This window comes from Nocardia sp. NPDC052316 (genome assembly GCF_044547795.1).
Classification (GTDB): Bacteria; Actinomycetota; Actinomycetes; order Mycobacteriales; family Mycobacteriaceae; genus Nocardia.
On sequence record NZ_JBIUBB010000003.1, the window covers coordinates 1 to 458,123 of the forward strand.

Annotated in this window: 406 protein-coding genes, 6 tRNA genes, 1 rRNA gene and 6 pseudogenes; 247 read left to right on the forward strand and 172 right to left on the reverse strand. The window is 67.5% G+C overall.

Going from position 1 to position 458,123, the window contains the following annotated elements:
• The 5 genes from rrf to ACIHA7_RS12745 form a co-directional block, all read left to right on the forward strand.
• Positions 1-91, forward strand: a 5S ribosomal RNA gene (rrf, locus tag ACIHA7_RS12725); the annotation flags it as partial.
• 380 nt (positions 92-471) lie between these two features.
• Positions 472-957: a hypothetical protein gene (locus tag ACIHA7_RS12730; protein WP_397288773.1), complete on the forward strand. Its 486-nt coding sequence runs from the start codon at positions 472-474 to the stop codon at positions 955-957.
• Between the two features lie 211 nt (positions 958-1,168).
• Positions 1,169-3,364: an MMPL family transporter gene (locus tag ACIHA7_RS12735; protein ID WP_397288775.1), complete on the forward strand. Its 2,196-nt coding sequence runs from the start codon at positions 1,169-1,171 to the stop codon at positions 3,362-3,364.
• Between the two features lie 68 nt (positions 3,365-3,432).
• The gene (locus tag ACIHA7_RS12740; protein WP_397288777.1) at positions 3,433-4,482 is read left to right on the forward strand and encodes a 3-oxoacyl-ACP synthase III family protein; all 1,050 of its coding nucleotides are present in this window, start codon (positions 3,433-3,435) and stop codon (positions 4,480-4,482) included.
• Positions 4,483-4,485: 3 nt separating this feature from the next.
• Entirely contained in the window at positions 4,486-5,415 is a 930-nt protein-coding gene (locus ACIHA7_RS12745; protein ID WP_397288779.1) for a hypothetical protein, read from the forward strand.
• Positions 5,416-5,498: 83 nt separating this feature from the next.
• Here the strand turns inward: ACIHA7_RS12745 and nucS are convergent, their stop codons facing one another.
• Positions 5,499-6,185: an endonuclease NucS gene (gene nucS / locus ACIHA7_RS12750; protein ID WP_397288781.1), complete on the reverse strand. Its 687-nt coding sequence runs from the start codon at positions 6,183-6,185 to the stop codon at positions 5,499-5,501.
• A gap of 69 nt (positions 6,186-6,254) precedes the next feature.
• Positions 6,255-6,971, reverse strand: a complete 717-nt coding sequence (locus ACIHA7_RS12755; protein WP_397288783.1) for a rhomboid-like protein — start codon at positions 6,969-6,971, stop codon at positions 6,255-6,257.
• Between the two features lie 233 nt (positions 6,972-7,204).
• On the opposite strand from ACIHA7_RS12755, the gene ACIHA7_RS12760 reads away from it, so the two are divergent.
• Positions 7,205-7,513, forward strand: a complete 309-nt coding sequence (locus tag ACIHA7_RS12760) for an ATP/GTP-binding protein (RefSeq protein ID WP_397288785.1) — start codon at positions 7,205-7,207, stop codon at positions 7,511-7,513.
• A gap of 134 nt (positions 7,514-7,647) precedes the next feature.
• Here the strand turns inward: ACIHA7_RS12760 and ACIHA7_RS12765 are convergent, their stop codons facing one another.
• Positions 7,648-8,649, reverse strand: coding sequence for a hypothetical protein (locus ACIHA7_RS12765; RefSeq protein WP_397288787.1), 1,002 nt, complete (start codon positions 8,647-8,649; stop codon positions 7,648-7,650).
• Between the two features lie 86 nt (positions 8,650-8,735).
• Positions 8,736-9,197 (reverse strand): methylmalonyl-CoA epimerase, encoded by a 462-nt coding sequence (mce, locus tag ACIHA7_RS12770; RefSeq protein ID WP_397290728.1) that lies wholly within the window; start codon positions 9,195-9,197, stop codon positions 8,736-8,738.
• Between the two features lie 108 nt (positions 9,198-9,305).
• On the opposite strand from mce, the gene ACIHA7_RS12775 reads away from it, so the two are divergent.
• From ACIHA7_RS12775 to ACIHA7_RS12785, 3 genes are all read left to right on the forward strand, one after another.
• A complete protein-coding gene (locus tag ACIHA7_RS12775; protein ID WP_397288789.1) occupies positions 9,306-10,484 on the forward strand; it encodes an acetyl-CoA C-acetyltransferase in 1,179 nt (392 codons plus the stop codon).
• A gap of 135 nt (positions 10,485-10,619) precedes the next feature.
• Positions 10,620-10,997, forward strand: coding sequence for a DUF3817 domain-containing protein (locus tag ACIHA7_RS12780; protein ID WP_397288791.1), 378 nt, complete (start codon positions 10,620-10,622; stop codon positions 10,995-10,997).
• Between the two features lie 61 nt (positions 10,998-11,058).
• The gene (locus tag ACIHA7_RS12785; RefSeq protein WP_397288793.1) at positions 11,059-11,910 is read left to right on the forward strand and encodes a tetratricopeptide repeat protein; all 852 of its coding nucleotides are present in this window, start codon (positions 11,059-11,061) and stop codon (positions 11,908-11,910) included.
• A 125-nt stretch (positions 11,911-12,035) separates the two neighbouring features.
• Here ACIHA7_RS12785 and glgB read toward each other — a convergent pair whose 3' ends face one another.
• From glgB to ACIHA7_RS12805, 4 genes are all read right to left on the reverse strand, one after another.
• Entirely contained in the window at positions 12,036-14,174 is a 2,139-nt protein-coding gene (gene glgB / locus ACIHA7_RS12790; protein WP_397290730.1) for a 1,4-alpha-glucan branching protein GlgB, read from the reverse strand.
• 14 nt (positions 14,175-14,188) lie between these two features.
• Positions 14,189-16,189, reverse strand: a complete 2,001-nt coding sequence (locus tag ACIHA7_RS12795) for a maltotransferase domain-containing protein (RefSeq protein WP_397288795.1) — start codon at positions 16,187-16,189, stop codon at positions 14,189-14,191.
• Positions 16,190-16,241: 52 nt separating this feature from the next.
• Positions 16,242-16,883 carry a LysE family translocator gene (locus ACIHA7_RS12800; protein WP_397288797.1) on the reverse strand — a complete coding sequence of 214 codons (642 nt, stop codon included), beginning with the start codon at positions 16,881-16,883 and terminating at the stop codon, positions 16,242-16,244.
• A gap of 61 nt (positions 16,884-16,944) precedes the next feature.
• The gene (locus ACIHA7_RS12805; protein WP_397288799.1) at positions 16,945-17,541 is read right to left on the reverse strand and encodes a TetR/AcrR family transcriptional regulator; all 597 of its coding nucleotides are present in this window, start codon (positions 17,539-17,541) and stop codon (positions 16,945-16,947) included.
• 65 nt (positions 17,542-17,606) lie between these two features.
• Here ACIHA7_RS12805 and ACIHA7_RS12810 point away from each other — a divergent pair, with 65 nt between their 5' ends.
• The 10 genes from ACIHA7_RS12810 (at position 17,607) to ACIHA7_RS12855 (ending at position 27,437) form a co-directional block, all read left to right on the forward strand.
• Positions 17,607-18,068 (forward strand): VOC family protein, encoded by a 462-nt coding sequence (locus ACIHA7_RS12810; RefSeq protein ID WP_397288801.1) that lies wholly within the window; start codon positions 17,607-17,609, stop codon positions 18,066-18,068.
• A gap of 112 nt (positions 18,069-18,180) precedes the next feature.
• A complete protein-coding gene (locus tag ACIHA7_RS12815; protein WP_397288803.1) occupies positions 18,181-18,732 on the forward strand; it encodes a DUF4262 domain-containing protein in 552 nt (183 codons plus the stop codon).
• Between the two features lie 85 nt (positions 18,733-18,817).
• Positions 18,818-21,406 carry an alpha-glucan family phosphorylase gene (gene glgP, locus ACIHA7_RS12820; protein WP_397288805.1) on the forward strand — a complete coding sequence of 863 codons (2,589 nt, stop codon included), beginning with the start codon at positions 18,818-18,820 and terminating at the stop codon, positions 21,404-21,406.
• 178 nt (positions 21,407-21,584) lie between these two features.
• Complete coding sequence (locus ACIHA7_RS12825; RefSeq protein ID WP_397290732.1) at positions 21,585-22,910, forward strand: NCS2 family permease; 1,326 nt, start codon at positions 21,585-21,587, stop codon at positions 22,908-22,910.
• A gap of 151 nt (positions 22,911-23,061) precedes the next feature.
• Entirely contained in the window at positions 23,062-23,601 is a 540-nt protein-coding gene (locus ACIHA7_RS12830; RefSeq protein WP_397288807.1) for a DoxX family protein, read from the forward strand.
• Positions 23,602-23,726: 125 nt separating this feature from the next.
• Positions 23,727-24,122: a RidA family protein gene (locus ACIHA7_RS12835; RefSeq protein WP_397288809.1), complete on the forward strand. Its 396-nt coding sequence runs from the start codon at positions 23,727-23,729 to the stop codon at positions 24,120-24,122.
• A 161-nt stretch (positions 24,123-24,283) separates the two neighbouring features.
• The gene (locus ACIHA7_RS12840; RefSeq protein WP_397288811.1) at positions 24,284-24,865 is read left to right on the forward strand and encodes a DUF3558 domain-containing protein; all 582 of its coding nucleotides are present in this window, start codon (positions 24,284-24,286) and stop codon (positions 24,863-24,865) included.
• A gap of 87 nt (positions 24,866-24,952) precedes the next feature.
• The gene (locus ACIHA7_RS12845; protein ID WP_397288813.1) at positions 24,953-25,354 is read left to right on the forward strand and encodes a hypothetical protein; all 402 of its coding nucleotides are present in this window, start codon (positions 24,953-24,955) and stop codon (positions 25,352-25,354) included.
• Entirely contained in the window at positions 25,354-26,673 is a 1,320-nt protein-coding gene (locus ACIHA7_RS12850; RefSeq protein ID WP_397288815.1) for a hypothetical protein, read from the forward strand. The genes ACIHA7_RS12845 and ACIHA7_RS12850 overlap by 1 nt, the downstream gene beginning before the upstream one ends.
• The gene (locus ACIHA7_RS12855; RefSeq protein WP_397288817.1) at positions 26,670-27,437 is read left to right on the forward strand and encodes an ESX secretion-associated protein EspG; all 768 of its coding nucleotides are present in this window, start codon (positions 26,670-26,672) and stop codon (positions 27,435-27,437) included. Before ACIHA7_RS12850 ends, ACIHA7_RS12855 begins: the two co-directional genes overlap by 4 nt.
• Here ACIHA7_RS12855 and ACIHA7_RS12860 read toward each other — a convergent pair whose 3' ends face one another.
• From ACIHA7_RS12860 to ACIHA7_RS12875, 4 genes are all read right to left on the reverse strand, one after another.
• Positions 27,438-28,133 (reverse strand): methyltransferase domain-containing protein, encoded by a 696-nt coding sequence (locus tag ACIHA7_RS12860; protein ID WP_397288819.1) that lies wholly within the window; start codon positions 28,131-28,133, stop codon positions 27,438-27,440. It abuts the gene before it with no gap.
• 186 nt (positions 28,134-28,319) lie between these two features.
• The gene (locus ACIHA7_RS12865) at positions 28,320-30,362 is read right to left on the reverse strand and encodes an ATP-dependent DNA helicase (RefSeq protein WP_397288821.1); all 2,043 of its coding nucleotides are present in this window, start codon (positions 30,360-30,362) and stop codon (positions 28,320-28,322) included.
• Between the two features lie 54 nt (positions 30,363-30,416).
• The gene (gene pncA, locus ACIHA7_RS12870; protein WP_397288823.1) at positions 30,417-30,983 is read right to left on the reverse strand and encodes a pyrazinamidase PncA; all 567 of its coding nucleotides are present in this window, start codon (positions 30,981-30,983) and stop codon (positions 30,417-30,419) included.
• Between the two features lie 88 nt (positions 30,984-31,071).
• Positions 31,072-32,418 carry a nicotinate phosphoribosyltransferase gene (locus ACIHA7_RS12875; protein ID WP_397288825.1) on the reverse strand — a complete coding sequence of 449 codons (1,347 nt, stop codon included), beginning with the start codon at positions 32,416-32,418 and terminating at the stop codon, positions 31,072-31,074.
• 148 nt (positions 32,419-32,566) lie between these two features.
• Here ACIHA7_RS12875 and clpS point away from each other — a divergent pair, with 148 nt between their 5' ends.
• The 10 genes from clpS (at position 32,567) to rdgB (ending at position 39,554) form a co-directional block, all read left to right on the forward strand.
• Positions 32,567-32,917 carry an ATP-dependent Clp protease adapter ClpS gene (clpS, locus tag ACIHA7_RS12880; protein ID WP_397288827.1) on the forward strand — a complete coding sequence of 117 codons (351 nt, stop codon included), beginning with the start codon at positions 32,567-32,569 and terminating at the stop codon, positions 32,915-32,917.
• A gap of 22 nt (positions 32,918-32,939) precedes the next feature.
• The gene (locus ACIHA7_RS12885) at positions 32,940-33,509 is read left to right on the forward strand and encodes a DUF2017 domain-containing protein (protein ID WP_397288829.1); all 570 of its coding nucleotides are present in this window, start codon (positions 32,940-32,942) and stop codon (positions 33,507-33,509) included.
• A 96-nt stretch (positions 33,510-33,605) separates the two neighbouring features.
• A complete protein-coding gene (locus ACIHA7_RS12890; protein ID WP_397288831.1) occupies positions 33,606-34,667 on the forward strand; it encodes a P1 family peptidase in 1,062 nt (353 codons plus the stop codon).
• Between the two features lie 101 nt (positions 34,668-34,768).
• Positions 34,769-35,191 (forward strand): Mov34/MPN/PAD-1 family protein, encoded by a 423-nt coding sequence (locus ACIHA7_RS12895; protein ID WP_387724302.1) that lies wholly within the window; start codon positions 34,769-34,771, stop codon positions 35,189-35,191.
• Between the two features lie 34 nt (positions 35,192-35,225).
• On the forward strand, positions 35,226-35,498 hold the full coding sequence (locus ACIHA7_RS12900) for a MoaD/ThiS family protein (RefSeq protein WP_397288834.1): 273 nt from the start codon (positions 35,226-35,228) through the stop codon (positions 35,496-35,498).
• A gap of 5 nt (positions 35,499-35,503) precedes the next feature.
• Positions 35,504-36,466 carry a PLP-dependent cysteine synthase family protein gene (locus ACIHA7_RS12905; RefSeq protein WP_397288836.1) on the forward strand — a complete coding sequence of 321 codons (963 nt, stop codon included), beginning with the start codon at positions 35,504-35,506 and terminating at the stop codon, positions 36,464-36,466.
• A gap of 93 nt (positions 36,467-36,559) precedes the next feature.
• Positions 36,560-37,294, forward strand: a complete 735-nt coding sequence (locus tag ACIHA7_RS12910) for a rhomboid family protein (RefSeq protein WP_397288838.1) — start codon at positions 36,560-36,562, stop codon at positions 37,292-37,294.
• Between the two features lie 69 nt (positions 37,295-37,363).
• Positions 37,364-38,128 carry a cyclic nucleotide-degrading phosphodiesterase gene (locus ACIHA7_RS12915; protein WP_397288840.1) on the forward strand — a complete coding sequence of 255 codons (765 nt, stop codon included), beginning with the start codon at positions 37,364-37,366 and terminating at the stop codon, positions 38,126-38,128.
• Positions 38,129-38,169: 41 nt separating this feature from the next.
• Positions 38,170-38,940, forward strand: a complete 771-nt coding sequence (rph, locus tag ACIHA7_RS12920) for a ribonuclease PH (RefSeq protein ID WP_397288842.1) — start codon at positions 38,170-38,172, stop codon at positions 38,938-38,940.
• Between the two features lie 2 nt (positions 38,941-38,942).
• Positions 38,943-39,554, forward strand: a complete 612-nt coding sequence (rdgB, locus tag ACIHA7_RS12925) for an RdgB/HAM1 family non-canonical purine NTP pyrophosphatase (RefSeq protein WP_397288844.1) — start codon at positions 38,943-38,945, stop codon at positions 39,552-39,554.
• 171 nt (positions 39,555-39,725) lie between these two features.
• On the opposite strand, the gene ACIHA7_RS12930 is transcribed toward rdgB, so the two are convergent.
• The 4 genes from ACIHA7_RS12930 to ACIHA7_RS12945 form a co-directional block, all read right to left on the reverse strand.
• Positions 39,726-40,064: a DUF3817 domain-containing protein gene (locus tag ACIHA7_RS12930; RefSeq protein ID WP_397290734.1), complete on the reverse strand. Its 339-nt coding sequence runs from the start codon at positions 40,062-40,064 to the stop codon at positions 39,726-39,728.
• Positions 40,065-40,111: 47 nt separating this feature from the next.
• Complete coding sequence (locus ACIHA7_RS12935) at positions 40,112-40,561, reverse strand: transcriptional regulator (RefSeq protein ID WP_397288846.1); 450 nt, start codon at positions 40,559-40,561, stop codon at positions 40,112-40,114.
• 138 nt (positions 40,562-40,699) lie between these two features.
• Complete coding sequence (locus tag ACIHA7_RS12940) at positions 40,700-41,575, reverse strand: oxidoreductase (RefSeq protein ID WP_397288848.1); 876 nt, start codon at positions 41,573-41,575, stop codon at positions 40,700-40,702.
• 203 nt (positions 41,576-41,778) lie between these two features.
• Positions 41,779-43,185, reverse strand: a complete 1,407-nt coding sequence (locus ACIHA7_RS12945) for a lipase family protein (RefSeq protein ID WP_397288850.1) — start codon at positions 43,183-43,185, stop codon at positions 41,779-41,781.
• Between the two features lie 202 nt (positions 43,186-43,387).
• Between ACIHA7_RS12945 and ACIHA7_RS12950 the strand changes: the two genes are divergently transcribed.
• Positions 43,388-44,026 carry a TetR/AcrR family transcriptional regulator gene (locus tag ACIHA7_RS12950; RefSeq protein WP_397290736.1) on the forward strand — a complete coding sequence of 213 codons (639 nt, stop codon included), beginning with the start codon at positions 43,388-43,390 and terminating at the stop codon, positions 44,024-44,026.
• On the opposite strand, the gene ACIHA7_RS12955 is transcribed toward ACIHA7_RS12950, so the two are convergent.
• The gene (locus ACIHA7_RS12955; protein ID WP_397288852.1) at positions 44,011-44,646 is read right to left on the reverse strand and encodes a TetR/AcrR family transcriptional regulator; all 636 of its coding nucleotides are present in this window, start codon (positions 44,644-44,646) and stop codon (positions 44,011-44,013) included. The genes ACIHA7_RS12950 and ACIHA7_RS12955 overlap by 16 nt on opposite strands.
• A gap of 100 nt (positions 44,647-44,746) precedes the next feature.
• Between ACIHA7_RS12955 and ACIHA7_RS12960 the strand changes: the two genes are divergently transcribed.
• From ACIHA7_RS12960 to ACIHA7_RS12995, 8 genes are all read left to right on the forward strand, one after another.
• Positions 44,747-45,022, forward strand: a complete 276-nt coding sequence (locus ACIHA7_RS12960) for a hypothetical protein (RefSeq protein WP_397288854.1) — start codon at positions 44,747-44,749, stop codon at positions 45,020-45,022.
• An 82-nt stretch (positions 45,023-45,104) separates the two neighbouring features.
• Entirely contained in the window at positions 45,105-46,058 is a 954-nt protein-coding gene (locus ACIHA7_RS12965) for a sigma-70 family RNA polymerase sigma factor (RefSeq protein ID WP_397288856.1), read from the forward strand.
• Positions 46,059-46,136: 78 nt separating this feature from the next.
• A complete protein-coding gene (locus ACIHA7_RS12970) occupies positions 46,137-48,170 on the forward strand; it encodes a DHA2 family efflux MFS transporter permease subunit (RefSeq protein ID WP_397288858.1) in 2,034 nt (677 codons plus the stop codon).
• Between the two features lie 81 nt (positions 48,171-48,251).
• Positions 48,252-48,911 carry a PadR family transcriptional regulator gene (locus ACIHA7_RS12975; protein WP_397288860.1) on the forward strand — a complete coding sequence of 220 codons (660 nt, stop codon included), beginning with the start codon at positions 48,252-48,254 and terminating at the stop codon, positions 48,909-48,911.
• 183 nt (positions 48,912-49,094) lie between these two features.
• Complete coding sequence (locus tag ACIHA7_RS12980; RefSeq protein ID WP_397288862.1) at positions 49,095-50,297, forward strand: FAD-dependent oxidoreductase; 1,203 nt, start codon at positions 49,095-49,097, stop codon at positions 50,295-50,297.
• Between the two features lie 72 nt (positions 50,298-50,369).
• Positions 50,370-51,137: an ABC transporter ATP-binding protein gene (locus tag ACIHA7_RS12985; protein WP_397288864.1), complete on the forward strand. Its 768-nt coding sequence runs from the start codon at positions 50,370-50,372 to the stop codon at positions 51,135-51,137.
• Entirely contained in the window at positions 51,122-52,687 is a 1,566-nt protein-coding gene (locus ACIHA7_RS12990) for a hypothetical protein (protein WP_397288866.1), read from the forward strand. Before ACIHA7_RS12985 ends, ACIHA7_RS12990 begins: the two co-directional genes overlap by 16 nt.
• Positions 52,688-52,733: 46 nt before the next feature.
• Positions 52,734-53,657: a LysR family transcriptional regulator gene (locus ACIHA7_RS12995; RefSeq protein WP_397288868.1), complete on the forward strand. Its 924-nt coding sequence runs from the start codon at positions 52,734-52,736 to the stop codon at positions 53,655-53,657.
• Between the two features lie 45 nt (positions 53,658-53,702).
• On the opposite strand, the gene ACIHA7_RS13000 is transcribed toward ACIHA7_RS12995, so the two are convergent.
• Complete coding sequence (locus ACIHA7_RS13000) at positions 53,703-54,494, reverse strand: helix-turn-helix domain-containing protein (protein WP_397288870.1); 792 nt, start codon at positions 54,492-54,494, stop codon at positions 53,703-53,705.
• Positions 54,495-54,622: 128 nt separating this feature from the next.
• Here ACIHA7_RS13000 and ACIHA7_RS13005 point away from each other — a divergent pair, with 128 nt between their 5' ends.
• Positions 54,623-55,069 carry a hypothetical protein gene (locus tag ACIHA7_RS13005; protein WP_397288872.1) on the forward strand — a complete coding sequence of 149 codons (447 nt, stop codon included), beginning with the start codon at positions 54,623-54,625 and terminating at the stop codon, positions 55,067-55,069.
• Positions 55,070-55,126: 57 nt separating this feature from the next.
• Here the strand turns inward: ACIHA7_RS13005 and ACIHA7_RS13010 are convergent, their stop codons facing one another.
• Positions 55,127-55,849, reverse strand: a complete 723-nt coding sequence (locus tag ACIHA7_RS13010) for an HNH endonuclease family protein (RefSeq protein WP_397288874.1) — start codon at positions 55,847-55,849, stop codon at positions 55,127-55,129.
• 576 nt (positions 55,850-56,425) lie between these two features.
• On the opposite strand from ACIHA7_RS13010, the gene ACIHA7_RS13015 reads away from it, so the two are divergent.
• Complete coding sequence (locus tag ACIHA7_RS13015) at positions 56,426-57,301, forward strand: haloalkane dehalogenase (protein WP_397288876.1); 876 nt, start codon at positions 56,426-56,428, stop codon at positions 57,299-57,301.
• A 15-nt stretch (positions 57,302-57,316) separates the two neighbouring features.
• Here ACIHA7_RS13015 and ACIHA7_RS13020 read toward each other — a convergent pair whose 3' ends face one another.
• The gene (locus tag ACIHA7_RS13020; protein WP_397288878.1) at positions 57,317-58,246 is read right to left on the reverse strand and encodes a TetR/AcrR family transcriptional regulator C-terminal domain-containing protein; all 930 of its coding nucleotides are present in this window, start codon (positions 58,244-58,246) and stop codon (positions 57,317-57,319) included.
• A 113-nt stretch (positions 58,247-58,359) separates the two neighbouring features.
• Between ACIHA7_RS13020 and ACIHA7_RS13025 the strand changes: the two genes are divergently transcribed.
• A complete protein-coding gene (locus ACIHA7_RS13025) occupies positions 58,360-59,499 on the forward strand; it encodes an FAD-dependent monooxygenase (RefSeq protein WP_397288880.1) in 1,140 nt (379 codons plus the stop codon).
• 59 nt (positions 59,500-59,558) lie between these two features.
• Positions 59,559-60,410 carry an RNA polymerase sigma factor gene (locus tag ACIHA7_RS13030; protein ID WP_397288882.1) on the forward strand — a complete coding sequence of 284 codons (852 nt, stop codon included), beginning with the start codon at positions 59,559-59,561 and terminating at the stop codon, positions 60,408-60,410.
• 21 nt (positions 60,411-60,431) lie between these two features.
• Here ACIHA7_RS13030 and ACIHA7_RS13035 read toward each other — a convergent pair whose 3' ends face one another.
• Positions 60,432-61,580, reverse strand: a complete 1,149-nt coding sequence (locus ACIHA7_RS13035; RefSeq protein ID WP_397288884.1) for a TDT family transporter — start codon at positions 61,578-61,580, stop codon at positions 60,432-60,434.
• 70 nt (positions 61,581-61,650) lie between these two features.
• On the opposite strand from ACIHA7_RS13035, the gene ACIHA7_RS13040 reads away from it, so the two are divergent.
• Positions 61,651-62,562 carry a LysR family transcriptional regulator gene (locus ACIHA7_RS13040; RefSeq protein WP_397288886.1) on the forward strand — a complete coding sequence of 304 codons (912 nt, stop codon included), beginning with the start codon at positions 61,651-61,653 and terminating at the stop codon, positions 62,560-62,562.
• A gap of 3 nt (positions 62,563-62,565) precedes the next feature.
• Here the strand turns inward: ACIHA7_RS13040 and ACIHA7_RS13045 are convergent, their stop codons facing one another.
• Positions 62,566-63,231 carry a phosphate signaling complex PhoU family protein gene (locus ACIHA7_RS13045; RefSeq protein WP_397288888.1) on the reverse strand — a complete coding sequence of 222 codons (666 nt, stop codon included), beginning with the start codon at positions 63,229-63,231 and terminating at the stop codon, positions 62,566-62,568.
• A gap of 141 nt (positions 63,232-63,372) precedes the next feature.
• On the opposite strand from ACIHA7_RS13045, the gene ACIHA7_RS13050 reads away from it, so the two are divergent.
• Entirely contained in the window at positions 63,373-64,176 is an 804-nt protein-coding gene (locus tag ACIHA7_RS13050; RefSeq protein ID WP_397288889.1) for a transglutaminase family protein, read from the forward strand.
• A gap of 6 nt (positions 64,177-64,182) precedes the next feature.
• Here the strand turns inward: ACIHA7_RS13050 and ACIHA7_RS13055 are convergent, their stop codons facing one another.
• A complete protein-coding gene (locus tag ACIHA7_RS13055) occupies positions 64,183-65,334 on the reverse strand; it encodes an FG-GAP repeat domain-containing protein (protein WP_397288891.1) in 1,152 nt (383 codons plus the stop codon).
• A gap of 179 nt (positions 65,335-65,513) precedes the next feature.
• Here ACIHA7_RS13055 and ACIHA7_RS13060 point away from each other — a divergent pair, with 179 nt between their 5' ends.
• Positions 65,514-65,909, forward strand: coding sequence for a nitroreductase/quinone reductase family protein (locus tag ACIHA7_RS13060; protein WP_397288893.1), 396 nt, complete (start codon positions 65,514-65,516; stop codon positions 65,907-65,909).
• Positions 65,910-65,912: 3 nt separating this feature from the next.
• Here the strand turns inward: ACIHA7_RS13060 and ACIHA7_RS13065 are convergent, their stop codons facing one another.
• Positions 65,913-67,010, reverse strand: coding sequence for a DUF4189 domain-containing protein (locus ACIHA7_RS13065; protein WP_397288895.1), 1,098 nt, complete (start codon positions 67,008-67,010; stop codon positions 65,913-65,915).
• A 164-nt stretch (positions 67,011-67,174) separates the two neighbouring features.
• Between ACIHA7_RS13065 and ACIHA7_RS13070 the strand changes: the two genes are divergently transcribed.
• From ACIHA7_RS13070 to ACIHA7_RS13125, 12 genes are all read left to right on the forward strand, one after another.
• Positions 67,175-68,266, forward strand: a complete 1,092-nt coding sequence (locus ACIHA7_RS13070) for a calcium:proton antiporter (RefSeq protein WP_397288897.1) — start codon at positions 67,175-67,177, stop codon at positions 68,264-68,266.
• Between the two features lie 427 nt (positions 68,267-68,693).
• Positions 68,694-69,530, forward strand: a complete 837-nt coding sequence (locus ACIHA7_RS13075) for an ABC transporter permease (RefSeq protein WP_397288899.1) — start codon at positions 68,694-68,696, stop codon at positions 69,528-69,530.
• Between the two features lies 1 nt (position 69,531).
• Complete coding sequence (locus tag ACIHA7_RS13080) at positions 69,532-70,398, forward strand: ABC transporter permease (protein ID WP_397288901.1); 867 nt, start codon at positions 69,532-69,534, stop codon at positions 70,396-70,398.
• A gap of 5 nt (positions 70,399-70,403) precedes the next feature.
• Complete coding sequence (locus ACIHA7_RS13085; protein WP_397288903.1) at positions 70,404-71,429, forward strand: MlaD family protein; 1,026 nt, start codon at positions 70,404-70,406, stop codon at positions 71,427-71,429.
• Positions 71,426-72,427: an MlaD family protein gene (locus tag ACIHA7_RS13090; protein ID WP_397288905.1), complete on the forward strand. Its 1,002-nt coding sequence runs from the start codon at positions 71,426-71,428 to the stop codon at positions 72,425-72,427. Before ACIHA7_RS13085 ends, ACIHA7_RS13090 begins: the two co-directional genes overlap by 4 nt.
• Entirely contained in the window at positions 72,415-73,449 is a 1,035-nt protein-coding gene (locus ACIHA7_RS13095; protein WP_397288907.1) for an MlaD family protein, read from the forward strand. Before ACIHA7_RS13090 ends, ACIHA7_RS13095 begins: the two co-directional genes overlap by 13 nt.
• Positions 73,449-74,534 carry an MlaD family protein gene (locus ACIHA7_RS13100; protein ID WP_397288909.1) on the forward strand — a complete coding sequence of 362 codons (1,086 nt, stop codon included), beginning with the start codon at positions 73,449-73,451 and terminating at the stop codon, positions 74,532-74,534. Before ACIHA7_RS13095 ends, ACIHA7_RS13100 begins: the two co-directional genes overlap by 1 nt.
• A complete protein-coding gene (locus tag ACIHA7_RS13105; RefSeq protein ID WP_397288911.1) occupies positions 74,531-75,655 on the forward strand; it encodes an MlaD family protein in 1,125 nt (374 codons plus the stop codon). The genes ACIHA7_RS13100 and ACIHA7_RS13105 overlap by 4 nt, the downstream gene beginning before the upstream one ends.
• The gene (locus ACIHA7_RS13110; RefSeq protein WP_397288913.1) at positions 75,652-76,608 is read left to right on the forward strand and encodes an MlaD family protein; all 957 of its coding nucleotides are present in this window, start codon (positions 75,652-75,654) and stop codon (positions 76,606-76,608) included. Before ACIHA7_RS13105 ends, ACIHA7_RS13110 begins: the two co-directional genes overlap by 4 nt.
• Before the next feature lie 14 nt (positions 76,609-76,622).
• Positions 76,623-77,219: a hypothetical protein gene (locus tag ACIHA7_RS13115; protein WP_397288915.1), complete on the forward strand. Its 597-nt coding sequence runs from the start codon at positions 76,623-76,625 to the stop codon at positions 77,217-77,219.
• Positions 77,220-77,388: 169 nt separating this feature from the next.
• Entirely contained in the window at positions 77,389-78,126 is a 738-nt protein-coding gene (locus ACIHA7_RS13120; RefSeq protein WP_397288917.1) for a hypothetical protein, read from the forward strand.
• A 43-nt stretch (positions 78,127-78,169) separates the two neighbouring features.
• The gene (locus tag ACIHA7_RS13125) at positions 78,170-79,054 is read left to right on the forward strand and encodes an aminoglycoside phosphotransferase family protein (protein ID WP_397288919.1); all 885 of its coding nucleotides are present in this window, start codon (positions 78,170-78,172) and stop codon (positions 79,052-79,054) included.
• A 34-nt stretch (positions 79,055-79,088) separates the two neighbouring features.
• Here the strand turns inward: ACIHA7_RS13125 and ACIHA7_RS13130 are convergent, their stop codons facing one another.
• Positions 79,089-80,084 carry an SDR family NAD(P)-dependent oxidoreductase gene (locus tag ACIHA7_RS13130; protein WP_397288921.1) on the reverse strand — a complete coding sequence of 332 codons (996 nt, stop codon included), beginning with the start codon at positions 80,082-80,084 and terminating at the stop codon, positions 79,089-79,091.
• Positions 80,085-80,213: 129 nt separating this feature from the next.
• Between ACIHA7_RS13130 and ACIHA7_RS13135 the strand changes: the two genes are divergently transcribed.
• The 3 genes from ACIHA7_RS13135 to ACIHA7_RS13145 are packed head-to-tail and all read left to right on the forward strand — an operon-like array spanning position 80,214 to position 82,953.
• A complete protein-coding gene (locus ACIHA7_RS13135) occupies positions 80,214-81,398 on the forward strand; it encodes a sensor histidine kinase (RefSeq protein WP_397288923.1) in 1,185 nt (394 codons plus the stop codon).
• Positions 81,395-82,042: a response regulator gene (locus ACIHA7_RS13140; RefSeq protein ID WP_397288925.1), complete on the forward strand. Its 648-nt coding sequence runs from the start codon at positions 81,395-81,397 to the stop codon at positions 82,040-82,042. Before ACIHA7_RS13135 ends, ACIHA7_RS13140 begins: the two co-directional genes overlap by 4 nt.
• Before the next feature lie 26 nt (positions 82,043-82,068).
• Positions 82,069-82,953, forward strand: a complete 885-nt coding sequence (locus tag ACIHA7_RS13145) for an aminoglycoside phosphotransferase family protein (protein ID WP_397288927.1) — start codon at positions 82,069-82,071, stop codon at positions 82,951-82,953.
• A 159-nt stretch (positions 82,954-83,112) separates the two neighbouring features.
• Here the strand turns inward: ACIHA7_RS13145 and ACIHA7_RS13150 are convergent, their stop codons facing one another.
• Positions 83,113-83,493 carry a DUF5313 family protein gene (locus ACIHA7_RS13150; RefSeq protein WP_387724391.1) on the reverse strand — a complete coding sequence of 127 codons (381 nt, stop codon included), beginning with the start codon at positions 83,491-83,493 and terminating at the stop codon, positions 83,113-83,115.
• A gap of 26 nt (positions 83,494-83,519) precedes the next feature.
• Complete coding sequence (locus ACIHA7_RS13155) at positions 83,520-83,960, reverse strand: MarR family winged helix-turn-helix transcriptional regulator (protein ID WP_397288930.1); 441 nt, start codon at positions 83,958-83,960, stop codon at positions 83,520-83,522.
• Between the two features lie 120 nt (positions 83,961-84,080).
• Here ACIHA7_RS13155 and ACIHA7_RS13160 point away from each other — a divergent pair, with 120 nt between their 5' ends.
• On the forward strand, positions 84,081-85,076 hold the full coding sequence (locus ACIHA7_RS13160; protein ID WP_397288932.1) for a DUF418 domain-containing protein: 996 nt from the start codon (positions 84,081-84,083) through the stop codon (positions 85,074-85,076).
• A gap of 75 nt (positions 85,077-85,151) precedes the next feature.
• Positions 85,152-86,726 carry a Na+/H+ antiporter gene (locus ACIHA7_RS13165; RefSeq protein WP_397288934.1) on the forward strand — a complete coding sequence of 525 codons (1,575 nt, stop codon included), beginning with the start codon at positions 85,152-85,154 and terminating at the stop codon, positions 86,724-86,726.
• A 118-nt stretch (positions 86,727-86,844) separates the two neighbouring features.
• Here the strand turns inward: ACIHA7_RS13165 and ACIHA7_RS13170 are convergent, their stop codons facing one another.
• Positions 86,845-87,039: a heavy metal-associated domain-containing protein gene (locus ACIHA7_RS13170; protein WP_397288936.1), complete on the reverse strand. Its 195-nt coding sequence runs from the start codon at positions 87,037-87,039 to the stop codon at positions 86,845-86,847.
• Between the two features lie 127 nt (positions 87,040-87,166).
• Between ACIHA7_RS13170 and ACIHA7_RS13175 the strand changes: the two genes are divergently transcribed.
• From ACIHA7_RS13175 to ACIHA7_RS13185, 3 genes are read left to right on the forward strand one after another with little or no spacing between them, the layout of a single operon-like run.
• Entirely contained in the window at positions 87,167-87,619 is a 453-nt protein-coding gene (locus ACIHA7_RS13175) for a hypothetical protein (RefSeq protein ID WP_397288938.1), read from the forward strand.
• Between the two features lie 24 nt (positions 87,620-87,643).
• Entirely contained in the window at positions 87,644-87,799 is a 156-nt protein-coding gene (locus ACIHA7_RS13180) for a DUF6131 family protein (RefSeq protein WP_167768950.1), read from the forward strand.
• A 9-nt stretch (positions 87,800-87,808) separates the two neighbouring features.
• Positions 87,809-87,985, forward strand: coding sequence for a CsbD family protein (locus tag ACIHA7_RS13185; RefSeq protein WP_397288941.1), 177 nt, complete (start codon positions 87,809-87,811; stop codon positions 87,983-87,985).
• A 91-nt stretch (positions 87,986-88,076) separates the two neighbouring features.
• On the opposite strand, the gene ACIHA7_RS13190 is transcribed toward ACIHA7_RS13185, so the two are convergent.
• The 3 genes and pseudogenes from ACIHA7_RS13190 to ACIHA7_RS13200 all read right to left on the reverse strand — a co-directional run bounded on the left by ACIHA7_RS13190 (position 88,077) and on the right by ACIHA7_RS13200 (position 89,720).
• A complete protein-coding gene (locus ACIHA7_RS13190; RefSeq protein ID WP_397288943.1) occupies positions 88,077-88,808 on the reverse strand; it encodes a VIT family protein in 732 nt (243 codons plus the stop codon).
• A gap of 44 nt (positions 88,809-88,852) precedes the next feature.
• Positions 88,853-89,282: pseudogene (locus ACIHA7_RS13195) on the reverse strand (YdcF family protein); the annotation flags it as partial.
• Positions 89,283-89,324: 42 nt separating this feature from the next.
• On the reverse strand, positions 89,325-89,720 hold the full coding sequence (locus tag ACIHA7_RS13200) for a PPOX class F420-dependent oxidoreductase (RefSeq protein WP_397288945.1): 396 nt from the start codon (positions 89,718-89,720) through the stop codon (positions 89,325-89,327).
• A gap of 150 nt (positions 89,721-89,870) precedes the next feature.
• On the opposite strand from ACIHA7_RS13200, the gene ACIHA7_RS13205 reads away from it, so the two are divergent.
• The gene (locus tag ACIHA7_RS13205) at positions 89,871-90,935 is read left to right on the forward strand and encodes an RNA polymerase subunit sigma-70 (RefSeq protein ID WP_397288947.1); all 1,065 of its coding nucleotides are present in this window, start codon (positions 89,871-89,873) and stop codon (positions 90,933-90,935) included.
• Here ACIHA7_RS13205 and ACIHA7_RS13210 read toward each other — a convergent pair.
• Positions 90,844-91,446, reverse strand: a complete 603-nt coding sequence (locus ACIHA7_RS13210; protein WP_397288949.1) for a TetR/AcrR family transcriptional regulator — start codon at positions 91,444-91,446, stop codon at positions 90,844-90,846. The two genes, ACIHA7_RS13205 and ACIHA7_RS13210, sit on opposite strands and share 92 nt — an antisense overlap.
• A gap of 71 nt (positions 91,447-91,517) precedes the next feature.
• Here ACIHA7_RS13210 and ACIHA7_RS13215 point away from each other — a divergent pair, with 71 nt between their 5' ends.
• Positions 91,518-92,957, forward strand: coding sequence for an alpha/beta hydrolase (locus tag ACIHA7_RS13215; RefSeq protein WP_397288951.1), 1,440 nt, complete (start codon positions 91,518-91,520; stop codon positions 92,955-92,957).
• Positions 92,958-93,199: 242 nt separating this feature from the next.
• Here the strand turns inward: ACIHA7_RS13215 and ACIHA7_RS13220 are convergent, their stop codons facing one another.
• Together ACIHA7_RS13220 and ACIHA7_RS13225 are read right to left on the reverse strand one after the other, a co-directional pair.
• Positions 93,200-96,493, reverse strand: coding sequence for an AfsR/SARP family transcriptional regulator (locus ACIHA7_RS13220; protein ID WP_397288953.1), 3,294 nt, complete (start codon positions 96,491-96,493; stop codon positions 93,200-93,202).
• On the reverse strand, positions 96,436-97,488 hold the full coding sequence (locus ACIHA7_RS13225) for an AraC family transcriptional regulator (protein ID WP_397288955.1): 1,053 nt from the start codon (positions 97,486-97,488) through the stop codon (positions 96,436-96,438). The genes ACIHA7_RS13220 and ACIHA7_RS13225 overlap by 58 nt, the downstream gene beginning before the upstream one ends.
• 33 nt (positions 97,489-97,521) lie before the next feature.
• Between ACIHA7_RS13225 and ACIHA7_RS13230 the strand changes: the two genes are divergently transcribed.
• Positions 97,522-99,033: a flavin-containing monooxygenase gene (locus tag ACIHA7_RS13230; RefSeq protein WP_397288957.1), complete on the forward strand. Its 1,512-nt coding sequence runs from the start codon at positions 97,522-97,524 to the stop codon at positions 99,031-99,033.
• 297 nt (positions 99,034-99,330) lie between these two features.
• A complete protein-coding gene (locus tag ACIHA7_RS13235; protein ID WP_397290837.1) occupies positions 99,331-99,849 on the forward strand; it encodes a hypothetical protein in 519 nt (172 codons plus the stop codon).
• 168 nt (positions 99,850-100,017) lie between these two features.
• Here ACIHA7_RS13235 and ACIHA7_RS13240 read toward each other — a convergent pair whose 3' ends face one another.
• A complete protein-coding gene (locus ACIHA7_RS13240; RefSeq protein WP_397290839.1) occupies positions 100,018-100,308 on the reverse strand; it encodes a hypothetical protein in 291 nt (96 codons plus the stop codon).
• Positions 100,309-100,322: 14 nt separating this feature from the next.
• Positions 100,323-100,976, reverse strand: a pseudogene (locus tag ACIHA7_RS13245) (alpha/beta hydrolase-fold protein); the annotation flags it as partial.
• On the opposite strand from ACIHA7_RS13245, the gene ACIHA7_RS13250 reads away from it, so the two are divergent.
• From ACIHA7_RS13250 to ACIHA7_RS13290, 9 genes are all read left to right on the forward strand, one after another.
• Positions 100,950-101,546 carry an NAD(P)H-dependent oxidoreductase gene (locus tag ACIHA7_RS13250; RefSeq protein WP_397288959.1) on the forward strand — a complete coding sequence of 199 codons (597 nt, stop codon included), beginning with the start codon at positions 100,950-100,952 and terminating at the stop codon, positions 101,544-101,546. The pseudogene ACIHA7_RS13245 and the gene ACIHA7_RS13250 sit on opposite strands and share 27 nt — an antisense overlap.
• 175 nt (positions 101,547-101,721) lie before the next feature.
• Positions 101,722-102,807 (forward strand): sugar ABC transporter substrate-binding protein, encoded by a 1,086-nt coding sequence (locus ACIHA7_RS13255; protein ID WP_397288961.1) that lies wholly within the window; start codon positions 101,722-101,724, stop codon positions 102,805-102,807.
• A gap of 118 nt (positions 102,808-102,925) precedes the next feature.
• Positions 102,926-103,705: an ATP-binding cassette domain-containing protein gene (locus ACIHA7_RS13260; protein WP_397290738.1), complete on the forward strand. Its 780-nt coding sequence runs from the start codon at positions 102,926-102,928 to the stop codon at positions 103,703-103,705.
• A gap of 76 nt (positions 103,706-103,781) precedes the next feature.
• A complete protein-coding gene (locus ACIHA7_RS13265; protein WP_397288963.1) occupies positions 103,782-105,017 on the forward strand; it encodes a sugar ABC transporter permease in 1,236 nt (411 codons plus the stop codon).
• 25 nt (positions 105,018-105,042) lie between these two features.
• Complete coding sequence (locus tag ACIHA7_RS13270) at positions 105,043-106,251, forward strand: ROK family protein (RefSeq protein WP_397288966.1); 1,209 nt, start codon at positions 105,043-105,045, stop codon at positions 106,249-106,251.
• A gap of 197 nt (positions 106,252-106,448) precedes the next feature.
• Positions 106,449-107,258, forward strand: coding sequence for an SAM-dependent methyltransferase (locus ACIHA7_RS13275; RefSeq protein WP_397288968.1), 810 nt, complete (start codon positions 106,449-106,451; stop codon positions 107,256-107,258).
• A gap of 53 nt (positions 107,259-107,311) precedes the next feature.
• Positions 107,312-108,586 carry a diguanylate cyclase domain-containing protein gene (locus tag ACIHA7_RS13280; protein ID WP_397288971.1) on the forward strand — a complete coding sequence of 425 codons (1,275 nt, stop codon included), beginning with the start codon at positions 107,312-107,314 and terminating at the stop codon, positions 108,584-108,586.
• Positions 108,587-108,661: 75 nt separating this feature from the next.
• Positions 108,662-109,390, forward strand: a complete 729-nt coding sequence (locus ACIHA7_RS13285; protein ID WP_397288973.1) for an NIPSNAP family protein — start codon at positions 108,662-108,664, stop codon at positions 109,388-109,390.
• Between the two features lie 161 nt (positions 109,391-109,551).
• A complete protein-coding gene (locus tag ACIHA7_RS13290; protein WP_397288975.1) occupies positions 109,552-110,649 on the forward strand; it encodes a CSLREA domain-containing protein in 1,098 nt (365 codons plus the stop codon).
• A 130-nt stretch (positions 110,650-110,779) separates the two neighbouring features.
• Here ACIHA7_RS13290 and ACIHA7_RS13295 read toward each other — a convergent pair whose 3' ends face one another.
• Positions 110,780-112,075, reverse strand: a complete 1,296-nt coding sequence (locus ACIHA7_RS13295) for a hypothetical protein (RefSeq protein ID WP_397288977.1) — start codon at positions 112,073-112,075, stop codon at positions 110,780-110,782.
• Between the two features lie 185 nt (positions 112,076-112,260).
• Entirely contained in the window at positions 112,261-113,517 is a 1,257-nt protein-coding gene (locus ACIHA7_RS13300) for a hypothetical protein (RefSeq protein WP_397288979.1), read from the reverse strand.
• Between the two features lie 277 nt (positions 113,518-113,794).
• Between ACIHA7_RS13300 and ACIHA7_RS13305 the strand changes: the two genes are divergently transcribed.
• Positions 113,795-114,295, forward strand: a complete 501-nt coding sequence (locus ACIHA7_RS13305; protein WP_397288981.1) for a CGNR zinc finger domain-containing protein — start codon at positions 113,795-113,797, stop codon at positions 114,293-114,295.
• 4 nt (positions 114,296-114,299) lie between these two features.
• Here ACIHA7_RS13305 and ACIHA7_RS13310 read toward each other — a convergent pair whose 3' ends face one another.
• Positions 114,300-115,661: a DUF2252 domain-containing protein gene (locus ACIHA7_RS13310; RefSeq protein WP_397288983.1), complete on the reverse strand. Its 1,362-nt coding sequence runs from the start codon at positions 115,659-115,661 to the stop codon at positions 114,300-114,302.
• Positions 115,662-115,898: 237 nt separating this feature from the next.
• Between ACIHA7_RS13310 and ACIHA7_RS13315 the strand changes: the two genes are divergently transcribed.
• The 6 genes from ACIHA7_RS13315 (at position 115,899) to ACIHA7_RS13340 (ending at position 124,039) form a co-directional block, all read left to right on the forward strand.
• Positions 115,899-117,257, forward strand: a complete 1,359-nt coding sequence (locus ACIHA7_RS13315; protein ID WP_397288985.1) for a flavin monoamine oxidase family protein — start codon at positions 115,899-115,901, stop codon at positions 117,255-117,257.
• Between the two features lie 236 nt (positions 117,258-117,493).
• The gene (locus ACIHA7_RS13320) at positions 117,494-117,829 is read left to right on the forward strand and encodes a hypothetical protein (RefSeq protein ID WP_397288987.1); all 336 of its coding nucleotides are present in this window, start codon (positions 117,494-117,496) and stop codon (positions 117,827-117,829) included.
• 189 nt (positions 117,830-118,018) lie between these two features.
• Positions 118,019-122,560, forward strand: a complete 4,542-nt coding sequence (locus ACIHA7_RS13325; protein WP_397288989.1) for a hypothetical protein — start codon at positions 118,019-118,021, stop codon at positions 122,558-122,560.
• Positions 122,561-122,604: 44 nt separating this feature from the next.
• Positions 122,605-123,132: a hypothetical protein gene (locus ACIHA7_RS13330; RefSeq protein ID WP_397288991.1), complete on the forward strand. Its 528-nt coding sequence runs from the start codon at positions 122,605-122,607 to the stop codon at positions 123,130-123,132.
• Between the two features lie 30 nt (positions 123,133-123,162).
• Positions 123,163-123,447, forward strand: coding sequence for a hypothetical protein (locus tag ACIHA7_RS13335; RefSeq protein WP_397288993.1), 285 nt, complete (start codon positions 123,163-123,165; stop codon positions 123,445-123,447).
• Positions 123,437-124,039: a hypothetical protein gene (locus tag ACIHA7_RS13340; RefSeq protein WP_397288995.1), complete on the forward strand. Its 603-nt coding sequence runs from the start codon at positions 123,437-123,439 to the stop codon at positions 124,037-124,039. The genes ACIHA7_RS13335 and ACIHA7_RS13340 overlap by 11 nt, the downstream gene beginning before the upstream one ends.
• A 6-nt stretch (positions 124,040-124,045) precedes the next feature.
• Here the strand turns inward: ACIHA7_RS13340 and ACIHA7_RS13345 are convergent, their stop codons facing one another.
• Positions 124,046-125,221, reverse strand: a complete 1,176-nt coding sequence (locus ACIHA7_RS13345) for an ROK family protein (protein ID WP_397288997.1) — start codon at positions 125,219-125,221, stop codon at positions 124,046-124,048.
• A 103-nt stretch (positions 125,222-125,324) separates the two neighbouring features.
• On the opposite strand from ACIHA7_RS13345, the gene ACIHA7_RS13350 reads away from it, so the two are divergent.
• The 4 genes from ACIHA7_RS13350 (at position 125,325) to ACIHA7_RS13365 (ending at position 129,686) form a co-directional block, all read left to right on the forward strand.
• Positions 125,325-126,407, forward strand: coding sequence for a sugar ABC transporter substrate-binding protein (locus ACIHA7_RS13350; protein ID WP_397288999.1), 1,083 nt, complete (start codon positions 125,325-125,327; stop codon positions 126,405-126,407).
• On the forward strand, positions 126,404-127,141 hold the full coding sequence (locus tag ACIHA7_RS13355) for an ATP-binding cassette domain-containing protein (protein WP_397289001.1): 738 nt from the start codon (positions 126,404-126,406) through the stop codon (positions 127,139-127,141). The genes ACIHA7_RS13350 and ACIHA7_RS13355 overlap by 4 nt, the downstream gene beginning before the upstream one ends.
• 49 nt (positions 127,142-127,190) lie before the next feature.
• On the forward strand, positions 127,191-128,405 hold the full coding sequence (locus ACIHA7_RS13360; protein ID WP_397289003.1) for a sugar ABC transporter permease: 1,215 nt from the start codon (positions 127,191-127,193) through the stop codon (positions 128,403-128,405).
• A gap of 261 nt (positions 128,406-128,666) precedes the next feature.
• The gene (locus tag ACIHA7_RS13365; protein ID WP_397289005.1) at positions 128,667-129,686 is read left to right on the forward strand and encodes a cation diffusion facilitator family transporter; all 1,020 of its coding nucleotides are present in this window, start codon (positions 128,667-128,669) and stop codon (positions 129,684-129,686) included.
• Positions 129,687-129,865: 179 nt separating this feature from the next.
• On the opposite strand, the gene ACIHA7_RS13370 is transcribed toward ACIHA7_RS13365, so the two are convergent.
• Positions 129,866-131,275, reverse strand: coding sequence for an amidase (locus ACIHA7_RS13370; protein WP_397289007.1), 1,410 nt, complete (start codon positions 131,273-131,275; stop codon positions 129,866-129,868).
• Between the two features lie 116 nt (positions 131,276-131,391).
• Here ACIHA7_RS13370 and ACIHA7_RS13375 point away from each other — a divergent pair, with 116 nt between their 5' ends.
• Entirely contained in the window at positions 131,392-133,044 is a 1,653-nt protein-coding gene (locus tag ACIHA7_RS13375; RefSeq protein WP_397289009.1) for an FUSC family protein, read from the forward strand.
• A 29-nt stretch (positions 133,045-133,073) separates the two neighbouring features.
• A complete protein-coding gene (locus tag ACIHA7_RS13380) occupies positions 133,074-133,532 on the forward strand; it encodes an SRPBCC family protein (RefSeq protein WP_107654568.1) in 459 nt (152 codons plus the stop codon).
• 6 nt (positions 133,533-133,538) lie between these two features.
• On the opposite strand, the gene ACIHA7_RS13385 is transcribed toward ACIHA7_RS13380, so the two are convergent.
• Entirely contained in the window at positions 133,539-135,131 is a 1,593-nt protein-coding gene (locus tag ACIHA7_RS13385) for an LCP family protein (RefSeq protein ID WP_397290740.1), read from the reverse strand.
• Positions 135,132-135,332: 201 nt separating this feature from the next.
• Here ACIHA7_RS13385 and ACIHA7_RS13390 point away from each other — a divergent pair, with 201 nt between their 5' ends.
• On the forward strand, positions 135,333-135,986 hold the full coding sequence (locus tag ACIHA7_RS13390; protein ID WP_397289012.1) for an SDR family NAD(P)-dependent oxidoreductase: 654 nt from the start codon (positions 135,333-135,335) through the stop codon (positions 135,984-135,986).
• A gap of 116 nt (positions 135,987-136,102) precedes the next feature.
• Here the strand turns inward: ACIHA7_RS13390 and ACIHA7_RS13395 are convergent, their stop codons facing one another.
• Entirely contained in the window at positions 136,103-137,494 is a 1,392-nt protein-coding gene (locus ACIHA7_RS13395) for a pyridoxal phosphate-dependent decarboxylase family protein (RefSeq protein ID WP_397289014.1), read from the reverse strand.
• Between the two features lie 66 nt (positions 137,495-137,560).
• Complete coding sequence (locus ACIHA7_RS13400) at positions 137,561-138,775, reverse strand: Ig-like domain-containing protein (RefSeq protein ID WP_397289016.1); 1,215 nt, start codon at positions 138,773-138,775, stop codon at positions 137,561-137,563.
• Positions 138,776-139,024: 249 nt separating this feature from the next.
• Here ACIHA7_RS13400 and ACIHA7_RS13405 point away from each other — a divergent pair, with 249 nt between their 5' ends.
• Complete coding sequence (locus ACIHA7_RS13405) at positions 139,025-139,573, forward strand: nuclear transport factor 2 family protein (protein ID WP_397289019.1); 549 nt, start codon at positions 139,025-139,027, stop codon at positions 139,571-139,573.
• Here the strand turns inward: ACIHA7_RS13405 and ACIHA7_RS13410 are convergent.
• Positions 139,528-140,274 (reverse strand): M24 family metallopeptidase, encoded by a 747-nt coding sequence (locus tag ACIHA7_RS13410; protein WP_397290742.1) that lies wholly within the window; start codon positions 140,272-140,274, stop codon positions 139,528-139,530. The two genes, ACIHA7_RS13405 and ACIHA7_RS13410, sit on opposite strands and share 46 nt — an antisense overlap.
• Before the next feature lie 98 nt (positions 140,275-140,372).
• On the opposite strand from ACIHA7_RS13410, the gene ACIHA7_RS13415 reads away from it, so the two are divergent.
• Both ACIHA7_RS13415 and ACIHA7_RS13420 read left to right on the forward strand, forming a co-directional pair.
• Entirely contained in the window at positions 140,373-140,603 is a 231-nt protein-coding gene (locus tag ACIHA7_RS13415; protein WP_397289021.1) for a hypothetical protein, read from the forward strand.
• 50 nt (positions 140,604-140,653) lie between these two features.
• A complete protein-coding gene (locus ACIHA7_RS13420) occupies positions 140,654-141,406 on the forward strand; it encodes a GNAT family N-acetyltransferase (protein WP_397289023.1) in 753 nt (250 codons plus the stop codon).
• On the opposite strand, the gene ACIHA7_RS13425 is transcribed toward ACIHA7_RS13420, so the two are convergent.
• The 4 genes from ACIHA7_RS13425 to ACIHA7_RS13440 all read right to left on the reverse strand — a co-directional run bounded on the left by ACIHA7_RS13425 (position 141,403) and on the right by ACIHA7_RS13440 (position 146,304).
• The gene (locus ACIHA7_RS13425; RefSeq protein WP_397289025.1) at positions 141,403-142,053 is read right to left on the reverse strand and encodes a class I SAM-dependent methyltransferase; all 651 of its coding nucleotides are present in this window, start codon (positions 142,051-142,053) and stop codon (positions 141,403-141,405) included. The two genes, ACIHA7_RS13420 and ACIHA7_RS13425, sit on opposite strands and share 4 nt — an antisense overlap.
• Positions 142,054-142,194: 141 nt before the next feature.
• Positions 142,195-143,874: a glycerol-3-phosphate dehydrogenase gene (glpD, locus tag ACIHA7_RS13430; RefSeq protein ID WP_397289027.1), complete on the reverse strand. Its 1,680-nt coding sequence runs from the start codon at positions 143,872-143,874 to the stop codon at positions 142,195-142,197.
• A 38-nt stretch (positions 143,875-143,912) separates the two neighbouring features.
• On the reverse strand, positions 143,913-145,433 hold the full coding sequence (glpK, locus tag ACIHA7_RS13435; RefSeq protein ID WP_397289029.1) for a glycerol kinase GlpK: 1,521 nt from the start codon (positions 145,431-145,433) through the stop codon (positions 143,913-143,915).
• Positions 145,434-145,476: 43 nt separating this feature from the next.
• Positions 145,477-146,304 (reverse strand): MIP/aquaporin family protein, encoded by an 828-nt coding sequence (locus ACIHA7_RS13440; RefSeq protein ID WP_397289031.1) that lies wholly within the window; start codon positions 146,302-146,304, stop codon positions 145,477-145,479.
• Positions 146,305-146,557: 253 nt separating this feature from the next.
• On the opposite strand from ACIHA7_RS13440, the gene ACIHA7_RS13445 reads away from it, so the two are divergent.
• Both ACIHA7_RS13445 and glpK (ACIHA7_RS13450) read left to right on the forward strand, forming a co-directional pair.
• Complete coding sequence (locus ACIHA7_RS13445) at positions 146,558-147,322, forward strand: IclR family transcriptional regulator (RefSeq protein WP_397289033.1); 765 nt, start codon at positions 146,558-146,560, stop codon at positions 147,320-147,322.
• Between the two features lie 31 nt (positions 147,323-147,353).
• The gene (gene glpK, locus ACIHA7_RS13450) at positions 147,354-148,877 is read left to right on the forward strand and encodes a glycerol kinase GlpK (RefSeq protein ID WP_397289035.1); all 1,524 of its coding nucleotides are present in this window, start codon (positions 147,354-147,356) and stop codon (positions 148,875-148,877) included.
• 27 nt (positions 148,878-148,904) lie between these two features.
• Here the strand turns inward: glpK (ACIHA7_RS13450) and ACIHA7_RS13455 are convergent, their stop codons facing one another.
• The 5 genes from ACIHA7_RS13455 to ACIHA7_RS13475 all read right to left on the reverse strand — a co-directional run bounded on the left by ACIHA7_RS13455 (position 148,905) and on the right by ACIHA7_RS13475 (position 152,870).
• Complete coding sequence (locus ACIHA7_RS13455; protein ID WP_397289037.1) at positions 148,905-149,288, reverse strand: hypothetical protein; 384 nt, start codon at positions 149,286-149,288, stop codon at positions 148,905-148,907.
• Between the two features lie 10 nt (positions 149,289-149,298).
• On the reverse strand, positions 149,299-150,207 hold the full coding sequence (locus ACIHA7_RS13460) for a hypothetical protein (RefSeq protein WP_397289039.1): 909 nt from the start codon (positions 150,205-150,207) through the stop codon (positions 149,299-149,301).
• A gap of 32 nt (positions 150,208-150,239) precedes the next feature.
• Entirely contained in the window at positions 150,240-150,464 is a 225-nt protein-coding gene (locus ACIHA7_RS13465; RefSeq protein WP_397289041.1) for a hypothetical protein, read from the reverse strand.
• Positions 150,454-151,302, reverse strand: coding sequence for a S8 family serine peptidase (locus tag ACIHA7_RS13470; protein ID WP_397289043.1), 849 nt, complete (start codon positions 151,300-151,302; stop codon positions 150,454-150,456). Before ACIHA7_RS13470 ends, ACIHA7_RS13465 begins: the two co-directional genes overlap by 11 nt.
• 266 nt (positions 151,303-151,568) lie before the next feature.
• Positions 151,569-152,870 (reverse strand): fatty acid desaturase family protein, encoded by a 1,302-nt coding sequence (locus tag ACIHA7_RS13475; protein ID WP_397289045.1) that lies wholly within the window; start codon positions 152,868-152,870, stop codon positions 151,569-151,571.
• A gap of 333 nt (positions 152,871-153,203) precedes the next feature.
• On the opposite strand from ACIHA7_RS13475, the gene ACIHA7_RS13480 reads away from it, so the two are divergent.
• From ACIHA7_RS13480 to ACIHA7_RS13495, 4 genes are all read left to right on the forward strand, one after another.
• The gene (locus ACIHA7_RS13480) at positions 153,204-153,371 is read left to right on the forward strand and encodes a hypothetical protein (RefSeq protein WP_186818300.1); all 168 of its coding nucleotides are present in this window, start codon (positions 153,204-153,206) and stop codon (positions 153,369-153,371) included.
• A gap of 221 nt (positions 153,372-153,592) precedes the next feature.
• Positions 153,593-154,423, forward strand: a complete 831-nt coding sequence (locus tag ACIHA7_RS13485) for an SDR family NAD(P)-dependent oxidoreductase (protein ID WP_397289048.1) — start codon at positions 153,593-153,595, stop codon at positions 154,421-154,423.
• A gap of 8 nt (positions 154,424-154,431) precedes the next feature.
• A complete protein-coding gene (locus ACIHA7_RS13490; RefSeq protein ID WP_397289050.1) occupies positions 154,432-155,979 on the forward strand; it encodes a long-chain-fatty-acid--CoA ligase in 1,548 nt (515 codons plus the stop codon).
• Between the two features lie 14 nt (positions 155,980-155,993).
• A complete protein-coding gene (locus ACIHA7_RS13495; RefSeq protein ID WP_397289052.1) occupies positions 155,994-157,178 on the forward strand; it encodes a TetR/AcrR family transcriptional regulator in 1,185 nt (394 codons plus the stop codon).
• Positions 157,179-157,232: 54 nt separating this feature from the next.
• On the opposite strand, the gene ACIHA7_RS13500 is transcribed toward ACIHA7_RS13495, so the two are convergent.
• Positions 157,233-157,478, reverse strand: coding sequence for a cold shock domain-containing protein (locus ACIHA7_RS13500; RefSeq protein WP_107654583.1), 246 nt, complete (start codon positions 157,476-157,478; stop codon positions 157,233-157,235).
• A 388-nt stretch (positions 157,479-157,866) separates the two neighbouring features.
• Positions 157,867-158,289: a PPOX class F420-dependent oxidoreductase gene (locus tag ACIHA7_RS13505; protein ID WP_397289055.1), complete on the reverse strand. Its 423-nt coding sequence runs from the start codon at positions 158,287-158,289 to the stop codon at positions 157,867-157,869.
• 102 nt (positions 158,290-158,391) lie between these two features.
• Here ACIHA7_RS13505 and ACIHA7_RS13510 point away from each other — a divergent pair, with 102 nt between their 5' ends.
• On the forward strand, positions 158,392-159,231 hold the full coding sequence (locus tag ACIHA7_RS13510) for a DUF72 domain-containing protein (RefSeq protein ID WP_397289057.1): 840 nt from the start codon (positions 158,392-158,394) through the stop codon (positions 159,229-159,231).
• 7 nt (positions 159,232-159,238) lie between these two features.
• Here the strand turns inward: ACIHA7_RS13510 and ACIHA7_RS13515 are convergent, their stop codons facing one another.
• A complete protein-coding gene (locus ACIHA7_RS13515) occupies positions 159,239-160,678 on the reverse strand; it encodes a lipase family protein (RefSeq protein WP_397289059.1) in 1,440 nt (479 codons plus the stop codon).
• A gap of 324 nt (positions 160,679-161,002) precedes the next feature.
• On the opposite strand from ACIHA7_RS13515, the gene ACIHA7_RS13520 reads away from it, so the two are divergent.
• Positions 161,003-161,707 (forward strand): alpha/beta fold hydrolase, encoded by a 705-nt coding sequence (locus ACIHA7_RS13520; RefSeq protein ID WP_397289061.1) that lies wholly within the window; start codon positions 161,003-161,005, stop codon positions 161,705-161,707.
• A gap of 80 nt (positions 161,708-161,787) precedes the next feature.
• Here ACIHA7_RS13520 and ACIHA7_RS13525 read toward each other — a convergent pair whose 3' ends face one another.
• Positions 161,788-163,050 (reverse strand): PucR family transcriptional regulator, encoded by a 1,263-nt coding sequence (locus tag ACIHA7_RS13525; RefSeq protein WP_397289063.1) that lies wholly within the window; start codon positions 163,048-163,050, stop codon positions 161,788-161,790.
• Between the two features lie 264 nt (positions 163,051-163,314).
• Here ACIHA7_RS13525 and ACIHA7_RS13530 point away from each other — a divergent pair, with 264 nt between their 5' ends.
• Positions 163,315-163,470 (forward strand): hypothetical protein, encoded by a 156-nt coding sequence (locus ACIHA7_RS13530; protein ID WP_397289065.1) that lies wholly within the window; start codon positions 163,315-163,317, stop codon positions 163,468-163,470.
• Positions 163,471-163,491: 21 nt separating this feature from the next.
• On the opposite strand, the gene ACIHA7_RS13535 is transcribed toward ACIHA7_RS13530, so the two are convergent.
• Complete coding sequence (locus ACIHA7_RS13535) at positions 163,492-163,983, reverse strand: DUF4254 domain-containing protein (RefSeq protein ID WP_397289068.1); 492 nt, start codon at positions 163,981-163,983, stop codon at positions 163,492-163,494.
• A 352-nt stretch (positions 163,984-164,335) separates the two neighbouring features.
• On the reverse strand, positions 164,336-165,280 hold the full coding sequence (locus ACIHA7_RS13540) for a glycoside hydrolase (RefSeq protein ID WP_397289070.1): 945 nt from the start codon (positions 165,278-165,280) through the stop codon (positions 164,336-164,338).
• A gap of 373 nt (positions 165,281-165,653) precedes the next feature.
• Between ACIHA7_RS13540 and ACIHA7_RS13545 the strand changes: the two genes are divergently transcribed.
• Positions 165,654-166,112 carry a hypothetical protein gene (locus ACIHA7_RS13545; RefSeq protein WP_397289072.1) on the forward strand — a complete coding sequence of 153 codons (459 nt, stop codon included), beginning with the start codon at positions 165,654-165,656 and terminating at the stop codon, positions 166,110-166,112.
• 27 nt (positions 166,113-166,139) lie between these two features.
• Here the strand turns inward: ACIHA7_RS13545 and ACIHA7_RS13550 are convergent, their stop codons facing one another.
• Positions 166,140-167,093, reverse strand: coding sequence for an alpha/beta hydrolase (locus tag ACIHA7_RS13550; protein ID WP_397289074.1), 954 nt, complete (start codon positions 167,091-167,093; stop codon positions 166,140-166,142).
• A 575-nt stretch (positions 167,094-167,668) separates the two neighbouring features.
• On the opposite strand from ACIHA7_RS13550, the gene ACIHA7_RS13555 reads away from it, so the two are divergent.
• Complete coding sequence (locus tag ACIHA7_RS13555; RefSeq protein WP_397289076.1) at positions 167,669-168,145, forward strand: hypothetical protein; 477 nt, start codon at positions 167,669-167,671, stop codon at positions 168,143-168,145.
• Between the two features lie 85 nt (positions 168,146-168,230).
• Here ACIHA7_RS13555 and ACIHA7_RS13560 read toward each other — a convergent pair whose 3' ends face one another.
• The gene (locus ACIHA7_RS13560; protein WP_397289078.1) at positions 168,231-169,895 is read right to left on the reverse strand and encodes a cutinase family protein; all 1,665 of its coding nucleotides are present in this window, start codon (positions 169,893-169,895) and stop codon (positions 168,231-168,233) included.
• 1,062 nt (positions 169,896-170,957) lie between these two features.
• On the opposite strand from ACIHA7_RS13560, the gene ACIHA7_RS13565 reads away from it, so the two are divergent.
• Both ACIHA7_RS13565 and ACIHA7_RS13570 read left to right on the forward strand, forming a co-directional pair.
• The gene (locus ACIHA7_RS13565) at positions 170,958-171,458 is read left to right on the forward strand and encodes a hypothetical protein (RefSeq protein WP_397289080.1); all 501 of its coding nucleotides are present in this window, start codon (positions 170,958-170,960) and stop codon (positions 171,456-171,458) included.
• Between the two features lie 145 nt (positions 171,459-171,603).
• Positions 171,604-173,028, forward strand: a complete 1,425-nt coding sequence (locus ACIHA7_RS13570; RefSeq protein WP_397289082.1) for a family 1 glycosylhydrolase — start codon at positions 171,604-171,606, stop codon at positions 173,026-173,028.
• Between the two features lie 91 nt (positions 173,029-173,119).
• Here the strand turns inward: ACIHA7_RS13570 and ACIHA7_RS13575 are convergent, their stop codons facing one another.
• From ACIHA7_RS13575 to ACIHA7_RS13590, 4 genes are all read right to left on the reverse strand, one after another.
• The gene (locus ACIHA7_RS13575; RefSeq protein ID WP_397289084.1) at positions 173,120-173,566 is read right to left on the reverse strand and encodes a L,D-transpeptidase; all 447 of its coding nucleotides are present in this window, start codon (positions 173,564-173,566) and stop codon (positions 173,120-173,122) included.
• Positions 173,567-173,806: 240 nt separating this feature from the next.
• Positions 173,807-175,288, reverse strand: a complete 1,482-nt coding sequence (locus ACIHA7_RS13580) for an AIM24 family protein (RefSeq protein WP_397290744.1) — start codon at positions 175,286-175,288, stop codon at positions 173,807-173,809.
• Positions 175,289-175,382: 94 nt separating this feature from the next.
• Positions 175,383-176,831, reverse strand: a complete 1,449-nt coding sequence (locus ACIHA7_RS13585; RefSeq protein ID WP_397289086.1) for an APC family permease — start codon at positions 176,829-176,831, stop codon at positions 175,383-175,385.
• Positions 176,824-178,779 carry a primary-amine oxidase gene (locus tag ACIHA7_RS13590; protein ID WP_397289088.1) on the reverse strand — a complete coding sequence of 652 codons (1,956 nt, stop codon included), beginning with the start codon at positions 178,777-178,779 and terminating at the stop codon, positions 176,824-176,826. The genes ACIHA7_RS13585 and ACIHA7_RS13590 overlap by 8 nt, the downstream gene beginning before the upstream one ends.
• A 364-nt stretch (positions 178,780-179,143) precedes the next feature.
• Here ACIHA7_RS13590 and ACIHA7_RS13595 point away from each other — a divergent pair, with 364 nt between their 5' ends.
• From ACIHA7_RS13595 to ACIHA7_RS13605, 3 genes are all read left to right on the forward strand, one after another.
• A complete protein-coding gene (locus ACIHA7_RS13595; RefSeq protein WP_397289090.1) occupies positions 179,144-180,889 on the forward strand; it encodes an amidohydrolase family protein in 1,746 nt (581 codons plus the stop codon).
• Positions 180,886-181,512, forward strand: a complete 627-nt coding sequence (locus ACIHA7_RS13600; RefSeq protein WP_397289092.1) for a TetR/AcrR family transcriptional regulator — start codon at positions 180,886-180,888, stop codon at positions 181,510-181,512. Before ACIHA7_RS13595 ends, ACIHA7_RS13600 begins: the two co-directional genes overlap by 4 nt.
• Before the next feature lie 75 nt (positions 181,513-181,587).
• Positions 181,588-182,370 (forward strand): crotonase/enoyl-CoA hydratase family protein, encoded by a 783-nt coding sequence (locus ACIHA7_RS13605; protein ID WP_397289094.1) that lies wholly within the window; start codon positions 181,588-181,590, stop codon positions 182,368-182,370.
• A 24-nt stretch (positions 182,371-182,394) separates the two neighbouring features.
• Here the strand turns inward: ACIHA7_RS13605 and ACIHA7_RS13610 are convergent, their stop codons facing one another.
• The 3 genes from ACIHA7_RS13610 to ACIHA7_RS13620 all read right to left on the reverse strand — a co-directional run bounded on the left by ACIHA7_RS13610 (position 182,395) and on the right by ACIHA7_RS13620 (position 184,495).
• Positions 182,395-183,345, reverse strand: a complete 951-nt coding sequence (locus tag ACIHA7_RS13610) for an anti-sigma factor RsbA family regulatory protein (protein ID WP_397289096.1) — start codon at positions 183,343-183,345, stop codon at positions 182,395-182,397.
• A complete protein-coding gene (locus tag ACIHA7_RS13615) occupies positions 183,342-183,701 on the reverse strand; it encodes an STAS domain-containing protein (protein ID WP_397289098.1) in 360 nt (119 codons plus the stop codon). The genes ACIHA7_RS13610 and ACIHA7_RS13615 overlap by 4 nt, the downstream gene beginning before the upstream one ends.
• A 149-nt stretch (positions 183,702-183,850) precedes the next feature.
• On the reverse strand, positions 183,851-184,495 hold the full coding sequence (locus ACIHA7_RS13620; RefSeq protein ID WP_397289100.1) for a TetR/AcrR family transcriptional regulator: 645 nt from the start codon (positions 184,493-184,495) through the stop codon (positions 183,851-183,853).
• Positions 184,496-184,821: 326 nt separating this feature from the next.
• On the opposite strand from ACIHA7_RS13620, the gene ACIHA7_RS13625 reads away from it, so the two are divergent.
• Both ACIHA7_RS13625 and ACIHA7_RS13630 read left to right on the forward strand, forming a co-directional pair.
• Positions 184,822-185,259 (forward strand): hypothetical protein, encoded by a 438-nt coding sequence (locus ACIHA7_RS13625; RefSeq protein WP_397289102.1) that lies wholly within the window; start codon positions 184,822-184,824, stop codon positions 185,257-185,259.
• Between the two features lie 59 nt (positions 185,260-185,318).
• A complete protein-coding gene (locus tag ACIHA7_RS13630) occupies positions 185,319-186,911 on the forward strand; it encodes a carboxylesterase/lipase family protein (protein WP_397289104.1) in 1,593 nt (530 codons plus the stop codon).
• Between the two features lie 21 nt (positions 186,912-186,932).
• On the opposite strand, the gene ACIHA7_RS13635 is transcribed toward ACIHA7_RS13630, so the two are convergent.
• A complete protein-coding gene (locus tag ACIHA7_RS13635) occupies positions 186,933-187,400 on the reverse strand; it encodes a DUF4352 domain-containing protein (protein WP_397289106.1) in 468 nt (155 codons plus the stop codon).
• Between the two features lie 41 nt (positions 187,401-187,441).
• Positions 187,442-187,705, reverse strand: a complete 264-nt coding sequence (locus ACIHA7_RS13640) for a transglycosylase SLT domain-containing protein (protein WP_397289108.1) — start codon at positions 187,703-187,705, stop codon at positions 187,442-187,444.
• A 405-nt stretch (positions 187,706-188,110) separates the two neighbouring features.
• On the opposite strand from ACIHA7_RS13640, the gene ACIHA7_RS13645 reads away from it, so the two are divergent.
• The 3 genes from ACIHA7_RS13645 to ACIHA7_RS13655 all read left to right on the forward strand — a co-directional run bounded on the left by ACIHA7_RS13645 (position 188,111) and on the right by ACIHA7_RS13655 (position 190,955).
• The gene (locus tag ACIHA7_RS13645) at positions 188,111-189,076 is read left to right on the forward strand and encodes a G1 family glutamic endopeptidase (protein WP_397289110.1); all 966 of its coding nucleotides are present in this window, start codon (positions 188,111-188,113) and stop codon (positions 189,074-189,076) included.
• Positions 189,077-189,254: 178 nt separating this feature from the next.
• Positions 189,255-189,434, forward strand: a complete 180-nt coding sequence (locus ACIHA7_RS13650) for an RNA polymerase sigma factor region1.1 domain-containing protein (RefSeq protein ID WP_159080163.1) — start codon at positions 189,255-189,257, stop codon at positions 189,432-189,434.
• A 231-nt stretch (positions 189,435-189,665) separates the two neighbouring features.
• Positions 189,666-190,955 carry a hypothetical protein gene (locus ACIHA7_RS13655; RefSeq protein WP_397289112.1) on the forward strand — a complete coding sequence of 430 codons (1,290 nt, stop codon included), beginning with the start codon at positions 189,666-189,668 and terminating at the stop codon, positions 190,953-190,955.
• A gap of 19 nt (positions 190,956-190,974) precedes the next feature.
• On the opposite strand, the gene ACIHA7_RS13660 is transcribed toward ACIHA7_RS13655, so the two are convergent.
• On the reverse strand, positions 190,975-191,448 hold the full coding sequence (locus ACIHA7_RS13660; protein WP_397289114.1) for an NUDIX hydrolase: 474 nt from the start codon (positions 191,446-191,448) through the stop codon (positions 190,975-190,977).
• 187 nt (positions 191,449-191,635) lie between these two features.
• Between ACIHA7_RS13660 and ACIHA7_RS13665 the strand changes: the two genes are divergently transcribed.
• Positions 191,636-192,310, forward strand: coding sequence for a TerD family protein (locus ACIHA7_RS13665; protein WP_397289116.1), 675 nt, complete (start codon positions 191,636-191,638; stop codon positions 192,308-192,310).
• 10 nt (positions 192,311-192,320) lie between these two features.
• Here the strand turns inward: ACIHA7_RS13665 and ACIHA7_RS13670 are convergent, their stop codons facing one another.
• Both ACIHA7_RS13670 and ACIHA7_RS13675 read right to left on the reverse strand, forming a co-directional pair.
• Positions 192,321-192,980: a S1 family peptidase gene (locus tag ACIHA7_RS13670; RefSeq protein WP_397289118.1), complete on the reverse strand. Its 660-nt coding sequence runs from the start codon at positions 192,978-192,980 to the stop codon at positions 192,321-192,323.
• A gap of 168 nt (positions 192,981-193,148) precedes the next feature.
• The gene (locus tag ACIHA7_RS13675; RefSeq protein ID WP_397289120.1) at positions 193,149-195,182 is read right to left on the reverse strand and encodes a M3 family metallopeptidase; all 2,034 of its coding nucleotides are present in this window, start codon (positions 195,180-195,182) and stop codon (positions 193,149-193,151) included.
• 427 nt (positions 195,183-195,609) lie between these two features.
• Here ACIHA7_RS13675 and ACIHA7_RS13680 point away from each other — a divergent pair, with 427 nt between their 5' ends.
• From ACIHA7_RS13680 to ACIHA7_RS13695, 4 genes are all read left to right on the forward strand, one after another.
• The gene (locus ACIHA7_RS13680; protein ID WP_397289122.1) at positions 195,610-197,499 is read left to right on the forward strand and encodes a nitrate- and nitrite sensing domain-containing protein; all 1,890 of its coding nucleotides are present in this window, start codon (positions 195,610-195,612) and stop codon (positions 197,497-197,499) included.
• Between the two features lie 291 nt (positions 197,500-197,790).
• Complete coding sequence (locus ACIHA7_RS13685; RefSeq protein WP_397289124.1) at positions 197,791-198,204, forward strand: MmpS family transport accessory protein; 414 nt, start codon at positions 197,791-197,793, stop codon at positions 198,202-198,204.
• Between the two features lie 50 nt (positions 198,205-198,254).
• Positions 198,255-201,092 carry an RND family transporter gene (locus ACIHA7_RS13690; protein ID WP_397290746.1) on the forward strand — a complete coding sequence of 946 codons (2,838 nt, stop codon included), beginning with the start codon at positions 198,255-198,257 and terminating at the stop codon, positions 201,090-201,092.
• Between the two features lie 36 nt (positions 201,093-201,128).
• Positions 201,129-201,632, forward strand: coding sequence for a metallophosphoesterase family protein (locus ACIHA7_RS13695; protein WP_397289126.1), 504 nt, complete (start codon positions 201,129-201,131; stop codon positions 201,630-201,632).
• A gap of 12 nt (positions 201,633-201,644) precedes the next feature.
• On the opposite strand, the gene ACIHA7_RS13700 is transcribed toward ACIHA7_RS13695, so the two are convergent.
• On the reverse strand, positions 201,645-202,361 hold the full coding sequence (locus ACIHA7_RS13700) for a spermidine synthase (protein WP_397289128.1): 717 nt from the start codon (positions 202,359-202,361) through the stop codon (positions 201,645-201,647).
• Positions 202,362-202,435: 74 nt separating this feature from the next.
• Here ACIHA7_RS13700 and ACIHA7_RS13705 point away from each other — a divergent pair, with 74 nt between their 5' ends.
• The 3 genes from ACIHA7_RS13705 to ACIHA7_RS13715 all read left to right on the forward strand — a co-directional run bounded on the left by ACIHA7_RS13705 (position 202,436) and on the right by ACIHA7_RS13715 (position 204,561).
• Positions 202,436-202,846, forward strand: a complete 411-nt coding sequence (locus tag ACIHA7_RS13705) for a contact-dependent growth inhibition system immunity protein (RefSeq protein ID WP_397289130.1) — start codon at positions 202,436-202,438, stop codon at positions 202,844-202,846.
• Between the two features lie 194 nt (positions 202,847-203,040).
• Positions 203,041-203,382, forward strand: coding sequence for a hypothetical protein (locus ACIHA7_RS13710; RefSeq protein ID WP_397289132.1), 342 nt, complete (start codon positions 203,041-203,043; stop codon positions 203,380-203,382).
• A 165-nt stretch (positions 203,383-203,547) separates the two neighbouring features.
• Positions 203,548-204,561, forward strand: a complete 1,014-nt coding sequence (locus ACIHA7_RS13715; protein WP_397289134.1) for a hypothetical protein — start codon at positions 203,548-203,550, stop codon at positions 204,559-204,561.
• 79 nt (positions 204,562-204,640) lie between these two features.
• On the opposite strand, the gene ACIHA7_RS13720 is transcribed toward ACIHA7_RS13715, so the two are convergent.
• Positions 204,641-205,882 (reverse strand): FAD-dependent oxidoreductase, encoded by a 1,242-nt coding sequence (locus tag ACIHA7_RS13720; protein WP_397289136.1) that lies wholly within the window; start codon positions 205,880-205,882, stop codon positions 204,641-204,643.
• A 71-nt stretch (positions 205,883-205,953) separates the two neighbouring features.
• On the opposite strand from ACIHA7_RS13720, the gene ACIHA7_RS13725 reads away from it, so the two are divergent.
• Entirely contained in the window at positions 205,954-206,976 is a 1,023-nt protein-coding gene (locus ACIHA7_RS13725) for a helix-turn-helix transcriptional regulator (RefSeq protein WP_397289138.1), read from the forward strand.
• Between the two features lie 3 nt (positions 206,977-206,979).
• On the opposite strand, the gene ACIHA7_RS13730 is transcribed toward ACIHA7_RS13725, so the two are convergent.
• Complete coding sequence (locus tag ACIHA7_RS13730) at positions 206,980-207,999, reverse strand: alpha/beta hydrolase (RefSeq protein WP_397289140.1); 1,020 nt, start codon at positions 207,997-207,999, stop codon at positions 206,980-206,982.
• A gap of 936 nt (positions 208,000-208,935) precedes the next feature.
• Between ACIHA7_RS13730 and ACIHA7_RS13735 the strand changes: the two genes are divergently transcribed.
• Positions 208,936-215,709, forward strand: coding sequence for an amino acid adenylation domain-containing protein (locus ACIHA7_RS13735; RefSeq protein ID WP_397289142.1), 6,774 nt, complete (start codon positions 208,936-208,938; stop codon positions 215,707-215,709).
• Between the two features lie 13 nt (positions 215,710-215,722).
• Here the strand turns inward: ACIHA7_RS13735 and ACIHA7_RS13740 are convergent, their stop codons facing one another.
• The 3 genes from ACIHA7_RS13740 to ACIHA7_RS13750 all read right to left on the reverse strand — a co-directional run bounded on the left by ACIHA7_RS13740 (position 215,723) and on the right by ACIHA7_RS13750 (position 217,600).
• Positions 215,723-216,391 (reverse strand): lysophospholipid acyltransferase family protein, encoded by a 669-nt coding sequence (locus ACIHA7_RS13740; protein WP_397289144.1) that lies wholly within the window; start codon positions 216,389-216,391, stop codon positions 215,723-215,725.
• A 187-nt stretch (positions 216,392-216,578) separates the two neighbouring features.
• Positions 216,579-216,914 carry a DUF3140 domain-containing protein gene (locus ACIHA7_RS13745; protein ID WP_397289146.1) on the reverse strand — a complete coding sequence of 112 codons (336 nt, stop codon included), beginning with the start codon at positions 216,912-216,914 and terminating at the stop codon, positions 216,579-216,581.
• Positions 216,915-217,138: 224 nt separating this feature from the next.
• Positions 217,139-217,600: a nitroreductase family deazaflavin-dependent oxidoreductase gene (locus tag ACIHA7_RS13750; protein ID WP_397289148.1), complete on the reverse strand. Its 462-nt coding sequence runs from the start codon at positions 217,598-217,600 to the stop codon at positions 217,139-217,141.
• Between the two features lie 147 nt (positions 217,601-217,747).
• Between ACIHA7_RS13750 and ACIHA7_RS13755 the strand changes: the two genes are divergently transcribed.
• The 17 genes from ACIHA7_RS13755 (at position 217,748) to ACIHA7_RS13835 (ending at position 234,037) form a co-directional block, all read left to right on the forward strand.
• Positions 217,748-219,640, forward strand: a complete 1,893-nt coding sequence (locus ACIHA7_RS13755; RefSeq protein WP_397289150.1) for a hypothetical protein — start codon at positions 217,748-217,750, stop codon at positions 219,638-219,640.
• A gap of 36 nt (positions 219,641-219,676) precedes the next feature.
• On the forward strand, positions 219,677-220,756 hold the full coding sequence (locus tag ACIHA7_RS13760) for a glycosyltransferase (RefSeq protein WP_397289152.1): 1,080 nt from the start codon (positions 219,677-219,679) through the stop codon (positions 220,754-220,756).
• An 89-nt stretch (positions 220,757-220,845) separates the two neighbouring features.
• A complete protein-coding gene (locus ACIHA7_RS13765) occupies positions 220,846-222,339 on the forward strand; it encodes a DUF707 domain-containing protein (protein WP_397289154.1) in 1,494 nt (497 codons plus the stop codon).
• Between the two features lie 166 nt (positions 222,340-222,505).
• Positions 222,506-224,401 (forward strand): hypothetical protein, encoded by a 1,896-nt coding sequence (locus ACIHA7_RS13770; RefSeq protein ID WP_397289156.1) that lies wholly within the window; start codon positions 222,506-222,508, stop codon positions 224,399-224,401.
• Positions 224,401-225,225: an ESX secretion-associated protein EspG gene (locus ACIHA7_RS13775; protein WP_397289159.1), complete on the forward strand. Its 825-nt coding sequence runs from the start codon at positions 224,401-224,403 to the stop codon at positions 225,223-225,225. Before ACIHA7_RS13770 ends, ACIHA7_RS13775 begins: the two co-directional genes overlap by 1 nt.
• A gap of 70 nt (positions 225,226-225,295) precedes the next feature.
• Positions 225,296-226,018, forward strand: coding sequence for a YbaB/EbfC family nucleoid-associated protein (locus tag ACIHA7_RS13780; RefSeq protein ID WP_397289161.1), 723 nt, complete (start codon positions 225,296-225,298; stop codon positions 226,016-226,018).
• Positions 226,019-226,030: 12 nt separating this feature from the next.
• Positions 226,031-227,701, forward strand: a complete 1,671-nt coding sequence (locus ACIHA7_RS13785) for a hypothetical protein (RefSeq protein WP_397289163.1) — start codon at positions 226,031-226,033, stop codon at positions 227,699-227,701.
• The gene (locus ACIHA7_RS13790) at positions 227,698-228,483 is read left to right on the forward strand and encodes an ESX secretion-associated protein EspG (protein WP_397289165.1); all 786 of its coding nucleotides are present in this window, start codon (positions 227,698-227,700) and stop codon (positions 228,481-228,483) included. The genes ACIHA7_RS13785 and ACIHA7_RS13790 overlap by 4 nt, the downstream gene beginning before the upstream one ends.
• Positions 228,476-228,946: a hypothetical protein gene (locus ACIHA7_RS13795; RefSeq protein WP_397289167.1), complete on the forward strand. Its 471-nt coding sequence runs from the start codon at positions 228,476-228,478 to the stop codon at positions 228,944-228,946. Before ACIHA7_RS13790 ends, ACIHA7_RS13795 begins: the two co-directional genes overlap by 8 nt.
• Entirely contained in the window at positions 228,943-229,257 is a 315-nt protein-coding gene (locus tag ACIHA7_RS13800; RefSeq protein ID WP_397289169.1) for a YbaB/EbfC family nucleoid-associated protein, read from the forward strand. Before ACIHA7_RS13795 ends, ACIHA7_RS13800 begins: the two co-directional genes overlap by 4 nt.
• 104 nt (positions 229,258-229,361) lie before the next feature.
• A complete protein-coding gene (locus ACIHA7_RS13805) occupies positions 229,362-229,682 on the forward strand; it encodes a type VII secretion target (protein ID WP_107654629.1) in 321 nt (106 codons plus the stop codon).
• A complete protein-coding gene (locus ACIHA7_RS13810) occupies positions 229,679-231,025 on the forward strand; it encodes a hypothetical protein (protein WP_397289171.1) in 1,347 nt (448 codons plus the stop codon). Before ACIHA7_RS13805 ends, ACIHA7_RS13810 begins: the two co-directional genes overlap by 4 nt.
• Positions 231,026-231,039: 14 nt before the next feature.
• Complete coding sequence (locus ACIHA7_RS13815; RefSeq protein WP_107654631.1) at positions 231,040-231,345, forward strand: PE domain-containing protein; 306 nt, start codon at positions 231,040-231,042, stop codon at positions 231,343-231,345.
• 4 nt (positions 231,346-231,349) lie between these two features.
• Positions 231,350-232,420: a PPE domain-containing protein gene (locus ACIHA7_RS13820; protein ID WP_397289174.1), complete on the forward strand. Its 1,071-nt coding sequence runs from the start codon at positions 231,350-231,352 to the stop codon at positions 232,418-232,420.
• 112 nt (positions 232,421-232,532) lie between these two features.
• The gene (locus ACIHA7_RS13825) at positions 232,533-233,318 is read left to right on the forward strand and encodes an ESX secretion-associated protein EspG (protein ID WP_397289176.1); all 786 of its coding nucleotides are present in this window, start codon (positions 232,533-232,535) and stop codon (positions 233,316-233,318) included.
• Positions 233,319-233,391: 73 nt separating this feature from the next.
• Positions 233,392-233,703, forward strand: coding sequence for a WXG100 family type VII secretion target (locus ACIHA7_RS13830; protein WP_135235261.1), 312 nt, complete (start codon positions 233,392-233,394; stop codon positions 233,701-233,703).
• Positions 233,704-233,743: 40 nt separating this feature from the next.
• A complete protein-coding gene (locus ACIHA7_RS13835) occupies positions 233,744-234,037 on the forward strand; it encodes a hypothetical protein (protein ID WP_135235262.1) in 294 nt (97 codons plus the stop codon).
• A 47-nt stretch (positions 234,038-234,084) separates the two neighbouring features.
• On the opposite strand, the gene eccE is transcribed toward ACIHA7_RS13835, so the two are convergent.
• The gene (eccE, locus tag ACIHA7_RS13840) at positions 234,085-235,815 is read right to left on the reverse strand and encodes a type VII secretion protein EccE (protein ID WP_397289178.1); all 1,731 of its coding nucleotides are present in this window, start codon (positions 235,813-235,815) and stop codon (positions 234,085-234,087) included.
• Positions 235,816-235,896: 81 nt separating this feature from the next.
• Between eccE and eccB the strand changes: the two genes are divergently transcribed.
• From eccB to ACIHA7_RS13860, 4 genes are read left to right on the forward strand one after another with little or no spacing between them, the layout of a single operon-like run.
• Positions 235,897-237,297 (forward strand): type VII secretion protein EccB, encoded by a 1,401-nt coding sequence (eccB, locus tag ACIHA7_RS13845; RefSeq protein WP_397289180.1) that lies wholly within the window; start codon positions 235,897-235,899, stop codon positions 237,295-237,297.
• 29 nt (positions 237,298-237,326) lie between these two features.
• On the forward strand, positions 237,327-238,400 hold the full coding sequence (locus ACIHA7_RS13850) for a hypothetical protein (protein ID WP_397289182.1): 1,074 nt from the start codon (positions 237,327-237,329) through the stop codon (positions 238,398-238,400).
• A complete protein-coding gene (locus tag ACIHA7_RS13855; RefSeq protein ID WP_397289184.1) occupies positions 238,397-238,861 on the forward strand; it encodes a YbaB/EbfC family DNA-binding protein in 465 nt (154 codons plus the stop codon). The genes ACIHA7_RS13850 and ACIHA7_RS13855 overlap by 4 nt, the downstream gene beginning before the upstream one ends.
• Before the next feature lie 36 nt (positions 238,862-238,897).
• Positions 238,898-239,254: a YbaB/EbfC family nucleoid-associated protein gene (locus tag ACIHA7_RS13860; RefSeq protein WP_397289186.1), complete on the forward strand. Its 357-nt coding sequence runs from the start codon at positions 238,898-238,900 to the stop codon at positions 239,252-239,254.
• Positions 239,255-239,440: 186 nt separating this feature from the next.
• Here the strand turns inward: ACIHA7_RS13860 and ACIHA7_RS13865 are convergent, their stop codons facing one another.
• On the reverse strand, positions 239,441-240,511 hold the full coding sequence (locus ACIHA7_RS13865; protein WP_397289188.1) for a hypothetical protein: 1,071 nt from the start codon (positions 240,509-240,511) through the stop codon (positions 239,441-239,443).
• Positions 240,512-240,548: 37 nt separating this feature from the next.
• Between ACIHA7_RS13865 and ACIHA7_RS13870 the strand changes: the two genes are divergently transcribed.
• Positions 240,549-241,535, forward strand: a complete 987-nt coding sequence (locus ACIHA7_RS13870; protein ID WP_397289190.1) for a hypothetical protein — start codon at positions 240,549-240,551, stop codon at positions 241,533-241,535.
• On the opposite strand, the gene ACIHA7_RS13875 is transcribed toward ACIHA7_RS13870, so the two are convergent.
• The 3 genes from ACIHA7_RS13875 to ACIHA7_RS13885 all read right to left on the reverse strand — a co-directional run bounded on the left by ACIHA7_RS13875 (position 241,480) and on the right by ACIHA7_RS13885 (position 245,676).
• A complete protein-coding gene (locus ACIHA7_RS13875) occupies positions 241,480-244,485 on the reverse strand; it encodes a hypothetical protein (RefSeq protein WP_397289192.1) in 3,006 nt (1,001 codons plus the stop codon). The genes ACIHA7_RS13870 and ACIHA7_RS13875 overlap by 56 nt on opposite strands.
• 9 nt (positions 244,486-244,494) lie before the next feature.
• Positions 244,495-244,809, reverse strand: coding sequence for a hypothetical protein (locus ACIHA7_RS13880; protein WP_397289194.1), 315 nt, complete (start codon positions 244,807-244,809; stop codon positions 244,495-244,497).
• A gap of 120 nt (positions 244,810-244,929) precedes the next feature.
• Complete coding sequence (locus ACIHA7_RS13885; RefSeq protein ID WP_397289196.1) at positions 244,930-245,676, reverse strand: MerR family transcriptional regulator; 747 nt, start codon at positions 245,674-245,676, stop codon at positions 244,930-244,932.
• Positions 245,677-245,910: 234 nt separating this feature from the next.
• Here ACIHA7_RS13885 and ACIHA7_RS13890 point away from each other — a divergent pair, with 234 nt between their 5' ends.
• From ACIHA7_RS13890 to ACIHA7_RS13920, 7 genes are all read left to right on the forward strand, one after another.
• The gene (locus tag ACIHA7_RS13890; protein ID WP_397289198.1) at positions 245,911-247,719 is read left to right on the forward strand and encodes a tetratricopeptide repeat protein; all 1,809 of its coding nucleotides are present in this window, start codon (positions 245,911-245,913) and stop codon (positions 247,717-247,719) included.
• Between the two features lie 36 nt (positions 247,720-247,755).
• Positions 247,756-249,189: an aspartate ammonia-lyase gene (locus tag ACIHA7_RS13895; protein ID WP_397289200.1), complete on the forward strand. Its 1,434-nt coding sequence runs from the start codon at positions 247,756-247,758 to the stop codon at positions 249,187-249,189.
• A gap of 48 nt (positions 249,190-249,237) precedes the next feature.
• On the forward strand, positions 249,238-250,833 hold the full coding sequence (locus ACIHA7_RS13900; protein WP_397290748.1) for an MFS transporter: 1,596 nt from the start codon (positions 249,238-249,240) through the stop codon (positions 250,831-250,833).
• A 305-nt stretch (positions 250,834-251,138) separates the two neighbouring features.
• Positions 251,139-251,498 (forward strand): hypothetical protein, encoded by a 360-nt coding sequence (locus tag ACIHA7_RS13905; protein WP_135235275.1) that lies wholly within the window; start codon positions 251,139-251,141, stop codon positions 251,496-251,498.
• Between the two features lie 73 nt (positions 251,499-251,571).
• Positions 251,572-252,231 (forward strand): response regulator transcription factor, encoded by a 660-nt coding sequence (locus ACIHA7_RS13910; protein ID WP_397290750.1) that lies wholly within the window; start codon positions 251,572-251,574, stop codon positions 252,229-252,231.
• 12 nt (positions 252,232-252,243) lie between these two features.
• Positions 252,244-253,632, forward strand: coding sequence for a sensor histidine kinase (locus ACIHA7_RS13915; RefSeq protein WP_397289203.1), 1,389 nt, complete (start codon positions 252,244-252,246; stop codon positions 253,630-253,632).
• Between the two features lie 148 nt (positions 253,633-253,780).
• Positions 253,781-254,983 carry a hypothetical protein gene (locus ACIHA7_RS13920; protein ID WP_397289205.1) on the forward strand — a complete coding sequence of 401 codons (1,203 nt, stop codon included), beginning with the start codon at positions 253,781-253,783 and terminating at the stop codon, positions 254,981-254,983.
• Between the two features lie 42 nt (positions 254,984-255,025).
• Here the strand turns inward: ACIHA7_RS13920 and ACIHA7_RS13925 are convergent, their stop codons facing one another.
• On the reverse strand, positions 255,026-255,841 hold the full coding sequence (locus tag ACIHA7_RS13925) for a hypothetical protein (protein WP_397289207.1): 816 nt from the start codon (positions 255,839-255,841) through the stop codon (positions 255,026-255,028).
• Positions 255,842-256,858: 1,017 nt separating this feature from the next.
• On the opposite strand from ACIHA7_RS13925, the gene ACIHA7_RS13930 reads away from it, so the two are divergent.
• From ACIHA7_RS13930 to ACIHA7_RS13955, 6 genes are all read left to right on the forward strand, one after another.
• Positions 256,859-273,955 (forward strand): C2 family cysteine protease, encoded by a 17,097-nt coding sequence (locus ACIHA7_RS13930; protein ID WP_397289211.1) that lies wholly within the window; start codon positions 256,859-256,861, stop codon positions 273,953-273,955.
• 8 nt (positions 273,956-273,963) lie between these two features.
• A complete protein-coding gene (locus ACIHA7_RS13935; protein WP_397289213.1) occupies positions 273,964-276,084 on the forward strand; it encodes a hypothetical protein in 2,121 nt (706 codons plus the stop codon).
• A 310-nt stretch (positions 276,085-276,394) separates the two neighbouring features.
• Entirely contained in the window at positions 276,395-277,741 is a 1,347-nt protein-coding gene (locus ACIHA7_RS13940) for an MFS transporter (RefSeq protein ID WP_397289215.1), read from the forward strand.
• On the forward strand, positions 277,738-278,880 hold the full coding sequence (locus ACIHA7_RS13945; protein WP_397289217.1) for an ROK family protein: 1,143 nt from the start codon (positions 277,738-277,740) through the stop codon (positions 278,878-278,880). Before ACIHA7_RS13940 ends, ACIHA7_RS13945 begins: the two co-directional genes overlap by 4 nt.
• A gap of 87 nt (positions 278,881-278,967) precedes the next feature.
• Positions 278,968-279,681: an SDR family NAD(P)-dependent oxidoreductase gene (locus ACIHA7_RS13950; RefSeq protein WP_397289219.1), complete on the forward strand. Its 714-nt coding sequence runs from the start codon at positions 278,968-278,970 to the stop codon at positions 279,679-279,681.
• Between the two features lie 445 nt (positions 279,682-280,126).
• Positions 280,127-280,519: a hypothetical protein gene (locus ACIHA7_RS13955; protein ID WP_397289222.1), complete on the forward strand. Its 393-nt coding sequence runs from the start codon at positions 280,127-280,129 to the stop codon at positions 280,517-280,519.
• An 81-nt stretch (positions 280,520-280,600) separates the two neighbouring features.
• Here ACIHA7_RS13955 and eccCa read toward each other — a convergent pair whose 3' ends face one another.
• The 3 genes from eccCa to eccD are packed head-to-tail and all read right to left on the reverse strand — an operon-like array spanning position 280,601 to position 287,489.
• Complete coding sequence (gene eccCa / locus ACIHA7_RS13960) at positions 280,601-284,638, reverse strand: type VII secretion protein EccCa (RefSeq protein WP_397289225.1); 4,038 nt, start codon at positions 284,636-284,638, stop codon at positions 280,601-280,603.
• Between the two features lie 15 nt (positions 284,639-284,653).
• Positions 284,654-286,042 (reverse strand): type VII secretion-associated serine protease mycosin, encoded by a 1,389-nt coding sequence (gene mycP / locus ACIHA7_RS13965; RefSeq protein ID WP_397289227.1) that lies wholly within the window; start codon positions 286,040-286,042, stop codon positions 284,654-284,656.
• Positions 286,035-287,489, reverse strand: coding sequence for a type VII secretion integral membrane protein EccD (gene eccD, locus ACIHA7_RS13970; RefSeq protein ID WP_397290752.1), 1,455 nt, complete (start codon positions 287,487-287,489; stop codon positions 286,035-286,037). The genes mycP and eccD overlap by 8 nt, the downstream gene beginning before the upstream one ends.
• 198 nt (positions 287,490-287,687) lie before the next feature.
• On the opposite strand from eccD, the gene eccA reads away from it, so the two are divergent.
• The 4 genes from eccA to ACIHA7_RS13990 all read left to right on the forward strand — a co-directional run bounded on the left by eccA (position 287,688) and on the right by ACIHA7_RS13990 (position 293,043).
• The gene (gene eccA, locus ACIHA7_RS13975) at positions 287,688-289,505 is read left to right on the forward strand and encodes a type VII secretion AAA-ATPase EccA (protein ID WP_397289229.1); all 1,818 of its coding nucleotides are present in this window, start codon (positions 287,688-287,690) and stop codon (positions 289,503-289,505) included.
• 834 nt (positions 289,506-290,339) lie between these two features.
• Positions 290,340-291,083: a tRNA-dependent cyclodipeptide synthase gene (locus ACIHA7_RS13980; RefSeq protein ID WP_397289231.1), complete on the forward strand. Its 744-nt coding sequence runs from the start codon at positions 290,340-290,342 to the stop codon at positions 291,081-291,083.
• Entirely contained in the window at positions 291,080-292,270 is a 1,191-nt protein-coding gene (locus tag ACIHA7_RS13985; protein WP_397289233.1) for a cytochrome P450, read from the forward strand. Before ACIHA7_RS13980 ends, ACIHA7_RS13985 begins: the two co-directional genes overlap by 4 nt.
• 650 nt (positions 292,271-292,920) lie before the next feature.
• The gene (locus ACIHA7_RS13990) at positions 292,921-293,043 is read left to right on the forward strand and encodes a hypothetical protein (protein ID WP_397289235.1); all 123 of its coding nucleotides are present in this window, start codon (positions 292,921-292,923) and stop codon (positions 293,041-293,043) included.
• Positions 293,044-293,228: 185 nt separating this feature from the next.
• Here ACIHA7_RS13990 and ACIHA7_RS13995 read toward each other — a convergent pair whose 3' ends face one another.
• Positions 293,229-293,963 carry a TVP38/TMEM64 family protein gene (locus ACIHA7_RS13995; RefSeq protein ID WP_397289237.1) on the reverse strand — a complete coding sequence of 245 codons (735 nt, stop codon included), beginning with the start codon at positions 293,961-293,963 and terminating at the stop codon, positions 293,229-293,231.
• Between the two features lie 91 nt (positions 293,964-294,054).
• On the opposite strand from ACIHA7_RS13995, the gene ACIHA7_RS14000 reads away from it, so the two are divergent.
• Positions 294,055-294,285, forward strand: coding sequence for a hypothetical protein (locus ACIHA7_RS14000; RefSeq protein ID WP_397289239.1), 231 nt, complete (start codon positions 294,055-294,057; stop codon positions 294,283-294,285).
• Between the two features lie 140 nt (positions 294,286-294,425).
• Here ACIHA7_RS14000 and ACIHA7_RS14005 read toward each other — a convergent pair whose 3' ends face one another.
• The 3 genes from ACIHA7_RS14005 to ACIHA7_RS14015 form a co-directional block, all read right to left on the reverse strand.
• Entirely contained in the window at positions 294,426-294,647 is a 222-nt protein-coding gene (locus ACIHA7_RS14005) for a hypothetical protein (protein ID WP_397289241.1), read from the reverse strand.
• Between the two features lie 240 nt (positions 294,648-294,887).
• Entirely contained in the window at positions 294,888-296,945 is a 2,058-nt protein-coding gene (locus ACIHA7_RS14010; RefSeq protein WP_397289243.1) for a CocE/NonD family hydrolase, read from the reverse strand.
• A 56-nt stretch (positions 296,946-297,001) separates the two neighbouring features.
• Entirely contained in the window at positions 297,002-297,139 is a 138-nt protein-coding gene (locus tag ACIHA7_RS14015; RefSeq protein ID WP_397289245.1) for a hypothetical protein, read from the reverse strand.
• A gap of 598 nt (positions 297,140-297,737) precedes the next feature.
• Here ACIHA7_RS14015 and ACIHA7_RS14020 point away from each other — a divergent pair.
• The 4 genes and pseudogenes from ACIHA7_RS14020 to ACIHA7_RS14035 form a co-directional block, all read left to right on the forward strand.
• Positions 297,738-298,826 carry an AraC family transcriptional regulator gene (locus ACIHA7_RS14020; RefSeq protein WP_397289247.1) on the forward strand — a complete coding sequence of 363 codons (1,089 nt, stop codon included), beginning with the start codon at positions 297,738-297,740 and terminating at the stop codon, positions 298,824-298,826.
• A gap of 75 nt (positions 298,827-298,901) precedes the next feature.
• Positions 298,902-299,096, forward strand: coding sequence for a hypothetical protein (locus tag ACIHA7_RS14025; RefSeq protein WP_397289249.1), 195 nt, complete (start codon positions 298,902-298,904; stop codon positions 299,094-299,096).
• Positions 299,097-299,738: 642 nt separating this feature from the next.
• The gene (locus tag ACIHA7_RS14030) at positions 299,739-300,176 is read left to right on the forward strand and encodes a VOC family protein (RefSeq protein WP_397289251.1); all 438 of its coding nucleotides are present in this window, start codon (positions 299,739-299,741) and stop codon (positions 300,174-300,176) included.
• Between the two features lie 198 nt (positions 300,177-300,374).
• A pseudogene (locus ACIHA7_RS14035) lies at positions 300,375-301,214 on the forward strand (IS3 family transposase); the annotation flags it as partial.
• A 417-nt stretch (positions 301,215-301,631) separates the two neighbouring features.
• Here the strand turns inward: ACIHA7_RS14035 and ACIHA7_RS14040 are convergent.
• The 3 genes from ACIHA7_RS14040 to ACIHA7_RS14050 all read right to left on the reverse strand — a co-directional run bounded on the left by ACIHA7_RS14040 (position 301,632) and on the right by ACIHA7_RS14050 (position 303,346).
• The gene (locus ACIHA7_RS14040; RefSeq protein ID WP_397289253.1) at positions 301,632-302,396 is read right to left on the reverse strand and encodes a MerR family transcriptional regulator; all 765 of its coding nucleotides are present in this window, start codon (positions 302,394-302,396) and stop codon (positions 301,632-301,634) included.
• Positions 302,397-302,449: 53 nt separating this feature from the next.
• Complete coding sequence (locus tag ACIHA7_RS14045; RefSeq protein WP_397289255.1) at positions 302,450-302,830, reverse strand: hypothetical protein; 381 nt, start codon at positions 302,828-302,830, stop codon at positions 302,450-302,452.
• Positions 302,831-303,264: 434 nt separating this feature from the next.
• Positions 303,265-303,346: transfer RNA gene (locus tag ACIHA7_RS14050), tRNA-Leu, on the reverse strand.
• A 387-nt stretch (positions 303,347-303,733) separates the two neighbouring features.
• On the opposite strand from ACIHA7_RS14050, the gene ACIHA7_RS14055 reads away from it, so the two are divergent.
• The gene (locus tag ACIHA7_RS14055) at positions 303,734-313,090 is read left to right on the forward strand and encodes a fatty acid synthase subunit beta domain-containing protein (RefSeq protein WP_397289257.1); all 9,357 of its coding nucleotides are present in this window, start codon (positions 303,734-303,736) and stop codon (positions 313,088-313,090) included.
• Positions 313,091-313,101: 11 nt separating this feature from the next.
• Entirely contained in the window at positions 313,102-313,539 is a 438-nt protein-coding gene (locus ACIHA7_RS14060; protein ID WP_107654668.1) for a holo-ACP synthase, read from the forward strand.
• 87 nt (positions 313,540-313,626) lie between these two features.
• Here ACIHA7_RS14060 and ACIHA7_RS14065 read toward each other — a convergent pair whose 3' ends face one another.
• Together ACIHA7_RS14065 and ACIHA7_RS14070 are read right to left on the reverse strand one after the other, a co-directional pair.
• Entirely contained in the window at positions 313,627-314,733 is a 1,107-nt protein-coding gene (locus ACIHA7_RS14065) for a PucR family transcriptional regulator (protein WP_397289260.1), read from the reverse strand.
• 102 nt (positions 314,734-314,835) lie between these two features.
• A complete protein-coding gene (locus tag ACIHA7_RS14070) occupies positions 314,836-315,456 on the reverse strand; it encodes a TetR/AcrR family transcriptional regulator (RefSeq protein WP_228542308.1) in 621 nt (206 codons plus the stop codon).
• Between the two features lie 242 nt (positions 315,457-315,698).
• Between ACIHA7_RS14070 and ACIHA7_RS14075 the strand changes: the two genes are divergently transcribed.
• On the forward strand, positions 315,699-316,994 hold the full coding sequence (locus tag ACIHA7_RS14075) for a hypothetical protein (RefSeq protein WP_397289262.1): 1,296 nt from the start codon (positions 315,699-315,701) through the stop codon (positions 316,992-316,994).
• A 72-nt stretch (positions 316,995-317,066) separates the two neighbouring features.
• Here ACIHA7_RS14075 and ACIHA7_RS14080 read toward each other — a convergent pair whose 3' ends face one another.
• Positions 317,067-317,831, reverse strand: a complete 765-nt coding sequence (locus tag ACIHA7_RS14080) for an ABC transporter permease (protein WP_397290755.1) — start codon at positions 317,829-317,831, stop codon at positions 317,067-317,069.
• Between the two features lie 8 nt (positions 317,832-317,839).
• A complete protein-coding gene (locus tag ACIHA7_RS14085) occupies positions 317,840-318,796 on the reverse strand; it encodes an ATP-binding cassette domain-containing protein (RefSeq protein ID WP_397289264.1) in 957 nt (318 codons plus the stop codon).
• A gap of 99 nt (positions 318,797-318,895) precedes the next feature.
• Between ACIHA7_RS14085 and ACIHA7_RS14090 the strand changes: the two genes are divergently transcribed.
• Entirely contained in the window at positions 318,896-319,645 is a 750-nt protein-coding gene (locus tag ACIHA7_RS14090; protein ID WP_397289267.1) for a TetR/AcrR family transcriptional regulator, read from the forward strand.
• On the opposite strand, the gene bcp is transcribed toward ACIHA7_RS14090, so the two are convergent.
• Entirely contained in the window at positions 319,642-320,115 is a 474-nt protein-coding gene (bcp, locus tag ACIHA7_RS14095; RefSeq protein WP_397289269.1) for a thioredoxin-dependent thiol peroxidase, read from the reverse strand. The genes ACIHA7_RS14090 and bcp overlap by 4 nt on opposite strands.
• A gap of 243 nt (positions 320,116-320,358) precedes the next feature.
• Here bcp and ACIHA7_RS14100 point away from each other — a divergent pair, with 243 nt between their 5' ends.
• Positions 320,359-320,580, forward strand: coding sequence for a DUF3618 domain-containing protein (locus ACIHA7_RS14100; RefSeq protein WP_107654672.1), 222 nt, complete (start codon positions 320,359-320,361; stop codon positions 320,578-320,580).
• A 64-nt stretch (positions 320,581-320,644) separates the two neighbouring features.
• Here the strand turns inward: ACIHA7_RS14100 and ACIHA7_RS14105 are convergent, their stop codons facing one another.
• Both ACIHA7_RS14105 and ACIHA7_RS14110 read right to left on the reverse strand, forming a co-directional pair.
• Positions 320,645-320,941, reverse strand: a complete 297-nt coding sequence (locus ACIHA7_RS14105) for an excalibur calcium-binding domain-containing protein (RefSeq protein WP_107654673.1) — start codon at positions 320,939-320,941, stop codon at positions 320,645-320,647.
• A 133-nt stretch (positions 320,942-321,074) separates the two neighbouring features.
• The gene (locus ACIHA7_RS14110; protein ID WP_397289272.1) at positions 321,075-322,052 is read right to left on the reverse strand and encodes a pirin family protein; all 978 of its coding nucleotides are present in this window, start codon (positions 322,050-322,052) and stop codon (positions 321,075-321,077) included.
• Positions 322,053-322,114: 62 nt separating this feature from the next.
• Between ACIHA7_RS14110 and ACIHA7_RS14115 the strand changes: the two genes are divergently transcribed.
• Positions 322,115-322,582, forward strand: a complete 468-nt coding sequence (locus tag ACIHA7_RS14115; RefSeq protein ID WP_397289274.1) for a MarR family winged helix-turn-helix transcriptional regulator — start codon at positions 322,115-322,117, stop codon at positions 322,580-322,582.
• A 140-nt stretch (positions 322,583-322,722) separates the two neighbouring features.
• On the opposite strand, the gene ACIHA7_RS14120 is transcribed toward ACIHA7_RS14115, so the two are convergent.
• The 3 genes from ACIHA7_RS14120 to ACIHA7_RS14130 all read right to left on the reverse strand — a co-directional run bounded on the left by ACIHA7_RS14120 (position 322,723) and on the right by ACIHA7_RS14130 (position 324,362).
• Positions 322,723-323,226, reverse strand: a complete 504-nt coding sequence (locus ACIHA7_RS14120; protein WP_397289276.1) for a DnaJ family domain-containing protein — start codon at positions 323,224-323,226, stop codon at positions 322,723-322,725.
• Positions 323,227-323,310: 84 nt separating this feature from the next.
• Positions 323,311-323,625, reverse strand: coding sequence for a hypothetical protein (locus tag ACIHA7_RS14125; protein ID WP_397289278.1), 315 nt, complete (start codon positions 323,623-323,625; stop codon positions 323,311-323,313).
• A gap of 143 nt (positions 323,626-323,768) precedes the next feature.
• A complete protein-coding gene (locus tag ACIHA7_RS14130) occupies positions 323,769-324,362 on the reverse strand; it encodes a transglycosylase SLT domain-containing protein (RefSeq protein WP_397289280.1) in 594 nt (197 codons plus the stop codon).
• A gap of 752 nt (positions 324,363-325,114) precedes the next feature.
• Here ACIHA7_RS14130 and ACIHA7_RS14135 point away from each other — a divergent pair.
• The 6 genes from ACIHA7_RS14135 (at position 325,115) to ACIHA7_RS14160 (ending at position 331,515) form a co-directional block, all read left to right on the forward strand.
• Positions 325,115-325,474: a chitin binding peritrophin-A domain-containing protein gene (locus ACIHA7_RS14135; RefSeq protein WP_397289282.1), complete on the forward strand. Its 360-nt coding sequence runs from the start codon at positions 325,115-325,117 to the stop codon at positions 325,472-325,474.
• Positions 325,475-325,752: 278 nt separating this feature from the next.
• Positions 325,753-326,943, forward strand: coding sequence for an MFS transporter (locus ACIHA7_RS14140; RefSeq protein WP_397289284.1), 1,191 nt, complete (start codon positions 325,753-325,755; stop codon positions 326,941-326,943).
• A gap of 274 nt (positions 326,944-327,217) precedes the next feature.
• On the forward strand, positions 327,218-327,499 hold the full coding sequence (locus tag ACIHA7_RS14145; RefSeq protein WP_397289286.1) for a hypothetical protein: 282 nt from the start codon (positions 327,218-327,220) through the stop codon (positions 327,497-327,499).
• On the forward strand, positions 327,489-328,538 hold the full coding sequence (locus ACIHA7_RS14150; protein ID WP_397289288.1) for a polyprenyl synthetase family protein: 1,050 nt from the start codon (positions 327,489-327,491) through the stop codon (positions 328,536-328,538). The genes ACIHA7_RS14145 and ACIHA7_RS14150 overlap by 11 nt, the downstream gene beginning before the upstream one ends.
• Before the next feature lie 36 nt (positions 328,539-328,574).
• On the forward strand, positions 328,575-329,741 hold the full coding sequence (locus ACIHA7_RS14155; RefSeq protein WP_397289290.1) for an oxygenase MpaB family protein: 1,167 nt from the start codon (positions 328,575-328,577) through the stop codon (positions 329,739-329,741).
• 319 nt (positions 329,742-330,060) lie between these two features.
• Positions 330,061-331,515 carry an FAD-binding oxidoreductase gene (locus ACIHA7_RS14160; protein WP_397289292.1) on the forward strand — a complete coding sequence of 485 codons (1,455 nt, stop codon included), beginning with the start codon at positions 330,061-330,063 and terminating at the stop codon, positions 331,513-331,515.
• Between the two features lie 73 nt (positions 331,516-331,588).
• Here ACIHA7_RS14160 and ACIHA7_RS14165 read toward each other — a convergent pair whose 3' ends face one another.
• On the reverse strand, positions 331,589-332,065 hold the full coding sequence (locus ACIHA7_RS14165; RefSeq protein ID WP_397289294.1) for an RrF2 family transcriptional regulator: 477 nt from the start codon (positions 332,063-332,065) through the stop codon (positions 331,589-331,591).
• Between the two features lie 80 nt (positions 332,066-332,145).
• Between ACIHA7_RS14165 and ACIHA7_RS14170 the strand changes: the two genes are divergently transcribed.
• Positions 332,146-333,345 (forward strand): CynX/NimT family MFS transporter, encoded by a 1,200-nt coding sequence (locus tag ACIHA7_RS14170; protein WP_397289296.1) that lies wholly within the window; start codon positions 332,146-332,148, stop codon positions 333,343-333,345.
• A gap of 70 nt (positions 333,346-333,415) precedes the next feature.
• On the opposite strand, the gene ACIHA7_RS14175 is transcribed toward ACIHA7_RS14170, so the two are convergent.
• Both ACIHA7_RS14175 and ACIHA7_RS14180 read right to left on the reverse strand, forming a co-directional pair.
• Positions 333,416-334,768: an RNA polymerase sigma factor gene (locus ACIHA7_RS14175; RefSeq protein ID WP_397289298.1), complete on the reverse strand. Its 1,353-nt coding sequence runs from the start codon at positions 334,766-334,768 to the stop codon at positions 333,416-333,418.
• A complete protein-coding gene (locus tag ACIHA7_RS14180; RefSeq protein ID WP_397289300.1) occupies positions 334,761-335,105 on the reverse strand; it encodes a hypothetical protein in 345 nt (114 codons plus the stop codon). Before ACIHA7_RS14180 ends, ACIHA7_RS14175 begins: the two co-directional genes overlap by 8 nt.
• 524 nt (positions 335,106-335,629) lie before the next feature.
• On the opposite strand from ACIHA7_RS14180, the gene ACIHA7_RS14185 reads away from it, so the two are divergent.
• A complete protein-coding gene (locus tag ACIHA7_RS14185) occupies positions 335,630-336,100 on the forward strand; it encodes a hypothetical protein (RefSeq protein ID WP_397289302.1) in 471 nt (156 codons plus the stop codon).
• Between the two features lie 158 nt (positions 336,101-336,258).
• Here the strand turns inward: ACIHA7_RS14185 and ACIHA7_RS14190 are convergent.
• Positions 336,259-336,331: transfer RNA gene (locus ACIHA7_RS14190), tRNA-Lys, on the reverse strand.
• Between the two features lie 305 nt (positions 336,332-336,636).
• On the opposite strand from ACIHA7_RS14190, the gene ACIHA7_RS14195 reads away from it, so the two are divergent.
• Positions 336,637-337,851 (forward strand): Ig-like domain-containing protein, encoded by a 1,215-nt coding sequence (locus tag ACIHA7_RS14195; protein ID WP_397289304.1) that lies wholly within the window; start codon positions 336,637-336,639, stop codon positions 337,849-337,851.
• A gap of 200 nt (positions 337,852-338,051) precedes the next feature.
• On the opposite strand, the gene ACIHA7_RS14200 is transcribed toward ACIHA7_RS14195, so the two are convergent.
• Together ACIHA7_RS14200 and orn are read right to left on the reverse strand one after the other, a co-directional pair.
• Positions 338,052-338,124, reverse strand: a tRNA-His gene (locus tag ACIHA7_RS14200).
• A 55-nt stretch (positions 338,125-338,179) separates the two neighbouring features.
• Positions 338,180-338,830, reverse strand: coding sequence for an oligoribonuclease (gene orn / locus ACIHA7_RS14205; RefSeq protein WP_397289307.1), 651 nt, complete (start codon positions 338,828-338,830; stop codon positions 338,180-338,182).
• Positions 338,831-339,036: 206 nt separating this feature from the next.
• Between orn and ACIHA7_RS14210 the strand changes: the two genes are divergently transcribed.
• The gene (locus ACIHA7_RS14210; protein ID WP_397289309.1) at positions 339,037-340,902 is read left to right on the forward strand and encodes a helicase HerA-like domain-containing protein; all 1,866 of its coding nucleotides are present in this window, start codon (positions 339,037-339,039) and stop codon (positions 340,900-340,902) included.
• 121 nt (positions 340,903-341,023) lie between these two features.
• Here the strand turns inward: ACIHA7_RS14210 and ACIHA7_RS14215 are convergent, their stop codons facing one another.
• The 4 genes from ACIHA7_RS14215 to ACIHA7_RS14230 form a co-directional block, all read right to left on the reverse strand.
• Positions 341,024-342,298 (reverse strand): diaminopimelate decarboxylase family protein, encoded by a 1,275-nt coding sequence (locus tag ACIHA7_RS14215; RefSeq protein WP_397289311.1) that lies wholly within the window; start codon positions 342,296-342,298, stop codon positions 341,024-341,026.
• A gap of 180 nt (positions 342,299-342,478) precedes the next feature.
• Positions 342,479-343,822: a diaminopimelate decarboxylase gene (lysA, locus tag ACIHA7_RS14220; protein ID WP_135235334.1), complete on the reverse strand. Its 1,344-nt coding sequence runs from the start codon at positions 343,820-343,822 to the stop codon at positions 342,479-342,481.
• A gap of 153 nt (positions 343,823-343,975) precedes the next feature.
• On the reverse strand, positions 343,976-344,779 hold the full coding sequence (gene cmrA / locus ACIHA7_RS14225; protein WP_397289314.1) for a mycolate reductase: 804 nt from the start codon (positions 344,777-344,779) through the stop codon (positions 343,976-343,978).
• A gap of 105 nt (positions 344,780-344,884) precedes the next feature.
• Positions 344,885-346,243 (reverse strand): MFS transporter, encoded by a 1,359-nt coding sequence (locus ACIHA7_RS14230; RefSeq protein WP_397289316.1) that lies wholly within the window; start codon positions 346,241-346,243, stop codon positions 344,885-344,887.
• A 409-nt stretch (positions 346,244-346,652) separates the two neighbouring features.
• On the opposite strand from ACIHA7_RS14230, the gene ACIHA7_RS14235 reads away from it, so the two are divergent.
• The 3 genes from ACIHA7_RS14235 to ACIHA7_RS14245 all read left to right on the forward strand — a co-directional run bounded on the left by ACIHA7_RS14235 (position 346,653) and on the right by ACIHA7_RS14245 (position 349,766).
• Positions 346,653-347,210, forward strand: coding sequence for a PadR family transcriptional regulator (locus tag ACIHA7_RS14235; RefSeq protein ID WP_397289318.1), 558 nt, complete (start codon positions 346,653-346,655; stop codon positions 347,208-347,210).
• A 21-nt stretch (positions 347,211-347,231) separates the two neighbouring features.
• Positions 347,232-349,262, forward strand: a complete 2,031-nt coding sequence (locus tag ACIHA7_RS14240; RefSeq protein ID WP_397289320.1) for an FAD-dependent oxidoreductase — start codon at positions 347,232-347,234, stop codon at positions 349,260-349,262.
• Positions 349,263-349,352: 90 nt separating this feature from the next.
• Entirely contained in the window at positions 349,353-349,766 is a 414-nt protein-coding gene (locus ACIHA7_RS14245; RefSeq protein ID WP_397289322.1) for a nuclear transport factor 2 family protein, read from the forward strand.
• A 16-nt stretch (positions 349,767-349,782) separates the two neighbouring features.
• On the opposite strand, the gene ACIHA7_RS14250 is transcribed toward ACIHA7_RS14245, so the two are convergent.
• Positions 349,783-350,361 carry a hypothetical protein gene (locus ACIHA7_RS14250; protein ID WP_397289324.1) on the reverse strand — a complete coding sequence of 193 codons (579 nt, stop codon included), beginning with the start codon at positions 350,359-350,361 and terminating at the stop codon, positions 349,783-349,785.
• A gap of 107 nt (positions 350,362-350,468) precedes the next feature.
• On the reverse strand, positions 350,469-351,089 hold the full coding sequence (locus ACIHA7_RS14255; protein ID WP_147128926.1) for a TetR family transcriptional regulator: 621 nt from the start codon (positions 351,087-351,089) through the stop codon (positions 350,469-350,471).
• Positions 351,090-351,281: 192 nt separating this feature from the next.
• On the opposite strand from ACIHA7_RS14255, the gene ACIHA7_RS14260 reads away from it, so the two are divergent.
• From ACIHA7_RS14260 to ACIHA7_RS14270, 3 genes are read left to right on the forward strand one after another with little or no spacing between them, the layout of a single operon-like run.
• Complete coding sequence (locus ACIHA7_RS14260; RefSeq protein WP_397289326.1) at positions 351,282-352,397, forward strand: ferredoxin reductase; 1,116 nt, start codon at positions 351,282-351,284, stop codon at positions 352,395-352,397.
• Positions 352,398-352,419: 22 nt separating this feature from the next.
• Positions 352,420-353,568: a fatty acid desaturase family protein gene (locus ACIHA7_RS14265; protein ID WP_397289328.1), complete on the forward strand. Its 1,149-nt coding sequence runs from the start codon at positions 352,420-352,422 to the stop codon at positions 353,566-353,568.
• Positions 353,569-353,886, forward strand: coding sequence for a hypothetical protein (locus ACIHA7_RS14270; RefSeq protein WP_397289330.1), 318 nt, complete (start codon positions 353,569-353,571; stop codon positions 353,884-353,886).
• Here ACIHA7_RS14270 and ACIHA7_RS14275 read toward each other — a convergent pair whose 3' ends face one another.
• Positions 353,887-354,420, reverse strand: a complete 534-nt coding sequence (locus tag ACIHA7_RS14275; RefSeq protein WP_397289332.1) for a DUF4254 domain-containing protein — start codon at positions 354,418-354,420, stop codon at positions 353,887-353,889. It lies immediately after the preceding gene.
• Between the two features lie 394 nt (positions 354,421-354,814).
• On the opposite strand from ACIHA7_RS14275, the gene ACIHA7_RS14280 reads away from it, so the two are divergent.
• On the forward strand, positions 354,815-355,135 hold the full coding sequence (locus ACIHA7_RS14280; RefSeq protein ID WP_107660113.1) for a hypothetical protein: 321 nt from the start codon (positions 354,815-354,817) through the stop codon (positions 355,133-355,135).
• On the opposite strand, the gene ACIHA7_RS14285 is transcribed toward ACIHA7_RS14280, so the two are convergent.
• Positions 355,132-355,794, reverse strand: coding sequence for a TetR/AcrR family transcriptional regulator (locus tag ACIHA7_RS14285; RefSeq protein ID WP_397289334.1), 663 nt, complete (start codon positions 355,792-355,794; stop codon positions 355,132-355,134). The two genes, ACIHA7_RS14280 and ACIHA7_RS14285, sit on opposite strands and share 4 nt — an antisense overlap.
• A gap of 335 nt (positions 355,795-356,129) precedes the next feature.
• On the opposite strand from ACIHA7_RS14285, the pseudogene ACIHA7_RS14290 reads away from it, so the two are divergent.
• Both ACIHA7_RS14290 and ACIHA7_RS14295 read left to right on the forward strand, forming a co-directional pair.
• Positions 356,130-356,656, forward strand: a pseudogene (locus ACIHA7_RS14290) (CocE/NonD family hydrolase).
• 222 nt (positions 356,657-356,878) lie between these two features.
• A complete protein-coding gene (locus ACIHA7_RS14295; protein ID WP_397289336.1) occupies positions 356,879-357,583 on the forward strand; it encodes a DUF4389 domain-containing protein in 705 nt (234 codons plus the stop codon).
• Positions 357,584-357,620: 37 nt separating this feature from the next.
• Here ACIHA7_RS14295 and ACIHA7_RS14300 read toward each other — a convergent pair whose 3' ends face one another.
• From ACIHA7_RS14300 to ACIHA7_RS14310, 3 genes are all read right to left on the reverse strand, one after another.
• A complete protein-coding gene (locus ACIHA7_RS14300) occupies positions 357,621-358,484 on the reverse strand; it encodes an ATP-binding cassette domain-containing protein (protein WP_397290757.1) in 864 nt (287 codons plus the stop codon).
• A gap of 127 nt (positions 358,485-358,611) precedes the next feature.
• Positions 358,612-359,439: an ABC transporter permease gene (locus ACIHA7_RS14305; protein WP_397289338.1), complete on the reverse strand. Its 828-nt coding sequence runs from the start codon at positions 359,437-359,439 to the stop codon at positions 358,612-358,614.
• The gene (locus tag ACIHA7_RS14310) at positions 359,432-360,286 is read right to left on the reverse strand and encodes an ABC transporter permease (RefSeq protein WP_397289340.1); all 855 of its coding nucleotides are present in this window, start codon (positions 360,284-360,286) and stop codon (positions 359,432-359,434) included. Before ACIHA7_RS14310 ends, ACIHA7_RS14305 begins: the two co-directional genes overlap by 8 nt.
• A 269-nt stretch (positions 360,287-360,555) precedes the next feature.
• Between ACIHA7_RS14310 and ACIHA7_RS14315 the strand changes: the two genes are divergently transcribed.
• The 7 genes from ACIHA7_RS14315 to ACIHA7_RS14345 all read left to right on the forward strand — a co-directional run bounded on the left by ACIHA7_RS14315 (position 360,556) and on the right by ACIHA7_RS14345 (position 366,412).
• Complete coding sequence (locus ACIHA7_RS14315; RefSeq protein ID WP_397289342.1) at positions 360,556-360,879, forward strand: hypothetical protein; 324 nt, start codon at positions 360,556-360,558, stop codon at positions 360,877-360,879.
• Entirely contained in the window at positions 360,876-362,276 is a 1,401-nt protein-coding gene (locus ACIHA7_RS14320; RefSeq protein WP_397289343.1) for a hypothetical protein, read from the forward strand. The genes ACIHA7_RS14315 and ACIHA7_RS14320 overlap by 4 nt, the downstream gene beginning before the upstream one ends.
• Complete coding sequence (locus tag ACIHA7_RS14325; RefSeq protein ID WP_397289345.1) at positions 362,263-363,261, forward strand: hypothetical protein; 999 nt, start codon at positions 362,263-362,265, stop codon at positions 363,259-363,261. Before ACIHA7_RS14320 ends, ACIHA7_RS14325 begins: the two co-directional genes overlap by 14 nt.
• Positions 363,262-363,322: 61 nt before the next feature.
• Positions 363,323-363,655 (forward strand): hypothetical protein, encoded by a 333-nt coding sequence (locus ACIHA7_RS14330; protein WP_397289347.1) that lies wholly within the window; start codon positions 363,323-363,325, stop codon positions 363,653-363,655.
• Entirely contained in the window at positions 363,648-364,061 is a 414-nt protein-coding gene (locus ACIHA7_RS14335) for a MerR family transcriptional regulator (protein ID WP_397289349.1), read from the forward strand. The genes ACIHA7_RS14330 and ACIHA7_RS14335 overlap by 8 nt, the downstream gene beginning before the upstream one ends.
• Positions 364,062-364,166: 105 nt before the next feature.
• Positions 364,167-364,844, forward strand: a complete 678-nt coding sequence (locus tag ACIHA7_RS14340; protein ID WP_397289351.1) for a respiratory nitrate reductase subunit gamma — start codon at positions 364,167-364,169, stop codon at positions 364,842-364,844.
• Positions 364,845-364,978: 134 nt separating this feature from the next.
• Positions 364,979-366,412 carry a purine-cytosine permease family protein gene (locus ACIHA7_RS14345; RefSeq protein WP_397289353.1) on the forward strand — a complete coding sequence of 478 codons (1,434 nt, stop codon included), beginning with the start codon at positions 364,979-364,981 and terminating at the stop codon, positions 366,410-366,412.
• A 21-nt stretch (positions 366,413-366,433) separates the two neighbouring features.
• On the opposite strand, the gene ACIHA7_RS14350 is transcribed toward ACIHA7_RS14345, so the two are convergent.
• Positions 366,434-368,563 carry a putative bifunctional diguanylate cyclase/phosphodiesterase gene (locus tag ACIHA7_RS14350; RefSeq protein ID WP_397289355.1) on the reverse strand — a complete coding sequence of 710 codons (2,130 nt, stop codon included), beginning with the start codon at positions 368,561-368,563 and terminating at the stop codon, positions 366,434-366,436.
• A 119-nt stretch (positions 368,564-368,682) separates the two neighbouring features.
• Between ACIHA7_RS14350 and ACIHA7_RS14355 the strand changes: the two genes are divergently transcribed.
• A complete protein-coding gene (locus tag ACIHA7_RS14355) occupies positions 368,683-369,489 on the forward strand; it encodes an SAM-dependent methyltransferase (protein WP_397289357.1) in 807 nt (268 codons plus the stop codon).
• Positions 369,490-369,494: 5 nt separating this feature from the next.
• Here ACIHA7_RS14355 and ACIHA7_RS14360 read toward each other — a convergent pair whose 3' ends face one another.
• Both ACIHA7_RS14360 and ACIHA7_RS14365 read right to left on the reverse strand, forming a co-directional pair.
• Entirely contained in the window at positions 369,495-370,037 is a 543-nt protein-coding gene (locus tag ACIHA7_RS14360; RefSeq protein ID WP_397289359.1) for a hypothetical protein, read from the reverse strand.
• Positions 370,038-370,254: 217 nt separating this feature from the next.
• Positions 370,255-371,076: a M15 family metallopeptidase gene (locus tag ACIHA7_RS14365; RefSeq protein WP_397289361.1), complete on the reverse strand. Its 822-nt coding sequence runs from the start codon at positions 371,074-371,076 to the stop codon at positions 370,255-370,257.
• A 196-nt stretch (positions 371,077-371,272) separates the two neighbouring features.
• Here ACIHA7_RS14365 and ACIHA7_RS14370 point away from each other — a divergent pair, with 196 nt between their 5' ends.
• On the forward strand, positions 371,273-371,956 hold the full coding sequence (locus tag ACIHA7_RS14370) for a PAS and ANTAR domain-containing protein (RefSeq protein WP_397289363.1): 684 nt from the start codon (positions 371,273-371,275) through the stop codon (positions 371,954-371,956).
• Between the two features lies 1 nt (position 371,957).
• Here the strand turns inward: ACIHA7_RS14370 and ACIHA7_RS14375 are convergent, their stop codons facing one another.
• The 4 genes from ACIHA7_RS14375 to ACIHA7_RS14390 form a co-directional block, all read right to left on the reverse strand.
• Positions 371,958-372,971 carry a YdcF family protein gene (locus ACIHA7_RS14375; protein WP_397289365.1) on the reverse strand — a complete coding sequence of 338 codons (1,014 nt, stop codon included), beginning with the start codon at positions 372,969-372,971 and terminating at the stop codon, positions 371,958-371,960.
• A gap of 121 nt (positions 372,972-373,092) precedes the next feature.
• Complete coding sequence (locus ACIHA7_RS14380) at positions 373,093-373,416, reverse strand: ANTAR domain-containing protein (RefSeq protein ID WP_397289367.1); 324 nt, start codon at positions 373,414-373,416, stop codon at positions 373,093-373,095.
• 80 nt (positions 373,417-373,496) lie between these two features.
• On the reverse strand, positions 373,497-373,880 hold the full coding sequence (locus ACIHA7_RS14385; protein WP_397289369.1) for an NYN domain-containing protein: 384 nt from the start codon (positions 373,878-373,880) through the stop codon (positions 373,497-373,499).
• 171 nt (positions 373,881-374,051) lie between these two features.
• A complete protein-coding gene (locus ACIHA7_RS14390; RefSeq protein WP_397289371.1) occupies positions 374,052-374,528 on the reverse strand; it encodes a MarR family winged helix-turn-helix transcriptional regulator in 477 nt (158 codons plus the stop codon).
• Between the two features lie 75 nt (positions 374,529-374,603).
• On the opposite strand from ACIHA7_RS14390, the gene ACIHA7_RS14395 reads away from it, so the two are divergent.
• On the forward strand, positions 374,604-375,281 hold the full coding sequence (locus tag ACIHA7_RS14395; RefSeq protein WP_397289374.1) for a maleylpyruvate isomerase family mycothiol-dependent enzyme: 678 nt from the start codon (positions 374,604-374,606) through the stop codon (positions 375,279-375,281).
• Here the strand turns inward: ACIHA7_RS14395 and ACIHA7_RS14400 are convergent.
• Positions 375,278-375,907 (reverse strand): hypothetical protein, encoded by a 630-nt coding sequence (locus tag ACIHA7_RS14400; RefSeq protein ID WP_397289376.1) that lies wholly within the window; start codon positions 375,905-375,907, stop codon positions 375,278-375,280. The two genes, ACIHA7_RS14395 and ACIHA7_RS14400, sit on opposite strands and share 4 nt — an antisense overlap.
• A 162-nt stretch (positions 375,908-376,069) precedes the next feature.
• Entirely contained in the window at positions 376,070-376,768 is a 699-nt protein-coding gene (locus ACIHA7_RS14405) for a response regulator transcription factor (protein ID WP_397289378.1), read from the reverse strand.
• 170 nt (positions 376,769-376,938) lie between these two features.
• Between ACIHA7_RS14405 and ACIHA7_RS14410 the strand changes: the two genes are divergently transcribed.
• A complete protein-coding gene (locus ACIHA7_RS14410; RefSeq protein ID WP_397289380.1) occupies positions 376,939-377,700 on the forward strand; it encodes an alpha/beta fold hydrolase in 762 nt (253 codons plus the stop codon).
• Here the strand turns inward: ACIHA7_RS14410 and ACIHA7_RS14415 are convergent.
• From ACIHA7_RS14415 to ACIHA7_RS14445, 7 genes are all read right to left on the reverse strand, one after another.
• Positions 377,697-378,191, reverse strand: a complete 495-nt coding sequence (locus tag ACIHA7_RS14415; protein ID WP_397289382.1) for a VOC family protein — start codon at positions 378,189-378,191, stop codon at positions 377,697-377,699. The genes ACIHA7_RS14410 and ACIHA7_RS14415 overlap by 4 nt on opposite strands.
• Complete coding sequence (locus ACIHA7_RS14420; RefSeq protein WP_397289384.1) at positions 378,178-380,205, reverse strand: ATP-binding protein; 2,028 nt, start codon at positions 380,203-380,205, stop codon at positions 378,178-378,180. The genes ACIHA7_RS14415 and ACIHA7_RS14420 overlap by 14 nt, the downstream gene beginning before the upstream one ends.
• A gap of 144 nt (positions 380,206-380,349) precedes the next feature.
• Entirely contained in the window at positions 380,350-381,165 is an 816-nt protein-coding gene (locus ACIHA7_RS14425) for an alpha/beta fold hydrolase (protein ID WP_397289386.1), read from the reverse strand.
• Complete coding sequence (locus ACIHA7_RS14430) at positions 381,165-382,613, reverse strand: NAD(P)/FAD-dependent oxidoreductase (protein ID WP_397289388.1); 1,449 nt, start codon at positions 382,611-382,613, stop codon at positions 381,165-381,167. Before ACIHA7_RS14430 ends, ACIHA7_RS14425 begins: the two co-directional genes overlap by 1 nt.
• Before the next feature lie 261 nt (positions 382,614-382,874).
• Complete coding sequence (locus ACIHA7_RS14435) at positions 382,875-383,186, reverse strand: NIPSNAP family protein (RefSeq protein ID WP_397289391.1); 312 nt, start codon at positions 383,184-383,186, stop codon at positions 382,875-382,877.
• Positions 383,187-383,402: 216 nt separating this feature from the next.
• A tRNA-Arg gene (locus ACIHA7_RS14440) sits at positions 383,403-383,479 on the reverse strand.
• Between the two features lie 69 nt (positions 383,480-383,548).
• Positions 383,549-383,935, reverse strand: a complete 387-nt coding sequence (locus ACIHA7_RS14445; protein ID WP_397289394.1) for a DUF4345 family protein — start codon at positions 383,933-383,935, stop codon at positions 383,549-383,551.
• 82 nt (positions 383,936-384,017) lie between these two features.
• Between ACIHA7_RS14445 and ACIHA7_RS14450 the strand changes: the two genes are divergently transcribed.
• The 7 genes from ACIHA7_RS14450 to ACIHA7_RS14480 all read left to right on the forward strand — a co-directional run bounded on the left by ACIHA7_RS14450 (position 384,018) and on the right by ACIHA7_RS14480 (position 396,218).
• Positions 384,018-386,051 (forward strand): cytochrome c oxidase assembly protein, encoded by a 2,034-nt coding sequence (locus ACIHA7_RS14450; protein ID WP_397289396.1) that lies wholly within the window; start codon positions 384,018-384,020, stop codon positions 386,049-386,051.
• Positions 386,052-386,121: 70 nt separating this feature from the next.
• Positions 386,122-387,090, forward strand: coding sequence for a threonine/serine dehydratase (locus ACIHA7_RS14455; RefSeq protein ID WP_397289398.1), 969 nt, complete (start codon positions 386,122-386,124; stop codon positions 387,088-387,090).
• Between the two features lie 177 nt (positions 387,091-387,267).
• Positions 387,268-387,759, forward strand: coding sequence for a single-stranded DNA-binding protein (locus ACIHA7_RS14460; protein ID WP_397289400.1), 492 nt, complete (start codon positions 387,268-387,270; stop codon positions 387,757-387,759).
• 88 nt (positions 387,760-387,847) lie between these two features.
• Entirely contained in the window at positions 387,848-389,524 is a 1,677-nt protein-coding gene (ettA, locus tag ACIHA7_RS14465) for an energy-dependent translational throttle protein EttA (protein WP_397289402.1), read from the forward strand.
• A 568-nt stretch (positions 389,525-390,092) separates the two neighbouring features.
• Positions 390,093-395,045, forward strand: a complete 4,953-nt coding sequence (locus tag ACIHA7_RS14470) for an NAD-glutamate dehydrogenase (protein ID WP_397289404.1) — start codon at positions 390,093-390,095, stop codon at positions 395,043-395,045.
• A complete protein-coding gene (locus ACIHA7_RS14475) occupies positions 395,042-395,509 on the forward strand; it encodes an acyl-CoA thioesterase (RefSeq protein ID WP_397289406.1) in 468 nt (155 codons plus the stop codon). Before ACIHA7_RS14470 ends, ACIHA7_RS14475 begins: the two co-directional genes overlap by 4 nt.
• Positions 395,510-395,552: 43 nt before the next feature.
• Positions 395,553-396,218 (forward strand): hypothetical protein, encoded by a 666-nt coding sequence (locus tag ACIHA7_RS14480; RefSeq protein WP_397289408.1) that lies wholly within the window; start codon positions 395,553-395,555, stop codon positions 396,216-396,218.
• Between the two features lie 161 nt (positions 396,219-396,379).
• On the opposite strand, the gene ACIHA7_RS14485 is transcribed toward ACIHA7_RS14480, so the two are convergent.
• Positions 396,380-397,087: a VOC family protein gene (locus ACIHA7_RS14485; protein WP_397289410.1), complete on the reverse strand. Its 708-nt coding sequence runs from the start codon at positions 397,085-397,087 to the stop codon at positions 396,380-396,382.
• A gap of 47 nt (positions 397,088-397,134) precedes the next feature.
• On the opposite strand from ACIHA7_RS14485, the gene ACIHA7_RS14490 reads away from it, so the two are divergent.
• A complete protein-coding gene (locus ACIHA7_RS14490) occupies positions 397,135-397,935 on the forward strand; it encodes a TetR/AcrR family transcriptional regulator C-terminal domain-containing protein (RefSeq protein ID WP_397289412.1) in 801 nt (266 codons plus the stop codon).
• A 95-nt stretch (positions 397,936-398,030) separates the two neighbouring features.
• Here ACIHA7_RS14490 and ACIHA7_RS14495 read toward each other — a convergent pair whose 3' ends face one another.
• Both ACIHA7_RS14495 and ACIHA7_RS14500 read right to left on the reverse strand, forming a co-directional pair.
• Positions 398,031-398,342, reverse strand: a complete 312-nt coding sequence (locus ACIHA7_RS14495) for an AzlD domain-containing protein (protein WP_147128886.1) — start codon at positions 398,340-398,342, stop codon at positions 398,031-398,033.
• Positions 398,339-399,082: an AzlC family ABC transporter permease gene (locus tag ACIHA7_RS14500; protein ID WP_397289415.1), complete on the reverse strand. Its 744-nt coding sequence runs from the start codon at positions 399,080-399,082 to the stop codon at positions 398,339-398,341. Before ACIHA7_RS14500 ends, ACIHA7_RS14495 begins: the two co-directional genes overlap by 4 nt.
• Positions 399,083-399,161: 79 nt before the next feature.
• Between ACIHA7_RS14500 and ACIHA7_RS14505 the strand changes: the two genes are divergently transcribed.
• The gene (locus tag ACIHA7_RS14505; RefSeq protein ID WP_397289417.1) at positions 399,162-399,731 is read left to right on the forward strand and encodes a helix-turn-helix domain-containing protein; all 570 of its coding nucleotides are present in this window, start codon (positions 399,162-399,164) and stop codon (positions 399,729-399,731) included.
• On the opposite strand, the gene ACIHA7_RS14510 is transcribed toward ACIHA7_RS14505, so the two are convergent.
• A complete protein-coding gene (locus ACIHA7_RS14510) occupies positions 399,728-400,432 on the reverse strand; it encodes an HNH endonuclease (RefSeq protein WP_397289419.1) in 705 nt (234 codons plus the stop codon). The two genes, ACIHA7_RS14505 and ACIHA7_RS14510, sit on opposite strands and share 4 nt — an antisense overlap.
• Before the next feature lie 232 nt (positions 400,433-400,664).
• On the opposite strand from ACIHA7_RS14510, the gene ACIHA7_RS14515 reads away from it, so the two are divergent.
• Entirely contained in the window at positions 400,665-401,090 is a 426-nt protein-coding gene (locus tag ACIHA7_RS14515; RefSeq protein ID WP_397289421.1) for a globin, read from the forward strand.
• A 134-nt stretch (positions 401,091-401,224) separates the two neighbouring features.
• The gene (locus ACIHA7_RS14520) at positions 401,225-402,826 is read left to right on the forward strand and encodes a glycoside hydrolase family 13 protein (protein WP_397289423.1); all 1,602 of its coding nucleotides are present in this window, start codon (positions 401,225-401,227) and stop codon (positions 402,824-402,826) included.
• A 117-nt stretch (positions 402,827-402,943) separates the two neighbouring features.
• Here the strand turns inward: ACIHA7_RS14520 and ACIHA7_RS14525 are convergent.
• Positions 402,944-403,642, reverse strand: a pseudogene (locus ACIHA7_RS14525) (alpha/beta fold hydrolase); the annotation flags it as partial.
• 59 nt (positions 403,643-403,701) lie between these two features.
• Between ACIHA7_RS14525 and ACIHA7_RS14530 the strand changes: the two are divergent.
• The 4 genes from ACIHA7_RS14530 to ACIHA7_RS14545 all read left to right on the forward strand — a co-directional run bounded on the left by ACIHA7_RS14530 (position 403,702) and on the right by ACIHA7_RS14545 (position 405,884).
• Positions 403,702-404,073 (forward strand): MerR family transcriptional regulator, encoded by a 372-nt coding sequence (locus ACIHA7_RS14530; RefSeq protein ID WP_397289425.1) that lies wholly within the window; start codon positions 403,702-403,704, stop codon positions 404,071-404,073.
• A gap of 71 nt (positions 404,074-404,144) precedes the next feature.
• A complete protein-coding gene (locus tag ACIHA7_RS14535; RefSeq protein WP_397289428.1) occupies positions 404,145-404,450 on the forward strand; it encodes a hypothetical protein in 306 nt (101 codons plus the stop codon).
• Complete coding sequence (locus tag ACIHA7_RS14540; protein WP_397289430.1) at positions 404,437-404,901, forward strand: DUF5130 domain-containing protein; 465 nt, start codon at positions 404,437-404,439, stop codon at positions 404,899-404,901. The genes ACIHA7_RS14535 and ACIHA7_RS14540 overlap by 14 nt, the downstream gene beginning before the upstream one ends.
• Before the next feature lie 179 nt (positions 404,902-405,080).
• Positions 405,081-405,884 carry an NAD(P)H-binding protein gene (locus ACIHA7_RS14545; protein WP_397289432.1) on the forward strand — a complete coding sequence of 268 codons (804 nt, stop codon included), beginning with the start codon at positions 405,081-405,083 and terminating at the stop codon, positions 405,882-405,884.
• 63 nt (positions 405,885-405,947) lie between these two features.
• On the opposite strand, the gene pepN is transcribed toward ACIHA7_RS14545, so the two are convergent.
• Entirely contained in the window at positions 405,948-408,527 is a 2,580-nt protein-coding gene (pepN, locus tag ACIHA7_RS14550) for an aminopeptidase N (RefSeq protein WP_397289434.1), read from the reverse strand.
• Between the two features lie 112 nt (positions 408,528-408,639).
• Between pepN and ACIHA7_RS14555 the strand changes: the two genes are divergently transcribed.
• Positions 408,640-409,476, forward strand: a complete 837-nt coding sequence (locus ACIHA7_RS14555; RefSeq protein ID WP_397289437.1) for a phosphoribosylaminoimidazolesuccinocarboxamide synthase — start codon at positions 408,640-408,642, stop codon at positions 409,474-409,476.
• 7 nt (positions 409,477-409,483) lie between these two features.
• Here the strand turns inward: ACIHA7_RS14555 and ACIHA7_RS14560 are convergent, their stop codons facing one another.
• The 4 genes from ACIHA7_RS14560 to ACIHA7_RS14575 all read right to left on the reverse strand — a co-directional run bounded on the left by ACIHA7_RS14560 (position 409,484) and on the right by ACIHA7_RS14575 (position 413,016).
• Entirely contained in the window at positions 409,484-409,969 is a 486-nt protein-coding gene (locus ACIHA7_RS14560; RefSeq protein ID WP_397289439.1) for an NUDIX domain-containing protein, read from the reverse strand.
• Between the two features lie 56 nt (positions 409,970-410,025).
• Positions 410,026-411,270, reverse strand: a complete 1,245-nt coding sequence (locus ACIHA7_RS14565) for an RNA polymerase sigma factor (RefSeq protein WP_397289442.1) — start codon at positions 411,268-411,270, stop codon at positions 410,026-410,028.
• The gene (locus ACIHA7_RS14570; protein ID WP_135235435.1) at positions 411,267-411,668 is read right to left on the reverse strand and encodes a YciI family protein; all 402 of its coding nucleotides are present in this window, start codon (positions 411,666-411,668) and stop codon (positions 411,267-411,269) included. Before ACIHA7_RS14570 ends, ACIHA7_RS14565 begins: the two co-directional genes overlap by 4 nt.
• Positions 411,669-411,780: 112 nt before the next feature.
• Complete coding sequence (locus tag ACIHA7_RS14575) at positions 411,781-413,016, reverse strand: NAD(P)/FAD-dependent oxidoreductase (RefSeq protein ID WP_397289445.1); 1,236 nt, start codon at positions 413,014-413,016, stop codon at positions 411,781-411,783.
• Positions 413,017-413,227: 211 nt separating this feature from the next.
• Between ACIHA7_RS14575 and ACIHA7_RS14580 the strand changes: the two genes are divergently transcribed.
• On the forward strand, positions 413,228-413,875 hold the full coding sequence (locus ACIHA7_RS14580; protein WP_397289449.1) for a DsbA family protein: 648 nt from the start codon (positions 413,228-413,230) through the stop codon (positions 413,873-413,875).
• A gap of 45 nt (positions 413,876-413,920) precedes the next feature.
• Here the strand turns inward: ACIHA7_RS14580 and ACIHA7_RS14585 are convergent, their stop codons facing one another.
• On the reverse strand, positions 413,921-414,982 hold the full coding sequence (locus tag ACIHA7_RS14585; protein WP_397289452.1) for a M48 family metallopeptidase: 1,062 nt from the start codon (positions 414,980-414,982) through the stop codon (positions 413,921-413,923).
• 165 nt (positions 414,983-415,147) lie between these two features.
• On the opposite strand from ACIHA7_RS14585, the gene ACIHA7_RS14590 reads away from it, so the two are divergent.
• Entirely contained in the window at positions 415,148-415,621 is a 474-nt protein-coding gene (locus tag ACIHA7_RS14590; RefSeq protein ID WP_397289454.1) for a ribose-5-phosphate isomerase, read from the forward strand.
• Positions 415,622-415,628: 7 nt separating this feature from the next.
• Positions 415,629-416,441 (forward strand): Fpg/Nei family DNA glycosylase, encoded by an 813-nt coding sequence (locus ACIHA7_RS14595; protein WP_397289456.1) that lies wholly within the window; start codon positions 415,629-415,631, stop codon positions 416,439-416,441.
• Between the two features lie 4 nt (positions 416,442-416,445).
• Here ACIHA7_RS14595 and ACIHA7_RS14600 read toward each other — a convergent pair whose 3' ends face one another.
• On the reverse strand, positions 416,446-417,396 hold the full coding sequence (locus ACIHA7_RS14600; protein WP_397289458.1) for a diguanylate cyclase domain-containing protein: 951 nt from the start codon (positions 417,394-417,396) through the stop codon (positions 416,446-416,448).
• 911 nt (positions 417,397-418,307) lie between these two features.
• On the opposite strand from ACIHA7_RS14600, the gene ACIHA7_RS14605 reads away from it, so the two are divergent.
• The 5 genes from ACIHA7_RS14605 to ACIHA7_RS14625 all read left to right on the forward strand — a co-directional run bounded on the left by ACIHA7_RS14605 (position 418,308) and on the right by ACIHA7_RS14625 (position 421,402).
• Positions 418,308-418,381, forward strand: a tRNA-Gly gene (locus tag ACIHA7_RS14605).
• A gap of 47 nt (positions 418,382-418,428) precedes the next feature.
• Positions 418,429-418,502 (forward strand) — tRNA-Pro (locus ACIHA7_RS14610).
• Positions 418,503-418,793: 291 nt separating this feature from the next.
• The gene (locus tag ACIHA7_RS14615) at positions 418,794-419,921 is read left to right on the forward strand and encodes an NAD(P)/FAD-dependent oxidoreductase (RefSeq protein WP_397290759.1); all 1,128 of its coding nucleotides are present in this window, start codon (positions 418,794-418,796) and stop codon (positions 419,919-419,921) included.
• Positions 419,918-420,829, forward strand: coding sequence for an RNA polymerase sigma-70 factor (locus ACIHA7_RS14620; protein ID WP_397289460.1), 912 nt, complete (start codon positions 419,918-419,920; stop codon positions 420,827-420,829). Before ACIHA7_RS14615 ends, ACIHA7_RS14620 begins: the two co-directional genes overlap by 4 nt.
• Before the next feature lie 102 nt (positions 420,830-420,931).
• Positions 420,932-421,402, forward strand: a complete 471-nt coding sequence (locus ACIHA7_RS14625; RefSeq protein WP_397289462.1) for a flavodoxin family protein — start codon at positions 420,932-420,934, stop codon at positions 421,400-421,402.
• A 158-nt stretch (positions 421,403-421,560) separates the two neighbouring features.
• Here the strand turns inward: ACIHA7_RS14625 and ACIHA7_RS14630 are convergent, their stop codons facing one another.
• Both ACIHA7_RS14630 and hspQ read right to left on the reverse strand, forming a co-directional pair.
• Positions 421,561-422,226, reverse strand: coding sequence for a hypothetical protein (locus tag ACIHA7_RS14630; RefSeq protein ID WP_397289464.1), 666 nt, complete (start codon positions 422,224-422,226; stop codon positions 421,561-421,563).
• A 75-nt stretch (positions 422,227-422,301) separates the two neighbouring features.
• A complete protein-coding gene (gene hspQ / locus ACIHA7_RS14635; protein WP_107654754.1) occupies positions 422,302-422,529 on the reverse strand; it encodes a heat shock protein HspQ in 228 nt (75 codons plus the stop codon).
• 296 nt (positions 422,530-422,825) lie between these two features.
• Here hspQ and ACIHA7_RS14640 point away from each other — a divergent pair, with 296 nt between their 5' ends.
• Complete coding sequence (locus ACIHA7_RS14640) at positions 422,826-423,590, forward strand: trans-aconitate 2-methyltransferase (RefSeq protein ID WP_397289467.1); 765 nt, start codon at positions 422,826-422,828, stop codon at positions 423,588-423,590.
• A gap of 169 nt (positions 423,591-423,759) precedes the next feature.
• Here the strand turns inward: ACIHA7_RS14640 and ACIHA7_RS14645 are convergent, their stop codons facing one another.
• Positions 423,760-424,407: a TetR/AcrR family transcriptional regulator gene (locus tag ACIHA7_RS14645; RefSeq protein WP_397289469.1), complete on the reverse strand. Its 648-nt coding sequence runs from the start codon at positions 424,405-424,407 to the stop codon at positions 423,760-423,762.
• 68 nt (positions 424,408-424,475) lie between these two features.
• Between ACIHA7_RS14645 and ACIHA7_RS14650 the strand changes: the two genes are divergently transcribed.
• Positions 424,476-424,871 (forward strand): DUF1801 domain-containing protein, encoded by a 396-nt coding sequence (locus ACIHA7_RS14650; protein ID WP_397289471.1) that lies wholly within the window; start codon positions 424,476-424,478, stop codon positions 424,869-424,871.
• 4 nt (positions 424,872-424,875) lie between these two features.
• Here ACIHA7_RS14650 and ACIHA7_RS14655 read toward each other — a convergent pair whose 3' ends face one another.
• The 6 genes from ACIHA7_RS14655 to ACIHA7_RS14680 all read right to left on the reverse strand — a co-directional run bounded on the left by ACIHA7_RS14655 (position 424,876) and on the right by ACIHA7_RS14680 (position 434,717).
• On the reverse strand, positions 424,876-426,111 hold the full coding sequence (locus tag ACIHA7_RS14655) for a serine hydrolase domain-containing protein (RefSeq protein ID WP_397289473.1): 1,236 nt from the start codon (positions 426,109-426,111) through the stop codon (positions 424,876-424,878).
• Between the two features lie 133 nt (positions 426,112-426,244).
• Positions 426,245-426,646, reverse strand: a complete 402-nt coding sequence (locus ACIHA7_RS14660; RefSeq protein ID WP_397289475.1) for a hypothetical protein — start codon at positions 426,644-426,646, stop codon at positions 426,245-426,247.
• 274 nt (positions 426,647-426,920) lie between these two features.
• Entirely contained in the window at positions 426,921-429,536 is a 2,616-nt protein-coding gene (locus ACIHA7_RS14665) for a polynucleotide kinase-phosphatase (RefSeq protein WP_397289477.1), read from the reverse strand.
• Positions 429,536-431,101, reverse strand: a complete 1,566-nt coding sequence (locus ACIHA7_RS14670) for a 3' terminal RNA ribose 2'-O-methyltransferase Hen1 (RefSeq protein ID WP_397289479.1) — start codon at positions 431,099-431,101, stop codon at positions 429,536-429,538. Before ACIHA7_RS14670 ends, ACIHA7_RS14665 begins: the two co-directional genes overlap by 1 nt.
• A gap of 82 nt (positions 431,102-431,183) precedes the next feature.
• Positions 431,184-432,083, reverse strand: coding sequence for a glycosyltransferase (locus ACIHA7_RS14675; RefSeq protein WP_397289481.1), 900 nt, complete (start codon positions 432,081-432,083; stop codon positions 431,184-431,186).
• A gap of 174 nt (positions 432,084-432,257) precedes the next feature.
• Positions 432,258-434,717, reverse strand: coding sequence for a phosphoketolase (locus ACIHA7_RS14680; protein ID WP_397289483.1), 2,460 nt, complete (start codon positions 434,715-434,717; stop codon positions 432,258-432,260).
• 110 nt (positions 434,718-434,827) lie between these two features.
• On the opposite strand from ACIHA7_RS14680, the gene ACIHA7_RS14685 reads away from it, so the two are divergent.
• The 7 genes from ACIHA7_RS14685 to ACIHA7_RS14715 all read left to right on the forward strand — a co-directional run bounded on the left by ACIHA7_RS14685 (position 434,828) and on the right by ACIHA7_RS14715 (position 441,231).
• Positions 434,828-435,403, forward strand: coding sequence for an FKBP-type peptidyl-prolyl cis-trans isomerase (locus tag ACIHA7_RS14685; protein WP_397289485.1), 576 nt, complete (start codon positions 434,828-434,830; stop codon positions 435,401-435,403).
• A gap of 170 nt (positions 435,404-435,573) precedes the next feature.
• Positions 435,574-436,974, forward strand: coding sequence for a trigger factor (gene tig / locus ACIHA7_RS14690; RefSeq protein WP_397289487.1), 1,401 nt, complete (start codon positions 435,574-435,576; stop codon positions 436,972-436,974).
• A gap of 193 nt (positions 436,975-437,167) precedes the next feature.
• Positions 437,168-437,755 (forward strand): ATP-dependent Clp protease proteolytic subunit, encoded by a 588-nt coding sequence (locus ACIHA7_RS14695; RefSeq protein WP_397289489.1) that lies wholly within the window; start codon positions 437,168-437,170, stop codon positions 437,753-437,755.
• 67 nt (positions 437,756-437,822) lie between these two features.
• Complete coding sequence (locus tag ACIHA7_RS14700) at positions 437,823-438,491, forward strand: ATP-dependent Clp protease proteolytic subunit (RefSeq protein ID WP_378738546.1); 669 nt, start codon at positions 437,823-437,825, stop codon at positions 438,489-438,491.
• 448 nt (positions 438,492-438,939) lie between these two features.
• On the forward strand, positions 438,940-440,220 hold the full coding sequence (gene clpX, locus ACIHA7_RS14705; protein ID WP_107654767.1) for an ATP-dependent Clp protease ATP-binding subunit ClpX: 1,281 nt from the start codon (positions 438,940-438,942) through the stop codon (positions 440,218-440,220).
• A gap of 369 nt (positions 440,221-440,589) precedes the next feature.
• On the forward strand, positions 440,590-440,916 hold the full coding sequence (locus tag ACIHA7_RS14710; protein WP_397289492.1) for an STAS domain-containing protein: 327 nt from the start codon (positions 440,590-440,592) through the stop codon (positions 440,914-440,916).
• Between the two features lie 36 nt (positions 440,917-440,952).
• On the forward strand, positions 440,953-441,231 hold the full coding sequence (locus ACIHA7_RS14715; protein ID WP_397289494.1) for a ribosomal protein L7/L12: 279 nt from the start codon (positions 440,953-440,955) through the stop codon (positions 441,229-441,231).
• A gap of 27 nt (positions 441,232-441,258) precedes the next feature.
• On the opposite strand, the gene ACIHA7_RS14720 is transcribed toward ACIHA7_RS14715, so the two are convergent.
• Complete coding sequence (locus ACIHA7_RS14720; protein ID WP_397289496.1) at positions 441,259-441,714, reverse strand: Lrp/AsnC family transcriptional regulator; 456 nt, start codon at positions 441,712-441,714, stop codon at positions 441,259-441,261.
• A 110-nt stretch (positions 441,715-441,824) separates the two neighbouring features.
• Here ACIHA7_RS14720 and ACIHA7_RS14725 point away from each other — a divergent pair, with 110 nt between their 5' ends.
• The 6 genes and pseudogenes from ACIHA7_RS14725 (at position 441,825) to ACIHA7_RS14750 (ending at position 446,209) form a co-directional block, all read left to right on the forward strand.
• Positions 441,825-442,442: a LysE family translocator gene (locus tag ACIHA7_RS14725; protein WP_397289498.1), complete on the forward strand. Its 618-nt coding sequence runs from the start codon at positions 441,825-441,827 to the stop codon at positions 442,440-442,442.
• A 384-nt stretch (positions 442,443-442,826) separates the two neighbouring features.
• Positions 442,827-443,351, forward strand: a complete 525-nt coding sequence (locus ACIHA7_RS14730; protein ID WP_397289500.1) for a hypothetical protein — start codon at positions 442,827-442,829, stop codon at positions 443,349-443,351.
• Positions 443,352-443,416: 65 nt separating this feature from the next.
• Positions 443,417-443,992 carry a DinB family protein gene (locus ACIHA7_RS14735; protein WP_397289502.1) on the forward strand — a complete coding sequence of 192 codons (576 nt, stop codon included), beginning with the start codon at positions 443,417-443,419 and terminating at the stop codon, positions 443,990-443,992.
• Between the two features lie 38 nt (positions 443,993-444,030).
• Positions 444,031-444,220, forward strand: a pseudogene (locus ACIHA7_RS14740) (DNA alkylation repair protein); the annotation flags it as partial.
• 164 nt (positions 444,221-444,384) lie between these two features.
• Positions 444,385-445,077, forward strand: a complete 693-nt coding sequence (locus ACIHA7_RS14745; protein ID WP_397289504.1) for a PAS and ANTAR domain-containing protein — start codon at positions 444,385-444,387, stop codon at positions 445,075-445,077.
• 229 nt (positions 445,078-445,306) lie between these two features.
• A complete protein-coding gene (locus tag ACIHA7_RS14750) occupies positions 445,307-446,209 on the forward strand; it encodes an ADP-ribosylglycohydrolase family protein (protein ID WP_397289506.1) in 903 nt (300 codons plus the stop codon).
• A gap of 68 nt (positions 446,210-446,277) precedes the next feature.
• On the opposite strand, the gene ACIHA7_RS14755 is transcribed toward ACIHA7_RS14750, so the two are convergent.
• Entirely contained in the window at positions 446,278-446,490 is a 213-nt protein-coding gene (locus ACIHA7_RS14755; RefSeq protein ID WP_397289508.1) for a DUF397 domain-containing protein, read from the reverse strand.
• Positions 446,487-447,644 carry a helix-turn-helix domain-containing protein gene (locus ACIHA7_RS14760; RefSeq protein WP_397289510.1) on the reverse strand — a complete coding sequence of 386 codons (1,158 nt, stop codon included), beginning with the start codon at positions 447,642-447,644 and terminating at the stop codon, positions 446,487-446,489. Before ACIHA7_RS14760 ends, ACIHA7_RS14755 begins: the two co-directional genes overlap by 4 nt.
• A 123-nt stretch (positions 447,645-447,767) precedes the next feature.
• On the opposite strand from ACIHA7_RS14760, the gene ACIHA7_RS14765 reads away from it, so the two are divergent.
• Positions 447,768-448,214, forward strand: coding sequence for a DUF4254 domain-containing protein (locus tag ACIHA7_RS14765; RefSeq protein ID WP_397289512.1), 447 nt, complete (start codon positions 447,768-447,770; stop codon positions 448,212-448,214).
• 1 nt (position 448,215) lies between these two features.
• On the opposite strand, the gene ACIHA7_RS14770 is transcribed toward ACIHA7_RS14765, so the two are convergent.
• The 6 genes from ACIHA7_RS14770 to ACIHA7_RS14795 form a co-directional block, all read right to left on the reverse strand.
• Complete coding sequence (locus ACIHA7_RS14770; RefSeq protein ID WP_397289514.1) at positions 448,216-448,998, reverse strand: ESX secretion-associated protein EspG; 783 nt, start codon at positions 448,996-448,998, stop codon at positions 448,216-448,218.
• A 2-nt stretch (positions 448,999-449,000) separates the two neighbouring features.
• Complete coding sequence (locus ACIHA7_RS14775) at positions 449,001-450,305, reverse strand: hypothetical protein (RefSeq protein WP_397289516.1); 1,305 nt, start codon at positions 450,303-450,305, stop codon at positions 449,001-449,003.
• Positions 450,302-450,694, reverse strand: a complete 393-nt coding sequence (locus ACIHA7_RS14780) for a hypothetical protein (protein ID WP_397289518.1) — start codon at positions 450,692-450,694, stop codon at positions 450,302-450,304. Before ACIHA7_RS14780 ends, ACIHA7_RS14775 begins: the two co-directional genes overlap by 4 nt.
• A 3-nt stretch (positions 450,695-450,697) precedes the next feature.
• Positions 450,698-451,327, reverse strand: a complete 630-nt coding sequence (locus ACIHA7_RS14785) for a DUF3558 domain-containing protein (protein WP_397289520.1) — start codon at positions 451,325-451,327, stop codon at positions 450,698-450,700.
• 158 nt (positions 451,328-451,485) lie between these two features.
• Positions 451,486-452,301 (reverse strand): hypothetical protein, encoded by an 816-nt coding sequence (locus tag ACIHA7_RS14790; RefSeq protein ID WP_397289522.1) that lies wholly within the window; start codon positions 452,299-452,301, stop codon positions 451,486-451,488.
• A 191-nt stretch (positions 452,302-452,492) separates the two neighbouring features.
• Entirely contained in the window at positions 452,493-452,870 is a 378-nt protein-coding gene (locus tag ACIHA7_RS14795) for a nuclear transport factor 2 family protein (RefSeq protein ID WP_397289524.1), read from the reverse strand.
• Positions 452,871-453,409: 539 nt separating this feature from the next.
• Between ACIHA7_RS14795 and mihF the strand changes: the two genes are divergently transcribed.
• Complete coding sequence (gene mihF / locus ACIHA7_RS14800; RefSeq protein WP_029895202.1) at positions 453,410-453,724, forward strand: integration host factor, actinobacterial type; 315 nt, start codon at positions 453,410-453,412, stop codon at positions 453,722-453,724.
• A 175-nt stretch (positions 453,725-453,899) separates the two neighbouring features.
• On the opposite strand, the gene ACIHA7_RS14805 is transcribed toward mihF, so the two are convergent.
• The 3 genes from ACIHA7_RS14805 to ACIHA7_RS14815 all read right to left on the reverse strand — a co-directional run bounded on the left by ACIHA7_RS14805 (position 453,900) and on the right by ACIHA7_RS14815 (position 457,640).
• Positions 453,900-454,430, reverse strand: a complete 531-nt coding sequence (locus ACIHA7_RS14805) for a hypothetical protein (RefSeq protein ID WP_397289526.1) — start codon at positions 454,428-454,430, stop codon at positions 453,900-453,902.
• Between the two features lie 80 nt (positions 454,431-454,510).
• Positions 454,511-455,350 (reverse strand): formate dehydrogenase accessory sulfurtransferase FdhD, encoded by an 840-nt coding sequence (gene fdhD, locus ACIHA7_RS14810; RefSeq protein WP_397289528.1) that lies wholly within the window; start codon positions 455,348-455,350, stop codon positions 454,511-454,513.
• Positions 455,343-457,640, reverse strand: coding sequence for an FdhF/YdeP family oxidoreductase (locus tag ACIHA7_RS14815; RefSeq protein WP_397289530.1), 2,298 nt, complete (start codon positions 457,638-457,640; stop codon positions 455,343-455,345). The genes fdhD and ACIHA7_RS14815 overlap by 8 nt, the downstream gene beginning before the upstream one ends.
• Positions 457,641-458,123: the final 483 nt, after the last annotated feature.

A 458,123-nucleotide genomic window follows, 5' to 3' on the forward strand; every position in this document is an offset into this window, starting at 1 on the left:
GCCCGGTCCCATTCCGAACCCGGAAGCTAAGCCTGCCAGCGCCGATGGTACTGCACTCGACAGGGTGTGGGAGAGTAGGACACCGCCGGAACATCCTTCACGAAACCCCCCAGCTCACGCTGGGGGGTTTCGTCGTTTCCGGGCCCGCCAGCACTCGCGGCCTCCTTGACATTTCATCGAATAGTCGACCGATGAGTCCCGTGACCAGCGGAAATTCCATGCGGAATACCATCCAGCGGCACTGCGGCAACGAATGCTAGATGACCATTCCACATGGTAGGTTCTGCGCGCAGTCTATCTTCACCAGGCTCTCAGCAGGATCGTCACAGCCTCCGTCTCGGGTTATAGACCCGCGGAGGTGTTGTTCGAGTGATCTCTCAGTCGTTGGGAAGGTATGTGATGGCAATCGAAGGAACAGAAGAGCCCGAGTCGACAAGTCCGACGCGCACCCGCCGGACAGGAACGCGGCGTTTGGCTTACGTCGCCGCAGGACTGCTGGCGATGTCCGCGGTCGGCTATGGCATCGCCGCTGCCCCTGATTCGACGGCCGACCCGGTCGAATGCAAGGGGGGTACCGGCAAGGTCACCATCAGCGGGACCTCGGCGACCGGTATGGGTGGATTCGGCGACGATAACGAAGACGGCTGTCCGGGCACCACCGAGGGTGAGGCGGAGGACATCACGTTCGAGACGAAGGGTGGTAAGTGCGTCTACACGGCGCCTGTTGTCGCGGAGAGCGAGAACGACGACGGCACCAAGACAAAGTCCAAGACCGGGACCGTGGTGACATTCACCGTTGCGCTGGGCGAGACGACGGGGAAGGCCACGGCAACCGACGCTGACGAGACGATGAACATCGAAGGGACCGTCTCGGAGGTCCCGAAGATGAAGGAGTGCAAGGCACTTCCGGATGGCTCCTACAAGGTGTCCAAGATCAAGTACACCACCAAGGAGTAGTAGGCCGAAGACGAACTCGGTTGAGGTTTCCGCCGCGCCGATCTTGATCGGCGCGGCGTTCGACACCTAGCAGAGATCCATTCAGGAAACGGAGTGGGATGTGCCCACCGGGCGCAAGGATGCTTTGGCTCAGCTGGCTGTGACGATGGCTCGGTATCGGCGCCGAGTATTCGCCGGCTGGCTGTTAGTGGTTGTGATCGGATTGTTCGGATTGCCGCACCTACTGGGCTCGGTGGTATCGCCGCCGATCGAGGTCTCCGGGTCGGAATCGCAACGGGCGGGGGAGATCCTCGGCGCGGGCCTCCCGTCACTCGGCAACGACCCGATGATCGCGGTGGTGCACTCGCCCGTACATGCGGCCATGGATCCGGTGTTCCGAGCCGCGATCAAGGCGGCGATGGTCGAGTTGGGACGCCAAGACGGCATCGAGAAGGCGGTATTGCTACCGGTGGCCGGCGACTCCGATCACCGGCCCACGGCGCTCGATGAAACGCTGCAACCGCTGCGCCCGCTATTCGATGATGAGCATGCGGCATATCTGTTGGTGGGGACCTCCGGCGAAGACCAGGACCGCCAGGGCCGGATACCGGCCCAGCAGGCCGCGGTCGATGGGGCGACCCGAGCCGCGTCCGACGGTACCGTGCGGACGTATCTGGTCGGGGTGTCGGCATTCGGTCAGGCAATGCAGGAGGCGGAGATCGCCGACCTGATGCGCATCGAGCTGGTCGCGGTACCTGCTGCGATCGTGGTGCTGCTGTTGGGGTTACGGGCCCCGGTGGCCGCACTGGTGCCGACGGTCGTCGCCGGCGCATCGGTGTCGACGACCTTGGGCCTGTTCGCCCTGTTGACCGACGTCTTTCCGGTGGACGGCATGCTGCTTGTCGGGGTGAACGCGGTGGGATTGGGAGTCGGTATCGACTACGCGTTGTTCGTGACGAACCGCTACCGCGAAGAGCTGGCGGCCGGGTCCAGCCCGGAGCAGGCTGTCGCGACGGCGGCGAGTACTACGGGGCGAACGGTGGTGTATTCGGGACTGATCTTGTTCCTGGCGTGTGTGAGTCTGTTTCTGGTTCGCTGGCATGTATTCGCTCAGGCCGCGATCGGCACCATGACAGTGACCGTGGTCGCGTTGGTCGCGTCGGTCTCGCTGCTGCCAGCTCTGCTGGTGGCGCTGAGCGGACGGCTCGAGTGGCGTCCCCGGTGGATGGCGCGGCGTAGTTCGGTGCCTGACGGCGCGCCCGACCGGCGGAGTCTGCTCGCTCGCTGGGCAGAGCATCTGATGCGTCACCCGTGGCCTTATGCCATTGCCGTCACCGCGGGGCTGCTGTTGCTCGCTATGCCGATGCCCGATATGCGGTTGGGCATAAACTTGGAGCGCCGTGCACTCGCCGACACAGCGGACCTCGCCGGTCACGCAATCGCGGACCGCGACGTGCCCGGCTTGACGAGTACCTTCTTCCTTACCTTGAAACGGCCTCCCGATACCGAGGAGCCGGACGCTGGACCGCTGATCGCCGCGCTGCATGCGGACCGGGAAGTGGCCGCTGCCACCACGTTCGACAATGGCGTCGACCTCACCGCTGTGCTTGTCGTCCCGAGGCATCCACCCGACTCGCCTGCTGTTGTCCGGCTGGTGCAGCGGATTCGCGCGGAGATCGTGCCCGCCGCCACACCGCCCGGCGTCCAAGTGCTCGTGGGTGGTTCCAGCGCCCTTGTCACCGACATCCTCACCGAGACCTCGACGAAGCTGTGGTGGGTGGTCGGCTGTGTGCTGGTCCTGATGTTTGCTCTGCTGGTGGTGGTGCTCCGTAGCCTGCTGCTACCGATGAAAGCGCTCGCCATGAGCCTGTTGGCGACCGGTGCGGCGTTCGGGCTCACCGTGCTGCTGTTCCAAGGCGACGGAGGCGACGACGTGTCAGCCTCGTCCGGCCAAGGGCTGATCTGGCCACAGGTGCCGTTGGTCGTCTTCGTGCTGCTGTTCGGGCTGTCCACGGACTACGAACTGTTTCTCGTTCGTCGAATCCAGGAGGAGTACAAGGCAACCGGCGATAACCGCGGTTCGGTCGCGGTCGGCCTGCAACGCACCGCTCAACCGATATCACTGGCTGCGGCGATCCTGGCCGTCGCCTTCGGCAGCTTGCTGGTATCCGAGATCAGCGGCTTGCGGGTAATGGGATTCGCCATCGCCGCGGCTTTGATTGTCGACGCCACAGTGATCCGGCTCGTCCTGGTGCCCGCTCTGATGCAGATCATGGGTCGCTGGAACTGGTGGTTCCCCTCGCTTCGTCCGAGAAGTGCTGTGGGGCGGAAGACTTCGCATTCCGTGCCGGATGATTCGGCACTGGTGCGCACGGTCGTCGCCGACGTGGCCGCGACAGGGATCGGGCGCTCATCCGGAGTGAGCTAGCTGAAAACAATGTTCCACAACCTGGTGACACTTGTTGGTGCATGACTGATCTGCAGAAAGCAGGGGAAATGCCGCGTACGCGTTTCGAGTCGATCGGCCGCTACACACCGGAAGCCGTTGTCTCCACCGAGGAATTGGTCGCCAAGCTAAAAGTGCGGCGGGCGCCGGATCTGGAGCGGATCACCGGGATCAAGAATCGGCGGGTGTACGACTCTCATCCGGACCGGTACGAATGCTCTTTCGAGTTGGCCCGACGTGCCATCGACGATTGCCTCGCGCGTTCCGACTACGCGGCCGATGAACTCGACATCGTCATCTCGACGTCGATAACTCGGTTCCGCGGCAAGGGAATCTTCTGCGGGGCACCGGCATTCGCGCAGATGCTCGGCCAGTCCATCGGTGCGACGCGAGCCAGGCATTTCGACGTCTCCAATGCGTGTGCGGGGATGATCACGGGAGTCCTTGTGCTGGACCGGATGATCAAGGCCGGGGTGGTACGCAATGGGCTGGTGGTCAGCGGCGAGCAGATCACGCCGAGCGCCGAAACGGCGGTGCGTGAGATCAGCAGGCCGTACGATCCGCAGTTCGCGGCGCTGACGGTCGGCGATGCGGGGGTGGCTGTCGTGCTCGACGGGCGTGGGGACGATGACGACGAGATCCATTACGTCGAGCTCATGACTGTCGCCGACGGGGCCGAGTATTGCCTCGGTATGCCCAGCGACAGCTCGAACGGGATCGCGCTCTACACCGACAATCGTGCCATGCAGAATCCGGCCAGATACCTGCAAGGGATTCAACGTATGGAAACCTTCCTGAAGGAAAACGGCCGTAGCTGGGAGAGCGAGAAGTTCGACTACATCATTCAGCACCAGTTCAGTCGTCCGCTCGCTGAGTACATTTCGCACATGGTCGAGCGGCACTTCGATACCCTGATGCCGGAGGCGCTCGATGTGCTGCACGAGTACGGGAATACGGCATCGACATCGCACTTCGTGGTCCTGCACGAGCATCTCGCGCAGCAGAAGATTCCCAAGGGCTCGAAGATCCTGATGACACCCCAGGCATCCGGCACAGTGTCCGGTCACCTTGCCGCGACCATCTCACGACTGGAGGCCTGAGCCGTGCCAACCATGATCCTCGCCGCCGCGGTGAACACCGATCCGGATACCGGTAGCTATTTCGAGCTGGCCGCACGCGCCGCACGCACCTGTCTCGACAGCGCGGGCGTCACCGTCGACGAGGTCGGAATGCTGGTCAACACAGGTGTATTCCGGGACAGCAATCTCGTCGAGCCCGCTGCGGCCGCGCTCATCCAGAAACGGATCGGCCTCGGCGTCGAGTATGAGCCGGGCCGAGTTCCCGTTGTTTCCTTCGACCTGCTACACGGCGCCAACGGCCTCCTGCATGCCTTCACCACCGCCGAATGCTTCTTGGCCACCGGGGAGGTCGAGTATGTGCTGCTACTGGCCGGGGACACCCATCCATCGACCGAGTGTGGCGTGGTCGGATTTCCCTACACCACAGGTGCCGCCGCTATGCTGATCGGAAATTGTTCCACCGCAGGCGGATTCGGCCGCATGCAGATTCGTGACACCACCGGCTCGGTCGGGCCGTCCGCCTGGCTGGATATCAACGAAGCCGGGGTGGCCGGCCGCTCGACCGTAACGACACTGGCTGGAGACGACCCGCTCCCCCTGGCTGTCGCGGCGGTACGTGCTTGCCTTGTGGAGGAAGAAATCGACGACCGCGATTTCGCGGCGGGACGCGCGGTGCTCCTTGCCCCGGCGCCGCGCCGTGGATTCCCTGCGCGCCTTGCTGATACGCTCGGGCTCGCCCCTGCGTCGGTGGTTGGTGTCCCGCCTGATTTGGGCGACCCGTACTCTGCGGCACCGGTCCACGCGTATCTGCATGCGCAAGACTCCGGTGTACTCGACGCCGCCGATACCGTGCTGTTCCTGGCCGCCTACGATGCCTCGGCCGCCTGTATGGCCTACCGTCCGAAAGCGTCCGCTGTGGCAGCGATGAGTGCCGGAGACGCTGCAAGGTACTGATACGTCGTTCGCCGCACACCGAAATATCCGGACGCGGTCCCGACCCATGACCCCCGAAAGAGTCGGGGCCGCAGCGTTCTCGTTCAGAACAGCCGGAATTCGGTGCTCTCGGTACCGCGCAGGGCGTCGTAATCGAGGACGAGGCAACGGATTCCGCGATCCTCGGCGAGGGTGCGGGCCTGCGGCTTGATCTGCTGGGCGGCGAAGACGCCTGCTACCGGTGCGAGCAGCGGGTCGCGGTTGAGGAGTTCGAGGTAGCGGGTGAGCTGTTCGACGCCGTCGATCTCGCCGCGGCGCTTGATCTCGACGGCGACGGTGGCGCCTTCGGCGTCCCGGCAGAGCAGGTCGACCGGGCCGATCGCGGTCATGTACTCGCGCCGGATCAGGCTGTAGCCGGGGCCGAGGGTGGTCACGTGCTCGGCGAGCAGGACCTGGAGGTGGGCTTCGACACCGTCTTTCACCAGACCGGGGTCGACGCCGAGCTCGTGCGAGGAGTCGTGCTCGATGTCCTCGATGGTGATGCGGAGTTCCTCGCCGGCCTTGTTGGTGACCACCCAGAGGGCCTTAGCGCCCTCGGGTATGTCGGCGGCGCTTCGCTCTTCGAGCCAGCACGGGGGGCTCATCCAGTTCAGCGGCTTGTACGAGCCGCCGTCGGAGTGCACGAGGACCGAGCCGTCGGCTTTCACCATCAGCAGGCGGCGGGCCATCGCGAGATGGGCGGTGAGTCGCCCTACGTAGTCGACCTGACAGCGAGCAATCACTAGGCGCACCCAAGCACTCTAGGTGACCAATCGACGGTCGTGGACGTCAGCCCGCCCCGACTCGCGGCATCTCGTCGCTCAGCCGAAGAGTACGGCGGCGGCCAGAATCACGCTGGTGCCGAGCAACGCCTTCTCCACCTTGCTGAACCGGCGGGTGACCGGCGTCTTGGTCCGGATCATGCCGTAGCCGACGCCCGAGCCGATGCAGAACGCCAGTAGATGTCCGACGCTGGTGAAGTTCTGTCCGAGCAGCACACCGGCCACCGCGGCCGTGAACCACACTGTGGCCCAGGCGATCCGCAGCCTGCTCGGCACGACGAAGACCAGCGCGCCGATCAACGCCATGGCGCCGTAGCTGATACCGACGTCCTCGCTCCAGCGCACACTGGCCGGCATCCAATCGAACTCGACCGCCACCCAGAGCCCCGCCGCGACGAGCAGGGTCGCGCCGATGTGCCCGGCCAGGAAGACGCGCACCATGTGCAGCGCACCGAAGCGCAGCTCCGCCAGCGCGAGCAGACAGGCCAGCAGCGGCATGATCAACCACGCCGTGCCGACATCCCCGATCACCAGCGCGCTCGACAGCAAGGTCACGACCCGGCCTTGCAGCAGGTTGTGCAGGTTGGTGCTGGCGTGCAGCACCACTGTCGACTGAGCGGAATCGCTCAGGGCCGAGAAGATCGAGGTGACGATGACCAGTGCGGACAGATAGCCGACGGTCGCGGGCACCTTCGGACGCCACCAACGAGAACCGACGACCGGTATGTGGTCGTCCGTGGTCGTCGCGACGGCCATCGATACCTCCGTGTCTGTGCGGTGTCTCCATGATCGCGGACGCCGCTGTGTTCGATCCCGGTATTCCCTGTGAGATTGCTGCGAAGCTGGTCGGCGGGGCGTTCCGGCGGTGCCCTACTGTGCCACATCCGGACAGATTGCGGCAGGTCGAGCCGGCTGATCCATCCGGCACCGCAGCACCTTCGTACAGCGGTCGAGCAGAGCCGCCTGCGCGCGAGTAATAGGCTGGCAGCATGCCTCGTCGGAAACCGCGCGCAGACGGTCAGACGGGCCGCTCGCGGACGGGCGGCGCGCCGCTCGGTGATGTCTTCGGTCGGACCGAGGCGGGGCCCGGCGGGGACGAGACCTATGTCGTTCGCACCATCCCCGGTGCGCGTGCGGTGAAGGTTTACCGCTGCCCGGGGTGTGACCACGAGATCGCGCTGGGGGTGGCGCACATCGTCGCCTGGGCTGCGGACGGCGGTGAGGACGATCGCAGACATTGGCACCGCGGTTGTTGGAATGGTCGCCAGACCCGGGGGATCACGCGCCGATGGTCGTGAGCGTGCGGCGCTGAAGTCCAGCTGCCCGAAGCTCTACTCGCCCAGGGAATTAGGAAGGCCGCCCCGGTGAAGGGGCGGCCTTGGTGTGGATTCGGTTGGGTTACTGCGTTAGTCGCCGCTTGGCCCGCCGATTTCTAGTTGCTGATGTCGGCGTTCTCGCGCTCCTCGTCGACGATGTCGTCCTCTTCCGAGGCGACCTCGGGGATGGCCTTGCGGCTGGAGCCGGCGACCTGCTTGGTGTTGTTGCTGATCGACTTGCGCTGATCCGGAACACCGTCCAGCAGTTCGCTTTCCCGGTTGACCGCGGCGAGCATCGCGGGCACCGAGTCGAGCTGGCCGCGGATGCCGAGCAGCTGGGCGAGCACGCGTCCGCGCAGCACGCGCATCTCCTCGGCCAGTTCCTTCGCGTGCGCGATCTTGCGCTCGGAGGTCTGGGTCGCGGAGGTGATGAGGCGGTTGGCCTCGTCGGTCGCGTCCTTGATCCGCTGTGCGGCCTCGGCGCGGCTGGTGGCCTCCAGCTCCTCCATGGCGCGGGTGAGCTTGGTGCGCCGCTCCGCCATGGTGACCTCGAAGTCCTGCTGGGTCGCCTTGCGCTTGGCGTCGGCTTCCTTGCCGAGGCGGTCGGCCTCGGCCTGGGCCGCCTCGATGATCTTGGCGGACTCGGTGCGCGCGTTTGCCAGGGTCTGCTCGAACTCGATCTCGAGCGCCTCGCGCTTTTCCTTGGTTTCGGCCAGCAACGACTCGTACTTGCCACGCATCTCGGTGGCTTGCTGCTCCGCGATCGACACCATCTCCGCGGCCTCGGCCTGGGCCAGGGCCCGAACCTCGGAGGCCTCGTCGGAGGCCAGCCGCAGCATGCGGGAGATGCGGTCGGACATGCCTTCCGCGGTGGTGGGCGGCACCGAGAGTCGGTCGACCTCCTTTCGGAGCTCGTCGATCTCGTCACGCGCATCCTCGAGCTGGCTCGCGAGGTTACGGGCTTGTGCCGCAGCAGCATCCCGGTCGGTAGCGGTGACCCTTAGTTCGGCGTCGAAGCGGTCGAAGTAGTTGCGTACCTCGTCTTGCGCATAACCCTTGCGCACAACGGTGAAGGGCAGTGCAACGAAGCGATTGCGATCGGACTCAGGTGACGACATGGCACACAAACTACAGCCTACAGAGACCTGATGGTGACTCGACCGCGAATGTGATTCCGAAGAGTTTTGCCCGCCCGATCTTGATACTAGTGCGTAACATTCGCGTTCGGCTCGACCAACTCGATCAGCACACCGCCAGCATCCTTCGGATGGATGAAATTGATGCGGGAATCCGCTGTTCCAGGCCTCGGCGCCTCGTACAGCAAACGCAGACCCCGCCCGCGCAGGTGCGCGGAGACGGCGTCGATGTCGGTGACCCGGTAGGCCAGTTGTTGCAGGCCCGCGCCGTTACGGTCGATGAACTTAGCGATGGTCGACTCCTCGTTGAGCGGAGCCAGCAACTGCAGGGCAGTCCCGCGGTCGGGGGCGCCGGGCAGCGAGAGCATCGCCTCGTGCACGCCTTGGGCGTCGTTGACCTCGCGGTGGGTCTCGATCATGCCCAGATTCTCGGCATACCAGGCAACCGCGACATCCAGGTCTGGCACGGCGACACCGACGTGATCGATGGCGACGACGTAGTCCGCGGGGATGAAATCGGACGAATCCATAACGTTGCTCACTACTCGAAGGTAGCCGCTACCTGCGTACCGGCAACTCGGGCGTAGCGGTTACCGTGGAGTACGGAATCCTGCGAAACCAAGATAGCGAGGCTCGTCGTGACTACTTCCGTGATCGTCTCCGGCGCACGTACCCCGGTCGGTCGCCTGCTCGGCGGCCTCAAGGACTTCAGCGGTTCCGACCTCGGCGGCTTCGCCATCAAGGCCGCGCTGGAGAAGGGCGGCGTCGCGCCGGAGCAGGTCGACTACGTGATCATGGGCCAGGTGCTCACCGCGGGCGCGGGCCAGATCCCGGCCAGGCAGGCGGCCGCGGCGGCGGGCATTCCGATGGACGTGCCCGCGCTCACCGTCAACAAGGTGTGTTTGTCCGGTATCAACGCAATCGCGTTGGCGGACCAGCTGATCCGGGCCGGCGAGTACGAGATCGTGGTCGCGGGCGGCCAGGAGTCGATGAGCCAGGCCCCGCACCTGCTGGAGAAGAGCCGCGAGGGCTTCAAGTACGGCGACGTGACGCTGCGTGACCACATGGCCTACGACGGCCTGCACGACATCTTCACCGACCAGCCGATGGGCGCGCTGACCGAACAGCGCAACGACACCGAGCCGGTCAGCCGCGCGGACCAGGACGCGTTCGCCGCGGCCTCGCACCAGCGCGCGGCCGAGGCGTGGAAGAACGGCGTCTTCGACGACGAGGTGGTCCCGGTCTCGGTGCCGCAGCGCAAGGGTGACCCGCTGCTGGTCGCCGCCGACGAGGGCATCCGCGCCGACACCACCGCGGAGTCGCTGGCCAAGCTGCGTCCGGCGTTCCGCAAGGACGGCACGATCACCGCGGGCACGGCGTCGCAGATCTCCGACGGCGCGGCCGCCGTCGTGGTGATGAGCAAGGCCAAGGCCGAGGAGCTGGGCCTGAGCTGGATCGCCGAGATCGGCGCGGCGGGCGTGGTCGCGGGCCCGGACTCGACGCTGCAGGATCAGCCGGCCAACGCCATCGCCAAGGCCTGTGCGCGCGAGGGTATTTCGCCCGCCGACCTGGATCTGGTGGAGATCAACGAGGCGTTCGCGGCGGTCGGTGTCGCCTCGACCCGCAAGCTGGGCATCGATCCGGCGAAGGTGAACGTCAACGGTGGCGCGATCGCGATCGGACACCCGCTCGGCATGTCCGGTGCGCGCATCCTGCTGCACCTGGTGCTGGAGTTGCAGCGCCGCGGTGGTGGCGTCGGTGCCGCCGCGCTGTGCGGTGGCGGCGGTCAGGGCGATGCCCTGATTGTCCGGGTCTAGTTCTGCCGCAAGCGAGTTCGTTGTCGGCCCCCGCGCAGGTGCGCGGGGGCCGCGTCGTCTGCGCGCTCGGACGGCGGACGGCGGCGATCGAATGTGACCCGTCGCACTACGACACGTCGTAGTGCATCCGGCACAATGGTGCGCATGGGCAATGTCTTCGACCTGAGCACCGTCGCGAAGCGGTTTCGTTTCATCGCGGTACTCGAGGCGATCTCGTGGGTTTTTCTGATCGTCGGCATGGTGTTCAAGCGCCTCCCCGAGCCGGTGCTGTGGCCGGTGAAGGTGTTCGGCATGACGCACGGCATCATCTTCGTGCTATTCGTGATCCTCGCCATCGTGACCGCGCGTGAGCTCGGCTGGAACGCGAAGACCACCGTGCTCGCGCTGCTGTCCAGCCTCCCGCCGTTCTTCACCGTCCTGTTCGAGATCTGGGCGGTCCGCTCGGGCAAGCTCGGTGAGCTGAGCAACGCGAATTCTGCCGACTCCGGGGCTCCGGCCGCCGCCACGTCGTGACAAACTGGAAACTGTGACTCGACCTGCTGCACGCCGTCCTACGCCAGCCGCTGTCGCCGCCATGTCCGGGGCAGTTGATCTCTCCGGGTTGAAGCAACCGCCCGCCGGTGCGCCCGGTGCCGCCGGTGGCGGCGACTACGCGGTGAACGAGGCGAACTTCGAGACCAAGGTGCTACGCCGCTCGGTGCAGGTGCCGGTGGTCGTCGCGCTCTACTCGCAACGCAGTCCGGGCAGTGTCGAGCTGGTCCGCACGCTGGAGCGGTTGGTCGGCGAGGCGAACGGCACCTGGGACCTGGCCACCGTCGAGGCCGAGACCAACATGCGGATCGCGCAGGCGTTCGGGGTGCAGGGCATCCCGACCGTCATCGCGGTCGCGGGCGGCCAGCCGCTGGCCGACTTCCAGGGCGCCCAGCCGGAGCCGCAGGTTCGGCAGTGGCTGAGCGCGGTCATCGACGCCGTGGCGGGCAAGCTGCCTGGCGGCGAGGAGCCGCAGGCGGCGCCGGAGGACCCCCGCTTCGTCGCCGCGGAGACGGCGCTGGAGCAGGGCGATCTGGCCGGTGCCGAGGCCGCCTACGAGGCGATCATCGCGGCGGAACCGGGCAACGAGGAAGCCAAGGGCGCGCTGCGCCAGCTGCGATTCCTCAGCCGCGCGCAGAACATCCCGGCGTCGGCGATCGCGACCGCCGACGCCGACCCGGGCAATGTGGACGCCGCGCTCGACGCCGCCGACGTGGAGATGCTCGAGCAGCAGCCGGAGGCCGCGTTCGACCGTCTCATCGCCGTGGTCAAGCGTTCGGCGGGCGACGACCGCACCAAGGCCCGCACCCGGCTGCTCGAACTCTTCGAGTTGTTCGATCAGGCCGAGCCGTTCGTGGTCGCGGCTCGTCGCAAGCTGGCTGCCGCGCTGTACTAGCTCGACCGGCGTCGCATCCCGACAACGCAACTCGCCCCGTCATCCCGGATCGAATCGGGTGGCGGGGCGCTGTCGTTGGGCTGAACGGGTCTCGTGGGCCGGAGCCGACCCGACATGACGGAACGTCAGCTGTCCGGGGCCAGCCAGACGGCGCTGTTGGGGGCAAGCGCGATCGTCGCCGAGGCGGGCCGACCGTGCCAACCCTCGTCAGTGGCCTTGACGGCACCCAGGTTTCCGATGCCCGAGCCGCCGTACTCGGCGGCATCGGTGTTCAGGATCTCGGTCCACTGTCCGGCGAACGGCAGGCCGACCCGGTACTCGCCGTGCACCGAACCGGAGAAGTTGTACACGCAGGCGACCACCGACCCGTCCGACCCGTACCGCAGGAACGCCAGCACATTGTTCGCCTGGTCGTTCGCCTCGATCCACGAGTAGCCGCCCGGGGTGATGTCCTGGCTCCACAGCGCGGGCCGGGCGCGGTACACCGCGTTGAGATCCCGCACGGCCGCCGTGATCCCTTGGTGCAGTGGGTTGTCCAGCTCCGCCCAGTCCAGACCGCGATCGTGCGACCACTCGCGGAACTGACCGAAATCCTGGCCCATGAACAGCAGTTGCTTGCCGGGGTGGCCCCACATGTAGGCCAGCAGGGCCCGCACGCCCGCGGCCTTGGCGAAGTCGTCGCCGGGCATCCTGGTCCAGAGCGTGCCCTTGCCGTGCACCACCTCGTCGTGGCTGATCGGCAGCACGAAGTTCTCGCTCCACGCGTACATCAGCGAGAAGGTGATCTCGTTGTGGTGCCAGGATCGGTGGATCGGGTCGCGCTGCAGGAAGCCGAGGGTGTCGTGCATCCAGCCCATGTTCCATTTCATGGTGAAGCCGAGGCCGCCGACGTCGGTGCCGCGGGTGACGCCCGGCCAGCTGGTCGACTCCTCGGCGATGGTGACCACGCCGGGGTGATGCCGGTGCACGGTGTTGTTGAGGTCCTGCAGGAAGTCGACGGCCTCCAGGTTTTCCCGGCCGCCGTACACGTTGGGCTCCCAACCCCCTTCGGGGCGTGAGTAATCCAGGTACAGCATGGAGGCGACGGCGTCGACGCGCAGCCCGTCGATGTGGAACTCCTCGATCCAGTAGCGCGCGTTGGCCACCAGGAAGTTGCGCACCTCGTGCCGTCCGAAATCGAAAACGTAGGTGCCCCAGTCGAGTTGCTCGCCGCGGCGCGGGTCGGCGTGCTCGTAGAGCGGGGTGCCGTCGAAGCGGGCCAGCGCCCATTCGTCGCGCGGGAAGTGCGCGGGCACCCAGTCGAGCAACACCCCGATGCCCGCTCGGTGCAGCCGGTCGACGAAGGCGCGGAAGTCGTCCGGCGTGCCGAAGCGCGCGGTGGGCGCGTAGTACGAGGTGACCTGATAGCCCCAGGAGCCGCCGAAGGGATGTTCGGCGATGGGCAGCAGCTCGATGTGGGTGTATCCGGCGGCCTGCACGTAATCGGCCAGCTGGTCGGCCAATTCGCGGTAGCCGAGGCCGGGGCGCCAGGAACCGAGGTGCACCTCGTAGACGCTCATCGGCGCCTGGTTGGGGTCGGTGGTCGCGCGGGTGTCCAGCCAGGTCTGGTCGTCCCAGACGTAGTGGCTCTCGGTCACCACCGACGCGGTGGCGGGCGGCAGTTCGGTCGCGAACGCCATCGGGTCGGCGTGGTCGACCGTGCGGCCGTCGGCGCCGTGCACCCGGAACTTGTACTTCATGCCCGGTCCGACCCCCGGCACGAACACTTCCCACACGCCGGACGACCCGAGCGCGCGCATCGGCGCGGTGTGCCCGCTCCAGCCGTCGAAATCGCCGATCACGGTGACGCCGCGCGCATTCGGCGCCCACACCGCGAACGAGGTCCCGTCCACCTCGCCGTCGAGGGTGGTGTAGCGGCGCGGGTGCGCGCCGAGCACGTCCCACAGTCGCTCATGACGGCCCTCGCCGATCAGGTGCAGGTCCAGTTCACCGACCGTCGGCAGGAAGCGGTAGCCGTCGGCGGAGACAATGGTGCGGCCGCCCGGATAGGTGGTGACGATGCGGTAGTCCATCACCTCGGGGTAGGGGACCACCGCGGCGAAGATGCCGTGCCCCAGCGACTTCAGCGCGTGGTCGGCGGCGCCGATCCGGGCGGTGACCGACTCCGCGTGCGGGCGAAGCACGCTGATCTCGGTGCCGTCCGGGTGCGGGTGCGCGCCGAGCACGGTGTGCGGATCGCCGTGGGTTCCCGCGGCCAGCAGCATCAGGTCCCGGCGTTTCACAGCGTGCTCCGGTAGGCGAGCTCGGTGCGGGCCTGCTGCGCGACCGGCGGCAGGGTGAGGATGTGCGCGACCGAGTTCGCCGGGTCGAGGCGCACGTAATTCGTTTGTGCCCAGTGGTATTCCTCGCCGCTGACCTCGTCGTACACCACCGGGTGGTCGTGCCATTCGCGGCCGATGGCGGGCAGGTCGAGCGAGACCATGCCCCACTCGGCGGCGAACGGATTCAGGTTCACCACGACGAGCACCGCGTCGCCGCTGCTCGGATCGATCTTGGAGTAGGCGATCAGCGAGTCGTTGTCGACGTGGTGGAAGTGGATGCAGCGCAGCTGCTGCAGTGCCGGGTGCGCGCGGCGGATCTCGTTGAGCCGAGTGATCCACGGCTCCAACGATTCACCGCGGGCCAGTGCCTCGGCGAACGGGCGCGGGCGCAGCTCGTACTTCTCCGAATCCAGGTACTCCTCGCTGCCCGGTCGCACCGCCTGATGCTCGAACAGTTCGTAGCCGGAGTACATGCCCCAGCTCGGTGCGAGGGTCGCGGCCAGCACCGCGCGGATGGCGAACATGCCTGGGCCGCCGTGCTGCAGGCTCTCGTGCAGGATGTCGGGGGTGTTGACGAACAGGTTGGGTCTGGCCTCATCGGCCTTGGCGGCCAGTTCTTGGCCGAATTGGGTCAGTTCCCACTTCGCGACGCGCCAGGTGAAATACGTGTAGGACTGGCTGAAGCCGCGGCGCGCGAGGCCGTACAGCCTGGCCGGGCGGGTGAACGCCTCGGAGAGGAAGATGACGTCGGGGTCGGTGCGGCGCACCGTGCCGATCAGCCACTCCCAGAAATCGGCGGGCTTGGTGTGCGGGTTGTCCACCCGGAAGATCTTGACGCCCAACGCGATCCAATGCCGGACCACGCGCAGCACCTCGGCGTACAGGCCATCAGGGTCGTTGTCGAAGTTGACCGGGTAGATGTCCTGGTACTTCTTCGGCGGATTCTCGGCGAAGGCGATGGTGCCGTCGGGCAGGGTGGTGAACCACTCCGGGTGCGCGCTGACCCACGGATGGTCCGGCGCGCACTGCAGCGCCAGGTCGAGCGCCACCTCGAGGCCGAGTTGCGCCGCGGTGTCCACGAATTCGGCGAAGTCGGCCTCGGTGCCGAGCAGCGGGTGTACGGAGTCGTGCCCGCCATCCTCGGATCCGATGGCCCATGGCGAGCCGACATCGTCCGGTTCGGCGACGAGAGTGTTGTTGCGGCCCTTGCGATTCACCTCGCCGACCGGATGGATCGGCGGCAGGTAGACCACGTCGAAGCCCATGGCGGCGATGCGCGGCAGTTCCTTCGCGGCGGTGGCGAAGGTGCCGTGGATCGGCTTGCCCGCCGCGTCCCGGCCGCCGGTCGAGCGCGGGAAGAACTCGTACCACGAGCCGTACAGTGCCCGTTGCCGTTCCACCTGCACGGTGTGCTGCGGGCCCCGGGTCACCATGTCGCGCAACGGGGTCGCGCGCAGGATCTCGGCGATCTCCTCGGCGAAGGCAGGCGCCACCCTGGCAGGCAGCTGCTCGTCGCTGCGCAGTGCGGCCGCCGCGGCGCGCAAGCGTTCGAACTGTTTCTTCGGCACGGCCTGCGCGGCCCGGTCGAAGAGTCTGGCACCGATCTCGAGATCGTTTGCCAGGTCGGCGGCGGTCTGGCCGACCGCGAGCTTGGCCTCCACGGCCGAACGCCAGGTGGCGATCGGATCGCTCCAGCCCTCGATGCGGTAGGTCCACGCGCCGGGCAGGTTGGGGGTGAACGCGGCGTTGAACACGTCCGGTTCGAGATCGGGCGTCATCCGGATCCGGATCGGCCGGGACGAGTTCGGCGCGCGCACGGTCAGCGTGGCGGCGACGGCGTCGTGGCCCTCGCGCCACACCACGGTGCGCACCGGGAAAACCTCCCCGACGACGGCCTTGGCGGGCCGTCCGCCTGCGATGTACGGGGCAGTGTCATCGATTGCGATGCGGCCGGTCACGGACCCAACCTACCGTCAGAGCGCCATTCGTGTGATCAGCGCGGTCGGCTGGTCAACGCGCGTCGGCGGCCAGCCCGAGGCCGAGCGCGATCAGGATCGCACCGAGCGCCCGCTCGATCCGCTGCCGGATACCGGTGCGCCGCAACCAGCTGCCCGCCTGGTCGGCGGCCAGCACGATGCCGACACACCAGGCCGTGTCGACCACGAGCTGAATCGCCACCAGGATGAAAATGGTCGGCAGCACCGGGCCGCTGGACGGCAGGAACTGCGGCAGGATCGTCAGCCCGAACACCGCCGCCTTCGGATTCGCGGCGATGGAGACCAGCGAGGCGCGGAAAGCCGCGGCGGGGGTCCGGCCCGACGGCAGCATCTTCGTCATGGCGCCGCCGAACTCGACGTCGGTGCGCGCACCGCGCCAGGCCTGCACACCGAGCCAGATCAGCACCACCGCGCCGATGATGTGCATCGCGGTATTCATGTACCGATTGGCGACCAGCAGCACCGACAGCCCGGCGGCGCCGGCCAGGTTCCAGCCGAGCACGCCGATCTCGTTGCCCGCGACCGCGGCCAGGCCCGCTTTGCGTCCGTCGCGGACCGAGCGCTGCAGGAACAGGGCCGTCGCGGGTCCGGGTAGCGCGGCCAGGATGACGCAGGCCAGCAGGAATTGGGGGAGAACGGCTACCCAGTGCGGCATCCGCCGATGCTGTCACGTCGGTCGGCCGCGCCGCCAGCGCTTTTCGGCTTACAAGCTGCGCTTACCCCGAGGTGGTCCGACAGGTTTCGAGTAGGCGACGCAAGGCCGCGGTGGTGTCGGTCAGTGCCTGGGGATCGTCCGAAGTGGCCAACCACAGCGCCGCCTCGTTCATCGCGCCGGACAACAGGTGCGTCAGCGGGGCGAGGGGCTGGTCGGCGAGCACACCCTCGTTGATCAGCGCCGTCAATGCCTCCTCGAGATGGCGGCCCGACGCGGCCGCGTCCAGCGCCCGCCATTCGTGCCAGCCGAGGACCGCGGGCCCGTCGATCAGCATGATCCGCGCGAGCTCTGGATCGGTGCAGGTCGCCAGGAACGTCGTGCACCCGGTGACCAGCTGCTCCCAGCGGTCCTCGACGGCGTCGGCGGCCGCGGCCACCCGCTCACCCACCTCGCTCTGCACCTGCTCGAGTACTGCCGCGAAGAGCTCGGCCTTGCTGTCGAAGTTGTGGTACAGCGCGCCCTTGGTCACCCCCGCCGCCGCGACGATCTCCGACAAGCCAACGGCCCCATAGCCTTTCGCCGCGAACAGGCGCCTGCTCTCGCGCAGCAGTGCGTTGCGGGTCGCCGCGCGTTGCTGGGTGCGGATCGTGCTCGGCATCGCCCACCTTTCCTGTTGACATACCGATGGTACGCGAACTACTTTAGCTCACATACCATCGGTATGTGAAAGGTGAGAACGTGAAACTGAGCAGCTTCTACCCGGTCATCGGTACCTCCGAGGTCGCGGCAGCCCGCGACTTCTACACCGAGTGGCTCGGCTTCGAGATCACCTTCGAGGCGGACTGGTACGTCAGCCTGCGGCGGCCGGGCGAGGTGACCTACGAGCTCGCGCTGCTCGACTACACCCACCCGACCGTGCCCGAGGCCTATCGCAAGCCGGTCCAGGGACTGCTGTTGAACTTCGAGGTCGCCGACGTGGATGCCGAGTGGGGCCGCATGGTGGTCCAGGGTGGGCTGCAGGCCGAACTGGCCATCCGCACCGAGGATTTCGGGCAGCGGCACTTCATCGTCGCCGACCCGAGCGGAGTACTGATCGACATGATCACCGAGGTGCCGCCCACCGGCGAGTACGCCGAACAGTTCAGCCCCGAGTACACCGCGGAAAAGTTCAGCGGGCAGCAATGATGAGCGCGGGCCGGCGAAAAGCCGGGGCCGCGTAGTCGATTCGGTCAAGAAGGCAGCGGTGGTAGCCATGGCTCACGCGCCGGACCTGGCCTGCGCCGCTAGCCTCGGTTCCGTGCTGGAAGATTCTTTCGAATGCCGCTGCATCCTGTGTCACGACCATGGTGATCGCGACCAAGCGGACGGGGTGGACCTGCGGATCATCGATCACGTGCGGCAGTACGGGTGGCACGTCGTCATGGTCGTCGATGACGACGTGCGGTTCGCGTACACCATCGGCCTCTCGCACAGCCATGGTGCTCCGGAGCTCGCCATGTTCGGACTCGACGTCTATGAGATGAACCGCATGCTGAACACGCTGGGGGCCAAGGCCGCCGCGGGCACCGAGCTGAAAGACGGCCTGCGGGACGACGATGTGATCGAGGGCCGTCCGGTGGCCCTCAGAGCCGTCGACCCGGCCTGGCATCGAACCTTCTTCGGCCGCGCCCGCGGTTTTTACCGCGGGCAAACTCCGCTGACGGTGCTCCAGGTGGCCTGGCCCGACGCGGATCATCACTTCCACTGGGAAGACCAGGCTCGGGAACGCGACCGGGGCCGTCAGCCGCAGCTGTGGCTGACGCCGGAGGAGCACCCCGCGGGGATGTGGACGGCCGACGCGGGGAACTAGCCGGTGGCGGGCCTACCGGCCGTGATAGCTGTGAGCTCTACCGCCGAGGCGGCCCGGTCCCGAAACGTTCGGTAGGGTTCGCCGGGTGAAGGCATTGCGTCGATTCACCGTCCGTGCCCATCTGCCCGAGCGGCTGGCCGCCCTCGGCGAGCTCGCTACGAATCTGCGCTGGTCGTGGCATCCGCCGACGCAGGATCTGTTTGCCGAGATGGATCCGCAGCGGTGGCTGGAGATGGGGCACGACCCGGTGCGGATGCTGGGGGAGGTGCCCGCCGCGCGGGTGGACGAGCTGGCGGCCGACCCCGACTATGTGCGTCGAGTGGATGCCGCGGCGGCGGATCTGCGGGACTACCTGGCGGCGCCGAGCTGGTTCGAGCGGCGGGCGGGCGAGGAAGGGGTGCGCGGAATCGCCTACTTCTCCATGGAGTTCGGCGTGACCGAGGTGCTGCCCAACTACTCCGGTGGCCTCGGCATCCTCGCGGGCGATCATCTGAAGGCGGCCTCCGACCTCGGCCTGCCGCTGATCGGTGTCGGATTGCTGTACCGCTCCGGCTATTTCCGGCAGACGTTGTCGGCGGACGGGTGGCAGACCGAGCACTACCCGGACCTGGATCCGCAAGGTCTGCCGTTGCGGCTGCTCACCTCGGCCAACGGTGGGGCGGAGACCGCGCCGGTGCTGATTCATGTGGCGATGCCCGATCAGCGGGTGCTGCGGGCGCGGGTGTGGATCGCGCAGGTGGGGCGAGTTCCGCTGCTGCTGCTCGACTCCGATATCGCGGAGAACGATCCGGAGCTGCGCGCGGTGACCGACCGGCTCTACGGCGGCGATCAGGAGCATCGGATCCGGCAGGAGATCCTGGCCGGTATCGGCGGGGTGCGGGCGGTGCGGGCCTACACCAACGCGGCCGGACTGCCCGATCCCGACGTGTTCCACATGAACGAGGGGCACGCGGGGTTCCTCGGCGTCGAGCGTATTCGTGAATTCGTCGCTGCCGGACAGGATTTCGACACGGCGCTGGCCGCGGTGCGGGCCGGCACGGTCTTCACCACGCATACCCCGGTTCCCGCCGGTATCGACCGGTTCCCGATGCCGATGGTGCGCCGCTACTTCGGCGGAGCGCACGGCGAATCCGAATCCGCCATGCTCCCCGGCCTTTCCGTGGACCGCATTGTCGCGCTGGGCCGCGAGGCGGATCCTTCAGTGTTCAACATGGCGCACATGGGTCTGCGACTTGCCCAGCGCGCCAACGGCGTATCGAAACTGCACGGCGAGGTCAGCCGGGAGATGTTCGCCGCGCTGTGGCCGGGGTTCGACGCGGCCGAGGTGCCGATCGGCTCGGTCACCAACGGTGTGCACGCGCCGACCTGGGCGGCCCGCGAGTGGTTCGACAAGGCGCGCAAGCACATCGGCGCCGAACTCGTCGAGGAGGCGCGCGGCTGGGAGCGGCTGCGCGATGTCGACCTCGGTGAGCTGTGGTCCACGCGTAACGCGTTGCGCGCCATTCTCGTTGCCGAGGTGCGGCGCCGGGTCCGCGCGTCCTGGCTGGACCGTGGCGCCGCGGAGGCCGAGTTGGGCTGGGTGGACAGCGTTTTCGACCCGGACGTGCTGACCGTCGGCTTCGCCCGCCGCGTGCCGACCTACAAGCGGCTCACGCTGATGCTGCGCGACCCGGAACGGTTGCGCGCCAGGCTGCTCGACCCGCAGCGGCCGATGCAGTTGGTGGTCGCGGGCAAGAGCCACCCCGCCGACGACGGCGGCAAGGCGCTCATCCAGCAGGTGGTGCGCTTCGCCGACGACCCCAAGGTGCGCCACCGCATCGTCTTCCTGCCCGACTACGACATGTCGATGGCCCGCTACCTGTACTGGGGCTGCGACGTCTGGCTGAACAATCCGCTGCGCCCGCTCGAGGCCTGCGGCACCTCCGGCATGAAGTCCGCGCTCAATGGCGGCCTCAACCTGTCCATCCGGGACGGTTGGTGGGACGAGATGTTCGACGGCGAGAACGGCTGGGCCATCCCGACCGCCGACGGCGTCAGCGACGAACAGCGCCGCGACGACCTCGAGGCCGCCGCGCTCTACGACCTGTTCGAGCGCACAGTCGCACCCCGCTTCTACGATCGCGACGCCGCCGGGATGCCGGTGCGCTGGGTCGAGATGGTGCGCCACACCCTGCAGACCCTCGGCCCGAAGGTGCTCGCCTCCCGCATGGTCCGCGACTACGCCGTCGAGTACTACGCCCCGGCCGCCGGCGCCTACCAGCGGGCGACCGCCGACGAGTTCGCCGAGGCGCGCGCCATCGCCGATTACCGGCGCCGCGTCGAAGCGGCCTGGCCGTCGGTGAAGGTGATCCAGGTGGACAGTGCTGGCCTGCCGGATACGCCGATCATCGGTGCCCGCCTCTCCCTGACCGCGCGCATCGACCTGGGCGGATTGCAGCCCGGCGACGTCGTGGTGCAGGCGGTGCTCGGGCGCGTGTCCACCGCCGACGACCTCTCCGACGTGAGCACCGTCGCGATGACGCACGCCGGATCCGACGCCGGGGTGGAGCTTTTCACCGTGGACACGCCGGTACCGCTGTCCGGCGCCGTCGGGTACACGGTGCGGGTGCTGCCGCACAACGAGTTGCTCGCCTGCGACGCGGAGCTCGGATTGGTCGCCGCGCCGAACGCTTGATACCGGGCGGCGGGCGTCACACCAGCCCTTTCGTGACACGGACGGTCCGAGCGGGATATGTCGGGTCGAATTCCGCGATTCGGTGAATCGTCGGCTACCGTGCCTGGGCACGCCCGTACCACTCCCTGACTGGAGACCGCCCATGGCCACCGCCGTACCGACCGAGCCCCGAGGTCGCATCGACGCGTTCTTCGGCATCAGCGCGACCGGCTCGACTATGAAACGCGAACTCATGGCGGGCACGGTCACGTTCCTGGCCATGTCCTACGTGCTCGCCGTGAACCCGTCGATCCTCGGCGACGAGGGTGCGCTCGGCGACAAAGGCATCCCCATGCAGGCGGTGTTCACCGCGACCGCCGTCGCCGCGGTGTTCGGCACGCTCGTCATGGGGCTGTGGGCCAAGTATCCGATCGCGCTCGCACCCGGCATGGGGCTCAACGCGTTCTTCGCCTACTCGGTGGTGCTCGGCATGGGCATTCCGTGGGAGGTGGCGCTGTCCGGAACCCTGCTCTCCGGCATCATCTTCTTCCTGCTCGCCGTCACCAAGGTGCGCGAGCGCATCCTCAATGCGATTCCCATGCAGATGAAGCTGGCCGTCGGCGCCGGCATCGGGTTGTTCGTGGCGTTCCTCGGCTTGAAGAACGCGGGCATCGTGGTGAACAGCGAAGCCACCCTCGTCACCCTGGGCGACTTCACCAAGGGCACCACGCTGCTCGCGCTGTTCGGGCTCGTGGTCACCGTGGTCTTCCTCGTCATCGGCTGGCACGGCGCGGTGCTGTACGGGATCGTGCTCACCGCGGGGGTCGGCATCGTCAGTGGGCTGGTCGATCTGCCCAACGGTGTCGTCGCGGCGCCGAAGGGGCTGGACCAGACCTTCGGTCAGGCGATCATCCACCTGCCCGACGCGTTCACCGGCCAGATGGCCGTCGTCGTCCTCACCATGCTGTTCGTGGACTTCTTCGACGCCTCCGGCACCCTGATCGGCGTCGCCAACCAGGCGGGCCTGCTCGACAAGGACGGCAAACTGCCGCGGGCCGCGAGCGCGCTGGCCGCCGATTCCGTCGGCACCATGGCGGGTGCGGTCATCGGCACCTCCACCACCACCGCCTACGTCGAATCCACCGCGGGCGTGTCCGCGGGCGGGCGCACCGGGTTGACCGCCGTGACCACCGCGGGGTGGTTCCTGATCGCCATGTTCTGCTACCCGATTTTCGCCGTCGTCGCGGGATCCGGCGAGGTCACCGCCCCTGCGTTGATCGTGGTCGGTGTGTTGATGTCTCGTGCACTCGGCGAGATCGACTGGAATCGGCTTGAATACTCGGTACCCGCATTCATCACGATCGTGATGATGCCGCTGACGTACTCGATCGCGAATGGCCTGGCCATGGGAATGCTGTTCTACCCGATTGTCATGGTCGCCAAGGGCCGGATCAAAGACGTTCACCCGGCGATGTGGGCGCTGCTGGTCGTATTCCTCGGGTACTTCTTCTTCCTCACGGAGTGAACCGAACCGGGGACGGAAAACGTAGTCAGGAATAAGACCAGGGTCTTGGAAGTTGAGATGGCCCGTGCGAGAATCGGACCGCAGTCCGCTTCAATGCCGAAGCTATCTTGACCAGCTGTTTGGAATCTGACTTGCAGGGACGAGGACCAACATGACCACGAAATCCGTGCTCGAGAGAGCTACCACCAACACCGAACTGGACGGCGTCGCCGCCGACATCGGACTCCTGATCATCCGCGTCGCGTTCGGCGGGCTCATGGCCGTGCACGGTGCCCAGAAGCTGTTCGGCTGGTTCAAAGGCCCCGGTAGCGAGGCCAACGCCGCAGGCTTCGACAGCATGGGCTACAACCCGGGCAAGGTGTTCGGCAACCTGGCGGGCCTGTGCGAGCTCGGTGGCGGTCTGCTCCTCGCCCTCGGCCTGCTGACACCACTGGCCGCCGCAATCGTGCTCGGCACCATGATCAACGCGATCAACGCGCTGTGGAGCCTGGGCCTGTTCGGTGAGAACACCTACGAGATGCCGTTGCTCTTCGCCGTCGTCGCTGCGGGATTCGCCTTCACCGGACCCGGCAAGTTCTCGCTGGATCACGGCCGTCCCTGGGCGCAACGGGGATTCGCGGTCGGCGCGGCGGCGATCGTGCTCGCCGTGATCGCCGCGGTGATCACCCTCATCCTGAAGTGGGTCATCTGATCTACTGACCACACCTCTCGACCGCGGCGCGGTGACCCCTCGGGTCACCGCGCCGTTTCATGTCACAGTCCGCGATGCTGCTTCGTCGTCTCCTTGTTCGGAAGATCGAGAATGAGGAGACGGTGATGGCTATCGAGATCAGCAACCCGGCGGAGCTGCACGATCCGACGGGGTTCGGGTACAGCCATGTGGCGCGGGTCAGTGGGGAGCTGGTGCTCATCGCGGGGCAGTACGACTCGGATGTGGAGGGGCATACCACCAGTGCGGATTTCGGGGTGCAGGTCGACAATGCGTTTGCCAACCTCGGGATCGCTTTGCGCTCAGTGGGATTGGACTTCGCGGATGTCGCGCAACTGCGCACGTTCATTGTCGACCACGATCTCGACAAGCTTGCGGTGATCGGGCAGAAGATCGCGGAGATCTGGGGTGAGCGTCCGCCGGTGCAGACGTTGGCCGGTGTTGCCGCGCTCGCGCTGCCGGGGATGCTGTTCGAGGTGGACGCGGTAGCTGTGCGGGGTTGACCGGGGTCGACCGCCGAGTTCCGCGGGGCGGGGACGGCGTGGGATTCGGCGGCCGGACTGGAACGATCCAATTGGATTGCTCTAGTTTGAAGGGGAACCAGGGGGAGATCGTGTGCGTCTTATCCTGTGTCGGGGTGTCCCGGGCCGAAGTCAGGAGAGATATGCGAACCGCCATTGTGTCGCCGAAGGTCGCGGTGCGGACGGTGCTTGCCGGGGTGGCGGTGGTCGGGTTGATCGCGGGGTGCTCGCCGACGAAGGATGGGACGCCTACGACGGAGGTCAGTGGGAAGCCGACCAATGGGGAGCCCACGGTGCAGTACAACCCGTGTACGGAGTTGTCCGATGACGCATTGCGTGCGACAAAGGTCGATCCCGGCTCGAAAAGTGTCGTAACCGATGCGCCTGCAGGCCCGGTGACGTGGCGAATGTGTACGTGGAGCTCGACTGAAGGGCCCTATTCGGTGACCGTTGGTTCGAGTACGCACACTCTGGACGACGCCCGAAAGAATGACACCGTCACAGGGTTTCGCGACACACAGGTTGGCCCGCGATCCGGCCTCATCTACCAAGACAAGAACGACGAAGACAAGCTCGGATGCTATGTAAGCCTTCCTGCAGCTGATGGCATGTTCGTCGTGAGTGTCGGCTGGCGCTACAGCCAGCGCGCCTCGCTTCCGCAGGCGCCGCCGTGCGACCTCGCAGTACGCCACGCATCCCAGCTCGAGCCGTACCTGCCGAAGTAGCCGACTGAGTTACCGCACTGACCGGTCGACGACAGAGTTTTCGGACGATGCGGCTGGAGTGCAGAAGTTTGACGTAGAGGAGGGACGATGTCGGAGACCGAACAGAGCGAGATGCAGGGGATGCTGACGCGCTGGCAGGCTTTGAAGAAACAGGCCGAAGGCGGCGAGCTCCGGTTGGACCCCGAAATCGGCACTCGCTTGGCGGCCCACGCTGGGCGGATGCGGGACCAACTCGATGTCATGGTGACCAATGCAACGAGGCTCGCGTTTCTGTCCGGTTTCGGTTCCTTGGGCTCGGCGCAGGCGTTGCAGGGCAAGTTCGCTCAGAAGGCCGACAATGGAAACGACTCCGCGGTAAACCGGCTCAAGCAGAGCATCGATGTCGTCACCCTCATGAAGGAAACCTACGAACTCGCCATCGGCAAACTCCAGGAATCCGACCAGTCCGCCGCGGACAAGCTCGCCGCCCTGAATCCGGGTGGTGCGTGATGGCTTCGTTCAACGACTGGATCGTCGCGATCGGCACGGGACATTTCACCGGCTCTTCACGCGAGGCGGACAAGAACAAGCAGAACGATCAGCAGCGTGCCGCCGACGAGAAGACGAAGTGGGATCAGGACCGCGGTTTCGTCAACAACGAGTGGTCGGGTTTGCTGTCCGAGTACGGCAGCGGCGCCTTCGACGCGCCGGCCATCAAGGTGCAGGATCCGTTCGAAACGATGTCGCACCAGCAGATCTACAACGCACTCGAAGGGGTGCAGGAGGGCGAGATCAACGCGAAGGCCGATGGCTGGCGGAACCTGTCCACCGATGCGCGCAACGCCGTCGAAGAGTTCAAAAAGGGTGTCGAGCAGGACATTACGGAGCACTGGAACGGTAAGTCGGGCCAGAGCGCGATCGATGCGACGCGCGAGTTCTCGGCCTCGTTCGCGAAGCTGGCTGCCACGTTCCAGATGGTCGGCCACGGTCTGGACCTGACCCAGGGGCACCTGGCGCAGGCGAAAGCCAGTGTGGGCAAGCCGGATAGCTATACGGTCGGTGATCGCCTCATCGACGCATTGCCATTGCAGAACGTCATCAAGGGTCCGACCCATCGCGCGCAGGAAGCCGAGAGTGAGGCGCGATTCGTGATGACCCAGTACTACCGGCCGGGCGTGAACGAGGTCGACAAGATCACCCCGATCCTCCCCGAACCCACCACCACGGTGGACAAGAACAACCCGGGTGGCCCGATCAGCAATCCGAGTTCGAACCCGACCGGCAACCCGACCAGCGTCGACCCGACCGGCGCACCGAACGCGACGGACCCGAAATCCCCGGACGACACGAAGCAGCCGGACACCACCACTCCGCAGTCGACTCAACCGGCCAGCACGAATCAGCTTCCGACCTCGGACAAGCCGACCAGCACAACTCCGGCCTCGACCACCCCGGGGACGCCGACGAACACCGACGATCCGACGAAGTCGCGCACCCCGTCGACCCCGACCAACACGCCGTCGACGACCTTCCCCGGCGCCCCCTCGCGCACTCCCGGTACTCCGAGTTCGACCCCGTCCCCGGGAAAGAGCGTGCCGGGCAAGGCGGCCACGCCCACCACAACGGCCGCGTCGACCGCTACCCGCGCCGCGTCGACGGGCAAGGCGGGCGCGGCAGGCATGCCTGGGATGGGTGCGGGCGGCGCACGCGGTAAAGGCGACGAGGACGGCGAGCACAAAACCCCGGATTACCTGATCTACGACCGAGGTTCGGAATTGCTCGGCACGCAGCCGCCCGCGCTGCCGCCGGGCGGGGTCATCGGCGGATGAGTGAATCCCGCTGGCGCCTGGACGGTGTGATGTTCGAGCTGGCGCTGGAGGCGCTCGGCCGGGACCGGCTGCCCTATCCGTTGCGCTACACCGTCGACGGTGTGCAAGCCTACGAGGACTATCAGCGGTTGCGCGAGAGTGCCGCGCGGCAGCTGTCGGGGTTCGCGACTCCCGACTTGTTCAATGCCTTGACTGTGTTGCTGGAACCGCAGGTTCGGGTCGAGGTGCACGGATTTTTCGGGCGCGACTTCAAACAGGTGGTGCGGGTGCACGCGGGAATGACGGCGCGCGCCGCGACCATCGCAGTCCAATTGCCCGGCCCCACGCAGGAATACGGCCGCGATATTCTGCTCAGCCGCTGTCCGCCGCAGGCTTTGCCGGGTCAGATCGCAGCGCAGTTCCCGAATTGTGTCGGCGGCAAATATCCGCCGATCAGTGGGCGCCGCTCGGATGTGCACCGGGTGGAGTACGCCAAGCACCCCACGCGCCTTTCGCACACCGAGCAACTCAATCGCATCGTCCGCCGCCCGCGCTCCGGGCTCGGCGAAGTCGGCGTGTTCGCCGGCGGCGCGCTCGACAGCAGGCCGACCACCGACGGCCGGGGTTTCCACTGGATGGATTACCTGCCCGCCGACGGCCGCTACCTGCTGCACAACCACGGCGACGACGAGTTCACCCTGACGCCGGGGCCGACCGAGGAACTCCAGCGTCAGCTGCACCGGCTCATTGAAACCACCTACCGCGCGGTGGCACACAGCTGGTAGTCAGGGGTGTAGGACGAGCAGCGTGTGCGCTCCGTGGTGGAATTCGTAGCCGGTATCGCGCAGGCTGGTTCGAATGCCTTTGTCTTCGAGTTCCTTTCGGAGGTGCCCGACCAGGTCGTCCAGTTGGTTACCGAGGTGGTCGACCAGCGGGTAGGCGCGGACCTCGCCGGTGCCGACCCTGGCCAGCTCGAGCAGGGCGGTGAGGTGGAAGTCGGCGTTGAGCCGATCGGCGTAGGTGAACAGCAGGTGCGAGCTGAGGACCAGGTCGAAGCTGTTGTCGGGGAAGGGCAGCGACGGCAGCTCGGCGGCGACGTACCGATCGGGGTGGACGGTCTGATCGGCGCCGAACAGCAGGGCGGCGGCGTGCCGCATGTCGCGGTGCTGCTGCGGGCCGCCGTACCAGTCCCACCGGTATCTGGCCGAATGCGCCGTGGCCCAACTGCTTCCGCGGTCGGTCTCGGCGACCGCGAGCATCCGTAGCTCGTCGGCGGAGCGGGCGTAGACCGGATCGGCGGCGGTGACGTGGGCGCCGAGTGCGCTCGCCTCGGCCGTGAAACTCGCTGCGCCGCCGGGGCAGTCGAGAATTCGGCCGTGCAAATCGGCGTCGGAGAGCATGAATATCGCGCGATACTCGGCCAATGATCTTGCGCTGACCAGAAATTCGCCTAGGACATCGCTGTCTGTGGGGTGCTTCATCTGGAAACGGTCTCATGTGCGGACCGCGCGCGAGCGGGATTTGTGGTGTCCCCGCGCCGCGTGCAGGGCTTGGCGCGGGGACCGCCGATACATTCGGTGTGGGAATTGGGGTTCACCGAAGTACCACCCTTAATTTACTTCTGTTCGGAAATATGCGCGAGTATCGGCGCGCCGATGTGCGCGGTATCACACCGCGTTTTCGGTGAGTCGCTTCAGCGCCTTGACCACGACCTCGGGGTCGGCGGTCTCCCAGTACGGCGGGAGCGAGGCGCGCAGGTATCCGCCGTAGCGGGCGGTGGCCAGCCGGGAGTCGAGGATCGCGACCACGCCGCGGTCGTCGACGCTGCGCAGCAGCCTGCCGGTGCCCTGGGCGAGCAGCAGCGCCGCGTGGTTGGCCGCGATCGCCATGAACCCGTTGCCGCCGCGCGATTCGACCGCGCGCTGGCGCGCGGTGAGCAGCGGATCGTCGGGGCGCGGGAAGGGGATTCGATCCAGGATGACCAGGCTCAGGGACGGGCCTGGCACGTCGACGCCCTGCCACAGCGACAGCGTGCCGAACAGCGAGGTCTCCGGGTCGTCGGCGAACTTGCGGACCAGCGCGCCGGTGGAGTCGTCGCCCTGGCACAGCACGGGCGTGTCCAGCCGCTGGCGCAACGCCTCGGTCGCCGCCTTGGCCGCGCGCATCGAGGAGAACAGCCCGAGCGTGCGCCCGCCCGCGGCCTCGATAAGCCGCTCGATCTCGTCCAGGTAGGCGGGCGCCAGGCCGTCGCGGCCGGGTGGGGGCAGGTGCTTGGCGACGTACAGGATGCCGGACTTGGCATGGTCGAACGGCGAGCCCACATCGAGCGAACTCCAGCGCACCTTGTCCGCGTCGGCCGGGGCCTCGGCACCGTTGGCGAGGCCGGGATCGGACTGGCTCGACGATTGCGCAGGCAGACCCCAGGTGATCGCGAGCCCGTCGAACGAGCCGCCGATCTGCAGCGTCGCCGAGGTGAGTACCACGGTGGCGGTGCCGAACAACCTGCTGCGCAGCAACCCGCCCACCGAGAGCGGCGCCATCCGCAGCGAGCGCCGGGTGACGCCGCGCATCTCGTCGGCGGACAGCCAGATGACGTCGTGCCGTTTCGCCGGATCCGGTTCGTCGAACGCGGTGAGCGCGCGGACCGCGCTGTCGTGGATCTCGTCGATCGCGGCCAGCGCCTGGGTGCGGGCGGCGGCGGTCTCGACGTCGCACTGCTGGGTGGTGCCGCCCTGCGGGGCCAGCGCGGTGCGGGCGTTCCACGCGGCGTCGCGGATCAGCGCGAGCACCGGGGCGACGCCGTCGGGTATCCGTTCCCAGCGGGCGGCGGGCAACTCGTCGAGCACGTCGTGCCACGCCTCGGCGGCGCCCTCGAGGCGATCCACCTCTTTCTCGTCGATCAGCTTGGCGCAGCGCCGCGCGGCCGCGCTGATCGCCGTCGAGGCCAGCTCGGCGGTGGCAACGCCGGTGACGCGGTCGACCAGTTCATGGGCCTCGTCGATGACCACCACGTCGTGTTCGGGGAGCACCTGGATGCCGCTGATCGCGTCGATGGCCAGCAGTGCGTGGTTGGTCACCACCACGTCGGCCTGCGCCGATTCCGCCCGTGCGCGCTCGGCGAAGCAGTCCTGCCCGAAGGGGCAGCGTGACTTGCCGAGGCATTCGCGCGAGGAGACGCTCACCTGTTTCCAGGCGCGGTCGCTCACGCCGGGCACCAGCTCGTCCCGGTCGCCGGTCTCGGTGTCGGAGGCCCACTCGTTGAGCCGCTGCACCTCGCGGCCGAGCCGGGAGATGGCGAACGCGTCGAACAGCTCGGCCTCGGGCTCGTCCGGGATCACGCTGTTGATCTTGTTCAGGCACAGATAGTTGTTGCGGCCCTTGAGAATCGCGAACTTCGCCGCGCGCCCGAGCGGCTTGCTCAGCGCCTCGGACAGCCGGGGCAGATCACGATCGACGAGCTGGCGCTGCAGCGCGATGGTCGCGGTCGACACGACCACCGTGCGCCCGGTGCGCACCGCGTGCCGCAGGCTGGGCACCAGGTAGGCCAGCGACTTGCCGGTACCCGTTCCGGCCTGCACCGCCAGGTGCTCCTTGGTGTCGATCGCGTGATCCACCGCGGTCGCCATCGTCACCTGCCCGACGCGCTCTTTCCCGCCGAGCGCCTGCACGGCAGTGGCCAAAAGATCGGGTACGGCGGGGAGTTCGGGCACGCGAGCAGCCTACTGCCCGCGACCGACAGCGCAGGCGGCCGTCGCGGTGATCGGTTACCCGGAGACGCTTCCTTCGAGGTCCACGCCCGCGGCACGCATATGGCCGAGCGCGGCGTCGGTCGTGTCGCGGGAAACGCCGGCCGTCAGGTCGAGCAGCACGCGGGTGTCGAAGCCTTCGATCCGCGCGTCCAGCGCGGTGGCACGGACGCAATGGTCGGTGGCGATGCCGACGATGTCGACCGACTCGACGCCGTGCGCGCGCAGCCAATCGGCCAGGGAGGTGCCGTCCTCCGCGGTGCCCTCGAAACCGGAGTAGGCGGCGGAGTACGCACCCTTGGAGAAGACCTGCTGGACCGCCGCGGTGTTCAGATTCGGATGGAAATCCGCGCCAGGAGTACCCGCGCGGCAGTGCGGCGGCCACGAGTCGACGTAGTCGGGCTGCGCGGAGAAGTGATCACCGGGGTCGATGTGGTGGTCACGGGTCGCGACCACCGCGGGGTAGCGGGTGGCCGCGAGCAGGTCACTGATGCGCGCGGCGACCGCGGCGCCGCCCGCGACGGCGAGCGACCCGCCCTCGCAGAAATCGTTCTGCACGTCGACGATGATCAGGGCTCGGGTCATGCTGACCTCCCGCGGTGTGAACTGAGTACCCGTATTGCATTGTGCCGCTTCGCGAGACTGCCGACCCTGCCGGATCGGCAGGCGATGCTCAGCGCACGAAGGTCGTCGGCACGGCTGGCTCGCCCGCGGACAGCTTCAGCCCCTCCCACGGCAGGCTGATCAGCCCGTTCGCCACGTGATCGCGGCTGTCGGACAGCGTCGGCAGCTCGTCGACGACCTTGCCCTCGCGCACCAACGGGACCAGCAGCTCGCGCGCCTCGAACCCGTTGACCTCGGGCATCGGCCCGGCCGCCGGGTAGACGATCTCCTCGACGATCGTGCCGGTCTCCCTGGACAGCCGGATCGCCTTCTTCGTGCCGCCGCGCGACTCCTTGTGACTGCTGCGCTTGGCGACGGGCACGCCCTCGACCTCGACCAGCTTGTAGACCATGCCCGCGGTCGGCGCGCCGGAGCCGGTCACCAGCGAGGTGCCGACGCCGTACACGTCCACCGGCTCCGCCCGCAACGCGGCGATGGCGTACTCGTCGAGATCGCCGGACACCACGATCCGGGTCTTGGTCGCGCCGAGTCCGTCGAGCTGATCGCGGACCTGCCTGGCCAGCACGCCGAGATCGCCGGAGTCGATTCGCACCCCGCCCAGTTCCGGCCCGGCTACCTCGATCGCGGTCGCCACGCCGCGGGTGATGTCGTAGGTGTCCACCAGCAGCGTGGTGCCGATGCCGAGCGCCGCGACCTGACTGCGGAACGCGGCGGCTTCGCTCTCGGCCGTGCTGTGCTCACCCGCCTGCACGCCGGCCCCTGCCGCCCCAGCGTGCAGCAGGGTGAACGCGTGCGCACTGGTGCCCGCCCCCGGTACGCCGTAACGATGCACCGCCGCCAGGTTCGAGGTGGCGTCGAAGCCGGCCAGATAGGCGGCGCGCGAGCTGTCCGGCGCGGCGAGTTCATGGGTGCGCCGCGACCCCATCTCGATCATCCGGCGCCCGCCCGCCGCGCTCACCATTCGCGCGGCCGCGGACGCGATCGCACTGTCGTGATTGAGGATCGACAGCACCAGCGTCTCCAGCACGACGCACTCGGCGAAGCTGCCGCGCACCGAAAGGATGGGGGAGCCGGGGAAGTACAACTCGCCCTCGGCGTAGCCGTCGATGTCGCCGCCGAACCGGTAGTCACGCAGCCAATCCACCGTCTTGACCGGCAGGAACGGCGCGATCACGGCCAGCTCCCGCTCGCCGAACCGGAAGTGCTCCAGCGCGTCGAGCACCCGGCCGGTACCGGCGACCACGCCGTAGCGGCGGCCGTGCGGCAGGCGACGCGCGAACACCTCGAAGGTGCAGCGACGGTGCGCCGTGTCGTCGGCCAGCGCGGCGGCCAGCATGGTCAGTTCGTACTGGTCCGTCAGCAGAGCGGTGCTGCCGACGCCGTCGCGGATGTCCACGCAGCCACTGTAGACAGACCGGCTCGGTATAGAGCGCTTGCGAGTGCGATACATGATAGGTGGGCGCTGGCTCGGCGACTTGTGAAATGCTCGAATCAGGTCCGATCGGGGTGTTGCTCATCCGGAGTCGAGTCGTACCCTTGACGTTATGGCCTTGTGCAACATAGTCGGAGGCGGCGTCGAGCTGAGCGCCGTGGACGCGACACTGTCGGCGGCACAGGCGACCCCCGAGGCGGTCGAATACACCGAGATCTTGGAGGCAGAAGATCGCCCGTGGGTCACTGTGGTCTGGGACGACCCGGTCAACCTCATGCACTACGTCGCCTACATCTTCCAGAAGCTTTTCGGCTACAGCAAAGCGAAGGCGACCGAGCTGATGCTCTGCGTGCACAACGAGGGCAAAGCGGTCGTCTCGTCGGGTTCGCGGGACAAAATGGAACACGACGTCCAGCGGCTGCACGCCGCCGGACTCTGGGCGACCATGCAGCGAGACGACTGATCAGGACGACTACCCTGACGCCGTGCGGAAGTGGAGCAGAAAGAACTCGCTGAGCGGTCTCAAACTGCGATCCGAGATGGACGCACGCGAGGCCAATGTGCTGCGCTCGCTGGTCGGTGCGGTCTCCGGGCTGCTCAGTGAGCGCGCCGAAGCCGCGCCCGAGGACGACCTCGCCGCGCTGACCGGGCTGCGCACCGGCAACACCGCCGCGCCGGAGGATCCCCGGCTGCGCCGACTGCTGCCGGACTTCCATCGCAGTGAACCCGGTTCGCCCGACGCGGACCGCGCCGATCTCAACAGCGCGCTGCGCGGCTTGCACGAGCCGGAGATCATCGACGCCAAGCTGGCGGCGGGCAGCGTCATCCTGAACACCGTGCCCACCTCGGGCGGCAAGATCGTGCTCACGCCCGAACAGGCCGACGCCTGGCTGACCGCCCTCACCGACGTGCGCCTCGCGCTGGGCACGGTGCTCGGTATCGACGCCGACACCCCGGACCAGCTGAGCCCGGACGATCCCCGCGCGCCGCATCTGGACGTGTACCACTGGCTCACCTGGATGCAGGACTCGCTGCTGCAAGCCTTGGCTCCCTGAGACCCGCCGCACGGTCCCGCGCGAACCGGACCGGACAGGTAGAACAGAACCTGTATGCGGGCGCAGTCGCGCCGCGACCGAGAGTCAGGAGCAGCTGTGCAGGTGCAAGCGGGGCAACGTAATTCGCTCACCGACGTATCCGGCCTGCTGGTCGGGCACCACTACGCACTCGACCCGGACGCGACGCTCGGCTCCGGCGCGGCGACGGGATCCACCGTCGTCTTCGCCCCCGGCGGCGCGACCGCCGCGGTCGACGTGCGCGGCGGCGGGCCGGGGACCAGGGAGACCGACGTGCTCGATCTGGCCACCACCGTGCGCCAGGTGAACGCGCTGCTGTTCACCGGCGGCAGCGCGTACGGTCTCGCCGCGGCCGACGGGGTGATGCGCTGGCTCGAAGAGCGCCGCGAGGGCGTTCCGATGGACGCGACCGATCCGAGCCGGGTGGTGCCGATCGTGCCCGCCGCGGTGGTCTACGACCTTCCGTTGGGCGCGTGGGACATTCGGCCGACCGCCGAGTTCGGCTACCGGGCCGCCGACGCCGCGGCGCTCGACTTCGAGCGTGGCGTGGTCGGCGCCGGCGTCGGTGCGCGCGCCGGTGCGCTCAAGGGCGGTATCGGTTCCGCGAGTGTGGTGATCGGTGAAGGCGTGGCGGCCGGGGCCACGGTCTCCGCGCTGGTCGTGGCGAACTCCGCGGGCTCGGCCTTCGACCCGCGCACCGGCCTGCCGTGGGGTGTCGGCACCGACGGGCCCGATCATTTCGGCCTGCGACCGCCGACCGCCGAGCAGCTGGCCCACGCCAACACGTTGCCTGCGAAAGGCATGCGGCTCAACACGACCATCGGCGTGGTGGCCACCGACGCGCCGCTGAACCCGACCGGTTGCCAGCGCCTGGCGACCAGCGCGCACGACGGGCTGGCCCGCGCGATCCGCCCCGCGCACGCCCCGTTCGACGGTGACACCTTCTTCGCGCTGGCTACCGGTACCTGGCAGCCACCGGAGAGTTTCCCGCTGCCGCCCGCGTTCCCGCCGGACGTGTTCCTGGTCGACGTCCTGTGTACCGCCGCGGCCCTCTGTGTGGAGCGCGCGATCGTCGACGCGATCTTGTCCGCGCATTCGGTCGGCGAAGTCCCCGCGTACAGCGCCCTATTTCCCCGCTAGTCGCGGGGAATCCGGGACCGGGCGACGAACCGCCGGGAATAGCCGAATATTCTCACTCGTTGTCGACTGCGACAGGTCGGCATTGCGAAAGGGTTCGACTAGTGCTGGTGATCAGGGCCGACCTCGTGGCGGCGATGGTGGCGCACGCGCGCGCCGATCATCCCGACGAGGCGTGCGGCATCATCGCCGGACCGGAGGGTTCCGATCGCCCGGAACGCTTCGTCGCCATGGTCAACGCGGAGCGTTCACCCACCTTCTACCGGTTCGACTCCGGTGAGCAGCTGAAGGTCTGGCGGGCGATGGACGACGCCGACGAGACGCCCGTGGTGATCTACCACTCGCACACCGCCACCGAGGCGTACCCGAGCCGCACCGATGTGTCCTACGCGTCCGAGCCGTTCGCGCACTACGTGCTGATCTCCACCCGCGACCCGGAGCAGCACGAGCTGCGCAGCTACCGGATCGTCGACGGCGAGGTCACCGAGGAACCGGTGCGGATCGTCGACGCGTACGAAACCGACTGAAACCGATGCTTGTTCGTGCAACCGAGGAGTCCCCATGCCGGTAACCGTGTCCATCCCGACGATCATGCGTTCGCTCACCAACGGGGAGAAGCGCGTACAAGCCGACGGCGCCACGCTCAGCGCGCTGATCGATGACCTCGACGCCAACCACCCCGGCCTGGCCGAGCGGCTGCTCAAGGACGGCAAGCTGAACCGCTACGTCAACATCTACGTCGACGACGAGGACGTGCGTTTCTCCGGCGGTCTCGACGCCGAGGTGCCCGCCGACGCGAGCGTGACCATCCTGCCTGCCGTCGCCGGAGGCTGACCTCCGTGGCGCGTTATGAATCGCTGATCGCGACCCTCGGCGACACCCCGCTGGTCGGCCTGCGCACCCTGTCCCCGCAGTGGGACGGCGACAACCACGTCCGGCTGTGGGCCAAGCTCGAAGACCGCAACCCGACCGGCTCGATCAAGGACCGGCCCGCGCTGCGGATGATCGAGCAGGCCGAGGCCGACGGCCTGCTGACGCCCGGCTGCACCATTCTGGAACCCACCAGCGGCAACACCGGCATCTCGCTGGCCATGGCCGCCAAGCTCAAGGGCTACCAGCTGGTGTGCGTGATGCCGGAGAACACCTCGGTGGAGCGGCGTCAGCTGCTCACCATGTTCGGCGCGCAGATCATCGATTCCCCGGCCGCGGGCGGCTCCAATCAGGCCGTCGCGCTGGCCAAGCAGATCGCCGCCGAGCACCCGGACTGGGTGATGCTGTACCAGTACGGCAACCCCGCGAACGCGCTGGCGCATTACGAGACCACCGGCCCGGAGATCCTGGCCGACCTGCCGGAGATCACGCATTTCGTCGCGGGCCTCGGCACCACCGGAACACTGATGGGGACCGGGCGTTTCCTGCGCGAGAAGGTGCCGGGCATCGAGATCGTCGCGGCCGAACCACGCTACGGCGAGCTGGTCTACGGGCTGCGCAACATCGATGAGGGCTTCATCCCCGAGCTCTACGACGAGTCGGTGCTGACCACCCGCTTCTCGGTGGGCCCGTTCGACGCGGTGAAACGCACCCGCGAGCTGGTCGGCGAGGAGGGCATCTTCGCCGGTATCTCGACCGGCGCCATCCTGCACGCCGCGCTCGGCGTGGCCCGCAAGGTGGCGAAGGCGGGCAAGCGCGCCGATATCGCGTTCGTGGTCGCCGACGGCGGGTGGAAGTACCTGTCGACCGGCGCGTACGACGGCACCTTGGAAGAGGCCGAGGAGCGTCTCGACGGGCAGCTCTGGGCGTAACTGCCCGCAGGCGGTCGCGCCGGTACCCTCGTCACTAGCGGGACGACGGTCGGTAGCTGCACCGTCGTGCTCCGGCTCGACGAGGAGGCTGCGATGACCGGTGGTTCGGGAATCGGTTCGTCATTCGACCCCGATCGGATCGCGGCGATCCGTGCGCAGCTCGGGAAGCCGGGCGCGACGGCGCCGCGGACGGCGACGCCCCCGGTGCGGTCGAACAACTTCGCTGCCGTCCGACAATTGTGGCTGCGCGCCGGTTTACTCATCGCGGGATTCGTCGCGCTGCTGTATGGCATCGAAGGTGTGGACACCCTCGATAACAACGGACTCGACAACGCGGGCATCCATCCGCGGCAGGCCGACGGGCTGTGGGGCATTCTGTTCGCCCCGGTTCTGCACTACGGCTGGCCGCATTTGATCGGCAACACCCTCCCCGTCCTGGTGCTCGGTTTTCTCGCGCTGGCCGCGGGCATCGGCCGTGGGCTGGCGGCGACCGCGATCATCTGGATCGTCGCGGGCCTCGGCACCTGGCTGACCGGTGCCACCGGCAGCGTGCACCTCGGCGCGTCGGCCCTGGTGTTCGGCTGGTTGACGTTCCTGATCTCGCGCGGGTGGTTCGCCCGGAATGTCGGGCAAATCGTGCTCGGACTCGTTGTGCTGGCGCTCTACGGGTCGTTGCTGTGGGGTGTATTGCCGGGACAGGCTGGAATCTCTTGGCAGGGGCACCTTTTCGGGGCGATGGGTGGACTGCTCGCCGGCTGGGTACTCTCTGGTGATGCACGCCGGAATCGTCGCGGGAATCAGGCCGGAGTCATTGCGTCGCCACGGTGATTCAGCGGCTCGTCGAGAAATGTGGGGGATAGTTTCTTGATGGAGAATTCGTCGTGGGAGCATGGGGGAATGCGCCTAACCGTCCTCGGGTGCTCGGGCAGCGTGTCCGGCCCGGACTCCCCAGCGTCGGGCTATTTGCTGACCGGGCCGGATATGCGGCCCGTGGTGATCGATTTCGGGCCCGGCGTGCTCGGCGCGTTGCAACGGTATGCCGATCCCGGTGAAGTCGACATCTTCCTTACCCACCTGCACGCCGATCACTGCCTCGACCTGCCCGGTCTGCTGGTCTGGCGGCGCTACCACCCGACACCGCCGGTCGGCCGGGCCATCGTGCGCGGCCCGTCGGACAGCGCGCTGCGCATCGGCAACGCCTCGGCCGAGGTCGGAGGCGAGTGCGACGACTGGTCCGACGTGATCGACCTGCGACCGTGGAACGCGGGCGAGGAGATCGAGTTCGGGCCGGGCCATACCGTGTCGGCGAGCCGGATGTTCCATCCGCCGGAGTCGTACGGTCTGCGGATCGTGACGGCCGCGGGGCGCACCTTCGTCTATACCGGTGATACCGCGATGTGCGACTCGGTCAACGAACTCGCCAGGGGTGCCGACATTCTGATGGCAGAGGCGTCGTGGACCCACGATCCCGCGAATCGGCCACCCGGCATTCATCTTTCGGGTACCGAGGCAGGCATGATCGCCGCCCAGGCGGGTGTCAAGGAACTGCTGCTCACCCACATTCCGCCGTGGACCTCTCGCGAGGATGTGATCGCCGAGGCCAAGGCGCAGTTCTCCGGACCCGTGCACGCCGTCGCACCGGGTGAGACGTTCGATCTCTGACCGCCTCAGCCGCACGAAGGCGCGGCGGTTAAGCTCTGCGCGTGTCTAGACGAGCCGATGGCAGGGCGGACGACGAACTCCGCGAGGTAAGGATCACCCGTGGATTCACCACGCATCCAGCGGGTTCGGTGCTGGTCGAGTTCGGTCAGACGCGGGTGATGTGCACCGCGAGCGTCACCGAGGGCGTGCCACCGTGGCGCCGCGACTCCGGCCTCGGCTGGGTCACCGCCGAGTACGCGATGCTGCCCGCGGCCACGCACACCCGCAGCGGACGCGAGTCGGTGAAGGGCAAGGTCGGCGGCCGCACCCAGGAGATCAGCAGGCTGATCGGCCGTTCGCTGCGCGCCTGCATCGACCTGGCCGCCATCGGCGAGAACACCATCGCGATCGACTGCGACGTGCTGCAGGCCGACGGCGGCACCAGGACCGCCGCCATCACCGGCGCCTATGTCGCGCTGGTCGACGCGGTGACCTACCTGGCCGCCAAGGGCGTGCTGGCCGACCCGCAGCCCATCTCCTGCGCGATCGCCGCGGTGAGCGTCGGCGTCGTCGACGGCCGGGTGCGCCTCGACCTGCCCTACGAAGAGGATTCGCGCGCCGAGGTCGACATGAACGTGGTCGCCACCGACACCGGCACCCTGGTCGAGATCCAGGGCACCGGCGAGGGCGCCACCTTCCCGCGCTCCACCCTGGACAAGATGCTGGACTCCGCGCTGGTCGGCTGCGAGCAGATCTTCGCCATCCAGAAGGAGGCGCTGGCCCTGCCGTACCCCGGCGTGCTGCCGGAGCCGTCCGAGCCGAAGAAGAAGTAGCCATGGCGCGTCGGGTACTGGTGGCCAGCCGCAATGCCAAGAAGCTGAACGAGCTGCGGCGCATTCTCGCCGAGGCGGGGATCGCGGGCATCGAGATCGTCGGGCTGGACGACGTGCCCGCCTACGACGAGGCGCCGGAGACCGGCGCGACCTTCGAGGAGAACGCGCTCGCCAAGGCGCGTGACGGTGCCGCCGCCACCGGATTGGCTTGTGTGGCAGACGATTCCGGCATCGAGGTGGACGCGCTCAACGGCATGCCCGGTGTGCTCTCGGCGCGCTGGGCCGGGCGGCACGGCGACGACGCGGCCAACAACGCGCTGCTGCTCGCGCAACTCGGTGATGTGCCCGACGAGCGGCGCGGTGCGCGGTTCGTGTCCACCTGTGCGCTGGTCGTGCCTGCGGGTGCGGAGATCGTGGTGCGCGGCGAGTGGCCGGGCTCGGTCGGCCGGAAACCACTGGGCGACGGCGGCTTCGGCTACGACCCGCTGTTCATCCCCGAGGGTGGCGACACCTCCGCCGCCCAGCTGACCCCGGCTGAGAAGGACGCGGTCTCGCATCGAGGCCGCGCGCTGAACCAGTTGTTGCCCGCGTTGTCCGAGCTCGCCGAAGACTGACTCGTTTGCCGAAGCCTGGCACTCGCCGGGCACCAGGGCCGTCTGATCCATTCGGCCGGTTGCCCCCGGCCTGTCGAATGCTGAGCCGCACACCGTTTTGTAAGTCGCACACCGCGGGTAGAGCGTGTGCGGCTCACGAAAGGGTTCGCGGCTACCCGGCGGGCAGGTCGGCTAGATGCCGAAGTCCTGCTTGACCTTTTTCGCGTTGACGTGCTCGACGAAGAAGGACAGCAGGGGGATGGTGCCCGCGAGGAGGGTGCCGACGGTGCGCAGGACCGGCCAGCGCACCTTGACCGCGAGGTCGGCGGTGACCAGCAGGTAGGCGAAGTACACCCAGCCGTGCACGACGGCGATCCAGCTGGGGGTGTGCACGTCGAAGCCGTACTTGGCGATCATCTCGCCGGTGAGCAGCAGCAGCCAGAGGCCGGTGATCCAGGCCAGGGTGCGGTAGCGCAGCAGCGCGGACTTGATCTTGGCCGGGTCGGCGCCGCCGGTGCGCGCCGGTGCCATGGTGCGCTCCGTGGCCGCGGCGCTCTCGGTGGATTTCTCGCTGGCGGTCAACCGGCGCTCCTCTCGGTGTCGCGGGCACGCAGGCCCGCCTCGCGGACCTGATCATCGATGTCTTGGGCGTGCAGTGCGGCCAGATACCTGTTGTACTCGGCGAGCACCGGGTCGTCGTCGCGGACCGCCTTCGGCCGCTCCGGCAGTAGTCCGGCCGGAATCTCGCGCGGCGCAACGGTTTTCGGGCGAGGCCCGGGCTGGTCGCCGGGGTGCTCGCTCTCCTCGGCCTCGCGTTCGAGCCGGACGAACCGGAAGTAGGCGAACACCGCGAAGCCCGCGAACAACGGCCACTGCAGGGCATACCCCAGATTCTGGCCGGTGCCGCTGGACGATTCGAACCGCTGCCACTGCCACCACGCCAGCGCCAAGCAGCCGAGGGCAGCGACGATCACCAGCGCGATGAGGGCCGGGCGATTGTGTGCCGAGCGGCGGGGTGAAGCGGACACGGCTACTACGGTACCCGTCTACTACGCGGTCCGTAGGAGCAGGTCGGCGGTCGGAATCCGGCCGCGTTACCCGGCCTGCGGAGCAGACCGCGAGGCATGCAGCGACCCGCCCCCGCGCGGGCAGGCGGGTCGCTCGGCTCAGAACTTGTAGGTGACGCCGGTCAGCCGCTCGGATTCTTCCCAGAGCCGCTTCCAGAGTTCCTTGTTCTTGGACAGCCGGCTCGACGGCGACGCCTCCACCGGCCCCTGGGTCTGGAAGAACCGGCGCGGACCCCAGTAGACCTCGGGATCGGCGTCGGGCATGGTGGCGGCGAACAGCGACGAGTGCGCGGCCTTCTTCGGCGGATGCCCGATGAGCGCGACGAACGGCTTGATGATCCGGTCGACCGGGGTCTCGGTCCTGGCGAACAGGTCGGTGGCCGAGACACCGGGGTGCACTGCGTAAGACCGCTTGCTGGAGCCGGACTCGGCGAGCCTGCGCTGGAGTTCCCTGGCGAACATCAGGTTCGACAGTTTGGCCTGTGCGTAGGCGAGATTGCGCTGGTAGCGACGGTTCTCGTAGTTGAGGTCGTCGATCCACAGCTTGGGGGTCTGCTTGTGTGCGATGCTGGCCAGCGTCACCACCCGGTCGCGGATGCGGTCGAGCAGCAGACCGGTCAGCGCGAAGTGGGCGAGGTGGTCGACGCCCCATTGGGTTTCGAAGCCGTCCTTGGTGCGCGAGAACGGCACGTTCATCAGGCCCGCGTTGTTGATCAGCACGTCGATCTCGCCCGATTCGTCGGCGAATTTGCGCACCGACGCCAGGTCGGACAGGTCGAGCTCGGCGACGCGGACGTCGCCGGTGATGCCGTCGGCGACCGCCTCGGCCTTGGCCGCGTTGCGGCAGGCCATGATGACGGTCGCGCCCTTGGCCGCGAGGACCTCGGTGGTCACGGCGCCCAACCCGCCGTTCGCGCCGGTGATCACGAAGGTGCGTCCGGTCTGATCCGGGATTTCAGTAGGTTTCCACGCCATGAAACAACCTTACTCTGGAGTAAGTTTCCGGGGAAGGGGTCCACCCCGGTTTGATGACGAGTGTCTCAGACGGAGGTGATACCTGTCACTCGGCCGGGTGGAAAACCGCCGCGAGAGATCACAGTCGCAAGAGATCACAGCAGTGCCTTCGGTGGATCGCACGCCCCTCGCCACAGATCACATCCCGCGCACCCGAAGTTCACTCAGCGTCCGCTGCCGATTGGTTGCTGGAACACCGCCGCCAGTGTCGTGCCGACCGTTTCCTGCCACACCTGCCAGGTCGCCGGGTCGAGCATCATCGAGCCGACGTCGGTGGTCGTCACCCCGGGTGCGACGGGTTTGCCGACGAAGCGGTCGCGCAGCCACAGCAGGGCGCGCGGCGCGCCGATCGGGTCGAGCGTCAGGTGCTCGCTGAAGTGGTCGCGAACGTATTCGACGCGGGCGTCGGGATCCTGCGCGTAATAGGCGACGAGGTCGTTGACCGGGCCGACGGGAATCAGCCAGTCCGGGTTCGCCTGGAACATGAACATCGGCATGTCCGGCACCGCCTTGCCCATCTTGGTCTTGTCCAGCACCGCGGTGACCGTGGGGTCGGTGAACGGATTCTTGGCGAGCATGCCGATGTTGTCGGCGAACGGGAAGAAGATGGACTGGTAGCTCGCGCAGAGCTGTTCCTTCGCCGCCATCATCAGCTTGCCGAGGCCGTTCATGTTGGTGTCGAGGAAGTTTCGCAGCTCCGGGTATTCCCGCGAGACGCCGAGCGCGCCTGCGAAGATCAGTCCGGCGGAGAGATTGCCGTTGGCCATCTTCAGCGCGGCCGACAGGTCGGCGGGGATGCCGCCCTCGGCGACGCCGACGATATTCAGCTCCGGCGCGTAACTGCGCTTCAGCTCGGCGGCGTGCCCGGTGGCGATGGCGCCGCCGGAGTAGCCCATCAACCCGACCCTGGTCGCGTTCCCGGACAACTCCATCGGGTCGAAGTTGGTCGCGGCGCGGATGCCGTCCAAAGTGATCCGGCCCGCCAACGGCCCTGCGGCATAGGCGGAATCGGGTCCCTGATGATCGGGCACGACCACCGCCCACCCCTGCGCCAGCGCCGCCTGCACCTCCAGGAACTGCGCGGCCACCAGCACCGAGCCGGTGAGGGTGGCCGGGATCGAGCCCATCTGCAGTTGATAGGACGGCATGCAGTAGTTGCCGGTGGAGTCCTCGGCGATCTGATAGGAGAACAGCGGCCGATCGGCGACGTGACCGCGCGGCTTCAGCACCGTGGCCACCGCGGCGATCGGCTCGCCGCGGGTGTTGGTCGACCGATAGGACAGCTGCCACGCGTCGACGTTGACCGGGATCAGCGACAGGTTCGCCACGTGCACCTGGCGGGCCGCGATCAGCTGGCCCGGCGCGAGATCCGCGTAGGTCTGCGGTGCCGGGCGGTAGAACGCCGGATCGAAGCCGGGCGGCATCGGCGGAATCGGGAATTGCAGCGCGGGCTGGACCGGCGGCGTATCGGGCTCCGCGACGGCCTGCCCGGCGAGGGCGAAGGGCAGCCCGGCCGCCACCACGGCGAGGGCCGCGAGCAGCTTCGATGCGTGCTTGCGCGGTGTAACCACAGATCAACCTCTTTGTTGCCCGGGCGCATATGTGAGCCCAATTGGTTTCAAACTGTGGTCGAGTATGCATCGCCATGACGCGGATCACAAACATCGGGTATCGAGACGTGCCTCGCCCAGGGGTCCGTACCCCTGGTGACCGGAGCGAATGCGCAGGTACGCATGGGTCGCGCCGCGCCTCGGATACGGTGGGTGCGTGACCATGGTTGGCAGGCAGTACGGCGGACGCGCCGTCTCGGAGCGCAAGGCCGAACGCCGCGAACGCTTCCTCGACGCGGCGACCCGGATCTTCGCCGAACGCGGCTACGCGAACTGCTCGCTCGCCGACGTCTGCGCCGCCGCGGCACTGTCCAAGCGGCAGTTCTACGAGGAGTTCCAGACCAGGGAAGACGTGCTGGTCGCCGCCTACGACCGCATCCAGGACGACGCGGCCGCGGTGCTGCTCGCGGCGCTGACCGACCTCGATCCGCGCTTCGACATGACCGCGGCGATGACCGCGATGGTCTCGGCCTATCTGGGGTCGATCGGCGCCGACCCGTATCGGGCCAAGGTCGCCTTCATCGAGGTGGTCGGGGTCAGTGACCGGATGGAGCGGCACCGGCGCGAACGGCGGCACGCGTGGGCGCGGCTGCTGGACACCAGATTGGTGCCGACGGTGGCGCCCGGCGCGCGGATCCGCGGCGGAAGTGCCTGGGGCGCAAGCGCGCTGATCGGCGCGATCAACGGCCTGGCCCACGAATGGGTGCTGGCCGACCCGCGCCCTTCGGTGGGGGAGCTGGTGGAGCTGCTGGTGCCGATCGCGCTGTCGCTGCTGGAGGTTCCGGATCAGCGCACGGCGTAGGTTGCCAGCGCCGGGGCCAGCGCGTCGAACGCGATGGTGATGTATTCGGTGAGGGCCGCGGCGATTTCGTCGTTCGACTGACCGTCGAGGGTGCGGCGCATCGTCTCGTCGAACAGCACCCGGTGCACACTGCCCAGTTGGGCTGCCGCCACCCGCGGCGTGATATCCGTTGCGGCCGCACCGGTTTCGGCGGCGAGTGTCGCGGCGAGGGCCCGCTCGCGTTCGTCGTGGAATTCGCGCAGCCGCGCCGTCAGTGCGGGACTGTCGTCGATCATCTTGGCGAACTCCGGTCCGGAGAAGCCGACCACCGGATCGTGTTCGGCCGCGGCTGTCAGGTAGGCGTCGCGCAGCGCCGTCAGCGCGGACTCGCCGGGTTGGCGCTCGCGAACGGTGCGCGCGAGCTGATCGACGAACACCTCCGCCAGGTCGAGGGCCAGGTCCTCCTTGCGCGGGAAGTAGTTGGTCACGGTCATCTTGGCGACCTGTGCGGCCGCCGCGACGTCGGCGATTGTCACCTTGTCGAAGCCGTGCTCGAGGAAGAGCATGGTCGCGTGATGGGAGATGTTCTCCCTGGTCTGCAGCTTTTTTCGGTCCCGGAGGCCCAACGTCTCGGTACTCATGGCACCACCATAGCTGATACCGACCAAAATTTATGCTTGACATATTTTTAGGTCTGTTCTAAGTTTGTGTTCGTTGTCAGAACGAAGGAGCAGCACCTCGATGAACCACGGACTTGTCGAAGCAACCCCGGCCCGCACCAGCTCCACCACCGACCGAAAGGGACCAGCCACCATGGCCGACAAGACCAACGCACAGACCACCATCGACGCCGTGCTCGAGCGCTTCGCACCGACCGGAGCCGCCGGCAAGCGAAACAAGCAGCGCGCCAGTGCTTTCCCCGGCGCCCGGCGGCTCGATCGAAAGGTCCTCTCGCCCAACCGGACCGCCTACCGGGCAGCCCCGCAGCGCCCGCTGCGCATCCCCGGTCGCGGCTGACCAGCCGAGCACTGACCCCTGCCGGTCGTCGGCGCAGCCCAGCGCCGACGACCGGTTCGCTCCCTTCGGAAGGACTCACCCCGTGACCAAGCTCTGCACCGCCCGCCCGGCTCGCGTGTCCGGCACCGTCAGCGAAGACCCGGTCAACGACTACCTGCGGCTCATCGCACGCACCCCGCTGCTCACCGCGACCCAGGAGGTCGAGCTCGCCCAACGCATCGAGGCGGGGGTGCTGGCCGGTCAACGGCTCGCCGACGAGGCCGATCTCGACCCTGCGGAACGCCGTCGGCTGCGCCGCCTCGTCGCCGACGGTCAGCGCGCCAAGGACCACATGGTCGAGGCCAACCTGCGCCTGGTCGTCTCGATCGCCAAGCGCTACCCGACCCCCACCGGCCTGTCGCTGCTCGACCTGGTGCAGGAGGGCACCGTCGGCATGATGCGCGCGGTGGAGAAGTTCGATCACCGCCGCGGGCTGAAGTTCTCCACCTACGCCACCTGGTGGATCAAGCAGGGCATCGGCCGCGCGCTGGCCGACCAGGGCCGCACCATTCGCATTCCGGTCCATGTCGTCGAGGTGCTGAACCGGGTGGTCCGCACCCACCGGGCGCTCACCCAGCAGCTCGGCCGCGCCGTCGGCCCGGACGAACTGGCCATCGAACTCGACATGACACCGGAGAAGGTGCGCGAGGTGCTCGACCATGCGCGCGAACCCATCTCGCTGCACACGCCCGTCGGCGAGGACGACACCGCCGAGCTGGGGCAGCTCATCGCCGACACCGCACCGGACCCGTCCGACGCGGCGCTGGCCGCGGCGGTGCGTGGCCAGCTCGATCAGGTCATGGCCGCACTGAGCGAGCGCGAAGCCGAAGTGATCGCCCTGCGCTACGGTCTGCGCGGTACCGAGCCGAAGACACTCGACGAGATCGGTAAGACCTACGGGGTGTCGCGCGAACGCGCCAGGCAGATCGAGGCCAAAGGCATGGCCAAGCTGCGGCAACCGGCGCGGACCAAGGTGCTGGAGGGGCTGCTCGGCTGAGCCGGGCCGCCACGGTCCGTCGAGTCGCTGCCGTGTCGCTGGACGGACAGGACGGCGGATCAAGACCATACTGAGTCGATGACCGGTGCAGTCGCTGTCGCCGAGAAAGCCCCCGAGCCGATGAGCCGGGCGAAGACCAACATTGTGTTCGCCACGATTGTGCTGGGCATGTTGCTCGCCGCGCTCGATCAGACGATCGTGTCCACCGCGCTGCCGACGATCGTCGCCGACCTCGGCGAGGCGGGGCACATGGCCTGGGTGGTCACGGCCTACCTGCTCGCCGAGGCGGTGGCGACCGCGCTGGCGGGCAAGCTCGGCGATCTGTTCGGCCGCAAGCTGATCTTCCAGCTCAGCGCGTTGATCTTCATCGTCGGTTCGATGATCGCCGGCCTGGCCAACGGGATGACGATGCTGATCATCGCCCGCGGCATCCAGGGCTTCGGCGGCGGCGGACTGATGGTCACCGCGATGGCGCTCATCGCCGACACCATCCCGCTGCGGCAGCGCGGCAAGTACCAGGGCGCGCTCGGTGCCGTTTTCGGGGTCACCACGGTGATCGGGCCGACGCTCGGCGGCTTGTTCACCGACCACGCGAGCTGGCGCTGGTGCTTCTACGTCAACGTGCCGATCGCGATCATCATGATCGTGATGTCGGCTCGCACCATTCCCCGGGTGCGCGCGGTCATCAAGCCGATCATCGACTACGCGGGCATCGGGCTTGTCGCCGTGGCGGTGTCGACGCTCATCCTCGGACTCGAATGGGGTGGGCAGGAGTACCCCTGGGGCTCGTCGATGATCCTCGGGCTGTTCGCGGCCTCGGTGGTGCTGTTCGCGGCGTTCGTGGTGATCGAGCTGCGGGCGAAGGAGCCCATGCTGCCGATGGGACTGTTCCGCAGCAGGGTGTTCACGGTGTGCTCGATCCTGAGCTTCATCTGCGGCTTCGCGATGCTCGGCTCGATCACCTACCTGCCCGCGTATCTGCAGTACGTGGACGGGATTTCGGCGACCATGTCCGGCGTGCGCTCGTTGCCGCTGGTGGTCGGCCTGCTGGTCACCTCGATCCTGTCCGGTCAGGTGGTCGGCAAGACCGGGCACTACCGGTACTTCCCGATCGTCGGCACGCTGGTGATGGCGCTCGGCCTGTACCTGATGTCGACCATGGGCCGCGACACCGGCTTCTGGGAAGAATCGCTGTACATGATGGTGCTCGGACTCGGCATCGGCCTGACCATGCAGGTGCTCACCATCGTCGTACAGAACACCGTGCCCTACGCCCAACTCGGCACCGCGACGTCCGGCGTCACCTTCTTCCGCACCCTCGGAAGTACCTTCGGCACCGCGATTTTCGGCACCCTGTACAGCAACGAGATCGGTCCGAACCTGCGCGAGGGGTTGGCGCAGGCGAAGGTGGTGCCGCCGGAGGTCGCGGCGAATCCGCAGTCGCTGCAGGCGGTGCCCGACGACGTGGCGGCGCCCATCATCGACGCCTACGCGAAGACCATCGACCACGTCTTCCTCTGGGTGGTTCCGGTGGCGCTGGTCGGCTTCGTGGTCGCCTGGTTCCTCAAAGAAGTGCCGCTGCGCGACAGCGCCCGGACCGGTGCGGGTGATGTCGGCGGCGGCTTCTCGGTGCCCGACTCCGCGGACCGGGTGGTGCAGTTGGAGCGGGCCATCGCGGGAACTCTGCGCAAGTCGCACGCCGAGGGGCCGATCGGGACACGCATCCTGGCGGACGCGGGTAGCACGCTGAGCCGCGGCGAGGCCTGGGCGCTCGGCCAGGTCTACCTGCGTGATCGCGTCAAGGGCGGCGCCACCATCGACTCGGTCGCGCGGGCGCACAAGCTGCCCGATGACGTGCTCGAGCCGATCTATCGGCGGGTGGCCGCGAAGGGGTACCTCATCGATGACGGCCGGGAACTGCGGCTGACCGACCAGGGCCAGGCCGAGCTGGACCGGGTGAAGGCGGCGTGGCGCCGGTGGCTCGACAGCACGCTCGACGACTGGAACAACGACGATCCGGCCGATCGCGCGCTCTTCGACCAGGCCCTGGACAACGTCGCCGCCAAGCTGCTCGAGGAAGAGACCGGCGAGCACGAGCCCGCCCGCGCCTGAAAACTTTCGCGTTCGATCGCGCTACCACCTTGCACCACAAATACTCGTGCACGTATATTCGTAGACGAGTAAGGAGGAGCGATGGCCAAGAAGCGCAAGGTGAACAACCTGCTCGCGCTCGCGGTGCTCTCCGTGATGGTCGACCGGCCCAAGCACCGCTACGAGATCGCCCAGACGCTGCGCGACCGCGGCAAAGACCAGGACATGGACATCAAGTGGGGCTCGCTCTACACCGTCGTGCAGAACCTGGCGAAGGTCGGTTTCCTGGAGGTCGTCGGCAGCGAGCGCGACGGTGCCCGGCCGGAGCGGGTGATCTACCGGATCACCGACGCCGGCCGCGCCGAACTCACCGACTGGACCCGGGAACTGCTGGCCGAACCACAACCGGAACCGAGCCGGTTCGTCGCGGGGCTTTCCGTGCTCGCGGTGCTGCCTCCTGACGAGGTCATCGAGTTGCTCGGCCAGCGCATCGAGGCGCTCGGCAGGCTCATCGACTCGGTGCGCCGGGAGCTCGACCACGTCACGACCATCAAGCTGCCTCGCCTGTTCATCATCGAATCCGAATACGGGCTCGCCATGCTGAAAGCCGAAGTCGCCTGGGCCCGTTCGCTGCGCGACGAACTCGTCGACGGCACGTTCCCCGAGGTGGACTGGTGGCGGCAGGTGCACGCCGACGACATCCCGGTGGCGGAAGTCATCGCGTCCGTGGAAAGGGGGATGACCGAACAGGAATCGTCCTGACAACGAGACCAGGCCCGGCGGGGTGCGGCAACACCGCCGCCGAGCCCGATTGAACAGTCTCGAACCGCGCCCGCGTACGCGCACCCGGCTACAAGGCTGGCAACCACAGGATAACTGGGTGCGTTGCGCACGGGTCGGTTCGGGGATTCGAAAAATCCGCAGAACCCGAACTTGGAGACACCCATGTCCGAAACTCGAACCGCACTGGTCATCGGCGGCGGCATCGCCGGACCGGTCGCCGCGACCGCCCTGCTGAAGGCGGGGATCGACGCCCGCGTCTACGAGGCTTATCCCGGCCCGTCCTACAACATCGGCAGCGGGCTCGCGCTCGCCCCCAACGGCATTGCCGCGCTGGACATCATCGGCGTGGGCGACGCCGTGCGCGACATCGCCGTACCGGTGCCGAAGATGGGCCTGTCCATCAACGGCAAGGACATGCACATGCCCGGCCTGTCCGGCCTGCCGCCGCTGCAACTGGTCGACCGCGGCGAACTGCACCAGACGCTGCACGATCACGCGGTCGCCGCCGGTGTGCCCTTCGAATACAACAAGCGCCTCGTCGATGTCGCCGAGACGGAGTCGGGCATCACCGCCCGGTTCACCGACGGCAGCACGGCCACCGCCGACGTGCTGATCGGCGCCGACGGCATCCGATCGACGGTGCGCGGTTTGATCGACCCGCAGGCGCCGGGGCCGGAGTACCTCGGCATGCTCGGCTTCGGTGCGCTGGTCGACTACGACGGCGAGATCCCGGCCGACACCATGACCTTCGCGTTCGGCAAGAAGGCGTACTACCTGTACGGGCCGGGCGGCGACGGTCGGGTGATGTGGGGCGCGAACCTGCCGCACCAGGAGTACCTGTCGCTCACCGCGGCCCGTGCGATCCCGAAATCGCACTGGCTGGACGTCCTGCGCGAGACCTACGCCGAGGACACCCCCGGCGGCGAACTGGCCAGGCGCACCACCGAGGAGCAGCTGGAAGTCACCGGCGCGCTGCACATCATGCCGTCGGTGCCGCACTGGTTCCGCGGCCGGATGGTGCTGGTCGGTGACTCGGTGCACGCGCCGTCCAACAGCTCCGGGCAGGGCGCGTCGCTGGCCATCGAGAGTGCCATCCAGATCGCGCGCTGCCTGCGTGACCTGCCGGTGCCCGCGGCGTTCGCCACCTATGAGCAGCTGCGCCGCGGTCGGGTGGAGGCCGTCGCGGCCCGGGCGGCGAAGGCCAACACCAGCAAGACCCTCGGTCCGGTCGGGCGCAAGATGATGCAGCTGCTTGCTCCGCTGTTCATCAGGATGATGAACCCCGAGAAGTCCATCGGGCCCGAGCAGCGTTACCGGATCGACTGGGCCGCGCCCGCGAATCAGGAATCGGCCGTAGCGGTCTGATTCGCGCGCACCGGGCGGGCTGGTGGTCCGTACTCTTGGAGCACATCAAATCGAGAAGTCTCCGGGGGAACGATGCAACCTGACCACCAGCCTGCCCTGCACCTGACGGGCCTGTGCAAACGTTTCGGCGGTCCGTGGGTCGTCGACAACGTGAGCCTGGCGGTACCGCCGGGCTCCTTCTTCGGCCTGGTCGGCCCCAACGGGGCGGGCAAGACGACGACGCTGTCGATGGCCTGCGGACTGCTGCGGCCCGACAGCGGCCGTGCCGAGATCTTCGGCGCCGACGTGTGGGCCGATCCGGTGCGCGCGAAAACGCTGGCGGGCGTGCTGCCGGACGGGCTCGCGCTACCGGAGCGGCTCACCGGACGGGAATTGCTCACCTACACCGGGCTTCTGCGCGGCATGCCCGAGCGCACCGTGGCCGAGCGCGCCGACGAACTGCTCGCGGTGTTCGAATTGACCGGCGCCGAAGGCACCCTGGTGGTCGACTACTCCGCGGGCATGCGCAAGAAGATCGGCCTCGCGACCGCGCTGCTGCACGCGCCGAAGCTGCTGGTGCTCGACGAGCCGTTCGAGGCGGTGGATCCGGTGTCCGCGAGCACGATTCGCACCATCCTGCAGCGCTTCGTCGCCGCGGGCGGTGCGGTGGTGCTGTCCAGTCACGTGATGGCACTGGTGGAGAACCTGTGCGACCAGGTCGCGGTGATCACCGGTGGCCGGGTGGTCGCGGCGGGCACGCTGGAGCAGGTGCGCGGCGGAGCCACGTTGGAGGAGGCGTTCGTTCGCCTCGTCGGTGGTCGGGTCGGCGGCGAGGACGGGCTGTCGTGGCTGGCGTCCTGATCCGCATGCGCCTGCTGCTCACCAGGCGGGCGCTGACCAACGGCTGGATGGGCTTCACCTTCGTGACCGGCATCCTGGCCGGTACCTGCTGCGCGGTCGGCACGGCGGCGGTGATCGGCTTCGCGGTACGCCACGGCGACGTGGCGCACGGAACAACCATCGCGGCAACGCTGTTCGGGATGTGGACGCTCGGCTGGCTGTGCGGTCCGGTGCTGATCGGCAGCAGCGACGAGACCGTGCAACCGGAGCATCTGCGGCTGCTGCCGATCAGCCATCGCGGACTGGCCGCCGGGCTGCTTGCCGCGGCGTTCGCCGGACCCGCGCCGGTGATCAACCTGATCGCGTTCAGCGGGCTGATCGTGCTCGCGGCGCAATGGGGTTGGGCGGCAACGCTGATCGCGCTGATCGGCGTGCTGCTGCAGCTGGTGTTCGTGGTGCTGCTGTCGCGGGTGGTGCTCGCCTGGGTCGGCGCGGCCATGCGGTCGCGGCGCGGCAAAGATCTGGGTGTACTGCTGGCCGGGTTGGTCGGCCTCGCCTACTACCCGTTGAGCTGGCTGCTCGGGCACGTGAGCGCGCTGCGGGACATGCCGTCCGGTGCCGCGACGGTGCTGCGCTTGGCACCGTCCGGTTGGGCACCCGCCGCCGTCGAAGCTGCGGCGCAAGGGGATTGGCCGATCGCACTGCTTGCGCTGGTCGCGCTGGCCGCGGCGTCGCTCGGGCTGTGGCAAGCGTGGTCGGTGCTGCTGGCCCGGCGCTTGGCCGCGCCGATGAACTCGGTGGCGGGCACCAGCGGCGGCGGTCTGCTCGGCCGGGTGCGGCAGGGCGGACCGGTCGGCGCCGTGCTGGTCAAGGAGCTCCGCACCTGGTGGCGGGACAGCCGCCGCCGGGCCACACTGCTGCCGGTGCTGGTGGTCGGGATCCTGATGCCGGTGTTCCCGGCCGTCCAAGGCGGCGGCGCCGGCGGCGTGCCGTTCGCGGGGGTCACCGCGGCCTTGTTCGCCGTGCTGGCCGCCGCCAATCTCTACGGCTACGACGGCACCGCGCTGTGGCAAACCCTCGTCACCCCCGGCGCGGCCCGCGCGGACGTGCGCGGTCGCCTACTGGCCTTGCTGCTGGTGGTCGGGGTGCCGACGCTGCCGCTCAGCCTGATTCTGCCGGGAGCGCTCGGCCGCTGGGAGACGTATCCGTGGGTGCTCTCGCTGTACGCCGTCGCGCTGGGCGTCGGGGTCTGCTCGGCGCTGCTGCTGTCGGTCATCGCGCCGTACCCGCTGCCGCCGCGCACCGGTAATCCGTTCTCCGGTTCGGGTAATCCGGGGTGCGCGAAGATGCTGATCCAGTTCGCCATGATCCTCGGGCAGATGTTCTCGGTGCTTCCGGTCGTGGTCATCCTGCTGGTCGGCCGCGCGACCGAGCTGAAGGCGGTCGAATGGCTGGCGGTCCCGGTCGGGCTCGGCCTCGGTATCTCGGCGGCCCTGGTCGGTGCCCGTATCGCGGAACGGCGGCTGGCCACGGGCGGGCCGGAGCTACTCGCCGCCGTCCGTCCGAAGTGAGGCAAGGTTCGGTGTAGCAACATCGGCGAGGCAATAGACTGGTCGGGTGGGCGATAGGGATTCCGATGGCAATTTGGATCTGAATCAGTTGCGCACGTTTCTGGCCGTGCACCGGGCGGGGTCGATCACCGCGGGGGCCCGGCTGGTCGGGCTGTCGCAGCCGACGGTGACCGCGCAGTTGCAGGCGCTGGAGAAGCGGCTGGAACAGCGACTGTTCGAGCGGCTGCCGCGCGGTGTCGCGCCGACGGCGGCCGCCGCGGAGTTGGCGGCGCGGATCGCCGAACCGTTGGACGCGTTGAATGCCGTTGCCGGACCGAGTATCGCGGCGGAGTTCGAAGCGCAGCCACCGGTCCGGTTGGCGGGGCCCGCGGAAATGCTTGCGGTGCAGGCGCTTCCGGCGCTGGCGCCGCTGGTGGCCGAGGGAGTCCGGCTGACGGTCACGGCCGGGCTGTCGGAAGATCTGCTGGCCGGGCTGCGCGCCGGTCACCACGACATCGTGGTGTCGACCGTGCGCCCGCGGGGCCGGACGGTGGTCGCCGAGGCGTTGTCCGACGAAGAATTCGTGCTGGTCGCCGCGCCCGCCGTCGCCGCACGAATCGACCTCGCGCGGTTGCGCGCCGAGGGTCCGGCCGCGTTGATCACGGTCCCGCTCGTCAGCTACGCCGCCGACCTGCCGATCCTGCGCCGGTACTGGCGGCACGTCTTCGGCATCCGGCTCACGGGCGAGGCCGCGGTGATCGTCTCGGACCTGCGTGCGGTCGCCGCCGCGGTCGCCGCGGGTGCGGGCGTCAGCGTGCTACCGCGTTATCTGTGTGCGGCTCAACTGGATTCGAACATGCTGGTCACCCTGCTCGACCCGCCCGACCCGCCGATCAACACCGGCTTCCTGGTCCGCCGCCCCGGCACTGTCACCCGCCCGCACGTCGACCTGGTGCACGCCCGCCTGCGCGCCGCCGCCCGCACCCGGTAGTCCCCGGGCCTGTGCCGAAGTCCCTCCGGCGGATCGCCGCAGGAGCTAGCCGCGGGCCGCGCGCGTGCGGAGGATCTCGGCCGTCTGCTCGTCGGCGGGCAGGAACGCTTCCAGGTGCAGTTCGGCGAGGGTGATGTCGGTGGCCGTGGCGAACGAGGTGAGCGTGGTGATCAGCCGCAGCTCACCGTCGTCGCTGCGCAGCCGCAGCGGTACCGCGAAACCGAGATGGTCCGGGCCAGGTTCGGCCTGCGGCAGATAGCCTTCCAGCTCCGCGATCAATGCCTCGAGGGCCGTGTCGGGGCTGCGCGACACGCGGCCACGCAGCGCCTCGATGACATGCCTGCCCCACTCGGGCAGGTTGACCACGCGCCTGGCCAGCCCGTCCGGATGCAGTGCGAGGCGCAGCACATTGATCGGCGGCTCCAGCAGTTCCGGAGCGGCGCCCTCGGTGAGTACCTCGAAGGCGGCGTTGGCGGCGAGCAGGACGCCGCGCGGGCGCACCACCAGTGCGGGGTAGGGCTGGTGACCGTCCAGGATCGTCTTCAGCGCCTCGCGTACCGGACCCAATTCCGGTGTGTCCAGATCGGATTCGGGAAAGGCAGGTGCGTAGCCCGCCGCGAGCAGCAGGCTGTTGCGTTCCCGCAGCGACAACTCCAGCGACTCAGCCAGCCGCACCACCATGGTGCGCCCCGGCCGCGATCGCCCCTGCTCCAGAAAGCTCAGATGCCGCTGCGTGGTGTCCGCCCGGATCGCGAGGTCGAGCTGGCTGACCCGGCGCAGGGTCCGCCAATGCTTCAGCTCACGGGCGAATCCCGGTGCTGCTATTGCCGTTGTCATGTGCACAGTCTTATCCGACGTGGGCTCGCTCGCGATTCCGTGGAGGGTATGAGCAGCAGCTTCGCCACGATTCGGCTATTCCCTGCCGGGAATCGCGCGGTATCGCCGAGACGGCGAAGCTCTGTGCCATGAGCAAGCAACTGAACGACAACGAACTGACCCGCTTCGCCGAGCAGTACGCCGCGCTGTGGAACGAAGCCGACCCCGAGGCCCGACGCAAGCGAATCCGGGAACTGTGGGCACCGACCGGCGCGCAGACCCTGGTCGACCCACCGGTGGAGATGCGGGAAGAGGCTGAGCGGCTGCGGTTCCCGATGCCCGCACTGGAGGTGCGCGGTCACGATGCCATGGACCACAGAGTGACTCGCGCCTACGAGATGTTCATCGCATCGGGCGAGTATGAGTTCGCCGTCGCGGCCCCGGCATTCCGGTTGCCCGCCGGACTCCTCGGGGTGAGCTGGACCATGGTGGCCAAGGCCGACGGTGCGGTCGCCGGTGGCGGCTTCGAGGTCATCGGCCTCGACGACGAGGGCCGGATCCTGTCCGACCACCAGTACATCGAGGGCGTGCGATGAACGGCCGCGACGGCGACCCGTTCGGCAAGGTTGTCGTGCGGATGGCCTGAGCCGCACTCAGGGGCAGGTGCTGAGTTCTCTTGTCATGGCGTCCTTCTCGGCCTGGGTGACCCAGAGCTGGTAGGCCGCTTTGACCTGGATCTGCCTGGTCAGGTAGGCGCAGCGGTAGCCCTTGCTCGGCGGCAGCCAGCTGGCGGCGTCGGAGTCGCTCTTGGACTGGTTGGTCGGGCCGTCGACGGCCTGCAGGTTCAGCGGATCGTTGGCCAGGTCACGGCGCCGCGCCTCGGAAAGCTGTTGCGCGCCTTTCTGCCAGGCGTCCGACAGCGCGATGACGTGGTCGATCTGCACGTCGTCGGAGGTCTTCGGGCCGCGGACGAACTTGATGGTCTTGCCGGTGTACGGGTCGTTCAGGGTGCCGGTGGCGACAACGCAGCGGCTGTTGTCCTTGAAGGTGACCTCGGTGAGATCCCGCTGCAGGATGTCGTTGCGGGTGTCGCACTTGTTGTGGCCACCGGGGACGGACACGTCATCGGTCCAGGCGGGGCCGAATTGTTCACGGGTGTAACCGGTTTTGGGGGCGCGGCCTGCCACCCGGATGGTCTCGAGCAGGGCGAGGGTGTCGCGGCCGGGCATGCTGGCTGGCGCGTCCGCGCAGAGGGTGGAGTTGCACTGCGCGCTTGCCCTGGGGGATTCGACTCGGTTCACGTAGTAGTAGGACACTGCGATGAATGTCGCGATGGCCAGCCCGATCAGAGCGAGCCGCTGAACTGTGAACTTCATCGAGCTTCCTAACGCCAACCACCTGAACTATATCGGGCGCCAACGTATCCGGCGGTGGAGGTCGTGGAAGTGATTGCGGTGTATGACGTTCCGCACAGCCAAGGGGGCTGGATACGGCACCACCCTCGAGTCGCCGTGCCGGCGCCGACTCGAGGGTGGCTGATCACGAGGGAGATCGGCCGTCGCGCGGGGGTGCCGATGGGTGTCCAGTCCATGTTCCGCACCCACCGACACCGCGGGTCCGATGAGGGAGGATCCGCGATGTCGAACCGCGCCGGGCCGACTCGCTCGTGATGATCAGGAGCAACTCGTTGCTACGTATTGAGACAGTAGATAGTGGGGCCTGATCTTGGCAAGCTCATCGCCCTGATTCGGGATTATTCTCAGGTTCATTTCAGGCTGATTGTTAGTTCTACTGGATTCGTACGGATATGACGAGTAATCGCGTGGCACGTCTACGGTGCGGAATCCCCGCGCTGCGGTGACGCGCGTCACTTCGGTGGCGGTCACAGCAGGGTGGATTCCGGTGTCCAAACCGAGTGAAGGCAAGAAGGCCGGACCTTGGAAGGACTGATCATGGCAACCGTCGACGTTCTCGACTCGTTCATCACCTACCGCGACGCGGGCACCGGTGCGGTGCCGGTGGTGTTTCTGCACGGCAACCCCACCTCCTCGCACCTGTGGCGCAACGTGATTCCGCACGTCAGCGACCGAACCCGGGCGCTGGCGCCTGATCTCATCGGCATGGGCGCCTCCGGCAAGCCCGACATCGGCTACCGGTTCGTCGATCACGCCCGCTACCTGGACGCCTGGTTCGACGCGCTCGACTTGGACCAGGTGGTGCTGGTCGGCCACGACTGGGGCGGCGCGCTCGGACTGGACTGGGCCGCCCGCCATCCGGGGCGGGTGCGCGGCATCGCGCTGATCGAGACCTTCCTGCGGCCGATGCGCTGGGCCGACATGCCGCCACTCGGCGCCGAGCTGTTCCGGAAGTTCCGCAGCGCCGAGGGGGAGCGAATGGTGTTGCAGGAGAATATGTTCATCGAGTTCAACCTGCCCAAGGGTGTCGCGGAGCTGGCACCCGAGGACCACGACGTCTACCGCGCGCCTTACCCGACGCCGGAATCCCGTAAGCCGCTGCTGGTCTGGCCGCGGGAGTTTCCGCTGGACGGGGAGCCCGCGGACGTGGTGGCGATCGTGCGCAAGTACGGGGAGTGGGCGGCGCGCACGCCCGAGGTGCCGAAGCTGGTGCTCGGTCTGGCGAACGGGGTCGGACTCGGTGCGCCCGAGGCGATCCAGTGGGCCGCAGCCACCTTCGCCGGCGCCGAGGTCGCGTCGATCGGCCCGGCCGGCCATCACGCTCCCGAAGATCGGCCGGACGAGATCGGCGCGGCGGTGGCCGAGTGGCTGCGGCGGCACGCGCTCGTCGGCACGACCGCCGAGATCGCCTGAGCGGTCCCGCACCGTTCACTCGCGCCGTGCCGCCGTGGCGGCGAACCCGTCGAGAAGGTGGCGCAGGCCGAACTCGAAGAGCCGGTCGATGTCGAACTGGAAGTCGTTGCGCTCGTTGAGCCGTGCGAGCGTGGGAAACTGCCCGCCGGCCAGGAACTGCTCGAACTCCGGCTCGCGGACATCCCACGGTTCGATCGGTGCGCCTGCCCGCCGTAACCCGGCCTCCAACTCCAGGTTCACCGCGATGCCGCGGACGTAGCTGTACAACGAGACGTGGGCGTAGATCACCGCGTCCGGATCGAGGCCGAGGTCGTCGAAGGCGCGCACCGCCCATTCGGTGTGCGCCAACAACTTCGGCGTCGGATCGGGCTGATTCACCCAGATGGCCGCGACGACCCACGGATGCCGGTGGTACATCGCCCATTGCAGGCGGGCGAGCAGCTCCAGGCGTTCCCGCCACCCGGCGGGCGCCGGATCTGGGAACTCGGCTTCACCGAAGGCTGCGTCCGCCATCAGCAGCACCAGTCGATCCTTGCTGCCCACGTGGCGATACAGCGACATGGTCGGCACACCGAGTTCGGTGGCCACGCGGCGCATCGACAGTGCCGCAAGGCCTTCGGCGTCGGCGATGGCCATACCCGCGCGCACCACCAGCTCGGCGGTCAGTTCGGCATCGCGGCTGTGCTCGCGCGCGGGTGCGGCCCTCGGGGTGTCCACCACGGTGCCGACACCCGGCACCACGCGCACCATTCCTTCCTGGCGCAGCACGGCCAGCACCTTGGTGGCGGTGGCGATGGCGACGCCCCAGTCCTTGGTGATCTGCCGTGCCGAGGGCACCCGGTCGCCGGCCCGTAGGTCGCCGGAGGTGATCCGCTGCTGGATCTCCGCCGCGATCCGCAGGTAGGGCGGGGTGGGGTCCGCTGCGTCGGCCGTACTAGTACGCATGGCACGAATGTTAGCCGCACTGCCAGTAGAAACTGCGCTAGTACGCTATGTACAACGTACAGAGCGACATGTACGTTGTACTCCGACAGCTCGAAGCGGAAGTGAGAACCCCCATGACGAATACGAACATCCTGATCTCCGGCGCCGGAGTGGCAGGCCCGGCGCTGGCGTACTGGCTGCGCAGGCACGGCTACACCTCGACGGTGGTGGAGCGGGCCGCGGCACCGCGCCCCGGCGGTTACGCGGTCGACTTCCGGGGTGCGGCGATGACGGTGCTCGAACGGATGGGAATCCTCGATGAGGTGCGCAAGTACAGCACCACCATTCGCGACAGCGAAGTGGTGGACAGCGACGGGCACCACCTCGTGACCATGCCGTCGGCGATCTTCGCCGGTGAACTGGAGGTGCTCAAGAGCGACCTGACCGACATCCTCTACGCCCTGACCGAGAACGAGACCGAGTACCTCTTCGACAACTCGATCACCGCGCTCGACGAGGACGCCGACGGCGTGCTCGTCCATTTCGAACGCGGCGGGCCGCGCCGGTTCGATCTGGTGGTCGGCGCGGACGGGATGTACTCGAAGGTGCGCGCCCTCGCCTTCGGCCCTCACCCGGACTACGTCCACCACCTGGGTGTCTACAACGCCATCTTCACCACCGACAACTTCCTGAACCTCGACTACGAGGGCCGCGCCTGCCAACTCGGCGACGGCAAGTCGGCGAATGTGTTCAGCGCCAGGGACAACACCGAGGCCCGCGCCTCGCTGTACTTCGCCGCGGAGCTGTTCGACTACGACCGGCGCGACCTCGACGCACAGAAGCGCCTCCTCGCGCAACGCTTCGCCGGCGACGGCTGGGAGATGCCGCGCCTGCTGGCGTATCTGGCCGCGTCGTCGGACCTGTACCTGACGCCGGTCGGCCAGGTCCGCATGGACACCTGGTCGAAGGGCCGGATCGTGCTGCTCGGCGACGCCTGCGCCTGCGCGTCGCCGCTGTCCGGTCGCGGCACGTCACAGGCCCTCATCGGTGCATACGTCTTGGCGGGCGAACTGGCCACTGCCGCCGGTGATTACGCGGCCGCGTTCGCCAGCTACGAGAACCAGCTGCGTGACTACGTGAAAACCAACCAGGCAGGCGCCGAGGAAGTGGTCGCCATGCTGTTCGCCGAACCGCCGCCGCAGGAGGTGTTCGACGCGATGGCCGCCAATCCGCCGGAGGCCGACCCCGAACTCGTCACCTTGCGGAACTACTGACATCCGCCCGAGGGCAGCCATCGCTTGCGCCGCAGTCGGGTTCGCCGAAGGATGGCTGGATGGGCACGGAGGCGAAGGGCGAGGCCGAGGAGCGGGTGCTGGTCGAGCGCGCTGTCGCCGGTGACCGCGACGCGCTCGCCGAGGTGGTGCGCCTGCTGCGCGATCCGCTGTACCGGCTCGCGCTGCGGATGGTGTGGCGGCCCGCCGAGGCCGAGGATGCGACACAGGAGATCCTGTTGCGGGTGCTCGGCCATCTCGACACCTGGCGCGCCGAGGCGAAGCTGCTCACCTGGGCCTACCGGGTCGGTGTCAACTATCTGCTGAACCTGAAGAGACAGACCCCGCAGGAAGCGGCGCAGCTGAGCCTGGATGCTTTCCGGGACGGCCTGGCCGACGGGCTCGCCGAGGCGGACTATCGCGGACCGGAAGCGACCCTGCTGGCCGACGAGGTCCGACTCGCCTGCAGTCAGGCCATGCTGCAGTGCCTGGCCCGCGACGAGCGGGTCGCCTTCGTGCTCGGTGACGTCTTCGAACTCAACTCCACCGACGCCGCCTGGGTCCTCGACATCACCCCGGCCGCCTACCGAAAGCGCCTGCAGCGCGCGAAGAAACGCCTCGGCTCATTCCTGACCGCCACCTGCGGCCTGGCCAACCCCGATGCCTTCTGCCGCTGCTCGCGCCGTGTCGGCGCGGCCGTCGCACAGGGCCGGATCGACCCGCACGCGCCGAGCCTGGCCCGGCACCCGATCAGTCCTGGCGGCCGCACCGTCGCACAAGCCGAACAGCAGATGATCCGGTTGCACGACGCGGCCGCCGTCCTCCGCGCGCATCCGGATTACGCTGCGCCGCAAGCGAAGATGGACGCCATCGCCGGACTGCTGCACTCCGGCCGCTTCCCATTGTTGAGCTGACCGCTGACCACGAAGCATCGGTCAGCTGGCCGCAGGGGCGGGCCGTAGCAGTGCGCCGTTCAGTACGCCGCGAGCAGTGCGCACCGCCACCACCGTCCACGCGGCGACCAGCACGGCATACAGGATGACCGCGATGGCGGCGAAAAAGTCTGCGCCGGTGTGGGTATAGAGCACGGTGCTTCCGGTGACACAGGTGCCTAGCGGAAAGGTGAAGCCCCACCAGGTCATGGTGAAGGTCAATTCGCCTGCACGATAGGTCTTTACGGTGACCGCACCCGCCAGTGCCAGCCACAGCATGGCGAACCCCCAGGTGACGAGGCCGAAGATGACCGAGAAGACCAAGAAGCCTTTGGCGTAGAGGTCGGGCAGGGCCGCGGGGGCCGCATTGGCGAGTAGGCCTGCCGCGGTGACGGATTGGCCGAGCGGCCCGAGCACGATCCACAGGGTGGGCGCCATGCCCGCGGCCGGGGTGCCGTGATGCACCAGCCGCGACCAGATCATCGTGATGGTGACCAGCGCGGCGATCAGACTGAGACCGAACATCGCGACACACAGCAGGAACATGGTCATCCGCAACTGCCCCGCTGGGGTGCGCGGGATGAGCAGGGCACCCATCGCGGCGGACACCATCGGCGGGACCACCGGCATCAGCCAGCCACCGAACGCGGCGTCGGCGCCGACGCGGTGCCTGGTGAACATCCGGTACGGGACGGCGAAGGCGGTCAGCAGGCCGAGCGCGGTGCCCGCGATCCACAGCACCCAGTCGATCGCCACCGCGGCCGGCATCCCGATCACGTCGGAACCGAGCAGCAAGGTGCCGCCGCCGACGGTCAGCATGGCCATCGGCGGGGCGCCGAAGAACTGCGACATCACCGGGTGGTTGCGATGGTCGCGGGCGGTGTCGGGGAAGTGCACCCAGTGTGCGACCCACGCGACGCTCACCGCCACCAGCAATGCGGCGGCCAGCGCCCACCCGACGGTCGCCGCGCCGCGCAATCCGGGGAACTGCCACGGCAGCGTGGCCGCGGCGGTGGCGACGATGCCCGTGCCCATCACCGCGGCGAACCAGTTGGGGCCGAGGTGGCGCAGCGAGCCGGACCGGTGCCCGCGGTGGTCGAGCTCGCCGACCAGACGCCGAGGTGCGGGGCGGCGGGTCACGGTGGCGGTCATGTCTCCAGCGTCGCCGGATGCCGTCGGGTCGGCTAGCGGGCGTGTGCCTATGTATGCATAGACTCGTTCTATGCCCTTGTCGCCGCGAGTCCCCGACCTGGCCGCGCTCGACCTGCTGCTTTCGGTGATCGAGCTGGGCAGCCTCGGCCGGGCGGCGGCGGCACACGGCATCAGTCAGCCCTCCGCGTCCTCGCGCATCCGGTACCTGGAGCGGCTCGTCGGCCTACCGGTGCTGGAGCGCACCACGCTCGGCTCCCGGGCGACTCCCGCCGGTTCGCTGATCGCGGAGTGGGCCCGCGGGGTGATCCACGCGGCCGAGCAACTCGACGCCGGAATCGACACGCTGCGCGCCGAACGCGACTCGCACCTGCGGGTCGCGGCCAGCCAGACGATCGCCGAGTACCTCTTCCCGGCCTGGTTGATGAAGCTGCGGGCCACCGCGCCGGGCACCGCGATCGCCTTGGAGTCGGGCAACTCCGTCGAGGTCGCCGAGCAGGTCCTCGAGCACAAGGCGGCCATCGGTTTCATCGAAAGCCCGCAGAGATTCCGCGGTCTGGAGTCCCACGTCGTCGCGCACGACCGCCTGGTCGTCGTGGTGGCGCCCGCGCACCGCTGGGCCAGACGCGGCTCGGTCGGCCGCGCCGAACTCGCCGAAACCCCGCTGATCCAACGGGAATCCGGCTCGGGCACCCGAAACTGGTTCGAGCACGCGATGTCTCGCGAACTCCCCGGCTGGCGGCCCGAGGTCGCGCTGGAGCTGTCCTCCACCACCGCCATCAAGACCGCGGTCGCCTCGGGCGCGGGCCCGGCCGTGCTGAGCTCCCTGGCCGTGGCAGCCGAGATCGCCGCGGGCACCCTGGTATCCCCGAAGGTCACCGGCGTGGCACTGGAGCGCACCCTGCGCGCCGTGTGGCCGACGGGGCAGCGGCCGATCGGTCCGGCCCGCGACCTCTACACGATCGCCCGCGCCACCGTCGGGTAGCGCCTACGCGCTGTCGGCGGGCTGGGCCGTCGGCGGAACGCCGGTGTCCAGGAAGCGAATCAGGCGATCGATGCGGGCGGTGTGGTCGACGCAGCGTTCGAGGTGGTTGGCGAGCAGGGCGATGGTGATGGCGGCGGTGGTCGACTGCTCGGGCCCTGGGGCGGCGAGGGCCGAATGTAGCTGCTTGTGCAGCAGTTCCATGGCGTGCAGGCCGGGGTCCTGCTCGGCCGGCGGTTCCTGGTGCCCGGTGGCGACGGCCTGACCGCTGAGCGCGGTGCGGGTCGCGGCGAGCGTGCCCATGGCGGCCAGAATGTCGAGGATCGGTTGCGGCGCAACATGTCCGGGATGGCTTTGATAGACCTGATCGGCGACCCGGCTGAACAGCGCGCCGATCCCGGACAACTCGGTCGCGATCTGGATGGCGGTGACCACGTGGCGCAGGTCGCGGGCGACCGGCGCCTGCAACGCGAGCAGCACCACCGTCCGCGCCTCGCAGGCTCCGTACATCGTCTGTAGTCGCTCATCGAGTGCGAAAACCTCATACGTGGCGGTGAGGTCGGCACCGACCAATGCGTCGGTCACCCGCTCGGCCGCGTCATGGGTAAGCCTGCACATCAACGTCAAATCATTGGTCAACGCGACTAGCTCGCGAGTGAACTGGGTGCGCACGGGCAAATTCTCGCCCATAACCGCGCGGCCGGTCGCATTAATCCCCACCTGGCCATGAATTGACGGTGCAGATGATGCCAACGCGCCGTTATCTGGTCGAGAATAGGCAGGGCACTTGACCGCGACGGGCAGGATTGTGGTGTGAAGCGCGATGTCTCAGCTCAGCTCGAGGTGGCGATCACCGCGCCGACCACTCTCGAATTCCAGATCGCCGTCGCCCGCCAGCCGAACCTGGATCTGACCGAGTCGCTGGTGTTCGAACTGGACGGCTGGGCCGTCACGCCCTGGGAGATCCTCGGCCCGCACGGCACCCGAATCCACAAATTCTCGGTCGGCCCAGGCACTTTGCGCGCGCACTACCGGGCGACCGTGCTCGGTCACGCGTCACCGGAGCCGACCACCGACTACGACCGCGCGCTCTACCTACGGCCCAGCCGGTTCGCCGAGTCGGACAAGCTGCTCGGCTTCGCCGCCACCGAGTTCGGTTCCGGCACACCGGATGCCCAGCTCGCGGTGCTGGTGTCGCAGTGGGTCGGGCGCCGGATCCGCTACGTCGCGGGCAGCAGCGACCCGATCGACGGCGCGGTGGAGACGCTGCTGTCCGGGGCTGGCGTGTGCCGCGACTTCGCGCACCTGGTCGTGGCGCTGCTACGCGCGGTGAAGGTGCCGGCGCGGGTGGCGTCGGTGTACGCGCCGGGCTGCGCGCCGATGGACTTCCACGCCGTCGCCGAGGCCTACGTCGACGGCGCCTGGCGCGCGCTCGACGCCACCGGCCTGGCGCCACGCTCGACCCTGGTCCGGATCGCCACCGGCCGGGACGCCTCCGATATCGCGTTCCTGGACAACCACGGCGGCGAGATGACGGTGCGCAGCTTGCAGGTCAACGCCGCAGTGGACTGTGTGCTGCCCTTCGACGACACCGTCACCCCGATTGCGGTCTGCTGAGCGCGATCAGGAGATGTTCCTCAGGAACGACACCGCGTTCGCGCTACCCGCCACCACGATGTCGAGCTTGCCGTCGCCGTCGAAGTCGGCGACGACCGGCGTCTGCGGCTGTGCCGTGACGTCGAAATCGCCTGTCTTGCTGATGGTTCCGCCGTTGCCGGCGAAGATCACCATCTTGGAGTTCAGCACCGCCGACATCGCGGCATCCAGCTTCCCGTCCCGATCGAAGTCGCCGGCGGCGATGCTGGTCGGGCCGAGGCCGGAGATGTTCACCCGGTCGGTCTTCTTGAAGTCACCCTGTCCGTCCGACAGCAGCAGGGTGGTGCTGAACGAGAACGAGTCGGCGGTGATCACGTCGTCGATGCCGTCGTTGTCGAAGTCCGCGGCACGGATGTCCTCGGTGATCAAGCCGCTGGTGCTCGCGCCGCGCCGGGTGAAACTGCCGTCGCCGTTACCGGTGAACACGTGCACCTGTTGCAGCACGTCGTTGTTGATCGCGATATCGATCTTGTTGTCCGAGTTGAACTTTCCGACGGTGAACGCGGCGGCGACGCCGGGTATCAAGCTGGTCGCCCCGCCCTCGAGGGTGCCGTCGCCCTTGCCGAGCCAGGTCTTCACGCCCGCGGGCACCAGGCTGAGCACATCGGCCTTGCCGTCGCCGTTGGCGTCCGCGACGATCACTTCCTGTTGTGCGCCTTCGAGTGTCAGGTACTTCTCGGCCGGTCGGAAGGTGCCGTTGCCGTTGTTCAGGAAGGTCGCGACCGTCGTCCATGCTTGGGCGACGACGTCGGGCTTGCCGTCGCCGTTGAGGTCGCCGACGCCTACCGCGCCGAAGCCGTTGCCCGCGTCGCCCACCCTGGTGCCGGTGTTGAACCGGCCGTCGCCTCGGCCGGTCATCAGAATCGGCCCGACCCCTTGGAAATCGGCGGAGACGATATCGGCCTTGCCGTCGCCGTTGAAGTCGGCGGTGACCGTGCCGATCGCCGACGGACCAGGGCCCCACGACGGAAATTGGCCGCCGGACGGCGAATCCACCTTCGGCGCGAAATTGATCGCGCCCGCGGCGTGCGCGGGAGCGGTCAGGACCGAGCCGAGTAGGCCGAACGTCGCGGCCGCGACGAGAATCACGCCGCGCGGGCGAGAGAAGTAAGCGTGCATGAATTGTCCTGGTGTGCGCAGTGGTAAAGCGGGGGACCCGGACTTTATGACGTGCATCACAGTAAGACTGCCGTTATTTCGACAATTCGTCGGATTGCCCACCACGGTGGTATTCGACTGTGGCAGTGTGCCAAGGCTTTCGGTGCTCGCGGGTCGCGCCCCGGTGCTACCGTCGCCGCATGCCGAGCAAGCGCGATATTCAACATCGAGTGGTCACCACGTTGCAGCGCCGGGTCGTCAATCCGTTGCAGCGCAAGCTGCCCGCCCAGCAGCTGCTGGAGACCGTCGGCCGGGTGAGCGGACAGCCGCGCGTCACGCCGATCGGCGGCCGCAAGGTTGGCAACGAGTTCTGGCTGGTCTCCGAGTTCGGCGACCGCTCCCAGTACATCCGGAACATCAAGGCGAACAACCGCGTTCGAGTACGCCTGCACGGCCGCTGGTACACCGGCACCGCGCACCTGCTGCCCGAGGACGACGCGCGCGCCCGGCTGCGTGAGCTGCCCCGCGGCAACAGCGCCGTGGTTCAACTGGTCGGCACCGACCTGCTCACCGTCCGCGTCGACCTGGACGGTTAGGCCCTACTCCTTCGCGCACTTCGACCAGAACTGGAAGGGCCCCGCGATATCGAAGGAGGTCTGTGCCCTGGCCATCGCCTTGTCCTGTGCTTCGGTGATGGTGCTGCCCCAGTCGGAGGCCCAGCCGCCGTTGCGGCCGAAGGCGAACGCTACGCAGGCGTCCTTCGACCAGACCGGCTCCTGACAGGAAACGCCGCAGGCGATCTGCGCCTGCCCGACCGCGGCGTCCTCGCTGATCGAGCTCCTGGCCCAGTGCACCTCCTCGGTCGCCTCATTGTAGGCCGCCGCGAGCCACACCGTGGTCACCTTCGGCGTGGTCGGCGGTGCCGTGGTGATCGGGGGGAGTTTGGCGCTCGGCCGGGTGGTCGGCGCGCCTGCGGTGCTGGTGGCGACGGCGAAGCTGGTGGTGTCGGCGCCACTGGCGTCGACACGGTCGTTCTTGGCCGAGCTCTTCAGCACCTTCAGCCCGATGACCCCGCCGATCACGAGCAGGGTGAGCAGGACCGAACCGATCGCGGCGAGCACCTTGCCACCGCCGCCACCACCCGAGCCCGGTCCGCCGGGTCCGTACTGCGGCGGGAAGCCCTGCCCGGGCGGACCGGGCGGGAATCCGCCCTGCTGCGGCGGATACTGCTGCGGCGCTTGCTGATACACCGGTGCTTGCTGATACGGCGCTTGCTGGTACTGCGGTGGCTGCTGATATTGCGGGACCGGGTACTGCGGGACCGACGGGTACGGCTGCCCTTGCGGATCGTAGGGCTGGCCCTGGTGGTACGCCGGATCCTGCTGGCTCAACGGGTTCAGCATCGTCGGATCGGCGGGTGGCACCGGTTGGTAGGGCTGATTCAGCGGGTTCAGCATCGTCGGATCCGCGGGCGGTACCTGCTGATACCCCGGATCAGGCTGGCCAACCGGATTGAGCATGGTCGGGTCCGCGCGTGGATGCGGCGACTGCGCCCCGACGTCGGACGCGCCCGGCTGATTCAACATGGTCGGGTCGGCGCGCGAGTAGCCAGGAGCCTGCTGTTCGTCCTTCGCCGCGCCGTGCTGCGCGTGTGGATCGTAAGGCTGCCCGGGGTAGGGGCCGGGTGGGTTTGACATGCGTCCCCGCTGCTGGTCGTCTCGATCAAGGCCGAGCCAGGGTATCGACTCGGCGCTCGGTTATCTGCCCCTGCCAGTGGGGGCATTGTCCGATTCGGTGCCTTTTTCGGGCCGCCGCACCGCGCTGACCTGTGTGCGGAGGGTTAGCTGCAACGATGGATCTCATGATCCGTGTGTTGACCGACCGCTGGACCGTGTTCGTACCTGTCATCGCCGCCCTCGCGCTGGCCGTCACCTGGGGGCGAAGTTTGTCCGGCGCGGCGGTGGTCGTGGTGGCCGCCGCGCTGATCGGCGCGGTGCTCGCGGCGGTCTATCACGCTGAGGTGGTCGCGCACCGGGTCGGCGAGCCGTTCGGGTCGCTGGTGCTCGCGGTCGCGGTGACCGTCATCGAGGTGGCGCTCATCGTCACGCTGATGATCTCCGGCGGCGACAAGGCCGCGTCGCTGGCCCGCGACACCGTCTTCGCCGCCGTCATGATCACCTGCAACGGCATCTTCGGGCTGTCCCTGCTGGTCGGCGCGCTGCGCCGGCGGGTGGCGGTGTTCAACGCGGAGGGCACCGGCGCGGCGCTGGCCACGGTGGCGACGCTGGCCACGCTCAGCCTGGTGCTGCCCACCTTCACCACCAGCCAGGCCGGGCCGGAGTTCTCCGCAGGCCAGCTCGCCTTCGCCGCGGTCGCCTCGCTCGCGCTGTACGGGCTGTTCGTCATGGTCCAGACGGTGCGACACCCGGACGACTTCCTGCCGGTGGAGGGCAACGGCGTGGTCACCGACGAGGACGTGCACAGCGAGGCGCCCACCGCCAAGGCCGCGCTGCTCAGCCTTGTGATGTTGTTCGTCGCCCTGGTCTGCGTGGTGGGGCTGGCGAAAGTGGTGTCGCCGTCCATCGAGTCGGCCGTCGCCGACGCCGGGCTGCCGCCGTCGGCGGTCGGCGTGGTGATCGCCTTGCTCGTGCTGCTGCCGGAAACCCTCGCCGCGGTGCGCGCCGCGCGCCGCGATCAGGTGCAGATCAGCCTCAATCTCGCGCTCGGCTCGGCGATGGCGAGCATCGGCCTGACCATCCCGGCGATCGCCGTGGCCACCATCTGGCTGGACGGGCCGCTGGTGCTCGGGCTCGGCGCCACGCAGACGGTGTTGCTCGCGCTGACGATCGTGGTCGGTGTGCTGACGGTCGTGCCAGGCCGGGCGACGCTGCTGCAAGGCGGCGTCCACCTGGCCCTGTTCTCTGCGTTCGTCTTCCTCGCGGTGAGTCCGTAAACCTGTGATCCGACGCACAGGCACCGGTCGAGGACAGGCCGGATGGCCGGTGTGCTGACTATTGGCCCAGCTCCGGCCCATTAGTCGATCGGCGGCTGTCCCGCTTATCCGTTTTGCCGATTTCGCCCCTTCGTGATCGGTCTGTGATCTTGCTGCGAGTTAGCTAAATCACATGACGCAACTCACAGTGATGTCGAAACATGCTGATAACTCGTATCAGAACGGCCATTTACTTCCACCTCGTGCTGTTGACCGGGCAATGAAGCTAGTCATCGGCAAGCGAGTAGGAGGCGATGGTCACACCGTGATCAGCTTTACTGTTACCAGTTGTCACCGATAGCTTCATGGTGGCAGTGACGCCCATCATGGAGAGAACGACTGTGAAACCTGAGACACACCGGCCCGGCACGGGCCCCGAGTGGCGTCTATGACCCGGGCTCGCTCGAGTGCCACCGCCGTCCGCGTCGTCCGCAAGAACTTCTCCGACACTGTCGTTTCGTCGCTGCGGACCTTCGGTCGCGCCGTGGACATCGCACGGGAATCGGTGACCGGCGCGGTCACCGGGATCGTGCGCGGCCGGTTCGAGTGGCGCGAGGCGACCACACAGGCCTGGCGGTTGGTCACCGTCACGGCGATCCCGGCGATCCTGATCGCCATCCCGTTCGGCGTCATCGTCTCGATTCAGGTCGGCAACCTCATTCACACGCTCGGCGCGGACTCACTGCTCGGCGCGACCGGCGGCCTCGGCGTGATCAAGCAGGGCGCCCCGCTGGCCACCGGATTCCTGCTCGGCGGTGCGGGCGCCGCCGCCATCGCCGCCGATCTGGGCGCGCGCACGATCCGCGAGGAGATCGACGCGCTCAACACCATGGGCATCAGTCCGATTCCCCGCCTGGTGATCCCGCGACTGGTCGCGATGATCCTGGTGGCGCCGCTGCTGAATATCCTCATCATCTTCGTCGGCATCGTCGCGGGTTACGCGGTCGCGGTGGGCGGCCAGAACGTCACACCGGGCAGCTACTGGGCCACTTTCGGCTCCTTCACCACCGTCGCCGATGTCTGGGTCTCGCTGCTCAAGGCGGCCCTGTTCGGCTTCCTGGTGGTGGTGATCGCCTGCCAGCGCGGGCTGGAGGCCAAGGGCGGACCGCGCGGGGTGGCCGACGCGGTGAACGCGGCCGTGGTGCTGTCGGTGGTGTCGATCGCCGTCGTCAACCTCGGCGTCACGCAGGTGGTCGAGATGTTCCTGCCCACGAAGTTGGTCTGACATGTCCGCATCGACCTATGTGCCCAAGGGTTTGGGCTGGCTCACCCGCTTCTATCAGCGCCGCGGGCTGCTGCTGGCGCGGTTCGAGGCGCTCGGCTTCGTGCTGGCCTTCGTCTGGCAGGTGCTCTCGTCGATCCCCGCCACGATCAAGCACTACCGCGACGAGACGCTGCGCATCATCTCCGACATGACCTGGGGCCGCGGCTCGGTCATCGTCGGCGGCGGCACCGTGCCGATGATGATCGTGCTCGGCCTGGTCATGGGCGCTTCGGTGGCCGTCGAGTCGTTCACCATGCTGAACATCCTCGGCATGGGTCCGGTCACCGGCATCGTCTCGGCGTATGCGACCACCCGCGAGCTCGCGCCCATCGCCGCGGCCATCGGCTTCGCCGCGCAGGCGGGCTGCCGCATCACCGCCGAGATCGGTTCCATGCGCATCTCCGAGGAGATCGACGCGCTGGAGGCGATGGGCCTGCGCTCGGTGCCCTTCGTCGTGACCACCCGGGTGATCGCGGGCGCCATCTCGATCGTGCCGACCTTTTTGATCGGGCTGATCCTGGCGTACCTGTCCTGCCGCGGCCTGATCACGCTGGTGCACGGCCAGTCCGCGGGCGTGTACGACCACTACTTCTTCCAGTTCGTGGCCGGGTTCGACGTGATCGCCGCGGTGATCAAGGTGGCCATCTTCGCCACGGTGGTAATCCTCATCCACAGCTACTACGGCTTCTTCGCCACCGGCGGACCCGAGGGCGTCGGTATCGCCTCCGGCCGCGCGGTGCGCGCCTCGTCGGTGGCGATCGTGGCCATCGACATGGTGCTCACCATCCTGCTGTGGGGTTTCAACGCGACGATCAGCTTCACGGGGTAATGGCGATGCCGAAGTATGGATTGCCCGGAGTGGCGGTCGACAAGCAGCGGTCCCGGCTCGTCGGCCTGATCGCGGTCGCCGTGATCGTGGCGGTGGTCGCGGCCATGGTGCTGCAACGGGAGCTGCGCACCGACGACGGAATGCACATCGCGCTGCACACCCAGCAGGTCGGCGACGGCATCCTGGCGGGCACCCCGGTGCGGGTGGACGGCGTGCAGGTCGGCACGGTCACCGGGGTCGACCCGGCCGAGCGGGGCACCCAGCGCATCGGGTTGCGGCTGGATCGTTCGCAGCTGCACGGCATCGACGACAGCCTGCGGGTCGACTACGCGCCCGCGAACCTGTTCGGCATCAGTGAGATCGAGTTGCGGCGCGGGTCCGGCGGGTCCGCGTTGCGCGACGACAGCGTGCTCGACCTGACCGGCGCCAACTCCGCCGCGATCTTCGACGCCACCATGGGCAGCATGCTGCGCAGCCTGTCGGCGTCCGGCGACTCGGTGCTCACCCCGCAGATGGCGACGGTGATCAGCCAGGTCTCCCACGACATGAAGGCGTTCACCCCGTTGGCGCAGGCGATCATCCAGGCGGCCCAGATCGTCACCGACAACCAGCGGATGCCGTTCTCCGAGCTGGCCGCCGCGCTGGGACCCGCGTTCTACGGCGCGGGCAACTTCGCGGGCGCCAACGAGGTGATGGTGGACATGATCCGCAATATCCCTCGGCTGCAATCGAATCGGGAATCCTTCGACGCCGGCGTGCGCATGCACACCGACACGCTGCTGCCCGGCATCGCCAACCTGGGCACCGCCCTCGGCAACGATCTGTCCGGCGTCACCGACATGCTCGCCCCGGTGCTGACGCTGCTCGCGCAGATGGTGCCGCAACCGCGGCAGTCGGGGGCCGACCTCACCGAGTTGCTGCGCCGCCTGCGCGCGGCCATGCCCGACACCCCGAACGGTCCGGTGCTGAACGCCGAGATCGATCTGAGTGGAATGCCCGTCCTGGCACCGTTATTGGGAGGTGCCCGATGAAAGTACGTTCCGCCGCATGGCGGCTCGGCCTGTTCGCGGCGGTGATGATCGGCGTGCTGATCATCGTCTGCACGGCGATCAAGCGGCCGGTATCGGGGCCGACCGAGGATCACAGCGCGCTGTTCACCGACGCCAACGGCCTGAAGGTCGGCGACGACGTGCGCATGTACGGCGTGCAGGTCGGCAAGGTCGACGGGATCGAGCTCGACGGCGTGCGGGCCCGAGTTCGGTTGTCGCTGAAGACCGATGCGTCGATCTACGACAACTCGAAGCTGGCCATCCGCTACCAGAACCTCACCGGCCAGCGCTACATCGACCTGCAGCAGCAGCCGCAGCCCGGCAAGCGCATTCCGGCCGGCGCCAGGGTCGGCACCGAGCACACGGTGGCCTCCTTCGATGTGACCAGCATGTTCAACGGCTTGAAGCCGGTGCTGGCCACCATCTCCCCGGAGGAGATCAACCAGTTCAGCGCCAGCATGGTCGCCCTGATCGAGGGCGACGGCAACGGCATCGGGCCGGCGCTTGCGGCGATCGACAAACTCGCCGCGCACGTCAAGGACCGGCAGGTAGTGATCGACAAGGTGCTGCAGAACCTGTCCGACCTGCAAGAAACGGCAGGCGGGAAGGTTCATTACATGGTGCCGCTGCTGGCCAGGCTGGCCGACATCTTCTCCGGGCTGGAATCCAATATGGCCGGGCTGGCCCAGTTCGCGGCGGCCGCGCCCTCGGTGCTCGGCCCGCTGGACAACCTGTTCAACGCGCTCGGCCTGCAGAGCCCCGACGATGTCGACGCGTTGATCCACCAGATCTTCCCCGACCCGCAGCAGGCGCTCGAGATATTCGACAAGTTGCCCGGGCTGCTGGCCGGTTTCGACGCGGCGATCCCCAAATCGGCGGTCGCGGGCTGGAAGCCGCAGTGCACCAAGGGCGCGGCGGACGTGCCGCAGGTATTCGGCGTACTGATCGCGGGACAGCAGGTGGCGGTATGCGCTGGGTGAGTGGCATGTTCGCCGATCGTCGCGTGATCGGCGAGCAGGAGACGAAGCGGCGCGAGATCCGGCTCGGCATCATCGGCGTCATTCTGGTCGCCATCGTGGCGGTCGCGGCGGGCGTGCTTTATGTGGTGCCGATCGGCAAGAAGACCTACACCGCCGATCTCGCGGAGGCTCAGTCGGTGCAGGCCGGTGACGACATCCGCGTCGCCGGGATCAGCGTCGGCACGGTGAAATCGCTGGAGCTGAAGCCGGATCGGGTGGTCATGCGCTTCACCGTCGACTCCGGGTTGTTCGTCGGCGATCAGTCCACCCTGGATGTCCGCATGCTCACGGTGGTCGGCGGCAACTACGTGGCGCTGTTCCCGTCGGGGACAACGCCGCTGGGCGACAAGCACATTCCGATGGATCGGGTGCGGCTGCCGTACAGCCTGGTGCAGACCTTCCAGGACGCGGCCGAGCCGGTCAGCAAGATCGACGGAGATACCTTGCGCCGCAACCTCGCCGCGCTCGGCACCTCGGTCGCGCAGGCGCCGGACACGTTGCGCACCACCCTCGACAGCCTGAGCAGTTTCGTCGATGACCTCAATCGCCAGCACGAGATGATCTCCAAGGCGATCGCCAACGCCGACGAGTACGTGACCATGTACGACGGCGCCAAGGGCTCTCTCGGCAGGCTGGTGCAGGCCACCAACCGGATGGAAGACCTGGTTCTCGGCAAACGGGCCGAACTGCAGGAGGGCCTGCGGCTGCTGAACGCCGTCATCAGCAAGGCCGCGGCGATAGCGCCGACCTACGCCGAGCTGAAGCCGAAACTGCAGCCGCTGTTCGACGCCGTGCCCCGGTTGTCGGAGCTGCTGAACAAGCTGGATCCGGTCATCGGCTCGGTACAGGACATGCAGCAGAAGCTGTCCGCGCTGGCCGGGCCCGACGGCGGCGTGACGATCGACCAGTCCGGGCAGACCATCACCGCGCCCCCTGGCGCACTCGCGCGGGTCTGCGTGCCACTGCCGGGGAGGGACTGCTGATGCTGCACAAGGTGCTCGGCTCGCGGGCGTTCATGTCGGTCTCGGGTGCGCTCGTCGCGGTCGTGCTCGTCGTCGTCGGCTACTTCATCGCCTTCGACCCGATGAAGAAGACCGAGAGTTACTGCGCGATCATGCCCGACAGCGTCGGGCTGTACGTCGGTAACCAGGTGACCATGCGCGGCATCCCGGTGGGCACCGTGACTTCTATTGCGCCGCAAGGCAAGTCGGTGAAGGTCGAGTTCGACGTCGAGGCCGACAAGCCGGTCTACGCCGACGCGGGCGCCACCACGCTGGCCGACAGCATCGTCGCGGCCCGCCAGCTCGCCGTGGTGACCTCCGGTCAGAACACGGCGCGCTGGAACGCCGGGCAGTGCATCACCAAAACGCTGACACCCAAGAGCATCTCCGAGACGTTGAACGCGGTGGCGCAGTTGTCCGCACAGATCTCGAGGCCGGACGACAAGACCCCCGACGCACTCGCCCAGGGGTTGTCGCAGCTCAACGCGGCGACCGTGGGAACAGGGCCGCAGGTCAACGACATCATCAAGAAGCTGAGCGGGGCGATGGCCTCACCCGACGCCGATATCGGCCACCTGGTCGGGGTTTTCGACGCCTTCGCCTCGGTCGGTAAGAAGGTCGAGGAGCACTGGGGCGACATCGAGTCGATGTTCCGCCGGTTGGCGCCGACGCTCAACGCGGCGCGCACCGACCTGTTGGAGCCCGGTGCCCAGGTGATCGACGGACTCGGGCAGTTGCTCCCGGTGCTCAACGATCTCACCACGGCATTCGGCGACCCGATCATGAAGTCGCTCGATTTCACCGTGCCGCTGGTGAAGTTCCTGCGCGCCCGGGTCGGCTCGCTGGCCCAGATCGTGTCGATGATGCCGGTGCTGACCGACGCCTTCCGGTCGTTCGGGCAGTCCGGAATCAGCTACGCCCCACCGAAGGTCGCGATTCCGCAGCAGCAGGCCGATCAGGTCTGCGCGGTGGTGAACGCGATGGCGCCGGGGCGCTGCGACGCCGCGAACGGCATGGCGAAGGTCGACATGGCAGCACTGCTGTTCGGAATGGCGGGTGCACGATGAACATCCATCGGGACGAGACCGGACGACTGGTCCTCACCCTTGCCCGGGTGCGCCGTGAAAAGGGCAGCGGCGGTGGCCGTTTCGTCGCCGGACTAGCGGTGGTGCTCGCGGCCGCGCTGCCCGCCGCGGGCTGCGCGTTCGATCCGTCGTCGGTGCCGGTGCCCGGCTCCGAGGTCTCCGGTGCCACCTACGACGTGCACATCCAGTTCGCCAACGTGCTGAATCTGCCTGCGCGGGCCAAGATCATGGCCAACGGCGCCCAGGTCGGCACGGTTTCCGGTGTCTCCGTGGTGGATTCGGCCAAGACGGGCGGCCGTGGTGGCTACGTGGTCGTCGACGCCAGGATCTCGAAGTCGGCGCGGCTGCCCGCGGCCACGCTCGCCGAACTGCGGCAGAACACGGTACTCGGCGATATCCATCTCGCGCTGATCACTCCGTCGAACGGCTTCGACAAGCTGCTGCCGGAGGGCGGCACGATCCCGCTGTCGCAGACGAAACCGCCGGTGCAGCTGGAGGACACGATGGCCGCGCTGGCCACCTTCACCCAGGGCGGCGCGGTGCAGCAGGTGCAGGACACCATCGAGCAGCTCAACGATGTGCTGCCCGCTGATCCCGCCAGGACCAAGCAGATCGGCAAGACCCTGGCCGACGACGCGGTCGACCTGGGCAACCACCTCGACGACCTCGACTCGCTGCTCGACGGGATCGACAACAACACCAATGTGCTGCACGGCATCCGGCCGGTGCTCGCCGACCTGCTCACCCAGGAGTCGGTGGACCAGATGAACGGCATCGCCCCGTCCATCGTCGGGGTGACCAAGATCTTCAACCAGCTCGGCCCGATCGGTACCTCGCTCACCTGGCTCGGCCCGCTGCTGAACAGCGCCGACGGCACCGTGCAGGCGTTCCTGCCGCTGCTGGCCTCGGCCCGGCCGCTCGACCTGAGTCAGCCGTCCAATCTGCAGGCGCTGGTCGCGCTGGTGCGCGAGAAGATCATTCCCTTCGCCGAGCACGGGCCCAAGGTGAACATCACCGGCGTGAAAACCGATGCGCCGGTGCCGATCCAGGACCAGACGGATCGGATCATCCAGACCCTACGCATGATCGGAGTCGTCCGATGAAGCTCGGGCCGATCGCCTCGCTCGGCGGCATCGCCGCCATCACCGTGCTCGGCGCGGGCTACCTGACGTTCAACGTGGTGCAGGCCGATCCGCTGGCCGAGTACACCAACGCCAGCATGGTGCTGACCAACTCGGGCGGGCTCGCCGTCGGGTCGCCGATCCTGCTCACCGGGATCGAGGTGGGCCGGGTCAGCTCGGTGCGCAACAGCGCGGGCGGTGTCGAGGTCGGGCTGAAGCTCGCCGCGGACCGCAGGGTGCCCACCGACAGCACGGTCACCATCGAGCACCTGTCCGCGCTCGGCGAGCCGTATGTCGAGTTCCGGCCGAATACCGACGGCGGACCGTACCTGCGCGACGGGCAACAGCTGACCACCTCGAATGTGCGTATGCCGCTGTCGATTCCGGAGGTCGCCCGGCTCGCCACCAAGACGTTGAACCAGCTCGACCCGACGGTGGTCGGCTCGCTGGTGAGCACCGCCGAACAGTCCCTGGCAGGCACCGACGGCGCGATCCCGAATCTCGCGCGCTCCGGCGATCTGCTCGCGGCGGCCATCATGAGCCGCAATCCGCAGATCGCCTCGCTGCTCAACAGTTTCCAGAACACGGCCACCAACATGGACTGGGTAGGACCGTCTTTCAGCGCCGCCGCACCCGAGTGGGTCCAGTTCACCCAGGCGCTCAACGATCTCGTCGCCCATGTCGGCCGGATGGTCGACAGCCAGCCGATCGACCAGTACACGACCGGAAACGGGATCGCCCCGTTCACCGCGAAGACGGTCGAGGCGTTGCGTGAGCTCCAACCGGAGCTGAGTTCGCTGGCGCCGGTGCTGCGCCCGCTCGTCGATGCGCTGGTCGCGGCCGCGCCGCGCATCGATATATCCGACCTGATCTCCCAGGCCCTCGCCGAGGTCGACGCCGATGGCGCCGTCAAGGTGCGGGTGGCCGTCAAATAGGAAAGGAGGACGCGATGTCGAACGACGTTGTGACCGAACTGAAGCAGGACGTCGAGACCGAGGCCACGCCCGCCCCGGCCCGCGACCCGAAGACCGTCTCGATTCGCCTGTCGACCGTCGCGGTCGCCGCGGCGCTGGTGGCGCTGACCGCCGCGACCGTGGTGTTCGGCGCGCTGTGGGCGTCGGCGCGCGGCGACCTGAGCGACCGCGACGCCGCGGCCGCCGACGACAAGCACGCCGAGCAGGTCGCCACCGATTACGCGGTCGGCGCCTCCAACATCAACTTCCAGGACGTCAACGCCTGGGTTGCCAAGCTCAAGGCCAACACCACCCCGCAGCTGGCCAACAAGTTCGACGCCACCGCGCCGAAGCTGCAGGACATCCTGGTTCCGTTGAAGTGGACCTCGACCTCTGCGCCGATCACCGCCAAGGTGATGAACACCGACAACGGGGTCTACAAGGTGAATGTCTTCCTCAATGTCACCTCGACCAGCGCGCAGACGCCGGAGGGGGCGCAGACCACGGTCACGTACACGGTGAACGTGGATCCGAACAACGGGTGGAAGGTCACCGACGTCGGCGGAATGGCCGGCGCGCTGCCCAAGCAGTGACCTTCGGCGGCTGAACCAGCGTACCCGTAGCTATTTCTGGTAAACGGCATTTACCTGCATAAATGAAAATTGCATAAAGTCGACGTTGATGCAGCAACCTTCGGGTAGCGTGCCGTGAAGATCAACATTCGTACCGGTATTTCCCTGTCCAGCAGAGAAGGCGGTTTCGATGGTGACACCTGGCGGCAGTCACGAACCCGACGGTGGGCGCGGCGCCGACAACCGCGGCCTGGTTATCGCGGCCGTGATCGCCGCTGCCCTGGTGTTGGTCGTCGCGATCGGGATGCTGCTGGGGTCGGGTGCGGACTCGAAGGACGACAAGTCGCCGACCGCGACGACCTCCGCGCGGCCGTCGACCACCGGCCGCACCACCCCGTCGCCCACCCGGGTGAGTCCGGGACCGCCGTCGCCGGTCGCCCCGCAGCCCGCCCGCAAGATCGGGGACGACTGCTCGGCGGGCGGCATCGTCGCGCAGTGGGATCTGCGCGGCGGTGAATGGGCGTGTGTCCCGCAGGGGCAGAACGTGCATCGCATCGGGGACGACTGCTCGCACGACGGGATCGTCGCGCAGTGGATGCGGGGGCCGGACGGGCGCTGGGTGTGCCTGGCGCAGGATCAGGGTCGGCCAGGACAACAGGAGCAAGGTCCTGGCCCGGAGCCGGTGCCCGCCGATCCGGGACCACCGCCCGTCAATCCAGGGCCGCCGCCCACGGTGGTGGAGCCGCCTGTTGCGCCCGAACCCCCACCTGTTGCGCCGGAGTCCCCGCCCGTTCCCGGACCGCCGCCCCCTGCGCCAGGGCCGCTGCCCCCTGTTCCGGCACTGCCGCCTCTCTTTCCCCCTCCGCCACCTCCGGTGCCCGCCAGTACCGAGTGGATTCTTCTCGCGCCGGCCGGTGCCAGCGAGTAAGGCACGCGAAAAATCGATCGACACGGCTGCGATGCTCGTTGACGTGACCGTCGTACCCGAGTTCTTCGCTACCCGCCTCGCCAATCAGGAGGGCGCACCCGCCCGCGCCTGGCTCGACCGCCTGCCCGACCTCGCCGCGCAGTATGCCGACCGCTGGCAACTCACCTTCGACGGACCGTCCATGCACGGCTACGGCGGACTCGTGCTGCCCGTCCGGCGTGCGGACGGCAGTGCGGCGGTGCTCAAGCTGAACTATCTGACGCCCGAGACCAAGGACGAACCGGTCGCGTTGGCCGCGTGGCGGGGTGACGGTGCGGTGCTGCTCCTGGACAGTGACGCCGACAATGGGGCGATGCTGCTGGAACGTCTCGAAGCCGGACGTTCACTGGAGACCGAGCCGATCGAGGACGCCGTACGCATCACCTGCGAACTGATGCGCCGATTGGCTATCCCGGTGCCGCAAGGTATTTCGCGGAACCTGCGCACGGAGTCGGCAGGCTGGGCGGAGGAACTGCCCAGAGAATGGGAACGGCTCGGCGAGCCGTACCCGCGCAAGCTGCTGGACGCCGCGATCGAGGCGTGCACTCAGCTCGGACCCACTGCCGCCCAGCTGCTGGTGAACGAGGACCTGCACTTCGAGAATGTGCTTGCCGCACAACGCGAACCGTGGCTGGTCATCGACCCGCAGCCACTCGCGGGCGATCCTGAGTTCACCACCCTGTCCCTATTGTGGAGCCGCAGAACCGAATCCACCCTCGACGACCGCTTCGCCGCCGTAGTCGACATCGCGGGCCTCGACCCCGAGCGCGCCCGAGCCTGGACCCTTGTGCAGTGCGCCCGCAACTGGCTGTGGTTCGCCGAGGACGAGGACTGCGACGATCCGGGCTACCCGTCCGTCCAGGAGATCGCGCCCTGGGCGTTGCGCTGAGCGGTTTCAACGCGGTCGCCACCGCAGGGAGCACCTACGCGTGTGCGGTTTTTCCACCGTCGATGACCAGTTGAGCGCCGGTGAGATACGGGTGTTCGGGTGAGGCGAGCGTGAGGGCGAATGCGGCGATCTCGGCTGCGGTGGCCAGTCGGCCGAGCCCTGGAACATTGCTGCCCGCCCACTGTTTCATCATCACCTGGTACACGTCGTCGGGGAGGTGCTCCAATCCCGCTGCCCGGCGCACGAACTCGGTGTCGGTGGTGCCGGGGACGAGTGCGTTCACCCGGATACCGTCCGCCGCGTAGTCGAGTGCGGCGGACTGGACCAGGCCGACCAGCCCGCGCTTGCTCGCGGTGTACGCGCCGCGTCCCGCGTCCGTGGCGAGCGCGTTGCTGGACGAGGTGACCACGATGGTGCCTCCGCCGCGTCGGATCATGTGCGGCACTTGATACTTGATGGCGAGGAAGGTGCCGCGCAGGTTCGTGTTCAGCACCCGATCGAAGTCGGCGGTGTCGTACTCATGCAGCTTCTTCTGCACGGTGATGCCCGCGTTGTTGAACGCGACATCCAGCCCGCCATAGATTTTCGCGGCCGAGTCGACGAAGTTCCGGACGTCGTCCTCGACCAGCACGTCGGCCCGAATGTATGTCGCCTCACCGCCCGCCGCCCGGATCTCGCGCTCCACCGCACGGCCGCGCTCCTCGCGCCGCCCGCAGAACACCACCCGCCCGCCCTCCGCGGCGAACAACCGCGCGGCCGCCGCACCGATGCCCGAGGTGGCGCCGGTGATTACCACGGTCTTTCCGGCGAAGCGGCGCAACGTGGTCGGTTCGAACCGCGGTGGGTTCGAATTCGCGCCGAGCGCAACACCTCCGGCGAGCCCGGCGGCCGCGCTGACCGCGAGGCCGGACGCCGCCATCGTGCCGAGCAGCCGCCTGCGGCTCGGCTTCGCTTCCCGCTTACCGGGTGCCCCGGTCGGGTCGGACTCGCCGCCATCGGCTTCGCGCGCCGCATCATCGTTGTTCGTCATGCCACCAGACTCTCGGCAACCGAGGTTCGGCGACTCCGCCCGCGGGTCCGAATATCGGCCGCGCGGAGGAGGTTGCTCCTCCGCGGGGAGGAGTCGGCTGCCGGTGCTGCCCGGCATGATGGGGGCGTGGTGAGTTCGGCGGAAGTGACGCGTGGCCTGGAATCGTGGCTCGACGAGCGTTTTCTGCCGGTGCGGTTGCTAGTCCTGCTGGTGTCGGCGGTGGGGTGCTTGCTGTTCCTCGGCGATGCGCCGAGCACGATCGACTGGACGATCGGGCTGCTCGCGGTGCTGGTGACCGCGGGTGGGGTGCGCTGGCCGCTGGCCACGTCACTCGCGGCGAGCGGGGTGCTGCTGCTCGGTTTCGAGATCGGCGATACCGGACCGGTGGTGCCCAAGGTCGCCGCCGCGATCGCACTGGTCGAGTTGTCGGCGCGCCGATCCGGCTGGCAGCCGTGGTCGGCCGCCTGCGCACTGGCCTGCGCCTACCTCCTACACCCGAGTGGTGACCTCGCCGCGAACGGTTATCGGGCGGTGGTCATGGCGGGCGCGCCGGTGCTGATCGGTGTTCTGCTGCGCACGGCGCGCGAGGGCGCGGAACACGCGCGCCGCGAGGCGCACGAGATCGCCCAGCGTCGCGACGCCGAGGTGGCCGCCGCCCGCGCCGTCGAACGCACCGCCATCGCCCGAGAACTGCACGACCTGATCGCCCACCACGTGTCCTCGACCGTGCTGCGCGTCGGCGTCGCCCGGCACGCCATGCCCGACGCGCCACCCGGAGCACTCGAAGTGCTCGACGACATCCACGCCAGCGGCAAGGCCACGCTCACCGACCTGCGCAGGCTGCTCGCCATTCTGCGGGATCCGGCGATGACCGGCGACTCCTTCATCGCGCCCGCCGACCTGCCCGCCGCGCTCCGCGCCGTGGTGGACCGCGCGCGTCAGTCGGGCATCACCGTGCACGCCGCGGTGACCGAGGATATCGCCGAAGTCGATGCGGTAGTGGCGCTTACGCTGCTGCGACTCACCCAGGAGGGTGTCTCGAACATCGCCAAGCACGCCGGACCCGGTACGACAGCACATTTGACGATCATCGTCCAGGACGGCGAGGTTCGATTCACGTTGCGCGACAACGGTTCCGGGCCTTCGTCGCGCGCACGGCTCGGTTCGGGCCGGCCCGCGGACGGCCACGGGCTCGGTCTGATCGGACTGCACGAGCGCGTCGAGCTGCTCGGAGGCGCATTCACCGCCGCTCGGGTCGGCACGGAATGGGAACTCGCAGCACGTCTGCCGACCGGACGCCCGGTGCCCGCATGACCATCCGCGTCCTCATCGTCGACGACCAGCACCTGGTCCGCGCCGGCCTGCGCATGCTGTGCGAAACCGACAACGCGCTCGAGGTGGTAGGGGAGGCCGCCACCGGCAGCGACGCCGTCCGGCTCGCCGAGCAACTGAGCCCCGACGTCGTCCTGATGGATCTCCGTATGCCCGGCATGGACGGAATCCGCGCCACCGCAGCGATTCTCGCCACCAGGCCCGCCACCCGCATCCTCGCCCTCACCACCTTCGACGACGACGATCACCTCTACCCGGCCCTCGCCGCAGGTGCCTGCGGCTTCCTCGTCAAGGACGCCACACCCACCGACCTACTCCACGGCATCCACCGCGCCGCCGCGGGCGACCACCCCTTCTCCCCGAACGTCCTGCGCCGCGTAGTCGACTCCGCGCTGTCGGCCCGCACCAACCCCATCCCCGAACTTCCCACCCTCCCTGGCCTGACATCCCGCGAACGCGAAGTACTGGCTCTGGTCGCCGAGGGCCTCCCCAACGCCGACATCGCCACCCACCTGCACCTCGGCATCACCACCGTCAAAACCCACATCACCAACCTGATGGCCAAAACCGGCACCACCAACCGAGTCCAACTAGCCGTCCTCGGCACCCGCACCCCCCGAAATTAGCTGGACACGGCTGAGACGCTCGACAGGTGAGCATTGTTCCGAAGTTTTTCGCTGAACGCCTCGCCGAGCATGCGGGGGAGCGGGGACAGACCTGGTTGAGCGAGCTGCCTGCGCTTGCCGAGGAGTTTCTGAAACGGTGGCAACTCACCGTCGACGGCCCGGCGATGCACGGCTATGCCGGACTGGCGCTGCCCGCCACCAGGTCGGACGGCAGTTCGGTGGTGCTCAAGCTGACCATCATCACGCCGGAGACCCGCGACGAGGCGCTCGCACTCGCTGCCTGGGACGGTGCGGGCGCGGTGCGGCTGCTCGACAGCGAGCCCGCGCGCGGTGTCCTGCTGCTCGAGCGCCTCGACTCGGCAAAATCACTGCTCACCGAACCGATCGAGGATGCGGTGCAGCTCATCACCGGCCTGCTGCGCCGTCTCGTGATTCCGGCGCCAGCCGGCTTCAGCAGGGACTTGCGGCATGAAGCCGAGCGGTATGCGACCGAATTGCCGGCGGACTGGCAGCGCCTCGGTGCACCCTTTCCCCGCAAACTGCTGGACGCGGCAGTCGATGTCTGCACGCACTTGGGGCCGGAAGCAGCTCGGCTGCTGACCAATGAAGACCTGCATTACGAAAACGTATTGGCCGGAACGCGCGAGCCCTGGCTGGTCATCGACCCGCAGCCCCTCATCGGCGACCCCGAATTCACGACACTGTCGTTGATCTGGAACCGTCGATCGGAATCCACCCTCGACGAGCGGTTCGCTGCGATAGTCGCGGGCGCCGGCCTCGACGCCGATCGCGCCAGAGCGTGGACTCTCGTTCGCGCGGTGCGAAATTGGCTGGACTTCCTGGCGGACGACGAGCTGGACGATGACGGCTACGTCGCGGTGCAAGAAATTGCGCCGTGGGCGCTGGCCTGAGTCTGTCGCCATGCGGCGTAATTGGGCACGGCGAACCGTTCGACCGGCGCATGCGCCGTGGCGGGATCGGGTGCGGGCGAAAACGACGGTGACGGCACCGCCGGGGCGATCGCCTGGGCGGCGGTGGGGTCGGCGGTGGAGATTTCGTTGAGTGGGCGGTCAATGGGGGTGTTGGGCGGCGTATCTGGCGCGTTCCAGGGCGCGGCGGCGCATGCGTTCCGGGTTTTCGAGGTCGGCGGGGAGCCCGTGCTCGGCGAGGCGATGGGCGCGGTTCATCGGCATGAAGGCCGCTGTGTAGAACAGGGCAAGGAGCATGGCGAGCAGGACCATGGCGCCGCGTAGCCAGAGTTCGCCGGGGAACAGCAGGAAGACGACGAAGAGCGGAGTGAACGGGACCATGCCGCGCAGGATGTGGCGGGCGGTGGCGTGTTTTCCGGTGAGGTCGTTGCGCACCCAGTCGATCATCGAGTCGGGCAGGCGGCGGCCGAAGACGTAGCCGATCCACTGGATCGGGTTGGGCCGCGGTGTTTTTCGGGACATGCGCGATCTCCTCGCAGGTATCGGGTCTAGACCGCCATCGATCGGCGCGCGGCCTCGTTGACGCGGGTGAGGACTTCGCGGAGCTCCTCGAGGTCGGCCAGTGTGACGCCGAGCCGCTCGACCACGGCGGGCGGGATCCGTTCGGCCTGCTTGCGCAACGCGACTCCGGCCGGCGTCAGGTTCACGACCAGGTTGCGCTCGTTGCGGCTGTCGCGCTCGCGGGTGATCAGTCCGGCGCTCTCCAACCGCTTGAGCAGCGGCGACAGCGTCGGCGAGTCCAACTGGATGGCCTCGGCGATCGCCTTGACCGACATCGGCGCCTCACCCCACAGCGCGAGCATCACCAGATACTGCGGGTGGGTGAGGCCGAGCGGCTCGAGCAGCGGACGGTACACGCCGAGTACCGCGCGGTTGGCCACCGCCAAGGCGAAGCACACCTGCCGGTCGAGTTGCAGCGGATCGTCCATCTGTCCTCCTGTCGCACCGCCGTCAATGTTAATACACGAACAGTTAATGCACGAAGTGTGTGGGCGACATCTCGTCGGAGAAGCGTGGTTGTGCCGCGGGCGATGGTTAGTTTGAGATGCATGCAGAACGACACAGGTCGCATCCACGAGCTCGACGCCGTGCGCGGATTCGCCCTGTGCGGCATCCTGGTCGTCAATATCTGGCAGATCACCGGCATGACCGCGGTGCGCGCGCCCGGCGAGATGGTCCCGCTGCGGCACCTGCTGTCGGTGCTCTTCGAAGGCCGCTTCTTCCCGATTTTCTCGTTCCTGTTCGGACTGAGCTTCGCGTTGTTCCTGGACAGCGCGGCCCAGCGCACCGATCACCCGAAACTGGTGCTGATCCGCCGCCTTATCGCATTGGGTGTCCTCGGTCTGGTGCATCACCAGTTCCAGCCCGGTGAGGCGCTGTTGCCCTACGCCATCGTCGGATTGGTGATCCTGCTGCCTGCCACGAGCCTGCCGAACTGGGCGGTTCTGGCCCTCGGTCTCGTCGGCACAGTGGGCGTCGCTGTGGTACTCAGCGGCGGATTCGGCCTGGTACCCGGCCTTTTCCTGCTCGGCCTCGCCACCGCCCGCTACGGCATCCCACACACCCTCGACACCCGCGGCTGGCAACTCGCTGCCGTCTTCGCCCTGGCCTTGCCCGCCGCAGTAGTGACCGCCATCTGGGAGTACCGCACCCCCTACCTCGACCTCTTGGCGACCAGTGCCCCCGCCGTAGCAGGCCTGCTCGGCGCCCTCACCTACCTCACCGGCCTACTACTCCTACTACGCACCGAAACCGGCGCCATCCTCGCCGAGATCCTCGAACCCATGGGTCGAATGGCCCTGACCAACTACATCTGTGCCACCGCGCTGATCCTGCTGGCCGAACCCCGCCTAACCCTCGCCGGCTCCGCCGAATACGGCCTCCTCCTAGCCCTGGCCGCCGCAATTATCGCCATCCAAGCCCTCGTCAGCTGGGCCTGGCTGAAGGTGTTCCGCTACGGCCCCCTGGAATGGCTCTGGCGCTGCATCACCTGGTGGGAGCTGGTCCCGGCCCGCAGAGTGCCTGAACCCGCCCGCCGCTGGTAAACCGTTGAACCGCACCACGACCGGTTCGGCGCGGCGGGTGGGGAACTCGGGGGTGGCGTCGCAGACTGGACGGTCATGGACCAGTTGGTGCTGATGTTCGTCATTCTGTTCGCCGCGATTCTGGCCGAGCCGCTGGCCAAGCGGGTTGGGGTGGCGTCGGCGGTGTTGATGACGGTGTTCGGCTGTGTGGTCGCGTTGTTGCCGTTCGCTCCGCGGATCAATATTTCGCCGGAGCTGATTCTGCCGCTGGTGCTGCCGCCGCTGCTGTACGCGGCGGCGCGGCGCACCTCGTGGCGGCAGTTCGCGGAGAATTGGGTGCCGATCGCTCTGCGGGCGGTCGGGCTGGTCATCGCGACGGCCGTGGCGGTGGCGGCGGTCTTCCATGCCTGGTATCCGGGGCTGCCGATCGCGGCGGCGGTCGCGCTCGGCGCGTTGGTCGCGCCGCCGGATCCGGTGGCGGCGACCGCGCTGGCGGGGAGTCTCGGTCTGCCGCGCCGTCTGGTGGTGGTGCTGGGCGGTGAGGGGCTGTTCAACGATGTCACCGCGATCGTCATCTACGGTGTCGCGGTCCAGGCCGTGGTGACCGGCCGGTTCTCGGCACCGCGCGCGGCAGCGGAGTTCGTCGTGTCGGCGGTGGTCGCGGTGGTCGTCGGGTTGCTGCTCGGTTGGGCCGGCAGCAAGTTGACCAATTACCTGGGCGTGGCCACCTGGCAGGTGGCGCTGAGTCTGCTGCTGCCGTTCGGCGCCTACGGAATCGCGGAGGCCTGGCACGGTTCCGGTGTGCTCGCCGTGCTGGTGTGCGCGCTGTACCTGACCGACGCCGTCACCGAATTCGGCGACCCGGACTATCGCCTGGTCGGCGACTCCTTCTGGGACATCACCGAGATGTTGCTGAGTGGCTTCGCTTTCGGGTTGATCGGACTGGAATTGGCTGCGGTGCTGGCAGCCACCGGCGACCGCTGGCCGACCTTGCTCGGCGGCGCCGCTGCCGTCGTCGCGGTGGTCGTCGGCCTGCGCCTGGTCTGGCTGATGAGCACGTGGGCGGTCAGCCGCTCGTGGTGGCGGCGGGGCACCGACGAGCCCTACACCTGGCGCGAGACCATCGTCACCTGGTGGGCCGGCATGCGCGGCGTCGCGACCGTCGCACTGGCACTTGCCATTCCGCTGCTCACCGACGACGGCGCGGACTTTCCGGGTCGCACCGAGATCCTGTTCACCGCCTTCGCTGTCGTCCTGTTCACCCTGCTGCTGCAAGGGTCGACGCTGCCACTTGTCGTGCGCCTCACCGGCGTACACGCGGACACCAAGCGGGAAAGGGAACTCGAACGAGAGCTCTGGGAGCGCGTCATCAAGGCCGAACTGGCGCGACTGAAAGCCATTGCGGTGGAACAGAATCTGCCCGACGGCGTGTACGAGCGGCTGCGTGACGGTTTCCGTCAGCGGATGGCGCGGGCCGACCCGCAGGCGGCCGACGCGGACGCGCAATCCGAGGCCGCGCGAAATGCGAAGCTGGCCAGGAAGTTACGCGACATCCGTGAGGACGTCGTGGAAGCAGGCCGCCGTGAGGCGCAGACTGCCCGCCGCGAGCCGGGGATGCCGCCCGACCTGGTGGACCGGGTGACCCGGCGGCTCGATCTGGGCAGGCGCTGAACCGTTGCGCGGATGCTGCGTCCCCCGGGTGTTGGGGTCCCCCGGGTGTTGGGTCCCCCGGGTGTTGGGTCCGGCGGCACCGGATAGGCGCACCGGAACCAGCACGCGCGCAACAGGATCAGCTGGCCGCGACGCCCGTGTTGCGGATCGCCTCGAGCACCTCTTCATAGGTCAATGAGGAGTTCACGGTGGCGGACTCGGACGGCACGTCGATGTCGACGTAGTCGACCCCGTTGACGCCGCGCAGCGTGGACTCGATGGCCGAGGCGGACTCGCGGGTAACGTTGTGCAAGGTAATCGTGTAGGAGCTCATGCACACCGAATAGACCGAATCGACGTGCGTAAACGCCGACGAGCAGTAGATTTTGCGCCGCCACGTTTGGTTGTCGTATCCCCGGGAATAGCCGGGGTGTCACACAACTCGACGCAACAGGATTGTCATGATCATCATCATCGGGCTCGTCGTCTTGATCGCAGCAGTGATCGTCGGAGTCGCCGGCGTGGTGGCGAACAACGGCGAAGCAAACTTCCTACCAAGTGATTTCGCGGTTTTCGACTACCACTTCCACGGCTCCAGCGGTTTGCTGTTCGGCTACGGCATCGTCCTCGGCGCCATCGGCACGCTGGGTCTAGCCCTGCTGCTGACCGGTGTCTGGCGTGTCTCCCGGCGCAACATGGTGGCACGTCGTGAGCTCAGGCAGTCCCGCCGCGAAATGGCGGCGGTCCGGCGCGATCTGGCGGACGGTACCCCACCGGCCCGCAAGGAGCCCGCACCGCAGTCGCACCGCGAGCCAGTCTGGAGTCGATTCGTGCGCCGCCCGGCCACGGCTCCGGCCGGTGACACACCGCGCGCTGAAAGCACGTCCCGCGTGCAGGCGCCGGCGTCGAAATAATCATCGAGAAAAGGAAATACGACCATGATTATTCTCGGACTTGTCCTCCTCATCGCGGGGTGGCTGCTCGGAATCGGATTGCTCACTACCGCAGGCATCATCATTCTCATCGTCGGCCTCGTGCTGATGATCGCCGGATCGGTCGGCCGCCCGGTCGGTGGTCGGCGCTGGTATTACTAGGGATCGACCGTGAACAAATTCGAAGACAGGATCGCGCACCAGGTGCAAGCCGCCAGGGGCAACGTCAAGAAGTATCTCGGCCGGGCGGCCGGAAACCGTCGTCTGGAATCCGAGGGACGTCGAGAACAGGCTCGCGGCAACATGAAACGCGCCGCGGACAAACTCAGGGCCGCGTTCAAGCACTGACCTGATGGCCGGATGCCGGCCGAGGGGCGAGTCAAGCCCCTCGGCCGGCACCGGCTTCAGTGCTGTCTACATGTCAGCGCCGCCCTCCGTGTCAGAGTCCGGCGACGTCGGTGAGCTGCCCGATGCCGTAGGTGACCGCCATGGCCAGCGCCCCGCCGATCACCACCCGCAAAACCGCCCGGCCGCGGTCGCTACCGCCGAGCCGGGCACTGACCGAACCGGTGATCGCCAGCGCGATCAGCACGGCGGCGAAGGTGATCGGAATCCGCAGCGGAACCGGCGGCAACAGGATGGCCAGCAGCGGCAGCAGTGCGCCGAGCGTGAACGACACCGCCGAGGAGCCCGCCGCCTGCCACGGATTGGTCAGCTCCTCGGGGTCGAGCCCGAGCTCGGCTTCAGCGTGCGCGGTGAACGCGTCGTGCGCGGTGAGTTCCTCGGCGACCTTGCGCGCCGTCGCCGCGGACAGCCCCTTGGCCTCGTAAATCCCGGCCAGCTCGGCCAACTCGAAGTCCGGCGCTTCGCGCAGCTCGCGCTGTTCCTTGGCGAGCAGGGCCCGTTCGGAGTCGCGCTGCGTGCTGACCGACACGTATTCGCCCACCGCCATGGAGATGGCACCTGCGGAAAGCCCGGCGATGCCCGCCGTGAAAATTGTGCTGGTATCGGTCGTCGCCGCGGCGACACCGACGACCAAACCCGCGGTCGAGACGATGCCGTCATTCGCGCCGAGCACGCCCGCGCGCAACCAGTTCAGCTTGGCCGCCATGCCCTCGGCATGGGGCTCGTGCGGATGCGCGCCCGCGGGTTCGCTGGTCGTTTCGTCCATGCGGCGAGACTAAGCGATGCCAGGCGCGCCGCCCGGTAGCCCGCTCAACAGTCCGGCGACAGAAAGGCCCGCAGGTATCCCGCCGATTGCCGCAGATACATCCAGGTCCTCCAAGCGCAGGCCGGAGGCGCTCGGACTGGCCAGCATGGTCAGCTCGCCGTCGAAGCATTTCGCCACGATGTAGCGCGCCCGCGACACATGCGGGGTGTAGGTCACCACGATGAGATGCCGCCAGCCGAATTGCTGTGCGCGCCGCCCGATTTCGTGCGCCTCGCCGTCGGTGGTCCACGGGTCGGGGACGAAACAGCTGACGGTGAAGTCGAATCGGCCCGCGCAGTACCGATCCATCTCATGGTCGGCGAGGCCGGTGGACCGCGAAATCAGCAGTGTCGGAGCGTATCCGCGCTCCGCGAGGTCGAGCCCGACCTCGAAGCGTTCGTAGGCGGTGCCGCCGAGCACCACGATGGCATCGGCCTTGGGCACCAACCCGACGATACCGACAGGCCGGCTCCTGCCTCACCCGGGCGGAAAGATGTACAGCTTCTCCGGCATGATCCGCACGATCAGCCGCTCTGCATCGGGCTCGGGCGGCGGCGTCGCACCGTCCATGTACTTCGCGTACATCTGGTGCAGCAGCGTCTTGTCCGGGTCCTCGGTGATCTCCACCCGGCCGCGTACCTCCACGTACCTGCCGGAGGTCTTGCTGAGCACCAGCAGGCTGACGCGCGGGTCGCGCCGCATGTTGCGGGTCTTCAGCCGACCCTCGATCGTGCTGAACAGCAGCGTCTCGCCGTCGTAGTCGACGAAGATCACCGAGGACTGCGGGCGTCCGTCGGCGTTCGAGGTGGCCAGTATCGCGGCGTGCGGTCCGTCGATCAGGGCGCGCACGGTGTCCTCGAGGGGCACGGTCATCGTCGGTCTCCTTGTCGTGTGAATCCGGTTATGCAGACCACGAGCCGGGTGCGAAGGAATCGGGTGCCGCCGATTCTTTTTCCGATCTCGCCGGGTCTTATCTGGCGAGAGGCGCGCGGAGGCGGGCCGTCTACCGGAGAGGACCCGCGGATGACCGCAGCACCGGACGCCGATTTCACCCGCCGCACCCAGCCCTACCGGCGGGAACTGCTCGCGCACTGCTATCGGATGCTCGGCTCGGTGCACGACGCCGAGGACCTGGTCCAAGAGACCTACCTGCGTGCCTGGCGTTCCTTCGACGGCTTCCACGGGCGCTCCTCGATCCGCACCTGGCTGTACCAGATCGCGACCAATGCCTGCCTCACCGCGCTTGCGCACCGTGGTCGCCGGGTGCTGCCGTCCGGGCTCGGCGCCGCAGGCCACGATCCCGCCGCGGCACCGGCCATGGCGCCGCCGGGCACCCGATGGCTGCAACCGATGCCGGACGCGCTGGTGAGCGCGGAAGCGGCGGATCCGGCCAGTGTGGCAGTGACCCGAGACAGCCTGCGGCTCGCCCTCATCGCCTGCCTGCAGTACCTGAACGGCAGACAGCGCGCGGTCCTGCTGCTGCGTGACGTACTCGGCCTGCCTGCCGCGGAGGTCGCGACGATCCTGGACACCAGCACCGCGGCGGTCAAGAGCACCTTGCAGCGGGCGCGGGCGCGGCTGGCCGAAATCGCCACGGCCGCAGAGCAAGCGGCGGCGCCGACCGAGCCGGGTCAGCGGATGCTGCTCGCGGAGTACATGGCCGCCTTCCAGAACTCCGACGCGGCCGCCCTCGAACGGCTGCTGCACCGCGACGCCGTGCTCGAGATGCCGCCCACCCAGACCTGGTTCGCTGGTAAACGCACCTGTGTGGCTTATCTTGCGGCACAGGTGCTCGGCGTGCCGGGGGACTGGTTGCTGTATCCGACGTGTGCCAACGGGCAGCCCGCCGCCGTCGCGTATCTACGCGAAACCCCTGGCCGCTACCGGGCTTTCGGTGTCGCTGTGCTGACCACCACCGCCGACGCCATCAACAGGATCGCGGCCTTCTGTGATCCGGAATTGGTCACCACGTTCGGCTTTCCCGCCGAGATCGAACTCAGCGACACAGCTGGTCGAGGTGGTGCTTCAGCAATTCTCGAACACGTTCGGGCGGAATCTTTTCCGGGCGGATCAGCGACTGCACGGTGAGACCGTCCACGAAGATGTAGAGCCGTTCGGTCTCCCACCGCAGATCGAGATCGTCACGTAGCCGACCGCTCGCGGCCAGTTCGTCCAGCACCCAGGCGATGAGTTCGGCGGTGGCGTCATAGAGTTCGTCGCTGCTCCGGCGCAGCGCCGGTTCGGTGAGTACGCGGCCGAGGAACGCCAGCCAGACCGTGGTGACCGCGCGCTGGTGCGGGCCGGTCGGTAGCAGTCCGGTGAGCAGGATCTGTGCCGCACGGTCGCAGGGGTCCTCGGCCAGGTCGAGCTGCCGGATCCGGTCCATCATGCCTTCCCCGACCATGCCGAGGGAGAAGGCCAGCAGCTCGGACTGGGTGGAGAAGTAGTGCCGCAGGCTACCCATCGAGACGCCTGCCTCGGTGGCCACCTTCCGGACCGAGGCGTGCTCGAGCCCGTCGCGCTGGATGACTCGCCAGACGGCCTCGGCGATCGTCTGGCGCCGCTGCTGATGGGTCTGTTGGTCGACGGTTCGGGCCACCTCGTATTTGTAGCACGACTGTGTTAGTTTTCATTGGTAATACAGTCGTGCGGAGAAAGAGGGGGACGAGGATGCGGTGGTTCGGCGTACTGCTCGCGGTGACCGCCCTGCTGATGGGGGCCTGTGCCGGCGATCCGTCGCGGCAGCCGGAGTCGATCTGGTCGCCGTGTCAGGGCATGGCGGCCGACGGGCGGCCGTGGGAATGCGCGACGATCACCGCGCCTCGCGACCACCGCGATCCGGCGGCCGGCACCATCGAACTGGCACTGATCCGCACCCGCAGCGCCGATCCCGCGAAGCGTCTCGGCTCGCTGGTCTACAACCCCGGCGGCCCCGGTGGGTCCGGGCTGGAAACCGTTGTCGGCGTGGCGACCCGGTTCGCGCCCCTGCTCGAGCACTATGACCTGGTGTCCTGGGATCCGCGTGGTGTCGGTCGCAGCTCTGCGGTCGTCTGCTCGGATGGCGCACTGCCGGAACGCGTTCCGCGCACCGACGCCGAGTGGGCGGCCGTCGATGCGAGTAGCAGGGAGTTCACCGACTCCTGTGTCGCGGCGTCCGGCCCGATGCTGGCGCACATCGGTTTGTTCGATTCCGCGCGCGATATCGACCTGGTCCGTGCGGCGGTCGGCGACGACAAGCTCAACTACCTCGGCGTCTCCTACGGTGGCCAGCTCGGCGCCGCCTACGCCACGCTCTTCCCGCAGCGGGTCGGCCGCATGCTGCTCGACGCGCCGGGCACGCCGCTGCGCACCTTCCGGCAAAGCCTGCTCGACCAGTCCGCGGGCAGCGAGGCGGCGTTGCGTCAGTTCCTGGGTTTCTGTGTGGCCGAAGGGAACTGCCCGCTCGGACGGACGGAGCAGGAGGCGTTGGCGCAGGTGGACGCGTTCCTCGCTCGCGTCGAGGCGGCCCCGTTGCCCACCGAACGTGGCACGCCGCTCACCCGCTCGGTCGCGACGGCGGGCCTCGGCCTCGGGGCGGCCGCCCCGGAGATCTGGCCGCACCTGATCAACGCACTCGCCCAAGCCTTTTCGGGCAACGGCAACGAACTCATCGGTTACGCCGATCTTTTCGCCGGACGCCGACCCGACGGCTCACGCTCCAACTTCGCCTCGATCAACACCGCCGCGAACTGCGCCGACTATCCGGACTTCTACAGCATCGAGCAGATCCGCGAATTCATGCCCGAGTTCGCCGAGGTATCACCGCGTTTCGGTGAGCTGACCGGGCTACGACTGGCCGAGTGCGCGTACTGGCCGGTGCATGGGGTCGGTCGCGCTCCGATCAGTGGCGCGGGCGCCGCGCCCATCGTGTTGCTCGGCACCACCGGTGACCCGGAGGCGCCGATCGGCTGGGTAGCCGAGCTCGCGCAGGCGTTGGCCTCCGGTGTGCTGGTCACGTATCACGGTGCGGGGCATGGGGCCTACGGCGGTGTGAACAAATGCGTCGACCGGGTGGTGCACGCGTATCTGCGGGAGGGCGTCGTGCCGGAGCGCGGGACCGTCTGCCGGTAGGGACCTGGGCTCGGCGGCGGGTGTCGGCGGGGATTCCGACGGCCGGGATAGGTCCGCGCTACGCCTCGCGCACCCCGCGAGCGCGAGTCGGCGCGGACCCGACCGGTCGCTCGGTCCCAGTTCCGGGCGGTCGCGAGTCCGCACGACTCATTTCCTGCCCCACCACTGGCGGTGGTGGTCGCATCGACACAGCACGATGCCCGCCGTGGTTCAGTGCCGGATAAATAGCGAATAAACGTTCGTTATTCGGTGCCCGCCGCGCCGTACAACCGATCGATGGTCGGCGGCGCCAGCCCTGCGCGTAGGAAGATCTCGGCGGCCTCCCGCAACTCCTGCTCGGCGGCCTCCCGCAACTCCTGCTCGGCGGGCTCCCGCTGCCCCCGTGCCGCCAGCGCCGCGGCGTGCAACGCCATCGCCCGCGCCCGATCGATCGGGTCCGCGGCCTTGGTGAGCAGCTGTAGCGCACCGGCCGCCTGCGTCTGCGCCTCGACCACATTGCCTGCCTGCAACTGGATCTGCGCCAGCCTGGTGCGTGCCCAGCCTTCCCACAGTCGCACGCCGTTGCGCTGCGCCGCGCGCACCGCCTCGGTGCCGAGTTCGATCGCGCGCGGGTGCTCACCGCGCATCGACAAGGTGGCGGCCAATTCATGCGTGGCCCAGCCGAGCGCCACCGGGTTGGACGATTCCCGCGCGAGCGCGATGGCCCGCTCGGCCACCGCCACCGCCTGGTCGTATTGCCCTGCCTCGCAGTAGGTTCGGGTGACCAGTGCCAGGCACCACGCCTCCATGGAGCGGTCGCCGAGTGCGCGGGTGAGCTGGGTGGCGTGCTCGAAATGCCGATGCGAGGCGTCCGCCTCACCCAGCCGTCGCGCCGCGATGCCGAGCAGCACCGACGCGAGCACCGACAGCCTGCGGTCGACATCGGTCGCCGGCGGACCGGACACCGCGCGTAGATGGGGCAGGCTGGCCTCGACCTCGCCGAGTCCGACCTGCAGCAGCGCGCCGAGTGCGGTCCTGATCCGTCGCTCCGCGGCCAGGTTGTCGGCCGCGATGGCGGCCTCCAGCAGCGATTCCAGCGCGCGGGAGAGCTCGCGGGCGCCGGTGCCCGCGTCCATCAGCTCGGCCATCACCCAGGCGAGGTCGGCCGCCACCTCGAGTGCGCGGCCACCGACCCGTGCCGCCTGCTGATGCAGCGCGATGACGACCGGCCGCTCGATGTCGTTCCACGCCTGGCCATCCGAGCCACTGGCGAACGCTCGGCCTGGAACCTCGGTCGCGACGAGCAGCCGCGTCGTATTGCTGTAGTCGATCGCGCTGAGCAGATTCTTCGCGCTGGCCAGGTGGTAGTCGAGAACCCGCACCAGCACGGCGGATTCGTCCTCGTCGGCGACGCAGCGCGCGAAAAGCCGCAGTAGATCGTGGAAGCGGTAGCGGCCGGGCGCGGTGGTCTCCAACAGGCTGAGGTCGACCAGGGACTCGCAGACCTCCTCCGCGTCGAGCTCGGAGCTGCCGAGTACCGCCGCGATGGCGCCGATCGACAGATCGGGCACCTCGGCCAGGGCAAGTGTGCGAAATGCCTTGGCCTGCTCGGCAGTCAACTGTCCGTAGCCGAGCCGGAACGCCGCTTCGACGGCCAGCTCGCCCGTCTTCAGCACACTCAGCCTGCTCTGCTCGTCGGCAAGTCGGTCCGCGAACGACGCGATCGTCCACTGCGGCCGCACCGCGAGCCGAGCGCCGACAATGCGCACCGCCAGCGGCAGCAGACCGCAGTGCGCGACCACCGCGCGAGCCGACTCCACCTCGGCCGCAACACGATCCGCGCCGAGGATACGGACGAGCAAGGCCATCGCCTCCGCCGTTTCGAGCACATCGAGCCGGGTGCGGGTCACGGCGGGCAGCTCGGTCAGCGCGGACCGGCTGGTGATCAGCACCGCCGACCCGGCAAGCAGCGGTGCGACCTGCGCGTAGTCCCTGGCATTGTCGAGCACCATCAGTATCCGCTTGCCGGACAAGCGCGTTCGCAATTCCGCCGCACGATCCTCGACGGTGGACGGGATGTCCCCTTCGGCAACGCCGAGCGCGCGCAGAAAGCCACCGAGTACGGCTCCCGGGGGCGTGGGGACCGGGTCGACCCCGTGCAGATTCGCGTACAACTGCCCATCCGGGAACCGATCCCGCACTCGATGCGCGACATGCAGCGCGAGAGTCGTCTTGCCGACACCGCCCATCCCGCCGACCGCCGAGATCGCCACCGCACTCCCCGCCCCGGTCAGCTGCGCCGCCAGTTCGTCGACCAGCCGGGCACGACCGGTGAAGTCGGCAATGTCCGGTGGTAATTGGGCGGGCACCGGTTCGGTGCGGCGGTCGGTCATGGGTGGGAACCCGGTCGTGGCATGGGGTGCGGGCGGGGTGTAAAGCTCGGTCCCTGCGCGGGGTTCGGTCGTTGTGCCGCGCTCGTTTGCGGCGTGCGGCTCGGTGGTCGTGCCGAGCTGGTGGGCGGGGTGCGGCTCGGTGGTCGTGCCGAGCTGGTGGGCGGGGTGCGGCTCGGTGGTCGTGCCGAGCTGGTGGGCGGCGTGCGGCTCGGTGGTCGTGCCGAGCTCGATTGCGGCCTGCGGCTCGGTGGTCGCGCCGAGCTCGATTGCGGCATGGGGCTCGGTCATTGCCCGCGGCTGGGCGGTGCCACGGAGCTCGGGCATGGTGCCGCGCAGAATCCGCTCGTGCAGCACCGTCAGCTCCGGCCCCGGCTCGACGCCGACGCCGTCCACCAACGCTCGGCGGGCCTTGGCGTAGGCGTCGAGGGCGTCGGACTGGCGGCCACAGTGGTACAGCGCGGTCATCAGCAGCGCCCGGAACCGTTCGCGCAGTGGATGTTCGTCGATCAACGGACCGAGGTCGGCGACCGCGGCAGCGCTGTGACCGGTCTCGATGTCGAGCGCGAGACGATCCTCCAGGATGGCCAGCCGCCACTGCTCCAGCCGGGAGCGTTGCCGCTCGGCGAACGGGCCGGGCAGCCCACTCAGCGCGGGCCCATGCCACTTGCCCAGTGCGGCAACCAGTTTCGCCCGCGCCGCAGCGGGATCGTGGTCGCGGAGCTGTCCGGCGGCTGCGACGAGCCGCTCGACTTGCGCCACATCGGTCGCCTCGGGGGGTACGCGCAGCGCATAGCCGTCCCCGATGGTCACCAGCACCGTCGACGGGCCGCGCGCCGTCCGCTCGGGCTCCAACGTCCGGCGCAGCTGCGCGACATGGGTGCGCAGCGCGGCGAGCGCGCGCGGCACCGGTCGCTCACCCCAGATGCCCTCCACCAATTCGGCGGCCGTCACCGCGCTGCCGGCCCGCAAGAGCAGGGCAGCCAGCACGGCTCGACGCTGAGGCGGGCCCAGCGGCAGCGGCGCCTCCCCGCGCCACGCCCTGACCTCGCCCAATACTACGAATCGCACAAATCGACCTCCCGAACGCTGGGAGTTTATCGCCGCCCTCACCCGCGCTGGCGCGCACCGTCGCGGCGCACCGCCGTCGGTGTGGTGCCCCACCATCGTCGGCAGCAGCGGGTGAAGGTCGACTGCTCGGACAGGCCGAGGACGGAGGCGACCTGGCTCATCGGCATGTCGGTGGTGGTGAGGTAGCGCAGGGCTTCGTCGCGACGCACGTCGTCCAGGATGGCGGCGAACGAGGTGCCCTCTGCGGCTAGTCTGCGCTGCAAGGTGCGCGGATGCACGGTCAATAACCGTGCCACGGCAGTGATTTCGGGTGCGAGGGTGCCGAGCAGTTGCCGCACGGTGGCCCGTACCTTGGGCACGATCGAGGCGTCGATGCCGCCGGCCTGTTCCGCCAGGAAAGCCATCGCCAGGCGGTGCAGATTGTGGTCGCCGCCGCTCAGCGGCAGGGTCGGCAGATTTCGCGGTACGCGCAGCGCGGCGTATGGGCGGTTCGTTCGCACCGGTGCGTCGAAGAATTCCTCGTAGCGGGCGATCGGCACCGTCGGACGGTAGGGCAACTCGACCGAGAGCAGCCCGTAGCGGTCGTCGGCCAGCCGCTGAATGGTGTGGTGTACGAACGCGAGTCCGAGATCGGTGGCCTGAATGGGCGACGGCAACCCTGGCTCGACGCCGTATCGCAGTGCGATCACGCCGCGATCCCCGTACGGGTCCGGCTCCGTGGTCAGGGTGAGTGAGCGGGCGTGCAGGAACAGGTAGCGCGCCGAGCATTCCAGCACGTGGGTCAGCGACGGCGAGTTCCGGATGGCCAAGGCCAGCGGGCCGAGCATGTCGAGGTCTTGCCTGCGCGAGATGCGCAAGCCGAGGTCGGGGCAGTCCAATCGCTGCGCGGCCAGGTCCAGCACCGCGGCCAGCGCTTGGTCGGGGACGAGGAGGTCGTCGGTGTCGAGCGCGGCGATCGGTAGTCCGCAGGCGGTGGCGAACTGCTCGGCATCGCCGCCCAGTTCCGCCACGGTCGCGCGGAAGCCGCGCAGGCCGGCCGAGCGGATCACCGTCATGTCGCCCAGAATCAAATAGTTGTCGCGCAAAGTCAAGAATGCGGGTCCGCGCGGTCTCACACTGGAGCTATGAACGAGACCGCCGCAGCCCCCGAACACCTCGATGTCGTGATCGTCGGCGCCGGACTGTCCGGCATCGGCGCCGCCTACCGGCTGCAGACCGAGTGCCGCGGCAAGACCTACGCCATCCTCGAGGCGCGCGCGGCGATGGGCGGCACCTGGGATCTGTTCCGCTATCCCGGCATCCGGTCGGACTCCGACATGTTCACCCTCGGCTACCCGTTCAAGCCGTGGCGCGATGCCAAATCGATCGCCGACGGGCCGTCGATTCGCCGGTATATCACCGAGACCGCCACCGAGTTCGGTATCGACCGGCACATCCGCTATCAGACCAAGGTGGTCGCCGCCGACTGGTCGAGCGAAAATGCCCGCTGGACACTGACTGTGGCGGAGCGCGACGCGGCAGGCGAGGTATCGCAGCGCGAGCTGACGTGCAGTTTCTTGTACGCGTGCGCGGGTTACTACGACTACGACCGCGGCTATACGCCTGAATTCCCTGGCCGCGCTTCGTTTTCCGGCCAGGTGGTGCACCCGCAGTTCTGGCCCGAAGACCTCGACTACACCGGTAAACGCGTTGTCGTGATCGGCAGCGGCGCCACCGCGGTCACCCTGGTGCCCTCGATGGCCGGGCAGGCCGAGCGGGTGACCATGCTGCAGCGCAGCCCGACCTGGATCAGCGCGGTCCCCGGCCGGGACAAGTACGCGGACAAGATTCGGGAGCTGCTGCCGCCGAAGCTGGCGCACCGGGTGATTCGCACCAAGAACATCCTGTTCACCATCGGCTTCTACCAGTACTGCCGTCGCCGCCCGGCGGCCGCGCGCAAACTTCTCACCGCGTTGACCACACGAATCCTGAAGGACAAAAGCCTGGTGGCCGAGCACTTCACGCCCACCTACAACCCGTGGGACCAGCGCCTGTGCGCCGTTCCCGACGCCGACTTCTTCAAGGCGATGAAGAAGGGGAAGGCCGAGGTCGTCACCGACCACATCGATACCTTTGTGCCGGAAGGCATTCGGCTGAAGTCCGGCCGAATCCTGGCGGCCGACATCGTGGTCACCGCCACCGGCCTGCAGATGCTGCCTTTCGGCGGCATCGTCCCGCGCGTCGACGGCAGGCCGATCGCCCTCGCCGACCAGTTCATCTGGCAGGGCGCCATGCTGACCGGACTGCCCAACTTCGCCGTCTGCGTCGGCTACACCAATGCCTCCTGGACGCTGCGCGCCGACCTCAGCTCCCGCCTGGTCTGCAAGATCCTCAACCACATGGACCGCCGCGGTTACGCCGCCGTCGTCCCCGAGCCCGACGGCAAAATCGCCGAACAACCGCTGCTGGAACTGGCCGCAGGCTATATCCAGCGCTCGATCGACGACTTCCCCCGCCAAGGCGACCGCCACCCCTGGAAAGTCCGCCAGAACTACCTGATCGACTCGGCGACCACCCTGCGCACCGACCTGAACAAAACCCTCACCGCCACCCCCAAATCCGCTGTGCGCGAGCCGGTCCCGGCCGCAGCCCGCTGACCGCTCTACCGGACGGCACTCGCGTAGAACGCGGTCCATCACCGAGGTGGCAGCACTCGCCGGCCCGCCACCGCCTCAATGTTGAGGACTTCACCGGCGAGCCGCTGCGCTCGAATTGCCGGTCGCAGGCGGCCGGCATAATCGCGGTTTGCAAACCAGAGGTACGGAATTTCCGATCGAATAATCCTGATGTCACAGGTTTTGCACCGACACCCCCGGGTATCGACCATTCGCCGTGAAATAGACGCGGTGCACCACTCCCACGAGATCACTGTTGATCGAAAGGAGAGGATTCACATGGCAACACCCAGGAAAATCGGCGTTATTTCGGCCGTCGCGGCCGCGATTGCCGCGCCGCTGCTTGCCGCACAACCTGCGGTGGCCGAACCGCTCGGCGGCTGGTGCCCCGGCGGTGAGATGCGATTCAACACCAATCCGGTCGGGATGAATACTGTGCCGGTGCGCGCGGGCTTCCAGGGCAACTTCGGCGGCTGCACGGGCACGCCCGCGGCCGACGTCGTCTTCCGCAGCGAGTTCAACGGAAATGCGAGCTGCAACGACGCCCTCGGCTTCCTGGAGGGCACCCTGGAATGGGCGAACGGCGAAACCAGCCGTGTTGCCGGTCAATGGCATGTGCCGGGCGGTAACCCCGCCGCCGCCGTCACGAACACGTTGAACATCGTGGACGGACCCGGAGCGGGCGGCAAGCTGCACGTCGACCAGGCCCCGGTGGACAGCCAGCCCCTGGTCAACGCCTGCATGAACGCCACGATGCAAGGTGGCCGCATCCCCGTCAACACCCTGCACTTCAACTGAGCCTCCGATAGGTGGCCCCGGCGCGAGACTGGCCCTGTCAGCTCCGCCGGGGTTACGGGCCGATCAGGCGACGCCGATCGAGCTGAGGAGCATCGGTAGCGCGTTCTGCATGTGGACCTTCCATGCGGCCCAGTTGTGGCCCTGGGCGGGAACGTAGCGTTCGTCCACTCAGGCACCGAGTTCTTGGAGGCGGTCGACGAAGCGATAGTTCTGTTCGTAGGCAAGGGATTCGACGGCGTCGCCCTTGCCGTAGGAGACGAACAGCGGGATGCCGGTGAGTTCGGCAGCCTGGCTGTAGGGGTTGTTGGCGACCCAGATGTTGCGATGCTCTCGATAGTCGCCCCATACTCGTTTCCAGTCCGCGGCGCAGCCCTGCCGGGCTTGTCGGGTTCGCCAGGGGCGCCGGAGTCGTGCAGTGGGTCGACGTTTCCGCTGAAGGAAGCGGCTGAGGAGAACCAACCCTGGTGGGCGGCGGCGAATTTCATGGCGCCGAGGCAGCCCATGGAGTTACCCGCGAAGGCCCGGGTGGTGTTGGCGTGGTAGGTGGATTCGAGGATGGTACGCACGTCGTCGAGCAGGTACCGCTCCCAGGCGGGCGGACCGCCGCGGCCGTCGTTGTACCAGTCGGAATAGGCACTGCACCAGCAGGTTTCGGGAAGTACGAAGATCGCGTCCTTGCCTGCGGTGAGCGCCGCGAGGTCGCCTTTGTCGGTCCAGGATTTGTGGTCGTCGAAGCCGCCGTGCAGCACCCAGACGGTGGGCCAGCTGCGCGAGGATTCCTTGGTCCACCCGGGCGGCAGCAGCAGGCGGACCACCTTCACCGACCAGTCGGGTCCCTCCAGATTGGGGGAGGAGATACCGATATCGAGGATGCGGTCGCTGACCCTGGCTTCCCAGCGCACCGTGCCCGCGGCCGCCGCGGCCGGTGCGTCGACGGCGAAAGGCACAGCGAGGCTGGCGATTACGGTGGCGATTGCCAGAATGATTCTGCTGAGTCGTGGCAACGGGTGTTCCGCCGAATGGTCTTGCTGGTCAGCGCATCTCGGCCGGAGTGCACCCGACCCGTCGGGGCCGCTATCGCCTCCGGCACAGTGGTGCGCATGCGTATAGCGGTGTACCTCGCCCATCCCCGGGCCGACAGCTTCAACAAGGCCCTCTTCGATGCGGTCGTACACGAACTGCGCACCCGAGCGGTGGAGGTCGTGCCGCACGACCTGTACGCGGAGGGCTTCGATCCGATGTCGGCGGCGGCGGAGACCGATACCGTGCACGCCACCCGGTCCGGTGACGAGCTGGTCCGGCAACACCAGAACGAACTGGCAGAGCTCGACGCCGTGATTTTTGTGCACCCGAACTGGTGGGGCATGCCGCCCGCGATCTTGACGGGCTGGGTGCAGCGGGTGCTCACGCCCGCCGTGGCCTACAAACTGGACGGCGCCTCCGGTCGGCCGATCGGACTGCTGCGGTTGCGGCGCGCCTTGGTGCTCAACACCTCCGACACCACCATCGAACGCGAGCGCGACGTCTTCGGCGACCCGTTGCAGCAGATCTGGGCGGCCTGCGTGCTGCCTTACGTCGGCGTGGACGATGTCCGCCGCACAGTCTTCCGAATGGTCACCGACTCCACCGACGAGACGCGCGCCGCCTGGCTGCGCGAAGCCCGCGAACTGGCCGCCGCCCTCGCGTCGGAGGGCTAGCCCGGCTTGTGGTCGGCGGCCGGCCGATGTGTCCTGATTGTTATCTGGAACAACAAATTGGTCGCTTGAACAGGTTGTGCTGTGGGTCACAGTCGAATATGTTGCAGCGAACAACATTCGCTCGACCTCGACCGCCCGGGCACGCCGGGGCGGTGGTTCCACGAAAGGCCCCCTCATGCGTAAGGGCATTCTCGGCGTCGCGGCCGTCTCGGTCGCCGCGCTCACCTCCTTGACTTTGACTGCTTGCGGTGACGACTCGACGGGTTCGGGGGGTGGCGGAGCCAAGATCGGGGTGATCCTGCCGGACAGCAAGACCTCGGCAAGGTGGGAGACGGCGGACCGGAAGTACCTGCAGCAGGCCTTCGATGCCGCGGGCGTCAAGGCCGACATCCAGAACGCGCAGGGCGACAAGAACGCCTTCCAGACGATCGCCGATCAGATGATGACCAACGGCGCGTCGGTGCTGCTGATGACGAACCTGGACAGCGGCACCGGCAAGGCCGTCATCCAGAAGGCGAAGGCGCAGGGCGTCACGGTCATCGACTACGACCGGCTCACGCTGGGCGGCGGCGCCCAGTTCTACGTGTCCTTCGACAACGTGAAGGTCGGCAGCCTGCTCGGCGAGGGCGTCGCGAAGTGCCTGACCGACAAGAACGCCGCCAATCCCGTTGTCGCCTACCTGAACGGTGGGCCGACCGACAACAACGCGACCCTGCTGAAGACCGGCTACGACGCGGTGCTGAAGCCGAAGTTCGACGCGGGTCAGTACACGAAGGGCCCGGATCAGGCGGTACCGGAATGGGATAACACCCAGGCGGGCACCATCTTCGAGCAGATGCTCACCAGCCAGCCGAACATCGGCGGCGTGGTGGCGGCCAACGACGGTCTCGCCAATGCCGCGATCTCGGTGCTGAAGAAGCAGAAGCTCAACGGACAGGTTCCGGTGAGCGGCCAGGACGCCACGGTGCAGGGCCTGCAGAACGTCCTCAAGGGCGACCAGTGCATGACCGTGTACAAGGCGATCAAGAAGGAAGCCGAGGCGGCGGCGGAGCTGGCCATCGCGCTGACCAAGGGCCAGCCGGGTCACGCGAACGGCAAAGTGCAGGACCCCGAGGCCAAGACCGACGTGCCCTCGGTGTTGCTGGAGCCCAAGCCGATCTACGCGCAGCAGGTGAAAGACGTTGTCGCGGACGGCTATGTGACCAAGGCCGAGCTGTGCACCGGCGAGATCGCGAAACTCTGCGCCGACAACGGCATCTGATCGCATTTGCGCCCCTTCCGCCTTCTCGATGAGGGGACGGCGGAGGGGGCACCTTCTCAGGAGCAGCACCATGAATGAAGCATCGCGCAGCGATTCGACGAAGGGCGGTGGCCGGGCGATGGGTGGGCCCGATACTCCCGTAGTCGAATTACGCGGCCTGGAAAAGAGTTTCGGGCCGGTCCATGTCTTGCACAACGTCGCCTTCGCCGCCTACCCGGGTGAGGTGACCGCACTGGTCGGTGACAACGGGGCCGGAAAGTCCACGCTCGTCAAGTGCATCGGCGGCACCCACCCGATCGATGCGGGCGAATTCTTGTTCGAGGGCAAGCCCGTTCAGGTGCACAGCCCACGCGACGCGGCCGCGCTCGGCATCGAGATCGTGTACCAGGATCTGGCGCTCTGCGACAACCTCGACATCGTCCAGAACATGTTTCTCGGCCGGGAGAAGAAAACCGGGATCGTGCTCGACGAGTACGCGATGGAGGAGCTGGCCGGAAAGACCTTGGCGAGCCTGTCCGTTCGGACGGTCAAGAGCGTGCGGCAGCAGGTGTCGAGCCTGTCCGGCGGCCAGCGGCAGACGGTGGCGATCGCCAAGGCCGTGCTGTGGAACAGCAAGGTGGTGATCCTGGACGAGCCGACCGCCGCGCTCGGCGTCGCGCAGACCCAGCAGGTGCTCGAGCTGGTGCGCAGGCTGGCCGACCGCGGGCTCGCGGTGGTGCTGATCTCGCACAACATGAACGACGTTTTCGCGGTCTCGGACCGCATCGCGGCGCTGTACCTCGGCCGGATGGCCGCCCAGGTCCGCACCTCCGACGTGACCCACGGGCAGGTCGTCGAACTGATTACGGCGGGCCGCAGCGGCGCACTGGGCCTGGACGCGAATGGAGCAAGAGGATGAGCGAGCGCAGCGAGCGAACAATGAGCACAGCCGCCCTGGCGGTTATGCCGGAGCTGAGCGCTAGCGAGGCGCAGGCATGAGCGCCACCTTGACTGAAAAACCTGCTACGGCACCGGTTTCCGAGTTGGTGAACACCTACGTCGGGCGAGTGCGCAGCGGCGACATGGGCGCGCTGCCTTCGGTCCTCGCGCTGGTTATCCTGTCCTGTGTCTTCTGGGCCGCGCGTCCGGTCTTCATGTCCGAGGCCAACTTCGCGAACCTGTTCACCCAGGGCGCGGCGATCGCGGTGATCGCGATGGGCCTGATCTTCGTGCTGCTGCTCGGCGAGATCGACCTGTCCGCGGGTTTCACCAGTGGCGTCTGCGCGGCGGTGCTCGCGGTGTTGCTCACCGACCGCGGCTGGCCCTGGTACGCGGCGGTCGTGGTGTCGCTGCTCACCGGGGTGCTGATCGGGTTGACGATCGGCACCATCGTGGTGAAGATCGGCATCCCGTCGTTCGTGGTGACGCTCGCGGCTTTCCTTGCGCTGCAAGGTGTCGCGCTGAAGATCATGGACAACGGCCGCAACATCTCCATTCGCGACGACACCATCCTCGCCATCGCGAACAAGAACGTCCCACCCCTGCTCGGCTGGTTGATGTACGCCGTGCTGGTCGCGGGGTTCGCGTTCGTGCAATACCGAAAACTGCGGGCGCGCACCAAACTCGGCCTCACCGGGGAGACCGCCCCGGTGATCGCGGCGCGGATCGTGGCGGTCGCGGTGGTGCTCGGCATCGCGGTGCTCGTGCTGAACGGCGAACGCAGCCGCAACCCGGAGATGCACTCGCTCAAGGGCATGCCGATCGTGGTTCCGCTGATCGCGATCCTGTTGCTGGTCTGGACCTTCGTGCTCAATCGCACGTCGTTCGGCAGGCACATCTACGCGGTCGGCGGCAACGCCGAGGCCGCTCGGCGCGCGGGCATCACCGTGGATCGGGTGAAAATCACTGCCTTCGTGCTGTGTTCGACCATGGCGGCGGTCGGCGGCCTGATCGCGGCCTCCCGCGCCAACTCCGTCGACCCCAACACCGGCGGCAGCAGCGTCTTGTTGCTCGCGGTCGGCGCGGCGGTGATCGGCGGCACCAGCCTGTTCGGTGGCCGAGGTCGCATGCTGGACGCGGTGCTCGGCGCCGCCGTGGTCGCGGTGATCGACAACGGTATGGGCCTGATGGGCTACAGCGCGGGCACGAAATTCGTTGTGACAGGATTCGTGCTGCTCTTGGCGGCCGGAGTAGACGCCTTGTCGCGTAAACGAACGCTACTTCGTAGATAACCCATTCCGCGGCGAAGGACGGTGAATGCGCGCAGCCCCCTCTCCTGATGAGATCCGCAAGAGCAATCTGGCTGTGCTGCTCCGGCACGTCCATCGTGACGGTCCGGTCTCGCGGGCCACGCTCGCGGAGCGAATGGGGCTGAACCGCAGCACCATTCTGGCGTTGACGGCCGACCTCGCCGCGGTAGGGCTCGTGCGTGAGGAACTGCCGGGGCAGACCGGCAAGGCGGGGCGCCCGTCGCTGGTCGTGCGGCCGGAATCCGAGCGGGTCTATGTCATCGCGCTCGACGTCGGCGCCGACCGGCTCGCCGCTGCTCGCGTCGGTTTGGGTGGTTCGGTCCTCGATCAGGTCGAAACCACCCGGCCGCGCGGCACTTTCGATCCGGAAGATGTGATCGCCACGCTGGCAGGCATGGCCCGCGACATGATCGGCAAGGCCGCTCGCGACGCCGTGTGCGTCGGTGTCGGCGTGGCCTTTTGCGGGATGGTGCGCGAGGAGGACGGCGTCGTCCGGTACGGGCCGAACATCGGCTGGGTCGATGTTCCATTCGGCGCGAGCCTGACTCGGGAGCTCGACCTCGGCCTGCGGGTGGTCGTCGGCAACAACGCCAACCTCGGCGCGCTGGCCGAGCGGGAGCGCGGCGTCGCCGCGGGGCTGTCCGACCTGATCTATCTGCACGGTGACGTCGGCATCGGGGCGGGCATCATCATGGGCGGCCAGTTGCTCGGCGGGGAGGGCGGCTACGCCGGCGAGGTCGGCCACATGATCGTCAACCGGAACGGCCGGGCCTGCGCCTGTGGGTCGCACGGCTGTCTCGAGGTCGAGGCGGGCGAGCTCGGCTTGATCGCCGCCGCGGGCCGGGCCGACCCGCCGGGCCGGGCCGCCGTCGAGGCCATCGTGGAGGCCGCGGCGCGCGGTGACTCGACGGCCAGGGACGCACTGCACCAGGTGGGCGACTGGCTCGGCTACGGCGTGGCCAACCTGGTCAATATCTTCAACCCGTCGATGGTGGTCTTCGGCGGCGTGCTACGCGAGATCTACCTCGCCTCCGCGGCGCAGGTGCGCAGCCGGGTCGCGGTCGACGCTTTGCTCGCGGTCCGCGAACGGGTGCGGCTGCGCACCTCCGCCCTCGGCGGCGACGCGACCCTGATCGGCGCCGCGGAGCTGGCCTTCACCGAGGTACTCACCGACCCCGTGCAGACGCTGGCCAGAATCGCCGCGACCCGCGCCTGAAACCGGGTGCGGCCTCGCGCATTCGCGCTCGCAAGCGCCCCGAGCGGGCCGACCGGCGTCGGCGGCGAGCTTCCCGCTGATCACCAAACCCGACTACTATGCGCAGACCACCGTTCGGGTGATCAAGCGCACCGTGCCCGAGTGGGTCGGCCGATCCGATGACGGTGTTTCGAGCGTGAGCAATAAAGGGGTTTTCGATGGATAGGCCGGCGTGGGCGCCTGAAGGCGTAGATATGCAGCAGGCAAGCCCGGCACGGATGTATGACGCGCTACTGGGTGGCTCGCACAATTTCGAGATCGACCGCAAGGCCGCCGAGATGGGCAAGTCGCTCGTGCCGGACCTGCCCAGGTTGGCGCTGAGCAATCGGGCGTTCCTGCGCCGTGCGGTGCGATTCCTGGCCGATTCCGGGGTCCGCCAATTCCTCGATATCGGGTCGGGAATCCCGACAGCCGGAAATGTGCACGAGGTGGTGCACGCTATCGATCCCGATATTCGGGTGCTCTACGCGGATATCGATCCGGTAGCGGTCGCCCATTCGCGCGCGATTCTGCGCGGCAACAACCGGGCCGGTGCCATCGAGGCCGATCTGCGCAAGCCGGCCGAGCTGCTGCACAAGGCGGCCGAGACCGGCCTGATCGACTTCGACCAACCGGTCGGTCTGCTGCTGGTCGCGGTGCTGCACCTGCTCGCGGACAGTGACGAGCCGGTCGTCAAGGTGGCCGAGCTGCGCGCCGCCGTCCAGCCGGGCAGCTACGTCGCCATCTCCCACCTCACCTCCGAAATGCGGCCCGAGGACGCGGGCAAGTTGGGGGCCAATGCCTCCGATAAGAATCGAATTGGTATCCATTTCCGTAATCGCGAGGGAATCGTCGCTATGTTCGAAGGATGGGACCTGATCGAGCCCGGCGTCGTCGAGTTGCCGGTCTGGCGCCCGGAGTCCGAGCGGGATCTGCACGAGGCACCGGGCCGTTCGCTCGGTCTGGCCGGCGTCGGTCGAAAGGCCTGAAGCGCGAAGACGAACCAGCAGGGGGTCCCTGAGTGGGGTCGCATGAGCTAGCGATGCGGTGGGCCGAGGCGCTGGATGGCGCGGTGGCCCCCACTCTCACGCGGACCCAGATCGAAGCGATGCTCGCCGGGTTGAGCGAGGCGCTGGAAGCGGTGGTGGTCGGCACCGCCGAACTCACCGTCGCCCGCGATGCCGCCTCCGTGCTGGTCGCGGCGAACTACCGCGATGCGGTGGCGGTCAGTCGTTCGGTGGTGGTCATCTGCCACGACCTGGTGGCCGACATCTGTCCGACCGCGACCGGGCCGCACTACGAGCGCATCCGCGACCGGGCGGTGCTCACCGCCGCCGAATTCGCGGCGGGCTTCACCGCGGCCCTGCGGACGGCGGCGCTCGCCGAGCAGGAAGCCACCCTGGTGGCGACCTTGGCGGCGGCCCAGGAGGCCGAGGCCAAACGGCAGCTCTCGGAGGCCAGGTTCGCCGCCGTCTTCGCGGGCGCCTCGGTCGGCATCGGCACCATCGATGTCACCGGCAGGGTGCTCGACGCGAACCTGGCGATGGCCGAAATGCTCGGTCTGCCAGTGGAACTCATGCCAGGCCGGGCGGTGGACGAACTGCTCGGCCCGGCCAACATCGGCTACGCCTTCGCCGAGCTGCAGCGCCTGCTCAGCGGGGCGTCCGACCGGTTCCGGCTGGAGACCGAGCATCTGCGCCCGGACGGCGCCACCACCACCATCGACCTGTCGATGTCGGCCGTGCGCGACAGCGCCGGGCAGGTGCGGTTCCTGATCGGGGTCGCGGTCGACATCACCGAACGCAAGCAGCTGGCGGACCGGCTGTGGCACGACGCCAACCACGACAGCCTCACCGGCCTGCCCAACCGCACCTTGTTCTTCGACCGCCTGGCGAACGCGAGCCCCCCGATCGGCGTGTGTTACCTCGATCTCGACGGGTTCAAGGAGATCAACGACGTGTGGGGACACACGGTGGGGGACAAGGTGCTCCGGGTGGTCGGCGAGCGACTACGGGCGGCCGTCGGCCCGGTCGACGGACTCGTCGCCAGGCTCGGCGGCGACGAGTTCATCGTGCTGATCGAAAAATGTACGGGCGCGGACAAATTGGCCGAGGTATCCGGCTGGTTGTCGCAGGCGCTGGTCGAGCCGATGGAGGTGGAGGATCACCTGGTGACCGTCGCCGCCAGCATCGGCACCGTCTTCCTCGACGACGTACCCACCGCCCCGGACCAGCTCATGCACGCGGCCGACACCGCGATGTACCGCAACAAGGCCGCGCAGACCATGCGCGAGTCGCGGTTCCGGCAGCGGAAGTAGCCGTGGAAGAAGACCCAGGCGATCCACCGAAAGTGGTGGGTCGTGGTTGTCGGTGCGCGGTGGCACCGTGATCCGATGACCGAAAATATCTGGCCGGTGGTCGAACTCAGGCAGTACACCCTGCGCCCCGGGACGCGGGACGTGCTGATCGAACTGTTCGACCGGGAACTCGTGGAGACCCAGGAAGCCGTCGGCATGCGCATCGTGGCGCAATTCCGCGACGAGGACGACCCGGATCGGTTCGTCTGGCTGCGCGCCTTTCCCGATATGGCTGCCCGCGGTGCTGCGCTGACCGCTTTCTATATAGAAGGAGAAGTGTGGCGGACGCACGCCCCCGCGGCGCGCGCGACGATGGTCGACACCACCGATGCGTTGTTGCTGCAGCCCGCCTCGGCGAGTTCCGGTTTCGTGGTTTCGGGCACCCGCCCCGAGGCGCGCGCGACCGACCTGCCGGAGTCACGGATGCTGGCCACCATCTACTACCTCGATACGCCGAACGAGGAGTTCGCCGAATTCTTCGACACCAGAGTGCGACCGGTGCTCGCGGCAACCGGGGCGTCGCCGATCGCCTGCTACCTGACCGATCCCACGCCGAACACCTTTGCGCCGCTGCCTATTCGAGCAGAGAACGTCTTCGTCTGGTTCGCTCGTTTCGACAGCGCCGACCGCCGCACCGCCCACCTCGATCAGCTGGCCACCACCGAGGTATGGCACACGAAAGTGCAGCCGGAGTTGGCCGAACGCCTGTCCGGCCCGCCCGAGCAGCTGCGTCTCGCGCCGACGGCGCGCTCGATGCTGCGCTGATCGGCCGGCTTCGTCGACATGCTCAGCGCGATTGTGCAATAGCGAAGGAACTGCCGGACCCACCACGGTGCGGGTTTCGGTTCTGTTAGAACCGAAATGACTGAGACAGTGCCGTGAACGCACTGTCGACCTGAGTAGTCGTGCCGAGAGTGGTTGGTCGGATGAAGATCTCGTCGATATCGATGATCGGTGTCGTATTCCTCGGCACGCTGTGCGGAATACCGGACCGTGCGGCGGCTCAGACCGGCTCGGCGGGGCCGTCGCCCGAGGTGTTCACCGTGACGACCACGGCCGACGGTGCGGCGGCGGATCCATTCGAGGGGCGGTGCCGCACCGACGCGGGGGAGTGCACCTTGCGCGCCGCCGTGCAGGCCGCGAATGTCCGGCCGGGCAGCACCATTCGGGTGCCCGAAGGCCGCTATGTGCTGACCATCCCGCCGAATTTCTGGAATACCAACGGCCCCTTCATCGATCCGGCCACCGGCGACCTCGACGTCACCGCCGACACCACCATCGAGGGCGCGGGTCAGGACCGCACCGTCATCGATGCCGGTCACCGCGATCGCGTCATGCTGACCACCGCGCGGGTCGCCCTCGCTGGGCTGACCATCACCGGCGGTAACGCCGCCGAACACGAGATCCCGCTGTTCGAGACCGGCGGTGGCGGAATCGCCAACTCCGGCAAGCTGATTCTCGATCACGTCACGGTGACCGGGAACGCCGCCGATTACGGCGGCGGCATCTTCAACATCCCGGTTGCCGACATGAAGGTCACCGACAGCATCATCACCGCGAACGCGGCGGGGGAAGCGGGCGGTGTCCGCTGCGACAACACCTGCACCTTCACCCGTACCGAGATCACCGACAATCATGTCGTCAACCCGCGCACCAAGTGGTACCGGTTCGGCGGATTCGCAGGCCGCGGCGGCGGACTCGACATCCGAGGGGTCGGCGAGGTGGTGCTCATCGACTCCTTCGTCCTGCGCAACAGCGCCGACGAGGGTGGCGGCGGCATCAATATCGCCCCCGCCTACCTGGACAGCCTGCCGTACCAGTTCACCGATGTCGTCAATCCGGGTATGGGCAAGCTGATCCTGCGCGGCTCCACCATCGCGCAGAACACCGCGGGACTCGGCGAACAGAACTGCAAAAAGGTGTTCGCCGTCATCCTGTCCACCGGCGCCAACACCAGCAACGACCACTCCTGTGACCTGACCGCGACCGGCGACGAGGTGCGCCCGGATGCGGGCATGCGCTGAAACCCGCACAACCAGAAGGGAATCCGTGATGGGTTCGTTCAATGTAGGCGACTGGATGACGGTACTCGGTCAAGGCTTCGCCTGGGTGATGTCGATGCTCGTCTCCGGCGCCACCGCGGGCTCCTCCTGATCAGCCGCTGCGCCGGGTCGAGTCGGTCCGTGCTGCGACAGCGCCGCGCAGCTTCGCAGTGACGGCGTCGATACGGCGTTGCTGTTGTGCGGTAGTCGCTTCCGGGTGGTGGAGCTCGATACTCAATCGGCCGCCGAAGGTGCTGACGATGTAGACGGGTGCCTCGGGGTCCTGTCCGCCGGCCCGGTCCCCTCGCGCGGTCAAGGTAGAGCGGAAGTCATTGATACACAAGTCATCCGGCGCACGAAGAATAGGTACCCGCCCCCAGTTCGTGACGATGACCATGCCCGGCGCAAGCGCCCATTCGCCGGCCGTCTCGGGCATGTGCAGCGAGGTCCGCTGCACGGTTCCGGAGGCCAGGCCCGACCGTAGCGACTCGCAGATATCGCGAGCAAGGTCGAGCAGTCCGGTGTTCTCGGTCGACAGATGGTTGGCGAACCCGAGCACATTGGTGCCCTCGGTCAAGCCGACCGGCGGCGTGATCCGGCTGCGCAGGTCGACCGGGTAGGTGAGCAGGATGTCCGTCAGCGAAAGTCCGAGCACCTCGGCTTCGCCGAGCATGATTGCCGCCGACACCAGCCCATTGATCGTTACTCCCTCCCGATGCCCCAACTCGACCAGTTCAGCGGTCTCCGCGGGTGCGAGGTGGCATCGGGTGGTGCGCAGTGAAACGAAACCGGAATCCGCCGAAACAGTCTCGGGCATAGCAGGTTCGGTGGCATGGACCGCAGCGGAGTCGGGTGCCGCGGCGCCGACCGGCTTCTGCTGCGCGGCGTCCGGGTCCGCCACTTTCTCGATCCCGCGCGCGGCAAGTAGTTCCTCCACGGACTGCGGATACGGGTGCACGTCCCGTTCGACGGGTTGCCCGGCGACCACATCGGTGTAGCAGGACCACAATTGAGCGAGCACGGCCAAAGAGTGGTAGGCGTCCGCCACGCTGTGGTGCGTCAGCAGTGTCACGCTCGCGGTATCGCCGTCACGGACCACGCGCAGCGCGCTGAGCGCCAGGCGCTGATCGAACGCCGGATCGACAAGCAGCCGCTCCGGATCGCCGTCGACCACCGAGATCTCGGGTGCGACGCCCGTCGAGGACACCAAGATGTGGTTACCTCCCTCGGCCGGTTCCAGCCCGGCCCCCAGCACCGGATAGGCCCGCACGGTGGCTTGGTAAGCCGACGACAAGGCCGCCAGATCCAACCGTCCCGAGACCTGGACGGCGTACCCGACATAGATTTCCGCGCCCGCGAACATCTGCTCGCTCGGAGCCAGTGGGCGGATAGCAGTCGACGTGGTCATAGAGCTCCCCTTCACCGATACCGAGTGGACGAGTGCCGAGGGACGATCAAACCGCCTACTGGCAGGTCGGAGCAAATAGTGATCCGTTCAGCGAACCGAGACCGATTCCCCGCCGCCTCTGTGCGGTATCGCGGTGCGAAGTGCTCGAGTGGTGCCGACTCTGTGTCGGGTCGGCGTGGAAAACCTCAAGCGGCGCCGACTTCGCTGACCGCGTCGAGGTGCGCGGCTAGCAACCGCACCCGTCGCCGCTGCTGCGCGGTCGTCTCCACCGGGTGGTGGATCTCGATGCTCAACTGGTCATCGAACGTGCTGATGATGATGGTGCCGCTGGGCTGCTGTAGTCGATGCCCGGCCTTGTCCGGCTTCGCGATCATGACCGTGCGAAAGTCGTCGATCCGCAGCCCGTCGGGTAGTCGCGGCCGGTCGATGCGCCCCCAGTTGGTGGCGAGCACGATGCCTGGCGCGCGCGGCGGGGGGCCGGACGCGATATCGGGGATGTGTAGCGGTGTCTGCTGCACGACGCCGGTCGCCAGCCCGCAGCGCAGGCCGTCGCTGATGGCACGGCCCAGTTCGACCAGTGTGGTCCCGGCGCCGACGGTGGGGACGAAGTCGGCGAATCCGAGAACGTTCGTTCCTTCGGTGAAGCCGATCGCGGGCGAGACCCGGTTGCGCAGGTCCACGGAGTAGGTGTAACTGAGCTCGGTCAGCGGCAGCTCGCGCAGTTCGGCCTCGGTGAGCAGGATTGCGGCCGAGGCCAATCCATTGATTGTCGTTCCTTCGCGGTGCGCGAGGTCGGCGAGTGCGCTGGTCTCCTGCTTGGTCAGGCGGCAGCGTGCGGTCAGTGGCAGCAGGTAGGAATCGTCGGCCGTCACGGGCGCGACGACGCGGGGTGCTGCGGGGACCACCAACGATCGAGCCGACACCGGAAGTCCGGACATCTTCTCGACGCATCGGGCGAGCAGCAGGTCCTCCACCGCGTCCGGAAACCGGTGTGGTTCCAGCATGGGCGTGCGTCCATCGCTGACTTCGGTGTAGCAGGACCATAACTCGGCGAGCACGGCCAGCGAGTGGCAGGCGTCCGCGATGCTGTGGTGGGTCACCAGCGTGACCCCGGTGCTGTCGCCGTCGCGCACCACGCACAGCGCGGCAAGGGCCGTGCGCTGGTCCAACCGAGCGCCGCTGAGCAACAGTTCGGGATCTCCGTCGACGACGGTGAATTCCGGTGTGCTGTGCGGTGATTCGACGATGACGTGGCCGCGTCCGTTGGCCTCGAGGTGGGCGCCGAACGCGGGGTAGGCGCGCACCACCGCCTCGTAGGCAGCGGAGAGCGCGGCTAAATTCAACCGACCGAACAGTCGCATCGAGTAGCCGACGAGGACCTCACTGCCGGCGAAGATCTCTTCGCTCGGTGCCAACGGCCGGATGACGGTAGCCGTGGTCATGTCGAAATACCCTCCACATGAGACTGCCCATCGAGGCTAGCTCGAATGCCGGGCACTGCACGGTCTTTCGGGGTCATCGCCTCTATGTGGTGTATCGCGCATACCGAACGAGCTGTTTCCGGTCGTTGCCACAACGAGACCATGCTCGGCGATCAACCACTGCCCGCAGACGCAGCGCAGGTAGCGGACGTATCCGTGGGCGGATACCAGCATCGGCGTCGGCCAGAAACAGGAGGGGCAGGTCAGGTCCATGCATCCAGCCTGCTGTAATGACTCAGTGCACTTCAACCCTTACGGTGGCGCTGCGGCCGAACTCGCCGTCCGGCTGGTGAACGCGGGTCGAGACCGAGATCTGCGGGAATTACTCGCCGACTCCGGCTACAAACCACTCGGTACCGTCACGCCCGCGCAGACCGCCGAGCTGCGCCGGTGGATCGTGGAACTCGCCGCGGTATTCGACGATCCGTCCGTGGCGCGGCTCAACGCGTTGCTCGCCAAAACGACCAGTCAGCCCTATATCTCGACGCACGACGGTCGAGCGCCGCACCTGCACTTCGCGCAGGAGACCGCACCCGTCGACGAACGCGTCAAGGCCTACACCGCCGTCGGCCTCGCCGCGCTGTTCTGCGCCGACCCGCATCGCATCGGCCGCTGCGCCCGTGCCGGATGCGCCGAGGTCTTCGTCGACACCTCACGCAACGGAAGACGGCGCTTCTGCTCGACGCGCTGCTCGAACCGGGTGCACGTGGCCGAGCATCGCTCGCGGCAATCGGCCTGAGCGTTCAGTACGCCTTCTTCGCCGCCACGACGCGGCCTGCGTCGATGGCGCTGCGCAACGCTCGGTGGTCGTGCCGGGTCTGGTCGGCATAGGCGACCGCGAAGTCGATCATCACGCGGTCGAAGGTGTCGCTCGAGCCCAGGTAGGCGGCGATGGCCACGCGGTCGCCGGAGCGAGCGTGCGCGCGGGCGAGGGCGCGCCCGCACAGGGCCGCATAGTCGCGCAGGTACGAACGCGACATGTCCTCGATGTCCGCGGAGCCCTTCATGTCGCGCAGTTGGCGCCAGTAGTAATGCCGCCCGTCCGCGCCGGTCGCCCAGCCGAGGAAGATGTCGCTGGCGGCTTGAATGAGCCGCTGCCCGTGCACCACCCGGTGTCCCTGATTGCGGAACCTGCTCGCCGCGGTGTGCGGCGCGAGCACCGACTGTTCGGCCTCCTTCACCTGCAGGAACAGTGGGCTCTTGGTCATCCGCCCGGCCAGCAGGGCGACGAAGCAGCGGGTGCCGACGCTGCCGACGCCGACCACCTTGACCGCCAGATCCAGCATCTCGTGCCGGTCGAGCAGCACCCGGCGCTCCTCGGCCACGCTGCGGCGATAGTCGGCGAACACCCGCTGGATCAGGTCGGCGTCGAACTGCCCGATCGGGATCAGCAGCGGTGGGCGGTGCCGGATGCGCGGGACCCCGTCGGCGTCCGGCTCGGTCAGCTTCGTCAGTGCCTGCAGGTTGGTCCGGGTCCGCGCCTCGGCGAGCGCTTGCTCGACGCCCTTGCGGCGCTTGGGTTTCCGGGCCAGCGCCGTCAATTGGTCGGCGTCGATCTTTTCGTACCAGACGGCCAGCTCGCCGAGCTCGGCCAGCCGGATCATCGCCTCCCGATAGGAGCGGGCCGCTGCGGCGACCGCGGTCTCGGCGTCGGCGTCGGCGAACCCGTTGGCCCGTGCGGCCACCGCGACGCTGGCCGCCAGCCGTTTGACGTCCCATTCGAAGGGACCGGGCAAGGTCTCGTCGAAGTCGTTGAGGTCGAAGACCAGTGCGCGTTCCGGCGAGGCGAACAGACCGAAGTTGGACAGATGCGCGTCACCGCACAGTTGCACGGTCAGCCCGGTGTTGGGGGAGGCGGCCAGATCGGCGGCCATGATCGCGGGCGCGCCACGCAGGAACGGGAACTGCCCGGCCGCCATCCGGGCGTAACGGATGGGTACCAGCTCGGGTACTCGGGTTGCGGCCTGGCGTTCGAGCACACTGATCGGGTCCGCCCGATCAGCCGGCGGCTCCCATATCCCCAGCGCCCGCCGTCCGACCCGCTTGCGCGCCCGCCGCCCCAGCTCGGCCGCGCCTGGTTCCACAATCGCCAAGGTTTCCGCCATCGTGCCAGTTTGTCACTGGATGGCAACCAGCGAGCAAATCTGACACGAGTTTCCCCGGCAAATCTGGAGCGAGGTGCCAAGCGCGGCCGACTGTCGAGTGGCCTGCTTCGAGTGCGGTTCACGACCGGATCGGCGGCGCGGCAAGCGGGTTCGATGCCAGGGGCACCGAGCGGTTGCGCATCGGCGGACTGTGATCAACAGTGGTGTCCAATGGCGGTGGAGCGACGGGAGGCCGGCATGGACCACACGGACGTGGTTGTCGTCGGTGCCGGATATGCGGGATTGGCGGCGGCGCGGGCGGTACGGGCGGGGGGCCGCGCGGTTGTCGTGCTCGAGGCCGCCGGACGCGCCGGTGGCCGGGCATCGACCGACCGGATCGCGGGTGAATGGGCGGTAGACCTCGGCGCCCAATGGATCTCCGGCGCCCACACCAGGTTCGCCGCGCTGGCGCAGGAGTACGGCGCGGACACCTACCCCGCACCGTCGGACGGCGCGAATCTGCTGGTCGAGGGCGCCGCCCGGCGACCGTTCCGCGGGGCACGCCCGCCGCTGCCGCCGCTCGTCCTCGTCGTCCTCGCGCAGGCCATGTGGCGTATCGAGCGGCTCGCGGCGCGCATCGACCTCGCCAGGCCGTGGACCACCCCCGGTGCCGACCGGCTCGACGCGATGACCGCGGCGACCTGGCTGCGCCGCAACCTGCCCGAGCGGCGGGCCAGGCACATCGCCGAGGTGATGGTCGGCGAGGAACTGTGCGTCGACGTCGGCAGCGTCTCGATGCTCGCCCTGCTGACCACCATCCGCGCCGCGGGCGGCGTCGAGGCGGGCGTGACGGCCGAGACGGTCACCCGCTTGTTCGTCGACGGTGCCGACGGCCCGGCCCGCGCGATCGCCGCCGAGCTCGGCTCAGCACTGCGGCTGAACGCCCCGGTCACCTCGATTCGGCAAGTGGCGGAGGGTCTTTCGGTGTGCGGTGAGTTCGGTGAGGTGCGCGCGGGGCAGGTGATCGTCGCACTGCCGCCCGCGCTGGCCGGGCGGATCGGCTACGACCCGCCGCTGCCCGCCGCCCGCGACCACCTGACCCAGCGGATGCCGATGGGGTCGGTGCTGAAGGCGTTCGCCGTCTACGAGCGACCCTTCTGGCGCGACGATCGACTCACCGGCCAGGCGCTGAACCTGCACGATCCGGTCCCGATCACCTTCGACGCCACCCGCCCCGGCGGTCCCGGTGTGCTGGGCGCTCTGGTCCCCGGCCGGGCCGCGCATCGGCTGGCCGCGCTCTCCGCCGAGGAACGCCGGACCATGATTGTCGGTTCGCTCGTTCGCGCCTTCGGTCGTGCGGCCCGCGATCCGATCGACTGGCGGGAGAAGGTCTGGGCCGACGATCCCTATGCCCGGGGCGGGTACGGTGCGTTCTTCCCGCCCGGTGTGCTGACCAGCATCGGTTCGGCGCTGCGTCAGCCGATCGGCGCTATTCATTGGGCGGGGAGTGAAACCGCGATGGAATGGGCGGGTTATATCGAGGGTGCTATCCGGTCCGGCGAACGCGCCGCGGCCGAGGTACTCGCGACCGACGGTGCCGCTGCTCTACGGGAATAGCCGCACCAATTTCCATGTCAGCTCGGGGATTTCAGCCGTCCGAGTCGACTGGGCACCTGTCCAGTTCGGGGCGGGAATGATAGATCGATTGATATTGCCCGTACATATCTGTTTACGCTTCTCTGACGCGCCCCGCGATTCCCGGATCGAAAAAGGCGGATTCGACCTCGGGAAATGCCGAATAGTGATCTCCGTTATGTTGACTGAGATTCCGGCGTGCGCGAACCATGGAGCGCATGGCACATTCAGCAAACCTTCAGCAAAGGGTGATGTGGCCCAGCCGCATGTTCCCGGCCGCGGTGTTGGTGTTGTGCACAGTGCTGGTCGGCGGGTGGTTCGCCGGACCCGGCTCAGCGGCCGCGGATCCGGATCTGCCCGGTTGCACCACGGACGCCTCGGTTCCCAATGAACTGACGGTGACCTGCGACCCCGGTTCCGGAGTCGGCGAGCACGCCTTCATTCGCTGTCGCGACCTACTCGGCATGCCGCACACCCATATCGGCGCCACCATCGGACCGGATGGTGGCTGGTCCAGGGCCAATTGCGCCCCGGCCGAAACCGGTCCGGTCTGATCCGGGCGGGGCTTGTTTCCCCGATATCGCCTTCGCGCCGGAGCCCGCGAAACGCACTACGACAGGGCCAAGGGCGCATCGTAACCGGCACGTCCCTCGGGACGGGTTCACGGAGAGGCTCCAATAATGCGCGTAGTCACGAAGGATCGTCAAAGAGAAACCAAAGCTTCGGCACGGCACCGCAAGACTGTGCAGAAATCTCGGCGCGGCATGTATGCCGCCGCGACTTTCGCCTCCATGGCGACCGCCATGATCGGTGCGGGTCACGCCTCGGCCGACATCGAGTTGCCCGCACCGCCCGCCGATTTGAACGGCGTGCTGTCCGGCGCCGGTGACGTGGCGGGACAGGTGCTCGATCCGGGGCAGCAGGAGGCGCTGAACAACGCACTGGGTGCCGCGGGCGCGGCCAGTGCGAACACTCCGTTCGGCGACCAGGTGAACTCGGCGATCGACACCTATCTAGGTGGCGGGGGCCCGGCACCCGAACCGTCGTGGGGTGGCCAAGGGGCGCAGGGCGGCCAAAATGCACCAGGTGCGGTCGTTTCGGAGGTGGCAGGCCGCGTCCCCGCGCCGGTGGCCGACCTCGCCGCTACCGTCGCGCAAATCGCCGGTTCTGGCATGCAGCTCGATCAGCTGGCCACCTGGGCGGACAAGACCTTCCCCGACGGCCCGATGCGCGGCCCGGTCAACGACCTGCTCGCCTTCGTGCAGCAGGCGACCGAGCTGGCCGGCACCCGGCGCAGCAGCGCGACCCCGGCCATCGACGACCTGATCGACCAGGCGCGCACCCTCTTCGGCTTCCCCAAGGACGGACCCGACCCGGTCCAGGGCCTGCGTGATCTGCTCACTCCGACTGTGGGACAACAGAATCCTGCTGTCCAGCAACTCCCGCCCGGACTGCTCGCAATCGCCGCGCCGGTCATCGGCCTGTTCGCGCCGCAACTGGCGGGCCTCGCGCCGGTGCTCGCATTCCTCGCACCGCTGCTCGCCTTGGCGTCGAACCCGGCCGCCGCGATCGGCGCGGTATTCACCCAAATCCGCTACGCCGTGCGCGGGCTGGTGTCCGACGCCAGGCAGCCCGCGGCGCTGCCGCTGCTCGCGTTGCCGGTGATCGCGCTGTTCGCGGTGGTGCCGTTGCTGTTCGCGGGCGGGATCGGGGTCGCCGCCGTACTCACCCTCGGCGCGGTGGTACTCGGCGCGATCCTGTTGGCGCCGTTGGCGATCGGCGCGCTGGTCATCGGTGGGCTTGTCCTCGCGGTACTGGCGATCCCGGTGCTGGTCGTCCTCGCGGTGATCGCGATTCCGGTGCTGATCATCGCGATTCCGGTCGCGATCGTCGCGTTCTCGGTGCTGGCGCCGGTCATCCTCGTGGGTGGTATCGCCGCGATCGCGGTGGCCATTGTCGGCGGCATCGCCCTTGCCATAGTCGCTTTGGCGGCCGGTCTGGCGCTGAGTGTCGTCGGCTTCGCCGTGCTGACCGCGGCCGCGCTGCTGGCCACCGTCTTCGTGCCGGTGCTCGGATTGGTGGTTGCGCCGTTGCTGTTCACCGGTGCGCTCGCCTTCCTGGTCGTCAGCCTGATCGCTACCGCCGTCGCGTTCTTCGGTGTGCTCGGGGTAGCCGGACTCGCCACCGCCGCACTGGTTGTCGGCGTCGGGCTGCTTTCGCTGCTCACCCCCTTCGGGCTCATCGCCATTCCGATACTGATCGCGCTCGCGGCCGTCGCGCTGGTGGCGTTCGGCGCGGTCGGCCTCGCGGGCGGCGCGATCCTGGCCGTGGTGGCACTCGCCGGCTTGCTTGTCCTCTCGGTGGCCGGCGGTGCCGCGGTGACCGTGCTGCTCGCGCTCGCCGTGGTGGCGACCGCGATTCAGCTCGTTGCCGCGGCAGTGTTCTGGGCGGGATTGTCCGCCGCGGGCATCCTGTTCGCGGCGCTCGGTGCGGTGGGTGTCGCGCTCGCCGTGGTCGGCGGATTGATCGCCACCATCGCGCTGGTCTTCGCCGTCCCGGTGCTCGGGCCGCTGCTGGCTCCGCTGCTGTTCATCGGCCTGGTCGCCATTCCGGCGGCGCTGGGGCTGGCGGTGCTGTTCGGCGGGTTCGGATTGATCGCGTTCTCGGTGTTCGCGCTGACCGGGACGGCGCTGCTGGCGATCACCGCACTGGCCGCCGCGACCCTCGTCGCGACGCTCGCGTTCATGGTCACCATGCCCTACGCGATCCCGCTGATCTTGGTTGCCGCACTGGCCTTCTCGATCATCACGGGCGCCGGGATCGGTGTGGTTGCCGCGGCGTTCACGGTGGCGACCTGGCTCGGCGGCGGCGCCATCGTGCTCGGCCTGCTGGCGTTCGCGCTGGCCGCGGTCGCCACGGTGTTCGCCGGTGGGCTGGTGGTCTCGGCGCTGTCGTTCGTGATGCTCGGTGTCGCGGCGTTGGCGCTGATCGTGATCAATCCGCCGCTCGCGCTGATCGCGCTACCGCTGCTGTTCGGCGGGGTGCTGCTCGGCACGCTGGCGACCATCGGCACGGTGGCAGTGGTGAGCACGCTGCTCGGCGGGTTCGTCGCGGCGCTCGGGCTCGGGCTGGTCGGCGCGTGGATGTTCTTCGGTGTGCTGGCGCTCGGGGTGTTCCTGGCGGCTTCGGCGCTGTTCCCGCCGCTGCTGTTGGTCTCCGTGCCGCTGGCGGCCGCGGCCTTCGCGATCATGGCGGTGCTGGCGATCGCGACCATCGCGGTCGGCGGGGCCGGCCTCGGCGCGATCCTGGTGGCGGGCGGGCTGATTGCCGCCGTGCTCGCGGTGGCGGCGGTGCCGGCCACCGCGGCGGTCGCGGTGGTCGGGTTGGCGCTCGCCGCGATACTGACACTGCCGTTCCTGATCTTCGGGCCGTTCGCGGTGGTGGTGTCGACGGCGCTGTCGCCGATCATCGCGCTCGCCTTGCTCGCGGTGTGGTCGCCGGTGCTCGTTGCGGGTGTGGTGGTTGCGGCGCTCGCGGTCGGCATCGGTCTGTTCGGACTGGTCGGGTTGCCCGCGCTGGCCGCGCTGATCGGGGTCTCGGTGGTTGCCGTCACGACGGCGCTCGCGGTCACGCTGGTCGTCGGCAGTCTGCTGATCGACTTCGCCACGCTCGGCGTCGTCGCGGCGGTACTGGCACCGCTGGCCGCGCTGGCCGGACTCGGTGCGCTGGCGCTGCTCGCGCTCCCGGTGCTCGCCCTGCTCGCTGTTCCGGTGCTGGGCTTGGCCGCACTGGGTGCGCTGGCTGTGGTCGCGCTGCCGGTGCTGGCCGTAATCGCGCTGCCGGTGCTGGGGCTCGCCGCGCTCGGTGCGCTTGCCGCCGTGGCCATTCCGGTGATCGCGGTGCTCGCGCTGCCGGTGCTTGCGCTGCTCGCTCTGGTCGCGGTGCCGTTGCTCGCGTTGGCGGGGCTGGCCGCGCTGGCCGCGACCTTCGTGGCAGGTGCGGTCGCCGGGGCGACGGCCCTCGCGATCGCGGTGCTCGGCGCTCTCGCGATCGGCGCCCCGCTGGCCTTGCTGCTGATCGTCCCGCTGCTGGCCCTGGCCGCGGTCGGCGCCCTCGCCCTGCACGCGCTGCCGGTGCTGTTGATCGGCGGTGCCTTGGCCGCGGTGATCGGCGTGCCACTCGCCGCACTCGGTGCGCTGGCCTTGCTGGCGCTGCCGGTCGTGCTGATCGGTGGTGCCCTGATCGGCTTGGCCGCCCTGATCGGCGTGCCGCTCGCCGCGGTGGGTGCCTTTGCGCTGCTAGCGCTTCCGGTACTCCTGATCGGTGGCGCACTGGTCGCAGCCGTTGGCATCCCGCTCGCGGCAATCGCCATCCCGGTCCTGCTCGCCGGAGCGGCCCTGGCTGCGCTGGTCGGCGTGCCGGTGCTGGTGATCGGCGGTGGATTGGCCGCCCTCGCCGCCGCCTTCATCGCGGTGAAGCTTCTTGTCTGCCTGCCACTCGCCCTCGGTGCCCTTGCGTTGCTTGCGCTTCCGGTGCTGCTGGCCGGTGGTGCGTTGGCTGGGCTGGTCGCGCTGGTCGGTGTTCCGCTCGCGGCGGTGGGTGCGCTTGCGTTGCTTGCGCTTCCGGTGCTGCTGGCCGGTGGTGCGTTGGCCGGGCTGGCTGCGTTGGTCGGTGTTCCGCTGGCCGTCGTGGGTGCGCTTGCGTTGCTTGCGCTTCCGGTGTTGCTCGCCGGTGGGGCATTGGCCGCGGTGGTCGGGCTGCCGTTGGCGGCGCTGGGGCTGTTCGCGCTGATCGAGATCCCGAAGTTGCTGCTCGGTGGTGCGTTGGCTGCGGCGGTCGCCGCCGCGCTGGCTCCCTTTGCCGCACTGGGTGTGGCGGCGTTGGTCGCCGCACCGTTGGTCGGGCTCGCGGGGCTGATCGGTGCGCCGCTCGCCGCGCTCGGGGCCGCGGCGGCGGTGGCGCTGGCCGTCGCGATCGCGGTGCTGCTCACGCCGGGAGCGCGAGTCGGCATCATCTCCGCCATCCGGGCCGCGCTGGATCGCAATGGGCCGCTTGGTGCTTGGGGCGGCGGGGCAGCGGCGACCGGAACGCAGTTCCTCGACGACATTCCCGACGACCCGAGCCTGGAGCAACTGGCGGCCTCGTTGCAGCAGCTGCTCGCCCCATTGCCGAGCGAACCGGCGCCGACGCCGGTCGCGTTCGCCGACCTGCCCTACTCCGGAAAGGGGGCTGCCGAAGCGGTGGCGCACGACCGCGCCGCGCGGCTCGTCAGCGTTTCGCTGTGACGAAACACCTGCAGTGTCAATCACTTCGACGAAGGAGACTGGATATGACGCACACCCCGGAAACCCTGCACCTGGAGTACCTCTACGGCCCGCAGTGGCAGCAGGCCGTTCGCATCATCGAACGCTCCGGCCAGCTGACCGCCGAGGAGCGGGAGAAGCTGAACGCGGCCTCGAAAAAGTTGATCCAGGACAAGGTTTCGGCACTGTCCAACGGCTCTGGCCTCGAAGGCGGGCTCAGCGGACTGCTGGCCGGCCTCGGCATGGGCGCGAATGCCCAATCGGTGGCGGCGCATCCGCTGAATATCGCGACCGCGACCGCCAAGGCGTTCGGGCGATCCCGCAACGTGCAGCTCGCGGGGATGATCGCCGGTCAGGCCGTCTCGCCGACCTCGGTCGGCACCACCGGCGACCTCAGCGGCCTGCTGGAGTCGTTCGGCTCGATCGGCGCGGTGGCCGTGGTCGGTCAGGCCGTCACCGCGACGGTGCTGAGCGACCTGATCGGTCAGGGCGAGTTCACCCAGGCCGTTTACGACGAGCTGATGGAGCCGTGGAGCGGCACCATCGACGCGTAATCGGCGACGAGCACGAAAGGGGTTGGCGCCATGTTCGATTCGCGAAACATCGGTTCCGGTGGACTCGGCACCGATGCGCTCGGTGGTCTGCTCGACGTAGGTTCGGCCCCCGTCACGTTCGGCTACTACGAACGTGACGAGGTCGCCGTCGCCACCGGTGTCGAGTGGAATACCCGGTCGCGCACCGCCCCGATCGGGTGGTGGAATCGGCACCGGCAGGTACAGGCCGGGTCCGGCATGGCATTGGTCATGATCCTCGCCTTCGTGCCTGCCGTGCAGAACGCGATCCTCACGGTGCTGACCCATGCCGGATAACTCGCGTCGCAGCGGTAGGCCGTCCCGCCGAGGGGTAACCGCCCTCGGCGGGACGGCCGTGGCCGCGCTGTTCGTGCTCGTCGTCGCGCTGCTGAGCGGGTGTTCGAGCTCGGGTTCGACGGATGCGGTGCGCGACCGGGTCGCCGACGCGGACAAGGCGGACTGCGCCCTCGGCGGCCAAGCCGTCGCCGGTCTGCGGGATACCTTCCGTCAGCTGTCCGAGCAACTCGACGGCCTAAGCCCGGCTGCGGCGCGCGGTGATCTCGGCGAGGTGAAAACCCGGGTGACCAAGGGGATGTGGCTGTCGGACCAGGTCTCGAACACCATCGATCCCGTGGTCGATCGGATGGGCTCGCCGCTGATCGGCAGCGCCTACGGCGACGTGGCGACCGCAGGCGGACAGCTGCACGACTCGCTGCGGGACTTCGCCGCCGTGCTGGACAACGGCAACCCGGCCCAGCCGGTCGCCGACTCGGTCACCGCCGCCTTGACGGCCCTGAACTCCTCGATGGACCGTATGCGCCGCGCCTGCCCGACCGTCTTCGCCGAACCGAAGGGCCCGCAGTACGGCCCGCCGCTCAGCGTTCGCTGAGCTCGATCAGCCACCGGCGGAACGTCTCTCGAAGAGCCGATCCCTGGCGACGGAGAGGGCGCGGGAGACCGCGCCGGTGAGCACCCCGTCGTCGCCGAGCGTGCTGGCGACGATGCGGGGATGCAGCGGGCCGAGTTCGGCCATGCGGCGTTCGATGGCGTCGCCGAGCAGCTCCAGGTTGTTGCCGATCCCACCGCTGAGCACCACCAGTTCCGGATCGAGGATCGCGGCGACGGCGGTGATGAGCGCGCCGATCCGGCGGCCCTCGGACTCGACTACCGCCCTGGCCCTCGGGTCGCCCTCGGCCGCCGCGCCGAAGATCTCCTTGGCCGAGGCGCCGGGCAGTCCGGCCTGCTCGGCGGCGCGGGCGACACCGCCTGCGGCAGCGACGGTTTCGGTCAGACCGCGCTCGCGGGCCTCCAGTGGGGCAGCGTCGACCTCGCTGGCGGGCAGGAACGAGACCTCGCCCGCCGCACCACTGTTGCCGACATAGAGTTCGCCGTTGATCACGATGCCCATGCCGACGCCGGTGCCGATCGAGATGAGCACGAAGTTCCGGATGCCCGCGCCCGCACCGAAGGTCAGCTCGCCGACCGCGGCGAGATTGATGTCATTCTCGATGGTCGACTCGACCTCGAGCGCGGCCCGCAACTGGGTAACGAGCCCGGCGCGTCCCCAACCGGGCAGGTTCTGCGCGTAGTCGAGGCGGCCGGTGCGCGGATTGAGCACACCGGGACTGCCGATCACCGCGTAATGCACTGTCGGCCAGTCGATTCCGGCCTCCGCGGCGACCTCGTCGGCCAGCGTGCGCACCCGGCGCACCAGATCGGCGGCCGAGCGCGCGGTGTTGCGCACATCGCGACGGCCGATGAAATCGCCGCGCAGATCGGCGATGGCGAGGCGAATCCAGTGCCGGCCGATATCGACTCCGGCGACGACGCCCGCGCGTACATTCACGTCGTAGAGCGCGGTGGTCGGGCCGGGCCTGCCGCTCAGCGAACCGACCAGCTGCACCAGGCCGGCCTGCTCCAATCCCGAAAGTGCCGCCGAGACGGTCGGTTTCGACAATCCGCTGGCCTTGGCCAGCTCACCGCGCGAGGCGGGGCCGTCCACCCGCAGGTAGTCGAGCAGCAGCCGCTCGTTCATCGTCCGAAGGAGCTGGGGATTGCCGACCCTACTCATCAATCCTCCTGCTCGTACCACTGGACACCTTGGTGTTAGTAAACTACCTTTCTTACCAACGCTCAACCGGGCGCTCTCACTCTCCTCTCGGCACGGTGACCTCATGCGTCGAATTCAGCTCATCACCGCGGCGGCGGCCGCACTCGTCCTGGCGGCAGGCTGTAGCTCGGGCGATAGCACCAAAGATGCGAAATCGGGCGGCGACAACCCGACTATCGCGCTACTGCTTCCGGAATCCAAGACCACCCGCTACGAAGCCTTCGATCGCCCGCTGTTCGAGGCGAAGGTCGAGCAGCTCTGCGAAAAATGCAAGGTGCTGTATTTCAATGCCGATCAAGACGCGGCAAAGCAGCAGGGCCAGTTCGAATCCGCGCTCACCCAGGGTGCCGACGTCATCGTCTTCGACGCGGTGAACGCCGATGCCGTTGCACCGCAGGTGAACACGGCGAACCAGAAGAACATCCCGGTGATCGCCTACGACCGGCTGATCTCCGGTATCAGCTACGACTATTACGTGTCGTTCGACAACGTGAAGGTCGGCAAGGCGCAGGGCGAGGCGCTGCTGGCCGAGCTGACCAAGCGGGGCACCCTGGACAAGGGTCAGCTCGTGGTGATCAACGGCTCACCGACCGATCCCAGCGCGGGCGACTACAAGAAGGGCGCGCACGAGGCACTGGACGGCAAGGTGAAGATCGGACGCGAATTCGACACGCCCGATTGGTCACCCGACAAGGCGCAGCAGCAGATGGAGCAGGCCATCACCGCGCTCGGCAAGGACGCGATCGTCGGCGTGTACTCGGCCAACGACGGCATGGCAGGCGGCGCGATCGCGGCGCTGAAGCGGGCGGGCTACGCGACGCTGCCACCGTTGACCGGTCAGGACGCGGAACTCGCAGGCGTGCAACGGATCCTGACCGGCGAGCAGACCATGACCATTTACCTCGACTACCGCGCCCAGGCGGAGAAGGCCGCCGAACTGGCGGTGGCCCTGGCCTACGGCGAGAAGCCGGTGGCGCCCGCGAAAACCAACAACGGCGCGACCGACATCCCGTCGTATCTGCTGGAAGCGATCGCGGTCGGCAAAGACAACATCAAGGACACCATCGTCAAGGACGGGTTGTACACCGTCGCCGATATTTGCACGCCCGATGTGGCGGCGGCATGTCAGGCCGCAGGTATCAAATGACGGCTCCCACAACGGTTCTCTCGGCGCGCGGGCTGACCAAGCGCTACGGTGCGGTACAGGCGTTGGCGGGAGCGGACCTCGAGGTGCGCGCCGGGGAAGTGGTGGCGCTGGTCGGTGACAACGGCGCGGGCAAATCGACACTGGTGAAGGCCATCTCGGGTGTGACGGTGGCCGACGAGGGCGAGATCGTCTTCGCGGGGGAGACGGTGCGGATCGCCCGCCCGCAGGATGCCCAGGCTTTGGGCATCACGACGGTGTTCCAGGACCTCGCGCTGTGCGACAACCTCGACGTCGTCGCCAATCTGCATCTCGGTGCGGAGACCCGAATCTGCAGTGTGCTCGACGAAATCGAGATGGAGCGCAGCGCCCGCGATCTGCTCGCCTCACTCGACGTGCGGATCAAGGACGTGCGCGCACCGGTGTCGGCGCTGTCGGGCGGGCAGCGGCAATCGGTCGCCATCGCGCGGGCGCTGCTCGGCAGGCCGCGGATGGTGATCCTCGACGAGCCGACCGCGGCGCTCGGCGTCGAACAGACCGCGCAGGTGCTCGCGTTGATCGGCCGGCTGCGCGAGCGCGGCCTCGGCGTGCTGTTGATCTCGCACAACCTGGTCGATGTGCGGTCGGTCAGTGACCGGGTGGTCGTGCTGCGGCTGGGTCGCAATGCGGGCGAATTCGAGACCGCCAGCGCGACTCAAGAAGATATCGTGGCAGCGATCACGGGAGCAGCTGCATGAGAGAGCGTAGCGAACGAATGATGGAGCCGAGCGCCAGCGAGGCGGAGTCATGAGTGACATTGTTGTGAAAAAGACAGTTTGGCAAGGGAATCCGGGGCGCGGGTTAGCCGATGCCGCGTTGGATCGATTGCGTCGTGGCGAAGTCGGCTCGGTACCGGTCGCGATCGGGCTGGTGATCATCGCGGCGGTGTTCTACCGGCTCAACGCGCATTTCCTCTCCGCGGAGAACCTCACCAACCTGGCTTTGCAGATGGCCGCGACCGGAACCATCGCGCTCGGCATCGTGCTGGTGCTGCTGCTCGGCGAGATCGATCTCTCCGCAGGCTCGGTCAGCGGTTTGACGGCCGTGGTGATGACGCTGCTCTACGTGCGCCATGGCTGGAACGTCATCGTCGCGGTGATCGCCGCCGTGGCCGTCGGCGCCGCGATCGGCCTGCTGCACGGGCTGATGCGCACGATGCTGAGCATGCCGTCGTTCGTGGTGACGCTGGCCGGGCTGATCGGCTGGCAGGGGCTGATGCTGTATCTGCTCGGCAAGGAAGGCACCGTCAATCTGCCGTTCGATCGCGGCATCGCCACCATCAGCGATACCTGGCTTGCACCCGCGCTCGGCTGGCTGCTCGTCGCGCTGCTCGCGGGTGGGCATCTCGCGGCGAGCCTGATCACCCGGCAGCAGCGCGTGCACGCCAAACTCGATGTCGCGGCACCGATCTGGATCGTGCTGCGCTCGGGTGGCCTCGCCGTCCTGCTCGGTGCCACCGTCGCGGTGCTGAATACCGATCGCGGCGTCCCGCTGACCCTGGTGATCTTCGGCGGGCTGGTGCTCGCTCTCGACCTGATCCTGCGCCGGACGGTCTTCGGCCGCCGCATGTACGCGGTCGGCGGCAATGCCGAGGCGGCGCGAAGAGCGGGCATCAACGTCACCGGGATCCGCATCGCCGCCTTCGTCGGCTGTTCGGCCCTGGCCACCCTCGGCGGCATCCTCGCCGCCTCCCGCCTTGTCGCGGTCAATCAGAGCTCCGGCGGCAGCGACATCCTGCTCAACGCCATCGCCGCCGCTGTCATCGGCGGCACCAGCCTCTTCGGCGGGCGCGGCCGGGCCTACGCCGCCCTGCTCGGCATTCTGGTCATCCAATCGATCACGAACGGCATGCTGCTGCTCAACGTGGACTCCTCGGTGCGCTTCATGGTCACCGGCGCCGTCCTCGCGATCTCGGTCGCCATCGACTCGGTCGCGCGGCGCGGCGCCGAGGGAGCGCGCTGAGCTACGGGCGATCCCACGATCGTCCGGCGGAGGGGCGCCTGAACGCGACTCGGGTTGTCTCGCGTTCAGGCGGTCCCGCGGACTCGACTACGCCATCCGCCCTTGCTCGCCGATGCCTCGGCGACTGGCGTTCCCCACTCGACCGCGGCGCTGTGATCCAGGTCATCCCATGTAGTAGGTTGCGGTCGGCATAGGGTGGGCTAAGGTGGGTGAACAGATGCAGATATGCGCATACGTGGCGGTGATGAAAGCGGGCGGCTAATGGGACATGAACACGAGCACGGACACGGCCATGGCAACGGTCACGCACACTCGCACGGAGTGTCCGGTGATGCCGATCGCCGCTGGCTGACGGTCGCGCTGGCGTTGATCGCCGGGTTCATGATGATCGAGGTTGTGGTGGGTCTGCTGGCGAATTCGCTGGCCCTGCTCTCGGACGCGGCGCACATGCTGACCGACGCGGCGTCGATCGTGCTCGCGCTCACCGCGATTCGGATCGCCGCCCGGCCCGCGCGCGGCAAATATACCTACGGCTTCAAGCGGGCCGAGATCTTGTCCGCGCAGGCGAACGGCATCACACTGCTCGTGCTCGCGGGCTGGCTGACCTATGAGGCCATCCGGCGCCTGCTCGACCCGCCGGAGGTGACCGGTGGGCTGGTGGTCGTCACCGCGCTGTTCGGCATCGTGGTGAATGTGGTCGCGGCGTGGGCGATCAGCAAGGCGAACCGCTCCAGCCTCAACGTGGAGGGCGCGTTCCAGCACGTGCTCAACGATCTGTACGGCTTCATCGCCACCGCCGTCGCCGGAGTCGTCGTGCTGCTCACCGGGTTCGCCCGCGCGGATGCGATCGCCACGCTGGTCGTCGTCGCGCTGATGGTGAAGGCGGGCCTCGGCCTGGTCCGCGAATCGGGCCGCATCTTCTTGGAAGCCGCACCCGCGGGCGTCGATCCGGATGCCCTCGGCCGCCGCCTCGTCGAGATCCCCGGCATCGACGAGGTGCACGACCTGCACGTCTGGCAGATCACCTCCGGCAACGTCGCCCTGTCCGCCCACGTGCTCGTGCAACCGGGCGCCGACTGCCACGGCCTGCGCCAGCAGATCGAACGCCTCCTCGACCACGACTACGAAATCACCCACACCACCCTCCAGGTCGACCACTCCCAACTCGTCGCCACCCCCGCAGGCCCCACCCGAGACCGCCTACTCCCGGTCCTGGAGGAACACTGCGACGACTCCCACGGCCCCATCCACCGCGAACGCCCCGGCCTCGGACAGAAGTAGCCCCGACCGAACAGCCGCGCCCGTTCTCGAGATCGACACTTGCTGTGGACGCAGCGGTGGGTGCGGCTCCCGACAACAGGTGCGGCCCCTCGGCGCGGGTAGCCAGGACGACATTCAATGGACATGGTGGCGGCGAAGTGTGAGTGGGCCGTCCTCATGACCCCTCGATCATGAACGATCTAGCCGACCAAGCGGGGGAAGGGGTTTTCGGCTTCGAGGAGGTAGGCGAGTTCGAGAAGGGTGCGTTCATTGCCTCGGGTGCCGGCGAATTGGACGCCGATGGGCAGGCCGGACGGGCTGAGACCGGCGGGGAAGGTGATCGAGGGGGTGCCGGTGATGTTGTTGATCGGCGTGAACGACACGTAGGTGCGCAGGCGGTGGAGCAGTTCGTCGAACGGCACTGTGGGACTGAGGTAGCCGAGCTCGGGGGTTTCGTGGCCGAGGGTGGGCAGCAGGACCGCGTCGTACGGTCCGAGGGCGCGCTCGTAGGTGGCGGCCGCGGCGCGTAGCCGGTACAGGGTCAGCGGGAGGCGCCACGCGGCGCGCAGGAAGTGGCGGCGTAGGCCGAGGGTGAGGTCGTCGAGGCGGCCCGCGTCGAAGCTGCGGTCGGCGATCTTGCCGGTCGAGGCGACGAAGGTGGCGAGCAGACCCCAATAGTGCAGAAACGCCGACTCCAGTGCCGCGTCGAACGGCAACGGCACCGGCTCGACCCGGTGGCCATGGGATTCCAGGGTGGCAGCGACCTTTTCGACACCCGACCGAATCGGACCCGCGGGCACCGGACCGCCCACGTTCTCCAGCAACAGCGCGATGCGCAGCGGCTTGGACCCCGGGCCCTCGACGTAGCCGATCGGCGGTAAGGCCGGATTGCGCCAGAACTCTTCCGCCGCAGCGGTATACGCCGCAGTGTCCCGCACCGTCCTGGTCAGCACGCCTTCGCTCACGATATTGATCGGCAGCTTGCGCGCCATCGCCGAGTCGATGTGGCGACCCCGACTCGGCTTCAGCCCGACCAACCCGGCGCAGGCCGCCGGTATCCGAATGGACCCGCCGCCGTCGTTGCCGTGCGCGATCGGCACCACGCCCGCGGCGACCAGCGCGGCCGACCCGCCGGACGAACCGCCCACCGAATAGCCGGTGTGCCAAGGGTTTCGGGTCGGCGGGGCGAACGGCGGCTCGGTGGTGGCGTTGAACCCGAACTCGGGCAGCGTGCTCTTGCCGAGCACCGTCAGGCCGGTGCTGAGGAATTGGCGGGCATACCCACCGTGCTCCCGCGCGGGCTTGCCCCGGAAAGCCTGGGTGCCATGGTTGCTCGGCATTCCGACGATATCTGCGTTGTCCTTCACGAACGTCGGTACGCCGTAGAGCCTGCCGGTCGGTTCGGCGGGCAGCAGCGGCTGCTCGTAACTCTCGTACGCGACGGCCGCCAACTCCGCGACCGCGCGCGCCCGGCCCGCCGCCGCCGCGGCCAGCTCGCCCGGGCTGCGTTCCCCGCCCCGCACCAGCTCGGCCAGCGCGACCGCGTCGTGCTCGCCGAGCGCGTCGTCGGCGAAGGAGTGGATGCGGGTGGTCTGCGCGTCAGCGGTCACCCCACGAATCTAGCCACGCGCGGGCACCGGGTCGACCGTCCAAGTGGCGGCCGTCACCCGCAGGTCGGCCGTCTACGGTGGAGCGGCAACCCACTCGACGACCAGGAAGGAAGTAGATGGTTTCGTCGGTCTCCGACCCGGTGCCGCCGCAGGGGCGGATCGGCGCCCTGCTGTTCGCGCTTCCGCCTGCGGGCCGACGGTGGAGTCCCGGCCTGCGGTCCGCGCTGGCGTTCGCGTTGCCCGCCGCGGTGGTCGTGGCGCTGGGGCAGCCGGAGCACGCGCTGTTCGTGCTGTTCGGCGCGTTCGCGGTGATGTACGGGGAGCGCAGGGCGTATCGCATGCGGGCAGGCGTGGTGCTCACCGCGGGCCTCGCGCTGCTCGCGTGCTGCGGCGTCGGTGCCCTGCTCGGCCACGGGCTCGCAGGCGGACTCGGCGCCTCGCTGCTGACGGTGTCCCTGCTGACGATCGTCGCGGTCGTCGCCGTCTACGCGATCGACGCCTTGCGGCTCGGTCCGCCGGGCGCGCTGCTGTTCGTGATCGCCTGTGGCGGCGCGATGATGGCCGCCGAGGCGGGCATCACGACGACAGCGCTGTTGTCCTGCACCGCCTTCGGCGTCGGCGCGTCGGTGCTGGCCTCGATGGCGGGCGTGCTGCGCGATCGGCGCAAGCCCGAACGGGTCGCCGTCGAGGCAGCGATCAACGCCGTCGATGCTTACCTCTCGGCGCGGGCAGCAGGCCGGCCGGCCATCGATCTGCGGCACCAGGCGGGCGGCGCGGTCGCGGAGGCGTGGGCGGCGGTCTACGACGCGGGCCTGCCGAGCCGAGAACCGAATTCGGAGCTGCTGGCCGAACTGGTGGCGGCCCGCCGCCGGCTCGCCGGTCCTGCCTACGACGACAGCAACGAGTTGGTGGTCGACCCGCTGATCTCGTTCGTGCGCCCCGGTGTCTGGTTCCGGCTGCGCCGCGCGCTGACGTTCGATTCGCACCCCACCATCAGCGCCTTCCGGGTCGGCGTCGCCTGCCTGGCCGCAGGCGGACTCAGCGCGCTGCTCGGCCAGCCGCGCCCGCACTGGGCGGTGTTCACCGCGCTGATGGTGCTGCAGATCGGCCCCGACCGGGTGCGCGGCAAGGTGCGCGGCATCCACCGATTCGTAGGCACGATCGTCGGCCTGGCGCTGTTCGGGGTGGTGCATCAGCTCGCGTTCACCGGCTACGCCCTCATCGCGCTGGTGGCCGCGCTGCTGTTCTGCATGGAGCTGTTCGTGCCACGCAATTACGCGCTGGCCGCGATCTTCATCACACCCATCGCGCTGCTCGCGGTGGGCAGTACCCCCGACGGCGCCGTCGCGCCACTGATCCGCGACCGCTTCATCGAGACCGTGCTCGGCGTCGGCATCGCGGTGCTCGTCCCGCACGTCGTCGTCCCGCGCGCGCACCGGCGCACCTTCCGCTGGATCCAGCTTCGGGTGGGTGCGGTCGCTCGCGACCTGCTGGAACTGTCGCGCACCGAGCCGGCCGGTGCCCGCGCGGTCGCGCTGACTCAGCAGTTGCAGTTCGAACTTGTCGGCGTCGCACGCAGCGGAGTCGACTCGGCCACCGAGGAACCCGCGTGGACCGCCGAGCACTGGCCGGCGCACGCCGCCACCGCCCACCTCGGCTACGACCTGCTCGCGGCCTACTGGGAGCTGCCACCCGGCGCGCTGCTGGCCGACCCGGACCGCTGGGTCGCCGAATTCGATGCGTTGACGCCGGTTTCCACCCATCCCTAGCGAGTGCTTACTCCTGCTAGCGTTCGAGCATGCAGGACAGTGTGACAGTGCGAATGGCCGCGCCCGCCGACAAGATCTGGGAGCTGGTCAGCGATATCACCAATACCGGGCGCTTCAGCCCGGAGACCTTCGCCGCCGAATGGCTCGGTGGCGCTACCGGACCCGCCGTCGGGGTGAAGTTCCGCGGCCACGTCAACCGCAACGGCTGGGGTCTGAAGTATTGGACGGTGTGCCGGATCGACGCCGCCGAGCCGGGGCGTGAATTCGCCTTCACGGTGCTCGGCCCCGGCAACATGCCGATAAATACGTGGCGCTATCGGTTCGAGCCGGTCGACGGCGGCACCGACGTCACCGAGTCGTTCCAGCTGCACAGCAACCCGGTCTTGCGGGTGTATTGGCTGCTGGCCGGTCGGGCGCGCCGTAAGACGAACGTCAACGGGATGCGGGAAACGTTGAACCGCATCAAGGCCGTCGTCGAACAGGCGTAACCGGCGTCAGTTCACGCAGGGGACCGTGCTGCCGATCGTCGTGGTGATCGGCTTGCCCGTGTCCGGGGCTGGCTCGCTCGGGGTGGTAGGCGTGACCGTCGTCGGCGCGGTCGACGTGGCCGAGCGCGTGGCCAATTCGTCGGGCATGGTGAAGTCGCTGCCGAGGACAACCTGGATGTGTCCCGGCGCGACGCTCGCTGCGGCGGTCGCCGTGAGTCCGCCGAGGGTTTCGGCCAATTGGGTGGCGTCCGCCTCGGCGCCGGTGCCGTAGGTCACCGTGGTCGTGGTGGTGGCACTGCCGCGGTTGCCGACCGTGCCCTCGCGATAGCCGCGGGCGGTCAGCGCGGTGGACAGCTGGCCTGCCATTCCGGCCACGCTGCCCGCGTTCAGCACGTCGACCGTGCTCGTCGGCGGGCGCGCCGGGGTGGTGCTCGGCGTCTCGACCCCGAACGCGGACCGCACCTCCTTCTTGATCGCGGCCGGATCGATGATGTTGACGTCCTGGCCGTTGATCGTGTCGTAGCGCAGCACCGGCAGCGTCCGGAACTCGACCGCGATCGAGCCGGCGGCGCCGAGACTGCTGGCGAAGTCGAGCAGATCCCAGCCGTCGGAGAGCACCACGTCCTGGTGCGCCACCTTCATCAGCTCGTTGAGCTTGCCCAGATTGGTCAGCGTTCCGGAGTCCTTGAGCGACTTGGCGACCGAGGTGAGGTAAGCCTGCTGCCTGCGCGTCCGGTCGAGGTCGCCGTTCTCCAGGTTGTGGCGCTGCCGGACGAAGGCGAGGGCTTCGGAACCGTTGAGGTGCTGCGGCCCGGCGGGGAACACGGCGCCGGAGTAGTAGCTGTCGTCGACGGCCTTGTTCAGGCACACGTCGACACCGCCGAGCGCCTCGGCCAGGTGATAGAAGCCGGCCAGGGCTACCTCGGCGAACCGGTCGATCGGCACACCGGTCAGGTTGCGGACCGTGGACACGATGGACGCCCGGCCCGCTTCCCGCCCCGCGCGTTCCAGGGTGAGCTGGTCTTTTTCACCGTTCGCAATCAGTTTGGCTTCCGTGGCCGCCTTCTTGAGCCCGTACGCCTCCTTGATCTTGATTTTGTCGTAGCCCGGGATGCCGGACACCGACACGTAGCTGTCGCGCGGGATGGAGAACGCGACGATCTTGCGCATATCCGCAGGAACGTGCAGCAGGATCAGCGAGTTCGCGTTGTAGCCGCCGTCGTCGCTGTCGCCCGCATGCAGCTGGTCGAGGATGTCCTTCGGCAAGTCCTTGCCGTTCTGGTCTTTTCGGCTGTCCAACCCGATCAGCAGGATGTTGAGGTCGCCGCCCAGCGAATGCGGTGCGTCGGCGCCGATCGCGTCGGAGCGGTTGAACCCGTTGTTGAAGTCGACCTTGGCCGACCAGGCGAAGCCGGTACCGGAGAGCACCGCGAAGGCGGTGACCGAGACCAGGACCCGCACCGCGTTCTTCGCCACGCTCCGGGACCGGTGCGGGGGTGCGGCTACCCGGCGGGCTTTCGGGGCGGCGCGGCGGTGCCGTGCGCGGCGCGCGGGCGGATCGGTGACCCTGGCGAACTCGACGGTGTCGTCGTCGCTCATCGCTGCGGACGCTCGATCCAGCGCAGCGGCGGCGGGGTCCATCGTCGTGGACTCTGTGCCTTCCGCCTTCTTCGGCACTCGTGCCACGGGTTGTTCCTCGCCGTCTCGATCCCTGTCCGACTCAGTCGAGAGTACGCACGCGCGCGTAATACCCAGATCATCGCGGGTTATGTAGCGGTGAACGCGGTTAGGCTCGAGCCCATGTCTGCTCCCGTGCTTCTCGTGCTCGGCGCCGGTCCCGGTGTCGGATTGGCCGTCGCCCGACTCTTCGCCCGCGACGATTACGCAGTGTTCCTGGCCTGCCGGCTGCCCGAGGAGGCCGAGCCGCTCGCCGCGCAGTTACGCGGGGAGGGTTTCGACGCGGAGGGCGTCGGTGTCGATCTGTCCGATCCGGCCGACGTGACCCGCGTGGTGACCGAGGTGGGGGAGCAGCACGGCCGGATCGACGTGCTGCATTTCAACCCGAGCATGTTCCGGCACGCGGACCCGTTGCAGCTGTCGGTGCCGGAGCTGATCGAGGACTTCACCATCGGCGCCGCCGCGCTACTGCCCGCGGTCCAGGCTGCGCTGCCGTTCTTCGCCGAGGGCGCGCGGGTGCTGGTCACCGGGAGCGCCGCGGCGGACAAGCCATGGAATCAGGCCGCGTCGCTCGGCGTGCAGAAGGCGGCGGTCCGCAACCTGGTCACCAGCTTGGATACCACGTTGGCGCCCAAGGGTATCCGGGCCGTCGCGGTGCAGATCAACGGCGTGCTCGGCGAGGGAGCGTTCACCAGGGACCGGGTCGCCGAGGCACTGCACGCCGCCGCGGTCCGCCCCCTCGACGAATGGACACCGCACACGTCCTATGACGGCTGAGCGGACCTGATGCGGCAGGATCGCCGCGAACTCGACCGGCATGTGCGCAGATTCACGTGTTCGTGATAGACCGCCCAGGCGACCGGCTCGCGCGATGGCAGCGACCCGACCGACGGTCAGGCCAGCGCGCGGGCTGCTGCGGTAATGGCCTCGGCCGCCCGGTCCACGTCGGCGTTGGTGGTGCGCCAGTTGCTGAACGCGGCACGCAGCGCTGGTTGCTCCTCGTAAACGGTTGGCGTCACAAAGGTTTCGCCGGTCTCGGCGATGGCAGCGGTGAGTGCGTCGATCCGCTCGGCGGTAGCCCGGTCGGCCAGCGTGAAGCAGACGACATTGAGGCGGACCGGCGCGACGATCCGCAGCAGACCGGTCTCGGCGAGCCGCTCGGCGAGGATGTTCGCGCAGGAGATGTTGCGCCGCACGATGTCCTGGTGGCCGTCGCGGCCGTACGCGGTCAGCGAGAACCAGGCGGCGAGCGCCCGCAGCCGCCGCGAGTTCTCCGGGACCAGATGCCCGAAATCCGGGGTGCCGGTGGGCGCGGTCAGATATGCGGCGGAGTTCAAGAAGACGCGCAGTTGCAGATCGCGGTGCCGGGTGAACTGGACCGCCGCGTCATACGGCACATTGAGCCACTTGTGCAGGTCGACGCAGACCGAATCCGCCGCGTCGAGTCCGTCGACCAGCGCGGCGTGCTCCGGTGAGAGCGCCGCGAACGCGCCGAACGCGCCGTCCACGTGTAGCCAGAACGGATAACGGTGGCGCAGTGCGGCAATCGCGCGCAGGTCGTCGAAGTCGACGGTGTTCACGGTGCCCGCGTTGGCCACCACAATGGCCGGTCGGCCATCCAGCGCCGCGAGCGCGTCGCCGAGCCGGGCCACGTCGACGGCTTCCCGGCCGGGCAGGGTCGGCACCAATTGCACACTGGCGCGGCCGATTCCGAGCATGGACAGTGATTTGACGATGCTCGAGTGCGGCGTCCCCGAGAGCACGTGCACCGGTCCGAGCGCGCCGACGCCGGCGTCCGCCACCGAGATTCCGCGCTGCTCGCCCAGCCACTCCCGCGCGATCGCCAGGCCGACGAAGTTCGACATGGTCGCCCCGCTGACGAAGGCCCCGGTGTGCTGGTCCAGCCCGAACAGGCGCCCGATCCAGTCGACGGTCTGTCGTTCGAGCTCGACGGCCGTGGAGTCCTCGCCCGACATCGCGTTCTGATCGAGCACCCCGGTGAGCCAGTCGCCCGCGATCGAGGCCGGGGTGGCGCCGCCGGTGACGAAGCCGAAGTAGCGCGGTCCCGCGCTGCCGGAGAAGCCAGGCTCCCACCGTTCGCGGAACAGCGCGAGCGCCCGGTGCAGGCCGATACCGTGCTCCGGAAGGTCTTCGAGCGCTACCGCTTTCGGTGCGCGCGCGACCGGTCTGGTGTCGATGCCGGTCAGCAAATCCGTCGCCGACGCGCGCACCGCGTCCAGCAGTGCGGGTAGTTCGGCCAGGTCGTTGGCGAGGTTTTCGTCCACCCCGCCGACGCTACGAGCCGGGCACCCGTCTTGTCGGGAGCCAGTCCGAAGGTGCTGGCCTTGCCGCTACCTCAGCGCGCTGCCCTGCAGCCACTGCTCCCACGGCACGCCCCAGTCGCCGTTCTGCCAGACCTCGAGCGGCGCGCCGCCGGTATTGCGCACCTCGACCACATCGCCGGGGACCGAGAATTCGTAGAACCAGCGCGCGTGCTCCGGGCTGAGATTCAGGCAGCCGTGCGAGGTGTTGGTGTTGCCCTGCGCCCACATGGTCGAGGCGAGTTCGTGCAGGTAGATGCCGTCGGTGCTGATCCTGGTCGCCCAGTTGATGGTTTCCTTGTAGCCAAGGCGCGAGTTGACCGGCAGCCCGAAGGTGGAGGAGTCCATGATCACCGGGTTGGCCTTGCTCATCACCGTGTAGACGCCGGGCTGGGTCCAGAACGTGATCGTCTTGCCGCCCACGGTCTCGCTGCCGCCCATGCCCATCGAGGTCGGCATGGAGCGGACGAGCTTGCCGTTCTCGTAGACCTGGACCTGCTTGGTGTTGTCGTCGGCGATGGACACGTGCGAGGCACCGATGGTGAACGACGCCTTGCTGTCCTCCTGGCCGTACAGGCCGTTGCCGAGATCGACGGCGTAGATGTTCGCCGCGACATTCACCTTCGTGCCCGGCGGGTAGTACTCGCGCGGCCGCCAGTGCGCGCGGCGATTGTCGAGCCAGTACCACGAGCCCTCGAGCTGCGGGGTGGTGGTCACCGACAGCCGTTTTTCGGCCAGCGCCCGGTCCGGGACGTCCTCGTCGAAGTGGGCGACGATGACGGCGCCGACGCCGTAGGTGCCGCCGTCGAGCAGCCCGCCGCCGGTGTTCTCGAAGTAGACCTTGGTCTGGTTGTTCGGCGTCAGCGTGCTGAACGTCGAGGTCTGCGGGCCGCTGCGGCCGGTGATCGTGAGACTCTCGGCGGTGATGGTGTAGGTGTGGCCGTAGCCGAGCGGTTCGGTGGGTTTCCACGCGGTCTTGTCCGGCGTCAGGATGCCCTCGATTTGTTTGCCCTGCTCGTTGGTCATGCTGACCGAGGTCAGCATGCCGTCGCCCGCGCTGACCTGGACCGGTGCGGTCGGGTCGATGTCCTTCGCGCCCTGCGCCGGGCTGAAGGAGATCGCGGGCGGCGCGGGGTCGGCCGATCCCGGCTGCTTCGACTCCGACCCTGAACAACCGGCAACCACCAGTGCGATGACCAGGATGACAATCCCGGCCACGCTGGATCGGAAGCGGCGACTCGACATGATTTCTCCTGTGTTCGCCGTGCGCTTCCCGCTGCGCACCTCTCTCGACTTTTGTCCCGTTCAGAAGTTTACCGGCCCGCGTGCGGCGCACTTCTGGTCGGGCGCGAGGGTGTCCAGCTCGTCCGATATGCGCTGATCGGCTGATCGGTTGGCGCGATATTTACGGTAACCGTCGTTGACGACACTTGTTTGCTCATGATTTGCTGGCTCAGCATTGAGCGATCAACCAGCACGATAGGAAGGCTTGTGATGATCAGCATGACAACCGCTCCGCTGGACCGCAGACGTGCCGGCAACCGGAGTGCAGGCGCCGCGGGACTTCCCGACGCGGCTGTCGAACGCGCCGCGCTCGAACGCTTCTACGAGCTGATCTTCCTGCAGGACCACGAACAGGTCCTCGACCTGGTCGCCGACGATGTGCGGTTCCACGCACCGTGGCAGCCACCCGGCCTGCCCACCCTCATCGAGGGGCGCGCCGAGTTGCACGAGAGCATGCTGTGGTGGAGCACCGAACTATGGAGCCCGGGCAGCCTGTCGCGCATCACCGTCCGTCCGTTCGCCACCGCGCACGCTTGGCTCGCCGAGGTCGAGGGTGAATTCACCGCGCTGGAGAGCCAACGCCTCTATCACGCGATGGTGCTCAGCGAGGTCCGCTTCGACGGCGGCGCGATCGCCGAGGTGCGCCAGTACCACAACACGCTGAACCAGATCATCGCGTTGGGTGCCGACGTGCCGGGGATCAACGTGCCCGGCTACGGCGTCGGCTCGAACCGCGGCCATGACGAGGCCGTCGCCTGATCCACCACGGGTCGCAGATCCAGCAACTGTTCGAAGAAGCCGCCGATGTTGTGCGCGCGATCCACCAGGTGAATCTCCAGAATCCAGTGGCAGATCCGGCCTTTCGGATCGAGACGGCGCATCGGCACGGTCGAGCCCGCCGCCACGTACGAGGTGAGCTCGGTGCCCGAGATCTGCTTGTGCGGGAACTCGCCCACCAGATGCCCCGCGATTTCCGCGGTCAGTTCCCAGCCTTGCTCGGCGGCCTGGCCGGACACGTAGGCATACAGCTGGTCGCCGGTGATGTCGGGGTTGGCCTCGAAGTAGGCGCGGCCCTGCTCCCAGAGCGGTTCCAGCGCGTCCCGCAGGGCCAGCTTGGCCGGATCGTCGCCCAGCACGAAGGTGCGCCCGAAATCGGCTTCCCATTCGGCGAAGATCGGTCCGAAGTCCAGGAAACAGATGTCGTCCGCGCCGATCTCGCGGTCCGGCGGGTTCGCGCTGTACGGCTCCAGGGTGTTGCTGCCGGACCGCACGATCCGCTTGTGCCAGTACCGTCGCGTCCCGAACATCTCATCGGCGAGATCGCGCACCGCGTCGCTCACCGCTGATTCGCGCATCCCCGGCGCGATGATGCCCCGGCGGACCACTTCGTCGAACAGCGCGACCGCCTTGGCCTCCGCCGCCAGCAGGGCGGAGACCCGCTCCGCCTCGGCCACATCCACCGTCTCCATGACTCGACCCTAGATCATCTGGTCACGACCGGTTTCCGTGCGGATTCGCCGGGTACGGCGATAGCGGGACGACAAAGGAGGTATGGCACATGGCCATCGATCAGGAAACCGGCGCGATCACCGGCACCAAAGACAAGGACTACAACCTCATCTGGTTTACCGAACAGTGCCTGAGCAACGCCCTGCGCATGGAGCTCTACGCGCAGGACGCCGAACGCGACGGCGACACCGAGCTCGGCGAATTCTTCCGCCGCGCCCAGCGCGAAAGCCAGAAGGGCGGCGAACAAGGCAAGGCCCTGCTGGCCAAGCGCCTTGGCTGACCACCGAACAAGACATGCCGCGAACCCCGCCGAGGCGGACAATTCGCGGCATGCCGCTGTTGACCCAAAGCTTGGTCGCCGCCGAAAGTTTCACCCACGCAACGCAGCCCGTGATCGCCACGGGCGACGGTCTGATTCTTCGGTCGTGGACGGCCGATGACGCGCAGGATGTCCTGGAGGCTTTCGCGGATCCGCTGATCCGGCGCTGGCATGTCCGCAGCGCCGACTCCCTCGCCGAGGTTCGCGCATGGATCGACACCTGGGTCAGGGCATGGAGCGCCGGTGTCGCCGCCCATTGGGCGGTAGCCGAGATCGGCACCGGTCGGCTCGTCGGACGAGCTTCGTTGAAGAACTTGGAGCTGGAGGGCGGGCAGGCCGAGGTCGCCTACTGGACGGTGCCCGCCGCCCGCGGCCGGGCTGTTACGCCGCGGGCGATATCCGCGCTCACCGCTTGGGCTTTCGAGACCGGCTTTCATCGCTTGGAGCTGACCCACTCGGTGGCGAACCAACGGTCGTGTCGGGTGGCGGCCAAGCTCGGCTATGCCCTGGAGGGCACGAAGCGGAGCGCGGGGTTGCACGTGGATGGCTGGCACGATATGCACTTGCATGCTCGGATCAATGGCGGGTATTCGGCGGGCATGAGTGGAGCAGAGAAGGATCGGACGACGGCTGAGGTGCAGGAGGGGGAGGCGGACTTCGCGGGCGAGCATTCGAAGCCGACGCATGCGGAGGAGCATCCGAAGGGGGCGGAGTTGGAGACCGATGAGTCGACGCCGGACGGGCACGCCGGAATGGATGGTTAGACGCGGCGGATCCTGGCCTGCCAGGCCACCAGATCGATAATGTTGCCCTCCTGCAGGGCGAGGTCGGGTCGCTGTTCCAGTGCGGGTCGGGTGACCCGGCCGCGGTACTGCGACGGCTGGAGGTCTTCCAGTTCCCAACCCTCGCTGAATGATTCGCGAATGATGGAGTCGCTGATCTGCGGCCCGAAACCGGGGCCGGCGTCGGACAGTGCGAGGATATTGACCAGTCCGCCCGGCTTGCACAGTGCGTGCAGGCTGCGCACGTATGCCGCGCGTGCTTCTGGTTCGGTACCGAAGACGTGGAACAGAGCGCTGTCCACGATGGTGTCGAAAGTCGGTGGGGCCTCGGCAGTACCGAACGCGATGGCGTCGGCGACCTCGAACCGGGCAGCCGGAACATCTTGGGCGGCGGCATTCGTGCGGGCGAACTCGACCGCGCTGGGGGACAGATCGATACCGAGCACGTCGTAGCCCAGCTTCGTCAGCAGGATCGTGTGTTCACCTGCCCCGCAACCGGGATCGAGCACCCGGCCGCGGATCCAGCCGTCGCGCTCCAGCGCGACGATCGCGGGCTGCGGTTCACCGATCACCCAGGGGGCACTGTCGTTGTCGTACGCGGCATTCCAGAATTCGGCAGGACTGGTCATACCCACGATGATCAACCCTGAACACGGGTTGAGGTCAATGACCGGCGCCGTGACTCGGTACCGCCGGATGCCCGGTGCCACTCGATCCGCAGCCGAAACAGCAGGCCGGAAACAGGATCGAGCGCACCGGGCGGCGCGGTGTCAGGCGACGGCGACCAAACGCGCGGCGTTCGCGGTCTCGTCGTCGGCGGCCTGGTTGGCGGCCAGCTCGGCTTCGACGCGGTCCCGGTAGCGGCTGAGCTCGCGCTCCGCGTCGGCGGCGTCCCAGCCGAGCCGGGCACCGATCAGGAAGGCCACCTCGGGCGCGGCGAGCAGACCGCGGTCCGACGCCTCGATGGAGATCCGGGTACGCCGGGTGAGCACATCGTCGAGATGCAGTGCGCCCTCGTGCGTTACCGCGTAGACGACCTCGGCGGCGAGGTACTCCTCGGCACCCGCCAGCGGCTCGCCCAGCGCCGGATCCTCGGCGATCAGCTCGAACAGGTCGTGCACGGCGGAGCCGTAGCGCCCGAGCAGATGCTCGACGGTGGCCTTCGACAGCCCGGTGCGCTGTGCGAGGCTGTCGAGGTCGGCGGCCATCTCCTGGTAGCCGACCGCGCCGAGCAGCGGCAGTTTCTCGGTCACCGACGGGGCGACGGCCCGGCCAAGACCCTGCACGGCGGCGTCCACCACGTCGGCCGCCATCACCCGGTAGGTGGTGTACTTGCCGCCCGCGATCACGAACAGACCCGGAACCGGTTCCGCCACAGCGTGTTCGCGCGACAGCTTCGCGGTATCACTGGACGCGCCGGAGACCAGCGGCCGCAGCCCGGCGTAGGTGCCGACGATGTCGTCGCGGGTCAGCGGATCCCGCAGCACCGCGTTGACGTGATCGAGGATGTACTGCACGTCGGCGTTGCTCGCGGCCGGATGATCCTTGTCCAGCGACCAATCCGTGTCGGTGGTGCCGATGATCCAGTGCTGGTGCCACGGGATCACGAACAGCACGCTCTTCTCGGTGCGCATGATCAGCCCGGTGTCCAGGTCGAGCCGCTCGCGCGGAACCAGGATGTGCACGCCCTTGGAAGTGCGCACGTGGAACGGGAATTCGACTCCGGTCATCCGGTTCATCTCGTCGGTCCAGACGCCGGTCGCGCTGATCACCCGGCGGGCCCGCACCTGGTATTCGCGCCCGGTCTCCAGATCGGTGACCTGCGCGCCGATTACCCGCTCACCGTCGCGCAGCAGCCCGGTGACCTTGGTGCGGGTGAGCACGGTCGCGCCGTGCTGGGCCGCGGTGCGGGCGATCGTCATGGTGTGCCGCGCGTCGTCGACCTGTGCGTCGAAGTAGCGGATGGCGCCGGTCATCGAGTCTTCCCGCAGCGCGGGCGCCAATTCCAGTGCGCGCGTGCGGGTCAGGTGCCGGTGCATGGGCAGCGCCCGGGCGCCGCCGATGGTGTCGTACAGGGCGACGCCCGCGCCGATGTACGCGCGTTCCCAGACCCGGTGTTGCAGCGGCAGCAGGAACGACACCGGGCGCACCAGGTGCGGCGCCAGCTTGTTCAGCAGCAGGCCGCGTTCCTTCAAAGCCTCACGCACCAGCCAGAAGTCGAGCTGTTCGAGATACCGCAGCCCACCGTGGATGAGCTTGCTGGAGCGGCTCGACGTGCCCGCCGCGAAGTCCCTGGCCTCCACCATGGTGACGCTCAGGCCGCGCGAGGCCGCGTCCAGTGCCGCGCCCGCGCCGACCACGCCGCCGCCGATCACCAGCACGTCGATCTCGTTGTCGCCTAGTGCCTCGACCGCGGTGGCGCGGTAGGTGGGGTCTAATCGTGCTGACATGAATCTCTCCTTGTTGCAGTGATATTCGCGTCGGCGACTCAGTCGTCTACGTCTATCCAGTCGAGGGTGCGCGACACGGCCTTCTGCCAGCGGGCGTAGCCGCGTGCGCGTTGCTCCTCGGTTCCGGTGGGGTTCCAGCGCTTGTCTTCGTGCCAGTTCTGCACGAGTTCGTCGGTGTTGCTCCAGAATCCGACGGCCAGTCCGGCCGCGTAGGCGGCGCCGAGCGCGGTGGTCTCCGCGACCACCGGCCGCGACACCGGCACGCCGAGGAAGTCGGCCTGCAGCTGCATGCACAGCTCGTTGGCGGTGACGCCGCCGTCCACCCGCAGCACGTCGAGCTGCACGCCGGAGTCGGCCTGCATGGCCTCGACCACGTCGCGGGTCTGGTAGCAAATGGACTCCAGCGTCGCCCGCGCCAGATGGGCGTTGGTGCTGAAGCGGGACAGCCCGACGATGGCGCCGCGCGCGTCGGAGCGCCAGTACGGCGCGAACAGTCCGGAGAACGCGGGCACGAAGTACACGCCACCGTTGTCGTCGACCTGCCTGGCCAGCGATTCGCTTTGCGACGCACCGGAAATGATGCCGAGCTGATCGCGCAGCCACTGCACCGCCGAACCGGTCACCGCGATCGAGCCTTCGAGCGCGTACACCGGCTTGTCGTCACCGAACTGGTAAGCGACCGTGGTGAGCAGCCCGTGCTGCGACCGCACGATCTCGGTACCGGTGTTGAGCAGCAGGAAGTTGCCGGTGCCGTAGGTGTTCTTCGCCTCGCCCGGCCGGAAACACACCTGGCCGACCGTGGCCGCCTGCTGGTCGCCGAGCACACCGGCCAGCGGCACCTCACCGCCGAAAGGCCCGTCGGCCCTGGTCTTTCCGAACAGTTCGGGGTTCGACGACGGCGCGATAGTCGGCAGCATCGAGCGCGGAATGCCGAAGATGGACAGCAGTTCGTCGTCCCAGTCGGAGGTTTCCAGGTTCATCAGCATGGTGCGGCTGGCATTGGTCGGATCGGTGACGTGCACGCCGCCGTCCACCCCGCCGGTCAGGTTCCACAGCAGCCAGCTGTCGGTGGTCCCGAAGATCGCCTCGCCGCGCTCGGCCGCCTCGGCGACGCCGGGCACGTTGTCCAGGATCCAGCGCAGCTTGCCGCCGGAAAAGTAAGTGGCAGGCGGCAATCCGGCCTTGTGCCGAATGGTGTCGCCGTGGCCCGCGCGCTCGAGTTCGGCGGCGATGCGGTCGGTGCGGGTGTCCTGCCAGACGATGGCGTTGCAGTACGGACGCCCGGTACGCCTGCTCCACACCACGGTGGTTTCGCGCTGATTGGTCACGCCGACCGCGGCCAGATCGCTCGCGTCGAGATCGGCCTTGGTGAGGGTGCTCTGGATGACCGCCCTGGTGCGTTCCCAGATCTCGGTCGGATCGTGCTCCACCCAGCCCGCCTGCGGCAGGATCTGCTGGTGTTCGAGCTGGTGGCGAGCGATCTCGTTGCCGTTGTGATCGAACACCATGAAGCGCGTGCTCGTGGTGCCCTGGTCGATGGCGCCGACATACTGGCTCATCGTGGTCCTTTCGAAGAAAAACTAACTGAGAGAAGAAGGAGATTCAGAAAAGGACCTGCGAGGCCAGCCCCGCGAGCACGCCGCCCGCCAGCGGACCGAGGATCGGGACCCAGGCGTAGCTCCAGTCGGAGCTCTTGCGATTGGGACCGGGGGACCCGGTGTGTTCGGGCAGTCGTTCGGCGGAGGATCCACCGACACCCGCACCCGCGGGCTCCCGAACCGGCGCGGCGGCGACACCTTTACTGACCGGCAGCAGCGCGTGCGCGAGCCGAGGCCCGAGATCACGAGCCGGGTTGATGGCGTACCCCGTCGGCCCGCCGAGCGAGGCGCCGATACCGACCACCAGCAACGCCGCAGCGAGCGGGCCGAGCCCGGTCGCGGTGTGGCCGATGGACAGCAGCACCAGCACGAGCGCGAAGGTGGCGATCACCTCGGTGGCGAAGTTCCAGCGCAGCCCGCGGATGGCGGGACCGGTGGCGAACACACCCAGCTTCTTCGCCTCGTCGGTCTCCTCGTCGAAGTGCCGCTTGTAGGCGACGTAGGCCAGATTCGCGCCGACGAACGCGCCGACCAGCTGCCCGGCGACGTAGGCGATGGTGGTGGCGGCCGTGATGTCGATGTCGGGGGCGTATTGATCGGCGCCGCTGAACAGCACGCCGATGGTGTAAGCGGGATTGAGGTGGCCGCCGGATTTATAGGCGACGTACACCCCGGCGAGTACGCCGAAACCCCAGCCGAAGTTGATCAGTAACCAGCCACCGTCGAATCCCTTGGATTTGGTCAGCAACACATTCGCGACCACGCCGACACCGAGTAGCACCAGCATTCCCGTGCCGAGTGCTTCACTCAGGAAGATCGAGCCGAAGTTCACCGTTGAGTCTCCGTTCGCCCTGCGGCCGCCGATGCGACCCTGCGGACCTCGACGTTACGACCGGATCGAGGAACCGGACATAGGGCACGTTCGACAATGCTGAACGGTCGGGGTGGTTGTGGGTGGCCGCTGCCGCTACTGTCGGGCGCCCGAGGGCGTCGACATGACGCACGTCACACTGGTGCGCCGCGTGTGTTGCTCGCCGTTCACCATATGTTCGACATTGTCGAATCGAGAGGTTAGGTTTCGGTTCATGCCCGGTCCGATCCAATCGATCGAACGAGCGGCGGCCATTCTGCGGCTGCTCGCCCGCGGCGCGGGCCGCTTGGGTGTCGGGGAGATCGCCGGCGCGCTCGACCTCGCCAAACCCACCGCGCACGGCATCCTGCGCACCCTGCAGGGCGTGGGGTTCGTCGAACAGGACGCGGCGACCGGCAAGTATCAGCTGGGCGCGGCGCTGCTGCATCTCGGCACCAGCTATCTCGACGCCAATGAGCTGCGCTCGCGGGCCATCAACTGGGCCGACGCGCTGGCGGCGCGCACCGGCGAGGCGGTCCGCATCGGCGCGCCGGTCGACGGCAGCGTGGTGGTCGTGCACCACGTCTTCCGACCGGACAACACCGAACAGGCGCTCGAGCTCGGTGAATTGCTGCCGCCGCACGCGACCGCACTCGGCAAGGTGCTGCTGGCCTTCGACGCGGAACTCGCGGCGACGGTGCGCGCGGGCGAGCTGGCCTCGCTCACCCGCCGCACCATCGTCGACCGTCCCGCACTCAATCGGGCGCTCGCCGCGGTGCGGCAGGCGGGCTGGGCGGGGGACACCGAGGAATTCCGGCCCGGCGAAGCGGGCATCGCGGCACCTATCCGCGCGCACGGCGGACTCGTGGTGGGCGCCATCGGCATCAGCGGACCGGTCGACCGGCTCTGCGACCCGCAGTTGCGGCACCGTCCCGCGCTCATCGGCCTGGTGCGCGACGCCGCGCACGCGGTCTCGCGGGATCTCGGCGCCGGACACTGACCACACCTACATATGGCACGAGAGGACACGGATGACGCAGCGGTTTGTGCTCGCGATCGACCAGGGCACCACCTCCACCAGGTGCATCCTGTTCGATCAGCGCGCACGCCTGGTCGGGGTGGCGCAGCGCGAGCACCAGCAGCACTATCCGCGGCCGGGCTGGGTCGAGCAGGACGCGATGGAGATCTGGCGCAACGTGGACCGGATCGTGCCGCAGGCGCTGCGCGACTCCGGTATCACCGCCGATCAGGTCGCCGCCCTCGGCATCGCGAACCAGCGGGAGACCACGGTGGTGTGGGATCGCCGCACCGGCACGCCGATCCGGCGGGCCATCGTCTGGCAGGACACGCGCACCGAGGAATTGGTCCGTGACTTCGAGGAAAAGCCTGGCGCGCAACGCATTCGAGAGATCTGCGGGCTGCCGCTTGCCACCTATTTCGCCGCGCCCCGGCTGCGCTGGCTGCTGGATACCATTCCGGCCCTGCGTGAGCGGGCCGAACGCGGTGAGGTGCTATTCGGCACCATGGAAACCTGGCTGATCTGGAATCTGACCGGCGGCGTTGACGGCGGGCTGCATCTGACCGATGTCACCAATGCCAGCCGCACCCTGCTGATGAACCTCACCACGCTGACCTGGGACGCGGAGCTGCTGCGCTTCTTCGAGATCCCCGCGGCCATGCTGCCGCGCATCCAGCCTTCGACGGCGTCCTACGGCACGACCCGCCGGGTGGTGCCCGGTATCCCGATCGCCGCCGCCCTCGGCGACCAGCACGCCGCGCTGTTCGGCCAAACCTGTTTCGCGCGTGGGGAAACCAAGTGCACGTACGGCACCGGTGGCTTCCTGATGATGAACACCGGCCGCGAACTGGTGCAGTCCTCACACGGTCTGCTCACCACCATCGGCTACCAGATCGGCGACGAACAGCCGGTGTACGCGCTGGAGGGGCCGATCGCGGTGACCGGCTCGCTGGTGCAGTGGGTGCGCGACAACATCGGCCTGGTGACCAGCGCACCGGAGATCGAAACCCTCGCTCGCACAGTGCAAGACAACGGCGGCTGCTACATCGTGCCCGCGTTCTCCGGCCTCTACGCGCCGCACTGGCGCAGTGACGCCCGCGGCCTGATCGCCGGCCTGACCTCCTATATCACCAAGGGCCACATCGCCCGTGCCGTCCTGGAGGCGACCGCGTGGCAGACCCGCGAGGTGGTCGACGCCATGAACGCCGACTCCGGTTTACAGGCACGCGCACTGCGCGTCGACGGCGGCATGACGTCGGACAACCTGCTCATGCAGATCGTCGCCGACGTCCTGGACGTGCCCGTCATGCGCCCGTTCAACGCCGAAACCGTCTCGCTCGGTGCGGCTTACGCCGCCGGTCTCGCCGTCGGCTATTGGCCGGATCTGGAGGGCCTGCGCAACAACTGGCGCCTCGCCGCGCAATGGATGCCGCAGATGGATCCGGCGCACCGCGCGGACGAGTACGAGAACTGGCAGCGCGCGGTGCAATTGACCTTCGGCTGGCTGCGCTCGAAACGACATCGGCAGGGAGCCTGACGCGCTGCGTCATCGAGCGCCGCGTCGTCAGAGGTAGATCGGCTCGGGCAGCTCGGGGCACTCGCCGCACCCCGCGTCGTGATCGGTTGCCCAGCAACCGCACGAGCAGTACGCATGGGACTTTCCGTCGGTCGAAACGCACTTGTCGATCGGTCCGGCCATCAGGAACTCGGGCTGCGCCTCCTCGACGACGGAGTCACAGTGCCCTTGGTGACCGCTGCAGTGACAGGCACCGGGACATTTCTTGCGGCAACAGGTGGCTTCGGTGCCGCCGATTCCGCCCTCGGCCTCCCAATCATCCTGCTGCGGTAACAGATTCGTCCCTCGGAAACCGCCGGCCCGGTCGACGGTCCGGTAGACGCGGCCGGTGCGGCCGAGGGACTGTTCCGCCGTGAATCCTGGTGTTCGCATGATGTTCTCCTCAGTAGGTGCTTGTGCGGTCGTAGTAGGGGCCGAGGCTGCCGATCAGGAACGGGAACCGCTCGGTGACGTCGACGGCGACGAAGTATTTCTCGGTGAACGAGGTGCGCCGGTCGGTGTAGGAGAAGATGCAGTCCACGATGGACCGGCCGCCGCCCAGCGACGAGGGCCGGACATCGACGCCGGTCAGCGAGAAGTTCGCCTCGAATTGTGTTGCAGTGCGCCGGTATATCTCCGAGTAGCGCATCGCGAGATAGTTCAGGGCGCGGTGTTCGTCGGTCGCGCCCGCGTTGTCGGCGACGTGCAGGATGCGGTCGAGCACCAGCTCGGCGGCGGCCGTGAACTGATCGTCGCTGACACCTTCGGAGCGCGGGAGGGCGCCCATCAGCTCGGCCCGGTCGAAGGAGTAGAGCTGATCGAAGTGCACCACGGGGACCACCAGGCCGTTGCACATCGAAGGTGCGGCCAAGGGGCCACGGGTGCCGATGACCACGTCGAGGTCGCCGGGGCTCGGCCGAGGGCGCAGCGCCTCGATCAAGCGATCCAGGTCGCCGGGGTCGCGCGGGAGCACGATGTAGGTCTCCAGCTCGCGGATGGTCAGTACCCAGCACAGGGCCCGCGCCAGATAGCGGTTGTCCGGATCCGACAGGACGGTGGCGAAGGTTTCCCGGTCGGTCTGGCCGTCGGTGACGGCGCGGCCGATCGACTGGGCGAACTCCTTTTCCACGGCGAGCGAGGGGAATCGGGCTTCGATCCGACCGATCGCATAGACGTCGGACAGGCGCAGCGCGGCGGCCTGGCCCGAGCAGGTCGGGCACGGGACCTCATGGGGCGTGTGCGCGGGTTCGACTCGATCGAGATGGGTGTCGGCGGGGCTGTCCAGCTCCGCCGTAGCGGGGGCGGTATCCATGATCTCTCCGGAGCGTGGGGGATTATTCGGGCTCAGCCGCGCGACGTGCGACGCGGTGAGAAGACGATGCGACGATTCAGCGCGGCGGCCCGACGGTTGCACCCGCCGCACGGCTTGACGCCCAATCTGTTTGTGACGTGCTTGATTACGTCGCCGAGCCCGGTTTCTTCGCTGACCACGAAGCCGGGTAGCCGAACGCGCCGCGCCGGTTGTTCCGGTGGCTGCTCGGTGTCCGGTGGTGATTGTTCATCCGGCATGGATCAACTCCTTCATCTGCTGGTAAGCCGCCTCGGCGTCGAGCAGCGGCGGGATGAGTGCGTCGCGCCGCCCGCGGCCGAGCACCGCGGCGCGTATCTCGGCCGCCGAGGCCGTGGGGAACAGCGACCACAGCAACGCGATGGTTCCGGTGACCAGCGGTGCGGCGAAACTGGTTCCGGTGAGCGTGGCCAGTCCGTTGCCCGCCGTGAAGCTGGTCAGCCCGCCCGGCGCGGCCAGGCCGTTGCGGCCGATGGACGGCCCGAGGGTGGATTGCCGCGCCGGGCGCCCGTGCGCGTCCACCGCGATGACGGGGACGACCCAGCGATGCCGGGTGAGCGTCGAGGTGCCGAGGTCGGTGGTGTTTCCGGCGGCGGCGACGACGATGACACCGCGGCGCGCGGCGGTGTCGAGCGCTTGGGCGAGCAGCCGGTTGTCGGCCATCGAGGGTGCGGGTGGACCGGCACTCACGTTCACGACGACCGCGCCGGCCGCCATGCATTCCCGCAGCGCACGGGCGAGGTCGTCGTTGGTGGCCGACGGCGGCCCGGCGAAGGTTCGATCGGAGAAGATCGGCCGTAGATAGACCGTACAGCCGGGACACAGTGCGGGAGCGGGGGAACCACGGCGGCCGGACAGGATTCCCGCCACGAAGGTGGCGTGCGTGCACGCGGTGGCTTGCGGGACCGCGCAACCGCTCGCGTGTCCACGCAGCAGCGCCGCCGCCAGTCCGGAATGTGTGGTGTCCACCGGGCCGTCGATCAGGCCGATCATGATCTTCGGCGAGCCCGTGGTGCGTGCCAGCAAGCCGTCGAGTCGAACCATGTCCAGCGGCGTCATACCGCACCACATCCCCGGAGGCCGGTCGTGTGGACGGTTCCGCCCGCAGGGTGCGGGCGATGTACCTGCCGGTCGACAGATCGACCTCTGGCAAAACGGTAGCACTCGATTTCCGCTGGCCGAACGGGATTTCGGCGACGCGGTATCGATGTGGGGGTGCCGGGGTGAAATCAATACCCCAGGTCCGGTTTGCGCTGGTCCGGCGCTTGCGCCGCGATGAAGCGCGGCCGGTTACGGGTCGAGGCCGGACGCCCCGACCGGGTCACCTAGCCGGCAACCGGGGCGCGCAGCGACCCCGCGATATTCGAACGGACCCGGGCGGCGGTCCGGCGCAGCCGGCCACCTTTGCGTCCGGCCTCGAGTTCCAGCCGCACGCGACCGTTGTGCAGCGCGGTGCGCAAACCTGTTGTCACGCCGGAGATTTCCGGGACGGCGAAGGCGCCGGTCTGGAACTTGCGCTCCGAGGCGGTCTCCGGCGCGTCGTCCGAGGTGGCGATCAGGAAGCGATCCGGGACCGCGAGCTTGTGGATGGTCCGCATGGTCAGCAGGTACTGACGCAGCAGCGAACCGCTGGTGTAGGGCAGGTCGTATTTGTCGCAGAGCGCGCGAACCCGGACGGCGATCTCGGCGTACCGGTTGCTGGGCAGGTCGGGGAAGAGGTGGTGTTCGATTTGGTAACACAGGTTTCCGCTGGCGAAGGCCAGGGTCGGGCCTGCGTCGAAGTTCGCGGTGCCGAGCATCTGGCGCAGGTACCACTCGGATTTGGTCTCGTCCGCCAGCGCGGCGGGCGTGAATTTCTCCGCGCCGTCGGGGAAGTGACCGCAGAAGATCACCACGTATGCCCAGGCATTGCGCACGACATTGGCGGTGACGTTGGCCGTCAGCGCACGGCGCCAGCGCTTTCCGCTCAGTGCGGGGAAGAGCACGTAGTCCTTGAGCGCCTGGCGGGAGATCTTCTTCAGGAAAGCCTTTGTCACGGCGGCCTTTTCGGCCTTCGTCTCGAAGCGGTCCCGGTCGGCGTACAGCCCGTGCAGGCCGATGCCCCACTCGAAAGTGGTGGCCAGCAACAGATTCTGCAGTGGCTGGAAGAGATGGCTCGGTTGCCACGGCTGGTCCCTGGTCACCCGCATCACGCCGAAGCCGATGTCGTCGTCCATGTCCAGCACGTTGGTGTACAGGTGGTGGCGGAAATTGTGCGAGTACTTCCACTGGGTGGACAACCCGACCATGTCCCACTCCCAGCTGGTGGAGTGGATCTCCGGGTCGTTCATCCAATCCCACTGGCCGTGCGAGACGTTGTGCCCGATCTCCATGTTCTCGATGCTCTTGGCCGCGGCCAGCGCCGCCGTGCCGAGCAGCCAGCCCGCCCTGTTCCGGTTCGCCGCGATGAGCAGCCGCGCGACGGTGTCGAGGGCGCGCTGGAACCGGATGGTGCGCCGGATGTAGGCGGCGTCGCGGCCGCCGAGCGATTCGCTGACGTCACGATGGATCGCGTCGAGTTCGGTGCCGAGCGCCTCGATGTCTTCCTTGCTCAGGTGCGCGTACACGGCAATGTCGGTGATAGCCATTGGTCCTCTTCGGATGGAGCGGCTGCGCAGGCGCAGGGAGGCCCGGTCGGGCCGCCGACACGGAAGCGATCGGCGTTGCTCAGCTGAACCGAGCTGGAAGGTCGGCCGATGCGAAAGGCCGACAAGATTCTTGGCTCGACGCTACCACCGCCGCGGATACCGCCAGGTCAACAGCCGACAGACGCCGGAACAACGGGGCATGGCCGCGCGGAATCGCGGCTTCGACGGACACGACAACATTCCAGTGGAGCGGGATCATGCGCGCGCTGCGGCGCGGACAAGGTTGAATAGAGGGGATTGGCTATTCGCGGCCGATCGGAGGAGGCTCGACGGATGAGTCAGGAAAGCGGGCAAGGGTCCGGGCTGTTCAGCCATGACACCATTCCCATTCAGGTGTATACGCCTGCCGAGAGCAGTGACGTACATCATCAGCCGGTATTCAGTAGAGCCGAGGACGGCTCCGGGTCTGCTGTCGGGGAGGTCACGCCGCCGCACGCCTGACGCCGGACATGCCGCGAGCCCCCGCATCTCCTCGGGAGATGCGGGGGCTCGGGCCGTTCACAGGGCAATCGCTCTCCAGTAAGTGAATCATCAATAGCCTGATGCGGTCCGCTGACCAGCGTATTCGCCCATTTTGCCGCTGCTTTTACCCCGCTGCTGTTCAATAAGTGAACGGACGCTAGTTGCCGTTGACGGGAACCTCGGAAAGGGTCAAGCAGCACATGGGAACTCTGGATGGCAAAGTCGCCATTGTCTCCGGCTCCGGCCGCGGCATCGGACGGGAGATCGCGCTGAAGCTCGCGAGCGAGGGGGCAAGGGTCGTGGTGAACGACCTCGACGCCGAGCCGGCCCAGGAGACCGTCGCCGCGGTCGAAGCCGCGGGCGGGCAGGCGGTTTCGTGTGTCGGCAGCGTCACCGAGGAGGGGTTCGCCGAGCGTTTCGTGCAGACCGCCGTCGACGAGTTCGGCGGCTTGGACATCATCGTCAACAACGCCGGCTACACCTGGGATTCAGTGATCCAGAAGATGACCGACGAACAGTGGGACGCCATCCTGGACGTGCACCTGAAGGCGCCGTTCCGGATCCTGCGCGCGGCGCAGCCGGTGATCGCGGCGGCGGTGAAGCAGGCCAAGGCCGCGGGTGAACCGGTGCCGTGCCGCAAGGTGGTGAACATTTCGTCGCTGGCGGGCACCGGCGGCAATGCGGGACAGGCGAATTACTCGTCGGGCAAGGCGGGCATCCTCGGTCTCACCAAGGCGCTGGCCAAGGAGTGGGGCCGCTACAACGTCACGGTGAACGCGGTGGCCTTCGGGCTGATCAAGACCAGGCTCACCGAGGCGCCCGCGGGCACCGGCGGCACGATCGACGTGCAGGGCAAGGAGATCAAGGTCGGCGTGAACCCGAACCTGCTCGCCGCGATGGAGCAGATGGTGCCGCTCGGGCGCGGCGGCACGCCTGCCGAGGCGGCAGGCGCGGTGTACCTGCTGTGCATTCCCGAGTCCGACTACGTCAGCGCGCAGACCCTGGTCTGCGGCGGCGGCTTCAACATCTAGGACCGGCAATGTATTTGACCCAATCCCTGCACCGCAACCTGCAGCAGAGCCCGGATCGTCCGCTGACGATCTATGGCGACCGGGTGCGCACCGTGGCCGAATCGGCCGACCGCATAGCGCGATTCGCGGGTGCGCTGGCCGCGCTCGGGGTCCGGCCCGGCGACCGGGTCGGCATGCTGGCGCTGAACTCCGACCGCTACTACGAGTATCTGTACGCGGTGCCGTGGATCGGGGCGGCGGTCAACCCGGTGAACATCCGCTGGAGCCCGGCGGAGATCGGCTACTCGCTGCGCGAGTCCGACACCAGGGTGCTGTTGGTCGACGACGCCTTCGCCGCCATGATCCCCGCACTCCGGCAACAGTTTCCGGAGTTGGCCACGGTGATCTTCTGCGGCGACGGCGAACCGCCCGCCGACACACTGCACTACGAGACGCTCGTCGCCGAGCACGCGCCCGCCGAGGACACCAGAACCGGCGACGCGAGCCTGGCGGGTGTCTTCTACACCGGCGGCACCACCGGGCATCCCAAAGGGGTGATGCTCAGCCACGACAACATGATCATCTCCGCGCTCGGCAGCACCGCGGGCGGCGAGTTCGTCAGCCGGGGCGGCACCGTGCTGCACGCGGCGCCGATGTTCCACCTCGCCGACATCGCCATGCTGACGGCGGGCAACCTGGTCAACTGCACCCACGTGATCGTGCCGATGTTCACCCCGGCCGGTGTCATGCGGGCGATCAGCGAACACGGCGTCACCAATCTGTTGTTGGTGCCCACCATGATCCAGCTGCTGGTCGACGATCCGGCCGTCGCGGACTTCGACCTCGGCGGCGTCGAGACGGTGACCTACGGTGCCTCGCCGATCTCCGAAGCCGTGCTCGGCCGGGCCCGCAAGGTCTTCCCGACCGCGGGCTTCACCCAGGCCTACGGCATGACCGAACTGGCGCCCGTCGCGACCCTGCTGTCCCCGGCCGACCACGACGATCCGGCGCTGCGGCGTTCGGCGGGTCGCGCCATGCCGCATGTGGAGGTCCGCATCGTCGACCCCGACGACAACGAGGTGCCGCGCGGCGATGTCGGTGAGGTGGTCGTGCGCGGCGACAACGTCATGCTCGGCTACTGGAACCGGCCGCAGGACACCGCCGCCGCTGTGCGCGACGGCTGGATGCACACCGGCGACGGCGGCCGGATGGACGAGCACGGCTATGTGTTCATCGTCGACCGGATCAAGGACATGATCATCACCGGCGGCGAGAACGTGTACTCCGCCGAGGTGGAGAATGCCCTCGCGGCGCACCCCGCGGTCGCCGCCTGCGCGGTGATCGGGGTGCCGGACCCCGAATGGGGCGAGCGCGTGCATGCCGTGGTGGTGCTGCTGCCCGGCGCGCGGGCCACCGACGAGGAATTGCGTGCGCACTGCAAAGCGCTGATCGCCGGGTACAAGACCCCGCGCACGGTGGAGTTCGCCGACGCGTTGCCCATATCGGGCGCCGGTAAGATCCTCAAGCGCGAACTTCGCAAGAAGTATTGGGATCCCAGCGACAGTCAAGTTTCCTGAGGGAGCGACAGCGAATGGTGAACGGGCCGGGCGTGGTCCGTCCGGCCCGCGGCACCCGGCCGGCGAATCGGCGGGCACTGATCGTCGCCGCGGCCGCGGAGCTGTTCTGCCGCAACGGCTACGCGAATGTGGGCATGGGTGAGGTCGCCGAGGCGGTGGCCATCGGACCGTCCGCGCTGTACCGGCATTTCCGCGGCAAGCAGAGCCTGCTGGCCACCGTCGTAGACGAGGCGCTGACCGCATTCGCGGCCGCGGTCGACGCGGCGGCCCGCGAGCCCGCCGACATCGCAGGCACCTTGGCCGCGACCGTGCTGGCCCGCCGTGATGTCGGGGTGCTGTGGCGGCGCGAGGCCAGGCACCTCTCCGACGACGATCGGGCCGCGTTTCGGCGGCAAGCCAAGCGGATCGGGGCGCGGCTCGCCGAGGTCGTCGCCGCGCGCCGCCCCGGCCTGGATCCGGCGGCGGCCGACCTGCTCTCCTGGAGTGCCTTGGCCGTCGCCAATAGTGTGTCGTTCCATGGGCTTTCGCTGCCCGAGCCGGAATTCGGCACGCTGCTCGGCGAGCTCGTCGGCGCGGTGCTCGCCGCGCCGGTGCCCAGGCTCGGGCAGCGGCAGGATCGGCCTACCGTGGCGGCGCCGCTGATCGCGCGGTCTCGGCGGGAAGCGATCCTCGTCGAGGCGAACACGCTCTTCGCCGAACGGGGTTTCGCGAGCGTCAGCGTGGAGGAGATCGGTGCTGCCGTCGGCATTGCCGGGCCCAGCGTCTACAACCACTTCGCCGGGAAAGCGGACATTCTCATGGCGGGCATCGTCCGTGGCGACGAATGGCTCCGCATAGATCTGAATCGTGCTCTCGCGCACGCCGCCGATCCGCGCGACGGACTAGACCGCCTGCTCGCCGGCTACGGCGCCTTCGTCTTCGAAAACCCTTACCTCATGCAGATTCTCGTGTCGGAGGCCAGATACCTGCCCGCCCCGGATCGCGTACGCGCGAAGGCCGCGCAGCGCGCCTATATCGCCGAGTGGGTGCACCTGCTGCGCAAGGTGCACCCGGACTGGGATCCGATCCCCGCGCGCATCAGAGTTCAGGCCGCGCAGACGCTGCTGAACGACCTCGCACTGACTGCCCATCTGCGCGCGTTCCCCGGCATCGTGCCCGCGGCCGCGGCCATCGGCGCCGAAGTGCTCGCCCTGGCTTGACGCGTCGCACGCCACGACCGTTGGGGCGTGCGAGACATCAAGGGCAATGCGGGATTACGCGGCGGCGGTGGATAACAAGGCCATCGGGCGTACCGCGGTGGCCTCGACACCGCGCGGACGCAGCTCGCAGGTGAAAACAACGGGCTGGCCCGCGGAGAGGGTTTTGAAGCCGGGGGAGTCGATGCTGGAATACTCCACAAAGACCCCGTTCGGATATTCGGGGGATTCGAGGAAGCCGAATCCTTTGGCGGTGTCGAACCACCGGACGGTGCCGTGCACCCAGTTCTCGCCGTCGCTCATCGCGCGACCTCGTAGACGCTCGCGCGCTCGCCGGACCCGGATTGCATCACCTGCTGCCACCAGGAGGCGAGTGGGCTCGGGTCGGGCCACACGACGGCGGGACCCGATCGGGCAGTCTTATGCGTGGATACTTTCTGCGAAGCTCTGAACTTGTCTGAACGAACCACGGTCGGACGATCTCCTCGGAGTCGGTACATTACGCGGGCATCCCCGCGTACGCCGGATGCCCGCTACTGCGTTACTCAAACTGTAAGCACCCGAACGGATATTCGCCCGAATTCCGCTTCCATTCGGTACAACGTCACATTCCGTCTACGAGTCGGACTCGGCCGCCGAAAAACAACCGGCCGAGCCCTGCGCGGGCCCGGCCGGTCGTGCGGTTCGAAGGTCAGGCGGCCCAGGGGCCGATGCCGCCGACCTTCTCGATGCGGATGCGGGTCAGCAGACCCGGCGGCGCGTCGGGCGGGGGAAAGCCGGAGTCGGGGCTGGCCAGCGTCGCGGCCAGCTCCGCGAGGAGTTCGGGGGCCCCGCCCTCGACGATGCGCGCGGTCCCGGTGACCGACAGATACGGGCGCATGATCTCGCCGCGTTCGGGGGACAGGATGGTCACCGCGACGCGGCTGTCCCGGCGGACATTGCGCACCTTCTTGTATTCGCCGAGGTGGGCGGTGACGAGCTCGTCGCCGTCGGGCGTGGATTGCAGGGCCACCCACACCACGCTCACGTGCGGGCTGCCGTCGGGGTTGAGGGTGACCAGCGTGGCGTCGGCCCCCGCTCCGATGAGGGCACGGGCGTCGTCATCGAGTTCCATGTGTTGTTCTACCAACGCTGCTGCCCATTCATTCCCCGCCGCTGCTGCCGTCCGGCGGAGTGCGGTCGAAAGGCGGGTCGGCGCTGTACTACCGTCGCTGGCATGCGGCTTCACGTGGGCTGTGCGATGTGGACGCACGCGGCATGGCAGGAATGGCAACCGTCTTCGGGGGCTCGGCTGGCGGCCTACGCCGACCGGTGCAACGCGGTCGAGGGCAACACCACCTTCTATGCGATACCGGCGCGCCGGACGGTGGCGTCGTGGGCCGAGCAGACCGCGCCCGACTTCCGGTTCGTGGTGAAGCTGCATCGCTCGATCACCCATGAGCGCAGGCTGACCGGGGTCGACGAGGAGATGCGCGCGTTTCTGTCGGCGATCGAACCGCTCGGCCCACGTGCGCACGCCCTGTGGGTGCAGTTGCCCGCCTCGTTCGGTCCGAACGATCTCGGCCCGCTCGCGCTGTTCCTGCGCAGGCTGCCGCAGGCGTACCGCTCGGCGGTCGAGGTCAGGCATCCCGCGTTCTTCGAGAACGAGCAGGCCGCCCGGCAGCTGGAGAGCGTGCTCGCCCGAGTCGGCGCCGAGTGGATACCCTTCGACACCACAACACTTTTCGATGGACTACCGGTCACCGCCGCCGAGCAGGAAGCCTGGTCGAAGAAGCCGAGGGTGCCGCGCCGGACCCGCGCACTCACCGAGTTCCCGATCGTCCGATACCACGGCCGTGACTCGACCGAGCGCACGGTCGAAGGCTGGCGGCCGTGGATCGGCACGGTCGTCGAGTGGCTGCGCGAGGGTCGATCGCCGACCGTCTTCATTCACACCCCGGACAATGCCGCGGCCGTACCGCTCGCGCGCCGCTTCCACGAGGCGGTGCGCGCCGAACTGCCCGAGCTCGCGCCGCTGCCCGAACCGGCACCCACCGACCCGATGACCCTTTTCTGACGCCCGGCTACCGGCTGCCGATGGGCTGCTGCACCAGGCCTGCGAGCAGCGTGCCCGCGCCTTGCAGCCAGATCGGCCAGCTCGCCGGATCCAAGGCCATGGAGCCCTCGTCGTGGACGGCGCAGCCGGACTGCACGGGGACGCCGTCGAAGCGATCCTTCAACCACAGCAATACCCGTGCGATGCTGTCGATCTCCAGCGTGATGTGTTCACTGAAATGGTCACGGGTGTACTGCACCTTGGCCTTCGGGTCGCGGCAGTACTGGTCGACGAGCGCGTTCACCGGGCCGACCGGCGCGATCCAGTCGGGGTTGGAGTTGAAGATGAACATCGGCATCTCGGGTACCGAGTGACCCATCCGGAGCGCGTCGAACACCTTGGTGGGCACGGGGTCGTTCAGCGCGTTCGGTGAATCATAAAGGCCGCCTTCCAAGTTCATGAACGGCAGGATGGCGGCGGAGTACAGGCACAGTGAGTTCTTGACCGGAGCCAAGGCTTTACCGAACGCGTTCATGTGCTGGGCGTTGTACGCCGCCAGCTCGGGATACTCCCGCTCGACGCCGAGCAGCCCGGAAAAGATCAGTCCCGAGCCGAGATTGCCGCTGGCCATCTGGTACATCGCTTTGATGTCGGCGGGAACGCCACCTTCCGAGGCCCCCACGATATCGAGCTCAGGTGCATAAGACGCCGCCAGCTCGGCGGCGTGCCCGGTGGTGATCGCGCCGCCGGAGTAACCGGCCAACCCGACCTTGGTCTGCGGCCCGAGGCCCATCGGCTCGAAGTTCTCCGCCGCCCGGATGCCGTCGAGGGTGATCCTGGCGCCGAGCGGGCCGGCGGCGAAGGCGGAGTTCGGGCCCTCGTGATCCGGCATCGCCACCGCCCAGCCCGCCCCGAGCCCGGTCAGCGGGAGCACGAACTCGAACGGGATGTCGAACTGGCCGGTGATGTTGCCCGGCACCGAAGCTTGTTGCAGCACATACGATGGCGCGCAGTACTGGGCGTTCGAGTCCTGCGGGAATTGGTAGGACAGCAGCGGGCGCGGCACGCCACCGTTGTCGCCGCGCGGCTTCATCAGCGTGGTGACCGCGGCGATCGGTTCATCCCTGGTGTTCGTCGACCGGTAGGACAACTGCCACGCGTCGATGTTGAACGGAATGACCGAGTAGTACGCGATGTGCACCGCGCGTGCCGCGATGATCTCGCCGGGCTGCTTCGCCGCAACGAGATCGGCCGGGGGCGCGTAGAACGCCGGATCGAGTTCCGGCGGGGACGGCGGAATAGGGAACGGAAGCGGCGGTTGGATCGGAACCTGCTGCGCGACAGGATTTTGCTCAGCCGGTGCGGCAATTGCTGGTATTCCGGCAGCAATCTGCACGGTTGTCGCGATGAGGGCGACGAGAACCGCAGTGCGGAATCGCCCGAGTCTTCCGGGGATGACGAGAGTCATTGCGGCTTCTTTCGCTGGTGAGCGGTGTTGATGAGATCCGATGAATGGATCTGTCGGGCGGAGAAAGTATTCCGGCCACGACCGCGCTCCGGTGAACGGCGCGCCGCGCGTAACCCACCAGAATTTCTGTAAGGCTAAGTAACAGCAAATGCTAACGAGCGCGATAGTTCCAGAGGCAAAGTCCTAATTAGTCGACCGCTGATCTATGCACACTGCACAATTCCGCGCTATTTCTGTGCTGAATAGAGGCCTGGACCACCCAAGTCCGGACCGCACGGCGGCCGGCTGTTCACCACCGGGTTTGTGCTCGATGACAACCGCTGGATGTTTCGCGCACAGATCGACACACTGCGCGAGCACTACCGCTGCGTCGCCATCGACTGGCGCGGCCAAGGCGGCACGCAGCCGACTCCGGACGGCTACGACATGGACACGCTGACCGGCGACGCCGTCGGGCTGATGCGCGCGCTGCGGCTCGCGCCGGTGCATTGGGTCGGCATCGGCATGGGCGGTTTCGTCGGCCAGCGGGTCGCCGCCCGGCACGGCGAGCTGCTGCGGTCGCTGACTCTGCTGGATACCAGCGCCGATCCCGAGGACCCGAGCACGATCGGCAGATACACTCGGCTCGCCTGGGCGGTACGCCTTTTCGGCGTCGGCGTGGTGCGCGGCACGCTCGAGCGGCTGCTGTTCGGGCCCGCGTTCCTGGCCGATCCCGCCGCCGCGGCCACCGTCGCCGAGTGGGCCGAACGGCTCGACCGGGTCGACAGCGTGGGCACCAGGAAGGCGATGCTCGGGGTGATCGGTCGCGCGGCGGCCGACCGTGAGGTCACCGCCATCACCGCGCCGACCCTCGTCGCGGTCGGCGGCGACGACGTGGTGGCGCCGATCCAGGCGGCGCGGCGGCTCGCCGAGCTGATTCCCAAAGCGCGGTTCGAGATCATCGAAAATGCCGGGCACTGTTGTGTTCTGGAGCAACCCGCTGTCGTCACCGCGCTGATTCAAGACTTTCTCGCCGATGCCGTCGAGTGACGACGCACTGCTCCTTCCGTCGCACCGAGGCTGTGTAGTTGTGCGAAGTACGGACGGCCTGTGCGGATCCGGTGCCCAACTCAGGCGATCGCGCGATCCGGTTGTGGCGTGAGGATTTTGTCGCCATAAGTTTGGGCACAGCGCAGCGCCAATTCGATATAGGTGGCCCGCTCTTCGATGGAATGCCCCAGCAATTCCTCGGATTGGTTGATGCGGTAGCGCACGGTGTTGGGGTGCACGTTCAATTGCTGAGCAGTGGTCAGCGCATTGCGCCCGCCCGCAAGATAGGCGAGTAGTGTTTCGCGCAACCGGGCGGTGGTCTCGTCGGTGCTCGTCAACGCGCCCAATTCCCTTGTCGCCATGGCACGCATCGCCTCGACACTGCCGTCGCCGGTGGTGAGGCAGACCAACTCGACGTCGCGGTAGCGGATCACCGTTGCGGCGTAGTCGGTTTCGATCGCCACCCGCTGCGCGGCGATGGCCTCGCGATGGCTCTGCCGGAACCCGGCGATGTCCGGGGCCGACGATCCGACGGCGGCGTGCAGACCAGGCTGCCCGGCCGAGGTCAGCGCGGTGAGGTCCGGCACGTTCGCCGTGGCGAGCCACGCCCACATGCCGCGCACCCCGGACGACAGCATCAGCGGTCGCGGCGCGTCGAGCAGGGTGGCGATCTCGTTGCCGAACTTCTCCAGGGTGCGGACCGGGTCCGGCGTGGCCACCGACTCGTCGGTCCACAGCACCAGCGCGGTCTGGTAGCGGCGCAGCGAGTGCCCGAGCTGAGCCTCGGCCTGGTCGATGTCGATCGCGTCGCCGCGCAGCAGCGCGCCCGCGAGCCCGAACCGCCGGGCCAGCGCGCCGCGCTGCCACTGCTCACGCTCGTCGGTGTAGACCGCGACCGACGCCTCCACGCACGTGTCGGTCCACTCCAGCACGCGATCCCAGAACAGCAGCAGCACGGCGCTGCGGAGCTGGTCGTCCTCGATCGCCTTGTTCAGGAAGTCGGTGATGTACTGCCAGAGCATGGCCTGCCCGACCCGATAGGTCCGCATCACCACGTCGATGCCGAACCCGCGCCGGGCGACCGTGCGCGACAGCGCGAGCACCTCCGCGGGCGGATGCACCTCGAACACCTCCCTGCTCACCATGGCCAGGAAACTGCGCCAGTGCGAGCGGGTCGCGGCATGCAACTGCTCGGCGAGTTCGGCGTCGCCGGGCAGTTGCGCGTTGACCTCGTTGATCCGGCCGTCGACCAGATCGACCAGCTGCTGGGTCTGCTCGTCGCTGCGTGCCTGTGCCCCGAACTGGACGAGCCAGTCGAGAGCTTCCTGATCCAAGGCAGTCATAGCGCTCATTCTGCTGCCCGGCGTGTTGGGGCGCGGCGCATTCGTCCTATCGCGTGCGTCGTTGCGGCCGGGGGGTGCGCGGGATGGGTAATCTGAGTAAGCCCCGTTTCGGGCAATCTTTCCGGCAGTCGTTTGGCACATCCGATCAGCAGTGACCCCACACGCGGAGGGCCGTAATGAACGGATCGGCGATCAGCGAACTATCGAGCCTCGAACAAACCTATTGGTCAGTTTGTATTTCGGGCCCGTGGGCATAACCCGCTCATGAAACCGGAGGAAGCCGCGCGCCGCTTGCTGGCGGACATTTTGGCGCGTTATACGTCGGTGGAAGAATTCATCGGCCTACTACGCGTCGACCCGCTCGTCGACACCACGGAACTGCCGCCGATATCGGCTTATCTCTGGACCATTCCGACCTAAGACAGGTTCCCGCAGAACAACTCAGCGATGCCCGATCGATCGTGGTCGGCGCGTCTCGATGTCGTGCGCGAGATCGGTCCACTGGTTGGCGAGCGCGGCGAGCCGGGACCACGCCGCGTGCACGCGTTGCTCGGGCACGTTCTCGGCGGTCATCAGCAGGTGGTCGGCGAGGATCTGAGCGGCGGCCATCCGGTCGATGGTGCTGCCGAGCGACTCGGCCTGCTGGTCTTTCGTGGGCCTCGGCGGGACCTGCTTGGCCACCCAATCATCGATCACAGTGACGACTTCGCCACGGCGGCAGTCGATTTCCACCAGGCGCTCCGGCTGTGCGCGGCGCGTATGGTGCAACTGCGCCAACGCCCGAGCCAGCTGGATGACCAGGTGGTCGCCCGGTCGGTCTCCGGTGTGCAAGCGCAGCGCGGCGGATAGTTCGTGCCAGTCCGGCAGGAGTGGTCGGCGGCCGCCTTCGGATATCGACCGCGGCCTCGGTCCGTCGGCGGTCTGCACGGTCACGTGACGGGATCGGCGCGGCCTGGTGCATGCGCCTGGCAAATGCGACCGGCTTGTGCCTCACTGCGGAGACTCTGCGGCATGGCACACGCGCGAAACGTGGGCAAGGTAGACCTTCCCTAGCGACGGTCGAGGTGCATCCGGCGCCGGCGACCGGCCATATCCTCTGGGTGAGGCCGGTCGTTCTGCGCGTACCCGAGATAAGGGAGCAAAGCGCCCGGCACCGGATGCAGTTACAAGTCTCGTCGGTGACGCGGCGCACCGTAACCCTAATTCAGGTCATTCCTGAGTCGTTTTGGCCTCTTTGGTTATGTTCGGGCAATCTGCCCGTAGGTGGTCAGCGCCGAGCCGGGGTTCACAGGCTGGTCTCGGGGAACACGGTGAAGTGGCGGACCGTGCCGGACAGGTGGGGCAGTTCGGCAGGCGGGGACCAGGTTCGGAAGTCGTCGTGACTGTCGCTGTAGAAGTACCGGGGGTGGTCGGCGTTGTAGTCGTCGAAGAAGATCCGCCAGCCGCCGCCGGGGAGGGGGATGACGCACTGACCCTCTCGCGGCGCACCCCAGCGCGCCCAATCTCCGGTTGCGACAAACGCATACGGGCCGCGCGGGTCGACGGCGACGGCCAGTTCGACGAGCTTGCTGGTCTCGTTCTTGGTGAACGCGAAGTAGCGGCCGTAGTGGTGGACAACTGTGGTGTCGATATAGCCGTAGCCGAAGTGGTCGCAGGTGGGCCGGTCGACGGGGGTCCGGTAGCCGGCGGGCGGGCCGAGCCCGGCCAGCGGCGTGAGTGGACCCCAGGTACTCAGTTCCCGGTCTAAGGCGGTCATCAAGTGCGGCGTGAACCGGCATCCATCGGACAGCGACACGATCACGTTGACGTTGCCCTGCGCGTCGACGAGCCACTCCGGCGCCCAGGTCGACGTGACGGTCGGGTCGCCCACCTCGAAGTCGTACATGTGCGTCCAGTTGACGCGGTCGTCGCTGCGGGCGAAACCGATCGTCCGGCCCTCCCACGCGGTGGTGTAGGTGAGGTAGTAGCCGCCGTCGACGTGGCGGAACAGGCACGGGTCACGCAGCAGGCCGGTCGGTGGACGGTAGGCGGGACCGCGCAGTAACCCGAAGTTCGTCGCGTCGGTGGATTCGTAGACGTACAAGTCGGATTCGCTGGAATGGGTGAACGCGGTCATCGTGTACCGCACCACCGGCCCGGTGGCCGCCGCATGCCGCAGTGCCAGCAGGCTGAGGGGCAGGCCTGCCGCCAGGGCCAGCGCGGATCTGCGACGCATCGTCACCAATGCCACATGCTGGATTATCCAGCGCCTGTTGCCGACCGCTTGCCGACACGCCGTAGGCAGTCGGTCAGCCCACTGGACGGCGATCCCGCAGCTCGGCGCGGTTTCCGCCCGACGAGGCCGCCCTGGTTCTCGGTCCGTACCGAGGCACCGCCTCGGCGGCGGCGCATCTAGGTTGCTCGGCACATCGAATGGCTGTGCCGGAGAACAAGTTACAGACCCAGCCTTGGTGCGCAGCCCAAGACGACGGATCGCCCGGACTGCGATTCTTGGGACGAGCACGAGGAACCGCCCGGCAGATCGCATCCTGGTCGTCGGTCGGGCCGAGCCGTCACGCGCATCAGCTCGTTCGCCGAAACGCCGAGTATCTGGAGTCGGAACCATGTCCGAGCCCGACCGACCGTCCCGGGGAGAGCGACCATCGCCCGCCCTCCCCTCCGCCCACGAACTGCTCGACGCCATGCATGACGTTGTCCCCGAACGGCATCCGGCCGCGCCGATCCTGCGCGCGGCCTGCCTGCTCGCCGCGGTGGACGAGTGGATCCACCGCCATCGCGCCGCGCTCGCGGCCAGTCCACCCAGCGCGCGCCGGGTGAACGGCCCGGGGATCGAACGCGCCGCGCGCACCCTGCGCCGCTACCTGATCGAAGGAATCGCCGACGCGGCCCCCGGTGTCGAGGGCATCGGCAAGGCCGTCGCCGAACTGGCCCGAGCCTGGGTCGACTGGCGTGACGTCAGCGCCGGCGACGACCTGCCCCACCAGGCCGACACCCACCAAGCCTTGCTGGCCGCCTGCGTCGCCTACGACAAGCTCGCGGGGTACGACCGTTACCAGTCATAGCGCTGACCGGTATCCGGGTGGCATCGGTCAGATACCGAGGCCGGCGCGCAGTGTCGGCCACGAATCGTGCAGGGCATCTTGCCAATACGGCCAGGAGTGGGTTCCCGGGGTGTTGTACCTGATGGTCGCGGGGATGCGGTGCAGGCGCAGCCGCGCGTCGAAGAGCACGGTGCACTCGTGGGCGACCTGCTCGATGGCGATGGCGGTCGTCAGGTCGGTGGGGTAGGAGTAGCTCGGGTCGAAGGCGAGGTCGTAGGGGCCGGGGACGCCGCTGCCGGTGGAGAGGTAGATGGGTTTGCCGCGCAGCGCTTCGGCGTGCCGGATCGGGTCGTGGGCGGGCCACTCGGGATTGGCGACGCCGCCCCACATGTTGTCGGCGTTGCCGCCCTTGTCGGCCACGACGGTGCGGACGGTGGCCTGCCCGAGATCGCTGGAGTAGAGGCAGCCGCTGTAGGCGGCCAGGGCGCGGTACAGGGCGGGGTGGCGGAAGGTCAGCGTGGTCGCGGCCTGCGCACCCATCGAGACGCCCGCCATGGCGTTGGTTCCGTTGCCCCGAAGCAGGTTGTCGACCAGCGGTGGAAGTTCGTTGGTCAGAAAGGTTTCCCACCTGTTGTGCCCGAGCCTGCGGTCGTCGGCGAGCCAGTCGGTGTAGAAGGTGCCACCGCCGCCGACGGGCATCACCACGTTGGCATGTTTGTCGGCGAAGAACCGCACGATGTCGGTGCGCATGGTCCACGTGCTCAGCGGCTGTGTCTCGGTCGACCCGTTGCCGTCGAGCAGATACAGGGTGGGGCGGCGTGCCGCCTGGTCGGCGGGGAGCAGCACGTCGAGTTGCACGACGCGCCCCATGGCCGGCGAGCGCACGAACACCTCCTGCCAGCGGTCCGTGCGCTTGACGATGTGGTCGACCACGGCCTGCGCGCTCGCCCGAGGTGGCGCCGCAACCAGGGGTGCCAGCACCGCGAGTGCCGCTGTGATCACCCAGGCGGCACGGCGATAGCGCCGCGTTCGCCTTGAACCAGAACCGCATGATGTCATCGGACCGTCCCTCATTCGTGCTGCCTCGCGGAAAAGCGGCGAAGTAACCGTGCTTCGGGATCGACGGGCTTTGTGTTACCGATGTGCGCGATGCGATTGTGCGCACGGGCGTGTCACTTTTTGCCGAATGCATGGTTGCGTTTTGTGCGGGGCGGCGCGGTCAGTGGATCATTCCATCCGGAATCGCCACGGGATTGCGATCGGCTGGGTAATCTGTTCGAGTCCCGGCACGTTCGGGACAGTTCCGCAGAGTGAGTCGTGGTCGCCCCTGCGGCTCACTATCGCTGTACACAGTCCGATGAGGCTCGGGGTTATCCCCGGGCCTCATCGGTCGTGTATGCGGCAGTAAATCTTGGCGTCGCGAGCCCGTTGCTCGGGCAATTCAGCTGGCGCGGTGGCAATTCGCCGACGAATCCGCCGATCCAGACCAGCCGTGGGTCCGAATATGCGGTAGTGCCGACACGTGTGATCAGGTGTCGGCCGCCTGTATCGCATTCGCTACGACAAAGGGGTTACCTATGTTTCACAAAACCGCGATCGCCGCGGTGACCGGCCTGTTCGCTGTCACGGCGACGCTCGCCGTCGCCGCGGGCACGGCACATGCCGCTCCGCAACAAGATTCGGGTGTATTGCCGAGCGGAACCACCCTGGCGCAGGACTTCGCGGCCATCGCGGGCATAGAAGGGGAGCCGGGGACCGCGGTCGGCCCCGGTGGTGACGGCAACGGCAAGGGCGGCGAAGGAAAAGGCAAGGGAAAGGGCAAGGGAAAAGGTAAGGGTAAGGGCGGCGAGAACGGCGACGGAGCTGCCGCCGTCGATACCGAACTCACCGCGGCACTCAACTCGGCATTGCGGGATTTCCTTCGGCCACCGAATGGCGGTGCGGAGTTGGGGCTCGGCGGCATACCCGTCGACACGTGGCTCGATATGTTCCTCGGTTCGGAGCAGGGTGCCGAAGGGGACACGCCCAAGGCCAAGCCGATCCGGCCGAACTAGTGATCTCCGGGCGTTACTGATCCTGTCATCAAGCAACAGGCAGGTCCGCATCGGCGAGTATGCGAGCGGACCTGCCTGCTGCCGTTCAATGGAGAAACCCGGTCCGATCGATCCTCCGGCGACCGGTGTAGAGCAGGCAGGCGCTTTCGGAGAGCAGCAGGGCCCAAACGAGGTGCCGGCTTGCGGTGAGGCGCTTGGTCTTCGCCTCTGCCGACTCCAGCCGTATGCGACCGCGCGAGGGATCGGCGTTGTCCACCTGCATACCGGTGCCGACCTCGATGGCGGGGTTCTTCGGCTTCGGCGAACTCCGTTGCGGGGGAGCAGGTGTGGGGGCACTACCGGCGGCGGGCGACCGAACATCGGGATCGGGGATGGTGACGAGGACGCTGTCGGGCTGGGCACGACCAGGTTTGGGTTCGGCGGGCACCGGTAGCGCGCGGGCGAGTTCGACGAACCAGTCGGCGATGAATCGAGACGAGGGACGATCGGCGTCGATCGCGGTGACCGCGTACGCGCCGTGGCGGGTCACCGCGTCCTGATATTTGGCCCACACCTCGGTGTCGACGAGTTCGACGTTGTCGCTGACCAGGCGCCCGATGGCATTGAACGCCTGGGTGAGGACCTGACTGAACTGCGGCGCCGCGGAGCGTTTGGGCATCGCGGCGAACATCTTGGCCCCGAGGGTGGCCAGGCCCGCGAGCGGATCGGTGGCGCCGAGCGCCCCGATCTGGCAGACGTCTTCCGGATGCAGCACCACCCCGACGATGCTGGTGAGCGTGTTGAGCGCGATCGTGGCGATGCGCAGCGCGGCCGATTGTCCGGTCGGGTCGTCGATCACCGCGCGAGGGTCGGAGGCTTCGGCGAGTCGTTCGCTCAACGATTTGTCGCGGGACAATACGAGACTGCCCGGGGTGAACCCGTGCAGGTCTTTGTCGACCACGTCGGTCGCGGTTTTGCTGACGGTCGCGGCCAGCGCGTCGGTGATCGAGGACAGCGCGGTCAGTGGATCGTCCAAGGGCAGCAGCGCCTGGCCGGCGATGTTGGTGATCATGTGCAGGATCGGGGCGTTCGCGGGGGAGTCGCAGGCGAGATCGCCGTCGATGCAGAACGACGCGACTCGGCCGGTGAGGGTACCGAAGTCGGGGGCGAGATCGCGCAATGGTCCGATGCCACCACCTACGGCGGGCGCGGGCTGGGCCTGCAGCGCGGCCAGGCCGGTGGACACCGTGCCGGGTGCGGGATCCGGTGCGCGTTTGTCCGCGGCGCCGGGGAACAGCGGCGCGCCGGGGTAGCGGGTCGGGTCGGCGAGCAAGGCAACACCCGCGATCCGGTCGGCGGGCACCGGGGATTCGCCGCGTCCGATTTCCTGGGCGAACAAGGAGGCGATGTGCGCGCCCTGGGAGTACCCGACGAAAGCCAATCGGGTGTCTTGGCATCGGTCTATGACCGATTGCGTCATTGCCCGCAGTTGCTGCAGGCCGCCGGTGACCGATTGCGAGTAGGGAACTTGGCCACCGGGCACCGCACCACCGAAGCCTGCCTCGTAGGGGACGTAGGCGCGATCGACCCGTTCCGGCTCCGCCGCCAGCATCGGCCGGAAGATCGACGACAGCATGCCGTGGTCGGCGGAGGGGTTCGCGTCCGGCGTGGACTCGCCCGTGCCGGGTACACCGATGGCGTACAGGGCTGGGCAGCGCGGTGATTGGCCGGGCGCCGGCTGGGCCGCGACGGTGCCGACTCCGGTATGCATGGCGAAGGCCGCACCTGCGACGACTGTCCCTAGTCTCCGAATACCTGTTCTGGAGAACAGCATTCGACGCACTATCTCCACCTTCACATTGCTCTGCTCGGCCTGCGGCCGGTAGTGGTCACGAAGGTCTGCGGCGTTCGCCGGTCCGGGGTGGGCTTCGCCGCCACCCCGGACCGTGTCGAATCAGCCGCCGAGAAGTGCGGTGACGACGCTGGTGAGTCCCGAGGTGAGGGCGGTAACGATGGCGGTGAGGAGCGGTGCGAGCATGTTCTCCCTTTCGTTTCATGTGTTTTCAAGCCACCCGGTCAGTCTTCGTGCGGTCTATCCGACGCCGAGTCTGAAATGTCGGGGCCCCGCTACGAGAACTCCAGGTGGCGCGAACAACCCGGTTGGGCGTCCAACGCTGACCATGCCGGGAACCGTCAGTGGCAGGCGTCGATAGTGTCTTCGTTACCCGAGTACGTTCGGATGGAAGAATTTTCGACAGGCTGTTTTGAACAGGCTCTGACCTGCGGTAATGGCGGACGCCCTGGGGATTGGCCGGAGTCGGCCGCCGCGCGCAGGTATTTTGTCCTTCTGGGGACAGGTGCGCTAGCCTTCTTCGGCGATCCAGCTCGTGCTCTCGTTCGGCAAATGTCATCGATCCGTCAATGGCGTATCACAGGAGCAGTCATGTTGAGTGGTCTCTTCGGTCTAGTGAACAGCGTGCTCGCGGTAACGGAGAACCTCGTCGGGATTCTCACCTTCGGCATCTTGGGCTAGCGGCAGGCGCGCATTTCCCTTGGCCCGGAACGAATTCGGGCAATGCGGAGATGCGCGTCCACTGCGCATGCTGTGTGGCTCCTACCGCATTCGCCGGGACGTACCGGCGCACCAGGAACGATCGAGGAGGTTCGCTGTGACGCGTTTGTCGAAGGAATTAGCGGCTTTTGCCGTGCTTGCGATTGTAATCTACTGTGCGGCAACGGATTCGTTGGCTTTCTGGGACCAGGACAGCACAGGCCGGGGCTGGTTCGGGGTGTCCGGCGAAGGTGCGCCGCAGCTCGGTGGCGGCGGGTTCCGTTGGTAGGCAAGGTGATCCCGTTGCTGCCCGGTGGCGCCCACGGGGCCGCCGTGCTGGAGGTCGACGACACCCGTGCGCTGCTCGCCCAAGCGCGAGCCCGAGCGACCAGCGCCGCGGGCCGCGCCAGTGCCGCGAGTAGGCGTGCGGTGAACCGGGACAAGGCCGTCGACCACGTCGCGCGCGCACACGGCGCCGCGCGTGCCGTGGCGGCCGCGGACACCACCCGCGACGCCGCATGGCACGCCTATGTCGCCGCCAACCATGCGATCAAGGCCACCTTTTACGCGGTCGCCAGCGCCGACGCTGCGGTCACCGTGGGCGACGCGGCCGCCGCCGCGCTCGCCGCCGCGAAGGCCGCTGCCTTCGCCCCCGACGACGTCACGGTCGCCGACGCGGCAGCGGCGGCGGAGGAGGCCGCCGCCGGTGCGAGCAACGGGGCCTACGGTGCCCCGACTGCCGTGGTGATCGCCAGGATCGACCATCGCGTGTCCCCGAACTGACGCGCGTCGGCTGCGGAGTCTTCGTCAGTAGCAACTGACTGGCTCCGCTGCCGAACGTGGTTCTTGCCCGTGTTCCGGCTTTGCACGCGCCGAGAGGACCGAGGTTGCCGAGGATTCAGCAATTTATCGGTTAAGTTCACGGTTTATGCGCACATGGACACGGCGTGCCGCGGTAGCACTCGCGGGCTCGATGGCCGCGCTGCTGGTTCCCGGCGTGAGCGTTGCTCAGCCGGAGCCGACGGCGGGGGTGGCCGCGCTCGGGCCCGACTTCCTCTGGGGCGTCGCGGCGTCCGGCTTCCAGTCGGAGGGGCAGGCTCCCGCGTCCGGCCGGGTTTCGCCCGACAACAATGCGCCCGACAGCAATTGGGTGCGCTACATCGAGCATCGTCGGGAATTCGACAAGTATCAGAGTTCGATCGACTTCTACCACCGGTACGCCGCCGATATCGACCTGGCGAAGTCGCTCGGGGTGAAGGTGTTCCGGATCGGGATAGAGTGGGCGCGGCTGCAACCGACGAGCCGACTGGAGTGGGACGCCGACGGATTCCGCTTCTACGACGCGGTGATCGCGAAGATCATCAAGTCGGGCATGCGACCGATGCTCACCCTCGATCACTGGGTGTACCCCGGTTGGGCCTACGACGGCGCCTTCGATGGCAAGCCGTCCGAGAACACCGGATGGGACCACCCGCAAATGGTGGACGCCTGGCTGGCCAACATGCGCAAGGTGGTCGACCGGTATGCCCCGCGAAATCCGTTGTGGGTCACCATCAACGAGCCGGTCGCCTACATCATGCACGAGGTGCGCAACAACGCCACCAATCAGGGGCGGATGGAAGATCTGGTAGCCGAAGCGCACAACAAGATCTATGACTACATCCACAAGGTGCGCCCCGACGCGCAGGTGACCAGCAATATCGGCTATGTCGCCGGTATCGATGATCAGGTCAATGGTGGGTTGTTCGCCAAGATCGCCGATCACCTCGACTACATCGGCGTGGACTACTACTTCGCCTTCGAACCGCCCGCGTCGACGCCGCCCGCGACCGTCCGGTCCATCGCGGCCATCGGCTCACCCGGTATGTGGAACCTGCCGATCCGGACCGAGGGCATCTACTACGCGGTGAAACGCTATGCCGAGCAAGCCCGCAAGTTCGGCAAACCCGATATGCCGATCTATGTGGTGGAGAACGGCATGCCCACCGAGGATGCCAACTCCGACGACAGCAATACGCCGGGAACGGGCAACTACAACCGCAGCGACCACCTGCGCGACACCGTCTACTGGCTGCAACGCGCCAAGGCCGACGGCGTGAACCTCATCGGCTACAACTACTGGAGCATCACCGACAACTACGAATGGGGCAGCTACCGCCCGCGATTCGGCCTCTACACCGTGGACGTGCTCGGCGACCCCAGCCTGCGGCGCCGCCCGACCAAGGCCGTCGCCACCTACACCGAGACCATCGCCGCGGGCGGCGTAGCGCCCGACTATCGGCCTACCCGTCCGCCGTCCGGCTGCGATGTCGTCGACCCCACCCCCGGCTGCGTCGATGTGGCGGCTCCGTAGCCGCGCAGACCGGGATTGCCGACTTCAGGGTTACTGAAAACAAAACGGGATGCCCGTCGAGGGCATCCCGTTTGCACGATGAACGATGGAGCTACTCCACGACTTCGACTATGTCGCCGGGCTCCAGATGGTTGAAGGTTGCCTCGGCCGCATCGGGGTTCATCCGAATGCAGCCGTGCGACATCGAATCGAGCGGCCCGATGTGCGTGGCGATATCGCCGTCGAAGAATACGGCGTATTCCATCGGAGCATTGTGCATCGTGCTCCAGAAATCACGCCGCTTGAAGTCGACATCGAAGACCCCGACATGCGACTCGTATCCCGGCCTGCCGATCTCGATCGGCTTCGGGCCGTAGACGGTCCTGCCGTCCTCCATCAGCCACACTTCCTTGGTCGACAACCGCATGCACGCGCGCACCTTCGCCGCGGTGCACGGTGCGTAGACCGGCGCGGGTGGCGGCGGCTGAATGATGGCCGGGATACCCGGTATATCGGGGCCGCCGGGCCATAACGGCTCGGCCTGCGCGGTTCCCGTCACGGCGAATCCGGCTGACGCGACTCCGACCAGTACCGCGAATCCAGCCGCCCGATCTCGAAAACGCCTGCTGCTCGTCAAATTTCCGACCTCTCTTCGCCTTACCGCCACGCTTTGTGCCGAATGCCAGGGTGATGGGAATGCCTCGTCGCAACGCTCAGAAATCCGAGGTGCTGCGATCATCGCGGACGGTGCGCGTGTGGTCAATCGCGGCGCGCGAATTGTTAGCCGAACTATCCCTGGTTAACCGAACAGCCCCCCGCCGTGCCCGGCCTGCTGGCCACCGCCGGTGCCGCCGATGAACCCGCCGGGCGGCAGCTCCGAGGGCTGCACGATGACGAAGCCGCGGCCGGAGAACGCCAGCGTGAGGCCCTCACCGGTGCTGCGCCCGAGCAGTCTGCCCAGGCCGAACGAGTCGTTGCGCTTGATCCCGGTCTGCAAGCTGGACGACCAGGCCACCGCCGCCTGCGGATCGGCGTAGGTCGGCTGATCCACCTGCAACACCACGGGCGAGCCGTGCGTGGTGATGGCGATCCGGCCACGTCCGGTGAAGACGCAGTTGAAAAGCCCGGCGTTACTGGCGACTCCGGCCGCGCCCTGCACCCGCTGGACCCGGTAACTCAGGCTCGAGTCGAAGGCGAGCACGTTGGAGCCGTTGATGGTGAGGCCGTCGCTGCCGTCGAGGTCGATGAGGTGCACGTCGGCGGCGCTGTCGGCGAGGAAGAGGTCGCCGCGGCCGGAGACGTTCATCAGCGGCACGCCCTCGCCGGTGAGCCGCTGGGTGATCGCCCGGCCGATGCCGCCGGAGCCCAACGCCTTGAACTGCATGTCGCCCTGGTAAGCCACCATGGAACCGGCCCGCGCCATGACCTCGCCGTTGACGGCGACCTTGATCATCTTGCTGCCCTGCTTCTGGATGCCGACACCGGTGACCTCGGCGTGGTTCGGGTTGAACAGATCGCTCTGCATGGGCAGTGCTCCTTGCTGAGGTGCGGGCGCGACAGGCGGTGGGTAGGCGGGGGCCGGCGGATACGGGGGTGTGCCCTGCGGGGCATAGTTCGGGGGCGCGCCTTGGGGTGGGTAGTTCGGTGGCGCACCCTGCGGTGGGTAGCTCGGTGGTGCGCCAGGTGATGGGTAATTCGAGGGCGCGCCCTGGGGTGCGTAACTCGGCGGTGACGCGCCGTGCGGCGGGGGCGGTGCCTGCGCCGGGTAGCTCGGCGGTGCGACCGGTGCGGCAGCAGGCGCGCTCGGCGGGTGAACCGGGGGTGCCTCGGGTTCGTCGTCGATGTTCACGCCGAACGCCGTTGCGATACCGGCCAGCCCGTTGTCGTAACCCTGCCCGACCGCGCGCACCTTCCAGGCGCCGCCGCGGCGATAGATCTCCACGCACACCACGGCCGTCTCGGTGGTGAGCCCGTCCATCGGGAAAGTCAATGTCCCCGAATCGGAGCCGATCGTCGCCTGCAACGTGCCGGCGCGGGCGAAGGTAGGCGGTCCGCTGCCGTCGAGGCTGGCGGTGACCACAACCTTGTCGACGTCGGCCGGTAGTGCGCTGGTCTGCACGTCGACCATGTCGCCGCGACCGCTGCCGTGCCGATAGGTGACGCCGGGGCCGACCGGCTGGTTGAAGAACACGAAGTCGGCGTCGGACCGCACGCGTCCGTCCGCGCCGAGCAGCAGCGCCGACACGTCGACCCCGGCCGAGCAGGCGACGGTCACGGTCATCCGATCGGCGGGCGCCGGCCGGTTCTCGCCGCGCGCGAGGGCACTCACCGGGCACCCGCACGGTCATCGGCGCTCGGGCCGAATGGCATGGGATTCACGGCATCAAGTCTGTCCCGACTCGGCTCCGCGCGCCACCGTCCGCGCCGTAGGCCTGGCCCACCAGGTTCGGTGCGGCGCGGGCGACGCCGAGCGCGAAAGTGGCTGCGACGAGGGCCGACAGAATTATCGAGACGAGGGTGGAACCACCGACCAGGGCGGTGCAGTTGTCGATGACCAGCGCTGTGATCAGCAGTAATCCGCCGGTGCCGAGGACAGGTGCGATCACCGTGTGCCAGGCCCGGCGGTCCAGGCCGGTGCGGCGGAAGAAGACGATGATGGCGACGCTGGTGAGCAGCATCAGCAGCAGCATGGCCACGGTGGCCAAGCCGGACATCCAGGTGAACAGCTGCAGAACGGGGTCGGCGCCGGCGAGTGCGAAGGTACCGAGCAGAAGCGCCGCCGACAACGTCTGGGCGAGTGCGGCTTTGTGCGGGGAGCCGTGCCGCAGGTGGATATGGCCGAGCGCCGGATGGCCGATACCGTCGCGGGCCAGCGCGTAGCCATAGCGGGAGATCGCGTTGTGGAAGGCGAGCAGGGCGGCGAACAGACTGGTCACCATGAGGATCGCCATGAGATCGGCGGCGGATTCGCCGAGGAACAGCCGCGCGGCGGTGAAGGTCAGACCTTCGGGGTCCGCTCCTGCGGCCGCCGCGGCGCCGTCGCTGCCGAACGCGAGCACGACCGCCCAACTGGCCACCGCGTAGAGCACACCGATCGTGCCGACCGCGAGATAGGTGGCCCGTGGGATGGTGCGGCGCGGGTCACGGGCCTCCTCGCCGTAGATCGCGGTGGCCTCGAACCCGATGAACGACGCGATCGCGAACGTCAAAGCGATACCGGGGGATCCGTCGAAGAACGCCGACGGAGTGAAGGAGACGGTGTCGACGCCGTGCGCGCCGCCGCGGATCAGCACGGCGGACGACAGCGCCACGATGGTGCCGATCTCGACCACCAGCAGCACGCCGAGCACCTTGGCGCCGAGCTCGATATTGCGGTAGCCGAGCACGGCGACGACGGCCATCAGCGCGAAAGCGTAGACGTACCAGGGTAAGTCGGGCCCACCGTAGTGGACGACGAGCTCTTCGACGGTCGACGCCGCCAGTCCGTAGATCCCGGCCTGGATGGCGGTGTAGGTCAGTAGCGCCAGATTCGCCGCGCCGAGCCCGAGCCGGGGGCCGAGCCCGCGACGGACGTAGGCGTAGAACGCGCCTGCCTCGTCGAGATGACCGCTCATCGCGGCGTATCCGACGCTGAACAGCAGCAGGACGCCCGCGGCGACGAGGTAGGCGGTCGGCGCGCCCGCGCCGTTGCCGAGCCCGATCATCAGTGGCAACGCGCCGCCGACGGCGGTCAGCGGCGCGGCGGCCGCGATGACGAGGAACACGATTCCCGCCACCCCGATCGAGCCGCGTAATCGTGCACCGGCAGTGGATGATTCAGTCATCGGGAGCTCCATGGCAGGGGTCGGTCGAGCCTGCGCAGTGGCCGGAGCTGGTGCGCGGAACATCGAGAGTGGGGTTGCGGTCGAAGAAGCCGACCGGTTCGAGCGTGAATCCGGTGTAGGCGACCGGCATGATCGGCCAGTCCTCCGGGCGCGGAAAGTGCGTGAGGCCGAACGTATGCCACACGACGAGGTCTTCGTTGTCGAGCGAACGGTCGCCGGACACATAGTCGGGAAGTCCCGCGCCGCCGGGGTGTTGATTCACGAAATCGCCTGCCGCGTAACGCTGTCTCGGGTCATATCGGGTGACCCAGAGACTCTTGGTGGCGAACGCGGCTCGCTGCGCGATGGGTGACTCGTCGGCGGCGAGCAGCGTCTCTTTGCCCTCCGGGTGCAGTACGTAGGCGACGTGCTGCCCCAGGCGGTTACTCACCCCGGGGTTGCTGATGTGCCAGGTGCGGCCGACCCGGTTGTCCGCGAGCCGCTTGGCCTGCGATTCGCGGATCAGCGGGGTGCGCCGCCGCGTGAAGGCGTTGCCGTGTGGATTGTCCGGGCCGATCGGCAGCCGGACACTCTCGACCTCCGCGACCTGGTTGCGATGTCCGTCGACCATCATGTCGAGTCGCGCGCTGAACAGGTGCTGGTGATACGGCGCACCGAGACCGGGTGCCACCTGCGTGGAGAACGGATGGTCGGTGCCGGGATAGGCGGCGGTGAACACGATTCCGGTGGCCTTGACCTCGAAACCGATTGTCCCGTCGAGGTAGAGGTACCAGAAGAAGCCGTAGTCGTAGTTGCCGACCGTGGTGAAGAACGAGATCACCAGCCTGCGCTGGCGGCGCACCTCCCGAGAGCCGGTCCACAGATCGGTGTGCTTCCACAGCACGCCGAAATCCTCTTCGTGCAGGCAGATCGCGTTGCGCAGGACGCGCGGTCGGCCTGCCTCGTCGGCGATGACCGCGTCGAAGTAGGTGATGTCGCCGACACAGTCGCAGCCGAGTTCGAGGGCGTTGGCGTAGCGCCCGACCAGGTATTCGCCGGTGTCGAAGTAGTTCTGCCAGGAGCGAATCGGCGACGGATCGGCATAGGGCACCACCATCTCGGCGATGGACGCGCGATGGATGATCGGCCGGATCCGGCCGTCGTCGTGAAAACCGATCTGGTGCAGGACAAGTCCCTCGCGGGCGTCGAAACCCACCCGCACCGACCACTTTTCCCACTCGACCAGATTGCCGCGCACGGCGAAACTCGGCCCGTGCGGCTGGCTGATCTCGATCGGCCGCTGGGTGCTGCGCGGGGGACCGGTCACCCCTGGGTCGTCGAAATTCCCGGATTCCTGGGGTATATCGACCGGCCCGGCGTCGATCACCCGCAGTACCTCGCGCGTCATGACGTCCACGAAGGCGACCAACCCGTCGATCGGATGCGCCCACGGGTGGTCCTTGTCGTGCTGCTGGTGGAACGCCAAGCCGCGCAGGATGCGCCTGCCTGCCTCGCCCGGGTAGTCGAACACGCCTGCCGACAGCGGGGCGACCCGCACCCGGGTGATGTCGAGGCCGCGGGCGGCCAGTGCGGCCAGCCAGTCGGAATCGGTCGCCAGCACCGCCTCGACCAGCTCGAACTCCTCGTCGAGCATCGGAAACTGACCGTCGACGATCGCGTCCATGGTGCGCTGGGTGAGCACTGCGCGGCGGCCCAGTGACACGGTCAGATCGATGGCGTTCGGCCGGTCCACGTCGTGCAGCAGCACGCGGAAGCAGCGGTCCATCGGGGCGGTGTCCGACCAGTCGTAGACGGCGTACTTGTCCGGTTCGTCCAGCCCGACGTAGACGAAACGTGTTGTCGCCGCGATCAACCCCGCGTCGGCGACGACGGCGCGCACCTCGGCGATCTCCGCTTCGGTGGTCAGCGCGAGCGGGTGATCGGCACGTCGCGGTGTCGGTGTGGGCATGCGGCCCCTCCATCCTGGTTCTGCGAATACGGAAGCAAGAAGTTGTTCGCCGAGGAGCTGCGTCCGATCAGTGTATTCAGCAACTATTCGGACAATTGGTAGGCATCGGGCGCATTCGCATTGTCGACGACTATTTCCGGCCCGGCACTATCTCGTGAAACCACTGATCGTCCGTGATAGTGGACGATTAACGAGGCGGAGTAACTCTGTGTCCCTTGTATTCGCTCGGGTGAGAATGGCGGGTGTTTGTGACTATATTCCGAGCGCAAAGTTACGCATGGGCAAATCATTACGCGCACGCGGTCCCGGTGCGATGTGAGAACTGACCCTTGACGGTTAGTGACCGATCGGTTGCAATGTGGGAGTGAGCTACGACACGATCATCAAGTCCGGGCGCTGGTTCGACGGTGCCGGTTCGCCCTCCGCCACGCGGCACATCGGACTGTGCGGGGATCGTGTCGCCACGGTGTCGGCGGACTCACTTGACGAGACGGGCTGTCCGAATGTCATCGAGGCCGCGGGCAAGTGGGTTGTCCCCGGGATGATCGACATCCATACGCACTACGACATCGAGGTGCTGAAGACCCCCGCGCTCACCGAGTCGGTGCGCCACGGCATCACCACGGTGCTGCTCGGGTCGTGTTCGCTGTCGACCGTGCACGTCGGGGCGACCGACGCGGGCGATCTGTTCGGCCGGGTCGAGGCGATCCCGCGCCGCCACGTCATCCAGGCCGTCGAAGAGGTCAAGACCTGGCAGTCCGCGCGGGAGTACATCGCGGCGCTGGAGAAGCTGCCGCTCGGCCCGAATATCGCTGCCATGCTCGGTCATTCGGATATCAGGACCGCGCAGCTGGGCCTCGACCGCGCGACCCGCAAGGAGGTCAGGCCCACACCCGCCGAACAGGCGGCCATGGAGGCGGCGCTGACCGAGGCGCTCGATGCCGGATTCGTCGGAATGTCGGCCCAGCAGCTGCTCTTCGACAAGCTCGACGGCGACACCTGCCGCTCACGCACCCTGCCGTCGACCTACGCCAAGGCACGAGAACGCCGCAGACTCAACGCGATTCTGCGGCGACGTGGCCGCGTATTGCAGGCGGGTCCCGACATCGCCTCGGTGCGCAGTATCGCCGCGATGACGCTCAGCAGCCTCGGCATCTTCCGCAAGCGATTGAAGACCACGCTGCTCTCGGCCGCCGACATCAAGGCGAACCCGGCGCTGGTCTACCTCATGGGACCGATCGCGCGCGCATTGAACGCGCTCGGTGGTGACTTCCGTTGGCAGCACCTGCCGGTGCCGTTCGAGGTCTACGCCGACGGCATCGACCTGGTGATCTTCGAGGAGTTCGGCTCGGGTGCCGCGGCGCTGCACCTCGCCGACCAGGTCGAGCGCAACGCCCTGATGCAGGACGAGTCGTATCGGCGGCGGTTCCGCAAGGACTACGACGCCAAGTTCGGGATGCGGGTCTGGCACCGTGACTTCTTCGACGCCGAGATCGTCTCCTGCCCGGACGATTCGGTGGTCGGGAAGACGTTCGGGCAGGTCGGCGTGGAACGCGGCGGCACGCACCCGGTGGACGCGTTCCTCGATCTGGTGGTCGCCCACGGCACCAAACTGCGCTGGCGCACCACGATTTCCAATCATCGGCCGAAGTTCTTGACCAGGCTCGGCGCGAACCCCGGTGTGCAGCTCGGGTTTTCGGACGCCGGTGCGCACCTGCGGAACATGGCTTTCTACAATTTCGGGCTCCGCTTCCTGCGCCGCGTGCACGACGCCGAGCGAGCGGGGGCGCCGTTTCTCTCGCTGGAGCGCGCGGTGCACCGGCTCACCGGCGAACTCGCCGACTGGTACGGGATCGATGCGGGCCACCTGCGCGCGGGTGACCGAGCGGATCTGGTGGTCATCGATCCGGCGTACCTGGACGACTCACTGGACGCCTACGCCGAGAGTCCGGTCGCGCAGTATGACAATCTGTCTCGCATGGTGAATCGCAATGACGGAGCGGTCTCGGCCGTCTTCATCGGCGGCAAGTACGTGTTCGGCGACGGCACGGCCGCGCCGATCCTCGGCACCGACCGCACCGGGCGATTCCTCAGGTCCCAGGTGCGGTGACCGCGCCACCGCGCCGAACCCAGGCCCAGCGCCGCGCCGCCACGATCACCAAACTCGTCGAGGCCACCATCGAGGCCATCGCCGAGGTCGGCTACCACAACGCCTCGCTCGGTGAGATCAGCCGCCGCGCGGGCGTCTCCAAGGGCGGCATCTTCCGGCACTTCGACTCGCGCACCGACCTGGTGGTGGCCGCCGCCGAGGAGGTCGGCCGCAGGCACATGTGCGCGTTCGACAATATTCGCGCGCGCGAAAACCCGGACCGGCCACTGGATTTGACGCATATCCTGCACCGCGCCCGCAATCAGATCCGGCAGGAGACCAACACGGTCTGGTTCGAACTGCTGGTCGCCGCGCGCACCGAATCGGAGCTGCGGGCCCGGCTCGCCCCGGTCGCCCGCGCGCTGATCGACGACGTCGAGCGCGTCGCCGTCGCGGCCCTCGGCCCCGCCGTCCCTGCCGATATCGCGCGCCTGCTGGCCACCTCGATTGTGCACATGTTCGACGGCGAGGCGATCTTCCGCTCCACGTACCCCAGACCCGAGCTCGAAGACACTCGAATCGAGTACATCGCAGCCACCTTTCAGCGGCTGGCCGAGCAGAGTCGCGTCGAATCGAGCTCCTGAGCAACCTTCGCGCCGACCCGACCGCACCGATTATGGTCTATTGCATAATCAATAGCAGTCTTGTTGACTGAAGCCATGGCCGACACCGTTACCGTCGAACGCGACGGACATGTCCTGCTCATCGGGCTGAACCGCCCGGACAAGCGCAACGCGTTCACCCTTGAAATGCTCGAAGCGCTCTCCCGCGCATACGCCCTGCTCGAGCGCGACGACGAGCTGCGCGCCGGCGTGCTGTTCGGGCACGGCCAACATTTCACCGCGGGCCTCGACCTGGTCGATGTCGCGCCCGCGCTCGCCTCGGGCGCGATCACCTATCCCGAGGACGGACTTGATCCGTGGCGGTTGAACTACCGCTGGACCAAGCCGGTGATCGCCGTGGCGCAGGGCTGGTGCATGACGCTCGGCATCGAGCTGCTGCTGGCCGCCGACATCCGATTCGCCGCCGAAGACACCCGGTTCAGTCAGCTGGAGGTCCGGCGCGGCATCTACCCGTTCGGTGGCGCGACGCTGCGGTTCTGGCGGGAAGCGGGCTGGGGCAACGCGATGCGTTGGGTGCTCAGCGGTGCCGAGTTCGATGCCGCGGAGGCCTACCGGATCGGCCTGGTTCAGCAGGTCGCCCCCGACGCCGCGACGGCACTGGCCGCCGCGCGCACGCTGGCCACCGAGATCGCCGAGGACTCGGCACCATTGGGCGTGCGCACCATCCTCGCCTCCGCGCACCGCGCCCGCGACGAAGGCAATGCCGCCGCGGCCGAACACCTGGTCGGCGATGTCACGAAGCTGTTCGCGACGGCCGACGGTGCGGAGGGCATCCAATCGTTCGTCGAGCGGCGCAAGGCGCGGTTCACCGGCGAATAAGGCCGAAGCCTTTTCGCGGGCCGCTCAGGCCAGGCGCAGATCCATCTGGATCGTGGTGCCGTGCACGCCGGTGTGGATGCGGACCAGGTCGGTGAGGTGGTTGACCAGCAGCAGGCCCCGACCGCCGAATTGGAACGGCTGCGGTGGCAGGCGGCCCGCGAGCGGATTGGTGATGTGACCCGCGTCGCGGACCTGGGCGCGTAGCTGCCTGCCCTCGAGCCACAGCGCGAGCGTGCCGCTGCCGCCGCCGTGCACCACCGAGTTGGTGATGGTCTCGGCGATCACCAACTCCAGATCGATGATCCGGTCGTTGTCCATGCCGAGACCGCGCGCGTAGGCGCCTGCCCGGTGTCGGGTCTCGGCGAGCGTCGCGGCATCGAAGGCGAACACGCTCGCGACGGCGGGCGGCGGGGCCAACGGCTTGTTGTACGAGGCGACGATGCGGTCGGGATCGTATGCGTTGCTGGCGCGTTCACCGCCGCTGTCGATCAGTGTCGGGTGTGTGGCGTGCGCGTCGACCAACACGGTCGGATCGAGGCGTTCGGTGTCGTAGGGGCACAGGATGGTGACCTCACGCCCGGTGAACGCGGCGTTGATCAGCGCTTCGTGCTGGACGCACGCCGGATACTCGGTCGCCGAGCGCCCGGCCCAGATGGGTTCGCCGATGATCCGCACGCGGCCGGTCGGATGGGTGTCGGCGAAGGCGCGCAGCACGCCCGGAATGATCCGGCCCGGGTTGCGGCCTTCGACGGTCATGTCCATCAGCCGCACCGACTCGGCATCGGCGCCGAGTTCGGCGCGGATCAGCTCCAGATTCGGCCCGGGCACCGAGACCGCGACCGGTTCGTTGTTGGCCAGTCCGGCCCGGATGAACCCTACGGTGCCCGCCAGGTACTCCTCGGTGTCGCTGTAGAACAGCGCCGGGTGCACGAAAGGGTCGGTCGTGGGTAGTGGATCGGTGGTGGTGATGGTCATGCGCGGTCTACCTCAATTGTGGGAAGCGACGGCCAGAACAACTCGAGGATGCGGACCAGCGTCACAGGCGGGTTGTGCAGCACGACCCGGCGCCCCTCGGCCGACTGATTCGTGGCTTCCACCAGTATCAGGGTGCCATGTGTATCTATGAAGGTCAGCTCGGACAATTCCAGGTGGATGTCGGGTGCGACGGGTAGCTCGTCCAGCGCGCTCTGCCACGCGTCGTGCGTCGCGAAGTCCACCTGACCCACGCAGCGTAGCCCAGGTGGCTCGCTGGTCGGAACCGTCCGCAACCTGGTTGTATCCGGCGAGATAGCGGGACACCGTTCGGCGGGTCTCGCTGGTTCGGCCTGCACCGTCGTACCACCCCTTCTGCCTATCCACGGCAGGGAAACTTATGCACGAACTTACGCGTCGACGCACGGCGACCATCAAGCGGTCCGCTGTGCCTGCCGTACTGTTCGACGGCGATGACGTGCGCGGACGATGGGTCGTCGAGTTCCGCTCAGGTTGCGGGCAGGATCGACGGATCGGTGCAGTAGGCCCGCAGTCGCCACAGCATGGCGGCGCGCGACTGCGCGAACGCGGCGTCGTGCTCCAGCAGGCGCGAGCGGGTGACCGCGGCGTAGCCGAGCGCGTCGAGCTCGAAGGCGAGCACGCCGGGGTCGGTGTCCTGCCGCAGCTGGCCTGCGTCGAGTGCGGTGCGAATTATGTTGTGTACGAAGGAATCCCATTCGCGAGCAAGGCTGACCACTCGGTCGCGCACCGGCCCCGGCTGGTCGTCGAACTCGTGCTGGACGGTCACGAAGAAGCAGCCGCCGGGCAGCACCCGGCCGGTATAGAAGGCCAATCGCGCTTCGTGCAGCGCCCACAATTGACGCACGCCGGCCGGTGCTTCCATGGCGGGCTGCGCGACCCGCTCCGTCCACTGCAGTCGCGCGCGCTCGATGGCCGCCAACTGCAGCTCCTCCTTGTCGCGCCAGAGCGAGAACAGTCCGGACTTGCTCACACCGGCCTCGGCGGCCACCTGGCCCATGCTCAGCGCGCCGAGTCCCTCGACGGAGGCGAGTGCGACAACCGCGTCCAGCACGGCCGTTCTGGATCGGTCGCCGCGCGCTCGGCGCCCGTCGGCCGGGGGCCTGTTCGTCATGTCGATATCCTCTTCAATAAGTCCGACCGATCGGTCGTGATAGTGGAGATTTGTCGTGTTCGGGTGCGGCGCCGATGAGCGTCCGGTGGGCTGCCGCCCCGGGAACCTTGCGGAAGCGTACGTCGAACGATCGACGGCGAAATGGGGGATTCCCCTGAGGCGTAAACGGTTTCGTTTCGGATATCTTCGTCGCATTGGGTCGGCAAGCCGAAAAACGCTGTACTCCAATGCTTTAGACACCCTGTCGCACCAGGAGAAATTTCCGGTGGGAAGGGTCTGTCTCGAATCCGAACGCGATGTGTGCGTTCCCGGTGAATCAGAGGTCGATGGTGTCGAAGAAGAGTGTGCGTTCCGGTGGTGCGCGACGGATGATGGTGCGGACCGTGGTCGCCGCAACCCTGGTATTGGCACCGGCTGCGGTCCTCGTCCCGGTGGCCTCCGGCCTGCCGTGCAAGGCGTCGACCGATGTCGGCTGCAACAACCCCGACGGAACCCTCGATACGGGTCCGCACCACCGGCCTGGCGGCTTCGACGACCACGACGAAACGGACCGCTACGGGATAGACGGTTACGACGTCTTCGGTTACGACAAGTTCGGTTACAACCGCTTCGGTTACGACAGGTTCGGCTATGACAGGCAGGGTTACGATCGCGAGGGGTACACGGCGCAGGGCTGTGCCCGCGTTGGTGCGGACCGTCCGAATGCCGACGCCGCCGCGTGTGAACGGCGGCGGTCGCGTCCGGCCACCGGTAGCGCTTCCTAGCGGCCGCGGTAGTTCGCACCGCGGCTGCGCCGACCGTCCCGCGACAGAGAGGCTCCGCGATGAACGCCTACTGGTCCGACAAGCTCCGGGTGCGGGCACGGCGGATGGCCGTGCCAATCGCCGTCCTCGCCGTGGTGTGCGGCGCGCTGGTCGGGTGCGACGACTCGAACGGGCAGCAGGCGACCGATGCGGCGGTCGTGCGGACCCAGTCCGGGCCGGTGCGCGGTTCGGTGACCGCGGACGTGCGCGCGTTCTCCGGCATACCTTATGCGGCAGCACCTACCGGCGAACTGCGCTGGAAACCGCCCGCCGCACCGGCCATCTGGTCGCAGGAGCGGGACGCCACCGCACCGGGCGCGCAGTGCCTCCAGGCGGAAGGTCCCGGACCGCTCTCGGGCAGCGAGGACTGCCTGTTTCTGAACGTGTCGACGCCGAGCAGCACGTCCGAGCGGCCCCGACCGGTCATGGTGTGGTTCCACGGCGGGGCCTTCGTCGTGGGCAGCGGCGACTGGTACGACCCGTCGCGGCTGGTGCGGACCGGCGACATGGTGGTGGTCACGGTCAACTACCGGCTGGGGGCGCTCGGCTTTCTCGGACATCCCTCGGTGGCGCACGAGGACGGGCAGGTGGGCAATTTCGGGCTGATGGATCAGCAGGCTGCGCTGCGCTGGGTGCGCGACAATATCGCGGCGTTCGGCGGCGATCCGGCCGAGGTGACCATCGCCGGTGAGTCGGCAGGGGCGATGTCGGTGTGTGATCACCTGGTGTCGCCCGCCTCGGAGCGGTTGTTCCACGGCGCGATCTTGCAGAGCGGCCCGTGCGAATTGCAGGCCGACCGGGCGACCGCGGTCGCGAAGAGCGAGCAATACGCGGCGACGCTCGGCTGCCCTGGCGCCGACGCCGCCACCGCGCAGTGCCTGCGCGCGCTGCCCGCGGACAAGGTCGCCGCGACTCCGTTGCAGTTCACCGGCGAGGGCGGAGACGGGCTGCCCGGTCCGATCTTCGGTCAGCCCTTGCTGCCCGAAGACCCGCTGGCCGCCTTCCGCGCGGGTAAGGCCGCGAAGGTGCCGGTGCTCATCGGCTCGAACCACGACGAGTACACCTACTTCACCGCCCGGCAGACGATCGCCGCCGAGCAGTATCCCCAGCTGCTGACGGCGTTCGGCCCCCGAGCCGACGCCGTGGCCGAGCGGTATCCACTGACCGCCTACGACCAGCCGACGCTGGCCTGGTCGGCGGTGATGACCGACTACCTTTTCGTCTGCCCGATCGCGGGCATGGCGCAATCTCTCGTCCGTACCGGCCCGGTGTACGCCTACCAGTTCGCGGACCGCAATGCCGCGCCGCTGCCCGGCGTGCCCACCCCGCCACCCTTCCCGCTGGGCGCGTCACACGCTTTCGAGCTGCCCTACCTGTTCGACCTGAAGGATGTTTCGCCACCGGCCGGTCCCGCCCAGAAAGACTTGTCCGACAAGATGATCCGCTACTGGTCCGGTTTCGTTTGGGCCGGCGACCCGAACGGTAAGGGCCTGCCGGACTGGCCCAGGCACACCGGTGACCAGACGCTGGTCCTCGAACCGGAGAACTTCACCATCGCCGACATATCTCGAAACCACCACTGCGATCTCTGGTCCGGCATCCCTGCTCCTTGATCCGCTCCCGCCTGCGGTGCGCTAACCGGGCAGCGCAATCGTGGTGGCACAGGTGTTGTCGCGCAGCAGTTTTGCGGACGTATCGACCGGGATGTCGTACCAGAGGTCCATTTCCGCCCGATTCCCGGCACCGAGGGTGAGCTCGGTGGGCTGGCGCTTGATCGCCATCGCGTCGACGCTGGGCTGGTGCGGGCGATCGGCCGCGTCGTCGAGGTGGTAGTCGCTCGGTCGGGTGGTGCGGAAGGTGTTGTCCGTGTTGGTGATCGCCACCCTGATCCGGATGAACTGCCCCTTGGGCAGCCACTCGGCGTGCGTGCCGAAGATGTAGGCGATGCCGGGCTCGACGGTCATGGCGGTGACCGTCAGCTTGGTGCAGTCCTGCGGTGTGCGGACGTGTTCGGTGGTGGTGGGCGGAGGTGGCGGCGCCGGGGCCGACTCCGCGGCGCAGGCAGTGAGGGAAAGCAGCAAGAGGGGGAGTAGCCGACGCACGGAATCAAGACTAGGTGCGCCGCGTCCCTGTGTATCGCGGATCAGTACCAGTGGTGCGCTTGCCAGAATTCCCAGGCGCCGATGGGGCTGCCGTAGCGCTTGTTCATGTAGTCGTAGGTCCAGCGGATCTGGGTCACCGGGTTGAACGGCCAGTCGAGCCCGTGGGTGCCCATCTTGTGTGGCGGCAGGGCCTGGCCGAGCCCGTAGGCGCCGCTCTCCGGATTGACGGCGAAGACATTCCAGCCGCTTTCCCGGGTGATGATGTTGTCGAACGCCCAGAAATGGTGCGGCGGCACCATTGTCATGGCCAGCGCCTTGACGCCGGCCCTGGGTAGCGAGAGCGAGGAACCCACCGGATGGGTTTTCCAACTGCTCGACGGCGTCGCGCAAATCGGCGGTGCATCGGGGGCCGCGCAGTCGGTGGCGACGGCGTTCGCCGGAGCGGCACCGAGGAAAATGGCACAGACGGCTGCTGTAAGAGTAGGAATGAAGTACCGCATCATCGATTCGGTCCTTTCGTATCCACGGGTCGATCTCCAAGCCGGTAGTGCTAATTCAGCAAATCACTGGTAACCGGCAATGTGGTGCAGCTGCGCCGGAGTGTCCGCGAAATGAAACAATCGTAGGTTCGGGGTACCGGCGTAATTTCTGCGGTCCCGTGGGGTGTGCCGTCGCCACTCGGTCATACTTTTCGGCTATCGTGGCCCTTCATGACGACTACCCCGGGTCGGACGCGTATTCGAAGCCGTCTCGCCGCGTCGGTGGTGGGGGCGATCGTGGTGGTGCTGGTTTCGCCATCGCTGGTGCCAGCGCAGGCGGCGCCGGAGCCGAATCCGGCACCGAAGTCGCCGCCGGGAGCGAAATCGGAGCCGACGCCGCCGCGCATCCGCGGCACGAACTGGGCCGGTTACGTCGTCACGGGCAATTTCACGAGCGTCAGCGCGGAATGGATCGAACCCGAAGTCACCTGCTCGGACACGGGCGTGATCCAGCGCGTAGTGCCCTGGGTCGGCCTGAACGGGACGCTGGTCAACGGCAAGCAGGCCCTGCCGTTGATGCAGACCGGCTCCGAGGCCATTTGCGTCAGCCCGGCGGGCGCGCTCGCCTCGGTGCCTGGATTGGCGGTCCTCAATATGGCCAGCGCCACCGTCGCCGATAATCCCGCGTGGTTCCGTAATGCGGTCAGGGCGGCCCAGAGTATGAACAGCCAGATTGGGCAGGTCGCCTCCGAAGGGTGCGCGGTGCTGGGCACCGGCTCGGCTCAGGGCGCCGCGATGTGTGCCCAGCAGACGTATCGAATGGCGCTGTGGGAAGCCTATCCGGCGGGTCCGGTGATCTATCCGGATGTGACCTCGAACCCCGGCGACAAAATGAGTGCGTCGGTCACCTTCGACGGTAAGGCGTACACCATGACGCTGGCGAATATGACGCAGAATTGGACGCGGACCACCGTCGCGGAGTCCGACGCCCCCGCGTTGAGCGCGGAAATCATCGTCGAAGGACAGCTGAACAGCGCCCTGCCGACGTTCAGCCCGATCGCCTTCACCAATGTGCGGATCGACGGAAAACCATTGACCGCATTCGAGCCGGTGGGTTATTCGATCGCCGCCACGAATGGTGAGCTCGGTCCAGGCCCGATCGCCGAGAACGGCACCAGCTTCACCATCGCCAAATAGTTCGCTGCTCGGCTGCCCGCGTGGCGTCCGTCGCCGAGCGCGGCGACGCCGCGCCACCGGCGGTGGCCGTCAAACATCAAGAGTCCAGCGATATCTCAGTCGTCACCCCGGTCGCGCTGATAGCCTTGGCCGTCCCTGGACGGACAGCCGTTCGGCCACCCGACACTGGAGACATTGCATGGCGAATCCCGGAATGAAAGAACTCATCGCGCTCGGGCACGAACAGAAGTACATCACCCACGCCGAGATCAATGAGTATGTCCCCGAGGCCGTCGGCGATCGCGATCAGTTCGTCGGCATCATCCAGATGCTGGACGCGAGGGGAATCCCCGTCTACGAATCCGATCCGGTCGAATAGCGCTGCTGCGCCGGAAGGTTCGCACAGTAACCCACGGCCTGGTCGCTGCCGCGGGGCAGCGAACTCACTCCGGCAGTGCCGGATCCGAATCCCGCCGGGCCCGACGCGATCCGCGTCCCCTGGATCCCCGACCGATCCGAACGGCTTACAGGTTCGAATACGAATCGGCGGTGTGCGCAGTAGCGGCGTGCACGCCGGACATCGTTGTCGGTGAGACCGGAAGGATGAACTGTGGTCGTTCGAGCGCGCGGTGCACGGTCGATGGTGGGCTTGTCCGCATTACTGGCGGGAATGGTGCTTGCGGTCGCGCCGGTGCGGGCGGAGGGATTGCCCGCAGGCTGCGCCGGGGCGGTGACGGCGGGTAACGACACCATCACCTGCTCGGACAATCTCACGGCCGGTTCGGTGCTCGACGCGGGCGACGGTGACGACACCATCGTGATCGAGGGTGACGTGCTGGAGGGTGCGGTGGTGTCCGGCGGTGCGGGCAAGGACAAGATCTCCGCCCGTAATGTCGGCCGGTTCCTGTGTCCAGCAGCCGAACTCGGGGCGAACGATGTCAACGGCGGCATCCTCGACGGTGGTCCCGGCGATGACGAGATCACGGTCGGCGGCCAAGAGCGGCCCGCCGCCTGCGATGCCGTCATGCAGAAGGGGCCGGGCGGTAATGTCGGGCGCCACGGTGCGGTCGTGGGCGGGCCGGGCAACGACGTGCTCCGAATCGGCAGTGTCGGTTATGTTTTCCAGCCCGACCCGGCCAAGCCGGAGACGACCGCCGGTGCGCACGGCGGCCGGGTATCCGGCGACGAGGGCGACGACACCATCGCCATCGACACCGTCAGCCTCGGCGAGCGTCCGCCGAGCGGCACCGCGCCCGACGCACCGGACGCCGTGTTCGGGGGAGCGGGCAAGGACACGATCTCGGTCCACCGAACCGTCGGCGCCGCCGACATCTACGGCGATGCCTACGCGCCCGTCCCGGACGCGGCCGGTGACACCATCACGGTGGACGAGATGACCGGCGGCTGGGTGCACGGCGGCCCCGGCGACGACATCGTCACCGGCGGCACCCTCGGCGGCGCGGGCGCCGCACTCTGGGGCGACGACGGCAACGACACCATCAAGGCCGCCGACATGTACCTCGGCGCAAGCGTTTTCGGCGGCGACGGTAACGACACGCTGTCGGCCACGTCGCTCAACAAGGACCCGAGCACCCGTGCCGCCACGCTGATCGGCGGCAACGGCGACGACAAGATCGACGTCGGCACGGTAGGCACCACCGACTCCGTCGTCCTCGGCGACGGCACCGGCCCCACCGCGGGCGCCGACCCCAACGGCGGCACCGGCAAAGACACCATCACCGCAATCGCCAACAACGGCAGCATCTTCGGCGGCAACGACGACGACACCATCACCATCGACGTCAACAACAACCTCGTCGACGGCAGCGCAGGCACCAACACCTGCACCATCAAGGGCCAAGGCTCGCGTGGTTCGGTCACCGCCTGCGAGCAGAAGTAATGCGCTGCCGAACCGGTTGTCAGGGAGCAGGTTCGAACCACGCCGCCCCGTCGCCCCGTGCCTGCTCGACGCGCAGCATCTCGTGCGCGGGCAGCTCCGGCAACGCCGACACCTCGAACCACCCGACCTCCAGGGATTCGTCGTCGTTGACCCGCGCCGTGCCGCCGATCGCCCGGCACCGGATGGTGATGTCCATGAACTGGCAGATGTCACCATTCGGGTAGGTGTGCGGCGGCATTGCCTGGACGAGCACCAGACGCTCCGCGACGCAGTGAACGGCGGTCTCCTCGAACACCTCTCGGACGGCGCAGGCCGCAGGCTGCTCGCCGGGTTCCGGCATTCCGGCGATGATCGCCCAGGCACCGCTGTCGGCGCGGCGCCCGAGCAGCAGCCTGCCGTCGTCATCGAAGACCACGGCGCTGACGCCGGGTAGCCACAGCAGTTGCTGGCCGGCGTCGGCGCGGATGGTTCGGATGAAGTCGGGGGTAGCCATGGGGTGACAGTATTGCGCCGGACCGCCGCCGTCGGTCGGATTGTGAGCGTGGTGAATCTCTGCGATTGAATTCATGATTTGCGGGGTATGCGGCCGGTGACGGGCTTTTCGGGTTCGGTCAGCACAGGTGCGGGCCGAACGCGGAGTAGCGGCGCACCCGGCAGCGTCAATGATGACGAGCTTCTCGATGACGAGCAGGCACGGCGGGAGCGGTCGATACCAGCCCTGGGTACAGTTGGAAATAGTTAGGCGTTGCGGTAGCTGGATACCGTGGTCGCCCCTGAGAAAGGGGACACGGTTGTCCTTCCCGTTGCAGAACTCCGATGGCACCTCGCCGGAGCACGTTGCCGTTTCCCTGGGGTGGGATCCTTCCGACCAAACTTTGCTGGTCGATTTCGACGGCACGGTAACCCCGGGCACCCGGATCGACTTGAATTCGGCCGCTTTGGTTTTCGCGGGGGAAGTCCTGGTGGACACCGTCTACCACGAGCAGTTGGTCTCGCGGGACGGGGCGATCGCGCACAGCGGTGACAGCCCGATCGGGGACGGCGCGGGGGACAACGAGGTGATCACCGTCGAGCTGGCGCGGCTGGCGCCCGAGGTGACCTCGGTCATCTTCCTCGTGACCTCGTACTCGGGGCAGAGTTTCGCGCAGATCGAGAACGCGTACTTCCGGCTGGTCGACACCACCTCGGGCCTCGAGATCACCCGCTACCTGCTCAGCGGCGGCCCGCACACCGGCCTGGCGATGGGCAAACTCGTTCGCACACCGCAATGTTGGTACTTCATCGGGCTCGGTGAAGGGATTTACGCTCATCACCTGGCCGAAGCGGTCCCGCAGATGGCGCGCTACCTGCCGTAGCGCGGGGAGGTCAGAGCGGCCGATAGCCGGCGCCGACCCCGCCCCGCGCGTTGAGGTCGTTCATGATGGCGCTGATGTTGGTGCCGACCTGCGGCCCGAGGCAACCGACGCCGAGATAGGCGTTCACCATGCCGACCAGCGTGGTACCCGCCACCACCGGCGCGCCGGAATCGCCCTTCATCACACACATCTGGGTCCAGGTCTCGGTGCTGGTTGCGCGCACATCGCCCCACACGACACCGCAGCTGGTTCCGCTGGTGCTGCCGCGCTTGCACACCACCGACGGAAATTGGGCGGGCGCACCGAGACCGGTGATGGTGGTGCCGCCGACCCCGTTCACCGGACGCACCCGCTCGGCGTCGAATTCGATGACCGCGTAGTCCAACGTACGGTCGGAGTAGGCGAATCGGCCCACCGCCGCACCGTTGGGGTCGCCTTCGACCACGACGACCGAGCCAGGCTCCCCGCAGTGCCCGGCGGTCAAACCGACGAGCCGATCGGCACTGTCCTTACCGATGGTGGTCAAGGTGCAACCGACCTTCGAGTCGACCAGGATGCCGGAGCCACCGCCGACGGTCGGCGGGGTGTCGTCCGCCTGGGCCTGGGCGGCGGCGGTTCCGAGCAGCGCGGTTGCGGTGGCGGCGGCGAAGGCGAGTGCGGTTCGTGTCACGAGCAGGCTCCTCTGGATCGGCTCCCCGGTGCGGTCCGGCCGGGTGTTCGCGACATTCCCGCCTCGATCGTTTCCAAACGGGCTATGTCGCAACCGAATTCGCGTAGGAAGCGGCGATCCTCCGCAGCGTACGCCACCGGCGTGCGCTGCCGTGCCGTTCCCAGGCCCTCAGATCAGCCCGCGGCGGGCCAGCAGCGGCTCGATCTCAGGGGCCCGCCCGCGGCAGGCTTCGAACGCCGCCAGCGGGTCCACCGATCCGCCCTTGGCGAGCAGTTCGCGCCGGAAGACCGTCCCTTTTTCCCTGATCGACGCGGCACCGTCGTCGAACCAGTCCACGGTGTCCGCGTCCAGCACCTCGCTCCAGATATAGGAGTAGTACCCGGCGGCGTATCCGCCCGCGAAGATGTGTGCGAAGTAACCCGTCCGATACCGCGGCGGGATCGCCTCGATGGCCAGTCCGGCCTTGTGCAGCGCCGCCGCCTCGAACGCCTCGGCGTCGGCCCCGGCCAGCGCCTCGGCCCCCGGCACGCGATGCCACGCCCAATCCAGCAGCGTCGCCCCGAGATACTCCACGGTTCGGAAGCCCTCACCGAACCGCTGCGCCGCCGTCATCCGCTCGACCAGCTCGGCGGGCATCGGCTCGCCGGTCTCGATATGGCGGGCATAGTTGGCCAGCACCTCGGGCCGGATCATCCACACCTCGTTCACCTGCGACGGGAACTCCACGAAGTCGCGCGGCACCTCGGTGCCCGCGAAGAACGGGTAGCGCACATTCGAGAACAACCCGTGCAGCGCGTGCCCGAACTCGTGAAAGAGCGTTCGGACGTTGTCCCAGGTGAGCAGCGCGGGCTCACCGGCCGGCGGCTTCACGATATTGAGGTTGTTCACCACCACCGGCCGCGTTTCCAGCAGCCGGGATTGGCTGACCAGCTCGTTCATCCAGGCCCCGCCGTATTTCGACGGCCGCGCGAAGAAGTCACCGAGGAACAGCCCCAGTGCGCTGCCGTCCGCGTCGAACACCTCGAAGACCCGGACCTCCGGGTGGTAACCGACCAGGTCCGTCCGCTCACGCAGGGTGATCCCGTAGACCTGCTCAGCGGCGAAGAACACCCCGTCGTGCAGCACCCGCTCTAGTTCGAAGTAGGGGCGCAAGGCCTCGGCGTCCAGCGAGAACCGCTCGGCCCGCACCCGCTGCGACCAGAACTGCCAATCCCACGAGCGCAGTTCGTCGTCGGTGCCGTCCGCGCGCATCGCGGCGGCCAGCTCGGTCGCCTCGCGGTCGGCGTTGGCCACCGCGGGCGGGACCAGCCGTCCGAGCATCTCCTCGACGGCCTCGGGGGTGCGCGCGGTCTGGTCGGCCACCGCGTACGCGGCGTGGTCCGGGTAGCCGAGTAGCGCGGCGCGTTCGGCGCGCAGGGCGGCGATCCGGACGGCGAGGTCGCCGTTCTCGGGCAGTCCACGCCCCAGCGAGACCGCCATCACCCTGCGCCGCAGCTCCCGGTTGGCGAGTTCGGCGAGGACGGGCTGATTGGAGACGTTCTGCAGGCTCAGCGCCCAGGCCTCCGCGTGGCCTGCCGAGCGGGCGTTCTCGGCGGCGGCGGTCACCTCGGCGGGGCTCAGCCCGGCCAGTTCCTCGGCCTTCGTCACGATCACCGTCGCGGAGTTCCTGGCCGTCACGTTGTTCTGCCCGAACTCCGTGGTCGCCGCCGCGATTTCGGTGTTGAGCTCGCGCAACCGGGTCTGGCCCGCCGCGTCCAGTCCGGCGCCTGCCCGGACGAACCGCAGGTGATACTGCTCGACCAGCCGCAGTTCCTCGGCGTCGAGGCCCAGGTCGGCGCGGCGTCGGTAGAGCGACTCGATCCTGGCGAAGAGGTCGGCATTCAGGTGGATGGCGTCGCGGTGCGCGGCCAGCCGCGGCGACATCTCGGCCTCGATCGCCTCGGTCCCCGCAGTGAAGTCCGAGGAAGCGATGTTGAAGAAGACATTGGAGACCCGGGTGAGCAGCGCTCCCGAGCGTTCCAGTGCCACCACGGTATTGCCGAAGGACGGCTCCTCGTCCGTGGCGGTGATCGCGTCGATCTCGGTCAACTGCTCCGCCATGCCGCGCTCGAACGCCGGCACGTAGTGCTCCTCGCCGATCTCGGCGAACGGCGGCAACTGGTAGGGAAGCGTGCTGCGCTCGAAGAACGGGTTGCTCGTCATAGGGAAAACCCTATGCCGGATCGGCCCGTGGTCGTCGGTGGATGTGGGTAATGCGCCGCGATGTGGCCGTGTCCGCCGGGTTGCTCGCCGACCTGCTGACCGCCGCGGACCTCACCGCGTTCGCCGGTCCGCTGTGCGGGAATCGACATGTCGAAAATGGTTGATTACCAGCGTGTTTAGAAATGTAACGGGTGCCTGATTTGTCCGTTCTTCGCGTTGACAGCCGGGTGGCGCGGATAGAGGCTGCACCTGACTTTCCGTGCGCTCACCGGGAAGCGATCGCTTCGATGAATCGGAGGAGCTGGCTGTGCGTGCACGTCGACGATCGGAAAATCGCGGTGGCAGAACGGAAATCATTTCCGGGCCGGATGGTGAACGTACGGCCGCGCGCAGCCGAATTGTTCGACCGCGCACCATCAGTGGGCAATTGGGGCGAATACTGATTGTTTCGCTGGTCTTGGTTTCGGTGTCGCTCGGGGTGATCGTTGTCCGGGAGGTCGGCTCCTATCGGCAGAGCGGTGCGACCGTCACCGCGGTGTCGCACGCACTGGCGGTGCAGGATCTGGTGCAGGAGGTACAGCGGGAGCGTGGCCTGAGCAACGGGCTGCTGGGTGGCGCTGCCGGGCTCGAGCAGGCATTGGCCGATCAACGGGTGCGCACCGATCGGGCGATCGACATACTCGACGCAGGAGACACCGGTGGTGACCAATTACGTTCGGCTCTCGATAGATTCGCGACCATCGTGACGACACGTGCACAGATCGACGGTCATCGGATCAGCAGGCAGACCGCCTTTCAGTTCTATACCGACGGCATCGCCGCGCTGAATCGTCTGACGCTCGGCCTGGACTCGGCACGCGACGAGCAGATCCGGCATGGATTGCGAGCGCTGTACGCACTGGGTGACGTGAAGGAACAGACGGCGAAGGAACGCGGCTTTCTCAATGGCGTCTTCACCGCCGATGCGTTCCGGCCCGACGAGTACGGGCAATTTCTGCAGATTCGCGCCGCCAAGACGGCGGGCCTCACCGCGTTCACGCTCTACGCGACGGCCCGCCAGCAGCGACTGCTCGACGCCGTACTGCATGGTGAAAATGCCACTGAGGCAGCGGAATCAGAGCAGACGGCCGTTGCGTCCTACGCCGGACCGCTGGTGCGTCCGGTCGATCCGGGGAAGTGGTGGGCGCAGATGACGGCGGTCATCGATGCGCAGCACGGCGTGCAACAGGCGATCGGTGACGATGTCCGGCAGCGCGCTGCGGTGCTGCGCAAGCACGCCGCGCTGATCCTCGGCGGTGTGCTGCTCGCGGCGCTGATCGCGGTAATCGCCGAGGCGACACTGGTTTTCGTCAGCGTGCGGGCCATCGTGCGCCCGCTGGCGATGCTGACCGCCGACGCGGACGATGTCGCCGATCGCCGACTGCCGCGCATCATCGCGGCCTGGCAGGCGGCCGACCGTTCCCAGCCGCTCCCGCCCGAGCCGGTGCGCACCGCACCCGGCGCCAGCACCGAAATCACCACCCTGACAGCGGCATTGGACGGCGTGCAGCGCACCGCTTTCGCGCTGGCCTCGGAGCAGGCGCTGGTTCGCCGCAACACCGAGGAATCGCTGGCCAACCTCGCGCGCCGTAACCAGAATCTGGTGCGCCGTCAGCTCGGCTTGATCAGCGAGTTCGAGCGCACGGAGCTCGATCCCCAGGGTCTGTCCAACCTGTTCGAGCTCGACCACCTGGCCACCAGGATGCGCCGCAACGCGGAGAACCTGCTGGTGCTCGTCGGCGAAGCGAGTCCGCGACGCTGGGCCGAGCCGATCGCGCTCAGCGACGTGATCCGCGCCGGACTATCCGAGGTGGCCGACTATCACCCGGTGGTGGTGCACCGGCTCGATGAGGTCGCGATCGTCGGCGGTGTGGTCACCGGTCTCGCGCACATGCTCGCCGAGTTGATCGAGAACGGGCTCGCCTTCTCGCCGCCGGAGGTCGAGGTGGAGATCTACGGCCGGATGGTCGCCTCCGGATATCTGCTCGCGGTCGTCGATCACGGCATCGGGATGCCGGCGGACAAGCTGGCCCAGGCGAATGCGCGGCTGCGCGGCGAGCAGGACTTCGTCGTCGCGCCGACGCGCTATGTCGGGCTCTATGTGGTCGGGCGATTGGCGCGTCGGCTCGGTATCGAGGTCGAGCTCACCGCGTCGCCGATCAGCGGGATCGTGGCGCGGTTGCACTTGCCCGCGGAGATCATCGTGACTGAGCGGGGTGCGCAGAGCGTGGCCGTCGCGCCGCCCAACAGTGCCATCGCAGCGCACAGTGCGGGGTGAAAACCACCGTGTCGGGGCGGGTGCCTGACGGGTTGACGCTGCGGCACCGACAGGCGTAGCGGGACCGGTCCTGGCAGTGTTTCACATCGAAAGCCGTGGTCAAAGCGGTGAGCCGGGTATGTCGTATGGCATATTGCCTACCTTTAATTCTATCTGTTACCGTGCGTCACGGAAATGAGCCGACAATGGCCGAAGTCCGTGACTGTCGCCGAGGTGCCAGCGAACGAGGCCAGCGACGCGAACTTGCGGAGAACGAGGACACACGGGTTCGAACGGATAGCGGAGAACGTCATGAAGAGTGCCTGGGTATACGGCGTGGTATTCCTGGTTTTGGGTCTGACGGCCATATTCATCGCTCGGCTGCGCTTGAGCGAGATCCCGGACCTGGCGATCGGGCATTCGAGCCCGCCCCCGGTGCTGGGACGGCTCAGCGAGAAGGTTGTCGACTACGAGATCGACGGTCCGCGCGGCACACCGGTGCGGCTGTCGTATCTGGACGAGCACGGCACCGTCACCGATGTCTCCGCCGACCTGCCGTGGCGGACCTCCTTGCGCACCCGCACACTGACCATGGCCACCGGCATTGTCGCGCAAGCGGACGCCGACCAGGTCTCCTGCCGCATAGTCGTCGACGGGCAAGCCCGTGATGCTCAGGTGGCGAGCGGGCGGTTCGCCTCGGTCAACTGCACGGTGCCGGTGTCATGAGCGGGCGAATGGCGCAGGCATCGAGCCGGATGCGCGAGGTGCTCGGCAGGATGCGCGGGGAATTCTCGGTGCCGTTCGACCGGAAGCTGGCACGCCGCGCGCCGGGCCGGCCGTTGCCCGCGCGGCTGCTGTACAAGTTCTCGGTGCCGATCGTCGTGGTCTGGCTGCTCCTCGCCGGTGGACTCAATCTCTTTGTGCCCCAATTGGAGACCGTGGTCAACGGACACGCCCGGTCCTTCCTGCCGGACGAGGCCTCCTCGGTGCAGGCGATCGTCAAGATGGGTAATTCGTTCGGCGGGGCGGGGACCAACAATTTCGTCTACGTGCTGCTGGAGGGGGACGCGCCGCTCGGCAATGACGCGCACCGGTATTACTCGGCGCTGCTCGACCGGCTGACGCAGGACACGAAGCACGTCAACTCCGCGATGGACCTGTGGTCCAATCCAAATTTCTCCCCGGCGAGTGAGAGTTCCGACGGTAAAGCGTCCTTCGTGCTGCTCAACCTGGCCGGCAATATGGGCACGGCGCTGGCCATGGAATCCACTCATGCAGCCAGGGACATCATCGCCGACTATCCACCGCCGCCGGGCATCACCGTGCATCTGACGGGTCCGTCCGCGGTCGTCAACGACGAACTCGTCTCGATCAACGATTCGATGCTGTTGCTGATCCTGGTGTGCGCAGGCTTGGTCGGCGCGGTGATGCTCTGCGTCTACCGCTCGCCGATCACGGTGGCGATGCCGCTGCTGACGGTCGGAATGGGTTTGGCTGTGGCGCGTCCGGTGGTGGCATACCTGGGCGAACAGCAGATCATCGGCGTCTCCATCTTCGCCTCCGCGCTGCTCGCGGTGATCGTGCTCGGCGCGGGTACGAACTACGGCATCTTCCTGCTCGGTAGATACCAGGAGGCACGGCGCGCGGGCGAAGACCCCGAAACGGCGTATTACACCGCGCTACGCGGGGTCCTGCACATCATCATCGCCTCCGGCATCACCGTCGCGGGCGCGACCGCCTGCATGTCCTTCACCAGGCTCGCCATCTTCAGTACCTCCGGCTTGCCGTGCACCATCGCGGTGAGCGTCACCCTCGCCGCGGCCTTGACGCTGGGGCCCGCGCTGCTCGCGCTGGGCAGTCGGCTCGGCTTTCTCGAGCCGCGTCCGCAGTCGTCCCAGCGCCGGTGGCGGCGGATCGCGACCTCGGTGGTCCGCTGGCCCGGGCCCGTTCTGGTGGCCAGCCTCGCCGTGCTGGTGCTCGCGATCCTTGTTCTGCCGACCTTCCGGCCGAGCTTCAACGAGCGCATCGCGCAACCGAGCGATTCGCCGGCGAACCTGGGGATCGCGGCGGCCGACCGTCATCTGCCGCCGAACATCATGGCGCCCAGCATGTTGCTGGTCGAATCCGATCACGATCTGCGCAATCCCGGCGATCTGATCGCGCTCGCGAAGCTCACCAACGCGGTGCTGAAGGTGCCCGGAGTCAGTGCGGTGCAAGGGATTACGCGGCCGTTGACGACTCCGCTCGAAGAAGGCACGCTGACCAATCAGGCGGGCTACATCGGCAATCGCTTCACCCAGCTGAAGGACATGCTCGCGCCGCGGCTCGATGACCTGACCGGCCTGGCCGGGCGGATCGATCAGTTGAACCTCACCATCAAAGGGGTGCAGGGTGCGCTCGACACCGGGGAACAGGGGTTCGCCCAGGTGAACGGCAACGCGGTCGCGTTGCAGTCGGCCGTCGCCGGTGTCGTCGAGAAGCTGAACTCCATTCGCGATACCGCCGGGCCCGCAAAGCAAATGGTGAGCTCGATCCCGAATTGCCGAGACGTCAGCGCCTGCCAGGCGGCGCTCACCGGATTCTCCCTTTTCGACGATGTCGGGCGGCTGGACAACACGGTCGACGGGCTCGTGAGCGGCGTTCGCACTGCCGCGCAAGCGCTTCCGCAGCTCGATGCTCAGGTCGCGAGCCTGCGCGAGTTCATCGGCCAGGTGACCGGCGTGCTCGCGCCGCTACAGGGCACATTGAACATCCTGCTCCCGCAGATATCGGAGATCACGCAATTTCTGAACGAAGTCGGGAAAGGGTTCACCGCAGGCGATCCCAACGAGTTCTTTTTCCTGCCGAGCCAAGCGTTCGACAGTCCGCTCTTCAAAAGCGCGCTGCCCTACTTCTTCTCGGCGGACGGCAAGGTGACCCGGATGATCGTGACGCCGCAGATGGAGGGTTTCAGCCGGGAAGCCATGGATCTCAGCGCCAAGATCATTCCCACCGCGCTGGACGCGATGAAAGGCACCTCGCTGGCGGGCAGCACGGTCAGTATCGGTGGACCCGGCGGCACGCTGCTCAATATCGAGGCGTTCGTCCGGGAGGACTTCATCACCAGTGTCGTCGCCGCGTTCGCCTTCGTGTTCTGTGTGGTGTTGCTGCTGCTGCGCAGTCTCGTCGCGGCCATCGCGGTGATCGGAACGGTCGCGCTGTCCTATCTGTCCGCCTTGGGACTGACCGTGCTCATCTGGCAGCACATCATCGGTAACCCGCTGCACTGGTCGGTGGCGCCGGTGTCGTTCATCTTCTTGGTCGCCGTGGGCGCGGACTACAACATGCTGTTGGTGAGTCGCTTCAAAGAAGAGCTGTCGGCGGGAATCAATACCGGAATCATCCGGTCGATGGTCAATACCGGCGGGGTGGTCACCACCGCCGGGCTCGTCTTCGGCGTGACGATGTTCGCCATGCTCGTGAGCTACGCGCACAACATCGCGCAGATCGGCACCACCGTCGGCATCGGACTCTTCCTCGACACGCTGATCGTCCGCTCGTTCGTCGTGCCCACCATAGCCGCGCTCACCGGCCGCTGGTTCTGGTGGCCGATCAATATCCTTCGGCTGCGTTGACCGTGGCGGGCCGCCACCCGTGCTACACCGGAGGGCATGCGGTTGCTCATCATGTCCGACACACACGTGCCGAAGCGGGCGCGCGACCTGCCCGAGCAGCTGTGGCGAGCGGTCGAGGTGGCCGACGTGGTCGTGCACGCCGGTGACTGGGTCGAGGTGGCGTTGCTGGATCGGCTCGAGGCGCGCAGCAAGCGGCTGATCGGCGTCTACGGCAACAACGACGGACCGCTGCTGCGGGCGCGGCTGCCCGAGGTCGCCCGAGCCGAACTGGCTGGGGTGCGTCTTGCGGTGGTGCACGAGACCGGGGCTGCCAAAGGTCGTGAGCAGCGGTGCGCGCGGGACTTCCCCGACACCGACGTGCTGGTATTCGGGCACAGTCACATCCCGTGGGACACGGTCGCGGACAACGGTTTACGGCTGCTCAACCCCGGCTCGCCGACGGATCGGCGCAGGCAGCCCGAGCACACCTACATGACCGCGACTGTTCGCGCGGGACAACTGGGCCAGGTGGAACTGCACGTTATCCCGCGCGGACAATGAGGTGGTTGCCCGTCAGGGTCGGGTGGCGAGATAGATCGTGTTGGTCGACCGCCCGCGAGTGAGCGGATTGTCGAAGGCAACCTCCTCGGACGCCACCTCGGTGAACACGGATTCGAGGACGGACCGGAACTCGTCATCCGGGGCGTCGTCGGACCATAGGGCGAACGTGCCGCCCGGGGCGATATGCGCGGACAGCGCCCGCAGCCCGTCCCGCGTGTAGAAGGGCGCGTGCGGGTGATGCAGCACGTGCCGTGGTGAGTGGTCGATGTCCAGCAGGATCGCATCGTAGGTTCGGCCCGGACGATCGGGGTCGAACCCCACCGTGCTCGCCGCCGCCGCGAAAAAATCGGCACACACCAAGCTGATTCGGTCGTCCGCCGCCAATCCGGCAGTGGCAGGCAACAAATCACGGTTGTGCCAATCGATCACCGCAGCCGAATACTCGATCACCGTGAGCTCCCGAACGCGCTTGTCCCGCAACGCTTCCTGCGCGGTATAGCCCAACCCCAGCCCACCGACCAGCACATCCAACTCCACCCCCACAGTGCGCCCGAGCCCCAACCGAGCAAGCTCACGTTCGGCCACCGTGAACAAACTCGACATCAAATACTCATCCCCGAGCTTGACCTCGAACACCTCCATGCGCGCCGTCGGATCGAACCGCCGCCGCAAACTGATCTCCCCCATCGGCGTCTGCTGCCAGCCGAGTTCCTCGAAGTGTGCGCTCATCGCAGTGACGATAGGCGCTGGACACCACCCGCCGTGCGCACGGCGCGGGGGATCGGGCCGGATAGAATCCGGCAGTGCCGACCGTGGAGCAGATCGACGGCGTTGTGTGGCCGGATCCGCCTGCCGACGCCACCCGCTTGGTGCGGACGGTTCATGCGTTGCGGCGCAAGACGATCGGCTCGATGTCCGCCGAGGATTTGCGGATCATGCTGGGGCAGGGGGTAGACGTCGCCGCGCTGGTGCCTTGCTCGCTGGCGTTACTGGAGCAGAACCCGTTAGCACAAGGCAACTGTTACCCAGGCGACCTGCTGGTGGCGACCTTGCGTAGCCCGGACAACTACTGGGCGGGAAACCCTGACATGGCAGCGAAACTCAGATCCATCATCGACCGGTTTCGTCAGATCGACGACCTCGATCACCATTTCCCGCCGGACGATCAGATCTGGGCCCGCATCGATCAGCTGTGTGAAACCGGTTGCTTCTGAAGAAGTTTCCCGCAATCGCGCTTTGCCGCACGTGGTGGATGATCTGCCTGTGATGGAATTCGCCAGGTGAAGGTTCGGCAGTACTGCTATTTCGCGGTGAAGAGTGGAGGCCATGTCGGCGGGGGAGATCGGCGCGTGGTTGGGGATGGAGGCGGATGCGGTCCTGGTGCTGGGGCGCAAGTCGGTGCGACGCTATGGCTGATGTTTCCCGTGACGGCGCTGGACCGGGTGGCGATGGGGGTGTGTGGGCGGCGGAGATTGCGGACAATCTGAGATATCTGCTGAATCAATGGGATCCGATCGGTGTGGCCGATCTGGTGGACGACGAGTATGAATGTTTGATCGTCCCGTTGGTGACGCGGCTGGGTGCGGGGGCGGGGCGGGCTGAGGTCAGCGAGTTTCTCTGGACTGAGCTCGAGGAGCACTTCGGGCTGAATCCGTATCACCATCGGGAGCATTACGGGGTGGATGGGTTGGCCGATCGACTGGTGGCGTGGTGGGCCGCCGTCGCGAGGCATGATCGCGGAATTGGATAGCACCCTGCCGGTGATGAACGATCCGGCTCGGCTTTGACGTTGGTCACAACCTGGGTCGGTGGGCGCGGGATGCTGCTGCGCGATGCGTGCGCATCGCAGGTAGATGGCCATCGAACGGTCACTGCCGGTTCAGCGGGGCGGCCGGCTTCCGCTGTACCGTCGGGCATGACCTCCGAAGTGATCGCTGAGGCGAATTACCCAGGCGGAACTGCTGTGGCCCGGCGGTCTGTGGCGGATCGGGTGCGGGCGTGGACGGTGCTGGTGTGGTCGGCGGTGCCGTCCGCGGCGTTGGTGACGGTGTTGCTGTACGGCCTCGGCCGTGCGGCGGGTGTCGAGGTGCCGGGTGCGCTGGCGGCGGCCTGGTTACTGGGGTGTGCTGTCTGGTCCGCGGTGTGTTCCCGCGGCTCGGACCGCCGGTGGGCGGCGCGGCTGGTCGGGCTGCGGCGGCCGACGTCGGACGAGACGCGCAAGCTGGTTCCTGCCTTCGAGAACGTTGCATATAAAGCCGGTGTGGCCGCCGCTGCCTACACGCTGTGGGTGCGGGAGAAGGACCGGCGTTTCGTGGTGCCGGGCCGAACGATCGCGGTACCCGCGGAGTCGCTGCGCCTGCTCGCACCGCGTGAGTTGGAAGCTGTGCTCGCCCACCAGCTCGCGCAACGAGTGCAGGGGCGACTGACGTTCTGGCAGTTGGTGTTTCGCCACTACAATCTGCCGGTCATCTGGATCGAGCGCGCGTTGATGTCGGGTCTCGGGCTGGCCGCCGTCGGCGCGGCGATCGCGCGACGACTGCCCGCGCGCGGCTCCCGGGCTTTCGCCGTCGGCTGGACCGTGTTCAGTAGAGTCCTCGTCGCCTGCCCGACGGTCGCGGCGACCACGGTGATCGTCGGCCTCGCCCCCGCCGTGCTGCTGCGACTGATACCCGAGGTGGTGGCACTGGCGCTGATACCGCTCGCCGACCGGATCGAGTATCGCACCGATCAAATCGTGGTCGATCTGGGGTACGGGCCAGAACTCGGCGCCGTCCTGCAGCACACACACGCACCGCACCCAACGCGGGCACCGCTGAACCTGCTGTCGGTTTCCCTGTGCTCCCCGAAAACCGCTCCGAGCAAGCGGATTCGGCGAATCCGCGATCGGCTCGACGAACTGGCGAGGCGTTGGAGCCGGCCCACGCAGTAGGTGGAACCATAGGCGGCGGGTGGCACCGAGCCACCCGCCGTCGAACATGACCGCAGCCGGCACCTACGGAGCTCGCCGATCAGCGCCGTCGAATCCTGTTGGCGGCAGCCAGAATTGGTCCAGCGGCAACCACGGCACCGGCCCCGAGCCGGGTATCGGTGGCCAGTATCCATCGAACCGTCTTCATGGCCAGCGTAAGCACTTCACTACCGCGCGAACGCATCTCCGCCTCGAACCGACTGACAGCCACCGTGAGCGCGGTAGTACCCGCCGCGACCTCACTCAGATTCGCAACCAAACTCGCGGCGTCGCGGATGGCTGCACCAGCCCCCATCCCCGCGGTCGGCGGGGTCGCGTGCACGGCGTCGCCGAGCGCGGTGATGACCCCGGCCGGCCAGGGTGCGAGATCTCGGGCCCGAGTCGACGCCGCGTTGAACCGGAACGCGGCCACACTGTCCGGATCGGCCCGGGCAATGACCTCGAGCGAACGCTCGCTCCAGCCGACTCGGCGGAACCAGGTCAGCAGCTCCTTCTGGAGCACCTCGCCGGGAGCGGCACGCATCGCGTCGGTATCGGCGGACTCGGGAAACATGGCTCCCCAGATATAGGTCGGCCCCACCGTGACCGCCGCCCGAAGCCCGGGGGCGTCGAGCACCGCGTTACCGGACGGATCGAGATAGCCGATATACAGCGCCGCACCGCGCGGACCGACGGCCAGCCCGGACCGTGGTCCGAGCCGCCGCTGCTCGACCGAGCTGAGATCGCCGACAGCGGTCCTCCCGGAGAAACCGATGATGCCGGCAGGCGCGTTGGTCGGTCCGCCGGCCAGGTAGCGCGCCACCAGCGAGTGTGCACCGTCCGCTCCCACCACCAGATCGCCGCGAACAGGCGACCCATCGGCGAACATCACCTGCGGTGTGCCGTCCTCGGCCCGGCCGATCGCGGTGACGGCCCGGCCCAGCCGGAGATCGGCACCGACCGCCTCGGCCAGCAGCGTCCGCAACGTGATCCGGTCGACGTCCACACTGGCATCGCCGCTGAGATCTCGCCCGTGGCCGAGCAAGCGCCCGCGCCGATCCCACAGCGCGTCCGGCTCCCGCAGCCGCAGCGCCGACGCGGAAGCCAGCAACCGTTCGAAGATCTCCGGCGCGACGAGTTCCCGCAGCGCCGACTGTGCCCGCCCGTCGAGCGTGATGTGGTACCCACCGGTCGCGGCCACGTCGGTGTCACGGTCGAAAACTGTCACGTCGAACCCGGTGCGGCGCAGACCGGCGGCCAGCGCGAGTCCGCCGATCCCACCCCCGACGACGATGATGCGCATCTTGTTTCGGCTCCTCTGGTCGATCTCGAACAACTGTCGGACGCGAGAGTGCCACCGGTAGTGGACACCGAGTGTCCACCATCGGTCATCATGTGGCGGTGGCCGATACCTCCCGCCGAGCGCTGCGCCTGCTGTCGCTGCTCGCCACCCGCCGTCGCTGGTCACTGCCCGAGCTCGCCGAGCGACTCGGTGTGAGCGAACGCACCGCGCGGCGCGACATCGAGACGCTGCGGTCGCTCGACTACCCGATCCACACCGTGCACGGGCCTACCGGTGGTTACGAACTCGGCGCCGGGCACACCTTGCCGCCGCTGCTGTTCGACGACGAGCAGGCGATCGCCGTCGCAGTGGCATTGCAGACCGCCCCGAGCACCGTTTTCGGACTGGGCCACGACGCCGCTCGCGCGCTGGACACCCTCGAGCAGGTGATGCCGGCCAGGCTGCGCGCGGCCATGGAATCGCTGCGGCTGACCAGGCTGCAGAACTATTGGGAGTTCCCCGGGCCGCCCATCGCGCCGGATGCGCTGCGAACAGTGGGCAGGGCGGTGCGCCACCAACACCTGCTCGTCGTCGAGGCGCTGCGGGCCGACGGCACCCGCCCCGATCCGCGCGACGCCGACTTCAGCGCACCGCGCCGCATCGAGCCCCATCATCTGGTGGTCTGGGCGGGCCGCTGGTACTTGGTCGCCTACGACCTCACCGACCGCACTTGGCGGGTGCACCGGGTGGACCGCCTGCACCTACAGACGCCTACGGGTACGCCGTTCACCCCGCGGGATCTCCCCGGCGGCGACGTCGCCCACTTCGTCATGACCAGCCACGACCGCGGCGACACCCCCGCCGACTGGCAATGCGTCGGCACCGCACGCCTACGGCTGCCGGCCGAGACGGTGGCCCGCTGGGCGCCCGGCGGATCGGTCGTCGAATACCTCGATCCGCAGCACTGCCGGCTCACCCTCGGCGCTTGGTCCTGGGCGGGTATCGCGGGCATTCTCGCCACTTTCGACACCGAGCTCACCGAAGTGGCGCCACCGGAACTGACAATGGCCTGCCACCGCCTGGTACGGCGGTGGCAGGCCATCGAGAACAGTTGAGCGTCAGGCGGTCAGACCCATACCCTGCGCCAGCAGCGGCCAGGACTTGTGCAGCGCCTCTTCCCAGTACGGCCAGTAGTGCGTGCCGACCGGGTTGAACTGGTAGGTCGCCGGGATATCCAGCGAATCGAGCTTGTTCTTCAGATTGGCGGTGCAGCCGTTGACGGCCGCCTCGATGATCACACCGAGGCCGAGGTTGACCGCGCCCGTCGGGCCGGGTGCACTACCGAGGTAGTACTTGACGTCGTCCAACATCGGGATGCCACTGCCGCTGGAGATGTAGAGCTGGGTGCCGCGCAGCTTCTCCGCGTTGATCACCGGGTCGTTCGCCGCCCACTGCGGGTCGTTGGCGGGGCCGTACATGTTCTCGGTGTTGCCGCCCGCCCACGTCTCGGTGGCCAGTTTCACGAACTGCTGACCCGCCGGGTCGGCGATCTGCGCGCAGCCGCTGTAGGCGGCGACGGACTTCCACAGGCCCGGCTTGGCCTCGGCCAGCTGCAGCACCGACGTGCCGGAGGTCGACAGCCCGGCGAGTGCGTTGCGGCCGGTGGATTGCAGCGTCTTATCCAGCAGCGGGGGCAGTTCCTCGGTGAAGAAGGTCCTCCACTTGTTCACGCCGAGCACCGGGTCCGGCTTCTGCCAGTCGGTGTAGTAACTGCCGCGACCGCCGATCGGCGAGATGACATTGACCTGCTTGTCGGCCAGCCACTGCAGCGCGTCGGTCTGCGCCTGCCAGCTGGCGGTGCCGATGCCGCCGTCGAGGCCGTTGAGCATGTAGAGGTTCGGTGCCGACTTGCCCTCGTCGGCCGGGCGCTGCACGTCGACCGGGACCTCGGTGTTCATCGCCGCCGAGTACACCTTCAGGTGCCAGGTGCGGCCCTCCTTGGTGATGGAGGTGATGGCCGAGGGCTTCTGCGGTTCGGCCGATGCGGTGGCGCCGAGCAGGCTCGCGGACAGCATGGCGGCGAGGGCGACGACGGTGGTCCGCAGCGCGGCGGGGTGGCGTAGTGCGGAAAGCTTCATCGAACGTGCATCTATCTAGTACTCCCTATGGCTTGTAGCTTCGACCGGCGCGCGGGCGGCCCCAATCCCACCCACTCCGTCTTCCGTAGCGGCAAAACTGTTACACATCGGTGCCGCTCTGTCGGACATAGTCGGGTTGCGCTCTCCTACTGTAAGCGGCCGCACAACCCTCCGCGCGCGGTGCTCAGGCCTGCGGAGTAACTGTGAATCCCAACGGGCGCAAGGGAAGTCGGTCGAGGTGCCATTCGTCGCGCGGTTTTGTCGGTGTTCGGCTGCGGCAGGGAAGTCCTTCAGATGCTTTTAGCAGAATGCGCTGTCCATTGCCGCGCGCAACATAATTAATTCATCATAGTTTTCTAATAATACTCAAATGATATGTATGCGGTAGATCACCCGATCTTCGCGTAAGATAGTGGATGGCAAATACATGGCAATGCGTATCTGTAGTGCCGTTGTTCGGCCAAGTTCGCGATGTTAACTATAACTAAACGGGTTTGCGCGCGTCGGCTGATCCGGTATCGCCACCGCTGAGGGGCGTGAAGTACCGCTGGGCTCGCGGTCGGATCGACGGTACAGGCGGATTCGACTTGCGGGCCGAAGTCGGTGACGCGCTGAAGCCGAGTGGCGTTCAAGTGTCCTCCCTGTGCGGAACGGCGACCATTTCCGGTACCATTCTGCGTTAACGGCTATCGGTTGGCTATTTCCAATAGGAACTCTCGGTGTAACGTTTGCCGACCGGGTTCATGATAGGAATCCGACGGCCGGGAACGGCGGTAACGTCTCCGACCCCGAAACATCTATGCGCCACTAACTGGTCAGGCGACCAATGGCTGGCGGTGAACAGTGGCAATCTGCCGAGTCAGGCAACGTGTAGGAGAGATAGGTGTGAGGGATAACGCGTCCGGGCCAGTGCGGGAACCAGTACGCACGCGCCCAGTGCATACGCGGCGGCGCAAGGCAGCGACCCTGCCGCGGCTGTTGGCGGTGGCGGTGGAGTCCGACCCCGACGGTATTGCCATCACTTTTCGGGGGTCGGCGCTGCGCTATCGCGAACTCGACGATGTCTCGTCGCGGTTGGCGCGGTTATTGATCGGTCGCGGTATCGGTCCCGGGGACCTGGTGGCGGTAGCGGTGGCCGCGCCGCTCGGGGCGGTATCGGCGATGTGGGCGGTGGCGAAAACCGGTGCGGGCTTCGTCGTGATCGACGCACGAGCCTCGACGCGACAGGCCGAGTACCTGCTCTCCGATACCAGGCCGGTGCTCGGCTTGGCCGCGGGCACCCCATGGCTCGACACCGAATCGAGGATGGCCTCGAATCAGCGTGGCTCGATCGAGTGGCTGATGGTCGACGACCCAGGCACGCGAAGCGAACTCGCCGACCTGCCCGGCGATCCGGTGACACACCAGGACCGTGTGCGCCCCATCCAGGACGACGACATCGCCTGTGTGACAGCGGGTTCGACGGGCGTCTTCGATGCCGTGCCCATGACGCAGGCAGCGGTGGTCGCGATCGGTGCCCGGCCGCAACGATGTCCGGAGCCGCTCACCGAGTTCTTCGCCACGGTGTTCCCCCGCGCCTTCGCGCCGCGTCCGGAGAAGCTGCTCCCACAGTTGTTCGACGACGTGGTGGCGGCACATCCGGCAGCGACCGCGGTGAAGTTCGGCGCCGAGACATTGACGTACCGAGAGCTGGATACGCGGGCAAACAGGCTGGCGCGCAAGCTGATTGCGCTAGGTGTCGGTCCGGAGAAGTTGGTGGCCGTGGCTTTGCCCCGATCGGTGGATCTCGTGGTGGCGTTGCTCGCGACGGTCAAGACCGGTGGTGGCTACCTGCCCGTCGACCCGGCCTATCCGGCCGATCGCATCGCCTACCTGCTGGCCGACGCCGAGCCGATGTGCGTGGTGACGGGGCCGGGGATCACCCTGCCCAGCACGGCGCTCGTGATCGAGGTCGGCGGCAGCGACTCCGGCACGGACGGCTCGCCGATCGGTGCCGCGGACCGGACGGCCGCGCTGCGCCCGGACAACCTCGCGTACGTGATCTATACCTCCGGTTCGACGGGGCGTCCGAAGGGCGTGCAGATCCCGCACCGCAATGTCGTGGCGCTGTTCGCGAACACCCGATCGCAGTTCGGCTTCGATCATCGTGACGTGTGGACGATGTTCCATTCGTACGCATTCGACTTCTCGGTGTGGGAGCTGTGGGGCGCGCTGCTGCACGGCGGCACGTTGGTCGTTGTGGACTACGAAACATCCAGGTCGCCGACGGAGTTCCGCGAGTTGCTGCGCGCCGAGCGGGTGACCGTGCTCAATCAGACGCCTTCGGCGTTCTACCAGTTGGCCGACGCGGACCGCGCCGCATCGGCGAACGCCGACGTCGCCCCATTGGCTCTGCGCTACATCGTGTTCGGGGGAGAGGCGCTCGAGTTCCACCGACTGGACGACTGGCGCTCCCGGTACGCCGCCACGCAACTGGTGAACATGTACGGCATCACCGAAACCACCGTGCACGCGACCAGTCATCGGGTGGCGGCGAGTACCGGCAGCGTAATCGGTTCTGCCATACCGGGTTTGCGGGTCTGGGTGTTGGACGACGGCTTGAACCCTGTCCCGACCGGAGTGCCGGGCGAGATCTACCTTTCGGGAACGCAATTGGCGCGGGGCTATCTCGGCGAGGCGGGGATGACGGCGGCACGGTTCGTCGCAAATCCCTTTACCGCCGACGGATCCCGGCTGTACCGCTCCGGTGACCTCGCCAGGTGGGATGCCGACGGCGAGTTGGTGTACCTGGGGCGCGCCGATGACCAAGTGAAGGTGCGCGGATTTCGGATCGAGCTCGGCGAGATCGAGGCCGCACTGCTGGCGCTGGAGTCGGTTCACCAAGTCGCCGTTGTCGTCCGGACCGATGCGCCGGACGATCAACGGATCGTCGCGTATGTCGTCGGGCAGCCAGAGATGGCGACGCTGCGCGGCGAGCTGGCCAGGGTGCTACCCGACTACCTGGTTCCGTCGGCGTTCGTCGCCGTCGATGCACTACCGCTGACCGCACACGGAAAGCTGGATCGGGCGGCGTTACCCGCACCGGTGGTCGAGACCGCGGTGTACCGAGCGCCGGAAAATCCGCTCGAGCAAACGATCGCCGACGTATTCGCGGCGGTGCTCGGCGTCGGCCGAACCGGCCTGGACGACAACTTCTTCGCCCTCGGCGGCAACTCGCTGCTGGCCACGCAGGTCGCGGCCCGGCTCGGCGCGGCACTGGACGCGCGGGTGCCCGCGCGGCTGCTGTTCACCGCGCCGACGGTGGCCGCACTCGCCGCCGAGGTGGAGCGGCTCGGCGCGGGCGGCCGCCGGGCATTGGTGGCAGGGCCGCGGCCAGAACGGATTCCGTTGTCGATGGCTCAGCAGCGCATGTGGTTCCTGAACCAGTTCGATCGGAGTTCGGCGGTCTACAACATCCCCGTCGCGGTGCGGCTGACCGGCGAGCTGGCGGTCCCGGCGCTGCGTCGTGCCATCGAAGACGTGATGGCGCGGCACGAGATATTGCGAACGGTATATCCCCAGCACGACGGCGTGGCCTACCAGTCGATCCTGCCCGTCGAGCAGGCCGCTCTCGATCTCACTCCCGAACCGGTCGAGGCCGCTGCTCTGCTGCCGCGGATCGTCGAGGCGGCTTCGGCCGGGTTCGATGTCGCGATCGAGATCCCGCTGCGCGTCAACCTGTTGCGCAGCAACACCTCTGAGCATGTCCTGGTGCTCGTCGCCCATCACATCTGCAGCGACGGTTGGTCGATGGCGCCGTTGACCCGTGACGTGATGGTGGCGTACGCGGCCAGATGCGCTGGTACGGAGCCGGATTGGGTGCCGCTACCAGTGCAGTACGCCGATTTCAGTCTCTGGCAGCAGGCCACGCTCGGCGCCGAGACGGATCCGGGCAGCCTGATCTCGCAACAGGCCGAATACTGGCGCACCACGCTGGCGGGCCTGCCCGATGAGCTTGCCCTGCCCTTCGACCGCCCGCGCCCGGCCACCCGATCGTTCGCCGGCGGGCAAGTGCTGTTCTCGATCGACCCCGACTTGCAACGCGGACTGACCGAGCTCGCTCGTGCGCAGACCGCGACGTTGTTCATGGTGCTGCACACCGCGTTCGCGATACTGCTGGCCCGTTGGTCGGGTACCGAGGACATCGCGGTCGGCACGGTGGTCGCGGGCCGTGGCGAGGCCGAACTCGACGCGGTGGTCGGCATGTTCGTCAACACGCTGGTGCTGCGTACCCGGGTCCACGCGCAGGACGATTTCGCCGCGTTGCTCGACCGGGTCCGCGACGACGATCTACGGGCGTTCGAGCACGCCGATATTCCGTTCGAGCGGCTGGTGGAGACGTTGAACCCGGTCAGGTCGACCGCTCGGAATCCGTTGTTCCAGGTCGGGTTCGCGTTCCAGAATCTGCCGGAAGCCAGCTTCGAGCTGCCCGGATTACAGGCCGCCGCAGTCGATTTCGACATCGGCATCGAGAAGTTCGATCTGTCGCTGGCGGTCCGGGAGACCACCGCGGGCATGGCCGCGCAGTTCTCCTTCGCGCGAGAGCTGTTCGACCAGGCCACGATCGAAGTGCTGGCGAGCCGGTTCACGCGGTTGCTTGCGGCGATCGTCGCGCGGCCGCGTGTGCCGGTAGGTGATCTTCCCCTGCTCGCCGACGACGAGTACACCGCCCTCACCCGAGTTCAGCCTGCCAAGGCGATGACCGGTGCCCTGATGCCGGAGCTGCTGCTGCGTGGTGTGCGGTGGGGCCGCGACCGGATCGCGGTGCGGGACGGGGGCCGATCGATCACCTATGGCGAACTGGATGATTCGTCGGCACGGCTGGCGCGATTCCTGATCAATCTCGGCGTCGGCCCGGAACGTGTTGTCGCGCTCGCCTTCCCGCGTTCTTACGACATGCTCGCGGCAATGCTGGCGGTCGCCAGGACTGGTGCCGCCTATCTGCCGATCGATCCGACGTATCCGCCGGGCCGGGTGCGGCACATGGTGACCGATGCGGCGGCGGTGATCGGGCTGACCGCCACCGAATACGTCGACCACCTGCCCGAGGAACTGACCTGGCTGATGCTCGACCACCCGGCCATCGCGGCCGGGTGCGCGCGGCGGTCCGCGCGGCCGATCACCGACGCCGACCGGATCGCCCCCCTGCGCCCGCACAACCCGGCGTACCTGATCTACACCTCCGGTTCGAAGGGTGTGCCGAAGGGTGTGCTGGTGACCCATACCGGACTGGCGGGGCTGATCGAGCACACGGTGGGCGTCCTGGGGCTCGAGTCGCAGCATCGTCTGTTGCACTCGATCTCGCCGAGTTTCGACCCGGCGGCCTTGGAGTGGCTGTGTACGTTGTCGGTCGGCGCGACTCTCGTCATCCTGCCGCCCGCGGTGCTCGGCGGCCCCGAGTTCGCGGCGGTGCTGCGCGACGAACGGGTGACGCATTGCAGCGTCACCCCGGCGGTGTTGAGCACGGTCGATCCCGCCGGTGTGGCGACCGGGACACTGTTGGTCGGCGGTGACGTCACCGCGCCGGAACTGGTGGCGAAGTGGCAGCCGGGCCGCCGGTATATCAACGCCTACGGGCCGACCGAGGTCACCATCGCCGCGACCTTCGGTGCACAAACCGCTGGTCGAGACGTCACCATCGGCGGGCCGGTGCAGGGTGTGTCCGCTTTGGTGCTGGATCAGCGGTTGCATCCGGTGCCGCCCGGCGTCACCGGCGAATTGTATTTGGCCGGAGGGACATTGGCCCGCGGCTATCGTGCGCGGGCCGGGCTCACGGCGGCACGTTTCGTCGCGAACCCGTGGGGCGAGCCGGGTGCGCGCATGTTCCGTACGGGAGACCTGGTGCGCTGGTGCGGGCCGGGGCGGCAGGTCTCCTGTGCTCCTCGTGAGTTGAAGTACGTCGGACGTTCGGACTCGCAGGTGAAGATCCGCGGCTTCCGCATCGAACTCGGCGAAATCGACGCGGTGCTCGGCGGTCATGACGACGTCGACTTCGCGGTGACGGTCGGCCACGAAACTTCCACCGGCGAAACGGTTCTGGTGGCATATGTGCGCGCGGTGCCCGGTAAGGCGTTCGATGCGGATCGGCTCACTGAGCGTGCCGAGCGGAGCTTGCCACGGCATATGGTCCCCGCGGTGATCATGGAGCTCGACCGTCTTCCGCTCACTCCAGCGGGCAAGCTGGACCGAAAGGCATTGCCGGAGCCGAGGTTCGACGCCATAGCGTTCCGGAGTCCGTCGACGCCGGTCGAAGAGATCGTCGCTGAGGCGTTCGCGGAGGTGCTCGGTGTCGAGCAGGTCGGCGCGGACGACGATTTCTTCGCCCGCGGTGGCACCTCGCTGCTCACGCTTACCCTGCAACACGCGCTGTCTTCCCGACTCGGTGTGGAGCTGCCGGTGGCGTCGCTGTTCAGTGCCTCGACCGTGCGCAGCTTGGCCGCACGGATAGCCGGCGAGGAGGCCACAGCGCACAGCCCGGCGCTGATCGCCGCCGATGCCGTACTCGGACCAGAGGTTTCGGGCGTCGGCATCGCGCAGGCTCACGAGGGGCCTGCCCGTGACGTGCTGTTGACCGGAGCGACCGGTTTCGTGGGGGCGTACCTGCTCCGGGAACTGCTCGACCGCACCGACGCCGTCGTATGGTGCCTGGTTCGGGCCGACTCCGTCGTTGCGGCACGCGAGCGGATCTACGCGGCATTGCAGCGGTATCGGCTGTTGGGTGACGTCCCGGAGTCTCGAATCGTCCCCGTGCCTGGCGATCTCGCGGCACCGTCACTGGGGCTGTCCGGCACCTGTCATGCCTGGCTCGCCGAACGAATCGACGTGATCTATCACAATGGCGCTCAGGTCAATCATCTCGAGCCGTACGCACGGCTGCGGGCCGCCAATGTCGACGGAACCCGAGAGGTCTTGCGGCTGGCGGCCACTCAGCGGATCAAGCCGGTGCATTTCGTCTCCACGATCAACACGGTGATGTCGACTGTCTACGCCGACGCCACGGTCGCCGAGGGCACTCGCATCACCGCCGCGCAGCTGCCCGCACAGGGTTACGTAGCAAGCAAGTGGGCTGCGGAGCAACTGCTGCTGCAGGCGGGGGAGCGTGGTCTACCGATCAAGATCTATCGGCCCGGCTTGGTCTCCGGTGACGTGCAGGTCGGTGTGCACAGCGCCGACGACTCGTTCTGGAACATGATCCGGGCAGCGGCGATCCTCGGCATGGCCCCCGATCTAGGAGCGGCGACGATCTCGCTCGCCCCGGTGACCTACGTGGCGCGTGCCATCGTGGAGATCTCCCTCGGCACCGCGGCCGACACCGCCTACCACCTGGTGAACGAGGTACCACTGCCGGTCCGCGACATCTTCGCGTGTCTGCGCCGCCACGGAATACCCATCGAGACAACGTCTCTCGACGCCGTGCAGCGGCGACTCGCCGAGCAAGCCAACGCCCGCTATCTGGCAGGCGACGACTCGCTGGTGCGCGCCGCACTCCTCGGCGGCAACTATGCCGGCGGCACAGCCGACCTCGTGGTGGACTGCGCCAACACGAGACGGGCACTCGCGGGCAGCGCGATCACCTGTCTGCCGATCGACGCGGGCGTGCTCGACACCTATATCGGCGCCTTCATGAAATCCGGATTCCTACCTACACCGATCGGATCTCCGACCGAATAGCGTCAGGGCGCGGTCAATCCACCGCACGAAGGTCCTCGATCCGTCGGCGCAGCTGATCGAGCAGCTTGTCGGGATCGTCGAAGTCAGCGGGGTCGATGGGCGTGCCGAAATGGATGGTCACCTGCTGGCGGCGATCGAAGGCCGGCCCGGAGCCGCGGGCGCGGCGCAACGGCAGCACCCGATCGGTGCCGGTCGTGCCGACCGGAATAATCGGAACCCCGGTCGCCAGCGCCAGTTTCGCGACACCGGGTTTGTACGGTTCATGCTCGCCGGCGGCGACCAGCCGCCCCTCCGGGTAGATGAGCAGCACGCCGCCGTGCCGGAGGATCTGCTCGGCCTGCGACAGCGCGACCAGCCCGGACGCGCTGTCGCGGCGCAGCACCGGAATCTGGCCGAGCCGCCGCACCAGCCAGCCGACCACCGGCCACGACCACAGCTCCGCCATCGCGATGGCGACGGCCCGCCGCCGCAGCGCGCCCCAGAGAAAGACCGCGTCCAGCATCGAGATGTGATTGCTCGCCACGATCACCGGACCGGCTTGCGGCACTACTTCGCGGCCGAGCACGGTGACCCGAACGAGCTTCGACCAGGCGAGCCCGCGCAGTATGCGACGCACCAGCTTCGTGGTCACCCACGCCCGCTTACCCAGCCCCTTCGGCCGCTCAAACGATTCCTCGCTCATCCACTGCCCCCCACACTGTCCGTTCGGCGCGGAACGGTTTTCCTGCCCTCGCACCAGGCTACCGATGCGGTTGATACGCGCGACGCGTGCGAGATTCAGTGCGCGGGCGGGTTACCGGTGCCGAAGCAGCGCCCGTACCCTCCTGCGGCGCGCGCCTCATCGACCGGAGTGGTCGTGGCCCCGCAGGTCATGGTCCTTTCAGTGGATCGTGCCCGAGCGACATCAGCCGGTGTCGCCAATGCGCTTGGCCGGCCACCGGTTCCAAGTCGGCGCGGCGCGCGTCGGTCACCTCGCGCACCACCGTGCGCATCGCATCGACATCCTCGGCCACCAGGTCGGTCCGGCGCTTACCGAGGATCGCCAGCACCCGCTGGCCGAGCCGCGGCCCCGAGTGGTCCGGCAATGTCTCTGCATCCGGGCCCGCGCTTGCGGTACGCAACCAATCCCGCAGCTCGCGGGAGGACATATTCACGACGCGATGGAACTCGTCCCACAAATCGTCGTCGACGTGGGTCTCCGCCATCGTGCTCACCCCATTTCCACGATCGTCCGGCAGGGTCTGGATACCGCTGCCACCTGGACTTCTCTCATGAACTGGCACTCTCGTCGGCATCCCTCCTTCCGTCACGGCTACTACCCGCGAGATTCGGGGCAAAACCCGAAGCGTCCGCAAACTCGGCGGGGCTCTCGTTGGCCGCAGGACGGCGAGGCCGCCCACTCCGGGGCGAGTCTCGACGGTGAACTGCCTCAGCCGACCAGATGTAGCCGCACCATCGGCAACGTGTCGACGGGCTTCCCGGTCGCCCGCTCGATGCTGCCTCGCAGCCTCTTCCACGCGGCCGGATGGTGGCGGATGTAGTGCGCCAGCGCGTCGGCCGCGTCATCCTCGTTCATCGGCGATGCGATCGCGGGTGCGTCTCGCAACCGGCCGGTAGAGACACGCACCTGCGGCTGCGCCTGAATGTTGCGATACCACTGCGCTTTCGGGCCGAACCCCGAGACGACGATGTACTCGTCCGAGTTCGGCCGGTCGACAACCTCGAGCACGACGTACCGCTTCGCACCGGACTTACGCCCGACGTGTTCGAGCATGAGGACGCGGGTACCGAGTAGGAACCCGAGTCCGGCGCGGTAGAGCCGGATCGGCGCGCGCACCAACCAGCGGGTCTGTAATGCACGTGCACCAAGAGCGGCGATCCAGCTTGTCAAGGCTGTCCTCCTTCACCTAGCGGGCTTCGGCATACCCGATGGTTAACCGTAGGTGTCCGATTGGTGGTTCGGGTCGCGAGCGTCCTGACGTAGGTACTTCCTCGTGGTTAGGTGTCCGGCAGCAGCGGCTGAGCGGGTAGGAGTGGGATGACGTCGGGTGGGCCTGGTTTCGATCAGACCGAGTGGTCTGGGTTGTTGAAGGGTGCGCAGGACGGCAAGTTGAAGTTGTTGAAGGTCGATGGTGGGGGTTTGGGGAAGTTGGTGTCGGCGTGTGAGGGGTTCGCGGCTGATATCAAGGGGTTTGTTGATTTGGTGGTGGGGGAGCGTTTTGCGAAGTTCGTGTGGACGATCGATAACAAGAAGGATTTGTCGGTCGGTAGTGCCGCGCAGCGGGTGACGACTCTGGACAGTATGAAGATGTTGTTCGACAAGTTCGAGGACAAGCGGACGGTCGAGCTGGTCGATATTTTGAAGAATCATCAGGCGATCGTCACGGTGATGGCGAATACTTTTGTTGCGGCGCACAAGTCTTATAGCAGTACCGATGATGATAGTGCGCGTACTTTTCGTGCTCCGGAGAAGGGGACGGATCATTGGTCGGAGATGGTGAAGTTCAACTCGACTCCGTGGAATGATTGGAAGTCGGGTCCGGGGTTGCCGACGACTGCTGGTTCGGGGGTGAGTTTCGATGCGGGGGCGAAGGGCCGGATCGAGGGGTCGATCGAGAATGGTGATTTTTTCATTTTGCTCGATTTCGCCAATATCGCGAAGATGATCGAGAGCAATGCGTTCAACACGTACTGGTCGGCGGGTGAGTGGAAGGCGCTGGGCGTCTTGTGGCGGCGGTCGGTGCAGAAGTTCGTCGACGAGGTCGATTTTGTTTTCAAGAATGGGTATTGGGAGGGTCGTGGCGCTGATCGGGCGGTGGCTTTCCTGGAGAAGTATCTGCAGGCGACGGATACGTTGCAGCGGGGTATGGAGTCGATGTCGAATGTGATCGGTAATACGGCTGATTTCAACAGTTTTATTCATTCTCGTTTGTATCAGTACGGGGATTTCACGTTGTATGATGCGGGTGGTCAGCCCGCGAAGATCAATAAGTCCACGGATGTTGTCGGTGCGTTGACCGCGATGCGGGCGTTCTGGGACAAGGGTGATGCGCGGAGTAGTCAGAAGGGTTACCGCGGGGGTGTGACGCAGCTGGCGGGTTATATTCCGGTGTTTGCTGATCCGAATAAGTTGGTCGGTGCGACTGGTGATTTGCCGGGCAGTTACAACTATAAGGAACCGACCGGTAATCCCGGTGGTGGAAGTGGTGGGGGTAAGGGTGGCGGTGGAACCGGCGGCGGCGGTAAGGGCGGCGGAACCGGTGGCGGCAAATCGGGTGGCGGCACCGGTGGCGGCGGCGAAAGCAAAGGTACCGGCGGCGCTGCGGGCAGCGCGGGAAGCAAACCACCTGGATCCGGCAGCAAGCCACCAGGCTCCGGCGGCGGAACTCAATCATCAGCGGGCGCACCACTTTCTGCGAAGGGTGTGACTCCTGGCGGGGCCACCGGCCCGGTCGCCGGCGCGACCGGGCCGCTATCGGCACTGACGAAGGCATTGCAGCAATTGGCATCGGGAATGGTGTCCGGCCCCTTGCTCCCGTTCGCCTCCGGCCCCTGGGGCGCGTCCGGACCGACCGGCGCCTCCGGCCCGTTCGGCTTCGACATCAAGCCGGCCGGTGTCGGTGGCGGCTCGGCGGGTGGTAGCGCGGCGGGGGTAGGCAAACCAGCGAACCCGTTGGAGGACAAGCTGTTCCCCCGCGCGGCCGCGCCGGGCAACACCGCCGAATCGGTAGCCGCGCGGGCCGGCGTGGCCCCCTCGGCCGCGATGCCCTATGGCGGCTACCCGATGGGTGGCGGCATGGGCGGCGCCCCCGGCGGCCAACAGCAACAGCAGCAACAGCGCAAACGCGCGGCCTACCTGGACAGCACCGAGCACCTGGAGGAGGCGGTCGGCGAAGATCCCCTGTCGGTCCGGCCCATCATCGACCGCTGACCAGCCCATCCTTCGAGCCGAAACGTGAGCTCTGCCATGCGTTTTCATGTCGTCAATTTCCCCAATACGCAAACCACCAAGCACTATCAGCCATGCGCCTACACCCAGAAGATCCGGCGTTTCGCCGGAATGATGACGGGCCTGGGCCACGAGGTGTATCTGTACGGCGGCGAGGAGAACGACGCGGCCTGCACCGAGTTCGTCACCATCGCGTCGAAGGCGGACCAGGCCGAGTGGTTCGGCGGCAACGATCTGTACAAGGAGCTCAACAATCTCACCTGGGATGCCTACGATCCGCATTGGACCACCACGAATGAGCGTGCCATCACCGAAATCGCCAAGCGCAGGCAGGATCGCGATTTCATCTGCGTGCTCGGCGGCACCTGCCAGCAGCCGATCGCAGACACCTTTCCCGAGCTGATGACTGTCGAGTTCGGGATCGGCTACAGCGGAGTGTTCGCGAACTATCGGGTGTTCGAAAGTTACGCGTGGATGCACTCCGTCTATGGTTCGCGCTCCATGGTTCCCGGCGTGATGAGCGCTCGCGGTCAGTTCTATGACGCGGTGATCCCGAATTACTATGAGGTGGAGGACTTCCCGTTCTCCGACGAGAAGGACGACTACTTCCTGTTCATGGGTCGCCTGGTCGAGGCGAAGGGGATTCAGATCGCCGTCGACACCTGTCAGCGGCTCGGGGTGAAGCTGGTTGTCGCAGGCGCGGGTGTGGCACCGCCCGCCGATGTCGCCGAGTATGTCGGGGTTGTCGATCATGTACGCCGGGGCGAGCTGATGAGCCGGGCCCGTGGGGTTTTCGTGCCGTCGCTGTACCTGGAACCGTTCGGCGGCGTGCATGCCGAGGCGATGCTGTGCGGGACTCCGGTGATCACCACCGACTGGGGTGTGTTCACCGAGACCGTGCAACAGGGTGTGCAGGGCTTTCGCTGTCGTACGCTGCGCGAATTCTGCGAGGCCGCGGCTGCGGTCGACAAGCTCGACTATCGAGGAATTCGCGACTACGCGGTGTCCAAATTCTCCACCGAAGCCGTTGCCCCGCAGTACGAGACATATTTCGAACGACTCGGCACGCTCTGGGGAGAGGGCTGGTACGCCGCGTGAGCAGCGGAGCAATCCGGCAGCGGCCGAACGTATTCCGCGCAGGAGGGCGGCGCAGGAATCTGGTGGTACTACGGGCCGGGGATACCTCGTTGCACGAACAATGGCTCGCCGGCCCGGAACCGCGCACCTGGGATCTGGTCGTAAGCTATTTCGGCGACGATCCGCACCGCTATCGCACCGGCGACGTGCGTCGACTGGACCGCAAAGGCCCCAAATGGCCGGCGTTGCACCAGGTTCTCACCATCGATCTGGCCGAGTCGATCGCTGACTACGACTACATCTGGCTCCCGGACGACGATCTGGCAACCGACACCGCCTCCATCAATGAGTTGTTCGAATACGCCGCACGCTATCGGCTCGCGCTGTCGCAGCCCGCACTCACGGAGGACAGCTATTACTCCCACGAGATCACCCTGGTCGATCGCAGGTTCGAGCTCCGGTATACGAATTTCGTCGAGATCATGGCACCGTGTTTCCGCCGGGACTTCCTGCTCCGCTGCCTGCCGACCTTCGACGCAACCCAGACGGGGTGGGGCCTGGACTTCCACTGGCCCAGATTCGTGCAGGACACATCGTCGATCGCCATTGTCGACGCGGTGACCGTCCGGCATACGCGGCCGGTCGGCGGCCCGAATTACGCGGCGGCTCGCGCGGCGGGGGTGAACACGTGGGCGGAGTACTACGACTACCTGATACAGCACGAGATCGAACTGACAACCTCGGTGTATCGGGGGGTCGGCGCCGGGCACCGGGAACGCGCCGAGCCGACGGCGATCTGCGTCTCCGTCGACGGGCCGCAGCCGGGGCTCACGGACTGGCTCGACCACCATGCGGTCCATGCTGATCTGATCATTGTCTACTCCGATGATCCTGCCGTGCGCGAACTCGTACGCGACGCCGGGCACCCGATATTGGTGTGCGACATCATTCTTCCCGTAGCCGATCCGGTCGAGCGTGAGGTGGCCAATATTCACGCTGCCGTCGCGACCGCACGCTCCGCCGGTATGGCCTGGCTTCTTCCCCTCGGCCCGCGGGAACTGTTCTATGACGACGGCAGGCGTCGCTGGCAGATTCCGGGGGCCGGACAGGTTACCTTTATCGCCCACGAGGCAGTTCCGAAGCCGTACCCGGTCGCCGACCCGTTCCGCGAGTGCACCTTGTTCCGCGTCAGCGGGCGCTCCGCATTCCTCGACGCGCCCGCGAACCGCAGCGCCGTTCGGCTCGATTCGGATATCGAACCGGTCGACCGGCACAGCTTCACCGGATTCGACTGCGCGAGCGGAACAGTCACGGCGCCGATGATTTTGCACTACCCCTATCCGAGTTTCGAGAGCTGGCTGGCCCGCGCTACCGAGGCCGCGAGCGGCGGCGGCGCCATGGCGCGCCATTTCGCGCACTACTCCCGTGACCTGCTGCAGGTGGCCGTAGCGCACGGCAGTCTCGACGGTGCCGGTGCCTGTTTCCGCGCCGAAATCCCTTGCGACGGAATGGTCAGACGCCTGGTGGCAGAAGGCGAACTGATGCGCATGGACGCAGTGCTCCAGCGGCCGTCGACTGCTCGCGCGACACGGCTGAGCGCCTAAGAAGACGTTGTCCCGTGCTGGGGCGCCGGTACCGCGACGAGCCATCGCACGGCGTTGGTTAACGGATGGTGTACGGACCGGGCTGCGGTCGGCTTACAGCGCGACCGTCCGAATGTTCGGTGCTAGAAACTCAGGGCGGATGCAGTGAATTGACGGTAGGAGTGGGATGACGTCGGGTGGGCCTGGTTTCGATCAGACCGAGTGGTCTGGGTTGTTGAAGGGTGCGCAGGACGGCAAGTTGAAGTTGTTGAAGGTCGATGGCGGGGGGTTGGGGAAGTTGGTGTCGGCGGCTGAGGGGTTCGCGGCCGACATCAAGGGGTTTATTGATTTGGTGCTGGGGGAACATTTCGGGAAGTTCGTGTGGACGATCGACAATAAGAAGGATTTTTCGGTCGATAGTGCGGCGCAGCGGGTGACGACTTTGGATAGTATGAAGATGTTGTTCGACAAGTTCGAGGACAAGCGGACAGTCGAGCTGGTCGACATTTTGAAGAATCATCAGGCGATTGTCACGGTGATGGCGAATACTTTTGTTGCGGCACACAAGTCGTATAGCAATACCGATGATGATAATGCGCATACTTTTAACGCCCCGGAGAAGGGGACGGATCATTGGTCGGAGTTGTCGAAGTTTCACGCTACTGCGCCCAATAATTGGAAGTCGGGACCGGGGTTGCCGACAACTGCTGGTTCGGGCGTCAGTTTCGATTCGGGTGCAAAGGGGCGGATCGAGGGCGCGATCGAGAGCGGTGACTTTTTCGTCCTGCTCGATTTCGCCAATATCGCGAAGATGATCGAGAAGAATGGTGGTAATACGTTCTGGCTCGCGGGTGAGTGGAAGGCGTTGGGCGTGCTGTGGCGGCGTTCGGTGCAGAAGTTCGTCGACGAGGTGGAGTTCGTTTTCAAGAATGGATTCTGGGAGGGTCGTGGCGCCGAACGCGCGGTGGCTTTCCTGGAGAAATATCTGCAGGCGACGGATACCTTGCAGCGGGGTATGGAGTCGATGTCGAATGTTGTCGGTAATACGGCTGATTTCAACAGTTTCATTTATTCTCGTTTGTATCAGTACGCGGATTTCAAGGCGTATGACGCGGGTGGTCAGCCCTCCAAGGTCCTCAGATCCACCGATGTGAATGGTGCGTTGACCGCGATGCGGGCGTTCTGGGACAAGGGTGATGCGCAGAGTAGTCAGAAGGGTTATCGCGGGGGTGTGACGCAGCTCGCGGGGTTGATTCCCATGTTCGCCGATCCGAACAAGCTGATGGGTGCCACCGGTGATCTGCCCGGCAGTTACAACTATAAGGAACCTACCGGCAATCCCGGTGGCGGCAGCGGTGGCGGTAAAGGCGGCGGAAACGGCGGCGGCAATGGCGGCGGATCCGGCGGCGGTAAGAGCGGGGAATCCGGCGGCGGCAAGAGCGGCGGCGGGGAGGGCGCAGGGAGCGGTGGCGGCAAGTCCGGCGGCACCGGTGGCGGGGGCGAGGGCAAAGGCTCCGGTGGCGGAACCGGTTCCGGCGGCGGCAAATCCGGTGGCGGCACCGGCGGCGGTGGCTCGAACCCTACGGGCAATCCCGGTCAGGGCATCGGCCCTACTGGGCCGGTGGGTCCGATCGGAGTAGGCGGCGGCGCATCTGGTGCCGACATGATGAGTCTGTTCTCCGAAGCGCTGCAACTGATCGCGTCGGCGATCCCGACACTGGTGCAACTCGGTAATCAACTAGCCGCCCAGCTCGGCCCCGCCTTGCAGCAGCTGGCAAAGGCCGTGGAGAACGGCACCATGACGGTGAAGCAGGCGCTGGACGAGGCGTCGGAGCGGATCGGACGGCAGGTGCACGACCTCGAGGAGCAGCTGTTCCCCTCGGGCGCGACCGGGCCCCTCGGCGTGTCCTTCGCGCTGCCCCCCGGTGGCGCACCGCAGTTGCGGCTCGATCTTCCCGGCCGAGCCGGCGGGCATGAGTCGGAGGTGTTCGAGGACTTCACGGCTACCAAGTCGACCACCGAGGTGGCGGGCGACACAGCGACCGGGACCCCCGGCATTATTACGGTGGAGGGAAACCGATAGTGGAACGCACCTGGCGCCTGAGCGGCCTCGAATATCGGGTGCTGCGCGAACGACTCGTCGACCGCGATCGGAACTGGCCGTTCATCTACACCTCACCCATTCGCGGCTACTACGACTACCAGTTCGCCAAGGCGCGGGTCTGGGGTGAGTTGCAAGCCGCGTGGGATCCGGCACTGGCCGACGTGCTGGTCAAATCGCTTCGGGCCGATATCCGGCTGGCTGTCCACGCCGACGACTACAGCGCCGCGCGGGTGCTTGATGGTCGAATCGTGATGGCGGGTAGGAAGTTCGGTGATCGCGCGGTACTGATCCAGGGTTTCAGCCCGACCATGCTGGAAAGTCAGGACGAGCTGGAGATCACCGAGTGCGATGCGGCATCGCTGACCCGCCTGCTGATGGAAAAACTTCCGCCCATGACGGCGGGCCACCAGCCTCGGGTGGAACTGCTCGACTCCGGCGGAGCGGCGGATCTCGATCACTGGCACGGCCGCAGCTCGCTCTACGACGAGGGCGACGGCGACGTGGACGCCCGGTGCAGGCAATGGCAGGCGGCGCCGAAGGCGACCGTTGGCCGAGTCGTGATCACCCAGGGCCATTCGAACTTCGGCCCGGCCGGCCAGGTGACGAAATGGCTGGTCTGGGAGGACCATCCGGGCGATGGCTGCTATGCGATCGGCATGGAAACACCTACCGCCGCCGTCGCGGTCGACAGCGACGGATTCCGCGCACTCATCGACCGGCACTGCGACGAACTCATGCTGGTCCGCGAAGACGAGTCGCGCCGCGGGGTGGCCAGGGCCAGCGTCTACGACCACGGCCGATGAGGGGTGAACGAATCATGTCCCGCACCCAGGAGACGGAGGCCCGGTGCACGGTCCGAATGATCGGCTGAGAATGGAAGTCGCCCAGGTGGTCGACGACGTGCACCGGCTCATCAGCGGGTTCGCCGAGGCCAAACGCCTGCATCAGGCGGTGACGGCGTCGGCGTCGGCCGAGCGGGAGCGCATCGTCGTGGTGGCGGACGTGTCCGGTGCGGTGACCGAGGTCGACTTCGACGACGACATCAAGGATTTGGGCTACCACCAGATCGCCCGCGGCGTCGTGCGGGCGGCGCAGCGGGCGGCCGCGGCGGTGCAACGCAAGGCCGACGAGATTCTTTCGGCGCAGCGGACGGCGCTGCTCGGCTTGCCGAAGCTGTCGGATCTGGTCGACTGGATGCCGGACGAGCAGCAGCTTCCGCCGCCGCCACCGGCATTGCTGACCGCACCTGCCGAGCGTGAGCCCCTCGCCGCTCTCGACGAGCAGGCCGATCTGATCGAGTTGCAAGAGCACCGGGCCCGGTTGTTCGCTACCGCCTCCGCCGAGGGCCGCCGGGTAACCGTAGCGGTGAACGCCGACAGCGTGCTGATCGATCTGCAATTCTCCGGCGCCATCGCCGATCTCGGCTACGAGGAGATCGCCGAGGCCATCGTCGCGGCGTCGCGCGCGGCGGTGGCGGCGGTGGCGCGCAAGGTCGCCGACCTCTACGCGCCGACCGTCGAGAACGACCGGCCGCGTTTTCCCGGACCGGACGTCGTGCTGGCGGGCATCGAACGTCTTCGCGACCAACTGCGGTGATCGGAGAGACACATGGCACCTGAACCGAATCCGTCCGAAGGCACGCTCTGGGCGGGCCTGCTCACCTCGGCGAAGAACGGAAACCTGAAACTCGAACCCGGCACGGCCGAGCAATGCGCCGAGCACGTCGAGAACATGCTCGAAGTCGTGGTGGGCGTGCAGAACTGGATCAACCAGAACACCGCTGCGGCCAGCCCGCAGATCGCCGCTTCGGTGTCGGGCCAGTTGTTGTGGACGGTGTTCAGCATGAAATTCGGCACCGAGTTGCGGCAGCGCATCGACCGGCACCGTCAGATATTGGTCGACATGGGCAACACGTTCGTCACCGCGGGCAAGCGCTACGCCCGCACCGAGGGTGACTCGGCGGCGAGCTTCGAAGACCTCTCCTTCAACCCGAAGGGCACTCCGCCGAGCGGGACCCCACCGACCGGCACCATCCCCGGCAGTCCACGCAAACCCGACCCGGTGACGAAATACGACTCGTTCGGGTTCGGCCCCGAAATGGGCGGGCAGCTGGGTTGGGAAGCGCTCTACATCATCTGCAATTCGATGACCCCGCAGGCCGTAGCCAATGCGGGAGAGGTGTGGCATTGGCTGTCCTCGACGCTCGAAACCGGCTTCACGACCCTGCGCACCACCATCTCGTCCACCTCGGACCGGTGGCAGGGTGTCGGCGCGCAGTCGGCGATCACGGCAACCACTGGCTACACCGAGGCCTCCAAGCAGCTCACCGGCGATATGAACCTCCTGGGTGACACCCTGGTCTACACCTCAGGCTGGCTCCAGCAGACCAAGCAGACCGCCATGCCGCCGACACCGTCGCCGCCACCGGCCACCTCCATCTCGCAGAATATGGCGAACGAAGTCAATTTGATCCGGTACCAGGAGAACTTTCAGCTCCACTACTCCAACAATTATCCGAATACGACCAGCCGCATCGTGACCTTGCCGTCCCCGGACCCGGTGACGACTCCAGCATTGTTCGTCGGCGATGAGACGCCCGGGGTACCGATGACCGAGCCGACGACCGAGAACGGCGAGGAGAAACCCGAAGGTGCGGGCGGCGACGCCGGTGACAAGCCGCCTACCGACGGCGAAGGCGGCGGTGGCGAAGGTGGCGGTGGTGCAGGCGGTGAGAACAGCGGCGGCGGTGGCACCGGGACCGGTGGATCCAAACCACCCACCATCAGCAACCCCGATCCCGGATCGAAACCGCCGACCACAAACCCGGTCAAGCCGCCGAAACCGATCGAGGGCATCGACGAGAAATTGCTGTCGCCGCTGAACAAACCGTTCGCGAACTTGGCCACCGACCCGTCGAAGAACCCGGGCATCTTCGCAGGCACCGTGCCGCCGGTCGGCACACACACCGGAACTCCGGTCGGCAAGGGTGGCAGTGGCATCGGTGGCAGGGGCGTGGGTGGCCGCGCCCCCGTGGCCCTCGGCGCGGCGCCGAGCCCGCTGTTTCCCCGCGCCGTGGTGCCCACGGAAGCGAAGGTGGTCGGCCGGGCCGGGCCGGGCAGCGGCCTGCAGCCGGGGGCACCGTACGGGGGCGTCCCCGGCCGGTCGAATCCGAACGACGAGCGAGACAAGAAGCGTTCGGAATACCTGAACTCCACCGACCATCTCGACGAGGCGCTCGGCGAGCCGGGGCGCGGCATCCGTCCGGTGCTCGACCGGTGAGTCGGACCTGGCGGCTCACCGATGTAGAACTGATCGACCTGTGGGACAGCCTGTTTCAGGATCGGCTGCCCGCTCCGCTGTTCGCGCTGTACCGCGGCGAGAGTGCCGAGGACTGGTCGCGGTTGCGCGCCGAGGCGAGCGCGCGCACGGCCGACGCCGACGACGGCGCCCTGCACGACGCGCTCATCCGGGTCGCGCGGGCGGACGTCCTGGTGTCGGCCAAGGGATTCGATCCGCGGCACCAGGACCGTCCCGACGGCTTGGTACGGGTACTCGGTGCGCGGCAGGGGGCGGTAGCCACACTGATCAGCCAGCTGCCGGGCGAAAGCATCTGGCACAGCGGCGGTTACGTGATAACCGCCGGTGCCGCGGACCGGCTCGCCGGCGCCATTGCCGGGGCGCTACCCGAGCGGGCCGCGGGGCGCCTGCCCGATACGCCGCTGGTGACCGCGCCGAACGATGATGCCACCGACCACTATTACGGCCGGTCGAAGGTGCAGGAGAGCTACTCCGATGTCGACCGGCGCAGCGCCGAATGGCTGGGAAAGCAGGCCGAGTTCCTCGGCGTCATCGAAACCCGTTTAGGTAGCTCAATTTTCGGGCCACGCGGGATAACTCGTTACCGCATCGAATGGCACGACCTGGTCGACGACGGCCGATACGCCGTCACCGACACGGCCGGGCCGGTCGCGACGCCCGTCGACCGGCCTCGGCTGGCAGCAATGATCACCACCCACATCACCACCGTGTTGCAGACCTTGGAGGACGAGCGCCGTGCCTGAGCAAACCCGAGCCGCCGACACCGGTTGGTACACCGGCGCGATCCAGTCGGCTGTGCACGACGACCCGGTGTACGAAGGCGCCGAGCCCGAACCGGCGCCGGAGCCGCCCGATGCGCCGGACTTCGAAACCTTCGCGACGGGCGAAGCGTCGTTGCGCGGCGGCGGCATCGTCGTTACCGCAACGGATTCCGGGCTGCCGACCATGGTGCGCGTCACGCCGGACCAACTGCGCCGCGATCCGGACGATCTCGCCGACGACGTGCTGCGGCTGTGCAGGCTCGCCACCGACCGGGCGGGCGTGCGCCGCCGGGAATACCTGACCGGCCTCGGTCTCGGCGACGACGCGTTGCGGCTGCTCGGCCTGCCCACCAAGCAGGCGGTCGAGCAGTCCGAGCTCGCCGACGAGGCCGAACACGAATACGAGCCGCGCAGCTGGCTCGATCAGGACGGGAGCACATGGTGACCGATTTCGCCGCACTGGAAGCGGATGCCACCGCGCAGATTCATCGGATGCGCAAGCTCGCCGAGGATATCGCCGCGATCCGGGTCGAGCACACCAGCGACGACGCGACGGTCACGGCCGTCGTCGACGGCGCGGGCCGGCTCCTCGATCTTCGCCTGACCGAGGGGATATCCCGTTTGTCACCAAACGAATTCGACGGGGCGGTGGTGACCGCGGCATCCGTCGCGGCGCAGCGGGCCTTGGCGGTCCGCGGCGGGCTGGTCGAGGACTTCAACAGCAAGGTGAACAAACGACAGCAAGGTGAACAGTAGGATCCGCGACCCGCGCTGATCTTGCGAAAGGCCGTGTGCTCGTTAGATTTCCGGGTGAACCGCCCAGGTATCGAGTTCGCAGATCAGCCCAGGAGGGTACCGCGATGAATGTTGTCAATGTGCAGCCGCAGACATTCCGTCAATATGGCGACATTTCCGAGGGGATGGCCGCGGCGGTCGCCGTCGCCGGTGCCGTCGATCAGGCTGCGGTCGTGGCCGCCGCGGCCCCCGTTTTCGGATTGATCGGGCAAGAATTTCTGGTGAGTTTCGCCTACGCGCAGGCCAATCACCTCACCGCGGTGGGCGAGCTGGTGACCAACTTCGCCGGGACCGCGCTCACCGCGCGCGCCGCCGCGCAGTCCTACGAGCTGGCCGATCAAACCAATGCGGAGGCCTTCGTCCCGCCCGCGGGCGCGCAGGCATGACGGCCGCGCACCTCGCGGCGCCCCTGTCACCGTCCGTGCTCGACGCGCTCCGCAACACCCCCGTAGCGCCCTTCCTCGACCGGCCGACCGAACAGGTGCTGGCGCACATCGGGCTGCCGCCGCTGCCCCACCTGCCCGCGCTGCCGCCGCTGCCCGGCCTGCCGCCGCTGCCGACGATCGATCCGCTGAACTTGATCAAGCCGGTCACCGATCTGTTCAGCGGGTTCGGCGATGGCAACCTCGGTGCCAACGGCCCGCTCGACCCGAAGACGGTCCTCCAGCAGGTCACCCAATCAATCAGCACCGCAACGCAATTGGCGACCACCGGCATTCAGCTACTCCAGCAGATGCAGAGCGCGGGCAGCCGGGCCGCCACCTCGGCCGCGGTGCAGACGGTCGCGACGTCGACCGAGATCGCCGGGCAGGCCACGCACATGAAGGGCATCACCGCGGGCGCCGCCGGGACGGTGGCCATCGGATACCTGCAAATGGCCGCGCTGGCAGCGCGATTCGCGGCGACCACCGCCGCGCTCAGCTTGACCCTGGCGACCCCGGCCGGGCAGACCGCCTTGCTGGCGTCGGCGATCGAAGCGGGCATCGAGGCGATCGCGATCACCGCGCATACCAAGGGGCAGCTGGCCGGGCAATCCGCGCAGATGGCGCAAGCGGGGAAGCCGGTGTCGGTGCGCAAGCCGACCACCCCGAAGCTGGGCAGTTTCGGCAAGTCGTCGCAATCGCTGATGAAGGGTGTGAACCTGGGCAAGGCGACCCCGGCCCCCGGCTCGGTGCAGACGTCGGGCGGGATGTCGGCGAAATCCGCGGCGGCCAGCTCGACCACCTCGGGCGAGCAGGTCGTCCAGCAGCTGGTGCAGCTGGTGCAGCCGCTGATCTCGGCGGTGCGCCAGGCGGGTGAGCACGTCACCGCACAGTTGCCGCCGAAACCGGCCACGGAAACCACCGCACCGGTACCGAATCGGCCGCCGGCCGCCGCCGCGTTGAGCGCACCGATCGGGCCGCTCGTGTCCGCTCCGCCGGTGACCAGCGCGGCGGCACCACTGGGTGGCTGGCAGGCCGAGACCGTCGTCGCCACGTCGGCCGGCCCGGCCACCGGAGCCACCACCTCGACCGTCAGGTTCGCGGGGGAGGTGCTGCCGCCGCTCGTGCCTGGCATGGGTGGGCTCGCCGGCGTCGGGGACCGGTCGCGGCCGGTCGACGGGGATGCCGACGCGCTGGTGGATGCCCGCCACGTCGACGAGCTCGTCGGTGGCCCGCCCCCGGAGACCGCGGCACCGGTCATCGGCGCGGCACCGTCAGGCAAGACAGACAACCCGTACAGCTTGTAGCAGAGGAGATTTCGATGAGTCAGATCGCATTCGACGGTGAACTCGCCCGGCTGGCGGCGGGTCGCCTGGACACCCTGGCCGACGGACTGGAAGGCACGCTGCATCGGCGCGGCGACGCGCTCAGCCCGGCCGCCGCCGGCCTCGATCCGGTGTCGCGGCAGACCGCGCAGACCATCGGCGCGGTCGGCGGGTCGTTCCAGGAGTCGTACCTCAGCGGTGTCGGCGAACTGCGCAAGATCGCCGCCAACCTGCGCTCGCACGCCGACCTCGCCGCCGTGGCCGACGGCGATGTGGTCGATTCGTTCAAGCCGCTGATGTAGCGCGATGGTCGAGCCACCGCTGGCCGGGTTCACCGGCACGAACTGGGCAGCCGTGCCCGCCGAACAGTTGGCGCACGAGCTGACCACCGGTCCCGGCGCGGCCCAGATGGGCGATGCCGGGTTGGCCTACGCCGAGTTCGCCGCCGGGCTCGGCGAGGCCGGTGCGGAATTCCGCGCCATCCTCTCGGTGGTGGGCGGCGCCTGGGGATCGGACTCCAGCGAGGACGGCCTGGCGCAGCTGGCCGGGTTGACCACGTGGTTCGACGCCATCACCGCGGCCGCGACCGACAATGCCGCGACCGCCACCCAGCAGGCCGCCTCGTACGAGCTGGCCAAACTCGCCATGCCGCCGGTGGGCGAGCTGAACGCCGCCGTGCGATCGGCCGAGGAGATGGTGCACGGCAGTCTGCTCGGCGCACCGCTGGCAGGGCTGTTCGACCTGGCCGAACGCCACGTCGACGCGCTGCGTGAGCAGGCGGCCCAGGTGATGCGCACCTACGAGGCGGCAGGGGAGAAGCTGGCGGTGCCGTGGACGCAGGAACTGGCACCCGCGGTCTCGGCGGGTGCCAACCTGCTCGCGGAAAAGGCACGGGGCCAAGGCAATACGCCCGCCGCGCCGGAGCCGCCCGCCGCGACGCCGGTGCCTGCCGAGGTCATGCACGCGCCGATGGTGACAGTCGATCTGTCCGCGCTCGACCTGGCACCGCCGCCGCCGACCGTGCCGGTCGGCAGCGAATCGCTGATGCTCACTCCGCTACCCCAGCCGGGCCCCGCCGTCACGCCGATGCCTTCGACGGGCTCGCTGCCCGTCGGTACGGCAGCGGTGCCGCCGCCGATCGCGCCGTCCACCGCGACACAGTCCCCGTCGCCCGCGCAACAGACTGCGGCGCGAGCCGGAGTCGTCGATGCGGGCGACATCAGCGAGCAGATCGTGGTCGATGCCGGATTCACTACCGCGCCAGCGGTATTGGGCGCTACAGCGGCATCGGGTGCGGGTCCCGCAGTGGCATCCGGTGGCGCTGCTGTCGGGCAGAGCAGGCGCGCGGAACCCGTGGCGCAGGAGGTGCAGTCATGATGCGCAGCGAGGAGGTTGCCACCGCCGCCGAGCTGTCCGGTGCCTCATGCCGCTCGAACATGTTGTGGCGCAACGGCAGTCAGGGCCGATCGATCCCGAGAGGGGAGGACCGATGGCGACCCTGACCACCGACGGCGCGCTCGTCGTCGCGGACGCACTCGGCGTGCAGACCTTCCCCGCGGTGCTCGCGCTGCGCTCCGGCCATGCCGATCACGCGGCGGTGTCGGTGGCGCGCTCCGCCGCGGCACTGGATCTGCGTGATCGTGGCGTGCTCGACGCGGACGGGGACGTCCGCGACGACGAGCTGGCCAGCGCGCTGTTCGCCCTCGCCCGCCCGGAACGCGAACTGGTCCTGCGGATTCGGCGCGGCGGCGTGCTGCACCGGGTCTGTCTGGTCCGGCGTGGACTCGACCACGCCGTCGCGGTCCGTGTCGGCGACGAACTCGACATCCGGCCGGTGTGGGGTGACGAGGATCCGGAGCTGCTGACCCGGCCGCTGCTCGATGCGCTCGGGCCGGCCCAGCCCGCCGATATCCCGACCTTGCGTGCCCCCACCGACGAGTTGCAGCGGCGACTCGACGAGGCGGGCACCAGCGCGACCGACGCCGTGTACCAGCTGGGTATGCCGGAGGCGGAGTCGGTCACGCTGGGACTCGCACTGCGGCAGTGGACTTCGCTCGCCGAGCTGGTCTGCTACGCCCACGTCGACGGCGTCGCGGTGCGATCGCCGGCCACCGCCGCGGTGTACGACACGGCGGTGGGCCGCATCATCGGTGGCGGCAGTATCGCCGCCGATGGGCGGGCCTGGACCACCCTGGCCGCAGGTAGCGATCGCAGGCTGGCCCATGCGGTCGCCGCGCAGATCGAGGCGCTGCCGCAGGGCCGCTGGATGCCGTAACCGCGGATTTCCCGATCGTCCGGAGTGATCGCTCCGGCAGTTTCACAGATCCATTCATTCGAGAGGACGTCTCATGGCCGGTGCACTTCACCTTGATTTCGCGACATTCCAGAAGTACGCGAACGAATATGCCGCGATCATTCCCCCGATCGACAAGACCGTCGACAATTTGGGAGTCGCGGTGGAAAGCGCCAAGAGTGGTTGGGAAGGTGAGGCCTACACTGCCTTCAACAAATTCGCCACCGAACTCCAGACGAAGATCAAGGCCGTGAACGTCGACCTGGGTCTGGTGTCCGACGCACTGAACACCGGTGAGAAGAAGGTCGCGTCGGCAGAAGACGAGAGCATGTCCGGATTCACCACGCTGAACACCAACTACCTCTGAATCGCACCGAATACACACCAGAGAACGGGATTTCACCACCATGCTGTACGACCCCGCGAAAATCAACGCGCTGATCACCGATCTGGAAGGGTACAAGACCAATATCACCACGGAACGGACCAACGCCGACGACTCGGCGAAAAGGCTGCTCAGCCAGGCGTGGCAGAGCGGCGATGCGGGGGCTTCCGCGTCCTTCCAGCAGAAGCACAACACCCTGATGACCGATATGGACGACCTGCTGCACATCCTCGGCAAGGGCATCAGCAATGTGCGCGCGGCGCTGGAGAAGGCGCAGGCCACCGACCAGAACGTCGCCGACGACTTCGTCTGGTAGACAGCTGACATCGAGAAGGGCCCGTCGCCGTGGCGACGGGCCCTTTCTCATGCCGTCGGAACCAGCGCTCGCGTCTCGGTCGCGGTGGCGCCGAGGTACTCGAACTCCTCCGAGATGGATACCAGCTGGACCGTCAGGTCTTCGCCCGCGGTGCGCAGCACCACCCGACCCGGTGTGTCCGCGGATTCGATCAGCACCACGTCGGCATCCGGGACGGTGTGTGCCTCCACCGGTTCACGGACATAGACCGCGGTCGCGTCCGAGACCTGCCCCGCGGCGGTGACCCCGTCGTAGACGATCATCGTGGCCGCCTGGTGCGAGCCGCCCGCCGACGACATGGCCAGCGCCGCAGGGGCACCGACCTGGTCGACCAGGTGTTCCCACGCCTCGGGCCGGGCGCTGTGCACCAGCACCTGGGCGCCGACGGCCACCGAGCGCAGCACCATCAACTGGGTCAACCGCAGCGACCCCACGATCTCCACCCGCCGGACCGCGGGGCCGAACAGCGGAACAGCAACACCCGCACCGGCTTCCGTCGCGCCGATCACTTGACCGCAGCCGCTGACCGGCACGGTGAATCGGGCCATAGCCGCGGGAGGTCCGCTCAGCGCGGCGGACGAGTCGAGATGACCGCCGTCGAGCAACACTCGTCGCTGGCTGCCCGGCAGCGCGAGCAGTCCGAGATCCTCTGCGGCGGTGTCGGGTTCGGCGTCGGCCGTTCCCGTCGTGTCGCGCCGGACGAGCGCGGTCAACGACACCGCGGTACCCCGATTACCCGGTGTGTTCGATTCCGGCTGGGGAGTGAGGCGCAGCCGGGTGAGGACGGATTTGCCGGGCAGCGTCCACACCGCCGACAGCACACCGGAGTCGAGCCGGGCCGGTGGGATCGTGTAGCCGGTCAACTCCATGCTGTTGTTGCGCAGCGTGCGCCAGTCCTCGGACCACTGCGCCACCTCGGTGTCGTGCAGCGCGGCCGCCTCCGCCGCGGCCAGCTCGGTGGCCGTCAGCACCGAGACGCGCACCCCGCGGGTGGTCAGGCGGCTCGCGACGCGGCGGGTGGCGACCAGCGCCGTCCGGATCATGCCCTCCTGATCGCCGCCCCGGTTCTCGATGGCGCCCGCGTTGTCCAGTGGATCGAAGCGCAGGACCAGCCAGACCGTGCGCGATGCCGCGGCGGGCAGCGGGCCGAGCAGCTTCTTGTACAGTCCGGCCACATTGTGCGGGCCATCGGTGCGGACGCCGTGGGCGATCACGTCGACGGCCGCGAGCCGAATATCGAACTGGGACACGCAACCCGCCACATCGGCCAGGGAGATGATCGAGGGCGAGTGCACGTCGGTCGTGTCGAGCAGGGTCGGCGTCACCGCGGCGCTGTCGAGCAAGAGCATGGTGATCAGATAGCGGCCGTCCCAGCGCATTCCGCACCGGCTGCTGCCGGATTCGGGTATCGGAACATCGAACGGTTCGGTATACGACGGGGCGGCATTCTTGCCGCGATTGCGCAACCACAGTGCGGTGCGCATGCCCAGAATTCGCCAAATGTTTGTTTTCCGCACCCTGGCCGCGCCCAGCGCGGAAACCGCGATACCGGCGCCCGCCACCGCCCACGGCGGGGCGTTCCACGCGATCGCCGAGGTAGCGGCCACGGTGCCTGCGGCGGCGCACGGCAACACGATGGGCAACGGCACCCTGTCGAACAGCGTGCGGCGGCTCAGCGCCGGTACCGGAATTGCATTCGACTCCGCCGGTGTAGTTCCCGGAATTTGTTCGTTATTCACTCGGCCTGTCTCCATTCAGCACAAACCCTCCATTGTGCGTTAGCGTCTCACAGGTCAGCCGATATTGCGTAAGGAGTTGTGGTGCCTGCCCAGTTGACTACCCGCGCGCAGGTGAATGGATATCGCTTTCTGCTCCAGCGATACGGGCACGCGATGGTGCGCCGAGATGTGCGCATGCTGCACGATCCCATGCGTATCCAATTCCGGTCGCTGATCACCGGCATAGTTCTCGCGGTATTGGTCACCGCGGGCTGCGCGATATTGTCGTTTCTGCGTCCGCAAGGGCAGGTCGGCGACGCGAAGATCGTGCTCGGTTCCGGTACCGGCGCCCTGTACGCGGTGGTCGACGGAACGTTGCATCCGGCGCTGAATCTCGCGTCGGCCCGGTTGATCACCGGCAGCGGTGAATCGCCGACCTCGGTCAAGGACGCGAAATTGTCGTCGCTGCCGCGCGGGCCGCTGCTCGGCATTCCCGGCGCACCGTCGGCGCTGCCCGGCCCGGCCGACCGCGGCCGCTCGGAATGGACCTTGTGCGAAGACGCGACCACCGGACTGCGCAGCACCGTGCTGGCCGGTGCACCGCGGCTCAGCGCCCAAATGCGCCGTGCCGCACCGGGTGAGGCGGTGCTGGCCACGCATGACGGTGCGACTTATTTGATCTACGACGGCAAACACGCGCGGGTGGACAAGAACAACGACGCGATCGTCTCGGCGCTGCCGCAACTGCGTGCGCTGCGGCCACGACCGATCGGGACGGGCCTGCTCAATGCCAGCGTTGCGGTCCCCGATCTCGCGGTGCCGGTGATCCCGCGGGCGGGTGAGCCGAGTGCGGTGCGCGGCGGCGAGTTCGTCATCGGTTCGGTGATCAGGGTCCACGGCGTCACCGGTTCGGCGACGTATGTGGTGCTCGCCGACGGCGTTCAGCAGATCTCGGAGTTCACCGCGCGGGTATTGCGGACCGCGAACTCCATGGGGCTCACGGCGATTCCGAAACTCTCACCGGATGCGATCAGAGGTATCCCGGTGGTCGACAGCTTGCCGGTCGATCAGTTTCCCGGTGACGACTTGACCATCATCTCCGCCGACGCCGATCCGGTGGCGTGCGTCTCGTGGGCGCGCGGGGACGGCGATCAGGCCGCGCAGTTGCAGGTGTTGCTCGGTAGCAGTTTGCCGTTGGCCGGCGGGGTCGCGCCGATGACGCTCGTGGCCAGCACCGGCGCCGACGCCGCTTACCTGCCCGCGGCCACCGGCGAATTCATCCAGGTCACCGGGGTCGAGCCGGACAGCACCCGGCGCGACGCCTTGTTCTACGTGACCGACACAGGCGTGCGGTTCGGCATCCCCGACACCGCGACGGCCGCCGTACTCGGGCTCACCAAGCCGAAATTGGCGCCGTGGCAGATCGTCAGCCAGCTGCCGGGCGGACCGATGCTCGACCGGCAGTCCGCGTTGATCGCGCGGGACATCGTCGCCGCCGGGTGACGGCGGGCACGGAACAGGAAGGAAGTGCCATGCCACGGATTGTGGGCAAGTACGCCGATGGTGCGCTGGTGGTTGCGGTCGGCGGCGCCTGCGTGGTCGTCGGGCCGGACCTGGTGGACGACACCGGCCACTGCGTGACGGCACCGGAGCAGCTGCGGGTGACCCTGGTCGGTGCCGTCACGGCCGACCCCGGATTCGCCCCCGCCGACGAGCCGATGCCGGCCGGACTGCTCTCGGCCGACCAGATCGCGGCGATGCTCGACTGGGAGGTCGGGTACGTCGAGGGCGTGCCTGGCGACGCCGACCGGCCGGGTCTCAGCAGTGCCGAGATGGACCTGTATCTGCGTTATCGGCACGATACCGGCGACGCCTACCCCGACGGCGCCGCGCTGGCGGCGGTGGACCGTCCGTTCTCCTTGGATGGCTTCACCGTTGCCGAGACAGACAGCGCGGCAACTGAATTCGTCCCCGCTTCAGATGTGCCGCACCTGGTGGTCCAGCTCTGCGCGTCCATGGCGCACGTGCACGATCTGTCCGGCGCGGAGATCGTCGCCGACGCGGCGACGGACCTGATCGATCGGATCAGCTATCTCGCGAAGGTGGAGGAGTTCTATCCGGCACTCGCGCAGGTGGTTACGGCCGGAGTGGTGCCGGAGTTGGCGGTCGAACTCGCCGGCGGATTCACCGAGGACGAGATCCTGGACTTCGTGCGGCGCTTGGTCGGCGAGCTCGATCGGCGCAGGCCGTGGCCGAAACCCGCGCTGGTGTCGGTGGATCCGCTGACCTGGCCGTCGATGGGGTCCAGCGTGCCGATCGGCTGGATCGACATCGCCATCAGCGACCTGGAGTGGGCGGTGAAGGCCGCCTTCGCCGACGTGCCCGACGGCGAAAACACGTTGCTGGTGCTGCGGATACGCGGTGGGCAACTGCTCGCGCTGGTCGGTGACGCGGAACCTAACCCCACTCGGTTCCTGGTGTTGCTGCCTGACGCCGAAGATCAGCAGGACCCCGCGGAAGTAATGGCGTACCTGGAGCGCTACGCCGGATTACGGGTGGAGACAGACGGATTGGCGGACATGATGACGGAGGCGTTGCAGGCATGATTCGACCGGAGAACCAGCGCACGGCCAGCGATGCGATCGACTTCATCGACGCCGTTGTCGGTGCGCTCGGCAAAATGACCGACATCCGCTCCGCCAGCGCCGCATTGACCGCGTCGGCGACGGTGGAGTACGGCCGGATCACCGTGGTGGTCAACGCCTCCGGATCCATCATGGAGACGGTGTATGCCGAAGGCATCGACGAACTCAGCTACGGGCAGATCGCCCGCGCCACCGTGCAGGCGGCGCAGACGGCGGCCGCGGAGGTCGAGCGGAAGAAGAAGGAACTGCTCGGCCCGCTGTCGGCGATGCGGATGGGGCTGCCATCGATGATGGAGCTGCCCGAGGAGCTGGTCGCGCTACGCGCCCAGCTGCCCGAACCGACGCGAGCGCCGCTGACACCACCGGCGGAGCGTGACGCAGGCGGGTCGCGCGGCAAGAGCAACCGAATCCTGGACCGTTGAGCAACATGCGGACCGCGTGCGGAAGGAACCACTCCGATGGATGACGAATTCGCCAGTGCCGTCACCGAATTCCAGGCCAAGATGGCGCAGGTGACGCAGGTGCAGGAAGAATGCGCGCAACTCGTCGCCACCGGCTGGGCGCAACGCCGCCAGGTCCGAGTGACGGTGAATGCCGACGGGATCGCCATCGACATCAAATTCGGTGCGGGCGTCAAGGATCTGACCTACGACGAGATCGCGGCCGCCGTCACCGAGGCCTCGCAAGAGGCGGTGCGTGAGGTTGCCCAGCGGGCAAAGGAGATGGTTGCGCCTATATCGATCGACCAGGGCGCGGCACCGAGTATGGACGGGATGCTTGGTGCGATCGCTTCGTTGCGTGAACATTTGCGCTGAGCTCCACGGGTGAGTCGGGGCTCAACGGGGTGAGTCGGGGTGCAACGGAGTCGGGCTCGACCGGTGAGTCAGGGTCGACGGGTGAGTCAGGGTCGACGGATGAGTCGGGGGCTCAACAGGTGAGTCGGGCTCGATGGGTGAGTCGGGCTCGATGGGTGAGTCCGGGCTCAACGAGTGAATTGGGGCTCAGCGGGTGAGTCCGGCCAGCGCGAGCTGGGACCAGGCGCCCGGCACATCGGTGTATTCGTCGGTGGTGAAGGCTGCTTCAGCCAAGTCGCCTGTCACCGAGCCCGATTCGGCGGCAGTGAGGAGATCCTCGATTGCGGGCCGGGACGCCGAGGCACCGAGTACGGCGCACACGATGTCGGCCACCGTCGCCGGTGTCCACACGCCGGGGATTGCCGGGCCAAGGGTGGTGGGCGCCGGAGACTGTCCGCTCGACCAGTCCGTGCCGTCCCACCAGTAACAGAACGACAGCTCCCCGGTGAATGCGCGATGGTTGACGACCGAGCCGTCGAGCCAATCCGGGACACCCGCGTAGTACCGCGGCAGCTGTGCGCCGTCGTTGTAGGCCGCGTCCAGCTCCGGGGCGTTCCATAACCCGCCGGACAGCACCGCCCGGCCGCGGGGCAGGAGGTGCAATGTCGAGCCGCTACCATCCGTGCCCTCGAAAACCGCTGTGGCGCCAACTATCCGAGGGCCCCACTCGGTACCGATCGCCACTGCCGCCGCCGCCACCGTCGCCCACCGCGCCCACACCGTCTGCGCCGTGAGGAACCGGACGGGCGTCGCGGGCACGGGATCGAGCCTGGCCTGAGTCAGCACCTGCGGCAACTGCTGCGCACCGGCGTCGACCCGCAGCCGTCCGGCCAGCCACACCGGCAGCCGTTCGCGCGGGAAGTGCTCGAGATCGGCTCGATAGGCCGCGATCGGAAGCATCCGGTCGACCGGGAACGCAACCTCGCCGTACCCGAATTCGTAACTGGTAGTGCCTATTCGATCGCGCACCAAGGTCACCTGCCACCAAGCCCGCTCACCCGACGACACCGTCACCGCCCGCAGCGCTTGAACCAGTTCCCCTGCCTCCGCCGGCATTTCGACACCGACAGGCGCGCCGTCGACGAGAAACACCGCATCACCCGACACCGCAGCCACCGTCACCGAAAACCCCAACCGCAACTGCTCCCACTGCGGCGGGGCCGCCGGTAACAGCAGGTCGGTAATAGCGGCCGCGAGCTGGTCCGCGGACCGACGCATTTCGGCCGCATGGCCCTCAGCCGGCGTCGGAGCGGCGGTGAGTACGGGCGCGTCGGTCGGCGGTGAAGCGGCGGTCGGCGGCGAAGCGGCGGTCGGAGATGAAGCGGCGGTCGGAGGTGCGTGGGGCGGCGGTGGTGGTGGGGGCGCGGTGGCCGAGGACGGCAGGTCCACAGTGGCCAAGGTCGGCGAGGGCGCGGTGGCCGTGGTTGGTGGGGCCACGGTTGCCGAGGACGGCAGGTCCACGGTCGCTGAGGTTGGCGGAGGCGCGGTGGTCGAGGATGGCAGGTCCACAGTGGCCGAGGTTGGCGGGGGCACGGTCGCCGAGGTTGGCGGGTCCTCGGTGGCCGAGGACGGCGGAGGCACGGTCGGCGAGTTTGGTGGGAGCACGGTCGCCGTGGTTGGTGGGGGCACGGCCGCTGAAATTGGCGGGGGCGCGGTGGCCGAGGATGGTAGGTCCACAGTGGCCGAGGACGGCGGGGGCACGGTCGCCGTGGTTGGCGGGGCCACGGTGGTCGAGGACGGCAGGCCCACGGTCGCCGTGGTTGGCGGGGCCACGGTGGTCGAGGACGGCGGGTCCACGGTGGCCGTGGTTGGCGGAGCCACAGTGGCCGAGGACGGCGGGTCCACGGTGGCCGTGGTTGGTGGGGGTGCGGTGGCCGAGGACGGTAGGGGCACCGTTACCGAGGACGGTGGGGGCGAGGTCGCCGGGGACGGCGGGTCCACGGTGGCCGTGATTGGCGGGGCCACGGTGCCCGAGGACGGCGGCGGCGCGGTGACCGGCGCGGAAATGGTTGTGCCGTTGCTGAACTCGGTAATCAGCGTGAAGGCCACGTCGGGGCTGTCCGGCTCGTTCTTCGCCAGAGCGGGGGCCTGGTCGGGGCTTTCGGTCGACATCGGAGTCTCCGGGATCTCAGGGTTCGGGTTCCACTGGTCCGCCGGGGTTCTCGGGTCCAGTCGTCGGCTGCCGTTCACCTTGTTCCCCCATATCGCCAGAAGTCGTAACTGGGTGGTGGCAGTGCGGTGAACGGGTCGGGCATGCCGTGGTCGAGCGGGAGTTTCCTGGACTTCGGCTTGCCGCTCATGTAGCCGCCGTCGAGCATTGTTCGTTCGGTGCGGATGCTGGTCTCGAAGTCGGCGAGTTGTCGCTCCAGCCGGCGCTCGGCCGCCCCTGATGCCAGCGCAAGTTCCTCGTGGCTGGCGTGCGCCGCGTCGAGGTCGTTGCGGCGCTGGTCGATTTCGCGCTGGATCTGCTGCTCCTGGTCGGTGAACGGGTGTGCTGTCCCGGTCCGGCCGGGGTCGGCGGGGTGTGCGGCGCTCGCCGCTGCCGCCGCCCGCCCGGCGTCTTCGAGTTCGGTCATGGACCTGCGCGCGTCGGTCATCGCGCGCTCACGGGCGCTGATCGCCGCGTCGAGGTCGGCGCTGGCCCTGGTGACCTGTTGGTCGACGATGGCCAGGTGTGCGGTCTGGTCCTCGATCGCGCGGTCCTGCACCTTCAGCGTGCTCTCTAGATCGTTGATCCGCTGCCGCAGTGTGGGCTGTTGCTCGACGGACGCGCTGTCATGGTCGATGCGTGCTCGGCGCAGGTCGGCGTTGGTCGTTTCCCTCGCGGTTTTGAGGTCGGCCAAAGTATTCCGATGGTTGCCGCGCTGATCGACCAGTTCGTTGAGTCCCTTGCCTACCGCGCTCTTGTACGCCCTGTCGACTCGACTGTCGGCGTCGCGCAGGGTCGTGAGGTGCGCGTCGGCCGCAGCCAGCTTGCTCCGCAGCGTCGCCATCGTCGGGTCTTCGGCACGTGTCGCCGATCCGGGACTGTGCTCGATGTCGTTGCGCGCGTCCACATTATCGGTCGAGTCGGCGTTCGAAGCCCTGCGGTCCGGTCCGGATCCGGTCGGCGTCGACGGCCTGATCTCGGATTCGTCGCCCTGTGCCCGCGCACCCGCGTGTGGTATCCGGCTGCCCGTCGCGCCGCTGCCGTCGGAGTCCCCGGCAGCAGCGTTGGCGTCGGAGTCCCTGGCGGCAGCGTTGGCGTCGGAGTCCCTGGCGGCAGCGTTGGCGTCGGAGTCCCTGGCGGCAGCGTTGACGTCGGAGTCCCTGGCGGCGGCACTGGTGCTCGAGTCCCTGGCGGAGACACTCTCGTCGGGGTTCCTGGCGGAGGCACTGCTCTCAGAATCCTTGGTGGCGACGTTGCCGTCGGAATCCCGCGCAGCGTAAATACTTTCGCCGTTCGCATCGCTGCGCACCGAGGGGCTCGGCTCATCACCGCTGGTCGAATGACGCTGTCCACCAGCAAAATTAGCAGCGCCTGCGCCTTGAGAGCTCGATGACGACAGCGTCGACTCGCCATCTGTACTCGCCCGTATCGGCGACGGCGGCCCGGTTACCGCCACACCACCCTGCTGATCATCGGCCGCCAACCGATTTTGTATGCGCGCCCGGGCTGCGGCATCGGCATCGACGGCTTCGTCCATCCGATGCCGGGTCTGCACAACGGCATCGAGCGCGGCCGGGTCGTCCGGTGTCGCCGCCGCACGATCGCGTGCCCGCACGTGCTGCAGTTCGGCATCGAGCACCGCCCGCCGAGCATCGGCGAGTTCCTTGATCTGGCTGCGTTGTTCGCCGACATGCGCGTCACGATGCGCCCGTCGATTGACCGGCGCGCTCTCCGGTGTGGCCTCCCGCGCCGCCGCCCGGTCCTGCGCCCGCGCCGCCTGATACCCCTGATCATCGCGGGCCCGGATCTGCGAGATCAGCTCGTCCGAGGACGCGAGCGGCCGACTGGTCGCTGGGCCAGCACTGTCCGCCTCCAGGCCCGCTCGCGCCGGACTCGACTGTGCCACAACATCATCGGCTCTCGTCGCTGCCGGTTCCTGTCCGCGCATGCCGATATAACCACGCGGCGTACCGATCAGCGAATTGCTCGCCAGCGCCCCGATGAGCCCCATCGTCGGGTCGAACGACCCGGTGAACCCCATGGCGATACCACCACCGACCAGGGTGGCGACGACCGTCGGTACCGTGCCGGACAGTGTGCCGAGCCCCGCGCCCCAAACCCCGGCCGTCGGGTCCTTGCCCCGGCTGGTCAAGAACCGGGCACCGTACTTGCTCACGTTCGTCGCGACGAGCGCACCCGCGTACCAGCCGCCGGTGGAGGCCGCGACCGACATGCCGAACTGGGTGGCGTTGAACTCGTCGCGATGCCCCTTCGACATCTGGATGCCCTGGATGGTGGCGTCGAGTCCGCCTGCCCAGATGAGGTTGTTGGTCGCCTTCGAGATGAGGAATTGCACTGCGTCGGCCGGGAGCCCGGCGAGGGTGCGCGCGGTGCTCGCGCGAAAACCGGCGTCGACAAAGGCCCGGAACAGTCCGGGGGTCACCTTCGCGGTGAGCGCCGTCGGGTACTTCGCGACCAGCCCGGCTATGCGCCCTGGTTCGTCGGTGAGCCGAGGTAGATACCTGAGCGTCTTCACCAGGTATTCGCCCACGTGCGGCAGGTTGCCGAGCGCGGCGAGCGCCCGGTTGCTCACCCGATACAGCGAGGCGCGGGTGGCGCCGATCGCCGCGGCCTCGACGGCGGGTGCGGTGGGCGGCCAGAGCCACGCCCCCGCGATCTGCGCGGCCAGCATCGTGGTCGCGAAGATGGTCATGAGTTTGGTGGCTTCCAGCGTGGTCGCCGCGTTGCGGGTGGAGCCGCCGACCTGCCGGAAGTCCGCGACGAGCCGTTCGACCGAGTGATCACCGGTCTGCAACTGGTGCAACGCCGACCTGATCTGCTCGCGGCCGGCACCGGATTCGTACCCACCCAGGGTGCGCCCCTCCGCCGTGCGGAGAACTGGAAGAACTTGCCGCTCCAGGTCTTCGGCGGCCGTCAACCAGGCTTGGGCCATGGCGAACATGCGGTCCTCGTCGCCGTCCGGCCACGCCTGACCGACCACGTAGGTCAGAAAACGCAGTTCCTCCGGCCAATGCAGCGACATCGGCGTCGATCAGAACGCGGTGGAATTGCCGACGTCGGCGGACTCGGAGCTGTTCGCGGCCCGGATCAATCCGTTGCCGAATTCTTCGACCGTCCGCACCATTTCCCGGCCGCCGCTCAGCAGGTTGTTCCGGGAACTGCGGTAACCTTTCTCGCCGTCGGCGAACTCCTTGCCGTAGGAATCCTTGCCCCACGTTTCCGGCCCGTGCGAGCCGATGGCCTCCGACAGGGTATTCATGGTGGTTTCGAATGCGGCCTTCGCCGCGATCAAATCCGTGCCGCCTGCGCGTACATGTGCGGGGTCGACAATTATTGTTTCCGCCAAGTTACTCGCCTCGCCTTCATTGTGCCCAGGTTCGGCGAAATCCCTACGCCGGTAAGTGGTTCCAATGTAGGTACCACAATTCCGTGGCGCAGGCCAGAGTTTCGGTGGAAGGTGAACGGATCATGTTCCGGGCGAGAACATGCCGGGGAACTCCCGATTGACCACCGATCCGACATAGCGCTCGACAAATCCGCCGACCACGGTCGCGGTGATCGCAGCGGGTCGTGCCCGCACCGAATCCAATTGTGCGGCAAAGGCTTCCGCGTCAGAGTCGGCACGATTCGAGCGCTGGAACTGCCGGACCGCGGTGCGCACGAAGATATCGGTGAACTGCCGCGCGATGTGGTCGCAGTCGAGGCGCAGCTGCTCCACCTCATCGAGTGCGCGCTCGGTGCTCAGTCCTGCGTCGAGCAGCTGCTCGAAGATCTCGACGAGGGCGGGCTCGGCCACCCGGTAGGTGCCCGAATCGACCGGCTCGTACAGCCCGGCCGACACCGATCGGGCCAAACCATCAGCGACAGTGGCGAATCGGTCGGCGAGGTCGGCGGCGGCGATGCGACCGTCCGGTGGCGCGTCCGGTGGCGGCGGCGGACCGGCAGCGGTCGCGACGCCGAGCACGTCGGCGAGGTCCTGACCGCGATCCCAGGCTTCGAGCAGTCCGCGCACCCCGTTCAGCGTGATGCCACGCTCCACCAGACGTTCCACGATGCGAATCCGGTCGAGGTGCTCGGGGCCGTAGAAGCCGGTGCGGCCCTTCATCTTCGGCGGCGGCAGCAGGCCGCGCTCGTTGTAGTCGCGCAGCGTTCGCACCGTCATCCCCGACCGCTCGGCCAGATCGCTGATGGTCAACTCCGCTTCCTTCGCCATGCCTCCAGGAAACCACAGGTGAACAGTGCCCCGGCGATGTCCGTCGATGCTGCTCGCAGGTTTGGTGCCTGATTGAATCGCGGTCTGTGACCCTCTTGTGTGTTCCATCACATGGCGGTATGTTCCATTGAACACCGGCATGATTGTTGGGCGGGAAGGCCGAGTCATGACAACCGTTAGGCCACGCGGCGTTTCGGCGGCTCACGCAGCGCCGGGCCACCGCGCCGACCACCCATGACGGACAACGTACGGGGCACGACGACGGTACGGCCGACCGAAATCGACGTGCCGGTGCTGGCGATTCGGGAAGTGGCCGAGCACAAGCGATTCTGTTGGAAGTGCGGTCGCCCAGTCGGCCGCCACGATCAGCACGGACCCGGCCTGCTGCGGGGCACCTGCGGACAGTGCGGGGCGCCGTTCAACTTCCGGCCCGCGCTGCGTGAAGGCGACGTGGTCGCCGACCAGTACGAGGTGAAGGGCTGTCTGGCCTACGGCGGGATCGGCTGGGTGTTCCTGGCCAAGGACCGCCGGGTCGGCGGACGCTGGGTGGTGCTCAAGGGATTACAGAATCCGCAGGACATCGACGCCCATGTGACGGCGCTGGTGGAACGGCAGTTCCTGTCCGAGCTCGCGCATCCCAGCATCGTCGAGATCTACAACTTCGTCACCCACCGGGGCAGCGACGGCACCGCGGGCGGCTACATCGTCATGGAGTACATCGGCGGCAGGTCCCTCGATGTCGTGCTGGAACAGCAAGCGCCCGAACCGCTTCCGGTTGCCGAAGCGATCGCCTACGTGTTGGAGATCCTGCCCGCGCTCGGCTACATCCACTCGCTCGGTCTCGCCTACAACGACCTCAAACCGGCCAACATCATGGCCGGTCAGGACGAGGTGAAACTGATCGATCTCGGTGCGGTCTCCGCATTGCACTCCGGCGGGAGCCTGTACGGCACTCCCGGGTATCAGGCGCCGGAGGTGTCGAGCACGGGGCCGACGGTGGCCTCCGACATCTTCACCGTCGGCCGGACCCTGGCGGCGCTCACCCTGCCCGGTGCACCCACCGACCCGCTGCCGACGGACTCGCCGATCCTGCGCAGGTACCCGCCTTTCGCGAGTCTGCTCGACCGGGCGACCGCCGAGGATCCCGCCCGGCGCTTCCCCTCGGTGGCGGCGCTGTCCGATCAGCTCTGCGGCGTGCTGCGCATGGTGCGCGCCCACCATGGGTTTCGGGGCGATCCGCAGGTCTCGGCGGTATTCGGTGCCGTGCGTAGTGATCTGCGCGGCTACGAGCGGTTCACCGCCGCCGATCTCGCCGCCGCGCTGCCGATCCCGCTGCTCGACTCCGACGATTCCGGCTGGCGGATCGACTGGTACGACGCGATCACGGCGCTGACCACCGACCGACTCGCCCAGGCGTACCAGAGCTTCGGCGTGGTGAGCGCGGTGGTGCCCGGTGAGCTCATGCCACTGCTCGCGCTGGCGGCGACGGCAGAGCTATCCGCCGACGACGCGGCCGACGCAGCGCAACAACAGGATTGGCACCGGCTCGCCGCCGACCACTACCGCGCCGTGTGGCAGACCGACCACACGGTGGTCGCCGCGGCGTTCGGGCTGGCCAGGCAGGCGCTGCGCGACGGTGCGCCGGTCGCGGCGATCGCGCTCGTCCGTCAGGTGCGAACCGCGTTGCCGCACAACGACGTCGCGCGCCGCGCCTTCGCGCAGTTGCTCGCCGACCTACCGCTCGCCGACCTCACGCAGGAGCTGCTGGACGAGGCGGCAGCCGGCCTCGCAACCCTGCCCGCCGAACGGCGCGTGCTGAAACTACGAGCCACGGTGCTGCAGAGCGCGCTCGCGTGGCTGTGCGCGGGCGGTGAGCCGAACGCGCACTGCGACACCATTTTCGGCCACCCCTACACCGAGCGCGGGCTGCGCGACGGAGTGGAAGCGGCCCTGCGCGAACTCGCCTTCGCGACGCCGGACCGGTGGGCCCGGTTCGCCCTGGTGGACCGTGCCAATGCCGCGCGCGCCCGCACGTGGTGGTGAACGAACGATGAACAGCAAGCACAACTGGAGGTATTGATGGCTGTCGAGACACGCATCGAAAAGGACTCGCTCGGCGAGCTCGCCGTTCCCGCCGCGGCGTATTACGGCGTCCACACCGCACGGGCGATGGCGAACTTCCGGGTCACCGGCTCGGCCATGAGCACCTATCCCGCATTGATCGCCGGGCTGGCCACGGTGAAACAGGCTGCGTGCCAGGCCAATCGCGATCTCGGTCTGCTCGATGAGCGCCGGTCCGCCGCCATCATCGCCGCGTGCACCGAATTGCGGAACGGGGAATTGCTCGCCCAGTTCCCGATCGATCTGATCCAGGGCGGGGCAGGCACCTCGTCGAATATGAACGCCAACGAGGTGATTGCCAACCGGGCATTGGAAATACTCGGCTTCGAGCGCGGGAATTACGCCGAACTCGACCCGCTGACCCACGTGAACCTCGGTCAATCCACCAACGATGTCTATCCGACCGCGATCAAGCTGACTCTGGTGACTCATCTGCGCGTCCTGAGCGTAGTACTCGGCGGCCTGGCCGACGAGTTCGACCGTAAGGCAGTCGAATTCGCCGACGTGATCAAGATGGGGCGCACCCAGCTGCAGGACGCGGTGCCGATGACCCTCGGCCAGGAGTTCGCCGCCTACGCCACCATGGTGCGCGAAGACCGGGCCCGGCTCGCCGAGGGCTGCCTACTGCTGCTGGAATGCCATCTCGGCGGCACCGCCATCGGCACCGGGATCAACGGGCACCCCGACTATCCGGAGCTGGCCTGCCGCTACCTGGCCGAGCTGTCCGGCGAGCCGGTCGTCCGGGCGGCCGACCCGATCGAGGCAACGCAGGACTGCGGCGCCTTCGTCCAGGTGTCGGGCATTCTCAAGCGGGTCGCGGTGAAGCTGTCCAAGATCTGCAACGATCTGCGGCTGGTCTCCTCCGGGCCGGTGGCCGGCCTGCGCGAGATCAATCTGCCTGCGGTGCAAGCCGGCTCGTCGATCATGCCGGGCAAGGTGAACCCGGTGATCCCCGAACTGGTCAATCAGGTGGCGTTCGAGGTGATCGGCAACGATCTGACCGTCACCATGGCGGCCGAAGCCGGGCAACTCCAGCTCAACGCCTTCGAACCGGTCATCGTCTACAGCATGCTGAAGTCGCTGAGCCATCTCAGCGCCGCCGTCGACACCCTGACCACCGACTGCATCGCGGGCATCACCGCCAATCGGCAGCACCTGGCCGACGGCGTGCACAATTCGATCGGCGTGGTCACCGCGTTGGCGCCGCGCCTGGGCTACAAGGCGTGTGCGCAGGTGGCCGAGCGCGCCCTCGCGACCGGCGAGATGATCTCCGACATCGTGGTTTCCGAAGGCCTGCTCAGCCGGGAGGAGGTCGCCGAGCTGCTGTCGAGCCGTCGGCTGGCGGGATTGCCGCCGTTGGTCATCCGCGGGACGGCGGACCCGGTAGTTTGATGTCCGGGGTTGGACATCTGATGTCCGGGGTTGGACAAAGGGCACGTGATGACACTGGATATGGACCCGCTCGCCGCCGCCGCCGACACGGCGAGCACGCGGGGCGAACCGATGCGTCTCGGTCGCTGGCGTCGTCGCATGGTGCTGCTGACGCTGTGTGCCGCCGCGTTCATGATCAGTTACGACACCGCGATGCAGAGCATCGCGGTCCAGACGCTGTTGCGGCAGTTGGGAAACCGGCCCGACATGGCGATCTCGCTGTGGCTGCCCGCAGCGCACGTGCTGGCCTACGTCGGGCTGCTCCTGATCGGCGGTGCGCTCGCCGACCGGCTCGGCGCCAAGCGGGTCATGGTCGGCGGCTATCTGGTGTATTTCGCCGGTGCCGTACTGCATCTGGTGTGTCCGGAGCTGCCGATCGGCTTGCTCATCGCCCGAACGATCACCGGTGTGGGTGCCGCCGCCATCCTGCCCGCGACGCTGGCGATGGTGGTACTCGTCTACGGCGAGGGCAGCCGCCGGGCACGCGCCGTGACGGCGTGGGCGGGCTGCTCCTCGGCGGGCGTGATGGTGACTTTGCTGGTCACCGCGGTGGTGCTGAACCAGGTGTATTGGCCGCACGCGATGGCCGCGGTGGTGACCGCGAATCTGGTTGTGTTGACCGGGGTGATCGTGATCGTCCCTGCCGTTCCGGCCGACCCGGCAAGTCCCGTCGACTGGCCCGCTGTGCTCACCATGACGCTGTCCGGTGGCCTCCTCGCACTCGCGCTGTATCAGGCGCCCAAGTGGGGCTGGACGTCTCAGGGGTTCGCGATCGCATTGGGCGCCGGCGTAGCACTCGCGGTGGTGGCGGCGGCGATTCGGCGCGGTGGTTCGCTGCCGCACGACTGGCTGCTGAGTGCGGAGCCGCGCGTACGACTGGTGATGCTCGCACTCGGCGGGGCGATCCTGGCGATGTTCGGCATGGTGTTCCTGGTCATTCAGTATCTCCAGGTGCTCGGGGGCCGGGTGCCGGTGGTCGCCGGCTTGGCGCTGTTCGTGCCCGCCTGCCTGGCCACCGCGATCGGCGCGAAAGTCGGTGCGGCACTGCAGCGTGCGGGGTGTGTCGTCGCCGCTGTGGTGATCGGTTCGACCGCGATCATGGACGGGCTCGCCATCGGCCTGACGGCGGGGGAGCCGGGCGACCTCGTCCCGCTCGTCGCCATGGTGACGGTGACGGGCCTGGGGTGTGCGCTGGTGCTCGGCATCGCGCTGGAGGTGGTGAGCGCGGTGCATCCGGCCTCACGCACCGGCATTCCATGGGGCGCGCAGCTGATGCTCGTGCAGCTCAGCGGACTGCTGGGGGTGGCGATCGTCGGCGGACTCGTCGAGCGTGGCTACCAAGCGCGTTTCGTGGTGCCCGCCGATGTGCTCGCCATCGGTGGCGCGGCCATCGGTCGTGATCCGGTCGGTGACGGGGTGCGGGCGGTCAACATCGCCGGCGATCACCTCGGTGTGCCGCTCGCCGTCGCCGTACGCAACGCGTTCGTCGCAGGCTATCGCGAGGGCCTGCTCGCCACGATCGCGGTGATCGCCGTTGTCGTCGTCGTTATGCTCGTCGCCAGCGCACTGGCCCGGAAATCGAATGCGGCGCAGCCGAGTCGGTAGCGTCCGGTCATTTTTCTCAGCGCGATAGCAGGCTTCTTTCTAACACGTTTTTATCGTGTGTGGCAGCTGCGTTAAATAATGTTCGCAGGCGGAGTCCTCGGCGGCTCCGGGATGTCGTCTGCCCAGGTAGATGCCTAGTTGCTCAAGAAAATACAAAGGTATGCCGCCTTCTAAATGATTTCTAAAGAACCTCAACAAATTCTCTGAAATGCCTAAGTCGATGCAAATTGGATCGATTCGATTGACGAACTCGGAATTGTGCGCATAATTGTGTCCGGATACTTACCGAAAGGCCGGGATCTGCCATGCGGAATACCGAACCCAGTACTGCCACCCATCGCACCAACCGCCGTGCCACCGCGGCGCGCCGTGGCCCGTCGCGCACCTCGGCGGAGGAAACCTTGGCACGCTCGCGTGCCGAGCGCGCGCAGCTCGAGCAAGGTCGGCTGTTCTGGGGCAATCTCGTCGACGAAGCCGAGCGGTTGCACGAGGAACTCGGCGCGCTGCACGAGGAACTGCGCGAGGTCTATCGGCAGTTGGGCGGCCTGCGCAGGCGTTTCCCCAGCCTGCCGCCCGCGCCGCGGCGGGTCGGCTACCCGCCGGTCGCCGTCGCGCCACTGCTCGGCAACGGAGCAAGGCCCACCGCGCCGCAAGCCACCGCATGACGTAACGGCCGAGCCCTGCTGCGCCTACGGTAATCTCACTGCCGGTGGTGGATTGCGGGAAAGGTCTTGGGTGCTGCGTGTGGTAGTGGTGGAAGACGATGCCGGGATGGCCGGTGCCGTCGTCGACGGACTGCGGGCACACGGCTTCGGCGCTGTCGACCATCTGAGCCTCGGGCTCGACCTCCTGACTTCGCACACCTCCTACGACGCGGTCATCCTCGACCTCGGCTTGCCCGACCTCAACGGGTATCTCGTACTGCGCCAACTACGTAAGGTCAGCGACGTTCCCGTCGTCGTGCTCACCGCCGAAGGCGACGAGGTCACCGTCGTGTCCTGCCTGCGGGCAGGCGCCGACGACTACATGGTCAAACCACCACGCGTCGGCGAGCTGGTCGCGCGACTCGAAGCGGTGGTGCGGCGCAGACGGGCCACCGAACCGGACTCGTCGGTCGTGGTCACCGGCGATGTCACCATGGATCTCGCGGCGCGCTCGGTCGAGGTGGCCGGGCAGCCGATCGCGTTGACGCAGAAGGAATTCGCCGTCGCCAGGGTGCTGGCCGAACAGTCCGGCGTCGCGGTGGGGCGGGACAAGATCCTGACCGAGGTCTGGGGTGAGAAAACCGCGGCGACCTCTCGTTCACTCGATGTTCATATGGGCGCGCTGCGCGCAAAACTGAACCGCCCCGGGCTGATCGTCACGATCCATGGCTTCGGTTATCGCTGGGCGCGCTGAGAGGCTCGCCGCGTGCGCGCTCGGCTGGTAACCGCGTTCACCGCGCTGGCGACCCTCTGCATGATCTGCTTCGCCGTCGGCATCGCCAACGAACTGGCCACCAGCCGGACCCGCGGGCTGGTCATCGACCGGGTGCAGGACGCCAGCCGGTTCGGGGTGCTGGCCGCGACGACACCGGCGAGCCTGTGCGAAGAAGCGCAGAACTACCGCGACAGCACCAGCAACGACGTGCTCATCCTCGGCGCCGACGGCACGGTGCTATGCAGTCTCGGCATGGATTTCGCCGACCCGCGCGTGCGTGCGGCGGCCCGCGAACGGCACTGGCTCGAGATGCCGCGCCCGCTGTATCCGTGGAACACCGAGCCGCTGCTGGTCGCGCAGCCGATCGGGACGCCGCCGCAGTCCGGTGGTGTCGTGGTGATCGACGTCTCGACCTCGCAGACCCGCACCGACATCCTGGTCCGGTGGACGCAGCTGGCCTGCGTCACCGCGACCGCGCTGCTGCTGGTATCCGGCCTGGCGCTGCTGGTGTCGGGCTGGATCCTGCGCCCGGTGTCCGGGCTGCTGCGTGAGGTCGACGCCCTCACCTCGACCCTGCCGGTGCACCACGGCCCACCCCGGCGGCCGCAGCCGATGAGCGAAGGCCCGCCCGAGATCCTGCAACTGGCCGCCGGTGTCGAGTCGGTGACGCGCGCGGTGGCCGCCCTGGCCGCCGCCGAGCGTCGGCACGTGGTCGACACCGCGCATTCGCTGCGCAATCCGCTTGCGGCGCTGGCGGTTCGGCTGCAGGCGCTCCAGCCGATGCTCGCCGAAGACCGGGCCGCCGCCACCTTCGTGAGCGTGGTGAGCGAGGTGGACCGGCTGACCGAGCTGCTCGACGGGTTGCTGACCGCCGCGGTCGCCGACGCCGAGCAAGACAAGCAGGTCGGCCCGCCGACCGCCGGGTGCTGTGCGGTCGATGTGGCCGCGGCCAGGGTCGGTGCCTGGCACGACGCCTACGTCCGCGCCGATATCACGCTTACCTTCGATCCGCTGGTTACGACAGTGGAAACGAAGGTACCCAGCAGCGTGCTCGCCCAGATTCTCGATGTGGCGCTGAGCAATTCGGCGCGCTACGCCGGGGCGGGCGCGAGCACGACGGTGACCGTCGACCGGGAAGCGGAGTCGGTCGTGGTGTCGATCGCCGACACCGGGGCCGGCGTGACACCAGACGAAATCGACCTGCTCACAACAAGATTCTTCCGTGGCGCGCAGGCCACGACCGGTGGGTCGGGGCTCGGGCTGCCGATCGCCGCAACCTTGGCGGCCCAGCACGACGGCCTGTTGTTCGTCGAGTCGGCGCAGCCGCACGGGCTGGTGGTGACGGTGAGTCTGCCCGCCGCCGACCTTACATTTGGGTGAACTGCTGACGGGACGGTGAACAATCCCGTTCCGGCACGAGACTTTTGCGCGCGCCACACCACGATGAGTGGCGTGCCGCGCGGCCACCACCCCACTCCCACCCGCGCCGCCGCGTCAGCCCGCCGCAGGACATGAGTTAGGAATCGTGATGGCACCGCAGCCGAACAACGGCCGCACGGTTCGTGTCGACCCCGAAGCCCTGATCGACAAGGGCAGGAAGCTGGCGGAGCTGCCGAGTCTGCCGAACGGTCTCTTCGAGATCCTCACCAAGCTCACACACAACCTGCAGAGCCTCGGACAGCCATGGGGCACCGACAAGGTAGGCAAGCAGTTCGCCGAAGGTGAGCAGGGTTACCTGAAGTCCAAGGACGCGGTGGTCGGTAATGCCAGTACCGGTTCCGATGCGAAGGGCGCGATACCCGTCTACGGGCAGTTGCTGGTGAACTACGGCCGCACGATCGAAGAAGCGGGCAAGGTCTTCGGCAATGGTGACGACCTCTTCGCCGAGTGGATTCTGAAGAACTACATCGATGAGGACGCATCGGGCGATCCAGGACCGTACAAGGGGCCGCTCAGCTCTGATCCGAACCGCAACAAAGACGAGAAGGACAATCAGAACGACGGAAAGAACGGTCCGACGGGGCCGCCACCACCGCCTCCGCCCGGCGGGAATCAAGGATCGGGTGGTCCGGAGATCAAGAGTGGTGGCGCTCCCGGACCGGGCGCGTTGGGAACGGGTCCAGGCCCCGGTGGCTCGAACGCCGGTGGGCCGAATATCGGTGATGTGACCGGTCCGCCGGTCGCGAACTTGTCTTCGTCGGGTACGACCGGCCCCAACTCGCCGTACATCCCGGGTCCCGGTCCGGGGCCAGGCAATCCCAAGGACCTGCTGGGCGGCATCTCGCCGAACACGAAGAACTTCGGGCTGGAATCGGGTCTCGGTGGGGGCTTGCCGGGCGTGCTCGGGCCGAATGCGTACAAGCCCGCCATCGATCCGGTAACCGGTGCGCCAGTGGACAAGTCGGGTGGTCAAGGCGCCGGTAAGGGCGGCGGTCTCGGCGGTCCGCTGAGTAATCCGATGCTGAGGTCCACGTCTGCGTTCGACGGCGAGAAACTGGCGGGCAAGAACGGACAGGGTGGCCCGCAGACCCGGGCCGGCATGCCCGGCACCGGGATTCCGCCCGGGATGCCCGGCGGAATGCCGCCCGGCAGCCAAGGTGGCGCCTCGGGCGACGGCAAAGAGAAGCGGCGCGAGCGGCGCAAGTCATCGCCGCAGGTCGACGAACAGAGCGAGACTCCGGACCCGAGTGATCCGTGGCAGCGCTCCGGCTGGCGTACGGGTGATCGGTAGCGGATGTCGATTCCGCCCGCGATCGCCCAATCCGACATCCAGCTACCCGAGGGACTGCACTGGCTGAGTGTCGCCGCCGGCAGCAAATGGCCCGCGGACAGCAGCGAGAACGGCATGTTCGCTGTCGCCGATGCGTGGTCGGAGGCCAGCGGCGAATTGTCGGCGTTGGTCGGCGACATCGAAGACGCGATCAAAGATGTGCTGAAGGCGTATCCCTCGGCGGATGAACTCAATTCGTCGATGGTGCAGACGCTGAAGCACCTCACCGATGAGTCGGAAGACGCATCGATGCAGTCGATCGCGAAATCGATGATGGAGCTCTCCAAAGCGTGCGACAAGGTCGGTTGCGCGATTCAAGAAAACAAGATCATGATCGTCGTCGGCTTGGTACAGCTGGCGGTTGAGATCATTCTCGCTTTGGCCTCCCCGATCACCGCGCCCGCGGTACAGGCGGCGCTGACCGCCTGGTACCAGCTCGTCTTCCAATGGCTCAAGGTCATGATGATGCAGATGGTGGTCGCCGCGCTCAATGCCATGGGCCAGCAGGTGATCATCAATATTCTGCTTCAGCTCGGTCAGATGGCGGCAGGGCACAAGGACAGTTTCGATGGTAAGTCGTTGGGTGAGTATGCACTCGGCGGTGCGCTCGGTGGTGCGTTCGGTTCGCTGTTCGGCAAGATCGGCGGCGACCTCTTCAAAGGTCTGGGCGGCAAGCTCACCAAATCGGAGTTCGACAAGTGGTATCAGCGGTTCGGCACCGGCATCGTGCAAGGTGGCGCCGGTGGTGTCGGCGGTATGGTCGGTGGTGGTCTCGCCAATCAGATGATCAACGGCGGCCCCTTCGAATTCGATCCGCACATGCTCGGCGCGGGTGCCGCAGGTGCGTTCGCAGGTGGCGGACGTGGGCTCCGCGGTAGCAGCACCGCACCGAAGATCGATGTGCCGGAGACGGGAAATCTGGGAAAGACTCCGCCATCGGTGCACCCGCCTGTGACGGGAGATGGCCCGCCCGTCGCACCGCCGGTGTCGGAAACCCCGCCGGGTGTGCGGCCGGACGGTGACGGGCAGGCCGGCGCTCCGGGGACGACGCCGCCCTCGGCCGAGGGCGGTTCGGGTAGGGGAGGCGAATCTTCCTCGGCTGCTGGTTCTTCCGGGAGCCGGTCGGCAGGCAACGAAGGATCCGGGCGTGCCGCGGCGAGTGAGGAGCAGTCGGGTGGATCGCGGGGCGACGACGGCGCCTCGAGTAGGTCGTCGGAGGACGGACGGTCGGTCAGTAGCGACGAATCGTCCTCTGATGCTGGGACTTCTGGGAATCGGGCGGGTGCGGCGGACGACGGTGGCTCCGTATCGACGCCGAAAAACGATGGCGCAGCGCAGGTTTCGACCGATCGCGCGGAGTCGACGGGGCAGGATCACCGGCAGCAAGGGGACCAGAGCCCGCAGTCGCAGGGTCCTGCGGTCGGGGCCGTGCAGGGAGGCGGTGCGCAGCCCGGCGTTTCGCAGGTCGGTGGCGGGCAGCCGGGCGCTTCGCAGGTCGGTGGCGGGCAGCTGGGCGTTTCGCAGGTCGGTGGCGGGCAGCCGGGCGCTTCGCATGTTGGTGCGCAGCCGGGTGTTTCGCAGGGCGGCGGGCAGCCCGGCGTTTCGCAAGGGGGCGGACAGTCCGGCGCTTCGCAGGCCGGTGGACAGAGCGCGGCCGGGCAGCCCGCGGCGACCAAGTCGGATGCGGTGGGCTCCGCGCCACCGCCCAAGGCGGAGCAGCCGGGTGCCAGGCCGACAGCGGCCGGTGCCTCGCAGGCCGGACAGTCGTCGACGACTACCGGTGGTTCGACTCCGCCGCGCTCGAGCGCGCTGTCCGGCAGCGATCGCGTCCCGGGCGTGCAGGCGAAGCAGTTCGACACCGCCGCTGCACAATCCGGCAACCGCTCGGCGGCGTCCGAACAGGTTCAATCGGCGGGGCAGCAGAGGACGGCGGGTTCGTCGGATCCGCAGCCGAGTGCCGCCCGGTCGAAATCGGTTGCTGATCAGGCAAGCACTGACAAACCGCCGTCAGCCGACAACAGGACACCGTCGTCCGGCGACAAGGTTCCGACATCCGTGGACCAGAAACCGCCGGTCGAGAAATCGACACGAAACACGTCCGACACAACCGCCCCGGGCGGCAAAGCGGCAGGTCGTCGGGATGGTGACCAAAGTTCGTCCAGTACTTCCCGCAGAGCCGGTAGTGACGGCGATGACGGTGCGCCGAGTGGTTCGCGCAAGGCCGGTGCCGAGGGCAGTGCGTCCACCGCGGCGCGTAAGGCCGGTGGTAACGGCGATGACGGTGCGCCGAGTGGTTCGCGCAAGGCCGGTGCCGACGGCGGTGCGTCCACCGCCGCACGTAAGGCCGGTGGTGACGGCGCTGATGGTGGGGCAGCGACTTCACGCAAGGCCGGTGGTGGCGGTGATGATGGCGCGCCTACTACTTCACGCAAGTCTGGCGGTGCGGGCGACGAGGGTTCGTCCGCCGCGCCGCGCAAGGCCGGTGGCGATGGCGATGGCGATGCCAGTTCGTCCGCCTCGACGCGCTCGGCTGGTGGCGATGGCGATGCCAGTTCGTCCGCCTCGACGCGCTCGGCTGGTGGCGATGGCGATGCCAGTCCGTCCGCTTCCGCGCGTAAGGCCGGTGGCGGCGGTGATGATGGTGCGTCTACTACCCCGCGCAAGCCCGGTGATGATGCCGCGGCCACCGGCGGGTCGAAGTCCGACAAGCCGAGCGGTCTGCTCGCCGATATGAAGGCCGCGGTATTCGAACCGCGCTGGCGCGACATCGATCCCCTTTTGCTCGGGCCCGCGTGGCCGGGTGGCAAGTCGTTCCTCCGGCAGGTCCTCGGCTTCCAGCAGACGGCCGCTTTGTTGGGAGAGTGGTTCAAGAGCAACAAGTCGCCACACGAGGGCCGTGAGCCCTTCCGCCACCCCGAGCCCGGCATCAACGACTTGAAGCTGCGCTCGGAATTCGGGCAGAAGAAGCCGCCATCCGCTGGCAAGGACGGTGGCGACACCGCGAAGCCCGACGACCGCGGTGTCGACAAGTGGGGGTCGCGCGGCCTGTACCGGCTCACCGAGAAGGAGCGGGCCGAACACCGCTTCGTCGTCTCCGAAGACGGTAAGTGGACCCGAGACCCAGCTCCGGGCAACAAGCCGAAGGGTGACGATGCCGACGGCTCGTCCGCGAAAACGAAGCCGACGACCGAGTCGGATGACTCGTCGAAGTCGACATCGAGCAAGTCGAAGACCGACTCCGACGACTCGTCCAAGTCGAAGCAGGCGCAGGGCAAGCCCGGCAAGAATGTGGTCGGTGAGGACGGCCCAACCGTCATCGAGTTGCCGCGGCGCGGCCCGCTGCTCAACCGATGGGCCGACAACCACGCCCCGGTGATGCGAACGGTGGTCGGCGACCACCAGGGTCGCTGGTACATCAGCGAGCTGCCGCACGAGGCATTTCACAATGCCGGTGTTTACGTCGCGTTCAAGGCTCACTTCGTGGACGGGCGAATGACCGCGGTCGGCGACTGGGCGGGTGCCTACCGTCCGGAGCCAGCCCGGATCAAGGCCGCCCTCGGCGACCTCTACAAGGGCCTCGACCACTTCGATCAGCGTGGGCGCAAGTACACGACGGAGGAGCAGAACAGTTGGAAACCGGCTCCCGAAAAGACTCCACCCAAAACCAAGCCCGCCGCCGAAGGCGACGACAGCAGCGGCAAGGCGCCCCGCGATTCGGACAGCGAGTCGAAACGGTCGAAGGACGAGCCCGAAGTCACCCGGCCGCCACTGTCCGACGGGCTGCAATGGGGCAAGGTCGACGGACTCGGCGACGACCCACGGGTCCTGACCAAGGTGGAGTACGGCTCGGCGGATGTCTCCGAGATCAAAGTTGTCGTTCTCGGCGATAGCGCAGCGGCACACTACATTTGGCGGCGTCCCGACGGTGCGGGAGACGCCACGGAGAACGGCGGCTGGCGACGGGCCGACAGCGATGAACCGCTGGACCGGTCTGTCGAAGACATCCTGTCCGATCCGCGACTGACCGAGATCCGGGTCCCCCGTGACGCGAAGGTAGAGCTCGCCGATCCGCCGGTGCGGAAGACGCCGGCCGACGGCGACGAACCGTTCCCTTTCCGCGACACAGATCCGGACCTGTTCGGCGGGCGGCGCGAATCCGGCGAGGTGATGGACTTCGAGGGCCGTCCTCCCCGCAACTTCGAGGAGGAGGGCAAACAGCTCGTCGCCGACTATCGCCCGCAGGACTGGCGCGGGCACACCCTCGATGATCTACGAGAAGCATTGGCCGGCAGCAAGTTCCATTCGTCTACCGACCCGAAGGAGATCGCGGAATACCACCGGGCCGTCACCGCCACGATGGAGGTGATCCGGCGCGGAACCGAGGGGCTGGACGATCACGGCAGACTGATCCCTGGCAAGACCCTGCGCTGGACGCAGACGATGGCGGCCATGGCCATGCGGCACGGCCCGATCAACATGGACGCCGGTGAGGGCAAGACGCTGGCGTTTCTCGCCGACGCGATCCTGCACGCCGCCGCCGGTGAATCACTGCAAGTGTTCACCACTCGCGACGTCCTGGCCAACGAGGCATTCACCCTATACGAGCGGGTCCTGGGGCCGTATGGCTTCCATGTCGGCCGGATGGATCCGGATGGTGCCGGGTATCGGCCTGCCGAAGACGGGAAACCGACGATCTACATCGGCACCTTGAACGACGCCGGATTCGGGCACCTGCGCGGCAAAGTGGCGCCGGGCCGGATGGCCGTGCTCGACGAGATCGATGAAGCACTGGTGCACGCCGACACCACCTGGATCCTTTCCGACGGTGCCGCTCTGCCGGCTTCGCGCGACATCGCCGAGAGCGTTGTGCGGGCCAAAGAGTTCCTGGATCGCCACGTGGATTCCGGTGCGCTGACGCCGGACCTCTTCGGCCGCAAGGACAATCAGGTGGGCGGCCCTGCCAAACTCACCGAAGCGGGCGTTGCCGAGGTCACCAAGCTGTTGCGAGCAGAAGGCCGACCCGCGGATTCGCTGGAAACCGAACTGCAGCGGATCAATGCGGCGGCCACGGCGCGCTGGGAGTTCGTCGAGAAGGACAACTACATCATCGACCGGACCAACGGGAAGGTCTACATCATCGATCAGACCACCCACAAGGTCATGTTCGATCCGAGGACCTCGACCGAGAGCCGCTGGAACGGCGGACTGGCACAGGCGGTCGAGGCCAAGCACGGTTTGGCGATCCGTGCCGATTCGGCGACCTCGAGCAGTATCAGCGCCAAGGAGATGTTCTCGAGCACCAATTATGACGCGGTGACCGGTGCGTCGGGCACCGCCAAGGGGGTCGCCGGTGAACTGACGTCGCAGTTCGGCATGCCCGATGTGGTGAAGGTCCCGCGTTTCCAGGAATCCAAACTGGTGACCCTCGATGCCGCCGTGGCGCTCGACCAGGCGGCCAAACATCGGATGATCGCCGATGACATTGCGCGCACGCACGGTCCTGACGCGCGTCCGCAGCTGGTGATCACCAACCGTAACAGCGAAGCGGAGCAGGTGTCGGCGCTGCTCACGTCGGCGAAGGTCGAGCATACGCTGATCGACGCACAGTGGTTCCTCGACAACGGCGTTCATGCGGAAGCGCGACTGCAGAAGATCTTGGACGAGGCCGGCCAGCTCGGCAAGGTGTTGGTGATCAATCGGCAGGGCGGCCGCGGTGTCGACATTCCGGTGAGTAAGGCGGTGAGCGAGGCCGGCGGTCTGGAAGTGCGTATCTCTGGCAAATCGCACCTGCGCGACATCGACATTCAGGCGGAGAACCGGGCTGCCCGCACTGGGCAGGAAGGTAGCGTCAAGTACTACCTGGCCGCCGATGACGGGCTCTTCGCGCAGTCGACCGAGCATGCCGTGACCGTGATTCGCTTCACCAACGCGGTAGAGGTCCACGAGTCTGCCCAAGCCAAGTACCAGGACGCGGAGGCGGCGCACGCGCTTGCGGAGGGGCATCGTGGCGATCGCAGCACACTCGACGCGGCGCGCGACGACCTCGACGCGGCGCGATCCGCCCGGGACGCCGCGCAGGCGGAGTATCGAGCCGCGAAAGCCGAACTGCTGGAACTGGCTTCGACGCTGCAGGTGCGCAATGCCGCTCATCTGACGAATCACAACGTTGCGGGTCTTGACACCTCGCTCGCGGGCTTGGAACAGAGCACGCCGAGCGGGGCCTTTGTCCCGACAAATGAGATGCCGCCACCAGCGAGCACCGATGCGGCGAATGAGAGCGTGCGCCCGGTCAACGACGAAGTGACCGGCGACGAGCTGACCCATCTGTTCCGCGAGCAGTCGAACACCGACGCGCTGGACTCGCTGACCGGCGCGGAGCTCACCGCGCTTTTCGACGATGCGGTCGAGTCGGCCGGACATGCGCCCGACAGGTCTGCGGATTCACCGCCGGTCGACGTCGCACCGGCGATGCCCGTGGCGATGGGGCCGTACCCGAACGCGAGTGTGCTGGTCAGTGATGTCAACGGCCACCTCGTGCCGCTCGATGCCACGGCGTCGTTGCGGGTGTTGCCGAGTGACGAGCACGGTGGAGTCCGAGTCGAGTTGCCGGACAACAGCGCAGTCGTGTTCTCGAATGACATGGGCGCGTTGGCTTTCCAGCAGGAGACGCAGCCCGACGGTTCAGTGTTGGTGCGCCCGAATGGAACCGGGCTGTTCGTCACCGACACGGCGGGTAACGCACGGAACCTGGTGCCCGCCGGCACCGCCACCGCGCCCGTAATGGTCAGGCCGGATCCGATGAATCCGGCGAGGATGAACATCTACGCGGGTCCGGCCGGTTGGTTGTCGATCGATCCTGGCCGACTCGCCACCAAGGTCCGCCGTGCGACCGGGCCGCTGTACGGCGGTGTCGACGAGATGCCCGCGCCGACGGACGTCCGGCAAGGCGGCGCGGCGACCTGCTATCTGCTGTCGAATCTGATCGGCCTGGCGGCCCGGAATCCCGGCCTGATCAAGGACATGATCACTACGTCGGAGGTCGACGGCAAACGCCTGTTCACCGTGCGCTTCTTCGATCCGGAGAAGCAGAGTTGGGCACCGGTCACGGTCGACGACAGTTTCTACACCGACGCCGCCGGGGCGATGAAATACGCAGTGAACGATCCAGCGCAGCCATTGTGGCCAGCGGTGATCGAGAAGGCGTTCGCGGTGTTCCGCGGGGGCCACGAGGGCTACCGGGGGATCGACCTCGGCAGTTCAGGTCGTACGGGCGCGCTGGTGCGCCCCCCGGAGATGCCGGGCGGCGGCGGCCGATCGCAGCCGACCCGCACCGTGGACGAGTCCATGTTCGCGCACCCGTTCGAGCTGGATCGGGACACGCTGGCCCGTGCGGTGGGCAAGCCAGGATTCGTGCGAATGGTGCTCGATTGGGAGCACAGGTTCTTCGCGACCGGAGCGGGCAAGGGCTCCGTCGCGTGGGCACGTCGAGAATTCAGAAGCTTCCTCAACGAAGAATTGCGCGTCGAGACTGCCCGTGTGGGTGCGGTCGCGGACCAACAGCGGCTGACCCCGTCGGACTTGGCAACAATGGATCGCGCCGAGCTGGCCGCGCTGTTCGGTGACCACTCGGCCGACGCTGTGCGTGAGGTGCTTGCAAACTGGACAGGGGCGGACGATCGAGCCGCATTCCTGACCTACTTGGGCAAGCAATGGGAGGACTCGGGTGACGCCCTCCAGCGGCAGCTGGACGCGTGGGAGTCCGACACCAGGTTGACCGACACCACGATCGCGGTGTGGCTCGCCGAGCGAATCGATCGGCTGATCGACCACGGCGACACGGTCGCCCTCAACACCAAACGGCGTTTCACCGCCGACTACGACAACACCGCATTGCAGCCACAGCATTCCTATGCCGTGATCGGCGTGCAGCGAGCAGGCGCGGCGCAGACGAGCCCCACCGCGGTCGTGCTCGCCGACCCGTACAACGGCGGCGAGAGCATTCGCGTACCGCTGGCCGAGCTGAATCAGTTCGTCATGATCAGCTCGGCAGGCGCTGGTGCGCTCGCCGCGTTCGGCTCGGTCGCCACGTCGTCCGACGAGGCCGGTGCCCGGCCGCAAGTCGCGGAACTGTTCGGCCTACCCCGGGGCTCGCGGCAGACCGAGGCAAGCGACAGTGCGCAATTCAGCCTGCCTGAGGTGAGGTTGAGCGACCCGCCCAGTCGGGAATTGGGCAAACGGATTGCGACGATCGCGGCGGCGATCAAACAGATACCCCTGCGCAATACGGCTGCCCGCACCGAGCTCAGGGGGCAGCAGCAGGAACTAAAGGCTCAGCTGGCAGCATACTTCGCGGAGCTGCCCGAGGGGCAGCAGCAGGTCGCAGTCGCCAGGGCAGAGCAGCTCGGAAGCATCGACTGGCACGAGCAGGATCTGGCCGAAAAACTGGGCATCACGCTGGACGAACTGCACGCCCGGATGAAATCCGAGCTCGCCGCCGCGTTCGCGGGCAAGGATATCGCAGTTCGAGTCAGCGAAGAGACCCTGGCGGACGTCCTGCGGGACGGACGGTTCAAAACGGCGTTCGAAGTCGGTGAAACCGGCGAGGGCGTGAACAGTCGAGCCATGCTCGAGGACTGCTGGTACGGGCACGATCAGAACAGCCATCCGGTCGAAAAACGCGCCATTTATGGGTATGTGCGAATGGACACGGAGCGGCCTGCCCAGTTCAAAGCGACCGACTACCTCTCGAATTATGGTGACGTCCAGGTCATATTGAAGACGGCGGTGCGTGCGCGCACTACGGCATGTGTCGGGGATTCGATCGCCGATCAGCGGCATACGTATCCGTCGCCCCTCGATAACCCGCTGCGAGAGTCCTTCGGTATCTATCCGGAACCCAAGGCGCCCCAGCTGCCGCGTCAGCACGTCGGACTCGGACGCAACTTGGCACATCCTGATTTCGCCAAGTGGCGGTATGTGGAGGCGCAGGTGCACGGCGGGGTCCGGGTAGCCGATATCGATCACGTGATCCTCCCGGAGCACCCGAGCCAAGCCCTGCAGGAGCAGTTGCGCGATGCCGGCATTCCCTGGCAAGTGTTCGCCTCCGCGGCGGAGGAACCGGTGATCCCCGCAGAATTCGCCGACTTTTTCCGGAGTAGGACCGCCGCGCCGATTCCGGCGACCGACTCTGCTGAGGTGGCCGAGGAATCCGTGATGACCCCGGCCGGTCCGCCGACGGATGAGCAGTGGGGGAGCGTATATGTCCAGTTCGCCGAATTCCTCGACGCCGACGACAATCCTTCGAGAGGGCTTCCTGGACCGCGCGTGCAGCCGGTCGGATCGCTACCGATATCGGACAACGACGAATCGCTGACTTGGGACACTCCGGATCCGATCGCACGGTTCAACTTCGGGCGTCGCTACTCGGTGGGCTCGGTGTACTCGGTGCAGTCGGTGGACTCGGTGGACTCAGTGCAGTCGACGGATTCGGCAACCTTTGCGCAGTCGGGGTATTCGCAGCCCGAAGCCCCGGATATCTTCGATGAGATGACCGGTGAGGAGTTGCCGGCGCTATTCCCCGATGCGGTCGTGCCCGCGGCGGAGCGGGCGGCGTTCGAGTTGGCGGCGGTTCGTGTGCCGAACGGTTCGGAGTCCACCCCGCCGGACGGCGGGAAACCGACGATGCCGTTCACCTTGGGAAGAGTCCCCGGCTTGGCCGCCGGGTTGCTCGTGAGCGACGACAAGCACGTCCTCAGGTATGTCGGCTCCTCGGATTCGCTGTTGGTGCGGCCGCAGCGGGTATCCGAACACGACCGGGTGCCGAACAACGTGATCACCGTCCAACTGCCGGACGGCGCGCAGACCGAGATCGAGAAAGTTTTGCTCGAGGCGGCCTTCCGGGAGGAGAAGCAGGCCGACGGGTCAGTGGTGTTGCGCCCAGCGGGAACCGGAGTGTTTGTCGTGGGCAAGACGGGTACCGCGATACGTCGGACTGGTCCCCAGTTCCATGTCATGGCCGACATGTCCCGCGACGGGCGGATGCAGCTGTACGTCGTGGGCGGTGCAGGAGTGGGCGTCGTGGGTGCTCCAGGAGCATCCGGCTGGTTCCAGGTCGACCCCGGTCATCTTGAAGTTCGAGCACTCAGGGCCAGCGGGCCCCTGTACGGCAGCTCCGGTGTGCCGATGATGGGCGATGTTCGGCAAGGCAAACTCGGCGATTGCTATTTGATGGCGAACCTGATCGGTTTGGCGGCCTCGCAGCCGAATCTGCTGATGGACATGATCCAGCCGTCGAAGAGCCATGAGGGCCGTTTGTTCGATGTGCGCTTTTTTGATCCCGCGGCGAACAACTGGGTCTGGGTACAGGTGGACGACACCTTCTACGCCGACGCCACGGGGCGGATGCTGTACGCGGTGCACGACCCGTCACAGCCGCTGTGGCCTGCCGTGATCGAGAAGGCGTGGGTGGCCTTCCGTACCAGTTCCCAGGGCTATCCGGGGATCGGTGAGGGTGGGTGGAAAGGGCAGGCGGGCGAGACACTACGCCCGCCGGTGACGCCGGGCAGTGCTGGTCGGTTGCAGCCGGGGCGCGCGGTGGATGTGAATTTATTCGATCACCCATTCCACCTGGATCGGGACACTGCAGCCAATCTGGTCGGCAGTCAGGGATTCGCCCGAATGGTGCTGAGTTGGGAGAGTCAATTTCTCGGACCAAGCCGAGGCACTTTCGAATCCCGCTACGGTAAAGATGAATTCAAGGATTTCTTGGCAAGGAAAGTGTCCGCCGCTATCGATCGCGTGCGTAAGGTCCTGAGTGATCCGTCGCGGCCCGCACCAACGGACCTGGCGGCAATGGATCGTACGGATTTGACCGCGCGGTTGGGAGGTGCCGGAGTGGTCGATGCGGCGCTCGAGGTCGTTAAGCTTTGGGAGCACACGGACAACGCGAGCGACCCCGCCACATTCCTGGTGTATCTCAGTAGGCGCTGGATGGCTTTGAGTGACGGGCTCCAGCAGCAATTGGACTTCTGGAAATCGGACGCCAAGCTGCCCGACACAGCCGTGTCGGGAGGTAAAGCAAAGCCACCCGTACTCGCGGTGTGGCTAGCCGAGCGGATCGAGCGGCTGATCGTACACGGCGACACAGTGATGCTCGGTACCAAAACGGAGGTCACCAGCGCCTATCAGCCGACAACCAGGTTAGTGCCGAAACACGCCTACACCGTAAGCGGCGTCGTGCGTGCCGGTGGCCGGCGCGAAAGTCCTACTGCGGTGCTGGTTGTCAATCCGCATAATGGCGGCGTCGAACATCTGATACCGCTCAACGAACTCAATCAGTTCAGCACCATCGGATCGGTCGGCTCCGGCACGTTGTCCGCGTTCGGCTCGACGCAGGTCGTCGCGCCGGCGGCGGTGGGCGCGCAGCCGACGGCGCGGGATCTCTTCGGACGGTCCGGACCATCGAGGCAGCATGGTGCCCCGGACCTGCCGCCGGTGGCAGAACTGGGGCGCCCGACCGTGTCGGTTCATTCGGTGGCTGGACAGCAAGCCCGGTCTGGGTGGGGGGACGGCGCCGTCTTCCGCGGTGGCGCGGATGCGGCGGTGGTCGCGGGTGCGCTGAGTACCACGGTCGAGGGGGTCCCCGCACCCGAGGGCGGGTTGTGGAAGGCGATGCCGGGTGACGGTAACTGCTTGTTCCACGCGCTGGCCGCCGTGCTGGGCATGAAAGGCGCTGACGCGCACGATGATTTGCGCGCGGCCGTGGTGGAAGGGTTGAACACGCGGGCGGCTGACGAGTGGGCCGAGTTCTTCGGCGAATTCATGCCGGGGGAGCCGGAGGCACTGCGGCACAAAGAGTTCGAGCGGCAGTTGGCGAATCTGCTAACGGACAGCGAGTTCATGGATCCGGCGGCCGAGCTGTTCATGCCGTTCGTCGTGCGCGAGCTCGGGTTGAATGTGGATATCGCCTATCCGGGCGGCGTTCTGCGGCCGCTGCGCCATGGGCCCGGGTTGCCGGTGCACACGTTGCTGCGCGCGACCGGTGACGGTGCCGGGCACTATCATGTCGCGGTCGACGATAACAGTGCGGCGCTTGGCCTTCCGGACATCGGACACGTCGACGCCGACGGCGTTCGCCGGTTCGACACCAACGCGGACGGTGCCGCGTACGCCAGCCGCTACCTGGCCGGGATGAAGGATTTCCAGGGTGCCGGATGGTTCACGCTTCGGCAGGCAGTGCATGCCTACGAGCGGGAGACCTGGACCAATCTCATTGTGCGCAACAGTGTCATTGCCGATGCGCACGAGGTCGAGATCGGTGCGTATGTCGACCAACTGAGACAAGCCGCCCACATCGTGGAAGTTTTGAAAGGCGAGGACCACTATGACCTTCCGACTGTGGCTGAACTCGAGGAGGACAGGGCACGGCTGGTAGCGGCCGGCGCCACAGCTGAGAACAGTGAGCAGCTGAAGCTGGTCGAGAAGATTCTGAGCGATGCGTCGCGAGAGGCGCGTCTGGTGGAGCTCGGACAGCAAGACGAGCTGTTCTACTCGCTGTTGGACTACTTCGGCCCGACTGAAGAGTTGATATCGGAAACGGTGCTGGCACAGGTCAACCTGCTCGATCAGGCCACCGGACAGTCCTTGCGGCTGCACGAGCCCGTTCAGGTGGTCCGCATCGTCGGCGACATCAATTTCATGGTCGGGCCGCAAGGTCGGCGGCTGGGAAACGGCGACCCAAGGGAGCTCATCGGTACCGTCCAGATCGAACCCGGCTACCTGTCGACCTCGGTCGGCGCGACAACGATCGTCTCCCCGCCCGGTGGTTACCGCCTGGAACTGACCGTCCGGCCCGGCGCGAACGGCATGTACATCGGCAAGTACAGCGTCGCGCCCGGCGGTGATCAACAGGAACTCCTGCTGCCTCGCGGTACCCGCTACCGGATCACCGACGTCAGGATCGCCGCGAACGGCGGAACGATTCTCGCGGCCGAAGTCTTGCCGCCGCACGGTGCCACCCTCGACAACCAGGAGGTGAATGCGCAACCGTACCGGGCGGGAGGGGCCAGTCAATCCACTGTGCGGGCTCGCGCAGGTCGGTCCGGACCGGCGCGGCAGCAGGGCGCGACGGATCTGCCCTCGGTGGCCGCGTCGGGCCACGCGGCCGACGTGCCGGTCGAGGCGGTAGCAGGGCAGCAGACCGGCACTGGACGGCGGCGGACCCGTGACGTGGTCGGTGATCTCGCCGGCCGACTGAGCCAGACGCTGCGGCGCCGTCGTCCGGCGACGAACCCGACGGCCACCCTGCCTGCCGGATGGTGGCGTAGGCGCAGCGGGCGGACCAGCGAATTCCTGCGGGACCTCGGCCGGAATGCAGCCGTCCCTGCTAGCAACCCGAGTGTCGCCGAGTCCCGGGTGCCCACTCCGGTGAACGACCTGTCGCAGTCCAGGTCCGAGCAGGTCGATGCGGCACCCATCAACGATCGCGCGGACGAGGCGGCGGTTACCGGAACGCTCGATCCGGTGGTCGAGGGTGTCTCCGCACCTGACGGTGGGGTGTGGAAGTCGATGCCGGGTGACGGCAACTGTTTGTTCCACGCGCTGGCCGCGGTGCTGGGCATGAAAGGCGCTGACGCGCACGATGATCTGCGCGCCGAGGTGGTGGCGGGCTTGAACGCGCGGGCGGACAAGGACTGGGACGCGTCCTTCCGAGAATTCATGGTGGGGGAACCGGAAGATTTGCGGAAGCAGGAGTTCGCTCGTCAGTCGGCGAATTTGTTGAGTGACCGCGAGTTCATGGATCCGGCGGCAGAATTGTTATTGCCCTTCATGGTGCGTGAGCTCGGCTTGAATGTGAACGTTGCTTATCCGGGTGGTGTTACGAACGGGCTGCGCCATGGTCCCGGATTGCCGGTGTATACGTTGTTGCGGGCAAACGGTGAGGGTGCCGGGCACTATCACGTGGCGGTCGGCAATGACGGTGCAGTGCTGGCGCTTTCGGATGTCGGACACGTCGGTGCGGATGGTGTTCGCCGGTTCAGGAACAACGACGACGGTGCCGCGTATGCCAGCCGCTATCTCACTCGGATGAGGGATTTCCGGGGCGCCACCGGGATGGGCCTTCGGCGTGCCGTGCATGCTTACGAGCAAAGTGCCGTGGCTAATTCGATCGTTCGGAGTATCGCCGGTGTAGCCGACAAGCTCGCGGACGAAATCGAGGACTATGTCGAGCAGCGGAAGCGAGCCGCCCGCATCGTGGAAGTCTTGAAGGGCGAAGACGATTCAGTTCCGTCTTTGGATGAACTCGCGCAGGAACTCTCGGCGGCGGAGCGTGCTTCGGCTGACCGCAGCGAGCGCTTGAATTATATCGACGAGATCGTGAACAGCACGTCGGGAGCTGCGCGTTTGGCGGAGCTCCTGGAGCAAGAGGAGACTTTCTACGATCTGCTGCACTACTTCGGCACTACGAACCGACTGGTAGCGAACAGTGTGCTGACCCAGATCACTCTGCTCGATCGGGCCACCGGGCAGTCACTGCGACTGCCTGAGCCCATCCAGGTAGTACGCATCGTCGGCGACATCGAGTTCATGGTCGATCCGCAGGGTCTCCCATGGGCAGACCGCGATCCAACGGAGCTTATCGATACCGTCCAGACCGAACCCGGCTACCTGTCGACCTCCGTGGGCGCGGAAACTATTCACTCCGTGGCCAAGGGGTACCTTCTGAAACTGACCGTCCGGCCGGGCGCCAATGGCCTGTACATCGGCAGGGACGGCGTCGCATTCGGCGGTGATCAACAGGAACTGTTGCTGCCCCGCGGTACCCGTTACCGGATCACCGGTGTAGCGGTGAACTCCACCGGTAGCTTGACCACCCTCACCGCTGAAGTTCTGCCGCCGCGTAGCGCCCCGGCCGACAATCATGAAGCTACCGCGCTGCCGTACCGGGCAGGGGGCCAGGGACACTCCACTGAACACCAGAACCGGACCGTCGCGTCGGCGAATGGCAGTCCCGCGACGGAGCGCGTGGTCGGGAGCGTGCGCGGGTTGGCCCCGCGGCTGCGGCAACGGCCTCGGGCCGAGGAAGCCGTTGTCTCCGGTAGCCCTTCGCAGACCGCTGCGCCAGAACTCGATGTCGCTGCCGATGTGCGACTGCGGGGTGGGGGAGTTGATGAGTCGATCTCCGCGGCAACGGATCTTGTCGCAGGTGCGCAGGTGCGTGCGGAGATCGCCGGTATTCGTGCGCCGGGCGCGGATGGTGTGTGGGAGTCGCAGCCCGGGGTGGGGAATTGCTTGTGGGAGGCGCTGGCGCGGGCGGCCGGTATCGATGGAGCTGATCAGAACGCGCATAGGGATTTCCGAGACGGAGTCGTGCGGATGATGCTGGCTCGCCCGGATGCGTACATGGGCGGGTTCATGGCTTCGGAGCCCGCGGCCGAGCAGCGTCGGAGCGCGTTCGTGACGCAGTTGACGGAGTTGCTGGAGGAAGGGACGTGGAACAGTGACGCCGCTGATTACCTATTGCGGTCGGCGGCGGCTGCGTTGGAGTTGAATTTGGATGTGTTCGACTCGAATGGTGGTGTGACGCATCTGCATTTCGGGCCGTCCGGGCAGCAGTTGAATACGTTCATGCTGAATCGTGGCGACGGTGCTGCGCACTATTGGGTGGCGGTGGACCGCAGCGGTGGTGCGGTCGTGGATACCGTGGACTTTCCGCACCTGCCGTCCGAGTTGTCCAGTTGGTCAGGGCGTTCGACACGCGCTGGGATGAATGTGCCCGGTGGGCAGGCCCTCCCACAACACGCAGCGGATGAGGGCAGCGCGCAGTTGCATGCCGAGCCGGATCTTTCGGTACCGAGCACGCTTAATGAGGCGCGCGTGAGCACCGAGGATTTTCTCGATCTCAGTGATGACCTGATGTCACTGTTCGTAAGCGAGTCCACCGGACCGGCAGTGGAATTCGACGCGGCGGCGGTTGCCGTTCCGGTGGCTTCTACGGACACGACGCCTGCGGGCTCGGCGGACACGCCTCCCCTGGGGATGCCGGTACAGATGCCGGCGGCTCGACTCAGACTAGGCGACGACCACCTGATCGTGAACGACGCGGACGGAAGGTTGATAGCCGTCGCCTTGAACTCCACGCTCCCCGAATTGGCAACGAGCACCGTCAACGGCGTGCCAATTCGTGAGATCCGCAAAGCCGACGGATCTACTGCGAGAATTCCCGTTGCCGTGATGGACGAGTCGTTCGAATATGTTCCGGCACAGCAGGGTTGGCGCCCCAGGGCTTCGGGGATGGTTTGTATCGACAGTGCTGGAGCGGTCGTAAGATGGCGCGGCACTGCTGTTGCCTTTCAGGTGAATTCACAGCAGCCGCAATGGATCGATCTGCTTCGCGAGGATGGTGGGTGGCTGCCTGTGAGCGCACCCGGTGGATGGCTTATCAGGACCGGTACAGCGACTGGTCCGCTGTATCTGGAGGGCGGTCCGCGACCGGACGATGTCCAGCAAGGCAGGATCGGAGACTGCTACCTGCTGTCGAATCTGATCGGATTGGCCGATCGTAACCCGGCCCTGATCCGGGACATGATTCGGGAGGACGTAACAACACAGCCGCGCACGTTCAGTGTTCGGTTCTATGATCCGGCAAACAACAGTTGGGTCTGGATCAAGGTAGATGACACCTTCTATCAATCCCCCACCGGGGAAATGATTTACGCGACGCACGACGGGGCGCGGCCATTGTGGCCCGCGGTGATCGAGAAGGCGTGGGCGGTCTTCTATGGCGCGCAGCGGGGATACGTCGGCCTCGACGGTGGGATGAGCGGGACGGCAGCCGGGCATTTGCGCCCCCCTGTGATGCCGGGTTCGGGAGGTCGTTCGCAGCTGACACGTAGTGCCGAAACAGCATTGCCTATATTTTCGTTCGGGGCCGACCAGGACACGCTGACCAGCATGGTCGATCAGAATTCCGGCCTCGCCCGCATGATCGCGAGTCGAGTGAGCAGGGCGGCGTCGGCCGAAATATTGCTGATGGAACTCGAGACCACGGCGTGGGATGTGTCTCTGTTGGTGGAGGCGGCGGGCCTGCGACCTTCAGACCTGCTGACGATGGATCTCGATGGACTCGTTGCGGTGGTCGACGACGAACATGTGGCAGCGGCGCTCGAGGCTGTGTTGTCGCGTTGGACATTCGCAGGCGGCACCGATGAGTTCGATGCCTTCGCAAAGTTTCTGAACGATCAGTGGGCGGCATCGACGGACCTACTGCATACGCTGCTTGCGGAATGGGAAAGCGGCGTCGAGTTGACGGATACAACCGAGGCCGCGTGGATAGCGGAGCGGATCGACTACCTGCTTCAGCGCCGTGACACCGTGGGCCTGAGAGGAAGTCGGAATGCCGGAGCGTTGCTGCCGAGCGGTGTCAGTTTGGCCCCCGACCACTCATACTCCGTAATCCGGGTAGATCGTGCCGATGAGCCGAGCGGACGGCTGGGCGCTCCGACGGCGGTGGTTCTGCGTGATCCGCATGGCGGCCCGGAGATCTCCGTGCCCTTGCACCGCCTGAATCAATTCGACATGATCGGCTCGGCCGGTCCTGGCACCCGGGTGATCTACGGCCCGAACACCGATGTCGAGACGGCGAACACGGCGGCGCCCTTGGCGTTGGCTCATGCCGAGCCCGTTCGCACCGTCGAACCGGAGTTCGCCGGACAAGCACAGGCATTACCCGCGACGCAATCCGATGTATCACGGTGGGACCGAACTCTCGTCGGTGGTTCCGCTTCTGTCCGCACGATCGGCCTCGCGCATGAAAAGATCCATGTGCCCAAGGACCAGAATCCGGAAGCAGTGGTTCCGGAGATGCTCGGAATCATGGATAGATTCGCCACCGAATACGGGGTGAACATCGACTCGCTCGCCGGTGCGGGCGCGGTCATCGCCACACATCCCAAAGCCTCCACCGCGACGCTCGGCAAGGTCAAGCCACGACCATGGAACCCCGCCGAGATCGAGGGTCTGCTCGCCGCCCTCGAGCACTACGCCCCGATCATGGGCGCCGCCAGAGCCACCTCGAGCCGCGCGGCCTTCGACCAGGAGGTGACTTCGGTCGGCGCGGTTTCCCGGGCCATCGCAGGAACCAAGCCGCTCCTGTCGGCCACCGGCGAGTACATCGCCGCGTACCGGACCTGCACGATCTACCCGATGGCATTGGTCGGCAAAATTTTCGGCGGCGGCGCCCGCGAGGTCGAGGCCACCGCCGCCCATGAGCTCTCGCACGGACTGCTCGAATACGCCCTGCCGGAGTACACCGGCAAGTTCGGCAGCTGGGATGCTCAGGGCAATCCCGTGCTCGCGGATGGTGCGGAACCGCCCCTTGAAGAGGCGAAGTCGGCGAAGGATGACTTCCAGGCTTCCATCAAAGCCCATCTGCTGAAGGTCGCGGGTTTCGCCGCCGTAGCCCCCAAACACGCGGCGGCCATGGTTCACCTCCAGGCCGAATACCCGGAGATTTTCCGAAAAAAGGGCAACGAACTGTCCGGCCAGGCGGCCATTCGCATCACCAAGGAGCTCGAGGCGAAGTTGCCGTACTTCAACGAGGCCGTCGGCGCCTGGACCGCGGACAGTCGCATCAACTTCGCGGGTGAGCCGCCCATTACCGCGTATGGCGGTACCAATGCCTCCGAGGACCTGGCCGAAGCAGCCATGATGTACTTCCTCGATCGCGACCGCCTCCGCACCCAGGCGCCTCAGCGATTTCGGTTCCTCGACGACCTGGTCGGGAAGTGGCGCCCTGCGGCGCCGTCCGGCGCAGGCGTGAACCAGGCGGCGTTGAGCGGCCACGACTTCGCGGAAGATAGTGCGGCCCAAGCTCCTCCCGTCGACCACCGTTCCGCCGTCGACTTCTTCGATCCATCCGCGTTCGGTCGCTGACCCCGGCGATGATCGAGATCCCGCAGGATCTGAAGTGGCTCGGCTGGCTCGTCGGCGTCGACCTGCCCGCAGGCAACGAGGACCTGCTGTTCGCTATCGGTCGCGCTTGGAGTGAGGCATCGAAGTCGATTGCTGCACAGGTTGACCCGCTGACACAGGTACGGCGGAAGGCTAGCGGCGCGTACACGGACGGTGCGGGAGCCGAGACCATCTCGGCGTTGTTCGCCGACCTGCTCGACGGCGACTCCTCGCTGGTGAAGCTGGCCGCCAACTACGACGAACTCGGCAATGCCGCTTTCGATTTCGGTACAACGGTGCAGGCGGCAAAGTTGATGATGATCGTCTCCTACGCCATGTTGGCGGTGGAGATCCTGTGGGCGTGGATGTTTCCGCCCACCGCGCCCGCGGTGGAGGCCGCGGCTATCGCCGGAACCCGATCGGGGTTGCGGCGGGTCGAGGATTTGGTGATCACGCGGATCGAGCAGGTGATACTGCGGGCTTTCGGCGCTGTCGGGCAGCAGGCTTGGACGAAGTTGGTGGTCAAGAATTTGGCAACCTATGCGGTCAAAGGTGCGGTTTCGGGTGGCCAAGCGGTGCTGGTGGACGCCGCTATCCAGGGTGGTCAAATCGCTGCGGGTACTCGGCGTCAGTTCAACGGTAACGAGGCACTGCTCTCCTTCGGATCGTCTTATGCCAGCGGCCTGTTCGGCCGGGCGGCCGGGCACTGGGGCGGCATCGGCTTCGATGCTTCGATCGGCAGGATTACCAACAAGCTCGGTCGCGCGGCGGATGTGGGTCGGGGTGCCGCGATCGGGGCCTTCGCCGGTGCGGTCGGCACGGTCGGCAGTTCGATGGCTTCGGCGTTGAACAGCGGTAATTGGCAGGGGGCCTTCACCGCGAGTGGGTTCGGTCTCGGTTCGTCGGGTGGTGCGTTTCGTGGTGCGGTGGCGGGTGGTGCGCGCGGACTGTTCCATCTGAACCGCGTGCCGGGCAGTGCGGCGCGCACCGGTTTCCTCCGGCATTTCCAGCTGGACTCCGAAGGGAACGTGTACGTTCCAGCGAGCCGGGCTGCGGCGGTCGGTGGGGCGGTGACCGGCCAGCCCATCCCGCGACCGGTCGCGCGGCCTGCGGTCGACCGGTCGATCGAGTCGACGCCGCAGCATCAGCGCAGGCTGCGTGAGCTCGATCGGCAGGACGCGGCCAACCTGCGCGAACACCAACGGCAGGTGCGTGCGGCGCAGCCCCAATTGCGTGCTCAGCCTTCTGAATCCGCCGACAACCCGTTGCGGGCCCGCGCGCTCGGGGCACCGGATGGGTCGGCGGACCGGCAGCCACAATGGGGTGCCCGCATGTCCGACCGTGCCCAGGACATGCAGCACCGGTCCGATACGGCTCAACAGACCGCGGATCGGGCGCAGGCAGGTGCCGACACTGTCCAGCGGCGCGCCACTATGCAACAGACGAGGGCGGCAACGGAAGCCAACGTCGCCGAGCAAGCACGAACGAACACCGAACGGGCGCAGCAGCAGTTGCGCAACAGCGAGACTCGCCTGGAAGCGTTGCGCGCGAGCGACTCTCCCGATCCTCGACAGGTCGAGCGGGCTGAACTACGGGTCGCCCGCGCCCGTGTCGAACACGCGAGCGCCGAGTTCGAGCAAGCCGCCGCGCGCCTGCGCGCCGACGCGCACCAGCGCCGAGCCGACGAATTCCAAACCCGCGCAGATGAATTTCAACGGAGAGCCGATCTCGCCCAGCGCCGCGCCGACGACCTGCGCATGGTGCGCGTCCACCCGGATGTGATCAACCGCAGCGCCGATGCCGAAGCCAAGCCGACGGTGCGCCCGATCGGCGCGGAGCACAGTTGGTGGCAGCGGGCTCTGCTCCGCAGCGAGCAGCTCGGCAAGGAATACGGCACCGGCGGTCCAGGAACGGATCACTATCAACCCAAGGGCACCGATCTGCGCGCCAAGACCCGCCCCAAACTCGACTCCTACCACCAGCCGACGATCGAACCGTACGCCGCGCCACCAGCACCCGACCCGGCCGTGTGGGAGCAGCTACCGAACTCCGAAACCGTCTGGGACCCTGCGGGTTCCGACAGACCGGAGCGAAAGACGCACTTCTTCTGACAAACGCTCGCGTGTCAGTGCAGCGAGTCGGGGTGTGATTAGCCAGAAGGTGTACGGCTTGATACTGCAACGACACTCGCCGGTCAGGTGAGGAGGTGGCCGCAGGCTCACGCCGGCGAGCCAGGCCCGCAGGGGAGGCAGCGGTTGTTGCGGCAAGCGGACCGGGATGCGGACAGGCTCCGTGACGCCGTGCGTGATTACGTGGTCGGACAGTTGGAAAGCGTTGGCCGCGTTGACGTATCAGCTGTTGCGGATTACCTGGTCTTAATTTAGTGTTCGTCGCACATAAAGAATACGCGGGGAGTTGCAGATGACCTTGGCCGTAGCGGACCAACCCTCGATGTCGCCGAGGCGAGCTCGGTTCGTCCGCCACTGGACCAGTAGGCTGGTCGCGTTCGGGGAGTTCATCGACGGCTACGACCTGCTGGTCATCGGTGCCGCGATGCTGTTCCTCCGGCCCTACTTCGGCCTCACGGCCTTCCAGGTGGGGGTGGTCACCGCGGCGGCGTTCGTCGGTACCGCGGTGGGCCTGCTGGTGTTCGGCGACCTGTCCGACCGGTTCGGCCGCCGCGTGATCTTCATGATCAACCTGGGCTTCTTCGTGGCGGCCTCGATCGCCGCGGCGTTCGTTCAAGAGGTGTGGCAGTTGGTGGTGGCCCGGTTCGTGCTCGGTGTCGCGGTGGGTATGGACATCCCGACCTCGCACGCGTTCCTCGCCGAGATCGCGCCCAAGTCCCGGCGTGGCCGTATCGCAGGCAGCCTGCCCAACATGATGTGGCTCGGTGGCGCCATTGTCTCGGTGCTGCTCGCGCTCGCGCTCGCCCCGGTGTTCGGCGACGAGACCTGGCGGTGGTTGTTCGGTCTGGCCGCGCTGCCCGCGGCCGTGGTGCTGCTGGCGCGGCAGTTCCTGCCGGAGTCGCCGCGCTGGCTCCGTGCCAAGGGCCGCGCTGAGGAGGCGCAGCGGGTGTATGACGTGCTGGGGCTGGAACCGCCGAAGTGCGAGGTCGTCGAGAAGCGGAACTACCGGGCGCTGTTGGCCGGTGGGGCGTGGCGGCGGCTGGTGACGGTGACGGCGTTCTTCGCCATCCAGGCCTTCGGCGGCGCGGTGGCGACGGTCGCGGGCCCGTTGATCATCAGCAGTCTCGGCATCGGAGTGTCCAACACGCTGTACTTCTCCTTGCTGAGTTTTGTGGTGGGGCTGGTCGCGGTGGTGCTCGGTACGTTGGTCATCGACCGGATCAACCGCCGCTGGCTGGGAGTGTGGACGTGCCTCGGCGTGTTCGCTGCCGGGTTGGGCATCGCGTTCACTGGCGAGCAGCCCGGCGTTGGCCTGGTGGTCTTCTGGGTCGCCTACGCCACATTGACCTGGTTCGGCCCGGGTGTGCTGTCCTGGGTGTGGAGCACCGAGGCGTTCCCCACCGCGCTGCGGGGCCTTGGTTCCGGTATCGCTCAGTGCGCGACCCGGCTCGCGATTGCGCTCAACGTGTTCCTAGCGCCCATGCTTCTGCAGAACCACGGCATCACGGTTGTCGCGTGGTACTCCTGCGCATTCCTGGTCAGTGCGTTGATCGTGCTGGCGGCGCCGTGGCTGGCCACCACCGGTGTCGAGCTCGAGGAAGCCAACCGCGTCGAGTCCGGGAAACCGGTGCGAGTGTGAACCACCCAGCCCTCAGCGGAACCCAACCGCGCCAGGCCCGGCAGGCCAACACGGCCGCCGTGCTCCAGTTACTTGTCCAGCGCGGCCCGCTGGCGCGTAGGGAGATCGCCACGGAGCTTTCCCTCAACCACGGCAGCGTCAGCAGGATCATCGAGCCTTTGCTGTCCGTCGGCATCGTCCGTGAACTCGTCGAGCACTCCACCGGGGTAGGCCGGCCCCGGGTGCCGGTGGCCTTGGACCCGTCGAGTCGGTACGCGGTCGGCGTGCACTTCGGCCTCGAGCGAATTACGGTCGGACTGACCGATCTGGTAGGTCACTGCGTCAGAGCACATACCGAGAACCACGATCCGGCCGACCGCGTCGGCACGCTGCGGCGCGCCGCCGAACTGGCCGCCGAGATGGCCGGCTGCGCTCCCGGCCCAGTGCTCGGCATCGGTGTGGCAGTCGGCGGCGAGGTGGACCGGGTGACCGGCCGCGTCGTGCGCAACGGCGTCCTGGGGTGGGTCGATGTCCGGGTCGCCGATCGGTTGCGTGAGCGGACCGGGCTCGACGTCGTGGTGGATGGAAACGTGTGCGCCCTGCTCGGTGCCGAACTCACCTTCGGAGCAGGGCTGGGCCAGCACAGCGTGCTGTATCTGTTCGTCGGCAACGTCGCGGAGATGGGGTTCCTCGGCCAACCGAGGGCGACGGGGCCGGACGGCATCGTCCAGGGCAGCTTCGGCCGCATCCTCGTGCCCGATCTCACCGGCGGCGGTTACGCGCGCCTCGGCGAGTGCGGGACGGACGTGGCGCTGCTCGCCGCGGCTCGATCCGCCGGACTCGCGGTGACCTCGCTGACGGACCTGGTTCGCCTGGCCGAAGCGGATCCGATCGCGATCAGGCTCCTCGAGGCGCGCAGCGCCCAGGTCGCCGCGGTTGCCGACACGGTGTACGACCTGATGCGGCCGCGCATGATCATCCTCGGTGGTAGCGGCGCACCGTCGGACCGATGGCTCGAGGTGGTGCGCGACCGCGTCGAGACGGCCCCACCGGAGGCGCTGGTCCGGCCGCGTTCTAGTGGCAACACGCTTGTTACCGCGGCGGCGGGACTCGTCGTGCGCGCCTTCTTCACCACCGGAAGCACCGAATGGAATGTGTGAGTTGTTGCAGGACAGGCGGTTTCGTGCATGCCGTGGGAATGGGATCAGTCTGGAACTCGCCGATCCTGCCTGGGAAGGGGTGCGGTTGTGAGTGGTGTGGTGGTGCTCGGCGGTGCGGGTGGTATCGGCTCGGCCATAGTGCGTGCGCTCCTGGCTGAAGGGCGACAGGTCGCGGTGGTGGACATCGCGCCACCGCCGCTGGAGCTGGCAGACGTGCCGTGGATCGTCGGCGACGCCACCGACTCAGCCGTGATCGGCGCCGCGTTCGACGCGCTCGAGAGCGCGACCGGGCTGGTGCATTGCCTGTTGAGTGAGCATCGCGCCCCACTGGCCGAGCAGACTTCGGACGCGGTGCTCAGCGTGCTGAACATCGGTGCGGTGTCCGCGTTGGCGCCGTTGCAACAGCTGCTCGCCCGAGCGGGTGGCGGGCCGTGCGCCGCGGTGCTGGTCAGTTCGATCCATGCGGCGCTGGCGTGGGGTGGGCAGGCGCCGTACGCGATGGCCAAGGCCGCGTTGGAGGCGCTCGGTCGCGCCGCCGCCGTGGAGCTCGGCCCGCGCGGGCTTCGGTGCAACGTCGTCCGGCCCGGGTTCGTCATGGTGCCCCGCAACGCGCATCGCTGGCAGGATGCGGCCACCCGTGACGCGTTGACCGAGGTGCAGCCGCTCGGCGAATTGGCTCAGCCGGACGACATCGCTGCGGTGGTGGCCTTCCTGCTCAGTGATCAGGCCAGGCTCGTCTCCGGCGCGACCGTCACCGTGGACGGCGCGATGACGGCCGTACTGCGCGAGCCGACTACGTAGTCGATACCGACGAACGAATGTCGCCGTCGTGGAAAGGCCATCACCACTACGCCGGGACGCGAGCGTCCCGCCACAGAGAGGGACAGTTCCGTGTCGTCATCCACACTTCCCTTACCGAACGGTGCGACGTGTCCCTTCGGTCCCCCGCCGGAGATCAGTGCAATCCGGGAAAGTGCGGCGCTGCCGCGGGTTTCGTGCCCAACCGGAATCGACGCATGGCTGGTGACCCGCTACGCCGATGTCCGCGAAGTACTCGGCGATCCACGCCGGTTCAGTGTCCGGGCAGGCACGGCCGGACACATCCTGGCCAACCAGCCGCCGGACGCCCCGATCAACCCCGGAGAGTTTCCGGTATTAAGCCCGAAACCCATAGTTTGCACAGTGTTTCGGCCGCAGTCGCTCGCAATCCCGTCTACCGCTGCCTGTCCTGGCGAGAGTGGGGCAGGTGGAGCAGACCATCGCCATCGACTCGACCACCGACGTGCATTCCGCCGCCGTGGTGATGGACAGCGTGGCCGACGCGGTCGGCCGTGCGGTGCGCGTACTCGCCGACACCCTGACGCTGCTCGGTGACCCGATCACAGTGCAGCACAACGGAAGTGCGGGGCAATCCGAAGCCACGGTCACCGCGGGCAGCAGCGCCAACCCGCCGTGGGGCACCGACACGTTCGGCAAGTCGTTCGCCGACGGCAACGCCGGCTACGTGAACCTCAGCACCGACCTACTCCAAGGCGGATTCGACCTGGCACACACCCTGTCGCAGTTTGCCCACGGGATGGCCAGGGCCGCGGGTGATCTCGATGGTGTCGAGGAGAACGCCACCGCCGCATTCTCCTGACCACCCCAGCCCGCCGGATGGGTCCCGCCTCCGCGCATCCGACAATCGCAGCCATGCCCATCGCCGAGCGACGTCACCCGCTCAGCTCGGCGGAGGCAGATGGCAGATCTGGATAAGATCGCGCCCCCGTGTCCGCGACACCAACAACCCACGCCCAGGCGGATACTGGGCCGGACGCACGTCCCCGAGCAGCACACCCTCGTCCTTCGGCGTACTCATCAGAATTCCGTCCACCGACATATCCTTCATCGGCCCGAGCACCGGATCGTAGAGCGCACGCGCCGCACCACCGGACCGGCGCGCGATGATCACATGCAGACCGATATCGCGCGCCTGCGGCAGCAGATCCAGCAGCGGGGCCAGCGGATTGTTCGACGCGACCATGTCGTAGTCGTCGACGATCACATACACCTCGGGCCCGGTCCACCAGCTGCGCTCGCGCAGCTCCGCAGGCGTGATGTCGGCGCCGGGCAGCCGCTGCGACACGAATCCCGCCACTTCCTTCAATGTCGGAATCGAGGTCTGCGCCGAGGTGGAGTACCCGGCCAGGTGCTGTCCGTCGATCGCGCCGAGCATGGTGCGCCGGTAGTCGACCAGGATCACCCGCGCCTCGTTCGGGTGCGAGTTCTCCACGATGCCCTGGGCGATATTTCGCAGCAGCGTGGTCTTGCCGCAGCCCACGTCGGCGAACACCAGTAGGTGCGGCGACTCTTCGAAGTCCAGCACCACCGGTAGCAACTCGGATTCGCTCAACCCGATCAGCACCCGCTTGTTGTCCAGGCGCATATCCAGCTCGCGGGCGGTGGTCAGCACCTGGTCGCGGTCGAGTTCACCGGGCAGCATCCGTACCCCGGGGGCCCGGCGGTCGCCGTAGAGCTCGGCGAGCTCGGCCTTCGCGGCAACGATGCCATCGGAGAGCGTCTCCGGGTTCACGTCGGTGTCCAGGCGGGGGAGCGCGATCAGCATGTGCAGCTTGTCGCCGGTCATGCCGCGGCCGGGACGGTTGATCGGAACATTCACCGCCGCACGGCGATCCATCTCCGAGTCCGATGGATCGCCGAGGCGCAGCTCGATCCTGGTGCCGATCTGATCCTTCACATTGGGCCGGATCTCGGCCCACCGGTTCGCGCCGAGCATGAGGTGGATGCCGTAGGAAAGCCCGCGGGCCGCGAGGGCGAGCACCTGCCCCTCGATCAGGTCGAAATCCTCGCGGAAGGCGGCCCAGCCGTCGATCACCAGGAACACATCACCGAACGCGTCGGCGGCCAGCGGATGCGCGGCCTGCTCCTCGGGGGACAGCAGCGCGAATTCGGCTTTGCGCTTGCGGAATTCACGCATGTTCTCGATGCCGAGTTCCAGGAAGCGCGCCTCGCGCCTGCGCAGCAGCATGCTGAGTTCGGCGACGGTGCGCCGCACCCGGTCGCTCTCCAGCCGCCCTGCCGCCGAACCCACGTGCGGCAGCCCGGTGAGGGCGGCCAGGGTGCCGCCGCCGAAGTCGAGGCAGTAGAACTGCACCTGTTCGGGGGTGTGCGTGGTGGCGGCGGACAGGATGATGGTGCGCAGGGTGGTCGACTTGCCGGACTGCGGTCCACCGACCACCGCGACGTTGCCCTGGGCGCCGGACAGGTCGATCGCGAGCACATCGCGCTTCTGTTCGTACGGCTTGTCGACGATGCCGATCGGCAGCCACAGATTGGCATTCTGGTTGACCTGGGAGCGCCAATCATGGTCGGGCAGCACCAGATCCACGGTCGGCGAGATGTCGAGCGGCGGCAGCCACACCTGATGCGCGGGCCTGCCGTGCCCGGTCAGCCGGTCCACCACCACTTGGAGCAGCGACCGCTCGGGTTCGGCGGGCGGTGCCTGACCGAGCAGTTCGCTGAGATCGGGCAGCTCCACCGGGATGGGTTGCTGCTCTTCCGTGCTCGGTGCGGCAGCCTCGATGGTGGCGGCGGTGAACAGGTCGACCGTCCCGGCCATGGCCGTCGGGCCGGTCGTCCGGCCCGCGACGGGCGGCACATAGGTCCCGGACACGTAGGTGGTGTTGAATCGCAACGGATCCGACGAGTCACTCTTCAGATAGCCTGCGCCGGGTTGTGCGGGTAGATGGTAGGCGTCGGTGATGCCGAGCACCTGCCGGGATTCACCCGCCGAGAAGGTGCGCAGGCCGATCCGGTACGACAGGTGCGAGTCGAGGCCGCGCAACCGGTTCTCCTCCAGTCGCTGCGAGGCGAGCAGCAGGTGCACCCGCAGCGAGCGGCCGAGGCGGCCGATCATCACGAACAGTTCCGCGAAATCCGGTTTCTGCGAGAGCAATTCGGAGAACTCGTCGACGATGATGAACAGCGCGGGCAGCGGATCGAGCGGTGCCCCGTTGGCGCGGGCCTTCTCGTACTCGGTGACGTTGGCGAAGTTACCTGCCGCTCGCAGCAATTCCTGCCTGCGGGTCAGCTCACCGGCGAGTGCGTCGCGCATGCGGTCCACCATCGAGAGTTCTTCCTCGAGGTTGGTGATCACCGCGGACACGTGCGGTAGCGGATCGAGCCCGAGAAACGTTGCGCCACCCTTGAAGTCGACCAGCACCAGGTTCAGTAGGTCGGGGGAGTGGGTGGTCACCATCGACAACACCAGCGTGCGCAGGAACTCCGACTTGCCGGAACCCGTTGCGCCGATGCACAACCCGTGCGGGCCCATGCCGTTCTCGGCGGACTCCTTGATGTCGATCTCGACTCGGGTGCCGTCGGGGGTCGAGCCGATCGGCACCCGCAATCGCTCGCGAGCCGACCTCGGCCGCCACACCGTGTCCGCCTCGAGGGTCGCCGCGTCGGCGACGCCGAGCATCGCCATAAGTCCCGGGTCGGTGTTCACCTCGGCCCCGAGGTCGACGACCTGGGCGCTGGTGGCGATCCGGTAGCGCGCCATCCCGCGGCCGAAAGTGGCGGCGATATCCAGGCTTACCCGGTCGGGTCCGGCGAAATTCTCCACGGAACCACCGGTGCGGGCACCGATCACGTCTTCCTCGACCACCAGCTGCAGCCCGCGCCGGACGGCGAGACCGGTCTGCGGCGCGGTCAGATCGAGCACGGTCACCGAGTCGAGCCCGGCGTCGCTGATGATGCGCTCGGCGCCGCTGACATACCCGTCGTCGATCACCACGACCAGGTGCAGCCTGCCCGCTGTGGTCGGTGCGTTGCGTAGGAACCGCCCGCGTTCGAGCAGGTCCTCCGACAGCGAGGTCTCCAGTTCCGACAGTGATTCGTAGAGCATGCGCGCCGACCCGATCCGGTCGGTGTCGCGCGGATGTTGCAGGTGCGGAAGCCATTTGGTCCAGCTCCACACGTCACCGTCCGGGTGGGCGGTGACGATCGCGAAGATCATGCTGTCCGGCCCGTGGAAGGTGGCCAGCTCCATCAGCATCGACCGGACCAGCGCGCGGCCGTGCTCGCGCGGCCCCTCCACGTTCACCGCGGGGAAGGCGCGCAGGGAGATGGCGGTCGGCAGGCTGTGCACCACCGAGTGCGTGCGGACGAAGCGGCGCAGCGCCACTGTCGACACCGGTTCCAGGTCTTCGAGCGGAACAGTCTCGGGCCGAACCAGTTTGGTGGCGAGGCGATGGCTGCCGACACCGATCCGGATGTGCCCGAAGTCGGGGTCGCTCGGCCTGCGCTCCCACATCCGGCGGGTGCCGATCAGCGCGTGCAGGTCGATCGGGTGCGGGTGGCTCCAGAACAGGGCCTCGCGCTGGGCGGTACCGGTGGTGCGGACGTCGCGGCGCAGCTGGTCGAGGTAGCGGAAGTAGTCCTTGCGTTCCTCGTTGAGCTCGGCGGCCGGCTTCGCGCCGCCGCCGGTGCGGCTGGCGAACATGCCGACCATCGACATCAGCATCATCATCGGGAACATCATGGTGAGCGGATTGGAGAACATGGACTTGCCGCCCATGGTGAACATCAACCCCATCATGCCCACCATGGCGACCACCATCACCACTGGCAGCAGACGCTGCCACAGCGGCGCGGGGACCGGCGCGGTGATCTCCGGTGGTGCGTTGAGGATTACCTCGCCGCCCGGCGGCCGCGGTGGTGCGATTCTGGCCAGGCGGATGAACCCCTTTGTGCCCATGGACAATTCCTTCGGTTAGTCATCGCCCGGCAGGACGAGGGGCCTGCGCTGTTCGCGCCGGAACGGAATGGAGAGGGCGAGCACGATGGCAAGCAGCGTCAAGCAGCTCACCGCGCCGGCGAGGCCGATGCGGCGCGGCCACGGGCTCACATAGGCCGGTGGCGTCGGGCCCGCGATCGGAACGCCCTGTGCCGGATCGCTTTTCGCGGTGGGCGGCACCACGGCGGTGAGCGCGGCGACCGGGTCGATCAGGCCTGCGCCGATGCGGCCGTCGTGGCCGTTGCCCGGTGCGTGCGCGGTGCGGATGATGCGGTCCATCACCTGCTTGGCGGAGAGGTCGGGAAAGCGGGCACGCACCAGGGCGGCCAGCCCCGCGACGTACGCGCTGGCGAAGCTGGTGCCGTTCACCGGAGCTACCTGGCCGTCGGCCTGCGGAGTGCCGTTCACCAGCCCGGTGCCGCCTGGTGCGCTGTCCAGCGACATCAGGTTGCTGCCCGGCGCGGCTACGGAAACCCAAGGCCCGTACAGGGTGAAGGCCGACGGCGACCCGTCGGGCTCCACCGACGCCACCGACAGGACATAGGGGGAGAACCACGCGGGCGTCGCGATGGTAGCGACCGCATGCCAGCCCGCAGTGCCGTTCTGTTCCTTGCACGCACCTTGCTGTTGCAGATTGCCTGCTGCCGCGACCACGACGACGTTGTGGTCGTAGGCGTACCGCAGCGAGGCGCCGAGCGGGCCGTCGACCGCCTCGGCACCGGCGGGCCTGCACGACACCGCGGAGATATTGATGACCGTCGCGCCGCTGTCGACCGCGTGCACCACCGCGCTGGCGAGGGTGTCGACGGTGCCGTAACCACCTGCCGACATCGCGCCGGGATCGTCGGAGCGGTAACTGTTCTTGGCCTGGTAGGCCAGGCTGGTCTGGCGAATGGTGAGGATCGAGGCGGCGGGCGCGACACCGGAGAAACCGTCGCCGCCCTCGGGTGCGGGCCGAGCGGCGATGAGGCCGGCCACCAGGGTGCCGTGGCCGTCGCAGTCGGCGGTGCCGTCGGAGTCGGAGACGTAATCACCGCCCGGGCGCACCGACAGTCGCGGATGCCGGTTGACGCCGGTGTCGATCACCGCGACGGTCTGTCCCTCGCCCCGGCTGAACTGCCAGGCGTTTTCGAGCCCGAGCGCCTTCTGCGCTGCGGGCACTCCGACCGGTGCGGGTCCGGTCCAGATCGGTTGCGAGCACAACAGGCGCTGCTCGGACGGGATCGGCGGGGCCACCGGGGCGTTCGTGATCAGCGCCCCCGGATCGACAACCGGCGGTGCGACGCCGAGTGCCGCGCCGGTCGGCGCGACGGAGAGCGTCAGCGCCAGGGCGACGACGCAGGCCGACCGGGCGAGCTCACGCATTCCGGGCCATGGCGTAGACGTCGATGATCCAGAAAACGAGCGGACCGATCAGGCAGATCAGCAGGTATTCGAAGATCTCGCCCGCCCGCTGCACCACCGGCGACACTTCCATGTTCGGCCCGGCCACCCCGATCAGCATGCCGAGCCCAGCGACCAGCAGCAGCGCGCCCGCGGCAGGCAGGGCCAGCTCCGGCATCCGCACACCCCACAGCACCGCGGGCACGATCAGCGCCGCGCAGCCACCGGCCACCAGCACCGCCGCCTGCGTCAGATCGGCGAAAGCCCGTCCGCGCCTGGCTAGTACCACACCCACCGCGGCGGCGAGCGCCGCACACTGCCAGCGGTGCTCGGTGGCCGAGGCGACGATCACGATCGTCGCGAGCACGGTGACCGCGACGATGCCGAAGATCATCCCGGACTGGAAGTCGTTGGCCCGCCGCGATCGTTCCCCCAAACCGGCCGCCGAGGGGATGGCGGTCGCGCCGACCGCGCCGATCCCTTCGATGGTCGGCCGTGGTTCGTGGTCGCGCGGGTCGATGGCCCCGCCAGCGGTCGGCACCGGCGGCACCGGAAGCCGCGCGGCCGCGACCGCGATACGCGAGGCGAGGGTGATGCCGAGCAGCGCCAAGACGATGATTCCGGCCGCGACCTTCAACGGCGCGACGTCCCAGATCGTCACCGTGCCCGCGGCGCCGACGCCGAACGTCGCGACCGTGATGACCCCGGTGAACATCGTCGTGCGCACCGGGATCGCCCGCATCGCGATCACCGCGAGCAGCAGGGTGGCGGCGGCGCCGAACAGCAGGTGTGGCGCACCGGGGCGGCCCGGCACGAATGCCGCTGTGCCACTGCCCATCAGGAGCAATCCACACAGGGCCAGCGCGGTGGCGGGCGCGGTCGCCGCGTACTTCTTGGCGACCAGCGCGGCGCCGACCGAGATCACCAGGCCGATGCCGAGGCCCGCTGATCCGGCCAGCACCGACCAGCCGCGCGCCGCGGCGAACAGCAGCAGAAAACAGGTGCCGAGCACTGCGGTGATCGCACCACCCATCCCGGCCCGGCCCGCCGACTCACCCGACCAGCCGCTGAACGAGTCGTCGGTCAATCGGGCGACCGCGTCGATCACATCATCGAACAGCGGCGGCGACTCGACCGAATCGACCGCGCGCAGCACCAGCAGGTCGCCGTCGAACACCTCGGCCTCGGTGAGCGTGCGGCCCGGATCGATCGCGAGCTGACCGGGCTGGGCCAGGGTCCAATGCTGGGCGGCCAGCGGCCCGTTGTCCTCGAGTTCGGACAGGTCGGGGTTGCGAGAAGCGATGAGCGCCACCACATCCGGAATGAAATTCGCGATCGCGACGGTGGCGGGCAGCACCACATCCACCTGGGTGTTGCCACCGATCACCGAGACCCGGCACAGTTGCGGCTCGATCGCCGTGGACTCCATCACGTTCGGGAAATTAACAACGGAGTCGCTCGGCCGCACCGGCTGAGCAGTGAGTTTCCTCAGTCGTAACCCTGGGCGTGCGCCGACGTGCGGTTCTGTGCCCGAGCCTGCCGCGCGCGGTTAATCGCCGGTGAATGCCGCATGCGGGCGAACCGGTACCGCGTGACGCGGCAACGGATTCCGGTTACGTTGCGCCGCATGTCAGCGATTCGGTCAGCCCAACAGGTCTTCGATGCGGGCGTGCTGTCGTTGGGTCTGATGGTCGACGGCCAGCAGGCCACCAAGAATCTCGAATACGCCAAGGTCGCCTTCCGCCGGGCCACCGAGCTGGACCCGGACATGTGCGACGCGTGGCTCGGCCGCCTCGCCGCCGGGGACGCGTCCAACGAGGTGTTCGGGCAGCTGCACCGCACCTCGACCACCTCGTTGATGCGGGAACAGCGCAGGCTCGGGCTGCCGCCGCGCCAGCTGGCCGGCCGCTTCCAGATCGGTCAGTACATCGACTATCCGGTCGCCGGCTTCACCGAGATCTGGATCGCGCACGCCATGCGGCTGCTGGACGACAAGCAGTTCGACGAGGCCCAGCAGGTGCTCGACGAGCTGGACGAGCGCCGCAAGAAGATGACCGAAGACCCGGACCGCGCCCTGGACGACCGGCTCTGCGCTTATGCGCGCGGCGTGCTGTACTTCACCGCCCAGCTCTGGCCCGACGTGATGGCGGTGCTTGCCGGGTCGGCCGAGTGGCAGGACCAGTACATGGCCGTCGGTGCCCACGTCATGGTCGGTACCGCGTGCGCGCACCTCGGCCTGTTCGGCGAGGCGACGCGCCGCCTCGAACAAGCCGAGCACGGGCCGATCCCTGCGGCCCGCACCGCGGCCATGTACTGCCGCGGCCTGGCGCTGCGCGAACAAGGCAACGAGGACGAGGCGCGGTCGCTGTTCGAGACGGTGTACAGCCAGGTGCCCGGCTTCGCCTCGAACGCCCGCGCCATGAGCGATCCCACCTTCCGGATCATGGTCACCACCCGTGAACAGATCGAATCACGCACCAACCGTTGGGATCCCGCGACCGCGCCGTCGCTGGACGAGGCCGCCGAACAGGAACACCAGGACCGCGCCGAGACGATTCTGGCCACCGCCCGCGCGGAGTTGCAGGCCCAGATCGGTTTGGCGGCGGTGAAGGTACAGGTCGCCAAGTTGCAGTCCTCGGCGACCATGGCGAAGATCCGCGCAGAGAAGGGCCTCAGCAGCATGCCGCGCGGGCAGCACCTGGCCTTCACCGGTCCGCCCGGTACCGGCAAGACCACCATCGCCCGCGTGGTCGCCAAGATCTACTGCGGTCTCGGCCTGCTCAAGACCGACAAGGTGGTGGAGACCAAGCGCTCCGATTTCGTCGGCCAGCACCTCGGTTCCACCGCGATCAAATCCAATGCGCTGATCGACTCCGCCATGGACGGTGTGCTCTTCGTCGACGAGGCGTACACGCTGATCCAGCAGGGACTGTCCGGGGGTGACGCGTTCGGTCGCGAGGCAGTGGACACGTTGCTCGCGCGGATGGAGAACGACCGCGACCGGTTGGTGGTGATCATCGCGGGGTACGACGGCGAGATCGACCGCTTCCTGGCCAGCAACGACGGTCTCGCCTCCCGGTTCGCCAAGCGCGTGAAATTCGACTCCTACTCACCCGACGAACTCCGTGATATCGGCAAATTCATTGCCGCAAAACGTGATTCCGCGCTCTCGGACGAGGCAGTCGAGATCTTGCGCGAAGCATGTGTGCAGCTGTACGCGGCCGAACGCACCGATCAGAGTGGTCTGCCGCGTCGCGGTGTCGATATCGCCGGTAACGGGCGGTTCATCCGCAATGTGATCGAGAGTGCCGAGGAAGAACGCGAATACCGGTTGGCCATGGACGAATCCCTTGATCCACGAACCCTCGACGAAGACACGCTGATGCGCATCGAGGCCGATGACATGCGCAAGGCGCTGGATATCGTGCTGGCCACGTTGACGTAGTCAGGCGATCGCGTCGAGGCAGGAGCCTCAGCGGTTACCCTGGAGTGTGTAGGGGGTAAGTGAAATGCAGCGACTGCGAAGGTTTCTCGTCGAGACCGCGTATGCGATTCCGTTCGTTATGGCTGTGGCGGTGGTGCTGATATTCGTACTCGGTTTCGGCGGGGTATGGGTAGTGATGGTGTCGGTGTTGGCCGGCATGCTCATGGGGAAGGCCGCCGAAGCCGCGGTGGGCGTTGTTCGGTCGTATCGGCCTGCGGTACAGCCTGTTTCAGCGGAACCGGTCTGGCGGGTTTGGCAGCGGCGAACGCGTCATGATGGGGATATCTCGTGAGGGCTGGGTCGTTGTCGGCGTACGAGCCGATCGGTCGGTCCGGTCGGCGGGTGTGACCCGGGGTTGTCATGGCCGCGGCGCGTTCCAGCGGTTGGCATGGCTCGTGCGTGGCTACTTTTAGGCGAAGGCTAAGTCGACTTCCTCGCGCGGGCACAATGTGCTTGTCAGTTGCATCAGCCAGGCGAAATGCGCCGGTGATACATTGTAGACGAGGGCGGTCAGCTACTCGGATCATCGGGCCACTCGAACTGGACATCGGATCAGTTTCGGCGGGAAGGGGCTCCGACGGGGGAGCTCGGCGACCGGGCGCGGAATTGTGCGATCATGAGAATTCGGTCCGCGGCTGTGCTGCGGGCGTTGGATTTCTCACCGTTGCCGAGGCCCGGTGAGCACCGCGAGGATCTAAACCACTCGCGAGCTAGGGCTCGGGGACAACGGCGTGCACCACTGCCTCGGCAGAGCGGGTAGTTCGGTAGATCCCCTTCGGCGAAAGGCGCGCAATCGTGACGTCGGCAACGCTCTCCAGATCTGCAACAGAATCGCTGAAACCCATTGTTCAGCAGGGGTTTTTGGTTCAGCCGTTCACGCGGCACTGTCAGGTGGTCCAGCACGATGGTGATCACGCGGTCATCGGTGTGTCACCGGGAAACAGCTACTTCTCCGGCCAGCGAATCCGGGATCTCGCGAAGTGGGGACTGGCGCACTTCGATCGGGTCGACATCGTCTACACCGATGTGTATGTGGCCGAAATGTTCGAAGCCATAGGATATTCCGAGCTCGACGCTCGGCGTAAGGCGGATAAGAACATTCGCGGCGTGCGTGCCAAAATCGTTGCGGCAGTTGGTGATGCCGATCCGCACGGGCGGCGGCTGTTCGCGAAGGCGATGTCGGAGTTCCGGGCCAACGAAGCATATCGGTACCTGCATGCGGATATCGTCCGGCGATCGGCCGACGATGCGGAGTTCCGCGCGGTGTGTCAGCAGCTGGTGGCGCGGTTCCTGTCCTCTAAGGTGCTGGCTGGTCGCGCACCTACGCCCCGCCAGCACGAGGTGTGCCTCGACTACATCCGCGCAGAGGCTCCGCTTTTCTTGGACACGCCCGCGATCCTCGGGGTGCCGTCTTCGCTGAACTGCTACCACCAGTTGCTGCCGATGGCAGAGTTGCTGTACGCACGCGGGTCCGGACTTCGCGCCTCGCGTAACCAGGGCCACGCCATCGTCACTCCCGTCGAAGGAGCCGGCGCATGACCACCTTCGACACCATGCTCGCGTTCCCGTTCTCCGCCCGCGGCGACCGAATTCCCGAGGAGGTCGCGGTCCTTCGGGAAGCCACGCCGGTGCGCAAGGTGCGCACCATCGCCGGTGACGAGGCGTGGCTGGTGAGCTCCTACGCCCTGTGCAAACAGGTTCTGGAAGATCGCCGGTTCTCGCTGAAGGACACCTCCGCGCCGGGGGTCCCGCGCCAGTACGCCCTCACCATTCCGCCGGAGGTGGTGAACAACATGGGCAACATCACCGGTGCGGGTCTGCGCAAGGCGGTGATGAAGGCGCTGAGCCCGAAAGCACCTGGCCTCGAACAGTTTCTGCGCACCACGGCCACAAGGCTGGTCGATGCCCTCGTCGCCGAGGGTGCGCCCGCCGATCTGCGCAACGATTTCGCCGACCCGTTCGCGGCCGCCCTGCACTGCCACCTCCTCGGCATTCCGCAGCGGGACGCACCCAAACTGATGCGCAGCCTGCACATCGCGTTCATGAACTCCGCCGATCCCATCCCGGCCGCCGAGCTCAACTGGAATCGGGATATCGCCTACATGGTCGAGCGCCTCGACGACCCGGCCACCTCCGGGCTGATGGCCGAACTCGCGGCCCTGCGCGACGATCCGGACTACGCACACGTTTCCGAACAAATGCTGGCCACCGTGGGGGTCACCCTGTTCGGGGCAGGCGTCATCTCCACCGGCGGGTTTCTCACCATGGCGCTGGTGTCGCTCATCCAGCATCCGGAACTGAAAGCTCAGCTGCTCGCAGACCCGGCACTGATCCCCGCCGGAGTGGAGGAGCTGCTGCGCATCAACCTGTCCATCGGCGACGGGCTGCCGCGACTGGCGACCGAGGACATCCAGCTCGGTGACGTCCTGGTCCGCCAGGGCGAGCTCGTGCTGGTACTGGTCGAAGGCGCCAATTTCGACCCCGCCGCCTTCCCCGCGCCCGAGACGGTCGACCTGAACCGCCCCAACGCCAACGCCCACCTCTCCTTCGGCGGCGGTCAACACTTCTGCCCCGCAACCGCCCTGAGCCGCAAGCACGCCCACATCGGCCTGGAAGTACTACTGAACCGCATCCCCACCCTGGACCTCGCCGTGCCCATCGACCAACTCGTCTGGCGCACCCGCTTCATGAAACGAATCCCAGAGCGCTTACCCGTTCTGTGGTAGCTGCCGCGGCCCGATACCCCGCCTGACGAGGGCGGGGTTCTCGGCCGGATCAACCAAGGTTGGGCTACCGAACGCTGGCGCCATTACACATGTCATCGTGTCGAGAACAACGCGCCGAAGGCTGTACGACGCCAGCGTCCGAGATGGCGGGGACGAAGCGCTCAGATCCATGTAGCAGATAGTCGTCTGGTCGCCGCTTACCCTTTTCGGCCGTGCATTCCGAATGGCCTACATTTCGTCCCCTGGACGACTTCTGGCAGCCGAGCGAATCCGCCGTCGGAGCAGTAATAATCCGGTGCGTCTGTGCCATTTCGGACCCGCACAGTGAAGGATCCTTCGAACTCACCCTCGACTGGATCGCCACCAGTGCGTTTACAATCGCTGCCGGTCAACGTCATACGCTGGTAATCCCCACCGAACTCACCCTCTTCGCAGAAGAACTTGAGGGGATCTTTCGCGTGCGCGGCAGGCGCGAATACCACGCAGCCGACGGCCACTGCCGCACCCGCAACAATCCCGGTCAGCAATGCACTGAATCTCGGCATGCACAGTCCCATCTATGAAGGTAGCGGATCGAGCATCGGGTAGACCGTATCTGTATATATTCGGATACGAGGCGAGCGCGGATGGATTTCTGCTGGAGGTGAGTCATGCAGCATCCGCTCGCCGCGTGGGGTGTGAACGTGATCTATCAGCTCGCCTCGTCAAGCCCTGGCCGGGGTGACCTCGCGTGCTCGGCCGATCGGCCGATCGGGGCACACTTCGCCTGGTGACCGGTGCCGTGCTGCCGCTGTCCGGCCGTGAGCAGGCGTACACACTGTTGGCAGGTCGCGGCTGCGCACACCCACGCGGCAAAGATCGCTGAGTATATCTCGCCGAGACTCCTTGCCGCACAACATTTTTACCTTAGCTGGGGACAGGTCCGCGCCATCGATAGAGCCATCGTATGTCCGCACGCTCAGGCAGCGGGGTCGTGTTGCGGATCTGCGTTCGAGGCGGCGTCTCGACCCGTGCCGCGCCTACGCCAGCCGCGGTATCCGCGGTGTATCGCGACCGCGCCGAGGATCGCGGTGACGCACCACACCGCGATCGCGGCGTAGGCCAGTGGCGCCGACAGATCGCCGATCGATGCGCCGAGTGCGGTGTAGACGAAGGCGCGCGGCGCGGAGCCGATGAAGGCGCCGACAGCCAACTGCCACACCTGGATGCCGAACGCGCCGAAGACGTACGACGCCAGCGCGTCCGAGATCCCCGGGACGAAGCGCTGCCCGACCACCGCCCAGAGGCCGCGCCGCTCGATCTGCGCATCGATGTGTCCGGCGCGGCGCGCCCCGATCAGCCTGCGTGCACTCGTGCGGCCGGCACGCTGCCCGAGCAGGCCTGCGATGACCGCCGTGCCCACGGTCGCGCCGAGCGTGACGAAGGTGCCGACGAGTGGACCGAACAGCAGACCGCTGCCCGCAGCCAGGATCGTGCCGGGGACGAAGATCGCACCGAGGGCGGCCGAGGCCACCACATAGACCAGCGGCGCGACCGGTCCGGTCGACTCGATCAGATCGCGCACGGCGTCGACGTCGATCACGCGGGCGACCGCGACGAGATAGAACAGCACACACAGGAACGTGGTGAACAGCAGAAGGCGGGCGAGATCCAGTCGCCGGCTGATGCGAGAGGCGCTGCCGTTCTCGGTCATGATGCGGGCCATCTTGCCGCACGCCGACCGACTCCTCGAACCGACGGCGACGCCGTGCCACTGTGCAAGCCGCCGACCAGCGACGTTGGGGATGTTCCAGTCGCCAATCCGCCGGGGTGTCGGCGTCGAATACGCCTACGGGTTCGTCGTTCCCGGTGGTCAGCTCAGTCCTTGTTGCGGACGCGGGCCCGAGGACCAGTTCAACTCCACGTCACCGTGGGCGGCAGGGGCGAAGACCGAAGTTCGAGCAGGACTCTTCGCCGGACGTAAGGACTCGCCGTTCACCCAGACCAAGGCGATGGTCACGGTGCAACAGAAGTGATTTCGCCGCTCGAGACGCACTACCTCCTGGCCCCGGCGCGGTGTCTCAGCCCACCCCAGCGTGGCCGGGGGTGGGCTGAGAATCTTCTCACCAAGAATGCGGATCGGCGACAGAACGTCATGACGTCCGCGAGGTGCGCTTTAGTTGGGGTCGACCCCGACCGGATCGCCTTTACGCGTCTGCGGGCTCTCGAGCTGCTCCTCGAGCTCGAGCATGCAGTCCTGGAACTCGCCGTAGCTGTTCGCGTTGGCGACGCATTCGAACGTGCCCTCCTCGAATTCGGAGAGCGCGGTAGCAGCGAGAGCGGGCGGCGCGGCCATGGCGATGGTCGCGGCGGCGGCCGTGAGACCGATAGTTAGCACAGGGCGACACCAATGAGTTGCCATCACAAATTCCTCCAGTTGTGGGTGAGCTTTCATGAGTACTGAAGAGTCTTCGTAGGCAGGAAGATCGAGGATGGCAGCGTTTCTGCTGTCCGCTCGTCGGCGGAAGCAGACATTCGCCGGCACACTGCCGTACGGAGCGCACCGCCGGCCGAGCGGCAGTGTGCCGCGTTCCGGGCCGCGTGACAAGACGCCTGATGGCCCTGCGGCGGGCCCGGACTATTCCGGAATCGGCTGGCTGAGTGCGACGTTCATCCAGCTGGGCGCATCGGGGTCGAGTTGCAGGTGTTGCGGTTTGAGTTGGCTGTCGTTCAGTACAGCGAGTGGGGGAAGTCCTTTGGGGAAATTGCTTGCGAAGATGTCCACGCGCAGTCGGTGTCCCGGCTGCAGGGTGGTATCGATGGGGTCGGAGCCGATATCGAGGGTCATGGGTTCGCCGGGCACGGTGAGTTGGCGTTTGTCGAGATCGATGTAGTACACCGGTCGGATGTAGTCGCCGTTGGCGGATTTGTCGCTTCGTGAATCATCGATCGCCCGCATCGAACTAACCAATTGTCCCGCGCTGATCTGACGGGATTGCCCGTCGGGGGCGACATCGTTGACGGTGACGACCCAGTAACCGTCGGCGGCTTCATGGGACACGTTGAGGTGGATGTTGATCGGGCCGGATACGGCGGTGGGCTCGGTGACGGGGCTGCTGGTGAAGGTGAGTCCTTCGGTTTCACGGATGCGGGAGTCCTCGGTGCAGCCGACGATGATCGAGGGAATACCGGCGAGGCTGGTAGCGGTGTCGCGGGAGCACAGGCTCGCCAGGCCGGGGGCAACGGTGAGGTCCCGCCCCGCGGTGGGGGAGTTGCGGGAAAGACCGCCGTCGTAGCGGGCGCCGGGCGCGGTGCCGCTGGGGCGGTCGGTGAGATACATGCGCTGGTAGCCGGTTCCCTTGCGCGGGAAGGTATCCGAGGTCGTCCAAGTGCCGCCGGGTTGTTTCATCGTCAGCGGCGCGAACTTGTCGACGCCGTTGTCGATACCGCGGAGCCATTTGTCGAACCAGGCCCGCTGGAGGGTATCGAGCCGGGGCATGCCGTTGCGGCCGAAGCCCGCGACACCACCACCCGCGTGATAACCGTCGCCGATCACGTATTTCTTCTTCGCCGGGGAAACGCCGAGCTGGCTCCACGTCGTGGTCTGCGACGAGCCGAAGATATCGAACCAGCCGGTCACCACGAAGGTCGCCGCGGAGACCTCGGACGCGTTCACCGTGAGTCCCCGCCGGCCACTGGAGTCTGGATCAGCGAATTCTCTTGTGCGATCGCTGAATTGGTCAGGATGCAACGCGGTGTAGAGGTTGGCGACCATGTCCAGGTAGGTGGCGGGGTCGGCGAGCCGGTCGGCGAGCCATTTCTGTTGCTGGACCGGATCGAATCGGCCCGCGATGATGGCTTCGACGTCGGGAACCATCTTGGCGAGGTTGGTCGCGAGCAGCCAGAGCGGCAGGAAGCCGACGCCGAAGCCGCCGCCGCGGAAGGTGATGTCGTCGAAGGTGTCGCCGCTGGGTACGACGCCGAACACCGCCTTGATCGCGGGCGCGTCGGAATCGACGGCACGCAGCGCGGACAGACCCATGAACGAGGTGCCCGCGGTGCCGATGTTGCCATCGCTCCACGGTTGGGCGGTGATCCAGGCGGCGATCTCGCGGGTGTCCTGACGCTCCTTCTCACCGAACACTTGCCACCGGCCCTCGGAAGTGCCGGTGCCCCGGATGTCGACGTGCACGATGGTGTACCCGGCTCGGACCAGCCGAGGGTCGACGGCCGCAGCCTCGATGAGCCCGGAGTCCGCCTGCTGGGTGAGGTCGGTGATGCCTTCGAGGGCGGTACCCGTCAGGTCCACCGACCCGATCACCCGCTCCAGAAACGGCAGCACCATCTGTTCGAGGCCTGGGAGCTGCAGCAGCATCTGGGCGACCGTCAAAGCCACCTTGCCGTACCCGTCCAGCGACAAGACCACGGGCCCTGGTGCCTCGGAACGGATTCCGTTCTTCATCGGATGGAGGACGTCGGCTTTCAACACCGTGCCGTCGCTCATGGTGAGCGGGATGGCCAGGTCGGGGCTGATGCCGTCGTACGGCTGGGGACCGTCGACGGCGGCCTGCCACTGGGCACCGAGCGGGCCCGCGTCCAATCCCAGGAACTCCGTTCCTGTCTCGGCCGATCCTGTTGGGGTGATGAACGGCATCACGAACGCGACGGTCAACGCGGCGACGGTGCCTCGAACCATTTTCCTGGCCACTTCCGGCGTACCTCTCTGTCCTACTCGGATACTGAAACTCGTGCTCACGGTGCGTAAGCGGGGATGATGGTGCAGGCGCCGGTGATCGGGTGCTGCGGGTCGAGCGCGCCGGCGATGAGGGCAACCGCGGTGGGCGACACCGACTGCCGGCTCACCGCGTCGGAGAGAAACGTCGAGGGCACCAGCAGCACGGGATCGGGATGGGCGGCCGACGGTTTATGCTCGGCGATTCGATAATCGCCCGATCCGAGGAGGCGGGGCAGCGAGGGCGATATTCGTCGCTACGGGCCGTTCGATGTATGGGTCCGAAAGAATGCCGGACTAATACGTGAGGCCGAACGTGCCGTATTTCGATCTGGATTCGTCACGCATGCGCCACTCGTCCGCCATGAGCGGTCCATACGCGACTGTTGCCGACCTCCCGGCGTTGACCACGACGACGTTCATCCGCACCAACCCTCTCGCCTACTCGCCAGTAGTGAAACCGATTGTGTCGGCAAACATGCGGAAAAGCCTCGCCCGGAAGCGACGTAGATTTACCCTTGCGTGCCAGGCATCGGCTCGAACGCCTGGTCCATGGGGTCGTTACGGTGAGCGATCATCGGCCCGCGCAACCCCGGTGCGGCCCGAAGCAGCCAACCTCGGTGTCCCGGCAAACCGATCGGCGCAGATTCGCGGATCGCCCGTGTCGGGTGCGTCCGCAGGCGATACTGACCACGGGGTCGGTTTCGTGACTCGTCCGGTCGCGAGCCGTTTGCGCCGTGCGAAGAATGTCGGACAGTGGGCGAGATATCCCACGTCGTGAGTTGTTTGGAGGTGCCCAACATGGCGGTGATGGCCAGAGCGGCGAGTTTGCGTGGATTTGCTGACCTCGTCGATGAATTGGGCGGCGACGGGCGCGGGATGCTCGCGCGATTCGGTATCGAACCTGGCGCGGTGGAAAGCGAGGACGCGCTCGTCACCGCGGAGTCCATGGGCTGGTTGTTGGAAGTCGCCGCCGCGGAATTCCGTTGTCTTGATTTCGGTTTGCGACTGGCTGCACGACAGGACGGCTCCGAATTCGGGCCGTTGTCGGTCGCGGTGCTGCATTCGGCGACAGTCGGCGAGGCGTTGGAGTGCCTGTGTCGTTATCTGCATATTCAGCACACCGGGATCGTGCTCGAGATCGTGCCGGATCCGGAGGGCGACTCCGGTGTCGTCGGCATCCACCTCGGCGACCCCGCCGAAGCGGTCGGATTCGCTCAAGGTATCGACCACGGCGCCGGAATACTGCACCTGCTGCTGTGGCGAACTCAGAACGGCGACTACGGATTACGCGGCGTGCAGTTACCCCACCCGCCGTTGGCCGAGGTCGCACGCTACCTAGAGTACTTCGGCGTCGAGCCGTCGTTCGGGCGCGCTACCACCGTGCTACGTGTTCCGCTGGACCTGTTGGACCGCCCGGTGCTGGGTAGTGACCGCACGGTTCGCGCGATCGCGGTGGACTATTTGACGCGGAATTTCCCGCAGTTGAACCGGGCGATGAGTGCCCGGGTACGCACCTCGATCGAGAGCCTCGCGTTGACCGCCACCATCGGGACTGTCGCGGAACGGCTTTCGGTCCATCAACGGACGCTGCAACGCACCCTCGCCGCGGAAGGCACCAGCTTCTCCAGAATCCTCGACGAGACCCGCCGCGACGTCGCCTACCGACTGCTCTGTGAAACAGACCTGTCCATGGCGCGCATCACCGCGCTGATCGGCATGCAGGAGCAGTCCGCGCTCACTCGCGCCGCGCGCCGCTGGTTCGGTGTCCCGCCGCAACAGGTCCGATTCGCCCACAAGGCTTTTCGCGGCGTGCCGGAAGCCGCCCCGCTCGCGCAGGGGTAAATCTCCGTCATTCGCGGGCGAGGCTTTTTCGCCCACCTACCGAAACAGTCGGATTGCCCCACGGTCCCGATCGAGATGAGTGACGGCCTCATCCGCAAAGCTGACATCACTTACCCCACCCTGCGGCCGGGACATAGTCTGCGCGTTGCGATCTTCGCCAGCCATTTTCCCAAGGGTAGCCCGCCGCTGCCGATCCTGGCCGACACCCGATTCGCACCGCAGCATCTGCTGTTCGACCCTGCCGCCCCGCCCGGGTCGATATCCCACTGAGTCAACCGATCCCGGAATAGCGCAGCACGCCCTCGATCCGTGCGCCGCCGCTCGCTCGAGAACGCTGTCGTAGAACACGCCGTAGCGGAGATGGCGGTCAGCTATCCGTGGGCATGGCTGTGCAAGTTCTGGACGCGGCAGGTCCCGGGTGGACGTCGTTCGGGTAACGATCTTTCCGGGTGGGAGCGATGTGGTCCATCCGTGCCCGTGTCGGCAACGAAGACCGTAGGGACACCTCTGGGCTGAAACCCTTCGGCTCAGCGCAATGCAGGCCGACCGGTCACGGTACCGACCGGGTCGGCTGCCAGATTCTCAGGAGGAACCCCGCAGTGGGTGTAACGAATGTTCGCGACAAGTTCATGCTTGCCGCACTCGGCCTCGGCAGCGCTGCCGCACTGCTGGTGCCGTGCGGGGGCACCGGTGCGATGCCGGTGGAGCCGGCGCATCGGGGCCGCAAAAGAAGCTCCGACGTCGAAAGAGCTCCTGGATGAAGCAAACAAAGTCCAACAGGAAGTCGAAGAGGAGGACAAGGAAAGGTCCCGTAGGACCATCGCAAGACAGTCCGTGAACGCTCGAGTGGCTTGTGGAATCGGGCCAGGCTCACCACTGGAGCCGCTGCGCCCTGCTCGGTAACGTGCACGCATGGCCATCAAGCTTGAGAACGTCGGCATCACCGTTCGCGACCTCGAAGCGGCAATCGCTTTCTTCACCGACCTGGGTCTCACGGTCGTCGGCCGAGACACAGTCAGTGGGGAGTGGACCGACACCGCGGTCGACCTCGATGGCAACCACGCCAACATCGCAATGCTCCAGACGCCGGACGGGCACGGTCGCCTCGAGCTCTTCGAGTACATCCACCCCCAGGCGATCGAGTCGAATCCCACTCGTCCCAACGAGATCGGCATGCACCGCGTCGCCTTCTCCGTCGACGACATCGACAAAGCCCTCGAGATAGCCGCCAAGCACGGCTGTCATCCACTCCGTGGCGTGGCGACGTATGAGGACATCTACAAGCTCACCTACGTCCGCGGTCCCAGCGGCATCATCGTGATGCTCGCCGAGGAACTGAAGAAGAATTGACTGCCGATCTGCCCGAGTAGACCTCCGCCACCACGGTCGTGTTCACCGCTGAATACGCTGGCAAACTCCAATGGAGGATCACCTCACCCGACCAGAAGGGCGAGGTCGCTAACTACTGACCTTCGGCGAAGGCAGCGGCCGACGCCCTGCCTACTCCGTCTCCCCGCGGCGTCGTAGGTCAGATGCGGCCCGTCTGGCCTGGGCGCGGAGGGGATTCCCGTCGCGGTGGCCTGTCGGGTGCTCGGATTCTCCAAGCAGGCGTATTACAAATGGCGGCAAAGTCCTGTCCCGCACCGTGATTGGGACGACGCGCATCTGATCGATGCCGCTCGGCGGATCCATGCCGACGATCCGGAATTCGGGTATCGGTTCATCGCCGACGAACTGCCCGAACGCGGCATCACAGCCGGCGAGAACCGGGTCCAGCGACTGTGTGCAGTCGCCGGCATCGGCAGTGTGCTCGCCCGCAGACGCGGTCTGGGACGTAAGGCCGGTCCGCCGGTTCACGGTGATCTGGTAGCGCGGGAATTCCGCGCCGATGCAGCGAACCTGTTGTGGCTGACCGACGTCACCGAGCATCGCACCGACGAAGGCAAGCTCTACCTGTGCGCGGTCAAGGACGTCTATTCCAATCGGATCGTCGGCTACTCCATCGACTCGCGCATGACCTCGGCGTTGGCGGTGTCGGCCCTGCGCAACGCGATCGCACTGCGAACTCCGCAAGGCACCGTGGTTCATTCCGATCGTGGCAGCCAGTTTCGATCCCGAAAGTTCGTATCGATGTTGGCGCGCAATGGATTAAGAGGATCAATGGGCAGGGTCGGCGCATGCGGTGACAACGCAGCGATGGAGTCGTTCTTCGCGCTGTTGCAGCGCAATGTGCTCGACCGGCGTCGCTGGGTCACGCGTGAGGATCTGCGGTTGGCGATCGTCAGTTGGATCGAACGCACCTACCATCGGCGACGTCGTCAACGCCGTCTCGGCCGCCTGACCCCGGTCGAGTATGAGACCCTCAATCCGGCCGCATTGGCGGCCTGAAATCTAGATACCCCGTCGGTCAACCGAACTCGGGGCAGTCCCCTTTGCCAAAAGCGGGAAAGGCCACGCTTATGCGGTGTACTACGATGCCAAGGGTCATGCGGTTGACGAAAGCAGCGATCTCGAGTTCACCTGGTAGAAGCACGCTCATGTCGCTTCCAGCTTGTCGTGGATACGAGCTGACCCATCCATAGCGCGGTCCGCGCCGAATTGTGTCGTGGTACGCGGTGACGCACGATCACGGTGTGCCAGTTCGGATACGAGCTGCCGAGGAGGTGCCGGGTAGGTCACCTTCTCGGCAGCGCCGATTCTGCGTCCTGACGAACGTCCGCATTCGCCGTTTACAAGGCCGTTCGGGTCGGCCGAGCTGCGGCTGGTCTTTTATGCCGATTCATCTGTACCGAGGCGCGGGCGCTGCTATCGGCGTGCGGCGTTCGCGGCCGTGATGAACTCGATCTGGGCGGGTGATGGTCCGCGGAACTCGCTCTCGATCCGGTCGGCCTCGCCGGCCTGCATCCGGTACAGGCTGTCGCGCAGGCCCGCGTCACCACCGTGAAACCCTTCCAAGAGTCCCATCCACCGCGCGGCCAATTTCTGCGCCTCGGGTGAGGCCGGGTCCATGCCCGCCGAGATCGCCGCGTCGACCTTCCCGATGAGCTCAACCCAGTCCGCTTCGGCTTGCCGAATGTGCTGTTCACCCAGCTCCTCCCGGCGCTGCGCGAGCTGCGTCACCTGTGCCTCGGTAAAGTATTCCTTGAAGGTGTCGTCGACCATGACGGTCCTCCTGATCAATTCCAGGAAGTGATCCGCGGATGCGTCCGGCCTGCTCTGCGCCGTAGCGGCCAGTGCTGCGACCAAGGCATGAAGCTCCTGAATCGCGGCCAGTTGCGCGGCCAGAAAGTCGCGATGAGCAGACAGCACCTGCGTCATCGCCACGGTGCCCGCGAGCAGGTCGGCGATCTGGTCCAGTCCCAGGCCCAGTTGACGCAGGGCCAGCACCTGGTACAGGCGTTCGACATCGCCGACGGTGTAGAGCCGGTGGCCACTGCTTGTCCGCTCCGCAGGGCATACAAGCCCGATACGGTCGTAGTGATGCAGGGTCCGCACCGTCAGCCCGGCCTCGGTTGCGAGTTCACCGACTTTCCAAACGCGCTCGTTGCCGTGCCGATCCATCCGTTTCATCCCACTTCCACCGACGCACCTTGCGCCGATGTCGTCGACGGTAAAACCTGACCTTACGTCAGGTGCAAGCCGAAACATCTCCGTCGAATCCAGCAGTCACACGGTGCCAGGCACCTTCCCGACACCGCATGCCACGCAGCGGGAACCGGCTCGGATGGCCGATTCCCGGACCGGGCTCGCGTGCCCTGCCCGGCGGGGCAAGCGCTCAGTGTGAGTTCACCGGCCCGCTGCCGTGCATGAAGCAGCCGAGGCCACCACTCGAACCAGCGGCGCGACCGGCCGCTCGACTCGATCAGGTCGCGCACGGCGTCGATGTCTATTACGCGGGAGACGGCGACGGGATAGAACATCACGCCCAGGAACGTGGCGAACAGTGCGAGGCGGGCGTAGTCCAGTTGCCGACTGACGCGGTAGGCGCTGCCGTTCTCGGTCATGATGCGGGCAATCGTGCCGCATGCCGTTGGGCCCCCGACTCATCGGCAGCTGGCAGGCTGGCCGAGTAGCCACGGCTACTTCCAGGCGAATGGTGGGCTGGCACCCTAGCGCGGGAAGGATGTGCTTGTCAGCGATTCGGCGGTCATCGTTCATCGGCGACACACCGTGGGTGTGGGCGACGTCAGCTACCCGGACAATCTGGGCGCGGCAAACTGGACGGTGGATCAGTTCCGGTGGGGGAGTTGGCGCGAACCAGCGTGGGCGGTCTGTATCTCCGTGTGGAAGAGCTTGCCGACGGCGTGCGGAAGTGCCGGTTTCCGCGGGTGATCGATACGTTTGCGCTGATAAAAGCGGGTAACCGGCGGCGATGGCCGGGTGTTGGAGAACCCTCTGACACCCGGGCCGCGGCTGCGCCACGTGTGACGCAAAGCTGTGCGCGAGAGGGGACTTGAACCCCTACGTCCGTGGACACCAGAACCTAAATCTGGCGCGTCTGCCAATTTCGCCACTCGCGCGTGATGGTACGACCGTGCAAACTCTACCGGGCTTGACCGACTTCGCGAAGCTCCGGGCGGGCGTGGCGTACTGGTCAGTAACCCTACCAGGGATTATAACGATTAGATAACTGTCAACATGAGGAGAGCTCATGTTTCGTACGGGTTAGTAACCCGGTGGACCAGCGTGTTCAAACATGAGGAAGGGTCATGTTTGACTTCATTCTGGTACGGATGTGCACGAATACTCGGCGGTATGCCCTGTAGCCGCCGAGCAAACGTGAGGATTTCCTCATGATTTTGGCTATCCTCGCCCGTATCAGGCCCCAACGCTGAGGAACACCTGCGCACCGGAGGGAGCGGCGTGTCTCGCAGGGCGCGTCGCCAGGAAAAGGAAGTCGAATCGTCTTGACGATCAACGAGAGCACCGAGACCGGTACCGGACAGAGCGCGAAGGTTGGAGCCACCCACGGGGGTGGGGACCGCTCGCCGCTGTTGGATCGGCTGCTGAGCGGGACGCCCTACGCGCTCGCCTTCGGGGGACAGGGCGCCCAGTGGCTCGATGAACTGGAAGAGATCGGACGCGACAGCGCGCTGGAGCCCGAATTGACCGCATTGGTCAACGAGGCGGAAGCGATGCTGGAACCCGTTGCGGCACAGCTGCTTGTGGTCCGTCCGGTCGGTTTCGATCCGATCGGGTGGATGCTGGAGGACGAACTGGTCGACACCGACCAGGGTGAGGTCTCCGCGGCCCCGTCCCCGCAGATTCTGCGATCCGCCGCCGTGTCGATGCCCGGTGTGCTGCTCTCTCAGGTGGCGGCCATGCGCGCGCTGCGCCTGCAGGGCCTGGATCCGACCGAGCACGCGCCGGTGGCGATCGTCGGCCACTCGCAGGGCAGGCTGGCGGCGACCGCGGTCGAGGCAGGCGGCGGGCGCGATGCCGAGCTGCTGGCGATCGCGCAATTGATCGGCGCCGCAGCCGGTTTGGTGGCGCGCCGCCGTGGGCTGATGCCGGTGGGCGAGCGCTCGCCGATGGTCGCGGTGTCCAACGTCGACCCCGAGCAGCTGCGCGCCGTGGTGGCCCAGGTGGCCGAGGGTGTCGACCCGGCCGCGGCCGCGGTGGTGTCCATTCGTAACGGACGCAGGCGCGCGGTGCTCTCCGGCACGCCCGCCCAGCTGGAGCGAGTCCGCCAGCGCTGCGCGCAGATTCACGACGAGCAGTCCCGGGAACGCGACACCAAGGTGCGCGGTGGCGCCGTCTTCGCTCCGGTCTTCGAGGACGTGTCCGTCGATGTCGCGTTCCACCACCCGGCGCTGGCCGACACGGTGGACCTGGTCACCGGATGGGCCAACCAGTGTGGCCTGGACGCCGCGCTGGCCGGTGCGCTCGCGCAGGAAATCCTGGTCGACCCGATCGACTGGGTGGAGATCGTCGACGGCATGGTGGCCGCGGGCGCGCAATGGATTCTGGATCTCGGCCCCGGCGACCTGCTGTCCAGGCTGACCGGCGGTTCGCTCAAGGGCACCGGCGTCGGCATGGTCGCGGCCGCCACCAGAGCCGGGCAGCGCAGCCTGCTCACCCCGGGCGCCGCGCCGCAGCGGTCCACGCCGTGGACGGCGTTCGCGCCCAAGCCGGTTCGGCTGCCGAACGGCCGGATCGTGGTGGAGACCGCGTTCACCAGGCTGACCGGTCGTTCGCCGATTCTGCTTGCCGGCATGACGCCGACCACCGTCGACGCGAAAATCGTTGCGGCGGCGGCGAACGCGGGCCACTGGGCCGAGCTGGCCGGTGGCGGCCAGGTGACCGAGCAGATCTTCGCCGACCGCGTCGCCGAGCTGAAGACGCTGTTGCAGCCGGGCCGCGCGGTGCAATTCAACTCGCTGTTCCTCGACCCCTACCTGTGGAAGCTGCAGCTGGGCGGCAAGCGACTGGTGCAGAAGGCGCGCACGGCGGGTGCTCCGTTCGACGGAGTTATTGTCACGGCGGGCATTCCGGAGCTCGAAGAGTCCGTCGCGCTCATCAAGGAACTGACCGAGGTCGGCATCTCGCATGTCGCGTTCAAGCCTGGCACCGTCGCGCAGATCCGCGCGGTGCTGCGGATCGCGACCGAGGTGCCGGACTACCCGGTGATCATGCACATCGAGGGCGGCAAGGCCGGCGGGCATCACTCCTGGGAAGACCTGGACGACCTGCTGCTGGAGACCTACGCCGAGCTGCGCAACCACGACAACGTGGTGGTCTGCGTCGGCGGCGGCATCGGAACCCCCGAGCGTGCAACGGAATACCTGACCGGTGAGTGGGCCACCGCGCACGGCTACCCGGTGATGCCGCTGGACGGCGTACTGGTCGGCACGGCCGCCATGGCGACGCTGGAGGCGACCACCGCGGCCGAGGTCAAGCAGCTGCTGGTGGACACCCCCGGCACCCCCGACTGGGTCGGTGCGGGTACCGCGTCCGGCGGAATGGCCTCGGGCCGTAGCCAATTGGGCGCCGACATCCACGAGATCGACAACGCCGCCTCGCGCACCGGCCGCCTGCTCGATGAGGTCGCCGGTGACGCGGAGGCCGTCGCCGCGCGGCGCGAGGAGATCATCGAGGCGCTGAACGCCACGGCCAAGCCGTATTTCGGTGACGTCGCGACGATGACCTACCTGGACTGGCTGGAGCGCTACATCGAGCTCGCGGTGGGCCTGGACCGCCGCAAGGACTTCGACTGCGGCAGCGACATCGGCGACGCGATCACCGACGCCACCCGCTCGGTGTGGCTCGACGTCACCTGGCGCGACCGCTTCGCGGAAATGATGCGCCGCACCGAATCTCGCCTGCACCCGGCCGACCGCGGCGAGATCCCGACGCTGTTCGCCTCGGACGAGGACTTCGAGAACCCGGTCGACGCGCTCTGCACGCTGAAGGCGCAGTACCCGGCCGCCGAGCAGACGCTGCTGCACCCGGCCGACGTCCCGTTCTTCGTGACCCTGTGCAAGACCCCTGGCAAGCCGGTGAACTTCGTGCCGGTCGTCGACGGCGATGTGCGCCGCTGGTGGCGCTCGGATTCGCTGTGGCAGGCCCATGATCCGCGCTACTCGGCCGACCAGGTCTGCGTCATCCCCGGCACTGTCTCCGTCGCGGGCATCACCCGCGTCGACGAGCCGGTCGGCGAACTGCTCGACCGCTTCGAACAGGACACCGCGTACTCCCTGGTGCGTGCGGGCGTCGTCCCGGTGGCGATCGACGCGCGCCGGGTGGCGGGCGTGACCACCGGCCCGATCGACACCGTGCTGGCCGCGCCGGACATCGAATGGTCCGGCCGCACCACCGTCAACCCGGTGCACCGGCTCGGCGACGTGGCCGACTGGACGGTGGACGGCAAGGGCGCCGTGCACCCGCCCAGCGGTGCCACGCTCACCGAGACCACCGGTCCGGACGCCGACAACTCCTACGTCGAGCTGACCGTTCCGCTGTTGGGCAGCAACGTGGTTCGCATCCGCATCACCGTGCCGACCACCACCTACAACGGTGGCGCTCCGGTCGTCACCGAGACCGACGCGCACGACGCCATGACCGCGATGCTCGCCGTCGCCGCCGGGCAGGCGCTGCCCGAGGTGAAGGGCAAGGTCGCCCACCTGAACATCGCGTGGTCGCCGGACCTCGTGGCCGACCATGCCGGCGTGACCGGTTCGGGTCTGCCCGCGACGCTGAGCACGCTCGGCCGCACCGTCCCCGACGTGCTGGTCGGCGCCTGCTGGCCCGCCGTGTTCGCCGTGCTGGGCGCGGCGCGGGCGGCGGATGGTGCGAGCGTCATCGAGGGCATGCTCGACCTGGTCCATCTGGACCACCAGATCGAGCTGGCGGGCGAGCTGCCCACCAGCCCGAGCGTTCTCGTGGTGCGGGCGGAGGCGGGCGAGACGCTCGACACCGACCTCGGCCGCGTCGTCGAGGTGCGGGTGCGCATCACGGGCATGCTGGACCGCCCCGAAACCGGGCTGTCCATGCCGACCGTCGCCACCCTCACCGAACGGTTCGCCATCCGCGGCCGCAACGGTGCGGGCGAGCTCACCGATCCGCCGCGCGCGGCGGGCACGGTGTCCGACGCCGCCACCGACACCCCGCGGCGGCGCCGTCGCGACGTCACGATCGTCGCGCCGCGCACCATGCACGCCTTCGCCGCCGTCTCCGGTGACCACAACCCGATCCACACCAGCGACTCCGCCGCCAAGCTGGCCGGTCTCGGCAGCCCGATCGTGCACGGCATGTGGCTCTCGGCCGCGGCGCAGCACGCGGTCTCGGCGATCGACCCGGACAGCGCGATCCCGCCGCGGACCGTGACGGCATGGACCACCCGTTTCCTCGGCATGGTTCGCCCCGGCGCGGAGATCGACGTGCGCGTCGAGCGGATCGCGATCGACGCGGGCAGCGAGATCGTCGAGGTGTCCTGCCGGGCCGCGGGCGATCTGGTGATGACCGCGACCGGGCGTACCGCGGCACCCAGAACCGTCTACGCGTTCCCCGGACAGGGCATTCAGCGCAAGGGCATGGGCCTGGACGCGCGCACCCGTTCCAAGGCCGCCAAGGCGATCTGGGACCGCGCCGACAAGCACACCCGCGACGCGCTCGGCTTCTCCATCCTCGCGGTGGTCCGGGACAACCCGACCTACCTCAAGGCGCGCGGTGTGGAACACCGGCACCCCGACGGCGTGCTGCACCTCACCCAGTTCACCCAGGTCGCGATGGCCGTTCTCGGTGTCGCCCAGGTGGCCGAGCTGCGCGAGGCCGGTGCGTTCGTCGAGGGCGCGATGCTGGCCGGTCACTCGGTCGGTGAGTACAACGCGCTCGCCGCGGTCGCCGGGGTACTGCCGTTGGAGGCGGTGCTCGAGGTCGTGTTCCAGCGCGGCTCCGCGATGCACGAGCTGGTGCCGCGGGATGCGCAGGGCCGCAGCGACTACCGGATGGCTGCCATCCGCCCCTCGCAGATCGGCCTGCCCGACGACGAGGTGATCGACTTCGTCACCGGGATCGGCGCGCGGACAGGGGAGTTCCTCGAGGTCGTCAACCTGAACCTGCGCGGCTCGCAGTACGCCATCGCGGGCACGGTCGCCGGACTGGAGGCGTTGGAGACCGAGATCGACCGGCGCCGTGCGGAATTCGGCGGTAAGCGGGCGTTCATCCTGGTGCCCGGCATCGACGTGCCGTTCCACTCCACGGTGCTGCGCAAGGGCGTGCCGGAGTTCCGGCACAAGCTCGAGCAGCTGCTGCCCGCCGACCTGCACCCGGAAATCCTGGTCGGGCGCTACATCCCGAACCTGGTGCCTCGGCCGTTCTCGCTGGAACGCGAATTCATCACCGAGATCGCGGATCTGGTGCCGTCCGAGCCGCTTGCCGCGGTGCTCGCCGACTTCGACAACTGGTCGGCGCGCCCGGTCGAGCTGTGCCGCGTCGTGCTCGTCGAACTGCTTGCCTGGCAGTTCGCCAGCCCGGTGCGCTGGATCGAGACCCAGGACCTGCTGTTCACCGACACCGCGCACGGCGGCCTCGGGGTGGAGCGGTTCGTCGAAATCGGTTTGGGCGCAACGCCTACGGTGGCGAACCTGGCCAGCCAGACCCTGAAGTTGCCCGCGTTCAGCGGCGCGACGGTCGAGGTGCTCAACATCGAGCGCGAGGCAGGCATCGTCTACTCGACCGACACCGATCCCGCCCCGGTGGACGAGCCCATCGAGGAAGCCGCCGAAACCGTCGCGGCCGCCACGGCTGCCGCACCGGTCGCGGCCGCCGCGCCGGTGGCCGCCTCGGGTGGACCGCGCCCGGACGACATCGCGTTCACCGCGGCCGACGCCACCCGTGTGCTCATCGCGCTGTGGACCAAGCTGCGGCTGGACCAGATCGGCCCGGTCGACACCATCGAGGGCCTGTGCGACGGCGTCTCCTCGCGCCGCAATCAGCTGCTCGTCGATCTCGGTACGGAGCTCTCGCTCGGCGCCATCGACGGTGCCGCCGACGCGGACATGGGTGCCCTCTCGGTCACCGTCGAGCGGCTCGCCCGGACCTATAAGCCCTTCGGCTCGGTGCTGTCCGACTCGATCGGTGACCACCTGCGCAAGGTGTTCGGTCCGTCCGGCAAGCGTCCGGCGGCGATCGCCGAGCGCGTGAAGAAGGTCTGGGAGCTCGGCGACGGCTGGGCCAGCCACGTCACCGCCGAGGTCTCCCTCGGCACCAGGGAAGGCGCCAGCGTCCGCGGTGGTGACCTCGGCGGGCTGGTCAACGGCGCGCTGGGCGACGGCGCCTCGGTCGACGCGGCCATCGACGCCGCCGTGCAGGCGGTCGCCGCTCGCCGCGGGGTCGCGGTCTCGCTGCCCGCCACCGGTGGTGGCGGCGGCGCGACGGTCGACGCGGCCGCCCTCGGTGAGTTCACCGAGCAGATCACCGGCCGCGACGGCGTGCTCGCCACCGCTGCCAGGGTGGTGCTCGAGCAGCTCGGCCTGACCGAGCAGGTGTCCACGCCGGAGGCGACCGACACCTCGCTGGTCGACCTGGTCTCGGCCGAATTGGGTTCGGACTGGCCGCGTTTGGTCGCTCCCGCGTTCGACGCCCGCAAGGCCGTGCTGCTCGATGATCGCTGGGCCACGGCCCGTGAGGATCTGGCCAAGCTGTGGCTCGGCGACGACGCCGAGTCCGCGCAGCTGCCGGTCGACGGGTTCCTCGGCGCGGGTGAAGCCGTTGCCGCGCAGGCGAACTGGTGGCGTGAGCGGGCCAAGCACGAGGCCCGGTCGGTGCTCGCCGGCGTGTACGAGCGCATCGCGACGGCGGCGCGCACCGCCGACGATCGCGGGGTCTGGTCCGCGGACATCGCGGTGATCACCGGCGCCAGCAAGGGTTCCATCGCGGCGGCGGTCACCGGGCGGCTGCTCGGCGGCGGCGCGACCGTGGTGGTCACCACGTCGAGCCTCAACGACGAGCGCCTGAGCTTCTACCGCAAGCTGTACCGGGACAACGCCCGCCACGGTGCCGCCCTCTGGGTCGTGCCCGCGAACATGGCCTCCTATCAGGACATCGACGCGCTGATCGAGTGGGTCGGTACCGAGCAGGTCGACAACGCCGGTGGCGCGAAGATCAAGACCAAGGACGCGATGACGCCGACCATGCTGCTGCCGTTCGCGGCGCCGCGGGTGGCCGGTGACCTCGCCGACGCGGGTGCCCGCGCGGAGCTGGAGATGCGCGTGCTGCTCTGGTCGGTGGAGCGGCTGATCGGTGGCCTGTCCACCCTCGGAGCCGACCACGACGTGGATGCGAAACTGCATGTGGTGCTGCCGGGTTCGCCCAACCGCGGCCTCTTCGGCGGCGACGGTGCCTATGGCGAGTCCAAGGCCGCGCTCGACGCGGTGGTGGCCAAGTGGCGTGCCGAGAAGTCGTGGTCGGCCAGGGTCACCCTGGTGCACGCGCTGATCGGCTGGGTCCGCGGCACCGGCCTGATGGGCCACAACGACCCGATGGTCGAGGCCGTGGAGCAGGCGGGCGTGCAGACCTGGTCCACCGCCGAGATGGCCGACGAGCTGCTCAAATGGTGCACCTCGCGTGCCCGCCAGGTCACCCTGGCCGGACCGCAGCAGATCGACCTGACCGGCGGGCTCGCGAAGGCCAAGCTCGATCTGCCCGCACTGGCCAAGCAGGCCGCGGAGCAGGCGGCCGAGGAAACTGTGGAAGCCGATGCGGCAGCCACGATTTCCGCGCTGCCCGCACCGCCGACCATGTCGTCGGCGCTGCCGGTGCCCGAATGGGGCACGGTCACCACCGATCTCGCCGACATGGTGGTGATCGTCGGAGCGGGCGAACTCGGCCCGTACGGCTCCGCGCGGACCCGGTTCGAGATGGAGGTCGAGGATCAGCTCTCGGCCGCAGGCGTGCTCGAGCTTGCCTGGACCACCGGCCTGGTCACCTGGGAGAACGATCCCAAGCCCGGCTGGTACGACGCCGAAACCGGTGACTACGTCGCCGAATCCGAGATCGCCGACAAGTACCACGACGTGGTCGTCGCCCGCTGCGGCGTGCGCCGCTACGGCGACGACGGCGCCATGATCGACAACAGCGCGCCGCTGATGACCTCGGTGTTCCTGGATCAGGACCTGACGTTCACCGTCGGCGGCGAGGCCGAGGCCCGCGCCTTCCACGAGGCCGACCCCGAGCACACGGTGATCGCACCGGTGCCGGACGCGGCGGACTGGACGGTGACGCGCAAGGCGGGCACCGAGATTCGGGTGCCGCGCCGGGCCAAGCTGTCGCGCACCGTCGGCGGCCAGATCCCCACCGGCTGGGATCCGACCATCTGGGGCATCTCCGCGGAGATGGCGAACTCGGTCGACCGCGTCGCGCTCTGGAACGTCGTCTGCACGGTGGACGCGTTCGTCAGTTCGGGCTTCAGTCCGGCCGAGCTGATGAGCTGGGTGCACCCGAGTTTGGTCGCCAACACCCAGGGCACCGGCATGGGCGGCATGTCCTCGATGCGCTCGCTCTACGTCGACAACCTGCTCGGCGAGTCGCGGCCCAACGACATCCTGCAGGAGGCGCTGCCGAACGTGGCCCTCGCGCACGTGGTGCAGTCCTACGTGGGCAGCTACGGCGCCATGGTGCACCCGGTGGCGGCGTGCGCCACCGCCGCGGTGTCGGTGGAGGAGGGCGTCGACAAGATCCGCCTCGGCAAGGCCGAGCTGGTCGTGGCGGGTGGCTTCGACGATCTGGGCATCGAGGGCATCGTCGGCTTCGGTGACATGTCGGCCACCGCCGACTCGGCGGCCATGCGCGCCAAGGGCATCAGCGATCGGTACTTCTCCCGCGCCAACGACCGCCGTCGCGGCGGGTTCGTGGAGTCACAGGGCGGCGGCACCGTGCTGCTGGCCCGCGGCGACGTGGCGGTGGAGATGGGCCTGCCGGTGCTCGGTGTGGTCGCCTTCGCGCAGTCCTTCGCCGACGGCGTGCACACCTCCATCCCCGCGCCCGGCCTCGGCGCGCTCGGTGCGGGGCGTGGCGGGCGCGAGTCCCGATTCGCCGCCGAGCTGCGCAAGCTCGGTGTCGGGCCGGACGACATCGCGGTGGTGTCCAAGCACGACACCTCCACCGCGGCCAACGATCCGAACGAGTCCGAGCTGCACACCCGGCTGGCCACCGCCGTCGGACGCTCCGAGGGCGCACCGCTGTTCGTCATCTCGCAGAAGAGCCTGACCGGGCACGCCAAGGGCGGCGCCGCCGCGTTCCAGCTGATCGGCCTGTGCCAGGTGCTGGAAACCGGTGTGGTGCCACCGAACCGGAGCCTGGACTGTGTCGACGAGAAGATGCAGGCGTACCCGCACCTGGTGTGGGCGCGCGAGCCGCTGCGCTTCGGCGAGCGGTTCCCGCTCAAGGCCGGCCTGCTGACCTCGCTCGGCTTCGGGCACGTCAACGGGCTGCTCGCGGTGGTGCATCCGGAGGCGTTCATCCAGGCGATCGACCCGCAGCGGCGCGAGGCCTACCAGCGGCAGGCGCAGCAGCGTCAGCTCGCCGGGCGGCAGCGGTTCACCGAGGCCATGTGCGGCGGCGCTCCGCTGTACGAGCGTCCGGCGGACCGTCGCCTGGGCGGCGACGGCACGCCTGCCAAGCAGTCGCGGCAGCTGGAGGCGGATGTATTGCTGTCCACCGAGGCTCGCCTCAACGCGGACGGCGCCTACCGGGCCGACGGGTTCGGGTGCGGCACCGGCCACACTGCGGTCGGTTCGGGCACGGACCGCCAGAGCAGGTCGTAGGCTCCCGGCATATGACGATCCTCGGTATCGGCCTGGACTTGGTGACCATCTCCGAGTTCGCCGAACAGCTCGAACGCGCCGGAACCACCATGCTCCGGGAGAGTTTCACCGCGGGCGAGCGGCGCTACTGTCAGAGCAAGGGGACCGATCCGGCGCGTAGTTACGCGGTGCGCTGGGCGGCGAAGGAAGCGGTGATCAAGGCCTGGGCCTCATCCCGCTTCGCGCGCCGTCCGCAGATCGGCGACAATCCGTACCCGCTGATCGAGGTGGTCAACGACGCGTGGGGCAGGCCGAGCATCAAGCTGCACGGCCTCGCCGCCGAATTCCTGCCGCGCGCAAGGGTTCACCTGTCGCTGACGCACGACGGCGACACGGCCGCCGCGATGGTGGTGCTGGAAGATCCGGGCGAACTGGTCGACCTGATCGAAGGCCGGGAAACCCCCGCCTGAGCGTCTATCCTGTACAGCCGCATGCCAACTGAAGTTCCGCAGCCCGAAATCGCTTGCGGTGCGGGACATCAGGCGGCGTGCGGCTTTTCAGCGTTCCCGGCTGAGGCGGCGACGCTGCAAGGCCCACCACGCTTCGAGGGCGCGATCGGGGTCGGTGAGATCGATACCGGTCAGGTCGTGGAAGCGGCGTAGGCGGTAGCGCACGGTGTTGGTGTGCAAGCCCATCTCCTTGGCGGTGTTGTCCACCCGCATGCCGTTGCCCAGATAGTGCGCGACGGTGTCGAGCAGCGTTGCGGCACTGTCGTTGTGGCCGAGCGGCGTGAGGTAGCGGCGGACGAGTTCGTCGCCGATCTCGGTATCGGCGAGCACCGCGGGTAGCAGCCCGAGATCGGCCAGCTCGTAGACGCCGGTGCGGTCGAAGGCCTCGGCGGTCGCCATGGCTCGCGTGGCACGGCGAAACGACGGCTCCATCCGATCCAGCCGGGCGGGCGGTCCGATGCCGACCGCGGTCTCGATCTCCCTGGCGGGCATGTGGTCCACCACGCCGGCGATGTCGCCGTCGACGAGGGCGAGCAGGCCGTGCGGACGGTCGCCGGACGGTGTGTGCTCGAGCAGCCGCGCCACCTGGTCCGCGGGCAGCTCGGGGTGCGGGCGGGCGCGGATCGCGCGGTATTCGCGATCGGAATCCAATCCGTATCGTTCGACCTGGGCCCGGATCTCGGCGGCGCCGAGGGTGCCGAACAAGATGCCGCGGACCAGGTCGGCGCGGCGCTGCTGGTCGTGGCGGGTTCGTTCGAAATCGGCATCGATATGGCCGCGTGCCACCGCGAGGATCGCGGTATCGGTGAGCGCGAGCAACTCATTGGTCAGACCGAGCAGCTGACTGTCGCCGATGCCGAGCCTGCGGCCCGTGCTGACCACCTGGTCGATGGCGATCCGCACGGCCAGCCGCCAGCCGCGGAACATTTCGGTCACCGGGATCCCTTGGCGCCCTCGTGTCTCGCCGTGCGCGGTGAACACCGCGAGTTCGGCTGCGGTCAGCTCACGTCCGTCGGCGAGTACCCGCAGGAACTGGTCGATGGTGCGGCGGGTGGCCGGCGCCAGCGTCTCCGGATCCAACTGCGCATAGGCGGGGATCTCCGCGCGCAGCCGCTTGATGGCCAGCGCGGTCAGGTCTGCGGACCGCGCGGACATCTGAGCAAACAGTGCGCGGCGATTCGCCGACGGCCCTGGGCTGGACATACTCCTGGAGGATAGCCCGTGTTCCGGATTCAGCAACTAGGCGGCTATGTGAACTCAGCGCCCGCTGGCCGAGCGGGATTCCTTCTCCGCGACCAGCAGATAAGCCACCATCAGGCGTTTGAGCTCGGACACCGCCTCGGCGTGGCTCTGCTCGTCCTGCACCGAGAAGTTCAGCATCGAGTAGACGACGTGCACCAGCACCTCGGCCATCATGGTGCGCCGCGCCCGCGGGGTGCGCGGCGTCAGCGGCCGCAGCATCTGCGAGACGACCTCGGCGAACTCCTTCTCGTGGATCGCGCCCGTCGCCCGCGTGGACGGCGTGGACTGCATGGCCAGCCACACTTCGCGCCGGGACGGGTCGTTCATCCATAGATTCGCCAGATGGTCGACCAACTGGTTCATGTGCCGCAGCCAGTCCAGCGACGGGATCTCACCGTGGAAATCGGCGAGCTCCTGCGAAACGGCCACCAGGTCTTGCCGATTCAGCTCACAGACGATGACGTACTTGTTGGCGAAGAATTGGTACAGCGTGCCGATGGGCACCTCGGCGCGCGCCGCCACCTCTTCACAGGTGAACGACTCGAACCCGACCTCGACGAGCAGTTCGCGCGACGCCTGCAACAGCGCGTCGAACTTGCGTTTACTGCGCTCCTGCGTGGGCCGTCGCCGCGGCATGAGCTCCTGCGGGTCGTCCTGCAGCTCCAACGCAGGGTCCAGACGTTGGTGCTTCGACCTGGTCTCTGCGCGTACTTCCACGTATCCAGGCTAACGGTATGGACACACCCACGACACGCGCACGGCTTCTGCGTGTTCATCTTCTGTCCGATTTCACTACCCATCCAGATCGAATGTGGCGCCGAACACATACCGAGCGCGCGTGGCTTCTGACGCGCGAACGGACCAGGAGGGCGCGACCTGTGGTAGCTCGATCAGTGGTAACTCTCGGCGTTTCCACCGAACGTGGCGCCGTGCACGCGGTAGCTTTCGCCGACACCGGCGCACGGCTACCCGAGCGCGTGCTGCTGCATCGGGTGAAACGAACGCTCGGTGACGGCAAAGCCGACTTGGCGGAAGCGGTCGAGACGGCGTTGGACGAACTCGCCGCCGAACTCGGCCAGGACCACGAGATCGTGGGCGCGGCCGTCACTTACCGGGACGCTGCCGAGCGGCGTGCCATCGTCACCAGGCTGGCGTCCGGTCAGTGGCACACGGCTTCCCTGGTGTCGGCCAAGGCCGCGCATCTCAGCGTGGCCGGGATGATGACCTGGCTCGACGAATTCGACGATCTGCTGATCTGCGAGGTGGTGCCCGGCCATCAGGCCTTCACCCTCGTCGACCGCGGCCGTCGCCGGGTGCTCGCCTCGATCAGCCAGGCGGGCGGCGCGACGGCGGACTCGATGGGCGCCGCGGTGACGGCGGCCTGGGATCAGTTCGAAGCGGCGGCGGTCCGGCCGGACGCGGTGGTGCTGATCGGTTCGGCCGCAGGCAAACCCGCGGTCGTCGCGGCGGCGGACGCCTTCGGTGCGCCGGTGATCCCCTGCAAGACCTCGGCGGCCGCGTCGGCGGCCGGTGCCGCGCTGTACGCGATGGCGGACGTGGACGGCGTCGGCGAGACCGAAGATCGGGTGCGCCGGGTGCGTGGCGGCGCTGCGGTATTCGCGGCGGCCAGCGTGCTCGCGGGCGGGCTGGTGGTCGGCGGCGTGTACGTCGCGGGTGGCTCGTCGCGGACGTTGCCGGGTGCGGTGGTGAAGGACGCGCACGTCACCGCCGAGTCGAAGGTGGTCGTCAGCGGGTCGGGCGCGGACACGCCGGACCGGATCCGGATCGATACGCCCCGGGTCGAGGGTCCGGTGCTGGATCGTCGCGCACCCGTCGTCGCGGCGGAGCCGGAAATAACGGTCATCACGCTCGATCCCGTCGAATCCGGGCCGCAGTACTCCGCCCAGCTGTGGGGAAGCACGCCGCAGGATCGCACGGAATCGTTGATCCCCGCCGAGCCGGCGCGCGACTCCGAAGCCAAAGCCACGACGCCGCTGACGTCGGGTTCGGGCGTCCCGGCGACCACCAACAAGGTCGGCGCTCCGAACGGGTCGCTGCTGTTCCCCGGCGAATCGCCGCCCCCTCCGGCGTTCACCGCGGAGTCGTATACCTGGTGGGACAACCACTTCCGGATGATGTTGCAGTGGGCGGCTCAGCAGATCATGGCTACCTGAGCCGAAATCGCCTGCGGCGTAAGGTCCGTCCCTTCCCGGAATCGGACCTTACGCCGAGCGGATGCCGGCGGGTCAGTTCTTTGTCCTGCGCCGCAACAGCGCACCCGCGGCGAGGTACCCCGCCAGGCCGATACCCGCGCACCACAGCACGGCCAGCAGCGCGCTGTTGCCGATCGGGGTGCCCATCAGCAGACCGCGCAAGGTTTCGATCACCGGTGTGACCGGCTGGTTCTCGGCGAACCAGTGCAACCCGCTCGGCATCGACTGCGGCGGGACGAAGGCGCTGCTCACGTACGGCAGAAACATGAAGAAGAAGGTGGACCCGTTGGCGGCTTCGGGATTCTTCGCGAGCAACCCGAGCGCGGCCGCGACCCAGGACAGCGCGAGGACGAACATCGCGATGATGCCGTATGCGGCGAGCCAGCGCAGCGGGTCACCGGTGGGCCGGAAGCCGATCGCCACGGCCACCAGGATCACCAGCGTGGTGGTGATCAGGTTGCGCAGCACGCTCTCCGCCACATGCCCGGTCAGCACCGACGACCGGGCAATGGCCATGCTGCGGAATCGATCGATGATGCCGTTGGTGAGATCGGTGGACAGGCTCACCGCGGTGGTGGCCGAACCGAAGCCGGCGCAGAGCAGGATGATCCCTGGCACCACGTAGTCGATGTACGCGCCGCCGACGTTCATCGCGCCGCCGAACACGTAAGCGAACATCAGCAGGATCGCGATCGGCACCGCGACGGTCATCAGCATCGTGTCGGGACTGCGCACCGTGTGACGCAGGTTGCGGCTCAGCATGGTGGCCGAATCCTGTACTGCCAGCCGGGTATTCATGATCGTCGTCACAGCGCCGCTGCTTTCCGCGTGGTGGGATGCCCGGTGAGGGCGAAGAACACGTCGTCGAGGTCGGGGGTGTGGATGGTCAGCCCGTCGATGGTGATCGCCTGGTCCTCGAACTGATCGAGCAGCTGTTTGAGGGTGCCGACGCTGCCGTCCGAGGGCACCTGCAACGTCAACTGTTCGGCGTCCACCTCGGCGCCTGGCACGGCAAGGGCCGCGGCGGCCAGGCCGTGCTGGTCGGCGAAGCGCAGCTGGATGTGCCCGCCGGGGGCGAGCCGCTTCAGATCGCCCGGCGTGCCCTCGGCCACGATCTTTCCGTTGTGCAGCACCGCGATCCGATCCGCCAGTTGGTCGGCCTCCTCCAGGTACTGCGTGGTGAGGAAGATGGTCACGCCGTCGGCCACCAGGTTTCGGATCACCTGCCAGAGTTCGCGGCGGCTGCGCGGATCCAGGCCGGTGGTGGGTTCGTCGAGGAAGATGATCCGCGGCGCGCCCATCAGGCTCATAACCAGATCGAGCCGTCGGCGCATACCGCCGGAGTAGGTCGCGACGCGGGCCTCGGCGGCGCCGGTCAGCTCGAATCGGTCGAGCAGCGCGGCGCTGCGTTCGGCGATCTGCTGCTTGCTCAGGTGCAGCAGCCTGCCCATCAGCCGGAGATTTTCGGCGCCGGTCAGCACGTCGTCCACCGCGGAGTACTGACCGGTGACGCCGATGAGGCGGCGCACGGTATCGGCCTCGTGCGCGAGATCGTGGCCACCGACCCGGATCTCGCCACTGTCTGCGCCGGTCAAGGTGGCCAGGATGCGCACCATCGTCGTCTTGCCCGCCCCGTTCGGGCCGAGCAGCGAGAAGACCGTTCCCGCCGCCACTTCCAGGTCGATGCCGGCCAGCACCGTCTGGCCGTCGAATGCTTTGGTCAACCCGCCGATGCTGACAGCGGGTGTGGATGGGACTGTCATGTGGTTCCTCGAGTCGAAACTGTGTATGGGTTAAACTTAGTTTAAACGGTACACAGTTTTTGGCCCGAGGGAAGAGGCGACGAGAAAAAGGGGTCGACAGTGGTGGACACGCCGGAGGCGGACAGCGGCGCGGCGGCGCAGGCCAAGTCCTTCGCATTGATGTGGGGCCTGGACGAGCAGGGCACGCGCGGACCGAAGCGCGGGCTGAGTCTCGATCAGGTCATCGACGCGGCGATCGAGGTGGCCGATGACGAGGGGGTCGCGGCACTCTCGATGGGGCGGGTCGCCAAGCGGCTCGGCTTCACCACGATGTCGCTCTACCGCTATGTGGACAGCAAAGACACCCTGCTCGTCCTGATCTCGGATCGCGCGCTCGGGCTACCCCCGGAGTTGCCGGTCGGCGTCGGGTGGCGGGCCGGGATGGAGGCCTGGGCCGCGGGCGTATCCGAGTCGCTGCGACGGCACCCGTGGTTCGTCGATCTGCCGCTGGCCGCGCCCCCACTGGGGCCGTGCAATATGGCCTGGCTGGACGCGGGGCTGGGGATGTTCGCCGAAACCGCCGTGCCCGAGCCGATCAAACTGCAACTCGTCATGAATGTTTCGTTGTATCTGATCGGCCGGATGCGGGTCGCGAAGGAGCTGGCGGCCAGCGGCGACAACGCCGAGTACCCGGTCATGTTGAGCCGGGTACTCGACCCGCAGCGCTACCCGGCGCTGACCCGCGCCCTCGCCGCCAGGGTGTTCGACGATGACGACGTGGAGTGGGACGACGGTGGACTGCGATTCGGTCTGAACCGCCTGCTCGATGGCTACGAACAGTTCGTCCGATCGTTCGAGGAGCAGCCCTAGACCGACAGATCGCGGCGCAGCTTGGCGACGTGACCGGTGGCTTTGACGTTGTACTGGGCGACCTCGATCTTGCCCGCCTCGTCCACCAGGAAGGTGGAGCGGATGACGCCGGTGACGGTCTTGCCGTACATCGTCTTCTCGCCGAACGCGCCCCACGCGGTGAGCACGGCCTTGTTTGGGTCCGACAGCAGCGGGAAGGTGAGCTGCTCGGCGTCGCGGAACTTGGCCAGCTTCGCGGGCTTGTCCGGCGAGATGCCGAGCACGGTGAGGCCCGCGCCGTCGAGTTCGGCCAGGTTGTCGCGGAAGTCGCAGGCCTGTTTGGTGCAGCCGGGAGTGCTGGCGGCGGGGTAGAAGTACACGATCACCTTGCGGCCGCGGTAGTCGGCGAGCGACACGTCCTTGCCGTCGGCGTCGGGCAGCGTGAAATCGGGGGCGGCATCGCCGGGGGAGAGTCGTTGGTTGTCGGTCACGTCCTGCACGGTAACCGACGGCTCGGACACTCTGTCGCCAGACGGAACGACACTGTGTGGACCGACAGAACCGCGCCGCGCACACCTCGGCTGCACTGTGCGGACCGACAGAACGCCGCGCGCCCCGGGTCGGCGCCGCGCGGACCGATAGACTCGGCCGGGAGCTGAGGGTGACCCGCGAAGGCCGAACACGCACCGCGATTCGAGCCCCGGCGCGGCACATCAAACACAGGAGGCCTGAACGTGGCGAAGGATACCGAGCGGATCGAGCAGGAGATCGAGGCCGCGCGCACGCGGCTGGCGAGCACGCTCGACGAACTCGCGGTGCGCGCGGATCCGCAGCGGATCGCGAGCGACAGCAAGCAGATCGTGCTGCGGAAGCTGAACGAGCCCAAGGTGAAGTACAGCCTGATCGGCGCGGCCGTCGTGGTGGTCGGGCTGGTGCTGGTCAAGATCTTCCGCTGAGTCGGGGCCGAACAGCAGAACACCCGGTGTGCCTGGCACACCGGGTGTTCTTATCTCACGGGTATCAGACCGTGGGGCAGGCGAACCCGTCACCGTCCGGATCCAGGTGCGGGCCGTAGCCCGGTTCACCGCGAAACAGTGGTGCCCGGTTGGCGCGCTTGGCGTCTTCACAGTTGGCGAAGGCGCCGCCGGCCGAACCGGTCTGCGTCAGACCAGCCGAACCGGTTGCGGCCGAACCGGTGTCGACGGCCGACGATCCGGTTCCGGAGGAACCCGAGGGAGGCTGAGCCAGCGCGGTCGGCGCCGCAAGGAGGGTCAGTCCCGCGACGGCAGCGCTGAGGGTAAGCCGGCGAACGTTCATGTATTCCTCTAAATAGTTGCTGCGATGGATAGGCGTCCGACCGGACGCCGCATCCACTGTTGTGACGCCTCGCCCGCTTGTCAACCGCGTCGCCCGAGAACTAGGGCATTAGGGGATGCCCTAGTCGCGGCGTTCACTCGCCGAGGCGACGGCCCGCCACGTGCTCGGCGGGGATGTTTCCCATGCGTCCTGCCTGGTAGTCGTCCATGGCCTGGATGATTTCGGCGCGAGTGTTCATAACGAACGGCCCGTACTGGACAACCGGTTCTTTGATCGGCCGGCCGCCGAGCAACAACACCTCCAGATCGCCGGTCCGATTGTGTTGGCGCGCATCGGCACTCACCGTGATCGCGTCGCCGGGGCCGAAGACGGCCAGCTGTCCCTCGCGCAGCGGCCTGCGTTCGGCGCCGACCGTGCCGCTGCCGGACAGCACGTACGCCATTGCCGTGAAGTGTTGCGGCCACGGCGTTTCGAGCTGTCCGCCGGGGCTGATCGAGGCGTGCGCGTATGCGATCGGGGTGTAGGTCGAGCCGGGGCCGTCGAAGCCGCCGACCGAGCCCGCGATGAGCCGGACCAGCGCGCCGCCGTCGTGCGAGCTGACCAGGGTCAGCTCACCGGCGCGCAGATCCTGGTAGCGCGGTGCGGCGAACTTGAGCGCGCGCGGCAGGTTGACCCACAGTTGGATGCCGTGGAACCAGCCGCCCGCCATGACCAGCTGCTCGGTGGGCAGCTCGTCGTGCAGGATGCCCGAGCCCGCGGTCATCCACTGCGTGTCGCCCTCGCCGATCACGCCACCGCCGCCGTTGGAGTCGTGGTGCACCATGGCGCCGTCCATGACGTAGGTGACGGTCTCGAAGCCGCGGTGCGGGTGCCACGGCGCGCCCTTCGCCTCGTGCGGCTCGTAGGCGACCGGGCCCATCTGGTCGAGCAGGATGAACGGGTCGGCGGTGCGCAGGTCCACGCTCGGGAACGGCCTGCGTACCTCGAACCCCGCGCCTTCGCGCTGCTTCGGCGCGCTGACCACGGTGCGCACCGGGCGTTCGCGCATGGTCTCGGTGGGCTGGGGCAGGCGCGGCAGGATCATGAGGTCGGGGACGGTGATGGCGGGCATCGGAGCCTCCTGGGAGGGGAGTTGGTGTCCATGTCAACCAACTGTGAGTAGACTTCATTCCCATGGAGTGGCTGAGTGACGACGAGCAGGCGACGTGGTCGGCCTACATCCGCCTGCGCCAGCGCCTGGACGCGGCGATCGCGGAGGGGCTGACCCGGGACGGGCTGTCCGCGGCGGACTACGAACTGATGGTCGCGCTCTCGGCCGCGCCGGGTGATTGCCTGCGGGCCAAGGATCTCGCGGCCGAGGTCTGCTGGGAGAAGAGCAGGTTGTCCAAGCATCTCGCCCGGATGGACGCGCGCGGGCTGGTCGACCGGCAGCCGGTAGCCGAGGACGCCCGCGGGGTGCTGGTCAAGCTCACGGCCGAGGGGCGCCGCTTACTCGAACACGCTGCCCCGAACCATGTCCGGCTGGTACGTGAGGTGTTCATCAACTGCATCACCCCTGAGGAAGCCCGCGCCCTGCGGACCCTCTCCGACAAAGTACTTGTGGCAGTAGAGGACTCGACCCACTCCGCCCTGCGTGCGTGAGTGTTCGATGAGCAGGGGGCTGCGGTCGGCGTTTCCGAGGAGCCGACCTACCGCAGTTCCCCTTGATCTTGAAACGGTCGCCCAGTGGCGACTGATGCGCCGCAGTAGTCGGCTCGCCCGGGCGGTGGTGGGCTGTGCGGTCAGTTGTTCGGCGCGGCGTGGGGGTTGCGGAACAGGCGGCGCCACCACGAGGTGGTGTGGGGGGCCGGCGAGGAGGTGCTCGCCGACGCGCCCGGTGCTGGCTTCGGGCGACGCTCGGCGCGCCATTGCTCGACGATCTCTTCGGTATCGACCGGGGCGATGCGGACGTAAGGCCCGTGCGGCAGGCGCAGCCAGTCGACTACGCGCTTGTTGAGCTCGCGCACGGTCTCGCGGACGGCGCGTTCGGAGTTCAGTTCGCGCACCGTGTCGGGCAGGCGCTCGATATCCCGGCGCAGCAGCAGCGACGGTGGCAGGAGTGCGTCGCCGCTCACTCCTTCTTTACGGAGGTAGCCCTTCAGCCACCAGTTCTCGTCGTCGCTGCCACGCGGAATCGGTTTGCCCGCCCCGGGCAGATTCTCGAATTCACCGCGTTCTGTCGCCTCACGGATCTGCTTGTCGATCCACGATTCGAAATCCAGTTTCGCTGGTTTGCGCTCGGTCATCGCGTCACCTTTGACGGCGGGTGCATTGCCACCATGCTACCGAACGGGTCGGCCCGGACGCCGAAGCCGATGTCCGGCAACGGATCACGTCCACGGTGTGATCGGCGGCTTCACCCACATCAGCTTGTCCTCGGTGTGCTCGCGCCGCGCCGCAGGATGGCCGGGGTGCCTGGCGGCCCAGTCGTCCTTCTCCGTCAGCAACCGCGCCACCGTGGCCCAGGTCTCCTCGGTGCTCGGCGGGTTCGTGTCGGCCGCCCTGGCGAGCTTGCGCCGGGTCGCCGCGGGCATCGCGAGCAGTTCGGGTCCGGTGATGCCGAGGTGCCAGACGTAGCTTGCGAGACGCCGGGCCTTCTCGGCGCGGCTCTTGGCCGCCGTGTCGCTGTGCGCGTAATCGGTCATCGCGGAAGTCCAAAGGTCGGTGGTGCACGACCCTATCCGGCGGCCGGGCGAGATGCGACGACGCCTCCCCGCGGTCGGGCGGGGAGGCGTCGTGGCTACGCGTCGATGCGCGGCCGAACGGGGCGGCGTAGTCGAGTCGCTGCTCAGTACGCGCCGTTGACGTTGTCCATCGAGCCGTACGTGCGCGCCGCGTAGTTGCAGGCGGCGACGATGTTGGCGACCGGGTCGTAGATGTCCCAGGAGGTGCCCTCGACGTGGTACGCCCGGAAGGTCGGGTCGATCACCTGGAGCAGACCCTTGGACGGGATGCCCGCAGCGGCGTTGGAGTCCCACAGGTTGATCGCCTGCGGGTTACCGGTCGACTCGCGCATCACGTTGCGGAAGATGCCGTCGTAGCTGCCGGGGATGTTGTTGGCCGCCATGACGTCGAGGGCCTGGCGGATCCAGCCGTCGAGGTTGTCCGGGTAGCTGGGGGCCGGTGCGGGCAGCGGCGCCGGGATCGGCTCGGGCACGGGCACCGGGATCGGCAGCGGCGCGGGCATGGGTGCGGGGGCGGCGACGGGCTCGGCGGCCGGGTGCTGCTCGGCGACCATCGCGATGCGAGACGGGACGCTGTCGTCGGCCACCGAGACCGCGGAGGAGGCGGCAACGGCCACGACGCCTGCGGCGGCGATGGCAAAGGTCATGCCCTCGCGAAGCGTCGAGCGGCGGAGCGGGAAAAAGCGTCTGTCAGGCATGACGAAATCGGTTCCTTTGTCGGGGACAGGTCTCGATCCGGGCGCGCGCAGGCAGCACGGATCCGGGGCGGGCACGCGGTGGGCGCTCGCCGGTACGGTTGATGTGCTGTTGTCGGGTTTTGTTGTGGGGGACGCTGTGGTCCCCGGAACGCGACGTCAGTGGTGCGGTGCCGGGGCGCTCACTGCGAGCCCGGCCGCGATATCGCGTGCGACTCCGCATCCTCGATGCGGAGAGAAAGACGGCCTCTCGGCGCGCCCATTCGGCGGAAGGTTGGGGTTAGCGGGTCCATTGCCGGATCCCGATCCGCCGACCGCGGCTGGCACGGGGCCTGCCGTTGCGGTCGTTTTCCGAATGTGTGTGAACAACTCCTCGGTGTAACCAAACTCCAGGTCGCTTTATGACCTGATCGCAGAATGGTCACGCTAAGTGAACGCACGGTGAACGAATAGTTAATGATATGCGCTACCGATCTTGGAATCCCTCCCCGGTAGTTGCCGAACCGTTACCTAAGCAGGGGGTTTGCTGCTAAACCGAATGTGCGACACGTCACAGAAATTTTCGGCTAACAGACCCGGCTTTTGCTGCCGGACCGGGGTGTTCGTCCGGATTGAGACCGGTGAGACGACGGCAAAATCGGCTCGATCACGGTGTTTTCCTCGGAAGATCCGATCCGGTCGGTCCGCGGGACCGAATACAGGAGAGCCGCTAGCCGCCGACGCCCCGCGACCGGGGAGACAGGGAACCGCCGTCCATGAAATCGAACAGCCTGGCGTGCCGCACCGGCGTTCTCGCCGCCGGGACCGTGCTCGCGGTGCTGCCGCCCCTCGGCGTCGCAGCCATGACGCTCGGCACCATGACCGCGGTGGACATGCCCGAGGGGGCCGGGCGCGATATCGCCGCCCGGCAGTACGCGGTCGTGCCGATCGACGCGCGTTCGGACTTCTGCGACGGCAAGAATGCGGGGCATTACGTCGATCCGGCCGACCGGGCCGTGTTCTATCGGTGCGTGAGTTCGCGAACGCAACCCATGGCGACGTATCAGTTCCGCTGTGCGGAGGACGGATGGTACGACGAGCGGCGCTTGATCTGTGTGGGGCGAAGTCCCCGTTGATGGGCGGAAACTGGCCGGTGCCAAGGTGATTCGCGGTCTCCGGTGCGTTATCTGCTCATCCGGCAATGATCTCCGCGAGCCGCCGCCGGACTCGAACCCCGAGGTGCCCGACCCGCGGCGACAAGCTGCTCGGCGGCGAAACGCATTGAGCGGGTGTCGGAGTCGAGCCCCCCGTGTGTCAGGGCACGGCGCAACAATCGGTACGCTGAACACGGCTCTCCTGTGCGGCCCGGGGGTAGCCACGATCATCACCTACAGGACGGCACCTGAGGTGTGGCATGGTCCGTCGGTTCGATGCGTCGCTCATCGCCCTGTGGTTGATCTTCTTTCTCAACGGCGCGGTGCTGTCCAGTTGGGCGCCACGGATCCCCGAGGTGCAGCACGAACTCCACCTCACCGATGGTGTACTCGGCGGCGCGCTGTTCGGGGTCGCTGCCGGATCGGTGCCCGCGCTGGTGGCCACCGGCGCGCTGCTGCGGCGGGCTCCGGGCAACGCCGTCTGCCTGCTGTCTTCGATCGTGTTCGCGGCAGCATTGCCCTTGATTGCGCTGGCGCGCAACGGAATCGAGCTCGGACTCGTATTGGCAGTGCTCGGCGCGGCCAGCGGCTGCCTGGATGTTGCCATGAACACGCTCGGGATCCGGTACGAGGAGCGTCGTCGATCGCGCGTCCTGTCGCGGCTGCACGGTGGGTACAGCCTGGGTGTCTTGGCCGGCACGGGCGCAGGTGCGCTGGCCGCGCACTTCGATGTCGCGGTCGGTCTGCATTTCGGTGCCGTCGCCGTCCTGTTGAGCGTTGTGGCGCTAGGGGTTTCGCCGCTGCTACCCGCCGACGCGACCGTGCCCGCCATCATTGCCCGCCGCAGACGTCCGGCCCGACTGCCGCTTTCGGTCGCGGCGCTGGCAGTGGCGGCCCTGCTCATGGAGGGCATGATCGCCGATTGGTCGGCGCTGCTGGTCGGTCGTGATCACGGTGGCGGCACCAGCCTCGGCGCCTTCACCCTCACCGCCTTCAGTTGCGCGATGTTCATCTCCCGCAGCGTCGGGGATGGACTGGTCGACCGTTTCGGCATACGCCGCATGATCCGCACCGGATCCGTGGTCCTCCTCGCTGCCATAGTGGCCGGTCTGGCCTTGTCATCGCCCGTCTGCACCCTGCTCGCGATCACGATCAGCGGCCTTGTCCTGGGCCCGCTCTTCCCCTTGGCAGTGTCGGCCGCCGGACTCGCGGCCCCCTCGGACATAGCCACGGCGACCGCGAAAGTAAGCGCCATCGGCTACCTGGCCTTCCTCGGCGGCCCACCCCTCGTCGGCGCCGGCGCCGAATTGTTCTCGCTGCCGCCGACGTTCGCCCTCGTCACCTTCGCTTGCGGCATCACCATCGCCTTCGGCAGCCGCCATCGGCCGCTGTCCATCGGTGATACGGAGGGTGACCGAAACCGTTCAGGCGAACGGCGTGGACAGAAATAGCACCCCTGCCCGGCTCGACAGCACGGACCAGCTTGCTCGTGGCGGCGGTACGGGGCGCCCGGCCTGGCTCGCGTCGGTCCGACCAGACGGATCACCGGTGCTGAGGTGTTGCTCGAAGACCATGCGCGCAGCCGACATTCACGAGGACAACCGGTTGTCCTGCGAATTTTCGGCGCGTCACCAGGTGGTCGCTGAGACACTGGCGGTGCCCGACCTGTTCAGCGTTGCCGGGTCGCGGTGTGGGTGCCGATCGGGTGGACAGGAGCGTGATCGCATGTCGCAGAGGTCGAATCAACGCGGAACCCGAGCCGAGGACGCGGTGCTCGTGGCGGCGGGCCTGGCGGATCTGGCGCTCAGCCGGGTAGGCCCGATGGTGAATTGGGCGCTGGGATTATTACGGCGCTCCGACTTACCCGGCATGGCCGGCGAGGCGGAGAACGATCTGAAGGCGCGTGGCCGGTTAGCGCTGGACCGGAACTCGCTGCTGCCGCCCGCCCACCTCGAGATCCTCGCGCAGCAGGTCCTCGCGCGCGAAACCGGTTCCGGTGCGCCCTGATCGGCACGACGCCTGCGCGTTCAAGGCTCGCGTCGACGACATCCTCGAGGAGTTCGTCGGGCACGAACGCGACCAGCTGCTCGCCATAGATCCGCGGCTACGTCCGGTGGGCGATCAGCTCGTAGCGGCGAGCGGGCAGGGGAAACGGCTGCGGGCGGCGTTCTGCTACTGGGGTTGGCGCGCGGCCGGGCAACCGGACAGTAGTGCCTTTGTCCGCGCCGCGGCTGCCTTGGAATTGGTGCACGCGGCGGCGAGCGTGCACGACGACATCATCGATGACAGTCCGCTGCGGCACGGCTTGCCCACCGCACAGATCGCCCTGCACGAACCGCTCTATCGCGCACCGGAATTCGCGCAGACCGGTAAGGCACTCGCCATGCTGGTCGGGGATCTGCTGATGGCGTTGGCCGGCCAACTGTTCGTGACCAGTGGTCTGCCTGCGGCCTACCTGTCGCGGGCGCGCCCGCTGTGGGCGGTGCTCGCGCGGGAACTGATTGCCGGTGAGTGCCTCGAAATCCTGTGCACCGGTGCGGTTCCGGATGTAGCCGAGTCGCTGAAGGTGGTCCGGTACAAGACGGCCAAATACACCGTCGAACAACCCCTGCTCATCGGTGGCGCGCTCGGTGGCGCGAGTGACGCGCTGCGGAAAGCCTTCTCCGCGTACGGCTTACCGCTCGGTGAAGCCTTCCAGCTGCGCGACGATCTACTAGGACTCTTCGGTGAGGAAGCCCGCACCGGAAAGGCGAATCTCGACGATTTGCGCGCCCGTCGCCCTACCGCCCTGCTCGCCGAAACCTGGCAGGCGGTCGACCGCCCGCAGCGCGAACAGCTGACCCGGCTACTGGCGCACGGTGAACCCGACGAGGGGGTCCTGTGCGAAGTCCGAGACCTGATGACCCGGGTCGGCGCACCCGAGCGCATCGAGCAGATGATCACCGACCGAGTCGAGGAGGCCACGCACGCCCTGGCCGACGTGCCCGCGCCCGCCGCTCGCGCGCTGACCGAACTGGCCACCGCGGCCACCGCGCGCCGTTACTGATCCCGCACCATTTCGCCACCGACACAAGGAGTCTCGATGAACCGGACGCAAACGTCGATGGACGCGCTGCGCCTGCACGGTGACGAGCTCGCCGATGCCACCGTGGCCACCCTGTTCGAGCGCGGGGAGGTGGGCAAGTTCAACACCCTCATGCGCTACGTCTCCACCGCCGGGTCGCCGCTGCCCGACGACCTGCCCGAGGTCGCCCGCGAGTACCTGCACACGACCGCCGCGCCGCCCGCCTGGGTGGACTGGGACGAGATGGAGAAGGCGAGGCTGTTCTTCATCGACAACAACGTGCACATCTCCACCGCGCTTTCCTTCGCCGCCATGCCCGCCTGTTACGTCATCCCGCAGGTCGCGAAGCTGTTGTCGGCCACCCACTCCCTGGAGTACCCGTCCAAGAGGATGGCCGAGACCGGCCAGTTCACCGTCTACCTGATGCAGCCCGACGCCTTCGAGGCCGGCAGCCGTTTCATTCCCGCCGTGCAGAAGGTGCGGCTGCTGCACGCCGCGATCCGCCACCACCTGTCCCGCGAAAACCGTTGGGACACCGCCACCTGGGGGACGCCGATCTGCCAGGAGGACATGATCGGCGGTCAGCTGCTGTTCTCGATGCTGGTCCTGGACAGCCTGCACCGGTTGAACATCCACATGAGCGTGGACGGCGCCGAAGCCTACTTCTACGCCTGGCGGGTGGTCGGCGCGATGCTGGGCGTCGACCAGGAACACGCACCGAAAGACATCGAGTCCGCCCGAGAATTCCTCGACCTCTATCTGCTTCGACATATGGGGCCCAGCCAGGAAGGCGTGAACCTCACCCGCCAACTCATCGACCTCTACGAGGAGGTCGTGCCCGGCACCCTCTTCGACCCGGTCGTCTCCGCCCTCATCCGCTACCTCATCGGTGACACCTGCGCCGACTGGCTCGAGGTACCGCGCACCGCCTGGGACACCGCCATCAAAACCGTCCCCGCTCTACTCGGCATCCTCGAAACCATCGAAGACAGTTCTCCTTTGGGGGAGTGGGCCCTCGACCGCCTCGGCCACCTCACCACCTGGTTCGAACTCAGCTCCCTCACCCGAGGCCGTGTCATGCAGTACGCCATCCCCGAAGAGCTCAAACATGATTTCGGATTCGCGTCATCGGTCTCGCGCAGCAGCCGTTGGGTTCCGCCGGACCCCACCTTCGCCAGCGGCTGATGCCTGCGGAACCACCCCTGGTACCCGCATTTCGAGAGCCTAGCGACTCCGCCCGAAAGGCAAATGCGTCGTGGTCAGTTCAAGAAACGATCACGGCGCCGGTAACCGCGGGCAGTCGCGGTCCATCCACAGCTGCCGTCGCACCGAATCATCTCTGTTCGAACAACGAGGCGTCGGTCTTCGCTGTCGTCGGACGCTCTCGGGATCGGTCGCAACTAGGAGGACAAGCTGTGCTCGCTGTGTGGATAGGTGCTCTGCCGCTCGCGCCGCTGGTTGCCGAACCGCACACGGCAACGAAGGGCGGGGCAGCGTGACGCCGATGGCTGACCCTGCGGAAGCGACCGGGCTCGCCGCATCGGGCTTTTCGCGTCGCTCGCTGATCCGTGGGGCGGGCGGGCTCGTGGCAGCCGCGGCCGCGGGAACGCTGTGCTCGGGGACCGCGGCGGCAACCGTGGATTCGAGCGCGTGGACCGGCCTGCGCAGTCGATTGCGCGGCACGCTCGTGCTGCCCGAGGACCGCGAATACGAAGCGGCGAAAGCGCTTTTCGACCGGCGGTTCGACGGCAACACACCCCTCGGAGTGGTCGAGGTGGCGCAGCCGCAGGACGTGCAGGCGGCGGTGTCCTTCGCGCGTGAACACGGCCTGCCCATCGCCGCCAGATCGGGCGGCCACTCGTTCGTCGGCGCGTCCGCCTCGACCGGTGCACTGGTGATCGACGTACGGAAACTCGACCAGATCAATGTCGGCGCCGACCAGGTCACCGTCGGCGCCGGGGTGACCAGTCTCGCGGCGGTGACCCAGCTGGCCGAGTCGGGTCTGGCCCTGCCGATCGGCGTCTGCGCCGGCGTCGGGCTCACCGGTTTGACGGTCGGCGGCGGTCTCGGGGCCGATGTGCGCCGCTACGGAATGACCTGCGACCGGCTGGTCTCGGCCGAACTCGTGCGGCCGAACGGCGAAGCGATACGAGTCGACGCGGCCACCGCGCCGGACCTGTTCTGGGCACTGCGCGGTGCGGGGGGCACCACCGGCATCCTCACCTCCTTGACCTACCGCACCATCCCCGCGACGGCGAAAGACATGGTGCGACTGACCTTTCCGGGTGACAAGGCAGCCCGTGTGCTCAACGGCTGGGCGCAGTGGATGCCCACCGCCGATCGTGGCGTGTATGCCAGCGTCCTCGTCTCGGCGGACGACGGTCTGCAATGTCTGGTCCGGATGGTGTGCCCGGCCGGTGCCGGACCCGCGGCCGCCGCGGACTTGAGCGCCGCCGCCGGGGTCGAGCCGTCCGCCGCGGACCACCGCACGCTGGAGTACTTGGCCGCGGTACACGACCTCGACATGGGCAGGCCGCGGCCGGGATCGCTCCGGGTCGCCGGCTCCGACGTCGTCGCCCAGTTTTCGCCCGCCGTTGTCGACGCCATCGTCGGTGTCATCGCCGCCCGCGCGGACAGTGGGGCGTCGGGTGTGGTTGTCGCCGAACCGCTCGACGGGGCCGTCCAGGAGACCGCTCCCGACGCCACCGCTTTCCCGTGGCGCGCACACGCGGCGGCATTGGAGTGGGTGGTCCGGACCCCCAGCACAGTCGACGAAGCCCACAATTGGATCATCAGCGCAAACCGCGCCGTAACCCCCTTCTCGTCCGGCGGATACCTCAACCACGTGCAACCCACCGACACGGTGCAGCGCTGTTTCGCACACAACTTCCCGCGAGTGCAGTTCCTCCGTCAGACCACAGACCCGGACCGTCGGCTGCGGTGGGGGATCAACGGGTAAGGGGTGACTCCGGCTGCGCTTCGCGGAGCCGCTCGCGGCTGACCGCGAGCAAGCGAGAGAGACTGGCGGGCAGCTATCCCGCGTTCAACCATTCGCGCAGGTCGTCAAGCGCGGTTCCATCGCTGTCCGCATCGATGCTCGCGGCGAGATCGGCGATGGTGACGGCGGCGAGGGCGGTGCGCCATGCGTTGTCGGCGGTGGTCATGGCGCGCATGACCGCGCAGCGCGTGCGACAGCTTTTCGCCGGCAGGCCGAGCGGTCCGTTCTGCCGAATCTCGGTGCAGCGGAAGGCTGGTTCGGCACCGTCCACCGCTTCGACCACCTGCAGCATGCTGATCTCCGCGGCGGCACGCGTCAGCACGTAGCCGCCGGTGGGCCCGGGTACCGATCGGACGATGCCTGCTCGCGACAGCGCTTGAAGATGTTTGGCCAGATAAGCCGTGGGGACGCCGTGCAGCTCGGCCAGTCGTGCGGCGGGGATCGGTGCCAGCGCCTGTCCGAGCGAAACGCAGCAGTGCATGGCCCATTCGACGCCTATGGACATCTTCATGCCGTCAGCATATCTCGGACAACAACTATCCGAGACTGTGTTATAACTTGGACACAAAATGTCCGAGATTGAGGTTTGTCATGGCTACTCTCCGAGACCATCCGGTTCCCACCGCGAAAGATCGTGTGACGCTGGCGTTTGCGGCACTGGCGCTGTTCGTCGCGGCGGCCAATCTTCGCCCCGCGATCGCCGCGGTGTCCCCGCTCGTCGATCGAGTTCGCGCCGATCTCGGCTTGTCCTCGACCGGGATCGCCCTGTTGACCACCGTCCCCACCCTCGCGATGGGATTATGCGCACCCCTCGCCGCTGCGGTAGGCCGTCGCTGGGGTCTGCAGCATGGCGTGCTGATCGGCTTGACGGTGGTCGGGATCGCCACCGCCGCACGTGGTTTCGGCACCGCGACCTGGCTCCAGCTCAGCTGCGCCGCCGCTGTTGGCGCGGGCATCGCGATCGCGCAGACGCTGCTCCCCGCGGTCGTGAAGTCCCGGTTCGCCGATCATGCTGGCCTGGTCACCGGTATCTACACCGCGGGTTTGGGCTTGGGCGGCGCCATCGCGGCCGGTATCAGCGCACCGCTGGCCGACGCGCTAAATTCCTGGCCCGGCGCGCTCGCGTCGTGGACCGTACTCGCCATCGGTGGTGCGGTGCTGTGGACGGCGGCGCGGACGGCGCTGGCGCTCGGTGCGGTGTCCGGGCCGCAGGGTCCTGCGACAACCGGTCTGCCGTGGCGCAGTGCGACGGCGTGGATGATCACATTGCTGGCTGCGGGCAACTCGGCGCTGTATTACTGCGAATTGGCTTGGGTCGCACCACTGTTGCACGACAGCGGCTACCCCGCGGCCGAGGCGGGTTACCTGCTCACCGTGCTGATCTCGATCCAGGTCGTCGCCATGCTGGCGGTGCCTGCCCTGCTCGGCGAGCGCAGAGACAAGCGCATCGGCCTCGGCCTGACCGTGACACTCACCGCCGTCGGATTCCTGGGATTGGCGCTCAGTCCCGCCTCTGCCACCTGGCTGTGGATCGTCGCGCTCGGCATCGGCCACGGCGGACTGTTCACGCTGGTACTGACGGTCCCGGTGTCCATGAGCCGCGATGTCACCGAGGCGGGACAATACAGCGCAATGGCCTTCTTCCTCGGCTACGCCGCCGCGGCGGTGGCGCCGATGCTCGTCGGCGCCCTGCGCGACGGAACCGGCGACTTCCGGCTCGCGTTCACCCTGCTCGCAGCCGGGGCGCTCCTGTTGCTCATCCCGGTGGCCCGAATGGTCCGCCGCGACTAAGCGCGGTTCGTCATCCGGCGCCGACAGGGTTGAAGCAGGCTCGAGGGGACGTCACCGCCGGGTCTGTTCGTTATCGTCGGCCGCGGCACCATGCGAGGGGTGGCCCGCCGTCATAGGGTTCCTCGAAGAGGCAGATCGTCATGTTGCCGGTCATGACGAACGTGCAGGGGTATCTGGCGTCGGAGCCGGTGGGGCAGCCCATCCAGGTCAGCGGACCCTCGGTGTATTCCGAGGGTTCGGCGGTCAGCGTTACCTGCGTGCCTGGCCGCCACCGCGACGTGCAAGTCCCCGCAATGGGACTGCACGTCGTGCCGATCGGAGCGACGTGCACACGAGTACCGGCGTCCACGGACATATCCAGCTGCACCGTTGCCGGACGGGTGCTCGGCAGCTTTTCGAAGACCTCCGGCGCGAACTTTTGGAGCAGCGTGATCGTTAAACCGACCACCACCAGCATCCCGAAGAAACTGCCGATCGCATCCAACGCCGTACTCGCCGAGGACTTCTGCGCTGATGGATCCGGCGGCTGGCCTTTTGTAGTCACGGCGGCGAGCGCAGGGGCAGCTGCTGCTTGCCGCTTCTGGTTGCGGCCGTCGCCCTGCTCGTCGGGGTCGGTGGCCGCGGCGATGGCCGCGAACACCGACGACGGGACGAGCACGGGCACGAACACCGGCGTCAGCTCGAGCGTCTTCTTCAGTTTCGTGCGGTGCTCCTGGCAGGCATGACACTTACCGACGTGCCGAGTCAGCTTTTCCCGGAGGGACTCGCCGAGCGGGCCGTCGGACCAGCCCGCTCGTTTGAGCTGCCTGGCAAAACCCCGGCACGGGGTACCGGCGGTGCCGCGAGCCATCAGGGTCACCGCGGTGGCGTCATAGAACATCTTGACGCCATCGGAGCGCCATTTCGTCGCGTCCTCGGCCGTCAGGCCGAGCAGGTCGGCCAGATCGGCGCCGGTGGCTTCGGTCGCGAGCGAGGTCCGCAGCACCTCGCGGTAATTGTCGGGCATGCTCTCGATCGCATCGTTGAGCAGGTCGATGAACCAGGGCCAGTCCCGCCGCATCTCCACCGCCCGCAGGGCGCCGACGGCGAAATCGCTGGGTTTGAAGGTCTCCATCGTCAGACCGGCGGATTGTTCGGGCTTGCGGGCCTTGAAATAGCCGGCGAACCGGTTGCGGGCGATCCGGAAAATCCAGGGCTGGAACTCGCGCGGCGGTGTCTGCCGAAGCTCGAGTGACCGCCAAGCCTCGAACATCGTCTCCTGCACCAGATCTTCGGCGGCCACCAGGTCGTCTTGCAGCCGAGCCAAAAAGAATCCATAGATCCGCGGCGTCCACAGGTGATACAACCGGGTCCAGGCCGCACGATCACCGGAGACGACCGCAGCGGCCAATTGCTCGCTGCTGGCAGGTGATCGGTCAGTCATCGCTTCCACCGCCCGCCCGATCCGATGCGGCATCGTCGGGGTTGTTTCCGGGAAGTCGACTCGTGGCCGTATCGGCTCCGGACAGCAGCAATTCTATCGTCAGCTGTCCGGCCAGCAGTGCGAGATCTCGGGCAATTTCATTGTCCAGCAACAGATCACCGGTGACGATTAGTGCCGCCAGCAAACTGACCCGAAGCCCGATCATCCTGACATTCATTGCGTCCACCGCCATGTCCTTTCGTTCCGCCGTGGTGGGGGCGCAAAGGATGTGTAGTGCTCCGGACCCGAAATCCGGCTTACCGCAAAGAATCTTGAAGAAGACTGCCGCCGGGTCCACACCGCGCCGGATCCGCAGGGCAGATCAGCTGACCCCGGTGCTGGACGGTTCGACAGCCCGCGAGCAGCGGTGCAGCATCCGAGCCGAGCTACGCACTGGTCGGCACGAGCGGTGAGCGTCCTGACACCACGGCAGGCCGGGGTGCTCGCGGCCGGGTCCACCTTGCTGCTCATCCCGGTGGCCCGAATGGTGCGCCACGACTAGGCGGGATCGGTGCGGGAGCCCACGGACACCGAAGGTGGTCCTTGATGCGGCCGAGTGGAGCGAGGTAATTGGGCAATGAGGAGGCATGGCCTCGTTGGCAAACGGGATGGGAACTGAAGCCCCCGCGCGGCTAGCTGTAGTCGTCCTGGTCGGCTTCGAGGGCGGCCCAGGAGTCGATGAGACCGGAGGTCTTGGCGGGCACATCGTTCGGACTCGATGGACTGGAGCCGCGGCCAGACCGGGTTTGGTTGGTACGGAACCGGATGATGCCCGAGGCTCGCGACAGCGCTGTGTCACCCCAAACGTCTAGGTTTGCCGCCATGGGTGAGCAACACCGTTGGATCGAACACGCCGTGCTGTCATCCCGCTCGTATGAGGCGGCGGAGCAGGCGCTGCGTACGGCGGAGGACACGTTTGTGGCGGCGATTGGTTCGGCATGGCCAGACTCGGATCCGGACCAGGTGATTGCGGTGTGGAAGGAGATGCGGAAGTCGGCGCAGCACATGAATGTTGCGCAGGCCGCATTCCTCGCAAGTTTGGATCGGCGGGTGACCGCGGACCAGGCGGGGGAGGTATTGCAGGCAGTGTGGGCGGCGTTTCCGGGCTACCCGTTTCATGACGCGCAGCGCGCGCCGGGTGTTGTCGCGGATACGAGGGATCCGGGGACCTGGTTGTTGCATTGGCTGGATGGCCCGGATGGTTGGGCCGCATCGTTTGTTGATCGCGGGCAGCCGGTGCCGGGTGTGACCGTGCGGGCGAAGCGAGACGGTCTGCATATCTCTCCCGGGTAGTGGAGAAAGCCTCTGCACTGGACTGTCCGGGTGCCGGCCGAGGTGAGCGAAGGGGATGAGTTCGGGACCGGATCGGGCCCATGGCCACATCGGAGCCACCGAAGACGGTGTGAAATGAGGAAAGCCCTGATAGTGGAGCTATCAGGGCTTCTGTTATGTGCGCCATCAGGGACTCGAACCCCGAACCCGCTGATTAAGAGTCAGCTGCTCTGCCAATTGAGCTAATGGCGCTTGCTCCGTGTTCCGGTGCGGGACAAACCTTAACAGGCCGAGGCGGCAGATGTGAAATCGCGTCCTGAGCGGGGGTGATGACGGTTCGTTGGCGGGTGTTAACGCCGAACCGGACAGTTCGGATCTATCCGGTGTAACACGTCTGTGTCGGCGCGGCATTCGCGTTGGTGCGAGCGTCTCGGACTGGCAGAATGACCGAACGTGGTCTCGACCGCTCCGCAGACACGGCGGGTTGAGCTGTAGGCGGTTGGGATCCGAAGCCATCGGTGTGCTTCTGATGCACCGAGACTTGAAACGGGGTTGGAATGAGCGTTGGTCATGGTCGGCGTCGGTGGATACGACATATCACCGCACCTCTCGTCGTATTCGCGGTGGCCGCGTCGGTGTTATCGGGGTGCTCTTCGTCGGACTCGGCGGATTCGTCGTCGATCGCCATCGACCGGAACCCGCTGGTCGAGCTGATCAAGCCGAAGCTGCTGTCCCCGATCAAGGATGGCGAGATGGGGGTCTCGCCGGGTGTGCCGCTGGCCTTCCAGGTCGAGGACGGAAAGTTGACCAACGTCACGCTGGTGAACGCGCAGGGCAAGCCGGTGAACGGCAGGCTGGCCGCCGACGGCCGGTCCTGGGAGACCACCGAGGTGCTCGGCTACGGCAAGGTCTACCGCTTGAAGGCGGACGCGATCGGCCTCGGCGGCGCCAGCTCCACCATGCTGAGCTTCACCACCAGCTCCCCGGACAGCCAGACCAAGCCGTATCTGCTGCCCGGCGAGGGTGAGGTGGTCGGTATCGGCCAGCCGGTGGCGATTCAGTTCGACGAGACGATTCCGGACCGCAAGGCGGCCCAGGATGCGATCAAAATCACCACCGAGCCCCCGGTGGAGGGCGCGTTCTATTGGGTGAACAATCGCGAGGTCCGGTGGCGGCCGGAGAATTTCTGGGCGCCGGGGACGAAGGTCACGATCGATGTGAACGTGTATGGCCGTGATCTCGGTGACGGCCTGTACGGCCAGGACAACATCCACTCGTACTTCACCATCGGCGATGCGGTGATCTTCACTGCGGACGACAACACCAAGCAGGTGGTGGTCGAGAAGAACGGTGAGGTGGTGCGGACCATGCCGACCTCGATGGGCAAGAACAGCACGCCCACCGACAACGGCATCTACATCGTCAGTGACCGGCACGAGAAGATCATCATGGACTCCTCGACCTACGGTGTGGCGGTGAACTCACCGGACGGGTACAAGACGCCGGTGGACTTCGCGACGCGAATCTCCTACAGCGGCATCTTCTTCCACTCCGCGCCGTGGTCGGTCGGGCAGCAGGGTTACAGCAACACCAGCCACGGTTGTCTGAACCTGAGCCCGGCGAACGCGCAGTGGGTCTATCAGAACGCGAAGCGTGGCGACATCACCATCATCAAGAACACCGTCGGCGGAACCCTGTCCGGCGTGGACGGTTTGGGGGACTGGAACATCCCGTGGCCGGTGTGGAAGGCAGGCAACGCCGACCCGCGTTGAGCGGCAACGTCAACGGGCCATCAGCAGCAGCTGGTGGCCCGCTTTTCGTTTGCACTCGTTGTGACATCCGCGCGCGTGTCAGTGCGGCAAGTCGGTGTGCAACTCGTCAGAAGTTGTGCGGGCTGTTGCTACAGCCGGACGGGCACCGGGCAAGAAGAAAAAGGCCCGGGTGGAGATTTCTCTCCACCCGGGCCTCTCAGGGTGACCGACGGGACTCGAACCCGCGACAGCCAGGATCACAACCTGGTGCTCTACCAACTGAACTACGGTCACCATCACCGGATGAATACCGGCGCCGTCGATATTAGCGTGTCACCCCTTCGTCTCCCTAATCGGTTTCCGACGAGGCGTTGACCTGGGCCGATTCGGCGGGTCCGGCGGCGCTGCCGATCTCGGCGGCGATCGCGGCGATCTCCGTGGTGGACGGCCCGGGGGGTGCGACGAACGCGGTCCGGCGGTAGTACTCCAGCTCGCGGATGGATTCCTTGATGTCGGCCAGCGCGCGGTGGGCCAGGCCCTTCTCCGGCTGTCCGAAGTAGATGCGCGGGTACCAGCGGCGGCACAGCTCCTTGATCGAGCTCACGTCGATCATCCGGTAGTGCAGGTGGGCGTCCAGGGTGGGCATGTCGCGGGCGATGAAGCCCCGGTCGGTGGCGATCGAGTTACCGGCCAGCGGCACGGTGCGCGGGGTGGGCACGTACTGGCGGATGTAGTCGAGCACCAGCTGCTCGGCCTCGGCCATGGTGACCGTGGAGCGGCGCACCTCCTCGGTCAATCCGGAGCGCGCGTGCATGTCGACGACCACCGCGGGCATGGCGGCCAGCGCCGCGTCATCGGCGTGGATCACCACGTCCACACCCTCGCCGAGGATGTTGAGGTCGCTATCGGTCACGAGTGCGGCCACCTCGATCAGCTTGTCGCTGTCCAGGCGCAGGCCCGTCATCTCGCAATCCATCCACACCACGTATTTATCTGACACGGCAGCAACATTAGCTGTGTCGTTTTCGTGCTGCCTGCGGCGGCGCGCGAACGGGTCTTTCGAAGGAGAAGTCTGCTCCCGCGCAGGGAGGCGAGCCCGCCAGAGGGGTGTGCGGGGATACAGTTTCTCGAGATCGGCACAAGCGTTTTCGGTACGACAGCAAACACTGCGTTAGCAGTTTCGAGTCAGACCAGACGGAGGACGCAATGGAGTCAGGATCGCGAAGCGATTCGATGGGGGGCGGTGGTCGGGCGGCGGGCGGGCCCAGCCCCCAGGAGAAGGCCGCTGCGGCGCGTAAGGCTGCTGAGGACGCGGCGCGGGTCGCTGCGGAGGCGGCTGCGGCCGCGGAGGCCGCCGAACGCGAGCTTGCCGAGCAGGAGGCGGGTGAGAAGAGGGCGCAGGCCAAGGCGAAGGCCAAAGCGGAGAGCGCGGCGGCCAAGGCCGACGAGACCGCCGCTGCCGCCGCCGAAGCAGCGAGCAAGGCCGAGCAGAAGGCGGATGCCGCGTCGGCCGGCAAGGGTGATCAGAAGGCGGATGCCGCAGCGGGCAAGGGGGCGGTGGCCGCTCAGGAGATCGCGGCGGGGTACGCGTTCGACGGGGTGGCGCTGGAGCTCGGCACCGTCGTGGTCGACGGCGAGGTGGATCCGGCGGCGCGGGTGCGCATTCCGATGCGCACCATGAACCGGCACGGCCTCGTGGCAGGCGCGACCGGCACCGGTAAGACGAAGACCCTGCAGGGCATCGCCGAGCAACTCTCGGCCGCCGGGGTTCCCGTGGTACTCGCCGACATCAAGGGCGACCTGTCGGGACTGTCGCAGCCGGGCGCGGCCAACGACAAGCTGAGCGCCCGTGCCGCCGAAACCGGCGCCGAGGACTGGCAGCCCACGGGCTTCCCGACCGAATTCGTCTCGCTCGGCACCAACGGCATCGGTGTCCCCATTCGCGCCACCATCACCTCGTTCGGGCCGGTGCTGCTCAGTAAAGTGCTCGGGCTCAACGAGACTCAGGAATCCACGCTCGGCCTGATCTTCCACTGGGCGGACAAGAACGGCCTCGCGCTGCTGGATCTCAAGGACCTGCGCGCCGTCATCACGCATCTCACCAGCGCCGAGGGTAAGGACGATCTCAAGGGCATCGGCGGCGTCTCGGCGGCCACTGCGGGCGTCATCCTGCGCTCGCTGGTCAATCTGGAGGCCGATGGCGGCGACACCTTCTTCGGTGAGCCGGAGCTGGATCCGAGCGATCTGGTGCGCACCGCGGGCGGCCAGGGCGTCGTCACGTTGTTCGAGCTCGGCGCGCAGGCGGCGCGGCCGGTGATGTTCTCCACCTTCCTGATGTGGGTGCTCGCCGATCTGTTCCAGACGCTGCCCGAGGTGGGCGACGTGGACAAGCCCAAGCTGGTCTTCATCTTCGACGAGGCGCACCTGCTGTTCGCGGACGCGTCGAAGGCGTTCCTGGACCAGGTCGAGCAGACCGTCAAGCTGATCCGCTCCAAGGGTGTCGGCGTGTTCTTCTGCACGCAGCTGCCCACCGACATCCCGAATCAGGTGCTCTCCCAACTGGGTGCGCGCATCCAGCACGCACTGCGCGCCTTCACCCCGGACGATCAGAAGGCGCTGTCCAAGACGGTGCGCACCTACCCCAAGACCAGCACCTACGACCTGGAGAAGGCCCTCACTTCGCTCGGCACCGGTGAGGCTGTGGTGACGGTGCTGTCGGAGCAGGGCGCACCGACTCCGGTGGCGTGGACCAGGATTCAGCCGCCTCGCTCACTGATGGACACCATCGGCGACGAAGCGATCAAGTCACGGGCACTGTCCAGCTCGCTGCACGGCAAGTACGGCCAGACCGTCGACCGCGAGTCGGCCTACGAACTGCTCGCAGCGAAAGTCGCTGCGGCAGAACAGAGCCCGGAAGCCGCACCGGCGCCCGGTCGCGCATCGAAGACCGACGAGGATTCCACCGCCGAGCGCATCATGAAAAACCCTGCGGTCAAGAGCTTCCTGCGTTCGGCGGCGACCGCCGCAGGCCGGGAGATCAGCCGCAGCATCTTCGGTACCCGAAAGCGCTGACTACCAGTCGATTTCCCGCACACAGTGTGGTGTGCGGGAAATCGTGTGCAGGCTCAGCTCGTGTCGTCGCCGGGCGCGCTCCACGATCGAGCGGGCTCAGCGCGCGCCGTGATCGAGTCCGTCAGCTCGCGTCACGATCGAGCAGACTCGGTTCGCGGCGGACGAGCTGCGCATAGTGCCCCTCGCGCACCGCGATGACGCGAGTGCGTGGCGCGCCGTGCTGATACGCACCGGTGCACGGGACGGCAAGCAACTCACCGGCCCGCAGGTCGGCGGGCAGCCGCACGTCGGTAGCGAGGATGACATCGCCCGCTCGCCCCGCGACGGTCGCGCTCACCAGCGGACCGGTCGTCGAGCGATTCGCCACTACTGTTCCCGCGAAAGTACCTGCCCGCGTGCGTGTCTCGCTGTCGATGACGACGGAGACATGCCCGCCGTCGCTGTGCTTGACCGACAACACCCGATACAGCGTCACCCCGGCCCGCGCCACGATCCCGCGCCCCGGTTCGAGAACAACCTTCGGCCGCGGAAAGTGTTGCCGGGCACACGCCGCGTCGAGCGCGTCCTCGATGATCGCGGACAGCTCGGCGAGGTTCATCTCCGCGTCACCGTTGCGGTAGGCGATCGCGTGCCCGCCGCCGAGGTCGAGATCGGTGAGCATCCGGTCATGCTCGTGCCGGACCACCGCCATCTCGGCGACCATCCGACGGATCGCTTCACCATAGTGATCGGGGTTGTAGATCTGCGACCCGAGGTGGCAGTGGAAGCCGATCAGATCGAGCATCGGCGCGCCCAGTACGCGCGCCACGGCCGCGGCGGTGGCTCCACCGAGCGGAAACCCTGGTCGGTCCGCCTCATGGACGGCGTCCCCTTCGATGCCAGGAGCCAAGCGCAACAGCACCCGCTGCGGGCGGGCCGTGACGACCGCGGTGAGCAGCTCGATCTCGGCGAGCGAACTGACCACGATCCGGCCGACCCGCCGCGCCACCGCGGTCTCCAGCGTCTCGCGGGATACGCCGTTGGCATGCAGAATAATTCGCTCAGGGTCGACCCCCGCCGTGAGTGCGGCGGTCAACTCGCCGGACGTGCACGCGACCACCGAAAGCCCTTCGTCGGTGACCCAGTCGGCCACCGCCCCGACCAGTAAAGCGGCTGCAGCGTAAGCGATCTCGGTCTCGGGGAAGGTGTTGCGATAGGCGCGGCAGCGCTGACGAACTTCCCGTTCGTCCAGTACCCGCGCGGCGGTGCCGTACGTTTCGGCGATGTCGGCGAGTGCGACCCCACCGACCACAATCCGGCCCTCGTCGTCATACCTCGCATCGCTGGGCCATACCGCGGAGTCCAGGTGCGCGGTAGTTCCCGACCGCATCGGCGCGAAGAAGTCCACTAGCGTCACGGGTGCTCTCCTGATCCGCTCCCCGCTTTCTCCATCTGCGGGGCCTACCAAGGCTTACGCCGCCGGACCGCCCGAGAGCGGTCGCTTAGCGCAACGTTGACCACCCTCGACCCGATCTTGACGGATCACTGACACGCCCGACCGCGCGGCGAGCAAACGCCGCGCGGTCCGGCGGGACACTCAGCAGCCGACGTCGCGGCACATCAGATCGGCGATGGTCTCCCGGCGCACCAGCTCCCGGCACTGCCCGTGCCGCACCGCGACGATCGGCGGCCGGCCGACGCTGTTGTAGGACGAGGCCAGACTGTGGTGGTACGCGCCGGTGGACGGCACCGCGAGCACCTCGCCGGGCCGCAGGTCCACCGGCAGCTGGACGTCGGTCGCCAGGATGTCGCCCGCCTCGCAGAAGCGGCCTGCCACCGTCGCGGTCATGCTGGCGCAAGTAGGGTGTCGGTTCGCGACGACAACGCTGTAGCGCGCGCCGTACAACGCGACGCGCGGGTTGTCGCTCATCCCGCCGTCGACGGTCACATAGGTGTGTCCGCCCTCGATGTGCTTGACCGAGAGCACCCGATACAGCGTCACGCCCGCGTGCGCGACGATGGCCCGGCCCGGCTCCAGCGAGATGTGCGGGCGCGGGAAGTGCTGCCGTGCGCAGGCCGCGTCCAACGCGTCCTCGATGATCGCGGCGAGTTCGCCGAGGTTCATCTCGGGATCGCCGGTGCGGTAGGCGACCGCGTGCCCGCCGCCGAGGTCGAGCTCGGTCAGCAGGTGTCCGTGGTCCTGCCGGACCCGCGCCATCTCGGCGACCACCCGGCGCACGGCCTCGCCGTAGTAGTCCGGGTCGCAGATCTGCGAGCCGAGGTGGCAGTGGAAGCCGACCAGGTTCAGTTTCGGCTGCCGCAGAATGCGCGCCACCGCCTCCGCGGCCGTGTCGCCGCCGAGCGGGAAGCCGAACTTCTGATCGGTGACGCCGGTCTTCACCGCGGGATGTCCGTGTACGTCGATGCCGGGGGACAGGCGAAGCAGCACATTCTGCGAGTCGGTGACCAGCGCCGAGAGCAGCGTGATCTCGGCCAGCGAGTCGACCACGATCCGGCCGACCCCGGCCTTGATCGCGGCGGTCAGTTCATCGAACGATTTCCCGTTGCCGTGCATGATGATTCGGCGCGGAGCCACGCCGGCCGCCAGCGCGATGGCCAGCTCGCCGGACGAGCACACATCCACCGACAGCCCCTCCTGGGAGACCCAGTTGGCGACCGCGCGGATCATCAATGCCTTACCCGCGTAGATGATCTCGGCCTCCGGGAAGGCCTTGCGGTAGGCGCGGCAGCGCTCCCTGACCTCGCGCTCGTCGAGGACGTAGGTCGGAGTGCCGTACTGGTCGGCGATGTCGGCCAGCGCCACCCCGCCGATGGTGATGCGACCCGCGTCGTCGTAATGCGTGTCGCGCGGCCATACGGCCGAGTCGAGACGAGAGGGCATTCCCGACTTCAGCGACGGGAAGATTTCCAGCAGCGTCACGGTGTCTCCTGTGTGCGCCCCCGCTATTCCGTATGCGGGGCCGCTGTCAGGACTACGCCGATTCCGCTGGGGCAAACGTCCAGCTTACGGCTGCTTGACGACCGAGGGCCCGATCTTGACGGATCCCTGACCCCGGTCGTGAGGTGCGTCTCGCTAGCCGCCGAGCTTCTTGTAGAAGGCACCCGCGATCGGCGCGGTGACCGCGCGCGGACCGTACTGGCCCGCCACGCTCATCCCCTTGCTGATCAGTCCGGGCACCACCCGCATCTTGTTGCGGGCCAGCGCGTCGATGGACACCTTCGCCGTGTACTCCGAGGACACCCACATGAAGTCGGGCACCAACCGGTCGACGATCGATGCGTCGGCCGGATCGGGCGCATCGGTGCGCACCGGGCCAGGTGCCAGCAGCGTGACATGGACGCCGGAACCCTTGAGCTCCCCGCGCAACGACTCACTGAAGGTGTTGGCGAACGCCTTACTCGCCGCGTAGGTGGCGTTATTGGGAATCGGCATGTTCCCCGCCGCCGACCCGCTGATCAGAATGCCGCCACTGCCGCGCGCGATCATGCCCGGCAGCACGGCGAGCGTGAGGTCATGCACCGCAATGGCATTCAGCTCCAGCTGCGCACGCTCGTAACTCGGATCGAGCTCGGCGACGGCGCCGAACGTCGCGATCCCGGCGTTGTTGCACAGGATCGAGATGGTGCGCGCCGAGAGCTCCTCGACCAGCGCCGCACGCTGCGTCCGATCGGCGAGGTCCACCGCGCGCACCTCGGCGGCGATCCCGTGCGCCAACGTCAGCCGCTGCGCCAGCTCGGTCAGCACCTCGCCGCGCCGCGCAACCAAAATCAACGAATACCCGCGCGCGGCGAGTTCGGCGGCCAACGCGGTGCCGATGCCGGAGGAGGCGCCGGTAACCACCGCGCGATTCTCAGAAGTAGGGGAGGGCAAGCTCACGCCAGGAGCCTATGCGATCCGCCGCCGCCATCCATCCTGTGCCCGCCTTGCTGAACAAGGACAGTGGCGGCGGCGGCGCGAGTGGGCCGCGCCCCTCTGCCGGGCTCAGGTGAGTCGGTCGATCTTCGGTGGGGTGGCGATCTCGGTGGGGTCGGGGGAGCGGACGGGGAGCAGGGCGAGCAGGCCGAGGACAAGGATGAGGACGATGCCGATGATGCCTGCTCGGTCGGCGTCGAAGAACCAGACGAAGAGGCCGAAGAAGGTAGGGGCCAGGAAGGAGACGGCGCGGCCGGTGGTGGTGTAGAGGCCGAAGAGCTGACCTTCGCGGCCGGGTGGGGCCAGGCGGGCGAGGAAGGAACGGGCCGCGGACTGGGCCGGGCCGACGAAGAGGGTGAGCAGGAGTCCGAAGATCCAGAACATCAGTGGTCCGGAGACTGCGAGCAGCGCGAGGCCGCAGATGATCATCGCGGTCAGCGAGACCACGATGACGATCTTGGGTCCGCCGCGGTCGTCGAAGCGGCCCGCCACGATCGCGCCGAGTGCCGCAACCACATTGGCGGCGACGCCGAACAGCAGCACGTCGGAGTCCGCGATGTCGTATACCCGAACCGCAAGCACCGCACCGAAAGTGAACACTCCCGCGAGGCCGTCGCGGAATATCGCACTGGCGATCAGGAACGCGGCCGTGCGCCGATCGGTCACCCACAGCTCGCGCAGGTCGCGGGCCAGAATCCGGTACGACGCGAAGAACCCCGCGTTGGCCGCGCCGGGATCGGCGTCGGTGCGCGGCAATTCGGGCACCGTGAACAACACCGGCAGCGCGAACGCGGCGAACCAGACCGCCGCAACAATGGCGACCAACCGGATGTTGAGCCCGTCATCGGTCGGTATACCGAGCAGCCCGCGCGTGTCACCGTCACCGGCGATGAACCCGAAGTAGCAGATCAGCAGCAAGAAAATGCCGCCGAAATAGCCCATCGCCCAACCGAACCCGGACACCCGGCCGACCGTCGCGGGCGTCGACACCTGACGCAGCATCGCGTTGTACGGCACGCTGGCCAGTTCGAAGAACGCGGAGCCCAGCCCGAGCAGTACCAGCCCGAGCCACAGGTAGTGATAGTCGTCGTGCACGAAGAACATCAGCGTCATCGACGCGATGCAGAGCGCGGTCAAAACAGCAAGGGAGCGTTTACGTTTCGCGGTCGCGTCGAACCGTTGCCCGCTGACCGGCGCCGTCACCGCCACCACCAGCCCGGCCAGACCAAGCGCCCACCCCAGCCACGCACTCGGCGAAATCCCGCCCGGCAGATCGTCACCGACCTTGTCGGTCAGGTACACCGAGAACACGAACGTGAGAATCACCGCGTTGAACGCCGACGACCCCCAGTCCCACAGCCCCCAAGCCGCCACCTGCCCGCGCCCGGCGGCCTGTCCTACAGTCGCCCGCGCATCCACCTCGCTCATGCCTCCACCTCGCTGGCACTCGGCTCCGGCATACGCGAAGCGCGCTGTGACACGATTCGCTCGCGGCGCTCCCTCATGCCTCCACCTCGCTGGCGCTCGGCTCCGGCATACGCGAAGCGCGCTGTGACACGATTCGCTCGCGGCGCTCGCTCATGCCTCCACCTCGTTGGCGCTCGGCTCCGGGATGCGCAAAGCGCACTCCAACACGACTCGCTCGCTCATGCGTGCACCTCGCCAGCGCTCGGCTCCCGACATGCGCAATGCGCGCTGTGGCGCGACTCGCTCGCTGCGCTCCCTCATGCCGCGCAGCCTAATGCGGATCAGCCGTGACAACGGGTCAACGCTCGACACCAATGGCAGAGTATGCACTCAGTTGCATAGTACTGGGTGTCACGGCTATTCTGGCCGCATGGCCCTCGAGCACGCGTTGCTGGTATCGCTGACCGAGCGAGCCGGCTCGGGGTATGAGCTGGCGCGCCGCTTCGACAAGTCCATCGGGTACTTCTGGAGCGCGACGCATCAGCAGATCTATCGCGTGCTCAAGCGCATGGAGGAATCCGGCTGGCTGAGCAGCGAGTCGGTGGCCCAGGACGGCCGACCGGACAAGAAGGTCTACGCGGTGAGCGCGGCGGGCCGCGCCGAGCTGGCCCGCTGGATCGCCGAACCCTCCGATACCGGCACCCCGCGCAACGAGCTCGCGGTCAAGATCCGCGCCGCCGCCTACGGCGATATCGGCGCGCTGCGCACCGAGGTCGCGCGCCACCGTGCCGAGCACGCCCAACGCCTCGACGTCTATCGCCTCATCGAGAAACGCGACTTTCCGGCACCGGATCAGCTCTCCGGTACGGCTCTGCACCAGTACCTCGTCTTGCGCGCGGGCGTCCGCGTGGAGTCGGGGTTCATCGAATGGTGCGACGAAGTTCTGCACGCCCTGCATCCGCCCGCGACAGCCCCGCGCGGCGATTGACCGGAGAAAGGTGAGACAGGCATGAGTGCCTTCCCCCATTTGTTCGAGCCGCTCGACCTCGGCTTCACCACCCTGCGCAATCGCGTGGTGATGGGGTCGATGCACACCGGCCTGGAGGACCGCGCCTGGGACACCAACAAGCTGGCGGCCTACTTCGCCGAGCGGGCCCGCGGCGGTGTCGGCCTGATCATCACCGGTGGCTACGCACCCAACCGCACCGGTTGGCTGCTGCCATTCGGCAACAAGCTGACCAATAAGACCGAGGCGTACCGGCACCGGGTGATCACCAAGGCGGTGCACAAGGAGGGCGGCAAGATCGCCATCCAGATCCTGCACGCGGGCCGCTACTCCTACCTGCCCGGCAGCGTCTCCGCCTCGTCGATCAAGGCGCCGATCAATCCGTTCCGGCCGCGCAAGCTCTCGGCCAAGGGCGTCGAGCAGACCATCGACGACTACGCGCGCTGCGCGAAACTCGCCCAGTTCGCCGGGTACGACGGCTGCGAAATCATGGGCGGTGAGGGCTATTTCATCAATCAGTTCCTCGCGCCGCGCACCAACAAGCGCACCGACAAGTGGGGTGGCTCGCCGGAGAACCGGCGCCGCCTCGCGGTGGAGATCGTGCGCCGCACCCGCGCTGCGGTCGGGCCGAACTTCATCATCGTGTTCCGGCTCTCCATGGCCGAGCTGGTCGAGAACGGCCAGACGTTCGACGAAATCGTGGCGCTGGCAAAGGAACTCGAAGCCGCGGGCGCGGACATCCTGAACACCGACATCGGCTGGCACGAGGCGCGCGTCCCGACCATCGTGACCTCGGTGCCGCGTGCGGCGTTCGTCGAGTTCACCGCGAAAATCACCGAGCAGGTGAACATTCCGGTGTGTGCGTCCAACCGGATCAACATGCCGGAGATCGCCGAGGAGATCCTGACTCGCGGTGACGCGCAACTGGTTTCGCTGGCGCGCCCGTTCCTCACCGACCCCGAGTGGGTGAACAAGGCCAAGCAGGACCGGGTCGACGAGATCAACACCTGCATCGCCTGCAACCAGGCCTGCCTGGACCACGCTTTCCAGCACAAGACCGTGTCCTGCCTGCTGAATCCGCGCGCCGGACACGAGACCGAGCTGAAGCTGCTGCCCACCCGGCGCACCAAGCGCGTCGCGGTGGTCGGTGCGGGTCCGGCGGGGCTGTCCGCGGCGGTCAACCTCGCCCAACGCGGGCACCACGTCGATCTGTTCGAGGCCGACGACAAGATCGGCGGTCAGTTCGACATCGCCCGCCGCATTCCGGGCAAGGAAGAGTTCAACGAGTCGATCCGGTACTACCGCCGGATGCTCGAAGTCACCGGTGTGATCGTGCATTTGAACAGGCGAGTGACCGCCGCCGAACTCATCGAGGCCCGCTACGACGAGGTGGTGCTGGCCACCGGCGTGAAGCCGCGCATCCCGAACATCCCCGGCATCGACCACCCGATGGTGCTGTCCTATGCCGAGCTGGTGCGCGAGGAGCGCCCGGTCGGCAAGCGCGTCGCGGTCATCGGAGCGGGCGGTATCGGCTACGACGTGAGCGAATTCCTCACCGTCGAGGGGCATCCCACGCTCAAGCTCGACGAGTGGAAGGAAGAGTGGGGCGTCACCGCCGACGACGAGCAGGCACGCGGGCAGCTCACCAAGCCGAAGCCGTCGCCGGCCGCCCGCGAAGTCGTTCTCCTGCAACGCAAGACGACGCCGTTCGGCAAGGACCTCGGCAAGACCACCGGCTGGGTGCACCGCGCCGCCCTCAAAGCCAAGGGGGTCGATCACATCGGCGGCGTCAACTACGAGCGCATCGATGACCACGGCCTGCACATCAGCTTCGGCGAGAAACGCCAACGCCCCCAACTGATCCCGGTCGACAACGTGATCATCTGCGCGGGCCAGGAATCGGTCCGCGATCTGGAGGACGAGCTGCGTGCCGCGGGCATGAACCTCTACCTCATCGGCGGCGCCGAACTGGCCGCCGAGCTGGACGCCAAGCGCGCCATCGATCAGGGCACCCGCCTCGCCGCGCGACTCTGAGTATGAGCCCGGTGTCGCCGAAGGGCGACACCGGGTGACCTCGTCTGATTTCCGCCAGCGTCGCGGCGAGATCTTCGCAACGCTGGCCAAGTGACTCAGGACAGCAAAACCATCGTGCAGAACGCGTGGAAGGCCTTCGCCACGCACGATTTCGACCAGATATCCGCGTTCTTCACCGAGGACGCGGAGTGGCTCGCACCCCCGCAGAACGCCACCGCGGTCTTCATGAACGGCCCAAGCCACATGATCGGCCGGGACGCGATCGCCGACTTCCTCGCCTACGGCTTCGCCAAGATGTTCGCCAAAGACGTCAACCTCACCTTCCACGGCTTCTACGCCGAAGGCGACCGCGTCATCGTGGAGGAAACCATGAGCGCCACCCTCGCCAACGGCAACGCCTACGAAAACGACTACTGCTTCATCTTCGAACTCCACGAAGGCCGCATCCACCGCGTCCGCGAATACATGGACACCGCCCGCGCCCGCACCATGGTCTTCGGCTAGCGGCGGACTTGTAGGGTCAGCGCCATACGTCTTTGCTGGCTGGTGTAGTACGAAGCAACTCCGCGCGGGCGATCTTCTTGCGTCGGCTTTCCCAGAGGTCGCGGGCCAGCGTCAGTACCGGGCCGGCCAGTGAAACGACGATCAGGGCTACCCAGAATCGCTCGTTCGCCGGCCGGTCGGGGTAACGCTCGGACCAGTAGAGGCTGGTGCCGATGACGATGGCGGCCATGGTCAGCCAGAACATGAGCCGACGGGTGGTGCGTTGTCGGCGTCGCCGCGCCTGCTGTACCGCCGCAAGTCCGCTGTCCACTTGCAGTCGATAGCCGGGTAGGTCGGCCACGTCGGCGGCGATGCGCAATTTGGCGAGTTGTCTGCCGATCTCGTAGTCGACGGCCTCGACACCCTGGAGATACGCGGGCCAGTCCTTGCGGATCTCGATGAGGGACTTGAGCTGATCCAAGGGCGATCTTCGCTCGTTCCACCACGCGACGAACGCGGCGATCAGCGCTCCGGTGACCACGCCCGCCGGAACGAACAGGCCGATGTAGTCGACAAACAGGGAACCCCGCACGATGTCCTCGGCCGCCGATGTCATAGGAAAAGGCTCTCAGAGCCGGCGGCTACGTGTGCGCGATTCGGCAGCGGGCATTCGGTGGCGTGACCTGCTGGTCAGGCGAGCCGAATCGCGCTATCGCGGCGGATCTACCGCTCTTTCGGCGGCCACCACGCGCCCATGCCCAGCGAGATCAACCGCATCTGCTGCACGGTGCGATCGATGATCGCGTCCCGTTCACGCGGCAGCGCCGAGATGTAGGCGACGATGCCGTCGGTGACGGTCGAGACCAGGAGGTCGGCGGCGATCTCCAGATCCGCGTGACTCCAGGAGTCCAGCGCGGGAATGCGGGAGAGGTCCGCGACGAGTTCGCGGACGATCAATTGGAGTTCCAGCGCAATGGATTTGCGCAGCGCCGCGGACCCACCGTGCCGCTCCCGGGTGAGGAAGCCGAACAGTTCGCGTTTCGGCTCCACCTGAGCGAACACGAATCGCACCGTGTCGGACAGGCTCGCGTCCGGTTTGCGCCGTACCTCGCGCAGCGCGAGGCGCAACGCGGTGATGCCGTCGTCGACCAGCTGCGCGCCGAGGTCGTCCAGCGACGCGAAGTGCCGGTAGAAGGCGGTCGGCACGATGCCTGCCGAGCGGGCGATCTCACGCAGGCTCAGCGCCGCGAAGCCACGGTCGGCAGCCAGGGCGAGGGTGCCGTCCAGTAGGGCCTGCCGCGTGCGCTCCTTGCGCTCGCCTCGGGTTTCTGCCTGCTCAGTCATCACGGTGAGCATACATCCGTTCACCATTCGTCTTATCTCCAGATGTTGTTCGCGTCACATGTTTTGCCGGTTGACACCTGACCCCGGTCATCAGTCACACTAGTTGAGTGTACAGACGTGCACTGAAATTGGAACGCAACGTCGCGGCTCCTGCAAGTCGAACAGCCCCGACATAGAGGCACGGAGTAACGAATGGTGGATCTCATCAACCTGGTGCAGACCCTGACCACACCGCATCCGCTGGACCGGTATCTGGAACTCGTGCGCCCAACCCTCACCGCGCGGGAGATGCGCGCCGAGATCATCCAGGTCGACCGTTCGGTCCCGGGGTCGGTGACCCTCACGCTGCGCCCGACCCGGCAATGGAAAGGTCACGCCGCCGGGCAGTACGTCCAGATCGGCGTGGTGATCAACGGTGTCCGCCACACGCGCTGCTATTCGCCGGTGAACCCGGCGGGCGGCCGGGGCAGGCACCTTCAGCTCACCGTGAAGGCGCACCCCGAGGGCCTGGTCTCGCAGTACCTCGCCCGCAACGCGACCCCCGGCATGGTGGTCGATCTCGAGCAGGCCGCCGGTGTCTTCCAGTTGGTCGACCCGCGCCCGGAGCGGGTGCTGCTGATCAGCGGCGGCAGCGGTATCACGCCGGTGCTGTCGATGCTGCGCACCCTGGCCGAGGAGGGCTACCCGGGTGAGGTCGTTTTCCTGCACTACGCGAAGTCGCCCGAGGTGGTTCCGCACCGCGCGGAGCTCGAAGCGATCGCCGAGCGGCACAAGAACTTTCGGATCGAGCTGCGCCATCCGTGGCGGCCCGACACCACCGGCGTCGACACCTCGGCGCCGTGGGTCGACGTGGCGAACGCGAAGTCGAACGGGTACTTCGACTACGACGAATTGGAGCGGGTGGCGCCGTGGTTCGCCGAGGCGCACACCTACGTCTGCGGCCCGCAGTCGCTGATGGACTCGGTGCGCAAGATCTACGAGGCCGAGCAGCTCGACGATCGGCTGCACACCGAGGAGTTCACCCTCTCGCTCACCCCAGTCGACGCGGACGAGGCCTTCGGCACGGTGCGCTTCTCGGCAAGCGGTGTCGCCGCGGACAACAACGGCGCGCCCCTGCTCGAGCAGGCCGAGGCCGCCGGACTCAGCCCGGAGTACGGCTGCCGGATGGGAATCTGCTTCTCCTGCACCGCGGTCCGGCGCACCGGTTGCACCCGCAACCTGCGCACCGGCGAGACCGACAGTGACCCGGATCAGCCCATCCAGCTCTGCATCAACGCCCCCGTTGGCGACGTCGACATCGACATCTGAACCCGAGCAAAGGATTAATCGAATGACAATCCTGACCGAAACCAAAGACGGCCCGCTGGTACTGAGCCCGGACCAGATCGAAGAACTCGGCAAGGCGCTCGACGAGCTGCGCGCCAGGGTCGTCGCCGACCTCGGCGACCGCGACCGCGAGTACCTCTACTCGATCATCAAGGCGCAGCGCGGTTTCGAGATCGCCGGGCGCGGCCTGATGTACCTCGGCTTCCTGCCGCCGGTCTGGTTGGCGGCCGTCGCCGCGCTGAGCGTGTCGAAGATCCTGGACAACATGGAGATCGGCCACAACGTCATGCACGGCCAGTACGACTGGATGCGTGAGCCCGGTCTGAATTCCCGTGTCTTCGAATGGGATACGGTCTGCCCGGCGGACCAGTGGAAGCACTCGCACAACTACATCCACCACACCTACACCAACATCCACAACAAGGATCGCGACATCGGCTACTCCATCCTGCGGATGGACGAGAGCCAGTCCTGGAACGTGCTGCGCCTCGGCCAGCCGCTCTACGCCTTCGCGCTGATGATGCTGTTCGAGTGGGGCGTGATGGCCCACGATCTCGAGGTCGAGAACATCGTGCGCGGCAAGCGGACGTGGTCCGACATCAAGCGGCTGGTCAAAGGCCAGTTCCGCAAGGCGGGCAAGCAGGCGCTGAAGGACTACCTGATCTTCCCGGCGCTGACCGGCCCCCTGTTCCTCAGCACGCTGGCGGGCAACGTCACCGCGAACCTGGTCCGCAACGTCTGGGCATACTCGATCATCTTCTGCGGTCACTTCCCCACCGGCGTACAGACGTTCACCGAAGAGGAGACCGCCGACGAGACCCGCGGCGAGTGGTACATCCGGCAGATGCTCGGCTCGGCCAACATCACCGGCGGCAAACTGTTCCACATCATGTCCGGCAATTTGTCGCACCAGATCGAACACCACCTGTTCCCGGACATCCCGGCGGCCCGCTATCCGGACATCGCGCCGGAGGTTCGCGCATTGTGTGAAAAGTACGGACTCCCGTACAACACCGGCTCGTTGAGCAAGCAGATCGGCTCGGTCTGGCTGAAAATTTTCAAGCTCGCACTGCCGCCGAGCTTGGTCAAGAGCGAACCGTCTCCCGGTGTTATCGTGATGCGTCAGCGAAAGGCAACCGAAGTGGGCGTGTGAATGATCGGGAAATTCGAAAGCAACAAGGACCTCATTCAAGAATTGACGTCCTCGGGCGCCAAACATGTCGGCAATATCGCGAGCATCATCGCGGGCACCGTCGCGGAGGTCACCAAGGAGATCGGTGAGTGGGTGACCGACGCGATCGAGATGAACGAGGCCGCCGCCGCGGCTCGGCGCGATGCCGCCGAGGCGCGGCGGGAGGTGGATCTCGAGCCCGACGATCCGGCACCGGCGGCGCCGAAGCCCGCGGTCGCTACCGAGACGTCGTTCGTCGACGCCGAGGTGGTCGAGCCGGAGGTCGACGAGACCCGCTGATCACCACACCGGCAGCCTGCGCCGGTGTTCGGTGACGTCGGTGACCAGATCCCGGTACCCGTCGGTCAATTCGGCGAGCCTGCACCACTGCAGGTGGGCTTCCCCGTCCACCTGCACCGGGCGTGCCCGCTGCTGTGGCGCTCTGCGCAGAGCTCGTTGTGCCGCAACCCATTTCGCGGCCATTCGATCGATCACCGCGCCGAGCGTCTCGGTATGCAGCGAGGCGCCGCCGCGGTGCTCGACATTGTCGGCCACCCACACGTCGATCTGCCCGATCAGTTCCGCCCGCTGCCCGTCGATGTCCTCGACCCGCTGGGTGCACGCCGCGACCCGCCCCGGCGAGGCGTCGGCCGCGTGCGCCGCTTCGATTGCCTTGTGCCGCCGCTCATGACACTCGACGAGTTGCCGGGCGGCACTGAGCACGCCGTGCCGGTGCCGGTTCGGATCGTCGGGTTCGCGGAAGGCGCGCAAGAGTTCAGCGGGTGGCGGCAGTTCTTCTGTCCCGATACGGACGCGTGCGTATTCGGTCGGCATGTGCGTACACCCCTGCGGTATCTATCCCATTCTGGATGCGCCAGGGCCGAGGGGGATTTCGGGGAGGGGCACCCCTCGGCTCCGGCGCAGCCCCGAGCTCGGACGCCACCCCCACAGTCCACCAGCACGGCAAAGAAACCGGGAAATCCGCGACGATGCGATGAGGAAGACGACCCGAATAATCGGGACTCTTTCAGGAAAGCGCGGTTGCCGAATCGGCGCAATAGTATGGTGTACGAAACCTAAAGCCGCTTGTAAATCGTTATGGTCCGTTACGGATCGGTCACATGAGTGCACCGTCGGTATCTCCGACAACGATGGACGGGCGCACGATCAGCAACCGGATCGGCGCGGCGGCTGCGCGGTCTCGGTCGATCCGCTAGCCTCGGTGTTCGTGCCCGCCTACGTGTCATCGCCCGAGCTCACCTTCGGGTTCATGTTCGCGCTGGAAGACCCCGAGCGAATCGGAGAGGTCGTGCGCACGCTCATCGTTCGCAAGACCGTGTCGGTCTTCCGCCTCGCCAGGCTCTCCGACGACAACGGACCGCCCGAGCGTTACGTGGTCAACTGGGCCGCGATACCGCAGATTTCGATCACCACCGAGGCCCCGGCCACCGATGATCTGCAGGCCCAGCGCATCATGCTGGTCAATGCGTTCCTCAGCGAGGACGGCGAAGTGAGTCTGTATTCGGCGCAGGGGAGCGGCCCCGGCTAGGCGTCCCACTCCGGAACGCCGAACAGCGCCATGGTGATCTGGTACAGGTGTGCACTCAGGGAGGGAAGCGCCTTGGCGCCAGGGCCTTCCAGGCAGTCGCGAATACGATCGTCGACCGCGCCGATGAGTGCGTCGAATATTTCCGCCGGAATGTCCACCGGGATATCGCCCTCGGCGCGACCGATTCGAAAAGCGGCGTGCATGCGGTGCGCCAGTAACGTTTTCATCTGCCGACGCTGTTCGGCGACGACCGGCCCGGCGACCAGGCATTCGATATGTAGCGCGCGGGCGTAGATCCCGTTCTCGGCCAGGACGTGCAGGTAGGTCTCCAACGTGGTGCGGATGAGCGCGCGCCACTCGCTGCGCGGGGTGGCCTGCACGCTGCCGGCGAGTTCGCCGAGTACCAGTCCGACGGCCGCCTCGAACGCCTCGGCGAAGCAGTCGTCCCTGCCGCGGAACAGCTCGTAGAAGGTGCGCCGCGAGACGTTGGCGCGGGCCACGATGTCGCCGACAGTCGTTGCGGCGTAACCCCGTTCGGCGACCGCCTCCAGTACTCCCAGATACATCCGCATGCGCTGCGAGTGGGCCACCGCCTCCGGCGCCATGCCGTGGGTGCCACGTGGCAGGCGGCCGCGGTCGACACCGGCTTCGAGTCCCATCCCCTGAGGATAGACACCTCGCGCCCGTGATCTGACTCATACTTGTCCATTCGATGTGGTCCCGGTTACTCTCACACCCGCCATAGGTACGGTCGTGTTTTTAAGCAGGTCGGCCAGGAAGGTCGAGGGCTATGCGGGCATTACGTCGCGGGTCGGGTCGGGTCGGAGCCCTGGTGGTCGCCGCGGCGATGGCCGCGTTGTGGGTCGTGCCGAGCACCGCTGCCGCCGCATCGGCGCCGGACGGGGGTGAGCTCGGCAGGCAGTGGACCGCCGCGCACGACGGTCCGGCGAAGTACCCAGGGCCGGTGCACATCGACTTCGACGTGCCGATCACCATGAGCGACGGAACGGTGTTGAAGGCCAATATCTATCGGCCGGTCGACGCCGACGGCCACATCGTGACCGAACCGCTGCCCACCATCGTCAACCTGACCCCCTACACGAAATTCGTGTCGCTGGTCGCTGATCTGGCCCTCAACATCCCGGTACTGTCCGACGCGCTGATCGAGCTGGTCAACCGGTTCGACTTCGCGGGCACACCGTTCGACTCGATCACCGACCTGACCAGGGCGCTCAGCGGCGGTGCCGCGCGGACCTTCGGGGCAGACCGCAAGCTGGTGCAGCACGGCTACACCTACGTCGTGGCCGACGTGCGCGGCACCGGATATTCCCAGGGTGCATGGCAGTTCTCCAGAGCAGGGAGAACCAGGACACCCTCGAAATGATCGACTGGGCGAGCAAGCAGCCGTGGTCGGACGGCAATATCGGCATGTCCGGCATTTCCTACTCCGGCATCAATCAATTCAAAGCGGCCGAACAGAATCCGCCCGCGCTCAAAGCCCGTCGGCGCCCAGCTTCGTGAATGTGCCGTTGAGCAAGCCGCTGGGTTAGCGAGGGACAGAATGGGTTCCCGCCTATCGGCCGTTTACGGCGGGGTCTGCGACGCGCCGAACTGGTGTGCATCTATTTGTTGGCGTGTCGATATCCGATCGTGGCGTCGGCGACCGTCGAATACGCGAGAATCGCAGATATTCCGCACCTGGTTTGTGGCGTGGATCGAAAGCACCGGAAAGGAGCATCGATCATGGAACCTCAAAGCCCTGACTACATTGCGAAGGCGGCCACCCCGGTCAACCCGATTCGCGTCAGAGGAGATCTGGATCCCGCATTATCGCGGTGGATGTGGCTGGTCAAGTGGCTGTTGGCCATCCCGCATTACCTCGTGCTGCTGTTTCTGCACATCGCCTACTTCGTGGTCACCGTGATCGCGTTCTTCGCGATTCTGCTCACCGGGAAATACCCGAGGGCGATGTTCGACTTCAATGTCGGGGTCATGCGCTGGACCTGGCGGGTCGAGTTCTACGCACTGTCGGTGCTCGGCACCGACAAGTACCCGCCGTTCAGTCTGCAGCCGAGCGACGAGTACCCCGCGGATCTCGCGATCGACTATCCGGAGCGGTTGCATCGCGGTCTGGTGCTGGTGAAGTGGTGGCTGCTCGCCATTCCGCACTACCTGATCCTCGCCGCGATGACGACCGGCGGCATGGCGTTCTCCATGTCCGATGACGACGTATGGTCCGGCGTCGGCAGCATTCCGCTGATCAGTATTCTGCTGCTCGTCGCGGTGATCGGGCTGCTGTTCACCGCGCGTTACCCCCGGGGTGTGTACGACTTCGTCGTGGGCATCAACCGGTGGAGCATCCGGGTGCAGGCGTACGCCACGCTGATGCGCGACGAGTACCCGCCGTTCCGGCTCGACCAAGGCGCCCGTGAGCCCGAAATAGGCTGAATACCAACAAGTCCCGCTACCGAATCCGCCCGCTGAGTCAGCGGGCGGATTCGTATATCCGGCGGACCACGTCCTCGATCTCCGGTTCTTCGATGGACAGATCGCGCACCTCGGTCCGATCCGACACGATCGCGAGCAGCTGTGCGGCCGTGGTCCGCTCGGGGTCGAAGGCCAGCCGCTGGCGCATCCCGCCTGCCTCGGACCCGAGCAGCTGCGCGCAGGGCAGGTCGTCGATATCCGGTGTCGGCTCGGCCAGGTCCACGACGAGCACGCGCCGCGCGCCCACCGTGGCGGCCAGCCCGGTCAGCGATCCGTCGTAGACCAGGCGGCCGTGGTCCACCACGAGCACCCGGCCGCAGAGCCTTTCGATGTCGCCCATGTCGTGCGTGGTGAGCAGCAGGGTGGTGCCGCGGTCCGCCCGCTCGGCGCGCAGGAACTCGCGCAGCCGCTGCTTGGACAGCACGTCTAGGCCGATGGTCGGTTCGTCGAGGATCACCAGTTCCGGCGAGTGCAGCAGCGCCGCAGCCACTTCCGCGCGCATGCGCTGGCCGAGCGAGAGCTGGCGCACCGGGGTATCCAGTGTGTCGGCCATCTCCAGCTGCTCGATCAGCTCGTGCTGGCGCTTGCGCGCGACGTCCGGATCGAGCCGGTGGATGGCCGCGAGGATGGAGAACGATTCGCGCAGCGGCAGATCCCACCAGAGCTGGGAGCGCTGCCCGAACACCACCCCGATCCGGGCGGCGAGTTCGCGCCGCTGCCGGACGGGTTCGAGCCCGCAGGTGCGCACCCGGCCCGAGGTCGGCACCAGGATGCCGGTGAGCATCTTGATGGTGGTGGACTTGCCCGCGCCGTTGGCGCCGATATAGCCGACCGCCGTGCCGCGCTCGATCCGGAAGGTCATCCGATCCACCGCGGTGAGCGTGTCGCGCCGCCGACGCCAGCGGCGGCCGTCCTTGCGGTACAGGGTGAATTGCCTTGTCAGGTCCTCGATGTCGATGATCGGGTCCGAAAAGCCGGAGTCCGCCACGTTATCCGCCGCCTCCCTGATAGTGCCGAGTACCGAACCGCCAGCAACTCAGGGCCAGCAGCCACACCCAGAGCACCGCCAGCGGGGACCACCAGGCCAGCCACGCGGGCAACAGCGCGGGACCGGGCAGCCGCAGCAGGGCGATGGTCGGCAGATAGGCGGTGAAGCAGACCGGAATGGCGAAGCCGAACAGCAGTCGCAGCGGGATCGGAAAGACGGTGGCGGGTTGCACCGCGGCGAACGAGCCGCCGTAGGTGAAACTGTTGGTGAGCTCGGCGCCGTCGATCAGGAAGAACTGCAATCCGGCCGCGCACACGAAAACGCCACCGAACAAGGCAATCCCGCTGACCAGGGTGAGCAGCACCAGCGCGGCGGTGGCCGGACCCCAATCGATGTCGTTGCGCAGCAGCCCGAATCCGAGCACGACGAGCGCGACGGCTGCGCGGGCAAAGCGGCGCAGCGAGATGTCACTGGTGATGAGCTGGAGCAGCAGTGGCTGCGGGCGCAGGTGATACGCGTCGAGCTGACCCATCCGAATCAGCGTTGGGAGGGTGTCCAGATGACCGAAGACGACCTGAGCCAACGCGAACGTCGACTGCCCGAACCCGAACAGCAGCAGAGCGGCGTTCAGATCGAGGCCGCCGAGCACCCGGACGTTGTGGAAGATCACCCACACCTCGGCGAACTCGACCAGGCCGATCAGGAACGCGCTGAAAACCTCGCTGGCGAACGACAGCCGGTAGGACTGCTGGGCGCGGATCCGCGAGCGCAGCACCGCCGCGTACGGGGTGGCCCAGGTCCCGGCCCGCACGGTGCCCGGCTCAACCACCCTGCACCTCCAACTTGCGCCGCCCGGCCGCCAGCAGTATCCGGCCCGTGCCACCCACCACCAGCACCCAGAACACCTGGACGGCAACCACACTCACCGCGGCGGTCCCGGTGATGCGGCCGGACAGCACATCGATCGGCGCCTGCAGGATCGAGGGGAACGGCGTCGCCTGCGCGACGGTGCGCAGCCACGCGGGGAACATGTGCACCGGCACGAACAGTCCGGCCAGGAACGTGCCGGCGACCTGATACAGCACGCGGATGCCGCGGGTCTCGACCACCCAGAAACCGATCAGCGCCACGCCGAACAGGCAGAGGAACGACAGGGCCACGGCGAGTAGGACGCTCAACGTGCCGAGCAGATAGGGGCCGGGCGTGTTGGGCATGACGAGTCCGAAGGTGAGCACGCCGACCAGCACGCTCGGCACCCCGCGCGGCAGCATGGTGGCGGCCGCTCGGCCGAGATCAGCGGCGAGATAACCGAACTGGACGTCCACCGGGCGCAGGAAATCGATCGCGATGTCGCCGTTCCTGACCCGGTCGGCCAGGTCCAGCGGTGGCCCCATGAACTGCATCGCGCCGAGCAGCCCCTGCGAGAGCCACACGTACGCGCCGATGGAGCCCTCGTCGTAGCCGCCGAAATCGCCTGCGGCGCGCACGGCCGCCAGCATCACCGCCGCGCGTACGAAGCCGAAGACGCAGTTGGTGAAAAGGCCTGCGAACATCGCCAGCCGGTACTGCGACTGCCGCCGGAAACCCGCGCGCGCGAGGTGCGCGTAGACCGCGACGGCGCGCCATGGATGCCGGGGCGCGCCGAGCCGTCCGTCCCCGCCTGCTCTGTCGCGCACAAAGAGTCAAGCCTAAGCCTGTCGGCGAGAGCGCGGATGAGCTTCCGGAATTCCCGACCCGAATCACCGGAAGACTCGCACGCAGCGCGGGAATTCGGACGTGCCATCGGGTCGGCGGGTGCGCCAGCGCATGACATCGTGCCCGTTGGTTGCCATACTCAGGCGGAACGGACTAGCGACGATCGGACGCAGGGTGTCCAGGTCGCGCAGTAGGCTTGTCATCGAATCATGTCGCGGTAGCGAAAGACTGGGAACCCGGGAGGGGAACGGTGGACACGCTGAAGCTGGATCCGGCGGCGGTGGCCGCTTACACCGCGATCGCGGACGCGGTCTCCCAACAATTGGCCTCGGCGGCCGCGGTCGCCTCCGGGGCGGTGAACCAAGACCAACTGGCCGCCGACCTGGGGCTGGTCGGCGCCGATTTCGCGGCGCGGTTCGCCACGGCGGTATCCGAACACGCCCAGGCGCTGTCCACCGCAGGACAACTCGTCGGCACCTACGGTCAGATCCTGCGCGGCTACACCTCGGACATGCAGGGCATCGACGTCGACACCGCGGGCGCCATCACCCGGACCGGGGAGACGCTGACATGAGAAGCCTGACCGGACTACGCAGGCGGTCGCAGGCCGCACCGGCCGACACCGTCGCGCCCGTGACCACGTACCAGGACCCGAATGTGGACCCGCCGATCGTCGCCGCGCTGGTGCGCCCGCTGCTCCAGTTGCGCGCCAGCCTCGGCACCGGCGTCGGTACCCCGAACCAGACTGCGACCAACGCGCTGTCGGCCGCCGCCACCCAGGCCGCCGATGTCGAAGGCCCGCACCGCGACGGCCTGCACGCGCTGGAGTCGACCTGGACCTCCCGCGGCGCCGACGCCGCCGTGCCCGCACTGCGCACCACGCAGACCGAGATCGGCGAGATCTCCGACCGCGGACCGGCGTATCTCAGTGTGCTCGGCGACGCGCACGCCACCAGCGCCCGCGCCGCCAGGACGGTAGACCAGATCATCGCCGACTTCCGGCGCGACGCACGTCAGATCCTCGGCAACGCCACCGCCGCACCGGACACCGACGCCGTGATCGCGCGGGCCACCCAGGCGCTGCGCGACGCACTCACCACGGTCAACGTCGCGCAGACCGAGATGGATGACCACAGCAGGCGACTGGACCGGATGGGGCCGCTCACCGTCACCCAGCCGTCCGGCGTCACCGCCGCACAACCGAGCACCACGAGCCAGTTCATCCCGGGTGGCACAAGCCAATTCGTCCCCGGCACTGCGGCACCCGGTACCACGGCGCCCGGCATCGGCGGCACCACGCAGCCTGCGGATCCGGCGCTGGCCGCCCAACTCCAGCTGCAACAGCAGCTCATCTCCGCGGGCGTGCAACTCGGTACCGCCGCCATCAACGCGGGCGTGGACATCGGCACGAACATCATCGACAAGATCGCCGGCGTCGGCACGCACATCGTCGACAAGGTCGCCGAGGTCGGCACGCACGCCATCGACACCGTGGCGGCCGGCGCGGACAAGGCTGTCACCGAGGCGATCCGGCCGGGCAGCACCACCGGCGATCAGTCGAGCGGTGCGCCGAACTCGAGCGCCTCGCCGAAGCTGTTCGACTTCGGGGCGGGCGCACGGCCGTCCACCCCGTCCGCGCCGACCGGCCCCGGCACGGTGATCCCGCCCGCCCAGCACGGCTCCGCGCCGTCGGCGCGGGTCGAGGCGCCGCCGCCACCACCGGCACCGGAGTCCAGGCCCGCGCCCGCTCCGGCACCGCAGGCGCAGGCCCCGGCGGATACACCGTCGCGGTCGGGCAACCCGGATCAGCAGAGCCATCCGGGTACCGGCGGTGGCGTGGCATTGCCGCCGCCGCCACGCGCGGACGACCAGGAGCACAAGCCCAAGGACGGCCAGCTCGGCGTCACCGTGCCGACGGCCGCGGTCGCCGTGACCCCGGTCCTCGGCGACTACGACGATGACACCCTCTGACCCGAACCCACCGGGTCGGCAAGAGGGGCAGCACAATCCGTTCGACATGGGCCTGCCCATGCTGCGCACACCCACCGGCAAGGCGCGACGGCGGCGGCGCCCGTCCGGTCGCCGCGCACCGGTGCGTCGCCGAGATCCGGAGGTCGCCGTGTCCGAGCCACCAACCCCGGAGCGGCCCCGGCGGACCGGCGACTGGGAGCACTGGCTCGACCCGCAGCCCGCGGTGGTGCAGCCGCCGCAGGCACCGCCGGTCGAGCCGGAGCGGCGGCGCACACGCGTGGCCGAGTTCACCGCCGAAGGCCCCGAGGACAACGTCAATCCGCCGCCCGCGATCATCAACCGGTCCGGCATCCACCCCGGCGTCCCGCTGCGCCACCCCACCCGGCGGCGCGAGCAGCCGCGCGGCGGCAACAAGGTGCTCGCGGTCCTGATCGTGCTCGGTGTCGCGATCGCGGTCGTCTCGATCCTGTTCACCGCCGTGCACGGGTTCGGCACCGACACGCCCGCGGCCACCGCCACCGGCACCATCCCCGCCCGCGGCGCCACCGGAATCGCCACGACGACAACGACAACGGTGCCCGCACAACCGGCGGCGATCGCGACCCAGGGCTGCGAACAGAAGCGCACCGCCGACTCCGTCTCCGGCACCGATCCCGGCGGCACCGCCAACGGCCCGGACGCCATCCTCGCCTTCGAATACGCCTACTACGTGGAACGCTCCGGCTACCGGGCGCGCGCCGTGGTCGCCGACAACGCCATCGTCTCGCCCGCCGAGCAGATCCAGCGCGGCATCAACCAGATTCCGGTCGGCACCCGCTACTGCGTGCAGATCAACCGGACCCGCGACGGCGACGACGGCCTGGCGCACTGGGAGGTCAAGCTCACCCAGCAGTACCCCGGCGAGCAGCCCAAGACCTTCACCCAGCTCATCACCACCCGGACCATCGCGTCCCGCACGCTGATCACCGCGATCGCCTCGGCCTGAGTCGGCCGACGCGGAATCAAGGGTTGCAATCGGTACCGTGGTACCGGCTTACCGTGGCTGCATGATCGATAATTCAGAAAACTGGGCGGCCGAGTCGTGCACGTTGCCGACCGCCGAGCAGCCCTTGCGCACCGCGGAGTTCGATCGGTTCTTCGCGGAATCGGTGCGGGCGGCGCGGCGCGTTCGCCCCACCCGGCTGGATCTGGTGATTGATTCCGACGCCGAGGAGCTCGGTAGAGATCTTGCCGCCCGCGAATCGGAATGCTGTTCGTTTTTCGAGTTCACGTTCACCAGAGTGGGCGATGATGTGGTCATGCGGATCGGCGTTCCCGACAGCCAGGTCGAGGTCCTCGACGCGCTCGCGGAACGAGCAAGGACGCGAATACATGAATGACAAGGCTTTACGAACGGGGCAGGTCGCCGCGGCCGCCGGAGTGAATGTGCAGACCCTGCGTTATTACGAGCGCCGAGGATTGCTGCACGACCCCGATCGGTCGCTGGGCGGCCATCGAATGTATCCACCCGAGACGGTGACGACGCTGCGCATCATCAAGGTCGCCCAGCGGCTCGGTTTTCGGCTCGACGAGGTCGCCGAACTGCTCGAGGGCACCCGTACCGGCGCCGACCTACCGACCCGTGCCGCCGCGAAACTGGCCGAAGTGGACGCGAAACTGGCCGAGCTGACCGAGATCAAGACAACATTGCACGCGGCGCTCGCCGCGGGCTGCCACGACTTGCCGACCTGCGCGGAGACCCCGCATTGCCCGATGCCGTTCGGCCACAACAGCAATCGCCGTTGACCGCGAGGGCCGTCCGGCTCTTGTTTGGTGGCCCGGTCTCTGCGAAGGTGGTGCGTATCTCGGATAGTTTTTGTTTCTCGATTCGATGACGAAGGCGGGGACGGCATGATGTCGGTGCTGTGGATTGTCCTGCCTTACAGTGCGGTGCTGTCCTTCGTCGTCGGCCATTTCTGGCGATATCGACGCGACCGATTCGGCTGGTACAACACCGGGCCGGAACTCGACCGTGCGCAGCGGATCGGCGGGACCGCATTTCGGGTCGGGTTGGCGGGCATCATCGCCGCCCAGCTCACCGATCTGCTCGTCTCCGGCCCGAACTCGCACCCCGACAACACCTTCTATGTCGTCGTTGTCGCCGTCGAGGTCTGCGCCGTCTTGTGCGCGACGGTGGGCGCGGTGCTGCTGTTCGTGCCGGACATGATCGGCAGTCCGGGCCGGCCCGTGATCAGCCCGTTGGACCGGATCACCTTTCCGATGCTGGTGGCCAGCCTGCTGACGCGGGTGGCGATCAAGTTCGACCCCAACTCCTCCGAGAACGGCTATCGCACCGCCGAAACGCTGTTCACCTGGTTCCGGTCGCTGTTCACGCTGCACCCGAACCCCGAAGTCATGGTGCACGCGCCGTTCATCTACCAGGCCCGCGGCCTGGTCCTGATGCTGTTCGTCGCGATCTGGCCCTACACCCGGCTGGCGAGCATTCTCGCGGAGCCGGTCTACCGGCTGATCCGGCGCATCAGATCCGAACCGCCGGCCGGTCGACCGCGCGAGCTGTCTACGCCGTAGCGGTGACTGCGCCCGGTCGGGGTGTGCCGCAAAGAAGTACAAGACCGACCAGTGTGCGCGATACTCGGACGCAGTGACAGCTCGCCGGGCTCTCCCGCACTTCCAGCTGTTCCCGGACGACGGAAGGCGGGCCCATGGCGCACGAGCAACTCGACGCGGGCGCATCGATCGAGCGCCGCACCATCGAGGTGATCCCCGACGCCGAACGGCACGGCACTCCGGTCAACCAGTTCACCCTCTGGTTCGGGGCGAACATGCAGATCACCGCGATCGTCGACGGCGCGCTAGCGGTGGTGTTCGGCGCCGACGCGCTGTGGGCGATCGTCGGCCTGCTCATCGGCAACATCCTCGGCGGCGTCGTGATGGCCCTGCACTCGGCGCAGGGGCCACGGCTCGGGTTGCCGCAAATGATCTCCAGCCGAGCGCAATTCGGAGTGTTCGGGGCGGTGCTGCCGCTGCTGCTCGTCATCGTGATGTACCTCGGGTTCGCCGCGACCGGCACGGTGCTGGCCGGTCAGGCGGTGAACAAGATCCTGCACATCGACAACGCGACGGTGGGCATCCTCGTCTTCGGCGCGCTCACCGCGGTGGTGGCGGTGACCGGCTACCGGCTGATCCACGTGGTCGGGCGGATCGCCACGGTGGTAGGCGTCGCCGGGTTCAGCTACCTCGCCGTCCGGCTGTTCACCGAGTACGACGTGAGCGGCTACGTCGGCGTAAAGCCGTTCGAGACGGCGACGTTCGTGCTCGCCATCTCGCTCGGCGCGGGCTGGCAATTGACCTTCGGGCCCTACGTGGCCGACTACTCGCGCTACCTGCCGCGCTCGACCAGCGACCGGACCACCTTCCTGGCGACCTTCGCGGGCACCGTGCTCGGCTCCCAGTGGTCGATGACCTTCGGCGCGCTGGTCGCGGCGGTGGCGGGAAAAGCATTCCTCGGCAACCAGGTCGGCTTCATCGGTGACCTGGCCGGGCCCGCCGCCCTCGCGCTGCTGATCTACCTGGTGATCGTGGTCGGCAAGCTGACGGTGAACTGTCTCAACGCCTATGGCGGGTTCATGTCGATCCTGACCTCGGTGACCGCGTTCAACGGGCAGTCACGCACCACGCCGTTCGCGCGGGCCGCCTACATCGTCGGCTTCACCGCCGTGTCGATGCTCGTCGCGATCGGGGCCAGCGCCGACTTCCTCGGCAACTTCAAAAATTTCGTGCTCACCCTGCTGATGGTGTTCACCCCGTGGAGCGCGATCAACCTGATCGACTACTACCTGATCTCCCGCGAACGCATCGACATCCCCGCCCTCTACGACCCCGACGGCCGGTACGGCCGCTGGAACAGCACCGCACTGGTCTGCTACACCCTCGGCGTGCTGGCCCAGATCCCGTTCCTGGCCCAGCAGCTCTACACCGGCCCGGTCACCGAAATGCTCGGCGGCGCGGACATTTCCTGGATCGTCGGCATCGTGTTCACCGCCGCCATCTACTACCCGCTCGCCCGCCGCACCAGCAACCCGCCGGACCGGATGATCTATCCGGCCGGCACCGTGCACACCGCCGCTAAGGTGTGAATTCTTGCGGCAGTAGGTGTTTCAGCTCAGCCGGAGGTCGGACATGCTCAGCAGTGTCGTCACCTGCTCGGCCGGCATCGGATAGTGGAAGTGCCAGCCTTGCGCGGTGTCGCAGCCGAGGTCGCGGAGCTGGTCGGCCTGGTGGCGGGTTTCGACGCACTCGGCGGTGACGGTGAAGCCGAGCGCGTGCGTGAGATCGATGATCGTCTCCAGCAACAGTAGGTCGGTGGGGCTCGCGGTGTCCGGCGTGCGGATGCGCTGGATGAACGGGCCTGCGAGTTTGACCACGTGCAGCGGGAGTTGGCCGAGGTAGGCCAGATTGGAGTAACCGGTACCGAAGTCGTCGATGGCGATGCGGACACCGGCGTCGGCCAGGGTGTGCAGCGCGCGCAGCGGCCGTCCGGTGGTTTGCATGAACGCCCGCTCGGTCAGCTCCAACTGCAGCAGGCTCGCGTCGATCCCGGTCTCGGCGATCACCTGCTGGACGTGGTCCAGCCAGGCCGGGTCGGCCACCTCGGCGGCGGACACGTTCACGCTGACCGTCGGTGTCTGCGGATAGCGGTCGTGCCACTCGCGGCTGGCCCGGCAGGCCGTCTCCAGCACCACGGAGCCGAGCGCGCCGATGTGCCCGTTGTCCTCGGCGAGGTCGACGAACCGGGCCGGGCTCAGAATGCCGAGATCCGGGTGTCGCCAGCGCACCAGGGCCTCCACCGCCACGGTCTGCCCGTTGGCCAGCGAGACGATCGGCTGATAGTCGAGGTAGAACTCGCCGTCCCGTAACGCCGACGGCATGGCCGCCGACAGCTCGGCGCTGGTGTGTTCGCGGCGGCCCCGGTCGGCGTCGAAGATCGCGTACCGCCCGCGGCCCGCGGCCTTGGCCCAGTACATGCTGGTGTCGGCCGCCTTCAGGAAGTCGGTGGCCGACATCCGGTCGGCGCGTTCCTCCATCACGCCGATGCTCGCGGTGACGGTCAGCTGATGCTCGTGCACATAGAACGGTTGCGCCAACGCGTGCAACACCGTTCTCGCCACTCCCGCCGCTTCCTCGACACCGGTGGAATGCGGGATGAGCACGACGAATTCGTCGCCTCCCATGCGCGCGACGAGCTGATCGGACCGGTTGACGCAGGCGTTGAGCCGGGCGGCGACCTGCGCGAGCAGCTCGTCACCGACGGTGTGGCCGAAGGTGTCGTTGACGGTCTTGAAGTGGTCGAGATCGATGTAGCAGAGCCCGACCCTGGCGCTGTCGGCGTAGGCCGCGGTGAGCGCGTCGAAGAAGCGGGACCGGTTCGGCAGCCCGGTCAGTTGATCGTGGTGGGCCCGGTAGTGCAGCCGTTCGCGCAGTGCGCGGCGCTCGGACACGTCCTCCACCAGCACCAGCGTGTACTGCGGCTTGCCGTGCTCGTCGCGGATGAGCGAGACGTTGATGTGGGTCCACACCGTGCCGCCGTCGCGGTGCCGGTAGGCCTTCTCCAACTGCACGTTGTCGTACTTGCCCGAGAGCACCCCGGCGTACTTCTGCCACATGTCGGGACCGTCGTCCGGGTGGGTCAGATCGGTGACCGACAGCCGGCACATCTCCTCGGGCCGGTAGCCGAGCATGCCCGCGAAGGCATTGTTGACCTCGATGATCCGTCCGGTCATGTCCGAAAGCCCGGTGCCGATCCCGGCCTGGGAGAACACCGCGCGCAGCCGTGCCTCGCTGGCCCGCAGCTGCTGCTCGACCAGCCTGCGGGCGGTGATGTCGGCGGCCCGGACACTTTCCTGCTCGGCAAGCAACCACGCGCGGAAGGCGCGCAGATAGCCGGTGGCGAAGGCGCCCAGCAACTCGGCAGCGCGGGCGGGGGAGACCGTGCCCGTCTCGATGAGGTAGGTGTTGAGTACGGCGAGACTGCGGCCGAGCACTTCGTCGCCGACGAAATGCGAGCGGGCGAGCTCACCGCCGAGTCCGGCGACCCGATCGGTGGGCCCCTGGTTCGCCGCGATGTCGACGAATTCCTTGGCCAAGGTGGTGAGCAGGGTGCGGGTTTCGGCCGAGCTCATGGGCACGACATGATTGCGCGGCCCGCCACCGAGTGCGGCCGCCCATTTCCCGGCCAGTTCGGCGTGCGGTCCGCCAGGATCAGAACCGCTCCCGGCATCCCACGCCATAACGTCTGATCGTAGTCCGATTTGCGGAGCTCCGCCCAACTGCGGCCACTCACGAACCCGGCTACGATGGCGATGCTTTCGTCGCTGGCAAGCGATGTTTCGAGAAGGGTTGGCGAGTGATGACCAGACCGAGTTGGGCGCCCGAGGGTATCGATCTGGATCGTCCCAGCGCCTCTCGCGTATACGACTACTTCGTCGGCGGCATGCACAACTTCGAGATCGACCGAATGCTGGCCCGCCAGATCGAGGAATTCACGCCCAATGTCGCCGAGACCATGCGCGCCAACCGGGATTTGCTGCGTCGGTGCGTGCGATTCCTGGTCGACGAAGGCATCGACCAGTTCCTCGATATCGGCTCCGGTATCCCGACCGTCGGTAATGTGCACGAGGTGGCGCAGGCCGTAAATCCGTCGGCCCGTGTGGTTTACGTCGACATCGACCCGGTCGCGGTCGCGCACAGCCGGGCCATCCTCGACGGAAATCCCGCCGCCGCTGTCGTGCAAGCCGACATCGGCGACCCCGACGCCATTCTGGCCGACCCGGAGGTGGCGCGGCTGCTCGACTTCGACCAGCCGGTGGCCGTATTGGCGCTCGGTGTGCTGCATTTCGTGCCCGACGCGGCCGATCCCGCGGGCTGTATCGCGCGGCTGCGGGACGCGATCGCCCCCGGCAGCTATCTCGCGATTACCCACGCCACGGCCGACGGGCAACCGGAGGAGGTGCTGGAAGCGCAGAAGCTGTCCGGGCGCACCTCCACCGAGATCGTGCTGCGCACCAAGCCCGAGATCGCCGAGTTCTTCCAGGGCTGGACCATGCTCGAGCCGGGGCTGGTGCAGCTGCCGCTGTGGCGGCCCGACAATCCGGCCGACGTCGGCGACCACCCCGAACGTTCGGGCGCGTACGGCGGGATCGCCCGCAAGGACTGATTCGATCAGGCGATCGCGGTGCGCAGGGCGAACCAGCCGGTCGCCGGGTCGGCGAAACCGTGGTAGGTCAAGCGAATTCGCTGGTCCACCTGGAAGTGCCGGTACACCGCGAGCATGGCGCGGCGGACGGCTGCCTCTTGGAAGTCCTCGGTGCGCCGGAATCCGATGGGGCGCTCGGGGAGCAGGGCGAGCCGGGTCATTTCCGCGGGGTCGTCGAGATCGAGGCCGACCGGTGCGGTATCGGTGATGTGCCGGTCGTGCAGGATGGTGCGGATCTCGTGCGGGTCGGGCAGGCCGGACCGGAACGCCCGGAACTCGGTGCGGACCAGGGGGCCGGGTTCGGCGTGGGTCGAGTCGGTCTGTACCAGGTCGACCAGGTCGGCATCTGCGGTCGGCGCGGCGGTGTCGGCGGCCAGCGGCGCCTGCTCGAGCAGGTGCAGAATGCTGCCGCCGGGGATCAGCGGTTCGGGCGCGAGGAACAGGGTGACGGTAGGGCAGGTGCACCCCTGCCCCAATAGGCAGATCTTCAGGTGCGATGGATCGGGCATGCCGCCTCCTCCGGGAAACGGGCCGCTGCGGGCCCTGGGCGGGTCGAGTCTGGGCGGGTCGGGTCTGGGAGATATGCCGATCGCGGAATTGCCGTGGCGCTCCTGCGGTCGACCGTGCCGCTGTTTTTCAGTGTAGGAGCAGGCTGCGACCTGCGGAGAGGAACGGCCAGCGCACCGGGAAGGCAGGCGCACCGGGAAGGCCAGCGCGACGGGGAGGCTAGCGCACCGGGAAATCGAAGAACGTCTTCGGGAACGGCTCGTCCTTCAGGGTGAAGTGCCACCATTCCTCGGCGAGATTGGTGAACCCGTGTTCTTCCATCAGCTCGGCCAGCAGCGCGCGGACGGCCCGCTGGGTGCCGCCGACGGCCGGATTGGCGGTGTGTGCGGCGGGGTCGAAGCAGTCGTAGCCGGTGCCGAAGTCGAGGATGTTGTCGCGGAAGCGCTGCTCGGTGGGCAGGAAGCATTCGCGCAGCGGATCACCGTCCCGGTACGGTTCCGGGTCGGCGGCGGGCAGGGCGACGATGGCGAGGTCCACGGTGCTGCCCCTGCTGTGCCCGGACTTCTCGGCGATGTAGCCGTCGCGGAACAGGTTCGCCTTGTCCACGGCGGGATAGAACTCTTTCTTCATCTTCACATCGCCGAGATCCTTGGCCCACGCGACGAAGTGGTCGACCGCGCGCTGCGGCCGATAGCAGTCGTAGGTCTTGAGCGAGAGGTTCATCGGCTGCAATTCCCGCTGTACCTCCGCCAGCGCCGCGGCCGCCTGCTTGGTCAGCAAACAGCGCGGCGCTTCGTAACCGGTCACCCGGGTGCCGAGGAAGTTGTGCTCCCCGAAATAGCGCGCGTCGACCAGGATGGTCGGCTCGACGTCGGTGACGGAGACGAAGGCGGTCTCGTCGGCCATCGGCGTGGTGGCGACCGGAGCGTTGGTCTCCGCGGGTGCGCCGGGTCCGGCATCCCCGCAGCCCGCGAGGGCCAAGGCCAGCACACCGGCCAGCGTGAGCGACCCGAGGCGCCGCAACGACGGAACAGGGCTCATGTTTCTCCTCGCGATCAGCCTGGGGTGCAACCACATTCGCCGACGGTGACGAGCATCGCACAACCCAGGTGGTCAAGGCGGGTTTCTCGACTTACGCCTTCCGGACGATCTTGCGAGCAGAGGGCCGAGTGTCACGGGTTCGGCGTATTTGTGGGTCGGGGTCCGAAGCACGAGTGTTTCGGCGGATACTGGAGCGGTGACGCTGGGCGACGAAGTTCCACCGGACGCGGTGAGCGCGATGGAAGAGACCATCGGCATCGACGCGTGCGCCGAGCCGGGATGGTTTCGATTCTGGTTTGCCGACCAGCGGTGGGAATGGTCCGACGAGCTCGCGCAGATGTACGGCTACGAGCCGGGGACCGTGAAGCCGACAACCGAGCTGCTGTTGTCCCACAAGCACCCCGACGATCGGGAACACGTGGCGAGCTGTATCGCCGCCGCGGCGGAAACCGGGCAGCCGTTCTGCGGCAGGCACCGGATCATCGACACCGAAGACGAGGTCCGTGAGGTCGTCGTGGTCGGTGACCTGATGGTCGACGAGGACGGCACCGCGGTCGGCACGTCCGGCTACTACGTCGACGTGACCGAGCGGCTCGAGGAGCAGCGCCAGGAGGTGCTCGAAGAGATCCTGCCGGAGGTGGTCGAGGCGCGCGCCGTGATCGAGCAGGCCAAGGGCGCGTTGATTCTCGCCTACGGGGTGAACGCGGATCAGGCGTTCCGGGTGCTGCGCTGGCGCTCCCAGGAGACCAATACCAAGCTGCGTGACCTGGCCGCGCAGTTCGTCAACGAACTCAGGATGCTCAGCAAAGACAGCGCGGGGTTCCGCACCCGCTTCGATCACCTGCTGCTGACCGTGCACGAACGCGTCGACGCTTCCTGACTCAGCGGCTGGTGGGCATCCCGCCGGTCGCCAAGGCCAGCAGCAGCGGCAAAGCCACGAGCGTCAGGCAGGTGATGGCGTTGGTCCACTTGTAGGCCACCACGATCGCGATGAACTCGCGCAGGATCGCGCTCGGCAGGTAGTAGAAGGCGGTGCGCGCGCCGGTCACCTCGGCGTCCAGCTTCAGCCTGCGGGCCAGGATCGCCGTGCGCAGGACATGAAAGTTGCTGGTGACCAACACCATTCGGGTGGTCGGTCCGCGCTCGCCGAGCAGTCGCTTGATGAAGAGCAGGTTTTCCCGCGTAGTGGTCGACCGAGCCTCGGTAGCCACACTGTCGTCGGGTATGCCGCGGGCCCGCAAATAGTCCGCCATCGCGGCGGCTTCCGATACCGCCTCGTCGGAGCCCTTTCCACCACTGGCGATGATTACCGGGCGGCGGCCCTCGGCGAGTTCGGCCCAGTAGATCTGGATCGCCCGGTCCAGTCGGCTGGCGAGTAGCGGCGAGACGCGCGCGCCGACCAGACCCGAGCCGTGTACGACGATCGCGTCCATTCCCGGTTTGTACGGCAGCCAGCCGTAGAGCAGCGAATACAGCACGAAGCCGGTGAACACGAACCCGAAGTAGCTCACCGCCAGTACCAGTGACGCCAGCAGGACCGAGCGCAGGCTGCCCGTCGCGATGGCGACGCCGAGCAGCACATAGGGCACCAGCAGGACGATCCCCGGCCCGATCGAGAGCAGGTTCGCGATCCGCAACCCCTCGCGGCGCACCATCTGCATGCCGTTGGCGAGTAGCAGCCCTGCCAGCACCAGCACCACCAGCGGCGACAGCACCACGAGCAGTCCGACCAGCGCGAGCGTCAGGTCGATGTCGTTACCCGAGCCGAGTGCCCAGGCGCCGAGCACCGCCACACCTAGCAGCAGGTAGATTCCGTTGCTCAGCCGCCGCCGGTCCAAATGGAACCGCAGTGCGAAGACACCCAACAGAACCAAGCCGACAGTGAGCAGGATCACCCGCGCACGGTAGCTGGCATGCCGCCAGCGATCGCATCGGGGGCTGAGTTCGCTCGGTGTCCGCAGACGGATTGTCCGATACGTCCCAACGGATTTCGCGCCGAGCCGGTGTCGGCGCTGGTCAGAGCTCAGCGGGCGGTTTGCCCGAAGATTTGGTTCCCCCCGGATGGGCGATGTGCAGCAGATAGTCGACTTTGGCTCGGAGTTCCGGTGGCGCGAGGTCGAGGGAAGGGAGTTCGGCGATCAATTGCGCGGCCAGCGCTCGCAGTTTGACGTTCGTCTCCTGTGAACGGCGGCGCAGCATGCTGAACGCCTGTTGCGCGTCTACCCCGTAGACCAGCATCAACGCGCCCTTCGCCTGTTCGATCACCGCTCGCGCCGCCAGCAATTCGGGGGAGGCGCGCCCGAGGGCTGGCCGGCCACGTTCCTCGAAAGCATCGCTCATACGAGGGGACTACCCAGCCGACCAATTGTTATGGGGCGGTTGGCCAACCTTCACAAAAGAGATGAGGACTGGTCGGTTCGCTACCTGAGGCGCTCCCACAGCCAGGTGGGTCCGACGGTGCCCGCGCCGAGCGCCGCGACGCGCTCGCGCAGTTCGCGATCCGCGGTCACGACGGTGATCGGCCGCGTGCTGTCTCGCTCGACGGCCGCCGCGACCACATCGACGATCGCGTCGTCGCCCGAGCCGTCCGCCTGCACCACCCGCACACCGTCCACGCTCGCATCCGCGGCCTTCGCCTTACCCTCGAGCACGACGACCATTTGTTGCTCGCGTTGCAGCGCCGAAGCGGAGAGTTGCTCGAGTAGTCTTCGCGCCGCTCCCGCACGATCGCGCCACCAGCCATCCGGGCGCGAGCCGATGACGTTCGCCGCATCCACCACAATCAGCTGAATTCCGTCCGCCACTTGCCCAGTCTCCTCCCGGTCGGGAGTCGGGTGTGCATTCGCCTGGGCCGGGTGCGGGCGCCGATGCAGCCCATTCGACGCGACGAATTCGGCCGCCGGGCGGTGAACGCCTTGCTCGGCGTCGCCGACGATTCGGCGCCGCGTTCTGGGAACTGCCTCCGCTGGAACCGCTCAAACGGCTCTACCGGGCCGAGCGGCCGCACCTTCTGGGTGGGCGTACGGATCGGTGATCTCACGCAGCGCGGCCAGCGCTGCGCGTAGTTCACGCATGCGTCGGGCGCCGAGGTGGGCGGCCCATTCTCCTTCGATCCGGTCGGCGATCGAGTTCGCGAACGCCGCCACCTTCTTGCCGCGCTCGGACAGCCGGACCAGGCGCGCGCGACCATCGGTCGGGTCGGCGACGCGCTCCACATATCCGGCGCGTTCGAGCTGGTCGACCAGGAATCCCGCGGTCTGCTTGGTGACCTGCGCCTGCTCGGCCAGCTCGGTGAGGCGAATGCCGTCGGGACTGATGCGCTGTGCGACCCGGCCCTGCGCCACGGTGATGTCGGTGAACCCGGCCGCTTGCAGCTCGGCGAAGATCCGGTCCTCCATCGACCGGTGCGCGATGAACATCAGCAGGCCCGAGTTCAGCTCGGCGTCGGCCATTCCACTCCTTGACAGTAGTACGATCCGCTGACTAATTTAGTCAGTGATGCTGACTAATACTACCGGAGGTGTCCGATGTCGGCGAATACATCACCGCTGCTCGACCGCGAGGCCAGCTGGCGGGTCATCGAAGAGCAGCGCCTCGCCATCGCCGACGTGCTCGCCGAGCTGACACCCGAGGAATGGGAAATGCCGTCGCTGTGCGACCGCTGGCGGATCCGCGACGTCGCCGCGCACGTCGCGCTGACGCCTCACCCGCCGTCACTCGGCGCCCTGTTCGTCGCCGGCCTGCGCGCGAACGGGAACTACAACCGGCTCATCGACGACCTCACCGTGCGCGCCGCCGAACGCCAGCCCGCCGAGCTGGTCGCGTTGCTGCGCACGCACGCGTCGTCCCGAAAACTGCCGGGCCCCACCAACTATCGCAACATCCTCTTCGACACCATGGTGCACGGTCAGGACATCGCCATCCCGCTGGGCCGCACCATCGAGGTCCCGGTCGACGCGGCCGCGACCGGCGCCACCACCGCGGCGGAAATCGGCTGGCCGGTATGGCAGAAGCGCCGCCTCGACGGATTCGCGTTGCGCGCCACCGACATCGACTGGTCCCACGGCGCGGGCAGCGAGGTTCGCGGTCCGATGGCGGCGCTGCTGTTGGTGGTCACCGGCCGTCCCGCCGGATTGGCACGGTTGACCGGGGACGGCGTTCCCGCACTGGCCGACCGGCTGCGCGGTGCACCGGTGGCCGGCTAGACGCCCGTGGTGGACGCGGACACCGCCCGACCCGGTTCGGCGTCGTCGAGAGTTTCGTGCAGGTTCTTGATGACGCCGCGGGCCAGCGCGTGGTTGCCGACACCGCCGACCACGGCGCCGATGCCCGCGGGGATCACCTTGCCGAACGCGAGCGCGCCGCGCTTGACGATGAATTGGACGAGGAATCGTTTGATGGGGGAGTCGTCCATCCGTCGGATGATCGGAAGCTTGTTGGCCAGCTTGGTATCCCACTGTTTGGCCGAGCGGCCCGCCGCGCCGAGGCCCTCGGTGCCCGCTTGGCCGAGCACGACCGCCGAGACGAGCGGCGGCCTCGGAGCCGCGCCCTTGCTTCCCGAAACTTCGGTCGCGCCAACGGCATACACCGTGGAGGCCTCCAGGAAGAACACGGTGTCCGCACCGGCGGCGGCCAACCCGACCAGGGTGCCGACGCCAGGCACCGCCGCGCTGAGGCCGACGACCACTCCACTGGCGGTCACCGCGATCAAGTAGTGCCGTCCGAGCCGGTCGACGAGCTGATCGGGGGATTCGCCCGGATGCCTGCCTCGGACGAAGCCGGTGTACTTGCGCACCAGCGGTGCCTGCACCCGTGCCGACCTGTCGATCAACGAGACGACACCTTGATCAAGGAACTTCCGCAGCATTGCTCACAGCCCTTCCAGCTACCCTCGCGACATCTGTCGACCACCCAGTGGACCCGCCCGAGCCTACGGTCGTCACGCTTCGATACAGGTAATCCCCGTCACTTCAGTTCTAAACATCACGGCGGCTCAGATCACCCCGTGGCGTACCGCGTGGGCGACCAGCTGGGCCCGGCTGCGCAGGTTCAACCGCCTGGTGACGCCGTAGATCACCGTCTTCACGGTGCGTTCCGAGTAATTGATCCGCCTGGCGATCTCCGCGGCGGTGGCACCGTCGGCGAGGAGTCGGATCACCTCGATCTCGCGCGCGGTCAGGCTCGCGGCGGTCAGCGCGTTGGGGGTGAGCACCTCCCGATGCAGTCGCTCCAGTTGGCGCAGCAGTTCCCCGAGTAGATCCGGTGCGATGAGCCCGGCACCGGCCGCGGCTGCCGCGACGGCCGCGATCACCCGGTCCGGGGTGGCGGCCGCGCGGGGGAGTATCGCGACTACCCGGCACTCGGCGACCATCAGCAGGTAGGCCGGGTCCACCTCGGCGACCACCAGAACCACCGGGCAGTCCACCAGCGTCGCCGAATCGCGCAGCAGCGCAAGTGTTTCCGCGGTGACCCGGTCGGCGGCGACCACCCGCACCGCCGCGCGTGCCGTCTCGTCACCCGAAACGACCTGAACTTCCGCTCGACCGCGCAGCGACGCCAGCACGCCCGTTCGGGTGATCGGATCCGCCGCGTGCACGGCGACGCGGACGCGCCCGGACGCCGCCGTTGCGGTACGGAGATCCCGGCCTGCGCGGTGCCGCGCGGTTATGTCGACGTGCTCGCTGTGTCCCATCGGAAAACCGTGCGGCAAACCGATACTCAGCCGACAGGCCATCCGGTGCTCATTACCTGCCACCTCGGAAATTGAGCAGGTTCTGGTCTGGCACCTGAGCTGGCTCGACGCCGAAGGTTGGCAGCGGCCCGTCCACCAGGGCAGGTGTTGTCGACCAGAGAGGATCGCTGATGACCGTCGTCTTCGTGCATGGTGTCCCGGAAACCGCCGACGTCTGGGATGGCGTGCGAGCACACCTCGGCGCCGAGAGCGTCGCCCTGGCGTTGCCGGGGTTCGGCCGGGGCAGGCCGGAATCGTTCGTCGCCACCAAGGACGGGTACGCGGCGTGGCTGGAGACCGAGCTGCGGCGCATTCCCGGCCCGATCGATCTGGTCGGCCACGACGTCGGTGCTCTGCTCGTCTATCGGATCGCCACCAATTCCGATGTCGCGCTGCGCAGTTGGGTGGCCGATGGGGCGAGCGCCCTGCATCCGGACTATGTATGGCACGAGCTCGCCAAGACCTGGCAGACCGTCGGTGCCGGTGAGGAATTCGTCCGGCGGGCCGTCGTCGCCGAGCTCGATGCCCCGGAAGGCGTTGCGGTGGCGCTTCGTTCGCTCGGCGTGCCCGACGCACAGGTGCGACGGATGCATCAACAGTTCGACGGGACAATGGGCCGAGCGGTCCTGGACTTCTATCGCTCCGCAGTGAACCCGTACCTCGATTGGGGGCATGAGTTGAAGCGAACGTGCGCACCGGGACTCGTCATCAACCCGGTGCACGACCGGTTCGACGACTATCTGCTGGCCGCCGAAGTCGCCCGTCAGCTCGGTGCGACGTTCTACATCATGCCGGACGCCGGACACTGGTGGATGCTCGAGCAGCCGGCGGCGGCCGCGACGGCGCTACACGACTTCTGGGAGTCCGTGTTTCCTGGGCAGCGGAATCCCTAGGGGGACTTGCCCGTCCGTGCCCATTCCTCGATAGCGGGCCTGGTCTGCGCGGACAGATAGCCGATCCGGCCGCCGGTGCGGTCGGGGCGGGTGAAAATGGCGGTCGGGGCCGCCTCGGGCGCGGACCGCCAGATCACTTCGGGCGGCGCGCCCCGGCTCGCCAACCGGGTGAGGCGGCGCTGCGTATCCTGTTCCCAGCAGCCGTAATACAGAACTCTGCTGGTTGCGGGGTTGGCGAAGATGCTGTCGCCGGTGGCCTGGATCAGCTCGTAGTAGGGCGGTTCGGTGCGCGACATCGCGGTGGTCAATTCGAACGACCGCGTCGCGCGTCCGTCGACCTCCATCAGTGGAATACGTTGGGTGACAGGGTCGGTGAACGCCATACCGAGCCCATCGGCGAAACGTGCGATGGCGACATCGAGGTCGGGCACGACGATGCCGACGCGGAAGAAGACGAGCGGCGTCGGCAGGCCGGCGTCAGACAAGGTCACCGTTCAATTCGTGTCGCCACAGCAGCTCGCTCATCCGCTCCACCGCCGTGGTGAGGTGGCGGCGGTAGGTGCTGAAGGGCAGCCCGAGCAGCTCGGCCGCCACCTCCTGGGTGGGCGCCCCGCGGAAGTGCGCGATCGTGACCGCGCGGTGCAGCTTCTCGCCGCCGCGCTGCCCGAGCAGTCCCTGCGCCGCGTCGGCGAGGACTTCACTCAAGGTCTTGCCGCTCTCGACGACGAGCCTGCTGCGGTTGAGTGGGTTGTCGGCCAGCGCCGCCGGTTGCCGCAGCGTGCGCAGGGCATCGCGAATCGCCGCGTCGAACTCCGGTCGCGACAGCACGACCAGCTGGCGGGCGGGTGCCGCGCCGACCGTCATCGCCGACCCCGACAGCATGGACTCGGACTTCTGCTGTAGCCACGGGCCAGGGGGCTGAGCGCGCCAATCGTGGGCGAACAAGGCGTACCGATGGTCGCCGATCGTGGGCGGCGCCGCGGTGGGCAGCATGTTGATCGAGCCGAGGTGATCGTTCCAGAATCCGTCGTCGCGCATCACGACAAACGACCAGGCAAGCCGTTCACCGCGGATCATTTCCCCGGTCGCGCGCCACTGGGCGAAAGTGGTCGACGCGGCAGGCCGCTGATACGCCACGCCGTCAATGGTGAAGCGGGCCAACGCCATATATTCACCAGGCCGGAGCGGTCCGTTGGCCCGCGCGTGGTTCCAGGCCTCGGCGACGACCGGATCTATCTCCAGCCCTTCAGGTTCGGCGAGTTCGAGCCAGGCCGAAAAACCGGCGAGCTCACCGGTGTGCGTGGAGTAATAGACGCGAAAGGCATGAGGCTGGTGATCGAGCCAGAAGGAGGCAATCGGTACCGATTCCGGTCCTTCGTGTTGCTCGACCAGCGCCAGCACCCGTTCCCGCTCGCTCGGCCGGTAAGGATGGTCTTGGACCAGTCCGGTCTCGCGCCAGATATTGAACTCCGACATCTGCCGATCGGTGCGGTAGATGAAGATGAGCGCGCCGGTGGCCTGGACCAACTGGGCAGGCGGCGCCGAACGATGCTGTGCCAGAAGCAGTTCCCGCATCCGATGATGCATCTCGGCGAAACCCTCGGGGTCGCGCCATTTGAGGTCCGCCTCCAGCGCCTCCCGCACCACGTCGTGCGGGAACAGCCCCGTGTCTGTCGACTCGATGAACGGCTGCACCCGCAGCCAAGCGAAGAGCTCGGCTGCCGCGTCACCGAATACCGCGCGCAGCAACGACTCCGAGGTGACATAGGCGTGCGCGCACATTTCCAAAGCCTTGCGATGCTCGGTGCCGGGTGTGTCGCCGACCAGTTGGTTCAGCAGTGTGGCGATGGTGTCCTGGCTCGGCTTCCAATCCGCCGCCACCGTACGGTCTTTCACGGCCACCGCCGCGGCCAGCGCGAGCGCGAGCGGATTGCCGCCGGTGAAGCCGAGCAAGGCCTGCTGTGCGTTCGCGGGCACCTGGCGCGCGTGCAGGAACTCGGCGGCTTCGTTGGGGGTCAGGTTTCGCAAAGCGGTGACTTGCAGGAGTTCGGCCCACCCCGGATCGGCGGCCCACAACGGGTCCGGCGCGGCTCGCCCGGCGATCACCACGATCGCACCCAGCGGCAACTGCGGAAGAAATCGCTCCCACAGCCAGCCTTCGAGGCCCTGGCACATTTCGAAGGTATCGACGAGTAACACCGTGCCTGCCCGCTCGACCGCGATCCCCGCGGCCGCCGTGAAGCCTTCCGGGGTGCGAGTGACGGTGCGGCCGTCGACTTCGACCACCGCGCGGCCTGCCCGGCGGGCCTCGTTCGCGAACCTTCTGAGCAGGGCGGACTTGCCGATGCCGCCGGGCCCGTGCAGGTAGTGGACCGGCCGGGCGTTCGGGGTCGCGGCCAGCGCCGCCCTGAACAGCTCGAGTTCGGTATCGCGCCCTACGAACGCGCGATCACGCCCCGCGGCCAAGCTCTGGGCCAGTAGCGCTCGGCCCTGGGTCGCACTCATAACTCTCCTTCCGGCGCGGCGGCCGTCGTGATTGACAACGCTATCGACAGTGTCCGTGTTATCCATCGCGGACGATGCATTTGGGCCACCTCCGGACCGGTAGGTCCTCCGGACGGTCCCACCCGCAGGTGGGACCGTCCGAGCTCACTGCCCGGACAGGAAGTCGAGCAGCAGCTCGTTCACCCGATCCGGCGCCTCGAGTTGCATCCAGTGGCCGACGCCGTCGAGGCGTTCGTAACGCCACGACCCACCGAGATATTTCTCGGTTCCGGTCATCGCCGCCTCGGTCAGGTACCGATCGTCGCTGCTCCACACCCCGAGCATCGGTGCGCGCACCTGCGGCACGGCGGGCGGCTCCACCAGCAACTGCGGTCCGGCACCGGTGCGGTACACACCGAGGCTCGTGCTGAGTGCTCGTGGGTCACGCAGCCGCTCGATGACCTCGTCGAGATCGGGATGGGTGGCCAGCCACTGCCGGGTATTCGCGAAATCGTCCTGCGCCAACCACCGTTCGGCGATCCCGGAGAACTGGAAGAGCAGGAAATACCAGGACTTCTCGCGCTGGGCCAACCCCGCGTCCACCACGGCCGCGGGGTGCCCGACCGACAGGCAGGTGAGGCTGGCCACCCGGTCCGGGTAGCTCGCGGCCAACAGGAAAGCCAGCGAGGCACCCCAATCATGGCCGACGACATGCGCCCGTTCGACGCCCAGCTCATCCAGCACGCCGACGAGATCGGCGAGGTACTCCGGCAGCTCGTACTGCGCCAGCTCCACCGGTTTGTCCGAGACGCCGAACCCGCGCAGATCGGGCGCGATGGTGCGGTACCCGGCGGCGTTCAGTGCGGAAACCTGGTGGCGCCAACTGGCGTGTGTGTCCGGAAAGCCGTGCACCAGAAGGACATCCGGTCCGGCTCCGCTCACCTGCACCTGGAGTTCGATGCCATTGGTCTCGATACGCATTACTCGGCTCCGATCGCGGCCAGCAGCGCGGTGCGCGACGGCCCGGTAGTGGGGTAAGGCGCTGCGCCCGCCCCGAGTTCGACGATCCGATCGACGAGGCCCGGTGTGGCCAGCGCTTGTTCCGGCGCGCTCACCATCGAGCCGACCTCACCGAACGCCCGCAATACCCCGGGATCGAGCAGTTTGGCTGCCTCGATCGCCTGTCGAAGATTCCAGTCCTGATCATCGGTTTCGTAAGGCACGCCGTTGATTTCACCGTCGATCTGGGCGAGCCGGTGCCGGTCCCATGCGGCCGTCGCCTGGTACACCGGTGCGAGGGTGGCCTCGGTGCCCTCATCGAACCGCAGCGCGAGCTTCTCCAGATCGTCGAACCCGACCTCCCGCACCACATCACGCAGCAGTGCGGCATGCGTCATCCCCATCGTGATACCCATGCCGAACGTCGGATTGGTTGTCGCCCAAGCATCTCCGATGCTCAGCAGGCCGGTCGCCACCGGACGTCCGTCGACCACGAACCTGCGATGCCGTGACTCCATACCCGCCATGGCGAGCACGCCGGTGATCGGCTCGCCATAAGTGGCCCAGTGCGCCATATCCGGGTACAGGGCGACGGCGCGTTGCCAAGCCGCCGGATCGCTGAGCGCCCGCAGCGCGCGGTCGCGCCCGGAGACGAACAGTGCCAGCGACCACGTTCCGGCGTCGCCCGGCACGGAGATGATCCCCAGACTGTTGTGGTGCTCGAGCGGCCACGGGGCCTGCGCGGGCATCGACCCGTCGGGGGAGCGGAAGTACCTGCTGTAGGCCAGGAAGCCGACCTCGTCCTTCTGCTGGATCGGTGCGGGCACTCCGAGATCGGTGAGCATGTTGCCGACCGGAGAGTTGCGGCCCAGCGCGTCGACGATCAGGTCGGCGGTGATCACCTCGCCGTCGCCCGTACGGACACCGGTGACGCGCGCACCGTGACCGGCCGACCCCGCCTCGGTCAGCAAACCCGCCACGGACGTGCCACGGCGGACAGTGATTCCGGCGGTCTCCGCCGCGGCTTTGCCGAGCCCGGCCTCGATAACCGGCCGACGGGCCGACAGCGTCCCGAACCGCTCGTCACCGGGGCGACGACCCCCGATGGCAGGCAGCTCGAAAGCACCACCGAGCATGTTGTGCGACACAGCGCCCAGCGCCTTCAACTCGACCACCGCCTGCGGCAACTCACGCACCAACAGGTGGTAAGCGCCGGGCAGCATGATGTGCGGATGCCGGAACTGATTGACGCCCGGCCGCCGCCACCGATCCCAAGCGCCTTCCGCGCCGCCGCCCGGATCCGCCACGTCCCGATCGAGCACCGTGACGCGCAACCCCTCCGCCGCCAGCAGCATGGCCGCCGTCAACCCGGTCGGACCGCCCCCGAGTACCACGACGGTCCTGTTCTGATCTGTACTGCTTGTTCGCATGATGGATCCCTGTGCTGAAAGTGTTTCGGACTCCCGGCTCGGCACTCGACCGGCCGATGTCCACGTTCAGCCCCCACGGCGCTCACTTGCCAGACCAGAACCTGCTCACTTGTCCGCACCGTCGTCGCACCGCCCGCGGCAACCACGACTGACAACCGCCGCTAGGCAGCACCGTTCGGCCAAGCGCCTGGAAACCGTTGGCGCTGACCGAATTACCGCAGGACGACCGTCAACTCGGTCGGTCCGACCCACGTCCGGCAACTAATCAAGCTCGGGAGCGGCTCTCATGAACACTTCGTCCTTTTCGCTGAACAGGACGGGCAGTCCCCGGCGCACCTCCTGCGCCTCGCGAGTTGCGGGATCCGCGGCCACAGCAGCCTGCACCCGCTCGTAGGCCGCGCGATCGTCATACTCCCAAACCGCGATGACGCGCCCGTCCTCGGATTCCCATCGGCCGACCAGCCTTGCACCATGACGCAATTGCACGGGCAGCAGATGAGTACGGAAGAAGTGGTGAAAGATCCCCAGGTTCTCCCGCACCGCCTGATAGGTCCGCATCCGATAGATCACCACTTCATGATCCGGTAGATCAGCCCCCGACGCCGGAACGTGCGCTCTGCACCCAAAATCTCGGCTGCGGACTTCGGCTCGGTGGAGTAGGGCACTCGTTCGGCGGCAACCCAGGTGGGAATGCAGCCGCGCCGGGCGCGAAACATCCCATCTGTTTGGCCGTTGCACTGGGTGGGTAGTCCCCCTGTGGCGCACTGTTTGTGCAGACCACAGGGGGTGTGGCGCCCCCGGCAGGAATCGAACCTGCGACCTAGGGATTAGAAGGCCCTTGCTCTATCCAACTGAGCTACGGAGGCAGTGGGTTCCACCATGGCCGACATTGGTCGTGCTGTCCAGCGCGCCAATTATAGCGACCGACCAGATGGCTAGGGGTCGACCGTGACGGCGAGTACGAGCATTGCGGCCATGATCACCTCGAGCACCAGGTAGAACCAGACGGGAAAGAAGGCGGACGGGCTTTCTACGAAACCCGACCAGATCCGGCCGACCGCCATGCCGCCGAGCGCGGCGGCGACCGCGACACAGACCCCGAATCTGAGGTTGCCGACATCTGCGGCGGCCAACCCGAGAACCACGGCGATGGCGATGCCGAAACCGCCGTAGACGGCGCGTACCTCGGCGCGGGCGTCCGCGCGGTCGGCGAGCAGCCCGAGTGGGTCGACGAGTTGGCTGGGCCGCAGTAGCCCGTAGACGCCCATGGCAGCGAAGAACAACGCCACCAAGGCAATCAACACGATCGACACGATCGACATTGCACCTCCGTGATTCGCCGACCACCCTATCGGCACAAACCCGACGCGGCCACGCGATAACAATCGAACTACGCTGTGTCGTATGTCGTCAGCGCAGGATCCGTCCGCTTCATCAGGTCTGGAGGTCACCCGGCCGGCGGCGACATACGCGGTGATCATCGCGCTGGCGGGGGCGATCGCGGCGGTGGTTGCCGCGCTGGTGGTCGCCGTGTCCGCAGCGCACGCGCTGAGTCTGCTCGGGATTCCGGATCCGGGGCCGCTGACCACGTACGGCCTGCCCGCGGTGCGCGCGCTCGCCGACCTGTCGGCGGCGCTGACCGTCGGGTCGCTGTTGTTCGCCGCGTTCCTGGTGCCGCCGCAGGCGAGCGGCCTGCTCGACGTCGGTGGCTATCGCGCGGTTCGGCGCGCCTCGAATTTCGCGCTCATCTGGGCTGGGTGCGCCGCGCTGCTCGTTCCGTTGACGGTGTCGGACACCACGGGGCAGCCGGTCGGTGACACGCTGCGACCGGACGGCCTGTGGCGCGCCATCAATCAGATCGAGCTGGCCGGCGCCTGGCGGACCACGGTGATCTTCGCGCTGATCGTGGCGGTCGGCGCCCGGCTCGCGTTGCGCTGGGGGTGGACGCCGGTGCTGTTCGCCGGGGCGATCCTGACGATGATGCCGCTGGCCTTGACCGGCCACTCGTCCTCGGGCGGGGCGCACGACGTCGCCACCAACAGCCTGATCCTGCACCTGGTTTCGGCCGCGATCTGGGTGGGCGGCCTGTTCGCGCTGCTGGCGCATGCACGTAGAGGTGGCGCGCACACCGATCTTGCCGCGCGGCGGTTCTCGCTGACCGCCACCCTCGCGTTCGTCACCATCGGGGTCAGCGGCGTGATCAACTCGTGGGTTCGGGTTCCGTGGGACGAACTGTTCACCACCACCTACGGCAGGCTTGTGCTCGCCAAAGCCGCCGCGCTGCTCATCCTCGGCCTGATCGGGTTCGCGCAGCGGCGCGCCGCACTGCCCGCGCTCGCCGCGAACCCGACCGACCGCGGCGCGCTGGTCCGGTTCGCCGGTGTCGAGGTGCTGATCTTCGCGGCGACCATGGGGCTTGCGGTCGGCCTCGGTCGTACCCCGCCGCCACCGCCGACGTCGCTACCTACGCCCGCCGAGGTGGAACTCGGCTACAACCTGGCCGGGCCGCCGACCGTCGGGCGATTGCTGTTCGACTGGCGCTTCGACCTCATCTTCGGGACGCTGGCGATCGTGCTCGCCGTGCTGTACCTGCTCGGCGTGCGCCGGCTCCGCGCCCGCGGCGACGCGTGGCCGGTCGGGCGGACCATCGCCTGGCTGTCCGGCTGCGTGGTGCTGCTGATCGCCACCTCGTCCGGAGTCGGCCGGTACGCACCCGCGATGTTCAGCGTGCACATGGGCGCGCACATGGCGCTGTCCATGTTGGCGCCGATCTTGTTCGCACTGGGCGGGGCGGTGACGCTCGCGTTGCGCGCCTTGCCGCCCGCCGGGCGCACCGGCGCTCCCGGACCTCGCGAGTGGATTCTCGCTGCGGTGCACAATCCGGTGTCGCGCTTCCTGACCCACCCGATCGTGGCGTCGGTCATCTTCGTGGGCGGTTTCTACGCGCTCTACCTCGGCGGGATCTTCGACACGTACGCGGATTCGCATGCGGCACACCTGCTGATGAACCTGCACTTCCTGCTCAGCGGCTACCTGTTCTACTGGGTTGTCATCGGTATCGATCCCAAACCGCGCCAAGTGGAGCCGCTGACCAGGCTCGGCATGGTGTTCGGTTCGCTGCCCTTCCACGCCTTCTTCGGTATCGCGCTGATGAGCATGACCACGGTGCTCGGTGGCTGGTTCTACCGCAGTCTCGGCCTCGACTGGAACGGCGACCTGCTCGGCGACCAGCGCACCGGCGGTAGCCTGGCCTGGGCAAGCGGTGAGGTGCCGCTCGTCGTGGTGATGCTCGCCCTGCTCATCCAGTGGTCGCGCAGCGATCGGCGGCTGGCGCAGCGCACCGATCGAGCCGCCGACCGCGACCATGACGCCGCCCTCTCCGCGCACAACGCGATGTTCGCGGAGCTGGCCAAACGCGATGGTGGGGTACACAAGTAAGGGTAGGACCATGCCGCAGGGCATGAAAGTCTCAGGTCATGGTGGAGTCGAGCGTGGTCAAGGTGTGGTTGTGAACGAACGGTCCGTAGTTTTCTCCGAACACAGACCGATCGATCGGATCTACCGATCCGATGTGCGGGCCGCCCGTAAGCGGCTGGCCGGACGCATCAGGAAGACGCCGGTCTTCCACACCACCGTGACCGGGCCGAACGGTCCGGTACCGGTCACCATGAAACTCGAATACCTCCAGCACGGCGGCACTTTCAAGGTTCGGGGCAGCCTCAACGCCCTGCTGGCATCCGCGGCGAGCGTCGACCAGGTGGTTATCGCGTCCGGCGGCAACGCGGGCATCGCCGCCGCGCTGGCGGCCGCGCAGCTCGGAAAGTCCTGCACCGTGGTCGTTCCGGAGTCGGCGCCGCACACCAAGGTCGCCGCGATGTGGTCGCACGGAGCCGAGGTGCTCTGGCACGGAACGACATACGCCGAGGCGCTCGATTACGCGAACGAACTCGCTGCGGAACGCAATGCGCTGCAACTGCACGCCTACGACCTGCCCGCGATCGTCGCGGGCGCGGGTGTGGTCGGCTTGGAGATCGAGGAACAGGTGCGCGGGCGGCCGTCGGTACTCGCCGCGGTGGGCGGCGGCGGGCTGGTGGCGGGCATCGCGGCCGCGATCGGCCGCAGGCAGCAGGTGGTCGGCGTCGAGCCGGAAGGCATTCCGACCCTGCATGCGGCGCTGTCCGCGAACCGGCCGGTCGAGGTCGGGGTGTCCAGCATCGCGGCGGAATCCCTGGGTGCCACCAGAATCGGCGATATCGCGATGGATATCGCGCGGCGCTATCAGGTGCGTTCGCTGCTGGTGACCGACGACGCGATCGCGACGGCCCGCGACTACCTGTGGCGCGAGTTCCGCGTCGTGGTGGAGTTCGCGGGGGCGGCGGCGTTGGCCGCGGTGCAGAGCGGCGTGTACGTGCCTGCCGACGATGAGCGTCCGGTGATCGTCCTCTGCGGTGCCAACACCGATCTCTCAGTGCTGTAGTCGTTTTCGCATCCCACTGCCCCGGACGAAGCACGGGGTATCCACATTCGAGAAAGTTGTCCACATTCTCGGATCGAGGTGCCCGGCCGTCCGCCGAATCGGTGAGGCTGGAGGCACTCCTCGAGCGGAGGAAGTCCCCGGGCAACCGCCACGGGTCGAATGCGAAGGGGCGTCATCATGTACGAGGCGAACGCGACCGTGATCGGCACCATCGTCAACAATCCGGTGAAGCGATACCTGTCGAATGGTGAGCAGGTGCTGAGCTTCCGGATGGCGAGCAACTCGCGCAGGCTGGACCACACGACGGGGGAATGGGTGGACAACGGGACGTTGTTCCTCACCGTGAACTGCTGGCGCAGGCTGGTGGCGGGGGTCGACGGCTCGTTGCGCCGCGGCGATCCGGTCATCGCCCACGGTCAGTTGCGTTCGCTGGAATATCGCAGCAAGGACGGCTCGGAACGACGTGACCTGGAGATGCGGGCCAGCGCCGTCGGGCCCGACCTCGGTCGTTGCGTCGCCCAGGTGACCCGGTGGTCGGAGATGCGGAATACTGGAGATGGCTTCGGCGCTGAACAACCAGTGCCGGCAGGCGATGGGCCGGGGGAGAATGTCGCTGCCGCGGTTGCGGCGCCACCCCGGACGACCCACCCCGAGCACGCCGACGCCTGACCCCGGCGCGGCGCGGCTCCGGCCGCGCGTTGCGAGGGGTATCCGCCGGTTCAACTCACCGTTTCCGACACCGATAGGCTTCCTCCTTATGGCTGAGTACATCTACACGATGAAGAAGGTTCGCAAGGCGCACGGCGACAAAGTCGTGCTCGACGATGTCACCTTGAACTTCCTTCCCGGCGCCAAGATCGGTGTCGTCGGCCCGAACGGCGCCGGTAAATCCAGCGTGCTCAAGATCATGGCCGGACTGGACCAGCCGAACAACGGCGACGCCTTTCTCGCCAACGGCGCGACGGTCGGCATCCTGCAGCAGGAGCCGCCGCTGAACGAAGAGAAGACGGTCCGCGGCAACGTCGAGGAGGGCCTCGGCGAGATCAAGGTGAAGCTGGACCGCTTCAACGAGATCGCCGAGCTGATGGCCACCGACTACTCCGACGAGCTCATGGAAGAAATGGGCAAGCTGCAGGAGGACCTGGACCACGCCGACGCGTGGGACGTCGACTCTCAGCTCGAGCAGGCGATGGACGCGCTGCGCTGCCCGCCGCCGGACGAGCCGGTCACCCAACTCTCCGGTGGTGAGCGCCGCCGCGTCGCGCTGTGCAAGCTGCTGCTCAGCAAGCCCGACCTGCTGCTGCTCGACGAACCGACCAACCACCTCGACGCCGAGAGCGTGCTGTGGCTCGAGCAGCACCTGGCCGCGTACTCGGGCGCCGTGCTCGCGGTCACCCACGACCGGTACTTCCTGGACAACGTCGCCGAGTGGATCCTCGAACTCGACCGCGGCCGCGCCTACCCCTACGAGGGCAACTACTCCACCTACCTGGAGAAGAAGGCTCAGCGGCTCGAGGTGCAGGGCAAGAAGGACCAGAAGCTGCAGAAGCGGCTCAAGGACGAGCTGGCCTGGGTGCGCTCCGGCGCCAAGGCCCGCCAGGCCAAGAACAAGGCCCGCCTCGGTCGATACGAGGAGATGGCGGCCGAGGCCGACAAGCACAGGAAGTTGGATTTCGAGGAGATTCAGATTCCGGCGGGCCCGCGCCTGGGCAACGTGGTGGTCGACGTCTCGCACCTGGACAAGGGTTACGGCGACCGCCAGCTCATCAAGGATCTGTCGTTCACGTTGCCGCGCAACGGCATTGTCGGTGTCATCGGCCCGAACGGTGTCGGTAAGACCACGCTGTTCAAGACCATCGTCGGGCTCGAATCCCCCGACAGCGGTGAGGTGAAGGTCGGCGAGACGGTCAAACTGAGCTACGTCGACCAGAACCGGGCAGGCATCGACCCGAAGAAGAATGTCTGGCAGGTCGTGTCCGAGGGCCTCGACTTCATCCAGGTCGGTAACCAGGAGATGCCGTCGCGTGCGTACGTGAGCGCGTTCGGCTTCAAGGGCCCGGACCAGCAGAAGCCGGCCGGCGTGCTCTCCGGTGGTGAGCGGAACCGGCTGAACCTGGCGCTCACCCTCAAGCAGGGTGGAAACCTGATCCTGCTCGACGAGCCGACCAACGACCTCGACGTGGAGACGCTGGGTTCGCTGGAGAACGCGCTCGAGCAGTTCCCGGGTTGCGCCGTGGTCATCTCCCACGATCGTTGGTTCCTCGACCGCACCTGCACCCACATCCTGGCGTGGGAGGGCGACTCCGACAACGACGCCAAGTGGTTCTGGTTCGAAGGCAACTTCGAGGCCTACGAGGCCAACAAGATCGACCGCCTCGGGCTGGAAGCGGCCCGCCCGCACCGGGTTACACACCGCAAGCTGACCCGAGACTGAACGAGACCGCGGGCCGGCCAACCCCTCGGGTCGGCCCGCACCTCGGCTGTGCCTCGGCATAGCCGACTTGCTCCGGGATCCAGTCCTACCGTTGCCACGCGGTCACGACTCGATCCCGGCTCCCACCGAGCCGGTACTTCCAGGCCCGGACCGACGAGTTCGCCGCGCCACAAAAAAGGACGTCCGTTATGTCTCGGATCCGGTACAACCGCACCCCACCGGCGCCCACAGCCAGGTCGAATCTCGCTAGTGTGGGACACGTGAATGCGCAGGCACAGTTCGAGCAATCGGCGGTTCCCACCGTCGACATGGTGGCCGAGCTGATCCGAGGTGCTTCGGCCCCGCTGCCGCCGCAGAAAGACCCTGTAGCGCACACCTGACGTTCGCGAGTCCGAACGATGCTGTGCCTGGATCCTTCATCCGAGCTGGGCAATCGCGTGGCGAACACCGCGGTGATGGTGAACACCCCAGGATTGGAAGGGATTTCACCCCCTCGCCTGCAACGCACAGCTACTCTCGGACCGGCGTCGCTTTGTTACGGAACCGAATCCGAGGAGTTGGCGAAAAAATGACGGTCTCGTCCGAATTGTCCAGTGCGGCGTGGGCCGCGAGTTTGCCGCAGGTACTGCGCGGCGAACTGGCGACCCTCGAGGAGGCGTATTTCCGCCACGTCGACGCTGGCGATGTGGACTGCGCGATCACCGGCATCACCCAGATCTTCCGGCGGCACATGGAGTTGGCCATGCACCGTCCGGCGGGCCGGGCGTTGGTCCGGGTGTATCACCCCGACGACGGCTCCGGCCTCGGCGCGGCGGTGCAGCTGGTCACCGACGACATGCCCTTGCTTGTCGAATCGATCACCTCGTCGCTGAACAGGCTCGGCGTCAGCGTGAGCGAGGTAATTCACCCGATCTTCGAAGTAGAGCGCGATGCGGAGGGACGCCTGCAGCACGCCGCCCCGCACGAAGTCGTGGACGGCACCAACGGCGCCACCGCACTGCGCGAATCATGGATGCACCTGCAACTGCACCCGGCCACCAGCCGGGCGCTGCTGAGCCGGATCGAATCCGGCATGCCGAACGTGATCGCCGATGTCCGCCAGGTCATCGGTGACACCGAGGCGATCAAGGATGTGCAGAGCAGGCTGGCCGACGACCTGGAGCTGGCCGCCAAGTCGGGCACCGCGCCGTTCCCGGAGAACGACCTGTCCGACACCGCGAATCTGCTGCGCTGGCTGGCCAGCGGCAACTTCACCGTGCTCGGTTACGCCCGCTACCAGCTGAGCTCCGAGCAGGGGCGCGAGTCGTCCAACCCGATGCCGGGCACCTGCCTCGGCGTGCTCCGGCCCGACGTCGGCACCGATTTCCGGGTGCCGATCAACGCCGCCGACCGGCCGCTGCTGATGCTGACCCAGGGTCTGGTGCCCGCCACCGTGCACCGTTCGGTGTACCCGTACTTCATCGGGGTCGCTGACGTCGACGAGGCAGGCACCATCGTCGGCGAGCACCTGTTCATCGGCGTCTTCACGGTCACCGCGGTGCACGAGAACGTGCTCGACATCCCGGTGATCGAGCGCCGGGTGCGTTCGGTGATCGAGGAGAGCGGCTTCGACCTGGAGTCGTTCTCCGGGCAGGCGATGCTCGAGGTGATCCAGTCCTTCCCGCGCACCGAGCTGTTCTCCTCCGATGCCGAGACGATGCGCCGGACCGCCCTCGCGGTGCTGAACATCGGCCTGCGCAGGCAGGTCCGGCTGTTCCTGCGCGCCGACGGCTACGGCCGCTTCGTCGCCTGCATGGTTTACCTGCCGCGTGATCGCTACACCACGCGGGTGCGGCTGGAGATGCAGGAGATCCTGGTTCGCGAACTGGGCGGCGTCTCCATCGACTACTCCGCGCGGGTCGGCGAAAGTGACCTGGCCAGTGTGTATTTCACGGTGCGCATGCCCGAAGCCGAGTTCGGCGCCCCGCGCTACGCGGCACCGCCCGCGGACACCTCCGAGGCGAACCGCTTGCGCATCCAGGGTTTGCTCGCCGAGGCGAGCCGCACCTGGGAAGACCACCTGAACGACGAGGTCAGCACCTCCACCATGCTCGATCCTGCGGTCGTGCAGCGCTACGCCGAGGCGTTCCCGGACGCGTACAAGGAGGACTTCGAGGCGGGCCGCGCGCTCGCCGACATCGTCCGCCTGGAACGCCTGCGCGAGGGCGGCATCGACCAATACCTGTACCGCAACGCGGATTCCGACCCCGGCACCTGGCGGTTCTCGCTCTACGTCGCCGGCCCCGGCATCTCGCTGAGCCAGGTGCTGCCGGTCCTGCAGAGCCTCGGTGTGGAAGTTGTCGACGAGCGTCCGTACCAGCTCGAACTGGAGCCGCAGCCCGGCGGTGACCCGAGCACCGGCGGGGAACGCTGGATCTACGACTTCGGTCTGCTGGCCCGCGCCGAGTTGCTGCGCAGCGCGCTCGACCGCGACCTGGACGCGGAACTGCTCGAGTCGTCCAAGCGGGCCGCCGTGCTGGAGGCGGAGGTCCGTGGCCTGCGCGAGCGGTTCACCGAGGCCTTCGAGGCGGCCTGGTACGGCCGCGCGGAGGCCGACGGACTCAACGAACTGGTGCTGCGCGCACGCCTGCCGTGGCGCGCGGTGTCGATCCTGCGCGCTTACGCGAAGTACCTGCAGCAGGCCGGTTTCCCGTACAGCCAGGCCAACATCTCCCGGGTGCTGCTCACCTACCCGGACGTGGCACGGCTGTTCGTGGATTTGTTCGGGGCGCGTTTCGACCCGGACAACTTCTCGGCCGAGCACGCCGCCGAGCTGGAGATCCAGGTCCGCGGCCGGATCGACGAGGTGGTCAGCCTCGACGCCGACCGCATCCTGCGGGCCATCCTCAACCTGATCAGGGCGACGCTGCGCACCAACTACTACGTCACCGATGCCGAGGGCATGGCGCGGGACTACATCTCGATGAAGGTCGAACCGCGCGAGATCAGCGAATTGCCCAAGCCGAGGCCGCAATTCGAGATCTTCGTGTACTCGCCGCGGGTCGAGGGTGTGCACCTGCGGTTCGGCTCGGTGGCCCGTGGTGGGCTGCGCTGGTCGGACCGGCTGGAGGACTTCCGCACCGAGGTGCTCGGCCTGGTGAAGGCCCAGGCGGTGAAGAACGCGGTGATCGTCCCCGTCGGCGCGAAGGGCGGCTTCGTCGTGAAGCAGCCGCCCGCCGCCACCGGCGATCCCGTCGCGGACCGGCAGGCCCTCGGCGCCGAAGGCGTCAGCTGCTACCGCACCTTCATCTCCGGCCTGCTCGACGTCACCGACAACGTCGATCGCGCGACGGGCAACGTGGTGCCGCCCGCCCGGGTGGTGCGCCGCGACGGCGACGACACCTACCTGGTGGTCGCCGCCGACAAGGGCACCGCGACGTTCTCCGACATCGCCAACGATGTGGCGCAGCGCTACGGTTTCTGGCTCGGTGACGCGTTCGCCTCGGGCGGCTCGGTGGGCTACGACCACAAGGCCATGGGCATCACCGCCAAGGGGGCCTGGGAGAGCGTCAAACGCCACTTCCAGGAAATGGACATCGACACCCAGACCGAGGATTTCACCGTCGTCGGCATCGGCGACATGAGCGGTGACGTCTTCGGCAACGGCATGCTGCTGTCCGAGCACATCCGCCTGCTGGCGGCGTTCGACCACCGGCACATCTTCCTGGACCCGAACCCGGACACCGCCGCCTCCTACGCCGAACGGCAGCGGATGTTCAAGCTGCCCCGCTCGTCGTGGGCCGACTACGACGCCTCGCTCATCAGCAAGGGCGGCGGCGTGTGGGACCGCACCGTGAAGTCGGTGCCGATCAGCCCGCAGGCGCGAAAGGCGTTGGGGCTGGCCGATGACGTGGAATCGCTGTCCCCGCCCGAGTTGGTGCGAGCCATTCTGCTCGCGCCCGCCCAGTTGCTGTGGAACGGCGGCATCGGCACCTACATCAAGGCGAGCACCGAGTCCAACGCCGACGTGGGCGACAAGTCCAATGATCTGGTCCGGGTCAACGGAGACCAGTTGCGCGTCAAGGTGATCGGCGAGGGCGGCAACCTGGGTGCGACGGCGCTCGGCCGCATCGAGTTCTGCCGCCACGGCGGCAAGATGAACACCGACGCGCTCGACAACTCGGCCGGCGTCGACTGCTCCGACCACGAGGTCAACATCAAGGTGCTGCTCGACGGTGTGGTCAGCGCGGGCCAGTTGCCCGCGCCGGAACGCAACCCGCTGCTCGCCTCGATGACCGACGAGGTCGCGCGGATGGTGCTGGAAGACAATGTGGCGCAGAACTTCCTGATGGGCATGTCGCGCACCGACGCACCGCAGATGCTGAACGTGCACATGCGCCTGATCGAGGATCTGGAAGAGCGCCGCGGGCTCGACCGGGAGCTGGAGGCGCTGCCGTCGAAGGCGCAGCTCGCGCGCATGCTGGAGGAGGGCACCGGCCTGACCTCGCCGGAACTGGCCAACCTCATGGCGCACGTGAAGCTTTCGCTCAAGGCCGACCTGCTCGACACGGATCTGCCGGACAGCCCGTTCTTCGTCACCCGGTTGCCGGACTACTTCCCGACGCCGCTGCGCGATCGGTTCGGTGCCGCGATCAAGAAGCACCGGCTGCGCAGGGAGATCCTCACCACGATGATCGTGAACGAGATGGTCGACTACGGCGGCATCACCTACGCGCACCGGCTGAGCGAGGAAACCGGCGCCACCGCCACCGATTCGGTGCGCGCGTTCGCCGCGGCCACCGAGATCTTCGGCCTGCCGGAGATGTGGGCGAGGATCCGGGCGGCCGACGCCACCACCGCGGTGCGTGACCTGCTGGAACTGGAAACCAAGCGGACACTGGACCGGGCGTCGCGCTGGTTCCTGAGCAACCGTCCGCAGCCGATCGCGGTCGGCGCGGAGATCAACCGGTACTGCCAGGACGTGCAGGCGCTGGCGCCGAAGGTGCCGGGCTGGCTGCGCGGACATCACGTCGCGACGCTCACCGACCAGTCGGCCGAGCTCATCGCCCGCGGTGCGCCGACCGACCTGGCCACCGAGGTGTTCGGCCTGCTGAATCTGTTCCCGCTGCTCGACATCGTGGACATCGCCGACATCACCGATCGCGACGGCGACGAGGTCGGTGCGCTCTACTATGCGCTCAACGAGCACCTCAAGATCGACTGGCTGCTCCAGGCGGTCAGCCACCTCGAACGCGGTGACCGCTGGCACTCGCTGGCTCGGCTCGCGCTGCGCGACGATATGTACTCGTCGCTGCGCTCGCTGACCCTCGATGTGCTGTCGGCCGGTGACCCGGAAGAGAGCGCCGACGAGAAGATTGCATACTGGGAGTCGAAGAACCAGTCCCGGCTCGGGCGCGCCCGAGCGGCACTGTCGGAGTTGTTCGAGTCCGGAACCCACGATCTCGCCACGCTGTCGGTTGCGGCGCGGCAAGTGCGAAGCATGGTGAGCGGGGTGGGCGCCCAATCGGAGGTACCACGTTGACGAGCTCGTTGAACGGTAACGGGAAGGCACACGGCGGCAATGTCGTGCTGCCCAAGCGTTTCCACACCCAGGTAGAGGTCAGATGGTCGGACATGGATGCTTTTCAGCATGTCAACCATGCCCGCATGGTGACCCTGCTGGAGGAGGCGCGCATCCCGTGGCTGCTCGAGCCAGGTAGGCCGACCGCCGCGCTCGGCACCGGCTGTGTGCTGGCCGACCTGCGGGTGCGGTACCGCGGTCAGCTGCGGCATGAGGACACCCCGCTCGATATCGCCATGTGGATCCAGCAGCTGCGGGCGGTCGACTTCACCATCGGCTACGAGGTGCGTGCCGCGAGCGCGGCGCCGGACTCGCCTGCCGCGGTGATCGCGTCCACCCAGATCGCCGCGTTCGACATGTCCGCGCAGCGGTTGCGCAGGCTCACCGATGCCGAACGCGACTATCTCGCCGAGTGGCTGGACTGATCCACATCGGTAATCGCGTAGCGCGAACGGCGGCACGGCCGTGATGCCGGAACAGCGTGTGCTGCACGTGCCCGATCCGGCGGAGCGAGAGAACCTCGCGACGTTCCTGACTCGGGCACTGCGGCTGGACCCCGCGGTGGTGGTACGTATCCGCCGCCGCGGGGAGCAGCACGTCTCGGCCTGGGTGGCAACGGGTTTCGAGGCGCTCGCGGTCCGCACCATCGTCGGGGAGCTCGGCGTCGACGATGTCACCGTCGGCGCCGACATGGTGCTGGCCGGCCTCGGTTCCGGCCTGCCCATCGACCTCGGTTACTCGATGGACTCCGCCTGGCGTGGCGCGCTGCCGCCGATGGACGGTTTCACCCACATCGACGATGTCCCCGCGCGCACCTTGGTCGAACTCGCCGAGCAGGGTGCGCGATTGGCGAAGGAACACGGCAGCAGCCACGGCCCGCCCGCCTCGCTGCTCGACCAGCCTGTGCTGACCGTCTCCAGCGACGACGTCCAGGTGCAGGTCCCGATGCGCGTCGTCTTCGCCCTCACCGCAATGGATTTCATCCCGCACTCCGGGGACAAGGCCGACCCCGCCCGCATCCTCCCCACCGAGATCGTCCGAGTCCGCGCCACCAACACCTGGCTGCGCATAGACGCCCGCTACGGTTCGGTGGCCCGCCGCCGCGGCGGCGGCATCTCCCTCTCCCCGAGCTGACCCACCGCGGCGGATCGAGATCCGCACTATCTCTTGGGATCCGCACTCGCTAGGGGCGCTACAGCCAGTGCGTATCCCGAGAACCGGCGCGGCGGTTGCCCTCAGCGGTGTGGTTGGTGGTCAGGGGTGGCTGACTAGACGTCGGCGGTTTGGCGAGCGGGCTATCCGAGGCCGGCGGCCAGTTCGTCTGCGATAGTCAGGTCGGCGGCGACGGTTTCCCGGTCGGCTTCGGACAAGTCCAGTGCCGCGACCTCGGCGAGTAGCGAGGATGCGCGGCGATGATCGCCGGTGCGCACGCAGAGCTCGGCGAGGTAGACCAGCGCAGGAAGGCGCTGGACCGCGGGTGCGTCGGCGTGCCGTGCCAGCCCGTTTTCCAGTATTCGGATCGCGGCGTTCTCGTCTCCATGTGAGTCCGCCTGTCTGGCAGCGGCTTTCACCGTCCGCGCCAGCCGGCTCTCTGGTGCCGCAGGGTTGTCGCCGGGGTCGTCCTTCCGGAAGACGCGCAGCCAGTTCCCGCCGGGGTCAACGATGGAGAACCCACTCGGCATGCCCTGCTTCTTGCGTGGTCGGGTTATTCGTGGGATGCCGGTAACCGGCACCTTACCGAAATCGGCGCGCAGCCCGGCAGCGAACGCTGCGTACAGCGCGGCTGGGTCGACGACGGCCAAGCCGACATTGCCCAGCGACTCAGCGGGATCGAATCCCGGGATGGCCCCGAAATGCAACTCGATCCCGCCTCTGCGCAGTGCGACATACGGATTCGGCCGATCCTGGCGGTAGGTCTGCTCGAAGCCGAGGGCGGCATAGAAGGGCAGGATGTCATCCAATGCACGGCACGGGAGGATGGGAATGACCGTCTCGGCGTACACGAAAACATCGTACTGTGTTCGGAGTATTAGACGAGGAGGTTCCGGCCATGGAGTACGCGGGACGCGGCGACGCCGCTCGGACGATGGCGTTGCTGTGGGATGGCGGAGCGCCGGTGCCTCGGCGGGGCCCACGTCACCGGCTCGACCTGACGGCGATTATCGACGCCGCGATCGCCGAAGCCGACCACGCCGGGCCGTCCTCGCTCTCGATCCGCGCCCTCGCCCAGACGCTGAATGTCGGTGCCGCGACGCTCTATACCTATGTGCCAGGGAAGGCGGAGTTGCTGGAACTGATGGTCGACCGCGTCATCGGTAGCCACCCGCCGCCGAGCGCGGCGGGTGGTTGGCGTGCCGGACTGCGCGACCTCGCGCACAGCGACCTCGCGTCCTTTCGTGCTCATCGCTGGCTGCTGCAGGTGGCCACCTCGCGCACCGTGTTCGGACCCAACTACCTGGCTCGTTATGAGGCCACCGTCGCACTGTTGGCCGACTGTGGCCTGGCGGCGGCCGACATCGTCAAATGCGTTGCGGCCGTGGAGTCCTACACGCGCGGGGCCGCGTCGGCGGTGGTAGACGCCGAGCAGGCGCCCAGCGCGACCGGTAGCAGCGACGAACAATGGTGGCAGCAGCGGGCGCCGCTGTTGGAAGCACGAATGGCCGGTCGATTCCCGGTGCTCGCCGCACTGGACGCCGCCGGTGCGTTCGCCGTATCGGAGTCGGCAGCGCCCTATCTACTGCAACGAGCACTCGACCGCTTCGCCTACGGTCTCGATCTGCTGCTCGACTCCCTCGATGCCAGAATCGAAGAGGCGGCGAGTTCGCTCTGGACTGAACGGCCGCGAACTTGACATCTTCGCCAGTCGGCAGGTGCGTAAGTCTCTGTCCTGTGGCGTGCCGCATGCTGTGGTTGCGTCGCTGGCGCTTTGGTTTGAACCGAGCTGGCTCAGGGGAGGCCGAGTAGGCGGAGGAGGGCGGTGGTTGTTGCGGCGGCGAGGATTACCAGGAGGATGGGTTGTTTGCGCCAGGCCAGCAGGGCGGCCACGAGAACGCCTGCGGGGAGGGCGAATCCGAAGTGGCCGGATGCGGTGGGCAGGGCGGTGACCGCCACCAGAGCGGCGAGTAGGACGACGGCGCCTACTTCCAGAAGCTGAATTGTGCGGGCGGGGAAGCGGATACGGTCACGGAGTGCGGGGCCGGACCAGCGGAAGGCGTAGGTTCCCAGGGCGAGGGCGATCATGCCTGCGATCAGCATCATTCGACACCTGATTCACACGCGCTGCGATTGCGATTCGGTGCAACAGCTTCCGATGTACCGGCAGACGCTTCTTTGTCGCCTCGCGGTCGGACAAAGAACAACCCTGAAAGTGCCACCAGTACAGGCATTCCCGCGGGCAAGAACGGCGCACTGGCGACCGCCGCCACCGCACCCACCAATGCCGCACGCCGTGTCGTCATGTCCCGCAACGCGGGAACTATCAATGCGAGCAGCACCGCGGGGAACACCGCGTCCAGCCCGAACGCCGCGGTGTCGGGCACGAAGGATCCGATCAGCGCACCGAGCGCGGCACCGGCAGGCCAGGCGAGCAGCACGCCGAAACCGCAGGCCCAGTAGGCCGCTCGCTTCCGGTCGGCGTCCGGCTGGGCCAGCGACATCGCCACCGACTCGTCGTTCATCAGGTGCACACCGAGGAACCGCCGCCACCCGGTGCCGACCACATCGGGCACCGACAACCCGTACGGCAGGTGCCGAGCGTTGACCACCAGCCCGGCCAGCATGGCAGCGATGGGACTGCCACCGGCCGCGACGATCCCGATGAACAAGAACTCCGCACCCCCGGCGAGCACCACGATCCCGAGCGCAATGGGCAGCCAGGCAGGCAGGCCGGTGGTCACCGCGGTCGCGCCGTAGGACACCCCGATCACCGCGACGGCAAGGCATACCGCCGCGATCCCGGAGAACGTGTCCCGCCCGAGTGTTCGCCATATCGAACGCATGTAGCTTATAGTGAACACGGCGAACCGATCCGTCAATATGGTTTCCTGTTGAGTGGTCGATCACACGATGGGAGGGCAAGTGGCACAGCGGGACTCACCGGCGCAGACACCCCAGGCGGTGATCGCCGCCGCCTTACGTCGTGAACGCACCCGCGCCGGCCTGTCCCTCACCGAGGTGGCGAACCGTGCGGGTATCGCGAAATCCACGCTCTCCCAACTGGAATCGGGCACCGGCAATCCAAGCCTGGAGACCCTGTGGGCCTTGTGCGTCGCACTCGACATGCCGTTCTCTGGTCTGCTCGACCCGCCACGCCCCACCGTTCAGGTGATTCGCGCGGGGGAGGGGCCGGTCGTCGCCGCCGCGGAGTCCGACTACCGCGCGACTCTGCTGGCCGCGAGCCCACCCAACTCCCGCCGCGACCTGTTCCGGATCGCCGTCGAGCCCGGACACGCACGCCGCTCCGAACCGCATATTCCAGGTGTGGTCGAGCACGTACTACTCGCGAGCGGTCGCGCCAAAGTCGGCTTGATCGACGAACCCGTCGACCTGTCCCCGGGCGACTACATCTCGTACCCGGGCGATCTCCCACACGTCTTCGAAGCACTGGAGCCCGCCACCTGGGCAACCCTGGTGATCGAATACACCTAGGCGGCGCCTTCCCCCAGGTACTGCAGCCACACCGGATCCAGATCGGCCGTCGTGGAGAGCAGTCGCCAGTGCGGTCCCTTCGGCGAGACCAGTGGTGAGCGCAGGGTCCAGCCCAGTTCGCTCAGCATCTTGTCGGCCTTACGGTGATTGCACGGCGCGCAGCTGGCGACGCAGTTCTCCCAGGAGTGTTCCCCGCCCCGGCTACGCGGGATGACGTGGTCGATGGTTTCGGCTTTGCCGCCGCAGTAGCCGCAGCGGTAACGGTCGCGGTGCATGAGTGCGGCGCGGGTCATCGGGACGCGGGCCCGATACGGCACGTGGACGTAGGTGCGCAGGCGGATCACCGAGGGGATCGTGACGGCGGATTCGGCGGAATGGACGACCGGACCCTCGGCGTCGTGATGGACGGTGTCTGCTTTATCGCAGATGAGCAAGACGATCGCGCGGCGCGCGGACAGAGCGGTGAGCGGCTCGTAGGTGGCGTTCAGAAGCAGCACCCGGCGCTTCAACCAGCTCGGACTCTCACTGTGCGGCGGTGCGGAGCGGTGCGCATGATCGGCGTGACCGTGATGCGCGCCCGGATAATGATCGGACAAGATGTGCAGCGGAGTAGCCCCCGACCCACGATTGTGGACGTCGGCGGGCTGGAGTTGTCGGTGTGTCCGCGCCTCGTGTGATCTGGCGCTGTGCCGCTGCTTCATCTGGACCTCAATTTCATGATTGGCAGGATCATGCTGTTAGCTCGGCAGAGATTGCCACCCAGTTGACCATGGAACGTCGGCTATTGCACGGTGATTTTCAACAATGTCCGGTTAACTGTGGCTGAAGAGCCGCCTGCCCGCGATTTACCGTCCGGAGAAACCGCGGTGTGGGCTGTCGATGCCGAGCGCGGGCACAATGGACGTCGGCGCATCCAGCGAATCGAGAGGGTCTATGACTTCGGGCGAGCAGACAGCATCGGCTTCGGCAGAACAGGCGACGTCGTTCTACGACGCGGTCGGCGGGGCGGAGACGTTCCGGCGCATCGTCGCGGCGTTCTACCGCGAGGTGGCGGCCGACGAGGTGCTGCGCCCCCTGTACCCCGAGGAAGATCTCGGTCCGGCCGAGCGCAGGCTGCGCATGTTCCTGGAGCAGTACTGGGGTGGGCCGCGGACCTACGGTGAGGAGCGCGGGCACCCTCGGCTGCGGATGCGGCATCATCCGTTCACCATCGGCCCGCTTGAGCGCGACGCGTGGTTGCGTTGCATGCGAATCGCCGTAGCCGAGATAGAACCCGAGCTACTCGACGACGAGCATCGCAAGGCGCTGCTGGACTATCTGGAGATGGCGGCGAATTCGCTGATGAACGCCCCCTGGTGAGGGCGTTTGGCGTCAGAGCCGGGACGGGCCGAGGGTTTTCGGCGCGTCGCGGCGGACGCTGGCGATTTGCCGGAAGTTGAGATCACTGCTCCGCCTAAGGGTTTTTGCCGCAAAACTTTGGCACTATTGCAGATGTGACTGATACACCCGCCGTGCTGGTGCCGGTGGATCGCACCAAGCAACCATGGTGGCGGTCGGCCGTTTTCTACCAGGTTTATCCTCGATCATTCGCGGACTTCGATGGCGACGGGGTCGGTGACCTCGGCGGCGTCCGGGAGAAACTCGGCTACCTCGAACTGCTCGGCATCGACGCGCTCTGGGTGTGTCCGGTGATGACCTCACCGATGGCCGACGGCGGCTACGACGTAGCCGACCCGCGCGATATCGATCCCCTGTTCGGCGGCCTCGCCGCCATGGACGAGCTGATCGCCGAGGCGCACCTGCGCCAGATCAAGATCACCATGGACCTGGTGCCGAACCACACCAGCAACGAACATCCCTGGTTCCTCGCGGCCCTGGAAGCCGGGCCGGGTAGCCCGGAGCGGGCCCGCTACCTCTTCCGTGACGGGCGCGGCCCCGGCGGCGACGCCCCACCGAACAACTGGCCGAGCATCTTCGGCGGCCCCGCCTGGACCAGGGTCACCGAGCCCGACGGCACGCCGGGCCAGTGGTACCTGCATATTTTCGCGCCAGAACAGCCCGATCTGAACTGGGAAAACCCGGAGGTCGCGGCCGATTTCGAGAAGACGCTGCGGTTCTGGCTCGACCGCGGCGTCGACGGCTTCCGCCTCGACGTGGCGCACGGCATGGCGAAACCGGCCGGGCTGCCCGACATGGCGGTGGCCAAGTCCAGCATGCTGTCCAACGACGACGACGATCCGCGCTTCAACAACCCCGCCGTGCATGAGATCCACCGCCGCATCCGCAAGGTGCTCGACGACTACCCGGACGCGGTGTCGATCGGCGAGGTGTGGGTGAACGACAACGTGCGCTTCGGCGAGTACCTACGCCCCGACGAGCTACACCTGGCCTTCAACTTCCGGCTGGCCAAGACCGACTTCGACGCCGACAACGTGCGCGCGGCGATCGACAACTCGCTCGCCGCGGTCGCGCCGGTCGCGGCCGCACCCACCTGGACGCTGTCCAACCACGACATCGCCAGGGAAGTGACCCGCTACGGCGGCGGCGCGGTGGGCGAGGCGCGGGCCCGCGCGATGCTGCTGGTCGAACTCGCGCTGCCCGGCACGGTATTCATCTACAACGGCGCCGAACTGGGTTTGCCGAACGTGGACGACCTACCCGACGAGGTACTGCAAGACCCGGCGTGGGAGCGGTCGGGGCACACCGAACGCGGCCGCGACGGCTGCCGGGTGCCGATCCCGTGGGAGGGCACCGCACCGCCGTTCGGCTTCACCACCGGCACACCCTGGCTGCCGATGCCGGCCGACTGGGCGGGTCGCACGGTGGAAGCGCAGCTCGAGGAACTCGGCTCCACCCTCTCGCTCTACCGGATGGCCATCGAATTACGCGGCCTGCGACCGGAATTCAGCGGTGACCGGATCGAGTGGTACGGCAGCCCACCCGGGTGTCTCGCCTTCCGCCGCGAGGGTGGCCTGGTCTGTGTGCTGAACGCGTCGAACACACCCACCCAGCTGCCACCCGGTGACGTGCTGCTGGCCAGCGCCGCGCTCGACGGTGGCCAGCTGCCGCCGAACACGGCCGCCTGGTTGGTCTAGGGTCTGTCGCAAAGTCCCATCCGGCGCCTCCGGCCGGACTTTGCGACAGGCCCTAGGCGAGGAAGTCGAGCACGGCCCGCGCCCACTCGTCCGGTCGTTCGTCGGCGAGTGCGTGCCCGGCGTCGAGCTCGACGTACCGCGCGCCTGCGATGCCGACACCAGCTCTCGCGCGTGCGCGGGGGAGACCACCTGATCGTGCGCGCCCGCGACAACCAGCGTCGGCACCGCGAGCGCGCCGAGATCGGCCCGGACATCGATCCGGCTGAGCAGATCGAGCTGGTCGTCGGCGCCTTCGGGTAGCCCGGTCGCGATCGCCTCGGTCAGCGTGGCGAGCTCCGCAGCCGACCGCTCGTCGAGCGACCGCGCACTCCAGCCGATCAGAGCCAGATACACTGCGAGGCAACGCATCTCACCCGCAGCGGCCAGCTCACGCCAGATCCGGACGATCAGCTGCAGCCGCGGGTTGGGCAGCGCCAGACCGGCGGACAGGATCAGGGCGCTCACCCGATCCGGGTGGCGGGTCGCGGCCCGCACTGCGATCGCCGAGCCGGTGGAGAAGCCGAGTACGGCGAAGGTTTCCAGCCCGGCCCGGTCGGCTGCGGCAACCAGCTGGTCCGTGAGATCGTCTGCGGTGAGCGGATTGTGAGCCCGCGGCGTTGCGCCGGAGCCTGGATAGTCGGGGCCGACGACGGTGTATTCACGGGAGAGCCGATCGATCAGCGGCCCGAAACTGTCCTGGATATCGCTGCTCGCCCCGTGTGCGAGCAGCAGACCGGGGCCGGTACCGCGGACGAGGGCGGCGAGGGAAGTAGTCATGCCGCGACGCTAAAGTCTCACATGGATGAGAAGGTCAATCGTGGTGTGAGGCGGATCTCGTGCGGATCGGAGAACTGGCGAGGCGGACCGGCGTGAAGCCGCGGTTGCTGCGCTATTACGAAGAGCAGGGCCTGATTTCGGCGGAGCGCGACGCCAACGGCTATCGCAACTACAGCACCGACGTGCCCGGCGTGGTCACCCAGATCCGCGCGCTGCTCGGCGCGGGGCTATCCACCGAGGTGATCCGCGACATCCTGCCCTGCGCGCACGGCCCGGCCCCAGAGTTGGAGCCGCACCCGGACATGCTCGCGGTGCTCGGCCGCGAACTCGCCGCCATCGAGGCGAAGATCGACTGCCTCGCGGCGACCAGGGACATCCTCACCTGCTATTTGAAGGCGACGCGCGCGAAAGCGGCTTCCCCGGCCGGCTAGCGACCCGACACGAAACAGTCACAGTACGACCAGAAGAGGAACTACTACAGAGCATCGTCTACCGTTGGACCGTGAGCATTCTCGAGACAGTGCTGATCTTCCTCGGCATCCCGTTGGTGATCTACGGCGCGATTGCCGGATTGTCGTATCTCGGTAAGCCACTCCCCGGCGAGAAGCCGTCCCACTACGACCTCGGTCAGCAGTGGACGGCGGCGCCGGTGCTGTGGAGTGCGACCGACGAGGTGACGAACGCATTCCACCACGAAAGGGCCGAGGAATCACACGGCCACCACGCGGAGTCGGCGCATGGCCATCATGCGGCGCTCGACGCCCCCAAGGCGGAGCTGATCGGAGGCCGGGCAAGTGGCAAGTTCTAAGTGGCCCGCGGTGGTCGAGTCCGACCTGCCGCACGGGTATGTGGTCACCACCAGCGGACGCGTCTCCGGCGTGCACGAGGCGGGTGACGTGTTCAAGGAGGCCCCGTTCAGCGACGAAGAGCGGCTGGCCATGGACAACGTGCTCACCGAGGCGACCCGCGCGACGAAGGTGCGCTTCAACGTCTACATCGGCGATCTCGGTGCCGATCCGGCCGCGGGCGCGGACGCGATCTTCCCCTCGACCCCCGAGGCGAGCCGTTCGGTGCTCATCGCCGTCTCGCCCAACGACAAGGCGATCGAGGTCCGCTCCGGCCGCGACGTCGCCGACCGTGCGAACGATCGGGTCTGCCAGCTCGGCGTCACCGCAGCGTCCAGCTCGTTCCGGCAGGGCCAGCTGATCGACGGCCTGGTCTCCGCGGTTCGCGTGATGGCCGCCGCGATCGGCCGCTGAACCATCCCGCCCTTGCGGCGGAGTCACGAGTGATGCTTCCGGCGCGCTCACCCAGTGGGTGAGCGCGCCGGTGGCGTTTGCGGGCACCACACCCCAGGGCCAGACGCGGAAATTTTTCTGTCCGCAAGCACCACAATTCGGGGTTGCCGCTCGGTGCGCCCGCCGCGCAGGGTGGTGAGATGAAAATTCTTGTGACAGGAGCTACCGGAAATATCGGACGGATGGTGGTCGACCACCTGCTCGCGGCGGGGGCACAGGACGTACGGGCGCTGTCGAATCATCCGGAGCGGGCGAACTTCCCGGCCGGGGTGGAGGTCGTCAAGGGTTATCTGAAGCGGGTGTCGTCGTTGCCCGCCGCTTTCGAGGGGGTGGACCGCGTGTATCTCGCCCCGGTCCTGGAAACCATCGACGAGGTCGTCGAGGCGGCGAAGGCCGCGGGCATCCGGCACATCGTCGATCTGTCCGGCAACGAGTACACCGACTGGCAGCCGATCGCGCGGGCGGTGGAGAACTCCGGGCTCGACTGGACGCACCTCTACGCAGGCGAGTTCACCGAGAACGCCACCATCTGGGCCGACCAGATCCGGGCCGGTGACGTGCTGCCGGACGCCTACCCGGAGGCCGCCAACGCACCGCTGGTGATGGACGACATCGCCCGCGTCGCCGCGACCGTGCTGCTGTCCGACGGGCACGCAGGCAAAGCCTACGAACTCACCGGGCCGGAGACACTGACCAGAGCCGAGAAGATCAACCAGCTCGGCACGGCACTGGGCCGCCCGCTGAGGATGGTGAAAGTGTCACGCGAGGAGGCGATTCAACACCTGACGCCGGTCATGGGCGAATACGCCGAATGGTACGTCGACGGCCTCGCCACCATGGTCGAGCACCCGCAGCAGGCGAACACCCTCATCGCCGATCTCACCGGCGCCCCCGCCACCACCTTCGCCCAGTGGGCCGCCGCCAATACGGCTCTCTTTCAGTGACATTCATGGTCAACGGGGCACGCAGGCATACGTCGCGCCGCATGCCCCGTCGATCATGGTCCGCTACCGGTTGTCGAATACCCGTGCGCGCAGGGCGCGTTCGACGCCGGCCTTGCCCTCGATCACCAGTCGGCGCAGCGCGGGCGGGTGCTCACCGGCCAGGAACTTGTCGGCGGCGGCGACCGCGTCGTCGCTGATCGCCCAGCTCGGGTAGAGGTTGACCACCACGGTCTGGGCGACCTCGCTGGAGCGCCGCTCCCACACGCCCGGGATCGCCGCGAAGTACCGATCCACGTAGGGCGCGAGCAACTCGGACTGACCGGCCGGCGCGAAGCCCGCGGCGATCGCGCGGGCGGTGATGTTGGAGATGGTGTCGTCCTCCACCACCGTGGTCCAGGCCTGCTCCTTCACCGCCGCGATCGGTCGCGCGGTCGCCGCGGTGGCGGCATGGCGCTTGCCCGCCGCGGTCGGATCCTTGGCCAGCACCTGGTCGATGAACGGGGTGTCGAGGCCGTCGGCGTCGATCTCGCCCGCCGCCGCCAGCGCGATCACCAGACGCCAGCGCAGGTCGGTGTCGATCACCAGCCCACCAAGACCGACCTTCGCGGGGTCGCCGTCGAGCAGTTCCCGCAACACCTCGGTGTGCCAGGCGGACAGCTTGGCCGAAGCGAGCGCGTTGACGAAGGCCAGCTGATGATCCGAGCCGCCCTCGGCCTCGCGCGCGAGCTCGAGCAGCCGATCGGCGTACACGGTCCAGCCGGTGCTCGCCGACCACTCCGGGTCGGCATAGCTGCGCAGCGCCAGATTCGCCTGCATCAGAAGCCGTTGCACCACACCGATTTCCGACTCCGCGCCGACGCCGCGCTGGACCAGCGCGAGGAAGTCACGCGCCCGGAACTCGGCCTGCCGGGTCATCTCCCAGGCCGCCGACCAGGCGAGGGTGCGCGGCAGCGGCTCGGCGATATCGGCGATCCGGTTGACGAGCACGTCCAGCGATCCGGCGTCCAGACGCACCGAGCAGTAGGTCAGATCGTCGTCGTTGATCAGCACGAACTGCCCGCTCGCCACGCCGACCAGCTCGGGCACCTCGGTGCGCTCGGCCGCCTGGACATCGAGCTCGACGCGCTTGGTGCGCACCAGCTTTCCGTCCTGGTCGTCGTAGACGCCGATGGCGAGCCGGTGCACGCGCCGCTCACCGGCGCCCGGCTCCGCGCCGCCCTGAAGGACGGCGAACGAGGTGAAGTTGCCGTCGCCGTCGACCGTGAAGTCGGGGCGCAGGGTGTTCAGGCCGGTGGTCTTGAGCCACTGCGCGCCCCAGTCGGAAAGGTCACGGCCGGAAGACTTTTCCAGCGCCGCGAGCAGATCGTCGAAGGTGGCGTTGCCGTAGGCGTGCTCGGCGAAGTAGGCCCGCAGACCCGCCAGGAACGGCTCCAGCCCCACATAGGCGACCAGCTGCTTCAGCACGCTCGCGCCCTTGGCGTAGGTGATGCCGTCGAAGTTCACCTCGACGGCGGCCAGGTCCGGGATGTCCGCCGCGATCGGGTGGGTGGAGGGCAGCTGGTCCTGCTGGTAGGCCCAGGACTTCTCCACATTCGCGAAAGTCGTCCAGGCGCTGGTGTATTCGGTCGCCTCGGCCTGGCACAGCACCGACGCGAAGGTGGCGAACGACTCGTTCAGCCACAGGTCGTCCCACCACTTCATGGTGACCAGGTCGCCGAACCACATGTGCGCCATCTCGTGCAGCACGGTCTCGGCGCGCCGCTCGTAGGACGCGCGGGTCACCTTGGAGCGGAAGACGTAGTCTTCCAGGAAGGTCACCGCGCCCGCGTTCTCCATCGCGCCCGCGTTGAACTCGGGCACGAACAGCTGGTCGTACTTGCCGAACGCGTAGGGAACGCCGAAGTTGCTGTGGTAGAAGCCGAATCCCTGCTTGGTCTCGGTGAACAGCCGCTGTTCGTCCATGAACTCGGCGAGCGAAGCGCGGCAATAGATCCCGAGCGGGATGCTGCCGTGCTCGTCGGTGTAGACGTCTGTCCACTGCGCGTACGGGCCCGCGATGAGCGCCACCAGGTAGGTGCTCATCTTCGGCGTGGTACGGAAGACGTGCTTACCGGGTTCGGCCGCAAGGGTTTCCACGACCGCGCCGTTGGAGATGACCTTCCACTCCGGCGCCGCCGTCACACTGATGTCGAACGTGGCCTTCAGATCCGGCTGGTCGAAGCAGGCGAACATCCGCTTGGCGTCGGCGGTTTCGAACTGCGAGTACAGGTAGACCGAGTCGTCGGTCGGGTCGACGAAGCGGTGCAGACCCTCGCCGGTGTTCGAGTACTCGCAGTCGGCCTCCACCACCAGCTCGTTGCGCTCGGCCAGATCGGGCAGCGTGATCCCGGTGGACTCGTCGTAGCCGGAGACGTCGAGCGTGGTGCCGTTGAGCACCGCCGACCGCACGCCGCGGGCCACCAGGTCGATGAAGGTGCTCGCGCCCGGCGTCGCGGTGAAGGTGACCGTGGTCCGGGAGAAGAACGTCTGCTCGCCCGGTTTGCCCGCACCGTCGGTCAGGTCCAGGTCGATGCGGTAGTTATCGACCTGCACTGTCGACGCGCGTTCGATCGCCTGGTCGCGAGTCAGGTTCGGTGCGGACATAGGGCTCCTTCGGGTTCGAAGAACTAGCTCGGGCGTTCCCCACGATGCCACCTGGGTAAGGTTGCCCGCGCGGGACTTTTTACTGAACCCTATCCAGGATCGGAGCTGCGGAGTGAAGCATGTGCACGCAGGCAAGGTGCGCGACCTCTACGAGGACGGCGACACCCTGCTGCTCGTCGCGTCCGATCGGGTCTCGGTCTACGACGTGGTGCTGCCGACGCCGATTCCGGACAAGGGTGCGCTGCTGACCCAGCTGTCCAACTGGTGGTTCGACTACTTCACCGACGTGCCCAACCACGTGGTCTCGGCCACCGACGTGCCCGCCGAGCTCGCCGGCCGCGCGATCCGGGTCAAGCCGCTGAAGATGGTGCAGGTCGAGTGCATCGCCCGCGGTTACCTGGTCGGCTCGGGGTTGAAGGAGTACCAGCGGGAAGGCTCGGTGTCCGGTGTCGCGTTGCCGCCCGGCCTGCGCGAGGGCGACAAGCTGCCCGAGCCGATCTTCACGCCGACCACCAAGGCGTCCGAGGGGCACGACGAGTCCATCACCTTCGCGGACGTGGTGCACCAGGAGGGCCGCGAGGTCGCCGAGAAACTGCGCGATCTGACCCTGCACATCTACTCCCGCGGTGCGGCGCACGCCGCAGAGCGCGGCGTCATCGTCGCCGACACGAAGGTCGAATTCGGCTGGGACGGTGAAACTCTCACCCTCGGCGACGAAGTCTTGACCTCCGACTCGTCGCGCTTCTGGCCGGCCGCCGAATGGGAGCCGGGCCGCGCGCAGCGCTCCTTCGACAAGCAGTTCGTCCGCGACTGGGCGACCTCCACCGGCTGGGACAAGGAGCCTCCCGGCCCGGAGATCCCCGCCGACATCGTCGAGGTCACCCGCCAGAAGTACCGGGAGGCTTACGAACTCGTCACCGGTCGCCCCTGGACGGGTGTGTCGCAGTAGGGCGAACTCAGGCCTGGCTGAGGTAGTCCTTCAGCCGGTCGAGGAACGGCCGCTGGCCGGTGCCGAGCTTGTCGTGCGCGGTGGTCAGGTCGAACCAGCCGGCGCGGTCGATCTCCGGGAAGCTCGCCATCCGACCGGACCGCGGCGGCCACTCCATCTCGAAGGTTCCCGGCACCACGTCGGCCGGGTCCAGGTCGCCCTCGACCGCCCAGACGGTCACCGTCTTCTTTCCCTTGCCGCTGCCGTACCGCACGTCGCCGAGCGGAATCCAGTCGCCGGGCGGCACGAACAGGCCGAGCTCCTCGTGGAACTCGCGGCTGGCCGCCGCCCGCGCGTCCTCCAGCTCCGGCTCGTACTCGCCCTTCGGAATGGACCACGCGCCGCTGTCCTTGCGCGCGAAGAACGGCCCACCCATATGCCCGATCAGCACCTCGACGTCCGCGCCGTCGCGCCGCCGGAACACCAAAACGCCCGCACTGGTCTTATCCGTCACCCCATGCAGTCTGCCGTACGAGTCGCCGTGGCCGCGGCAACCGTCGAGCGAGCCGCTCAGCGATGACGGAGCTGGGCGGCGCGAAGGGTGAGGTAGTGGTTCTCCGGTGCGCTGGGGGTGCGGCCGGCCGCGGTGGTGTAGCAGGCGATGGCGGCGTCGGAATTGCCCGCCATTTCGTGGAGGTGACCGCGGACAGCGTCGAGCCGGTGGTTGCCTGCCAGCCGATCGTCCAGCGTCGCGGCGAGGTCGAGCCCGGCCTCGGGCCCGTGCACCATGGCGATCGCGACGGCGCGGTTGAGCGTCACCATCGGGTTGTCCGAAAGCTTTTCGAGCAGGTCGTACAGCGCGAGGATCTTGGTCCAGTCGGTCTCCTCGGCGCTGCCTGCCTGCGCGTGCAGCACGGCGATGGCCGCTTGGATCTGATACGGCCCGGAAAGTCCTTGCGGGAGTGTGCTCGTCACCAACGTGACACCCTCGGTGATCTGCGCGCGATCCCACAGCGCGCGGTTCTGCTCGGCGAGCGGAATCAGCTCGCCCTTGGCCCCGGTGCGGGCCGCGCGCCGGGCATCGGTGAGCAGCATGAGCGCGAGCAGGCCGGTGACCTCGGTGTCGTCGGGCAGCATTCGGTGCACCGCGCGGGTGAGCCGGATCGCCTCGGCGGACAGGTCCGCGCGCTGCAAGTCCGGGCCGGACGTGCTGGTATTGCCTTCGTTGAAGATCAGATACAGCACGTGCAGGACCGTGCCGAGCCGAGCATGCCATTCGGAGCCGCCCGGCCGAGCGAACGGCCGCTCCAACGTCGCCAGCTTCTTCTTCGCCCGCGTGATCCGTTGCGCCATGGTCGCTTCCGGCAACAGGAACGCATGCGCGATCTCCGCCGTGCCGAGCCCGCCCACCGCACGTAGCGTGAGCGCGATGGCGCTGGCCGAGGACAGCGCGGGGTGGCAGCACAGGAAGAACATCGCGAGCGTGTCGTCGTGGTCGACCGGCATCGCGTCGGGCACGTCGCGGTCGAAGGCCGTTGTCTCCCTGCGCCGCCGGGCCACCTCGGCGCGCACCGCGTCGGCCATCCGGCGCTGCGCCACCTGGATCAGCCAGCCGCGCGGGTTGTCCGGGAGCCCGTCCACCGGCCACTGGGTCGCGGCCGCGAGCATGGCCTCCTGCAGTGCGTCCTCCGCGGTGTCGAAATCGCCGAATCGACGGACCAACGCACCGAGGACCTGCGGCGCCAACTCGCGCAACAGGTCCTCGGCCCTCGCCGGGAGCGGTGTGTCGTCGGGCACCACTCGCCGGTTGGTCACAGGTCGCTGGCCGGGACGCTCAATACCGGCCGCACCTCGATGTATTCGCCGATCGGTTTGCCACCCGGCCCCGGTGCCGCCGAGGCTTTCGCGGCGATCTCGTAGGCCCGTTCCGGGCTTTCCACGTCGACGATCCAGTACCCGGCCAGAAATTCCTTCGTTTCCGGGAACGGTCCGTCGGTCACCACCGGCGCCGAGCGGCCGTCGGAGCTGACGATGCGGGCCTCGGTCGGGCCGGCGAGCCCTTGCGCGTCTACCAGCTCACCCGACTTGGCCAACTGCTCGCCGAGGGCGCGCTGAAAGTCTATGTGCGCCTGGATTTCTTCGGGGGACCATTCGTTGATCGGTGTGTCGCAGAACGCGGGGGCGGTGTAGGTCTTCAGCAGCATGTACTTCATCGGGTCCTCTTTCCGGCTACCGAGCGGTGCGCCCGTGCGGCGCGCTCGTGGTGTAGTCGGCGCCCGGCCCGTCGATTCGACGCATCTCGTCGACGCGGTGAAGTGACCTGCATCACAACGGCTTCGAGGTGTCGGCCAGTGCGTCCGGATCGACCGGTTCGCCCGCGAGGATCAACTCCTTGATCCGGTCGGTGACATCCCAGACGTTCACGTTCATGCCGGCGCGGACCCGGTTGTCCGAGTCGAGCCAGAACGCGACGAACTCGCGTTTGCCGACATCGCCGCGCGTCACCACCCGGTCGTAGTCGCCAGGGGCGGCGTAGCCAATGTACTCCATGCCCAAGTCGTACTGGTCGGTGAAGAAGTAGGGCAGCCGGTCGTAAGCGGCCGTCTTGCCGAGCATGGTCGCGGCGGCCACGGCGGGCTGGTTGAGCGCGTTTGCCCAGTGCTCCACCCGGATTCGGCGGTCGAGTACCGGATGCTGTTGTTCGGCGATGTCGCCGACGGCGACGATGTCCGGGTCGCTGGTGGCCAGGTGTTCGTCGACGAGCACGCCGCCGTCGACGTCGAGCCCCGCCTCGGCGGCCAGGTCGATACTCGGCTCGGCACCGACCGCGATCAGCACGGCCTCGGCGTCGATGACGGTGTCGTCGGCGAGTTTCACCCCGCTCGCCAGCCTGGTCCCGATCCCTTCCTTGGTGGTGATCTCACTGACCTGAACCCCGAGGCGCAGGTCGACCCCGTGCGACCGATGCAGATCGGCGAAGACCTCGCCCATCTCCGGCCCCAGCGCGCCGAGCAGTGGCTGTTCCGCGCTCTCCAGGACGGTGACCTCGAGGTCGGCGGCGCGGGCCGCCGCGGCGACCTCCAGGCCGATCCAGCCTGCCCCGATGATCACGAGGCGCTGTGCGGCACTCGCGAAGAGCTCGATCAGGGTGTCGGAGTCCTCGATGGTGCGCAGCGTGTACACGTTGGGCGCGTCGGCCCCCGGGATGGACAGGGTGCGCGGACGCGAGCCGGTGGCCAGCGCCAGCTTGTCGTAGGACACCGTCGAACCGTCCGGCAGCGAGACCGTCTTCGCGGCGCGATCGATGCCCTCGACGGTCGTGCCGACCCGGACCTCGACGCGATGGTCGCGATACCACTGACGCGGTTGGCAGGTGAATTCGGCGAGCTGCTTCTTGCCCGCCATATGCTCCTTGGACAGCGGTGGTCGCTCGTAGGGCAGCCATTCCTCCGCGCCGATGAGCGTCACGGATCCGGGAAAGTCATTGGCGCGCAGCGCTTCTGCGAGCTTGGCCGCAGCCAGTCCGCCGCCGACGATGACGAAATGCTCATCCGAGGTCATTCGGACTCCTTGTCGAGAGGGAACCGGACTCCTGCGAATAGACCCTACTGGGGTGGGCGGCGGCATCTCTGGAAAACGCCGCACCGCCTTGGGAACGAATCGGGCGCCGCTGTGGTTGGTTCGAGGTAGCGGCGGGGCACCAGCGCGCGCAGCGAGCGACATCATCGGACACCGCCACCGCCGTCGAATATCCGATTCGAGAGGACCTGCCGTGAGTGATCAAGGCTCCGCGAAAGACGTCGCCGATTTCTGGTTCGACCCGTTGTGCCCCTGGTGTTGGATCACCTCGCGCTGGATCCTCGAGGTCGAGCAGGTGCGCGACATCGAGGTCCGCTTCCACGTGATGAGCCTGGCCGTACTGAACGAGAACCGCGAGGGCCTGCCCGAGCAGTACAAGGAACTGCTGGCCTCCGGCTGGGGTCCGGTCCGCGTCGCCATCGCCGCCGCCCAGCAGCACGGCGACAAGGTGCTGTCGCCGCTCTACACCGCCATGGGCACCCGCATCCACAATCGTCGAGACGAGTACAAGCAGGAATCGCGCAAGGACTCCCTCGCCGCGGTGATCGCCGATTCGCTGGCCGAGGTGGGCCTGCCCGCCGAACTGGCGAAGGCCGCCGACAGCACAAACTACGACGAGGCGCTGCGCAAGAGCCACCACGAGGGCATGGACAAGGTCGGCCCGGACGTGGGCACGCCGACGATCCACATCAACGGCACCGCGTTCTTCGGTCCGGTGCTGTCCCGCATCCCGCGCGGCGAGCAGGCAGGCAAGCTGTGGGACGCCGCGGTGACGCTGGCGGACTACCCGCACTTCTTCGAGCTCAAGCGCACCCGCACCGAAGACCCCGAGTTCGACTGAGCGCTCGTGCGAGTGCCGCGTCAATGCGGCACTCGCACCCGCTCGCTACGGAACGGGCTTCGGCGGCAGCGCCGGAGCCTGGCCGTAGGAATTCGGATAGGCCGGGGGCGCGGCGCCCGCGGGCGGGGTGGGCCGCAACCACAGCTTGCCGTGGCGGCTCCGGTCGCGCAGCGCCCACATGCGCCAGGTCAGCACCGGGTGCGAGGACATGGCGTTGACCATCCAGACGAAGAAACCCTTCTCCAGCGCCGCCCGATCGGCCATCTCGTCGAAGCCGACCAGCTTGTTCAGGTACTTGCCCGCGGCCAGCGTGCTCATCGCCCCCGGCGCACCGACGTGCCGATTGCAGTAGCCGTGATTGTCGGCGGTGAACTCCTGCGCGCGGATCAGCGAGTTGCCGATGATCGGCAGGAACGGCACCAGGAACATACCGAGCTGGCGCCAGTAGGAGACGTGGCCCGCCGCGATATGGCCGACCTCGTGGCCGATGATGAACGCCATTGCATCGGGTTCCCGTGCGGCTCCGCCGATCTCGAACAGGTCGCTGTACACCACCACGAAGCGGCGGAACCCGTGCCCGCTGGCGAACGCGTTGATCTGGCCGTTGCCGAGCACCACGTAGGCGTCCGGCGCCTTGGCCATGCCGAATCGCGCGGCCGCCTCCAGCACCATCCGGTGTCCTTCGGGGAACTGGGTCGGCGACATCTTGACGCCGTTGACGCGCTGGGTCGCATAGAGAACGCCGCGGCCGAACCAGATGAGCAGCGGCGCGAACACCAGCACCAGCACGTACTGATCGACGCTGCCGGTCACCAGCAACAGCACCGCGATCGCGTAAGCCACGACGGTCAGCGTGACCACCACGATGAGCATCGGGATCTCCCAGCTGTGCCGGGCAGGCATCCCGAACGGCGACAGCCCACGCGGTTGCTGCTGTGGCGGCATGCTCGGCGGGACGGGCACACCGGGGTAGGGGCCGTAGGTCGGCGGAACAGGGTAGGGCGGCGGCGCGCCGTAAGGCGCGTCCTGCGCCTGCGCCCACCCGGCCGGGGCATACGGGTCGGCGTGCGGGCCCGTCTGAGGGGGCTGGGGTTCGTGCGGCTGCATGGAATGAACTCTATTCAGTTGCTGCGAGCCGGAGCGGCACCTCGTGGTGTTCGCGAGACCGCGGTGGTCCGGACGTAACTCGATTCGCGCTTGCGGTCCCCGGCGTTGATCGGGCCGTGTGCCCCTTCGCAACGAGCCGAGGGTGGGCCTGACAGAATGCCTGCCATGCGCGTATACCTCGGTGCCGACCATGCCGGTTTCGAACTCAAGAACCACGTCAAGGATCATCTGGAAAAGGCGGGCCACGAGGTGGTCGACTGCGGCGCCCTCGAATACGACGCGCTCGACGACTACCCGGCCTTCTGCATCGAGGCGGCCCGCCGCACCGTCGCCGACCCGGGCAGCCTCGGGCTGGTCTTCGGCGGCAGCGGCAACGGCGAGCAGATCGCCGCGAACAAGGTGCCCGGCGCCCGCTGCGCGCTGACCTGGAGCGTGGAGACCGCGCAACTGGCCCGTCAGCACAACAACGCCCAGCTGGCAGGCATCGGCGGCCGCATGCACTCCACCGAGGAGGCGCTGGCCATCGTCGACGCGTTCATCACCACCCCGTGGTCGGGCGAGGCTCGCCACCAGCGGCGCATCGACATCCTGGCCGAGTACGAGAAGTCCGGCGAGGCGCCCGCGGTTCCCGCGTACTGACCACGCTGTGCCGGAAGGTCATACGCTGCACCGGCTCGCGAGGCTGCATCAGCGACGCCTCGCGGGCGGTGTGGTGCGCGTGTCGAGCCCGCAGGGCAAGTTCGCGGCGGGTGCCGCCCGGGTCGACGGTCAGCTGCTGACGCGGGCCGAGGCGTGGGGCAAACATCTACTGCACCACTACGACTCGGGCTTGGTCGTGCACGTGCACCTCGGCTTGTACGGGAAGTTCACCGAGTCCGAACTGCCGATGGGGGAGCCGGTCGGGCAGGTGCGGATGCGCATGCTCGGCGCGCCGGACGGACAGCCGGGCTTCGGCACCGATCTGCGCGGGCCGACCGCGTGCGAAGTTCTGCTCGCCCCGGAGGTTTCCGCGCTGACCGATCGGCTCGGCCCCGACCCGCTGCGCCGCGGCGCCGACCCCGCTCGCGCCTGGCAGCGAATCCACCGCTCGCGCAGGCCGATCGGCGCGTTGCTGATGGATCAGCAGGTGGTGGCCGGTGTCGGCAACGTCTACCGGGCCGAACTGCTGTTCCGGCACCACGTTTCGCCGTTCCGGCCGGGCACCGCGTTGTCCGCCGACGAGTGGGACGCGATGTGGGTCGATCTGGTCGCGTTGATGAAGGTGGGCGTGCGGGTCGGCAAGATGGTCGTGGTCCGGCCCGAGGACGACCACGGTGCGCCGTCCTACGCCGCGGACCGGCCGCGTACCTACGTCTATCGCCGCCAGGGCGAGCCGTGCCGCGTCTGCGGCACGCCGGTCGCGCACGCGGTCATGGCGGCCCGGAATCTCTTCTGGTGCCCCGCCTGTCAGGTGGATTAGCCCCTCAACCGGCGACGGCCTCGTCGATCTCCGGCTCGTCGGCCAGCGCGAACCGCCGCCCGCCTGCCGTCTTCGCCGAGTACATCGCGCGGTCGGCCCTGCGCAGCAGATCGCTGAAGTCGCAGGGACTTCCGGGCGGACAGAACGCGGTGCCGACGCTGGCCGAGACCGGCACCGGACCCGCCGTCGACCACACCGGGTCGCGCAGCGCGGACACGATCCGGTGGGCGAGGTCGCCGAGCGTGTTGTGCGGCGGGTTGACGGCGAGCACGAATTCGTCGCCGCCGTACCGGCAGATCACCGTGTCCGGCGGGCACACCTCGCGCAGACGGTTGGCCAACTCGACCAGTACCTCGTCGCCGATGGCGTGGCCGTAGCCGTCGTTGATCTGCTTGAACCGGTCCAGGTCGATCAGCAGCAGTCCGACGCCGCGGTTCGGGTCGGTCGCCATCAGCCGCACCCGGTCCTGGAGCAGTGTCCGGTTGGCCAGATCGGTGAGCGCGTCGTGGGTCGCCTCGTGCCGCAGCCGGTGTTGCAGCGCGGCGATCTCCTGTACGCGCAGCGAGACTTTGGCCGAGAGGTTCTGTTCCTGCTGCGCCAGCGCGCGCTCCTGCAGTGCCTGGGCGTAGCTGTCGATGGCCTGGCTGGCGACGAGCGGCCAGCGGGTGGCGACGAGTGAGCCCGGCGCGCCGGAGGGAAAGCCGAGTAGCCAGCGGGAGGCTTGCGCGAGCATGCGTATCCGGTCGAACGGGGCCTCGGCCAGCTTGGCGCCGAGCATCCGGGCCTCGGGCACCGGGAAGGGCTCGGACCTGGCCAGCGTGAGCAGGCGCTCGACGATGTCGATCAGTACCGGTTCCAGCTGTTGGGGCGCCGCGCCGGTACCCGGCTCGGCGCACACCGCACGGGCCCAGGCGCGGGCCATCGCGGCGACGGGGGGCTCGATATCGATCGACATCGAACTCACCCGACGCAGGTGGCGTCGGTACCCAGAGGCCCTGTGCTGACACAGGTGCCGACGTCACCCCGATCGTTCGCACTGCTACGCGGTTGTGTCCACCTCGCTCGGCGCACGCTCACCGCCCCCTTTCCAGATACCCCCGTCCGGCAAAAAGGATCCTAGCAAGCCACTCGGCATCAAAATACGCTGTTTTGCAACGTGTTCTCGATGCCTCGCGAATGGCGATCGGGTATGTGATCGCTGCACACGCGTCGGCGTTACACCTGGATTTCGTTCGCTGAGAAGTCGCGCCGTGACACGCTGACGACACGCTGTAGCGGTGCGTCAGGCGGGTCCCCTCGGCCGCTCGCCACGCCTCGACGCCCTGTGGCCGTCCGGTCGGCCCGCCGGGCCGCCCGCCTGGTCGCAGTGCCGAAGTAGCGGTGTGGGTTGCCGAGAGTCTGCGGGTCTTCTGCCCACTGGAGGTGTGGAGCCGGATTTTCCTGCCCACAGCACACCCGGCGGTCGGTCGCACGGCGCAATTTACTGCTAGTGCGATATCGGCGAGTCGTGATGTCCCCAAGGGTGGCATCCTCTCCGCGACCGGTCGGGCGTGACTGCTGGCCACCCCGTGGGCCACGGCTCCCCCCGACAGGAGTCGTCACGCGTCCCATATGCTCCCCGCTTCCCATCCGACACGCCCGAGTTTCCAGGAACAGAAGCCTTTTAATTTCATTTAGTTCTGGGCCGTGCGCCACGCCCTGACCGGGGCGGCTGCCCTTCGACGCACCACGCGGCTGCGCGCCGACGACCGGCCACACACCCGCGCTAACCCGCTGCGCGGGGGGCTGATTGGCATTTGCGAAGCAGGGTTCGGTACAGTCGGGACGCACACGACATCGTGGCGATCCCATCGATGTCGTATGCCTGCGGGTGTAGTTCAATGGTAGAACCTCAGCCTTCCAAGCTGATGGTGCGGGTTCGATTCCCGTCACCCGCTCCACACAGAATTCAGCCTCGGCGGCGGCCGACAACCGCCGCGAGGAACAACGGGGTGTAGCGCAGCTTGGTAGCGCATCCGCTTTGGGAGCGGAGGGTCGCAGGTTCAAATCCTGTCACCCCGACAGCATCACACAGCCTCTGACCTGCGCATCAAGGTCAGAGGCTGTTCCGTTTCAACTGACCGATTCCCGCGCGTGCGGCCTGAATTGTGGCCTGCGCGGAAGCCGGCATCGAGCTTGCATCGTGCGCAACACTGATCGGGCCCGTCTGGCTCTCGCGCCTGTTGCCGCTGGTCAGGCCGGGCAACTTACTGTGATCGCCACCACCGTCGGCGGCTGTCACGGTCTCCGCGCGAGCGGTGTCTTCGAGACATCGGTCGGAGCTGAGTGGAGGTGATTGCCTTGGTACGGGTGGTGGTTGTCGGTGCGGGCTATGCGGGGGTTATGGCCGCGAATCGGCTTGCGGCTGTTGGTGGGTCGGGTGTGCAGGTCACCGTGGTCAATCCGCGGGCGCAGTTCGTGGAACGTATTCGGTTGCACGAACGTGCGGTTGGGGTGTCGAGGGTGGTGCAGCTTCGGCGGGAAGTGCTGCGCCGCGATGTTCGGCTGCGGGTGGCGACGGTCGAGCGGATCGGGGAGAGGTCGGTGCTGCTCGATGACGGTTCTGTGCTCGAGTTCGACTATCTGATCTACGCGGTGGGCAGCACGGCCGCGCATGGCTTGGCCGGGGCCGATTACGCGTGCAACGTTGCCGAGCTCGACGGTGCTGAGTCGTTGCGTGGGCGGCTGCCGCGGTTGTCGGCGGGGGCTCGGGTTGTGGTCGTGGGTGGTGGGCTGACCGGGATCGAGACGTCCGCTGAAATCGCTTACCGGTATCCGTCTTTGGCGGTCGAGTTGGTTTCGCGGTCGGTGGCCGGGTGGCTGCCCGAGTCGAGTCGGGTGCGCATCGAAGGCAGGCTCGCGAAGGTCGGCGTGCGGGTGCGTTCCGGGTTGCTGGTGACGGCGATCCGGGCCGACGGCGTGGTGACCGACGCGGGTGTGCTGCCCAGCGACTGCACGGTGTGGGCGGGCTCGTTCGGGGTGCCGGACCTGGCGTCGCGCAGTGGTCTGGCGGTGGCCGCTGACGGGCGGCTGCGCACCGACGATACGTTGGTGTGCATTGATCATGGGCGGATCGTCGGCGTCGGGGACGCTGTCGCACCGCCTCCGTATGTGGGGGAGCACTTGAGAATGAGTTGCCAAGCGGCGATGCCGATGGGGGCGCACGGCGCCGATACGGTGCTCGCGTTGATTCGGGGCGAACGGCCGCAACCGTTGTCGATCGGCATGGCCGGGCAGGCGATCAGTCTGGGGCGCCACGACGGGTTAATTCAAGCCACGCACCTGGACGACACGGCTCGCGGGTTCGTGCTGTCGGGGCGAGCGGCGGCGATGGTCAAGGAAGGGGTGTGCCGCTGGACGCTGACTTCGATGCGGTATCCGAAGGCCTACCGGTGGCTGCCCGGCCCGACCGTGCCTGCGCCGATCTCGACGGCCCGATGAGCGAGCCGACCGAAGGCACCGCTGAGTCGGACGTGTTCGACCGGTTCCGTCCGCTGCTGTTCACCATCGCCTACGAGATCCTCGGCAGCGCGGCCGACGCCGAAGACGTGTTGCAGGACAGCTATCTTCGCTGGCGCGAGATCGACCAGGACGCGGTGGAACACCCGCGCGCCTATCTGGTGCAGATCGTGACGCGCCAGTCGCTCAACCAGGTGCGGTCCGTGCGCCGCCGCCGCGAGGACTACGTGGGCAATTGGCTGCCGGAGCCGATCCGCACCGAACACGACGCCAGTCACGATGTGCTGCTGGCCGAATCGGTGTCGATGGCCATGCTGCTCGTCCTGGAGACGTTGAGTCCGACGGAGCGGGCGGTGTTCCTGCTGTCGGAGGTGTTCGGCCACAGTCTGGTCGAGATCGCCGACATGATCGGCAAATCGGACACCGCCGTGCGCCAGATCGCGCACCGGGCCCGGGAGCACGTGCAGGCGCGCCGCAAACGCTTCCAACCCGACGCCGACACCAATCGTGCGGTGCTCGATCGGTTCCTGCTCGCCGCGCGTACCGGTGACGTGCAGAACCTGATGGACGTGCTCGCCCCCGATGTCGTGCAGATCTCCGACGGCGGCGGGAAAGCCATCGTCGCGGGCCGACCGGTCACCGGTGCCGCGGCGGTCGCCGGCTTCCTCGTCAAGCTCGCCCAGCACACCATGGCGGGCATGGTCGTCGAGTTCGGCACCTTCAACGCGCTGCCCGCGATCCTGCTCCGGTCCGCGGACGGTCAGCTGGACACCGTGCTGATGATCGAAATCGCCGGAGACCGCATCACCGGCCTGTACGCGGTTCGTAACCCAGACAAGCTGCGCTACGCCGACGTGCTGCGCCCGCTCGATCGGCCGCAGGACAACTGAACCGGGTGTGAGGCAGGCCACAGGTGCCCGGATGTCACGGTCGCCGATCAGGTGGTGTCTCAGAGCATGTCCGGATCAACACAACCCTGAAGGAGCTTCGTCATGAAAGCCATCATCGTGTGCACCTCGGTGTCGCATGGCAACACGAAGAAGATCGCCGACGTCATGGGGCAGGTGCTACAAGCCAGGGTGGTCGACCCGCAGCACATCGACGCCGCTGAGCTCGCCGGCTACGACCTCGTCGGGTTCGGCTCGGGGATCTTCCTCGGTTCTTTCCATGCCCAGCTGCGGGAGTTCGTCGAGTCGCTCCCGGAGCAGCGAAGCACCGCATTCGTCTTCGCCAGCAGCGGCTTTCCGGACGCTGGTATGCAGCGCTTCTCTCGCCCCATGGTTCGCCTGCTCGAACAGAAGGGTTTCGAGGTAGCCGACACGTTCTCGTGCCGCGCGTTCGACACCTACGCACCGTTCAAGCTCGTCGGCGGCATCCGGAAGGGGCGACCCGACGCCGCCGATCTCGCGGCCGCGCGCACATTCGCGGAGGGGCTTCGAGTCCGACTCGGCGCAACGCGTTGAGATGCGAGGCGAGTGTCGCACGAACAGTGAGTCCCGATGTCGCAGGTTCATGTGCTGGAATCGCCGTGCCGCGATGGGGTACCGCGCGGTGGCCTGCTCATCGCGGCCGGGCAGCTCAGCGCTTTTAGCGCCACGCCCAGCATTTCGATCGAAGATGCTCAGACCAGGGCGGCGCGGCCTTGCGCGTACTCGATGAGACTCTCCGCATAGGCCGCTTCATCCCGCGCCGTCAGGTAGGCACGCAACCGGCCGCACGCGTCATCCAGTTCCGGCCCGGGCCCACGATCGGCGAGCAGTACGACGATCGCCTCCCAGGCTTCACCCTGCGGATCCGGTTCGGCCAGCAACACGTCCAGGTACCGGTCCGGCTCCAGTAGTCGTAGCGCGCGCCGCGCGTAGGCGTGCACGCGCTTGGGTAGCTCGGCGCGGATGGCGTCGACGTCTGCCGCCAGCGCGTGCCTGCCCGCCGTCGCCGGGTCGACCCCCAGCGACCACGGCCGGGTCAGCTCGTCCGGTATGCCGTGATCACTGATCAGCCCGGGCCCGGTTGCCTGCTCGAGCGGTACGAGCGGACGTCCGAGCTGTGTATTGCGCCAGTTGCGGAATTCCCACCAGGCGGTGGGGGTCGCGTTGAGGGTCAGGCCGAATTTCAGAACCTGCTGCCCCTCGGTCCAGGTGCGCAACACCCGGGTGCGACCGACCGACGCCACTCCGCCGGGCACGATACGCACCCACACGTCGTCCGAGCCCTGGAAGCCATAGGGCTGCAGCAGCTTCCCTGCCTCGCGCATCAGTCGGCGCAGCGCCGAATCCGGTCCGACCACTTCAGCAGACTAGCGGCACCTACCGACACAAACCGGGCACCAACCATCCCGCTGTGTTTCGCGCGGGTTCGGTGGCTACTCGGAGTCCAGCTGGGACTCGGATAGGTAGGTCTCCACGGGCTGACCGTTCTCGTCCTCCAGCGTCACCCGATACCAGGGGCTGTCACGGACGGAGGGGTTGAGGCTGAGGTCGTTTTCGTCGTGGGCCGGCGAGTACTCGGTGTCGACCGCGACGACGACACCGTGACGTCCGATGGACACGTGGCGGACTCGGTCGCCGACAGCGAATTTGGCTTCCGTCATGATTCACGCACCTTTCCGATACAGGTCACTGTATCCGTCTTGCGTGCAACAACATTGAGGAACGAGAGTCGGGGGAGGAGGCTGGGGTACGAAGCCGATCGCGGCGATCGGGTTGGCAACCATCTGTTTGCTGCGTGGCAACGAAGATCAGGGTGGACATTCTGTGGGTAGGTATTGACTACCCGGAACGACGCATCGAAAACTGGTCGGTTTTCTTCGGGTGAATCGCCGACAGTTCACCGCTTACAGTACAATCGTACTGAGTACGCTCGTACTGTTTACGAGAAGGGTTTCGCATGTGGGATCCGAAGAAGTACCTCGATTTCGCCGATCATCGTTCCCGCCCGTTCTTCGAGCTGATCAGCCGGATCGATGCCGAAAAGCCGCGCCGGGTAGTGGATTTGGGCTGCGGGCCGGGCAATCTCACCGGTGTGCTCGCCGAACGATGGCCCGACGCGCACCTCGACGCGCTCGACTCCTCGCCGGAGATGGTGCAGGAAGCTCAGGAGCGGGGTATCAATGCCCGCGTGCTAGACGTGCACGACTGGACGCCGGAACCCGAGACCGACGTCGTGGTCAGTAACGCTGTCCTGCAATGGGTTCCGGATCACCTGAGCCTGCTCGCGGAGTGGCTGCCCGCGCTGCCGTCCGGCGCCTGGTTCGCCATGCAGGTGCCCGGCAATTTCGACGCGCCGTCGCACCGGGAGATCCGCGCGCTGGCGACCGAGGCGCGCTGGCAGGCCCAGCTGGCCGAGATCGCGCTGCGCAGCGCCGACGCGGTGTCCACGCCCGCCGACTATGCGACGGCGCTGGCCACCGACGACACCATGGTCGATGTCTGGGAAACCACGTATCTGCAACGACTTTCGGGCCCAGATCCCGTGCTGGAGTGGGTAACCGGCACTGCGCTGCGGCCGATTCGCGCCGCGTTGGACGACGAGGACTGGCGCGAATTCCGGACCGAGCTGGCGGCGCGCCTGCGCATGGCGTACCCGGCGCGGTCCGACGGCACGACGTGGTTCCCGTTCCGCCGGATCTTCGCGGTGGCGCACAAGCCCTGAGATGCTCACCCGGCCGTGTGCCGCGGCGTCGGTGGTCATCGTCGGCTTGTTCATGGCCATCCTCGACGCGCACATCGTGGTGGTGGCCGGCCGCGGTGGCGGGGCAGGGCTTCGTGATGTCTTCTATCGCGAACTTCGTTGTCGCCGTTGTCATTGCGGCGCTGGCACATCAACTGCCAGTGGTCAGGATGCCGTCGACGATGCGGCGAGCTCGGCTCGTGGCGTCGGGCTCGCCCACGCGCAGCGCGGTGTTGGTGGCGCACAGCACCGCATCGATCTGATAGGCGAGGAGTTCCGGATCGACCTCGGCGATGTCGCCCGCGCGCACCGCCTCGCGCAGCTCCCGCTCGAGGATGCGCACCCACGCCCGCCGATCCCGCAGCAGCGCGTCGCGCAACGGCCCCGGCCTGCTGTCCTGCTCCGGCATGCTCGCGATCCAGAAGCAGCCGCCGGCGAACAGGGGAGTCTCGGCGTAGGCCAACCAGCTCTCGATCAGCGCCCGCAATCGGGCGATCCCGTGCGGAGTGGTCCTCGTCGGTTCGATCACCTGGTCGACGAACATATCGCGCGCGTGGTCGATGGCGGCCAGCTGTAAGGCTTCCTTGGTTTTGAACAGCGTCTGGATGCCCGCTTTGCTCAGCCCGGCGTCGGTGGCGAGCCTGCCGAAGCTCAGACCCGCCAGCCCGTCGAGCGAGGCGATGTCCACCGCGTGCCGCAGCACGGTCTGTCGCGTTTTCGCGCCGCGGAGCAGGCGCTTGTCGGTGATCTCGGCCGGTGCGCGCCGGGCGAGGACCGCAGAGTCGGGACCACTTTCCATACGGTCGATCGTACTCAGGCTGGCGAGAAACGGTCATCGGACCGCCGGGATCGTGCTTGGATCGGCGCATGTCCTACGCGGTAGACCCGCGCGTCGACGCCTACATCGACGCCCTGCCCAGCTGGCAGCAAGCAATCTGCCGGGAGGTGCGCGAGCTGGTGCACGCCGCCGATCCGGACGTCGTCGAGACCATCAAGCGCACGGTGCGGCCGTACTTCGTGCTCGACGGCAATATTTGCGCCCTGCTCGCGGCGAAGACCCACGTCAACATCTTCCTCTACGACGGAGCCATCGTCGCCGACCCGGACGGCATCATCACCGCGGGCCACGACAACAAGACCGCCCGAACAGTGGCCGTGCGCGAGGGCGAAAAGGTCCCTGCCGCACCACTGCTCGCGATGTTCCAGCAGATCATCGCCAATAATCGCGCGGGTGGCTTGCGCAAGCTGAAGCGCGAGCGCTGACGTCTCAGCCGACCGCGACGTCGAGGGTATCCGGCAGCCCGCTGGTGTCTTTCACGCCTCTGGCGGCGCGCTGGGACAGCGCGGCGAGCACCGGCAGCCGCGCATCGCCCAGTGACATGGCGTGGTTGCCGAGATGATTGGTCACGAAGGCGACCGACAGCCCGAGCCCCGGCATGGCGATGCCGCCGGACCCGCCGATGCCGAAGTGCCCCAACGCTTGCCGGGTCAGCCTGGTGCCGACGATGCCACGGTGATATCCGAGCGCGAAATGTGGTGCGGCGCCGAGCACGTAGTCGAACCGCCCGTTCGGCGGCATCTGCGCGATCAGCCGGGTGGTCTCCGGCCGCAGCAGGCGCCGATGGCCGATCATGCCGTCGTTGGCGATCGCGCCGTACATCTTGCCCAGCGCCCGAGCCGTGAAAACCCCGTTCCAGCCGGGCATCATCGCGTCGTAGGGCTGCTCGCCGAGCGTCATGTCCGCCCAGCCGTCGTACACCGCGCCGCGCGCCGAGTGCACCGCCCGCATCGAGGCGAACGGGGCGATCATCCGATCGAACGGCACCCGCGCGATGCCGAGGCGCGGCGACAGCTTGGCGAGCCGATGCCGCTCGTGTTGCGGGACGCCGAAGTAGAAGTCGTTGTCGCCCAGTGGTTCCGCGAGCTCGGTCCGGACCAGCTCGGGGAATTTGCGCCCGGTGGTGCGCTGTGCGATCTCCGCGACGATCGTGCCGAAGGTTAGTCCGTGGTACCCGGATGCGCGCAGCCGCAGCGGATCCGGTGCGGAGGCGGCGATGGCCGCGGCCATCGCGTCGTGGTCGAGCAGATCAGCCGGGTCGTCGAGCAGGCCGCGGGTGCGCTGCAGCCCGGCGCGATGGTTCAGCACATCGCGAACGGTGATGGCGTCCTTGCCCTGTGCCGCGAACTCCGGCCAATACGTCGCCACCGGTGCGTCGAAGTCGAGCACGCCGCGCTCGGCCAGCCGGTGCGCGATGGTGGCCGCGACGCCCTTGCCGGTCGAGTACGACAGGGCGATCGTATCGGCGCGCCACCGCCGGTCACCGTCCGCCCAGCCGGCCCAGATGTCCAGCGCCGGTGCACCGTTCAGGTAGACCGAGAGGGCGCCACCGCCCTGCCGCTTGCGCCGGAACATCGCGAAGAACTTCGCGGCCACGGCGGTGAAGCGGTCGTCGATGAGCATCTGCCCGGTGCTGGGCGTGTTGTCCGAACTCCCTGACGGCATGGTCAGACTCCCTTGTCCAGTACGCCTGCGAAGCCGCTGTGGTAACAGTTGCAAGCGGCTTGCTAACACTCACGGTAACGTGTATCAGTTACCGCGTGCAATGGGTCTGGGACAGTTGGAGCCCGAGATCGAACTACGCCAACGAGACCACCTTGGCCTGACCAGTAACGACGGTGTCGTTGCTGTCGACGAGGGCAGCACGAACCTGAACGGTCTGTCCCGCCGCGAGCGGCGCGTCCGTACCGTTCGCTCCGGTGAGCAGCACAACGGCGCTCTGGCGGCTGCCGTCGCAGGTCACCGCCGTTTGAGTACCGGTGGCCGAGGGACTGTCGGCCTGTGGGTCGCCGACCATGACCCGGATCGCGGCCACGCCGGCCGTGGGTTCACAGCTGTAGTCGATCCCGATATTGACCGGCCCTACACCACTGACCTCGATGGCGTTCTCGGCTGCGGCCACAGTGCTGGCCGACGCGATGGCCAAGGCCGTAGCCCCGATGACGGTGGCGATGCGGGCGGAATTTCGAATAGTGACCATGGATCTTCGTCCTCCTGCGTAGCGGGAACAGGTCGCCGAACATACTCAGAAGAGATCGCGGCGCAGAATCACGCCGCGGCCGAATCCTGCCTCATCGCCGGGGTGGTTACCCGGCCCGGCGGCGCTCAACCAGCGCCGACGAAAGATGGATCGTGCGCTGTCGATGACGCCTGCTGCCCGTGGGCGGGCTGGGTGGGACAGCGCTGACACCACCCAACGCGGCGGGGCATCCGCCGCGGGGGTGGTGTCAGTTGTCCACTGTCCGCCCCGCTTCTTACAAGCGCGGATCGACCGGCTCGGACTCCAGTGCGAGCACCGCGAAGACGGCCTCGTGCACCCTCCACAGCGGTTCACCCGCGGCGAGCCGGTCCAACGCCTCCAGCCCGAGTGCGTACTCGCGCAACGCCATCGAGCGCTTGCGGCCGAGGCCGCGCGTGCGCAGCCGAGTCAGGTTGTGCTCGCGCAGGTACTCCGGCCCGTAGATGATCCGAAGGTATTCGGGTCCACGGCATTTCACGCCGGGCTGTACCAGCCTGCCCTCGCCCGTGGTGCCCTCGGCCTTCTTGGTCCCGCGCACCAGCGCTTGCCGCGGCTTCACCACCATGCCTTCGCCGCCCGCTGCGGTCAGCTCGGTCCACCAGTCGGTGGCGGCTGCCACGCTGTCCGGATCGGTCGGATCGACGAACACCCGCCCCGTCGGCGCGAACAGCTCGCTGTCGGCAGCGACCAGCCGGTCGATCAGTGCGAGGTGCCAATCGTGCGCACGCACCGCGTGATTCGATCCTTCGGCGGCGAGGATCTGGAACGGTGCGAGCCGGAGCCCGGCCACGCCGTCGACCGGCCAGCAGTAGCGGCCGTAGGCGTCGGTGAATGCCGCGGCATCACCTTCGCGTGCTCCGGTGCGCGCGGCAAGGTCCGCGACGTCCAATCCACGTTCTGCCACGGACGCCAGCACCCCGGCGGTGGCACCGAGGGCCGCCCGGGCCGCCGTGCCGACGGCGCCGTACTGGTTGCGCAGCAAGCCGATCGCCTTCGCCGACCACGGCATCAGTTCGGTGTCGAGCAGTAGCCACTCGCTGCGCAGCTCATCGAAGAGGCCCGCGGTCTCGGCCGCCACGCGCACGCGGGCGAGCAGCGTCTCGGTGTGCACCGGATCGTCGAAGAACGGCCGACCGGTGCGCGTGTAGATCACACCGGTGCCGCCGTCGTCGACGCCGAATCGGTCCCGCGCCGCGGCGGCCGACCGGGAAACCAGGACCACGGCCCGCGACCCCATGTGCTTCTCCTCGCACACCAGCCGGTCGACGCCCTCGCCGCGGTAGTACGCGAACGCCTCCGCCGGATGTTCCAGATAGCCCGCCAGCTCCGAGGTCGCGCACGGCGACATGGTCGGCGGCAGGTACACCAGCCAGCGCGGGTCGATCGCGAATCGGCTCATCACTTCCAGTGCGGCGCAGGCGTTTTCCTCCTGTACGCCGACCCGCCCGTGATACCGGGTCTCCACGACGCGACGGCCGATCACGTCCTCCAGGTCGAGCACGCCGGGATCACGGTGTACCACGCCCCCGGCCGCAGCCGACACAACCGCGTCGGAAGCCGCTACGGTGGCCTCCAGTGGGCGCGCCGGCTCGTACCAAACTGCCTCCGCCGCAACCGAAACCGGCTCACGCTCCGGATAGCGCAACGCGGAAAGCCTGCCGCCGAACACCACGCCGGTGTCCAGGCACAGCGTGTTGTTCACCCACTGCAGGTCCAGCACCGGGGTGTGCCCGTACAGCACGGTGGCCCGGCCGCGATAGTCGTTGGCCCACGGATAACGCACCGGCAGACCGTATTCGTCTGTCTCCCCGGTGGTTTCGCCGTACATGGCGAAGGACCGCACCCGTCCCGAGGCCCGCCCGTGGAACTCTTCCTTCAGCCCCGCGTGCGCGACGACGAGCTTGCCGCCGTCGAGCACATAGTGGCTGACCAGTCCGCGGCAGAATTCGTGGGCCGCCTTGCGGAAGACCTCGTCCTCGTTGTCGAGCTGAGCCAGCGACTCGGCCAGGCCGTGTGCGACTCGTACCTGTTTGCCGTCGAGGGCGCGGACGAGCTTGTTCTCGTGATTGCCGGTGACGCACAGCGCCGTTCCGGCCGCGACCATGCCCATCACCAGCCGCAGCACGCCAGGGGTGTCCGGCCCACGGTCGACCAGGTCGCCGACGAACACCGCCGTACGCCCCGCCGGGTGCCGAGCGCCGATTGCCCGGCCGGTGTCGTCGCGTTCGAGGACATAGCCGAGCTCACCGAGCAGCGTCTCCAGTTCGCCGCGGCAGCCGTGCACGTCACCGATCACGTCGAACGGCCCGGTGAGTTCCCGCTTGTCGTTCCACGCCTTCTCATCGACGATGGTCGCCGCCTCGATCTCGGCCACCCCGCGCAGCACGTACACCTTGCGGAAGCCCTCGCGCTCCAGTCCGCGCAGGCTGCGCCGCAACTCGCGCTGCTGCCGGACGACCACGTGCGCACCGAGCGAGGCCCGGTCCGGGCGTGCCGAATTGCGTTCCAGGCATACCGAATCCGGCACGTCGAGCACGATCGCGACCGGCAGCACGTCGTGTGCGCGGGCTACCGCGATCAGTTCCTGCCGCGACTTGGCCTGCACGTTGGTCGCGTCGACCACCGTGCGCAGGCCACGCCGCAACCGGACGCCCGCGATGTGGTGCAGCAGCGCGAAGGCATCGGCGGTGGCCGACTGATCGTTCTCGTCGTCGCTGACGATGCCGCGGCACGCATCAGAGGACACCACTGCGGTCGACCGAAAGTGCTTGCGCGCGAACGTGGATTTACCCGAGCCGGTGCTACCGATCAACACAACCAGGGAAAGCTCGGGCACCGAGAGCTCTGCCATCACGCCACCCCTTCCCTGGTAGCAGCCACGGCGACCGTGGCACTGTCGAACTCGATCTTGCTGAATACCGCCATTTGGGTGGGCGCCCCGAACTCCGCGTCCACCACACCGATCGGCACGAACCGCACGGAATACCCGTGCCGGGCCGCGACACCGTCGGCCCAGGCCGCGAATTCGGCACGGGTCCACTCGAACCGGTGATCGTCATGCCGAAAGGCACCGGCCGCCAAGCCCTCGAAGCGCACATTGACCTCCGCGTTCGGCGTCGTGACGAGCACCGCCCGCGGTGCCGCCGCCGCGAAGACCGCGTGCTCCAGCGCCCCGAGACGGGGTGGATCCACGTGCTCGATGACCTCCATCAGCACCGCGGCGTCATAACCGCGCAGCCGGGCATCGGTGTAGGTGAGCGCACCCTGCCGCAGGGTCAGCCGTTGCGCCACACGTTCGGGCATGCGCTCGAGCCGCAACTTGCGTTCAGCGATGTGCAACGCCCGCATCGACACGTCCACGCCGACGATCTCGGTGAAGGTCTTGTCCGACAGCAGCTCTCGCAGCAACGTGCCCTCACCGCAACCGAGGTCGAGCACCCGATGAGCGCCGACCTCGTGCAGCGCGGCGCGCACCGCAGCGCGTCGTGCGACTGCCAATGGCACTGTCCCCGGGGGTGTTTCGGCTATGTCATGTGCATCGGCCACTGCCGAGGCGGGGTCCGGGGTGGTCTCGCCATCAGCGCAAGGATCGGGAGCTGACGTGTCGACTTGCCCGCTAGCGTCGTCCACTTCCTCCACCGCGTCCAACTGCTCCGGCTCCACCTCGTCCAACTCGGCCAGCCGAGCCAGCGCCGTGCGCACCAGCGACTGCCGTCGCGCCAGGTACCGCCGCGTGATCCACCCGCGTTCCGGATGCTCGGCCAGCCACCCGCCACCAGCCCGGATCAGCTTGTCGACCTCATCGGCGGCCAGCCAGTAGTGCTTCGCCCCGTCCAGCACCGGCAGCAAGACGTACAGGTGCGAAAGCGCGTCCGCCAACCGCACAATCCCGGCCAACTCCAGCCGCAGGAGGTGCGAGTCACCCCACTCCGGAAACGCCGGATCCAACGGCAGGGCGGTGGCGGTCACCGCCCAGCCGAGCGGGCCGAACACCCGCTCCGCCACCTCGGCCCCGCCGCGGCACGGTACGGCGGGCAACTCGATGCGCAACGGCAGCGCGGTCTGCGCCAACTCCGGGCGTAGCGTGCAGCGCCCGTGCAGCGCGGTGCGAAACACCGCCCCGATCGCGACCGACAGCAGCGACGACGCCGCGTACGGCCGATCGTTGACGTACTGGCCGAGACTGAAATCCGGTGTCCCGCGCGAACGTCCGCGCACCAGCCGGATCGGATCGATCTCCAGCACCAGTGCCGCCGTGCACCGGGCGGCGGTCGCCTCCGGGTACACGACATGCGCTGTGCCGTAGGACTGTTCGAACGCCTGCACCCGGTCGGGGTTCTTGTGCAGCAAGAACCCCAGGTCGGTCGCCGGCCAGTCGGCGTCCTCCGGTGGTGTGCAGGTGATCGTCAGGAGCATGCAGCGATCGTCACCCAGTGGCCGGGACCTGCGCAAGGAAGTTTCATTCCCGTCGCGGGCCCTGGTCTGGTTTCGTTCGCCGCTATCCGTAATAGGTGCGGTGGCGCAGGCAGGCTTGGATCCGCCCGGCGAGCACACCGGCGTGCAGGGTCCACAAACCGCGAGGGACGCGATTCCTGGTGAGCGGGAGGAACGGATTGTGCAGCACCACAAGGACAATCGAGAACCACGTCGCCTGGAAGGGCAATCGGGGACAGCCGGCCGACCGATGCTTGACGTACACCTCGACGGCGCCGCGCCCGTAGTTGAGCGCCTGCCGCCAGGTGTCGCGGTAGGTCGTGCGCAGGCGGTATGCGACGAGCGCATCCGCAGAATGGCCGAGGCGCAACCCGGCTTCCTGTAGGCGCCAGCTGATGTCCACGTCGTCGCCACCGAAGAGGCTCTCGTCGAACCCGCCGATCTTGTCGAAGGCGGCACGCCAGTACCCGGCGTTGTTGCCGTGCGCGTAGGGCAGGTAGTGGGTGGGGAAGCCGTCCTCCGGTGCGGGCATCGGTCGCCAGCGGGCCACCTCCGGGGTGTTGAGCGTCGTCACCTCGACGGCGCCGCTCACCGCGTCGTAGTCGGCGGCGGTGCGCACCAGCGCGCTGAGCCAACCGGGATGCACGCGGTCGTCCTGGTCGACGAAGGCGAGGAAATCGCCCTCGGCCAGCGCCGCCCCGTTGTTGCGCGCGTACGACGGACCCGGTGTGGCGGAGCTGGCCACGTAGCGCAACCGCAGGCGCGCGGTCAGCGGATGTCCGGCGATGTGCTCGGCCAGGCCGTCGCTGGAGCCGTTGTCGCTGATCACCACCTCGTAGGGACCCTGATAGTCCTGTTCGGCCAGGCCGGCGAGTTGTTCGTCCAATTCCGGCAGTCCGTTGAACACCGGGATGACGACCGAGACGAGCTCGGGCTTACGTGCGGGTACGGCTGACGCCGACATCGTTACTCCCCCTTGGGCCTCGACGAGGACGCCATCGGCGGGACGAGCACGTGGACCGTCCCACCCGACGGCATCGAGGAACTTGTTCGCGAACTACCCTTCACCACAATGCTTTTGAAGGTGTCCCCGGTCAGGGAAGTATACGCGAGTGTGCACACTCCGCAGCGGTTGGAGTCAGTACGGCCAACTCCAGTCGGCGACCTCCGGAATGTCCTCGCCGTGCTCCCGGGTCCAGGCCCGCGCCTCCCACCGTGCGTCGACCATTTCCTGACGCAACCCGGCGGCTCGCTCACCCAGGCTCGGCACCCGATCGATGACGTCCATCACCAGGTGGTACCGATCGAGGTCGTTGAGCATCACCATGTCGAACGGTGTGGTGGTGGTGCCGCGTTCCTTGTAGCCGCGCACGTGCAGCCCGTCGTGGTTGGTACGTCGATAGGTGAGCCGGTGGATCAGCCATGGATAGCCGTGGAACGCGAAGATCACCGGCCGATCGTGGGTGAACAGCGTGTCGAACTCGCTGTCGGGCAACCCATGTGGGTGTTCGTCCTGCGGTTGCAGGCGCATCAGGTCGACCACATTGACCACCCTGACCCGCAGGGTGGGCAGCCGATCGCGCAGAATCGCCGCCGCCGCAAGGGTTTCCAGTGTGGGCACGTCACCGGCGCAGGCCAGCACCACATCCGGAACGGTGCCGAGCTCGTCGTTGTGCCCCGCCCAGTCCCAGATCCCGATGCCGCGGGCGCAGTGCTCGGCCGCGTCGGTCACCGAAAGCCAGTCCGCCTGGGGTTGTTTGCCCGCAACGACCACGTTGACGTAGTGCCGGGACCGCAGGCAGTGGTCGTAGGTCGACAGCAGCGTGTTGGCGTCCGGCGGCAGATAGACCCGCACGATCGAGGGCTTCTTGTTGAGCACCACGTCGAGGAAGCCTGGGTCCTGATGGGTGAACCCGTTGTGGTCCTGTCGCCAAACATGTGAGGACAGCAGATAGTTGAGGCTTGCGATGGGTCGCCGCCACGGCACGCCTGCGCTGGCGTCGAGCCACTTGGCGTGCTGGTTGAACATCGCGTCGACAATGTGGATGAACGCCTCGTAGCAGGTGAACACCCCGTGCCTGCCGGTGAGCAGATAGCCCTCCAGCAGCCCCTGGCACATGTGCTCGGACAGCACCTCGATCACCCGGCCGGTGCGGTCGAGTTGCTCGTCGTACTCATCGATCTCGGCCTGCCAGTTGCGGCCGGTCACCTCCAGGATGTCCTGCAGCCGGTTGCTGGCCAGCTCGTCGGGCGCGAAGGTGATGAAGTTGTCCGGGTTGTTCCTGGTGACCTCGCGCAACCAGGCGCCGAGCACCCTGGTCGCCTCGTGCTGGGAGCCGCCGGGCGTGGCGACCGGCACCCCGAACTCGCGCCAGCCCGGCAGGTTCAGATCACGAACGAGCATGCCGCCGTTGGCGATCGGGTTCGCGCTCATCCGCTGGTCGCCCTCGGGCACCTGGTCGAGCAGCTCCGATACCGGCCTGCCCAGCTCGTCGAACAACTCCGCAGGGCGATAGGACCGCAGCCACTGCTCCAGCACCGCGCGATGGCCCGCATCCGACCGTGCACCTGGCAGCGGCACCTGATGCGCGCGGAAGGTGCCCTCGACCGGATCGCCGTCCACCACGGGCGGACAGGTCCAGCCCTTCGGGGTGCGCAGCACGATCATCGGCCACACCGGGCGCGCGCCATCGGTGCCGCCGCGTGCGGCGCGTTGGATCTGCGCGATGCGCTCCATACAGGTGTCGACCGCGACGGCCATCGCCTGATGTACCGCGGTGGGGTCGCTGCCCGAGACGACGATCGCCTCGTAGCCGTACCCGCGCATCAGGGAAACCAGCTCCTGCTCCGGAATGCGCGCCAGGATGGTCGGATTGGCGATTTTGTACTGGTTCAGCGCGAGGATCGGCAACACCGCACCGTCGCGCGCCGGATTGAGGAACTTGTTCGCGTGCCAGCTGGTAGCCAGCGGCCCGGTCTCCGCCTCGCCGTCGCCGACCACGCAGAACACCGTGAGGTCCGGGTTGTCCAGCGCCGCACCGAAGGCATGCAGCAGGGAGTAGCCCAGTTCGCCACCCTCGTGGAACGAGCCGGGCGTCTCCGGCGCGCAATGACTCGGCACGCCGCCGGGAAAGGAGAACTGCGCGAACAGCGCACCCATGCCCGCGGCGTCCTGCGGAATGTGGCTGTACAGCTCGGAGTACGTGCCCTCCAGCCAGGCGCAGGCGTTCGGCCCCGGCCCGCCGTGCCCGGGGCCTGCGACGAAGACCGCGTTGAGCCCGCGCTGCCGGATCGCCCGGTTGGCGTGCACCCACACCAGATTCAACCCCGGCACGGTACCGAAGTGCCCGAGCAGCCGCGGTTTGATGTGCTCGGCCTGCAGCGGTTCGCGCAGCAGCGGATTGGTCATCAGATAGATCTGCCCGACGGCGAGGTAGTTCGCGGCTCGCCACCACGCGTCGATCGAGGTCAGTTCGTCGCGGTCCAGCGGGCCTGCGATCTCCGTCAGCCGATAGGGCTGCGGGGCGACGCTCTCGCCGCCCGCGCTGCCGACATTGTCGGCGGAGGTATCGCCACCCGCGCTCGCCATGTGGGTCATGCGCCGACTCTCCTCGTCGTAGGGGGAGATTCCACTGTCAGCGTAACGGCAGTCCGACGCGCGCCGGGCGACTCGGACATTCGCCGCGATGATGGTCTAGGGTCCGCCGCATGCACACACTCGGCAGGATCATCGGGATCGGCACCATGGCCGCGGCGGCGTCCACTCTGGTCGCCTGTGGATCGGATGACAAGGCGTCCTCTACTCCGTCCACCACCGCGCCCGCGAAGAGTCTTTCCACGAGCGCATCGGCCGCGGCGACCCAGAGCAAGGGCCGGGAATGCACCGCGGAGGACATCGGCGTGAGCGGCGACTTCGGCTCCGCACCGAAGATCACCATCCCGGACAACTGCGATCCGCCCAAGACGCTCATCACCAAGGACCTTATCCAGGGCAGCGGCCCCGGCGCGGCCGCGGGCCAGCCGCTCACCATGAACTACGCGCTCGTCACCTGGTCGAACAAGCAGAAGAAGGACAGCTCCTTCGACCGAGGCACCCCCTTCCAGCTCACCCTCGGCGGCGGCCAGGTCATCCAGGGCTGGGACGAGGGACTGGTCGGCGTACAGGAGGGCACCCGCAGGCTGCTGATCGTGCCGCCGGACCTCGGCTACGGCGCGGGCGGTCGCGGTATCGCGCCGAACGAGACGCTGGTCTTCGTCACCGACGCGGTCTCGGTGGGGAAGTAGCGGTCCGAAAAGCGGCCGAGTGCAGCCCGCCCCGGCCGGTCAACTAACCTGGTCGGGATGCGTACGCCGCGTCCCTCGCCAGCCCGGCGGGTGCCGGGGTCCCGGTAGCAGGCCGGGACGATGGGGGATCGCGTCTCAACCAGAACAGACGACGAACAAGGAGCATGTCCGTGAAGAGCACCGTCGAGCAGCTGAGCCCGACCCGGGTCCGGATCAATGTCGAGGTGCCCTTCGAGGAACTGAAGCCGGACTTCGACCGCGCGTACAAGGCACTCGCCAAGCAGGTCAAGATCCCCGGCTTCCGTCCGGGCAAGGCGCCGGCCAAGTTGCTCGAGGCGCGTCTGGGCCGCGGCGCGGTGCTGGAGCAGGTCGTCAACGACGTGCTGCCCGGCCGCTACAGCGAGGCCGTCACCGCCGCCGACGTGAAGGTCATCGGCCAGCCCGAGATCGAGATCACCAAGATCGAAGACGGCGAGGAGCTCGCGTTCACCGCCGAGGTCGACGTGCGCCCGGAGATCACGCTGCCCGAGTACGAGAACATCGCGGTGACCGTGGACGCCTTCACCATCGGCGACGAGGACATCGAGGAGCAGCTGCAGTCGCTGCGCCAGCGCTTCGGCACCCTCACCGGTGTCGAGCGCCCGGTCCAGGACGGCGACTTCGTGTCGATCGACCTGTCGGCGACCGTCGACGGCGAGGACGTGCCGGAGGCGTCCACCACCGGCCTGTCCCACGAGGTCGGCTCCGGCCAGCTCATCGAGGGTCTCGACGAGGCGCTGATCGGCCTGTCCGCCGGTGAGTCCAAGGAGTTCACCTCGAACCTGGTGGCCGGTGAGCATGCGGGCAAGGAAGCCGTCATCAAGGTCACCGTGCAGTCGGTCAAGGAGCGCGAGCTGCCCGAGGCCGACGACGACTTCGCCCAGCTGGCCAGCGAATTCGACACCCTCGACGAGCTGAAGGCAGACCTGCGCAACCGGGTCGAGCGCAGCAAGAAGGTGCAGCAGGCAGGCGAGATCCGGGACAAGGTGCTGGAGACCCTGCTCGAGCAGGTCGAGGTGCCGCTGCCCGAGGCGGTCGTGCAGGCCGAGATCGACGCCGTCACCCACGACGCGGTGCACGGCTTCGACCACGACGAGGCCAAGCTCGCCGAGGCGCTCGAGGCCCAGGGCTCGAGCCGCGAGGAGTTCGACAAGGACGCCAAGGAGTCCGCCGAGAAGTCGGTGCGCACCCAGCTGCTGCTGGACGCCATCGCCGAGGCGGAAAACACCCAGGTCGGCCAGGAAGAGCTCACCGAGCGGATCCTGTTCCAGTCGCAGCGCTACGGCCTGGCGCCGGAGCAGTTCATCCAGCAGGTGCAGCAGGCCGGTCAGCTCGGCGCGATCTTCGCCGACGTCCGGCGCGGTAAGGCGCTTGCGGGCGTCGTCGGCAAGGTGAAGGTCACCGACTCCGCGGGCAACGTGGTGGACACCGCCGAAATGTTCGGTGCCCCTGAGGATTCCGCCCCCGAGGTCGAGGCCGAAGGCGTCGCCGAGGTCGAGTCGACCGAGACCGCCGCGGCGAAGGCCGAATAAGTTCTATGCAGTGCCAGCGTGACGTGCGGCTCTCAGCTGGGCTGATTGCGCTGTAAGCGAAGAAGGGCGGTACCGGGAGTTCGGTGCCGCCCTTGTCGTTAATGTTTGTGACAACGAACCAGAGATGGCCGTCGGCCAACGAGCCGGTTAGAAAAGGCAGGTATCCGTGACAGTCAATCAGGCAGGGGTCGTCATGACATCCGCGACTGCTGGTCTCAACCTCAGCGATTCGGTGTACGAGCGGCTGCTCAGCAATCGCATCATCTTCCTCGGCACCCAGGTCGACGACGACATCGCGAACAAGCTCTGCGCGCAGATCCTGCTGCTCACGGCGGAGGATCCGACCAAGGACATCGCGCTCTACATCAACTCGCCCGGTGGTTCGGTGACCGCCGGTATGGCCATCTACGACACCATGCAGTTCGCGGAGTGCGATATCGCGACCTACGGCATGGGATTGGCCGCGTCGATGGGCCAGTTCCTGCTGACCGCGGGCACCAAGGGCAAGCGCTTCGCCCTGCCGCACGCCCGGATCATGATGCACCAGCCGTCGGCGGGCATCGGTGGTTCCGCGGCCGACATCGCGATCATGGCCGAGCAGTTCGCGCACACCAAGCGTGAGCTCAACGAGTTGCAGGCGCTGCACACCGGCAAGTCCGTCGAGCAGGTCACCATCGACGCCGACCGCGACCGCTGGTTCACCGCGCAGCAGGCGCTGGAATACGGCTTCATCGACCGAGTGATCAGCCACGCGGAGCAGACCAACGGCGCAGGCAACTAGGTGCCATCCGGACTCTTCGTCCGTTCAGCGCAGCAGCCGCTTCCACACACAGACTTTGGAGACCAAGATGGCCAACCAGTTTGACCCACGCGCACTCGGCGGCATGGCGCCGCAGAGCCCGCAGTCGCGCTACATCCTGCCGTCGTTCATCGAGCACTCGAGCTTCGGCGTCAAGGAGTCCAACCCGTACAACAAGCTGTTCGAGGAGCGCATCATCTTCCTCGGCGTGCAGGTGGACGACGCCTCGGCGAACGACGTCATGGCGCAGCTGCTGGTGCTGGAGTCGCTCGACCCCGACCGCGACATCACCATGTACATCAACTCGCCCGGTGGCTCGTTCACCTCGCTGATGGCCATCTACGACACCATGCAGTACGTGCGTGCCGATGTCGCGACCGTCTGCCTCGGCCAGGCCGCCTCGGCCGCGGCCGTGCTGCTCGCCGCCGGTACTCCCGGCAAGCGTGCCTGCCTGCCCAACGCCCGCGTGCTGATCCACCAGCCGTCGCTCGAGGGCGGCATCCAGGGTCAGGTGTCGGATCTGGAGATCCAGGCCGCCGAGATCGAGCGCATGCGTCGCCTGATGGAGACCACGCTGGCTCGCCACACCGGTAAGGACGCGGACCAGATCCGCAAGGACACCGACCGCGACAAGATCCTCACGGCCGAAGACGCCAAGGAATACGGGATCATCGACCAGGTGTTCGATTACCGCAAGCTCAGCGCGCAGAAGAAGTGATCGCGTCGGGCGAATCGTCGACCCCGGCGGCGATTCGCTCGTAAATTGCTGTACCCCAGGGATTTCCGGCCGGGAAGTGCGCCACGTTGCGTGCTGCCCGGCCGGACTGCTCCAGTGACACGGCGGGCCCGGAAACACTCGGGTACGCAGCACCGATGAAACAACTGGCCGGAGCGCGAAATGGCTGCTGAACGGACGAAACGTGCTCCGGTGTCGTGAGAACTCGCACAACCCGGCGGAGAAACATGCTCGAGTTGTCGACCTCCATCGCACACACCAGGTACGGTCAACCTAGGGACCTTTGCTCCCGGTTGACAGCACTGCCTCACCCGCCGGAACCGGTCGATGCGTTTGCGATCACAGCCGGTGGCGCGGACAAGCAAGGCGGCAGATAGCTGGCAACCTGGACGGACGGTTGCACGCGGACAAGGAAGTAGGGACCCACGAGATGGCGCGCATCGGAGATGGCGGCGATCTGCTCAAGTGCTCGTTCTGCGGAAAGAGCCAGAAGCAGGTCAAGAAGCTCATTGCGGGACCAGGGGTGTACATCTGCGACGAGTGCATCGATCTATGCAACGAGATCATCGAGGAGGAGCTCGCCGAATCCAGCGAGGTCAAGCTCGATGAGCTGCCCAAGCCCGCGGAGATCCGGGACTTCCTGGAGAACTACGTGATCGGGCAGGACACCGCCAAGCGCACCCTCGCGGTGGCTGTCTACAACCACTACAAGCGCATCCAGGCCGGCGACAAGGGCCGCGACAGCCGCGGCGAGGTCGTCGAGCTGACCAAGTCGAACATTCTTATGCTCGGCCCCACCGGCTGCGGCAAGACCTACCTCGCGCAGACGCTGGCCAAGATGCTCAACGTCCCGTTCGCCATCGCCGACGCGACCGCGCTGACGGAGGCCGGGTATGTCGGCGAGGACGTCGAGAACATCCTGCTGAAGCTCATCCAGGCTGCGGACTACGACGTGAAGCGCGCAGAGACCGGCATCATCTACATCGACGAGGTCGACAAGATCGCCCGCAAGAGCGAGAACCCGTCGATCACCCGCGATGTCTCCGGCGAGGGTGTGCAGCAAGCCCTGCTGAAGATCCTGGAGGGCACCCAGGCGAGCGTGCCGCCGCAGGGTGGGCGCAAGCACCCGCACCAGGAGTTCATCCAGATCGACACCACCAACGTGCTGTTCATCGTCGCGGGCGCGTTCGCGGGACTGGAGCGGATCGTCTCCGAGCGCACCGGCCACCGCGGCATCGGCTTCGGCTCCGAGGTCAGATCCAAGTCCGAGATCGACACCGCCGATCACTTCGCCGAGGTGATGCCGGAAGACCTGATCAAGTTCGGCCTGATCCCCGAGTTCATCGGCCGCCTCCCGGTGGTCGCCTCGGTGACCAACCTGGACAAGGAATCCTTGGTCAAGATCCTCTCCGAACCGAAGAACGCGCTGGTCAAGCAGTACGTCCGGCTGTTCGAGATGGACGGGGTCGACCTCGAGTTCACCACCGACGCCCTCGAGGCGATCGCCGACCAGGCGATCCTGCGCGGCACCGGTGCGCGTGGCCTGCGCGCCATCATGGAGGAAGTCCTGCTGCCGGTGATGTACGACATCCCCAGCCGCGACGACGTCGCCAAGGTGGTTGTCGACTCCGACACCGTCACCGAGAACGTGCTGCCGACCATCGTGCCCCGCAAGGCGCAGCGGGCGGAACGCCGGGAGAAGTCGGCGTAGTCCGCTTCGACAGAGCTGAGAGAAGCCATCGCGCGGCGCGCGGTGGCTTCTCTCGTTGCTGCCAGAAGGAAATAATTTCCGCGCCGATGAGGTGTAGGTCTGGTGTGGAATGGGTAACCCGTCTTCAGGGTTGAGCGAACAGCCTAGTTCTGGTGCTCATCAACAGCCCGGGACGCAACGCATTGCCGGCAACGGACGTCAATTGCCGTGCGCGACAGGACCGAGATCCACATGTCGTCAACTCTTGCTACTCCCGCAAACCGCGCAACCACCACGTCGCGACCCGACCTCACGGCGAGTCGAGGTGTGGCACCGAGTCGAGCAACGTTGCCGAGTCGTACCGAACCGGAAGCTCGACTGCACGTTTCCGTGACCGCGCCGAGCGAAACGGTCACGCTGTGTGCCGTCGCGGGCGAAGTGGACTTCTATACTTCCGACCAGTTCCGGTCCCAACTGATCGGCTCGCTGAATAGCGCCGCACCGCTGGTGGTCATCGATCTGTCCCAGGTGACGTTCTTCGGCATCGTCGGCCTGCATGTGCTGATCGAGGCGCGTACCTGGGCTGAGCACACCGACCGGCGGGTTCGCCTGGTCACCGGCCCGCGCTGCGTCGACCGGCTGCTGGCGGTCGCCGGCGATTTCGTCGCCTTCGACACCTCAGCCAACCTCGCCGAAGCGCTGCTCGGCGCCGCCTAGCTATCGAGACACGGCGGCGGTCACTACGATTCGATCATGTTTGCCCGCCGCCGCCTCGAGCGGAAAATTGATGCGCTGCACTTCAAAACGGACCTTATCCTCCATCATCTGGGGATTCAGGACCTGCCCCCAGTGCCCGCCGAACCGGTGCGGACGGTAGCCGCCACCGCGCGGCCCGTGTCCCTGGACTTCACCGAGATCGATGCACTTTTGGCCGAGGGCAAGAAGATTCATGCGATCAAGCGTTATCGAGAGCTGACCGGCTGTGGTCTCAAAGAAGCCAAGGACGCCGTCGAAATGCGCTATCGGTACTGAGTTGCCGCGCAGGCGACGGCTGTAAAACTACTGGAGCGGTACCGGCCGCTCGTGCACCACATGCTTCATCACCAGTGTCGACGTCAAGTGCTGCACACCGGGCAGCGTGGCCAGCTTCTCGTCGTAAAGCTGTTGGAACGCAGGCAGATCCGCCGCGACGATACGCAGCAGAAAATCCGGATCCCCGAACAGCCGCTGGGCCTGCAACACGTGCGGTATCTCCGCGACGGCCTGTTCGAACGCGGCCACCGTCGTGCGATCCTCCTGGCGCATGGTGACGAAAACCAGCGCCTCGAACGTCAACCCGACGGACGCGGCGTCGACCAGCGCGCGATAGCCGCGGATCACCCCGGTTCGTTCCAGCTCGCGCAGCCGACGGTGACACGGCGACAGACTCAGCCGGACCCGGGCGGCGAGTTCGGTGATCGTCAAACGCCCGTTGTGCTGTAGCTCCGCAAGAATCTTCCGGTCGACGCGATCCATGCAGAAGATCCTTCCACATAAGGCCGCTCAGCTGCGAAAACTTGGAATCACCTCCCCGTCGAATCCGCCTATTCTTCCTGCGGGTATTCATTCGAAGGGAGCAGCTCCGCATGGCAGTCGGGTACATCGCCGCGTTCTGGACCGTCTCGGTCCTGCTGATCCTGGTGCCCGGCGCGGACTGGGCCTACGCGATCGCCGCAGGCCTACGCGAACGTTCGGTGGTGCCCGCCGTCGGGGGACTGCTGCTGGGTTACGTCGCACTGACCGCGGTCGTCGCGGCCGGCGTCGCCGCCGTCGTCGACCGCAATCCCCTTGTGCTGACCGCACTTACCGTCTTCGGCGGCCTGTACCTGATGTGGCTCGGCGGCACAACACTCGCCACCGCCGGTACCCCCACCGCCCTGCCCGACCAGGGCGACCCGGCCCCGTGGGGCGCCAGCGTCCTGCGCGGGATCGGCATCAGCGGCCTCAACCCCAAAGCCATCCTCCTCTTCCTCGCCCTGCTCCCGCAGTTCACCGACCGCGCCGGCTCGTGGCCCCTGGCCGCCCAAATCGGCACCCTCGGCCTCATCCACACCCTCAGCTGCGCCGCCATCTACCTCTGCGTCGGCACCCTCGCCCGCACCGTCCTGCGCGCCCGCCCCACCGCCGCCCGCCTCGTCACCCGCATCTCCGGCATAGCCATGCTCATCATCGGCACCCTCCTCCTGCTGGAACGCCTGCTGTGAGCTGCATCGGGCGGTTCAGCGGGCGACGGAAAGTCGTCCATAAATTCTGTTAACGAACGGTGGGAGAGGGGCGATGTAGTGGTCGTGGGGTTTCTTTCGGTGTCCCTCGCTGCCGCGGATATCGCGGGTTCCGACTGTGTCGGCGGCGTTGCGGGCGCTCCCGGTTTCCTCCGGTAGGTAAAGGGTCGCGGGTGACAACACCTGCAGGCATCCGCGGTTCGTGCGATCCCTGCCCCGAGGTTGGCTTCGATGGCAACCTTGGGGCAGTTTCATGTCCGGGTGGCGGTGAGCCCGGCTGACACGGTGTGTCGGATTCGGGGATTCGTCGGGCCCGTCGCTCGCATTACGCTGTAGTGCAACGGTTTCGACCGACAGCAGGTTGCCATGGAACAGCTTCCGTCCATCCTCGGCGCGATCGCCGCCACCTTGGCCGCGATCCTGTCGTTCGGAACGCTGTACGTCACCGGGCGACGTGAACACCGGCGGTGGTTGCGCGACTCCCTGGTCGAGGCGTACGTGGAGTACGTCGAGGCCAGCTTCGCCACCCGCGCGCCACGGACGCTGGATCTGCGTGCGGCGGACGACCACGCCGGACTGGTCGAGCAGAAGGAGAGTTCGGACACCGCCTGCAGACGCGCGATGACGAGCCTCAGCAGACTGCGTCTGATCGCCCCGCGCGAGGTCGTGGCCGCCGCCGAGGAACTGCACTTCGCCGACGTCGACGCGATGACTGTGGCGTTCAACGGCCCGGTGCCGCCGGACGATACGTGGCACGTCGCGCGTCGACACCAGCAGGAGTGCCGAGACCGGTTCATCGGTGAGGTCAGGAAATCGTTGGGCGTGGGCAAGCCTGCGGACATCACGCCCGGCAGGTCATGGCGGTACAGCCCGCGGTCGCTGAGCCAGTAGACGTGCGCGGTCGACACTGCATATTGCGGACCGATCCTGTCCGCTAGCGGTGTCAGGATGACCTCATGAACGCAGACGAACTCGACTGGAACCGGACGCTGCGCGAGCAGTGGGAGTTCCACTGGAATCATCAGATCCGAGCCCGGCTCGACGGCCTCACCGACGACGAGTACCTCTGGTCACCGGTGCCGAACGCGTGGAGTGTGCGACCACGCGGCAGTTCGACGGCGCCGGTACAGGCCGGCGCCGGCGATTTCACGATCGACTACGCCTTCCCGCCGCCGACGCCCGCGCCATTCACCACGATCGCCTGGCGACTCGGTCACGTCATCGTCGGTGTGCTCGCCGCCCGCAACGCGGCACACTTCGGCGCACCGGCGGCGTCCTACGAGAGCTGGGAATACGCGGGCACCGCGGCCGCCGCACTCGACCAACTCGAAACCCAGCTCGACACTTGGTCGACCGGAGTGCGCAGCCTCGGGGACGACGGACTCCGCGTTCCGGTCGGCGACGAGGAGCCTTTCCCGGACCTGCCGATGGCCGCTCTGGTACTGCACATTCATCGTGAACTGATCCATCACCTGTCCGAGGTCTGCCTGCTCCGCGACCTCTACCTGCACACCAAAACTGCCACCGGATAACTACGCTGAACCTGCCACACGTTGGACAGGAGTCGGCGGTGGCCGAGACAACGGTAGCCGGGGTGCTCGCCGAGCTGTCCGCACTCGATGATCCGAGAGCCCGCGCGGTGAACGAGAAGCACGGTGACGACCCTGGTCTGCCGCCCGAAAGCCTTCGACCGTGCCGAGCTGGACGCGATGGTGCGTCAGGCGCACACACCCAGGGTGCATGACTGGCCCGTCAACTACGCCCGATGTGGATCACCGAAATGGTGCGCAGGCGGTAGGCGGAGTAGGGCTTCGCACACGAGCCCGGTTGACGACGGCTGTTATCTACCTGGCCTCTGCTATGGTCCCTGACGATCGAGTCGGGAATTTCGGTGTCACTGCTGGTGAAGAGTAATAATTGCTTCGTGACCGAGACTGTTGCACCTACTACCGACGGCCAGCCGAGTCTGGAGCAGATCGCCGCGAGCAGCCCGTACCTGATCGGTAGTTTTCGGTTCTGGTTCGCCGACCAACGCTGGGAATGGTCCGACCAGGTTGCCCAGCTGCACGGTTACGAGCCCGGCACCGTCACCCCGACCACCGAACTGCTACTCGCACACAAACACCCTGACGACCGCGACACCGTCGCGGAAACCCTCGCCGTCGCGGTCAGCCACGGCGACCCGTTCTGCTCGCGGCACCGCATCATCGACACCGCCGGGACCATGCATCACGTCCTGGTGGTCGGCGACCGCCTGCACGACGAGAATGGAGCCACCGTCGGTACCGTCGGCTACTACATCGACCTGACCGACCGGCTGGACCAGAACCATCGCGAAACCCTCGACACCACCGTGCCCGGGGTCGTCGAAGCACGCGCGGTGATCGAACAGGCCAAAGGCGTGTTGATGTTCGTCTACGGCATCAACGCCGAACAAGCCTTCCGCGTCCTGCAGTGGCGCTCCCAGGAAACCAACACCAAACTGCGCACCCTCGCCACCAAACTCATCGCCGTCATCAACACCTTCGATGGTGCACCGGTGAAAGTGCGTGCCCAGTTCGACCACATGCTCCTGACCGTGCACGAACAACCCGACCCCCCAACAGATTCCGAATAGTGGACCGATCCGGTCGGGTGTTCGCCCCCGCGCGCGTAAGGCGCGCCTCCCTCGTGGGGCGGCGCGAAACGAATTGCTGGACAATTGATCACGGGGAACTGATGTCGTTGGTCTCTCGATCGATGCCGACACCAGTTCCTCGTGATCAACCGACCAATGGCCAGAGTTGATTCAACCGGGGTGCTCAGAGTTGCGGGTGGGTGGTGCGGGTTGGGAGTATTGCGGCAGCATGCCGGAGTTTGATTGTGTTCGGGACAGCCTGGAGGGCTTGTCTGTTGGTGATGCGCTGGGTGCGCAGTTCTTTGTGCCTGGTCGGTCGGTCAGTGAATTGATTGCCGGGCGGCCGCCGGCGGGGCCGTGGGAATGGACCGACGATACCGAGATGGCCTGTTCGGTGTATTCGGAGATCCGTCGCCGTGGGCAGATTGATCAGGATGCGCTTGCGGCCGTGTTCGCTGATCGATGTGAGCCGTATCGGGGTTACGGTGGGGGCACAGTTGTTGTGTTGCACGAGATTCGGGATGGACGACCGTGGCGGGAGGCGGCGGGGGCCGGTTTCGGCGGGCATGGGTCTTGGGGGAATGGGGCTGCGATGCGGGTGGCTCCGCTCGGGGTGTACTTCGCCCAAGACTCGGATCGTGCGGCGGAGCAGGCGGCGTCGTCGGCGGAGGTTACGCATCGGCATCCGGAGGCGATCGTGGGGGCGATGGTGGTTGCCGTCGCGGCCGGTCACGCTGCGGTGACTCGTGGGATAGGTTGTGCGCCGAGCGAACTGCTGGATGCGGTCGAGCCGTATCTGGTTGACGGCCGTACGGCGGACGGTGTGCGGCGAGCACGGAAGTTGTTGGGGTGCTCGGTCGCCGAAGCGGCGTATGAGCTCGGGAATGGCGCGGAAGTCAGTGCGCAGGACACGGTGCCGTTCACGTTGTGGGTGGCTGCCAGCTTTCTCAGGGACTATCCGAGGGCTGTCACCGCGTGTGTGGCGGTCGGCGGGGATGCGGATACTACCGCTGCGATCGTTGGAGGGATTGTGGCGGCACACACGGGCGTGGGGCGGCGAGGGGACATACGCGGGGTGCCGGAGGAGTGGTTGGCAGCGCGTGAGCCGCTGCCGGCCTGGGCGGCAGAGTGAGGGTAGAAGTGAAGTGCCCTCGGGGTGTTTCACGAAGCGGCCCGAGGGCTGTTCACTGGTGGAGGTATTCAGAGTGGCGGACGGTTGAACTCGCCATCGACTACTCCGGTGGTGAAAGCGTTCCACTCGTCAGGGGTGAAGATCAGGGCGGAACCGTTGGGGTTCTTGGAGTCTCGGACACCGATCGTGCCGTCGGCGAGGAAGGCGACTTCTACGCATTCGCCGTTGGGGTTGCTGCGGCTGCTCTTGAACCACTCAGCGCCAGTTGAATCGACGGTCACGCTAGATACTCCCTTGCTACCTGCCGGAACAGATTCCTGCTGGCCGTGGCATCCAATGCTGCCTGGCGGATGGCCTCGTACGATTCATCGTAGCGTCTGACGTCATCCGGTTTTTCGAGGTAAAGATTGCCGACGGAGCTGCCTTCGATGAAGACCACGGTGGGCTCTACCGGTTCGCCGGTCGCTGTCGTACCGAAGTCCAAGATGACGAACGGTCCTATGTAAGCCCCTCCCGGGAATCCGGCGCGGAACGGAAGCACGCGGATCGTGACGTTCGGCCGAGTGCTGATGTCGGCCAGCCACTTGAGCTGCGCAGCCATGATTCGTCGGCTACCGGAGATGCGGTGTAGTGCCGCCTCACCTATCAGCGCGTTGACCGTGGTGGGGCCTGTCTTGCGCGTCACGATGTTCTGCCGCTGCATCCTCAGCTGAATCCATCGGTCATGTTCTGCTGCAGCTGCGTTCGGAAGGCGCAGCTCCGCTAGGGCGCGAAGGTAGTCCGGCGTCTGGAATAGACCTGGTATCAGCTCGGGATGATAAGAGCGCAGTTCGACTGCGGCTGTCTCCAGTCCGACGTACACATCGAAGTCCTTCGGTATGAGATCGCCGTACTCGTGCCACCAACTCTTGACGCCGGCCTGCTTGGCGAGCCCGGTGAGCGCTTCAGCCAATTCGCTCGGCACTCCGTACAGATCGCACGCTGCCTGAATATCGCGCACTTTGATCCGACTGTTCTGCCCACGCTCCAGCCGTTGCAGACTGCTCGACCCCATCTCCAGTAGCTCAGCGGCTTTCTGCTGGCTCATTCCCGCGCGACTGCGCCACTCCGTCAGATACCGGCCGAGTTGCCTTCGCGGCAGGGTAGATCCGGTCTCCGGCATGAAGTCCTCCCCACTTCGGGCGGGCCGTTCGACCCGCATCGGGTAGATCATGGCAACTGCCGCGGGAGGTTTGCTGGCGATTCGGGGGAGTTCATTCGGGCCGCCCGAAGCCGCACACATCGCCACCCTGGCAGGTGTTTTGTTTGATGCGCGTCCGGTCGATGCGGTTAGGGAGTCCACCTCAAACCTAACAGTTTCGTTGTCGGCCGGGCGCACCCTTGAACCGGCGATGTGAGTCGAGGCCTTGATGGACAATTTGATGTTCGCTGACACACCAGCTGCTCGCTGCGCCTGCCATCGACGCACGTGCGGCCTCGTTCCACCGCGGGACACAATTCGTCCCTCCGGCTCGGCCACCCGCACCGCGCTGTGCTCCTGTGCCACAAGGAAGCCGCGATGCTGACCGATCCACTACCACCGAAACATCAACTGCTGCAGGCCTGTCGAGGCGATCTACCGGTCGACCACCCGCTACTGCGTTTGGCGCGCGAGTTATCGGACCTGCACGACCAACGGCTGTACGCCGCCCGCGACTCCCTCGACGACCGCAGGCAGATCGATCAAATCGACGTGCGGCGTGCCGGATTGGTGCGCGACATCGATCGCTGGGTCACTCTGCAACTACCTCCCTCGCACGGTGCCGCGTACATCCATACCGAGACCGTCGGGGCCGTGGTCGACCGCCTTGCCCAGTTCACCGCGTGCGCCTTCGCGGCCTTGGCGAGTGCGTCGCGGTGGGAGCTGGGCGATGCTTGGGAGCAACTCGCCGAATTGGCCGTCGGCTACGACGATTTGGCCGCTGAGGTGTGCGCAGGGCGCAGACGGCTGCCGGGTGGGCCGTAGTTCATTGCAACGCGGCTTTGGTCTGCTCGTTTTCCATACGGTAGTAGCGGCGGGTCAAGTCGAGCAGGCGGGCTATTTCGTTGGTCATCGAGGTAGGGCTCATGGGAGTGGCGACGATCGGGTCGCCGGACTTGATGTAGTAGCGACCGTCGTCGGCGTAGTCGGTCCACAGGAATCCCCGACCGTCCGTTGTTGGTCTCGAATCCGTTGCAGGGCCGGGGAATACGGTGATCTCGCCGACGGCGGTGCGATCGCGCTTGAACATGCGGTTGAGTTGCTCGTTGATGCTGACCTCGTTGGCGCGACGGGAGTAACGCTGACGGTCAGCGGCGATCTCGTCTCTGCGAAAACTGACCGCAGGTTGCTTGCCTGCCTGGGCCTTCGGCAGTGCCGCGACCGCCGCTGTGGCCACCTCGCTCGGTGCGCACAAGCCCATGATCACGTCGCCGCCGGTGTCTTCGGCGGGGCCGGGCAGCTGAACGAGTGTAGCGCCGGACCCGTTTCGAACCGCGCCGTGGAATCGGAACACCGCCGTGAGTCCCGAACCACCGAAGCCCTTGGATTCGACGCGTGCCTCGGGCTCCAGCAACGTCGACAAGGCGAGTTCCAGATTCTCGGAATACTGGCCGAGTAGTGCCTCTACCGCCGACTCTCGTTGCCGCACAAGATCGTCCCAGCCGACGGCGGTAGTGGGGCGGAAGGCCAGCGGGTAAGGCAGACGATCGCGATCGTAGGCCGACCAGAGGATGTCGAACTCCTGGCCGGTGAATCTCCAACTGCGCACGCTCAGTTTTCCCCGATCACCGGGGGTACAGCTTTGGTCGGTTCGCCGAGGAGTTCCTCGGACCAATCGCGGATCAAGTAATCCTTGGTCTGATGGGTGTTTTCCTCATCGTCCTGTTTACCGGCGGCACCGGCCATCGGCATGCCGCTCATTCCGGGACGTCCGGCCGCGCCGGTACTTGTTCCACTGCGGGCGGCTATCGGGGCTGCGGTCCCCGGCTGCTGGGGGCTGCCCGGGATGCTGCGACCAGGGGCTGGCGTGCCGGGAGTGCTTGGGTTGCCAGGACTTCCAGGGCTACCGGGACGCCCGGGTGAACGCGTAGTTGCCGGGCTACCCGGCGAGGTGCTGCGGTTGGGCACCGGAGTACCCGGAGCCGTTGTGGTGCTCGGAGTGTTCGGATTCGGCGTGCCGGTCGGAGTGGCGGGTGACGTGGGATTGGTTGCCTGCGTGGTGGATTGCTGTGTCGTACCGGCTGGGTTGGTCGGCGAGTTCTGCCCTGCGGGCTGGGTGGACGAGTTCGGATCTTGCTTCGGATCTGCGCCTTGGTTCTCGGCCGACGTGGGACTTTCCTGCTTCGACGGATCGCCCGTAGCGGAGGACGTCGTCGGGCCGGATGAAGTCGAGGGGGGAGGCACCGGTTGATCCGGATTGTTAACCAGCGTCGGCGAGTTCGGTACGACGGGAACACCGTTGTCGGTTTGGTTCGCAACCTGCCAATACACCGTGCGCAGCACCCGCCGCGCCTCCGCGGTTGCCTCGGTCTGGTTGTGGTCGTCGACCTTCATCACGCCCTCGCTGGGCAGTGTTTTGCCGCGGAGATCGGGACTTCCCTCACTGGCTCGCGGCATCAGTGCCTGCGTCTGATGGAGACCGGTGTACAACTCGTTCAGTTTCACCGAGATGAGTTCGGTGGCGAGAGTGAGCTGTTGGGACTGTTCGACGTACTTGTTGACCGATTTGACCGCCTCTTGCGCGGCTAGGCCTTCCCAGCCGTTGGTGACTGTCGCCTTGATCGCGTCCCCGAACGCGTGCGACTTCTCCCGAAACTTGGCGCTGATGTTCTGCCACATTTGCGACGCTTCCCAGGCCTGCGCTGGCTTCATCGCCTCAACCTTGGCGACGAGATCCTGCAGGGTGCCGGTCTCGATCACGAACAGGTCTTCGCCGGGGTTGACGATCGACGGTGGGTCGTAACCCGCCTCGATATTCTGAGCGAGCTTGCTGCGGTGCGAATAGAGAGCTGTGCGATCGTCGTTCCACTGCTGCTGAGCCGCGATGATGCGGGCTCGGTAGTCCTCTTGGCTCATGAGCCGTCCTCCCCAAGGACGTTGATGGCCGCGAGGTTCTGGCTGTTGGACACGTCGACCGATGGGTAGTTCGCCATGGCTTTGGCGAAGACTTGGCGCATCAACTGAACTTCTTCGATGTGTGTCTCCAAGGATGCTTGGAGCGAGGTCTCCCCACCCTGGCCCTTGAGCGAGAACTTTTGCTCGAGGACAGGACCGGACGGCATACCGCCGAAACCGGAAAGGTATTGCACAGTTCTAGTGGAATCGCGGATGCCATCGAGATCATCCAAGTATGTCTGACACTGCGCGTCCAAGTCTTTGCCGACTTCCGGCCTCAACTTCAGCTCGCCGGCGTTGGCTTGGTCCAGTAGTTGTCGCCAGTTCGATTGCGGAACAGTCGAGTCCATTGATCAGTTCCCTCCACTGGGCAGGTACTTTGCGAACTCGCTCGCGTGTCGCGTCGCCTGTTCACAGGGGTCGCCGAGCTTTCCTACCGAGTACCGCGTCGTGACTAGGAATGCCACCGTCCCTTGGATTTTTCCCTGTGGTACTTCGACTGCTACGCCGCAATCGAGTCCCTTGTCGTCACCGACGAAGGACAATCGCAACGCCGGACGGCCGCCGACGGTGAGAGGTGTGAAATTTTCGAAGTCTCGGCGGCCCTGGACTTGTTGCAGGGAGGGTTCACCGGAAAGCACCGTCAGGGTGTACCAACGGGCGGACGACCGCCAACCGCACACCTGCCAGCCTGTCGGGTCTACACCTGCGGCATCCTTGGTGCGCGTCTCGGGACTGAGCTCACCTGCTCGTAATGCATCATCGGGGAGCTGCGTGCAGGGATCCCAGATCGCCGCGTCCGTCCCCGACGGCTTCGCGCTCGTACTCGCCGCCGAACTTTGCCCACTACTAGCAGGCACCCCATCCGTCGACTTCTCACACCCCGCCAACACCAACCCAACCCCCACGACCACCGCGATCCCCCGCAGCCCGTTCCCCCTGCTGGCCATCCGTTCCCCTAACCGCCGGTGCCTGAATTCCATCCGGGGTGAATGCGTCCCGGTGCCCACCCCCGTTACCTGCGCAAACCGTACCGCCGACCCCACACGACCCGCAACAACACATGCCGATTCGGGTACCGGGTCAGTACTGCACCCAGCGACCAGGCACGGCGGTCCCCCTACCGCCGTCTACCTGGCAATCACGCGCGCGTCGCGCCGAGTAGCGTGCTGTCGTGCATCGGCCGCGGCCGGTCGGGGTTCTCGCGGATGTGCTCGGTGGCGCGGGTGATCGCTTGGCTGTACCGCGCACTCGCCGCGTTGTGCGTCAGCAGCGCGACACCGATCATCATCGGCGCGACCGCGTGCACGCCGGCGTCGAACCACCGTGCGTCCTTGACGTGCGGGTAGGTGTTCAGCCCGACGGTCAGTGCGAGCAGCACGATTTCGGCGGAGACGACCTGGCGGCGGCTGTTCAGCACGCCCCATTCGGAGAGTTTGGTGGTGCCGATCATGATGATGACCAGGCAGACGCTGATCATCGCCTCGACCAGGTAGCTGAACCAGTACAGCGGGTCGGTGATGCCGTCGGGCGCGATGTTGTGCTGCACGTTGACCGCCGACCACAGCATGCCCGCGATCACCACGCCCGCGAGCGCGCGCAGTGACCAGGCGCGATGCCGGTAGAGCGAGGCGAGCTGGGCGTGCGGGCTGGATTCGCGGCGCTGGGCGGCGATGGCTTTGCGCGCCATCAGCAGGTCGCGGATGTCGGCCTTTTCGATGGCTTCTTTGGTCTGCCTGGCGCGGTCGGCGGCGGCGGAGACGGCTTCGGCGTACTTCCAGCGCTGACCGCGGTCCTGGGTGCGGATGCGTTCGGCCAGTTCACGCTCGGCCTCCAGCTCGTCCTCGGCCAGGGCCTCGGTCAGCGCGGGATCGAACTGGTAGGCCAGCCGGCCGCGGGCCCGCTCGACCCGCCTGGCCAACTGCGCGACTTCGTCGAAGGGGTGTTCCTCGGGCATGCGGCTCCAAAAGTGGATGGGCGGAACGGAACTCGACAAATCGGGAGATGCCGGGCTGCCCGATCACCGGGAGCTGGGTAGTAGCTCGCTGCGAGGGTAGCGGACGGGAGGCATCGACACCTACTCTTCATAGTCGATTCCGCGCGCCGAAGACACGCTGAAGCGCTATCTGCGCCGAAAATCCCGGCGAGTCACTCGGGTTCGATGGCCATGTCTTCCTGACTCCAGAAGGCGCGCATGCGCACGATCTTGCCCTCGTCGTCGAACTCCATCACGTCGATGGGCGAGAGGGTGAAGCGCTGCCCGCCGACCCTGGTGACGACGGTGAACATGAACGCCGCCTCGTTGCCCGCGATGCGGATGGTCTCCGGCCGCAGTTCGGTCTCCCGGTCGAGCGCGGCGAGCACGTCGTAGAACTCGCGGATGGCGGCGTGCCCGTGCCGGACCGGGGTGCCTACCGGATCTTCGACGGTCGCGTCGGGGGCGTAGAGCTCGACGATGGCCTCGGTCGGTCCGGAACCGACCAGTTTCACGTACTGCTCGACCACGTCGCGGATCTGCTTGGCCATCGGAACTCCTGCCGAATTGGAACCTGTTCTAGTTCGGCAGCGTAGCAGCACAGCGGCGGGGGCGGTCAAGGATCGGTTCCGCGCTGTCGTTGCGCTGTCCACGGCGATCGATGTGGCTCGGGCCGTTGGGAATCCCCCCGAAAGTTACCTGCCCCCGTATCCGCTGTGCTGTTGTCAGCATCCTCGCAATGGGACACGGTGACGATCGGAAAACCCGCTCGCGCCCGGTGCCGGGGATCGTCTTTGACCCCCCGTGGCTCGCCGTTGAACCTTTATCCCGCGCTGATGCTTTCATTGATTCTGTCGCGCTGACCGGGTGTGGCGTTACCGATAGCACGTATTCGGTCCGGTCAGTGGACCGGGAGCGGTTTTCGTCCTTTTTGCCCGCTGATTACTGCGTTCGGCGGCGCGGAGCCAGGAAACTCATCGCTAACTCCGCCGAACCGATCCCGGTGTGTCGGCCTTGCGCTGCCGGTGAAGTGCTGTTTACTCGGTCCGGTCAACCAGATGTTCGAGTGACGAGTGGAAGCGGAGGAGACATGGCACTGCCTACCATGACCGCGGAGCAGCGCACTGAAGCGTTGGCCAAAGCGGCAGCGGTCCGCAAGGCGCGCTCCGAACTGATCGGCAAGGTGAAGGCGGGCAAGGTTTCGGTCGCCGACCTGCTGAAGAAGGCCGACTCTGATGAGCTGGTCAAGAAGACGAAGGTCGCCGCGGTGATCAAGGCTCTGCCCGGCGTCGGACCGGTGAAGGCCGCCAAGCTGATGGATCAGGCGGAGATCCCGGAGGATCGCCGGATCGGCGGGCTCGGCGCACGTCAGCGTGCGGCGCTGCTCGACGCCCTGAAGGACTGAACAGCTACAGTTCGCGGTTATCTGACCGGGGAACGAATACTCACGTCGGTGGCGCGGCTCTGCCTCGCGAAGGACCGCCTGCTCGCGGTCCGGACGGCGTAGCTCAGCCCCCAGCCGCATAGACAATGCAAACGCCCCACAGCGCCTGGACGGGTTGTGGGGCGTTGTCGTCGGCTCAGCGGCGGCGGCGTGGGAATCGGACGTGCACCGGCGCGGGATCGGTCATCGGGATGTCACCGCGTGGCGGGAGCAGCAGGCAGGCGAGGCCGAGGGCGATCAAGAGCGCGGCGGCGAGCAGGCTGAGGGTCAGACTGACCCCGCCCATCCCCTCGGGCCGATGAAAGGCGTGATAAACGAAGTGCGGCAGGCTGAAGGTGAGCCAGCCGAGACCCGCGAGGCGCGCCGCCGCGGTGCTGTTGAGGACCAGCGCTCCGATGGTCACCGCGGTGAGGGCCAGGAAGAACGCGCCGACGTCGGCCGCGAGATGATGGTTGAACGGGCCGTCGGGGGAGATCCACCGCATGCCGAAGCCGGGAAAGCTGGTGTACCAGGAGTGCGGCGCGACGGTTGCCCACAGGCCGACAACGGCACCCTGTACGGCAAGGACCGCCAAGACGACGCGGGTGGCGAGCAGACGGCGGCGGTGCTGTTCGAACCGCATCCGGACGCGCAGACCCTCCTGGGTGCCTTCCACTGAGAACCGCATCGGTCTCTCCGTTCCCGCCCGAACTGCTCCGACTACGTGCTGTCACGGTAAAACGGACATCCGGTCCGAGCAAGGGCTGATCAGGCCAGCCGCGGCTTCCGGTTCGAGGAGGCGGTGATCCGACCGCCGTGGGTGTAGACATTCATCGTCTCGCCACGCAGGAAACCAGCCAGCGTCAGTCCCGCCTCCGCGGCGAGATCGACGGCGAGTGAACTGGGGGCGGAGACGGCGCCGAGCATCCCGATGCCCGCCATCACCGCCTTCTGTACCAGCTCGAAGGAGGCGCGACCGCTGACGATGAGCACCAGATCCCGGGCGGGGACGCGGTTTTGGCGCAGCGCCCAGCCGATCACCTTGTCCACGGCGTTGTGCCTGCCGATATCCTCGCGCACCGCGAGGGCGGTGCCGTCCGGCGCGAACAGCCCGGCCGCGTGCAGGCCGCCGGTCGCCTCGAACAGGGATTGCTTGCTGCGCAAGGTATCCGGCATCGCAGCGAGCACCTGGGTGTCCACCACCGGTCCACCCTCGGCGATGGGATATCTGGAGAGCGTGCGGACCTCGTCGAGCGCGGTCTTGCCGCACAGCCCACAGGCTCCGGTGGAGAGGAAGCTGCGGCTGCGCACTGGCACCGCGGTGCGCAGGGTGAGGTCGAGGACGTTATAGGTTTGGCGGCCGTCGTCGTCGGTGCCGGTGCAGTAGCGGGCCGCGGTGATCTCCTCGGCGACGCCGATCATGCCCTCGCTCAACAGGAATCCGTGCACCAGGTCGACATCGTTACCGGGAGTTCGCATGGTGACGGCCAGGGATTGGCCGCCGATCCGGATCTCCAGCGGCTCTTCCACGGCGAGCGTGTCGGGGCGCTGGATCTCACCCGAGGGGGAGATCCGGCGCGTCCTGCGGCGGGCGGTGACTCTACTCATCGGCGGTCCGCTCGAGTCTGATGGTGACCGACTTGGACACCGGGGTGTTCGACCGTGCCGCGACATGGTCAAGGGGGACAAGAGGATTGGTCTCGGGATAGTAGGCCGCCGCATTGCCGCGCGGGGTCGGGTACGCGACGAGCCGGAAACCCTTGACGCTGCGCTCGGTGCCGTCGGTCCACTCCGAAATCACGTCGACGAGTTCGTCTTCCGCGAAACCGAGCGCGGTGATGTCGTCGGGGTGCACGAGCACCACCTTGCGCCCGCCGTGCACGCCGCGGTAGCGGTCGTCCAGGCCGTAGATGGTGGTGTTGTACTGGTCGTGGCTACGCAGCGTCTGCAGGATCAGCCTGCCTTCGGGGACCGGAGTCCAGCTGAGCTCGTTCACCGCGAAGTTGGCTTTGCCGGTGCTGGTGCGGAATTCGCGGCTGTCCCGGGGCGGGTGCGGTAGCGCGAAGCCGTTGCGGGCGCGGACCCGGGCGTTGTAGTCGGCACAGCCGGGCACGACCCGGGCGATGGCGTCGCGGATGGTGTCGTAGTCGCGCCGGAATCGTGCCCACGGGACGGGGTGGTCCGCGCCGAACAGGGTGAGCGCCAGATCGCAGACGATGGCGACCTCGCTGCGCAGGTGCTTGCTCACCGGCGTGAGCCGCCCGGTCGACAAGTGCACCATCGACATCGAATCCTCCACCGACACCTGCTGTTTACGGCCGTCGCGCAGATCCTGATCGGTGCGGCCCAGGGTGGGCAGGATCAGCGCGGTCTTGCCGTGCACGACATGACTGCGATTCAGTTTGGTGGAAATCTGCACGGTCAGTGCGCAATTGCGCAACGCGGCCTCGGTCACCGCGGTGTCCGGCGTGGCCGAGACGAAGTTGCCGCCCATCCCGACGAAGACCGACGCACGCCCGTCCCGCATGGCGCGGATGGCGTCGACCGTGTCGAGGCCGTGCTTGCGCGGACTGGTGATGCCGAATTCCTGGTCCAGGGCGTCGAGGAACGCGTCCGGCATCTTCTCCCAGATGCCCATGGTGCGGTCGCCCTGCACGTTCGAATGCCCGCGCACCGGGCAGACGCCCGCGCCGGGCTTGCCGATCATCCCGCGCAGCAGGAGCAGGTTCGTCGCCTCCTCGATGGTGGCGACGCCGTGCGCCTGCTGGGTGAGGCCCATGGCCCAGCAGATGATGATGCTCTTCGCCTCGGCCATTTGCTTTGCGGTGCGGTCCAATTCGGCCCGGGTCAGCCCCGTCGCCGTGAGCACCGTATCGAAATCGACCGCGCGAACCTGCTTTTCGTACTCGGCGAAGCCCGCGCAATGCTCGTTGACGAACTCCTGGTCCACGACGGTGCCCGGCGCGCGATCCTCGGCCTCGAACAGCAGCCTGCCGAGGGCCTGGAACAACGCCATGTCGCCGCCGAGACGGATCTGCAGGAAGTGGTCGGCGATGGAGACACCGGTGGTGAAACCCTTGACCGTCTGCGGATCGCGGAAGCCGAGCAGCCCGGTCTCCGGCAGCGGGTTGATCGCAATGATCTTGGCGCCCTCGGTTTTGGCGTTCGCCAGCGCGCTGAGCATGCGCGGATGATTGGTGCCCGGGTTCTGACCCGCGACGATGATCAGATCCGCGGCGGCGAAGTCGTCGATCGAGACCGAGCCCTTGCCGATGCCGATCGAGCTGGTCAGCGCGGCACCCGAGGACTCGTGGCACATGTTCGAACAGTCCGGCAGATTGTTGGTGCCGAAACTACGGACCAGCAACTGATAGAGGAAGGCGGTTTCATTGCTGGTGCGGCCGGAGGTGTAGAAGACGGCCTCGTCCGGAGAGGCCAAGGCGCCCAAGTGATCCGCGACGATGCGGTAGGCGTCGTCCCAGGCGATGCGGGAGTAGTGGGTGTCGCCGGGGCGCAGCACCATCGGATGCGTCAGCCTGCCCTGCTGGCCGAGCCAGTACCCCGACTTGTCCGCCAGCTCGTCGATCGAGTGCGCCGCGAAGAACTCCGGCGTGACCGTGCGCAGCGTCGCCTCCTCGGCGACCGCCTTCGCACCGTTCTCACAGAACTCGGCCGGACGGCGATGACCGGTCGGCTCCGGCCAGGCACAGCCTGGGCAGTCGAAACCGTGCACTTGATTGACCCGAGCGAGGGTGCGAGCGGTGCGAATCACGCCCATCTCGCTGACCGCGCGCTGCAACGACACCGCGACCGCGGTGACACCCGCAGCCTGCTCTTTCGGCGCGGTCACGCTCAGGGCGGACTCGTCGATGTCCTCGGTCGGACCGTTACGGTGCATATTTCGTATTGTCCTCTTCGCGGTGTCTGGGTCGGGCACGGGACCAGCTACTTCGATGGTATGCACTCGCGGCGATGCGGGTGCGGAACACGCTGGTTGCCCGCGCTGACCATAACGGGCGTGCGGAGTCCGCGTGCATCCCCAGATCTCGAGCGCGCGCAAGCCGGTAATCCCCGAGGTCGGCTCGTCGGAGTTGGCTCCGCGTTGGCGCACACGGCCTTACGATGCTAGGGATCGCACGATGGGCGCGGTCGTACAGAGTCCGTCAGCGCGCCGGGCAGGGTCGGCGCGCGAGCGGCGATATGCCTAGCGAGAGCACGGCCGATGGGGACGCTGGCACCACATGCTTCGCGTGCCGGCGCAGCGCGTCGGCAGGTGGGACAGCGACGCGCGGGTGGGACGCTGCTGGGAGCGATCCTGTGCGGGGTTGTGCTGGCCGGTTTTCCGGGAGCGCTCGCGGTCGGGGATTCTGGTTCTGCGGCG

Excerpts from the sequence above, each read along its gene's own strand:
- ACIHA7_RS12740 (WP_397288777.1), top strand. The coding sequence starts at position 3,433 with ATGCCGCGTACGCGTTTCGAGTCGATCGGCCGCTACACACCGGAAGCC.
- ACIHA7_RS12755 (WP_397288783.1), bottom strand. The coding sequence starts at position 6,971 with ATGGCCGTCGCGACGACCACGGACGACCACATACCGGTCGTCGGTTCT.
- ACIHA7_RS12760 (WP_397288785.1), top strand. The coding sequence starts at position 7,205 with ATGCCTCGTCGGAAACCGCGCGCAGACGGTCAGACGGGCCGCTCGCGG.
- ACIHA7_RS12765 (WP_397288787.1), bottom strand. The coding sequence starts at position 8,649 with ATGTCGTCACCTGAGTCCGATCGCAATCGCTTCGTTGCACTGCCCTTC.
- mce (WP_397290728.1), bottom strand. The coding sequence starts at position 9,197 with ATGGATTCGTCCGATTTCATCCCCGCGGACTACGTCGTCGCCATCGAT.
- ACIHA7_RS12780 (WP_397288791.1), top strand. The coding sequence starts at position 10,620 with ATGGTGCGCATGGGCAATGTCTTCGACCTGAGCACCGTCGCGAAGCGG.
- ACIHA7_RS12785 (WP_397288793.1), top strand. The coding sequence starts at position 11,059 with ATGTCCGGGGCAGTTGATCTCTCCGGGTTGAAGCAACCGCCCGCCGGT.
- glgB (WP_397290730.1), bottom strand. The coding sequence starts at position 14,174 with ATGCTGCTGGCCGCGGGAACCCACGGCGATCCGCACACCGTGCTCGGC.
- ACIHA7_RS12800 (WP_397288797.1), bottom strand. The coding sequence starts at position 16,883 with ATGCCGCACTGGGTAGCCGTTCTCCCCCAATTCCTGCTGGCCTGCGTC.
- ACIHA7_RS12805 (WP_397288799.1), bottom strand. The coding sequence starts at position 17,541 with ATGCCGAGCACGATCCGCACCCAGCAACGCGCGGCGACCCGCAACGCA.
- ACIHA7_RS12830 (WP_397288807.1), top strand. The coding sequence starts at position 23,062 with ATGACCACGAAATCCGTGCTCGAGAGAGCTACCACCAACACCGAACTG.
- ACIHA7_RS12835 (WP_397288809.1), top strand. The coding sequence starts at position 23,727 with ATGGCTATCGAGATCAGCAACCCGGCGGAGCTGCACGATCCGACGGGG.
- ACIHA7_RS12840 (WP_397288811.1), top strand. The coding sequence starts at position 24,284 with ATGCGAACCGCCATTGTGTCGCCGAAGGTCGCGGTGCGGACGGTGCTT.
- ACIHA7_RS12845 (WP_397288813.1), top strand. The coding sequence starts at position 24,953 with ATGTCGGAGACCGAACAGAGCGAGATGCAGGGGATGCTGACGCGCTGG.
- ACIHA7_RS12850 (WP_397288815.1), top strand. The coding sequence starts at position 25,354 with ATGGCTTCGTTCAACGACTGGATCGTCGCGATCGGCACGGGACATTTC.
- ACIHA7_RS12855 (WP_397288817.1), top strand. The coding sequence starts at position 26,670 with ATGAGTGAATCCCGCTGGCGCCTGGACGGTGTGATGTTCGAGCTGGCG.
- ACIHA7_RS12860 (WP_397288819.1), bottom strand. The coding sequence starts at position 28,133 with ATGAAGCACCCCACAGACAGCGATGTCCTAGGCGAATTTCTGGTCAGC.
- pncA (WP_397288823.1), bottom strand. The coding sequence starts at position 30,983 with ATGACCCGAGCCCTGATCATCGTCGACGTGCAGAACGATTTCTGCGAG.
- clpS (WP_397288827.1), top strand. The coding sequence starts at position 32,567 with ATGGCCTTGTGCAACATAGTCGGAGGCGGCGTCGAGCTGAGCGCCGTG.
- ACIHA7_RS12900 (WP_397288834.1), top strand. The coding sequence starts at position 35,226 with ATGCCGGTAACCGTGTCCATCCCGACGATCATGCGTTCGCTCACCAAC.
- ACIHA7_RS12910 (WP_397288838.1), top strand. The coding sequence starts at position 36,560 with ATGACCGGTGGTTCGGGAATCGGTTCGTCATTCGACCCCGATCGGATC.
- ACIHA7_RS12915 (WP_397288840.1), top strand. The coding sequence starts at position 37,364 with ATGCGCCTAACCGTCCTCGGGTGCTCGGGCAGCGTGTCCGGCCCGGAC.
- rdgB (WP_397288844.1), top strand. The coding sequence starts at position 38,943 with ATGGCGCGTCGGGTACTGGTGGCCAGCCGCAATGCCAAGAAGCTGAAC.
- ACIHA7_RS12930 (WP_397290734.1), bottom strand. The coding sequence starts at position 40,064 with ATGGCACCGGCGCGCACCGGCGGCGCCGACCCGGCCAAGATCAAGTCC.
- ACIHA7_RS12940 (WP_397288848.1), bottom strand. The coding sequence starts at position 41,575 with ATGGCGTGGAAACCTACTGAAATCCCGGATCAGACCGGACGCACCTTC.
- ACIHA7_RS12950 (WP_397290736.1), top strand. The coding sequence starts at position 43,388 with ATGGTTGGCAGGCAGTACGGCGGACGCGCCGTCTCGGAGCGCAAGGCC.
- ACIHA7_RS12955 (WP_397288852.1), bottom strand. The coding sequence starts at position 44,646 with ATGAGTACCGAGACGTTGGGCCTCCGGGACCGAAAAAAGCTGCAGACC.
- ACIHA7_RS12960 (WP_397288854.1), top strand. The coding sequence starts at position 44,747 with ATGAACCACGGACTTGTCGAAGCAACCCCGGCCCGCACCAGCTCCACC.
- ACIHA7_RS12970 (WP_397288858.1), top strand. The coding sequence starts at position 46,137 with ATGACCGGTGCAGTCGCTGTCGCCGAGAAAGCCCCCGAGCCGATGAGC.
- ACIHA7_RS12975 (WP_397288860.1), top strand. The coding sequence starts at position 48,252 with ATGGCCAAGAAGCGCAAGGTGAACAACCTGCTCGCGCTCGCGGTGCTC.
- ACIHA7_RS12980 (WP_397288862.1), top strand. The coding sequence starts at position 49,095 with ATGTCCGAAACTCGAACCGCACTGGTCATCGGCGGCGGCATCGCCGGA.
- ACIHA7_RS12985 (WP_397288864.1), top strand. The coding sequence starts at position 50,370 with ATGCAACCTGACCACCAGCCTGCCCTGCACCTGACGGGCCTGTGCAAA.
- ACIHA7_RS13000 (WP_397288870.1), bottom strand. The coding sequence starts at position 54,494 with ATGACAACGGCAATAGCAGCACCGGGATTCGCCCGTGAGCTGAAGCAT.
- ACIHA7_RS13005 (WP_397288872.1), top strand. The coding sequence starts at position 54,623 with ATGAGCAAGCAACTGAACGACAACGAACTGACCCGCTTCGCCGAGCAG.
- ACIHA7_RS13010 (WP_397288874.1), bottom strand. The coding sequence starts at position 55,849 with ATGAAGTTCACAGTTCAGCGGCTCGCTCTGATCGGGCTGGCCATCGCG.
- ACIHA7_RS13015 (WP_397288876.1), top strand. The coding sequence starts at position 56,426 with ATGGCAACCGTCGACGTTCTCGACTCGTTCATCACCTACCGCGACGCG.
- ACIHA7_RS13020 (WP_397288878.1), bottom strand. The coding sequence starts at position 58,246 with ATGCGTACTAGTACGGCCGACGCAGCGGACCCCACCCCGCCCTACCTG.
- ACIHA7_RS13025 (WP_397288880.1), top strand. The coding sequence starts at position 58,360 with ATGACGAATACGAACATCCTGATCTCCGGCGCCGGAGTGGCAGGCCCG.
- ACIHA7_RS13030 (WP_397288882.1), top strand. The coding sequence starts at position 59,559 with ATGGGCACGGAGGCGAAGGGCGAGGCCGAGGAGCGGGTGCTGGTCGAG.
- ACIHA7_RS13035 (WP_397288884.1), bottom strand. The coding sequence starts at position 61,580 with ATGACCGCCACCGTGACCCGCCGCCCCGCACCTCGGCGTCTGGTCGGC.
- ACIHA7_RS13040 (WP_397288886.1), top strand. The coding sequence starts at position 61,651 with ATGCCCTTGTCGCCGCGAGTCCCCGACCTGGCCGCGCTCGACCTGCTG.
- ACIHA7_RS13055 (WP_397288891.1), bottom strand. The coding sequence starts at position 65,334 with ATGCACGCTTACTTCTCTCGCCCGCGCGGCGTGATTCTCGTCGCGGCC.
- ACIHA7_RS13060 (WP_397288893.1), top strand. The coding sequence starts at position 65,514 with ATGCCGAGCAAGCGCGATATTCAACATCGAGTGGTCACCACGTTGCAG.
- ACIHA7_RS13065 (WP_397288895.1), bottom strand. The coding sequence starts at position 67,010 with ATGTCAAACCCACCCGGCCCCTACCCCGGGCAGCCTTACGATCCACAC.
- ACIHA7_RS13070 (WP_397288897.1), top strand. The coding sequence starts at position 67,175 with ATGATCCGTGTGTTGACCGACCGCTGGACCGTGTTCGTACCTGTCATC.
- ACIHA7_RS13075 (WP_397288899.1), top strand. The coding sequence starts at position 68,694 with ATGACCCGGGCTCGCTCGAGTGCCACCGCCGTCCGCGTCGTCCGCAAG.
- ACIHA7_RS13080 (WP_397288901.1), top strand. The coding sequence starts at position 69,532 with ATGTCCGCATCGACCTATGTGCCCAAGGGTTTGGGCTGGCTCACCCGC.
- ACIHA7_RS13085 (WP_397288903.1), top strand. The coding sequence starts at position 70,404 with ATGCCGAAGTATGGATTGCCCGGAGTGGCGGTCGACAAGCAGCGGTCC.
- ACIHA7_RS13090 (WP_397288905.1), top strand. The coding sequence starts at position 71,426 with ATGAAAGTACGTTCCGCCGCATGGCGGCTCGGCCTGTTCGCGGCGGTG.
- ACIHA7_RS13095 (WP_397288907.1), top strand. The coding sequence starts at position 72,415 with ATGCGCTGGGTGAGTGGCATGTTCGCCGATCGTCGCGTGATCGGCGAG.
- ACIHA7_RS13100 (WP_397288909.1), top strand. The coding sequence starts at position 73,449 with ATGCTGCACAAGGTGCTCGGCTCGCGGGCGTTCATGTCGGTCTCGGGT.
- ACIHA7_RS13105 (WP_397288911.1), top strand. The coding sequence starts at position 74,531 with ATGAACATCCATCGGGACGAGACCGGACGACTGGTCCTCACCCTTGCC.
- ACIHA7_RS13110 (WP_397288913.1), top strand. The coding sequence starts at position 75,652 with ATGAAGCTCGGGCCGATCGCCTCGCTCGGCGGCATCGCCGCCATCACC.
- ACIHA7_RS13115 (WP_397288915.1), top strand. The coding sequence starts at position 76,623 with ATGTCGAACGACGTTGTGACCGAACTGAAGCAGGACGTCGAGACCGAG.
- ACIHA7_RS13120 (WP_397288917.1), top strand. The coding sequence starts at position 77,389 with ATGGTGACACCTGGCGGCAGTCACGAACCCGACGGTGGGCGCGGCGCC.
- ACIHA7_RS13130 (WP_397288921.1), bottom strand. The coding sequence starts at position 80,084 with ATGACGAACAACGATGATGCGGCGCGCGAAGCCGATGGCGGCGAGTCC.
- ACIHA7_RS13140 (WP_397288925.1), top strand. The coding sequence starts at position 81,395 with ATGACCATCCGCGTCCTCATCGTCGACGACCAGCACCTGGTCCGCGCC.
- ACIHA7_RS13150 (WP_387724391.1), bottom strand. The coding sequence starts at position 83,493 with ATGTCCCGAAAAACACCGCGGCCCAACCCGATCCAGTGGATCGGCTAC.
- ACIHA7_RS13155 (WP_397288930.1), bottom strand. The coding sequence starts at position 83,960 with ATGGACGATCCGCTGCAACTCGACCGGCAGGTGTGCTTCGCCTTGGCG.
- ACIHA7_RS13160 (WP_397288932.1), top strand. The coding sequence starts at position 84,081 with ATGCAGAACGACACAGGTCGCATCCACGAGCTCGACGCCGTGCGCGGA.
- ACIHA7_RS13165 (WP_397288934.1), top strand. The coding sequence starts at position 85,152 with ATGGACCAGTTGGTGCTGATGTTCGTCATTCTGTTCGCCGCGATTCTG.
- ACIHA7_RS13170 (WP_397288936.1), bottom strand. The coding sequence starts at position 87,039 with ATGAGCTCCTACACGATTACCTTGCACAACGTTACCCGCGAGTCCGCC.
- ACIHA7_RS13175 (WP_397288938.1), top strand. The coding sequence starts at position 87,167 with ATGATCATCATCATCGGGCTCGTCGTCTTGATCGCAGCAGTGATCGTC.
- ACIHA7_RS13180 (WP_167768950.1), top strand. The coding sequence starts at position 87,644 with ATGATTATTCTCGGACTTGTCCTCCTCATCGCGGGGTGGCTGCTCGGA.
- ACIHA7_RS13190 (WP_397288943.1), bottom strand. The coding sequence starts at position 88,808 with ATGGACGAAACGACCAGCGAACCCGCGGGCGCGCATCCGCACGAGCCC.
- ACIHA7_RS13200 (WP_397288945.1), bottom strand. The coding sequence starts at position 89,720 with ATGACCGTGCCCCTCGAGGACACCGTGCGCGCCCTGATCGACGGACCG.
- ACIHA7_RS13205 (WP_397288947.1), top strand. The coding sequence starts at position 89,871 with ATGACCGCAGCACCGGACGCCGATTTCACCCGCCGCACCCAGCCCTAC.
- ACIHA7_RS13215 (WP_397288951.1), top strand. The coding sequence starts at position 91,518 with ATGCGGTGGTTCGGCGTACTGCTCGCGGTGACCGCCCTGCTGATGGGG.
- ACIHA7_RS13220 (WP_397288953.1), bottom strand. The coding sequence starts at position 96,493 with ATGGTGGGGCACCACACCGACGGCGGTGCGCCGCGACGGTGCGCGCCA.
- ACIHA7_RS13230 (WP_397288957.1), top strand. The coding sequence starts at position 97,522 with ATGAACGAGACCGCCGCAGCCCCCGAACACCTCGATGTCGTGATCGTC.
- ACIHA7_RS13235 (WP_397290837.1), top strand. The coding sequence starts at position 99,331 with ATGGCAACACCCAGGAAAATCGGCGTTATTTCGGCCGTCGCGGCCGCG.
- ACIHA7_RS13250 (WP_397288959.1), top strand. The coding sequence starts at position 100,950 with ATGCGTATAGCGGTGTACCTCGCCCATCCCCGGGCCGACAGCTTCAAC.
- ACIHA7_RS13255 (WP_397288961.1), top strand. The coding sequence starts at position 101,722 with ATGCGTAAGGGCATTCTCGGCGTCGCGGCCGTCTCGGTCGCCGCGCTC.
- ACIHA7_RS13260 (WP_397290738.1), top strand. The coding sequence starts at position 102,926 with ATGGGTGGGCCCGATACTCCCGTAGTCGAATTACGCGGCCTGGAAAAG.
- ACIHA7_RS13265 (WP_397288963.1), top strand. The coding sequence starts at position 103,782 with ATGAGCGCCACCTTGACTGAAAAACCTGCTACGGCACCGGTTTCCGAG.
- ACIHA7_RS13270 (WP_397288966.1), top strand. The coding sequence starts at position 105,043 with ATGCGCGCAGCCCCCTCTCCTGATGAGATCCGCAAGAGCAATCTGGCT.
- ACIHA7_RS13275 (WP_397288968.1), top strand. The coding sequence starts at position 106,449 with ATGGATAGGCCGGCGTGGGCGCCTGAAGGCGTAGATATGCAGCAGGCA.
- ACIHA7_RS13280 (WP_397288971.1), top strand. The coding sequence starts at position 107,312 with ATGCGGTGGGCCGAGGCGCTGGATGGCGCGGTGGCCCCCACTCTCACG.
- ACIHA7_RS13285 (WP_397288973.1), top strand. The coding sequence starts at position 108,662 with ATGACCGAAAATATCTGGCCGGTGGTCGAACTCAGGCAGTACACCCTG.
- ACIHA7_RS13290 (WP_397288975.1), top strand. The coding sequence starts at position 109,552 with ATGAAGATCTCGTCGATATCGATGATCGGTGTCGTATTCCTCGGCACG.
- ACIHA7_RS13295 (WP_397288977.1), bottom strand. The coding sequence starts at position 112,075 with ATGACCACGTCGACTGCTATCCGCCCACTGGCTCCGAGCGAGCAGATG.
- ACIHA7_RS13300 (WP_397288979.1), bottom strand. The coding sequence starts at position 113,517 with ATGACCACGGCTACCGTCATCCGGCCGTTGGCACCGAGCGAAGAGATC.
- ACIHA7_RS13310 (WP_397288983.1), bottom strand. The coding sequence starts at position 115,661 with ATGGCGGAAACCTTGGCGATTGTGGAACCAGGCGCGGCCGAGCTGGGG.
- ACIHA7_RS13315 (WP_397288985.1), top strand. The coding sequence starts at position 115,899 with ATGGACCACACGGACGTGGTTGTCGTCGGTGCCGGATATGCGGGATTG.
- ACIHA7_RS13320 (WP_397288987.1), top strand. The coding sequence starts at position 117,494 with ATGGCACATTCAGCAAACCTTCAGCAAAGGGTGATGTGGCCCAGCCGC.
- ACIHA7_RS13330 (WP_397288991.1), top strand. The coding sequence starts at position 122,605 with ATGACGCACACCCCGGAAACCCTGCACCTGGAGTACCTCTACGGCCCG.
- ACIHA7_RS13335 (WP_397288993.1), top strand. The coding sequence starts at position 123,163 with ATGTTCGATTCGCGAAACATCGGTTCCGGTGGACTCGGCACCGATGCG.
- ACIHA7_RS13340 (WP_397288995.1), top strand. The coding sequence starts at position 123,437 with ATGCCGGATAACTCGCGTCGCAGCGGTAGGCCGTCCCGCCGAGGGGTA.
- ACIHA7_RS13345 (WP_397288997.1), bottom strand. The coding sequence starts at position 125,221 with ATGAGTAGGGTCGGCAATCCCCAGCTCCTTCGGACGATGAACGAGCGG.
- ACIHA7_RS13350 (WP_397288999.1), top strand. The coding sequence starts at position 125,325 with ATGCGTCGAATTCAGCTCATCACCGCGGCGGCGGCCGCACTCGTCCTG.
- ACIHA7_RS13355 (WP_397289001.1), top strand. The coding sequence starts at position 126,404 with ATGACGGCTCCCACAACGGTTCTCTCGGCGCGCGGGCTGACCAAGCGC.
- ACIHA7_RS13360 (WP_397289003.1), top strand. The coding sequence starts at position 127,191 with ATGAGTGACATTGTTGTGAAAAAGACAGTTTGGCAAGGGAATCCGGGG.
- ACIHA7_RS13365 (WP_397289005.1), top strand. The coding sequence starts at position 128,667 with ATGGGACATGAACACGAGCACGGACACGGCCATGGCAACGGTCACGCA.
- ACIHA7_RS13375 (WP_397289009.1), top strand. The coding sequence starts at position 131,392 with ATGGTTTCGTCGGTCTCCGACCCGGTGCCGCCGCAGGGGCGGATCGGC.
- ACIHA7_RS13380 (WP_107654568.1), top strand. The coding sequence starts at position 133,074 with ATGCAGGACAGTGTGACAGTGCGAATGGCCGCGCCCGCCGACAAGATC.
- ACIHA7_RS13385 (WP_397290740.1), bottom strand. The coding sequence starts at position 135,131 with ATGAGCGACGACGACACCGTCGAGTTCGCCAGGGTCACCGATCCGCCC.
- ACIHA7_RS13390 (WP_397289012.1), top strand. The coding sequence starts at position 135,333 with ATGTCTGCTCCCGTGCTTCTCGTGCTCGGCGCCGGTCCCGGTGTCGGA.
- ACIHA7_RS13400 (WP_397289016.1), bottom strand. The coding sequence starts at position 138,775 with ATGTCGAGTCGCCGCTTCCGATCCAGCGTGGCCGGGATTGTCATCCTG.
- ACIHA7_RS13405 (WP_397289019.1), top strand. The coding sequence starts at position 139,025 with ATGATCAGCATGACAACCGCTCCGCTGGACCGCAGACGTGCCGGCAAC.
- ACIHA7_RS13415 (WP_397289021.1), top strand. The coding sequence starts at position 140,373 with ATGGCCATCGATCAGGAAACCGGCGCGATCACCGGCACCAAAGACAAG.
- ACIHA7_RS13420 (WP_397289023.1), top strand. The coding sequence starts at position 140,654 with ATGCCGCTGTTGACCCAAAGCTTGGTCGCCGCCGAAAGTTTCACCCAC.
- ACIHA7_RS13425 (WP_397289025.1), bottom strand. The coding sequence starts at position 142,053 with ATGACCAGTCCTGCCGAATTCTGGAATGCCGCGTACGACAACGACAGT.
- glpD (WP_397289027.1), bottom strand. The coding sequence starts at position 143,874 with ATGTCAGCACGATTAGACCCCACCTACCGCGCCACCGCGGTCGAGGCA.
- glpK (WP_397289029.1), bottom strand. The coding sequence starts at position 145,433 with ATGAGCCAGTATGTCGGCGCCATCGACCAGGGCACCACGAGCACGCGC.
- ACIHA7_RS13445 (WP_397289033.1), top strand. The coding sequence starts at position 146,558 with ATGCCCGGTCCGATCCAATCGATCGAACGAGCGGCGGCCATTCTGCGG.
- glpK (WP_397289035.1), top strand. The coding sequence starts at position 147,354 with ATGACGCAGCGGTTTGTGCTCGCGATCGACCAGGGCACCACCTCCACC.
- ACIHA7_RS13455 (WP_397289037.1), bottom strand. The coding sequence starts at position 149,288 with ATGCGAACACCAGGATTCACGGCGGAACAGTCCCTCGGCCGCACCGGC.
- ACIHA7_RS13460 (WP_397289039.1), bottom strand. The coding sequence starts at position 150,207 with ATGGATACCGCCCCCGCTACGGCGGAGCTGGACAGCCCCGCCGACACC.
- ACIHA7_RS13465 (WP_397289041.1), bottom strand. The coding sequence starts at position 150,464 with ATGCCGGATGAACAATCACCACCGGACACCGAGCAGCCACCGGAACAA.
- ACIHA7_RS13470 (WP_397289043.1), bottom strand. The coding sequence starts at position 151,302 with ATGACGCCGCTGGACATGGTTCGACTCGACGGCTTGCTGGCACGCACC.
- ACIHA7_RS13475 (WP_397289045.1), bottom strand. The coding sequence starts at position 152,870 with ATGGCTATCACCGACATTGCCGTGTACGCGCACCTGAGCAAGGAAGAC.
- ACIHA7_RS13480 (WP_186818300.1), top strand. The coding sequence starts at position 153,204 with ATGAGTCAGGAAAGCGGGCAAGGGTCCGGGCTGTTCAGCCATGACACC.
- ACIHA7_RS13485 (WP_397289048.1), top strand. The coding sequence starts at position 153,593 with ATGGGAACTCTGGATGGCAAAGTCGCCATTGTCTCCGGCTCCGGCCGC.
- ACIHA7_RS13490 (WP_397289050.1), top strand. The coding sequence starts at position 154,432 with ATGTATTTGACCCAATCCCTGCACCGCAACCTGCAGCAGAGCCCGGAT.
- ACIHA7_RS13495 (WP_397289052.1), top strand. The coding sequence starts at position 155,994 with ATGGTGAACGGGCCGGGCGTGGTCCGTCCGGCCCGCGGCACCCGGCCG.
- ACIHA7_RS13500 (WP_107654583.1), bottom strand. The coding sequence starts at position 157,478 with ATGAGCGACGGCGAGAACTGGGTGCACGGCACCGTCCGGTGGTTCGAC.
- ACIHA7_RS13505 (WP_397289055.1), bottom strand. The coding sequence starts at position 158,289 with ATGGAACTCGATGACGACGCCCGTGCCCTCATCGGAGCGGGGGCCGAC.
- ACIHA7_RS13510 (WP_397289057.1), top strand. The coding sequence starts at position 158,392 with ATGCGGCTTCACGTGGGCTGTGCGATGTGGACGCACGCGGCATGGCAG.
- ACIHA7_RS13515 (WP_397289059.1), bottom strand. The coding sequence starts at position 160,678 with ATGACTCTCGTCATCCCCGGAAGACTCGGGCGATTCCGCACTGCGGTT.
- ACIHA7_RS13520 (WP_397289061.1), top strand. The coding sequence starts at position 161,003 with ATGTTTCGCGCACAGATCGACACACTGCGCGAGCACTACCGCTGCGTC.
- ACIHA7_RS13525 (WP_397289063.1), bottom strand. The coding sequence starts at position 163,050 with ATGACTGCCTTGGATCAGGAAGCTCTCGACTGGCTCGTCCAGTTCGGG.
- ACIHA7_RS13530 (WP_397289065.1), top strand. The coding sequence starts at position 163,315 with ATGAAACCGGAGGAAGCCGCGCGCCGCTTGCTGGCGGACATTTTGGCG.
- ACIHA7_RS13545 (WP_397289072.1), top strand. The coding sequence starts at position 165,654 with ATGTCCGAGCCCGACCGACCGTCCCGGGGAGAGCGACCATCGCCCGCC.
- ACIHA7_RS13555 (WP_397289076.1), top strand. The coding sequence starts at position 167,669 with ATGTTTCACAAAACCGCGATCGCCGCGGTGACCGGCCTGTTCGCTGTC.
- ACIHA7_RS13560 (WP_397289078.1), bottom strand. The coding sequence starts at position 169,895 with ATGCATACCGGAGTCGGCACCGTCGCGGCCCAGCCGGCGCCCGGCCAA.
- ACIHA7_RS13570 (WP_397289082.1), top strand. The coding sequence starts at position 171,604 with ATGCGCACATGGACACGGCGTGCCGCGGTAGCACTCGCGGGCTCGATG.
- ACIHA7_RS13580 (WP_397290744.1), bottom strand. The coding sequence starts at position 175,288 with ATGACCGTGACCGTCGCCTGCTCGGCCGGGGTCGACGTGTCGGCGCTG.
- ACIHA7_RS13585 (WP_397289086.1), bottom strand. The coding sequence starts at position 176,831 with ATGACTGAATCATCCACTGCCGGTGCACGATTACGCGGCTCGATCGGG.
- ACIHA7_RS13590 (WP_397289088.1), bottom strand. The coding sequence starts at position 178,779 with ATGCCCACACCGACACCGCGACGTGCCGATCACCCGCTCGCGCTGACC.
- ACIHA7_RS13605 (WP_397289094.1), top strand. The coding sequence starts at position 181,588 with ATGGCCGACACCGTTACCGTCGAACGCGACGGACATGTCCTGCTCATC.
- ACIHA7_RS13610 (WP_397289096.1), bottom strand. The coding sequence starts at position 183,345 with ATGACCATCACCACCACCGATCCACTACCCACGACCGACCCTTTCGTG.
- ACIHA7_RS13620 (WP_397289100.1), bottom strand. The coding sequence starts at position 184,495 with ATGACGAACAGGCCCCCGGCCGACGGGCGCCGAGCGCGCGGCGACCGA.
- ACIHA7_RS13625 (WP_397289102.1), top strand. The coding sequence starts at position 184,822 with ATGGTGTCGAAGAAGAGTGTGCGTTCCGGTGGTGCGCGACGGATGATG.
- ACIHA7_RS13630 (WP_397289104.1), top strand. The coding sequence starts at position 185,319 with ATGAACGCCTACTGGTCCGACAAGCTCCGGGTGCGGGCACGGCGGATG.
- ACIHA7_RS13640 (WP_397289108.1), bottom strand. The coding sequence starts at position 187,705 with ATGACAATGGTGCCGCCGCACCATTTCTGGGCGTTCGACAACATCATC.
- ACIHA7_RS13645 (WP_397289110.1), top strand. The coding sequence starts at position 188,111 with ATGACGACTACCCCGGGTCGGACGCGTATTCGAAGCCGTCTCGCCGCG.
- ACIHA7_RS13650 (WP_159080163.1), top strand. The coding sequence starts at position 189,255 with ATGGCGAATCCCGGAATGAAAGAACTCATCGCGCTCGGGCACGAACAG.
- ACIHA7_RS13660 (WP_397289114.1), bottom strand. The coding sequence starts at position 191,448 with ATGGCTACCCCCGACTTCATCCGAACCATCCGCGCCGACGCCGGCCAG.
- ACIHA7_RS13665 (WP_397289116.1), top strand. The coding sequence starts at position 191,636 with ATGACGAGCAGGCACGGCGGGAGCGGTCGATACCAGCCCTGGGTACAG.
- ACIHA7_RS13675 (WP_397289120.1), bottom strand. The coding sequence starts at position 195,182 with ATGACGAGCAACCCGTTCTTCGAGCGCAGCACGCTTCCCTACCAGTTG.
- ACIHA7_RS13685 (WP_397289124.1), top strand. The coding sequence starts at position 197,791 with ATGAAGAGTGCCTGGGTATACGGCGTGGTATTCCTGGTTTTGGGTCTG.
- ACIHA7_RS13690 (WP_397290746.1), top strand. The coding sequence starts at position 198,255 with ATGCGCGGGGAATTCTCGGTGCCGTTCGACCGGAAGCTGGCACGCCGC.
- ACIHA7_RS13695 (WP_397289126.1), top strand. The coding sequence starts at position 201,129 with ATGCGGTTGCTCATCATGTCCGACACACACGTGCCGAAGCGGGCGCGC.
- ACIHA7_RS13700 (WP_397289128.1), bottom strand. The coding sequence starts at position 202,361 with ATGAGCGCACACTTCGAGGAACTCGGCTGGCAGCAGACGCCGATGGGG.
- ACIHA7_RS13710 (WP_397289132.1), top strand. The coding sequence starts at position 203,041 with ATGGCTGATGTTTCCCGTGACGGCGCTGGACCGGGTGGCGATGGGGGT.
- ACIHA7_RS13715 (WP_397289134.1), top strand. The coding sequence starts at position 203,548 with ATGACCTCCGAAGTGATCGCTGAGGCGAATTACCCAGGCGGAACTGCT.
- ACIHA7_RS13720 (WP_397289136.1), bottom strand. The coding sequence starts at position 205,882 with ATGCGCATCATCGTCGTCGGGGGTGGGATCGGCGGACTCGCGCTGGCC.
- ACIHA7_RS13730 (WP_397289140.1), bottom strand. The coding sequence starts at position 207,999 with ATGAAGCTTTCCGCACTACGCCACCCCGCCGCGCTGCGGACCACCGTC.
- ACIHA7_RS13740 (WP_397289144.1), bottom strand. The coding sequence starts at position 216,391 with ATGAGCGAGGAATCGTTTGAGCGGCCGAAGGGGCTGGGTAAGCGGGCG.
- ACIHA7_RS13745 (WP_397289146.1), bottom strand. The coding sequence starts at position 216,914 with ATGGCGGAGACCCACGTCGACGACGATTTGTGGGACGAGTTCCATCGC.
- ACIHA7_RS13755 (WP_397289150.1), top strand. The coding sequence starts at position 217,748 with ATGACGTCGGGTGGGCCTGGTTTCGATCAGACCGAGTGGTCTGGGTTG.
- ACIHA7_RS13760 (WP_397289152.1), top strand. The coding sequence starts at position 219,677 with ATGCGTTTTCATGTCGTCAATTTCCCCAATACGCAAACCACCAAGCAC.
- ACIHA7_RS13770 (WP_397289156.1), top strand. The coding sequence starts at position 222,506 with ATGACGTCGGGTGGGCCTGGTTTCGATCAGACCGAGTGGTCTGGGTTG.
- ACIHA7_RS13780 (WP_397289161.1), top strand. The coding sequence starts at position 225,296 with ATGGAAGTCGCCCAGGTGGTCGACGACGTGCACCGGCTCATCAGCGGG.
- ACIHA7_RS13785 (WP_397289163.1), top strand. The coding sequence starts at position 226,031 with ATGGCACCTGAACCGAATCCGTCCGAAGGCACGCTCTGGGCGGGCCTG.
- ACIHA7_RS13805 (WP_107654629.1), top strand. The coding sequence starts at position 229,362 with ATGAATGTTGTCAATGTGCAGCCGCAGACATTCCGTCAATATGGCGAC.
- ACIHA7_RS13810 (WP_397289171.1), top strand. The coding sequence starts at position 229,679 with ATGACGGCCGCGCACCTCGCGGCGCCCCTGTCACCGTCCGTGCTCGAC.
- ACIHA7_RS13815 (WP_107654631.1), top strand. The coding sequence starts at position 231,040 with ATGAGTCAGATCGCATTCGACGGTGAACTCGCCCGGCTGGCGGCGGGT.
- ACIHA7_RS13820 (WP_397289174.1), top strand. The coding sequence starts at position 231,350 with ATGGTCGAGCCACCGCTGGCCGGGTTCACCGGCACGAACTGGGCAGCC.
- ACIHA7_RS13825 (WP_397289176.1), top strand. The coding sequence starts at position 232,533 with ATGGCGACCCTGACCACCGACGGCGCGCTCGTCGTCGCGGACGCACTC.
- ACIHA7_RS13830 (WP_135235261.1), top strand. The coding sequence starts at position 233,392 with ATGGCCGGTGCACTTCACCTTGATTTCGCGACATTCCAGAAGTACGCG.
- ACIHA7_RS13835 (WP_135235262.1), top strand. The coding sequence starts at position 233,744 with ATGCTGTACGACCCCGCGAAAATCAACGCGCTGATCACCGATCTGGAA.
- ACIHA7_RS13850 (WP_397289182.1), top strand. The coding sequence starts at position 237,327 with ATGCCACGGATTGTGGGCAAGTACGCCGATGGTGCGCTGGTGGTTGCG.
- ACIHA7_RS13855 (WP_397289184.1), top strand. The coding sequence starts at position 238,397 with ATGATTCGACCGGAGAACCAGCGCACGGCCAGCGATGCGATCGACTTC.
- ACIHA7_RS13860 (WP_397289186.1), top strand. The coding sequence starts at position 238,898 with ATGGATGACGAATTCGCCAGTGCCGTCACCGAATTCCAGGCCAAGATG.
- ACIHA7_RS13865 (WP_397289188.1), bottom strand. The coding sequence starts at position 240,511 with ATGCGTCGGTCCGCGGACCAGCTCGCGGCCGCTATTACCGACCTGCTG.
- ACIHA7_RS13875 (WP_397289192.1), bottom strand. The coding sequence starts at position 244,485 with ATGTCGCTGCATTGGCCGGAGGAACTGCGTTTTCTGACCTACGTGGTC.
- ACIHA7_RS13885 (WP_397289196.1), bottom strand. The coding sequence starts at position 245,676 with ATGGCGAAGGAAGCGGAGTTGACCATCAGCGATCTGGCCGAGCGGTCG.
- ACIHA7_RS13890 (WP_397289198.1), top strand. The coding sequence starts at position 245,911 with ATGACGGACAACGTACGGGGCACGACGACGGTACGGCCGACCGAAATC.
- ACIHA7_RS13895 (WP_397289200.1), top strand. The coding sequence starts at position 247,756 with ATGGCTGTCGAGACACGCATCGAAAAGGACTCGCTCGGCGAGCTCGCC.
- ACIHA7_RS13900 (WP_397290748.1), top strand. The coding sequence starts at position 249,238 with ATGACACTGGATATGGACCCGCTCGCCGCCGCCGCCGACACGGCGAGC.
- ACIHA7_RS13905 (WP_135235275.1), top strand. The coding sequence starts at position 251,139 with ATGCGGAATACCGAACCCAGTACTGCCACCCATCGCACCAACCGCCGT.
- ACIHA7_RS13920 (WP_397289205.1), top strand. The coding sequence starts at position 253,781 with ATGGCACCGCAGCCGAACAACGGCCGCACGGTTCGTGTCGACCCCGAA.
- ACIHA7_RS13935 (WP_397289213.1), top strand. The coding sequence starts at position 273,964 with ATGATCGAGATCCCGCAGGATCTGAAGTGGCTCGGCTGGCTCGTCGGC.
- ACIHA7_RS13940 (WP_397289215.1), top strand. The coding sequence starts at position 276,395 with ATGACCTTGGCCGTAGCGGACCAACCCTCGATGTCGCCGAGGCGAGCT.
- eccCa (WP_397289225.1), bottom strand. The coding sequence starts at position 284,638 with ATGGGCACAAAGGGGTTCATCCGCCTGGCCAGAATCGCACCACCGCGG.
- mycP (WP_397289227.1), bottom strand. The coding sequence starts at position 286,042 with ATGCGTGAGCTCGCCCGGTCGGCCTGCGTCGTCGCCCTGGCGCTGACG.
- eccD (WP_397290752.1), bottom strand. The coding sequence starts at position 287,489 with ATGGAGTCCACGGCGATCGAGCCGCAACTGTGCCGGGTCTCGGTGATC.
- eccA (WP_397289229.1), top strand. The coding sequence starts at position 287,688 with ATGTCAGCGATTCGGTCAGCCCAACAGGTCTTCGATGCGGGCGTGCTG.
- ACIHA7_RS13985 (WP_397289233.1), top strand. The coding sequence starts at position 291,080 with ATGACCACCTTCGACACCATGCTCGCGTTCCCGTTCTCCGCCCGCGGC.
- ACIHA7_RS13990 (WP_397289235.1), top strand. The coding sequence starts at position 292,921 with ATGCAGCATCCGCTCGCCGCGTGGGGTGTGAACGTGATCTATCAGCTC.
- ACIHA7_RS13995 (WP_397289237.1), bottom strand. The coding sequence starts at position 293,963 with ATGACCGAGAACGGCAGCGCCTCTCGCATCAGCCGGCGACTGGATCTC.
- ACIHA7_RS14000 (WP_397289239.1), top strand. The coding sequence starts at position 294,055 with ATGTTCCAGTCGCCAATCCGCCGGGGTGTCGGCGTCGAATACGCCTAC.
- ACIHA7_RS14010 (WP_397289243.1), bottom strand. The coding sequence starts at position 296,945 with ATGGTTCGAGGCACCGTCGCCGCGTTGACCGTCGCGTTCGTGATGCCG.
- ACIHA7_RS14025 (WP_397289249.1), top strand. The coding sequence starts at position 298,902 with ATGAGTGACGGCCTCATCCGCAAAGCTGACATCACTTACCCCACCCTG.
- ACIHA7_RS14030 (WP_397289251.1), top strand. The coding sequence starts at position 299,739 with ATGGCCATCAAGCTTGAGAACGTCGGCATCACCGTTCGCGACCTCGAA.
- ACIHA7_RS14040 (WP_397289253.1), bottom strand. The coding sequence starts at position 302,396 with ATGAAACGGATGGATCGGCACGGCAACGAGCGCGTTTGGAAAGTCGGT.
- ACIHA7_RS14045 (WP_397289255.1), bottom strand. The coding sequence starts at position 302,830 with ATGACCGAGAACGGCAGCGCCTACCGCGTCAGTCGGCAACTGGACTAC.
- ACIHA7_RS14060 (WP_107654668.1), top strand. The coding sequence starts at position 313,102 with ATGACGATCCTCGGTATCGGCCTGGACTTGGTGACCATCTCCGAGTTC.
- ACIHA7_RS14065 (WP_397289260.1), bottom strand. The coding sequence starts at position 314,733 with ATGTCCGCGCGGTCCGCAGACCTGACCGCGCTGGCCATCAAGCGGCTG.
- ACIHA7_RS14070 (WP_228542308.1), bottom strand. The coding sequence starts at position 315,456 with ATGCCGCGGCGACGGCCCACGCAGGAGCGCAGTAAACGCAAGTTCGAC.
- ACIHA7_RS14080 (WP_397290755.1), bottom strand. The coding sequence starts at position 317,831 with ATGAATACCCGGCTGGCAGTACAGGATTCGGCCACCATGCTGAGCCGC.
- ACIHA7_RS14085 (WP_397289264.1), bottom strand. The coding sequence starts at position 318,796 with ATGACAGTCCCATCCACACCCGCTGTCAGCATCGGCGGGTTGACCAAA.
- ACIHA7_RS14105 (WP_107654673.1), bottom strand. The coding sequence starts at position 320,941 with ATGAACGTTCGCCGGCTTACCCTCAGCGCTGCCGTCGCGGGACTGACC.
- ACIHA7_RS14110 (WP_397289272.1), bottom strand. The coding sequence starts at position 322,052 with ATGCCCGCCATCACCGTCCCCGACCTCATGATCCTGCCGCGCCTGCCC.
- ACIHA7_RS14115 (WP_397289274.1), top strand. The coding sequence starts at position 322,115 with ATGGAGTGGCTGAGTGACGACGAGCAGGCGACGTGGTCGGCCTACATC.
- ACIHA7_RS14120 (WP_397289276.1), bottom strand. The coding sequence starts at position 323,226 with ATGACCGAGCGCAAACCAGCGAAACTGGATTTCGAATCGTGGATCGAC.
- ACIHA7_RS14125 (WP_397289278.1), bottom strand. The coding sequence starts at position 323,625 with ATGACCGATTACGCGCACAGCGACACGGCGGCCAAGAGCCGCGCCGAG.
- ACIHA7_RS14130 (WP_397289280.1), bottom strand. The coding sequence starts at position 324,362 with ATGCCTGACAGACGCTTTTTCCCGCTCCGCCGCTCGACGCTTCGCGAG.
- ACIHA7_RS14135 (WP_397289282.1), top strand. The coding sequence starts at position 325,115 with ATGAAATCGAACAGCCTGGCGTGCCGCACCGGCGTTCTCGCCGCCGGG.
- ACIHA7_RS14140 (WP_397289284.1), top strand. The coding sequence starts at position 325,753 with ATGGTCCGTCGGTTCGATGCGTCGCTCATCGCCCTGTGGTTGATCTTC.
- ACIHA7_RS14145 (WP_397289286.1), top strand. The coding sequence starts at position 327,218 with ATGTCGCAGAGGTCGAATCAACGCGGAACCCGAGCCGAGGACGCGGTG.
- ACIHA7_RS14155 (WP_397289290.1), top strand. The coding sequence starts at position 328,575 with ATGAACCGGACGCAAACGTCGATGGACGCGCTGCGCCTGCACGGTGAC.
- ACIHA7_RS14160 (WP_397289292.1), top strand. The coding sequence starts at position 330,061 with ATGGCTGACCCTGCGGAAGCGACCGGGCTCGCCGCATCGGGCTTTTCG.
- ACIHA7_RS14165 (WP_397289294.1), bottom strand. The coding sequence starts at position 332,065 with ATGAAGATGTCCATAGGCGTCGAATGGGCCATGCACTGCTGCGTTTCG.
- ACIHA7_RS14170 (WP_397289296.1), top strand. The coding sequence starts at position 332,146 with ATGGCTACTCTCCGAGACCATCCGGTTCCCACCGCGAAAGATCGTGTG.
- ACIHA7_RS14175 (WP_397289298.1), bottom strand. The coding sequence starts at position 334,768 with ATGACTGACCGATCACCTGCCAGCAGCGAGCAATTGGCCGCTGCGGTC.
- ACIHA7_RS14185 (WP_397289302.1), top strand. The coding sequence starts at position 335,630 with ATGGGTGAGCAACACCGTTGGATCGAACACGCCGTGCTGTCATCCCGC.
- ACIHA7_RS14195 (WP_397289304.1), top strand. The coding sequence starts at position 336,637 with ATGAGCGTTGGTCATGGTCGGCGTCGGTGGATACGACATATCACCGCA.
- ACIHA7_RS14210 (WP_397289309.1), top strand. The coding sequence starts at position 339,037 with ATGGAGTCAGGATCGCGAAGCGATTCGATGGGGGGCGGTGGTCGGGCG.
- ACIHA7_RS14230 (WP_397289316.1), bottom strand. The coding sequence starts at position 346,243 with ATGAGCGAGGTGGATGCGCGGGCGACTGTAGGACAGGCCGCCGGGCGC.
- ACIHA7_RS14235 (WP_397289318.1), top strand. The coding sequence starts at position 346,653 with ATGGCCCTCGAGCACGCGTTGCTGGTATCGCTGACCGAGCGAGCCGGC.
- ACIHA7_RS14240 (WP_397289320.1), top strand. The coding sequence starts at position 347,232 with ATGAGTGCCTTCCCCCATTTGTTCGAGCCGCTCGACCTCGGCTTCACC.
- ACIHA7_RS14250 (WP_397289324.1), bottom strand. The coding sequence starts at position 350,361 with ATGACATCGGCGGCCGAGGACATCGTGCGGGGTTCCCTGTTTGTCGAC.
- ACIHA7_RS14255 (WP_147128926.1), bottom strand. The coding sequence starts at position 351,089 with ATGACTGAGCAGGCAGAAACCCGAGGCGAGCGCAAGGAGCGCACGCGG.
- ACIHA7_RS14260 (WP_397289326.1), top strand. The coding sequence starts at position 351,282 with ATGGTGGATCTCATCAACCTGGTGCAGACCCTGACCACACCGCATCCG.
- ACIHA7_RS14265 (WP_397289328.1), top strand. The coding sequence starts at position 352,420 with ATGACAATCCTGACCGAAACCAAAGACGGCCCGCTGGTACTGAGCCCG.
- ACIHA7_RS14270 (WP_397289330.1), top strand. The coding sequence starts at position 353,569 with ATGATCGGGAAATTCGAAAGCAACAAGGACCTCATTCAAGAATTGACG.
- ACIHA7_RS14275 (WP_397289332.1), bottom strand. The coding sequence starts at position 354,420 with ATGCCGACCGAATACGCACGCGTCCGTATCGGGACAGAAGAACTGCCG.
- ACIHA7_RS14285 (WP_397289334.1), bottom strand. The coding sequence starts at position 355,794 with ATGGGACTCGAAGCCGGTGTCGACCGCGGCCGCCTGCCACGTGGCACC.
- ACIHA7_RS14295 (WP_397289336.1), top strand. The coding sequence starts at position 356,879 with ATGGAACCTCAAAGCCCTGACTACATTGCGAAGGCGGCCACCCCGGTC.
- ACIHA7_RS14300 (WP_397290757.1), bottom strand. The coding sequence starts at position 358,484 with ATGACCTTCCGGATCGAGCGCGGCACGGCGGTCGGCTATATCGGCGCC.
- ACIHA7_RS14320 (WP_397289343.1), top strand. The coding sequence starts at position 360,876 with ATGAGAAGCCTGACCGGACTACGCAGGCGGTCGCAGGCCGCACCGGCC.
- ACIHA7_RS14325 (WP_397289345.1), top strand. The coding sequence starts at position 362,263 with ATGACACCCTCTGACCCGAACCCACCGGGTCGGCAAGAGGGGCAGCAC.
- ACIHA7_RS14330 (WP_397289347.1), top strand. The coding sequence starts at position 363,323 with ATGATCGATAATTCAGAAAACTGGGCGGCCGAGTCGTGCACGTTGCCG.
- ACIHA7_RS14335 (WP_397289349.1), top strand. The coding sequence starts at position 363,648 with ATGAATGACAAGGCTTTACGAACGGGGCAGGTCGCCGCGGCCGCCGGA.
- ACIHA7_RS14340 (WP_397289351.1), top strand. The coding sequence starts at position 364,167 with ATGATGTCGGTGCTGTGGATTGTCCTGCCTTACAGTGCGGTGCTGTCC.
- ACIHA7_RS14345 (WP_397289353.1), top strand. The coding sequence starts at position 364,979 with ATGGCGCACGAGCAACTCGACGCGGGCGCATCGATCGAGCGCCGCACC.
- ACIHA7_RS14350 (WP_397289355.1), bottom strand. The coding sequence starts at position 368,563 with ATGGCGTGGGATGCCGGGAGCGGTTCTGATCCTGGCGGACCGCACGCC.
- ACIHA7_RS14355 (WP_397289357.1), top strand. The coding sequence starts at position 368,683 with ATGACCAGACCGAGTTGGGCGCCCGAGGGTATCGATCTGGATCGTCCC.
- ACIHA7_RS14360 (WP_397289359.1), bottom strand. The coding sequence starts at position 370,037 with ATGCCCGATCCATCGCACCTGAAGATCTGCCTATTGGGGCAGGGGTGC.
- ACIHA7_RS14365 (WP_397289361.1), bottom strand. The coding sequence starts at position 371,076 with ATGAGCCCTGTTCCGTCGTTGCGGCGCCTCGGGTCGCTCACGCTGGCC.
- ACIHA7_RS14380 (WP_397289367.1), bottom strand. The coding sequence starts at position 373,416 with ATGAGCGATGCTTTCGAGGAACGTGGCCGGCCAGCCCTCGGGCGCGCC.
- ACIHA7_RS14390 (WP_397289371.1), bottom strand. The coding sequence starts at position 374,528 with ATGGCCGACGCCGAGCTGAACTCGGGCCTGCTGATGTTCATCGCGCAC.
- ACIHA7_RS14395 (WP_397289374.1), top strand. The coding sequence starts at position 374,604 with ATGTCGGCGAATACATCACCGCTGCTCGACCGCGAGGCCAGCTGGCGG.
- ACIHA7_RS14405 (WP_397289378.1), bottom strand. The coding sequence starts at position 376,768 with ATGGGACACAGCGAGCACGTCGACATAACCGCGCGGCACCGCGCAGGC.
- ACIHA7_RS14410 (WP_397289380.1), top strand. The coding sequence starts at position 376,939 with ATGACCGTCGTCTTCGTGCATGGTGTCCCGGAAACCGCCGACGTCTGG.
- ACIHA7_RS14420 (WP_397289384.1), bottom strand. The coding sequence starts at position 380,205 with ATGAGTGCGACCCAGGGCCGAGCGCTACTGGCCCAGAGCTTGGCCGCG.
- ACIHA7_RS14425 (WP_397289386.1), bottom strand. The coding sequence starts at position 381,165 with ATGCGTATCGAGACCAATGGCATCGAACTCCAGGTGCAGGTGAGCGGA.
- ACIHA7_RS14430 (WP_397289388.1), bottom strand. The coding sequence starts at position 382,613 with ATGCGAACAAGCAGTACAGATCAGAACAGGACCGTCGTGGTACTCGGG.
- ACIHA7_RS14445 (WP_397289394.1), bottom strand. The coding sequence starts at position 383,935 with ATGTCGATCGTGTCGATCGTGTTGATTGCCTTGGTGGCGTTGTTCTTC.
- ACIHA7_RS14450 (WP_397289396.1), top strand. The coding sequence starts at position 384,018 with ATGTCGTCAGCGCAGGATCCGTCCGCTTCATCAGGTCTGGAGGTCACC.
- ACIHA7_RS14460 (WP_397289400.1), top strand. The coding sequence starts at position 387,268 with ATGTACGAGGCGAACGCGACCGTGATCGGCACCATCGTCAACAATCCG.
- ettA (WP_397289402.1), top strand. The coding sequence starts at position 387,848 with ATGGCTGAGTACATCTACACGATGAAGAAGGTTCGCAAGGCGCACGGC.
- ACIHA7_RS14470 (WP_397289404.1), top strand. The coding sequence starts at position 390,093 with ATGACGGTCTCGTCCGAATTGTCCAGTGCGGCGTGGGCCGCGAGTTTG.
- ACIHA7_RS14480 (WP_397289408.1), top strand. The coding sequence starts at position 395,553 with ATGCCGGAACAGCGTGTGCTGCACGTGCCCGATCCGGCGGAGCGAGAG.
- ACIHA7_RS14490 (WP_397289412.1), top strand. The coding sequence starts at position 397,135 with ATGGAGTACGCGGGACGCGGCGACGCCGCTCGGACGATGGCGTTGCTG.
- ACIHA7_RS14495 (WP_147128886.1), bottom strand. The coding sequence starts at position 398,342 with ATGATGCTGATCGCAGGCATGATCGCCCTCGCCCTGGGAACCTACGCC.
- ACIHA7_RS14500 (WP_397289415.1), bottom strand. The coding sequence starts at position 399,082 with ATGCGTTCGATATGGCGAACACTCGGGCGGGACACGTTCTCCGGGATC.
- ACIHA7_RS14510 (WP_397289419.1), bottom strand. The coding sequence starts at position 400,432 with ATGAAGCAGCGGCACAGCGCCAGATCACACGAGGCGCGGACACACCGA.
- ACIHA7_RS14515 (WP_397289421.1), top strand. The coding sequence starts at position 400,665 with ATGACTTCGGGCGAGCAGACAGCATCGGCTTCGGCAGAACAGGCGACG.
- ACIHA7_RS14545 (WP_397289432.1), top strand. The coding sequence starts at position 405,081 with ATGAAAATTCTTGTGACAGGAGCTACCGGAAATATCGGACGGATGGTG.
- pepN (WP_397289434.1), bottom strand. The coding sequence starts at position 408,527 with ATGTCCGCACCGAACCTGACTCGCGACCAGGCGATCGAACGCGCGTCG.
- ACIHA7_RS14570 (WP_135235435.1), bottom strand. The coding sequence starts at position 411,668 with ATGAAGTACATGCTGCTGAAGACCTACACCGCCCCCGCGTTCTGCGAC.
- ACIHA7_RS14575 (WP_397289445.1), bottom strand. The coding sequence starts at position 413,016 with ATGACCTCGGATGAGCATTTCGTCATCGTCGGCGGCGGACTGGCTGCG.
- ACIHA7_RS14585 (WP_397289452.1), bottom strand. The coding sequence starts at position 414,982 with ATGCAGCCGCACGAACCCCAGCCCCCTCAGACGGGCCCGCACGCCGAC.
- ACIHA7_RS14590 (WP_397289454.1), top strand. The coding sequence starts at position 415,148 with ATGCGCGTATACCTCGGTGCCGACCATGCCGGTTTCGAACTCAAGAAC.
- ACIHA7_RS14600 (WP_397289458.1), bottom strand. The coding sequence starts at position 417,396 with ATGTCGATCGATATCGAGCCCCCCGTCGCCGCGATGGCCCGCGCCTGG.
- ACIHA7_RS14620 (WP_397289460.1), top strand. The coding sequence starts at position 419,918 with ATGAGCGAGCCGACCGAAGGCACCGCTGAGTCGGACGTGTTCGACCGG.
- ACIHA7_RS14625 (WP_397289462.1), top strand. The coding sequence starts at position 420,932 with ATGAAAGCCATCATCGTGTGCACCTCGGTGTCGCATGGCAACACGAAG.
- hspQ (WP_107654754.1), bottom strand. The coding sequence starts at position 422,529 with ATGACGGAAGCCAAATTCGCTGTCGGCGACCGAGTCCGCCACGTGTCC.
- ACIHA7_RS14640 (WP_397289467.1), top strand. The coding sequence starts at position 422,826 with ATGTGGGATCCGAAGAAGTACCTCGATTTCGCCGATCATCGTTCCCGC.
- ACIHA7_RS14645 (WP_397289469.1), bottom strand. The coding sequence starts at position 424,407 with ATGGAAAGTGGTCCCGACTCTGCGGTCCTCGCCCGGCGCGCACCGGCC.
- ACIHA7_RS14650 (WP_397289471.1), top strand. The coding sequence starts at position 424,476 with ATGTCCTACGCGGTAGACCCGCGCGTCGACGCCTACATCGACGCCCTG.
- ACIHA7_RS14655 (WP_397289473.1), bottom strand. The coding sequence starts at position 426,111 with ATGCCGTCAGGGAGTTCGGACAACACGCCCAGCACCGGGCAGATGCTC.
- ACIHA7_RS14660 (WP_397289475.1), bottom strand. The coding sequence starts at position 426,646 with ATGGTCACTATTCGAAATTCCGCCCGCATCGCCACCGTCATCGGGGCT.
- ACIHA7_RS14665 (WP_397289477.1), bottom strand. The coding sequence starts at position 429,536 with ATGGCAGAGCTCTCGGTGCCCGAGCTTTCCCTGGTTGTGTTGATCGGT.
- ACIHA7_RS14670 (WP_397289479.1), bottom strand. The coding sequence starts at position 431,101 with ATGCTCCTGACGATCACCTGCACACCACCGGAGGACGCCGACTGGCCG.
- ACIHA7_RS14675 (WP_397289481.1), bottom strand. The coding sequence starts at position 432,083 with ATGTCGGCGTCAGCCGTACCCGCACGTAAGCCCGAGCTCGTCTCGGTC.
- ACIHA7_RS14680 (WP_397289483.1), bottom strand. The coding sequence starts at position 434,717 with ATGACCCACATGGCGAGCGCGGGTGGCGATACCTCCGCCGACAATGTC.
- ACIHA7_RS14685 (WP_397289485.1), top strand. The coding sequence starts at position 434,828 with ATGCACACACTCGGCAGGATCATCGGGATCGGCACCATGGCCGCGGCG.
- ACIHA7_RS14695 (WP_397289489.1), top strand. The coding sequence starts at position 437,168 with ATGACATCCGCGACTGCTGGTCTCAACCTCAGCGATTCGGTGTACGAG.
- ACIHA7_RS14700 (WP_378738546.1), top strand. The coding sequence starts at position 437,823 with ATGGCCAACCAGTTTGACCCACGCGCACTCGGCGGCATGGCGCCGCAG.
- clpX (WP_107654767.1), top strand. The coding sequence starts at position 438,940 with ATGGCGCGCATCGGAGATGGCGGCGATCTGCTCAAGTGCTCGTTCTGC.
- ACIHA7_RS14715 (WP_397289494.1), top strand. The coding sequence starts at position 440,953 with ATGTTTGCCCGCCGCCGCCTCGAGCGGAAAATTGATGCGCTGCACTTC.
- ACIHA7_RS14720 (WP_397289496.1), bottom strand. The coding sequence starts at position 441,714 with ATGGATCGCGTCGACCGGAAGATTCTTGCGGAGCTACAGCACAACGGG.
- ACIHA7_RS14725 (WP_397289498.1), top strand. The coding sequence starts at position 441,825 with ATGGCAGTCGGGTACATCGCCGCGTTCTGGACCGTCTCGGTCCTGCTG.
- ACIHA7_RS14730 (WP_397289500.1), top strand. The coding sequence starts at position 442,827 with ATGGAACAGCTTCCGTCCATCCTCGGCGCGATCGCCGCCACCTTGGCC.
- ACIHA7_RS14735 (WP_397289502.1), top strand. The coding sequence starts at position 443,417 with ATGAACGCAGACGAACTCGACTGGAACCGGACGCTGCGCGAGCAGTGG.
- ACIHA7_RS14750 (WP_397289506.1), top strand. The coding sequence starts at position 445,307 with ATGCCGGAGTTTGATTGTGTTCGGGACAGCCTGGAGGGCTTGTCTGTT.
- ACIHA7_RS14765 (WP_397289512.1), top strand. The coding sequence starts at position 447,768 with ATGCTGACCGATCCACTACCACCGAAACATCAACTGCTGCAGGCCTGT.
- ACIHA7_RS14775 (WP_397289516.1), bottom strand. The coding sequence starts at position 450,305 with ATGAGCCAAGAGGACTACCGAGCCCGCATCATCGCGGCTCAGCAGCAG.
- ACIHA7_RS14780 (WP_397289518.1), bottom strand. The coding sequence starts at position 450,694 with ATGGACTCGACTGTTCCGCAATCGAACTGGCGACAACTACTGGACCAA.
- ACIHA7_RS14785 (WP_397289520.1), bottom strand. The coding sequence starts at position 451,327 with ATGGAATTCAGGCACCGGCGGTTAGGGGAACGGATGGCCAGCAGGGGG.
- ACIHA7_RS14790 (WP_397289522.1), bottom strand. The coding sequence starts at position 452,301 with ATGCCCGAGGAACACCCCTTCGACGAAGTCGCGCAGTTGGCCAGGCGG.
- ACIHA7_RS14795 (WP_397289524.1), bottom strand. The coding sequence starts at position 452,870 with ATGGCCAAGCAGATCCGCGACGTGGTCGAGCAGTACGTGAAACTGGTC.
- mihF (WP_029895202.1), top strand. The coding sequence starts at position 453,410 with ATGGCACTGCCTACCATGACCGCGGAGCAGCGCACTGAAGCGTTGGCC.
- ACIHA7_RS14805 (WP_397289526.1), bottom strand. The coding sequence starts at position 454,430 with ATGCGGTTCTCAGTGGAAGGCACCCAGGAGGGTCTGCGCGTCCGGATG.
- fdhD (WP_397289528.1), bottom strand. The coding sequence starts at position 455,350 with ATGAGTAGAGTCACCGCCCGCCGCAGGACGCGCCGGATCTCCCCCTCG.
- ACIHA7_RS14815 (WP_397289530.1), bottom strand. The coding sequence starts at position 457,640 with ATGCACCGTAACGGTCCGACCGAGGACATCGACGAGTCCGCCCTGAGC.